Here is a 452451-nt window from a genome sequence, read left to right as displayed (position 1 = left end):
AGCCGGTCGTGCGCATGACCGGCGTCGTACGCGTCCACGGCGAGGGGACGGGTGCCGTCCACGCGCTGCGGGGCGTCAGCCTGGACGTCGCCGCCGGGGAACTGGTCGCGGTGATGGGCCCGTCCGGGTCCGGCAAGTCCACCCTGCTCAACCTCGCGGGCGGGCTCGACCGGCCGACGGAGGGATCCGTCGTCCTCGAAGGCCGGGAGCTGCGGGATCTGTCCCCGAAACACCTGGCGGAGCTGCGCCGCAGGAGCGCCGGATATGTCTTCCAGGATCTCAACCTCATCCCGTCGCTGACCGTCGCCGAGAACGTCGCGCTCCCGCGCGAGCTGGACGGCGTCCGTACGGCGAAGGCCAGGGCGGAGGCGACGGCGGTGCTGGAGGAGGTCGGCCTCGGGGACCTCGGCGACCGGTTCCCCGACGACCTGTCGGGCGGCCAGCGCCAGCGGGCCGCCATCGCCCGGGCCCTCGTCGGCCGGCGGAGGCTGCTGCTGGCGGACGAGCCGACCGGCGCACTCGACACCCGCGGCGGCGACGAGATCATCCAGGTGCTCCGGCAGCGGGCCGACGCGGGGGCCGCCGTGCTGCTGGTCACCCACGAGCCCCGTTATGCGGCCTGGGCCGACCGCGTCGTCTTCCTCAAGGACGGGCAGGTCGTCGAATCGTCCGCCGCGGGGATGGAGACCGCCCGATGAGCCCGATCCATGCGAGCGGGGTGAGAGCGGCGTTGCGGATCTCCCGCCGCAACGCCCTGCGGTCGAAACGGCGCAGCGCGCTGATCCTCGCGATGATCGGGCTTCCGGTCGCCCTCGCCGTCCTCGCGCTGACCGCGCTCTTCCCCGCGGCGGGAAGCGACCGCGAGCACTACCCGATCGGGCAGGCCGACGCGGTGGTGACCGGCGCCCACGGGTGGGCGGGCCTCACCCAGGACGCATGGGGCAACACCCGGGACGCACAGGGCAACGGCGTCTCCCCACAGCCCGGCGACGTGCCGTTCACACAGGCCGAGGTCACGGTGCTGCTCCCGCCCGGCAGCCGGGTCGTCCCGGTGGCGCGGGGGACGTTCCGCTACCTGACCCCGCAGGGGTACGAGACGGGAGAGATCCGTCAGGTCGATCTCCGCGATCCGATGTCCCGGGGCACCTTCCGGCTGACCGAGGGCAGGCTGCCCGCTGCCCCCGGCGAGGCGGTGGTGTCCGCCGACCGGCTGAAGAGGGACGACGCGCGGGCGGTGGCTCCGGGAGTGACGCTCCTCGTCGGCGACGAACGCCGCCCGGTGCGGGTCGTCGGCGTGGCCCTGTTCGCCCTGGCGGGAATCGGGCCCACGCTCGCGACCTTCCCCGGCAGCCTGCCGGACGACGCCTTCGGGCCGGCCGACCCCGAGCTGATGTCACGTGCCTGGCTCGTGGACTCTCCACGGCCGGTGACGTGGGCGGACGTGCGGCGGCTGAACGCGCAGGGCCTCGTGGTCGTCAGCCGGGCCGTCACCGACCGGCTCACGGCGGACGAGCCGCCCTCGCGCGTGTCCGACCCCGTGCGGGCCGTGCCGTGGGTCGCGATCATGCTGCTGGAGGTCGTCTTGCTGGCAGGGCCGGCCTTCGCCGTCGGACGGCTGCGCAGGTCGCGCGAGTTCGCGCTGGTCGCCGTCCAGGGCGGCTCCCCCGCACACCTGCGGACGATCGCGCTCGCCGACGGCCTGCTGTTCGGCGTGGTCGCCTCCGCACTCGGCGCGGCGCTGGGCGTCGTCGCGTCCCGGCTCGCGACGCCGCTGCTGGAGTGGTGGGCCGGGGTCCTGCTCGGCCCGTTCCGCGTCCCCTGGGCCGAGGTCGCGACGACCGCCGTGCTAGGCGTCGTCGCGGGACTGCTGGCCGCGCTCGCCCCGGCCGTCGCGGCGAGCCGTACGGACCCCGTCGCCGTGCTGTCGGGCCGGCGCGAGCGGAGCCGAGAGCGGGCGGGCCGCCCGCTGCTGGGAGCCGTGCTCGTCGTCGCGGGCACGGCGGCGACGATCGCGAGCGCGGGCCACGACATCGCCTGGACCGCGACCTCGGCCCTGGTCACCCAGCTCGGCCTGGTCGCCCTGGTGCCGGTGCTCCTCGCGGCGACGGCCCGGCTCGCCGCCCGGCTTCCCCTGCCGCTCCGGTTCGCCGCCCGGGACGCCGTACGCAACAGGGGCCGTACGGCGCCCGCCGTCGCGGCGGTGATGACCGCGGTCGTGGCGCTCGTGGCGGTGGGAGTGGCCGGGCACAGCGTGGCCGGGCAGAGATCGGTGCTGGACTACGCACAGGCTCCGGCCGGGGCTCTCCAGGTGACCGGGCCGGACCTCACTCCCGAGCTCTGGGACCGGGTGCGCTCCGCCGTGCGCGAGGAACTGCCCGCCCGCGTGCCGCTGATCGAGGCGCGGATGCTCGCGACCCGCTCCGGCACCCCGCTGTTCGCCTTCGTGCCGGACGACGCCTCGGGGACCAACCGGGTGGAACTGCTCGACGCGACCGGGTCCGGCGGATTCCTGGTGGGCGGCGAGGACCTGCTCCGCTACGTGCTGCGGCGCGACGACCCCGCCGCGGTGGCGGCGCTCCGCGAGGGGAAGCCGGTCGTGCTCAACCCCGATGTGATCCGTCAGGGCGAGGTGCGCATCGGGCTGACACCCGCGACCGGAGGGGAGCCTCTGGCGCTCACCCTGCCCGCCGTCGGCGTGCGGCCCACCGGGCAGGGCTGGGCCCGCGTGGTCGTCTCACCCGAGGCGGCGGCGAAGAACGGGTATGCCGCGGTCACCTGCATGCTCGTGGTGGACCCCGCGGACTTCCGCACTCCGCGGGCGACGGCCGACCGGATCGCCGCGAAGGTGGAACGGATCACCGGCAAGGCCGCCGTGCGGCTCGAGACTCTGGAGACGCCCGGCGACACGCTTCTCCTGGTCGTGCTGGGCATCATCGCGGCCGTGCTCGTGCTGGGGATGACGTCGGTCGCGACCATGCTGGCCGCCGTCGAAGCGCGCCCCGACCTGGAGACCATGTCGGCCGTGGGGGCGGCGCCGCGCGTGAAGCGGGCCGTCGTCGCCGGGCAGGCGCTGGTGATCGCGCTGCTGGGCTCGGTCACGGGCGTGCTCGCCGGCCTCGCCCCGGGCGTCGCCGCGGCCTCGCGGCCCATCCCCCACCCGACCATGGTTCTGCGCCCCGACGGGGTGACGACGATCGTGCCCGCGGAGGCGCCGACGATCGCGATCCCCTGGGCGCTCATCGGCCTGCTCGTCGTGGGGCTCCCCCTGCTGGCCGCACTCGGCGGCGCCGCGTTCACCCGGTCGCGCCTGCCGCTCCCCCGCCGCAGGGCGACCTGACGTCACGAACCCGGCGGGCCCCTCGGCATCTGGCGGGAGGCCGAGCGACGCACACGCCTCGTCGTGCGCCGGTCGGCCCCCCGCCGGGCGGTTGAGATCGTCGAGAGGGGTCGTCAGCGGGGGAGCAGTTCGTAGGAGCGCTGCTGGGGCAGACCCGCGAGCTGCCGCTGGCCCTCCGTCAGCAGCGCGGCGATCGGACCGGGCTCGCGCAGCCGGGTGAGCCGGTCGCGGTTGTACTTGCGCAGGCGCGCCGCGCGGCGCTTGGCCGCCGCCGCCTTGAACGCCGCGACGTGCTCGCGGTCGGCCTTGCGCGCGCCGCTCAGCTCGTAGCCGTACGCCGTGAGCCGATCGGCGAGCACCTCCTCGCACAGCGAGATCTCCCAGGGCTCCAGCCGGGAGGCCCACTTGCCCGAGTGGGCGGTGGTCACCTCCTCGTGCGTGTTGCTGTGCCACACCTTGTGCTTGGGCACGGCGAGCTCGGCCACGTGGCGCGGCTCGCACATCGCCGGGTCGTAGTCCTCGCCGAGGTACACGCACAGCTTCTTCAGCTCGGTCTCCGGGTCGGCGGTGAGGTCCTCGTAGCGCAGCTCGTAGAAGCTGTCGGCGGGCAGCTTGCGCGCGTGCCGGCGGCCGAAGTCGATCGCCTCGGCCCAGTTGGCCATCGCGTGCACGGCGTCGGCCTTGTACCAGGGCATCTGCTTGAGCGAGGCCACGCAGTCGCGGCCGTCCCTGACGAGGTGGACGAACTGCGCGTCGGGGAACATCCGCATCAGCATCTCGACGTGCCGGTAGTAGCTGGGCCGCTTGTCGCCCCAGCGCGGCTTGCCGAAGCGCTCGGCGTAGCACTTGAAGACCATGCCGATGACCGAGCCGAAGCTGCCCGGGCCGAGCATGGCCGCCTGGACGAACTCGGGGCGGCTCAGCCCGAGCTCGTGGAACTTGGTGGTGCGGCCCTCGGCGATCCAGGTCGCCAGCCTGCGCCTGTTGTCGGCCAGCCGCATGTCGCCGTACGCCCTGCGGGAGAAGTAGGCCGGGACGAGGAACCGCGTCTCGGGCGGGACCGCGATGCGCGGGTGCGAGTGCAGCATGAGCTGCAGCATGGTGGTGCCGGAGCGCGGGCAGCCGACGACGAAGACAGGTCTGTCCGAATGCATGAGTTCTATCCCCCGTGGTGAAATTTCCGGACGTCACGCCGCCGCCCGCCCCCCGGGCGCGGCTCGTGACGCGGGCGGCGTCACGCCGTACAAGTAGTGGATCATCAGGCCGAGAAGGCCGGTCAGACGAGGATCTTCTCTCTCTCGGCGGCGGTGCGGGGCACCTGGCGGGACGCCAGCCAGACGCGGTAGACCAGGAACATCTCGAACGTCAGCAGCAGCGTGCCGGCCACGGCCGCGACCGGCACCAGGGCCGCGGCTCCGAACAGCGGGGCCACGACGAAGACCGCGGCGTGGAACTCGATGCCGCTCACGACGTGGGTGCGCACGCGGTGCCGCACCAGGAAGACGCGGAAGCGGTCATACCAGGGGAAGCGCGCGTGGAACGCCTTCTGCAGGTCGACCACCGTGGCGCCGGTGTCCTCGGCGGTCTGCTCGAACTCCGCGGCGGCCTGCTCCAGCTCGCTTCGCGGCCGGGAGCGCAGGACGCTCTCGGCGAGGACGTACTGACCCTCCAGCCGTGTCTCCAGCAGCGCGCGGGTGGCGTCCTTGACCCGCTTGAGCTGCGGGCCGTTGATGTAGCGGAACAGGTCGAGCACCACGACGCCGACGGCGGCGAGCACCACGTCGGTGTCGCCCGTGCGGGTGTACTCCCCGAATCCCCACCCGAAGGCGCAGCAGACCACCCGCACCCGGTCGCCGACGTAGTCGAGCCACAGGCCGAAGGGCGTCCCCGTGCCCTTGAGCCTGGCGATCTTGCCGTCCATGCAGTCGACCGTGAAGCTCAGATAGAACAGCACCGCACCGGCGACGAGCATGCCCTCCGTGAAGGCCGCCGCCGAAGCGAAGCCGATCAGCATGGACAGTCGTGTCAGTGCGTTCGGCGTGATCGAGGTGTGATTGGCCACGAGCAGCGCGAGCCGGCAGGCGAGCGGATCGACCATGAAGACGGTCCACCACGAGTCTCTCGGCTTGCGCGTCGCGAGTATGTCGTCCAGCGTGAAGCCTCCCATGCAGGCAAGAATGACTACAACGGGTAGCCGTTGGCCTGCTCTTCGGTAACAGGCAGGGCATCTCATTGCCGCTTCTTGACCGTCTCCCCCATCTGGGTAAACCAACCGCCATTCCGGTCGCCAATCGGTTACAGTCCGTGGTCGAGGGGGAGACCATGCCCGTTGTCACGTTGTACCGGCGGCTGCAGGGGCGGCTGCCGTCGTGGGAGCCCGCGCCGCGCGCCGCTCTCATCCGGGCGGACGCGGGTCCGCTCCAGGCCCAGCGCGAGACGCTGGACGTGGTGTGCGCCCTGCTGGGCGAGGCGGCGGTGCCGTACTTCTGTGTGCGCCCGCAGCCCAACCGGCCTCCGGTGATCGCCGTGCCCGAGGACGACCGCACCCGCGCCCTCGCCGCGCTCGCGGCCGGCAGTCATCCGCTGTTCGCGTCGCGGCAGCCGTACGGCAGGCAGCGGGCGCGCCAGGCGGACGCGGGCCGGATGCGCCCGGTGCGGCGCGCGGCGGCGCTGCTCGGCGACGCCAAGGTCGTGCGGCTGGCCATGTATTTCGCCAGCCCCTCGCGCACACTGACGCTCGGTCCGGAGCACGGGTGCGACCTGGAGTTCTGGGCCCGGGAGGGCGACGAGCTGGTCGCACCGAGGCCGAACCCCGCCTGCGACCGCGTCCCCGTCGACGGCCCCGCCGTGGACGGCGGCGAGGAGCTGTTCACCCCGCTGGCGTGCGCCGCCCGCAGGGCCCGCGCCTACCGCACCCGGCCCGAGTTCGTCCGGCGGCTGCTCGACGACATCGACTTCCCGATCGACGCCGTCTACACGTGGGTGGACGGCGCCGATCCGGCCTGGCGGGCGCGCCGCCACCAGGCCGAGCGCGCCGAGGCGCTGCGCACCGGCGCCCCGCCGAGCGAGATGGCGACCACGGAGGCCAGGTTCACCAGCAGGGACGAGCTGCGTTATTCGCTGCGCTCCCTGCTGATGTACGCCCCCTGGATCAACCGGATCTGGATCGTCACCGACGGGCAGACGCCGCCGTGGCTCGACACCACCCACCCGATGATCGCGGTGGTCGACCACAAGGAAATCTTCACCGACCCGTCGGTGCTGCCGGTGTTCAACTCGCACGCCATCGAGACGCAGCTGCATCACATCGACGGGCTCAGCGAGCACTTCCTCTATTTCAACGACGACTTCTTCCTAGGCCGGCCGCTGCCGCCCCGCACGTTCTTCGAGGGCAACGGGATCACTCGTTTCTTCCCCAGCACCGTTCACGTGCCGTTCGGCGTGCCGGAGACCGAGGAGTCGCCGGTGCACGCCGCCGGCATGAACAACCGGCGCATCCTGGAGAACCTGACCGGCCGCACGATCACGCAGAAGCTCAAGCACGTGCCCTACGCGCTGCGCAGGTCGGTCATGTACGAGCTGGAGGGGCGGTTCGCGGCGGAGTTCACGGCGACCGCGCGCAGCAGGTTCCGCACGTCGCGTGACATCTCGGTGGTGTCCTCGCTGGCGCACTACTACGGCTACCTGAGCGGGCGGGCGGTGCCCGGCACGGTCGACTACACCTACGTGGACCTGTCGCTGCCGAAGACGCCGGCCAAGCTGCGCCGCATGCTGGCCCGGCGCAGGCACGACGTGTTCTGCCTCAACGACACCGCCCCCACGACGGCCGAGCAGGACGCGCTGCTGGGCCGGTTCCTTGAGGCCTACTTCCCCACCCCGGCGCCGTTCGAGCGGTGAGCGGGCCGCGGGTCATACCTGTCGTACCTGTCCACGAACATGCCCCGGAAGGTCCAGCGGCCGGCCGGGGCGAACGAACGCTCGACCAGGGCGCGCCTGCGGGCGGGCATCGCGTGCTTGCCCGTCTGGCCGACGACCCAGAGCGTACGCAGCCCGTCGAGCCGGGCGGCGAGCACCCGGGGGCCCACATTGCGGCCGGAGAAGCTGCCGTCCCGCTCGGGTGACCGGGCCAGCGCCACGTCACGCAACCTGCCGAAGACCGACGGATAGACCGCTTCGTACTTCCTGACCTTGGCGGGGACGAACAGCACCCCGTCACCCGGCTTCGCCTCGGCCGCGAGCATCGCCATGACCGGCCGCGGATCGTCCTGCCTGCCGTCGGGCCCTCGCGTGGCGAAATGCCCGGGAACCGACAGGCCGAGCCAGGCGGTCAGCATGGCCGCGCCGAGACCGGGAGGCAGCGCGGCGAGGCCCGCCCCGGCGAGCAGCGCCGCCGCCGGGACGCAGTGGAAGACGTAGCGGAACACGTACACGGGATGGATCGCCCACGAGGCCGCGAGCAGCACCAGCGCGGGCACGAGCAGCCACGGCAGCGTCAGCCGCACGAGCGCCGCCTGACCGGAGCAGGCCGCAGCGGCCCGCGGCTCTTCCAACCGTCCCACGGCGGTCTCCGGGAGTTCCCGCGCGCTGCGCGCCCGGCGGACGCCCGCGACCGCGGCGTACACGAGGCCGAAGAGCACCAGCGCCCAGGTCAGGGGGGCCACTCCGGGTCCGGTCGCCCCGCCGAGGTCGCCCGACAGCCGGACGGCGAGCGTAGCGACGTCGGCCGCCTCCGGCCGGGGAATCCACCCCACCTGCGCGCTCTGCCGTGAGCCGAGCCAGGCCAGCGGCGCCACGGCCGCCAGCGCCGGGGCCGCCGCGCACGCCCACCGGAGCACCGGTCCCCTCGACAGGACCACGGCGAGGCCGTGCGCCCCGGCCAGGAGGAACGCGAACAGGTTGAGGTAGGCCAGCACGGTCAGCGCCGTCGCGTACGCCGCCAGGACCGCCGACGTGGGCGACCGCATCAGGCGCAGCAACAGCAGGGTCGCGCCGACGGCCGCCGCCGCCGTCAGCGCGTACGGACGAGCCTCCTGGACATACCTGGAGAAGATGGGCATGAGGGCCAGCAGCGCGCCGCCGTACAGGCCCGCCCGGGGGACGCCGAGCGCGCGGCCGATCGCGCCGGTCCCGGCGGCGGCCAGCGCGCCCGCGACGACGGACGGCAACCGCAGCGCCACCCCGGCCGTGCCGGACAGCCCCGCGACGACGTGCATCAGCGCGTAGTAGAGGCCGTGCACCACGTCGACCGACTGCAGCATGTGCACGAGCTGGGGAAGGGTGCGGCCGGCCGCGCTGACGGTGGCCGCCTCGTCCCGCCACAGCGGCGGCCCGCCGAGGTCCCAGAGCCCGACGACGAGCGCGAGCACGGCGGGGACGACGATCACGGCGGCGGACCGGGCAGGCCGTTCGGGTTCCCCGGCGGGGCGCCTCACGGGAGCGGCGGGCACGGCGCGGCGTGACGCGCCGGCCGTACGGCGAGGCGGACGGGGGGCGGCCTGCCGGGACGTGCGACCGGCGGCGGCCTGTGCGGCGGCCTGCCGGGTGGCGCGGATCATGGCCGCAGGCGCGCGACCACGCGCGCCGAGGCGTGCCCGTCGTCCCAGGGGCAGTAGGTGCGGGCGAACCGCTCGTAGCGCGCCGCGAACCGCCCCAGATCGCCGTGCCGCAGCACGTCGAGCACGTCGTCGCCGGTTCTGAGCACCGGCCCGGGGGCCTCTGCCTCGAAGTCGAAGTAGAAGCCGCGCACCTCGTCGCGGTAGCGCTCCAGGTCGTGGGCGAAGAACACCATGGGCCTGCCGGTGCACGCGAAGTCGAACATCGCCGACGAGTAGTCGGTGACCAGGACGTCCGCTGCGGCCAAGAGATCCGCCATGTCCGGAAATCTGGAGACATCGCGGACGCGGTCGCCGTCCGGGATCGTCATGTCCCGCGCCATCAGATAGTGGGCCCGCACGAGCAGCACGTCGTCGTCGCCCAGCGCCCCGGCCGCCCTGACCGGGTCGAGCGCGAGCCGGCCGGTGGTGTCGTCGTCCCGCCACGTCGGCGCGTAGAGGATGACCCGCCGGCCGTCCGGCAGGCCCAGCCGCCGCCGCGCCGCGCGGGCGCGTGCGGGATCGAAGAGCGCGTCGTTGCGCGGGTAGCCGGACTCCAGGATCTCCCCCGCGTAGCCGAACGCGCCGCGCAGCGCGCCGGTGGCGAACGGGCTCGGCGACAGCAGCAGGTCCCAGGTCGCCACCTGCCGCGCCAGCTCGTCACGCGGCACCCGCTGCGCGTACGGCATGCCGTCGAGATCGAGGCCCAGGCGCTTGAGCGGCGTGCCGTGCCAGGTCTGCACGACCGTCTGCCCGCGCGGCTTGCGATACCACCCCGGCTGGGTGCGCCGGTTGGCCACGACGAAGCGGCTGGTGCGCAGCGCCTCCTCGTGCTCGCGCGAGCCGTACAGGACCAGCCGCACGCCCGGGGGGACCGCGAACTGTCCGTCCCTGGTGACCCAGACGATCTCCACGTCCGGGTGGCGGCGCGCCAGCTCCTCGGAGACGGCCCGGGGATTGCACGAATACTGCCCGCCGCCATAGCTGTCGAACACCGCCGCGTTCCGCAGGGCCGTGCGTCGCGGCGCCGCCGCCCGCCGCCTGCGCGTCGCGTACGGCCCGCGCTCGTGCGGGCCGAGCGCCGGGCGTACGGCGAGGCTGAGGTCGCCGTCGCGCGAGGTGCGGACCGCGATCTCGTGGAACCCGGTGACACGCGGTCTCGGCGGGTCGGCGATCAGCGCCGGGCTGAGGCGCACGCGCTCCTCCCCGCCCGCCGGCGACAGGGCGACCACCCGCCAGGTGCCGCTGCGGAGCGGAAGTCCCTCGGCCGTCCTGCCGATGACGGCCGTCCACGTCGCCTCGTCTCGGCGTACCGGCCAGGAGTGCCGTTCGGCGCCGCACTCCAGCACGATCCGGTCCGCCGGGCACCGGCCCGTCCACTCCAGGAGCAGCTCGCCTGCCTCCGTCCACCGGACCGCGCTCACGAGGCCGCCCGGGTCGGGAGCCGGGTCGCCGGTGGTGCGGGGGCCGAGCATGAGCCCGCGGTCGCGGGTGAGGGAGACGCGCACGTTCCCGGCGTCGAAGACCCGCTCACTCGGTGCCCCGATCGCCCGGCCCGTCCGGGTCACACCCCGCGCGTGGACCCGCGCGTGCAGCGCCCACCGGCCGGCGGGCAGGGTGTCGAGGGCGACCACGGTCTCGAAGCCGGCGTCGTCGTGGCAGGCGACCGACTGGCGGGAGTCCGCGGTCACGTCGGGCCTGCGGGTCCGGTGCACCGGCAGGGTGATCCGTTCCTCCCCGCGCTGGAGCCACAGCTCGATCCGGCTGCGCCGGCTGTCCAGGTGGGCGATGTGCGCGTGGCCGGTCAGGGCGAGCCTGCCGTCCGCGTGGCGTACGTCGTCGACGCAGGCGACAAGCCGCAGGTCGCGGGTGGCGTCGAACAGCGAGCGCGGGAGCCGGGGGTCACGGCGGAAGGGGTAGTCGAGATACCAGCGGCGGGGCCGCAGCCCCCGCCGGAGCACGCCCCGGTGCCTGATCTCCGACGCGGCGAACGTCCGCAGCTCCGCCAGCTCGCCGGTCATGCCGTGCGCGGCGAAGTGGATCTGGAGCCTTCTCAGGACCGGCAGCCGTTCCACCGCGCCGGGGTCCAGGCGGCCCAGGCGGCCCAGCACCTCGGCGAGGCCGTCAGGCACGTGGTCGCGTACGGCCTCCAGCACGGCGTCGAGGTCGGGCCCCTCCGCCAGGCGCAGGTCGTAGGCCGCGCGGAGCTGCGGCGCGTGCCGTGCGAGCAGGTCCGACACCTCCAGCATCGCCTCCAGACGGCGCAGCGGGTCGGCCGGCGGCCGGGACCCGCGCGTGAGGCAGACCACGTCGCCGAGCACGTCGGCCGAGGTGGACAGCACGTGCGCGGGAATCGTCACGGGGAAGTCCTCGCCCAGACCCACGGGGAAGGCGAACTCGTGCCGGTTCCAGAACTCCCGGCGGAACACCGTGCCCCCCGCCCGCGGATCGTCCAGCAGCTTCTGGTGCCGGGTGATGTGCGTGCGCAGCCTGGGCTTCGGCGCAGGGCCCGACGACCGGCCCGGGTCTTTCGGCGTCCAGGTGCGGATCCGGCCGCAGGCGAGGTCGGAGCCGGTGTGGTCGAGTGCGCCGACCAGCGCGCGGTAGGCGTCGGCGGGGACGACCGAGCCGGGGTCGGCGAAGGCGAGGTAGCGCCCGGTGGCACAGCTCGCGCCCGCGTTGCGCGCCGTGCCGGGGTCGTCGCCGCCGTCGCCGAGCGTGAGGAGCGTGAACCTGTGGTCGGGCGGGCGAAGGCCCCGCGGGCGGCCGACGAGGATCACCTCCAGGTCGTCCAGGGTCTGGTCGCGCAGGGATTCGAGGCACTCCTCGGCGTGTTCCTCCCCGCCGTGCAGGGGGACGACCACCGAGAGCCTGACAGGCACCGTCACGCCGTCAGAATGCCGATGGGCGGCCTCGCGCCACCGGCCCATCCCCATGGCCTTACGCTCGCTTGGTCAGCTCTTGACCCGAGCGAGCCCTGATCGCTTTACGGCGCGTGGGCGAGGACGAGCCGGGACGGCCGACGCATTCCGGTTCGAAGGCGGTGGGGCGTTCAGCCGAACAGCGCGTCCACGACGCGGCGGGCGGCCTGCCCGTCGGCCATCGGGCGATAGCGGGCCAGGAACGCGGTGTACGCGTCCCGGTGTTTGTCCGTGACCTCGTCCAGGTGCGCGAGCGCGTCGAGCACCGCCCCCTCGTGCCGCAGCACCGGCCCCGGCGCCTCGGGGAGGAACCACAGGTCCCGCGGCCGGCCGGCGTGCAGGAGCACCGGGCGTCGGGTCACGGCGAAGTCGACCACCGCCGCCGCGTCCCCGGCGATCAGGACGTCGGCGGCGAGATACAGCTCGTGCGGGTCCGGGTGGCCGCCGACGTCCCACAGGCGGGCGCCGTCCGTTCCCGGTCCGCCGCACCCCGGCACCGCGCCGCCGTGCCTCGCGAGGCCCGTGGATGCCGACGCGAAGCCGACGGCCGCCGGGCGGGTGCTTCCGGAAGGGGACTGGCGGACCAGCAGGACGTGGCCCTCCGGGAGCCGGGCCGCAAGACGCCCGGCGTCGAGCGTGTCGTGCTCCCCCGCGACGTACAGCAGGACACGGACGTGCGCCGGCAGGCCGAGGCGGCGGCGCACGTCGGCGGCGCGCTCCCACGCGCCGGGGCCGGTCAGCAGGTCGTCGCCGGGCACGCCGGTCTCCAGCACCTCACCCTCATAGTCGAACGTCCGCCGCAGCAGCGGCGTCCACCACGGCCCCGCGGAGACGAGATGGGTCCACTGACCCGCCCCGGAACGGCCGGAGGGCTCCTTCGGCGTGCACGCGGGCTGCTGCCAGGTCTGTACGACCACCTGGCCGGGCCTGCGCTCGAACCACGGCGGCAGCGGCGCGTCGGTGACGACGTAGCGGCACCGGGCGAGGGCCTCGTAGTGCTCCCGTCCGAGCGTGCGCACCGATTCGACGTCACCGGGCAGGGCGACCTGGCCGTCCCGCACGTTCCACAGCAGCGGCAGGTCGGCGCCCCGGCGGCGCAGCTCCTCGCAGACCGCCCTCGGGCTGCCGCCGAAGCGGGTGCCCGCGCCGCCGTCGAACAGGACGGCGTCCCGCAGCGGCCTTTCCCGCATCTGGGGATAGGTCCTCGTGCGCAGCGCCCGCTGGGCCTTCCGGCCACGCTCGTCGGCGGTCAGGTCGCCGCTCACGGTCAGCACGGCCCGCCCCGGGCCCGACGTGACGACCCCGAACGTACGGCGGGCCGTCTGGTGCGCCGCCGGCAGGTCGGTGTCGAACTCCAGCGGCAGGTCCGTCCACTCTCCCCCGGCGGTGCGCGCCCGGATCGCCAGGGCATACCGGCCGCGCGGCAGCGGCAGCCGCCCGGCGGGCGAGGCGACCTGCTCGGGCGTCAGCCGCGCCCGGAAGCGGGTGCCCGCTCCCTCGATCGGCAGCAGCCACTCCCCGCGCCGGGGAGTGGAATGTGCACCGTGGTCGAGGGCGGTCACCACCAGCGCCGACATCTCGTGGGGCACGGTGAGGCCGCCCTCGATGAGCAGCTCGCCGCCGCCCCCGCAACGCGCGGGCAGCCATTCGGCGAGGTCGGCGTAGGCCGCGGCGGGCTGGTCCCGCAAGACCAGGCCGCCGGTGCGGTCGCGGGTCACGACGATCTCCCGGCCGGCCAGGCCGTACCGGCCGGTGGGCACGTCCTCGGCGAGGGTCACGGGCGTCACGGTGCCGTCGGCGGCCCGCACCTCGATCTCCCACCACGCCTCGGGCGCGGCGACCTCGTCCGGTACGGCGATCCGCGGGGCCGGGCACGCGGGCAGCAGGTCCCGCAGGTCGACGGCGGTCTCGAACGTACGCCGGTCGACGTGCACGGGATAGGTGCGGGGAACGCCGCCGGGACGCCGGGTGACCTGGAGCACCGGGCTCGGGCCGAGGTCGTTGACGACGTGGCCCACCAGGCGCAGGCGGCCGTCGCGCACGTCCCGCGTGACGACCCGGGCGGTCTCCCGCTCGGCCCGCAGCACGAGGACGCCGGTCTCCCCGAGCAGCGGGGCGACGTAGTGATCGGACCCCACGGTGCGATAACCCGCCTGCTCGACGGTCGAGGCGGCGGCGCCCGGATCGGTCAGCCGTCCACGTCGCAGGACGCCCCGGTGGAGCACGCGCAGCTCGACGTGCCACCGTCCGAGCCGGCCCGGCCTGGCCAGCGCCGCGGGGTCGATGACGAGCCGGAAGCCACCCCAGTCGCGTGCCTTCGACTTCGTGGACACCTGGGCCCTGGTGACCGAGGCGGGCACCCGGACGCGCCGCCCGGTGCGCTCGTGGACGAGGGTGGCGAAGACCTGCTGGTGGACCCGCCGGGTGGGGCGCAGGTGGGACGGGGCCGCGCGTCCCTCCACCACGAGCGCGCCGTCCTCCCAGCGGACCGCGTCGATGCGGTGCCGCGGGACGAGCTCGTCCCTGGCCCTGGTCACGGCGGCGGGCATCTCCCGGTCGGCGGAGCGGGTGAGGGGCACGTTCAGGTGGTGGCCGCCCATCCTTCGGACGAGCCTGTGGTCGGGCGGCACCTCCCGGTCCCAGGCCAGGACGTCCAGCAGGTCGTCCATGCGGCGCAGGCGCACCAGGTGCCACTGCACGCGCCGCAGCGCGGGCAGCCCGTCGAGCACGGGGGGTGCCACGTCCTCCAGATAGAGGCAGGCGAGGTCGAGGAAGCGCTCCCTGAACGCCGGGGTGGCCTGGTCGAGCACGTCGAGGAAGTTCGTGAGGTCGCCGTCGAGCACGGCGTGGTCCCAGGCGTGGATGTGCGCGGTGAAGTTGTGCTCGCTCAGGAAGCGGCGGACCTCGGTGACGGCCGCGAACCGGTCCTCCAGGTGCGGCACCCGCGTCTTGTCCTGGGTGATGGAACGGCCGCCGTCCTCGCGCCGCCGCCACAGGTAGACGGGCGTGGGCAGCACGTCGACGGCCCGTGCCAGGAAGTGGGCGCGCAGGGCCACCGCGATATCCTCGTACAGCACGCCTTCGGGGAAGGCGAACCCGTGGGCGTCCCAGAACGAGCGGCGCCACAACTTGTTGGTGACCAGGCGGTCGCGCAGCAGCGCGTGCGTCCGGGTGATGTGGGTGGCCGCGGCGGCGTCGGCGAAGACGGAGCGGTGCAGGGCCGACTGGCGGGGGCCGCGCCCGTCGAGGCGCAGCACGTTGCCCGTGGCGAGGTCCGATCCCGTCCGCTCCAGGGACGCCAGGAGGCATTCGAGGGCGTGCGCCGGCAGCAGATCGTCGCTGTCGAGGAACATCAGGTGCTCCCCGGTCGCGTGCCGCACGCCCGTGTTGCGCGCCGCCCCGAGCCCCGCGTTGGCCTGGCGGATCAGCCGGAACCTGTCGTCGCGCGCCGCGAAGCCGGCGGCGATCTCGGCGCTGCCGTCGGGCGAGCCGTCGTCGACCATGACGACCTCGATGTCCTGCCAGGTCTGCGCCGCGACCGAGGCCAGGCAACCGGCGAGGTACGGTTCCACGTCGTAGATCGGGATGATCACGCTGAGGCGGGGCACGGGCGCTCCTTAGGGTCGGAGAAGCGGGAGACACAGCGGCTCAGGCGGTGCTCACGAGCGCGCGCAGGCGCCTGCGGAGCAGCCGGGCGGTGCGGCGGAGCGGCCGGGCGCCGGACCGGCCCCCGGGGCGGGAACGCCGGGGCGCCCTCACGGCGCCGGCGTCGCCGGTGACGTCCACCGGGGCGGTGCCGGGAACCCGCGAGGCGGTGGTCGCGGCGAGCCCGGCGGGCAGGAACCCCCACTTGTCGCCCGCGTCCCACACCGTGCCGTACATCTCGTGGACCAGGTCGCCGAGGTCGTCCCCCGGCCCGGCGCAGTGGCGGGCCCGGCTCATCGCGGCGGTGCGCTCCAGCCGGGCGTGCACGACACGGCCGTCCTCGCGCTCGTCCAGCGCGAGCGAGACGATCCCGAGCCGCTGCCGGTCGGCGTGCTTGACCACCGACCCGATGGTGCCGCGCGACGGCACCCAGCCGGGCGGGCAGTGGAAGCGGAACGGCACGGGGAAGCAGTCGTCCGGCACGGCCTCGCGGAACCGCACGCGCGGCTCGCCCTGATAGCAGGCGAGCACCAGGCGCAGGTCGAGCGAGGGGTCGCCGAGCGGGTCGCGCCGCCCTCCGCCGAGCCGTCCCCACGGCCCGACGACCGTCACCCGCACGTCGGGCAGCCGCCCGGCGAGCACGGCGTCGACGGTCGCCCTGACCTCCTCGAACGACGCGTCCCCCACCTCGACCACGACGTCGACGTACGGCACGAGGTAGGTGCGGTGGGGATGCCTGCGCAGCCAGCGGAAGGTGGGGACGCGCTCGGCGAGGTGAGGCCAGTTGTGCCGCTTCACCTCGGGCTCGCGGCGCATCACGGTGGACCGGCCGAGGTGCCAGCACCGGCTGGCGCGGTCGGGCACGAACACGGCCCCCGCCTGGGCCAGCCGATAGCCGAGCTCGGTGTCCTCGCCGAGGACGAGCGAGGCGTCGAGCCCTCCGGCGGCGCGCAGCAGGCGGGCGGGCAGCGACGCGGTGGCCCCCACCATGACGGAGAACGCGCCGAACCCGGCCGCCCGCAGGTCGTCGGTCTGGTCCCAGCGCCGCTCGGTCCACTGCGGCGTGGCGTCCTCCTCGGAGAAGAGCTTGGGCACCGCACCCGCCTCGATGGCCGCGAGCACCTCGCTCGCCGGGACCTCGTCGAGGCCGGGCACGAACCGCAGGTGCCCGAGCACGACCAGATAGCCGGCCAGGTGGTGCCAGCGCATCTGGGCCTCGACGTGCTCGGGGAACAGCACGAGGTCGGCGTCCAGGTAGAGGATCACCTCGCCCTCGGCCGCCTCGGCCCCCGCCGCGCAGGCGCTCGCCCTGCCCCACGCCCCGCCGCGCGGGCGGACCACCCGCAGCCGCTCCGGCAGCGGCCCGGCCGACGACTCGGACGTCGGCTCCATGGGCCGCTCGCCGTCGTCCACCACCACGACCTCCATGAGGTGGGCCGGGTAGGTCTGCCGGGCCAGACCGGCCAGCGTCAGCGGCAGCGTGCGCTCCGCGCGGTAGGCGGGGATCACCACGCTCACCGTGAGCGTGGGAGTCCAGCTCCCCAGCGCGGGTGGCTCTCCGAGCACCCCGTAGTCGTTGAGCGGGATGCGCGCAGCCCCCGTCACCTCGTCACCTCCGCCCGCCATCGGGCACCGTCCTCCATCAGTTCGTTGAAGACCAGCCCACGCCACTGCTCCTGGAAGGAGGCGAGGAACGACTGCACGGGCTGGCGCCAGGTGTGGCCGTACGCGCTGCGGCGGCGCAGCACATAACCGAGGCCGTGGGTGCGGTAGATCCGGCCGCCGACGGCCTCGACCGCCTGGAGCAACTGGCCGTCCACCGTCCTCGCCAGGGGCCGGAAGCCGCCGGCCGCCTCGAACGCCGCCCGGGTGACCAGCATCGTGCCCCCGGCCACCAGCGGCACGAACCGCTCGGTGCCGATGCACCGCCTGATCGTCACGTCGAGCGGCTCCAGGTAGACGAACTCCGCGGCCGAGCCGACGAGGTCGGCGCCGCTGTAGCGGCGGGCGAGCAGGAGATCGGCGAGGTGATCGGGGCCATACCAGTCGTCGTCGTCCACCTTGGCGAGGCAGGACCCGGAGGCGACCGCCGCCATCCGGTTCAGCACCTCCCCGAACGGCGTCGTGGCGGGGGCCTCGATCACGGTGAGCGGCAGCCGCGTGCGGGGGATCGCCGCCTCCCGTGCCGTGAAGCCGTGCAGCCCCACGATCAGCTCGGCGCTCACGCCGCGCTGGCGCTCCATCTGCTCGACCGCGAACGGCACCATCTCCGGACGTCGCGTGCACAGCAGGATCGAGACCTTCGGGTCCGGCGGCACCGGCAGACCGGCGGCCAGAGCCAGCCCCCTCCATCGGGCGGCGGCCCCGTGCTCGCGCAGCGCGGCCCGGCGCAGCCGGATGCTCAGCTCCTCGCGGCGCAGGTCGGACGCGAGCGCCTCGCCGGTCACGGCCACGAGCGCGGTGGCGAGGGCGGTGCCCAGCGCCCGGTCGCGGGCGGGATCGGGCGCGGCGAGCACCGGGATCCCGGCGGCCGAGAGGGCGGCCACGACGCGGGCGATCTCGCCGGTCCGCCCCTCCGCCGCCTGTGGGCCGGGCACCTCGACGCCGCGTACGTCCCGCAGGCGGGCGATGTCCACGTCCGTGACCCGCCCACTGGCCGGGAGGCGTACGAGCTTGTCGGTGCCGAGGGCGACGACGAACCCCTCCCGGCGTACCGCGAGCACCGCGATGCCCTGCGCGGGATTGCGGCGGAATCCGATGGGGTTGATCACGGCCTCGTCCAGCGGCGGCAGCAGGCCGTCGGCCACCGAACCGGTGCTCCCGGACCCGGCGGGCACGGACCCGGCGAGCACGGACCCGGCGAGCACGGATCCGGTAAGCCCAGTCGCGGCAGGCGCAGAGCTCGTGACCCCGGGGCTGGTAGCCGCAGAGCTCGTGACCCCAGAGCTCATAACCGCAGCGCCCGTGACCCCAGGGCTGGTAGCCGCAGCGCCCGTGACCGCAGGGCCGGCGACGACGGAGCCGTTCGCCTGACGCAGCGGCAGGTCGCAGCCGGGGGCGTCGCGACGGTCCGGCACCGGCCCGCCGGGCGGCGACAGCGTGACGTTGGGATCGCCGGGCCGCCAGTCGGCCGTGACGCCGCCCTCCAGCCCCGCCACGGGAGTGGTCGCCGCGCATCCGCCGAACAGGCCGTTCGCGACGTGGGCCACGACGTCACCGGCCGGCACCGGCTCGCTGAAGGCGGCGTCGAGGTGCCAGCCACGGCCCCGGCGGGTCACCCGCATCTCGGTCAGGTGCCGCCAGCAGGCGCCCGGCGCGGCGACCGGCAGTGGCTGCGCCGCCCAGGACGGCACGTCGGCGACGGCGATCCGCACCCGGGTCGCGGTGGGCAGCAGGCCGCGCAGCGGCACCGCCCTGCGCAGGTCGGCCGGGGAGCGCGCGGCGAGCAGGACGCATCCGATCGCGCCGGTTCCGCCCGGCGCCGCGTCGCGGGTCACATTCCGTGCGGCATCTCGCGCGGCATCCCGTGTCGTGTCCGGCGCCGCGTCCAGTGCCCCGTCCGGCGCCGCGTCCAGTGTGCCGTCCCGTGCCGTGTCCGCGTCGCTCGCCGGAACGGCGGACGCGACGGACACGACGGGGACAGGGACGGGGACGTCCTCAAGCGGGATCCAGGGACCGGCGAAGCCCTCCACGAGGCGGCCGAGCAGCGTGGGACAGGACTCGAACCCGATCCACGTCCCCCACGCCGACCGGGTGGTGGCGGTTCGTGTCACCCGCCCTCCTCACACTGCCCGGTTCCTCTTCCGACCGGCCCAGCATCGCGAAACCCGCCTGTGAGGGGGCAGGCTTAGTCCCTTCCTTGGCCGAAGGTTTAATCGCTCCCGTCCCAGGTGGACGAAGGTTTCCGGCCCGTACGAAATCGGACTGAAGAGGAGGAAGCAACCCGGAGCGCGTTACGATGCCGCGTTATAGATCCCCCGAGGAGTACCCCATGGCTGTACGTCGTCTGATCCCTCTGGCCGTAGCGTGCGCTCTCGCCGTGGCCGCCACCGCCACTCCTGCGCAGGCTCGTACGACCGATGAGCCGTTCTGCGCGACCCACAAATGCATCGCCCTGACCTTTGACGACGGTCCGGGGCCCTACCTGACGACCCTGCTGAAGACCCTCTCCGAATACAAGGCGAAGGCGACCTTCTTCCTTATCGGCTCGGAGGTGAAAAAGCATCCCAAGCTCACCCAGTTGATCGCCAAGTCGGGCCACGAGATCGGCAACCACTCGTGGGACGGCACCTATCTGACCACGCTCAAGTACGCCGACATCAACAAGAAGATCGGCGACACCCAGCGGCTGATCAAGAAGACGACGGGCAAGGCGCCGAAGCTCTTCCGCGCGCCCGGCGGGCTGCGCAACGGCGGCGTGGAGCAGGTCACCGCCAAGCTCGGGCTCATCCAGGTGCCCGGCACGACCGCCACGAAGGACTACATCAAGGACTACCGGCACGTGGACTTCCTCACGAACCGGGCCCTGGACGTGGCCGGAGAGGGCGAGGTCGTGCTGATGCACGAGACGGTCAAGCAGACCGTGCAGTCGATGCCCGAAGTGCTCGAACTGCTGACCGCGGAGGGCTACAGCTTCGTCACGGTGTCCACCCTGCTCGAAGGCCAGAAGCTCACCCCGGGACAGGTATATCCCGAGCAGTCGTCGGGCGTGGAGACGACAGACGTCCACTGATCCGGCGGCCCAGTGCCTGGGCCGGCGCCTCCACGAAGCGATAGGTGAGCCAGCTCAGCGTGAGCAGCGCGACGAGATAGCCGAGCGCGACGGCCGCCTGGGCGATCGGCGTGAGCGACCGCAGGTCGCCCGCGAGCGCGTTCAGATACTTGAGCAGCGGGTGGTGCACCAGATAGACCGAGTAGCTGATCAGGCCGAGCCAGGTCAGCGCACCGGGAACGCGCCGCCCGCGCAGCATCATGCCCAGCGCGAACGTCCCTCCGGCGAGGACCATCGTGGTGATCCACACATCGGGCTGCACCCACCACCAGCCCGCCTGGATCGCCCACACGGGCGCGGCGGCCACCAGGGTCGCCGCGACCACGACCGGGCCGAGCCCGGCCGTGCCCTTCTCCCAGCGATACAGGGCCGTCCCCGTGAACATCACCGCGAGGATGGCCGCGCCGAACCACGGCACGAAGCTGCCGAAGACGAGCAGCACGAGCGCCATCAGGCCCAGCGCGTACGCCGCGACCGTGCGGAACCGGCCGGTGATCAGGCAGGCCAGCCCCGCGAGGAACAGCACGCAGGTGGCGATGGCGGGCCAGGGCCCCGGCAGCAGCGGCGCCGACAGCACCAGCCCGGCGGCGACCGCCACGGCGCCGAAGACGATCGCCAGCGTCCCGCTGCGCCGATGCACCCCGCCCACGAACAGCGCGGTCACCAGCAGGTAGAACACCATCTCGTACGACAGCGTCCACATCGGGTCGGCGAGGGCGCCGGTGTGGACGACGTCGAGCAGCATGCTCACGTGCGCGGCCACGGCCGACGGATGCCGGGGCACCACCTGACGCACCGGGACCCAGAACGCCATGACGAGCACGAGGGCGATCACCAGCAGATAGAGCGGATACAGCCGGAACACCCGGCTGACCCAGAACGCCCCGACATCACCCCGCTTCTCCAGGGACGCGGGGATGATGTATCCGCTGACCAGGAAGAAGACCAGCACGCCGTACATGCCGAGGTTGAACCAGTAGGGGCGCAACGACGGCATGAACCAGGGCAGCGCGTGTTCGGCGACCACGGCCATCGCGCCGATCCCCCGCAGGGCGTCGAGCCAGGCGAGCCTGGAGGCCTTCGCGCCGGGGCGAGCGGTGACGGGCTGAGCGGCAATCACCGCGTTACCCTATCCAGCCTGGCCGGGATCAATCCGGTTGATCCCGGCTCAACGATCCCTGCTCAGTGGTCCGCGGTCGGTGAGTCGGGGTCGGTGAGTCGGGGTCGGTGACTTCCGGGTCACTCCCACTCGATGGTGCCCGGCGGCTTGCTCGTCACGTCGAGCACGACCCGGTTGACCTCGCGGACCTCGTTGGTGATCCGGGTGGAGATGCGCGACAGCACGTCGTACGGCACCCGCGCCCAGTCGGCGGTCATCGCGTCCTCGGAGGTCACCGGCCGCAGGACGACCGGGTGACCGTAGGTGCGGCCGTCGCCCTGCACGCCCACCGAGCGGACGTCGGCGAGCAGCACGACCGGGCACTGCCAGATGTCGCGGTCGAGACCGGCGCGGGTCAGCTCCTCGCGGGCGATGGCGTCGGCCTCGCGCAGCAGGTCTAGACGCTCGCGGGTGACCTCGCCGATGATCCGGATGCCGAGGCCGGGCCCGGGGAACGGCTGGCGCCAGACCATCGCCGGGGGCAGGCCCAGCTCCTCGCCGGCCCGCCGCACCTCGTCCTTGAACAGCGTGCGCAGCGGCTCGACCAGTTCGAACTTGAGGTCCTCGGGCAGCCCGCCCACGTTGTGGTGCGACTTGATGTTCGCGGTGCCGGTGCCGCCGCCCGACTCGACCACGTCCGGGTAGAGCGTGCCCTGCACGAGGAAGTCCACCGGGCCGTCGGCGAGGATCGCGCGCTGCTCGTCCTCGAAGACGCGGATGAACTCCCTGCCGATGATCTTCCGCTTCTCCTCTGGGTCGGTGACGCCCGACAGCGCCTTGAGGAAGCGCTCGGAGGCGTCCACGACGCGCAGCTTGACGCCGGTCACCTCGACGAAGTCGCGCTCGACCTGCTCGGCCTCGCCCTTGCGCAGCAGCCCGTGGTCGACGAAGACGCAGGTCAGCCGATCGCCGATGGCCCGCTGCACGATCGCGGCGGCGACGGCGGAGTCGACGCCGCCCGACAGGGCGCAGATCGCCCGGCCGTCGCCCACCTGGGCGCGCACGGCCTCGACGGCGTCCTCGACGATGTTGAGCATGGTCCACGAGGGACGGCAGCCGGCCGCCTCAAGGAAGTGCTTGAGCACCTGCTGCCCGTGCTCGGAGTGGAGCACCTCGGGGTGGAACTGCACGCCGTACAGGCCGCGCGAGGGGTCCTCCATCGCGGCGACCGGGGTCGCGTCGGTGGCGGCGGTGACGGCGAACCCGGCGGGGGCGCCGACCACGGAGTCGCCGTGCGACATCCAGACGGTCTGCGCGGCGGGCAGGCCGGCGAACAGCAGGCCCTCCTGGAGGACCTTGAGCTCGGTGCCACCGAACTCGGCGGAGTCGGTCCTGGCGACCTCGCCCCCGAGCGCCCGGGCCATGGCCTGGAAGCCGTAGCAGATGCCGAAGGTCGGCACCCCGGTCTCGAACAGGCCCTCGGGGACCGGCGGGGCGCCCTCGGCGTACACCGAGGAGGGGCCGCCGGACAGGATGATCGCCTTGGGCTTCCTGGCCAGCATCTCCGACACCGGCATCGACGACGGAACGATCTCGGAGTAGACGTGACACTCACGCACCCGTCGTGCGATCAGCTGCGCGTATTGCGCGCCGAAGTCCACGACGAGAACCGTGTCGAACTCAGACACTGGAAAGGACCCCCATGAAGGCAGCGAGGCGGTGACGCCAGTCTATCGGCGCGGTGACGCTGCCCGCCCGGACCTGCCGCCCTCCCTGGCGCCCGGCCCCTGGCCTGCGACGCAGCCGCCCAGGGCCCGCCCCGCCGGGCCCTCCGGCGCGACCCCGCCGGGCCTTCGGCCGCTGCGTGCGGCGGCCTCGCGAACCGGCGCGACCCCGCCGGGCCTTTCGGAGGCTGCGTGCGGCGGCCTCGTGAGCCGTGCACCGCTAACCAATCCCGTCAGGCCCCTCGGCGGCTGAACGCGGCGGGCTGGGTGAACCGTGCGATGCGATCCTGTCAGGCTTTTCGGCGGGCGTGGGTGATCACCGAGATCCCGCTGCCGGCCAGGGCATCCGCCCGCTCCCGAAAAGCGGCATCGGCGGCGTCGCGCCCCGCCACCTGCCCCGCCACCTGCCCCGCCACCTGCCCCGCCACCTGCTCGACCACCTGCTCGACCACCTCGAAGCCGTGCTCCTCCAGCAGATCGGCCGCCTCCCGGGGACTCAGGAACGTCAGCCAGGGCTCCCCGCCCTGCGCCACCAGCGGCATCAGGGTCTCGGCGTACGCCCGGGCGCGCGGACCACGCAGGTCCTCGGGCAGCAGGTGGTCCATGACGATCTCGCTGCCGGGGGCGAGACGGCCGAGCCCGGCCAGCGTGCGCGCGACGGCCTCGCGGGTGAGATAGACGGTCACGCCGAGCCAGCTCGCGAACGCCGGGCGAGCGAGGTCGAACCCGTGCGCGACGAGCCGGTCGGCCAGGGACTCCCCGGCTTCCATGTCCGCGGGGACGTACGTCAGGAGGGGCGGCTCCGGAATGCCCGCACGCGCCAGCGCCTCCCGCTTCCAGCGCTGGGTGTCCGGGTGATCGACCTCGAAGACCTCCACTGAACCGCTCTGGCCGCTCGCGGCCGATCTGCAGGCGTAGGTGTCCAGCCCCGCGCCGAGGATCACGTACTGGCGAACGCCCCGCCGTACGGCGGCGGCCAGGCGGTCCTCGGTGTAGCGGCTCCGGGTGACGACGGCCGCGCGGAGCGCGGCGACGACGGGGTGGTCCGCCGCCTCACGGTGCAGGCGCACGTAGTGCTCGGCGCACTCCCCGAGCAGGGGGTACGCGAACGGGTCGCGGAAGACCACCGGCTCCCCGTCGACGATCAGGTGGGCGGCGCGCGCCGCCGCCGTGTGGAGCGCGGTCCTGCTCGGCCCCTCGGTCTGCACGCGTCGAGCGTAGACCGCCTCAGCGATCTTGGCGATGGGTGAGACGGGTCACAGGCCGTGGGCCCGCGCGCCGTGCCGCAGCAGTTCGAAGGCGGTGCTCGCCGCGGTGACGGCCTCGCCGTACCGCTCGTCGGCCGTACGGCCGGACGCCAGCGCCGCGTAGTTGTCCCTGGCGAGGATCTGCCGGACGGCGACGTACTGCGCGGCCACCAGGCGCGAGGTCAGGAGCGGCACGGGACGCGGCGAGCCGGAATCGCGGGGCGCCACCTCGTGCGCCGTCTCGCCCGCCGCCTGGCTCAAAGCCCCATCCAGCACCTCACCCGCCGCCCCGCCGAACACCTCGCCCGCCGTCTCGCGCGCCGCCCCGCTCGTCGTCTCGCCGAGTGCCTCGCTCATCGCCTCGGCCAGTGCCTCCGTGTCCGCCGCGGCGTAATCGGCCACGCGGGACGCCAGGCTGGGGGTGTCGAAGACGAGGCGGTGGTAGGCCATCACCGCCGGATGGTCGCACAGGCCGGTGGTCGGCTCGCGGGCGTCGAGCCCGGCCATGAAGGCGTCGTGCAGCGCGTCGAGCGGGGTCCGCCCGGCCGGGCGGGCGCGCACCACCGCCGCCGCCTCTCCCCTGTGGTCGGCGATCCGCTCCAGGACCAGATCCTCCTTGGTGGGGAAATAGCGGAACAGCGTGGGCTTGGAGACCTCCGCCGCGGCCGCGATCTCGGCCACCCCCACCTGGTCGAAGCCGTGCTCCAGGAACATCGCGATCGCGACCTCGGAGATGGCCCGGCGGGTCCGTTCCTTCTTCCGCGTCCGCAGCCCCTCGACCATGCCGCACAGGCTAGCAGCCCTCCCGGCAAAACTTAACCCGGTTGCATTTTTAACCGAGTTGCTGTTCCATGCCCGTACGGCGACCGGGGGAAGGAGACGGCGGATGACCTCGCTGAAGGAGGAGCAGGCGTACGTCGAACGCTGCAGGGAGGGCCTGCGCCGGATGCTGGACGGTGCCCGGCACAACGTGGTCATCGGGGAGACCGTGGCGGGCGACCGCTACAGCGCCGAGCGGCTGGGCCGCCACCTGAAGAGCCTGGCGAAGGATCTCGGTGAGGACGACGGAGGGCCGCCGTTCTTCGGGCGCCTCGACTTCGGCCCTGACGTGGGCGAGCACGCCGGGCAGCGCTACTACATCGGCCGCCGCCACGTCTCCGCCACCGATGGCGGCCGGCCCCTGGTGATCGACTGGCGGGCGCCGGTCTCGCGGACGTTCTACCAGGCGTCGGCCCGGGATCCCCGGGGCGTGGCCGTACGGCGGCGCTTCGGCTGGGCCGGGGGCGAGCTGACCGGCTTCGAGGACGAACACCTCGATCGCCGGCGCGGGCACGACCCCGGCGGCGCGAGCCGGATCCTGACGGCCGAGATCGAACGCCCCCGGGTCGGGCCGATGCGCGACATCGTCGCCACCATCCAGCCGGAGCAGGACGACCTGGTCCGCGCCGACCTGAAGGAGTCCCTGTGCGTCCAGGGCGGGCCGGGCACCGGTAAGACCGCCGTCGGCCTGCACCGCGCGGCCTACCTGCTCTACGCCCACCGCAAGCGGCCGGCGCGCGGCGGTGTGCTCGTGCTCGGCCCCAACCGGGCCTTCCTCGGCTACATCTCTGCGGTGCTGCCGGCCCTGGGCGAGGTCGACGTCGAGCAGACCACGCTCGACGCGCTCCTCGCCCGGGTCCCGGTCAAGGCCACCGACAGCGCGGAGGCCGCCGTGGTCAAACACGACGCGCGCATGGCCGAGGTGCTGCGCAGGGCGCTCCACCGCCACATAGGCGTGCCCTCGGAGCCGCTCGCCGTGGCCGACGGCTCCGCCCGCTGGCGGGTCTCCCGGGACGAGCTGCACGACATCGTCGAGGAGACCCGGCGCGAGGCGATGCCGTACGGCGTGGGCCGCGAGCGCGTCATCGCCCGTGTGGCGTCACACGTGCGGACCCGGGCGGAGGCCCGCGGCCGGATGATCGACACGGCGTGGACGCGCCGCACCACCCGGGCCGTCACGGCCGCTGTGGACGGCTTCTGGCCGGCCGTACGCCCCGAGGAGGTGCTGTGCGAGGTGCTCGGCGACTGCACGGAGGCCGCCGACGGCGTGCTCACGACGGCCGAGCAGGCGGCGATCACCTGGGCGCGACCGCCGCGCACCTATCGGAGCGCCGCCTGGACGGCCGCCGACCTGGTCCTGCTCGACGAGCTCGCCGGCCTGATCGAGCGGCCGCGGGGATATGGCCACGTGATCGTCGACGAGGCGCAGGACCTTTCGCCGATGCAGTGCCGGGCCGTCGCCCGGCGCAGCGTGCACGGCTCGCTCACCGTGCTCGGCGACCTGGCGCAGGGCACGACCCCGTGGGCCGCCCGCGACTGGGGCGTGCAGATGGCGCATCTGGGCAAGCCTGATGCCGCGATCATGTCGCTCACCGTCGGCTTCCGCACGCCGGCCGCCGTCGTGGAGCTCGCCAACCGCCTGCTGGCGCAGCTCGCGGTGGACGTGCCGCCCTCCCGGTCCTTCCGGCGGGACGGACGGCTGCGCGTGCTGCCCGGGGACGACACCGCGGTCGTGACGGCGGTGTCCGAGGCGCTCGGCAACGAGGGCTCGATCGGCGTCATCGCCGCCGACGCCTCGGCCGCCCGGCTGCGCGCCGCGCTCACGGGCGCGGGCCTGACCGTCGCCGAGGGGCTCACACCCGACCCGTCCGTACGCGTCTCCGTGGTGCCCGCCACCCTGTGCAAGGGCCTGGAGTATGACCACGTCGTGCTGGCCGAGCCCGCCGAGATCGTCGCGGCCGAGCAGCGCGGGCCGGCCCGGCTCTACGTGGCGCTCACCCGGGCGGTGTCCCGCCTCGACGTGGTGCACGCCCGTCCGCTGCCCATCCCGCTCGCCGGGGAGACCCTCGCCGAAGACGCTGGGTCACCGGCCTAACCGACGCGCCTCACGCGTCCCCGTGGGTGATCTCCACGATCGGCAGGCGCAGCGCGCCCGGCGCCGACGCGGGGACGACCGGCCGCACGGGCGCGACCGGCCGGAGCCGCACGTACGGCGAGCCGAGGGCGGGGCGCGGGTCCGGCTCGCCCTTGTTGGGCCACAGCGCCATCGCGCGCTCGGCCTGGGCGGTGATCGTGAGCGAGGGGTTCACCCCGAGGTTGGCCGACACGGCCGAGCCGTCCACGATGTGCAGGCCCTCGTAGCCGTAGACGCGGTGGTAGGGGTCGATCACCCCGGTCTCCGGCGAGTCGCCGATCGCGCAGCCGCCGAGGAAGTGCGCGGTCGCCGGGATGTCGAACAGATCGAGCCAGGAGCCGCCGGGCAGGCCGCCGATCTCCTCGGCCGCCATGCGGACGGCCTCGTGCCCGGCGGGGATCCAGGTGGGGTTCGGCTCGCCGTGGCCCGGGCCGGTCCGGAGCTTCCCGCCCTTGAGCGAGAGCGTGATCGAGTTGTCCTTGGCCTGCATGACAAGGGCGATGACCGCGCGCTCCGACCACCTGCGGTGGTTGAACAGCCGGGGCAGCAGGTGGGGCCGCCGCAGGGCCGCGCCGAGGAACTTCAGCCAGCGCGGCGCCCGCCCGCCCCCATCGACGAGCAGCGTGCGCAGCAGTCCCATGGCGTTGGAGCCGTCGCCATAGCGGACCGGCTCGATGTGCGTCTCGGCGTCCGGGTGGATCGAGGAGGTGATCGCCACGCCCCGGTTGAGTTTGACGCCCTTGGCGGTGAGGCGCTCGAAACCGAGCAGGGCCTCGGAGTTCGTCCGGGTCAGCGCGCCGAGCCGGGGCGAGATCCGGGGCAGCGTGGTCGCCCTGAGCCGGTGGAGCAGGAGCTGCGTGCCGTACGTGCCCGCGGCGAAGACGACCTGGCCCGCGGTCAGCGTGCGGGCCGGGCCGAAGGGGCCCGTGCGCCTCACCGTGATCTCGTAGCCGCCCTCGACGGGCCGTACGCCGGTGACGGTGGTCTCCGGGTGGACCTTCGCCCCGGCCCTCTCCGCGAGGTAGAGGTAGTTCTTGATCAGCATGTTCTTCGCGCCGTGGCGGCAGCCGGTCATGCACTCGCCGCACTCGGTGCAGCCGCGGCGGCGCGGCCCGAGGCCGCCGAAGTAGGGGTCGTCGACCTCCACGCCCGGCTCGCCGAAGAACACCCCGACGGGGGCGAGACGGAAGGTGTGGCCGACGCCCATCCGCTCGGCGACCTTCTTCATCACCTCGTCGGCCGCGGTCACCGTCGGGTTGCCCACCACGCCCAGCATCCGCCTGGCCTGGTCGTAGTAGGGCGCGAGCTCGGCCTTCCAGTCGGTGATGTGCGCCCACTGGGGATCGCGGAAGAACGGGTCGAGCGGCTCGTAAAGAGTGTTGGCGTAGACGAGCGAGCCGCCGCCCACCCCCGCGCCGGCCAGCACCATGACGCCGTTGGAGCCGCGCAGGACGTGGATGCGCTGGATGCCCTTCAGCCCGAGCGCGGGCGCGAACAGGAAGTCCCTGGCCCGCCATGAGGTCTTCGGCAGGGTCTTCTCGTCGAACCGGCGGCCGGCTTCGAGGACGCCGACCGCGTAGCCCTTCTCGGTGAGCCGCAGCGCGGCGACGCTCCCGCCGAACCCCGACCCGATCACCGCGACGTCGTAGTCCAACGCCCCGCCTTCCTTCTCACTTGAGGTGCAGGCGCTTCATCGTCTTGAGCAGCCCCGCGAGCGTGTCGGCGTACTTGTCGTAGGTCATGCCGAGGATCGGCTCGAAGCCCAGCCACGTGGCCTGGCTGGCCACCGTCTGGACCTCCGTGTATTTCAGCAGGCCCTCGGTGCCGTGCCGGCGGCCCAGCCCGGACGACTTCATCCCGCCCATCGGCGCGTCGTAGGAGGCGTACGCCGAGCCGTACCCCTCGTTGATGTTGACGGTGCCGGCCTTGATCCGGGCGGCGAGGCGGCGGCCCCGCGCGACGTCCCTGGTCCAGATCGAGGCGTTCAGCCCGTACGCGGTGTCGTTGGCCGCGTGGACCGCCTCGTCCTCGTCCCTGAAGCGGTAGAGCGACACGACCGGCCCGAACGTCTCGTCCCTGCAGACGGCCATGTCCTCGCTCACGCCGTCGAGGATGGTCGGCTCGTAGAAGAACGGGCCGAGGTCGGGGCGCGGCCTGCCGCCGGTCAGCACGGTGGCGCCCTTGGCGACGGCGTCCTCGACGTGCGCCGTCACCCCGTCGAGCTGCCGCTGCGAGGTGAGCGAGCCCATCTGCACGTCCCAGTCGAGGCCGGGACCGATCTTCATGTTCTTCACCGCCCGGACGAACCGGTCGCGGAAGGCGTCGGCGACCGCCTCGTGCACGTAGAGGCGTTCGATCGAGATGCACAGCTGGCCCGCGTTGGTGAAGCAGGCCCGGATCGCGCCCTGGGCCGCCACGTCGAGATCGGCGTCGTCGAGCACGATCATCGGGTTCTTGCCGCCGAGCTCAAGCGAGCAGCCGATGAGCCGCTTGGCCGCCTCCTCGGCGATCCTGCGCCCGCCGCGCGTCGAGCCGGTGAACGCGACGTAGTCGGCGCCGTCGATCAGCGGGTCGCCGACGTCCTCGGGATCACCGAGCACGACCTGCCAGACGTCGCGCGGCATGCCCAGCTCGGCCAGCAGGTCGATCGTCCACAGCGTGGACAGCGGGGTCTGGGTGTCGGGCTTGTGCACGACCGCGTTGCCCGCGATCAGGGCGGGGACCACGTCGGTGACGCCGAGGGCCAGCGGGTAGTTCCACGGGCTGATCACCGCGACGACGCCCTTGGGGTGGCGCAGCTCGGCCGCGCGGGTGGCGATCGGGAAGATGCCCTGCCTGCGCTGCGGCTCCAGCAGGCCGGGGGCCCGCCGCGCGTAGTAGAGCGTGCAGCCCGCCACGTCGGCCACTTCCTCGTACGCGTGGCGCCGCGCCTTGCCGGTCTCCCACTGCACGATGTCGAGCAGCTCCTGACGGCGGTCGAGCAGCGCGTCGTGGAGCCGCAGGAAGGGCGCGATCCGCTCCCGCACCGGCAGCGCCGCCCAGGTCTCCTGCGCCGCCCTCGCCCTGGCGTACGCGGCGCGGACGTCCTCGGGAGTGGAGATCGGGACCTCGGCCAGCACCTCGCCGGTGAACGGCGCGACGATCTCCCGTGTCTTGCCCTCGGAGGAGACGTGCGCGAGGACCCGGTCGACCATGGCCGCGTCGAGCGTCCGATTCGTGGCACCCATGCCGGAAGAATATTCCGGAGCTTGAGCCGTGGCTACCGGTAAGTAATGGACGGTCACCGCTGACGCGACGGCATGTCAGTTTACCGACACATGTGTACAGTAGATTGACACCATGAGCGATGACCGAGAGGTGTTCATGGCATCCGAAGAGACTTACGACAAGCTCATCGAGCTTCTCGATCGGCACGGGGCGTCCTACCGGCTGATCGACCACGCGCCGGAGGGAAGGACCGAGATCGTCAGCGCCATGCGCGGAAACGCCGTCTCCGACGCCGCGAAGTGCATCGTCGTCATGGTGAAGCTCGGCAAGAAGGTCACCAAGCACGTCCTCGCCGTCGTGCCGGGCGACACGCGCGTCGACCTGAACGGCCTCAAGGCGCTGCTGGGCGGCACGTACGCCGCGTTCGCCTCCACCGACATCGCCGAGCGCCTCGCGGGGAGCGTGGCGGGCACGATCCTTCCCTTCTCGTTCCACCCGGACCTGGAGCTCATCGTGGACCCCTCGATCCAGGACAAGGAGGAGATCTTCTTCAACGCGGCACGGCTCGACCGGTCCATCGCGTTGCGTACGAAGGACTACCTGGCCATCTGCTCGCCGCGGCTGGCGCCGATCGCGGCACCGGCGAGCTGACCGGAGATGGACGGACAGGCCGCGAACGGCGTAGGGGCCGCCATCGGCGCCCAGGTCCGCCGGTTGCGGGAGTTCCGGGGGTTGTCCGTGGCCGAGCTGGCACGGTTGTCGGGAGTGAGCAGGGCGACCCTGTCGGGGATCGAGGCCGGGAGGGGCAACCCAACCGTCGAGACCATCTCGGCCATCGCCGTCGCGCTCCGCCTGCCCCTGGGCGACCTGCTGGCCGACCCGGCGCCGCGGACGCCGGTGCTGCTCCGGGGCACTCCCCGGCCGGAGGACAGCAAGCAGGAGCTGCTCGACCGGATGGGGGCCGGTGGGCTCGGCGAGATCTGGCGGCTCCGCCTCACCGGCATCGGACGGCGGATCGACAGCCCGCCGCACAGCCAGGGCACGATCGAGCGGATCCTCGTGCTCCGCGGCGCCGTACGGCTGGGCCCGGTCGAGCGTCCCGTGGTCCTGCACAGCGGCGACTTCGTGACGTTCGCCGCGGACGTGGCGCACTTCTACGAGGCCGTCGAGGACGAGGTGGACGCCGTCGTCGTGATGACCTATCCGGCGGCGCCCTAGAGTCCGGTCATGAGCGGGGCGTCCAGACGCGGTCCTCCGTCACCACCGCGCTGACGAGGTCGGCCGGAGTGACGTCGAAGGCGTAGTTCAGCGCCCGGGCCCCGGCGGGGGTGACGCGAATCCCCCGGAAATGGGTCACCTCCTCCTCTGCGCGGTGCTCCACCACGATGGACGCGCCGGTCTCCGTCGCCGGGTCGATGGTCGACTCGGGCGCGGCGACGACGAACGGGACGCCGGCCCGGTCCGCCGCGAGGGCCAGGCCGTAGGTGCCGATCTTGTTGGCGACGTCGCCGTTCGCGGCCACCCGGTCGGCGCCGACGACCACCGCGTCGGCCAGCCCCTGCTGCAGCGCGAACGGCCCTGCGCCGTCGCAGACGACCCGATAGTCGATGCCCACCAGGTCGAGCTCCCAGCAGGTGAGGCGTGATCCCTGCAGCAGCGGCCGGGTCTCGTCGACGATGACCTGGTCGAGCAGGCCCCTCTCGTGCAGCGAGCGGATGACGCCGAGCCCGGTGCCCCACTCCACGCAGGCCAGGGCGCCGGTGTTGCAGTGCGTGTGGATGCGCAGGGGCCTACGTCCGCACGCCTCCACCAGGAAGTCGGCGCCGCGTTCGCCGATCCGCCGGTTCGCCGCCGCGATGCGGTCCACCACGGCGACGGCGGCCCGCTCGGCCGCCTCGGGCCCGTCCGCGAGGGCGGGGACCACCTCCTCCACGCCGACCCGGAGGTTCACCGCCGTGGGGCGGGCGTCCCTGATGCGTCCGATCTCCGCCTTCAGCCGGGAGGCGCTCCATCCCGACCGCCGCGCCTGGTGGGCCGCCAGGGCCACACCCAGCGCCCCGGCGGCGCCGAGCGTCGGGGCGCCGCGCACGGCCAGGCGGACGACGGCGTCCACGAGGTCGTCGACCGTGTCGATCCTCAGCAGCCGCACCTCGTCCGGCAGCAGCGTCTGGTCGATGGCGACGATGCCGCCCTCCCGCCAGGCGATGACCGGGTTTTCGGCATACGGGTCTTTCTCCGACATGCCACCATCCTGCCCGTGAACCACCCCCGGCGGCGATCCGTCGTGGGGGCATGAGGACATCGATTCGTACGGCGGTCGCCCTCGCCGTGCTGCTGGGCATGGGAGCCACGGGCTGCGCGGGGGGCCGTACGACCCAGGATCTCCCTCCTGCTCCGGCGGACCTCACCGGACGCGTACGGCTTGTCGCGTACGCCGGCTGCGACGAGATGACGGAGGGGCTGCGGCAGGCGGCCGCACGGAACGTCACCTCATGGGGCTTCGCGGGGAACATGCTCTACGCGGCCGACGACGTCGCCACGGCGAAGCGAGCGATACCCGAGCAGCAGTACGGGCAGCAGCCGCACTCGACCACGAACACGCACGAGGCGGGTGTGGACGAGCCCGACCTGGTCAAGACCGACGGCGACCGGGTGATCACGGTCAACCAGGGTGTGCTGCGCGTCGTGGACGCGACGACCCGGAAGGTCACCGGGACGCTGCGGCTCGTCGCCGATGACCAGTTGTGGGCCCAGGCCGACCTGCTCGTCCACGGCGACCGTGCGCTCGTGCTGTTCGAGGGCGGCGGGATCATCCCGTTCGGGGCGTCGGACCGGGCCCGGGTCGGCCCCGGTGGCCCGAGATACGTGCTCGTCGACCTGTCCGGCGAGCCGCGCGTCCTCGGCGCGATGACCGTGCACGGGCAGCACGTCGACGCCCGGCAGACCGGCTCCGTGGTGCGGCTCGTCGTCCGGTCCCAGCCGGAGATCGCCTTCCCGCCCGCGAAGCCCGACGCGTCTGAGAAGGACCTGCTCGACGGCAACCGCAAGGCCGTGCTGTCCGCTCCCGGCGACGCCTGGCTGCCGTCGTACGACGTCGAGTCGGGCGGCGTGCACCGCACCGAGCGGGTCGGCTGCGACCGGGTCAGCCACCCCGACGAGTTCACCGGCACCTCGATGCTGACCATCCACACGATCGACCTGGCCGCCGCCACGCCGTTCGGCGCGCTCACGCCGATCGCGGTCGCGGCCGACGGCGACACCGTCTATGGCACGGCGAGCAGCCTCTACGTCACCAGCAATCCCCGCTGGTGGGACGCCCGCCCGATCGACGTGCTGCCGGCGCCCGGGTCGTCGGCCGCCGCGCCCACGCCGAACGTGCCGCCCGAGCGCACGGAGGTGCACCGCTTCGACGTCTCGGCCCCCGGCACCCCGCGCTACGTCGCGTCGGGATCGGTGCCGGGACGGCTGCTCAACCAATACTCCCTGTCGGAGTACGACGGTCACCTGCGGGTGGCGACGACCAGCGGCGCCGAGGTGTCCGGCGCGGCCACGAGCGAGAGCGGCGTGCACGTGCTCGACGCCGGCACGCTCACGCAGACCGGCTCGGTCACCGGCCTCGGCAGGGGCGAGCGGATCTACTCCGTGCGGTTCATGGACGGCCTCGGCTACGTGGTGACGTTCCGCCAGACCGATCCCCTCTACACGCTCGACCTGCGCGACCCGGCCGCGCCGAAGGTCACCGGCGAGCTGAAGATCACCGGCTTTTCCGCCTATCTCCACCCGGCGGGCGAGGGACGGCTCATCGGCGTCGGCCAGGAGGCGAGCGCGGAGGGCCGCGCACTCGGCACGCAGATCTCGCTGTTCGACGTCTCCGACCCGGCCGCGCCCACAGTGCTGTCGCGGTTCCACCAGAAGAAGTCCGGCTCGGAGGCCGAGTGGGACCCGCACGCCTTCCTCTTCTGGCCCGCCACCGGGCTGGCCGTGCTCCCGCTCCAGAACTGGTCCGGCGGCGGGATCTCGGGCAGCGCGGCGCTCGCGCTGCGCGTCGGCGACCGGGAGATCACCACGCTGGGCGTCGTGAGCCACCCGCGGTCCCGTGCCACGGGCGGCTTCGCCCCCGCCGACCCGGGCATCCGCCGTTCCCTGGTCATCGGCGACGACCTGTGGACCGTGTCCGACGCCGGCCTCAAGGTCAGCGACGCCGCCACGCTGGCCGACCGCGCGTGGATCCCCTTCAGCTGACGTTGCCCGGCGCCTCCGCGAGGTCGCGCGGGGGCGCGACGGGGACGATCTCCGGCGCGCCGAGGCGGATCGCGTCCGCCTCCTGGTCGGTGTCCTGCTCCTGGGAGGCCCGCTCCGCCTCGACCCGCTTCGTGTAGTACTCGACCTCGCGCTTGACGTGGTCGGCGTCCCAGCCGAGCGGACCCGCCATGAGCTCGGCGGCCTCCTGGGCGACCGCGGTCCCCCGGTGGAAGGTCTCGATCGAGATGCGGGTGCGCCGCGTCAGCGCGTCGTTGAGGTGCCGGGCGCCCTCGTGCGTCGCCGCGTACACGATCTCCGCGCGCAGGTAGTCGTCCGCGCCGTCGAGGGGACGCCCGAGCGAGGGATCGGCCTCGATGAGCGCCAGCACCTCGTCGATCAGCGAGCCGTACCTCTCCAGCAGGTGCTCGATCCTGGCCACGTGCAGCCCGGAGGCGCGCGCCATGCGATGACGGGAGTTCCACAGGGCCTGGTAGCCCTCCGCGCCCGCGAGCGGCACCTGGTCGGTGCAGGACTTCGGCACGCGCTGGTCGAGGCCGTGCGCGACCGCGTCCACGGCGTCGGCGGCCATGACCCGATATGTCGTGAACTTGCCGCCGGCCACCATGACCAGGCCCGGCACGGGGTGGGTGACGACGTGCTCGCGCGAGAGCTTGGAGGTCTCCTCGGACTCCCCGGCCAGCAGCGGGCGCAGCCCGGCGTACACGCCCTCGACGTCGTCCCTGGTCAGGGGCACCGAGAGCACCGAGTTGACCCGGTCGAGCAGATAGTCGATGTCCGCCCGCGAGGCGGCGGGGTGGGCTTTGTCGAGGTTCCAGCGGGTGTCGGTCGTCCCGATGATCCAGTGCCTGCCCCACGGGATGACGAACAGCACCGACTTCTCGGTGCGCATGATGAGCCCGCTGAGCGAGTGGATGCGGTCGCGCGGCACCACGAGGTGGATGCCCTTGGACGCCCGCACGTGGATCTGCCCGCGCCCGCCGACGAGCTGCTGGATGTCGTCGGTCCACACGCCGGTCGCGTTGACGACCTGGCGGGCCCGCACGTCGAACTCCGCGCCGTTCTCCAGGTCGCACACGCGCACCCCGGTGACCCGCTCCCCCTCCCGCAGGAAGCCGATCGCCTGCACCCGCGAGGCGACGTGCGCGCCGTACGTGGCGGCGGTACGCAGCGTGGTCATCACGAAGCGGGCGTCGTCGACCTGGGCGTCCCAATACTGCACGGCGCCGGTGAAGGCCGACCTGCGCAGCGAGGGGACGACCCGCAGCGCCTGGCGACGGGTCAGATGGCGGTGTCCCGGCACGCCCCGGGTGAGGCCGGGGGACAGCCCGAGCGTGTCGTAGAGCACGAGGCCCGCCCCGATGTACGGCCGCTCCCAGCCCGTGTGCGTGAGCGGATACAGGAACGGCACCGGCCTGACCAGGTGCGGCGCGATCCGCTTGAGCAGCAGCGACCGTTCCCGCAGGGCCTCCCTGACGAGGTCGAAGTTGAGCTGCTCCAGATAGCGCAGGCCACCGTGGATGAGCTTGGACGACCGGGACGACGTGCCGGAGGCGAAATCGCGCGCCTCGACCAGGCCCACCGAGAGCCCGCGGGTCGCGGCGTCGAGCGCGACGCCGGCGCCGACCACGCCGCCGCCGATCACGACCACGTCGAGTTCCTGCGCCTGCATCCGCGCCAGGGCGGCGGTACGTTCTGCCGGACCGAGCCTCGCCGTCCCCATCCTCGCCGTCATATGGCTCCTTCTGTACCGCTTTCGCCTCGTCCGGGTAAATCTACCCGTGAGTAGTCGCCCGCGAATCCATCTTTTCCGTCGCCTTTCCCAAGGATCTGCTTAATAGTCGGTGAACACGTCTCAGGGACGCCGGCAGGCGACCATCGACGTACGGGCGTGCGGCCCGCCGTACCAGAAGCGCCAGCCGAGGTCGTAGACCTCGACGTCGGCGGCGCCGCACTCCGTGAGCACCTCGGCGTACTGCCGGGCGTTGCGGAAGTCGGCGATCCGCAGCAGGCCGCCGGGCCTGAGCACGCGGAACGCCTCGCGCACCGCCTCCGCGCGGCCCTCCTCCTGGGGGATGTTGTGGATCGCGAGGCTGGAGACGACGAGGTCGAACGCGCCGTCGTCGAACGGGAGGTCGCGCATGTCCCCGGTGACCAGGTCGACCCGGTCGGCGACCCCCTCCGCCCGCGCGTTGGCCCAGGTGGCGTCCTGGCTGTTGCCCGACTGGTCTTTCGTCGACCACAGGTCGATGCCGGTGGCCTTGCCCGACGACAGCCGCGCCGCGGCCTTGAGCAGCACCAGGCCGCGGCCGCATCCGAGGTCGAGGACCCGCTCGTCCCCCTTCAGGCCGAGCCGGTCGAGCTCGGCGTCCCAGACCGCGAACTTGCCGCGAAGAGTGGTGTGCGCGAACACCGCGCCCCCCGCCACCAGCATGATCCCGCCCACGAGGAGCACGACGGCCGGGATCGGCCAGCCGATCCCGAAGAGCACGGCGGCGAAGGCCAGCTCGGCGACGCCGCCGAGGATCAGTCCGGCCAGCACGCCGGGCGCGTCCACACCATAGTTCGTACGCGAATCGATCACCGTTGGTTCTTACCGCCGACGCACCCGTCGTGTACAGGGCCCGTGCGCGGCGGGAGCCGCCGGACCCGGAGCCGCGTGCACGGGCCGGACGCGGGAGGATGGCGGCATGAGCGTGACTCTCTCCGATGCCCGCATCGTCACTCCCGACGGCGTCCACGACGGCTGGCTCACCATCGAGGACGGCAGGATCACCCACATCGGGCGCGGGCAGGCCCCGCGCGACGGGCTCGGCCTGGGCGGGCGCACCGTCGTCCCCGGCTTCGTCGACATCCACAGCCACGGCGGTGCAGGCGGCAGCTTCCCGGACGGCGACCCGGAGACCGCCGCCGCGGTCGCGGCCTTCCACCTCGGCCGCGGCTCGACCACCCTCATGGCGAGCCTCGTCACCGCCGCGCCCGACACGCTCGCGCGGACCGCCGCGACGCTCGCCGACCTGTGCGAGGAGGGCCTGCTCGCCGGCATCCACTTCGAGGGGCCCTACATCGCCAGATCGCGCTGCGGCGCGCACGAGCCCACGCTGCTGCGCGAGCCCGACGTGGCGGAGTTCCGGGCGCTGGTGAAGGCCGGGCGGGGCCACGTGCGGATGCTGACGATCGCGCCCGAGCTGCCGAACGCGCTCGACGTGATCAGGGAGGCCGCCGCCGAGGGCGTCGTCGCCGCGCTGGGCCACAGCGACGCGACGTACGAGCAGACGATCGAGGGGATCGACGCCGGGGCCACCGTGGCCACCCACCTCTACAACGCGCTGCCGCCGCTCGGCCACCGCGCGCCCGGGCCGATCGCCGCCCTGCTCCAGGACGAGCGGGTGACCGTCGAGCTGATCAACGACGGCGTCCACGTACATCCGGCGATGCTGCGCCTGGCCATGCACGCCGCGGGTGCGGACCGTACGGCCCTGGTCACCGACGCGATGGCGGCGACCGGCATGGGCGACGGGCGCTACCCGCTCGGCCCGATGACCGTCGACGTCGTGGACGGGGTGGCCAGGATCGCCTCCGACGCTCCCGGAGGCGGCCCGATCGCCGGCAGCACGCTCACGATGGACGTGGCCTTCCGCCGCACCGTGCGGGAGGTCGGGCGCTCGCTCGTCGACACCGCGCTGATGGCCTCGCTCACCCCCGCCCGCGTCCTCGGGCTGGACGGCGAGATCGGCTCGATCACGGTCGGCAAGTACGCCGACCTCGTGGTGCTCGACGACGACCTGGGCGTCGGCGGCGTGATGAAGCGCGGCGCCTGGATCCGCCACCCCTGACCGGCCGGGAGAAGCCGAAGGCCGGGCCCGCCGGGCCCGGCCCTCTCCAGGTCATGGTTCAGCGCTGCGGCGGGGCGACGACGACCTCGACGCGCTGGAACTCCTTGAGGTCGGAGTAGCCGGCGGTGGCCATCGTGCGGCGCAGCGCGCCGAGCAGGTTCATCGAGCCGTCGGCCAGCGACGACGGGCCGTGCAGGATCTCCCGCAGCGTGCCGATCGTGCCGAACTCCACCCGCTTGCCGCGCGGCAGCTCGGGGTGGTGGGCCTCGGAGCCCCAGTGGAACCCGCGGCCGGGGGCCTCGGAGGCCCGCGCGAGCGGCGAGCCCACCATCACGGCGTCGGCGCCGCAGGCGATCGCCTTGGCGATGTCGCCGGAGCCGCCCATGCCGCCGTCGGCGATGACGTGGACATACCGGCCGCCCGACTCGTCCATGTAGTCGCGGCGGGCCGCGGCCACGTCGGAGATCGCGGTGGCCATCGGCACGACCACGCCCAGCACGTTGCGGGTGGTGTGCGAGGCGCCGCCGCCGAAGCCGACCAGCACGCCCGCCGCGCCGGTGCGCATGAGGTGCAGCGCCGCCGTGTAGGTCGCGCAGCCGCCCACGATCACCGGGACGTCGAGCTCGTAGATGAACTGCTTGAGGTTGAGCGGCTCGGCCCGGCCCGACACGTGCTCGGCGGAGACCGTCGTGCCGCGGATCACGAAGATGTCCACGCCCGCGTCGATCACGGCCTTGTGGTGCTGCACGGTGCGCTGCGGCGACAGCCGTACGGCGGTCGTGACACCGGCCGCGCGGATCTCCTCGATGCGCCGGCCGATCAGCTCGTCCTTGATCGGCGCGGTGTAGATCTCCTGCAGCCGCCGGGTCGCGGCCTCCTGGTCGAGGGCGGCGACCTCCTCGAGGAGCGGCGCCGGGTCCTCGTAGCGGGTCCACAGCCCTTCGAGGTCGAGCACGCCGAGGCCGCCCAGGCGCCCGATCTCGATGGCGGTCTGCGGCGACACGACGCTGTCCATCGGGCTCGCCACGAGCGGAGAGTCGAACCGGTAGGCGTCGATCTGCCAGGAGATCGACACCTCCTCCGGGTCACGGGTGCGCCGGGAGGGCACGATGCCGATCTCGTCCAGCGCGTAGGCACGCCGCCCGCTCTTGCCGCGCCCGATCTCCACCTGTGTCATATCGCCTGTTCTTTCCGTTTCTTCCGGTACGAGTTATCGACCGTGGTAGTTCGGAGCCTCGACCGTCATCTGGATGTCATGCGGGTGGCTCTCCTTGAGCCCGGCCGCCGTGATCGGCATGAGCTGCGCCTTCTCGTGCAGCTCCTCGATCGTCCGGGAGCCGGTGTACCACATGCCCTGCCGCAGGCCGCCGACGAGCTGGTGGGCCACCGCCGCGACCGGGCCGCGGTAGGGCACCTGCCCCTCGATGCCCTCGGGGATGTACTTGTCCTCCCCGGACACGTCGGCCTGCGCGTACCTGTCCTTGCTGAACGACGCGCCGCCGCGCTCGCGGTTGCGCACCGCGCCGAGCGACCCCATGCCCCGGTAGGACTTGAACTGCTTGCCGTTGATGAAGATCAGCTCGCCGGGCGACTCCTCGCAGCCGGCCAGCAGCGAGCCGAGCATGACCGTGTCGGCCCCGGCGGCCAGCGCCTTTGCGATGTCGCCCGAGTATTGCAGGCCGCCGTCGCCGATGACCGGCACGCCGGCCGGGCCGCACGCCAGCGCGGCCTCGTAGATGGCGGTGAGCTGCGGGGCGCCCACGCCCGCGACGACCCGGGTGGTGCAGATCGAGCCCGGCCCGACGCCCACCTTGACCGCGTCGGCGCCCGCGTCGACCAGCGCCTGCGCGCCCGCGCGGGTGGCGACGTTGCCGCCGATGACGTCCACCCGGCCGTTGGCCTTGATCTTGGCGACCATGTCGGCCACGCCGCGCGAGTGCCCGTGCGCGGTGTCGACGACGATGACGTCCGCGCCCGCCTCGATCAGCGTCATGGCGCGCTCCTCGGCGTCGCCGGCGACGCCGACCGCCGCGCCGACCATCAGGCGGCCGTCGGCGTCCTTGGTCGCGATCGGATACTGCTCGCTCTTGGTGAAGTCCTTGACCGTGATGAGGCCCTGGAGGCGGCCGGCCTCGTCCACGAGGGGGAGCTTCTCGACCTTGTTCTGCCGCAGCAGCCGGAACGCCTCGTCGCGGTCCACCCCGACCGGCGCCGTCACCAGCGGCATCGGGGTCATGACATCGCGTACGGCCCGGCTCTGGTCGCTCTCGAAGCGCATGTCGCGGTTGGTGACGATGCCCACGAGCACGCCGTCCGCGTCGGTCACCGGGACCCCGGAGATCCGGTAGGTCGCGCACAGCCGCTCGACGTCGGCGAGGGTGTCCTCGGGAGAGCAGGTGACGGGGTTGGTCACCATCCCCGCCTCCGACCGCTTGACCAGGTCGACCTGCCGCGCCTGCTCCTCGATCGAGAGGTTGCGGTGCAGGATGCCGATGCCGCCCTGCCGCGCCATGGCGACCGCCATACGCGCCTCGGTGACCGTGTCCATCGCGGCCGACACCAGCGGGATGCGCAGCGTGATGGTGCGGGACAGCCGGGTCGTCGTGTCCGCGTCCCCCGGCTGCAGGTCCGAATAGGCGGGAACGAGGAGCACGTCGTCGAACGTGAGTCCCGGTTCGGTGAACTTGGCCATCTGCTGCACCCCTCCTGCGCTGTGGGTCCCTCGCGCGTAGGTCCCTCGCCAGACCCGAGGTCAGTCTAGTGGGCGCCCCAAACCGCTTCCGGCCGACCTGTCAAGAGGGAGGGCACAAAAAGTGGGGGGACCGGCTTCCGGTCCCCCCACTTCCCCGCGTCGTGCCCGCCACGCCCGTCGAGCCCCCCTCCGCGCCCGGCAGACGCGGCGTTCCCGGCTAACGCTGGGTCAAGAATGCGTCACGCAGCGTCTATGCGCAAGGGCGTAACGTGCAACTGCACAAAGATGCATTTCCCGTCTCCCGGAACTGTGCCGGAAACAAATGCGAACCCTCACGTCCATACAAAAGCCGCCACCGTCGGCCGTGCCAAATGTGGGAACAGTGCGGACAGCGTGCGATATCCGAGCTATTCTCGCGATCCAAGAGCGAGGGGGGTGCGGCGGAAGTCGGCGCACCGGAGGCCGGAAAACGTTTTCGCCCGGCCAATCAGCGTGTGGATCAACGCGTACGACGCGATCGGCACGCCGCGACCGGCACGGCACCATCAGTGCGGCGCGACCAGTGCGGTGCCACGGGCGCCGCGCGACCAGTGTGACCACCGACGGAGCGAGCATGAGTACGACGCGCAACCCCGCCTCCCAGGCCGACCCGTTCGAGAGCCTCGGGCTCTCCCCCGACCAGGCGGCCCTCTACACGGCCATGCTGCGGCTGCACCGCGCCACGCTGACCGAGCTGGCCGAGGCCGTCGACCGGCCCGCAGAGGACGTTCTCGACGCCCTGGACGGGCTCGTACGGCTCGGCGCGGTCAACCGGCGGCGCGAGGAGTTCCTCGCCCGGCATCCGGTCGCGACGATCGGACGGCTGGTGGCCGAACGGCTCGACCGCATGGCCCGGGAGACCCGCCAGATCGACGAGGCGCTCGCGGCGGCCGGCCGCCTGACCCATCACTACGACGCGGGCCACGACTGGCACAGCGGACGGTTCTCGGTCGAGCCGCTGAGCGGCGCCGACGAGCTCTGGGAGAGCGTGATCGGCCTCGCTTTGCAGGCGCCCCCCGCCGAGCTGGTCATGGCCGTGCCCGACCGCCGCACCATGGCCAGGTTCGCCGACGGATTCGTCGGCCAGTGGATCCAGGCCGCCGCGGACGGCATCCTGCGCCCGCGGATGGTCGTCGCGCTCGACGCCGTGTCCGAGCCCGCCATGCGGCAGGTGTGCGCGCGGTTCTCGGCGGCGGGCGCGGGGCTGCGCGCCCTCGACACGGTGCCGAGCTGGTTCTTCGCGCTCGGCGAGGGCACCGCCGGGCTGCCCGCCGAGTGGGGCGTCCCGCTGCCCGAGCACTCCTACAACTGCTACCTGGTCCACGCCCCGGTGGCGGTGGGGGCGCTGCGGGCGCTGTTCGAGGAGCTGTGGGCCCGGGCCGCGCCGATCTTCCCGCGCAACAACGCCCAGCAGGTGCTGCGGCTGGCCGCGCGCGGCCTGTCCGACGACGCCATCGCCCGCCACCTCGGCGTCTCCGTACGCACGGTGCGGGCCAGGTTCGCCGAGGCGATGTCGGAGCTGGGGGCCCAGTCCCGTTTCCACGCCGGAGTGGAGGCGGCCCGCCGCGGCTGGCTGTGAGACCACCTCCAGGATCACGGCCGGATCACGGCCCGACCAGCAGATGGGGCGCTCTTTCGCTCGTGGAGGGGGCCGTGGTCATAAGGTGGGATGCGTGCTGGAAGACGTCCCCCGCGACCCGTTCGCGGATGACCCCAACGACCCCGCGGCGGAGCTTGGAGCGCCCGATGACGTGGAGCCGCTGACGCTCGCCGAACGCGACGAGGCGCTGACCGATCTCGCCGACGTGGAGGTCTTCCGTTCCCTGCTCGAACCCCAGGGCGTGCTCGGTCTCGTCCTCGACTGCCCGGAGTGCGGGGAACAGCACTACTTCGACTGGGACCTGCTGCGCGGCAACCTGCGCCAGATGATCGACAACGGCCGGCCGCAGGTCCACGAGCCGGCCTACCAGCCCGACCCGGCCGACTACGTCAGCTGGGAGTACGCCCGGGGCTATGTGGACGGTGTGATCGACACGGAGGAGAGCCGCTGACTGTCCACGTCGACGACGAGCGCGCCGAGCAAGCGGATGGCGGCGTCCGCGCCGCCCACCAGCTCACGGCGGGCCAGCGCGTCGAGGAGGGCATCGGTCCTCAGTACTTCGCCCTCCACATCGGCATCGCCGTACGACCCGAGGTGGCGAGCCGTACGACGACGTTTCGTGGTCACGCAATCGACTCCAGCTCGGCCAGTTGCCGGAGCCTGGCGAGCGCACGATGCTGCGCGACCCGGACGGCACCTGGTGACATGCCGAGTACATTACCCGTCTCTTCGGCCGACAGGCCCGACACCACCCGCAGGATGAGGAGCTCGCGCTGCGTGTCCGGGAGCCGGGCGAGCAGATCGCGGGCGTGCTGCGCCTCGATGTAGCGCACGACCGTCTCCTCCGGTCCCGGTCCCTCGTCGGGCCCGTCCGGCAGGTCCTGCGTCGGCACGGCCGAGCGCACCGAGCTGCGCAGCGCGTCGGCCACCTTGTGGGAGGCGATGCCGAAGACGAACGAGGCGAACGGGCGGCCCATGTCGCGGTAGCGCGGCAGTGCCGACAGCACCGCGATGCACACCTCCTGGGCCACGTCGTCGGCGATGTGGTAGTGACCGGACACCCTGCCCAGTCGGGCTCTGCAGTAGCGAACCACCATCGGGCGTAAATGTCCCAGCAGTGATTCGATCGCGGTGCGATCTCCCTGTACGGCAAGGCTGGTCAGTTCCCTGAGGTCGGGCTCATCCGATCTCGTCGCAAGCCTTACCCCAGTTACGGCGTCGGCGACGCATCCCTCGGTCACGTTAGGCATGATGCCCGCCGCGATCGTTCATGTCGTCATGGTTAATGGCTACGGATTGGTCACATTGACGCGTCGATAACACGCCGTAATCATGTGATCACTCGTCCGTTGGAACATTCCAACCAGAAAGCCCAAAACGCGGGATATACGCCGGACGACTTGACAGGGAAAAAGAAGCGTGCGTCGTTCGCATTGCCCGCGAGGCGGCTTCGTCCCCGGCGGCCCGTCCCGCGACACGGCGGGCAGGGGGCGGGCACGGGGCGGGCACGGGGGGCACGGGGCGGGCACGGGGCGGAAAAGCAGCGCGCCCCGGGTCCGCCCTTGCGGGCGGGCGCGGGGCGCGAGGCGCGGAAGGCGCGGGATCAGTGGCCGTGACCGTGGCCGTGGCCGTGGCCGCCGTTGGCGGCCGGAGCCTCCTCCTCGGGCTTGTCCACGACGAGGGCCTCGGTCGTGAGCAGCATGCCGGCGATGGACGCGGCGTTCTGCACGGCCGAACGGGTCACCTTGACGGGGTCGATGACGCCCTGGCCCACCAGGTCGCCGTACTCGCCGGTGGCGGCGTTGAGGCCCTCACCCGCGTTCAACTCGGCGATCTTGGTGGTGACGACGTAACCCTCCAGGCCCGCGTTCTCGGCGATCCAGCGGGCGGGCTCGATCAGCGCCTTGCGGACGATCGAGACACCGGTGGCCTCGTCGCCGGTCAGGCCCAGGTCGTCGAGCTCCTTGGACACGTGCACGAGCGCGGAGCCACCGCCGGAGACGATGCCCTCCTCGATCGCGGCGCGGGTCGCGGAGATCGCGTCCTCGAGGCGGTGCTTCTTCTCCTTCAGCTCCACCTCGGTGGCGGCGCCGACGCGCAGCACGCACACGCCGCCGGCCAGCTTCGCGAGACGCTCCTGGAGCTTCTCGCGGTCCCAGTCGGAGTCGGACTGCTCGATCGCGACCTTGATCTCGCGGATGCGGTCCTCGATCGCCTGGGCGTCGCCGGCGCCGTCCACGATCGTCGTGGTGTCCTTGTTGACCACGACGCGGCGGGCCGTGCCGAGCACCTCGAGGCCGACGTGCTCCAGCTTGAGGCCGACCTCCTCGCTGACGACCTGGCCGCCGGTGAGGATCGCGATGTCCTGCAGCATGGCCTTGCGGCGGTCGCCGAAGCCCGGGGCCTTGACGGCGACGGACGTGAAGGTGCCGCGGATCTTGTTGGTCACCAGGACGGCCAGGGCCTCGCCCTCGACGTCCTCGGCGATGACCAGCAGCTGGCGCTTGGTCTGGGCGACCTTCTCCAGCAGCGGCAGGAAGTCCGCGATGGAGGAGATCTTGCCCTGGGTGATGAGGATGTACGGGTCCTCGAGGACCGCCTCCATGCGCTCGGAGTCGGTCACCATGTAGTGCGACAGGTAGCCCTTGTCGAACTGGAGGCCCTCGGTGAACTCCAGCTCCAGGCCCATCGCGTTGGACTCCTCGACGGTGATGACACCGTCCTTGCCCACCTTGTCGAACGCCTCGGCGATCAGGCCGCCGATCTTCGCGTCCTGCGCGGAGATCGTCGCGACGTTGGCGATCTCCTTCTTGTCCTCGACGTGGCGGGCGCTGCTGAGCAGGCGCTCGCTGACCGCCTGGGCGGCCTTGTCGATGCCGCGCTTGAGCCCGAGCGGCTGCGCGCCGGCGGCCACGTTGCGCAGGCCCTCGCGGACCATGGCCTGGGCCAGGACGGTCGCGGTGGTGGTGCCGTCGCCCGCGATGTCGTTGGTCTTGGTGGCGACTTCCTTGGCGAGCTGGGCGCCCAGGTTCTCGTACGGCTTGTCCAGCTCGACCTCGCGAGCGATGGTCACACCGTCGTTCGTGATCGTCGGCGCACCGAACTTCTTGTCGATGACGACATTGCGGCCGCGGGGGCCGAGCGTCACCTTGACGGCGTCGGCGAGAGCGTTCACACCACGCTCGAGAGCGCGCCGCGCGTCCTCTTCGAACTCCAGGATCTTCGGCATTCAGGTCTCCTTGTGAGCGCGCGGAGCCCCGGGCGCAAGGTCCCGGGGCTCCACAAGCCGGCGCGGCCTACTTCTCGATGATGGCGAGCACGTCGCGGGCCGAGAGCACCAGGTACTCCTCGCCGCCGTACTTGACCTCGGTGCCGCCGTACTTGCTGTAGAGGACGACGTCGCCCTCCTTGACGTCGAGCGGGATGCGCTTCTCGCCGTCCTCGTCCCAGTTGCCCGGGCCCACAGCGAGGACACGGCCCTCCTGCGGCTTCTCCTTGGCGGTGTCCGGGATGACCAGGCCGGAGGCGGTGGTCTGCTCGGCCTCAAGCGGCTGGACCACGATGCGGTCGCCAAGCGGCTTAACGGGAACCTTGGTGGCGGTCGTCACGATCGGACCTCCCCTTCAGATTGCGATGAATGAGCTGAAGAGGCGACCAGCGGCCTGCCGTCGCGGGTGTCAGACCTGTCTCGTCGCTGTTGGCACTCTCAATGGCAGAGTGCCAACACGAAACAGTATGCAAGTGGCGCGTGACAGTCAACACGAACCGGCATCGCAGGTCAGACGCATCCGGCGGCGACGCTCCCGAGGTTATGCCCCGTCCGCCGCGCCGGCGTCACCGCCGCCCGCTTCCGGCGGACCGGCGCCTCTCAGCAGGGACAGGCCGCGGGAGGCGCGACGGCGGGCCGGGTTGCCGGCACAGGCGGCGGGGCCACGTTGCGCGGACAGGTCGCGGGGAGTCGCGGCGACAGGCGGCGGGCCAGGTCGCGGGGACAGGGCGCGGGGCGCGGGGCGCGGGGACAGGGCGCGGGACGCGGGGACAGGGCGCGGGGAGTCGCGGCGACAGGCGGCGGGGCCACGTCGCGGGGCACGGGGACGGTCAGGCGCGCGAGGCGTACGACCCGGAGCGGACGTCGTCCAGGAGGCCGGGGCGGCTCGGCCTCCAGCCGAGGACCTTCCTGGCCAGGTCGCCGCTCACCACCTGGCTCAGGGCCAGCCCCTCGGCGAAGGGACGCCCGAGCACCTCACCCGCCTCGTCGATCGGCCACGGCACGGCCTTCCCCGTACGGCCCGCGGCCGCCGCCACGTCGGCGACGCTCACCGCCTCCTCGGCGACGGCGTGGAAAAGGCTCCCCGGCGCCGCCTTCTCGATCGCGAGCACGAGCAGGTCCGCCAGGTCGTCGACGTGCACGGTCGCCCAGGTGGGCGCCGGGCCGCCCGCGTGGACATAGCGGCCGTCCTCCTGCCCGGGGGCGGTGAGCAGGGTGGGGATGCCGACGCCCCGGCCGTACACGATGCCGGGCCTCACGACGACGCCGCCCGCGTCGAGCACGAGCCGTTCCACCCGCGGGCGATAGCGGGAGGGGGTGATGGGGTTCACCGGCGCGTCCTCGCCCGCCGCCTCGGTGGTGGCGCCGAGCACCCAGACGCCGCTGATGTAGACGAGCCGCGCGCCCCCTCCGGCCAGCGCCTCGATCGCCGCGACGTCCACCTGCTCGTCACCGGTGGGGTTGGCGGAGTGCACGACGACGTCGATGTCCGGCGTCACCGCGCTCTTGAGGGTCTCGGGTTCGTACAGGTCGCCATGGCGCACCTCGCCGGGAACGGCGGTGTCGCGGGCCTTCGGCCGTACGAGCGCGACCGCCTCGTGGCCGCGCTCGGCGAGCCGCTCCGTCAGCACCGAACCGATGTAGCCGGTCGCGCCCAGCACCAGGATCTTCATTTTTCCACCTCTAACATTTTGATGTTTGACTGTTCGATGCCAAAGGTAGCGTAGATCCTATCGATATTTCAACGTCGAAATGTCCGTTACCATGGGTGGTGGAGGAGGAGCGGCGAGGAGAACCCAGACCGCGCGCGCTATGAACGACACCCTCACGAACGAGACCCCCGGGAACGACACCCTCGCCGCCGGCGACCCCGCTCCCCACAACGACGCCGTCGACCAGATCCTCGGCCAGTGGGCCCGGGTGCGCCCTGACGTCGACTGCTCGGCGATGGGAGTGGCCGGGCGGATCTCCCGCGCGTCCCGCCTGCTGGAGAAGGGCATCAAGGAGTATTTCGCCGGGCACGACATCGAACCATGGGAGTTCGACGTGCTCGCGACGCTCCGCCGTGCCAACCCCGATCACCGGCTCTGCATGAGCGATCTCGCCACGGCCGCCATGGTCAGCTCCGCCGCGCTCACCAACCGGGTGGACCGCCTCGTCGCCCGGGGCCTGGTGCATCGCGAGGTCGCGCCGTCCAACCGCCGCATGGTCCTGATCACCCTCACCGGCGAGGGCCGTACGGTGGTCGACACCCTGCTGGAGGGTCACGTGGCCAACGAGGAGCGGATGCTGTCCGGCCTCACCGGCGAGGATCGGGAGCGGCTGTCGGGGCTGCTCTGCAAGCTGCTCGCCTCGCTCGGCGACACCGGCTCCCGCTGACCGGCCCCGAGCCTGCGGTCACCGCCTCCGCGGTCACCGCCTCCGCGGTCGCCGCCGCCGCGGTCGCCGCCGCCGCGATCGTCCACACGACGAAGCCTCCGCCGACGTGCGCGGCTCGGCGACACCGGCTCCCGCCGACCGGCCCCGGAGCCGTCGTCGGCTCCGGGTTGTCCACAGGGCGGAGCCTCCGGCCGACGTGCGGGTCCGGCAAACGGTAGCGTCGCGAGCGTGGACCTGGACGCCTTCCGCACGCTGCTCACACCCGCCGGGCGCGGGGCCCTCGACGAGGCCGTGAAGATACTCGCCGACGGCGCCGATCCCGTGGCCGCCGCGAGCGCGATGCGCCGAAGCCACCCGGCCGACCTGACGGCGGCGGCGCTCACCCAGGCGTCGCTGCGGCGGCGGGCCGAGGCGAAGTTCGGCCCCGACGCCGCCGTCATGTACTTCACCCCTCACGGGCTGGAGCAGGCCACCCGTCCCGAGGTCGCCGCACACCGCGCTGCCAGGATCCGGGCCTCCGGAATCCGGGCCGGCGACATCCGGGCCGGCGACATCCGGGCCGGCGGAGGGCCGGAGGGCGGCCCCTCCGTGCTGGACGTCTGCTCCGGGATCGGCGGCGACCTGCTCGCGCTGGCGAGGGCGGGCTGCCCGGTGCACGCCGTGGACCTCGATCCGCTGACCGTGGAGATCGCCCGGGCCAACGCGGCGGCGCTCGGCCTGTCCGCCCTGGTCGACGTCCGCACGGGCGACGCCGCGCTGGCCGACCCCGGCGGATACGACCTGCTGTTCGCCGATCCCGCCAGAAGGGGGGCCAGGGGACGGACCTTCGACCCGATGGCCTACTCCCCCACGTGGCCGGTCGTGCTCGACCTGGTGGCCCGCGCCCCGGCGGCCTGTCTGAAGGTGGCCCCCGGCATCCCGTACGAGTTCATCCCGGAGGGCGCCGAGGCCGAGTGGGTGTCCTACCGCGGCGAGGTGAAGGAGGCGGCGATCTGGACCGGCATGGGGCCGGGCGGGCGCCGCGCCACCCTGCTGCCGTCCGGGGCCACGCTCACGGCGTCCGGCGCCGAGGCGGAGACCGGGCCGGTGGGCCGCTATCTCTACGAGCCCGACGGCGCCGCGGTGCGGGCCCACCTGGTCGCCGAGGTCGCGGCCCTCGTGTCAGGCCGTCTGCTCGATCCCCGGATCGCCTACATCACGAGCGACCGGCTCGTACGGACGGAATGGGCGCCCTGCTACGAGGTGACCGACGTCATGCCGTTCTCGCTCAAGCGGCTGAGAGCGGCGCTGCGCGAGCGGCGCGTCGGCGTGGTCACCATCAAGAAGCGCGGGTCCGCCGTCGATGTCGAACGGCTGCGCAAGGATCTTCGGCTTTCCGGCGACAATTCCTGCGTGATCGTGCTAACCCGCATCGAAGAAAGGCCGTTCGCCCTGCTCTGCGAGCCCGCTACCAGCACGGACGGGTAATACCGCGACAATTCACCGGCAATTACCGCCTTTCTCATTCCACGCCTGATGGCCGCGGGTCAGGGCCTAAAGTTGGCGGTCGGGCGTGCCGCCTGTTCGTTCATCTGCGCGAGACGGGCCGAACCGACGTTTCGGCGAGTGAAGGAGCATTCTCGGTGGAGCATTCCAGCCACAACCTCCTCCAGGCGGGCAGCCAGACCGCCATCTCCGACCGGATGCGTGAGCTGCTCGCCCGGGCGGCCCAGGACCACGTCTACGAGCAGAGGACGCAGGGCGCCGTGCTCGACGAGATCCGCCAGCGGCTGGAAGGCATGGAGTGGCTCCTGCGCGAGGTGCGCGAGCGTGAGCTGGGCGGTCTCGGCGTCGCGCTTGAGGCGATCACCCAGCGACTTGACGACATGACGGTCCGGCCGCCCGCGTGGGCGGAGGGGCTGGCGCAGCACATGGAACTGCTCCGCGACCACGTGGACGAGGTCGGCGGCCGGACCCAGAGCCTCGCCGAGCGGATGGCGGACGTCTCGCAGCGGCTCGGCAAGTTCCAGGGCAGCATGGAGGCCGCCGCCGGGCGGTTCACCCGGATCGACAAGACCCTCGCCGCGCTCACCGAGCGCACCGAACGGCTCGAAGCCGTCGTGGTCGAACGGCTCGACTCGGTCGGCGGCCGGATCGACGCGGTGGAGAGCGGAGTCGAGGCGGTCGGTGAACGCGTCGGCAACCTGCCCGCCGATCTCGGCATCGGGGAGCTGCGCGGCACCGTGGCCGGTCTCGGTCACGCCGTCGAGGGCATGGACGCCAGGGTGACCGCGCTGGGCGCGGGCGTCGGGGACGTCGCCGCCGGCGTGGACGAGATGAGCACCACCATCGCGGGCATGAACGCCGACCTCACCCTGGCCGCGGGAGCCGTCGTGCCCCTCGCGGACGCGGTGCGCAGCAGGCCCGACCGCGAACAGATCGCCGAGACCGTCTCGGACGCGGTCACCCGCGCCATGGAACCGGCACGGGGCGACGTCGCCCGGCGGCTCGCCGCGCTGGAGGAGACCATGCTGGCGCTCGCCGAGGTCCTCCTCCGCCCCGCCCGCGGCCACACCGACTGAACCCGCCGACCGAGAACCGCCCACGGCCACGCTGAACCGACCACCGCCCCTCGGCCAGGCCGAACCTAGGCCCGCCTGCGGTCATGACCGCCCACGAGCACACCCGATCGGCGACCGGCCACGCCTGCCGAGGATCGCTCCCACCGGCCCTGTGACCGTACAGACGGCGGAGGCGAGGGCGGCGGTCAGACGTTGACGACGGTGATCGGGAGCGAGGAGTCCGCCGGGATGTCCAGGGTGGAGGGCCGGACGCCCGCCGCCACAAGGTTCGCGCCGAGCGCCGCCACCATCGCGCCGTTGTCGGTGCACAGGCCGGGCCGTGGCACCCGCAGGCGCACTCCGACCGCGTCGCAGCGCTCCTGGGCCATGGCACGCAGCCGGGAGTTGGCGGCCACGCCGCCCCCGATCAGCAGGTCCTTCACGTCGTAGCGGGCGCACGCCTGCAGCGCCTTGCGGGTGAGCACGTCCACGACCGCCTCCTGGAACGACGCGGCGACGTCGGCCACGGGCACCGTCTCGCCCGCCGCCTCGCGGGCCTCGACCCACCGGGCCACGGCCGTCTTCAGGCCGGAGAAGGAGAAGTCGAGGGTGCCGTCGTCGTACTTGCCGCGCGGGAACGCCACCGCCGCGCCCGAGCCCTCGCGGGCGGCCCGGTCGATGTGCGGTCCGCCGGGGAACGGCAGCCCGAGCACCCGGGCCACCTTGTCGAACGCCTCCCCGGCCGCGTCGTCCACGGTCGACCCGAGCGAGATCACGTCCTGGGCCACGTCGGGCACCAGGAGCAGCGAGGAGTGCCCTCCCGAGACCAGCAGCGCGACCGAAGGCTTGGGCAGCGGGCCGTGCTCCAGCTGGTCCACGGCGACGTGCGCGGCGAGGTGGTTGACCCCGTAGAGCGGGACGCCGAGCCCCAGCGCGTACGCCTTGGCGGCGGCCACACCGACGAGCAGCGCGCCCGCGAGCCCGGGGCCCGCGGTGACGGCGACGGCGTCGATGTCGGAGAAGCGCAGCCCGGCGGCGGTCAGCGCGCCTTCGACCGTGGGCGTCATGGCCTCCAGGTGGGCCCGCGAGGCCACCTCGGGCACGACGCCGCCGAAACGGGCGTGCTCGTCCATGCTGGAGGCGACGGTGTTGGCCAGCAGCGTGTGGCCGCGGACGATGCCGACGCCCGTCTCGTCGCAGGACGTCTCGATCCCCAGGACGATCGGCTCGTCATGCCTGCTCATGCCGCCTCCTCACCTGTACGGCCCGGGGTCTCGTCGCGCCGGAGGCCGCGGGGAATCGCACGATCTTCACATGTTCGCCGCCTCATGCCTCATCCCCCGGATCTCCGTGTCGTGGCCCGAGGTCCTTCACCATGGTGATCGCGTCGGTGCCGTCTTCGTAGTAGCTCCGTCGCAGGCCCAGCCGCCGGAAACCGAACCGCTCGTACATCGCCTGCGCGGGCGGGTTGTCGGCGCGGACCTCCAGGAACACCGAGACCGCGCCGCGCCGGGCGGCCTCGGTGAGCAGCTCGTTCATCAGCGCGGTCCCGACGCCGGCCCGCCGGTGATCGGCGAGGACCGCGATCGTCTGGACGTCGGCCTGGTCGCCCGCCGCCGCCAGACCGGCGTATCCCACGACGCGGTCGCCCAGCTCGGCGACGACGTAGTGCCGGGTGCGCGGCTGGTCGGCGAGCTCGCCGCGCATCATGGCCTCGCTCCAGGCGTCCGCGGGGAACGTGGTCCGTTCGATGTCCATCACGGCGGGCAGATCGTCGTGGGTCATCCGGCGCAGCACGATTTCGGTCTGCCTCACGACGTGCCTCCGGGGCGGGTCACGCCGTCACCCGCTTCGGCGCCCCGGGCACCTGCGCGTCGGGACGCCTCAGGTAGATGGGCCGGGGCGGGCCGAGCACGGCCAGCTCCCGCGCCTTCTCGACCGAGTCCACGCGGCCCTCGGGCACCCGGGCGAGCTCCGCCGCCGCCTCCTCGCTCAGCGTCGCGAGGTGCTCGGCCGCCAGGGCCGCGAGCGCGCCCGCCGAGGGGTGTTCGGGGCCGCGCACCCGGTCGGGGCCGATCACGTCGGCGTACATGGCGCCGCCCGCGCCGATCACGGGCAGTTCCCCGGGCAGGTCGTGCGGCCGGTCCACGCGCGGCCCGTCGAGCCGCGTGCGCGAGTCGCCGTACCGGGCCCAGAAGACCTCCTTGCGGCGCGCGTCGGTCGCGACGAGGAACGGACCGCTCTCCCGCGCGGCGTACGCGAGGGCGTCGAGCGTGCACATCCCGAACGCCGGCACCCCGGCGGTCATGGCCAGCGCCGTCGCGGTCATCAGGCCGACCCGCAGGCCGGTGTACGGCCCGGGGCCGGTCCCGGCGACGATGGCGGTCACGTCCTTGAGCGTCGCGCCGGACTCGCGCAGGACGTGCTCGACGGCGGGTGCGAGGAGCTCCCCGTGCCGCCGCGCGTCGATCGTCGTCGACTCCGCCACCACTCGCTCGCCGTCGTACAGCGCTGCGGTGACGGCGGGAGTGGCGGTGTCGAAGGCCAGAACAAGCACGAAGGTCAAGCGTAGTCGCTGTGCGGAGGCGGACCGCCACGCCGGGGACCGGTCCCGGCCCGTACGGCCGCCGCCGGCCGTACGGACCGGGCGCCGGGGCGTCGGGTGGCTCAGGCGGGCTTCAGGCGTCGCGGATCAGCGAGGCGTAGACGATGACGTTGTCGCGGTATTCGTGCCGCGACCAGTCGAATGTGCCGCCGCAGGTGATCAGGCGCAGGCCGTCTTCGGTGTAGACGCGCTCGGCGGGGAAGTCGTCCTTCGGCACGCGCTCCACCGAGTCGACCCGATAGGAGGCGGTCTTGCCATCGCTGCGCACCACCTTCACGACTTCTCCCCGGCGCAGGTCGCGCAGCCGGTAGAAGACGGCGGGCGCGGTCTTGGTGTCCACGTGACCGATGATCACGGAGGCGCCGGGGTCACCCGGCACGGCGCTTCCCGTGTACCAGCCCGCGGTGGACGGCTTGTCGAACGGCGGCAGCTCGACGTCGCCGTCGCCGGTCAGGCCGAGTTTCATCAGGGGTGCCTTGAGGTGCAGCGCCGGGATGTCGATCCGCTTGGGTACGACGGAGGATCTGGCGGCGGGCTGGTCCGTCATCCCTCTGCCGCCCGCGACGGCGGCGAACGCGAGACCGGTGACCACCCCGGCGATGATCACCCCCCGGGTGGACAGCGCCAAGGTCAGGCCCCGGAGCGCCTGCGGACCACGCCGATGCCGACGCCGAGCGCGGCCAGCAGCACGACGACGGTCACGCCCATCGGCAGGCCGGACTCGTCTTCGGGGCCCCCGGCCGCCGTGCCGCCGCCGCCCGCGTGCGGCGCCCGGGTGGGAATCCTCGTGTGATCCTGGGTGTGGTCCGGCTCCGGCGCGACGATCCGGAACGACGCGCTGCCGATGTCGTTGGTGGCCTCGCAGCGCACCTGCACGCGGTAGCCGCCCGGCTTGGCTCCGGCCCTGATGGTCGCGCTGCCGCGCACCATCGGCACGGCGGCGGACGGAGTGGCCTCCGACGACGCCGGGGCGACGAGCGTGACGAGACCGGTGAAGGCGTCGGAGCGGGCGGTCGCCCGATATGCCGTGCCGCCCTGGGGCAGCGGGCACCTGGCGGTGATGTGGATGCTCTTGGTCGACCCGCCGACGATCCGCTTCGGATCGAGCTCCACCCGCACGTCCTGCCGGGGGACGGAGACGAGCGGCGTCGACTGGGCCGGGGTCTGCGCCGCCGCGGGGTCGGTGGAGACCGTCTCGGCCGACGCGGTGCAGCCCAGCGCGGCGAACAGTAAGGCTCCCCCGACGGCGACCTGCGTGATCCTGCTCAACGGCACACCTCTTCCACGCCGGTCCCTTACCCAGAAAATCCTTGCCGACTCATGACCGGGGATCTTCCTTGCCCCGATGATCCTCAGGTACGCGGACAGGCGTCAAGGACTGTGCGGCCGACCGGTCTGGAACCCGTACGGACGACGTCCGGCTTGTCCCCGCAGGTCCTTGTCGCACGTCAGAGTCCGAGTTGCGGCCTTTATGCGACTATCCGGCCCAGGGCGGCGGGTGCTCAGGCGGTGAGGAACCAGGGCGGTCAGGCGGCGCGATCAGGGGACGGTGTGATCAAAGCGACAGGGTGATCCGGTGACGCGGTGATCAGGCGGTGGGATGGTCGGGCGTGGTGAGATCACACGGCGCGGTGATCAGGGCGGCAGGTGCTCAGGCGGCGGATGCTCAGGCCAGGGAGAGCTCCGACCAGCGCGGGCCCACGCCGGTCACCCGTACGCGGCGCTCCTCGTCCTCGGCGCCCCGCTCGATCTGGACGTCCAGGCGGTCCTCGGACAGGCCCTCGACCAGGCCCTCGCCCCACTCGACCACGGTCACCGACTCCTCAAGCGACGCGTCGAGGTCGAGGTCGTCCACCTCCAGCGTGCCGCCCAGCCGGTAGGCGTCCACGTGCACGAGCGCGGGCCCGTCGGACAGGGACGGGTGGACCCGGGCGATCACGAACGTGGGGGACGTGATCGGCCCGCGCACCTTCAGGCCCTCCGCGAGGCCCTGCACCAGTGTGGTCTTCCCCGCGCCCAGCGGGCCGCTCAGCACGACCAGGTCTCCGGGGGCGAGCAGCCCGGCCAGCCGCGCGCCCAGCTCACGCGTCTCATCGGCGGTCGTGGCCCGGAACTCGGCCGTGGTCACGTGTTCCCCCTCTCGGCTCGCTTCAGCAGCTCGCGGAGCGCCTCGTTCACGGCGTCGGGCCGTTCGAGCTGAACGAGGTGCGAGGTCTCCGGCACGATGGTGAGCTGCGCGGTCGGCACGGCCGCCGCGATCGCCTTGCTGTGGTCGAGCGGCGTCAGCCAGTCGCGGTCGCCCACGATGATCGCGGTCGGCACCTTGTTGAGCACGTCGAGCGAGGTGAGCTTGTCGTGCGTCATCAGCGCCGGATAGAAGTCGGCGATCACCTCGGAGGGGGTCGCCCTGATCATCGACTCGACGAAGTCCACGACGGTGGGGCTGACGTTCTTGGAATCGCCGAACCCGAGGTGGCGCAGCGCCAGGAAGGACAGGTCGGTGCCGGCCTCACGGCCCCGGTCGACCAGCGCGCCGCTCCTGCGCATGATCGAGACGGCCGACGGCACCGCGAGGTTGACGAGCTTGGAGACCAGGGCGGGCAGGCCCAGGGTGATCTCGGCGAGCTTGCCCGCCGAGGTCGCCACCAGCGAGACGCCGCGGATCTTGTCGCCGAACAGCTCGGGCCGCCGCTCCGCCAGCGCCATGACCGTCATGCCGCCCATGGAGTGGCCCACCACCACGCACGGCCCCGGGACGAGCTCCTCCAGCACCAGCGCGAGATCCTCGCCGAGGCGCTCGATCGTGCAGTCGCTTGCCATCGCGCGCGCGGAGTGGCCGTGGCAGCGCTGGTCCCACAGCACGAGCCGGTAGGAGTCGCGCAGATCGCGCCGCTGGTAGTGCCAGGAGTCCGACGACAGGCAGTAGCCGTGGCACAGCACCACGGTCAGCGGCGCGTCCTCCACACCGTCGATCTCGGCATGGATCTGCACGCCGTCCGAGGTCTCGAGCGTCACCGAACGTCCGTGCAGCTCGCCGAAGGGCTCACTCGCCTCCAGGTCCGGCCGCAGGCGGATGCGGCCCACGGCGTACCTTTTGGCGAGCGTGGCCGCCGCCACTCCCGCGGACGCCGCACCGAAGACCGCTCCGGCGATCCCGACCTTGCGACGTGTGCTCATGCCTGCCCTCCTCGCAGCCGCGGCTCAGCGTCCGTCCGTATGGACACGAGGCACGCGGGATCCGATCCTCGTCACGATCTCATGGGTAATCGTGCCCAGGGAATCCGCCCATTCCTGACAAGTTGGCTCACCATTGTCCCCGGGACCGAAAAGGATCACCTCGTCCCCCGATTCCGCAGGATCGTCACCCAGGTCGATGACGAACTGGTCCATGCACACCCGCCCGGCGATACGCCGCCGCCGGCCCGCTGCCAGCACCTCCGCCCGGTTGGTCCCGTTTCTCAGGATGCCGTCCGCATACCCGAGAGGAACGAGGCCAAGCGTGGTCTCACGCTCCGTGACGTACAGGTGCCCGTACGACACGCCCGCGCCCGGGGCGGCCCGCTTCACCTGCGCGAGCCTGGCCGTCAGCGTCATGGCCGGGCGCAGCCCGAAGTCGCCGAGCTCGGGGATCGGGCTCAGGCCATAGACGGCGATGCCCGTACGGACCATGTCATACCTGGCCTGCGGCAGTGTGACTGTCGCCGCCGAGTTGGCGAAGTGACGGATCGCGTCGCTCGGCACCCCCGCCTTGTCGGCGACGGCGAGCGCCTCCTCGAACGTCGCGAGCTGGTCCTCGATCGAGGGATGGCCGGGGATGTCCGCGCAGGCGAAGTGCGACCACAGCCCGGCGATCTCGATGGCCCCGCTCGCCCGCGCGGCGAGCGCGTGCTCGACCAGCGACGACCAGTCCGCCGGTGTCGCGCCGCCGCGGGAGTTGCCGGTGTCGGCCTTCAGGTGCACCCGGGCGGTGCGCCCGGTGCGCCGGGCGGCCTCGACGATCTCGTCCACGACCCATGTCGCCCCGGCCGACAGCTCGACGTCCGCGAGCAGCGCGGCGTCCAGCGGCTCGCCGGGGGTGATGAGCCACGACAGGATCGGCGCGGTGATCCCCGCCTCGCGCAGCGCCAGCGCCTCGCGGACGAGCGCCGTGCCGAGCCGGCTCGCGCCCGCCTCCAGGCACGCCTTGGCCACCGGAGCCGCGCCGTGACCGTACGCGTCGGCCTTGACGACGGCCATCATCTCGGCGCCGGCGGCCGACTCCGCGAGCAGCCGCACGTTGTGCGCGATGGCGGACAGGTCGACGCGCGCCTCGGCCGGGGTGGCGGAGTGCACCGTTGAGAAGCTCATTTTTCCAGTGTGTCAGGTGGACCCGGGTGAATGCGCCCACCCTGACACCGCACGTCAGAGCGTGCGCAGGGCCTCGGGCAGCGCCTCGGCGACGTCGAGCGCGGCGATCGGCGCCTGCCCGGGCCCCGCCGCGACGCCGCCGCCCGAGGCGACCCGCGCCGCCAGGCCGTGGACGTACGCCGCGCACGAGGCCGCGTCGTAGCCCGTCAGCCCGGCGGCCAGCAGGGCGCCCGCGATGCCCGACAGGACGTCGCCGGTGCCGCCCGTCGCGAGCCAGGGCGTCCCGGTGGTGTTGACCCGCACCGGTCTGTGCTCCTCGGCGACGAGCGTGGTCGAGCCCTTGAGCAGCACCGTCGCCCCCAGCTCGGTGGCGGCCCTGCGCACGTGTTCGAGCCGCTCGGCCTCGATGTCCTCGCGCGGCACGCCGAGCAGCCGCGACAGCTCTCCCGCGTGCGGCGTGAGCACGGTCGGGGCGGCCCGGCGCAGCAGCGAGCGGTCCTTGGCGACCAGCGTCAGCCCGTCGGCGTCCACCAGCACGGGCACCCCGGTGGACAGCACCGCGCGGGCCACCGCGTGCGCCTCCGGGCCCGTGCCCAGCCCGGGGCCGAGCACCCACGCCTGCACCCGCCCGACCTCGTCGAGCGAGCTCCTCAGCACCAGCGACGGGTCGAGCACGGTCGTGACGGCCTCCGGCCAGCGGGTCCTGACCAGCCGCACCGGCTCGGCCGAGCTCGCGAAGCGGACCATCCCCGCTCCGGCGCGCACAGCGCCGCCGACCGAGAGCACGGCGGCCCCGGTGTACCTGTCGCTGCCTGCGGCGACCCCGACGACGCCGCGCCGGTATTTGTCGCTCTCCGCGCCCGGGCGCGGCAGCAGGTCGGCCACGTCGTCGCTGGTCAGCGCGGTCACCTCGGGATCCGGCAGGTAGGGCCCGAGGCCGATGTCCACCAGCTCGACCGCGCCCGCGTGGGCGGCGCCGGGATCGATCAGCAGACCGGCCTTGTACGCGCCGAACGTGACCGTGAGGTGCGCGCGCACCGCCGGTCCCTCGACCCGCCCGCTGCTCGCGTCCACCCCGCTCGGCACGTCGACCGCGACGACCAGGCCGTCGGTCCGGCCGGTCAGCTCCGCGAGCGTGGCGTACGGCTCCCGCAGCGCCCCGCTGCCTCCGATGCCGACGAGGCCGTCCATCACGAGGTCGGCGCGGGCCAGCAGCTCACGGGCCCGCTCGGCGTCGTAGGGGTGCGCCCGGCCGCCCGCCTGCCGCAACGCGGCCAGGCCGCCCTCGTGGGTGCGCGAGCCGGCGAGGACCGCCTCCACCCGTGCTCCCCGGCGGGCCAGCCTGGCCCCGGCGTACAGGGCGTCCCCGCCGTTGTCGCCGCTGCCGATCAGCAGCGCCACGCGGGAGCCGTACACCCGGCCGCAGGAGCCGGCGAGCAAGTGTGCGCAGACGGCGGCGAGCCCGGCGGCGGCCCTGCCCATCAGCGTTCCCTCGGGGAGCCTCGCCATCAGCGCGCGCTCGGCGGAGCGGATCTGGTCGGAGGTGTAGGCGGTCCGCATGCGTCCGACGGTAGCCTGCCGGGTCCGCGATGGCGATCACCCGGCGTCCGGCGTCGGCGGGAGGACGCCGGCACGGCGCGGGCAGCGGTCCTCCCGGCGTGGGTCCTCCCGGCGTGGCCGGGCGTGCCTCAGGCGGCAGGACGCCGCCACGCGCGGCGGCCGGGCGTGCCACTCTGTGAAAGGCGTGCGCTCAGGACTCGGCGACGACGTAGGCGACCGCCATGCCGCCGTCGTGCGACAGCGAGACGTGCCATCTGCCTACGCCGAGGTCGCGGGCCACCTCGGCGGCCCGGCCCGTGATCCGCAGCTCCGGCCTGCCCTGCGCGCCGCGCACGATCTCCGCGTCGAGGTGCCGCAGGCCCGGCGGCGCCCCGAGGGCCTTGGCCACGGCCTCCTTCGCGGCGAACCGCGCGGCCAGCGACTCCAGCGGCAGCGCGCCCTCGGCATCGGTGAACAGGCGCTTTCGCAGCGCGGGCGTGCGCTCCAGGGCCGCGCCCAGGCGCGCCACCTCGACCACGTCCACCCCGATGCCCACGATCACACCGCCAGCGTACGGGCCAGTTGTTGTTCCCCGTCGCGCGCCGGAGTAATCCATCGATTTCTGTCCACAGGCTGTGCACGACCCCGGATGGGCGCGGGCGAAGGCCATGGCTACGCTTGCCGTCGTGGCAGATGGGGACGCGTACGTCGAGCTGAGCCGGGAGCAGTGGCGTGACCTGCGTAAGAACACACCGCTCACGCTCACAGAGGCGGAGCTGGAAGAACTGCGCGGCGTCCACGACCCGATCGACCTGTCCGAGGTCACCGACATCTACCTGCCGCTGACCCGACTGCTGAACCTGCACTTCACCGGTTCGCGGCAGCGCGGCGCGGCCGTCGGCGCGTTCCTCGGCGAGCAGGACGCGCCCCCGCCGTACGTGCTGGGCATCGCGGGCAGCGTCGCGGTCGGCAAGTCGACCACGGCGCGCCTGCTGCACGCGCTGCTCGCCCGCTGGCCCGAGCACCCCCGGGTCGACCTGATCACCACCGACAGCTTCCTCTACCCCAACAAGGTCCTGGAAGAGCGCGGGATCATGCACCGCAAGGGCTTCCCGGAGAGCTACGACCGGCGGGCGCTGGTGAGCTTCGTGGCCGACGTGAAGGCGGGCCGCCACGCGGTGGAGGCACCCGTCTACAGCCATCTGGAGTACGACATCGTGCCCGGCGCGGCACATACGGTGGACCGGCCGGACATCCTCATCGTCGAGGGCCTCAACGTCCTGCAGCCCGCGCCGCCGGACGCCCTGGCGGTCTACGACTACTTCGACTTCTCCATCTACGTGGACGCCCGGATAGAGGACATCCGCACCTGGTATGTGGAGCGCTTCCACAAGCTGCGCCGCACGGCCTTCTCCGACCCGAAGTCCTACTTCCGGCACATCGCGGCGCTGTCGTACGAGGAGGCGACCACGTTCGCCGAGAACGTGTGGCGTGACATCAACGAACGCAACCTGGTGGAGAACATCGCCCCCACCCGCCGCCGGGCCGGCCTGATCCTGCACAAGGGCCCCGACCACTCCGTCACACGGGTGCGGCTGCGCAGAACCTGAGCCGGATGCCCCCGGTACGGCGGCGGTCTTCGGAAGGGCGTGAGAGGCATACCTGAGACGTAGGCGGGTTCCTCCATCAGGCGGAGGCCCGGCGAACGCCCAGCCCAGTAGGGTCGGATCATGACAGCGAGCGCGACTCCATGCTTCGCGACCGAGGGGCTGACCAAGCGTTTCCCCCGCGTCACGGCGCTCGACGACCTCACGGTCGCCGCCGGCACCGGCGTGACCGGCCTGGTGGGCGCCAACGGCGCGGGCAAGTCGACGCTGATCAAGATCCTGCTCGGCCTGCTTCCTCCGACCTCCGGGCGTGCCTCGGTGCTCGGCTTCGACACGGCCACCCAGGGCCTGGAGATCCGGCGCGCCGTCGGCTACATGCCCGAGCACGACTGCCTGCCGCCGGACATGTCCGCGACCGAGTTCGTGGTGCACATGGCCCAGATGTCCGGGCTGCCGCGTACGGCCGCCCGCGAGCGCGCCGCCGACACCCTGCGCCACGTGGGGCTGGACGAGGAGCGCTACCGCCCGATGGGCGGCTACTCCACAGGCATGCGGCAGCGGGTCAAGCTCGCCCAGGCCCTCGTCCACGACCCGAAGCTGGTCTTCCTCGACGAGCCCACCAACGGGCTCGACCCGCAGGGCCGCGACGACATGCTCACGCTGATCCGGCGCATCGGCACCGAGTTCGGCATCAGCGTGCTGGTCACCTCCCATCTGCTCGGCGAGCTTGAGCGGGTGTGCGACCACGTCATCGTGATCGACGGCGGGCGGCTGCTGCGCTCCTCGGCGATCCGGGAGTTCACCCGGGCCGAGCAGACCATCGCGGTGGAGGTCGAGGAGGGGCAGCAGCGGCTGGCCGAGCGCCTGACCGCCGGCGGCGAGACGGTCGTCACGCAGGGCAGGCTGATCACGGTCCAGGTCTCCGCGGACGACCCCGGCCGCACCTACGACGCCGTACGCGACGCCGTCTGCGACCTCGGCCTCAGCCTCCTGCGGCTGGAGCAGCGCCGGGGCCGCATCGAGGACGTGTTCAAGGAGCCGGTGGCATGACGACAGAGCCGACCGCGGTCATCCACGACATCGGATACCGCCACTACGACGGCGTACGGCTGGGGCGTGGCAGGGCGACGCTCGCCCTCGGCGTGCAGAGCCTGCGCGGCGTGTTCGGGCTCGGCCGCACGGTCCGCGCCAAGATCATGCCGCTGCTGCTGGCCGCGATCATGCTGATGCCGACCGTGGTGTCGATCGGCGTGATGGCGCTCGCCAAGCAGTTCGTCATGCCCTATCCGAACTACGCGGTCTTCATGCAGGCGGTGATCGCGGTCTTCCTGGCCGCGCAGTCGCCGTACCTGGTCGCGCCGGACCTGCGCTTCCGCGTGCTGCCGCTGTATCTGTCCCGCCCGCTGACCGTGACCGACTACGTGCTGGCGAAGCTGGCCGCGCTGGCGGTCGCGCTGTTCGGGCTGCTGGCCGTGCCGCTGACGATCGAGTTCGTCGGCGAGCTCCTGGTCGACATGCCCGGCCCGCCGCACACCGCCGACTATCTCGGCGCGCTGGGCGGCGCGGTCCTCCACGCGGTTCTGCTGTCGTCCGTGGGCATCGCCCTGGCGTCGTTCACCCCGCGCCGCGGTCTCGGCGTCGCGTCGGTGATCGCGTTCTACATGTTCACCGCGGCCGTCTCCGGGATCTTCGCCGGCGTGCTGATCTCGTCGGGACGCGACGATCTCGCCGGGTGGGCCCTGCTGCTCAACCCGTTCTTCCTCGTCGACTACGCCCAGTCGGCCCTGTTCGGCACCACGCCCGTCAACACGGAGTCGGCTCCGCCCGGCATCGCGACGTGCCTGATCCTGCTGGCCGTGATCGCCGTGGCCGTGACGGGCGTTCTCCTGCGCTACCGGAAGGCGGCGTCGTGACCACCACAAGCTCTCCCGTGACCACCCGCCAGGGCGTGCTCGAACTCGCCCAGGTGTCCCGCTGGTATGGCAACGTCGTGGCGGTCAACGACGTCACGATGACCATCGGACCCGGCGTCACCGGCCTGCTCGGGCCGAACGGCGCGGGCAAGTCGACGCTGCTGCACATGATGGCCGGGTTCCTCGCGCCGTCCAGCGGCACGGCGACCCTCGACGGCGGGCGCATCTGGCACAACCACGAGATCTACCGGCGGATCGGCCTGGTGCCCGAGAAGGAGGCCGTCTACGGCTTCCTCACCGGGTGGCAGTTCGTGCTGTCGTCGGCCCGGCTGCACGGCCTGCCCTCGCCCGCCGACGCGGCCGAACGGGCCCTCGACCTGGTGGAGATGACGGACGCCGCCGGCCGCCGCATCGAGACCTACTCGAAGGGCATGCGGCAGCGCGTCAAGGTCGCCGCCGCCCTCGTCCACGACCCCCAGGTGCTGCTGCTGGACGAGCCGTTCAACGGCATGGACCCCCGGCAGCGGCTCCACCTCATGGACCTCGTACGCCGCATGGGCGAGGAGGGCCGGACGATCCTGTTCAGCTCGCACATCCTCGAAGAGGTCGAGCGGGTGGCCCACCACATCGAGGTCCTGGTCGCGGGGCGGCACGCCGCGTCGGGCGACTACCGCGAGATCCGGCGCCGCATGGCCGACCGGCCGCACCTGTTCCGGGTCAGGTCGAGCGACGACCGGCGCCTGGCCGCCGCGCTCATCGCCGACCCCTCCTCCAGCGCGGTCTCGCTGACCGAGCAGGGCGTCGAGGTCCAGGTGACCGACTACGCGCGCTTCACCGCGCTGCTGCCGCGGATGGCGCGCGATCTCGCCGTACACCTGTGGCAGGTCTCCCCCACCGACGAGGACCTGGAAAGCGTCTTCTCCTACCTCATCTCCGGGAGCTCTCGATGAACACGGTGGTGGCGGACATCACCTACCGGGCCATGCTCGGGCGCAAGCGGATCTGGCTGCTGATCCTGCTGCCGGTGGCGCTGGTCGCGCTCGCCGCGCTGCTCAGGGTGGTGAACGGCCAGGACGAGCAGACGGCCGTGCTGCTGATGAAGAGCTTCGCGATCGGCACGATGCTGCCGCTGCTCGGGCTGATCGCCGGGACGGGCGTGATCGCACCGGAGATCGAGGACGGCACGATCATCCACCTGCTGGCCAAGCCGATCTCCCGCCCGGTGATCGCGGTGACGAAGTTCGTGGTCGCGGCCTCCCTCATCGCGGTGCTCGCGGCCGTCTCGACCTACGCCTCCGCGTATCTCCTGGTCGGCTCGGAGTCGGGCGTCGCGAGCGGCTTCGCCCTCGGAGCGCTGTTCGGCGGCATCGCGTACGCCGCGGTGTTCCTGCTGCTGGGCGTGCTCACCCGCCACGCGGTCGCGGTCGGCGTCATCTACGCCCTCGTGTGGGAGGGCGTGGTCGGCGGCTACGTGCCCGGCGCCCGGAAGTTCTCCATCCAGCAGTGGGCCCAGTCGCTCGCCGACCAGGTCTCCTCCTCGCCCTTCTTCTCCACCGAGGTGACGCTCGGCTTCGCCGTACCGGCGATGGTCATCGTCACGATCGGCGCGGTCGTCTGGACCGGTCAGCGCCTGCGCTCCCTCTCCCTGACCGGCGACGACTGATCGGGTCCAGAGGTTTCCAGAGGTCGAAGCCCGCCCGACACGTCGATGTTCTGGGCCGCGTAGGCCGAATAACCGTCTGCTCGGCGGCGTCATGCGGTGGCGTCGGGGGACAGGACGCGGGCGAGCCACTCGGTGCGCGTACGGCGGGCCGTGGCCGAGATCCGCGCCTGCGGAAAGAGGGCGTCGAATCCGTGGAAGCCGCCCGCCCAGACGTGCAGCTCGGCCTGACCCCCGGCCGCCCAGATGCGGGTGGCGTAGTCGGCGTCCTCGTCGCGGAAGACCTCGGCGGAGCCGGTGTCGATGTAGGTGGCCGGCAGGCCCGACAGGTCGTCCGCCAGCGCGGGCGAGACGTACGGGGGCACCTCGTCGCCGGTGCGGCCGCCGAGGACGGACCGCCAGCCGAACTCGTTCATCTCACGGGTCCAGACGCCGGGCACGCCGGAGAACTGGCGGCTCGACGTGCTGGTGTTGCGGTGGTCGAGCATGGGGCAGATCAGCACCTGCGCGGCGATAAGCGGGGTGCCGCGGTCGCGGGCCAGCAGCGTGACGCCCGCGGCGAGGCCGCCGCCCGCGCTGGCGCCCGCGACGACGATCCTGGCGGGATCGACGCCGAGCTCGGCGGCGTGCTCGGCGACCCAGAGCAGGCCCTGGTAGCAGTCGTCGACGAGGGTTGTGCCGGTGGCCTCCGGGGCGAGCCGATATTCGACGGAGACCACGACCGCGCCGAACCGGTCGAGCCACTCCAGCGGGATGTCGATCTGCGAGAAGCGGTCGCCCATGACCATCCCGCCCCCGTGCATCCAGTAGACGCAGGGCGCGTCGGCGGCGTTCTCCGGACTGAAGATCGAAAGGGCGATCGGGGCGCCGTCCGGGGCGGGCACGGTGACCTCGCGCCGGTCGACCCGCCGGTCTGCGAGGAGGGAGTCGACGGGGGCCGCCGGAAGCCGGCGCAGGTGCGCGAGCACTTCGGCGTCGAGCTGCGACATGAGGGGCATCTCGGCCAGCAGGTCACGCAGTTGGGGGTCCAGGGCGGGGCGTACGGGGGTCATGGTCACTGCCTTTCAGAGGGGAGGGTCGCCGGGTGGCCGGCGGGGTCAGAAGGCGGCCTTGCCGCGCACCGGGACGTGGTCGGCATATTCCGACTCCTTGGCCAGCAGCCCGCCGATCCGCGCAACGATGGCCTGGGCGGCCTCGCCGGCGAAGACCCGGTGGTGGTCCTCCTCGCTGGTCCAGCCCTCGATGACGTGGACGACCTCGGGGTCGGAGGCGGAGCGGGAGACCAGATAGACGACGCAGTGCTCGCTCGCGGCGGGGCTGCCCTCGTCAAGGCCGGTCAGCAGCATGTCGACCAGCAGGTCGCCCATGCCGGGCCTGGCGGTCAGGGTCGCGGCGAAGCCGTAGGTGACGGTCATTGATTCCCTCGTGTTTCTCATCGGTGGAGTGAGCTGATCCCATTAAATCGGTTTGACCTGCGGAAACGTTAGAATGATGCTCGCCGCTATTTGCACGATCCTCTCGCGTTCGGGAACGCTGGCCCGGAATCGTGCTGCAATGGCCGCATGTGCCTCGAAGAGCTCCGCACCCTGCTGGCGCGGCATGCCCGGCCCGACGGGACCACCGCCATCGACGGCGTGCTCGTCTCGAAGGTCGACAGGTCGGACCCACCGGCGCCCTCGATGTCCGGCACCGTGCTGGCGGTCATCGCCCAGGGCGCCAAACGCCTCGCGCTCGGCGACCGGATCTTCGAGTACGGCGCCGGACAGTATCTGGTCGCCTCGGTCGATCTGCCGGTGACCGGGCAGTTCACCCAGGCGGACCCCGAACGTCCTGCGCTGGGCTTCGGTCTCGTCCTGGAACCGTCCGCCGTAGCCGAGCTGCTGCTGCAGGCCGCGCCCGGTGACACTCCCCTCACGAGCGGAGGCGCGGCGCCGGGGATCACCGTCACCGACGCCCCGGCTCCGCTGCTCGACGCGGTGGTCCGGCTGCTGCGCCTGCTCGACGAGCCGCGCGACCGGGCCGTGCTCGCCCCGCTGGTCAAGCGCGAGATCCTGTGGCGCGTGATCACCGGCGAGCAGGGCGCGACGGTGCGCCAGCTCGGCCTCGCCGACAGCGGCCTCAGCCACATCTCGCGGGCCGTGCGCTGGATCCGCGAGCACTACGCCCGGTCGTTCCGCGTCGAGGACCTCGCACGGCTGTCCGGCATGAGCGTCTCCGCCTTCTACCGCAACTTCCACGCGGTGACCGCGATGAGCCCCATCCAGTTCCAGAAGCAGATCCGGCTGCAGGAGGCCCGGCTGCTGCTCGCCACCCACCCGGGCGACGTCATCGGAGTCGGCCACCGCGTGGGCTACGACAACCCGTCGCAGTTCAGCCGGGAATACCGCCGTCAGTTCGGCGCGCCGCCGAGCCAGGACGCCGCCCGCCTGCGGCAGAGCGTCCGCACTCCCGCCGGCGTCCTGCCCTGACAGCAGTCAGCGGCGTACGGACGACCGCCGTGAACGGGCGGCCGTCCGTACGCCGGAGAGACGCCGGGGAGACGTCAGAACGGGCAGGTGCTGCGGTATTCCTCCACGGTCAGACCACGGCTCGGGCCCGGGCAGAGGAACCGGTCATAGCGGGTGTCGTCGTCCACGAACCGCTTCATCCAGGCCACGGCGTACTTGCCGATGGTGGTGTTGGTCGTGTTCGGCGCGAAGTGGGTGGCGTTGTTCAGTTCCAGATATGCCTTGTCGAGCGAGGACGGCAGGCTGGTGTAGAAGGGCGCCGCGTGCGAGGAGACCGGCGCGACCGTGTCGTTGTCCGCGCCGATGATCAGCGTCGGGGTCTGCACGCCCGGCCAGGTCTTGTCGAGGTTCCACGGCGTCAGCGGCACCGCGGCCCGCAGCGACGGCCGGCCGTCCACGGCCTCCAGCGTGCCGCCGCCGCCCATCGAGTGGCCCATCACGCCGAGCCTGCTCGCGTCCACCCGGCCGCGGACCGAGCTGCGCTCAGTCAGGTAGTCGAGGGCCGCGAGCAGCTGCCTGCCCCGGCTGTCGGGCTGGTCGAGCCGGGTCAGCGTGTCGATGTTGAACACCACGAAGCCGTGCGAGGCGAGCCGGGCGGCCAGCCACGCGAGGCTCGACTTGTCGGCCGTGTAACCGGGGGCGATGGCCACGCCGCCGAACGTCCCCTCGGACGTGGTGGTCGGATAGTAGATGGTCCCGCCGCCGAAACCGCTCACGAGCAGCGACGACACGTCGACCTGCGCGGTCGCGTACGGCCCGCGCGACGCCTCCAGCAGCGCGTCGGTGGGGTCGGGGCCGTGTACGGCGGCGTGGGCGGCGGGAGCGGTGAGGAGACCGCCGGCCAGTGCGAGCAGCACGACGAGCGCCAGCGTCGTGACCGCGGAGGACAGGCGTCGCAGAAGCAGGGTTGGGGAGTGTGTCGGCACGTCGGTGCACTCCTTGGGGGGAGGAGTGGGAACGGCCACACGGGCCCGTTCCCGCGAGCGGTTTGACCGTCGTCACTGTCGCGCCGCCGACGCCGCACGCGCATCGGTGAAATCACCGGTCGCCGATACCCGCCCGCCTCACGACAGGAGGCGGGTCAGCTCGACCCGGGAGCGCACGCCGAGCCTGGCGAAGATGTTGCGCAGGTGGTGCTCCACGGTGCGCGGGCTGATGAACAGCCGGGCCGCCACCTCGCGGTTCGTCGCGCCCTCCGCCACCAGGGTGGCGATCTGGAACTGCTGAGCCGTGAGCAGCCGGCCGGCCTCCGAGCGGGACGCCGACGGCCGCACCGACTCCCCGGCCGCGCGCAGCTCCGCGCGGGCGTGCTCGCTCCACAGGCGGGCGCCGTACCGCTCGAACGTCTCCAGGGCGCCGTGCAGGTGCTCGCGGGCCGCGCCGGGGCGGCGCGACCGCCTGAGCATGCCGCCGTACAGCAGCCGCGTGCGCGCGGTCTCGAACGCGCACGCCCCCTGACGGTGCAGTTCGAGCGCCTCGGAGAAGCGCTCCCCCGCCTCGGCCGGGGGCGCGAGCAGCGCGTGGCACCGGGCCGCCAGCGCCAGCCGGTCGGGGTCGCGGGTGCTGTCGGCCCAGCGGTCCAGTATGACCAGCGCGTCCCTCGCCTGCGCGATGTCTCCGGTGCGTACGGCGCTCTCGACGAGCAGCGGCGTCGCCATCACCCGCACGACGAGGGGGTCACCCGTACGGGCGACCGTGCGCAGCCGGTTCACGGCGTCGGCGTGGCGGTTCGCCGCGACGTCCAGATGGGCCAGGGCCAGCGTGCCGAGCGCCTCGGCCACGCTGACGCCGTGGGCGGCGGCCAGTTCGACGGCCCGCGCCGCCCGCAGGACGCAGGTCTCCTCGTCGCCCGCGACGGCGGCGGTGAACGCGAGCCAGGCGAGATGCTGCGCGCCGCTGGTGGCCCGGCCCGTCTCCTGCGCCAGGCGCAGGCCGTCCATGGCGTTGGCCGCGACCGCGTCATAACGGCCGCTCCAGAGCTGGGCCTGGATCAGGATCTCCAGCATCTGCGGCATGCTGGCGACCGCGCCGTGAGCGCGCGCCATCTCGACCGCCCGGGACGCCAGCGTGAGCGCGTCGGCGCCGTTGCCGAGCAGAAGGTGCGCCACGCCGCCCCACACGAGCGCCCAAGGGCTGCCGGCCGAGGGCGGCGCCGTCACCCCGGAGACGACGCGGCGCAGCGAGGCGGTCGCCTCACGGTGTCTGCCCCGGAAGGTGGCGGCCATGCCCGCGAGATACTCCAGCGCCAGGCGCGTGACGTGGTCGTCGTCGGGCCGCCGTAGGGTCTCGGCCCGACGTGCGATCGCCAGGAACCGGCGGTTGTCCCCCGCCAGGTAGCTCGCCTCGCCCGCCCGGACGAGCGCGCGTACGGCCTGCTCGCGGTCGGTGCGCAGCAGCCGCTCCGCGGCGGCGAGCAGCGTGTCGCAGGCGCTGTCGGTCGTGCCGGCGCGCAGCTCCAGGCTGCCCCTGACGAGTTCGGCGTGACCGCGCACCTCGACCCCCGCCCCGAGCGTGTCGATCCGGGACAGCAGCGACCTCGCCCGCTGCGGCTGCCCGGCCTGCCAGGCGTGCCGGGCGGCCGCGGCCAGCCGTGCGGCCTTGGCCTCGCCGTGCCCGGTGAGCTCGGCCGCCCGTTCGAGGACGCGGAACGGCTCGGGAAACGCCGTCGCCTTCGCCGCCGCCTTCGGTGCCGCCGCGAGCGCGCGTACGAGGTCTTCCGCCAGGTGGTCGGCGGGCCCGTCGAGTGCGGCGGCGCGGTGCCAGGCCCGCCGCAGCCGCTGGTGCTCCCCGCCGGGAACACCGTCGTAGAGGCGTGCCAGCAGGCGGTGGGCGGCCCGCCGCCGGGCGAGGGACGCCTCGGCGTACGCGACGTGCCGCAGGATCGGGTCGGCCAGGTCGAAGCCGCCGTCCGGAGTCTCGGCGACGACGCCCGCGGTCTCCGCCGCCTCCAGGGGCGCGAGCCCGCACCGCGACTCCGCGGCGCGCACCAGCGTGGCGGCGTCGATGCCGGGATCGGCCGCGATCAGCAGGACGAGGTCGGCCGTGTCGGCGGGCAGGCCGCGGAGCCGGTCGGCGTACGCCCGCCACAGCCGTCCGGCGCGTGGCGGCGTCTCGGGCGGCGGCGCCGCGCCCGTGCGGTGCGCGTCGGTCAGCGAGCCGGCGAGCTCGGCCAGCGCGAGCGGGTTGCCCCGGGCCGCCCGCACCAGCGCCGTACGCAGGTCGCCCGGGAGCCCGTCGGGCACGAGGTCGTCGAGCACCTGGCAGGACGCCCGCTCGTCGAGGGGCGCGAGCGGCAGCGGCGGCAGGTCGCCGGGGGCCGTGCCGGGCTCCCCGGAGGCGAGCAGCACCGCGACGGGCGCCGCGACGGCCCGGCGGGCCACGAAACAGATCGCCTCCCGGCTGGGGGCGTCGAGCCACTGGAGGTCGTCGGCGCACACCAGCACCGGGCGCCCGGCGGTCCGCAGGAGCCGCAGCAGCGCGGCGGGCAGCGCCAGGCCGCCCGGGGCGACGCCGGCGCGCAGCGCCTCGGCGAGCATCCGCATGTCGGCCGCCGTCGTGTCCAGCCGATCCGCGATCGGGTGGAGCAGGGCGTGCAGCCCGGCGTACGGCAGGTGGGTCTCGCCTCTCACCCCCTGGGTGCGGAGCACGAGGAACCCGTGCGGGGTTTCGCCGGCCGCGTACGCGGCGGCGAGATCGAGCAGCGCGGTCTTGCCCGTGCCCGGGCCGCCGAGGAGGAGCAGGCACCCGCCCGCACCGGCCCCGGCCCGGTCCACGAGCGCGCGCAGCGCGTCCGACTCCTTGTCACGCCCCCTTAACGCCCCCGTCGGAACACCGGTCAGATAAGACATAAATCAGTGTTACGCGCACATTACGCAATTGAGAAGCGCTTCCAATAAGGAACCCCGCCGGGCACGCACCCGGCGGGGTTCCTTGTCGGCTGGTGACGCGCGTCAGACGCAGACCGTACGGACGACGTCCGCGAGGCGATCGGCCACGGCCTTGGCCTGGTCGTGCGACGCGGCCTCGACCATGACCCGGATCATCGGCTCGGTGCCGCTCGGGCGGATCAGCACGCGGCCGGTCTCCCCGAGCTCGGCCTCCGCCTCGGCCACGGCCGCCCGCAGCGCGGGGTCGGAGGCCTTCGCCTTGGCCACGTCCCTGACGTTGACGAGCACCTGCGGCAGCCTCGTCATCACCGACGCGAGGTCGGCGAGGGAACGGCCCTGCCGGGCCACCTCGGCCATCAGGTGGAGCGAGGTCAGCAGGCCGTCCCCGGTCGTGGCGTGGTCCAGCATGATCACGTGACCGGACTGCTCGCCGCCGAGCGTGTAGCCGCCGTCCTGCATCGCCTCCAGGACATACCGGTCGCCGACCGCGGTCTCCACCACGGTCAGGCCTGCCTCTCTGAGGGCGAGCTTGAACCCCAGGTTGGACATGACCGTCGCGACGACCGTGTCCTTGGCGAGGCGGCCGTCGGCCTGCATCGACAGCGCCAGGATCGCCATGATCTGGTCGCCGTCGACCTCCTCGCCCGCACCGGTGACCGCGAGGCAGCGGTCGGCGTCGCCGTCGTAGGCGATGCCGAGGTCGGCGCCGCTTCCGACGACGGCCTCCCGCAGGGCGGCCAGATGGGTCGAGCCCACACCGTCGTTGATGTTCAGCCCGTCAGGGGCGGCGCCGATGGTCTCCACGACCGCTCCGGCGCGCAGCAGCGCCTCCGGGGCGACCATGTGCGCCGCGCCGTGCGCGCAGTCGACGACGACCCGCAGCCCGTCGAGGCGGTGGGGCAGCGTGGTGAGCAGGTGGGAGACGTATCGGTCGGCCTCGCCGTACGCCTCACGGACCCGGCCGACGGACGCGCCGACCGGGCGGTCCCACTCCTCCCCGAGCCGCTGCTCGATCTCGTTCTCCACCGCGTCGGGCAGCTTGTAGCCGCCCCGGCTGAAGAACTTGATGCCGTTGTCCGGCGCGGGGTTGTGCGACGCGGAGAGCATGACGCCGAGGTCGGCTCCCAGCGCGTTGGTCAGGTACGCGACCGCGGGGGTGGGCAGCACGCCGAGCCGCAGCACGTCCACACCAGACGACGCGAGGCCGGCGACCACGGCGGCCTCCAGGAACTCTCCTGAAGCCCGCGGGTCCCGGCCTACGACGGCGATCGGGCGGCCGCGCCGCCCGACGCTGGCGTGGAACGCCCCGGCGTCGCCGAGCACGTGCGCGGCGGCCACGGACAGGTCCATGGCCAGCTCCGCGGTGAGGTCGCGCCCGGCGACCCCACGTACCCCGTCGGTGCCGAAGAGGCGCCCCCGGGAGGGGGCGCCCACGGGGTTCCGCGACATTAACGCTTGCTGTACTGCGGAGCCTTACGGGCCTTCTTGAGGCCGTACTTCTTCCGCTCCGTGGCGCGGGCGTCACGGGTGAGGAAGCCGGCCTTCTTCAGCGGCGGGCGGTTGACCTCGGCGTCCAGAGCGGCGAGCGCGCGGGACAGGCCCATGCGCAGCGCACCGGCCTGGCCGGTCACGCCGCCGCCGTCGATGCGGGCGATGACGTCGAACGCGTCCTCGGCGCCGAGCACGACGAACGGCTCGTTGATCAGCTGCTGGTGGACCTTGTTCGGGAAGTAGCTGTCCAGCGAGCGGCCGTTGATCGTCCACTTGCCGGTGCCCGGCACGATGCGGACACGGGCGATGGCCTCCTTGCGGCGGCCGGTGCCGTACGAGTTGCCCGTGGTGACGGGCTTGCGCACGGCGCCCTCGCCGGCAGGGGCCGACTCGGTGGTGTACTCGGAGGGGAACTCCTCCGAGGAGTAGTCTTCCGGCTCGCCCTCGACGAGCGTCTCGATACCGGTGGGCTCGGCCACGGTTCTCCTCTTAACTTTCCTGGCTCGCGATTACTGGGCGATCTGGGTGATCTGGAAGGGCACCGGCTGCTGGGCCTGGTGCGGGTGCTCGGCGCCGGCGTAGACCTTGAGCTTCTTGGCCATCTTCCGGCCCAGGGCGTTCTTGGGAAGCATGCCACGGACGGCCTTCTCGACGGCCCGGTCCGGACGCTTCTCCATGAGCTCGCCGTAGCTGACGGAGCGCAGACCGCCGGGGTAACCCGAGTGGCGGTACGCCTTCTTCTGCTCGAGCTTGTTGCCGCTCAGGGCGATCTTGTCGGCGTTGATGACGATGACGAAGTCACCCGTGTCGACATGCGGAGCGAAGATCGGCTTGTGCTTCCCGCGGAGCAGGGTCGCCACCTGGCTGGCCAGCCGGCCGAGCACGACGTCGGTCGCGTCGATGACGTACCACTGACGTTCGACGTCGTTGGGCTTCGGTGAGAACGTGCGCACGGCAGTGCCTTCTGTCGGAATGTGAACTCTCGGTAGGTTGCGCAGGCACGGCGACAACCTCCGTCTCCACATGTACGGGAGAAGACGCCGGACGCGCCGTGCACCGGTCTGCGGACAGACCGATCCACACACAACGAACTAGCAGACTACCGACCCGATGCCGCCTGGTCAAAACAGCGAGGGGCACGCGGGGTTGGAACGCCTCATTTGAACGTTCATCAAATCCATACCCATTAGCCTCTTCTTCCCCATGGCGCGGATCTCTATATTTGACTGCGGTATGTGGCAGACCCCTTACAAAAAACACACCTTCCGTGGCCCCCTGCGGGGGACTCAGATGGGTCTGCTGGCGTGCGCGGTGGCCATCCTGCTCACCGGCGTCGTGATCGGCAGAATGAGCGCCAGATCGAGCGCGCTCGAAGACGTCTATCTGCGCGAGACGGAGCCGTCTCCGTCGCTGAGCGTGAACGCGGCGGGCGCGGTGCCGCGCGAGCGGCCCACTCTCGACCACGTGCTGCACACCACGACTCCGACCGCCCCCCGGGAGGAGCCGCAGCGCCGCCCCCGGAAGGAGAAGCCGCCCTCCAACCTGATCGACGGCTACGGCAGCGGCTCGCGGCACACCGTCATCACACCCGGAAACGACGGCGGCGGCGGCGACGCGTACGACGCCGACTCGATGCAGTACGCCTCGATGGAGGCCGAGGTCGTGCGCCTGGTCAACGCCGAGCGCCGCAAGCACGGCTGCCGGCCCCTGCGCGTGGACCCGCGCCTGGTGGAGTCCGCCCGCGCGCACTCGGACGAGATGGCGTCGAGCAAGCTGTTCCGGCACAGCTCTCCCGGCGGCGCCTCCCCCTGGGAGCGCATGGGCGCGGCGGGCTACTCCGACGGCGGGGCCGAGACGATCGCCAGGGGCTACCAGACCGCCGAGGCGGTCGTACGCGGCTGGATGGCCGGGCGCAGCGACCGCTCCACGCTGCTCGACTGCCGCCTGGTCGCGACGGGGGTCGGCGTGAGCACGGGCGAGGGCGGTCCGTGGTGGACCGAGGACTTCGGGTATTCCTGACCCTTCCTCATCTGTCCAGATCGCCGACTAATCTCAGCGCCATGGGTTACCCCGGCGACCAGCAACCACCTCCGCCGCATCATCCCCCGGATCCCCGCAGGCGAGACCTGCCGCCGTACTCCGGCGGGGACGACGCGCCCCTCGCCGGCCGTCGCGACGCGCCCCCTTACGGCGGGGGGCAGCCGCCATACCAGCGCGAGCCGTCGCCGTATGCCCGCGAGCAGTCTCCATACGAGCGCGAGCGGTCGCCGTACGCACGTGAGCAGGCGCCCTACCAGGGCCATCCGCAGCAGGGCCATCCGCAGCAGGCGTACCAGCAACAGGGATACCAGCAGCAGCCCGAGCAGCCGCCGTACGCCGGGGCCTACGAGCAGGAGGGCCCCCAGCGTGCGGAGGAGCTCGCGTCCGGGCCGTACGCGGCGCCGACCGGGCCGTACGCGTCCCCCTCAGGCGCGTACGCGGCCTCCTCGGGCGGTCAGGCGGGCGGCGCGGACGCGGACGCGCGGCGGCAGCGGGCGGCGTCGCGGATGCCTCCGCCGCCGGAGCCGGTGTGGGATCCGGACGCGAAGGGCCCCTGGTGGCGTCGCCCCTGGGCGCTCGGCCTCGCCCTGCTGCTCATGATCGGCGCGTTGTTCACCGGTCTGTGGTACGCCGCGCGCAACGAGAAGCCGCCGGTCGCCGCCCCGACGCCCACCGTCCGCCCCACGAAACCGCTCGTCTCCGAGGGACCCCCCGGCAAGTTCGGCTACACCGCCTCACGGACGACCGACAAAACCCCGCTGTCGCTCCGGGAACTGTTCGCGAAGGGCAAATTCGTCAAGAACAAGCGTTCATACGTCCGCACGGCGTACCGCAAGGAGAAAAAATGTGCGGACGGCGTCACGGGCGACAAAATCACCAAGGCGCTCAAGGCGGGCGCATGCACGCAGCTGCTGCGGGCGAGCTTCGCCGACTCCAAGGGCGTGGTCATCGGCACCGTGGGCGTCGCCAACCTCAAGACGTCCGCCACGGCGAAGAAGGTCGCCTCGGCCGGAGGCGGCGGCGAGCGCAAGGACTACCTCAAGCCGCTGCCGGGCAAGGACGAGGCCACCAAGCACCTCGGCACCGGCGAGGCGTACGCGGGCGGCTGGACCCACGGCCACTACGCGGTGCTGCTCTGGTTCCAGTTCAAGGATGGCCACAAGCCGGCCAAGAACGAGCTGAAACGGCTCTACCAGGCAGCGGTGGACGTCACCGACGCGACTGTTTTCCCTGCCCTCGACACTCGTTCGCTGAACGGTGGCCCCAGCTGAGGCCAGGCGTTCGCTGAGGTGAAGGCCGGTGGGCGAGCTGGGGCGGCACGGACCGAAACGCCCATAGGGGCACGCCGATCGCGCCCGCGCCGTTACGCTTCCGGCTATGCGTGGCAAGGATTCCGGTTCCGGGCACGAGCACGAAACGGCGCGGGCCCGCCCCGAGGCGGACGCCGAAGGCTCGGCGACATCTCCGACGCCACCTCCGAGCTTCGGGCAGACCCCGTCGCCCGGGTTCGGTCAGCCCGCGGCGGACGACGGCACGGCCTGGGCCCCGGACGCCGTGGGTGCGGCGGACCGGACGACGGAAGTGTCCTACCCGACCAGGTTCGGGCTACCCGGCGGTCTCGGGGCGCCGCAATCGTCTGACGACGACCCGGAGAGCACGAACAGGTTCAGGGCCGTCCCGGCGTACGGCCCACCGCCCGCCGCCCCCGGAAACGCCGCTGTGCCCGGCGATGCCGGAACGCCGGGCGGCCACGGAGTGTCGGGAGACGCCGGAACGCCCGGGAGCGAGGGCATGCCGGGTGGCTACGGGGTCTCCGGGAGCGCCGGAACGCCCGGGAGCGAGAACCTGCCGGGGAACGCGGGAGTTTCGGGGGACACCGGGGTGTCAGGCGACGCCGGGAACCTTCCCGTGCCGCGCCGCCCCGGCGACGAGGCCCTCGCCCTGCCCGCACCCGGTGAGCCGCACTCCGGAGCCGATCAAGGAGCCGATCACCGCGCCGGCCAGGGAGCCGACCAGGGTGTCGGCTACGGCGCCGCTGACGGTGCCGGCTATGGCGCCGTTCCTCCGCAGCCCGCTTATGGCGCCGGCACGCCCACCTGGCAGCAGCCTGAAGGCCAGGGCATCCACGCGTGGCAGCAGCCCGGTCCCGGCGAGCCGCAGCAGCCCGGCCAGGGCGCCCAGGGACACCCCGGGTATGGCCCGCCTGCCTGGCAGCCCCCGGCTCCGGCCACGTCCCCGTGGCAGCCTCCGGCCGACCCGAACGCCGCCATCCCCCAGCAGCCCGCGCTCGGCCCCGGCGGACCCTCCTGGCAACCCGAGAACCAGGGCAACCCGTGGCAGCCACCGGCCGACCCCAACGCCGCCAACCCGCAGCCACCCGCGCTCGGCCCCGGCGGACCCTCCTGGCAACCCGAGAACCAGGGCAACCCGTGGCAGCCACCGGCCGACCCCAACGCCGCGCAGTGGGACCACCAGCACCCGCAGCACGCACAGGGCCCGGACGCCGCGTCCTGGCAGCCCGCGCAGCCGTCCTGGCAACCCGCACCGGGCGCGGGCGGCCCGGCGTACCCGCAGCTTCCCCCGCCTCCGGGCCCGCAGCAGCCCGCCCACGGCCCCGGGGCGCACTCCTGGCAGCCGCCCGCAGATGGGGCGAACCCTGCGGCGTGGCAGCCGCCCATGGAGGGGCCCAACCCGGCGTGGCAGGCGCAGGCCGATCCGGGAGCGCAGCCGTGGCCTCCGCACGGCCCCGGAACACCGGCCTGGCAGCCGGCCCCGCCGGGCCCGATCCCGCCTCCGCCTGGTTCGGCCCCGCAGTCGTGGCAGCAGGAGCCGCCCTCCTCGGGAGCCCCGCAGATGTGGCCCGCCCCCGTCGGCGATCCCGGCACGCAGCCTGGTCCCCAACCCGGTCCCCAGCCCGGCATGCAGCCTGGCGGCGTCACCTCCTGGCCTTACTCGGGCAACGAGTCGCAGTGGCCGCAGGGCCCCGCCCCGGCCGGGACGGGTGACACCGGCCCCGCCCCGTGGCAGGCCCCGCCGGGTGGCGCACCGGCCGGTCCCGGTGCCTTCGGCGCGTCCCCCTCGCCGTACGACGAGGGATCTCACGGCGGGGCGTGGCAGGGCCCGGCCGGGCCTCCCGCCTGGCAGCAGCCCGGCGGCCCTCCTCCGGCACCGGGGTCGTACGGGCCGGATCAGCAGAACACCGGCGGACCCTGGGCCGCCCAGCCCGGCGTGCCGACGTTCCCGGAGTGGGGACCCGCCCCGGGGCAGCCGTCCGGCGGGGACGGCTGGCATCAGGCTCCCGCTCCCCACCAGGGGTATCCGCCCGCCGCCCCGCCGCAGTCCGGGCCCGAGTACGCACCCCAGCACGGGCCCCAGCACGGGCCGCAGCATGGGCCCCAATACGGGCAGCAGTACGCGCCGCAGCCCGCCCCGGAGTTCGCCCCGTATCCGGAGGCGTACGGGCAGGGAGCCGTGCCCCCGGAGGCGGTCCGTCCCGGGGAGCCCGGAGACGTGCCCGTGTGGCCGCCACGGCTGCCGGGCGAGCCGTACCCGCAGGGCGAGCTGCCCGCGGGCACCTCCTGGCCGCCGACGCACGCCTACCAGGAGGAGCCCGCCATAGTGCAGGCGTCCGAGGGCGCGTCCGGCGACGGTGCGGGCACGAGCGAGCCGGGCGACGCACCTGGCGACGCGCTCGCTCCCACCGGCACGCCCGACCAGTCCACAGCGTCCGACCAGTCCAGGGCGTCCGGCCAGACCACGGCATCTCACCAGACCACGGCATCCCACCAGACCACCGTGCCCGACCTGCCCACCCCGTCCGGCCGCCACAGCGCTCCCGAGCACGCCACCGCACCCGACCACGCCATCGCACCCGACCGAACCACCGGGCCGGATCCCTCCGCCGCGGCAGAGCACACGGGATCATCCGCGGACCCGGCACGCCCTGCCGACATGCAGGCCGACGCGCATGCCGACATGCAGGCCGACGGCGGCTCGTCCGCCGAAGGACCAGGACAGTCCGCACGGGGCGGCTCGGGGCAGGACGCTCCCGCGGACGCGTCGTATCCCCCCGCGCAGCATCACGCGGCACCGGATCACGCGGCACCGAATCACGCAGCACCGAATCATGCGGCATCGGATCACACGGCGCCGATCGCCGGGCCGCCCGCGGGCTTCGGGGCCGAGATCGCCGCCGCGGTGACCCCCATCGAGGGGTTGCCGCTGCCCGGCACACCGCACGAACCCGGCCATGCCCTCGTGCCCTCCGGACAGACCGCTCCGATCACCGAACCGCAGCACCCGGCCCACGACACGACGACACAGCCGCTGCCCGCACCGCAGCCCGAGGAACCGTTCCCAGCACCCACACAGACATCGATCGCGCCTGGTCAGGCGCAGGACAGCGCACCGTACGGGACACCACTGGGGAGACAGGACGAGGCACAGGGTCAGACCGCGTCTCAGTCACCGTCCCCGTCGCCGTCCGCGACGTCCCCCCCGGATGTCCCGCCATCCGCCGTGCCCTCGGGCGCGGCGCCATCCGACACGCCGCCCCCGGGTCCGTCCGCGAGCGATGGCACCGACGGGGCGGACTCCCCCGACCCCAGTTCAGGACAGATGGCGACAACCTCTCCCACGACCGGTTCGCCCTCGCAGCCGACCGGTGAGACCCCGTTCGCGTTCACGCCGGTGACCCCGGCCAAGGCGGGCAAGCCGACGCCTCCACCCGGATTCGGGCCCGACCCCTCCACCCCCGGCGGCTCCGAGGGCAACCTCCCGGCACGGCTGGGCACCGCCGGCTCTCCCCCGTCCGGCGGGAAGATCAAGCGGATCCTGATGGCCGCCGGCGCAGTGGTCGTCGTGGGGGCGATCGGCACCGCGGCCTACTTCGCCTACTCGGGCGAGCCTGACGGCAGCCAGGCCGCGCCCACGCCGGCCGCCACCACCGCCGCCCCGACCGCCACCGAGGAGCCGACGCCGGCTTCCACGGTCTCCTCCACGATCCTCGACTCCGAGCAGACCGACCCCAAGACCCTGAAGCCGACGGAGGCGTTCCCGGACGAGAAGGTGACGCTGGCGGGCCGGACGTACCGCAGGGTCACGATGAACGTGACCGACGACTGCGGGAAGGCGGCGACGGGCGCGTTCGCGCAGGCCCTCGCCGAGCAGCAGTGCCGCAGGGTGCTCCGGGCGACCTTCGTGGACAGCAAGCGCCAGTACGCCGTGACCACGGGCATCGCCGTGCTGCCGGGCAAGACCGAGGCCCTCGCCGTCGACCAGGCCAAGGATCTCAACGCGAACGTCTGGTTCCGCGGCCTCGACGGCGACAAGAAGAGCCGGGCGGACAAGGTGTCGATCTCCGGCGGCTACGCCGCGGGCATGGTGTGGGGGCGCTACATCGTGTTCAGCTACGCCACCTACACCGACGGGCACACCCCGGACGCGAACGACAAGAACCTCGGGCCGATCAGCGGCGCCTTCCGCGACCACATGGCGAAGGTGATCGAGAAGCGCGCCTCACGCTGACGATCCCGGCGCGCGGCCTCCGCGAGAGGCCGCGCGCCGCCACAGCCCCGATCCGCACCAACGGCTCGGCGCGCACAGGGCATCGCGGGCGGCAGACCGGGACGGGATCTGCGGGGTGCGCCGGCCTGGTGATGCGCAGGGAGCTCATTACGTCCCTTTTTTTGAGGATCTTGCTCATGCGTTGCGGGTCACTCCGCGGTGCGCCCCGAACGCCCCGAGGGCCCCGGCGACCTCGAACGATCCCCAACGGCCCCCAAGCCGCTCGGCCCTGCGTCAGGTGCTCAGGGTGCGCACGCGGCGGGTTGCGGCGGCCCGGCGTGCCAGCTCCTCCGGCCCGGGATAGCGCACCTCCTCGAGCGTGAGACCGTGCGCGGGCGCGACGTGCACGCCCGAGTCCCGTACGGCTCTCGCCAGCACCTCGGCGGGCCACTCGACGGGCCGCCTGCCCTCCCCCACGGTCAGCAGCGAGCCGACCAGCGCCCGGACCATCGAGTGGCAGAACGCGTCGGCGACCACGGTGGCGAGGAGGATCCCGTCCTCGCCCCTGACCCAGTCGAGCCGCTGCAGTTCGCGGATGGTGGTGGCGCCCTCACGCTTGCGGCAGAAGGCGGCGAAGTCGTGCTCGCCCAGCAGACGGGCGGCCGCCGCGTTGAGCAGGTCCACGTCGAGCGGCCGGGCGTACCACAGCACCTCGCGCCGCCGCAGCGGGTCCACCCCGCCCGGGGCGTCGCAGACGCGATAGCCGTACCGGCGCGAGAGCGCGGAGAACCGGGCGTCGAAGCCCTCGGGCGCCACGCTGACGGCGTGCACCCGCACGTCGAGGGGCAGCACACCGGCCAGCCGCCTCGTCAGCGCAGCGAGCCACTCAGCGCCGCGCTCCTCCCATGCCCGTTCCGGATCCTCGGGGGCGGGGGCACGCCCGGACGAGGCAGCGGCCAGCGCCGCGAGCGGGACGTCGACGTGCGCCACCTGCCCCCTCGCGTGGACGCCCGCGTCGGTGCGGCCCGCGACGGTGAGCGACGGCGGGGTCTCCAGCCGCAGGACACGGCCCAGCGCGTCCTCGATCTCCCCCTGCACGGTCCGCCGCCCCGGCTGGCGCGCCCAGCCGGAGAAGTCCGTGCCGTCGTAGCCCAGGTCCAGTCTCAGCCGCAGTTCTCGCTCCACGCCATCCCTCGTGCGGTGCCTCGGAGAAACGAAGAGCGGGCCCAGCATCCCCCGGAAGGGAAACTGAGCCCGCTCACAGAGCCTGGGATCAGGCCTCGTCCTTCTTGTCGCCTTCCGCCGGAGCGGCCTCGGTGGCCTCGGCGGTGGTGCTCTCGGCGGCCTCGTCCTGCGCCGCCGGCGTCTCCTCGGCCTCGGCGGCGGCCGGAGCGGCCGGCGCGGCCTCGGCGGCCGGAGCCGTACGGGAGACCCTGACCGGGTTCAGCTGCTCGGTGACCAGCTCGATGACCGCCATCGGAGCGGCGTCGCCCTTACGCGGGCCGAGCTTGGTGATCCGGGTGTAGCCACCGGGACGCTCGGCGTACGTCGGGGCGATCTCGGTGAAGAGGTGGTGGACGACGCCCTTGTCGCGGACGACCGTCAGCACCTGGCGACGGTTGTGGATGTCGCCCTTCTTCGCCTTGGTGATCAGCTTCTCCGCGAGCGGGCGGAGACGCCTGGCCTTGGCCTCGGTGGTGGTGATCCGGCCGTTCTGGAACAGCGCCGTGGCGAGGTTCGCCAGGATCAGCCGCTCGTGGGACGGGCTGCCACCGAGACGGGCGCCCTTGGTGGGCTTGGGCATTTCATGCTCCTCATGGATAACCCGCTCCGGCCGTGTCAGGTACCGGGGTCGGGCCGACCGGCGTACCGGTCGTGACTTGTCATCGCCGCCTCATGCCGCCCTGGACGGGCGGCACGAGACGGTGGTGCCGCTGCGCGGAGACGGATCAGTACTGCTCGGTCTCGATGAACCCGCCGTCCTCGTCGTCGTACCCGCCGCCGGCGACGGCGGAGGGGTCGAACCCGGGCGGGGAGTCCTTGAGAGCCAGGCCCATCTCGTGCAGCTTCTGCTTGACCTCTTCGATCGACTTGGCGCCGAAGTTGCGGATGTCCAGCAGGTCCTGCTCGCTGCGGGCGACGAGCTCACCCACGGTGTGGATGCCCTCGCGCTTGAGGCAGTTGTACGAACGGACGGTGAGGTTGAGCTCCTCGATCGGCAGCGCCAGGTCGGCCGCGAGAGCCGCGTCCGTCGGCGACGGGCCGATGTCGATGCCCTCGGCCTCGACGTTGAGCTCACGGGCCAGGCCGAACAGCTCGACCAGGGTCTTGCCGGCCGATGCCACCGCGTCGCGGGGCTTCATGGACGGCTTGGTCTCGACGTCGAGGATCAGGCGGTCGAAGTCCGTGCGCTGCTCGACACGGGTGGCCTCGACCTTGTAGGTGACCTTGAGGACCGGAGAGTAGATCGAGTCGATCGGAATCCGGCCGATCTCCTGGCCAGGCTGCTTGTTCTGGGCGGCGGAGACGTAGCCGCGGCCGCGCTCGACGGTCAGCTCCATCTCCAGCTTCGCCTTGCCGTTCAGCGTGGCGATGTGCAGGTCGGGGTTGTGCACCTCGACACCGGCCGGAGGCGCGATGTCGGCGGCGGTGACCTCACCCGGGCCCTGCTTGCGCAGGTACATCACCACGGGCTCGTCGTGCTCGGACGAGACGACCAGCGACTTGAGGTTCAGGATGATGTCGGTGACGTCTTCCTTGACCCCGGGCACGGTCGAGAACTCGTGGAGCACGCCCTCGATGCGGATGCTGGTGACCGCCGCCCCCGGGATGGAGGACAGCAGCGTGCGCCGCAGCGAGTTGCCGATGGTGTAGCCGAAGCCCGGCTCGAGCGGCTCGATGATGAACCTGGACCGGTGCTCCTCGAGCGACTCCTCCTGGAGGCTCGGGCGCTGTGCGATGAGCATCAGGATCTCCTGGATCCGGGACGGCCCCGCCACGCTGGACGGGAGGTCCCTGGGTTACGGCGACGCCCGCTATTTGACGCCGCTCGCCTACAACCATGATGCCGTACGGCCGGGAGTGTACCGGCCGTACGGCGTCATGAAGTGCCGGGGCTCTACTACTTGGAGTAGAGCTCGACGATCAGCTGCTCCTGGACCAGCGTGTCGATCTGCTGGCGGACCGGGAGCTGGTGCACGAGGATGCGCATGTTCTCGGCGGAGACGCCCAGCCAGGCCGGGACGGTCTTGTCGCCGGCGGTCGCGCGGGCCACCTCGTACGGAAGCAGGTTGCGCGACTTCTCGCGGACCTCGATGATGTCGTGCTCGCGCACGCGGTACGACGGGATGTCGACCTTCTTGCCGTTCACGAGGAAGTGGCCGTGGCGCACCTGCTGGCGGGCCGCGTCACGCGACTCGGCGAAACCGGCGCGGTAGACCACGTTGTCGAGACGGCTCTCCAGGATCTGGAGCAGGTTCTCACCCGTCTTGCCCGCCTTGCGGTTGGCTTCCTCGTAGTAGTTGTGGAACTGCTTCTCGAGGACGCCGTAGATGCGGCGGGTCTTCTGCTTCTCACGGAGCTGGAGCTGGTACTCCGACTCCTTCGGACGGCCGCGGCCGTGCTCACCCGGCGGGTACGGGCGGATCTCGATGGGGCACTTGGCGGACTCGCACTTCTTGCCCTTGAGGAAGAGCTTGGTCTTCTCACGGCGGCAGAGCTTGCAGTCCGGACCCGTGTAACGAGCCATTTCTCTCTACTCTCCTGAGCTCAGACGCGACGGCGCTTGGGCGGACGGCAGCCGTTGTGCGGGACCGGGGTCACGTCCTGGATGGACCCGACCTCAAGACCGGTCGCCTGCAGCGAACGGATCGCGGTCTCACGGCCGGAGCCGGGACCCTTGACGAAGACGTCGACCTTGCGCATGCCGTGCTCCATGGCGCGGCGGGCGGCGTTCTCGGCAGCCATCTGCGCGGCGAACGGGGTGGACTTACGGGAGCCCTTGAACCCGACGTGGCCGGCGCTGGCCCAGGAGATCACGTTCCCGTTCGGGTCGGTGATCGAAACGATCGTGTTGTTGAACGTGCTCTTGATGTGGGCGTGCCCGTGAGCGACGTTCTTCTTCTCCTTGCGGCGCACCTTCTTCGGTGCGCCCTGGCGGCTCTTCGGCGGCATTGAAGCGCTAACTCCTGGAAATGTGGCTGCTAAGGACTACTTCTTGCCCGGCTTCTTCTTGCCGGCGACGGTCTTCTTCTTACCCTTGCGGGTGCGCGCGTTCGTCTGCGTCCGCTGACCATGGACAGGCAGCCCCTTGCGGTGCCGGATGCCCTGGTAGCAGCCGATCTCGATCTTGCGTCGGATGTCGGCCTGAATCTCGCGGCGGAGGTCACCCTCGATCTTGTAGTTCGCCTCGATGTAGTCACGCATCGGGACGAGCTCGGCGTCCGTGAGCTGGTGGACGCGCAGGTCGGGGCTGATGCCGGTCGCGTCAAGGATCTCCTTGGCGCGGGTGCGGCCGATTCCGAAAATGTAGGTGAGAGCGATCTCCAGCCGCTTGTCGCGGGGGAGGTCGACGCCAACCAGGCGGGCCATGGTCGGGCATTCTCCTTCAGTGTGGCGGAGGTCTTGCGCCACACTTCCCCTCCCATGCCCGGGCGAGGGCCCCGGCCTCCGACCGGGGGTCTCCCGCGTGGTACGGACTCCTCGCGGAGGCCGCCTGCGCGGGTGTGTGACGCGATTTCGTTGTCCTGGCCCGCACGCGGTCGAGACCGCCACGGGGGCGGACTCAGCAGGGGCCTGGTGGCGACGTACTGAGAGCTGGGCTCAGCCCTGGCGCTGCTTGTGGCGCAGGTTGTCGCAGATCACCATGACGCGACCGTGCCGGCGAATCACCTTGCACTTGTCGCAGATCTTCTTGACGCTCGGCTTGACCTTCATAGTCCTTATTCGTTCCGCATACGGCCCGTCCCCGCTGGCGGGGGGGCTACTTGTACCGGTAGACGATCCGTCCGCGACTCAGGTCGTAGGGGCTGAGCTCCACGACCACCCGGTCGTCGGGCAGGATCCTGATGTAGTGCATCCGCATCCGCCCGCTGATGTGGGCCAGGACCTTGTGACCGTTGTCGAGCTGCACCCGGAACATGGCGTTCGGAAGCGACTCAATAACAGTGCCCTCAATCTCGATGGCGCCGTCTTTCTTGGCCATGGCCCTCGCGTTTCACAGTTCGGATCGTCAGAGGCTTCGGAACACTAAGCAGCCGCGACCTTCGGGCGCTTCCAGAGAGCGGCGACCAGCCAGGCCGCCTAGGCGCAAAGGTCATAGTGAACCGACAAAGGAGTGTACGACAACCCGGGCCGAATTGCGAAACGACGGCAGGGGTCCCGACACAACCAGATCAAGAGTACCCCCCGTGGGGGTGTCCGGCCAGCGCGCCGCCTGCCGATTCCGATGTGGGCTTTCTGGGGAGGCCGCCGCACCCGCCCGCCCGGCACCGCCGAAATGCCGCCGCGCGCGGGTGCGGCCCGAGCACCGCGGGGGCACGGCCCGAGCGGGCCGTACGTCGCGACACCGGACGTCTACCCGCCCCAGACTCCCGCGACGGCGCTACCCCGGTAAAGAACGCTCAGGCGCCGCCTCGGGACCGTCCGCCCGCGTCGGAAATCGTCTTGAGGAGGAGGATGACGCCCCACGGGCCCATGACCCACATCGGCCACGGAGGGATGAAATGCCCCGAAGCGACGGTGGCGATGAGCCAGATCATCCAGCTGATGGCGCTCGCGCCCGCCCAGGCGGTCCACGCGCTCCTCAGGCTGCCCTGCGCCTTGCCGGGCTGGGCGACCTGGGCCCGTTGCGCGGGCTCGGTCGCGGCGGGCATCCGGTGCAGGTCGATCTCCGGCAGATCGGAGGTGAGCCGGGCCAGTTCCCCGTACGTGCGGCTCTGGTAGACCGCCTCAAGCCGCTCGTTGAACTCGTCGATGGTGAGCCTGCCCTCGGCCACGTGCTCACGCAATGCCGCGGCGACCCGGTCACGGTCGCCGTCGGAGGCCCGCATCTCCGGCATTGCCGCCATCTACCATCTCCCGGTCCGTCGAGCGATAAGACCATTATTGTTCAAGCGACGCCGAAATGGGCGTTCCCATTCGGGAGGCGGTTCAGGAGGCGCTTTCTCCCGCGTCCGCGGCGACGCCGGGGAAACGGGAGGCCCCGCCGTCGAGCGCCGTGAGAACAAGGGGGCCGTTCTCCGTCACCGCGACGCTGTGCTCGAAGTGCGCCGAGGCCTTGCCGTCGAGCGTCACGACCGTCCAGTCGTCGGCCAGCACCTTGGTGCGGTCGGTGCCGAGGTTCACCATCGGCTCGATCGCGAAGCACATACCGACCTCGAAGCGGGGGCCGCGCCCCGGCTTGCCGTGGTTGGCCACCCAGGGGTCCATGTGCATCTCGGTGCCGATGCCGTGCCCGCCGTACTCCTGGGGGATGCCGTAGCGGCCCTGAGAACGCACGTACTTCTCGATCTGGTGGCCGATGTCGGACAGGTGCCCGCCGACCCGCAGGGCGGCGATGCCGCGCCACATGGCCTCCTCGGTCACCCGCATGAGCTCGGTCAGCTTGGGGTCGACCTCACCGATGCCGACGGTGATCGCCGAGTCGCCGTGCCACCCGTCGAGGATCGCGCCGCAGTCGATCGAGATGATGTCGCCCTCGCGGAACGGACGCCGGTCGGTGGGGATGCCGTGGACGACCTCGTCGTTCACGGAGGCGCAGATCGTGGCGGGAAAGCCCTGGTAGCCCTTGAACGACGGGATCGCGCCCTCGCCCCGGATGGCCTTCTCGGCGATGGCGTCGAGGTCGAGCGGCGTCATCCCGGGCTCGACCGACTTCCGGAGCAGCTCCAGCGTGCGCGCGACGACCAGGCCGGCCGCACGCATCTTCTCCAGTTGCTCGGCGCTCTTGATTTGAATTCCGTGCCGGTTCTTCTTGAACACGTGACGCACCCCCTCCCGAAATTGTCCCATATAAGCCTGAACGCCACCCCATGTACTGGAGTGGCGTTCCCGGCCGCGGTAATGAATCAGTCGGCGAACCGCCGCAGCGCCGACATCGCCCGCTGAGTGATCTCCTCGACCGGCCCGGTCGCGTCGACCCCCTGCAGGATCCCCTCGTCGGCGTAGAACGCGATCAGCGGCTGCGTCTGCTCCTGGTAGACCTCCAGGCGCCGCCTGATGGTCTCCTCACGGTCGTCGTCCCGCTGGAAGAGCTCCCCGCCGCAGGCGTCGCAGACGCCCTCCACGGCGGGCGGGTCGAACACGACATGCCACACCTTGCCGCAGGAACGGCACGTACGGCGGCCCGCGAGGCGCCGGACGACCTCGTCGTCCTCGACGACCAGGTTGAGGACCACGTCGAGCGCCGTGCCGAACTCGGCCAGCATCTTCTTGAGGACCTCGGCCTGGGGCACGTTGCGAGGGAAGCCGTCCAGGAGGAAGCCCTCCTGCGCGTCGTCCTCCGACAGCCGGTCGCGGACCATGGCCACGGTCACCTCGTCGGGGACGAGGTCGCCGCGGTCCATGTACTCCTTGGCGAGCTTGCCGAGCTCCGTGCCGCCGGAGACGTTGGCACGGAAGATGTCGCCTGTCGAGATTTTCGGGATCGACAGGTGCGAAGCGATGAACTGGGCCTGCGTCCCCTTACCCGCTCCGGGGGGCCCAACCAGGACGACGCGCACTATCTCAGGAAGCCCTCGTAGTTGCGCTGCTGAAGCTGGCTCTCGATCTGCTTGACCGTGTCCAGACCAACACCAACCATGATCAGAATGCTGGTCCCTCCGAACGGGAAGTTCTGGCTCGCTCCGGCCACCGCCAGCGCGATGATCGGGATGAGCGAGATCACACCCAGATACGGAGCGCCTGCGGCCGTGAGCCTGTTGAGCACGTAGCTCAGGTACTCAGCGGTCGGCCGGCCCGGACGGATGCCCGGGATGAACCCACCGTACTTCTTCATGTTGTCAGCCACTTCAGGGGGGTTGAAAGTGATGGACACGTAGAAGTACGTGAAGAAGACGATCAGCAGGAAGAACGTGGCCATGTAGACCGGGTGGTCGCCCCTGATCATGTTCTGGGCCAGCCACTCGATGACCGCGTTGGGCTTCTGGCTGTTGCCGAACAGCGTCACCAGAAGCTGCGGCAGATAGAGCAGCGACGAGGCGAAGATGACCGGGATGATGCCGGCCTGGTTCACCTTGAGCGGGATGTAGGTCGAGGTGCCGCCGTACATGCGACGGCCGACCATCCGCTTGGCGTACTGGACCGGGATCCGGCGCTGCGCCTGCTCGATGAACACGACGACGCCGATCATCACGATGCCGACGATCATCACGATGACGAACTTGAACGGGCTCTGCCGGAAGATGTTCACGAGCTCCGACGGGAACACCGCGATGACCTGAGTGAAGATCAGGATCGACATGCCGTTGCCGACGCCGCGGTCGGTCACCAGCTCGCCCAGCCACATGATCACGGCGGTGCCGGCGGTCATCGTGATGACCATGGTGATCAGCGGGAAGACGTCCTGGCTGAGCAGGATCTCCTGGTTGCAGTTCTGGAAGAGCTGCCCGCTGCGGGCCAGGGCGACGAACGCGGTGGACTGCAGCACCGCCAGCCCGATGGTCAGGTAACGGGTGTACTGCGTGATCTTCGCCGTGCCCGCCTGGCCCTCCTTCTTGAGGGCCTCCAGCCGCGGGATCACCACCGTCAACAGCTGCAGGATGATGCTCGCGGTGATGTACGGCATGATGCCGAGCGCGAACACTGAAAGTTTCAACAGGGCGCCGCCGCTGAAGAGCTGCACCATCCCGTAGATGTTGGCAGCGTCTCCCGCCTGGGCCTGCTCCAGACACAGGGCCACGTTCTGGGCGTTGACCCCCGGAGTGGGAAGCACCGAGCCAAGCCGGAACAGCACGATGATGCCCAGTGTGAAGAGCAGCTTCTTGCGCAGGTCAGGCGTCCGGAACGCCCGGGTAATCGCGGTCAGCACGGTCCCTCCTGCGCGCCAGTGACGCGGTAACGGTCGGCGATGGCCCGCAAGGCGTCCATCGACATGTCTTCCTGCCAGAGTGCTTGGTCGAACACGGGGGGACCCCCGTGCCAGGCGAACTCTAACGCACTACGGGCGCGGAGGCTCATAGTGAACCTCCGCGCCTCGCAGCACGTGATGCCTACAGCTCGGAAACCGAGCCGCCGGCCGCGGCGATCTTCTCCTTCGCGCTGGCGGAGAAGGCGTGCGCCTGCACGTTCAGCGCCACGGAGATCTCGCCGGTGCCCAGCACCTTGACGGGCTGGTTCTTGCGGACCGCACCCTTGGCCACCAGGTCGTCGAGCGTGACGTCGCCGCCCTGGGGGAACAGCTCCCCGAGCCTGTCCAGGTTGACGACCTGGTAGGTCGTCTTGAACAGGGCGTTGGAGAAGCCCTTCAGCTTCGGCAGCCGCCGCTGGAGCGGGACCTGGCCACCCTCGAAGCCCGGCATGACAGCCGTACGGGCCCGGGTGCCCTTGGTGCCACGGCCGGCCGTCTTGCCCTTGGAGCCCTCGCCACGGCCCTTGCGGGTCTTGGCCTTGTTGGCGCCGGGGGCCGGACGGAGGTCGTGGATCTTGAGCGGAGCGTTCTCGGTCATGACTAGTCGACCTCCTCAACCTCGACGAGGTGCGACACCTTGGCGACCATGCCCCGGATCTCCGGGCGGTCCTCCTTGACGACGACGTCGCCGATTCGCTTCAGACCCAGCGAACGCAGCGAGTCACGCTGGTTCTGCTGGCCACCGATCTTGGACCGGGTCTGGGTGATCTTCAGACGAGCCATCACTAGCTCACCGCCTTCGCGGCCGCGGCCGCCTCGGCCAGACCCTCGGCACGAGCCTTCAGCATCGCCTTGGGAGCGACGTCCTCGATCGGCAGGCCACGGCGGGCGGCGATCTCCTCGGGCCGGCTGAGGCCCTTCAGAGCCGCCACGGTGGCGTGCACGATGTTGATCGGGTTGTCCGAGCCGAGTGACTTGGACAGCACGTCGTGGATCCCGGCGCACTCCAGGACCGCGCGGACCGGGCCACCCGCGATGACGCCCGTACCGGGCGAGGCCGGACGCAGGAGGACGACGCCGGCGGCGTCCTCGCCCTGCACCGGGTGCGGGATGGTGCCCTGGATGCGCGGAACCTTGAAGAAGTGCTTCTTGGCCTCCTCGACACCCTTGGCGATCGCCGCGGGCACCTCCTTGGCCTTGCCGTAGCCGACCCCGACGAGACCGTTGCCGTCGCCGACGATGACCAGCGCGGTGAAGCTGAAGCGCCGGCCGCCCTGGACGACCTTGGCCACTCGGTTGATCTTTACGACGCGCTCGATGTACGAGACGCCCTTGTCTGCGGCGCCACCGCGGCGGTCCTCACGACGGTCACGCCGCTCGCCACCGCCGCCGGCACCGCGACGCGGAGCTGCAGCCATCAGTGGTTCCTCTTCTCGTTGCTCTTTGGACGGGTCGTCGGTCGCGACCCACGGACCGGAGTCATCAGAACTCCAGCCCGCCTTCACGGGCGCTGTCCGCGAGAGCGGCGATCCGCCCCGCGTAGCGGTTGCCACCGCGGTCGAACACGACAGCGGTGATCCCGGCGGTCTTGGCCCGCTGAGCGAGAAGCTCGCCGACCTTCTTCGCCTTCTCGGTCTTGTCACCCTCGGCGTTGCGCAGCGAGACGTCCATGGTGGACGCGCTCACCAGCGTGTGGCCCTGAGTGTCGTCGACGATCTGCACGAACAGGTGACGGGTCGACCGGTTGACGACCAGGCGCGGACGCTCGGCCGTGCCGAAGACGTTCTTGCGGACACGGCGGTGCCGGCGAGCCCGGGAGACCGTGCGGGCGGCCGTGTGCTTGCCGAACGCAGTCTTTCCAGCCATGCCTACTTACCAGCCTTTCCGACCTTGCGGCGGACAACCTCGCCCTGGTAGCGCACGCCCTTGCCCTTGTACGGGTCCGGCTTGCGCAGCTTCCTGATGTTGGCGGCGACCTCGCCGACCCGCTGCTTGTCGATGCCGTCCACGTGGAACAGGGTCGGCCTCTCGACACGGAAGCTGACGCCCTCGGGGGCCTTGACGATCACCGGGTGGCTGAAGCCCAGAGAGAACTCCAGCTCCGTCGGACCCTTGGCCTGGACGCGGTAACCGACGCCGACGATCTCGAGCGTCTTCGTGTAGCCCTGCGTGACACCCGCCACCATGTTGGCGATGAGCGTGCGGGACAGGCCGTGCAGCGCACGAACCTTGTTCTCGTCGTTCGGGCGCGTGACGGTGATGGTGCCGTCCTCGCCGCGCGAGACCTCGATGGGCTCGGCGACCGTGTGAGTGAGCGTGCCCTTGGGCCCCTTGACCTGGACTTCCCGGCCGTCGATCGTGATGTCGACACCCGCCGGTACGGGGATGGGCAGCCGTCCGATTCGCGACATGCTGAGTGCCTCCCCTCGTTACCAGACGTAGGCGAGGACTTCCCCGCCCACTCCACGCTTGCTCGCCTGCCGGTCCGTCATCAGACCGCCGGACGTCGAGATGATCGCGACGCCCAGACCGCCCAGAACGCGGGGCAGGTTGTCCTTCTTTGCATAGACCCGCAGACCGGGCTTCGACACCCGGCGCAGGCCCGCGATGGCGCGCTCGCGGCTGGGGCCGAACTTCAGCTCCATCACGAGGTTCTTGCCAACCTTGGCGTCCTCGACGCTCCAGCCCTGGATGTAGCCCTCCTGCTGGAGGATCTCCGCGATGTGTGCCTTGATCTTGGAGTAAGGCATGCTCACGGTGTCGTGATAGGCCGAGTTCGCGTTACGCAGACGAGTCAACATGTCTGCGATCGGGTCGGTCATCGTCATGGCCGGTGGCCTTCCTCACCGCGGTTTCCCCGATGGGACCTTCGGTGTGGTCGTGGGCGCTGCGACCAGCGCCCGGTTGATATGACTTCTTTACGGCTGGCCCGCGGAGGGCTTACCAGCTCGACTTGGTGATGCCGGGCAGCTCGCCCCGGTGCGCCATCTCGCGGAAGCACACGCGGCACAGCCCGAACTTGCGGTAGACAGCGCGGGGACGCCCGCAGCGGGAGCACCGAGTGTACGCCCGGACCTCGAACTTCTGCTTGCGCGCTGCCTTGACCTTCAGCGACGTCTTCGCCATGATCAGGCCTCCTTGAAGGGGAAACCGAGGAGCTTCAGCAGCGCCCGGCCCTGCTCGTCGTTCTTCGCGGTGGTCACGACCGTGATGTCCATGCCCCGCTGCCGGTCCACCTTGTCCTGGTCCACCTCGTGGAACATGACCTGCTCGGTGAGGCCGAAGGTGTAGTTGCCGTTGCCGTCGAACTGCTTCGGCGACAGACCACGGAAGTCCCGGATACGCGGCAGCGCCAGCGACAGCAGACGGTCGAGGAACTCCCACATGCGGTCGCCGCGCAGCGTCACGTGCGCGCCGATCGGCATGCCCTCACGCAGCTTGAACTGCGCGATGGACTTGCGGGCGCGGGCGACGGCCGGCTTCTGGCCGGTGATCGCGGTCAGGTCGCGAACGGCGCCCTCGATGAGCTTCGAGTCGCGGGCGGCCTCGCCGACACCCATGTTCACCTTGATCTTGGTGATCGTGGGCACCTGCATGATGTTCTCGATGCCGAACTCCTCGCGCAGCTTCGCGATGATCTCCTCGCGGTAGCGCTGCTTGAGGCGCGGAACGATGCGCTCTTCAGTCGTGGCGGTCATCAGCTGTCCTCACCCGTCGCCTCGGCGTCGCCCTTCGCGGCGGCCTTCTTCTCGGGCTTCTTCTCGTCATCCTTGAGCTTCTTCACGTTGCTCACGTGGATGGGAGCCTCCATGGTCTGCACGCCGCCTTCCTTGGCGCCGCGCGGTCCCTGGTTGGTGACCTTGGAGTGCTTCTTGATCATGTTGACGCCCTCGACCACCACGCGCTCCTCGCGCGGGTAGGCGGCGATGATCCGGCCCTTGGCGCCCTTGTCCTTGCCGGCGATGACCTGGACGAGGTCGCCCTTCTTCACGTGCAGCTTCGGCATCACAGCACCTCCGGCGCGAGCGAGATGATGCGCATGAACTTCTTGTCGCGCAGTTCACGGCCGACGGGGCCGAAGATGCGGGTGCCCCGAGGGTCGCCGCTGTCCCTGATGATGACCGCGGCGTTCTCGTCGAAGCGGATGTAGGAGCCGTCGGGGCGGCGGCGCTCCTTCACGGTGCGCACCACGACAGCCTTGACAACGTCGCCTTTCTTAACGCCCCCGCCGGGAATAGCGTCCTTCACCGTGCCAACGATGACGTCGCCGATTCCCGCGTAGCGCCGACCCGAGCCGCCGAGAACGCGGATGCACAGAATCTCCTTGGCACCCGTGTTGTCGGCGACCTTGAGCCGCGACTCCTGCTGGATCACGTCTACTCCTGTTTGTCGTGCCGGTTCTCACCCTCGCGGTGAGCCTGGCCGAACCTGATGTGGTCTTTTTCCCTCGGCGACAGCCGTACGACCGCCGCCGCGGGCGGACGGGACCGATGCCCGGCCCCGCCCCTTGGACGCCATCATGGGGGGCGGTCTCCCACCCCCCACGAGGCGCGTCTGTGGTGTGTTACTTGGCCTTCTCGAGGATCTCGACGACCCGCCACCGCTTGGTGGCCGAGAGCGGCCGGGTCTCCATCAGGAGGACGCGGTCGCCGACGCCGCAGGCGTTCTGCTCGTCGTGGGCCTTGTACTTCGTCGTACGGCGGATGACCTTGCCGTACAGCGGGTGCTTGACGCGGTCCTCGACGGCGACGACGACGGTCTTGTCCATCTTGTCGCTGACGACCAGGCCCTCGCGGGTCTTGCGGTAGTTCCGCGCCGTCTCCGCGGTCGTCTCAGTGGTAGGGGTCTCGGTTGCTTCAGACATCGCTCGGCTCCTTCTCGACCGTGACGATTCCGAGCTCGCGCTCGCGCATCACGGTGTAGATGCGGGCGATCTCGCGGCGGACGGCGCGCAGCCGCCCGTGGCTCTCCAGCTGACCCGTCGCCGCCTGGAAGCGGAGGTTGAACAGCTCCTCCTTGGCTTCCTTCAGCTTCTGGACCAGCACCTCCTGGTCCTCGACACGCAGCTCCGCGGCGGTCAGACCCTTAGCCATCACGCCTCACCCACTTCACGCTTGACGAAACGGCACTTCATGGGGAGCTTGTGCATCGCGCGCCGCATGGCCTCGCGGGCCACGGGCTCGGCGACACCGGACAGCTCGAACATGACACGGCCGGGCTTGACATTGGCGATCCACCACTCCGGAGAACCCTTACCGGAACCCATGCGGGTCTCGGCCGGCTTCTTCGTCAGGGGACGGTCCGGGAAGATGTTGATCCACACCTTGCCGCCACGGCGGATGTGCCGGGTCATGGCGATACGCGCGGCCTCGATCTGGCGGTTGGTCACGTAGGAGTGCTCAAGCGCCTGAATGCCGAACTCGCCGAAGACGACCCGGGTGCCGCCCTTGGCGGCTCCGCTGCGGTCGGGCCGGTGCTGCTTGCGGTGCTTGACCCTGCGCGGGATCAGCATGGTCAGCTCCCTTCAGCACCCGGCTGCTCCGCCGGGCCGGTCTCGGGGGCGGCCTGCGCGGCCGCCTCAGTCCTGGGTGCACGGTCGCCGCGGCCTGCGCCGCCACGACGGGGACGGTCGCCGCCACGACGCGGACGGTCGCCCGCGCCACCGCGACGGTCGTCGCGCTCACGACGCTGGCTCGCACGGGCGCCGGCCGCGGCCGCCTCCCGCTCGGAGCGGCTGGTCGGGGCCTCGCCCTTGTAGATCCACACCTTCACGCCGATGCGGCCGAAGGTGGTGCGGGCCTCGTAGAAGCCGAAGTCGACGTCCGCACGGAGCGTGTGCAGGGGCACGCGGCCCTCGCGGTAGAACTCCGAGCGCGACATCTCGGCGCCGCCCAGACGGCCGGAGCACTGGACACGGATGCCCTTGGCCCCGCTCTTCATGGCGGACTGCATGGCCTTGCGCATGGCCCGGCGGAACGAGACGCGGCTGGAGAGCTGCTCGGCCACGCCCTGCGCGACGAGCTGCGCGTCGATCTCGGGGTTCTTCACCTCGAGGATGTTCAGCTGGACCTGCTTCTTGGTCAGCTTCTCCAGGTCGCCGCGGATGCGGTCGGCCTCCGCGCCGCGACGGCCGATGACGATGCCCGGCCGGGCGGTGTGGATGTCGACCTGGACGCGGTCGGTCGTGCGCTCGATCTCGACCTTGGAGATGCCGGCCCGCTCCATGCCCTTCTGCAGCATGCGACGGATCGCCACGTCCTCGGCGACGTACGACTTGTACAGCTTGTCGGCGTACCACCGGCTCTTGAAGTCGGTCGTGATGCCGAGGCGGAACCCGTGCGGGTTAACCTTCTGGCCCACTAGCGGGTCCTTCCCTTCGGCTCGCGGGACTCCACGATCACAGTGATGTGGCTGGTCCGCTTGTTGATCCGATAGGCACGACCCTGGGCACGCGGGCGGAAGCGCTTGAGCGTCGGGCCCTCGTCGACCCACGCCCGGCTCACGAAGAGCGTGTCCCGGTCGAGCTTGAAGTTGTGCTCAGCGTTCGCGATCGCGCTCGAGAGCACCTTGTAAACGGTCTCGCTCGCCGCCTGGGGAGCGAACTGCAGCACGGCCTGCGCCTCCGAAGCGGGCAGCCCGCGAATGAGGTCCACCACGCGGCGGGCCTTCCGGGGCGTGTGGCGCGCGTACCGCGCCTGTGCCCTGGCTTCCATCGCTTTCTCCTCTAACTGCTGGCTTGAAGGCGCTTACCGCCGGCTGCGGCGGTCTTCCTTGACGTGGCTGCGGAACGTCCGCGTGGGGGCGAACTCACCGAGCTTGTGACCGATCATCGACTCGGTGATGAACACCGGGACGTGCTTGCGGCCGTCGTGCACGGCGATCGTGTGGCCGATCATGTCGGGCACGATCATGGAGCGCCGCGACCACGTCTTGATGACGTTCTTGGTGCCCTTCTCGTTCTGGGCGTCCACCTTCTTCTGAAGGTGATCGTCCACGAAGGGACCCTTCTTAAGACTACGTGGCATTTCGGCTGCTCCTACCGCTTCTTCCTCTTGCTCCGACGACGGATGATCAGCCGGTCGCTGGGCTTGTTCGGCTGGCGGGTGCGACCCTCCGGCTTGCCCTTCGGGTTGACCGGGTGACGACCACCGGAGGTCTTGCCCTCACCACCGCCGTGCGGGTGGTCGACCGGGTTCATGGCAACACCGCGGACCGTGGGGCGCTTGCCCTTCCAGCGGTTGCGGCCGGCCTTACCGATGCTGATGTTGGCCTGCTCGGCGTTGCCCACCTGGCCCACGGAGGCCCGGCAGCGCACGTCGACCTGACGCATTTCTCCGGACGGCATGCGCAGCGTGGCGTACATGCCCTCCTTGGCGAGCAGCTGGATCTGCGCGCCGGCGCTACGGCCGAGCTTGGCGCCGCCACCGGGACGCAGCTCCACCGCGTGGATGAAGGTACCGGTCGGAATGTTGCGCAGCGGCAGGCAGTTGCCCGGCTTGATGTCGGCCGCGGGGCCGTTCTCGACCTGGTCCCCCTGCTTGAGGCCGACCGGGGCGAGGATGTAACGCTTCTCGCCGTCGGCGTAGTGCAGCAGCGCGATGCGGGACGTGCGGTTGGGGTCGTACTCGATGTGAGCGACCTTGGCCGGGATCCCGTCCTTGTCGTGGCGGCGGAAGTCGATGATCCGGTAGGCGCGCTTGTGCCCGCCTCCCTGGTGCCGGGCGGTCACCCGGCCGTGGACGTTACGGCCGCCCTTGCTGTGCAGGGGGGCAAGCAGCGACTTCTCCGGAGTGCTGCGCGTGATCTCGGCGAAGTCCGAGACGCTCGCGCCGCGACGACCCGGAGTCGTCGGCTTGTACTTACGGATGCCCATCTCTTTCGTTCATCCTTCGTCGGTTCGTACCGGTCGGGGTCCGCCTCACGGCGGTCCCCCCGGTGCTTACTCAATGGGGCGAGTCCCTCGCTCGGAGGCGAGGGGCCCCTCTCCCCGCTGCGGCAGGTGCTAGCCGATCTGACCGAAGATGTCGATACGGTCGCCCTCGGCCAGGCTCACGATCGCGCGCTTGGTGTCCGGGCGCTGGCCGTAGCCGTGCCGGGTCCGCTTGCGCTTGCCCTGGCGGTTGATCGTGTTCACGCCGGTCACCTTGACGCCGAAGATCTGCTCGACGGCGATCTTCACCTGCGTCTTGTTGGCACCCTTGCGCACCAGGAACGTGTACTTGTTGTGCTCATCGATCAGGCCGTAGCTCTTCTCAGAGACGATCGGCTTGAGGATGATGTCGCGCGGGTCGGCGATCTTCTGCATCAGGCCTCTTCCTTCCCGCTCTTCGCCAGCCGGGCCACGACCTGGTCGTAGGCCTCACGGGTGAAGACCACGTCGTCGTGGCACAGCACGTCGTAGGTGTTCAGCTGTCCCGCGTCCAGCAGGTGGACCTCGGGCGCGTTACGCAGGCTGAGCCAGGTGATCTCGTCGTTCTCGTCGACGACGACGAGCACGCTGCGGGCCTGCGTGATCTTGCGCAGGGCCTCCAGGGCGGCCTTGGTCTTGGGCGTCTCACCCGTGACCAGGCTGTCCACCACGTGGACGCGACCGCCGCCGGCGCGGTCGGACAGCGCGCCCTTCAGGGCCGCCGCCTTCATCTTCTTCGGCGTCCGCTGCTCGTACGAGCGCGGCTGCGGGCCGTGGACGGTGCCACCGCCGGCGAACTGCGGAGCGCGGGTCGAGCCCTGACGGGCGCGGCCGGTGCCCTTCTGCCGGTACGGCTTCTTGCCGCCACCGGAGACGTCACCGCGGGTCTTGGTCGCGTGGGTGCCCTGCCGGCGAGCGGCGAGCTGGGCGACGACCACCTGGTGGATCAGCGGGACGTTGACCTTGGCCCCGAAGACCTCCTCGGGGAGGTCGACGGTCCCCGTCTTGGCGCCGCTGGCGTCGAGGACGTCAATGGTCGTGGTCACTTCGCAGCAACCCCCTTCTTGGCAGCGGTGCGGAGGAGGACCAGGCTGCCGTTGGCGCCGGGGATCGCACCCTTGATCAGGATGAGGCCCTTCTCGGCGTCCACGGCGTGCACCTTGAGGCTCTGGACCGTCGTGCGGACGTTGCCCATCCGGCCGGCCATGCGCAGGCCCTTGAAGACGCGGCCCGGGGTGGCGCAGCCACCGATGGAACCCGGGGAGCGGTGCTTGCGCTGGGTACCGTGCGAAGCGCCCAGACCACGGAAGTTGTGGCGCTTCATGACACCGGCGTAGCCCTTGCCCTTGCTCTTGCCCGTGACGTCGACGTACTGCCCGGCCTCGAAGGTGTCGGCGAGGACTTCCTGGCCGACCGTGTACTCGGAGGCGTCGTCGGTGCGAACCTCGGCGAAGTAGCGGCGCGGGGTGATGTCGTGCTTGCGCAGGTAGTCGCCCAGGGGCTTGTTCACCTTGCGCGGGTCGATCTGCCCGTAGCCGAGCTGGACGGCGGAGTAGCCGTCCTTCTCCGGAGTGCGGACCCGGGTCACCACGCACGGACCGGCCTCGACGACGGTGACCGGGATCACCCGGTTCGCCTCATCGAAGACCTGGGTCATGCCGAGCTTCTTGCCCAGGACGCCCTTGATCTGCTTAGCCATGTCAGTGCGTTCCTTAGAGCTTGATCGAGATGTCCACGCCGGCGGGAAGGTCGAGACGCATGAGCGAGTCGACCGTCTTCGGCGTCGGGTCGATGATGTCAATCAGCCGCTTGTGCGTACGCATCTCAAAGTGCTCGCGGCTGTCCTTGTACTTGTGCGGCGACCGGATGACGCAGTACACGTTCTTCTCGGTCGGCAGCGGCACCGGGCCAGCGACCTTGGCGCCGGTCCGCGTCACCGTCTCGACGATCTTCTTGGCCGAGCTGTCGATGACCTCGTGGTCATACGCCTTAAGCCGGATGCGGATCTTCTGTCCCGCCATAATGGCCTCGGTGTCCTTCGCTGTCGTCCTATAAAGCTTCGCGCGGCCTGTTGCCGCAGGTCGTTTCCACGCGACCGACGTCCCGGAACCCGTCCGGTTCTCCGTGATCTGGCAGTGGCTTCGGCCGGCGCTCGGCCGAAAACACTGCGAGATCACGGTCTCGTCGTCCGTGGGGGGTCGTCTCCGGCCCCTGCGTGGTGCGGCGGTCAGGCCCTCGCGGACCCGACCGCCGCCCAGCGGTGCTACTACTTGATGATCTTCGTGACGCGACCGGCGCCGACGGTGCGGCCACCCTCGCGGATCGCGAACTTCAGGCCCTCTTCCATGGCGACCGGCTGGATGAGCTCGACGCGCATCTCGGTGTTGTCGCCCGGCATGACCATCTCGGTGCCCTCGGGGAGGTTCACCACGCCGGTCACGTCCGTCGTACGGAAGTAGAACTGCGGACGGTAGTTGTTGAAGAACGGCGTGTGGCGGCCGCCCTCGTCCTTGGACAGGATGTAGACCTGCGCCTCGAACTCGGTGTGCGGGGTCGTGGTGCCCGGCTTGATGACACACTGACCACGCTCGACCTCCTCGCGCTTGATACCGCGCAGGAGCAGACCGACGTTGTCACCGGCCTGGCCCTCGTCGAGGAGCTTGCGGAACATCTCGACGCCGGTGACGGTCGTCGTGGTGCTCTTCTCCTTGATGCCGATGATGTCGACGGTCTCGTTGACCTTGATGATGCCGCGCTCGATACGACCGGTGACGACGGTGCCGCGACCGGTGATCGAGAACACGTCCTCGATCGGCATGAGGAACGGCTTGTCGGTGTCACGAACGGGCTCGGGGACGTTCTCGTCCACGGCGTTCATGAGCTCGATGATGGAGTCGCCCCACTTCTCGTCGCCCTCGAGCGCCTTGAGCGCGGAGACGCGCACGACCGGCAGGTCGTCGCCCGGGAACTCCTGGGCGGACAGCAGCTCGCGGACCTCGAGCTCGACGAGCTCCAGGATCTCCTCGTCGTCGACCATGTCGGCCTTGTTGAGGGCCACGACGATGTAGGGAACGCCGACCTGGCGGGCCAGGAGGACGTGCTCCTTCGTCTGCGGCATCGGACCGTCGGTCGCCGCGACCACCAGGATCGCGCCGTCCATCTGGGCGGCACCGGTGATCATGTTCTTCACGTAGTCGGCGTGACCGGGGCAGTCCACGTGGGCGTAGTGGCGCTTCTCGGTCTGGTACTCGACGTGCGCGATGGAGATGGTGATTCCGCGAGCCTTCTCCTCGGGCGCCTTGTCGATCTTGTCGAACGGGGTCGCCTCGTTGAGCTGCGGGAAACGGTCGTGAAGCACCTTGGTGATCGCCGCGGTCAGAGTGGTCTTGCCGTGGTCGATGTGCCCAATGGTGCCGATGTTCACGTGCGGCTTGTTCCGCTCGAACTTGGCCTTGGCCACTGGTCTGTCTCCTTAGAGATTCTGACTTGACTTTCGTCTTCTACCTCAGGCTCGGCACGGCGGGGCGCCCCTGGAGGCGCTCCGCCGTACCGCGAGCGGAACTATTCGCCCCGAGCCTTCGCGACGATCTCCTTGGCGATGCCCGGGGGCACCTCCGCGTAGGAGTCGAACTGCATGCTGTAGCTCGCCCGCCCCTGAGTGCGGCTGCGAAGGTCGCCCACGTAGCCGAACATCTCGGAGAGCGGAACGAGCGCCCTGATCACACGGGCGCCGGACCGTTCGTCCATTGCCTGGATCTGTCCGCGACGACCGTTGAGGTCGCCGATGACGTCTCCCATGTAGTCCTCGGGCGTGGTGACCTCGACGGCCATCATCGGCTCGAGGAGTACGGCGTCTGCCTTGCGCGCGGCCTCCTTGAAGGCCATCGAGCCGGCAATCTTGAAGGCCATTTCCGACGAGTCGACCTCGTGGAAGGCACCGTCCTGAAGCGTGACCTTGACGCCGACCATCGGGTAGCCGGCGAGCACGCCGAACTCGGCCGCCTCCTGCGCGCCCGCGTCCACCGACGGGATGTACTCCCGCGGGATGCGGCCACCGGTGACCTTGTTCTCGAACTCGTAACCGTCGTTGCCCTCGCCCAGCGGCTCCAGGTCGATGATCACGCGCGCGAACTGGCCGGAACCACCGGTCTGCTTCTTGTGCGTGTACTCGACCTTCTCCACCTTGCGGCGGATGGTCTCGCGGTAGGCGACCTGCGGGCGGCCGACGTTCGCCTCGACCTTGAACTCGCGGCGCATCCGGTCGACGAGGATCTCCAGGTGGAGCTCGCCCATACCCCAGATGACGGTCTGGCCGGTCTCCTCGTCACGGCGGACCTGGAAGGACGGGTCCTCCTCCGCCAGCCGCTGGATCGCGGTCGACAGCTTCTCCTGGTCGCCCTTGGTCTTGGGCTCGATGGCCACGTTGATGACCGGCGCCGGGAACGTCATCGACTCGAGGACGACCTGCTTGACCGGGTCGGAGAGGGTGTCACCAGTGGTGGTGTCCTTCAGACCCATGACGGCGACGATCTGACCAGCGGTCGCGGTGGGGCGCTCCTCGCGCTTGTTCGCGTGCATCTGGTAGATCTTGCCGATCCGCTCCTTCTTGCCCTTGACCGAGTTCACCACGGTGGTGCCGGCCTCGAGCGTCCCGGAGTAGACGCGGATGTAGGTGAGCTTGCCCAGGTGCGGGTCGCTCATGATCTTGAACGCCAGCGCCGCGAACGGCTCGTTCGGGTCCGCGTGGCGCTCGATGATCTCCTCCTCGTTGCCCACCGCGTGGCCCTTGAAGGCCGGGATGTCGGTGGGAGCCGGGAGGTAGGCGACGATCGCGTCGAGCAGGGGCTGCACGCCCTTGTTCTTGAACGCGGTGCCGCACAGGACCGGGTTGATCGCGCCGCTGATGGTCGCCCGGCGGATCGCCGCGACAAGCTGCTGCTCGGACGGCTCGACGCCCTCCAGGAAGAGCTCCATGAGCTCGTCGTCGTTTTCGGCGACGGTCTCGACAAGCTTGTCGCGCCACTCACGGGCCGCGTCGGCGTGGTCGGCCGGGATGTCGACGGTGTCGTACATCTCGCCCTTGGCCGCCTCGGCGCTCCAGAGCAGGCCCTTCATCTTCACCAGGTCGATGACGCCCTTGAAGTCGGCCTCGACGCCCCAGGGAAGCTGGATGACCGCCGGCGTGGAACCCAGCCGGTTGATCATCATGTCGACACAGCGGTGGAACTCCGCGCCGACCCGGTCCATCTTGTTCACGAAGCAGATGCGGGGCACGCCGTACCGGTCGGCCTGGCGCCAGACCGTCTCCGACTGCGGCTCCACGCCGGCGACGCCATCGAACACCGCGACCGCGCCGTCCAGAACACGCAGCGACCGCTCGACCTCGATGGTGAAGTCCACGTGTCCGGGCGTGTCGATGATGTTGATCGTGTGATCAAGCCAGCTGCAGGTGGTCGCGGCGGAGGTGATGGTGATGCCGCGCTCCTGCTCCTGCTCCATCCAGTCCATGGTGGCAGCGCCCTCATGAACCTCACCGATCTTGTAGTTGATGCCGGTGTAGAACAGGATGCGCTCAGTCGTCGTGGTCTTGCCCGCGTCGATATGGGCCATGATCCCGATGTTGCGGACCCTGGCCAGGTCAAGAGCGGTCGTGGTGGCCACTTCTTCGCGTCCTTAACTCGTCGTCGGTGCTCACTACCAGCGGTAGTGGGCGAAGGCCTTGTTGGACTCGGCCATCTTGTGCGTGTCCTCGCGCCGCTTGACGCTGGCGCCGAGGCCGTTGCTCGCGTCGAGCAGCTCGTTCATGAGCCGCTCGGTCATGGTCTTCTCGCGGCGCGCGCGGGAGTACTGGACGATCCACCGCAGCGCCAGCGTGGTGCTGCGCGAGGCCTTGACCTCGACCGGCACCTGGTAGGTGGCGCCACCGACGCGGCGGCTCTTCACCTCGAGCGTCGGGCGGACGTTGTCGAGAGCGCGCTTCAGGGTGACGACCGGGTCGTTGCCGGTCTTCTCCCTGCAGCCCTCGAGGGCGCCGTAGACGATCGACTGCGCGAGGGAGCGCTTGCCGTCCAGGAGAACCTTGTTGATCAGAGCGGTGACCAGCGGCGAGTTGTGCACCGGGTCAGCGACCAGCTGGCGGCGGCCAGGGGAACCCTTGCGCGGCATGTCAGCTCTTCTCCTTCTTCGCGCCGTAGCGGCTGCGGGCCTGCTTGCGGTTGCGGACGGCCTGAGTGTCCAGCGAACCACGGATGATCTTGTAGCGAACACCCGGCAGGTCCTTCACACGACCACCACGCACGAGCACCATCGAGTGCTCCTGGAGGTTGTGGCCCACCCCGGGGATGTAAGCCGTGACCTCGATGCCGTTGGTGAGCCGAACACGGGCCACCTTGCGCAGCGCCGAGTTGGGCTTCTTGGGGGTCGTCGTGTAAACGCGGGTGCAAACGCCGCGCCGCTGCGGGCTCCCCTTGAGGGCAGGAGTCTTGGTCTTGCTGACCTTGTCCTGCCGGCCCTTACGGACCAACTGCTGAATGGTGGGCACCGCGTCTCCGTTTCGTGCCTAGCCGGTGATACGTAGGACCCGGTCGAGGTGGCGAGGCCGCCTCTCACAGGCTTGCAGGTACTGCCGGTGTCATGACCTGCTGGTTTTCCATCCCCTTCGACCCCCGCGGTCGGGCGTGTCGCGCTCTTGTCGCAGCACACCCGAGCAGATCCGGTCGATCTGGAGGAGTCACACGGCGCCCCCCGCACGCCCCTCTCTTCGAGAAGCGGCATTTGAGCGCACGCATGCGAGCCCACAGACGGGCACGAGGGTAAAGCCTACCCTCCCCCGTACAACACGTCAAAACAGAGGAGGACGCCCCGGAGGGACGTGCCCCGCTGTCTTGACGTGCCGCTGCGCCGACGGCCCAAGCCGGACCGTCGAAGGACTCGGCCCCCCATCATACCGCCCTCACGAGGGGCTTCTCACGGTTTCCACGCCGTCCCCGCCCGGCGTCGCGCGCGTACGCGGAGCGCGGACAACGGAAAAGCGGCCCGGGGGATGCCCCGGACCGCTTTTCCGTATGTAGCCCGCCGCGGCGATCTCTCACCGCGGCGACCTGTCAACGGCCGTACTGGCCGAAGTCGTACTCCTCCAGCGGGACGGCCTCGCCGCTGCCGGAGCCGAAGGTGTAGTCCGCGGCAGAGCCGTCGTAGCCGCCGACCGTGTACATCGCGGCCTTGGCCTCCTCGGTCGGCTCCACCCGGATGTTGCGGTACTGGGGCATGCCCGTACCGGCCGGGATGAGCTTACCGATGATGACGTTCTCCTTGAGGCCGAGCAGCGAGTCGGACTTGGCGTGGATCGCCGCGTCGGTGAGGACTCGCGTCGTCTCCTGGAAGGACGCCGCCGACAGCCACGACTCGGTCGCCAGCGAGGCCTTGGTGATACCCATCAGGACCGGACGGCCGGAGGCCGGCTGGCCGCCCTCCGCCACGGTCTGACGGTTGATGGCCTCGAAGCGCGGCCGCTCGACCAGCTCACCGGGCAGCAGCTCGGTGTCGCCGGACTCCAGCACGTTCACGCGCTTGAGCATCTGCCGGACGATGACCTCGATGTGCTTGTCGTGGATCGACACACCCTGCGAGCGGTAGACCTGCTGCACCTCGTCCACGAGGTGGAGCTGGACGGCGCGCGGGCCGAGGATGCGCAGCACCTCGTTGGGGTTGCGCGCACCGGCGACCAGGAGCTGGCCGACGTCCACGTGCTGCCCCTCCGAGACCAGCAGCCGCGACCGCATCGACACCGGGTAGGCGACCTCGTCGGAGCCGTCGTCCGGAGTGATGACGATCTTGCGGGTCTTGTCGGTCTCGTCGATCCGCACCCGGCCGGCGACCTCGCTGATCGGGGCCACACCCTTGGGGATGCGGGCCTCGAACAGCTCCTGGACACGCGGCAGACCGTGGGTGATGTCCGCGCCCGCCACACCACCGGTGTGGAAGGTACGCATGGTCAGCTGGGTGCCGGGCTCACCGATCGACTGGGCCGCGATGATGCCGACGGCCTCGCCGACGTCCACGAGCTTGCCGGTGGCCAGCGAACGGCCGTAGCAGGTCGCGCAGACACCGATCTTGGCCTCGCAGACGAGCGTGCTGCGGGTCCTGACCGTCTCGATGCCGGCGTTCACCAGCGCCGTCACGACGTCGTCGTTGATGTCGACGCCCGCCGACGCGATGAGCTTGCCGTCCACCTCGACGTCCTCGGCCAGGATGCGGCCGTGCACGTTGCTCTCGGCGTTCTCGGCCTTGACCAGGTTGCCCTGGGAGTCGCGCTCGCCGACGTGCAGCGGGACGGCCCGGTCGGTGCCGCAGTCGATCTCGCGCACGATGACGTCCTGCGCGACGTCGACCAGACGACGGGTCAGGTAACCGGAGTCGGCGGTCCGCAGAGCGGTGTCCGCCAGACCCTTCCGCTGACCGTGGGTGGAGATGAAGTACTCCAGCACCGACAGGCCCTCGCGGAAGGAGGACTTGATCGGGCGCGGGATCGTCTCACCCTTGGTGTTGGACACCAGGCCGCGGATGCCGGCGATCTGCCGGACCTGCATGCGGTTACCACGGGCGCCGGAGTTGACCATCATCCAGACCGGGTTGGTCGCCGGGAACGCGTTGACCATGTCGGTCTCGACGTCCGCCGTCGCGTGGGTCCAGATCTCGATGAGCTCCTGACGGCGCTCCTCGTCGGTGATCAGACCGCGGTCGTACTCCCGCTGGACCTTGTCGGCCCGGCGCTCGTACGACTCCATGATCTCGGCCTTGTTCGGCGGCGCCACGACGTCCTCGATGGAGATCGTGACACCGGCGCGGGTCGCCCAGTAGAAGCCGGCGTCCTTCAGCGAGTCGAGCGCGTTGGCCACCTCAACCTTCGGGTACCGCTCGGCCAGCTCGTTGACGATCGCCGAGAGCTGCTTCTTGCCGACCTGGTAGTTCACGAAGGGGTAGTTGTCCGGCAGCGTCTGGTTGAACAGGCATCGGCCCAGCGTGGTCTCCAGCCGGATCGGGTCGCCGGGCTCCCAGCCCTCGGGGGCCTCCCAGCCGCGCGGCGGCGGGACGTCCTTGAGCCGCACCTGGACCTTGGCCTGGATGTCCAGCTCGTGGCGGTCGAAGGCCATGAGAGCCTCCGACACCGTCGCGAACACCCGGCCCTCGCCGACGCCGCCCTCCTTCTGGGTGGTCAGCCAGTAGAGACCGATGACCATGTCCTGGGTGGGCATCGTCACCGGCTTGCCGTCCGCCGGCTTGAGGATGTTGTTGGTGGACAGCATCAGGATCCGGGCCTCGGCCTGGGCCTCGGCCGACAGCGGCAGGTGCACCGCCATCTGGTCGCCGTCGAAGTCCGCGTTGAACGCGGTGCAGACGAGCGGGTGGATCTGGATGGCCTTGCCCTCGACGAGCTGCGGCTCGAAGGCCTGGATGCCCAGGCGGTGCAGGGTGGGCGCGCGGTTGAGCAGCACCGGGTGCTCGGTGATGACCTCTTCCAGCACGTCCCACACGACCGGCTTGGACCGCTCGACCATCCGCTTGGCGGACTTGATGTTCTGCGCGTGGTTGAGATCGACCAGGCGCTTCATCACGAACGGCTTGAACAGCTCCAGCGCCATCTGCTTGGGCAGGCCGCACTGGTGGAGCTTGAGCTGCGGGCCGACGACGATGACCGAACGGCCGGAGTAGTCGACGCGCTTGCCGAGCAGGTTCTGCCGGAAACGACCCTGCTTACCCTTCAGCATGTCGCTGAGGGACTTCAGCGGACGGTTGCCGGGGCCCGTGACCGGGCGGCCGCGGCGGCCGTTGTCGAACAGGGCGTCGACGGCCTCCTGGAGCATCCGCTTCTCGTTGTTCACGATGATCTCGGGCGCGCCGAGGTCGAGCAGACGCTTGAGGCGGTTGTTCCGGTTGATGACCCGGCGGTACAGGTCGTTCAGGTCCGAGGTGGCGAAGCGGCCACCGTCGAGCTGGACCATCGGCCGCAGGTCCGGCGGGATCACCGGGATGCAGTCGAGGACCATGCCGCTCGGCGAGTTGCGGGTGTTGAGGAACGCCGCGACGACCTTGAGCCGCTTGAGGGCGCGGGCCTTCTTCTGGCCCTTGCCGCTGCGGATGGTCTCGCGCAGGTTCTCCGCCTCGGCCTCCAGGTCGAAGCTGGCGAGCCGCTCCTGGATGGCCTGGGCGCCCATGCCGCCGCGGAAGTAGCGGCCGAACCGGTCGCGCATCTCGCGGTAGAGCAGCTCGTCGCCCTCCAGGTCCTGGACCTTGAGGTTCTTGAAGCGGCTCCAGACCTCCTCCAGCCGGTCCAGCTCACGCTGGGCGCGGTCGCGGAGCTGGCGCATCTCGCGGTCGGCGCCCTCACGCACCTTGCGGCGGGCGTCGCCCTTGGCGCCGCTGGCCTCCAGCTCGGCCAGGTCGGCCTCGAGCTTCTTCTGGCGGGCCTCGATGTCGGCGTCACGGCGCTGCTCGATGTGCTGCCGCTCGACGGAGATCTTCGCCTCCAGCGACGGCAGGTCGCGGTCACGCATCTCGGTGTCGACATGCGTGATCATGTACGCCGCGAAGTAGATGACCTTCTCCAGGTCCTTCGGGGCGAGGTCGAGCAGGTAACCGAGGCGCGACGGGACGCCCTTGAAGTACCAGATGTGGGTGACCGGAGCGGCGAGCTCGATGTGGCCCATCCGCTCGCGGCGCACCTTGGCGCGCGTGACCTCGACGCCACAGCGCTCACAGATGATGCCCTTGAAGCGGACGCGCTTGTACTTGCCGCAGTAGCACTCCCAGTCCCGGGTCGGACCGAAGATCTTCTCGCAGAAGAGCCCGTCCTTCTCCGGCTTGAGGGTCCGGTAGTTGATGGTCTCGGGCTTCTTCACCTCGCCGTGCGACCACTGCCTGATGTCGTCGGCGGTCGCGAGGCCGATGCGCAGCTCGTCGAAGAAGTTGACGTCGAGCACTAGATAATCCCCTTTTGAATCAGACCTCGTCGACGGTCATCGCGCCCTCGTGGGGACGCCGGGACAGGTCGATGCCGAGCTCCTCCGCCGCGCGGAAGACGTCCTCGTCGGTGTCCCTCATCTCGATCGACATGCCGTCGCTGGAGAGAACCTCGACGTTGAGACAGAGCGACTGCATCTCCTTGATGAGGACCTTGAAGGACTCGGGAATGCCCGCCTCGGGGATGTTCTCGCCCTTGACGATGGCCTCGTAGACCTTCACACGGCCCAGGACGTCGTCGGACTTGATCGTCAGCAGCTCCTGCAGCGCGTAGGCGGCGCCGTACGCCTCCAGGGCCCACACCTCCATCTCACCGAAGCGCTGGCCGCCGAACTGCGCCTTACCACCCAGCGGCTGCTGGGTGATCATCGAGTACGGACCGGTCGACCGGGCGTGAATCTTGTCGTCGACCAGGTGCAGCAGCTTCAGGATGTAGATGTAACCCACCGAGATCGGGTGCGGGAACGGCTCGCCGGAGCGGCCGTCGAACAGCCGCGCCTTGCCGTTCTCCCCCACCATGCGGGAGCCGTCCCGGTTGAGGAGGGTGTTGTTGAGCAGGCCGACGATCTCCTCCTCGTGGGCGCCGTCGAACACCGGCGTGGCGACCTTGGTCCAGGGCTCGACCCTGCCCAGGTCCTTGTCACGCAGGCGCTCGGCCCAGGCTTCGTCGAGACCGGAGACGTCCCATCCGCGGGCGGCGATCCACCCGAGGTGGGTCTCCAGCACCTGGCCGACGTTCATCCGGCCCGGCACGCCCAGCGGGTTGAGCACGATGTCGACCGGCGTGCCGTCCTCGAGGAACGGCATGTCCTCCACCGGCAGGATCTTGGAGATGACGCCCTTGTTGCCGTGACGGCCGGCGAGCTTGTCACCATCGGTGATCTTGCGCTTCTGCGCCACGTACACGCGCACCAGCTCGTTCACACCCGGAGGAAGCTCGTCGCCCTCCTCACGGCTGAACACCCGCACCCCGATGACCTTGCCCGACTCACCGTGCGGCACCTTCAGCGAGGTGTCGCGCACCTCACGCGCCTTCTCACCGAAGATCGCCCGCAGCAGCCGCTCCTCCGGCGTCAGCTCGGTCTCACCCTTCGGCGTGACCTTGCCGACCAGGATGTCGCCGGTCGTCACCTCGGCGCCGATGCGGATGATGCCGCGCTCGTCGAGGTCGGCCAGCGCGTCCTCGGAGGCGTTGGGGATGTCGCGGGTGATCTCCTCCGGACCCAGCTTGGTGTCGCGGGCGTCGACCTCGTGCTCTTCGATGTGGATCGACGACAGCACGTCGTCCTGCACCAGACGCTGGGACAGGATGATCGCGTCCTCGTAGTTGTGCCCCTCCCAGGGCATGAACGCCACCAGCAGGTTCTTGCCCAGCGCCATCTCACCGTTGTCGGTGCACGGACCGTCGGCGACGACCTGACCCCGCTCGACCCGGTCACCCTCGGACACGATCGGCTTCTGGTTGAAGCAGGTGCCCTGGTTCGACCGCTTGAACTTCGCCACCCGATACGTCGTCCGGGTGCCGTCGTCGTTCATCACCGTGATGTAGTCGGCCGAGACCTCCTCCACCACACCGGCCTTCTCGGCCGTGATGACGTCACCGGCGTCCGTCGCCGCGCGATACTCCATGCCGGTGCCGACCAGCGGCGCCTCGCTCTTGAGCAACGGCACCGACTGACGCTGCATGTTCGACCCCATGAGCGCGCGGTTGGCGTCGTCGTGCTCCAGGAACGGGATCATCGCCGTCGCCACCGACACCATCTGGCGCGGCGACACGTCCATGTAGTCGACCTCGGACGGGTGGACGGCCTCGAACTCGCCGCCCTTGCGGCGGGCGAGCACGCGGGTCTCGGCGAAGGTGCCGTCGGCGTTCAGGGCCGTGTTGGCCTGCGCCACGACGTGCCGGTCCTCCTCGTCCGCGGTGAGGTAGTCGATCTCGTCGGTGACCCGGCCGTCGACGACGCGGCGGTAGGGGGTCTCGACGAAGCCGAACGAGTTGACCCGCCCGAAGGAGGACAGCGAGCCGATTAGGCCGATGTTCGGGCCTTCCGGCGTCTCGATCGGGCACATGCGGCCGTAGTGCGAGGGGTGCACGTCGCGGACCTCGAAGCCCGCGCGCTCACGCGACAGACCACCCGGGCCCAGGGCGGACAGACGCCGCTTGTGCGTCAGGCCGGCCAGCGGGTTGGTCTGGTCCATGAACTGCGACAGCTGCGAGGTGCCGAAGAACTCCTTGATCGACGCCACGACCGGGCGGATGTTGATCAGGGTCTGCGGCGTGATCGCCTCGACGTCCTGCGTGGTCATGCGCTCGCGGACGACGCGCTCCATGCGGGCCAGGCCCAGGCGGACCTGGTTCTGGATGAGCTCGCCCACCGTGCGCAGACGACGGTTGCCGAAGTGGTCGATGTCGTCGGTCTCGACGACCACCGAGTTGTCCGGGCCCATCGTCTCCTCGCCGGCGTGCAGCCGGACGAGGTATTCGATGGTCGACACGATGTCCTCGTCGGTCAGCGTTCCCTGGGTGATGTCGGCCTGGACGCCCAGCTTCTTGTTGATCTTGTAACGGCCGACCTTGGCGAGGTCGTAGCGCTTCGGGTTGAAGTACAGGTTCTCCAGCAGCGCCTGCGCCGACTCCCTGGTCGGGGGCTCGCCCGGACGCAGCTTGCGGTAGATGTCGAGCAGCGCGTCGTCCTGGCCGGAGGTGTGGTCCTTCTCCAGGGTCGCCCGCATCGACTCGTACTGACCGAAACGCTCCAGAATCTGGTCGTTGGTCCAGCCGAGCGCCTTCAGCAGCACCGTGACCGGCTGCTTACGCTTGCGGTCGATGCGCACGCCGACGCTGTCGCGCTTGTCGATCTCGAATTCGAGCCACGCGCCGCGCGACGGGATCACCCGGCAGCCGAACAGGTCCTTGTCGGAGGTCTTGTCGACCGAACGGTCGAAGTAGACACCCGGCGAACGGACGAGCTGGGACACCACGACACGCTCGGTGCCGTTGATGATGAAGGTGCCCTTCGACGTCATGAGCGGGAAGTCGCCCATGAACACCGTCTGGCTCTTGATCTCACCTGTGGTGTTATTGATGAACTCCGCCGTGACGAACATCGGGGCGGAGTAGGTCATGTCCTTGTCTTTGCACTCATCGACTGAGTACTTGGGCGGCTCGAACCTGTGATCCCGGAACGACAGGGACATGGTTCCGGAGAAGTCCTCGATGGGACTGATCTCCTCGAAGATCTCTTCGAGACCGGATTGGGTCGGAATGTCCTTGCGCCCGGCCTGGCGAGCCGCCTCGACCCGGCCCTTCCATTTCTCGTTTCCGAGCAGCCAGTCGAAGGACTCGGTCTGCAGGGCGAGAAGGTCGGGTACTTCGAGCGGCTCCTCGATTCGTGCGAACGACACGGTTCGGGGACCGGCGGGTACGGCGGAGGCGTTGCGCGAGGCTGCCAACAGATGTCCTTCCGAGGGCTCGCGGACTGACTACACGCACGCCAGACGACCAGGACTAAGAGTTACTCAGAGAGACGGTCGTCAAAGGGCAGCGCAAAGGGGCAGTGTAGCCGATCGGCATACACCTGTCCACTCCGCTATCGCTCTGCGCTCCACGTTGGTGGCAGCATCACCCGTCAGCGCCGAAACGTCAAGCCCGAGAGCCGACATTTCGCCTAACCGGCAGGGGTCTCGCAGGGTTTTTCCGCCCTCGCGGCCGAGCGAGCTCCGGGGATCCAGTCCCTACCCGGGACCGGACACGGGTAACGCTCAGTCACGCGAACGACCCAACGCTGACCGTCGGTCGACGCCGCCGAGCCCTGGATACCCACCGGGTGGCACGGCTTAAACGTGTTCTTTACTAACAATTTAGCCACGGGCTCAGGGAACGGGCGTGTCACCCAGGAGCGTGGACAGCCGGGAGGCCCGCCAGCCGTCGCCCTGCGTCACCATGACCAGGCGCGCTCTCCCCTGGCTGACCTGCTGCTTCGGCTCCTCCTGACCCGGGCCCGACCGCGTCGTGACCATGTTCACGAACAGCAGCACCCGGACCTCTTCCGGCGTCGCCGACTCCACTCCTGCGGCGGCGACGACCGCGTGCTGCACCGTCCGCCGCTCGCGCGCCTGCGGTCCCAGCGTCGCCACGAGCGTCCGGTAGTGCTCCGCCAGCTGCCCGGTGGCGTGCGCTCCCGCCCTCAGCATGTCCTGATCGATCGTACGGTAGTCGTACGACAACATGTCGGGCGCGTAGGACCGGGCGGCCGACAGTGCCTCCCTGGAGGCTCTCTCGGTGGCCTGGAGGCGGCGCAGATCGAGCAGGAGCCACACGGCGGCGACGGCCAGCCCGGCCGCCACGAGGGCCGTCAGCGCCCGCAGCAGGCGCCTCACCGCACCAGCTCCGCCCGTGAGACCAGCCACAGGCCCGAGGCCTTCGTGACGTCCATGCGCCAGCGGAAGAAGCGCTCCTCCGGAGGGGCCTTCCTGCCGTCCTCCCAGTGGATCACGGCGTCGCCGACGATCAGCACCTGTGCCGTGCGCCGGTCGGCGGCGAGGGAGGTGAGCGCGGAGGCCCGCAGGACGCCCGTCTGCACGGCCTTGTTCTTCAGCGTGGTGGCCTTCAGAGCCGCCTGCCCGGCGGCGTACTGCGCCCGCTCCGGGCCCGTGGAGGTCGCCAGCGCTCGTTTGATGTCGTCGTCGATGCGGCGGTGGTCGATCGACATGAGGCTCACCGCGTGCGCCGCCGCGGCCCGCACGGCCATCTCGCCGTCCTCGGCCGTCGCGAGGGCCTCCGTACGGGCCTGGGCGAGATGGCGGACCGTCAGGGCCAGCGCGACCACGAGGAGCACGAGCCCGGCGGTCAGCGCGCGCCGCATCCCCGCACCTCCTGAGCACCCGGTCGTCGTCTCGGCCCGTTCACGTCGCGCGGATCAACGGTCGTGCCCGGCGAGGCCGGCGTGCCACCCGCGCGCGCCGTCGTCGGACACTCCCTAATCGGCACGATAGATCAGCGGACCCGCCCTGCCCATAGATTCCGGATTCCGCACGGGGTCCGGGCACGCGAAAGGGGCGGTCCCATCCGGCACCTGGATGGACCCGCCCCTTCGGTGAAGCGTGTTACAAGACCGTCTTACTTGACGGTGACCGTGGCGCCGGCGCCCTCCAGGGCGGCCTTCGCCTTCTCGGCCTGCTCCTTGTTGACCTTGCCGTCGAAGACCGGCTTCGGAGCGCCGTCCACGAGGTCCTTGGCCTCCTTGAGGCCCAGGCTCGTCAGGGCGCGGATCTCCTTGATGACCTGGATCTTCTTGTCGCCGGCGGCCTCGAGGATGACGTCGAACTCGTCCTGCTCCTCGGCCTCCTCGGCGGCGCCACCGGCGCCACCGGCGGCCGGGGCGGCGGCGACGGCGACCGGAGCGGCGGCCTTCACGTCGAAGGTCTCCTCGAAGACCTTCACGAACTCGGACAGCTCAAGGAGGGTCATCTCCTTGAAGGTCTCGAGCAGCTCGTCGGTGCTGAGCTTCGCCATGGTGTGTTCCTCCAGTGGATCTAGCAAAAAACGTGTAAAGGGACCGCGGTGCGCGCTTCCCCCGTCCGCTGCGCGGACCTACTCGCCGGCCTCTTCGCGCTTGGCGCGCAGAGCCTCGGCCAGTCGAGCCATCGTGGTGGGCAGCGCGGCGAAGGTGGCGGCAGCCTGGGACTGCTTGGCCTTCAGCGCACCGGCCAGCTTCGCGAGGAGCACCTCGCGGGACTCAAGGTCGGCAAGCTTCGTGATCTCGTCGGGGGTCATCGACTTGCCGTCGACGACACCACCCTTGATCACCAGGAGGGGGTTGGCCTTGGCGAAGTCACGCAGACCCTTGGCCGCCTCCACCACGTCGCCCTTGACGAACGCGATGGCGGTCGGGCCCTGGAACAGGTCGTCCAGGGAGGTGATCCCGGCGCTGTTGGCCGCGATCTTGGTGAGCGTGTTCTTCGCCACGGCGAACTTCGCATTCCCACCGAGAGAAACGCGCAGCTGCTTGAGCTGAGCGACGGTGAGACCGCGGTATTCGGTCAGAACGGCGGCGCTGGATCCCTCGAACTCACTCTTGAGCTCGGCGATCGCGACGCTCTTCTCCGCCTTCGCCATGGGCCTCCTTCCAGATGTGCCGCCGGCGAAGGCCCTCAGAAAACAGACAAGCCCCGGCGCAGGCGCACGGGGCTTGGACAGACGTCGAACGTCCTCAAGCTTCTCCACACCTACGCGGGCCGTCCACTCACGTGGATCCTTCGGTCACCGGGTTGTGGGCCCAGTGACGACCGGCGGTCTTCGGCAGGAGACAGACTACGGTGTCAACCGGCAAGACGCCAAATCAGCCTGTGGCGCCGGACGGCTGCTGCGTCAGCGTCCGCGGCAGCTCGCCGACCTGGTCGGCGGCCGGCGCCTTGATCGAGACCGGCTCGTTGAACGACTTGAACATCGCCGTCGCCTTGAACGTGCCTGCGCCCGGCTTGCCGCCGTTCAGCTCGACCTTGCGCGGCAGGCCCTGGCCGTCGATCCAGGCGTCGAACGTGACGTCCTTGGCGTTCGCCAGCTCGTCCTGCACGTGGCCGCGCCGGTCCTCCGGAAGCTGCTTGATCGCCTCGGCCACGGGGAACGTGCCCGAATAGTGGGTCGTGTCCACCCCGCCGACCTGCTCGGTGCCCACCGGCTTGACGTCCTTCGACGCCGTGAGCATGGCGGCGCTCGTCTTCAGGTCGAACTGCTGCGCCTGGGCGAGATACTGCTCGATGTCCACGCCGGCCTGAGAGCCGAGCTGCTTCAGGTCGAGCCTGATCCACGGCTTGGTGGCGCCCACCAGGGTCCTGAGCATGTCGAGCTTCACGTACGCCACGTCGCCCTGGAGGATCACCCGCACCCCGCCGGGCATGTTCTGCCCGTTGAACGACACCTGGCCGAGGTTGATGTCGGAGGAGATCTGCGGGGTCTTCTGGTAGAGCATGGTGCCCTGGACGACCCCTCCCTGACCGCCGTCGGCGTCGGTGACGTTCAGCACGAGGTCGGCGGCATAGGTGTCGACGTCGTCGGCCTTCTGCGCGGTCTGCTGGATGACCTCGGCCGCCGAGAGCCTGGCGTTCTGGAGAGACGGAGTCGCGGTCGTGCCGCATCCCGCGACCGTGATCGCGGCTACCGCCCCCGCGGCCACCAGTAGTCGTCGCATTGTGTCCATCCCTTCGATGTCCCCCTTTACCTGCCCTTGACCTTATGCGCCTAACGCCGTCCGCGCGTGGCCGGCGGACGAACCCCCATGAGCCGTGCACAGAACCTTCACAAGACGGGGCCTGGAGCAGGGGCTGAGCGAGGGACGGCCGAGAGGCGACGCAGCAGCCGATCGAGCGTCGTGGGGCCCTACACGGCCACAGACGCGCGGAAGCCCCCGCCCGTAGAGGGCGGGGGCTTCCGTCGTCGTGTCGGCCGGGAAGACGGCTCAGGCGTCGATCTCGGCGGTCATCGCCCGCGTCACGTTCGGGTCGACCGGGATGCCCGGGCCCATGGACGTGGTGAAGGTGACCTTCTTGAGGTAACGGCCCTTGGCCGCCGACGGCTTGAGACGCAGCACCTCGTCCAGCGCCGCGGCGTAGTTCTCCACGAGCTGGCGGTCGTCGAAGGACGCCTTGCCGATGATGAAGTGCAGGTTGGCGTGCCGGTCGACCCGGAACTCGATCTTTCCGCCCTTGATGTCGCTGACGGCCTTGGCCACGTCGGGCGTGACGGTGCCGGTCTTCGGGTTCGGCATGAGGCCGCGGGGGCCGAGCACGCGGCCCAGACGACCGACCTTGCCCATCATGTCCGGGGTGGCGACGACCGCGTCGAAGTCGAGACGGCCCTTGGACACCTCGTCGATCAGCTCGTCGGAGCCGACGATGTCGGCGCCCGCCGCGCGGGCCTCCTCGGCACGGTCACCGGTCGCGAAGACCAGGACCCGGGCGGTCTTGCCGGTGCCGTGCGGGAGGTTGACGGTGCCGCGGACCATCTGGTCGGCCTTGCGCGGGTCGACGCCCAGCCGCAGGGCGACCTCGACGGTCGCGTCGAACTTCGTGGTCGCGGTCTTCTTGGCCAGCCGCACACCCTCGAGCGGGGCGTACAGGGCCGTGCGGTCGATCTCGGCCGCCGCGTTCTTCCAGTTCTTGCTGCGCTTCACTTCGTGCTCCTCGTGGAGATCGTGGTCCGGGCCTGCGCGGGCCCTCCCACTGCGTTGGTCACCGCTGAGAGTCAGTCGGCGATGGTGATGCCCATGGAACGGGCGGTGCCGGCGATGATCTTCTCGGCGGCCTCGACGTCGTTGGCGTTGAGGTCCTGCATCTTGGTCTCGGCGATCTGGCGAAGCTGCTCGCGGGTCAGCTTGCCCACCTTGTCCTTGTGCGGGTTCGCGCTGCCCTTCTGCAGACCGGCGGCCTTCTTGATCAGCTCAGGCGCCGGCGGCGTCTTCGTGATGAAGGTGAAGGTGCGGTCTTCGAAGATGGTGATCTCGACGGGGATGATGTTGCCCCGCTGGGCCTCCGTCGCGGCGTTGTACTGCTTGACGAAGTCCATGATGTTGACGCCGTGCGGACCGAGCGCGGTACCGACCGGCGGCGCGGGGGTGGCCTGCCCAGCGGGAAGCTGGACCTTCACCAGGGCCGCGACTTTCTTCTTTGGAGGCATTTGTCCTTCTCCGGGTCCTTTGTCCTACAAAAGCCTCACAGGCACGCCGAAGCAGGGCGTGCCGTGAGGACGGCTATCGAGTCTACGCGAGGCGGTCAGATCTTCGAGACCTGGTTGAACGACAGCTCGACCGGGGTCTCTCGGCCGAAGATCGAGACGAGGACCTTGAGCTTCTGCGACTCGGCGCTGATCTCGCTGACCGTGGCCGGCAGCGTGGCGAACGGCCCGTCCATGACCGTGACGGACTCGCCGATCTCGAAGTCGACGGTCGCGGTGGTGGTCTTGGTCGTGGCCTTCTTGACTTCCTCGGAAGGCTCCGGCGCGAGCAGCTTGGCGACCTCGTCGAGGTTCAGCGGGCTCGGCTTGTTGGACAGGCCGACGAAGCCGGTCACGCCGGGCGTGTTGCGCACCGCGGCCCAGGACTCGTCGGTCAGGTCCATCCGGACCAGAACGTAGCCGGGAAGCACACGCTCCTTGATCGGAGTCTTCTTGCCGCCCTTGAACTCCGTGATCGTGTGGGTCGGCACCTCGACCTGGAAGATGAAGTCCTCCATGTTGAGGGACCCGATCCGGCTCTCGATGTTCTGCTTCACGCGGTTCTCGTAACCGGCGTACGAGTGGATGACATACCACTCGCCGAACTGACCGCGAAGCTGACGCTTGAACTCCTCGACCGGGTCGACATCCGGAAGGACGTCACCGTCCTCGTCGACCTGCGCGGCGACCTCGGCCGAGTCTTCGCCGCCGTCACCGCCGTCAGAGTCGGCGGCCGTGGTCTCCTCGACCTCTGCTACGGCCTCGTCCTGCTCGGTGCCCCACTCGTCATGCTCGTCATGGGAGCGGTCGGCCGGCATCGGGGACTCGGACACGGGACTCTTCCTTCTTCGCTTGGTGTCTTGACGTGCTACGACGTCTCGGGCGGGATCAGGATCCGCCGAAGAGCCAGAGCACTGCCTTACCCAGCAGCGTATCGATCCCGAACACGAGCCCAACCATGATCACAACGAAGACCAGGACAACTACGGTGTACGAGATCAGGTCATTGCGCCTGGGCCAGATGACCTTGCGCAGCTCGGCGACGACCTGCCGGTAGAACAGAGCGGGCGAGGTGCGCTTTGCCTTCTTCTCACTGGTCGGCTTGCCTGGCTTGCCAGCGGTTTCACCGCGGGTGTCGATCGCCACAGTCCTCACCTGATCCGTCGTGTCCGTCGCAGTTGCGGCGCGCTTTCACGCCATTGTTGCGCGGACCGCACTCCGCAGGGCACGAGGGACTCGAACCCCCAACCGCCGGTTTTGGAGACCGGTGCGCTACCAATTGCGCTAGTGCCCTAAGCCGTGCACCACGATACCCGAGAAACGCGCCGAAGCGTCCGTCGCGTCGTTCACGTGGCCCACTAGTCGGTGAAGTGTACGCGGGAATCACCACTCCGTCGAACCACATGACCGCCGCACCGCCCGAAGGCGGCCCGAGTGCCGTTTCTGTGCGATCTAAAGCTACCGTGCGGACCCGTCCGGATCCTGGATATGGATACGAAACCGCGTGGCGCGTCTGGAACGATGGAGGCATGACCCGACCTCGCATCTCCGCGCGTATTTCCGCGATCTCCGAGTCCGCGACTCTGGCCGTGGACGCCAAGGCCAAGGCCATGAAGGCGGCCGGTCGCCCGGTCATCGGCTTCGGCGCCGGCGAGCCCGACTTCCCGACGCCCGACTACATCGTCGAGGCGGCCGTCGAGGCGTGCCGGAACCCCAGGTTCCACAAGTACACGCCGGCCGGGGGCCTGCCGGAGCTCAAGCAGGCGATCGCCGACAAGACGCTGCGCGACAGCGGGTTCCAGGTCGAGGCCGCCCAGGTCCTGGTGACGAACGGTGGAAAGCAGGCGGTCTACGAGGCGTTCGCCACGCTGCTCGACCCGGGTGACGAGGTCCTGGTCGTGGCGCCCTACTGGACGACGTACCCGGAGGCGATCAAGCTCGCGGGCGGCGTCCAGGTCGACGTGGTCACCGACGAGACCACCGGCTACCTGGCCTCGGTCGAGCAGCTGGAGGAGAAGCTGACCGACCGCACCAAGGTGCTGCTGTTCGTCTCGCCGTCCAACCCGACGGGGGCCGTCTACTCCCCCGCCCAGGTCGAGGAGATCGGCCGCTGGGCGCTCGACAAGGGCCTGTGGGTCGTGACCGACGAGATCTACGAGCACCTGGTCTACGGGGACACGAAGTTCTCCAGCATCGCCACCGCCGTGCCCGAGCTGCGCGACCGGGTCGTCGTGCTGAACGGCGTGGCCAAGACGTACGCGATGACCGGCTGGCGGGTGGGCTGGCTGATCGGCCCGTCCGACGTGGTCAAGGCGGCGACGAACCTGCAGTCCCACGCCACCTCGAACGTCTCCAACGTCGCCCAGGCCGCCGCGCTCGCGGCCGTCTCCGGCGACCTGTCGGCCGTCGCGCAGATGCGCGCGGCGTTCGACCGGCGTCGCCAGACCATGGTCCGGATGCTCAACGAGATCCCCGGCGTGGTCTGCCCCGAGCCGTTCGGCGCGTTCTACGCGTACCCGTCGGTCAAGGCGCTGCTGGGCAAGGAGATCCGCGGCAAGCGCCCGCAGACCTCGGCCGAGCTGGCCGAGCTCATCCTGGAGGAGGCCGAGGTCGCGCTGGTGCCCGGCGAGGCGTTCGGCACCCCGGGCTACTTCCGCCTGTCGTACGCGCTGGGCGACGACGACCTGGTCGAGGGCGTCAGCCGGGTGGGCAAGCTCCTGGCCGAGGCCCACTGAGAAGCCGAAGCCCGCTGAAAGAGGTCATCCGGACTCTGCAAATTTCAGCGAAGGCCCGGTCCCCGAGAAGCGGGACCGGGCCTTCGTCATGCCGGCGCACGACCCACGGGCCCGTGGGGACCACGGAGGCGCGGGATCGAAGCGGGGTCACTTGGCGAGGGTGGCTCCCCCGGCGATCTTCTTGAGCTCGCTGTCGGCCGCGTCCGCACCGATCTTGGCCGCGTAGTCAGGGCTGATCATGACCTCGGCGCCGACGCCGGGAGCGAGGGTCCACACGATCGTGCGGGTGCCGCCGTCCATGACCCGGTCGCCGCCCTCCGACACGCTGACCAGGTAGGCCTTCCTGCCGCCGACCTCGATCGGCTTGACGCCCTGCGCGGCGTAGCTCTGCATGCGCTTGCTCAACCGGCTCACGGCGCCCTTCCGATAGACGATCATCTGGACGCTGTACATGCCGGGCTCCAGGCCGGGCTCCACCCAGCTCGTGGTGTAGCTCCGCTTGCCGAAGCCGTCCTTGCCGGACCACTTGCCCCATTCGAGCCCTTCGGGCAGATAGCCGACGTGCACTCCGCCGAGCGTCCGGCCGTCCCCGAGATCGCCGAGGTCCTGGGGCATCCCCGGGTTTTCGGCGCCCTCCGACGAGGTGTCTTCCGACGGGGTGCCCTCCGAGGGGGCGGGGGTCGGGCCGGCGGTCCCGGCGATCATGACCGTGACCGCCGCCCCGGGGGGAGCGGCCGTCCCCGGCTGCGGCATCTGACCGAAGACCGTCCCCGCCGGGGCGGTGTCGGTGACGATCTTCGTGAATCGCATCGTGTATCCGGCCTCCTTGAGGATGGCGCCGACCTCCTTGGCGCTCTTGCCGGTCAGGTCGGGCACGACCCCTTCCGGCGTGGCGACCGCGTCACCGGAGGCGGCCGTCGACGCGGCCGGGGCCTCCTGACCGGTGGCGCCGGCCCCCACGAGGCTGCCGCCGGCCGGGACGGTGTCGGGCCGGGCGGTCAGCGCCACGGGCACGCCCACGGCGACCGCCGCCGTGAGCACGGCCGCCCCCGCCACGCGAAACCTGACGACGTGGCGGCGGTTGCCCCGCCGTACGGCCTGGCCCAGCGACGGCGACGCGTGCACGCCGGCGACCTGAGCGGCCATGGCGTCTTTCAGCGCCTCTTCGACGTTCATGCGGACACTCCCTGCAAGTTCTCCATGCGTGCGCGCACGCGTGCCAGCCCGCGGGCGGCCTGGCTCTTGACGGTGCCGACCGAGCAGCCGAGCAGCGCGGCGGTCTCGGCCTCCGACAGGTCCTCCCAGTAGCGCAGGACCAGTACGGCCCGCATCCGGGCCGGCAGTTTCCTGAGCTCGGCGACGAGCACGTCGCGCAGGCCGAGGTCCGGCGACTCCACCGGCGTGTCCGGCGGCTGGGCGAAAGTGATCTCCTGGAGCACCTTGCGCCGCCTGGCCTTGCTGATCGCGCCGTTCACCACGACCCGGCGCGCGTACGCCTCGGGGTTGTCGTGGCGGATGCGCGGCCAGTGCCGGTAGACCTTCTCCAGCGCGTTCTGGACCATGTCCTCGGCGTCGGACTCCGAGGCGCCGCAGACCAGGATCGCGGTGCGCAGGAGAGCGGTGCTGCGCGCGGCCAGGAACTCGTCGAAAGCCGCCTCGTCTTCTTCGGTCATGAGCTCCCCTTTCGCCCCTCCCCAACGCGCCAACCCCGCCACGGGTTGAGAGCGACATGCGGCAACATATGGAGATGGCACGTCCACTAAACACGCTCCCCAAGGCACATCTGCACCTGCACTTCACCGGCTCGATGCGGCATTCGACGCTGATCGAGCTCGCCCGGGAGCAGGGCGTCCATCTTCCCGACGCCCTGGTTGAGGACTGGCCGCCGAAGCTGCGGGCGACCGACGAGCGCGGCTGGTTCCGGTTCCAGCGGTTGTACGACATCGCGCGGTCGGTGCTGCGCCGGCGCGAGGACGTCTACCGGCTGCTGCGGGAGGCCGCCGAGGACGAGGCCCGGGAGGGGTCGCGCTGGCTGGAGATCCAGGTGGACCCGTCCGGCTACGCCCAGCGGTTCGGCGGGCTGACCGAGACGCTCGAACTCGTCCTCGACGCGACGGACAAGGCGGCCAGGCAGGCCGGGATCGGCATGGCGGTGATCGTGGCGGCCAACCGCACCCGGCATACGCTCGACGCCAGGACGCTGGCCCGCCTGGCGGCGCACTACGAGGGCAGGGGCGTGGTGGGCTTCGGCCTGTCCAACGACGAACGGCGCGGCCGGGCCAGGGACTTCGAGCACGCCTTCCGGATCGCCAGGCGGGCCGGGCTGCTCGCCGTGCCGCACGGCGGCGAGCTGCTGGGCGCGGCGAGCGTCGCCGAGTGCCTCGACGACCTGGGCGCCGACCGGATCGGTCACGGGGTGCGCGCGGCCGAATCGCCCCGCCTGATGGAACGGCTGGCCGACCGGCAGATCACCTGCGAGGTGTGCCCGCTGTCCAACGTGGGCCTCGGGGTGGCGGAACGGCCCGAGGACGTGCCGCTGCGGCGGCTGTTCGAGGCCGGGGTGCCGATCGCCCTCGGCGCCGACGACCCGCTGCTGTTCGGTGCCCGGCTGCTGCCGCAGTATGAGCTCGCACGGGACGTGTACGGCTTCGCCGACGCCGAGCTGGCCGAGCTGGCCCGGCAGTCGATCCGGTCGTCGACGGCGCCCGACTCGGTCAAGAAGGAGTTGGCCGGCGAGATCGACGCCTGGCTCGCCTCTCCCGAGTGAGCCCGCCGTACATCTCGCCGGTCACCTCGCTGGTCACCTGACCGGTCACCGCACCGGTCACTTCACGCGTCACTTCACGCCTCACTTCACGCCTCACTTCACCGAGCGGGCGATCCGTACGGCCTCCTCCAGGTCAGGTCCCTCCAGCCGCAGCCCGACCAGGTTGTGCTGCCAGATGAGCGTCGGCCCGGCCACCCGCTCCTGGCGCGGCGTGCCCCCGCCCGACGGCATGTACGACACCCCGTGGGGCTGCCGGATCCACCATCCGCCGACCGCGCTCACCTGATCGGGCCACGGTTCTCCGAGCTCCTTGCGCCAGACGACGCCCAGCGTGCCGTCGTACTCGTCGAGCCGGACGCCCGGCCACAGCAGCGTCACCACCCGGCCGCCGTCGGCGACGCGGACGTCGGCCGGCGCGCCGAGCGCGGACGGCACGAGGACGGGGAAGCGGACGGCCCGCCGCGCCTCCTCCAGCGTCACCCGGCGCTCGCCGGGCAACGGGCTCGGCACCCCCGTGGGCAGCGGCCCCGCGCCGCCGACGTGGATCTCGACGCCCGCGAAGCGCAGCACCGACACCACCGCGGCCCGGCCCTGCGGGGTGACCCCGAGCAGCACGGCCATCAGCACCGCCACCGCCGCTGCCGCCACGCGCGGCGTCGGCCGCCACACGGCCCGCCGGGGTGCTGGCTCGCCGCTCTCGATGCGGGCGCGTACGGCACGCGCCACGCCGGCGGGCGGCGGCGCGGGGGGCACGGCCAGGTCCTCGCCGAGGGCCCGGAGCCGTGATTCGAGATCGTCCGGTGCGATCGGTTCGCTGTCACCCGAGTTGTTCACGGCCCACCTCCTCCCGCAGGCGCCGCAGTGCCCGGAACGTCCGCGACTTCACCGTGCCGAGGCGCACGCCGAGGACCTCGGCCGTCTCCGCTTCGGACAACTGCAGGAAATACCGGCAGACCACGGCCTCGCGTTCCCGTTCGGGGAGCGCGCGTACGGCCTCCAGCAGTCTGCTCCTGCCGTCGGCGTCCACCGCCGCGTCCTCCGGGTCCTCGGGATCCCCCGGCCCGTACGGCTCCCGCTCGCGGCCCAGCCGTACGGCGAGGTCGGAGCGGCGGCCACGCGACCGGGTGAGGTCATGGGTCACGTTGGCCACGATGCGCAGCAACCAGGGGCGGAAGGACGAGCCCCGGCGGAATCCCTTGAGGTGGCGGAACGCCTTGACGAACGCCTCCTGGACGACGTCCTCCGCCTCGTCGGCCGCCCCGAGCAGGCTCGCCGTACGGTGGGCGACCGCGCTGTATCGGGTGACCAGCACCTCGAAGGCGTCAAGGTCACCGGCCAGGGCGCGGGTCACTGCTTCGTCGTCGTCCATCGGGGGCAATCGGGGGGTGGGATGGAGGTGAAGCCTACGATCATGCGGGCATCCCGTCCACAGCGCTCGTCAAAACAACGCTCGTCAAAACAACGCTCGTCAAAACAACGCTCGTCAAAACAACGCTCGTCGAACCAACGCTCGTCGAACCAACGTGCCGCGGGAAGAACAGTGCGGGCGCAATCCGTCATCGGCGGCCCCTCCGGCGAAGCGGGCGTCCGCCGATGAGGCGGGCACTACACTTTCCACGACCGTCAGCGTGCAGATCGAGGATCCTATGTCTGGGTATGACCGAGTAGTCCAGCCGGCGGCCGGGGACGAGGCTCTGGAGAACCACCTCGGCGGCGACGAGGCCAAGAACTACCGGCAATACGAGTTCGACATGGTCGCCCCGCACGTCGGGCGGTCGCTCCTGGAGATCGGTTCGGGTCTCGGGCACTTCGCCGAGCAGTTCCTGCCGCGCCTCGACAGGCTCGTGGTGAGCGACTTCGATCCCTACTGCGTGGAACAGCTGCGCAAGAGGTTCGCCGACCGCGACGACGTGTCGGTGCTCCAGTTCGGCCTGCCGACCGACATCCCCCTCGCCGATCCGGTCGACACCGTCGTGATGATGAACGTCCTCGAGCACATCGAGGAGGACGCCGAGGCGCTGCGGTCGCTGGCCAAGGTGACCGCTCCCGGCGGCCGGATCGTCATCTGGGTGCCCGGCTACATGCAGCTCTACGGGGACTTCGACCGCAAGGTGGGTCACGTCACCCGCTACACCCCCGCCACCCTGCGCAAGACCGTGACCGACGCCGGGCTCGACGTCCAGGTGATCAAGCCGATCAACTTCCTCGGCGGCATCGCCTGGTGGGCGGCCGTACGGCGGGGCGGCGTGGGCTACCCCGACCCCCGGCTCGTGAAGATCTACGACCGCACCGTCGTGCCGATGACCCGGCTCATCGAGCGGTTCATCCGCCCGCCGTTCGGCCAGACCGTGTTCTGCGTGGCGCGCGTTCCGCGCTGACGGGTGCCGCGCGGGGCGGCCAAGTAAACCCGAATTGTGCGGCAAATGCTTTCTACCTGCACAATGGGTCACCCATGAGTGAAACCAGGATCCTCGTCGTCGAGGACGAGCCAAACATCCGGGACATCGTGGAAGTCGCCCTCAGGTTCCACGGCTTCCGGGTGACGGCCGTGGGCACGGGGGCCGCGGCCCTCGGCGAGGTGCTGAAAAACCAGCCCGACCTGGTCGTCCTCGACGTCATGCTGCCCGACATCGACGGATTCGAGGTGTGCCGCCGGATCCGGGCCGACGGCGTGCACCCTCCCGTGATCTTCCTCACCGCCCGCGACGCGGTCGCCGACACCGTGCGCGGGCTGACCCTCGGCGGCGACGACTACGTCACCAAGCCCTTCTCCGTCGAGGCCTTGGTCGCCCGCATCCGCGCCGTGCTGCGCCGTACGACGGTGCCGGCGGCGGCCGAACGCGCCCACGGGCCGATCCTCCGGGTGGCCGACCTGGAGCTCGACGAGGCGCGCTGGGAGGTGCGGCGCGGCGGCGTCACGGTTGACCTGTCGCCCACCGAGTTTCGCCTGCTCGCCTTCCTGATGGCCAACGCCGGCCTCGTCCTCACCAAGCGGCGGCTGCTGGAAGAGGTCTGGGGCTACGGCGGAAGCTCGCAGGTGCTGGAGACGTACATCTCCTATCTGCGCCGCAAGCTCGACCCGCTCGGGCCGCCGCTGATCCACACCCAGCGCGGTATCGGATACGCCCTGCGGCCTCCCCAGGACTCCTGATGTCGCTCAGGACGCGCCTGCTCGCCGGGCTGCTCGGGGTGAGCGCCGTCCTGCTCGTCGTGTTCTCCCTCGTCAGCGTCATCGTGCTGCGCGGGCACCTGCGTACGCGGCTGGAGGGGCAGGTGGTGGCGGCGACCGTCACGGCGGCCCGCCGGGTGGTCGTGGGCGACCCGCTCGAACAGGCGCTGACCGGCTCCACCTATGCCCTCGCCGCCTACGACCTCAGCGAGAACCGCGCCCGTCTGGTCAGCGGCGACGCCGCCGACGCCGCGGCGGTCCCCACGCTGGCCGAGGCGATGGGCAGGGACAGGTTGCTGGCGTACGCGGCACAGGGCCGCACGTTCGACCTCGACCCGAGCCATGACCACGAGATGATCGCGGCGGCGGCGATGTCGCCGAGCGGCCTGCGGCTGGTGGTCGTGGCGGTGCCCCTGGACGCGGTCGAAGATCCGGTGCGCCACCTGCTGATCAGCGAGCTGGCGACCGGCGGGGCGCTGATCCTGCTGCTGGCCGCGGGCGGCCGGCTGCTGATCGCCGGTGGTCTGGCGCCGCTCGGGAAGATGGCGGGCACCGCCCACCTGGTGGCCGAGCGCGTCGACCTGTCGGCCCGGATGCCCGAGGGGCCGTCAGAGGTCGGCAGGCTCGGCGCCGCGATCAACCTCATGCTCGACCGGATCGCCGACGCCTTCCGCGACCGCCAGGCGTCGGAGGACCGCGTGCGCCGCTTCGCCGCCGACGCCTCCCACGAGCTGCGCACCCCGCTGTCGACCATCTCCGGCTATGCGGAGCTCTACCGGGCCGGTGCGATCCCGTCCGAGGACCTGCCGAAGATCATGGGACGGATCGAGGCCGAGGCCAACCGCATGGGCCGCCTGGTAGGCGAGATGCTGGAGCTCGCGCGGCTCGACCGCGGCGCCGCGCTCTCGCTCGACGAGACCGACCTGGCCGAGATGGCCCGCGAGGTCGCCGCCGACTCGGCCGCCCTCGATCCCGCCTATCCCGTGACGGTGGAGGCCCCGCCCTCCCTGGTCGCGACCGTGGACGAGGCCCGGGTGCGCCAGGTGCTCGTCAATCTTCTCGGCAACGTGCGGGCGCACACGCCCGAGGGCACCAAGGCCACCGTACGGCTGCTGCGTGCCCCGGATTCGGTGACGATCGAGGTGCGCGACACCGGGCCGGGGATGAGCCAGGAGCAGGCCGAACGCGCCTTCGACCGCTTCCAGCGCGGAGAGGACCACCTGTCCGGCGGGGCGGGGCTCGGCCTGTCGATCGTGAAGGCCATCGTGGAGGCGCACGGCGGCCGGTGCCGGATCGCCTCCTCCCCCGGCGAAGGGACGGCCGTACACATCGCGCTGCCCGCGATGCAAAAGGCTACTGGCGGGTAGTTAACGAGCACAGCTCGCTTCACCGCCGAGGAGGTCGACGATGACGACCGATTATGCCAAGGCCAGGGAGGTGGCCGAGCAGGCGCGCGAGACGGAGTGGACCCGCCCGAGCTTCGGCAAGCAGCTCTTCCTCGGGGACTTCCGGCTCGACCTCGTGCACCCCGCCCCCCGCCTCACCGAGGAGGAGATCAAGAAGGGAGACGACTTCCTGCGCGCCCTGCGGGCGTTCCTGCAGGAGAAGGTCGATCCCGCGCTCATCGAGCGCACCGCCGTGATTCCGGACGAGGTGATCAAAGGCCTGGCCGCGATCGGCGCGTTCGGCATGACCATCGAGGAGGAGTACGGCGGGCTGGGCCTGAGCCACCTGTACTACTGCCGCGCGCTGGAACTCGTGACCTCGTGCTCCCCCGCGCTCACCGCGCTGCTGTCGGCCCACCAGTCCATCGGGGTTCCGCAGCCGCTGCGGCTGTTCGGCACCCCCGAGCAGAAGCGCCGCTTCCTGCCCCGCTGCGCCCGGGGCGAGATCTCCGCCTTCCTGCTCACCGAGCCGGACGTCGGCTCCGACCCCGCCCGGCTCTCGACCACCGCCGTACGCGACGGCGACGCGTACGTGATCAACGGCGTCAAGCTGTGGACGACCAACGGCGTGGTCGCCGACCTGCTGGTGGTGATGGCCCGGACCGGCTCCAAGATCTCGGCCTTCGTGGTCGAGGCCGACGCGCCCGGCATCACCGTCGAGCACCGCAACCAGTTCATGGGCCTGCGCGGCATCGAGAACGGAGTCACCCGCTTCCACCAGGTGCGGGTGCCGGTGGAAAACCTGATCGGCCGCGAGGGCCAGGGCCTGAAGATCGCCCTGACCACGCTCAACACCGGCCGGCTCTCCCTTCCTGCCACCTGCGTCGGCGCGGCGAAGTGGGCGACGAAGATCGCCCGCGAGTGGGGGCGCGAACGGGTCCAGTGGGGCCGGCCGGTCGGGCACCACGAGGCCATCGCCCGCAAGATCGCCTTCATCGCCGCCACCACGTACGCGCTCGAATCGGTGGTGGACCTGGCCGGCCGAATGGCCGACGACGAGCGCAACGACATCCGCATCGAGGCCGCGCTCGCCAAGCTGTACAGCACCGAGATGGCCTGGCGGCTGATGGACGAGCTGGTGCAGATGAGAGGCGGCCGCGGTTACGAGACCGCCGAATCGCTGCACGCCCGCGGGGAGCGCGGCGTGCCCGCCGAGCAGATGCTGCGCGACCTGCGGATCAACCGCATCTTCGAGGGCTCGACCGAGATCATGCACCTGCTCATCGCCCGTGAGGCGGTCGACGCCCACCTGTCGGTCGCGGGCGAGCTCATCGATCCGAAGGCCGACCTGCGGGCCAAGGGGCGGGCGGCCACCCGGGCCGGCGCCTTCTACGCCAAGTGGCTGCCGAGCCTGATGGCCGGGCCCGGCCAGGTGCCCACGTCGTACGCAGAGTTCGGCCCGCTGGCCCAGCACCTGCGCTACGTCGAACGGACCTGCCGCAAGCTCGCCAGGTCGACGTTCTACGGCATGTCGCGCTGGCAGGCACGGCTGGAGCACAAGCAGGGGTTCCTGTCGCGGATCGTGGACATCGGCGCCGAGTTGTTCGCCATCACCGCGGTCTGCGTACGCGCCCAGGAGGACGGGGCCGAGTTCGGGCGCAAGCCGTACGAGCTGGCCGACACCTTCTGCCACCAGGCCCGGCAGCGGGCCGAGGCGTTGTTCGACCGGCTCTGGGACAACACCGACGCCATGGACGTGCGGCTGGCCCGGCGGGTGCTCGACGGGCGCTACACGTTCCTGGAGGAGGGCATCATCGACCCGTCGCTGGAGGGGCCGTGGATCGCGCCCCAGCGCACGGGGCCGTCCATGTTCGACGACGTCCACCGGCACATCGGCTGAACGGGAACGGCCCCGCCCCCTTCTGTGCGGGGGCGGGGCCGTTTCATGCGGTGGAGCCGTGTTTTGTGCGGGGCCGTGCTCTATGCGCGGGCGGGGCCGTGCTTTGTGCGCGGGCGGGGCCGTGCGGCGAGCCGGTCAGGCTCACACGTCGAGGCACCACATCCAGCCGTGGTCCGAGACGTAGCAGCGGTACCAGCCGTCGGCCCTCTGGGCGTGCGCCGGGGCGGACAGGACGCCGAACGTGGTGACCGCGACGGCGGTGGTGGCGAGCACGGCGGCGACGCGCTTGAACGACTTCATGGGTATCTCCTGACTCCTGTGCAAGGGATGTCTCTCTGACGCGTCTGAGTACACAGGACCCCACTTGTCGCGGTCTGGTGGGCCACTTGGAGACGGTTTGGCCGTCTCGGACGGCGAAAACCCTTTGTCCGGCGATACAGCGGCTTGTTACCGTCGTCCGCATGTGGATTCTGTACGGCGACCGCTGATCAGCCCAGCTGATCCGCTCAGCTTTCCGGCCCTGTCCATCCGACGCGGCAGCTGAGTGACGGCACCTCGGTGCCGCGTTCCCGACGTACAAGGAGATCCCGTATGCGTACTCGCGCGTCCAGCAAAGGCGGCAAGCGGCAGAACCCCCGCACGCCGCAGCCCCAGCGTTCCTTCCCACCGCCGCGGCAGATCCCGGCACCGCCCATGCGACCGGTGCGCCAGCCGCGGCGCCTGCCGAAAGGCCGCTGAATAAGCCGGCCCGGCAGAGGAAAGGGCACCTCGGAATCGATCCGGGGTGCCCTTTCGGTGTCCGTGCCCTGCCGTCCCGTCCTCTGCAGGGGTGACGGGGCCTGAGCTCAGACCGAGAGAAGCACAGCAGGATCGATGGAGAGCTCGACTGGGACATCCGTCTCCAGCAGGTCCCCGGCGAAGACACGATCGACCCGCCGGTAGACGTCATGACCCGGCACCAGCGTCCAGACCGTGATGTTCGGCTTGGGCTCCAGGTCCACCACCCAATATTGGGCGATCCCCGCCTTGGCGTACTCGCTGGGCTTCTCGTACCTGTCGGTGCGCTCGCTGGCGCTCTCCCGGGAGACGACCTCGACCACGAGAAGCAGGTCCACTCCCTGATATGCCCGTTCGTCTCGCTCGACCGCGCGCCGGGCGGCCCTGCCGTCGACGACCGCGACGTCGGGCACACGTATCCCGGTCGACGTGAACACGTCGACCGGGCCGTTCACGTAGAGATCGGCACCGGCGCGCGCGACCGCCGCATCCAGCCGCGTGCGCAGGTTCCGGACCGCGTGGTCATGACGAATGCTGGGCCAGGGGGACATGACGATCCATCCGTCGACGAGCTCGTACCGCGCGTCCCTGGGCATGCGATCCAGGTCGGCGATCGTGTACGGACCGTGGTGGTAGGAGTGCTCTCTGTCATCGTAAGCGACGCTCATCCCGCCTCCTTCGCCCCGAATGCCACGAGCCACGACTCAGCGTAACCCAGCGGGCCCACGAGGGCCGGGGCTCGTGCACCGCACGTCGCCGGCCCGGCAGAGGAAAGGGCACCTCGGAATCGACCCGGGGTGCCCTTTTCGCGCGAACGGTCAGAGACGCTCGATGATCGTGACGTTGGCCTGGCCGCCGCCCTCGCACATCGTCTGCAGGCCATAGCGCCCGCCGGTGCGCTCCAGCTCGTGCAGGAGCTTGGTCATGAGGATCGCGCCGGTGCCGCCCAGCGGGTGCCCCAGCGCGATGGCGCCGCCGTTGGGGTTGGTGCGCGCCGGGTCGGCCCCGATCTCCTTGAGCCAGGCCAGCGGCACGGGTGCGAACGCCTCGTTGATCTCGATGACGTCGATGTCCTCGATCGACAGGCCCGCCTTGGCCAGCGCCTTGCGGGTGGCCGGGATCGGCGCCGTCAGCATGTAGATCGGGTCGTCGCCGGTCAGCGCGAGCGTGACGATCCGGGCGCGCGGGACCAGGCCGTGCTCGCGCACCGCCTGCTCCGAGGCGATGAGCAGCGCCCCCGAGCCGTCGGAGATCTGCGAGGAGGTGGCCGCGGTGATCCGGCCGCCCTCACGAAGGGTCTTCAGCCCGGCCATCTTCTCCAGCGTGGTGTCGGGTCGCGGGCCCTCGTCGTCCTCGACGCCGTTGATCGGCGCGATCTGGTCCTTGAAGTGTCCGTTGGCGATCGCCTTCGCGGCCCGCTGGTGGCTCTCGTAGGCGTAGCGCTCCAGCTCGTCGCGCTCGAAGCCCCACTTCTCGCACATCAGCTCCGCGCCGCGGAACTGGGAGATCTCCTGCTTGCCGTACCGCTCGACCCACTTGTCGCCGAACGGGAACGGCATGCCCTTCTCCAGGGCCGCCGAGATGCTCGATCCCATCGGCACGATGGACATCGACTCGACGCCGGCCGCGACGACCAGGTCCTGCGTGCCCGACAGCACCCCCTGCGCTGCGAAGTGGATGGCCTGCTGCGACGAGCCGCACTGCCGGTCGATCGTGACCCCGGCCACGGTCTCCGGGAGGCCCGCGCTCAGCCACGCGTTGCGCGCGATGTCCATGGACTGCGGGCCGAACTGCATGACGCAGCCCATGATCACGTCATCTACGGCGGCGGGGTCGACGCCGGTGCGCTCGACGAGCGCGGAGAGAGTGTGGGCGGCCAGGTCGACCGGGTGGACCGTGGAGAGCCCGCCCTTCTTCTTGCCGACCGGCGTGCGAACCGCCCCGACGATGTACGCCTCTGCCACAGTGCCTCCATAAGAAACCGAGCAATGTTCGGTTAGTGAGAGGTTACATCAGAACTTTCGTCGGGGGAGGCGGGGAAACGGACATATTCAGGCATAACCTCCCGGAAGTGCGTCGGCAGGCTCGGCAAGCTGGAAGCCCCGGCTGTCGGCCGCGATCCCCCGGAGCGCGTTGGCGAGCGTCACCGCGACGTCCGCCCGGACCAGCAGCGCCGCCCGCGCCTCGTCGGCGTCCTCCGCGTCGGTCTCGCTGGCCGTGTCCTCCACGTCTGGGTCTGCGTCCGTATCTGAATTGGCGCCCGCATCGGCGGCGGAGCCCGTGTCCGAGGTGGCGTCTGCGTCGGAGCCGGAGTCCGCGTCGGCGGCAGAGCCCGTGTCGGCGGCAGAGCCCGTGTCGGCGGCAGAGCCCGTGTCGGCAGTGGCGTCCGTGCCCGAGCCGGCGTCCGCGTCCGAGGTTGTGTCGGCGTGGCCGTCCAGCGGGGCCGCGTCCGCGCCCGCCACGTCTTCCGTCGTGCCGTCGGCCGCTTCTCCGGAGGCCGCGCCGGCCGCGTCGTCGGCTCCCGTCTCCTCCGTGCGTACGACCGGGGAGACCCTGGCGATGGCGATCTCCGTGAGGTACGGCCAGCGGGTCTGGGCGGCGGGCGGCAGGCGGTGCCCCTCCTCGATCGTGACCTGCACGTCGGCTCCGGCGTAGACGTCGGCCACCCTGCCTCGGCGTACGGAGACGTGGACGACGCCCTCGATCAGCTCGCCGTCCGGCCACCTTTCGGCGTCCACCGCATCGGCGTGCCGCAGCGCCTCGGTCAGGACCGGCAGGATCTCCTCGGGCTCGGGCACGGCCGGCAGGTAGACCAGCGGATCTACGGTCTCCTCCGCGGGATCGAGCGGCTCGCCCTGGCAGAGCGACCAGCCGCCCAGGCGGTAGGCGATGCCCTCGGCGAGACTCTTGTCGAAGAAGTCCACCGGCAGCGGGCCCTCGGCCGCGATCCGGCACGCCCAGAGCGTGTCCGAGTCGGGCACGCCGAGTTTGGCGAGGACGTCACCGGTCAGCTCGACGGGCGCCTCGATGCGCGACCCGCCCGCGAGGATGTCGTCGCCGTCGGTTCTCGCCTCGGGATCGGCGAGTTGCGCGACCGCCAGCAGTGTCTTCGGATCCGGCCGGGCAGGCAGCAGCGCCGTGGGCCCCGTGCGCAGCCGACCGGGCAGCAGGAGTTTCGAGAACCAGCCCACAGGCCCTCCTCATGATCGGGTCGAAGAGACCATAGCCCCGACGGCCGCCCGCCACGAGCCCTTCCCGTGAGGTGCCCGGGATCAGGACTTTCTTTTCGCCAGGCGCGTGCCGGTCATCGTGGCATAGACGATGACATTGTCGACATAGTGGCCAGTTGTGTGGTTGTAGGTGCCGCCACAGGTGATCAGCCTGAGCTCGGCGTTGTCGGCGTGGCCGTACACCCGGTTGGTGGGGAACGTCTGCTTGTCCGCCTGCTCGATGCCGCCCACGGTGAAGATGGCCACGGTCCCGTCGAGGCGATACACCTCGATCTTGTCGCCGTACGCCAGCTCGTGCAGGCGGCTGAAGACGGCGCTGCGCGTGGTGGTGTCCTTGTGGCCGAGCATGACGGCAGGGCCCGCCTCACCCGCCGTCGGGCCCCCGCGATACCAGCCGACCAGGTTCGAGTTGCTGATCGGCGGCGTCTGGATCGCGCCTGAACGATCGAGGCCGACCGACTTGATCGGCGCGTTGACGCCGATCTTGGGGATGACCAGGCGCTTGGGCGTGGACGGCTGCATCGCCGGAGCCGCCGGGATGTTCGGAACCGGCGGCGGCGCGGTGGCGACCGCCTGCGTCAGCGGCTGCCCGACTCCGCCCGGCCCCACGGAGGGGGCGAGCCCGTCCTGCGCCACGCGCTTCAGCGTCGAACGCTCCGACGCGGCGTACTCGTCCGGGTTGTTCACCATGATCACCACACCCACGATCATGATGACCAGGCCCACGATGGCCGCCGTGATCAGCAGCCGCCGTACGGCCTCCGCCCCGCTGCCGGGAGGCTTCTCCTCCGGCGGCGGGGGCGGCGCCTGCACGGGCTGCATCTGGGGCAGCATCACCGGCTGGAAGACCGGCTGGCCGTAAACCGGCTGTGGGTAGCCCTGCCCGCCCGGCCCGAGAGGCACGCCGTACGGCTGGCCCGGCGGGTACTGTCCAGGTGGCGGGGTGGTCATGACTCGTCCTACTGCCTCACCGGACGTCGCCGGGCCCGGAGCACGAGCCCGCCCGCACCCGCCGCCAGCATGAGCGCGGTGCCGGTCAGGACGAAGAGCCGCGCGTCGGGGCCGGCGTCGCCTCCACCGCCGGTGGCCGCGCCGCCCCCGGGCGTGTTCTCGATCTGGGCGGACTTCGACTTCTTGGTCTTGACCGGCGACGGCGACGCGAAGACCGTCTCGTACACCGTCCTGGTGCTACTGGGCCTGGGCGAGGCGCTCGCGGAAGGACTCGGGCTGGCGCTGGGACTGGCACTCGCGCTCGGGGACGCCGAGGGGCTCGCCACCGCGATCGTCGCGACGGCGGGCGCCGTGTTGGCGCCCGTGGTGGCGACCACGCAGTTGTAGAGCGCGGTGGGCGTCGTGGTGGTCGTGCCCGTGCCGGCGGGCGCGATCATACTGATCTTGAAGTCCTTCGCCGTCAGCACGACGGAGGTGGCCCCGCTTTGCGGTGTGACGGTCATCGTGGCCGTGGGAAGAGCGGGCATCGCCCCTCCCGACGCGACGACCGCGGTCAGCGGCGTGCCGGTCGGCGAGGGTGTGGACACGCCCGCGGTCATGCCGGCCGGCAGCGCCGACGCCGACACGGTGGGCTGGAGCTCGATCGTCGCGCCGCTCGCGATCTCCACCGGCGCGGGGAACGCCGACGTGGTGACGGGCTGGACGCTCAGGGTCGCGGTGTACTGAGTGCCGGACACCGCCGAGGTGCTGGCAGTGAGCGTCACCATGAAATCGTGCGTCACCGCAGCGCCACCCACGTTCGGAGTGCAGCTGTACGTCACGGTCTTCGTGTCGGCGTGCGCGCCGAGCGCGCTCAGGCCCAGGAGAAGGCCCGCGCTGACCACTCCGGCCGCGGCGGCCCTTCCGGCGACACGGCCCCGCGCCTTTGACTTCAGCACTGACGTCTCTCCACTTCGATGCTCGCAGTCAACAGGCGTACCAGCATTCCAGCGTACGGTCACGGTCAGGTAGAGATCTTACGGACAAAAACCCCAAGACTGTCTCCACTTGCTCAAACATTCTCCCGTTCTCCACCTGTGCGCGTCAGCCGGACGCTAATGCCTGCCGTACGAACCGGGGTTGAGGCCGAACCGCCGCAGCAGCAGCCCTCCGGCCGCCGCGGCGGCCATCAGCGCCAGGCCGGTGAGCACGACGAGCCGGGCGTCCGGGCCCGCGTCGCCTCCGCCCCCGGTCTGCGCGCCGCCGAGCGGGGTCGTCTTGATCTGCTTGGTCGCCGGGCGGGAGGCCGTCGCGGTCGCCGTGACCGTGCGGGTCGCCGTGATGCTCGGGCTCGGGCTCGGGGTCGGCGATGCCGAGGCGCTGGGGCTGGGCGAGGCGCTCGCGTCGCTGTCGGACGGGCTCGGCGAAGGGGACGGCGAAGCGGAGGGAGACGGCGAGGCGGACGAGGACGAGGCGACGGCGAACGCGAGCGACGCCCTGCTCGCGGACGCCGGTAGCGTGCACGTGTAGAGCGCGTCACCCTCGCCTGTGGTGTCCCCGGCGGCGCGCAGCTTCAGCGTGAAGTTCCCGGCCGCGACTCCGACCGTGCCCGTCGCCGTCGGCGTAAGCGTGACGAGCAGCTGGGGGATCGGCGTCAGCGTGGCCGACGGCGAGAGTGACGACGCGAGCACCGTAGAAGCGGACGGGCTCAGCGTGATGGCCGCAGGGCTCTCCCCCGTGCCGTTCTCCGTTTCGGCGCCGTTCTCCGTGTCATCCGTGGTCGAGCCGCCCTCCTCGCCGGGCGGAGTCGCACTGGCGGAGGGTGACGGGCTCGGGGAGGCGTCCGTCGCCGACTCGTCGCCGTCAGGGGAAGGCGACGGCGATGCCGAAGGAGAAGCCGAGGGAGAGACGGATGGGGAGACGGAAGGGGAGGGCGACGGGCTCGGCGTCGGGGAGTCCGAGGGGCCGGCGCTCGGACTGGCGCTGGGACTGGCACTCGGGCTGGGGCTGGGCGACGCGTCCGCGGGCTCGCTCACGACGGGAGCGCCGGTCACCTCCACCAGGCCCTCGGCGATCATGACGTCGTTCGCCGCGATGCCCGTCGCCGGCGCCACCATCGCGCTCTGGCCCTCAGACGGCGTCGCGGGAGCGATCTGCCAGGTCAGGGTCGCCGCGCTGCTCACCACCGGGTCGTCGGGCGCGACCAGGGTCACGTTCACCGGGTAGGTCGCGGCGGCGGAGGCACCGGCCGGAGTGCACGAATACAGCACCGTCGTGGTTTTGGTCTCGGCGAGCACCGGCCACGTCATCAGGGCCAGCGCGACCGCCGCTCCCGCCGCCGAACGGGCCGCGATGCGACGCTGGGCACTCCTGCGCCGGGCACTGGGGTCGGGCACGACGTCTCTCCTGCCACCTCAGTCACGTACACGTAGCGAACAGTCTCCCAGGAGTTGACCATTGACATAACCGGCGGGCGGCCTATGTCAGGAAATTCCCAGGGAACCTTCATCGCCTCGCAACAGTAGGGAGGGTGGAGGTGTTGACCATGAGAAGACTGCTCGTGGCTCTCGCGGCCATGGCGGCGATCCTCGTTCCGGCCCTGCCCGCGCACGCGCGGGCAGGCGGCTGGGCCGTGACCGAGCTCGACCCGCTTCCCGCCACGGTGCGGCCCGATGTCTCCTACACGGTGGGCTTCTGGGTGCTTCAGCACGGCACCCACCCATACGACGGCCCCGGCGACATCGGACCGATCGGCCTGCGTCTGACCGGAAAGGACGGCACGACCCTGACGTTCGACGGGACGCCGCTGCCGGAACCCGCGCACTACGCCACGTCCATCACCGTGCCTGCCGGACGATGGCGGGTGGAGGGTGTGCAGGGCATATTCGCGACGTACGAGATCGGGACGCTCACGGTGCCGGGCGGGCTGAAGACGGCTCCGCCGCCGTTCCCGGTGCCCGTCGGCATCGTGATCAAGGATTATTGGGGTCCGGTGAAGCCGCCCGGGTTCCCCTGGAAGGCGACGAACGTCGTTCCCAACCGCCCGCCGACGGCGATGCCCGCAGCGTCCGCGCAGCCGGCCGGTGCCTCCCAGCAGGCTCCCGCCCCTCAGGTGGTCCGGGCCATCCCGCCGACGCAGGTGGCCGCGGCCGGCGGCGACTCCTCGCCGTGGCGTCAGCCGTACGCGCTGGTGGCCGTCGCGGTGGCGGCGGTGGCGGGCACGCTGCTGGTCCAGCGCGCGGCCCGGCCGGTCGTACGGCGAAGGCCCCACGATCCGCCCGAGCGTGAGGAGCGGGAGGGCGAAGAGGTGATCAGCCTGGGCTGATCACCTCCGTGATCACTTGGTCTGCGTCAGCGTCGCGTAGACGATGATGTTGTCGGTGTAGTGGTGCTGCTTGGCGTTGTAGACCCCGCCACAGGTGATCAGCCGCAGCGACGACGTGATCGTGTTGCTGTAGACCCGCTTGGTCGGGAAGGTCGACTTGCTGACCTGCTCGATCCCGTCCACCGTGAAGATCGCCATCTTGCCGTCCGCGCGGAGAACGGCGATCTTGTTGCCGCGCTTGAGCTCGCGCAGGCGGCTGAAGACGGCGGCGCCCTTGCGGGTGTTCACGTGTCCGAGGATGACCGCCGGCCCCTGGTCGCCGGGGGCCGGTCCGTAGCGGTACCAGCCGGTCAGGCCGGGCTTGCTCAGCGGGGGCGCCTGGATGACGCCGGACTTGTCCACGCCGACCGAGCCCACCGCGGCCTTCACGCCGATCGCGGGAATGCTGATCTTGAGCGGGCGGCCGGCGGCGGCCTTGCTCGTCGTCTTCTTCGCACCGGACGACGAGGACGACAGCGGCTTCGAGGACGACGAGGCCGCGCTCGTGAGGGTCAGCGGGGCGATCGGCTGCAGCGCGGGAGCCGGCGGCGGCGCGGTCGGGTCGGCCGCCGTGAGCGGCACGCCCGGCCCGCCCGGGCCCACGGTCGGCGGCAGGAAGGCCGCGTTGCCCGCGTCCCGGACGGTCACCGTGGCCGGAACCGGCCCGCTCTCCTGCGGGTCCGAGGGGCTCAGCACGACGAGCATCCCGGCCATCACCGCCGCGATGCCGCCGAACGACCCGGCCACGAGCAGCGTCGCGAGCACCGGCTGGGGCAGTGGCTTGCGCGCCTTCTTGGCGTCGGCCTCCGCGGGAACGCCGCTCTGCACGGGCACGCCACCCTGCGAGGGAGCGTCCGCCTGCGCAGGAACGCCACCCTGCGAGGCAGCGCCCTGCGCGGGATTGCCGGCCTGCTCGGGAACGCCACCCTGCTGGGGAGCGCTGCCGTGCTCGGGAGCGCCGCCGTCAGGAATGCCGTCGTTCATCGTCATCCTCCTCAGCCCCGCTCACCCGAGTGCGCCGCCCTGCGCCGGAGCATCGCCACACCGCTGAGCATGCCGATAAGCAGCAGCGCGCCGCCCGAGCCGATCAGCAGCATGCCCGAGAACGACACGCGCTCCGGAGCCTCACCGGTCTGCGCGCCGCCCTGCGGCGTGATCGCGACCTGTGCCACGCTCGGCGTCGCGGTCAGCGTCACCGTTCTCGTCGCCGTCGGCGACGGGCTGCCCTGCGTCACCACCGCCGTCACGATGTAGTGCTGCGTCTGCACGGCAGCCGGCGACGGACTGGCCGACGGAGAAGGCGAAGGCGTGGCCGAGGGCGACGGGGAAGGCGACTGCGACTCTTCGCCCGGGTTCTCGTCCGTCGGACTGACCGAAGGACTGGCAGAGGTGTCCGGCGACTCACTCGGCTCCACCGAAGCCGACGGGCTGCTACCCGTCCCGCCGCCGATAACCACCCGGATCGCCGTCGGCGTCTTCACCGGCTTGCATACCGCCCGAAACTGCTGCGGCGGGTCGCGAAGCTCCTCGGTGATGACTCGGAAGGCATCCACATACGCCTCCGTGTCGTCGCCGTTATACACCGTCAGAGTGTGCTGCCCGTACGACAGTCCACGCATGCTCCACAAGTTGTGGTTGCCCTTGTGCTCTACCAGCACCGGGGCGCCGTTGCGCTCTTTCGAGGAGTCGGCCGTTGCGGGGATACCCGCTTTGCCGTCTACGAAGAACCGGACCGGGCCTCCGTGAGTGGACTGCTCGGAGATGAAGTCGATCCCCGTTCCTGTGAACTTGTAGTCAACTCTCGCGTCCTTGACCTTGGTCCAGTGGACGTCTCTCAGATAGTCCCCGTAGTACGGCAACCGGTCGCTGGAGTCCTGCCAGTTCGCGTCGTAGGTGATCCCGGCCTCGTCATCATTAACGACTTCCTCCGAGGCTGGCGGCGTGAAGTCAATGTAGAGGTTACGCGGCTCGATCTCCCAGACGCCCGGCTCGGTCGTACCCACAGAGCCGGACACCAGTTCGGGCAACCCGAGAGCACCGCCGCTATCGAGTTCCCCTTCGTCCTTCGAGCCGATCGAGTTGAGCTCGCCCTCCCACATCTCGCCAAGGACGCCGACCACGCCAGTGGCCGTGACTCGAGCACCTGCCGGAAACAGCCCAGGCGACAGGAAGGTGTTCAGGCTGTCCTTGTAGGCGAGCCCCCATCTGACATCCAACGGCTCTCTGACCTTCAGTGCCGTCTGCAGAGCGAGCGTCACTTTCAGATTCACAGGCGTGGAGCCGGCGACTCCCCGGGTGCATCGATAGTCCATATCGATTTGCGCGGTCTCCGCCTGCGCCGTCATCGAGGGACCGACGACGAACGCCGTACCGGCCAGGCCGAGGGCTAGAGCGGCCATGGTCCTAGGGAGACCAGCTTTCCACCGAATCACCGCATACTCCGATCACAGGACCGCCCTGGCGGGCCTATAGCAAACCGAAGGTAGATCTTAGAGGCAACCGAAGCGGGCCAAAGGGGTCGTTATGACGATGGTTTCGGAGTTGTGACCCTCCGTACAAGCTGATCCCGATCGACCAGGGAGGACCAGAATCGTATTCTGGTGCGGCCAACAGACCCTGGGACCGGAAGGCTTACCCGATGCGGCGAGACCTCTTCGACGAGGAGCACGACCTCTTCCGCGAGACCGTCCGTGAGTTCATGGCCCGCGAGGTCGTCCCCCACCACGCGCAGTGGGAGAAGGACGGCATCGTCCCCCGCGACGTGTGGAAGAAGGCGGGCGAGCTGGGCATGTTCGGCTTCTCTGTACCGGAGGAGTACGGCGGTTCGGGCATCACCGACTTTCGCTACAACGCAGTGATCGTCGAGGAGATCATCCGCGTCGGCGCCACCGGCCTGGGATTCGGCCTGCACAACGACATCATGGCGCCGTACATGGTCGATCTGACCAACGACGAGCAGAAGCAGCGGTGGCTGCCCGGCTTCGCGTCCGGCGAGCTGATCACGGCGATCGGGATGACCGAGCCGGGGGCCGGCAGCGACCTGCAGGGCATCCGCACCACCGCCGTACGCGAGGGCGACCACTACGTGGTGAACGGTCAGAAGACCTTCATCACCAACGGCATCAACTCCGATCTCGTCGTGGTCGTGACCAAGACCGACCCCTCGGCGGGCGCGCGGGGCACCTCGCTCCTGGTGGTGGAGCGCGGCATGGAGGGCTTCACCCGCGGCCGCAACCTGGAGAAGGTCGGCATGCACGCACAGGACACCGCCGAGCTGTTCTTCGAGAACGTCCGGGTGCCGGTGACCAACCTCCTGGGCGGCGAGGAGGGCCAGGGCTTCTTCCAGCTCATGAACAACCTGCCGCAGGAGCGGCTGTCGATCGCGGTGGCGGCCGTGGCCGCGGCGGAGACGGTGCTGGAGCAGACGATCGAATACTGCCGCAACCGTACGGCCTTCGGCCGCAGCATCGGCAAGTTCCAGAACACCCGGTTCCTGCTGGCCGAGCTGTCCACCGAGGTGGAGATCGCCCGCCACTACGTGGACAAGTGCATCCGGGCGCTCAACGCCAAGGAGCTCACGGCCGTCGACGCCGCGAAGGCCAAGTGGTGGACGACCGAGCTGCAGAACAAGGTCATCGACCGGTGCGTCCAGCTCCACGGCGGCTACGGCTACATGCTGGAGTATCCGGTGGCGAAGGCCTGGCTGGACAGCCGCGTGCAGACGATCTACGGCGGCACCACCGAGATCATGAAGGAGATCATCGGCCGGTCCTTCGGCTTCTGAAAGGGCCCCGGATCGGCAAGGCCCCGGATCAGCCGTGCTGCTGTCCCCAGATGAGCAGCATGGCCACCACGAACACGACCATCACGCCTCCGTAGGCCACCGGGCCCAGCCGGAAGAACCTGCGCACCTTGTTCAGCAGCCACGCGAACAGGAACGCCAGGAAGACCAGAAGGATGAGTCCGGTGTCCACACTGATCAGTATGCGCGGGTTTCCCCGCCCCCGCGTGCCCGTCGGCACAAGCGGCATGAGCGGCACAAGCCGCCCGGGAAGGCTCAGCGGGAGTCCTCGCGAGCGCAGCCTTCGAAGATCACCCGCGCGACCAGTTCCGGGTCGTCGCTCATCGGCAGGTGACCGCAGCCGCGCAGCAGCAGCGCCCGCTGCCCCGCCCACCGTGCCGCCCGTACGGCCTGACGGCGCGGCAGCAGCCGGTCGCGGTCGCCCCAGGCGATCGTGACCGGCACCTGGGGCGGCGCGGGCGGCGCGACCCACGCCATCGACTCCAGCGTCTCCTCGAACCCCGCGCACTCGCGCATCGCCTCGGCCGCCGCGACCACGGCCTCGCGCGACAGCCGCTCCGGGTGGGCCACGAGCAGGCTCATGGCCAGCGCCCTGCCCTCGGCCGTGCCGGCCGCGAGCGCGGGCAGCTCGCCCGCCCGCGTCGCCAGCCGCAGCAGGCGCAGCACCGCCCGCGCGTACATGTGCTCGGACCGGGACCAGAACCCGATGGGAGACAGCGCGACGGCCGTGCGGACGTCGGCGGACGACGCCAGGTCGAGCGCGATGTAGCCGCCGAGCGAGTTGCCCGCGACGTGCGGCCGGCTCAGGCCGAGGCCGGTCCAGAACTCGCGCACCGCCCGCCCCAGCGTCTCCGCGTTGTACGGCGTGCCGTACGGCAGCGGCGGAGAGTCCCCGAAGCCGGGCAGGTCCACCGCGATGACGTCGTGCCGCTCGGCGAGCAGGTCGAGGACCGGCAGCCAGCCGTGCCGGTGATGGCCGATGCCGTGCAGGAGGACCAGCGGTGGGCCGCTGCCGCGGCGGTCGTGGGCGAGCTCCATGTGTCCGAGTGAAGCACCCGGAACGACCGGAAAGAAGCGTGCGGCGCGTCGCGTCCGTCGGCGTCAGTTAACGCATTGGTCTTCTGCACCTGCAATCATGTTTCGTCACAATAGTTGAAAATGGAATGAAACCGACAGATGACTATCACTAAGCCGGAGGAAATCACCGGCGCCGTCTCCGACCTGCCGGAGCCGGACGCGAAGGCCAGCGTCGTCGATCTGCTGGAGCGCGGCGGATCGGTCGTGGTGCCCGTCGGCGTCGCCCTCTACGCGCTGCTCTACCTCGGCATCCAGCAGGTCTACGGCATCTTCAACATCAGCCCCGAGCAGGCGGGCATCGACCAGGCCACCATGTTCGGCCGCCTGGTCGGGTCGCTGGTCCTGCTCGTCATCGCCGGCGCCCTGCTCATGGGCGTCGTCGTAGCCGTCGTGTGGCTGCTCGACAAGGTGACCCTCGGTTACCTGTTCCGCCTGATCCAGGCCATCAGGGAGCGCCCGTGGGCCGCCGCGATCGTCGGCGCGCTGTGGTGCGGGGCGACCTACTGGGGCTTCCTCGGCTACCTCGGGCTGGGCGAGGGCGTGTCCATGGCCGGCGTCGTGATCACCTCGGTGCTGATCGGCGCCCTGGCCTTCCTCGTGCCGTTCCGGCTGCTGCGGCGGCGTCCGTCCGGCCGCGCGGGCATGAAGATCGTGGTGGCGGCGTTCACCGGCATCGGGCTGGGCTTCGCGTTGATGGGGCAGATGGAGAGCGACGCGATCGCCGTCGCCGAGAAGGGGCAGCCCGCCAGCATGCTGCTGTCGATGGTGGGCTTCCAGGACCAGTGGGTGGTGCTGAACGACCGCGAGAGCGGCAAGGTGCTGCGCGACGGTGCGCAGGTGCTGCTGCTCGGCGAACGCGAGGGCACGTATGCGCTGTACGACTGCGCGCACCAGGAGACCTTCCGCATCTCCATGGAGGCGACCGTGCTGCGGCAGGTGACGCTCGAACCCGAGCGCCCGGACGGCTACAGCTGCCTCGACCAGAAGCACTGACCTGAAGCCAGAGGCACCGACCTGAAGCGCCCCCGCACCGGGGGGCGCTTCAGCGTCCTACGGCCTTCACCCGCTTACGGCCTTCACCATCTGACGGTCTTCGCCGTCTAACGGCCGCCGATGGGGATCTCGAACCAGACCGCCTTGCCCTCGCGGGTGGGACGGGAGCCCCAGCGGCGCGCGAGCTGGTCGACGAGATAGAGACCGCGGCCGCCCTCGTCGTTCTCCCCCGCGCTGCGGATGCGGGGCAGGCGCAGGTCCTGGTCGAAGACCTCGACCCAGACGGACTCCGCGCCCCGGCGCAGCCGCAGGGTGAACTCCTTGTCGCCGGCGATCTCCTCTTCGAAGCCCGGCACGTCCCACGACTCGTCGAACGGCAGCGGCGGCCCGTCGAGCACCAGCTCGCGGCGCGGCACGCTGGCGCTGGCGGCGTGCAGCACCACGTTGGTCACGACCTCGGAGACGAGCAGGCAGGCCAGCTCCGCGCGTTCCTCGGGCACCTGCCATCCGGCGAACGCCTCGGACGCCATCCGCCGGGCCTCGCTCACCATGATCGGCTGGGCCGGGAACGTGCGCTCCTGGGACTGCAGCTCGGTGCCCGCGGAGCGGACGACGAGGATCGCCATGTCGTCGTCGATCTCGCCGGGGACGGCCACCGTGGCCAGGTCGGCGATGCGCTCGACGGACTCCCCCGACGCCTTGGCGAGCTTCTCCCGCAGGATGTCGAGCGCCTCGTCGTCTACGGCGACTCCCGTGGCGGAGTCGCGCGGCGGCCTGCGGTCGACCAGGCCGTCGGTGTAGAGGAGCAGGGTCGCGCCGGGCGGCAGCACCCGCGTCTCCTCCTTGTAGACCAGGTCGGCGTGCATGCCCTTGGCCCGCACCCCCAGCGGCTGGCCGACCTCGGTGATGTCCAGGTCTCTGACCTCGCCGTCCACGATCAGCAGTGGCGGCGCGTGCCCGGCGTTGGCGAACGACAACTGCCTCGACCACGCGTCGTAGACCATGTATTGGCACGTGACGATCGGCGGGTTGGTGATGTCGGCGCCGAAGTCGTCGCGCTCCGGCGCGGCGACGATCCTGGTCCACTCGTCGAGGCGGGCGAGGATGTCGGCGGGCGGTTTGTCGTCCTGGGCGAAGGCCCGCAGCGCGGCCCTGAGCTGGCCCATGACCGCCGCCGCCTTGGCTCCTCTGCCCTCGACGTCGCCGATCACGATGCCGACGCGGCCGGCCGACAGCGGGATCACGTCATACCAGTCGCCGCCCACCTGGGTCTGGATGCCCTGGCCGTGCGAGGCGAGCGGGGCGGCCGGGTAGTAACGTACGGCGATCTCCAGGCCGTCGAGCGACGGCAGCGGCTGACGCGGGAGCAGGTGCTTCTGGAACGACTCGGCGGTGTGCCGCTCCTCCTCGAACAGCAGCGCGTTGTCGACGGCGAGCGCGACGCGGGTGGCGATGGCGCCGACGAAGTCGCGGTCGAAGGTGTCGTAGTGGGGCGACCGCCGACTGGTGAGGTTCGACAGGCCGAGGTACATGAGGCCGAGCGTCTCTCCGCGCACGCACAGCGGGGCGACGATGGCCGAGGTCATCCCGATCTCGCCGCACAGCCGGGCCGCGCCCTCGCTCGGCGCCGGATAGCTGACCTGGGAGAAGTCTTCGACGAGGATCGTCTCCTGGCGGCGCAGCGCGCTCTCGGCGTAGTGCCCGAGGGGGTATCTGATCTCCGCGCCCACCGGCCGCCAGGTGTCCGGCGGCGGCGTCCAGCCGTTCACGTGCGTGGAGACCTTGCGCACCAGGCGGTCGCCCTCGTTCAGCTCGATGAAGCAGTGGTCGGCGAACTGCGGGACGAGCATGTCCGCGACCCGGTTGAGCGTCTCCTCGACGTACAGGGAGCCGGCGAGCCGCTCGCCGATCCGTTCGAGCAGGCCGAAGCGGTCCTTCTCACGCTCGTTGCTGCGCATCGCCTCGCGCGCGGTGATCACGATGCCGCTCACGGAGCCGGAGGGGTGGCGCAGCGGCACGGCCTGCGCCCGCACGTAGATCGTCGAGCCGTCGCCGCGGGTCACGTCGAACGTGCCCTCCCACACGTTGCCGCGCAGCACGTGCTTGGCCAGTTCGGCCGCGAGCGGATGGTCCTTCTCCGAGATTCCGAGGGTGTGCAGCGACTCCTTGGCCGGAGACGCGCCCACGCGGCCGAACAGCTGCTCGGCGAAGGGGTTCCAGTACAGGACATTGCTGAACCGGTCGGTCACGACCACCGCCATCTCCGCGTGGTCGAGCACGGAACCGGCGGAAAGGTGGTCGTCGGCGTCCTGTGACAGATCTCCCCATCGCCTCATGCCACGACCGTCCCTTGTCGAGGTGGGTTCGCTATGCCGGGCACGGGCGCTCCTGCGATGGCTGGGTCGCGAGAAATGAAAGGACTCCCTAGGGGATTCAACCAGGCACAACTCATTCCGTCATCGTCTGGTGACAAAAACGTGAGAGGCGACGTCCCTCGGAAGATCCGCGGTCGTGGTTCCCACCTCACCATCACCAGTCACCGTTACACCGTTGTCACTCGCCGCGAGCGTGACCTCGCGTCCCGGTTGTATCCCAACTTGCTTGAGTTTAAGCATCACAGCCGGGTCGCTTTGCACTTGTTCGCTGATTCGGCGCACTACAACGGGCACAGGGGCCTGTCCCGCGAGGGTCACCATGGGAGACACCATCTCATCCCCGGTCGAACCGGACTGGGGCACCCCCAGCTCGTCGAGACCCGGGATCGGGTTGCCGTGCGGGCACACCCGGGGGTTCTTGAGAAGGTTCACGAGCCGGGTCTCCACCGACTCGGACATCACGTGCTCCCAGCGGCACGCCTCGATGTGGACCTCTTCCCAGGGCATGCCGATCACCTGCGTCAGCAGGCACTCGGCGAGGCGGTGCTTGCGCATGACGCGGATCGCGAGCGTGCGGCCCAGCGCGGTCATGCTGAGGTGCCTGTCCCCCTCGACCTTGACCAGGCCGTCGCGCTCCATACGCGCCACCGTCTGGCTGACGGTCGGGCCGCTCTGCTGCAGCCGCTCGGCGATCCGGGCGCGAAGCGGGACGATGCCCTCCTCTTCGAGTTCGAAAATCGTCCGGAGGTACATCTCCGTCGTGTCGATCAGGCCGTGTGCGGTCAAGGCTCCTCCAGTCCTTGTAAATCGATGCTACGACCTCCCCCGTGTTCGCAGCCGACCCTATTGGGGAAGCGACCCAGGATGGGAAACATGGGGGCTCAGCGATTCCTTCCGGCGGAGATCAGCCTGCCCGCGCTCAGGGAGGCCGCGCGGCGCTGCAAGGGCTGCGACCTCTACCGCGCCGCAACGCAGACGGTCTTCGGCGACGGCGCCCCCGACGCGCGGTTCATGCTGGTGGGCGAGCAACCCGGCGACGAGGAGGACCGCGAGGGTGCGCCGTTCGTCGGGCCCGCGGGGCGCGTGCTCGACAGGGCGCTCGAAGAGGCCGGCATCGAGCGCGAGGCGGTGTACGTGACCAACGCGGTCAAGCACTTCAAATACGAGCCACGCGGCAAACGCAGAATCCACCGGAAACCCACCGTGGGAGAGATCAACGCCTGCCGGCCGTGGCTGGAGGCCGAGATGCGGCTGGTGGACCCCGAGGTGACTTTGGTGCTCGGGGCCACGGCCGCCCGGGCGCTGCTGGGCCCGGACTTCCGGGTGACCAGGCACCGGGGAGAGCCGGTCCCCCGGCGCGAGGGGGCCTACTACGTGGCGACGATCCACCCCTCGGCGGTCCTGCGGGCGCCCGACCGGGACGAGGCCTACTCCGGCTTCCTCGCCGATCTCACGGTCGCGGCCGGGCTGCCCTGAAAACTTCAGGGGGCCAGGCGCTCCAGGGTCCAGGCCGCGCCGGTCCGCCGGTAGCGGAGCCGGTCGTGCATGCGGTCGGTCTGGCCCTGCCAGAACTCGACCTCCGCGGGCACCACCCGGAAACCGCCCCAGAAGTCCGGCAGCGGCGGGTCCTGCGGCCAGCGCTCGGCCAGCTCGCGGAACCTGGCGTCGAGCTGCTCCCTCGACTCCACGACCGCCGACTGACGGGAGGCCCACGCGCCGATGCGGGAGCCGTACGGACGAGAGTGGAAGTAGGCGGCGCTGTCCTCGCGCGGGAGCCGTACGACGGAGCCCTCCACGCGGACCTGCCGCCTGATGGGATGCCAGGGGAACAGCAGGCAGGCCCGCGGGTTCTCACCGAGATCGCGGCCCTTGCGGGACTCGTAATTGGTGAAGAAGACGAACCCGCGCTCGTCGAAGCCCTTGAGGAGGACGGTGCGAGCCGAGGGGCGGCCACCGGCGGAGCTGGTGGCGACGACCATCGCGTTCGGCTCCGGCAGGCCCGCGGCGACCGCGTCCGCGAACCACAGCGCGAACTGCGTCACCGGGTCGGCCGCCATGCCGGATTCGAGCAGGGGCTCACCCTCGTAGCTGTGCCGGAGCCCGGGGAGGTGCGAAGCGCTGTCCACGGAAAGGTATTCTCGCGTGCTCGGTACACGTCTCGCTCGGTGGCCCCTGCCTGGGGGAACCCCGTTGGGTAGGGCCGGGGGCGCGACAGTCGGGCGCTGCGGGTTAAATTGACCCGCCGGTATCTCGACATCAAGGCTCTGGACTTCACAAGAGAGGGAGGCGGCCGAGAATGTCCGACTTCAAACCCGGGCTCGAAGGCGTGGTGGCGTTCGAGACCGAGATCGCGGAACCGGACAAAGAAGGGGGCGCCCTGCGTTATCGGGGCGTCGACATCGAAGAGCTCGTGGGCAATGTCTCCTATGGACACGTCTGGGGCCTGCTCGTCGACAACACGTTCCAGCCGGGTCTGCCCCCGGCGGAGCCGTACCCACTTCCCGTCCATTCCGGCGACATCCGAGTAGACGTACAGAGCGCGCTGGCCATGCTGGCGCCGTCGTACGGTTTCCGTCCGCTGCTCGACATCGACGACGACCAGGCCCGCGACGATCTCGCACGCGCCTCGGTCACCGCTCTGTCGTTCGTCGCGCAGTCGGCTCGTGGCCTGGGCCAGCCCATGGTCCCCCAGAAGCGCGTGGACGAGGCCGAGAGCATCGTCGAGCGCTTCATGGTCCGCTGGCGCGGTGAGCCCGACCCCAAGCACGTGAAGGCCATCGACGCCTACTGGACGTCCGCCGCGGAGCACGGCATGAACGCGTCCACGTTCACGGCCCGCGTCATCGCCTCCACCGGGGCCGACGTGGCGGCCGCCCTGTCGGGCGCGGTGGGCGCGATGTCCGGCCCGCTGCACGGCGGCGCGCCGGCGCGCGTGCTGCACATGATCGAGGGCGTCGAGAAGATGGGTGACGCCCGCAAGTACGTCCAGAGCGAGCTGGACAAGGGCCAGCGGCTCATGGGCTTCGGCCACCGGGTCTACCGGGCCGAGGACCCCCGTGCCCGCGTGCTGCGGCGTACGGCCAAGGAGCTGGGCGCGCCCCGCTACGAGGTCGCGGCCGCGCTCGAGACCGCCGCGCTCGAGGAACTGCACGCCCGCAAGCCCGACCGGGTCCTCGCGACCAACGTGGAGTATTGGGCCGCGGTGGTCCTCGACTTCGCCGAGGTGCCGTCGAACATGTTCACCTCCATGTTCACCTGCGCCCGGACCGCCGGCTGGGCCGCCCACATCCTGGAGCAGAAGCGCACGGGCAGGCTGGTCCGCCCCAGCGCCAACTACGTGGGCCCGAAGCAGCGCTCCATCAACGAGGTGCCCGGCGCCGCCGAGGTCATCGGCAAGGTCTGAGGCCCCGGGCGCGGGTCGCGGCCCTGCGGCGTGCCACAAGCTCCGAGAGACCGCAGGGCCCGCCCGCGCACCCGTCGGCACACGTGACGGCCCGTTCCCTTCCGGGGAGCGGGCCGTTTCCGCGTACGGCTCGCTCACGCGTACGGCTCGTTCACGCGCACGGCTCACTCACGCGCACGGCTGGCTCACGGGTCCTGCCGCTGAGTGGTCCTGACCCTGACCAGGCCCCGAGGCGTCAGCGGCCGGAGTCCGCGGGCCCGGCTGCGGGCCCGGCTGTGGGCGGGGCCGTGGACAAGGCCGAGGCCGAGGGAGCCGCCGGGGCGTTCGGCACCGGGCGCTCCGCGTCGAGGTTCTGGCAGATGCCTCTGGTGTCCGGGGGCTCGGTGGTCGCGAGGAGCCCGCAGCGGACCGCGACCTCGGACTTCCCCGAATCGGTCACCTTCAGGATCGCGATGGCCTTGTTCTCGGGCTGGTGGACGGTGGCGCCGAAGGAGATGACCCCGCTGGAGCCGTTCCACCTGTCGCGCGGGGAGATGAGGGAGATCTGGTAGAGCACGTCTCCCCTGCTGGGCAGCCCGCCCCGATAGGCCGCGTTGACGCGCTCGTAGAACAGCTTGACGGCGTCGTAGCTGAGGATGAGGTTGTCGTCGGACTCCTTGGCGTGCCGGCCGCCCAGGAGGCCCTGGAGGAAGCCCGTGGGCGCCGCCGCGCCGTCCCGCCACAGTTCGCGGCTCGCCAGCGCCGCGTAGTAGACCCGGACACGCCGGTAGTTCCCGATCTCGGCGCCGCTGTTGGCCACCGCCTTGATGACGTCGTCGCCCGCGAGGACCTTGATCTGCTCCTTGCCGCAGTCCTTGCCCTCGACGTAGCGCAGGAAGTCGAGGAAGTCGGCCGCGCGCCCCGCGTAGAGGAGCAGGTCGGGCCGGTGGGCGCAGGCCCGGCTCACCGCCATGTCCATGCCGGTCCCCCGGTCCTTGTAGGGGACGCTCTCGGTGATCTTGATCCGCTCCGCCCTGGCCTCGCTCACGTAGTCGTCGGCGAGGTTGTTCGTGTAGTTGTCGTTGTCCGTCTGGTCCTTGACGACCACCGCGGTCGGCTCGGGCACGGCGCGGAAGAGCTGCTCGCGGGCGAACCGGACGGCCAGCCGCGCCTGCCGCAGGTTCGACGGCCCCAGGCGGAACACGTACGGCGAGGGGTAGTCGGACCCGGCGGAACCGTCCGGGACGTACCCGAGCCGGTCGGCCGTCGCGGTGGTGACCAGCATCGGGATCTTCGCCGTGTGCAGCGTCCTGATGGCGTCCCCGACGCCGCTGACGCTGCGCTGGAAGCCGATCACCCCGAGCATGCGCGGGTCCTCGGCCGCCATCTCGCTGACCAGCTCGGCCGTACGCCGTCCCTGGGCGAAGTTGGTCCCGGCGTTGGCCACCAGCACCTGGAGGCGGGGCGCGCTCGAGACGCCCCGCTGGTATTCCTCCACGGCCGCCAGCTCCGCCCGGGCCCCGACGAACGCGCTGTCGTTCTCGTTCTCCGCGACGGAGTATTCGCCGAACAGCACCACGCTCACGTACGTCCCGGCCTTCCTGGCCAGTGCGTTGTTGCCGTCGATCCTGGCGACGAGATCCTTTATGTCCTTCGAGGGGAAGATGTCCTCCGGGGCCGGGCCGTCGGCGTTCACGACGCCGACGCACTCCGTGCCGATGCGCTCGACCCACGACAGGCCGCCGCAGTGCGCGTTCCGGTCCTGCTGGATGCGTCCCAGCAGGACGACCGGCCCGATCAGCAGCAGCGCCATCACGCACCAGTAGCCGATCGCCCGCATCCGGGGGGCCAGCAGGTGCGGCCGATAGTCGTCGTCCAGTGGCATCGTGGGCGCGCTGACCATCAGCCGCAGCGGCGGCACCCTCCGCCGCGCCGCCGTCCGCCACGCCGACACGAGCGCGGGCAGGTCCGCCAGCCGGCCGGCGGTGACCGGGCGGCGGCCCGGCGCGAACGACTCGGGCACCGCGGCCAGCACGAGGAGCGGCGGCAGCAGGCCGGTCTCCTCTACCGTCTCCTCCAGGGTGCGCAGGAACCGCTCGTTGACGTCGCCGGGCCAGCGCGCGTCGAGGACGAGCATCGCGTAGAGGCCGCGCCCCCAGCTCGGCCACGGGATCAGCCACTTTCCGTAGGCCTGGCGCAGGTCCTGGCACAGCGCGTGGACGAGCAGCCGCTCGATCTCCGCCTCGCTCGCGTTGGCGATGCGCAGCGCGTACTTCGGCAGGCGTTCGAAGGGCTTCCTGGCGAGGTAGGGCTGCTTCCTGAACCAGCCGTTGAAGAAGGACCCCCGGATCGAGAGCATGGCCTGGATCAACGTGCCGACGACGGCGACGAGCACGCCCAGCGCCCACGGGACCACGCCGACCAGGTCGGAGGCGCCGCCCAGCGACCAGACGGCGAGCGTGCCCACCGGCACCCAGGTGGTGGCCGCGCGGCCGATGAAGTCCGCCGCGGTCCTGCGCCCTCTGTCGCCGCCGTACCTGCCCCTGCGCCAGTCCTTGAGCCGCTCCTTGAACTCGTCCTGGCCCGTACGCGACCGGGGATCGGGCGGCCAGGTCCGGGCGGGCACGTCGACCTGCTCCCCGGGAGGCGGCTCCTCGCGCTGACGCCGCGCCCACAGCACGAACTGGACGAGCGGGAACCGCGGCGGGGGCAGGAACGAGCCGCCGACCGGCTTGCCGAGCTGGCCGTGCTCGCCCGCCAGCGCCTCGACCAGCTCGCGCAGCGTGTCGTACTCCCCCGCCCGCACCGTGGCCTGCGGTAGGAAGTCCTCGAAGGGCTCGGCGAGACGCCGGGCCGTGTCGAACGCGCCGCCGTCGCGGCCGACGACGAGGACCAGAGGCAGTGGACGGTCGGCCCGCCAGATGAACGGCCTGCGAACCAGTGCCTCGATGACGGCGTGCGGGTCGGCCACGCGAAAGTCTCCCGGGAGGCGGAGTGCCGGTCTTCAGGTGGTGTGTGATCTTAAAACCCGACCATGATGTCTCAGAATCCGGACCATGGTCTAGAGCATCCGCAGGTCTCACTAGGCTTGAACCGTGGCTGACATCGTGATTCCCGCTGACATCAAGCCCGCCGACGGCCGCTTCGGCTGCGGGCCCTCGAAGGTACGCCCCGAGCAGCTCGCCGCTCTGGCCGACGCCGGGGCGAAGGTGATGGGCACCTCCCACCGGCAGAAGCCGGTGAAGAACCTCGTCGCCCGCGTCCGCGCCGGGCTCACCGACCTGTTCTCCCTCCCGGAGGGGTACGAGGTCGTGCTGGGCAACGGCGGCACCACGGCGTTCTGGGACATCGCGTCCTTCGGGCTGATCCGGGAGAAGTCGCAGCACCTGCACTTCGGGGAGTTCTCCTCGAAGTTCGCCACGGTCGCGAAGAAGGCTCCCTGGCTCGCCGACCCCTCGGTCATCAAGGCGGAGCCGGGCAGCCACCCGCTGCCGGTCGCCGAGGAGGGCGTGGACGTCTACGCGCTCACCCACAACGAGACCTCGACCGGCGTCGCGATGCCCATCAAGCGGGTCATCGATGACGAGTCGCTCGTCCTCGTCGACGCCACCAGCGGCGCCGGCGGCCTGCCGGTCTCCGCCGAGGAGTTCGACGTCTACTACTTCGCCCCGCAGAAGAGCTTCGCCTCCGACGGCGGCCTGTGGATCGCGCTGTTCTCGCCGAAGGCGCTGGCCCGGGTGACGGAGATCGCCGAGAGCGGCCGGTTCGTCCCCGAGTTCTTCAGCCTCCCGACCGCGATCGACAACTCGGTCAAGGACCAGACGTACAACACCCCGGCGGTCGCCACGCTGTTCCTGCTGGCCGAGCAGCTCGACTGGATGAACGCCCAGGGCGGCCTCGCCTGGACCACCGCCCGGTCGGCCGACTCCGCCTCGCGCCTGTACACCTGGGCCGAGAAGACGTCGTACACCACGCCGTTCGTGGCCGACCCGGCGCAGCGCTCCAACGTCGTCGGCACCATCGACTTCGACGACGCGGTGGACGCCGCGGCGGTCGCGAAGGTGCTGCGGGCCAACGGCATCGTGGACACCGAGCCCTACCGCAAGCTCGGCCGCAACCAGCTGCGGATCGCGATGTTCCCGGCGATCGACCCTGCCGACATCGAGGCGCTGACCACCTGCGTCGACTACGTGGTCGAGCGGCTCTAACGGTTCTCGCGGCGGCCGCCTCTCCGGCGGCCGCCGATCCCGCCGGCGGTCTCCGGACCGTCGGCTTTTTCGTTTCTCCGGCCGGTGGTTTCTCCGGCCTTGTAACGGTGTGCGGCGCTCCGTCCACGCAGGGATGTGTTTTCTCACACGACCGAGGGGAGCGCCGGTGCGCCGTAGACAGACGGGTCCGGCGGGCTTCGCCCGTGATCCCGACGCGTTCGAGGCCTTCTACCGGCGGCATGTCCAGCGCTTTCCCGGGGTCATGGAACTGATCGGAGGAACGAAGTGAACGCCACTTTCGAGGACAGACTGCTCGCGCAGCTCAAGGCGGAGATCGTGGCCCGTGAGGCGCGGACGCGCGTGCCGGCCGTACGCCGGATCGCCCGGCCCCGATACCTGGCCGGCGCCGTGGTCGCCGCCGCCGCGGTGGCCGCCGCCGTACCGCTGGTGGTCGGCGGGCAGACCCCGGCGTACGCGCTGACGAAGAACCCGGACGGCTCGATCAACCTCAAGATCAACGAGTTCCGGGACCCGGACCCGGTCGAGCGGGACCTGGCGAAGATGGGTGTGCACGCCGACATCACCTATCTGCCACTGGGCAAGAGGTGCGCCGACGGGCGCGCTCCCTTCGTGAAGGGCGACCGGACCTCCTTCGCCAAGAAGGACCTGGAGAGCAGGGACCCGGCCGTCCAGGCGCGCATCCGGAGGCAACTGGAGAACACGCCGTCGAGCAAGGCGATCCGGCCGGAGAACGGCATCACCATCCACCCCGAGTTCATCGAGCCGGGGCAGACCGTCATGATCGAGGTCAACGAGAATCCGGTGGAGCCGGACGCCGGCCACCCGGGAGTCGCCTGGCAGTTCTCGGGGCGGCTGACGGAAGGGCCCGTGCAGCCCTGCCGGGTCGTCGACGACCCCACCGCGTTCGAGATCGGGAACGCCACGCCGTCTCCCGGCTCGTGAGCCGTTCGCGGGTCAGATCGTCACGGGCCTGCGGCGGCGCAGCAGCCAGGCGGCCAGCACGCCGCCGATGAGGCCGAACAGGTGGCCCTGCCAGGAGACGCCCGGCTGGGTGGGCAGGGCTCCCCACAGGATCGAGTAGTAGAGCACGGCGACCACGACGCCGAGCACGATGTCGAGGGTCCGGCGGTCGAAGAGGCCCCGGGCCACGACATAACCGAAATATCCGAAGACGAGGCCGCTCGCGCCGATCGTCAGGGTGTCCGGCGGGCTGGTGAACCACACGCCCAGCCCGCTGACCAGGATGACGACCAGGCTCGCCGCGAGGAACCTGCCGATCCCCCGGATGGCGGCCACGAACCCCAGGATCAGCAGCGGCACCGAGTTCGCCATCAGATGGCCGAACCCGGCATGCAGGAACGGCGCGAACAGGATCCCGGGCAGGCCGTCCGTTTCATGGGCGACGATGCCATACCTGTCGAGCCGTCCGTCCTCCACGTAGTCGACGATCTCGATCGCCCACATCACCGAGACGAGCACGATCATCAGGATCGCGCTGCCGAGGGCGCCGGTGAGCAGCGCCGACGTTCGCTCCCGCATCGACCGGCCCGGCCGGGGGAGCCCGGGCCCGGAATCACTCATGCTTTCACCGTACGCAGTCCCGCTCACAAACGAGCGGACTGCCCTGATCCGGCGGGATCATGCCATGGGGTTGCCAGGAGGGCCGGGCGGGAGTATCAAGAACCACCTGGCGTTCCTGTGCATGGACCCGACCGATCCGCAGCACTGGTCGTCCACGAGGCGCAGCGAGGGGCGATCCTGGCCCTGCCCGGCGAGGCGGCGGCCGCGTGCCCGCTCGAAGGAGATCGCATGAACGACACCCAGCCGCTCGCCGGGAAGGTCGCCCTGGTCGCCGGAGGCACGCGGGGCGGCGGACGCGGCATCGCCGTCGAGCTCGGGGCCGCGGGCGCCACGGTCTACGTCACCGGCCGCAGCAGCACGGCCGGCCGCTCCGACCTGGACCGCCCGGAGACCATCGAGGAGACCGCGGCGCGGGTCACCGCCGCCGGCGGCACCGGCATCGCGGTGCGCACCGACCACAGCGACCCCGAGCAGGTGCGCGCCCTGGTCGACCGGATCGCCGCCGAGCGGGACGGGCGGCTCGACGTCCTGGTCAACTCGGTGTGGGGCGGCGACGCGCTGATGGACTGGGAGCATCCCCTGTGGGAGCAGGACATCGACACCGGCCTGCGCGTGCTGCGCCGGGCGGTGGAGACGCACATCATCACGAGCCGGTTCGCGCTTCCGCTGATGGTGGCCCGCCGGAGCGGCCTGGTCGTGGAGGTCACCGACGGCAACACCGCCCGCTATCGCGGCGTGTTCTTCTACGACATCGCCAAGTCCACCGTGATCCGCCTCGCCGTCGCCCAGGCCGCGGAGCTGAAGCCGTACGGCGTGGCGGCGGTCGCCATCACGCCGGGTTATCTGCGGTCGGAGGCGATGCTCGACCACTTCGGCGTGACCGAGGCCACCTGGCGGGACGCGATCGCGCAGGATCCTCACTTCGCCCATTCCGAGACCCCCGCCTACCTGGGACGGGCCGTCGCCGCCCTGGCCGCCGACCCCGGCGTCATGGCCAAGACCGGACGCGCGCTGGCCACCTGGGGGCTCTACAAGGAGTACGGCTTCACCGACGTGGACGGCACCCAGCCGGACTTCGCCGCCCACTGGGCGGACGCGCTGGAGGAGGAGCACGGCCCGCTCGGCGACCCGCTCTGACCCGGCTTCGCGTTCGCCCGGCGTCCGGCCCCTGCGAGCAGCGGGAGGCGGGCAAAGTGAAGCGGCGGGGAGCGGGAAGGGGCGGGGAGCGGGAAGGGGCGGGGAGCGGGAAGGGGCGGAAAGCGGGAAGGGGCGGGAAGGCCGCGAGGCGACGTCTGCGACGGGCCCGGACATGGCTCGGGGCGCCCCTGGACGGAGCGCCCCGAACGGTTCCCGCGGGTCCCTGCGAAGGTGCGGTCTACTCGCCCTTCCAGATGGGGGCGCGCTTCTCGGCGAACGCCGCCGCGCCCTCCATCGCGTCCTTCGAGGCGAAGATCGGGCCCACGATCTCGCTCTGCCTGCGGAACATCTCGTCGAGCGGCCAGTCGGCCGACTCGACGATGACCCGCTTGGTCGCGGCGAGCGCCAGCGGCGCGTTCTTGGCGATCGTGCGGGCCAGTTCGAGCGCGCCGTTGAGCGCCTCGCCCGGGTAGGTGATCCGGTTGACCAGCCCCAGCTCGTACAGCCGGGCCGCCGGATAGTGATCGCCGGTCAGGGCGATCTCCATGGCGGCGTGGTACGGGATCCGGCGCGGCAGCCGCATGATCCCGCCCGCGCCGGCGACCAGGCCGCGCTTGGGCTCGGGAAGGCCGAACTTGGCCTCCTCGGACGCCACGATGATGTCGCACGACAGCGCCAGCTCGAAGCCGCCCGCCAGCGCGTATCCCTCGACCGCGGCGAGGACGGGCTTCCTGGGCGGCGCCTCGGTGATGCCGCCGAAGCCCCGGCCCTCGACCACCGGCATGTCGCCGGTGAGGAAGCCCTTCAGGTCCATCCCCGCGCAGAACGTGCCACCGGCCCCGGTGAGGACGATCGCGGACACGTCGGGGCTGCCGTCCAGCTCGTCCATGGCGGCCGCGATCCCGCGCGCCACCGCGCCGTTCACGGCGTTCCTGGCCTTGGGCCGGTTGATGGTGACGACGGCCACGCCGCCGTCGACGATCTCTACGAGTACCGCGTCCGGCTCGGCGGCCGGCCCGGAGTTGACCTCGGACACCTGACCTCACTCGCCTTACTTGGGCTGGAAGCGGATGCCGCCGTCGAAACGGATGACCTCGCCGTTCATGTAGTCGTTCTCGATCAGCACGCGCACCAGGTGGCCGAACTCGGAGGCCTTGCCGAGCCGCTTGGGGAACGCGACCGGCGCGATGAGCTTGGCCTTGAACTCCTCGGCGTTCTTGTCGCCGATCTTCCCGTAGATCGGGGTGTCGATGATGCCCGGGGCGATGGTCAGCACGCGCACGCCGATGGCCGCGAGGTCGCGGGCCGCGGGGAGGGTCATGCCGATGATGCCGCCCTTGGACGCGGAGTACGCCACCTGGCCCGTCTGGCCCTCGATGCCGGCCACCGACGCGGTGTTGATGACGACGCCGCGGGCGCCGTCCTCGTCCACCGGCTCGGTCTTGGCCATGGCCGCCGCGCCGATGCGCATGAGGTTGAAGGTGCCGATCAGGTTGACGTCGATCACCTTGCGGTAGGACGCCAGGTTGTGCGGCGAGCCGTCCCGGTTGACCGTGCGCTCGGCCCAGCCGATGCCGGCGCTGCTGATCACGGCGCGCAACGGCTTGCCGGTGGCGACCGCCGCCTCCACCGCGGCCTGCACCGACGCCTCGTCGGCCACGTCGGTGTGGGCGAACACGCCGCCGATCTCGTCGGCCAGCGCCTTGCCGCGCTCCGCGTTCAGGTCGGCCACGACCACGGTCGCGCCGACGCGGGCCAGCTCGCGGGCCGTGGCCTCGCCGAGGCCGCTGGCACCGCCCGAGATGATTGCTGCTGCTCCGTTCAGATCCATAGCCGGACCTTAACGCGCGAACCGAATGAAGTTCTACTCGGGGTGCTGCAAAATCGCGGTATCGACGTCGGGGTAGACCTTGATCCGCCGATCCAGGCCGGTCGTACGCAGGATGCGGGCCACCGGAGGCTGCGGCGAGGCGAGGCATACGGCGCCGCCCTCGCTCGTGGCGAGCCGCCAGGCCTCGATGAGCACGCTGAGCCCGCTTGAGTCCATGAACGACAGCTCGGCGAGGTCCAGCACGAGTGTCGGGCCGTCGTCGCGTATGGCGTCCCGTATCTCGTCACGCAGGAACGGAGCCGTGAACAAGTCGAGCTCCCCCTCCACGGCCACCACCACGACGGCGTTGGAAAGCGATTGGCGGGCGAGCCGCAGCTTCATCGTCGGGACCTCCTCAGCTCCGGCCCACTTTACTTATCCATCACCCCGGCTGAGCAGGGACGGCGAAGCCGTAGGGAAGTTCGAGCCGGTGCGCGGCCAGCAACCGCGCGTCGGCGAGCAGCTCGCGCGTCGGCCCGTCGGCCGCGATCACCCCCTCGGACATCACCAGCGAGCGCTCGCACAGCTCCAGCGCGTACGGCAGGTCGTGGGTGACCATCAGCACGGTCACGTCCAGGCTCTTGAGGATCTCGGCCAGCTCGCGGCGGGAGGCCGGGTCGAGGTTCGACGACGGCTCGTCGAGCACGAGGATCTCCGGCTCCATCGCCAGCACCGTGGCCACCGCCACCCGACGGCGCTGGCCGAAGGACAGGTGGTGCGGCGGCCGGTCGATCGCGTCCAGCATGCCGACCCGCTCCAGCGCGTCGCGCACCCGGCGGTCGAGCTCCGCGCCGCGCAGCCCGAGGTTGGCCGGGCCGAACGCGACGTCCTCCCGCACCGTCGGCATGAAGAGCTGGTCGTCCGGATCCTGGAACACCAGCCCGACCCGGCGGCGGATCTCCCGCAGGGTGTCCGCGCGTACGGGGAGCCCGGCCACCTCCACCGTCCCGTGGCCTGCCGTGAGGATGCCGTTGAGGTGCATGACGAGCGTGGTCTTGCCCGCGCCGTTCGGGCCGAGCAGGGCGACCCGCTCCCCCCGCTCGATCGTCAGGTCCACGCCGTACAACGCCTGTGTCCCGTCGGGGTAGGCGTACGCGAGCCTGCTCACCGTGAGCGAGGGGCTGCCGGAGGTCATGTCGTGCTCCACGCCAGTAGGGCCGTCACCGCGGCGAGGCAAGGCAGCATGCCCGCCATCGCCCAGTCTCGCCCAGTTGCTGATATATCCCTAATCGTCGGCATCTCGCCCATGTAGCCGCGGCTCAGCATGGCGAGATGGACCCGCTCCCCCCGCTCGTACGCGCGGATGAACAGGGCGCCCGCCGACTTCGCCAGCACGGGGGCCTGCCGGAGGTCCCGGGCGACGAATCCCCGCGACTCCCTGGCGATCCGCATGCGCCGCATCTGGTCGAGGATCACGTCCAGGTAGCGCAGCATGAACGTCGCGATCTGCACGAGCAGCCGGGGCAGCCGCAGCCGCTCGGCGCCGAGCAGCATCATGCGGGGCTCGGTCGTGGCCGCCAGCAGGATCGAGGCGACCACGCCCAAGGTGGCCTTGGCCAGGATGTTCCAGGCCGCCCACAGGCCGGGGGCGCTCAGCGACAGGCCGAGCACCTGCACCCGCTCGCCGGTGCCGATCAGGGGGATCGCCAGCGCGAACAACACGAACGGCACCTCGATCGCCATGCGCCGGACGATCACGCCGGCCGGCACCCGGGCGGCGACCGCGACGGCGGCCAGCAGCAGCGCGTCGACGGCGAACGCCCAGAAGCGCTCGCGCGGCGTGGCGACCACGAACACCGCGAACGCGACGACCGCCGCCAGCTTGCACTGGGGCGGCAGCCGGTGGACGGGCGTGTCGGCGGGCCGGTAGATCGGGTGATGGTGTCCGGCACTCACTTCGCACTCACCGTGTCATCATCGCCGCCCCGTCCCGCCCGGCACGCGGGCAGGCCGCTCACGGCCTCGGCGGCGCGGTGGCCGTCGTGGCCGTCGTGGCCGTCGTGGCCGTCGTGGCCGTCGAGCTCGCGCGGCTCACCGGGCGCTCGCGGGCGTCATGGCGTCGGTTCCGCGCCTGCGCCGGCGGACGACGTAGAAGACGCCGCCTCCGGCCGCGACCGTCAGCGCGACGCCCGCCACCCCGGCCAGGCCGTTGGACAGCCGCTGGTTCTCCACGCCCTTGACGCTGTATCCGGCCAGCGGGCCGTTCTCCGCCGCGTGCGGCTTCTCCTGCGCGCTCAGGCCCTTGTCGGCCGCCACCTTCTCCAGCCCGTCGGGGGCGCTGGAGGCGTAGAACGAGACGACACCGGCCAGCAGCACGGCCACGAGCGCGCCGCCCACGAGCACCGGGCGCAGGCCCATCCGGGCCGGAGGAGCCTCCGGAGCCGCCGGCCCGACCTCGACGTCCCCGTCGGCGGTGCGCAGCGTCAGCGTCCTGGTCATGCCGCGCGCGCCGTACACGAGGTCGGGACGCACGGCCAGCACGCTGCTCACGGTGAGCGCGGTGATGAAGCCCTCGCCGAGCCCGATGAGCAGGTGCACGCCGACCATCGCGGCGGCGACCGAGCCCGGCTCGATCGGCGCGGTGCCGCCGAGCCAGAACAGGGCAGTGAACACGAGCGCCGCCGTCGGCACGGAGACCAGCGCCGCCACGAACGACGCGGCCACCAGCGTCGGCCGCCCGCGCGGCGCACCCCGCGTGATCAGCCGGAAGACCGCCCAGCCGACGACCGAGGTCACGATCGCCATCAGCGTGATGTTGACGCCCAGCGCGGTCAGCCCGCCGTCGGCGAAGAAGAACCCCTGCACGAGCAGCACGACCGCGACGCATAAAACGGCGGTGTACGGCCCGACGAGTATCGCCGCCAGGGCCCCGCCGAGCAGGTGACCGCTGGTGCCGGCCGCCACGGGGAAGTTGAGCATCTGCGCCGCGAATATGAACGCGGCCACCAGGCCCGCCATGGGGGCCGTTCTGTCGTCGAGCTCCCGTTTCGCGCCGCGAAGGCACACGGCCACCCCGGCGGCGGCGAAGACTCCGGCACCGACGGACACGGGAACGTCGAAGAACCCATCGGGCACGTGCACGGCTTATAACCCCTTCGAAACGGACGAATCTCCTCCCACTTTAGAGCACGAGGTTGTAGTTGCAAATAATTCGCAATTAGCGCTGCCGCAGGTGCCTGGCCATCCGCCTGACCACGGTCAACGGGGTCACCACCCGCACCGACACGCTGAGCCGCCGGTTGACCGCCGTGGCGTACGGCCGGATGGTCCACTGCGCCACTCCCCCTCTCAGCGCGCCGCGCCACCACCGCAGGGGCCGGTCCAGCGCGTCGGCCTCGGCGACCTTGACCGGGAAGCGCACCGGAGGTCCGCCGAGGCCGAGTTCGAGGTAGGCGTCCCAGGTGCCGGGCCGCAGGCCGGCGGTCTCGGCCGCGAACTCCCGCGGCCCGGCCGCCACGGCCCGCTCACGGTGTTCGCGTCCGGACGCCCGTTCACGCCAGATCACCTGCCGTACGGCCGCGGCGGCGGCCTCCTCGCCCACCAGCGCCCTGCCCTCCACGCGCAGCCGCCTGCCCCGCCACCGCGTCCGCGTGAGCCGTACGACTGCGGGGACCCGCACGACGTGCCCCCCGAGGTCGAGGCCGAGATGGCCGTGGGACCGGGTGAGGAAGGGCACCGCGACGACCCCGCCCACCATGTGGGCGGCCGGAACGCCGACGCCGGGTTCGCGGCGGGAGCCGAGCCTGGCGAGCCTGCGCGCCCCCTCGCACTCGACGGCCACGTGGACGTCCCACACTCCGGGCGGCAGCGCCGCCACGTCGAGCACGGCGGTGAAAGAGGCGCCGGTCGCGCCGTGGGTCACGAACGGCACACGCTCCTGGCGCGACGCGCGCTCGCGCAAGACCACGCCCACAGCACCGGTCAACCCCATGTCGCCCGGCAGACCGTCCGACCGGCCGTCCGACCGGCCGCCCGGCAGGCCGTCCATGTCGCCGAGGGCGGCCCATCCTTCGATCACCAGGCGGTCGCCCCGCCACTCGACGCCGGTCAGCCGATGCCGCAGCGGCGCGGCCTCGACGAGCGCGAGCCGTACGAGCCGGTCGGGGTCGTCGAGCGCGGCGACGCGGGCGGCGTCGACGCCGTCGAGACCGGCGCGCACGCCCGGCGTCAGCCACTGGCCGCAGATGTCGGCCACCTCGACGGCGATCTTCTCGCGCTCGGCCTCGCAGGCCGCCAGGAACGGCACCCCGAGCTGGGCGAGCACGTCGCGGCGCAGGTGCCGCAGGAGCAGGCGGTCGCGCAGCGCGCCGGGCGGCACGTGCCGCGCCATGACCTCGATGGGCGTGCGGACCACGCGCAGCCAGCCGAGCGGGTCCCGCGCGGACGCCTCGCCCCCGCCCTCCGCGGAGCGCCGTTCCGCGTAATAGCAGTCCCCGTCCGCGACCACCGAGATCACCCGTGCATGGCAGTACGCGTGGACGGCGAAGGTCATGTCCTCGCCACGCCGCTGCGTCTCGTCGAACCGGATGGCGTGCCGCTCCAGGAAGTCCCGGCGGAAGAGCTTGAAACAGGACAGATCGTCATAGACCGCGGTTAAGGAGGCCCTGTCGGCGCTCTCCCGCAGCCCCTGGCGGGCGCCGGCGATCCTGCCCACGACGACGTCGGCGCCGTTCCGGTCGGCCACGGCGACGAGGCGGGCCAGCGCGTCGGGCGCGAGATGGTCCCCCGCGTCGCAGAAGAAGACGTAGCGGCCGGATGCCCGTTCGAGCCCGCGGTTGCGGGCGCCGCCGGGCGTGCCGGGCTGGGCGTCCTGGATCACGGTGATCACGCGCGGGTGGTGGGCGGCGTAGAGGCCGAGCAGCGCGCGGGTGCCGTCGCGCGAACCGCCGTCGACCACGACGATCTCCTTGGCGACCCGCTGCACGAGCAACGAGGTGAGGCAACGGTCGAGCGACGCCCGGCGGTTGTACGCCGGGACGACGACGCTGACGTCGATCCCCCGATCGACGCGTTGGCCACTCCCCGTATCCATCGCACTTCATTATGTGCCGACGACCCGCCCCACCTCCGTCTCCGCCGCGCCGGGCACTGCATCGCGTTCTCCGCGACGGAGTAGCGAGCCCGGCCGCGACGCGGGAAACTGAGCGCTCACCGAGTCACCGGGGGTTTCGCGTAGATGCGTACCGCGTTGTTCCCAGAGGGTTTCGTCTGGGGAGTGTCCACGTCCGCGTTCCAGATCGAGGGCGCCACCGACCTCGACGGCCGGGGCCCCTCCATCTGGGACGCCTTCCCGGGCGGGGCGTACGGCGACCCGGCCTGCGACCACTACGCGCGCCATGCGGAGGACGTACGGCTGATGCAGGACCTCGGCCTCTCGGCCTACCGGTTCTCGGTCAGCTGGCCGCGCGTGCTGCCCGAGGGGCACGGCCGCGTCAACGGCGCGGGGCTCGACTTCTACGACAGGCTCGTGGACGAGCTGCTCAGGGCGGGCATCGCGCCGTACGCGACGCTGTATCACTGGGATCTGCCGCAGGCGCTGCAGGACGCCGGGGGATGGACCGCACGGGACACCGCCCGCCGCTTCGCCGACTACGCCCAGGTCGTGTCCGACAGGATCGGCGACCGCGTGGACACCTGGTTCACGTTCAACGAGCCGTGGGTCGCCGCCTTTCTCGGCCACGCCTCGGGAGTGCACGCCCCCGGCCTGCGGTCGGCGGCCGACGCCTTCGTCAGCGCCCACCACATGCTGCTCGCGCACGGGCTTGGCCTGGAGGCGCTGCGCGCGCGGGGCGCCGCGCGGGCCGGCGTCGTGCTCAACCTCTCGCCCGTCCTCACCCCCGCGCAGCTCGGGGACATGTCCACCGGCATCCCCGAGGAGGACGCCGAGGCGGTGGCGCGGATCGACGCCCTGCACAACCGCCAGTTCCTCGAGCCGGTGCTGCGCGGCCGCTATCCCGCCGAGCTGCTGCCGCTGGTCGAGAAGGCCGCCGGGCTCGGCCACATCCACGACGAAGACCTCGACCTCATCGGCCGGCCCATCGACCTGCTCGGCGTCAACTACTACGCGCCCATCGCGGTGCAGGCCCAGCCCAGCGCCCCGGCCGACCCGGCCTTCCCGGGCAGCGAGGGCGTGCTGTTCTGCAGCGTGCCCACGGCCGTCACCGCGATGGGCTGGCCCATCATGCCGAGCGCCCTTTCCGTGCTCCTGCGGCGCCTGTCGGAGGAGTATCCCGAGACCGAGCTGATGATCACGGAGAACGGCGCGGACTTCGAGGACGTCGTCACCGCCGACGGCATCCACGACGTCGACCGGATCAGCTTCATCGAGGAGCACCTGCGCGCCCTGCGGGCCTCGATCGACGAGGGCGCCCGGGTGCGCGGCTATCTGCTCTGGTCGCTGCTCGACTGCGTCGAATGGGCGGACGGCTACCGGCGCAAGTTCGGCATCGTCCACGTCGACTTCACCACGCAGCGGCGGCTGCTCAAGGACAGCGCGCTGTGGTATCGCGACGTCATCAAGCGCAACGGGCTCGGGGCGGAGCGGCCGAAGCGGCCCACGCTCGAAACCGTCGCCGCCCGCGCGGGCGTCTCCCGGGCCACGGTCTCGCGGGTGGTGAACGGGGAGGCGCGGGTCAGCCCCGACGTGCGGGCCACCGTGCTGCGCGCGGTCCAGGAGCTGGGCTACGTGCCCAACGCCGCCGCCAGGAGCCTGGTCACCCGGCGGACCGACTCGGTCGCGCTCGTCCTGTCGGTGCCCCGGCACGGCGGCGAGGCGCTGATCTCTGCCGTCGTCCAGTACGTCACCAGCGTCCTCGAAGGGGCAGGCAAGCAGATCACGCTGATGCTCGCCGACACGGCCGAAAGCCACCGGCGCATCGTCCGGCACGTGGAGGCGCGGCAGGTCGACGGGGTCGTGCTCGTCCCCCCGGACGGCCCGGACACGCTCACCGAACGGCTCGCCCGCACCGGGGTGCCGGTCGTGCTGCTCGGCAAGCCCGCGATCGCATCCCTGGTGCCGCACGTGGATGTGGACAACGCGGGCGGCGCGAGGGCGGCCACCCGGCACCTGCTCGACCGGGGCCGCCGTCGGATCGGCGTGGTCTGCGGCCCGATGGACCTCGTCGCCGTACAGGACCGGCTCAACGGGCACCTGGCGACGCTCCACGAGGACGGGCTGCGGCCGATGATCGCGCTCGCCGGCCTCGACGGCGAATCGGGGGCCGCCGCCGCCCGCGAGCTGCTGTCCGGCGGCCAGGCCCCGGATGCCGTGTTCGCGACCTCCGACGAGCTGGCGATCGGCGCGATGGAGGCGGCGCGTGAGAGGGGGCTGCGGGTGCCGGAAGACCTGGCGGTCGTCGGCTTCGGCGACATCCACGCCGCCTCGTGCACGACCCCGGCGCTCACCACCGTGCGGGTGCCCGCCGCGGACCAGGCCCTGGCCCTGGCGCGGCTGCTCCTGTCGCGCCTCGACGGCCGCCACACCAGCTCTGTCGTCCTCCCCACGCGCCTGGTGGTCCGCGCCTCGACATGACCGGACCTGCCGTCGAACTTTCGCGCCGTACGGCATAGGTTGTCTGATGTCGTCCCCCGGTGCGAAGGCAGGTCCAGGTGACTAACGAACTCAGCCACGAGCGGTTCGAGACCCTCAAGCGCGAATTCGAGGCGATCGACGGCGACGGTGACGGCTTCATCACCGAGGCGGAGCTGCGGGCGTACTTTCCCGGTCTGCCGCCGGAGGCGATCGGCGCGCTCGACCGCGACGCCGACGTGGACGCCGACGGCCGGTTCTCCCTGGAGGAGTTCATCCGCCTGACCGGGGCGCGCGACTGAGGCACCTCACCGAGCGCAGAAAAAGTGCGCCTCCCGCAAAAATACGTCTCACGCATCTTTGCGTCTCACGCAATTAGTTGTATGGTGTTCTCGTGAGCAGGGGAGACGAGCGCCCGGGGCTGCGCGAGCGCAAGAAACAGGAGACGCGCATCGCACTGAGCTGGGCGGCGATCAAGCTCGCCGCGGAGCGCGGGCTGGAGAACGTACGCGTCGAGGACATCGCCGCGGAGGCGCGCGTGGCCCCGCGGACCTTCAACAACTACTTCTCCAGCAAGGGCGAGGCGATCGCCGCCAGGCACCTTGACCGCGCCCGTCTGATCGCACAGGAGCTGCGCCGCCGTCCGGCGCCGGAGCCTCTGTGGAAGGCCATCAAGAACGCCGTCGTCACCCAGCTCTCCCTGGGTGCGGAATACGGCGAGGGACAGCCGGACCAGCAGTGGCAGACCGGCATCCGCCTGATGATCAATGAGCCCTCGCTGCTGGGCGAGATGCTCAAGGCCAACGCGATCGCCGAGGAGGAGCTGGCCGCGGCGATCGCCGAACGGACCGGCACCGACGTCGACCGCGACGTCTATGCGCGCCTGGTGGCGGGCGCGGTAGGCGCCGCGATCCGGGTGGCGATGGACCAGTGGCTGCGGGCCGATCCACCGGTGCCCGTCAGACCGCTCATCGAAGACGCGCTCGACCGGCTCTCCGCCGGACTGCCCGAGCCTCTCACATAAACCCCGGGCACCTCGTACAAACCCCGGACCCCTCGTTACAACCCCGGGCCCTGACACAAGGACCCTCCGTACCGCGCTGTGACGTGCCGCGCCGGCACGCCACCCGGCCCTTCACGCCCTGACGCGGACGCTGTACGCGCCCGGCGCCGTCCCGTCATCAGCCATGCCGCGAAGTCGCCACACCGCGAGTTCGCCGTACCCCGAAACCGCCACGCCCCGCCACCGCCATGCCCCGAAACCGCCATGTCTTCCATTCGCCATGCCTTTCATTCGTCACGCCCGCCGAATCCCAAGGAGGACCGCCATGACCACCGACGTCGTGATCGCCGGAGCCGGACCGAACGGGCTGATGCTCGCCTGCGAGCTGAGCCTGGCCGGAGTGCGGCCGATCGTGCTGGAACGCCTGAACGGACAGGCCAAGGAGGACCGGGCCAACGGGCTCGTCGGCCAGGTCGTACGCGTTCTCGACCGGCGCGGCCTGTACGAACGCCTGAGCGGCAGCACCGAGCCGCCCCGGCCGAGCCCGGGCTTCGTGTTCGGCGCGATTCCCCTCGACCTGGGCAGGCTCGACGACAACTCGCTCTACACGCTGCAGGTGCCGCAGAAGCGCCTTGAGCAGATCCTCGAGGAGCGCGCCCGCGAGCTCGGTGTGGAGATCCGCCGGGGACACGAGCTGACCGGCCTCTCCCAGGACGAGGACGGCGTCACCGCGGAGATCGCCGGCCCCGAGGGGCCCTACCGGCTGCGAGCCCGCTATCTCGTCGGCGCGGACGGCGGGCGCAGCGTCACCCGCAAGCTGTGCGCCATCGGCTTCCCCGGGGTGACCAGGGACGACTCGGTCTCCCGCACCGCGCATGTCACCGTGCCCGCCGAGCTGATCGATCCCGCCACCGGCGGGCTGAACGTGCCGGGCTACGGACCGATCCCCCCGTTCATGCACCACCGCACCGAGCACGGAATGTTCGCGTTCGCGCCGTTCCCCACCAAGACGCTCGTCAGCACGACGGAGTGGCACGGGGACGGCGGCGACCAGCCGATGAGCCTGGACGAGCTGCGGGAGAGCGCCCGCCGGGTCCTCGGTGGCGCCGACCTGCCGTTCGGGCCGCCCGAGGGCGCGGGGCCCCACCTGCTGCGCCGCCTCAACGGCGGCAACACCCGCCTGGCCGAGCGCTTCCGGGACGGCCGGGTGCTGCTGCTGGGCGACGCCGCGCATGTCCACAGTGCGATCGGCGGCCCCGGCCTCAACCTGGGCCTCCAGGACGCGGTCAACCTCGGCTGGAAGCTGGCCGCCGAGATCCGCGGCTGGGCCCCGCCCGGCCTGCTCGACACGTACGAGACCGAGCGGCGCCCGGCCGCGGAGCGCGTGGTCATGCACACCCAGGCGCAGGCGGCGCTCATCGCCCCCGGGCCGGAGGTCACCGCGCTGCGCGTGCTGTTCGGCGAGCTGCTGCGCGACGAGCGGACCATCAAGCACATCGCGGACATGATGTCCGGCGCGGACATCAGGTATGACCTCGAAGGAACCCACCCCCTGACCGGCCGTCCGGCCCCCGACCTCGTGCTGGAGACGGAGACCGGCTCCGTACGGCTGGCCGAGCTGACCAGGACCGCCCGGCCGCTGCTCATCGATCTGACGCCGGACGGCACGCTCGCTGGTGCCCTCGACGGCCGGCGCGACCGCGTCGACCTGGTCACCGCGACGACGAGCCGGGAAGGCGTCCCGACCGGGCTGCTGCTGCGTCCCGACTGCTACGTGGCCTGGGCGTCGGACTCCCTCCGGCCCGACACGAAGGAACTCGACACCCTGCGTACGGCCCTGGCCTCCGCCTTCGGCCCCGCTCGCTGAAAGGTCAGGCGTCGCTGGAGGTCGGCCGTCAGCCGGTGGCGGCCGACAGCTCCGGGTTCTGCTGGCGGATGGGCGTGAAGAACGCGGCGACCGCGATCAGCAGGCAGGCCGCCCCCGCCAGCAGGCAGACCACCTCGACCCCGTGGTGCTGCGCGCCCCAGGTCAGCACGGCCGCCCCGGCCGGGCCCAGCGCGTAGTGGGTCATCCAGAAGGCCGAGGTGACCCTGCCGAGCAGGTGGTCGGGGGTGACCTGCTGGCGCAGCGACATCGAGCAGATCCCGGCCACGCTGACGCAGGCGAGATAGGCGGCGGCCGTCACCCCGGCCACCGGGACGCCGGTGGACACGCCGAGCCCCATGATGGCGAGCCCGGCGACCGCGATCGCCCCGATCCACGACGCACCGAACCCCATCCGGCGGCGTACGGGACCGACGAGGAGCGAGCCGGCGACGGTGCCCAGCCCGGCGGCCGCGAGCACCACGCCCACGGCGCCGTCCGACTGGCCGAGGTCGTGCTTGAGGTGATAGATCAGCACGTCGGTCAGCCCGAGCGTCAGGAAGATGAAGAACGACAGCAGGATGGTCAGGGCACGCAGCACCGGCTGCCGCCACAGGAAGCGGGCCCCGGCGAGCAGCTCGTGCCAGGGCCCCCGCGCCGCTTCGTCCGCTTCCTCCGCTGACGGCGCGGGCTGCCGCCTGAGCCTGATCAGCAGGACGCCGAGCGCCGAGACCCCGAAGCTGGCCGCGTTGATCGCGATCGCGGCCGTGGGCCCGAACCAACCCGCCACCACTCCCGCGAGCAGCGGCCCGCCGATCCCGGCCGCGGCGGCAGTGGCGCTCAGCCGCCCGTTGGCCTCGGTGATCCGGTCCGCGTCGACCAGGCCCCGCACCGCCGTGACGTACGCGACCTGGAAGACCATGCCGATCGCCTCGCTGAGCGGCAGGACCACGTAGAGCAGCCAGATTTTCGGCCCGAAGGCCCAGGCGACCGGGACGACGCCATACAGGGCCATCCGCGCCACGTCGCACCAGATCAGCAGGCGCCTGCGGTCGAGCCGGTCGACCAGCACCCCGGCGAAGATCCCCGCCACCACCGACGCGGCGCTCGCCACACCGGTCAGCAGGCCCATCTGCGCGACCGATCCGGTCACGTGCAGCACGAGCAGGGGTACGGCGATGAGGGCGAACGAGTCCCCCGCGACCGACAGCGTCTGGGATGCCCAGAACACGGTGAAGTTCCGGTCACGCCACAGTGATGGTCCTTCTGACACCCGACCATGCTGCCGTACGTCGTCAGGCGCGCGGACGGCGGACCACGGGCACGGGCTGGCCGCGGCGTGCGGCCTCGGCGCGCAGACGCTTGCTCAGCATCCGGCCCTGCCCGGCGAACGACCGGAACCGCTCTCGACCGCTCCCCGCGAGGCTCCAGTCGTTCAGGGCCCGCTCGACCCGTACGCTCAACCGGTCGCCCGTCCCCGTCGCGGTCCCGACGAGCACCACGTTCTCCTGCCACTCCATCGCCGGGCCGTGCCGGTGGAAGGTGAGGCACACCGGCCCCGCGACGGCGTCCACACCCGCGGGCAGCAGCAGGTCGAAGCCCTCCTCTGTGCGTACGGCCGATCGGGTGCGCACGGGCAGCGGCATGCCGCCGGCCATGGTGACGACGGGCTCGCCGAGGCGGGCCGCGCGGCCGGCGAAGGGCCGCCAGTCCGCCGGCGCGACGGACCGGCTCGGCAGCCGGGGGCCGTCCGGGGCGGGGTCGGAGACGGGCGCGGCCGCCGGACCGGGCCGGGTCCACACCTCCGGCGTCCGGGACAGGTCGCCCTCGGGCCACCAGACGATGCGCTCCGGGGTCACCTCCACGTAGACGCGGGCGAAATACCAGGCCAGCCGCTTCGTCAGGAACCACGGCATCCCGGCGAACCCGGAGCCCGTCTTGGCCAGGGACTCCCGGACGTACCTGTCGGTGTTGGCCTGCAGGTCGGCGTCGCGTACGGCGGCCCGGCCCTGCACGAGGACGACGGGCGGCCGGTCGAGGCCGCTGCCCACGGCGGAGGAGTAGAGCAGCGCGACGCGCGGGTCGCGGCGGGCCCGCTCCGCCTTGTCGGGATAGGTGAGGCCGGTGCTCACGTCGAGCGTGCCGCCCGCGCCGACGTACGGTGTGACCGGCCAGGTGACGGGCCGCCCGTCGCGGGTGAGCGAGGCGTACTCGCAGACGACGGCGCGCTCGAACAGCTCGGCCGCCTCGCGCGGCCAGGTGGTCAGGGTGACCATGGCATGACTCCAAGGGATCGGTTTCGCACGTGAAGCGTGCGCTTTTCCCCCTTATGAGCACTTGTCGAGGGCTTGTCGGGCCCTTGACAGCCAGTAGCCGGCGCCCGCCTCCTCCAGGACGCGCACCGCCTCGCGCAGATGGGCCCGCGCTCCCGCGCGATCCCCCAGCGCCAGCAGCGCCTCGCCGAGGTGGCCGTCGTACGCCCCGTCGACCGTGGTACAGGAGCCGTTCACGTGCAGCAGGCCGGCGAAGGGACGGAACGCGTCGTAGACTTCCCGCACGACGTCCGGCTCGCCGAGCCGGATCGCCGCGTGCAGCCGGCACATGGTGGCCGTGGCCCATTGGTAGTCGCGCGGCGGCAGCGGGGTCTCCCGCAGGAGCCGCAGGGCCCGGTCACGCTCGCCCAGGTCCGCGAGCGCGCAGGCCAGGACGTAGGCGAACCCCGCCAGGCCCGTACGGCGATGCATCTCCTCGATCCAGGCCACCTCCGCGACGAGGCGGTCCTCCTGGATCAGCGTCTCGGCCCGCACGGTGAGCATGGCCACCTCGAAGTACGCGAGGTCGGAGAGGGACAACGTCGCCCTGACCGGCTCGAAATGGCGGGCCGGGTCGGGCACTCCCTGGAACAGGTCGAGCCCCACGTGCGCGATCGCCGCCTGCAGCGCCAGCGCCGGGTTGTGCAGGTCGCGCAGCAGGGCGTCGGTCTCCGTCAGCAGCTCGCGCGCCTGCGCCACCCGGCAGTGCTCGACGAGATGGGCGACGAGGTGGAGCTGTGCGATCACCCTGAGCTGGGGCGACAGATCCGGCTCCGCCAGCAGGCGCCGCGCGGTCTCGGCCTTCCGGTCCATGAAGTCCTGCCCCTGCATGGCGAGCAGCCGCAGGTGGAGCACGCGCCGCAGCAGCGCGGGGTCGCCCAGCCGCTCGGCCGCCGCCACGGCCTGCGACGAGACCCGGTCGATCTGGTCCTCGCCGCCGGTCTGCGCCAGCACCACGGCCCGTACGGCCTGCGCGGACGCCCAGGCTGGGGTGTCTTCCGGCAGCTCGCGCACGGCGCGGTCCATCGACTCCCGCAGGACCCGCACGTCCAGGTCGTGCCGGAAGGGGACCCAGACACCATGCCCCATCGCGATGTCGGCGGCCCGGACGGCCCGCTCCGGGTCGTCTCCCGCGAGGGCCAGCGCCTGGCCGATCGCCTCGTAGCCCTCGTCGTATCGCCCGGCGGCGTAGCGGCTCTCGGCCAGGCCCGCCGCGAGCTCGAACCGCTCGGCCGCCCCGGCCCCGGCGAGCTCGGCCGCCGCCAGCGCCTCCTGCCAGGATGCGGCCGCGTCGTCGAGCGCGTGCCTGCGCATGGCCGCACGTGCGGCGCGTGCGGCGTAGTCCATCGCCATGCGGGCCGGCTCCGGGCCCAGCCCGGCCGCCGCCAGCCAGTGCCGCGCGATGGCCGCCGCCTGGTCGTCCCGGTCTCCGTACACCCGGGTGAGCACCCCGGCCAGCCGCGCGTGCACGCCCGCACGCCAGAGGCGGGAGCGGCGCGACAGCAACGCGTCGGTCACCAGGGCGTGCGCGAACGCGTATCCGCCCAGGCGTGTGCCCGACTCACGGAGCAGACCGGCCGCCAGCGCCGCGTCCAGCGACGGCACCAGGTCGCCCAGGTCGCGCCCGGCGACCTCGGCCATGACCCGCGCCTCGAACTCGTCGCCCGCGACCGCGGCCAGCTCCAGCAGGGCCGCCGTCTCCTCGCCCAGCCCGGCCACCCGGTGCAGCACGACGTCGAGCACGCCCTGCGGCAGCTCCTCGCCCGCCCGGGCCAGCTCGGTGAGGAAGAAGGGGTTGCCTCCGGTGCGTCCGCGCAGCTCCTCGGCCTTCCGGCTGCCCGGGTCACGGCCGGACAGCTCCAGCACGAGGGCGCGCACCTCCTCGGCCGCGAGCCCGTCGAGCCCCAGCCTGCGCGCGCCGAGCCGCGACAGCGCCGACAGGGTGGCGGTCAGCGCCGACGCCTCGTGCCGCCGGAAGCTGGCCACGACCAGCGGGCCCGGCCGCGCGACGGACGCGACGTGGACCAGCAGGCGCAGCGTCGCGTCATCGGCCGCGTGGACGTCCTCCAGGACGACGGCGACCGGGCCGAGATCGGCCAGGAACGCCGACACCGCCTCGAAGAACCGCAGCCGCGCCCCCTGCGCGTCGTACGCCGGGATCGCCTCGACCCCGCCCGACAGGAACGTGCGGACCTCCTCGGGCAGCACGGCCCCGGGCACCGCGTCCGCGAGATCGCGCAGCACCTGCTCCCACGGCCACAGGGCGGGCGCCGTCTCGTGGCCGGGGCTCGCTCCCCACCCCACCGGGACGCCGGCGGTCGCGCGGAACCTCCTGAGCAGGCTCGTCTTGCCGACCCCGGGCTCGCCGCCGACGAGCACGACCTGCCGGGCCGTGGACGCCGCCCGCACGGCACCGGCCAGGAACTCCAGCGCGCTCTCGCGTCCCACGAACGGCTCGTCGTCCACGGGCCGCCCGGGGGCGGGCCGCCTCGGGGGCGGCGCGACGGGCCGCCTCGGGGGCGGCGCGACGGGCCGTGCCGCCGCGGTCAGCGCGGCGTCCTGGCGCAGCACGGCGGTCTCCAGCTCGCGCAGCCGGGGCCCGGGGTCTATGCCCAGCTCGTCCGCCAGCACCTCGCGCACCCTGCGCAGGCACTCCAGCGCCGCCGCCTGGCGGCCCGACCGATAATGGGCCAGCGCGAGCAGTTCCCAGGCTCGCTCCCGCAGCGGGTGATCGTGCACGAACGGTTCGAGCCGGGCGACCACGTCCGTGTGGCGGCCCAGCTCCAGCAGCGCCCCCGCCAGCCCCTCGACCGCGTCGAGCCGCAGTTGCTCCAGCCGGGCGATCTCGGGCCGCGCCCACTCCTCGGACCGCACGTCGGCGTACGCGTCGCCCCGCCACAGACCGAGCGCCTCGGTGAGCACGGCGACCGCCCGCTCGTGCCGTCCCTCGCCCAGATGCCTCGATCCTGTGGACACGAGGCGGTCGAAGTCCCGCGTGTCGAGGTCGATCCCGGCGGTCATCAGGCCGTACCCGTCCGCCGCGCTGACCAGGACCGTGGCCGGTGCGCCTGCCTTCCTGCCGGGCTCCAGGCGGCGGCGCAGGTTGGAGACGTACACCTGGAGGCTGCCCTGCGCGCTCGCGGGCGGGCCGCCGTCCCAGAGCCGGTCGGCCAGCACGTCCACCGGGAGCACCCGATCGGCGTTCATCACGAGGAGGGCCAGGAGCGCTCGCTGCTTCGGCGGCCCGGCCGGGACGGCCTGCCCGGCCACGACGAGTTCCATCGGACCGAGGACGTTCAGCCGCACGGGCCAATGCTAGGGAGAGGGCGTGAACCGGTCCAGCGGCTCCTGGACGCCCGTGGGGGCCCTTCGTGCCCGGGGCCCCGCGGGTTCACTTCGCGGAGCTCGGCTCGATCTCCGCCCGCATCGGCTGCCAGGGCGACGCGTCGAACACCAGCATGATCGAGACGATCTTGCCGTCGTCCAGGCGGAAATGCTCGGCGGTGCGCTGCGTACCGGCCGGCGTCGCGGTGTGCACGTCGTAGACGAGCGTCGCCTCGGCGTCGCCGTACAGCTCACTGATGAGGTCCACCCCCGTCACGATCGACACGAACCCCGGCAGCGTCGCCAGATGCCCGGCCCGGTCGCCGGAGGCGAAGAACGGGCTCTCGAACCGGAAGGGCTCCCCCAGATGCGCCGCGGCGGCGGTCGCGTCCCCGCGGAATCGGGCCTCGTGATACCCGCGTACGGCGCGGCGCGTCTGTTCCAGGGTGGTCATGGGCGGGTTCCGATCTGACGGAGGTGGGCGGAGAGGCGCTGCTGGTTGACGGCCAGGCGCAGGCACAGATCACGCAGGACGACCAGCTCCTCGGGCGTGAACCCCTGGAACAGCGCCTTCATGGCGAGTTGCGATGGTCTGCGGAAGTCCTCGATCCATGTCCGGCCGGCCGGGGTGATCTCGGCGAGGACCGAACGCCGGTCGCCCGGGTCGGGCACCCTGCGGACCAGCCCGTCGCGTTCGAGGGTGTCCACCAGGCCGGTGACGTTGCGGGAGCTGACCCCGGCGGCCCGCGCGAGCTCGCCGATGCTGATCCCCTGCTCGCGCGCGGCGAGCCGGATCAGCAGGTCGAGAGCGCCCGCGCTGAGTCCTCTGCCCTCGGAGCCATGGGAGCGGAGGCGCTCGACCGCGTGAGACGCGGTGCGGACCGCCGCGCTCGCCTCGAACGCGGGCAGATCACCGTCGTCACCGGCGATCCACGCCATCGCCGCTCTGGCCCGTGGGTCGAAGAGGAAGCCGTCGGGATCGTGCTCATAGGAATCTACGTCCTTCATAGTAAGAACATAGATTAGTACGTACTTCCATATTTTGCGACACACTGCGGGAAAGGCAGGCCGGCGGCCCGGGGTTCAGCGGGGTGGGACCTCGTCGTCGGCGGCCGCCTCTGCCACACAGGCCGCTTCCACACTGCCGGTGTCCGCCTCCACGCAGGCCGCCTCCACGCCGCGGGTGGCCACCTGCTGGAGCAGGCCGAAGAGGGTCTCGCGCTGGTCGTGGTCGAGCGCGCCGAGCACCTCGTCCTCGACCGCCGCCAGCGCGCATTCGGCCTTCGCGAGCCGCTCCGCCCCGGCTTCGGTGAGCTCGACGATGTGCCTGCGGCGATCCTCCGGCGACCGCCGGCGCTCGATCAGCTTCTCGGCTTCGAGGTCGTTGAGCAGCCCGACGACGTTAGTCCCGTCCATCTCCAGCGTGCTCGCGAGCGCCTGCTGGGTGCTGCCGCCCCTTGCCCGCAGCACCGTGAGGGCGACGAGATGGCGGGGACGCAGGCCGAGCGGCGCGAGCACCGACTCGGAACGCAGACGCAGACGCCGCGCGAGGTGTTCGAGCAGCGCACCGCACCGGTGCACCGGTTGTTCAGGCCGTCTGGGCTGTTCGGGTTGTCCGATCTGTTCGACGACGGGCGGGGACGTCATGAATCAACTCTAGCCGACTTGACCTGCGATAGACAGAGAGCTAATCATTGGTCCTGCGTCAACCATCTTCGAAAGGTTAAGAGATGCCTCATCTGTTGCACATCGACGCGAGCATCCAGGGCGAGCGTTCGGTCAGCCGCAAGCTCACCGCGCGGGCCGTCGCCGCCTGGCGCGCCGCGCATCCCGGGGGTACGGTCGCCTACCGCGACCTGGGCAGCAGCCCGCTCCCGCATCTCGACCAGGAGAGCGGCCTTGCCCGGGTGGTCCCGCCGGAGCAGCACACTCCTGCGCAGGCGGCCTCGTGGAGGTTGACGGAAGAGCTGGTCGGCGAGGTGAAGCAGGCCGACACGATCGTGCTCGGGCTCCCGCTCTACAACTACGGGCCGCCGAGCAGCGTCAAGTCCTGGGTCGACCACCTCATCGCCCCCGGGCTGTCGTACGACCCGACGACGAACCAGGGCCTGCTGGGCGGGCGCGAGTTCCTGGTCCTCGCGAGCCGTGGCGGCGGCTACCAGCCGGGAACCCCCCGCGAGGGATGGGACCACGCGGAGCCGTGGCTGCCGCACGGCCTGTCCATGACGGGCCTGGAGCCGCGCTTCATCACGGCCGAGCTCACCCTTGCCCACGTCACACCGGCGATGGCCGAGCTGATTCCGCTGGCGGAAAAGAGCCTCGCGGCAGCGGAGCAGGCGATCGACGACCTCTGGGCCCCCGTCGCCGCATAAGGACTCCGGCAGGACTCCGGCATTCGACCGGCATTCGACCGGCTTCGACCGGCGAAGGCCCCTTCCCGGGCGAGGGAAGGGGCCTTCGCCATCGAAAGCGCGGGCGACCGGCGTTCACCCGCTCCCTCGACGGCCGGCTACAGGAACATTTCGAAGCGGGACGAACTCCCTGCCGGGCCGAATGAGAACTATCGTGACCAGCATGGAAAATGCCCCTCAGCGTCGGGACTCCCCCACGTCTCACCTGCGCGCCTCGGACCAGAACAGGGACCAGGTCGCCGCCCTGCTCGGCGAGGCCCTGAGCACGGGTCAGCTGAGCCACGACGAATACTCCGAGCGGCTCGACAGCCTCTATCAGGCCAAGACCGTGGGAGAGCTCGAGCTCCTCACCCAGGATCTCCAGGTCGAGCGGCACCGCTCCGCCACGAGCCCGGCGTCCTTCACGGCGGGCGCCAGCGCCATCTCCTACGCGCCGGGCGAGAGCACCCAGCCCGACAACGTCGTCGCCATCTTCGGCGGCGCCGAGCGCAAGGGCCGCTGGCGGGTACGGCGGAAGACCACGGCGCTGGCCGTCTTCGGCGGCATCAAGTTCGACCTGTCCGAGGCCGTGTTCGAGGCGAAGGAGGTCGAGATCACCGTCAACGCCATCTTCGGCGGTGCCGAGATCATCCTCCCGGAGGGGGTCGAGGTGCGCTGCGAGGGCGTCGGCATCTTCGGCGGCTACGACGTGCACAACAGCCCGGACGCCGACCCGTCGGCGCCGGTGATCGTGATCAAGGGCATGGCGCTGTTCGGCGGAGTCAGCGGCAGGTTCCGCCGCCACCGCGACCGCTGACCTCTCGAGGAGGCCCCGCGAGGAGCTCTCAAAAAATGGGTGGACGGCACTGATAGCGTCCTAAAACGTGACAATCCATGACATCGACTGGCATGTCGCGTACGGATGCGCCGAGGTGGGGGCGACGGACCCGGCCGGCGACGCCACCGGGGACCGGCGACGGATTGTCAGCGGTGCAGGCGACCGGCCCGCGCAGTTCGGCCTCGCGCCGTGACCTACCGGCACGCGACCGTCCGGGCGGACTACGCCGATCTGGCCGGCGGCGCGGTGCTGCACTCGGCTCCGGGGTTCCCCGCCTTCCCCGTACGGCTGGCCAGCGAGATGTTCCAGCGCGCGATGGCGCTGCGAGGCGGCGGCAACGCCACGGTGTGGGATCCGTGCTGCGGCAGCGGCTATCTGCTGACCGTGATCGGGCTGCTGCACCGACGCCGGATCTCGGCCGCGCTGGCCTCCGACATCGATCCGGCCGCCGTCGAGCTGGCCGAGCGGAACCTGGCCCTGCTGACGCGCGCCGGGCTGATGGCACGTGCCGCCCATCTCGGCGAACAGGCCGCGCGCTGGGGCCGCGCCTCCCACACCACGGCGGCCGAGGCGGCGCACCGGCTCGCGGACACGCTCAGCGGCGACGGCGGTGACCTGCCCAACGCCGTGTATCAGGCCGACGTTTTCGACGCCGGCCGGCTCCGCCGTTTCCTCTCCGTACGCCCGCCGGACGTGGTCATCACCGACGTGCCCTATGGCGAGCAGACGTCCTGGCACGGCCCCAACGGCGCGGACGGGGTCGTCGGCATGCTCGACACCCTCGGCTCGGTGCTCGGCGAGAACGCGGTGATCGCGGTGGCGGTCCGCGGACGGAAGGCGCCGCGCACCGACCGCCTGCGTACGTGCGGGTCCTTCAAGATCGGCACCAGAACGGTCGCCCTCCTGCGGCCCGAACCCTGAGGCGACGGAGCCGGCTACGCGATCCCGGCGGTCGCCCACCTCCGGCGGATCAGTTCGGCCGGCTCGGCCGTGTCCCACGGCCTGGACGGTAGGTCACAGGCCAGTGGCGCTGCTGCGGCGTTCGATGAAGACGACGTCGCGCCAGCGGCCGTGGTGGCGGCCGATGCGGTGGCGGGTGCCGACGACGCGGAAGCCGGCCTTCTCGTGGAGGCGCAGGCTGGCGGTGTTCTCGGGGAAGACGCCCGACTGGATGGTCCAGATGCCCGCGGTCTCGGTCGACTGGATGAGCGCGTTCAGGAGCGCCGGCCCGATTCCCCGGCCGCCGTGGTCTGGGTGGACATACACGGAGTGCTCGACCACCCCGGCGTACACACAGCGGGACGAGACGGCGCTGACCGCGATCCAGCCGACGACCTCCCCGCTGGCGGTGTCCACGGCGACGTGCCGGTGAAGCGGCAGCTTCGCGGCGTCGAACGCCCGCCAGTCCGGCGCCGTGGTCTCGAAGCTGGCGTTCCCCCCATCGAGACCGGCCTGGTAGATCGCGAGCACCCGCGCCGCGTCGCTCTCCCGCATCGGACGGATGGTCACGCCGGACGGCGCCGCGGGCGTGGCCGCCCGGATGATCGCCGAGTGGAGCCCCCCGGCCGCGGCGTGCGTGCGCGTGATCGTGTACGTGGTGAACCCGGCCTTCGCGAGCAGGGCGCGATACTCGGATTCGGTGAGGGTGCCGACGGTGCAGCCGACGAGGCGTTCGGCCTCGGCACGCTGGGCGGGGTCGAGCCCGTCGTCGGCGATGACGTCGGAGACACCGAGCCTGCCGCCGGGCCTGAGGACGCGGAAGGCCTCGGCGAGCACCCGGGGTTTGTCGGCGGACAGGTTGATGACGCAGTTGGAGATGACGACGTCCACGCTGTCATCGGGAAGCGGGACGTCTTCGATGTGGCCGTGCAGGAACTCGACGTTGGCCGCCCCGGCCTCGGCGGCGTTGGCCTTGGCCAGCTCGATCATCTCGGGGGTGGCGTCCAGGCCGTACGCCTTGCCGGTCGGGCCGACCCTGCGGGCCGACAGCAGGACGTCGATGCCGCCGCCCGATCCCAGGTCGAGGACGGTCTCGCCGGGCTGGAGATCGGCGACGGCGACCGGGTTGCCGCAGCCGAGGCTGGCCCGGAGGGCTCCGTCGGGCAGGCCGGTGGTGTCGTCGTAGCCGGCCGCGCCGAAGCATCCGCCGGTGACCTCCTGCGGCTCGACGACCCGCTCGCCCGCCTGCGCGGCTCTGGCCAGTTCGCCGTAGCGGGCGACGACGCCGGCTCTGACCTCTTCCACGTTCTCGGACATGAGCCTCTCCATCTTTGATGGTGCCCGTGGTCAGGCCGTACCGGCGAGGGCGGGCGACGCCGGGCCGATCAGCGCCGACATGCGGGCCAGGACCTCGGGCTTGATCCAGTAGTACACCCAGGTGCCCCGGCGTTCGGAGTCGATCAGCCCGGCCTGCTTGAGCACCTTGAGGTGGTGGCTGATCGTGGGCGGGGTCAGGTCGAAGGCCGCCGTCAGGTCGCACACGCAGGTCTCGCCGCCCTCGTGGCAGGCGATCAGCGACAGCAGGCGCAGCCGTACGGGGTCGGCGATCGCCTTGAACAGCGGCGCCAGCTCGGCGGCCTCGCTCTCCGACAACGGCGCGCACGCCAGCGGCGCGCAGCAGGCCGCATCGGGCACGCCCGCGTCGATGATCGGCAGCTCATGCTTCGACATGTCTCTAATTTGACACAGGTCTATGCAGAGCCACAAACTCCGGGTATCCATTGATTAGAAGTTCATCGAAGCAAGCAGTCAGTCCGGCCGCTATAGGAGGACACCCATGTCCCGCGTCCAACTCGCTCTGCGCGTCGCCGACCTCGAAGGCTCGATCGCGTTCTACTCCAAGCTGTTCGGCGTCGAGCCCGCCAAGCGGCGGCCCGGGTACGCCAACTTCGCCATCGCCGAGCCCCCGCTCAAGCTCGTCCTGCTGGAGGGCGAGGCGGGCGAGCCGACCCGGATGGACCACCTCGGCGTCGAGGTCGAGGACACCGCCCAGGTCACCGCCGCGACCGAACGCCTGAAGGAGGCCGGCCTCGCGACCTTCGAGGAGAACGACACCACCTGCTGCTACGCCCTGCAGGACAAGGTGTGGGTCCACGGTCCCGGCAACGAGCCCTGGGAGGTGTACGTGGTCAAGGCCGACGCCGACAGCCTCACCAAGCAGGCCGACCCCGTCTGCTGCGCCACGGACGATGCCCAGAACGAGACGGCGAGCACGGACAAGTCCTGCTGCTAGGCAGGATCGACGACGGTCCTGCCTGTCCGTGTGGCGTCAGAGAGACATCCAGCAGTACAGGTGGTGCCGGTGCCGGGTGGCCCGTACCGCGAGATCGCGCAGGTCGTGGAGGAGCTCTGCGAGGTCGGCCGGGTCCGCGTGGCCCCAGAACTCCTCCGTCTCGGACCAGGGCTGCGCTACGGCGCGGATCCGGTCATCGGTGGTGGCGGCGAGTGCCGAGGTGAACTCGTCGGTGACGGTCATGACTCCCTGCCCTCCGTCCTCGCTGAATCTCAGCGGGGCGGAGTGCCGGGGCCGCGCGGTGATGTCCTCGTATCGGCCGCCGGTGAGCAGCGCTTCGAGAGTTCCCATCATCACGTGCGGGTCGATGTTCTTGAGTTCGGCGCTGTCCTTCGGCTCCACGCCGGGAGGCCGGCAGGTGGGACCGGCCGGCCAGTCGAAGACGTCCACGGCCTCGCCGTCCGTGGCCGCCCTGAAATAGTCGTAGAGGACTCCCATGATCGGGCAGAGTGCCAGGAACCGGGCTGACTGTCATCACCACAGCTCCGCCGTCGCGAGCCGCGGCGGCGGGAGCGCCTTCACCAAAGCCCGCCCTCATCGTGGACGGAATGTCATCCCTGCCCCGTCTCACGCCAGTTGATCGACCAATCGAGATCCTGGCCCTGATATCGGATCGTGGGAGTGCCTTCCACTCCTCTGCTGAAGCCCAAGGCGGTGACGTCGTCGGCCCGCTTCGCGGTCTCCGGAGACGTGAGACACTCGGCGAACTCCTCGGCCGGAATGCCGACCTTGCTCGCGAGCTGCACGAGCTGCTCGTTGGGGAACCCGCCCTTCTGTAACTCGTCCGGCTGGTGGGCGTACAGCTCGTCGTGATATCTCAGCCATTTGCTCGGGTCCCGGACGCAAAGTGAGGCGATCAGAGCCCGTCGGGAGTTCTCCCGAGTGATCGGCATGTCGTCCTGGAAGATGGTCATCGGGTGGATCATGACGGCTATCTCGCCTTTGACGGCCAATTCCCGCACGAACGCGCCGTTGTCGCCCTGCTCGAACTCCAGGCACACCGGGCACTGGTAGTCCTCGTAGATCTCCATCGTGGGACCCGCCACATCGAGCTGAGCTATGCGGACGGTGCCATCCTGCTCCAACGTGACCAGGCGGTCGACGAGGGCGGCAGGCACGCCGGCAGGTGGAGCCGCGGCAGGCGTTTCAGGCGTGCCGCACCCTGCCACCACCGCCGAACATGCAAAAGCAACAAAGAACCTGAGAAGCCGCTGCGGACGCGGAGCCATACACACCTTCAAGATCTCAACAAGTGCCGAAGCGGCAACTCTAGTGAGCCAATTTCATCCTCGGGAGGCGTGTGCTACCCGATGGTTCTGAAGGACCGCGATGGCTTTGACCAGGTGGCCGGTCTTGCTCGGGCTACATCGCAGCTTGCGCAGGATGCGCCAACTCTTGAGCTGGGCGTTCGCGCGCTCACCAGGCCCGCGGAGCTTGGCGTGTGACCGGTTGGCCTGCTTTTGAGACTCGGGCTTGTTCCTGCCCTTGTACGGCGTGATCAGCACCTCGGCCCCGGCGCCCTGATAGGCCTTGTCGGCCAGGGTGATGATCCCGGCTTGGTCGAGCGCGCGCAGGATGCCCCAGATCCGGGCGGCGGTCAGGTCGTGGGTCTTGCCTGGCAGCGCACCGGAGGTCCACACGATGGTCCCGTCCGGTCCCGCGATGACCTGCACGTTCATCCCATGCACGCGATGCTTGCCCGAGTAGTAGGGCCGGTCGGCCTTCACTCGGTCGGTGCGGATGAGCGTGCCGTCCAAGACCAGGTAGTGCAGGCCGTCCTTCGTGGCCTTCCGCAGCGCCGTCGCCAGTTTCGGTGATCGAGCCGACAGCAGGGCGACGGTTTCCTCCACATACCGCCACGCGGTGGCCGCCGACACTCCGAAACCCGCTCCGACCTCGGCGAATGTCTCGCCCTTGCGCAGATAGACCAGCACCAGGAGCGCCTGCTGCCCGGGGTTGAGCCGCCGCCACGTCGATCCGATGGCCTTGCGCCGCCTGCGGATCAGTCCGGCCACGTAGTTCAGCGTTGAACGCGACAAATCGACGGCAGCACGATAGAACAGCACCCGAAGCTCCTGGCGATGACGGTGATGGTTGTGGTGATCAACCCGTCTACCAGGAGCTTCGCCACATCATGAGGAAAACCCGAGCATCGCGATCATGCTGTGACCGGCTTAGCCGCCCGGCGGATGAAAAACGTTCAGTGATCTATGCGCATATGGCTCCACCCTGTTTGCGGGAGACCACCACGACATGCGCTGGCGAGATCACCCAGCGGGATCCGTTTCTCTACCTCGGTTCGAGTACGCGCGTCATCCAGATCGTGTTGCCGCGTTCGGCGTCCTCGGTGATGCGGCCGCTCCAGTGGAAACCGAGCTTCTCGAGGACGCGGAACGAGGGGGCGTTCCACTCCCGTACGGTCGCCCAGAGCCGTCGCCGCCCCGTACGCGTCGCGGCTTCGACGATCGCACGCGCGGCCTCTGTCGCGTACCCATGGCCGTGCGCTCGTCGTGCCAGCTCATAGGCGATCTCGGGTTCGTCGAAAGACGCCTGGCCGACGGTCAATCCGCAGTACCCGATGAACTCACCGGTGTCTCGCAGCTCGATCGGCAGCAATCCGAGCCCTCGATCCGCCATCAGCGGGTTGTCGACGAGCCGGCCGCGCATGTCCTCGACCGTCGGGCGCCCCTCGGCGTCGATCCGCCGTAGCGCTCGCGCATCCCGCTCAAGCCACAACCCGCGATACTCCTCGGCATCCGACGGCATCCACCGCCGCAGCCGGAGCCGCTCGGTCACCAACTCCGCCGGCAGAGCGTCATAGATCGCCACCCGACCAACCTAACCGGGCGCATCCAATCCTCACGTCCTCGCGTTCTGAGCAGGTTCCGCAGCCCCCGGGACAGCTCCCGCGTACGGCACCGACCGGCCTCCCGCCCTCGTCTGCTTCAACGACACCGGGCACCTCCGAAAATCCTCTGGGAAAGTTTCAGCACGTGCCCGATAAAGCCGCAGGTCACCTCGCAGGAGAACGGCGACGAACAACGCGACCTATACCGATATCACCCGCGCTGCAATGCTTCGCAGTGGAAGTTCGGCACGACATCCACGGTCAGGAGATTAAGTGCGGAAACTCAGAGCTTTAGCCGTCGCCGGCGCTTTGGTCAGTGGGCTGACGGTCACCGCGACCGCCGTCCCCGCACACGCCGATACGCTTCGCAACGTCTACTACTACTCGTCCGACTGCTATCGGTACGGGGACTACGGCGTCCAGAACCACTTGTGGGACTGGTACCACTGCGAATACCAGTACAACTTCTGGTTCCTTTACAGCGTCCCATAAATCTCTCCACGGCCCCGACCGGATTCAGCCGGCCCGGGTTCCCTGGTCGCCGGGCAGAAACAACCTGGCCCGGCGACCAGCCCGTTCATTCGCCTGATACAGCCCGTCGGCGGCCGAGCCGAGCATTGGGCCATGCCTGGATATCATCGCCGATCATGACGTCATGGAGTGTGAGATACCGCGCCGGCGAATGCTTCGCCGTCTGGGACGAGCTTCGTGCGTACGGCCCCGATGGCGTTCCCGATGCGCTTCACGAGGACGCCGAAGAGGTCGCGCGAGAGACCATGAGACGCGTCGCGGCCAACGTGGACGTCATCGTGGAGCGGCTCACCGCGGTGGGCTATGCCTTCGCCTATCCCGAAGATGCCCGGCAGACCCCCATCTCCAGGCTCTTACCTATGGCGAGACTGGGAATCATGGGGTGGCGATTTCGAGCAGGGGTGCGCCTGTACTGATCCCGGAGAAGAGCACCGCTGTCGATTTCACTCGGAAGGAACGTTTTTCATCCGCCGGGCGGCTAAGCCGGTCACAGCATGATCGCGATGCTCGGGTTTTCCTCATGATGTGGCGAAGCTCCTGGTAGACGGGTTGATCACCACAACCATCACCGTCATCGCCAGGAGCTTCGGGTGCTGTTCTATCGTGCTGCCGTCGATTTGTCGCGTTCAACGCTGAACTACGTGGCCGGACTGATCCGCAGGCGGCGCAAGGCCATCGGATCGACGTGGCGGCGGCTCAACCCCGGGCAGCAGGCGCTCCTGGTGCTGGTCTATCTGCGCAAGGGCGAGACATTCGCCGAGGTCGGAGCGGGTTTCGGAGTGTCGGCGGCCACCGCGTGGCGGTATGTGGAGGAAACCGTCGCCCTGCTGTCGGCTCGATCACCGAAACTGGCGACGGCGCTGCGGAAGGCCACGAAGGACGGCCTGCACTACCTGGTCTTGGACGGCACGCTCATCCGCACCGACCGAGTGAAGGCCGACCGGCCCTACTACTCGGGCAAGCATCGCGTGCATGGGATGAACGTGCAGGTCATCGCGGGACCGGACGGGACCATCGTGTGGACCTCCGGTGCGCTGCCAGGCAAGACCCACGACCTGACCGCCGCCCGGATCTGGGGCATCCTGCGCGCGCTCGACCAAGCCGGGATCATCACCCTGGCCGACAAGGCCTATCAGGGCGCCGGGGCCGAGGTGCTGATCACGCCGTACAAGGGCAGGAACAAGCCCGAGTCTCAAAAGCAGGCCAACCGGTCACACGCCAAGCTCCGCGGGCCTGGTGAGCGCGCGAACGCCCAGCTCAAGAGTTGGCGCATCCTGCGCAAGCTGCGATGTAGCCCGAGCAAGACCGGCCACCTGGTCAAAGCCATCGCGGTCCTTCAGAACCATCGGGTAGCACACGCCTCCCGAGGATGAAATTGGCTCAAGGCTTCCCCTTCTCCTTGCGCCGGATGAATTTCACAAGGCGAATGTCAGCGGTGGTGAGCAGAACATCCTGCTTCCGAGCACGAGACACAGTGACACACCCAGCGCACGCCTCGTCGGCCCGGGGCGACCCCCAACAGAGCCGGCTAGATCTTACGGTCCGCGTCCTTTTCGGCTTCTGCGACGAGTTCGACCAGGTCGGCCAGGATCTTCGGGGTCGCGGCGATGGTTACTCGGGACCTCATCGTGTGCGGGGTGCCGTTGATGTCGGTGACGATGGCTCCGGCTTCGCGGGCGATGGCGACGCCTGCGGCGGTGTCCCAGGGGTTGTTGGACAGCATGATGCAGGCGTCGATCTTGCCGTCGGCGACCCAGGCGAGATCGACGGCGGCGGAGCCGAACATGCGCACGCGCTGCACCCGGGCGGCGAGCTGGTAGTTGAGCGGAAGCCGGACGCGGTTCCTGGCCTCGGCGTCCTCACCTACGGCGTAGTCGCCGACGGAGACGATGGCGGCCTCCAGGGCGTCGGTGATGCTCGCGCTGATCGGCCGGCCGTTGGCGGTGGCTCCGGCGGCTTCCGCTGCCGCGTAACGCGTGCTCAGGAAGGGGAGGTCGATCACGCCGAGGATGGAGCGGTCGTGGTCGATCAGGCCAAGCGAGGTCCCGCACAGCGGGATGCCGTGGGTGAAGTTGGCGGTGCCGTCGAGGGGATCGAGCGCCCACATGATGCCATCGCCGGCATTGGTGATGCCTTCCTCCTCTCCCAGGAACCCGATCTCCGGGGTTTCCCGTGACAGGAAGTCGCGTACGGCGTGCTCGACGGCGTAGTCCACTTCGGTGACCATGTCGCGGTCGCCTTTGGCGGTGACCACTCCGGGGAGCTTGGTCGTGATGATGTGGCCGGCGATGGTGACGGCCTGCTCGGCTAACGGCAGCAGCGCGCGGGCGTCAACGGTCATACGGGTGTGCTCCGCTCCCACCTAGAGATGAAGACCTGCTCGAAGACGGGAAACAGCCCGTCGGCGGCGGTGTTGCCGCTCACGACGAGCGTAGGCGAGCCGGCTCCGCAGGCCGCCGGGAGGCCCCGGACCGTAGGCTCGGGGCACAACCGCGCTCTCCCGACGCCGGACGGCCCCGCCCTCGTGCTGACCTCCGCGGAAATCAGGGTGGCGTTGGTCTGCAGGTGGTGGCGGATGCGGCGCTGCTCGCACGACTCCTCGAACGGGGCCGGCATCGCGGTGAACCGGCTGACGCCGATGGTGAGCGGTTCCCCGCCGTGCCACACAATGTGATGCCTCCGCACGGTGATTGCATTGCCGCCGGAGTCTTACCTTCGGGTCAGCCCCGCAGGGTGGTGATGACCTTCTCGATACGCCGCTGACGCGTCTCGGGCTTCTTCGCGCTCTCGACGGCGCGTACATGCTCACGCTTGCGGCTGTACGCGAGTTCGTCGTACGCGGCACGGGCGACGGGGTCGGCGTCCAGAGCCTGTGCGAAGTCCTCTGGCTCGACGACGACGCGCGGCTCGGTGTCGAGCTCCAGTTCGACCTCGACCTCGTCGCCGATCGCGACACCTGCGGCCTGCCGGTTGGCATTGCTGAGACCGAGCAGGTGGCGGCCGCGTAGGAGGGCGACCCGGCTCTTCCAGGAGTGCCCGTTGACTGTGATCGTCACGGGCGGCCGCGGGCCCCCGCCGAGCGCCGCCACCACCTCGGACGGAACTTCCAGGCCCCGCATGGGCTCAGGTGGCTCAACGTGGGTCCGGAACTTCATGATCTTCTCCTGTTCGTCCTGCCGGTTCACCGGCACTCGGGGTCACAGCCGTCCGGGACGGCGGCGGCAACACGCCCCCGCCGTCTCGGACGGCTGTGTGGCAAAGTTCGCGACTACTCCGCGTACGGCTGGTCGGTTCCCTGGTCGCTGTAGCCGAGGCTCCAGATGTAGCCGTCCGGGTCGGCGAAGGTGCCGCCGTACCCGCCCCACGGCAGAGCGCCAGCGGGCTTGAGGATCGTTGCACCGGCCTTCTCGGCCTCCGCCATGACCTCGTCGACCCGCGCCTGGCTGCGAACGACGTAGGTCAGGACCAGTCCGCTGAAGCCACTGCCTTCCTTGTCCGTGCCCACCTGAGCGGCCAGGCCGTCACGACTGTAAAAGCCGACAGGCGAGGCTCCGTCCGATTCGAAGAACACCGAGATGCCGAAGTCTTTCTGGATCTTCCAGCCGAGCCCCTCGACGTAAAACCTCTTGGCCCGCTCCATGTCCCGGACACCAAGAAGGATCGAGCTGACGTGCGCTTTCATGTCTTACTCCATTAGAAGAGATGGTTACGTGGTGCGGGTGATCATGTGCCCGGTCAGGCATCCAGGCAGGTCCCGGACGCCACCCCGGCGCGTGTGTCACTCGACGATAGAAGCGGCGGCCCGACCGGCGCTTCTTCAAACCTGACCGATGCCGCCGGTAACCCTGGCGGACACGCCGTTCTGGGTGGCCTCGCTGATCGTGGAGTCCTGGCTGCGCCAGGAGGAGAAGGTGTTGCCGGAGGGGAAGCCCGCGCTCTTGCGCCGGTTGCGTCGGGTGGCGCTGTCGCGGCCGACGACCTCCTCATTCAGCAGGACACGAACGACTTCGGCGAGGTCCCAGCGTTGCGCGCGGGCGGTGGCCGGCACCTCAAAATTGCCCTCGAGCACGCGCCTGCGGCACCACACCCAATATGGCTGACGTCGCCGACTTGGCTGAACAACCCTCGCGAAGTGGCTCCCAAAGGCACGGAAGAGACTGGATGAGCCGCGACAGCACAAGGCCCCTGACAGCGAAACTGCTGTTCAGGGGCCTGTCGCACGAGAGCCGCCTTGGGGAATCGAACCCCAGACCTTCTGTTTACAAGACAGATGCTCTGCCGATTGAGCTAAGGCGGCCTGTTACCCAGACGAGTTTAGTGGGCCCGGGGCCGTACCGTCACGATGAAATCACCGGCGACGATGCTGGGCGACCTCGTAGAGGGCGATCCCGGCGGCCACACCGGCGTTCAGCGACTCGGCGGCGGCGTTCATGGGGATGCGGGCGATCTGGTCGCACGCCTCCTTGACCAGGCGGGACAGGCCCTTGCCCTCCGAGCCGACGACCACGACGAGCGGCTCGGTCGCGAGCTCGACATCGGCGATGTCCACTGTGGCGGTGCCGTCGAGCCCGATCACGAACAGGCCCTCCTCCCGGTACGCCTGGAGCGTCTGGGTGAGGTTCGACGCGCGGGCGACGGGGAGGGTCGCGAGGGTGCCGGCCGAGGTCTTCCACGCCCCGGCGGTGACGCCCGCCGAACGCCGGGACGGGACGAGCAGCCCGTGCGCGCCGAAGGCGGTCGCCGAGCGCGCGATGGCGCCGAGGTTGCGCGGGTCGGTCACGCCGTCCAGGGCGACGATCAACGGCACCTCGGCGGCGTCCCTCGCCCGCTCCACGAGCTGCTCAGGATGCGCGTAGTCGTACGGCGGGACCTGCAGGCCGATGCCCTGGTGGACGGTGCTCTCGGTCAGCCGGTCGAGCTTGTCCCTCGTGACCTCCAGCAGCGCGATGCCGCGGTCGGCCGCGAGCTTGATGGCCTCACGCACGCGATCGTCGTTGTCGATCCGCTGCGCCACGTACAGCGCGTTGGCGGGCACGTGCGCACGCAGCGCCTCGAGCACGGGGTTGCGCCCACCGATGATCTCGGGGGCGTCCTCCCGGCGCGTACGGCTCGGCGTACGCGAGGACGAACTCCCGCCGCCCCGGGCCTCGCGCTCGATCCGCTCGGCGCGGGCCTTGTCCTTGTACCAGTGCCGCATGTGCGCGGGCGGCGTCGCTCCCTTGCCCTCAAGGGAGCGCCTGACCTTGCCACCCGAGCCCTTTGCCGGCCCCTGCTTCTTCGACGGCTTCCCTGAAGCCCTTCCCGCCATGGTCTCTAGCGTAGGGCCACGCCTACTGTGCCAGCTCCCACCGCGGGCCCTGCGGGGTGTCCTCGACCACGATCCCTGCCGCCGCGAGCTGGTCGCGGATCGCGTCGGCCGCCGCGTAGTCCTTGCGGGCTCGCGCGGCCTGTCGCTGCTCCAGCGCCACGGCCACGAGCGCGTCCACGACCTCCCGGAGCCCCGAGTCGCCGGTCGTACGCCACTGCGCCGACCTGGGGTCGAGGCCGAGCACGTCGAGCATGTTCTGCGTCTCGGCGAGCAGCCGGGCGACCTGCTCCTTGTTGCCCTGGGCCAGCGCGACGTTGCCCTCGCGGACGACCTCGTGGATCACGGCGAGCGCCTGCGAGACGTTCAGGTCGTCATCCATGGCGTCCACGAACGCCTGGGGCAGCGGCGCGGCGGCGTCCACGTCGTGGATCACCTCGGCCGCCCGTGTGACGAACCCCTCGATCCGGCGGTAGCCGGCCGCCGCCTCCTGGAGCGCCTCGTCGGAGTAGTCGATCGGCGAGCGGTAGTGCGCCGCGACCAGGTAGTAGCGGAGCTCGACCGCGCGCACCTTGCGGAGCATGTCGGGGATCAACAGCGAGTTGCCGAGCGACTTGCTCATCTTCTCGCCGCCGAGCGTGAGCAGCCCGTTGTGCAGCCAGTAGCGCGCGAAGCCGTCGCCCGCCGCCTGCGACTGGGCGATCTCGTTCTCGTGGTGCGGGAAGATCAGGTCGACCCCGCCGCCGTGGATGTCGAACGTGCTCCCGAGATATTTGGTCGCCATGGCCGAGCACTCCAGGTGCCAGCCGGGACGGCCCTTGCCCCACGGCGTCGGCCACGTGGGCTCACCGGGCTTGGCACCCTTCCACAGCGCGAAGTCGCGCGGGTCGCGCTTGAGCGAGTCGGTGTCGGTGTCCCCCGCCGCCCACATGTTCTCCAGCTTCTGGTTGGAGAGCTTGCCGTATCGGTCGGCGTAGGACATCACGTCGAAGTAGACGTCGCCACCCGCCGCGTACGCGTGACCCTTGTCGATCAGTCGCCGCATCAGCTCGATCATCTCGGGCACGTGACCCATGGCCCGGGGCTCGACAGTCGGCGGCAGGCAGCCGAGCTGGTCGTACGCCCAGGTGAAGGCGCGCTGGTTGCGCTCGGCGACGACGAACCAGGGCACGCCTTCCTCGGCGGCCACCCTGATGATCTTGTCGTCGAGATCCGTGACGTTGCGGCAGAAGGTCACGTCGTAGCCCTGCCGCGTCAGCCACCGGCGAAGCACGTCGAAGTTCACGCCGGACCTGATGTGCCCGATGTGCGGCGGAGCCTGAACGGTCGCACCACACAGATACATCGAGACCCGGCCGGGCTCGACCGGTACGAATTCACGGACCGTACGCGTGCTGGTGTCGTAGAAGTGCAGGCTCACGAAGGCAAGGCTAACGCCTGGCAGCACAGCACAGGGCTAGTTGGGCGTCCGTGAACGGCTTGATGCGGCCGATCATGGAAACTTCCGACACATAAGTCCCGATATAACCCGAAACAAAACCCGTCACGATCTGTACGGCCGGCCGCGCGGGCTTCATCGGACCGGCACGAAGCCCGGCCGGACACGCAGCGTCGCCAATACCGCGCCGGACCGGAGCCGGACCCGGAGCCGGAGCCGGATCGGAGCCGGTTGCCCTGAGCTGGGGCCGAACCGAGCCGGACCGCGCCAGGGCGGGCCGGAACCTAACCGGACCCGGGGGTGCCAAACCGAGCCGCGCGGGAACCAGATCGGGGGCAGCCGGGGGCCAGGACCCGAAGCGAGCCGGGCCAAGGCAGGGCCGAGCCGGGCGGGGCCGGGCGCAACGAGAGCGCGTCGAAGGTTCCCGGCGCGGTCGTTGATTACCGTCACGAAGCCGATGATCACGATTACCGACACGAAGCGGGTGATCACGCGATTGCGATCGATCGTCACTCCGATTCTGTAGGCTCGAAACGCCATGGACGTGACTCCCCCCGGCGCGGCAGGCACGGCCTCCCGCCCGTCCCGAAACACCCCCTCCGGATTCCCGCTGGTGCTGCGCCGCCTGGCCATCGGCCTCGCAGGCGCCGCCATCGCGGTTCTCGCGGGGATCGCCTGCGCGCTGTCCTTCGACGACCTGCGGGCTCTGGCCGTCTCCGGGCGTGCCGAGCCGCAGCTCGCCTACCTGTACCCCTCGGCGTTCGACGTTCTGCTGGTCGTCGCCCTGGTCAGCGTGCCGTTGCTGCGGGGCGCGCGCTTCCTGGTCCGCTTCCAGGCGGGCTTCGTCCTGATCCTGCTCCTGGCGTCGGCCGCCGCCGCGAACGCCGCGACCGCCGTCGGCATCTCCTTCGACCCCGACGCCTCCGCGCTCGTCGTCGCGTTGGCGCCCTGGGTGATGCTCGCCGTCGGACTGTGGCTGCTGCTGCTCCTGCTGAAGCACGTGCGCACCAACCGGGCCGATCTGGACGACGACCTTGATGACGAGTCCGACGACGACTCCGATGACGACCTGGTGCCCTTCGACGGCGCGCGCGAGCGCCGGACCGCCGTCACCTCTCCCTATCCGGTGGCCGCGCGAGAGCGCCCCACATCCGCGCCCGACGTCACCGCCCCCTCCGGCCCCGAAAACCCGCACACCGCACACCCCGCTCCCGCGCAGCCGCACCCCGCTCCCGCGCACCCGCACACCGCTCCCGCGCACCCGCACACCGCTCCCGCGCACTCGCACCCTGCCCCCGCGCACCCGCACACCGCTGCCGTGCACGCCGTCGCCGAGGAGCACGGCGCGCCGCCCCTGCAGCCGGTTCCCGAGGCCGTGGCACCCCCCGGCTACGTCCCTCCGCTGCCGGTCAGCCCGGTCTCGGAGACCGTCGCGCCGCCCGAGCTCGCCCCGCCGCTGCCCGTCGCCCCTCCGCAGGCCGAGGATCCGCAGGCCGAGGATGAGGACGGCGTACGGCTGCCATCCGAGGCGATCAGGGAAGACGTCTCCGAACCCGCGCAGGAAACCGCATCCGAGACCGCATCCGAGACGGTCGCGGACCAGGCGGATGACGAGCCCGATGCCCTGCCGGTCGTACCTCCGACGGCGGCGCCCCACACCCCGCCCGTCACTGAACAGGCCGAACCGGCCGCCGCAGAACCTGCCATCACGGAGCCCGTCGTAACAGAACCGGCCGCCGCAGAACCTGCCATCACGGAGCCCGTCGTAACAGAACCGGCCGCCGCAGAGCCGGCTATGACGGAGCCGGCCGTGACGGAGCCCGGCGCCGAGACGGCCGCCCAGCCCGCTCCGGAGGCACCCGCCCCCGCCGAGACGGGTGGCAGCCCGGCGCAGCCCCGCCGCAACCGTCCCGTGCGCTGGGGCGACCTCGTACGGCCGCACACCGGTGACGTCCTCGTGCACCCCCGCCCCAAACCGGACGAGCCCGCCGACGCCGAGCCTGAGCGGGCCGAAGACGAGGCGGGCGTCGACACCCAGCCGCTCCGCCAGATCAGGGACGTGCCGGATCCCGCCCACGCGTCCGACTGCGCCGATCCCGGCGAGCAGGACGGCGGGCGCGAGCCGTACGCCGCGCAAGGCGGCCAGGACGCGCCGGAAGCCGGGGACACCGGGAAAGACACCGACGGAAACAGCGATGTCCCGATGGCGCCTCCGTCCGGTCGGATGCGCAGCACGCCCCGCCCGCCCGCCTGACCGCCCCGGCTACAGCACCCCGCCGCACAGCGCCCACCTGAACGACACCCACCTGGACAGCAGCGCTCCATCTGCTGAAGCGCGTAGGCCCGCCCGGCTGGAGAACCAGCCGGACGGGCCTGCGCGCTAGGGGGTGAGGGCGGGGGGCCGCCCCACCGAGTGAATGCCTTACACCCGCGACCCTCGCTTGAGGCCGGCGACGATGCCGACGCCCACGACGGCCAGTACGACCTGCATGACCAGTTCGATCCAGTCGATGCCATCCGTCGTCGCCACGCCCAGGACCTGGGCGATCGCGGTGCCGATGAGCGCCGCGACGATACCGACGACGATCGTCAGGATCCAGCCGATCGGCTGGCGGCCCGGCAGGAGCAGTCGGCCCAGAGCGCCGATGACCGCACCGATGACGATGGCGCCGAGAATGGACTCGATTGTCATATCGACCTCCCGATGAGGGTGACCCTTTCATCCTCGGACAGTGGGCTACCCCATGGAAGGGAAATATGCGTCCCATGAAAGAAAAAAGAGGGCGGCGGCTCGATTCCGCGCCTTGGTTCGAGCCGCCGCCCACGCGTTAGTGAGACGCTCCGGGTCTCATTCTGGTTGGCATGTCCGATTGGAACGGAACATTCATGCCGAGAGGACCTTCAGACCGGGATGATCAGAGCGGTCGCGATGGCCGCGACGCCCTCGCCGCGACCGGTGAGCCCGAGGCCGTCGGTCGTGGTCGCGCTGACGCTCACCGGCGCCCCTGCGGCGGCCCCGAGGGCCTTCTCCGCCTCCGCACGGCGAGGTGCGACCTTCGGGCGGTTCCCGATGATCTGGACGGCCACGTTGCCGATCTCGAATCCCGCCGCCCGCACCTGGCGGGCCGCCTCCTCCAGGAGGGTCACACCGGCGGCACCCGCCCAGCGGGGATCGGAGGTGCCGAAGAGCGCGCCCACGTCTCCGAGCCCGGCCGCCGACAGCAGCGCGTCGCAGCAGGCGTGCGCCGCGGCGTCGCCGTCGGAGTGACCGGCAAGCCCGGTCTCCCCCGGCCAGAAAAGGCCGGCGAGGTGAAGCTCCCTACCTGATGCGAAAGGGTGGACGTCGACTCCGACGCCCACCCTTGGCGATGTGATGTTCAGGAGTTCAGCACCTCGTCGAGCAGGGCCTCCGCCTTGTCCTCGTTGGTCTTCTCGGCCAGCGCGAGCTCGCTGACGAGGATCTGGCGGGCCTTGGCGAGCATGCGCTTCTCACCGGCGGACAGGCCGCGCTCCTTGTCGCGCCGCCACAGGTCACGCACCACCTCGGCCACCTTGTTGACGTCCCCCGACGCCAGCTTCTCAAGGTTGGCCTTGTAGCGGCGGGACCAGTTGGTGGGCTCCTCCGTGTGCGGCATGCGCAGCACGTCGAAGACCCGCTCGAGTCCCTCTTGGCCGACGACGTCGCGCACACCGACGAGCTCGGCATTTTCCGCTGGTACCTGTACGGTCAGGTCGCCCTTGTCGACCTTCAGCACCAGGTAGGTCTTTTCCTCACCCTTGATGGTTCGGGTCGTGATGGCCTCGATCCGAGCAGCCCCATGGTGGGGGTAGACGACAGTGTCGCCGACCTGGAAAGTCATGTGACGAGTACCCCTTCCGCTGTACTCCAGGGTACCACGCGGTTACCGCCTCCCGGAACAGTGAAAGGAACATAACTGCAGGTCAAAGCCTCGTTTTGGGGCTTGACAAGCCATCCACTCTGTGAATCGGCATACAGGACATACCGGGTGACCTGCACTGCTGCGGCCTGTGGACCGGGAGCCGACGCCGGACCGGTGACCGGCGCGGATAAGGTGATTGCTGCCCATACACGTGCGTACCAAGGAGACCTCGAACCGTGACCAGCAGCAGCCGTCGCAGGGCGATCGCCGTTGCCGCGCTCCTCGCCGCCGCCATCCCTGCACTGGCCGCGTGTGGCGCCGGTTTCGACGCCAACACCAACGCGCCGTACGCCCCGAATGAGGCGGGTGTCCTCTATGACGGCGACGGCCCCGACAAGGCATACGGCAAGAACGGCGTCATGATCCCGCAGGCGTTCATCCTCGGGCCCGACTCCGGCCAGCAGCTCGCCGAGGGCGGGTCGGCGCCGCTCTACCTGACTCTCCTGAACAGCACGGGAACGGACGACCAGCTCACCAGCATCGTCCCCGAGGAACAGAAGGCCACCTCGGTCAACGTGCAGAGCCCCATCGACCTCCAGCCGGGCGTGCTCGTCAAGACCCCCGGGGTCACGGTCGACGGCCTGAAGACGGCGCTGCGCGGCGGCGAGAGCATCAAGCTCTCGCTCCAGTTCAAGAACGCCGGCGACATCTCGCTCACCGTGCCGGTCATCGCCCGCAGCCGCGAGTACGCGACGCTGCCTCCGGCGCCGACGGCCACGCCCACGGCCCCGCCCGCCACCGGGAGCCCGGTGCCGTCGGACGCCGCCACCCCGGAGACCACCGAGGGCACCTCCACTGGTACGCCCGCCGAGAACGCCGGCTGACGGCCGTGCGGACGTCCATCTGGACGTCCTGTAGACGCGCAGGAGCCCCTGTCCGGCCGGACAGGGGCTCCTTTCCGTCCGAGGGGCCGCGTGAGCCGTACGAGCCCTTACAGGCTCACTCGTCGGCGGGGTCGAACTTGTAGCCCAGACCACGCACGGTGAGGATGCAGCGGGGGTTGGACGGGTCGGCCTCGACCTTGGCCCGCAGCCGCTTCACGTGCACGTCGAGGGTCTTGGTGTCGCCCACGTAGTCGGCGCCCCACACCCGGTCGATGAGCTGACCGCGGGTGAGCACCCGCCCGGCGTTGCGCAGCAGCACCTCCAGCAGCTCGAACTCCTTCAGCGGGAGCTGCACCTGCCGGCCGCGCACGGCCACGATGTGCCGGTCGACGTCCATGCGGACCGGTCCCCCGGTCAGGACGGCCGACTCCACCTCCTCGACGTCGCCCTGCCGGCGCAGCACCGCGCGGATGCGCGCCACCAGCTCGCGGGACGAGAACGGCTTGGTCACGTAGTCGTCGGCGCCGAGTTCGAGGCCGACGACCTTGTCGATCTCGCTGTCCTTGGCGGTCAGCATGATGACCGGCACCTTCGACCGCTGCCTGAGCGAGCGGCACACCTCGGTGCCGGGCAGGCCCGGGAGCATCAGGTCGAGCAGGACGAGATCGGCGCCGTTGCGGTCGAACGCGTCCAGCGCGTCGGGGCCGGTGGCCGCCACCGCGACCTCGTACCCCTCTTTCCTCAGCATGTACGACAAGGCGTCCGAGAACGACTCCTCGTCCTCGACGACGAGTACCCGAGTCACTGAGCGGCCTCCTGGGGAATGGTCGTGCTTGGTACGGGGACCGCCTGACCGCCGAACGCGGGAAGGCGAAGAGTGAAGGTCGAGCCGGAGCCCTCTTTGCTCCACACCGTGACCTCGCCGCCGTGGGCGACGGCCACGTGTTTGACGATCGCGAGACCGAGCCCGGTGCCGCCGGTGGCCCGGGACCTGGCCGCGTCGACGCGGAAGAACCGCTCGAAGATGCGCTCCTGCGCGCTTTCCGGGATGCCGATGCCCTGGTCGCTCACGCTCACCTCGACCGTGTCCCCGGCCGGCCTCGCGCTGATCACGACGCGGGTGTGCTCGGGGCTGTAGGCGACGGCGTTGTCGATGAGGTTGCGCAGCGCGGTGACGAGCAGCTCGTCGTCGCCCCAGACCTTGAGGCCCTCGGTGCCGCCCGCGACGAGCGCGATGTCCTTGGCCGACGCCTTCGTGTTGCACCGGTCGATGGCCTCGTGCACGGCCTCGTCCACGGACACCTGCTCGGGCGCCGGGATGGGCTCCCCGCCCTGGATCCGCGACAGCGTGATCAGGTCCTGCACCAGGTAGGTGAGGCGGGCGGCCTCGTGCTGCATCCGGCCGGCGAACCGCCGTACGGCCTCGGGGTCGTCGGCCGCGTCCTCGACGGTCTCGGCGAGCAGGCTCAGCGCGCCGACCGGCGTCTTGAGCTCGTGGCTGACGTTCGCCACGAAGTCCCTGCGCACCGCCTCGACCCGCTGCCGCTCGGTCTGGTCCTCAGCGAGCACGAGCACCTGCCCGTGGGTGCCCAGCGGAGCGACCCGCACCGCGAACGACGTGGACTCCTGCCCGAACTTGCGGCCGGCGGTCTCGATCTCGCTCTCGCGGATCTCGCCGTCCCTGCGGACCTTCCTGGCCAGTGCGAGTAACTCGGCCGCCATGAGCGACTCACCGCGTACGAGACCGAAGGCCCGCGCGGCCGAACTGGCGCGCAGCACGCGGTCTTCGCGGTCGAGGACGACCGCCGAGGAGGGCAGCACGGCGAGCACCGACGCCACCCCCGGAGGCAGGCCGTCGTCCACCGGTTCCGGTGTGCGGGGCTTGTCCGCCTGCCGTCGGATCGCGAGCATGACGAAGGAGCCGAGGACGAATCCGCCCATCGCCGCCAAGCTCGCCAGCAACTCGTTCACATTCAGCAGCCTAGGCGGCATTTCTGGTTGTTCCACCTGCCCGACCTGGCACTACGCCCTGTTTCCGGAAAAGTTCATCCGGCGGTCGGAATTCGTTCACAGACGCGCGCGTAGCGTGGCGGCCATGCGCGACGCCTATCACGAAGAGCTTGCGGCCCTGACCGACCGCCTGGTGGAGATGACCCGCCTGGTGCGGTCGGCCATGTCGAGGGGGACGACCGCCCTGCTCGACGCCGACCTCCAGCTGGCGGAGAGCGTCATCTCCCAGGACAACGAGGTCGACCGGCTGCACCAGGAACTCGAAGCCTCGATCTTCGAGCTGATGGCCACGCAGCAGCCGGTGGCGGTCGACCTGCGTAACGTCATCACCGCCCTGCGGATGGCCGCCGATCTGGAGCGTATGGGCGACCTCGCCGAGCACATCGCCAAGCTCGCCCGCATGCGCCACCCCGAATCCGCCATCCCGGCCGAGCTGCGTGACACGTTCGTGGAGATGGGCGCCATCGCCGAGAACCTGATCACCAAGGCGGGCAGCTGCATCGCCTCCCGCGACATCGATCTCGCCAAGGAGCTGGAGGAGGACGACGACGCGATGGACCGCCGTCACCGCCGTCTCTTCCGCGTCCTGCTCTCCAAGGACTGGGAGCACGGCGTCGAGGCCGCCATCGACATCACGCTGGCCGGCCGCTACTACGAGCGGTACGCCGACCACGCCGTACGCGTCGCCGCCGACGTCGTGTACCTGGTCACGGGTACGCGCGACCTGGACGCCCCCGCCGGCTGACTCAGCCGCGTACGGGGCGCGAAAGCTCCGGTCCTCGGGGGGCCGGGGCTTTCGCGTATCCGGCGAATCGCCGGATCGCGGGTCGTCTGACGCACGTGCCGAATAGTCTTCGCTCTCGTGCCGAGACGATCATGGGTGCTCTGGGCCGCGGCCATGCTGACCGCGGCGGCTCCCGCCCTTCTCTTCTGGGTCGTGTCCGTCGTGACCGGCGACGACGGCAGCCGGACCTACATGACGATGTTCCAGGGCACCTGCCTCGGATGGGACATCCACGATCAGTTCTTGCTCTGGGTGTATCCCGTCAAGGCGTTCCCCCTTTTCTCGTACGGCGGTGCACCGCTGATCGTCCTGGGCTTCGCGGGCTGGTGGCTGAGCCTGCGGCGCGGGCGCGCCGGACTCGGCAGGATCATCGGCCGGTGCGTGGCCGTCGTCCTGCTGGCCCTCGGCCTCCCCGACTTCCTGCTGCCCACGCTGGATGCGGCGCTCGGCCAGGCGTGCCTGGACGCGTGGGGGCCGCCCGAGAGGTTCTCGGCGCAGATCGCGTGGGGGCTCTACGACTGCGTCGCGCCGGTCCTCGTCCTGCTCGCCGTACGCGCCCCCCGGCGCGCGTACGTGCGTCGCGGCCCGGTCGCCCGTACGGCGGCGGCCGTCCTGGCGGTGACCGCGGTCGTCCTGCTCCCGGTGGCGTCGGCCCCGCCCGGCGAGGTGAGCGCGCAGTGGGAGCTCGGCTGCACCGGATTCGGCGACGGCACGGTCCCGAGAGCGAACGCGGCGGAGAAGGACTTCCTCTGCGCGGTCCGCGACCACGACCACCGGTACGGCTCGGGTCTGGGGGTGTGGGACGGAGTCTCCGACCAGGACGTCCTCGCCCAGGGGCGCCATCTGTGCGCGTTGGCGACCCGGCACGGGGGCGACACCGGCGCGCGGGCCGTCCAGGAGGCCCCGCAGGCGTCACTGGCGATCGTGCTGCCGAGCCTGTGCCCGGCCGTGGCCCGCGCGCGGCAGGCGGAGGAAGACCGGTGGCAGGCGGAGTCGGACGCGTACGTCGCCCGGGAGGAGCGCGCCTGCGCGGCGCATCCCCGGCACCGGCCGAAGATCAGGCCCGTACGGCAGCGCCGGGCCACCATGTGGACCGAGTTCTGGACCATCGACGGCTGGGAGGAGGGCCACGAGGGCGAGGGCGGTCCCCCTGACCTGGTGAAGGACCTGGTGGGAAGCGGCCGGGGCGCGCTGGCGATCTGGGCCGCCGACGAGGCCGGTTCCGCCTGCGTGACCGTGGAGTCCTACACCCGGCGTCCGCCGCTGGAGGTCAGAGGCTGGGAGGAGGTGGTCGAGGTCGGGTACGAGAGCCCCACCGGAGCCCTGGCGCTGTCGGACGGCTACGGGACGAGGCTGAGGGGGCTCACCACGCGCGGCCCGGGTTCCTACCGGGTCCGGGTCCACCTGCGCGGCCGCGAGCTGGTCTACCAGGTGGCCTATCCCCCGGACGGCGCGGTGGAGCTCCTGGTCCAGGTGTTCCCCGGTAAGGCGAAGAAGCCGGTCGTCCACAAGTGACAGCGGTCGTCTGCAAGTGACAGAAGGCCGCGCCCCACAGCGGGACGCGGCCTTCGTGACAGACGTGAGAGGTTACTTCTTGCCCTGGTTGGCGACGGCCTCGATGGCGGCCTTGGCGGCCTCCGGGTCGAGGTATTCGCCCTTGCCGACCGGGCGGAAGTCGGCGTCCAGCTCGTAGCGCAGCGGGATGCCGGTGGGGATGTTCAGGCCCGCGATGTCGGCGTCGCTGATGCCCTCCAGGTGCTTGACGAGCGCGCGCAGCGAGTTGCCGTGCGCCACCACCAGCACGTCGCGGCCGGCCGCCAGGTCGGGCACGATCTCGTCATACCAGTACGGCAGCATGCGCGCGACGACGTCCTTGAGGCACTCCGTGCGCGGCACCAGCTCGGAGGGCAGCAGGGAGTAGCGGCCGTCGCCGAGCTGGGAGTACTCGTCGTCGTCGGCGATCGGCGGCGGCGGCACGTCGTAGGACCGGCGCCACAGCATGAACTGCTCGTCGCCGAACTCCGCGCGGGTCTGGGCCTTGTCCTTGCCCTGGAGCGCACCGTAGTGGCGCTCGTTCAGCCGCCAGGAACGCTTGACCGGCAGCCACAGCAGGTCGGCCGCCTCAAGCGCGAGGTTGGCGGTCTTGATGGCCCGGGTGAGCACCGAGGTGTGCACCACGTCGGGCCGGATGCCGGCCTCAAGCAGCAGCTGACCGCCGCGCCGCGCCTCCTCCTCGCCGGTCGGCGAGAGTGTGACGTCCACCCAGCCGGTGAACAGGCCTTTGACATTCCATTCGCTCTCGCCGTGCCGCAGCAGCACCAAAGTCGCCATACGGCCAATCCTATCGGCGTGCGGCAGAGGCCCCGTTGGTCAGGACTCGACCACCCGCGCGAAGGCCCGCAGGTTGGCCAGCGACTCGCCGCGCTTGACCCGCCACTCCCACTCGCGCTTGATGGACGACGCGAAGCCCAGCTCCAGCGCGCGGTCGAACGACTCGTCCGAGTAGGTGAGGACGCAGCCGAGCACCCGGTCGATCTCCTCCTCGGTCACCGCGTCGAGCGGCAGCCGGCCGACCAGGTGCACGTCGCCGGTGGCGTCGACGGCGAAGTGGACACCGTACATCGAGCCGTTCTTGTGCAGCAGCCAGCGGTAGAACTCGGCGTGGTTCTCGTCGGGCTGCCGGCAGAAGAACGCCTCGATGTTGAGCGCCTGGTCGCCGATGACGAGCCAGGTCAGCGTGGCGAGCTTGTGCTGGCCCGGCAGCCTGACCAGGAACGCGCCCGGCTTCGGCCGCTCGTAGGACAGCTCGGCGGACTCCAGCGCCGACGCGATGACCGCTTCCAGATCCGGTCTCATACGCCCCACACTACGAGCTGACCGCGACGGGGGTCTGGTGGAGCTGGGCCATGGCGCCGGCGTAGACGTCGGCCAGCCGGGCGGCCGTCGCCGACCAGCCGAAGCCCGTGGCGTGGTGCACGGCGTTGGCGGCCAGCTCGGCGAGCCGGTCCGGACGCCGTGCCAGCACGGCGAGCTCCCGCGCCCAGTCGTGCGGGTTGTGGCCCGCCACCAGCACCCCGGACACGCCGTCCTTGACGGCCGTGCGCAGGCCGCCGACCGCCGCGGCGACGACCGGCGTGCCGCACGCCTGCGACTCCAGCGCGACCAGCCCGAACGACTCGTTGTAGGAGGGCACGACGGTCACGTCGGCGGCCCGATACCAGTCGGCCAGCTCCGGCTGCGGCGCGGGCGGCGCGAGCCGTACGACGTCGGTGATGCCCAGCTCGGCCGCGAGGTCGCTGAGCAGGGAGGGGCGGGCGAGGCCGTTGCCGCTGGGCCCGCCCACGCAGGCCACCAGGAGCCGCGAGCGCAGCGAGGGGTCCTCCACGAGCATCCGGGCGGCGGCCCTGAGCAGCACGTCGGGGGCCTTGAGCGGCTGGATGCGGCCCACGAAGAGCAGCACGTGGGCGTCCTGCGGCAGGCCGAGACGGCGGCGTGCCGCACCCTTTGACGCGGGCTGGAAGACGGCGAGGTTCACGCCGGGGTTGACGACCGCCACGCGCTCGCGCGGCGCGCCGTACAGGCTGATCAGCTCCTCGGCCTCGGCGGCGGTGTTGGCGACCAGGCGGTCGGCGACCTCCACGACCTGCTCCTCGCCGAGCACGCGCACCGCCGGCTCGGGCTTGTCGCCCTCGGCGAGCAGGAGGTTCTTCACCTTGGCCATCGTGTGCATGGTGTGCACGAGCGGCACGCCCCAGCGCTCCTTGGCCAGCCAGCCCACCTGGCCCGACAGCCAGTAGTGCGAGTGGATCACGTCGTAGCGGCCGGGGTCGTACATCGCCTCGGTGCGCAGCACGCCGGACAGGAAGCCGCACAGCTGCCCGGGCAGATCGGCCCGGTCGAGCTCCTCGTACGGCCCGGCGGTGACGTGGCGGACGAGCACGCCCGGGGTCAGCTCGGCGACCGGCGGCAGGTCACGGGCCGTGCGGCGGGTGAAGATCTCCACCTCGATGCCCAGCGCCGCGAGCCGTTTGGCGACCTCGAGAATGTAGACATTCATGCCGCCCGCGTCCCCCGTGCCTGGCTGGTCCAGCGGGGACGTGTGCACGCTGATGGTCGCGACGCGGTTGACCCGACGCCGTAACACCGACACCCGAACCACCTCCGAGAGCGTTATAACCACCAAAATCATCACCGGATTCCCCGACATCTGTGAGCGCCGGGGGTCCTGAGAGGATGTCGCCTGCCGATTGAGGCGATATGGAAGGACGATGGCGGTGACGATGACCAATCCCGCGACCGGTCCCGCGACCGGTCCCGCGACCGGTCCCGGGGCGACCGAGACCGTGGTCAGGACCGCGGTGGTGACCGGCGCGAGCAGCGGCATCGGCGAGGCGACGGCCCGCCGGCTCGCCGCGGAGGGATACCGGGTTGTGGCGGCGGCGCGACGGCGCGACCGTCTCGACGAGCTCGCGGCCGAGGTGCCCGGCATCCGCCCGGTGACGCTGGACGTGACCGACCAGGCGTCGGTGGACGCGCTGGCCTCCTCGCTGGACCGCTGCGACGTCCTGGTCAACAACGCGGGCGGCGCGTTCGGGCTCGAACCGGTGGCCGAGGGCCGGGTGGACGACTGGCAGCGCATGTACGACGTGAACGTGCTCGGGAGCCTGCGCATGACCAGGGCCCTGCTGCCGAAGCTCATCGCGTCGGGCGACGGCGTGCTCGTGATGCTCACCTCGACGGCCGGGCTGGTGTCGTACGAGGGGGGCGGCGGCTACTGCGCGGCCAAGCACGCGCAGACCTCGATGACCGAGACCCTCCGCCTGGAGCTGTGCGGCGACCCGGTGCGGGTCGTCGAGATCGCGCCGGGCATGGTGAAGACCGACGAGTTCGCGCTGACCCGCTTCCGCGGCGACGCCGAGCGGGCCGCCAAGGTCTACGAGGGCGTCCCCGACCCGCTGACCGCGGACGACGTCGCCGACGTGATCGCCTTCGCCGTGACCCGCCCGTCGCACGTGAACATCGACAGGCTGGTCGTCCGGCCCCGCGCGCAGGCCGCCCAGCACAAGGTGCACCGGGTCGCAGCGGGGACATGAGGCCGGCGCGCCCGGGCCGGCCCGTCGGCGCGGTCACGCGGGGCACCACCGGGCACAACCGGCTGCGCCGCTGCGACCGCTGGATCGCCGCCGTGTACGGCCCGCTGCTGCGCTCGGCCAGGGCGGGGGCGGCGCCGCTGGTCGTGGACCTCGGCTACGGCGCGTCCCACACCACGACGACGGAGCTGTTCACCCGGCTGCGCCGGGTCTGCCCGACGGTCGAGGTGGTGGGCGTGGAGATCGCCCCCGAGCGGGTCGCGGCGGCCAAGCCGTACGAGCGGGAGGGGTTGTCGTTCGTCAGGGGCGGCTTCGAGCTGCCGGTCCCCCGGCCGCCGATGATCGTGCGCGCCTTCAACGTGCTGCGGCAGTACGGCGAGGCCGAGGCGTGGGAGCACTGGCACCGGCTGCGGGCCGGCCTGCATCCCTCGGGCGTGCTCGTGGAGGGCACCTGCTCTGAGGTCGGCCACCGGGCGACCTGGGTGGCGCTCGGCGCGGAGGGGCCGCGCACGCTCACCCTCGCGGCCCGGTTCACCGGCTTCGGACGCCCCTCCGACCTGGCCGAACGCCTGCCCAAGACGCTGATCCACCGCAACGTGCCCGGCGAGCGGATCCACGCGTTCCTCGCCGACTGGGACCGCGCCTGGGCGACCTGCGCCTCCTTCGGCGCGTACGGCACGCGCCAGCGCTGGATCAAGGCGGCCGAGCTGCTGGCGCGCGACTGGCCGGTGGAGACGACCCCGCCGACCGGCGGTCCCGGCCGCTGGCGGCTCGGCGAGCTGACCCTGCCCTGGAGCAGCGTCTCCCCCCGCGGTTGACGTACGAGGCGGTTGATAACGTCCGGCCCATGCGTTTCGTCCTCGACCCGGAGATGACCCCCGAGCTCTTCGAGGAGCTCCTGAGCTGCTGGGCGGAGGTCACCAACGCGGGCGGCGCGGTGGGCTTCGTGCCTCCCGTGACGCCGGAGGACATCAGGCCGACGGCGGACCGGGCGTTCGCCCGCACGCGCGCCGCCGCCGGGCCGCAGGCCCCCGACAGCCTCCTCGTCGGCTTCGGCGACGACGGCGCCCCCGGCGCGTGGCTCATCCTGGGCGACAACGGCTCGGGCCTGCGGGCGCACTGGCGGTGGCTGCTGCGCGTGCAGGTCCACCCCAAGCACCAGGGCAAGGGGTATGGCCGGGCGCTGCTGCTCGCCGCCGACGACGCCGCCAGGTCGCTCGGCCTGGAGGCGTTGCAGCTCACCTGCCGCGGCGGCACCGGGGTCGACCGCTTCTACGCGAGCGTGGGCTACCAGGAGGTCGGGCGGGTGCCCCGCTCGATCCGGGTGACCCCCGGCGACGACCGCGACGAGATCTACATGCTCAAGTGGCTGTGAAAGTTTTGGCCTAATGCTTAGCCAATGTCCTGTAGAGCCGATTCGAACACGGCATAAGCTGCGGTGTTGAACAGTACGAAGCGCACCTCTTCCACCACGGCCGGGGCCGCCTGCCGTACCGCGGTGATCGCGACGCGGGCGGCGTCCTCGACCGGCCACCGGTAGATCCCCGTGGAGATCGCGGGGAACGCCACCGTGCCGGCGCCCAGCGCGTCGGCGACGACGAGCGACTCCCGATAGCAGGAGGCGAGCAGATGGGATCGGTCCTCGCTCCGCGAGTGCACGGGCCCGACCGTGTGGATCACCCATCGCGCGGGCAGACGCCCGGCGGTGGTCGCGACCGCCTGCCCGGTCGGCAGCCCTCTCCCGTAGCGGGAGGCGCGCAGCGCCCGGCACTCCTCGAGGATCTCGGGGCCGCCGCGCCGGTGTATGGCTCCGTCCACCCCTCCGCCGCCCATGAGCGAGGAGTTGGCCGCGTTGACGATCGCGTCCACCCGCTGCTCGGTGATGTCACCTTCGACCAGAACGATTTTCATGCCACCCACCTCTCTACAGGACGTAGTACTACCCCGGGTAGGCTGAATCACGTGAAGGGACTGGGAGAGCTCGAACGCAGCATCATGGACATCCTCTGGGCGGAGAACACCCCGCTCACCGCCCGCGAGGTGGGGCGCCTCATCGAAGACCGCGACCTCGCGCCGACGACCGTGATGACCGTGCTCGACCGGCTGGCCCGCAAGGGCTTCCTCAACCGCACCCGCGACGGCCGCGCCTGGCGCTACCAGCCGGCCGCGAGCCGTGACGCGTACGTCGCCGAGCTGATGCTCGAAGCCCTGGACCTCACCGGCGACCGCGACGCGGCGCTGACCCGCTTCGCCCGCGCCGTCTCCGGGTCCGAGGCCGAGATCCTGCTGAAAGCCCTCACGGAGCTGGAGGAAGAGTGATCGCGGCGGCGGTCCTCGCGGCGCTCGCGATGATCTGCGCGGTCGCCGCGTGGCGGCTGACGTTCGCGCGCTGGACCTGGCGCGCACCGCGCACGGCGATCCTGCTGTGGCAGTCGCTCGGGCTGACGTGGGGGCTCGCCTCCATCGGCGCCCTGCTCGCCTTCGCGCTCGACCCCTACCGCAAGGGCATCGTGCACGGGTTCGCGGAGTTCCTGCTGAGCGTGGAGTTCGGCGCGCGACAGCCGTACGACTACCTGCGGCTGGCCGCGCTGATCGCCGGCCTGGCGCTGCTCGCGGTGCTGGTGACCCTGCCTCTCGCCGCAGGCGCGCAGACGCTGCGGGCCCGCCGCCGCCACCGGCTCCTGCTCTCGCTGGTCGCCAGGGACGAGCCGGCCGTGCCCGGCGTGCGGGTGGTCGACTTTCCCGGGGCCGCCGCCTACTGCCTGCCGGGGCTCAAGTCGGAGGTCGTCATCAGCGACGGGACGCTGCACCTGCTGTCGTCCGCGGAGCTGGAGGCCGTGCTCGCGCACGAGGCCGCCCATGTGCGCGAGCGCCACGACCTGGTGCTCCTGCCGTTCGCCGCGCTGCGCCGCGCGCTGCCGTGGTCGAGGCTGGTCCGCGACGCGCAGGCGTCGGTGGAGCTGCTGGTCGAGATGGCCGCCGACGACCGCGCCCGGCAGCGGTGCTGCCCGCGCAGGCTGGCCACCGCCCTGCTGCGCTTCGGCGCGTCGGCGGCGCTGCCCACGCCGCAGGGCGCGCTCGGCGTGTCCGCGCCGTCCAGCGTGATGGCCAGGGTCGACCGGCTCGTACGGCCCGAGGTCACGCTTCCGGCCGCCCACCGCTTCCTGATCCTGGCCATCTCGGTGGTGCTCGCCATCAGCGCCCCGCTGCTCTGGCTGCTTCCCGGTTGACCCGGCTCTTGCCCGGCCATGGGTGCTAGCTGGAACTATCCACCGTGTTTGCAATTGCAAGCAGCGCGAGGCAGACTGGGGGCATGGAACTGCCCAAGGTCGCCTCGCTCGGTGAGTACATCCGCCAGCAGCGGCAGCAGGCGAAGATCTCGCTTCGTCAGCTCGCCGCGCAGGCAGGTGTGTCCAATCCTTACCTGAGCCAGGTGGAACGGGGCCTGCGCAAGCCGAGCGCGGAGATCCTGAACCAGATCGCGAAGGGTCTGCACATCTCCGCCCAGGCGCTCTACGTCCAGGCCGGTCTCATCGAGGACCGCGAGCCGCACAGCGACGTGCTGGCCGCGATCCGGGCCGACGTCACGCTCACCGGGCGGCAACGCCAGGTGCTGATCGACATCTACGAGTCGTTTCGCAAGGAGAACCGGGCCGACTCCGCCCAGCCGCCGCAATCGGCTGAGCATCTCGGGGACGACCCGGTTCTCCCACGCGACGGCATTACACCGGATTCGAGGGAAGGATAACCCATGACCATCACAACCCAGGCCAAGAAGATCACGGAGTCGAAGCCGTTCTACGCGCTCACCGGCGCCGGCGACTTCGCCGTGGAGAAGGCCCGCGCCTACGCCTCCACCGTGCAGGACAAGGCCGAGACCGTCGCCCGTGAGTTGCCCGAGAAGGCCAAGGGCTACGCCTCCACCGTGCAGGACAAGGCCGAGACCGTCGCCCGTGAGCTGCCCGAGAAGGCCAAGGGCTACGCCGCCGACGCCGCCGCCCGGGTCACCCGGCTGTACGACGACCTGGCCAGCCGTGGCCGCAAGGTCGTCAGCCGCGTGAGCGGCGAGGCCGCGCTGGAGCTGACGGAGGTCTCCGAGACCGCCGAGCCGGCGATCGCCGCCAAGAGCACCACCAAGCGCACCGGTCGCGCCCGCGCCACTGCCCGGAGCTGATCCGCGGCCAACGCGAACCACACGGCGGCGGCCCGCCTTCCCTCCGGGGGAGGCGGGCCGCCGCCGTTTCGCTTCCCACGGGAACCGGTCCTTCGCGCCCGCGCCACGTGTCGGCGCCGCCCACTAGTCTGGGGGCGTCAGTGACTGTGACCGTGTGGGAGCGTCCATGTTCGGGCTGTACGGCATCCTCGACATCATCTTCTGGCTGCTGTCCGTCGGGGCCTTCGTGTTGTCCGGCTGGGCACTGGTGCACGCCCTGCGGATCCCCGCGAACGCCTTCCCCGCGGCCGGCAAGCAGACCAAGCCCCTCTGGCTGATCATCCTCGGCCTTGCGACGCTGTTCACCTTCGCCGCCGCGATCAATTACCTCGGCATGGGCATGGGGCTGCCCAACATCTTCACGATCGCCGCCGTCATCGCGGCGGGCATCTACCTCGCCGACGTGAAGCCCGCGGTCAACGGCTACCGGGGCGGCAGCGGCAACCAGGGGCCGTACGGACCCTGGTGACAGACACCGGGTGACAGGCCGGGTGACAGACACCGGGTGACAGACACCGGGTGACAGGCCGGCCGAGGCGCCGGGCTCAGAGCCAGTCTCGGGCCCGGAACACCCGATAGAGCGCCGCCGAGGCGACGACGATCAGCGTGGTGGACGTCCAGAACCCCAACGCGTGCCCGAAGCCGGGAAACGGGATGTTCTGGCCGTAGAAGCCGGTGATCAGCGTGGGCACCGCGATGATCGCGGCCCAGCTCGTCACCCGCTTCATGATGAGGTTCATCCGGTTGCCCTGCATGGTCAGGTGCGTCTCGCGGATGTTGCTGACCAGGTCGCGCAGCGACTCCGTCCACTCCGTGGCCCGCAGCACCTGGTCGTACACGTCCTGGAAGTACGGCGTCATCTCGCCGTCGCCGATCAGGCCGTTGCGGCGCAGCAGCGTGTTCACGGCCTCCCGCATGGGCATCACGATCCGGCGCAGCGTGACCAGGCTCTTGCGCAGCTCGAACGTGCGCCGCTGGTCCTCGGAGCTGACGGGCCGGTCGCCGAACACCGTGCCCTCCAGGTCTTCGACCTGCTCGTCCATCGCCTCGACTGCCTCGAAGTGGCTGTCCACCACGTAGTCGAGCAGGCCGTGCACCAGGAACGCGACGCCGTGCCGGGCCAGGTCCGCCCCCTCGTCCCAGCGCCGCATCACCTCCTCGATGGAGAAGTCGTCCGACTGGCGCACGGTGACCAGCGCGTTCTTCGTGATGAAGGCGGCGGCGGGGGCGACGCGCACCCGGCCCGACGCGCTGTCGAAGGCCGCCGCGTAGACGCTGAGGAACATGTGGCTGTCGTAGACGTCGAGCTTGGGCCGCTGCCGGTGCTGCAGCGCGTCCTCCACGGCCAGGGCGTGCAGTCCCAGCTCCTCGCTGATGGCGTGGAGGTCCTCCTCGGTGGGGGCGCACATGTCGAACCACACCACCGCCGACGGGTCCCTGACCTTCTCGGAGACGTCGGCGACCGGAAAGCCCTCGGCCTCCAGGGTTCCGTTCCGGTAGACCCGGGTGTGTCCCATGGACGGTAACCCTACCGATCCGGCGCCCCCGGCAGGAGGCGCCGGAATCCCGGCGGCGGAGCCGGGGCTGGGGGTCGCGCGGGGCACGGCGGCGGTGTCCGGGCGGCGCCGGGTCAGCCCTTGGCGAGCTGCTGGAAGCGGACCATGTTGCCGGCCGGGTCGCGGAAGGCGCAGTCGCGGACGCCGTACGGCTGGTCGATCGGCTCCTGCAGGACCTCGGCGCCGGACTGGCGGATCTTCTCGAACGTCGCGTCGCAGTCGGGGGTGGCGAAGACGACGGCGCGCAGCCTGCCCTTCGCGAGCAGGTCGCTCAGCGCCGCGCGCTCCTCCGGGGAGGCGGTCGGGTCGGCGTTGACGGTTTCGAGGACGATGTTGACGTCGGGCTGGGACACCGGGCCCATGGTGAGCCAGCGGGCGCCCGCGTATCCGACGTCGTTGCGGAGTTCGAGGCCGAGCACGTCCCGATAGAAGGCGAGCGCCGCGTCGCCGTCGTCGACCGTGATGTAGCAGTAGTGCAAGGTGAGTTCCATGCCCACGACGCTATGGCCGGGGGTGTTCCCGGGGCTTCTCGATTCCTGACCGGTTGGCCGGTTCGCATCCGATCCTCGGTTGGAGCACCGGGACCGGTAGGGTTGCGGCTCATGGTGGATCTCGCGCGCCGGCTCGGACTGGCGGCACTGCTCGCCGTCCTCGCCGCATCCCCCGCGCACGCCGTCGCCGCACATGCCGTCACCCCAGCGGAGGCCGCGGCTCCGGCGAAGGACGAGGTGACGATGGAGCTCCGCAAGAACGGCGTGCTCCACGTGAAGGAGGCGGTCACCCCCGCCGGCGAGACGGTGCGGCGCACGCCGCTCACCCGGATCCGCTACGACGACGGCCACGACCGCGTCTATCGCATCTCCAACGTCAAGGGCGGCTCGTACGACGGGGAGACCCTGACGTTCAAGGGCACGGTGGAGTACGACGTGACCGGCGCCGTGACGCCCACGGCCTCGGGCGAGGAGCTGCGCTGGTTCGCGGTGTCCGGCCCCGTGCAGGACGCGGTCGTCACCGTGACCGGCCCGGGCCGGGTGCAGAACCTGTCCTGCTTCGCCGGCGAGCCGAGCTCGGCCATCGCCTGCACCAGCGCCTCGGTCGAGGAGACCGGCACCACCTCGACCTTCGAGCAGCAGGGCCTCGGCGAGGGCCAGGCGCTCACGGTCGTCGTCGGCTACCCGAAGGGCGCCACGGGGGCCGGGCCGATCCTGGAGCGCAGGTTCGAGCTGTCCACCGCGTTCACGCTGAACGCGGTGACCGGCGGCTCGCTGGCCGCGCTGCTGGTGCTGCTGCTGGGCGGCATCGGGCTGCTCTACTGGACGCGGGGCCGCGACGCCCGCGTGGTCGGCAGCGAGTCCGGCCCGGTCAGCGGCCACCGCGACGGCCGCTTCAGCCCGCCCGACGACGTGCGTCCCGGGCAGATCGGCACGCTGTTCGACGAGCAGGCCGACGTGGTCGACGTGACCGCGACCATCGTGGACCTCGCCGTGCGCAACTTCCTGCGCATCGACGAGCAGCCGCGCCAGACCTACGACACCCCCGACTGGTGCCTGGTCAAGCTGCCCGGCGCCCGGCTCGGCGACCTGCTGCCGTACGAGCGGGCCCTCCACGACGCGATCTTCGACGGGCGTGACCGGGTGCTGCTGTCGGAGCTGCACGGGTCGTTCGCCGCCCGCCTGGCCACGGTGCGCGACGCGCTCTATCAGGACGTCGTGACGCAGGGCTGGTTCGCCCGGCGGCCCGACTCCACCCGGTCGCGCTGGACGACCCTCGGCCTGGTGGTCGTCGCGCTCGGGGTGATCGCCACCGTCGTGCTCGCCTGGCTCACGACGTACGGCCTGCTGGGGCTGGCCCTGATCATCGCCGGAGCCGCACTGGCCTTCGGCGCCCAGTACATGCCGGCCAAGACGGCCAAGGGAGCGGCGGCCCTGGCGCACACGCTCGGGTTCCGCGACTACCTGGCCGGGGCGGCCGTCGACGACATCCCCCCGGGCCAGCGCGTGGAGCTGTTCTCCCGCTACCTGCCCTACGCGGTGATCTTCGACAGCGTGGACCGGTGGGCGCGGGTGGTCAGCGCGTTCGACGGCAACGGACGGCAGACCGACCACCTGTACTGGTATCAGGGCCCCGCCGAGTGGGACCTGTCCCGGTTCGCCGACTCGATGCGGACGTTCGTCATGACCACCTCAGGGGCGATCTCGACCTCCCGCCAGTTCCGCTCCCTCTGAGCCCTCTCCCTCGGGGCCCTCTCCCTCGGGGCCCTCTCCCTCGGGGCCGGGCCCCTGCGAGCCCGGGTCGAGGCCCCGGCGACGCCGGTAGTGCCGGGCGACCCTGGCCCGGTTGCCGCACCGCGCCGCCGAGCACCAGCGCCGGCGTGGGTGGGCGGGCAGGAACAGCATCACGCAGTCGTCGGCCTCGCATTTCCGCACGGTCGTGACCGCCGGGTCGGTCAGCAGGTCGGCGACCGCCTCGGCGAGCACCGCCGCCAGCCGGGCACCCCACGGGCCCTCCCGGTGCGGCACGGCGGTCACGGCGGCGCCGTCCCAGGCCAGCTCACGGACGGCGGGCGCCGCGCGCTGCGCCCTGTTCAGACCGCGCAGCGCGCCTTCCGGCGGCCGCAGGCCCCGCCTCACCTGATCGATCGCGGCCGCCGCATGCTCACGCACCTCATGCACCAAAGCCAGATCGTCGCCGGTCAGCCGCGCCTGCCCGTCCTCCGGGAGCGCGCCGGCCAGCCGGTCCGCCTGCAGGCTCAGCCAGGCGCGCAGCCCCTCGGCGGTGGCGATCAGGTCGGCCTGGCCGTCCGGCGTGCGCGGCCGGGTGTTGACCAGGTCGAGGGCGAGCGGCTCCCCGGTGAAGGGGACCAGGTCGGTCATGCGGCTAATGCTAATACAAACGATTGACACATTAGGCAGGCGATCGCTAGAACTAATGCATCACCGACGCAAGGAGGCATTAGTCATGACGCCGTTCGCTGTTCCGCACACGCTCCACCGGCATGTCGAGGTCGGGGACGTGCGGGTCTTCTACCGTGAGTCGGTGCCCGACGAGGGCGGCGAGGACGCCCCCGTGATGCTGCTGCTGCACGGGTTCCCGTCCGCGTCCCACCAGTTCCGCCGGCTCATCGACGTGCTCGGATCCCGCTATCGGCTGATCGCGCCCGACTACCCCGGGTTCGGGCACACCGAGACACCCCCTGGCTTCGCGTACAGCTTCGACGCCCTCGCCGATGTGATGGAGGGCTTCGTCGAACGGCTCGGGCTGACCCGGTTCGTCATGTACGTCTTCGACTTCGGCGCCCCGGTGGGATTCCGGCTGGCGACCCGGCACCCCGAGTGGATCACCGGTCTCGTCGTGCAGAACGGCAACGCGTACGAGGAGGGCCTGTCGGACGGCGCACGGGACTTCATCGCGCTGCGCCCCGACGTGGAGGGCGACGAGGAGAGGGTGCGGGCGCTGCTGACGCTGGAGATGACCCGCGGCCAGTACGAGAGCGGCACGGCCGATCCGCGGCTCGTGGCCCCGGACGGATGGACGCTCGACCAGCACTTCCTCGACCTGCCGGGGCGCAAGGAGGCCCAGGTGGCGCTGGCCTTCGACTACCACACCAACGTGGCGCTCTATCCGCGGTGGCAGGCCTGGCTGCGCGAGCACCGGCCGCCGACGCTGATCACGTGGGGCCGCGACGACATGTTCTTCCCCGAGCCCGGGGCGCACGCCTACCTGCGCGACGTGCCCGACGCCGAGCTGCACGTCATCGACACCGGTCACTTCGCGCTGGAGGACCGGCTCCCCGAGATCGCTCCGCTGATCGCGGCGTTCCTCGACCGCGTGTGGAAGTGACGCGCGTCAGGCGGGGCGGACGCGGACCTCGCCGACCGGGGCCCCGCCGCCGAACAGCGGGGAGGTGGCCAGCCCGGCCAGCTCGGTGGCGTCGATCCCGGCGGCGCGCAGCGCGGCGACGGTGACCGGCACGCGGGCCCGGCTGCCACCGTCCACGATCTTCACGGCCCCGGCCCGGCCCTCGGCGTCGGCGAAGGCGTCGAACGCCTCCGCGCCCGACTTCACCAGCAACCCGGGAACGGCCCGCATCAGCAGGTTCTCGGCCCGGGTCGTGCCGCTCGTCCACTCGGGGTGCGCGCGCATCGCGTCGGCGACGCGCCGCTCCGGCGAGCCGGCCGGGGCGAGCGTGAGGGCGCGGAAGGCACGCGCCACGCCCGCCATCGAGACGAAGAACAGCGGCGCGCCGCAGCCGTCCACGCCGGTCGCCGCGACCCGCTCCCCGGTGAACTCCTCGACCGTGGCGCGGATGGCCCGCTGCAACGGGTGACCGGGATGGCGGTAGTCGTCGGTCGGCCAGCCGTTGACCACACAGGTGGCGAGCATCGCCGCGTGCTTGCCGGAGCAGTTCATCAGGATCCGGCCGGGCGCGCCGTGCTCCCGCAGCACCTGGCGGCGCGCCTCCTCGTCGAGAGGCAGGTCCTCCGGGCACCGCAGGAAGGTCTCGTCCAGCCCCGCGCCCGCGAGGATCTTCCGTACGCCGTCGATATGGAAGGGCTCGCCGCTGTGGCTCGCGGCCGCGAGCGCGAGCAGCTCGTTCTCCAGCGGCAGGCCCGCCCGCACCATCGCGAGCGCCTGCAGCGGCTTCATGGACGAACGCGGCGACGCGAGGCTGGAGGTGTCCCCGCACACCAGAACCGGGTCGCCGTCCGCCCCGATCACATGCACGCGTGCGCGATGCACCGACTCGACGAACCCCGACCGCACGACCTCGACCACCATCTCCGACATGACGGGCAGTCTATGGAGCCCTCGGACATGGCAGAATTCGGGGCCATGCGTGCGGTCGTACAGCGGGTCAGCTCCGCGTCCGTTGTGGTGGATGGTCAGGTCGTCGGCGCCATCGACGAACCCGGTCTGCTCGTGCTCGTGGGCGTCACCCACACCGACGGGCGCGCCGAGGCGGCCCGGCTCGCCGCCAAGCTGTGGGGGCTGCGCATCCTGCACGGCGAGAAGTCCTGCTCCGACATCGGCGCGCCGCTGCTGGTGATCAGCCAGTTCACGCTGTATGGCGACGCGCGCAGGGGCCGCAGGCCCACCTGGCAGGCCGCCGCGCCCGGCCCGGTGGCCGAGCCCCTGGTGGACGCCGTGGTGGCCGAGCTCCGGACGCTCGGCGCGCGGGTGGAGACGGGCGTCTTCGGCGCCGACATGAAGGTCGGCCTCACCAACGACGGCCCGATCACCCTCGTCCTGGACGTCTGAGCGCCGCGGCCTTCCCGGGCCTGTCATCATGATCGGATGCGGGATGCGTGGAGCACCTGGGGACATGTCGTCGTCGCGACCGTGTGCGCCGTTCCCGTGGCCGCTCTCGCCGTCCTGCTGCTCACTCGCCGCCGCGCCCGCCGGGGGCATCCCGCTCCGCTCCGGACGTCCGTCGCGGATGTGGTCATGGTGGCCGGGACCGCACCCTGGATCTGGATGATCCTCACCCCGGGGGTGGAGGAGGGCGTGCACGTCGTCCCCCTGGTGGACCTGGCGGGCCAGCTCGCGCTCCTGTCACCGGGTGCGGCGGTCGTGCAGATCGGCGGCAACCTCCTGGTCTTCGCCGCGCTCGGCGCGATGCTCCCGGTCCGCTCCGCGCGCTTCGGCTCTCCCGCGGCGGTGGCCGCCGTCGCGGCCACCGCTTCGCTCACCGTCGAGCTCCTCCAGTTCGGCCTGCGGCTCGGCCGGGTGAGCTCCGTGGACGACGTGCTCCTCAACGCGGCGGGCGCGGTGCTCGCCGCGCTCTGCACCCGGCGGTGGTGGGCCCGCCGGACGGGGACCAGGTAAACAGGCCCGGTTGAACGGGGGTTATCGGATCCGGCGGCGCAGGGCGGGGTCGATCGTCACGTTGCGCCCGGCGTCCGGCGGCACCACGACCTCCTGGCTCGCCGCCACGCCGCCGGCCAGCAGGTCGACGTCCACCGGCACCGTACGCTTCACGACCGCGAGGGCGATCGGGCCGAGCTCGTAGTGGCGGGCCGACGAGCCCACGAAACCGATCTGGCCCGGCGCGGCCGAGCCCTCCACGGCGGCATCCGGCTCGGCCTCGGCCGGCGCGCCGACGCCGAGGGTCACCGGTGCGCCGTGCGGCGGCAGCTCGTCCACGCTGCCGTCGAGATGCAGGAACACCAGACGGCGGGGCGGGTGGCCGAGGTTGTGCACGCGGGCGACCGTCTCCTGACCCCGGTAGCACCCCTTGCTCAGGTGCACGGCCACGTCGATCCAGCCGACCTCGTGGGGGATCGTCTTGTGGTCGGTCTCGAATCCGAGCCTGGGCACGTGGGCGGCGATGCGCAGCGCCTCGTAGGCCCACAGGCCGGCGGGGCGCAGGCCCAGCGCCTCGGGGAGGCCGCCCAGCCGCTCGCGCGGCACGAGCAGGTCGCCGCCGATGGCGACGGCCCCTTCCACGGATGTTCCGGCGTTCGCGTCCGGAGACGGCGGGGCGAGCGAGACCACCGCGTAGTCCGAGGTGACGTCGGCGACCTCGACCCGCAGCATGAACCGCATCTTCTCCAGGAAACCGACCAGCTCGGCCGAGGTGCCCGGCTCGACGTGGGCCCACACTGCCTCGCCGTCGTCCACGAGCGTGAGGTGGTGCTCGACGCGGCCCTGCGGGTCGAGCAGCAGCGCCTGGGCGGGCGTGCCCGGCTGGAGCGTGTCGAGCTTCTGCGAGCTGAGGCTGTTGAGCCAGCTCAGCCGGTCGGGCCCGCTGACCCGCACGACCTCGCGGTTGCTCCGGTCGACCAGCGCCCGCCCGGCGGCCAGTGCGCGCTGCTCGGCGTAGGGATCGCCGTAATGGGCCGCGACCGTCTCGTCCGGCGCCTGCGCGGCGACCGCGCCGGGTGTGTCAAGCAAAGGGCTCCGCATGTGTCCAAGGCTATTCGGTCCCCCACAGCGGTCGCGGCGACGGACGGCTCGCCTGTGGACGACCCCCTGCCTGTGGACGACCGTCAGAGCGGCACCCGCCGGAGGGCGACCAGCGCGACGTCGTCCTCACGGGCGCCGAAGGTGGCGATCAGCCGGTCGCAGAAGCCCTCCAGGTCGTCGCCCACGTCCTCGGCCTGCTGGCGGGCGATCTCCAGGCTCTCGTCGAGCAGCTTGTCGCGGTCCTCGATCAGCCCGTCGGTGAACAGCAGAACGGTGGCGTCGTCGGGCAGCCGCACCCGGTCCACCCGATACTGCTCGTGGGCCACGCCGAGCAGCAGGTTGCCGAACCGGTGATAGGCCGCTCCCGCGCCGGCCACCAGCGGCGGGATGTGCCCGGCGTTGACGATCTCGGTCTCCCCCGTCGCGGGATCGATCAGCATCAGGCAGACGGTCGCCGTCATGCCGGGGTGATAGCGCCGCAGGACGGCGTTGAGCAGGCTCATCGACCGGGCGGGATCGACGGCGTCGATCACCGACGCCCGCAGCGCGTAGCGCAGCTCGGCCATCACGGTGGCGGCGTGCAGCGAGTGGCCCTGCACGTCGCCGAGCGCGACCAGCACCCGGTCGCCGAGGGGCAGGACCTCGTAGAAGTCGCCGCCCACCTCCACGTTGTCCACCGCGGGCTGATAGCGCACGCTGATCCGCAGGCCGGGCACCCGGGGGATCGCGGCGGGCAGCAGGCTGCGCTGCAACGTGAGCGAGATCATGTGCTCCTCCGCGTAGGCGCGTGCCGCGTCGACCGCCAGTGCCAGCGCCTGGCCGAGCTGCCGCAGCAGGCTCAGCTCCTCGCCGTCGAGCGGCGCGTCCGTCTCCACCCCGAGGAACACCGGTGACCGGCCCGTCTTCGTACGGCACAGCACGCCCGCCACACGGGCGACGATGTCGCTGTCGGGCACGAGGCGGGCCCAGGTCTCGTTGTCGACCTCGAACGTCTGCACGCCGGGGGACTCCCCGATGGAGATCGTGCTCAGCCGTTCCAGGGTGTCGGGATGGACCAGCCGCGGCGCCGCGTGCTCCCCCGGCCGGGCGGAGAACCTGCGCACCCTGCCGTCCGGCGGGATCGCCAGCACCCGCGAGTAGCGCTCCAGCAGGCGGGAGCAGCCCTCGGCGGCCACCGACAGGAGCGACTCGAAGTCCTCCGCCTGGTTCATCTCCAGCGTGATCTCGGCCAGCTCGCTGAGCCTGGCCGCCATCCGCTCGGCACGCTGCCGCGCCCGGTAGTAGCGCAGGGTGGCCCGCACGGTCGCGGCGAACTCGTCGGGCTGGATCGGCTCCGACAGGTACGCATCGGCTCCGCGTTCCAGCCCCTCGGCGCGGTCGGCCGGAGTGACGGCGTTGCCGGACACCTGGATCACCGGGATCGAGGAGGTCTCCGGGTCGGCCTTGATCTTCTCGCACACCTCGATGCCGTCCACGTCGGGCATCCGTACGTCGAGGATGACGAGGTCGGGCTTGAGCTCGCCGACGAGGGCCAGCGCCTCCTCGCCGCCGCCGGCCTCGATGACCCGGTGCCCGCCGCGGCGCAGCCAGCTCGCCAGGATGTAGCGCTTGGTGGGGACGTCGTCGACGACCAGCACCGTCGCCGCGATGTCAATCTCGGGTGCCATGCCCGTCCCCCTTCACGTTCCCGGCGCTCACGTTCCCAGCGCTGTCGCGTACGGCCTCCCGGATCGCCTCCAGAAGCCGGTCCCTGCGCAGCCCGTGCTTCGGCAGCAGCACAGGATGCAGCGGCCCCCGCTGCTCGAGCGGTCCCGGCTGCTCGGACGACACGTGCGGCGGTCCCGGCTGCTCGGACGCCACCGACACGACGACCACGGGAATGCCGCGCAGGGCGTCGTCCTCGGCCATCCGGTGCAGCAGCGCCGTGCCGTCGAGGCGCGGCATGAGCAGGTCGATCAGGACCACCTCCGGAGGCCGCTCACGCATCAGCTCCAGGGCCTCGACGCCGTCGGCCGCCTCGTCCACCGCGGCCGCGAACCCGAAGAGCATCCGCCGGGCCGCCGCGCGGAAGCCCGCGTCGTCGTCGGCCACGAGCACCCGGCCCACCTCCGGACCGGACGTCCGGTGCGGCACCCGCAGCGTGGCCGTGGTGCCCTCTCCCGGCGTGCTCGCCAGTTCCAGCGTGCCGCCGAGGGCCTCCGCCAGCCTCCGCGCGTACGGCAGGCCGAGACCGGTGCCCTTCGCCCTGAGCTGCAGCGACCCGGGCACCTGGTAGAACTCCTCGAAGACGCGCTCCAGGTGCTCGGAGGAAAGGCCCACGCCGGTGTCGGTGACGGTGAAGACGACCTCCGCCATGGCGGTGTCCACGACGGCCGCCAGCCACACCTCCCCATATTCGGTGAACTTCAGCGCGTTCGACAGCAGGTTGCGCAGGATGGTGGTCAGCATGCCCTCGTCGACGAGCATCTCGCCGATCTCGCCCGGCACGTCGACCGACAGCGTGACCCTGTCGGCCGGTCCGGTGGGCTGGAGCGTCATGCGCAGCTCCTCGGCCAGGGCGACCACGTCCACCATCGACGGATGCGGGTCCAGCCGCCCCGATTCGGCCTTGGCCAGGTCGAGCAGCTCCCCCACCAGCGCCAGCAGGGTCTCCGCGGACGTGCCGATGAGCGTGATCTGGTGCTCCTGCTCCTCGCTGAGCGGATCGCCGCCCGAGCCGAGCAGCAGCCGCACCAGCCCGATGATCGAGTTGAGCGGCAGTCGCAGCTCGTGGCTCACGCTGGCCCAGAACCGCTGCCTGGCCTCGGCCGCCTGCCGGAGCTGCGACGACTTCTCGTCCAGCTCGGCATAGAGCGCCACGACGCCGCGGTTGGTCTCCTCCAGCTCGGCCGACAGCTGGTTGTAGAGCGCCAGGACGCCCTGGTTGGTCTCGGTCAGCTCCGCGTTGAGCCGGAGCACCTCCTCCAGGGTGGCGGCCAGCTCCCTGTTCTGCTCCCGCAGCACGTCGAGGGCCGCCGTGGACGGCGAGCGGCGGGCCAGCTCCGCGCGGATGCCGTCGAGCGTACGGCGGCTGTGGTGCCCGGGCACCCGCTTCACCAGCGTGACGCGTCCCTCCTCGGCCGAGAGCGTGACTTCGTCGACCATGCGACCGGCCAGCTTCACACCCTCGGTCTGCCCCACGCCGGCGCCGCCGGGATAGTCCACGGTGATGACCAGCCTGTCCTCGCGCAGGTCGAAGACGACGACGCTCCCGGCGCCCCGGGTCAGCGCCTCACGGCCGATCTCGCTGAGCGCCGTCGCCACCCGGATCTGGTCCTGGGATTCCAGCCCGACGAGTTCGGCGATCCAACGGCCGAGTTGCCGTACGGCGAAGACGTCCTGCTCCCTGCGGATCTCCACGCGGGTGAGTACCTCGCCCATCACTGCCCCTGTTTGACCGTGACGACGCAGGCGTCGTCCCTGCGGCTGCCGGCGTCGCGCAGCAGGGTCGCGCCCACCACGGCCGGGGAGTGGGCGAACAAGCCGGGGAAGGAGGCGGGGTCCCAGCGATCGGTGAGGCCGTCGGAGTGCAGCACCACCGTGGCGTGCGGCGGCAGCGCGTACTCGTACTGCCGGGGACGCCTGCCCTTGTGCCCGGCGATGCCGGGCAGCGAGATCATCCCCTGACGGCCCTCGGCGTGCGCGATCCAGCCCGAGACGTTGCCCAGCCCGGCGAACGTGACGCTCTCCCGGCCCACCCGCACGACCGCGACCGCTCCACCCCGGGTGTGGCCCAGCCCCTGATGGAGGCGTTCGAGGGCGGCGGCCGGAAGAGCGTGCGGCTCCTCCATGAAGATCCGTACGGCCTCGCGGGAGGCGTGCGCGGCGGGGTCGCCGTGGCCGAGGCCGTCGCAGACCAGCACGCTGACCGTGTCGCCGTCGTCGGCGAAGGCGAAGGCGTCGCCGCACACGCTCTCCTCGCCGATGGGACGGCGCAGCCCGCTCACCCGCAGCGGCGGGCCGGGCTGCCCGTCCGGGGTGAAGTGCATGACCAGCACCGTGCCCCTCCCGGGCACCGAGTAGACGTCCCAGCCGGTGGCCATGCGGGCGATCGCCCCGAGGCCGATGCCGAGCGTGCCCGAGGTGGAGTAGCCGTCCCGCAGGGCGCGGCCGAGGTCGGCGATTCCGGGGCCCCGGTCGACGGCCACGAGCTCGACCGCGCCCGGCCGCTCCGGGTGGGGGCGTACGAGCACGGCGCCGTCCACCGCGTGCTTGACCAGGTTAGAGACCGCCTCGGTCACCGCCACCGCGACCTGGCCGGTGTGGTTCTGGTCGAACCCCGAGGCCGTGGCCAGCCCGACCGCAGTCCTGCGCACCGCGCCGATCACGCTCGGATCGGCGGTGGACACCCAGACGTCCTCATACCGGTGCGTCATCGTCATGTCACCGGCCCCACTTGGTGACCGTGACCCGGGTGCCCTCGCCGGGCGCGGAGACGAGGTCGAACTCGTCCACCAGCCGCCGCGAGCCGCTCAGCCCGAGTCCCAGCCCTCCGGCGGTGCTCCAGCCCTCGGTCAGGGCCTGGTCGATGTCCGGGATGCCCGGCCCCTCGTCGGTGAAGACGAGCCGCAGGCCCGGCCGCCGCCCGCCCTCAAGCACCTCGATCAGCACCCGGCCTCCGCCGGCGTGCACCAGGGCGTTCCTGGCCAGTTCGCTGGCGGCGGTCACGATCTTCGTCTGGTCGACCAGGGAGAGCCCGATCTCCGCCGCGAGGGTCCTGGTCTGCTGGCGCACGACGACGACGTCGCCGTTGGTGGCGATGGGCAGCTCCCGGGTCGCGCTCACCCCGCGCCGTCCCTGACGTGTTCCAGCATCGCGACGCCCTTCTCCAGGTTGAGCGCCGTGCGCACGCCACCGAGCGACAGTCCCAGCTCGACCAGTGTGATCGCCACCGCGGGACGCATGCCGACCACGACGGTCTCCGCGTCGAGCATGCGGGTGATCGCGGCGATCGTGGAGAACATGCGGCCGATGAACGAGTCGACGATCTCGACGGCCGTGATGTCGATGATGACCCCGCGCGCACCCGTGGAGACCACCCTGTCCGCCAGGTCCTCCTGCAGGGCCAGCACGCTCTGGTCGTCGAGGTCGATCTGGATCGAGACGATCAGGATGTCGCCGAGCTTGAGAATCGGCACACGTTCCATCAGGCGCGCTCCGCCCTGACCGCGACCCGCGTCTTCGCCGCGCCCGTGATCTCCACGCCGCTCCGCTTCAGCGCGTACGACAGCGCGTCGGCCAGCGAGGCCTTGGTGACGATGTCGCCGAACTCGATGCCCAGCGTGACGATCGTGTGCGCGATCTGCGGGCGGATGCCGGAGATCACGCACTCCGCGCCCATCAGGCGGGCGGCGACGACGGTCTTGAGCAGGTGCTGGGCGACCTGCGTGTCGACGGCGGGCACGCCGGTGATGTCGATGACCGCGTGCTCCGAGCCGGTGTCGACCAGGGTCTGGAGCAGCTTCTCCATGACGACCTGGGTGCGGGCCGAGTCGAGCGTGCCGACGAGCGGCACGGCGACGATGCCCTCCCACAGCTTGACCACGGGCGTCGAGAGTTCGAGCAGCTGCTCGGCCTGGTCGAAGATGATCCTCTCCCGGGCCTCGGTGTAGGTCTCGAAGGTGAACAGGCCCAGGTCGTCGACGAGCCGGGAGAACCACACGAACCCGCGCAGCGCCTCCGGGCCGCCGTCGGCCTCGGCCGCCTCGTACAACGCCTCCTTGAGCGAGAAGACGAGCCGCGCCGTGTCGGCGGGCGTGTGCCCCTGCCGGACGCGGGCGCGGGAGAGCTCGGCGAGCAGCCCGCGTACGTCGGCGAAGTCCCCGGCGTCGCTGCTCAGAGCGGTGCGCAACGCCTGGTAGAGGTCACGGAGGTCATCGGGAGACGCTCCGGACAATTGGGTCCATCGCCGGAGCAACGGCTCCTCGTTGGACAGAAAAAGTTCGACTATGCGCCGCCTGGCGGCCTCCGCGGGAACGGTCACCCTCATCTCCTGACGATCGGCGTATGCGCCACTCGTCACGCTACCGGCACCCGAGCATAGCCCCCAAAACGGACCAGGATACTCATAGGCGACATTTGCTGCAATACCCGAAAACCGTCAGATGGCGGACGTCGGTCGCGAAGCCCAGTTCCTTGTCCAGGGCCGAGACGAGGCCGTCCACCATCTCGGGGGCCACCTCGGTGACCTCGCCGCACCCCCGGCAGACGAGGTGGACGTGGTCGGCCTCGGAGGCGAGGTGATAGGTGGGAGCACCGTGACCGAGATGGGTGTGGGTGACCAGCCCGAGCTCCTCCAGGAGTTCGAGGGTCCGATAGACGGTCGAGATGTTGACGCCCCTGGCCGTCTGCTGCACCCGGCAGCAGATGTCCTCGGGTGTGGCGTGTCCCAGCTCGGTCACCGCTTCCAGCACGAGCTGGCGTTGGGGGGTGATCCGGTAGCCGCGGGCCCGCAGCTCCTCGTGCCAAGTCTCGGCCATGCCCAGAGTGTAAGTCGTGCTCCGCGGGGCGTCTTCTCGGCAGCGGCGGAGGGGCGGGAACGTCACCGCATAAATTGTTTGCCCGCCCGCGGGACGATCGCATAGCGTGAAGGCACGCAGAAGGGAGGTGGTCCAAACAATGGTTGATCATTCTTGGGCTAGCGAGGTGGCTGTCCGCTAGGACTCGTCCATCTGGACCTTCCGTCTGGATGTCGGACGACATCCTGGCGAATCCTCGACAGACACCGGAACCCCGGGCAGCCGGCGGCCGCGGACGACTACCGTCCCGGCCATGGTCCAGCCGGCCCGCCTCAAACGAGGCGGAGCGCGCCCGGGGTTCTTTTTTTCGCTATTCGGACTCGAAGTCGCCGACCCGCTTGAGCTCCGCCGAGGCGTGCGACTGCAGCGGGTGCCCCATCGCCGCCATGTCGTAGGCGTACATGAGGTTGCCGTTGACCAGGCCGTAGAGCCGGTGACCCGCGTTGTACTCCTTGGCCGTCGTGGTCCGCGCGACCACGTCCGTACGCAACTCGATCTTGTGGAAGACGACCTCTCCCACGTAGATCTCCACGATGCCGGTCGGGTGCGCGAGGCACACCTCGATCTGGCGCTCGGGCTGGATCCGCCAGAACCCCGTCTCGGTGGACAGGGGCCGGACCTTGTCGCCCTCGGCGTCGAGCAGCCACGTGCGGCTCTCGTAGGTCAGGAACGGCTTCCCGGTGTGCCCGAAGACGATCTCCTGGCCGAAGTTGGCGCTCTCCATGGTGGGATATCCGATCACCCCGGCCCCCTCCCAGCGGCCCAGGAGGAAGGCGATCGGCTCGAGGTCGGGATGTACGTCCATAGACACGAGCTTAGAGGCGCGCGAGCAACCCCTCGCACCATGCGCGGCATGCGCCGATTGCCCAACTTGTACGGCATGCGCCGACACACCACCCACCCCCGGCGGACTAGGCTCAACACCATGGCGAGATCACTGGTGATAAAGGTGACGGCGGGGGCGGACGCCCCGGAGCGGTGCAACCAGGCGTTCACGATCGCGGCGGCCGCGCTGGCGAGCGGTGTCCCGGTCTCGCTGTGGCTGACCGGTGAATCCGCGTGGTTCGCGCTGCCGGGCCGGGCCAAGGAGTTCACCCTGGCCGAGGCCGCCCCGCTGGAGGACCTGCTCGACGCCGTGCTCGCCGCGGGCAGGGTCACGCTGTGCACCCAGTGCGCGGCCCGCAGGGGCATCACCGTTGACGATGTGATCGACGGCGTGCGCATCGCCGGGGCCTCCACGTTCGTCGAGGAGGCCCTGGGCGAGGGCGTGCAGGCGCTGGTCTACTGACCTGGCTCTGCCGGCGAGCCGTGGTTCGCCGGCGGGTCAGCTCGGCAGCACCGCGCGCAGGCGTTCGTCGCGCAGCGCCTGATACCAGCGGTCGTCGATCGGCGGCAGCGGCCCGGCCACCCAGCTCAGCAGCAGGTCGGCAAGCGCGGGGTTGCGGGCGAGCGCCGGCCCGTGCAGGTAGGTGCCGATGATGCGGCCCGCGTAGCAGCCCTCGGTGCCGTCCCCGTTGCCGGTGCCGACGATGGTGCGCGACAGCGGGCGCACGCCGGGGCCGAGCCTGGTCACGCCCATGTGGTTCTCGAAGCCCGTCAGCGTGGGCAGCCCCAGCGCGGGGTCCACCTCGGCGGCCAGCTCGCCGACGGAGCGCCGCTCGCCCCGCCCCGAGCTGATGTCCAGCAGGCCGATGCCGGGCACCGGCTGCCCTTCCTCGCCGCCGAACACCGTGCCCATGATCTGGTAACCGGCGCAGACCGCCAGCAGGGCGGCGCCGCGCTGGATCGCGGCGTGCAGGCCGCCGTCACGGCGCAGCCGCTCGGCCCCGAGGATCTGCGGCCGGTCCTCGCCGCCGCCGATCAGGTAGACGTCGCCCTGCTGCGGCACGGGGTCGGACGACCGCACGTGGATGGTCCTGGTCCGGATGCCACGGGCCCTGGCCCGCTGCTCCAGCACCAGGACGTTGCCCTGGTCCCCGTACGTGCTGAGAAGGTCGGGATAGATCCAGACGATGGACAATTCAGACTGCACGGCCGAACTCCGCTCGGATCTGCTGGAACGCGGTGTAGTTGGCGATCACGTCGATCTTGCCGGGCGCGAGGAGGCCCACCGCCTGCTCGAACGAGTCGCAGAGCTGGAACGGGACCTCGGCCACGGCAAGCCGCAGCGCGAGGTCGCGGCGGCGCTCGCCGGTGACGAGGACGGGCCTGCCCCGCAGGATGCGGTAGTCGACGTCCCACAGCCAGGAGGTGTCGCGGCCGTCGGGCCCCTGCGCGTTGACCGACAGGATGATCGGCAGCGCCGGGTCGGCGACGTCGAACGCCTCCAGCCACCCGGCCGGGTTCTTCGCCAGCAGCAGCCGCAGCGACCGGCCGTCCCGCTCCACGGTCGTGTAGCGCCCGGCGACGGAGGTGACCGTACGCAGCCGGGGCAGCGCCCGGGCGGGGTCGAGGCCGAGGGTCTCGGCGACCGCCAGCGCCACGGCGGCGTTCGCCCGGTTGGCCTGGCCGGGAAGCTGGAGGTCCAGGCGCCAGTGCTGGCCCCGGGGATCGGTCACGTACTCCCCGTCGAGCACCCAGCTCGGCTCGGGCCGGCGGAAGGCGCACTCACGGCACGCCCAGTTGGTCTCGGCCATCTGCGCCGCGGTGAGGCCCTGGCCGCCGTTACCGAAGCCGGAGCGGTCGAGCGGGCCGCCACACTCGGGGCAGCACCACGAGTCCTCACGCCAGCGCTGCCCCGCCGACACCCAGGTGACCCGGGCGGCGGTGGACGCGCTCCAGGTGACCAGCGGGTCGTCGCAGTTGGCGATCACGTGCACGGGCCTGCCGGCGAGGGCGCGGCGCCACTTCTGGGCCAGCAGCCAGATCTCGGCCGCCCGGTCCATCTGGTCGCGGCTCAGGTTCATGAGGCAGACGATGCCGGCGTGGGTCGTGTCGAGGACCTCGGGGAGGTATTTCTCGTCGACCTCCAGCACGCCGTACGGCGCGTCCTTGTTGGAGGCGAGCGCCGACACGTGGCCGGCGGGCATGTTGGCGCCGAAGGCGTTGGTCGCGACGTCGCCGAGCTCCTGCAGCGCCGAGGTGATCAGACGCGTCGTCGTGGTCTTGCCGTTCGTGGCGCTGACCAGGACGAGCTTGCGGTCGGCCGCGAGCTTGCGCAGCAGGTCGGGCTCCAGCATGAGGCCGACCCTGCCGCCGATCACCGAGCCGTCGCCACGCCCGGTGGCCCTGGACAGCGTCGCGGCCGTGCGGCCCAGGGCGCTGGCGAGCTGCGCCCGCAACGGAAGCTGACTCATGCCGAGATCCTAACCGCGCCCGGCGCCTGCCCGACGCCCGCACGCCGCCCGCACGCCGCCCGCCCGACGCCTGCGCCGCTCTACGGCGTCCCGCGGTCACCCGGCCGCGTGGCCCGATAGGAGGTCGCGGAGCAGCGCGATCTCGGCCCCGTGGTGGATGATCTCCCGGTTCACATGCAAGATCACTCGGCGTCGGTGAGGCCGGACATGCGTGGCCGGAGCTGGTTCTCCCAGTGCCAGGTGAGCGGGGACGCGAGTCGCCGCAGGCGAGGTGAGGGCATGGGCTCTCGGGACTCCTTACGGGGCTGGGGGATCACGATCCGAAGGACAGCTCCGCGGGGGTGTCGCCGTCGAACGGCAGGACGAACCGGCGCGGCCAGGACAGCACGGTCTCCAGCCAGCCCGCGCTCATCGTCTGGGCCACGTATTTGACCCGTTCGCGCGGCTCCACCCCGATGGCGACCGTCGTCACGTCGCGCTGGATGCCCTCGTGCTCGTCGTCGCCCAGGATGACCCGCCAGGCCAGGGCCCGGTTGCGGTCGACCTCCATCGACAGCGGGTGGTGGCGCAGCGCCTTGGCGCGGTGGCCGAGCAGCTCGGTGCGCACGCCGACGGCGACCCCGCCCTCGGCCGGCTCGGCGCCGTTGACCCCCTGGTGCGGGTACGGCCGGCCGGCGGGGTCGGTGCCGAACAGCGGATACTCCATCGCCGGGGCCGGGCTGCGCAGGTTGGGCGCCGGATGCCCGAACGGGAACAGCCGGTCCACCTCGTGCAGCCAGCGGACCTGGGGAATCACCCAGGCCGCGCCCGGCCGCTCGCCCGCCCGCATCGGCGGCTCGCTCTCCCCGCCGTCCGCCTGGCCCGCCGCCAGCAGCCCGGCGGCGACCTCGGCGGCCTTCTCGGTGAGCAGCGCGGGGTCGAACCACGTGCGCAGCGACCAGGCGCGGCGCGCGACCGACCGCTCGACCAGCGTGGCCAGCAGGCACTCGCGCCGCTTGGCCGGCAGCTCCGCCCAGATGTCGGCGAGCACGCGCGGCACGCCCGGCAGCGACCGGTTCGTCACGAACGCCAGCACGACCGTGTCGGTCCAGATCCGCAGCCACGCCCACTCCGGGGCCACCGCGAGCAGGTCGGCCTCGCGCAGCTCGACCAGCGTGCACGCCTTCCCCGTACGGCACTCGCGCCCGCAGGCGGCCGAACGGCGCCCGCAGATGGGCGGCACCGGGCCGAGCGTCTCGCGTTCGCGGTCCTCGCCCAGCGGCACCTGGACGCGCAACGGGCGGTCCATGCCGTCGGCGAACACCGCGGCGAAGCCCGGCTGGAGCGACACCACCTGACGCGACTGGTCCTCGCTCAGGTTCATCGCCGCCCCGACGAGCGCGCGGTCGTCCTCGGCCGGAAGCCGGTGCACGACCTTGAGCGCGGTGTTCTTCACCACGTCGGAGACGAGCTTGGTGGGGATCTGCTCGGCCACGATGATGCCCTCGCCGTACGCCCTGATCTCGGCGAGCATCCCGGCCAGCAGCTCGACGGCGTGGGTGGAGGCCCGCTGGGAGCCCCGGTCGCGCAGCAGCCGGTGGGCCTCCTCGATGACGATGACGTGCCGCAGGCCGCCCGCGCCGTCCTCGCCCCGCGGTTCGGAGCGGGCGCGCATGCGCAGGTGCTCCACGATGCGGATGATCAGCGTGCCCATGAGGAACGCCTTGTCCTCGTCGTTGGCCACGTCCTCGATGGCGAGCACGACGTTGCGCTGGAGCAGGCCGCCGATGTCGGCCGGGTGGCCTCCCTCGAAGAATCGGCCCGCGCTGCCGACGCGCAGGCTGCGCAGGCGCAGACTGATGAAGCCCTCGACGTCGGCCTGGACCTCGTTGCCGTAGCCGATCTCCTGGATGACCTCCAGCGCCTGCTGCTGGAGCTGCTCCAGGGTGGGCACGGCCGGCTGCACGGCGGCCCCCGGGATGCCGCCGCCGGTGACCACGTCCCAGCCGTTGGCCTCGTAGACGCGCTGCAGCGCCAGCGACATGATCTGCGGGAACGGCTCCTCGGCGTCGAACGCCGCCATGAACAGCGCCCTGACCATGTCGATGTGGGCCTGCACGGGATAGCCGGGCTCGGGCGCGAGCGGGTTGACGCTGATCGGCACGTTGTCGGGCGCCGAGGGGTTGATGACGGTCAGCGGCGCCAGGTGCTCCACCCGGCCGGCCATCGCGGCGTACTCCGACTTGGCCGGCTCGATCGCCAGCCACGGGATGCCCGCCTTCGTGAGCTGCTCCAGCAGGTGGCGTACGGTCTGCGACTTGCCCGAGCCGGTGGCGCCGGTGACGAAGGCGTGGCGGTTCAGCGTGGCCAGCGGCACCCGGAACGTCCCGACCGCACGGTCCTGCCCGTCGACGATCGCGCCGAGATCGACGGTCTCCGCCGGCCCCTCGATCTCGGCCTCGCTCGTCACGTCGAAGAAGCCCGCGTCGAGCACCCGTACCCCCGGCACCTCGCGGCGCGGCAGCCCGGCGAGCGCGGCGAGTGCCCCGGCCGTCGCCGCGAACGGCGCCGCCGCGCCGTCGGCCGAGTCCTGGAGGTTGACGGCCAGCGCCTCGCCGAAGCCGTACACGGACTCGCAGGCGCCGTCGCCCGACAGGGCGGGCAGCGACATCGCGCTGCGCAGCCGATAGGGGTGATGGCTCATCTCCACCGAGCCGACCAGCACCGGCGCGATCTGGCGCAGCTCGTCGGGGCCGGCCGCGCCGGCCAGCACCCTGACGTTCCACAGCCCGGCCTCGCGGAAGGCGTCGAGCTCCTGCATCCTGCGCTCGGCCCGCTCGGCGTCGAACCGCGACCGCTCCGAGGCGTCGCCATACTGGCGCAGCACGTTGAGCTGGGTGCGCAGGTGGGCCACCTCGGCGTCGAGCAGGTCGGTCGGCTCGGCGACCACCACCCACGCGAACGGCCGGGACATGAGCGTGACCAGCGTCGACTCGAACAGCGTGGGCCGCTTGGTCTCGTCGGGCTCCGGCTCGCGCCTGCCGTACAGCGGCGGGGCCTGCCGGCCGGGGCACGGCGTCCAGACGAGGTCGGCAAGGTCGGCCAGCCACTCGTCGCCGATCTCCACGCCGCGCGCGCCGCCGGGGAACAGCAGCGGCTGCGGGCCGGTGACCGGCGGCTCCGGCGTGGTCGCCGCGCGCTTGGGCGGCTTGGGCGGTGTGAGCGGTCCCGCGTTGGTGATGAGCTCCAGCGGCGCACCCGAACCCCGCGACAGCCAGCCGATGACGAACGGCCGGTTGCGCTGCGCGGCGGACAGGACCGCGGGGAGCACCGTGACGAAGTCCCACTCCGCGGACGAACTACGCGATGGGGCGGTGATCGCCTGAATCCGGTACCACGGCCCGCTCAGGGGAAACGGCTGCATCAGACCCCTCAGGTGACGACGAACAGGGGAGAGACTCCTCGAACGATCACGGCCGCACACCCCTGTTGACGATGCCCTTACCGAGAGCGGACGGTGTCATGGGCGCGTACGACGTTTCGGAGGCGGTCATGACCGCTTGCGCCAGTCGAGGCGAGGCGGCGGGGGCCCGACCGTGGGGAAGCGCAGCGGGGGAACGTCGGGCAGCACGGGCAGCACGGGCGGCACGGACATCTGACGCGGGCCCCCTCATGACCGCTTGCGCCAGTCGAGCCGGGGCGGCGGGGGCCCGACCGTGGGGAAGCGCAGCGGGGGAACGTCGGGCAGCACGGGCAGCACGGGCGGCACGGGCGGCACGGGCGGCACGGGCGGCACGGACATCTGACGCGGGCCCCCTCATGACCGCTTGCGCCAGTCGAGGCGAGGCGGCGGGGGGCCCAGGTTCGGGGGAACGTCGGGCAGCACGGGCTCCTCCGGCTCCGGCTCGGGCTCCGGGGGCGCGAGGGCGGCCCGCCGGATCTCCTCGAACTCGCCCAGCGTCGTCTTGGGGAAGGTGAGTATCGCCGGGTTCGCGTCCGCGAGGCGCACCTGGCGTCCCTCCGCCGTCGAATAGGTGACGATCACGGAGGTCGTCGGGAGCTGCTGGAGCTGGTGCGGCTCGACCAGGAACTCCCGCGACCGCTGGAGGACCCCGTCGGCCACCGTGGGCGCGCGCCGCCCCCACTCGGTCGACTCGGTGATGTCCTCGCGCAGGTCGCCCTCGCCCTTCTCCTCCCCCTCCGTACGGCTCTCGCCGACGGTGGAGGTGTAGTAGCCGCTCGGGCCGTTCACCGCCGTGCTGAACGTCTCGGTGAGCTGGGCGAGCTCCAGGCGGTGCTCGGTGCCGACGTGCTCGCTGGCCACCCGGGCGTCCTCGGCGTTGCCCAGGCGCATGAACGCGACCGCCGCGTGTCCCCGGCCGAGCCGTTCCCGCACGGTCGGGGTGAGGCTGCGGTAGGTGAGCACGAGCCCGGTGCGCGAGGTCTCGCAGGCGTCCATGAGCCGGTCGAGCACGTCGCCGCGCAGCTTGTCCGCGCCCGCCACGATGATCGTGTGATACCAGGGCCGCTCGCTGGCCGGCGACTGCCGCAGGATGTGCGTGAGCGCGGTCGCGACGTAGGTCCCGAGCACCCGGTTGCCGAAGACCCCCGCCTGCCGGTCCATGCTGACGACCCGCAGCCGCGCGGGCGGCAGCCGTACGGCCTGGGAGCCCAGCGTCTCCAGCTTGCGCAGCTGTGACTCCAGCGCCCAGGCCCGCTCGATGACCACCCGGTCGGCCACGCCCCGGCCGAACAGCGTGCCGATGCGTTCGAGCTGCGACGCCGTGAGCAGGCCGTCCTTCATGTCGTCTCGCGGGTCGCCCACCTGGGCCAGCGCCCGCAGGGCGGCGGTGACCTGGCTGATCGTCGCGTTCTCGCCCAGGACCTCCAGCACGCGCTCCAGGATCGCGTTGTCGAAGCCGATGTCCCTGCTGGTCTCCTCGCTGACGCTCACCACGTGGGCGAGCACGTCGGCGAACGCCTCGGGCTTGAGCGTCGCGCCCAGGTCGAGCCGGGGCAGGTCCACCGGGAGGACCCAGACGAGCGGGTCGTCCCCGCCCCTGCGCGCCAGCTCGATCAGGTCCTTGGCGATCGCGCCCTCCGACAGGTCGAGCACGGTCAGGTGGCCGCCGCTGTAGAGCCGGGTCGCGCCGATCAACGTGACCAGCGCCGACCAGCCGGTCAGCGTGCCCCCGGCCACGTCGACCCGGTCGATGTCGTCGGGCACCGCCACGGCATACCAGGTGATCTGCCGATCGAAGCGGTTCTTCTTCTCGGCCCAGTCGCGGTATTTCGCGGCGTGCTCCTCCTGGGCCATGACGATCTCGCGCTGGCGGCGTTCCTGCTCGCGCAGCGCCTTGCGCCGGCGCTCGTCGAGCCGCTCGTTGACCGTACGGTCGCCCTGCCGGATGGCGTAGGTGCAGATGGCGGCCACGCCTCCGGCGGCGACCAGGCCGAGCAGCACGAACGACCAGGTGAGCAGGCCGGTCACGCCGAGGACCAGGATCCCGGCGGCCACGACGGCCATGAACGTACGGAAGATCTTGACCGGGCGGTTGAGCAGATCCTTCTGCAGCCGCTCCCGGTGGACCCACTCGGTGTCCACCGGAGGCTCGGTGACGTCCTCCCTCGCCGGTCGCTTCGGCGGCGGTCCGGGATCCGGGTACAGCAGTGCGTACTGCCAGCCCAGGTAGATCCGGTCCGCCTGCAACTGGGCATGCTCGGGGTGCGGGTCGCCCACGGGCCCTCCATGTCCGCCTCGGTCTCAGCGTAGGAGCTGGAAGCCCTGTCAGGGCGCGCTTCTCGCCATTCGGACGTATTTCCGCGCGAGGGACCGCACCAATGCGACCAATGGGGCAACTGTGGTCGTACTACGATCGCTTGCCATGACGTCATCCCCCAATGGCGCCCGCCGACGACGCCCGGTCCTCGTCCCGGTCGCCACCGCGCTGGCCGTGGTGGGCATCGGCGTCACCGCCGCACTCGGCGGTTTCGAGGAGGCCCCGGAGAAGCCGCCGCCCACGGTCTCGCCCGGGGACGTGATCGACCAGGGGCAGTTCCACACCCAGTTCATCAAGGCGATCGACACCACCGAAAAGGGCGACTTCGACACCGAGAGGCGCTATCTGGAGCTCGTCCTCAAGGTCACCAACATGGGCACGGAGACCGCCTCGGTCGGCGTCATGCCCGAGCCCGGCAAGGGCTTCCATCAGAGCACGACCTTCGCCAGCTCCCTGCTGCGGACCCGCCCGGAGATCAAGACCAAGTACGGCCCCGACGTCGCCGTGCTCAGTCTCGGCGTCGAGAGCCACCAGCTGCAACCCGGGATCACCACCACGGTCGTGGTGAAGTACGAACTCGAGCCCACCGCGATCGCACCCTCGGAGATCAGCCTCGACGTGGGCTCGTTCGCGTACGAAACGGTCGGCATGCGCGACCAGACCCATTACTGGTTCCTCGTCGGCGAGAACGAAGACGGCGAAGGCGACTTCGAGCCCGACGTCGCCGCGCGGATCACCCTTCCCGTGCGGAAGGAGAGCACCTGATGACGATCACCCAGGTGGAGAGCCGCACGGCACGGCGCGCGGCGCGGAAGAAGCCGCCACGGCGCGGTGTGGGGCGGCGGATCGCCGCCGGAGTGGCGGGAATCGTGCTCGCGGCGGCGGCGGTCTACGCACAGCAGAACTTCTCGGTGTCCTTCGAGCAGCGCACCTCCTATCTGACCTACAAGGGCCGGATCGGCGAGACGGTGGAGACCAAGCGCTTCACCGTCAAGGCCCTGTCGGTCACGGCCGCTCACGCCGTGGACACCACGGACTACTCCAACAAGGTGTCCAAGGTGGCCACGAGCAACCTGTTCCTGCTGGTCGACGTCTCGGCGACGAGCGCGCGCGAGCCCTTCAAGCTGAGCAGGCTCAGCCCCCCGGTCCTCCTGACCGCGGACGGCCGGCGCTATGACCCGACGGACAAGGTCAGCGACTCCCTGACGCTGTTCAACAAGTACATCCAGCCCGGGTTCTGGTCGAGCGGGCTGCTCGTCTTCGAGGTGCCCGAAGACGCGGTGCTGGGCGCGCACCTCGTCTTCATCCCTCCGGTCAGCCCGCTGGTGCGAGACAACTACGCGCCCGAGGCGCAGATCGACCTGGGGCTGTCCGGTGCCGCCGCCGGCCGGCTGATCTCACAGGCGGAGGACTACCACTCTCTCGTGAGCGCGAGCCGATGACCAAGACGCCCATGGACGGAACCCCGCCGAGGAACGGCCCCGACGCCCGCGACTGGTTCGCGCCCCCGGCCGAGCAGCCCTCCGACATCACCTACAGCGGGGCACTTCCCCCGCCCGTACCGACGGCGCCGCCCTCCATACCCATCCCCGGCACACTGAAGCCGCCGACCGACCTGCGGGTGTGGCCGCCCCTTGAACCCGAGGAGCCCGAGGGGGAGGACAGGTCCACCCAGCCCTTCCCCGCGCTGCGGACGAACCGGCAGCCGCCGCCCGGGGCGCTCGCGCCCGCTCCGTCGTCCGCTGAGCCTCCCGCGGAGCCGCCCAGGATGCCGCCCAGGATGCCGCCCAGGGTGCCGCCCGCGGCAGCGCCCGCGGCAGTGCCCGTGGAGGTTTCCCCGGAGGAGCCGGCCGCGCCCAAGCGGCGTACGAGCCTGCTCGTGGGGGGAACCGTGCTGTCCGTCGTGCTCGCCGTCGGCGCCCCCACGGTGTTCGGCTACCAGGCGTACAGGTACGGCCGGCCCGCCGACATCGTCCAAACCGTGCAGCCCGGCCAGGCGGGAGTCTGGCAGCACGTGTCATGGCGGGCCACCGTGGAGAAGATCAAGGATCCCACCGGCAAGCCGGAGCGGTCCGATCGCCAGTGGCTGAAGATCCTGATCACCAGGACCGCGCTCGACGCCGAGGGCGCCATTCGCCACGGAGCACCGGCGGAGGTCAAGTTCACCGACCGGGCCGGGCGCACGTGGCAGGTGGAGAAGGTGAACGACGAGACGCCGCCCGACGTCAAGGACAACAAGATCGGCACGCCCTATCGGCTGGAGATGATGGGCGTGGTGCCGCCGCCCGTGGCCGACGAGGTCGAGGTCGTCCTACGGCCGAGCAGTTACCGCGACGTGCCCGATCAGTCCGCCGAAGACTTCGTGAAGGCCGCCTTCAGCTCGACGGAGCGGGACGATCACGTTCTCCGGTTCCGGCGATGAGCCTGCGGCGGGTCGCGGCGAGGTCGAACGTGGCGGCGATCAGGCACATCGTCGTCAGGGTCACGATCAGGTCCACGACGTAGACGACCGGCTCACCGGTCGCGAACCACAGGTACGGCTGCTCGCTTGCGGTGAGATAGCGGCCGGCCCTGAGGAGATAGTCGCCGCCGATGTCCAGGCCGACGTAGCAGAGGGCGAACAGCCCGAACAGCGGGGCGCCCCCGCTCACCGTCAGGCGCAGTGAGTTGAGCAGCGGGATCCATCGCGCGGTCCAGCCGGCGCTCAGCTTCGCGAGGGCGAGACGCGTCCAGTTGTGGGTGCGCTCCAGGTGGACCGCCGCCTGCTCCAGGCGCGTCCCCCTGATCGTGGTGCGGGTGTCCTCCGCGTACGCGCCGTAGACCAGGATGCCGATCGTCAGCCATGTGAGCGGGATGGCGAGGGCGTCGACGACGTGCGGCCACACGCCGCCCAGCCACTCCGCGGCCGGCTTCCATCCCGGGACGCTCTCCTCGGCGTTGGCCGCGAAGTCGTGCCAGGCGGCGACGGCGGACCGCTGACCGATCCAGTCGGAGCGCGCCCCGACGGCGGCGGCGATCGCGTTGAGCCCGTAGAACGCGAACGCGAGCTCCCCGAACGTGGCGAGGATGCCGGAGAAACGGCCCTCCCCCGCCTCGTGGCGACGGCCGAAGTACCACTTGACCACGTACGCGACGATCATCGTCGCCAGGGAGACCTTCGGATCGAGGTTGAGCAGCCCGGCCGCCACCCCGCTGTCGTTGCCGCTTCCCGCGTCGAGCACGTAGCGGTCCGGCTGCCGCATCATGTCGATGTCGGCGAACTCCCGGGCGTCGTCGGCGACGAACCCCCAGGTCGTGTAGATGCCGGCGAAGACGAGCGCGGTCCGGTTCAGCGCGTTGAGCAGGCTCTCCTTGGCCTCGCCACCCGCGCGCCGGGCCTGGGTCTCCATCAGCGCCTCGCGGACGACGTACAGCATGCCGACGGTCGTGGCGAGCGACGTCATCACGACGAGCGTGAACAGGAACATCGTCAGGACCAGCCGGGCCTGATACCACGAGCCGTGCGAGATGGTGGCGGCCAGCAGGAGCAGCGCCCACCGCACCAGCCGTCCGGCCGAGAACCAGAGGATCAGCGGCAGGGCGCATCTGGCGAGGATCCGCAGGGCGTTCAGCGGCAACGCGTACGGCGAAATCGTCCAGGAGGCCCGGCGCGGCGCGGCATCCTGGCGAGGGGCGGCAAGTGCGGACGTTCCGGACACCTGCCGCATGCTATCGGCTCTCGGTCCCCCCTACGGAGCGATGAGCTCGACTGTGGGGAAGTAGGTCCGATATCGGGTGGTGTCACGGGTGAGTAGCCGGTATTTCCGCACCGCGGCGTGCGCGCCGATGAAGAAGTCGGGCAGCGGCGACCTCTTCTCGCCCCCGCGTCTGCGATAGGCGAGAAACGCCTTGCCCGCGAGGAAGGCCGCCTCGAAGGGCACGTCCTCACGCTCGTAGTCCTCGGGCGGCAACGCCTCGTCAAGGCGCTCGATGCTCGAGAAGCCGACCGACACCTCGGAGTAGACGACCGGATTGAGAACCAGACGTCCCTCGTCCAGCGTCCGGGCCAGGGCATCGGCAGACCAGGCCCCCCACTTGGGGTCATCGGTGGCGACGTCGAGCAGGACGCAGGAATCCACGAGGGTGACCTGCTCGCGGACGACGCGCAGGGGGCTACTCGTCACGCAGCAGCCCCATGATCTCGTCCGTGGTCATGGACGTCGTCGCACTGCCCCGAAGTCGCTGCGCGGCCCGGCTGCCCCGCGTGCTGCTGCTCTCCCGGCGCACGATCTGCAGGGTGTTCCCCACTTCGATCACGTCGACCTCGTCGCCGGGGTGCAGGCCGTACTTCTCCCGGATCTCGGCGGGAATGGTCACCTGTCCCTTGCTGTTCAGTCGCATCGCGCTCGTCCCCATCACGTATTACACGTAGCACGTAATACTAGTCGCCGGCAGGAAAACGCAGAAGGCCGGTGCGTTCGTGGGAACGCACCGGCCTTCTGGTGAAGCGGTGGATCAGACGGTGACCGAGAGCTGGGCGACCTCGCCGAGCTTGGCCTCGACGGGGACGTCCTTGGTGACGCCACCGCCGGCGATGATGCGGACGGTCCACTGGCCGGGCGCGGCGAAGAAGCGGAAGATGCCCTCGTCGGAGACGACGACCTCGCCGGTGAACTCGCCGCTGTGGTCCAGCAGGCGGGCGTACGCCGTGCCGGCGCCGGAGACGACGCCCTGGATCACGGCCTGGTTGGACAGGTCGATGCCGGCCGGCAGCGCGACGGTCTGCTCAGGAGCAGCGCAACCCTGGATGGTGGTCATCAGCGGGCCTCCCCTAGCTCGATCGGCACGCCCACGAGCGAGCCGTACTCGGTCCACGAACCGTCGTAGTTCTTGACGTTGGGCTGGTCGAGCAGCTCGTGCAGCACGAACCAGGTGTGCGCGGAGCGCTCGCCGATGCGGCAGTAGGCGATGGTGTCCTTGGAGAGGTCCACGCCGGCGCCGGAGTAGAGCTCGCGGAGTTCGTCGTCGGAGCGGAAGGTGCCGTCGTCGTTGGCCGCCTTCGACCACGGGATGTTGCGGGCGGTGGGCACGTGGCCGCCGCGCTGCGCCTGCTCCTGCGGCAGGTGGGCCGGGGCGAGCAGCTTGCCGGTGAACTCGTCGGGCGAGCGGACGTCGACCAGGTTCTGCTTGCCGATCGCCGCCACGACGTCGTCGCGGAAGGCGCGGATGTCGTTGTTGGGCTCCTTGGCGACGTACTGCGTGGCCGGGCGCTCGACGACGTCCGTCACCAGCTCGCGGGACTCCAGCTCCCACTTCTTGCGCCCGCCGTCGAGCAGCTTGACGTTCTCGTGGCCGTAGACCTTGAAGTACCAGTAGGCGTAGGCGGCGAACCAGTTGTTGTTGCCGCCGTAGAGGATCACGGTGTCGTCGTTGGCGATGCCGCGCGACGACAGCAGCGCCTCGAAACCGGCCTTGTCGACGAAGTCGCGGCGGACCGGGTCCTGCAGGTCGGCCCGCCAGTCGATCTTCACGGCACCGCGGATGTGACCCTTGTCGTAGGCGCTGGTGTCTTCGTCGACCTCGACGAGCACGACACCCGGCGTGTCGAGGTTGGCCTCGACCCAGTCGGCGTCCACCAGAACGGCGGAGCGGCTCATTGGATTCTCCCAGGTTGTAGACGGCGAATGAGCAGGTACATTTCGCAGCCCAGGCAGAAGCCGAACGCTGCGTTGAGGAAGGCGGCCAGCAGTGCCGCTGCTGTCGCACCCAAGGCCAGGGCGGTGATCCCCGCCGCGAATCCGATCAGTCCCACGACCGCGAACCCCAGCCCGACGGCCTGCGCGAACCGCGGTGGCGCCGCGTCCTCCATCTCGGCCGGCGGCCTCAACCTCGGCCGTACGAACCGGCGGAAGACCAGCCCGTACGGCGACGCGTCAGCGGCGCCGAGCGCGAAGACGATCGCCTGCGCGGCGAGCAGCCAGGGATTCTGAGTGACCAGTACGACCGCGAGGACCACACTGGTCACGGCCGCGCCGAAACGCGGGCCACGAGGGTCGATCTGCATCGTGGGGATGCTCCTGAAGGATTCTTGGAACGCGGCACGAAGCCGCAGGAATCACCCTCAGGCCATGCGACAGAGCGATGTCGCCACGCGGCAGAAGTCCACCGCGCGCCGCTTCGTGAGCAGCTCTGTCGTGGGAGTCATGACCACGACAGTACCTTCCGTCTCGGCATCTGTCACACCTTGTCCGATGGCTGAGACGGCCCGTGAGACGCGCCGTCCACGGCCGCCCCGAGCACGGCGATGACGTCGGCCTTCCGCGGCTGGCCGGACGCCCTCTTCACCACGTTGCCCGCCCCGTCGAGGACGAGCACGGTCGGGGTGCGCAGCACGTCGAAGCGCCTCACCAGATCGAGGCGCGACTCCGCGTCGATCTCCACGTGCCGGACGCCGGGGACCATGCCGGCCACCTCGTCCAGCACGCGGCGGGTCGCGCGGCAGGGCTGGCAGAACGCGGTCGAGAACTGCACGAGCGTGGCGCGCTCGCCGAGGTCGGCACCGAGATCTGCACTCGTCACCGCGGCGTGTCCCACGACCCGCATCCTTCCGTCGCGCCGTCTCAGGAGCAGCCCGACGACCACGCCCAGCACGAGCGTGGCCGCGAGGGTCGCGATTCCTGCCATCACCGTCTGCAACCGTACGCCCGGTGCGGCCGATTCCCGCGCCGGATAACGGCAGGGTCACAGACTGACGGTCACCAGGACGCGGCCGGCCGAGTCGGTGAGCTCGATCCGGTCGATCTGGCCGGGGCGCAGCGCGGTCGAGCCTTCGAGGACCATGTTCTGGCCGCGGAGCTCGCCCCTGCCCACGGTCCAGCTGCCGAGGGTCGATACCTCGCCGTCCTTGGACACCGCGCGCAACGTGCAGACCGTGCCCGCCGGGACGCCGGCGACCCTGGCGACGACCTGCGTGCCGCCGTCGTGCGGCACGAGCCGTACGACGATCCGTACGTCGCCGCTGCTCCCGCGCACCTCGGACGGCACGGGCGACGCGGCCACGGGCGTCTCGGCGGGCGGCGGCTGGACCTTTCGCGCCACCCCCCCGGCGGAGGACTCGGCCGAGGGCACGGACGACGACGCGGCCGAGTGCATGGGCGTCGGGGGCTCCTTGGCGGCGAAGGGCTCCACGAGCGCCTCCGCCGACCTGTCGGCCTGCACCCGCTGATCCTGTGCCCTCTGATCCTTCGCCGACTGGTCCTGGGCCGACTGGTCCTGGGCCATCTCTCCCTGACCTGCCTGGTCCGCCTGGGCGGGGGCCGCCGCGGCCGACCCCGCCGCCGTCGTCGTCTCCGTCCCCCGCAGCGTCGCCGACACCCACGCCGTACCACCCGCGGCCGCGACGACGACGGACGCGGCGAGCGCCAGCAGCACCCGGGATCGGCGCACGCGACGCGCGGGCGGGGCGTCCACCGCGTCCACCGCGTCCAGCGCCAAGGACACGGCTTCGGGCACGGGCTGCGCGGCTTGGGGCGCGCTCGTCGTCGCACCCGCGAAGACGCCGTCGAGCACGGCACGCGGCGGCGCGGCGGCGCGCTCGATGTCCTCGGCCGACACGCGGGCCAGCAGCGGCGGCAGCCCGGACAGCTCGGACAGCTCCGCCCGGCAGGCCGCGCACGTGTCCAGGTGGGCCTCGACCTCGGCGGTCTCTGCGTCGTCGAGCGCCCCCAGCACGTACGAGCCGAGCGAGATCCGCACCTCCTCGCAGGTCATGGCGCCAGCCCCCGTTCCTCCAGGGCGAGCTTCAGCGCCCGGAGGGCGTAGTAGGTCCGCGACTTCACCGTTCCCGGCGGGATGCCGAGGATCTCCGACGCCTCCTTCACCGATCTCCCCCGGTAGTACGTCTCCAGGAGCACCTCGCGGTGCTCCGCCCTGAGCGAGGCCAGCGCCTCCGCGATCCCCCACGACTCGACGGCCCGTTCCAGCTCGTCGTCGGCGGGCAGCACGGCGAGCGCCTCGTCCCCCGTCTCCTGCGGCCTGGACTTGCGGGCCCGGTGCTGATCGACGACGAGGTTGCGGGCGACGGTGAACAGCCACGCGCGAACGGGACGTCCCTGGAGCCCGGAGGGATGCCGCCAGGCCCGAAGCAGCGTCTCCTGCACCACGTCCTCCGCCCTGCCCGGATCACCGGTCAGCCGCAGCACGTAGCCGTACAGCGGCCCTCCGTGATCCTCCCAAAGTGCGCGTATGAGCTCCTCGTCGGCTGTTCCGGCTGGACTCACACCCTCATCACGTACGCCGGACCGCGACGGTTCGGCGGTGTGACCATCGTCACGCGGGGGCTCATCGAAGGGGGACATCGGACGCGGTGCCCTGGACCGCGAGCCCTTCGCTCGTCGACTTCACGCGGGTGATCCTGAGGTTGAGCGGCAGGTCCTTCACCGGCACCGTGAACGAGATGAACCGCTCGGGGTTAGGCACGGGGATGCCTCCGGCGATCTTCACGCTCGCGGGCGTGAGCCGTATCCCGCCCTTGACCACCTGGATCTTCATGTCGGCGGTGACCGGCACCTGGTTTCCGAGCACGGGCACGTTGCCCGAGACGCGGATCTTGTCGTCGCCGGTGCCCTCGACCTTGATGCCGCGCGGCGCGCGGGCCGACAGGGTCTGCCGGGAGATGACCACGGTGCCCGTCACGCGGTCGGCCTTGATCTCCGTGGTCGCGGCGTTCTGGATCAGGTCGGAGAGCGGGGCGGTGACGCCGTAGACGGTGGCGTCGATTCGTTCGAGTTCCACGCCCTCCCGCTCCACCTTCCCGATGCCGATGCTGATCTCCTCGTATCGCCCCGAGATGGCCTGGGTGAGGAACGGCAATCCCTTGACCTGCACCGAAGGGGTCTCCTCGAGGTCATACTTGGCCTCGATCTGGCGGGCGATCTCGCGCTGCACCCCGATCACGGCGACCCGGTCGAGCACGACGAGCGCGATGGCCAGCAGGGCCACGGCGACGACCAACTTGCGCATCCGACCCCTCCGAAGGCGCCTTTGCGATCAGGGTAGTGCCTTGACCGGCAAGATTTGCCCGAAACGAGCGGTGTCCAGAGTGGTGCATCGCAAGGCGGAGGAGGAGCTCGTAGCCGGAGGCTACGGGCGACGACGACAACGCGGCGAGGTGCCGCTCTGGGCGACGCGAGGGGCAAAGATCGACGGGAGAGGCACGTAAGGTCGCTCATCCCCCGGCGAAGGGGGGTAAAACTTCGACCACGGCGCCGTCGGGGAGGTCGATCGTCGCCGGATCGCGCGTGCCGGCCGGGGCGCCGTCGACGAGGAAGGAGCACCGGCGCAACACGCGCTCGATCGCCGGGTTGCGCGAGATCACCGCGAGCAGATCTCCCAGCGTCTCGGCGTCGAACGGCTCCTCCGGCACGCCGGCGGCCTCCTTCGCCGCCGCCCAGTAGCGGATGGTTCCCCTGGCCATGGCGTACCGTTCCCCTCACTCTCACGTCACCCCGCGGAAGCTCTCCGTCACCGTCACGTTACGGCGGTAAACCACGTGACGTGTTGTTCACACGGGTGACGCACATTGGACGCAAACTTCGTGTGGGCTACCCTACGAATTATTGGACTCGGGCGATGTGGCCCCCGGGTCCTTACGTGTTTGAACGGCTGTCGCGGTTTTCAGTGCTGCAAACGGCGCCGAGCCGACATGGTGCGAGGAGGCTCATGTGAGCAATCTGCTCCTGCTGACCAACGCTCTGGAGCCGTCGGCGGAGGTGCTCCCGGCACTCGGACTGCTGCTGCACTCGGTGCGGGTCGCGCCCGCCGAGGCCTCCGCGCTGATCGACACTCCCCCGGCGGACGCCATCCTGGTGGACGCGCGCCGTGAGCTCGTGCAGGCCAAGAGCCTGTGTCGGCTGATGCGCACGACCGGTGTCACCTGTCCGCTGATGGTGATCGTGACCGAGGGCGGCCTCGCGGCGATGACGGCGGAGTGGGGCGCGGACGACGTGATCCTCGACACCGCGGGTCCGGCGGAGGTCGAGGCCCGGCTGCGGATGGCGGTCGGGCGGCTGTCGCTGGCCGCCGCCGACGAGGTCCCCGACGAGATCCGCAGCGGCGACCTGTCGATCGACGAGGCGACCTACACGGCCCGGCTGCGCGGGCGCGCGCTGGACCTCACCTTCAAGGAGTTCGAGCTGCTGAAATACCTCGCGCAGCACCCGGGCCGGGTCTTCACCCGCGCCCAGCTGCTGCAGGAGGTCTGGGGCTACGACTACTTCGGCGGCACCCGCACCGTGGACGTGCACGTACGGCGCCTGCGGGCCAAGCTGGGCGCCGAGTATGAGGCGCTCATCGGAACCGTACGCAACGTCGGTTACCGCTTCGTCCCCGACCGCGGCGAGCAGAACGAGGCCGAACCCGCCAGACGCTGACGGCCCGCCCCCCTCCAGGGGGACGGGCCGTCGCCGTTTCTCGTGATTACTGGATGAGGTTGATGCGGCCGGTCGCCGGCGGGGCGATCGGCGAGTGCGCGCCCATGTAGGCGACGAACGCGTCGATGTCCAGCGGGCCGCTCCACAGGTCGGTGCCCTGGGTGAAGACGGTGAAGCCGTCGCCGCCGCCGACGAGGAAGTTGTTGGCGGCCACCCGGATCTGCTGGGTGTCGGTCACCGCGGCGCCGTTGATCTTGATGTCGGAGACCCGCGAGCCCACCGGCTTCGTCGTGTCGAAGGTGTAGGTCAGCGACGAGGACGGCTGCAGGATCCGCTGTGTGAGGCCGCCCGTCACCGGGTCGACCGTCCAGATCTGCTGCTCCAGCAGCGCCTTGAGCTGGGCCCCGGTGAGCGTGACGACCTGCATGAGGTTGTTGAACGGCTGCACCTGGAAGGCCTCGCCGTACGTCACGACGCCGTCGCCCTCGGCGCCGCTCTGCGCGTAGGACAGGTCGGTGCGGACGCCGCCCGGGTTCATCAGCGCGATCTCCGCGTTGCCGCCGTCCTTGGTCGCCTCAAGCTGCGCGTCGGCGATCAGGTCGCCCAGCGGGGTCTCGCCCACGTTCGTGCCGCGGCCGATGTTGGCGGTGATCGAGCCGATCGGCTTGTTGGCGACGGTCGAGACCCGCTCCTGCCAGGTCTTGATGTACGCCTCGGTCTCGGGGTCCGGGGTGACGGTGCGGGTCACCACGTTGTTCTTGGCGACGACGCTGGAGCGGACGATGTCCTTCGTCTTGCGGTCGACCTGGAAGTCGATCTGGGTGATCGCCCGGCCGAACGACGAGCCCTGGGTGTAGACGCGGTCCTGGCCCGCCGGGTCCTTCACCGTGCAGACGTACGCCTGGTGGCTGTGGCCGCTGATGACCAGGTCGATCTGCGGGTCGAGGCCGGTGGCGATCCGCGAGCCGTTGCCGGGGACGACAGGGCAGGAGCTGGGGTCCTGGTTGGGGGTGATGTTGTCGCCCTCGTGGACCAGCACGACCTGCGCCTTGACGCCCCGCTTGGCGAGCTCCTTGGACACCTTGTTGGCCGCCGCGACCTCCTCGGTGAACTGCAGGCCCTTGATGCCGGCGGCGGTGACGATGCTGGGGGTGGTCTGGGTCACCAGGCCGATGAAGCCGATGTCCACCCCGTGGATCTTCTTGACGAAGTAGGGCGGCAGGGCGTAGTCGCCGTTGCTCTCCTTGACGACGTTCGCCCCGAGGTAGTCGAAGTTCGTGCCCTTCCACGTGCCGGCCGGGGAGCAGCCGTCGACCGGGTGGCAGCCGCCGTTCATGATGCGGTTGAGCTCGTCGATGCCCTCGTCGAACTCGTGGTTGCCGGCCGAGGAGGTGACCAGGCCCTGCTTGTCGAGCAGGGCGACGGTCGGCTCGTCATGGTAGGCGGCGGACAGCAGCGGCGAGGCGCCGATGAGGTCGCCCGCGGCCACGAGAAGAGTGTTGGGGTCGCGCAGCTGCTTGAGGTGGGCGACCAGGTAGGACGCGCCGCCCGCGATCGAGTACTTCGCGCCGGGGATGCCGGTGAGCGAGCCGTCGGTGTCGACGTTCGCGCCGTTCGGGTCGAGGATCCGGGAGCTGGACCCGGTCGGGGGCTCCAGGTTGCCGTGGAGGTCGTTGATGGTCAGCAACCGGACGGGAACGGAGGGACCGGGCTTGTCGGGCTTCGGGGGCTTCGGGGGCGTGGGGGGCTTCGGGGGCGTGGGGGGTTCGGAGGGGTGGGGGGTTGGGTTTGGGAGGGGTGGGGGGATTGGGGGCGGGGGCGGTGGGAGGAGCGGGGGGCTTGGGACCGGGAGAAGCGGCTGCCGTGCCCATCGTGAGGGCCGCGACGCCGACCATTGCGGCGCCGGCGATGGCCAGTCGCGTCAGGGATGCTCGGGTCATGACCTCCGACAGTAGAGCGGGGAGCTGAGCGGGAAATTGCGCAGAGATAACGATTCAGAGAGGGGACGCATGGCGTCTATTGCCGAAGCCCGGTAGGGAGATCGCCGGGCCTTCACTTATCGTGCCAATCATGGACCTACGCGTGGAGATCACGGAGCGGCTCGATGACGAGCAGGTGGCGGCGGTGCTCGCCCTGGTGGAGACGGCCGCCGAGGCCGACGGTGTGGCCCCGCTCAACGAACATGTGATGCTCCAGGTGCGCCACGGCGCCGAGCCGGGTGCGAGAGCCGTACTGCTGTATGCGGACGGGAGCGTCGCGGGCTTCGCCCACCTGGACCCGGCGGACCCGGAGGAGGGACCGAGCGGCGAGCTCGTGGTGCATCCCGCCTTCCGCGGGCGCGGCCTGGGCCGGCGGCTGCTCGGCGAGGCGCTGGAGGCGAGCGGGGGCGGGCTGCGCCTGTGGGCGCACGGCGACCTGCCCGGCGCCGCCCGTCTCGCCGCGAGCGCGGGCCTGGCCCGGGTGCGCTCCCTGTGGCAGATGCGCCGCCCGCTGTCCGAACCCCTGCCCACCGCCGCCCTCCCCGAAGGCGTACGGCTGCGCACGTTCGAGCCGGGACGCGACGAGAAGGCGTGGCTGGCGCTCAACGCGCAGGCCTTCGCCACCCACCCCGAGCAGGGCTCCTGGACGGCCGCCGACCTCGAACTGCGGGAGCGGGAGCCGTGGTTCGACCCCGCGGGTTTCTTCCTCGCCGTACGGGGAGACGCGCTGGCGGGCTTCCACTGGACCAAGGTGCACGCGGGGACGCCCGGCGGCGACGAGCCGATCGGCGAGGTCTACGTGGTGGGGGTCGCGCCCGGCGAGCGCGGCACGGGCCTCGGCCGGGCGCTGACGCTCGCCGGGCTCGAACACCTGCGCGCGCTCGGCCTCTCGCAGGTCATGCTCTACGTGGACGAGGAGAACACCGCGGCGGTCCGGCTGTACGAGTCGCTCGGGTTCACGCGGTGGAGCACGGACGCCATGTACCGGCGCTGAGACGCCGAAGGGCCGGTCCCCCGCGTGGGGCCGGCCCGTTCTATATAGAGGTGTCCTCTATCCGAGGACGAGGTTGAGGATGAAGTAGCCGATCGCGGCGGCGACGGCCGCGGCGGGGATCGTCAGGACCCACGCGGTCACGATGTTGCCGGCGATGCCCCACCGCACGGCCGACAACCGCCGCGTGGCGCCCACACCCATGATCGCGGAGGTCATGGTGTGCGTGGTCGAGATCGGGGCGCCGAACCCGATGGCGGCGGTGTAGAGGACCGACGACGCCGCCGTCTCGGCCGCGAAACCGCGCGGCGGGTCCAGGTGGATGATGCGCCTGCCCATCGTCCGCATGATGCGCCAGCCGCCGGAGTAGGTGCCGAGGGAGATCGCCGTGGCCGAGGCCGTGATGACCCACTCGGGAATGCCGCCCTGGGGGGAGGCGTATCCGCCGACGACGAGCGCCAGGAAGATCACGCCCATCGTCTTCTGCGCGTCCTGCAGCCCGTGGCCGAGCGCGATGGCGGCCGCCGACACCGGCTGGATGTACCGGAACCCCCGGCTGGTGCGGTGCGGGTTCGACTTGCGGAAGAGCCACAGCAGGATGATCATGATGATCCCGCCCAGGACGAACCCGATGACAGGCGACAGGACCATGGGGATGACGACCTTCTCCACCACTCCCGACCAGTGCACGTTCGCGCTGGCGGCGAGGGCGGAGCCGACCAGCCCGCCGATCAGGGCGTGACTACTGGAGGACGGCAGGCCGAAATACCAGGTGATGAGGTTCCAGACGATCGCTCCGATGAGGGCGCCGCCCACGATGAGCAATCCGTGGGTGCCGTCCGGAGCGTCGATGATCCCCTTGCCGACGGTCTGGGCGACCTCGGTGCCGAGATGGGCTCCGATGAAGTTCATCACCGCGGCGAGGAGGAGTGCGACCCGCGGCGTCAGCGCGCGGGTGGAGACGGAGGTGGCGATGGCGTTCGCCGCGTCATGGAAACCGTTCGTGTAGTCGAACACCAGCGCGATGACGATCACGCCGATGACAAGCGCGAGCTCCACTTAGCTTTCCTTGACCGCGATCGTCTCGATCGTGTTCGCGACGTGCTCGAAGGCGTCCGCGGCGAGCTCGAGCTGCTCGATGACCTCACGCATCTTCATGACGGTGAGGGCGTCGTACTCCCCGCTGAACAGCTTCGCCAGCAGCCTGCGATAGACCTGGTCGGCCTGGTTCTCGAGCCGGTTGATCTCGATCCAGTATTCGTTGAGGTGCTGCATCGAGCGCAGGCGCGGCATCGCGTCCGCCGTGAGCTCGGCGGCCCGTTCGAGGACCTCCACCTGGCGCACGACCTCCTTGGGCAGGTGGTCGATCTGGTAGAGGACGATCAGGTCGGCGGCGGCCTCCATGTAGTCCATCACGTCGTCGAGATTCGACGCGAGGCGGTAGATGTCCTCACGGTCGAAGGGCGTGATGAAGCTCTCGTTGAGCCGGTTCATGATCGCGTGAGTGCGCTCGTCGCCCGCGTGTTCGCAGGCGCGCATCTTCTCGGCCAGACCCTCCCGGTCCGAACCGTCGCTGATGATCTCGACCAGCAGACGCGATGCGGTGACGAGGTTGTTCGCCGAGTCGGCGAACAAGTCGTAGTAGCTGTCCTCACGGGGCGTGAGACGCAGGCGCACGTCGTTTCTCCAGATGTGCGGGGACGGTCCGCAGAGAAGGGTACGGCTTACCAGTGGAAATGCGAAGTTCAGGGCACACAAGCCCGCTTGTAACCTACTCTTCCCCTTCTCGCTGCCCAGAAGGGGTCCCGTAACACACTTGTTGCCTGAGCCGCTTCAGATCTTGGTGCGGTGGAAGTTCAGGAACGACCTGCTCGGCGTCGGCCCCCGCTGCCCCTGGTAGCGCGAGCCGTACCGGTCCGAGCCGTACGGGAACTCGGCCGGCGAGCTGAGCCGGAACATACAGAGCTGACCGATCTTCATGCCCGGCCACAGTTTGATCGGCAGCGTGGCGACGTTGGACAGTTCGAGTGTGACATGCCCCTCGAAGCCGGGGTCGATGAAGCCGGCCGTCGAGTGCGTCAGCAGGCCCAGCCGGCCCAGACTCGACTTGCCCTCCAGCCGCGAGGCGATGTCGTCCGGCAGGCTGATCACCTCGTACGTGCTGGCCAGCACGAACTCCCCCGGATGCAGGATGAACGGCTCGTCGCCGTCCGGCTCCACCTGCCGGGTGAGGTCCGGCTGCTCGATCGACGGGTCGATGTGCGGGTAGCGGTGGTTCTCGAACACCCGGAAGTAGCGGTCCAGCCGTACGTCGATGCTGGACGGCTGGATCATCGCCGGGTCGTACGGGTCGAGCTTCACCCTGCCCGACTCGATCTCGGCACGGAGGTCACGATCGGAAAGCAGCACGGGTGCAAGGCTAGTAGAAGGCTAGTAGGCCATTTCAGCGGCAGGTATAGCGGATCTTCGCGTCGGGGCTGCAGGACCACCCCCCGGATCCGCTACAGTAGGGGCAGCGACAGGCTCCACAGCCGGTCACGCGGGTGTAGTTCAATGGCAGAACATCAGCTTCCCAAGCTGACAGCGCGGGTTCGATTCCCGTCACCCGCTCCAGCGACAGCGCTCGATCTCCTGAGCGACCTTCTCCATGTACCAGCGCATCACCTCGTAAGGGACGGCGTGCTCGCCGTTACCATGCACATGGATCGTCGGTTCCCGAGTTGGATCTTCGTCAGGCACCATCGCCGTGATGAAGGCCGACCCAGGCAAGTGAGTCTCGGCATTTGGGATGTCAGCCCCGGCCGCTGGCGCCGGCACCGCCTCGCTTAGCTCCACATACCAAGCGTCGTCAGGCAAGGCATACGTAAATTGCACTGCGTATCGAGCGCCGGCGCGTTCGAACTCCTCAAATGGCATGCTTCCAGGCTGTCACGCTGGCTCAGCGCACTCATCCGGTTCGCGGCTCGGACGTTGTCGTGCCCCATCCGGGCCATGAGGTCCTTGAGGCCCGCGCCGGACTCGGCGGCGAGCATGTTGCCGGTGTGACGCAGATCATGGAAGTGAAGGCCAGGGAGGCCCATCTGCTTGACCACGTCCACCCAGCGCGTACGGGTGTTGAAGCCGTTACGCCGCAGCGGGCCGCCCTTGGCAGCGGGGAAGAGGAGCGCGCCCGGATCGTCCTGGACGTAGGTCGCCAGGTGCTCGCGCAGGGCCGGAACGATGCCCTCGGGGATGCCGACCACGCGCCTGCCTGCCTTGGACTGAGGAGGCCCGAGGGCCAGTTCCCCCGTGGAGCGCTCGATGAAGGTCGCAGCCAGTTCGGGCACGTCGGCGCGCACGCTCGAACCGCAGAGCGTCGAGCAGCCGTTCGGCGGTTGCTAGGTCAAATGCCTAAGCTAAGTGGGATTCGTGAGTGACATGCGTATGGCCGCTCGGATAGATATCGAGTCCGATCAGCGCTAGCGTTCCCTGTCCTGGGCCAGGTCCTCCCACGCCAGCAACCGGAACCTCGGCATCGCGTCCTGTCCAACGGGGAGAGATACGTCGGCCTGAAACCAGCCCACGACGAGCACCGACTCGTACAACACGGGCTCGTGGTCCTCGTCCATGGGGAGCGAGCTGAACAGGCCCAGGCACCTTACTGGCGGCAACAGCTCAACCGGACCCCACGAGCCGGGCTTCTGAACCACTCCGACTTTCGTGGAGGCCCTGAAGCCAGCATCATCTGCTGGCGGAAGGGAGAATCACGTCACGATGCCAGCCCCGAGGAAGTATCCCCAAGAGCTTCGCGAGCGCGCGGTCCGGATGGTGTTTGAGGTTCGCCGGCAGACCGGCGGTGCCCCCGGCGCGATCGCCCGGGTGGCCGATCAGCTCGGTGTTCACCGCGAGGCGCTGCGCGGGTGGGTGCGCCAGGCCGAGATCGACGAGGGACAGCGTCCCGGCACCTCGACCGCTGATGCGCAGCGGATCGCCGAGCTGGAGCGTGAGGTGCGCGAGCTGCGCCGCGCCAACGAGATCCTCAAGGCCGCGGCCGCTTTTTTCGCGGCCGAACTCGACCCACGGCCGCCCAGGTAGTCGCCTTCATCGACGCTCACCGCGGCGCTTTCGGCGTCGAGCCGATCTGCCAAGTGTTGCAGGTGGCGACGTCGACGTACTACGCGGCCAAGTCCCGCCCGCCCTCCGCGAGGGCGGTGCGGGACGCCCAGCTCATGGCCGAGATCACCACGGTGTGGAACGAGAACTTCGAGGTGTATGGCGTGCGCAAGATGTGGAAAGAGCTCAACCGGCGCGGCACCCGCGTGGCCCGCTGTACCGTGGCCCGGCTGATGAAGCGCCTGGGGCTTGCCGGGGCGGTGCGCGGGGATCACAAGCGGCCCACGACAACGATCCCCGATGCTCTCATTGACCGGCCCGCCGACCTGGTCAAACGCGACTTCACCGCCCCCTCCCCCAACCGGTTGTGGGTCGCCGACCTGACCTACATCCCCACCGCGTCGGGGTTCGTGTACGCGGCGCTGGTGATCGACGCGTTCTCGCGGATGATCGTCGGCTGGCGTCTGGCCGATCATCTGCGCACCGACCTGGCGCTGGACGCCCTGGAGATGGCCATCTGGCGCCGCGGAGACGGACGGCGGCTGGAAGGGCTGGTGCACCACTCCGACCGCGGCTGCCAGTATCTGTCGATTCGCTACACCGAGCGCCTGTCGGGTGCCGGGGCGGTCTGCTCGGTCGGCTCCCGTGGGGACAGCTATGACAACGCCCTGGCCGAAAGCACCATCGGGCTGTACAAGACCGAGCTGATCCACCGGCGCGGCCCGTGGAACGGCCTGGACGACGTCGAGATCGCCACCATGGAATGGGTCGACTGGTACAACAACCGGCGCCTCCACAGCGCCTGCAACGACCTCCCACCAGCCGAATTCGAGACCCACTACCGAACCCAAACCGCCCCGGCTATCCTCACCCCAGCCAGCTAACCCGGCCTCCACGAAACTCGGCGCGGTTCAGTGAACGCCCGACTGCTGTAGTCACACAGCGTTGGCAGAACCCCCTCAAAAGATGTGGAACGGTCAAAAGGCCGATCGTACGCTCGCGCCATGAACGAGCTTCTGGCCTCATATGCTCGCTGAGCTGCTCCTCCTCACAGAGCTGACCGACGAGGAGTTGGTGCAGCGTTGCACGCGAGGTGACCGCCTGGCCTTCAACGAGCTGGCCCATCGGCACCAGCAGCGGATGTACTCCATCTGCCGGCGAATCACCTGCGATGAGCAGGATGCCAAGGACGCACTGCAGGAAGCCCTGATCGCCGCCTGGCGGCATATCAGAAACTTCGAGGGGAGAGCGCACATCGGCACCTGGCTGTACCGGGTCGCCACGAACGCCGCAATCGACGAGGTTCGCAGAAAGGCGCGGCGCCCGGCGCCGTCGGGCGACATGGTTCCCAGGCTCGGCGACTCGTCCCCACTGGAGGACGCCGTGAGCGACCGCATGGCGGTCGACTGGGCCATGGCGAAGATCCCGCCACAGTTCCGCGCGGCGGTCGTCCTCCGCGAATTCTGCGGCCTGTCCTACCAGACGATAGCCGAGATTCGGGACATACCAATCGATACCGTCAAGTCGCAGATATCCAGGGGACGGCAGGCGCTCGTCGAACTCCTCAAAATGACCTGAAGAAAGGGCATGTGTCACCAAGGTAGGGCGTTCCACAACACGCGACTCCTGGCTACTCTTTCTGCCACATCCGCACCGATCTCGGATGAGGCAGGGACTCCGTGGAACGATCCGAAGAGTCAAGGCGATGGCCCAGGAACAGTTTCCTGGCAAGCCTGAACCCCGACCACCGCGCCGTACTGCTGTCCTTGGGAACCGGCCGGCACTTCGACGCGGGCGCCCCTCTGGTGCGTTCCGGAGAACTGGGCACTGATGTGTCGCTGCTGCTGGACGGGTGTGTCAAGGTCACCGCGGACTCCAGGGACGGGCGGCCCATCCTGCTCGCCGTACGAGTCTTCGGCGACCTGATCGGCGAGTTGGCCGCCCTCGACCAGGAGCCACGCTCGGCCACCGTGATCGCCGCGGTGGCCACCCGGACCCGCGTCCTGGACCGGAAGACATTCCTCGACTTCGTCGAGGCCCGGCCTGCCGTCGCTAAGACGCTGCAACGTTCCATCGTGCGCAAGCTGCGTATGTCCACCCGGTATCGGATCGACCTCAGCGGGGCTCCCGTCGCCGTACGGGTCGCCCGGATCCTCGATCAGCTGGCCAGTTCGTACGGCCGGACCGATTCCGGTCTGGTTCACATCGACGTGCCGCTCACGCAGACTGAGATGGCCGCACTCGTGGGCGCCGCCGTCCCCAGCGTTCAACGCGCACTGGCCGAGCTCCGGCATGACGGCTTGATTTCCACCAGCCGCAAGCACTTCGCGATCCGGGACATCGAGGCATTGCGGAGGCTGGCGCGATGACCGGCACCATCCCGGCGGCGATCCGGCGGCTGTGCCTGCGACTGGACACGGAGGCCTACAGCGCGCGCGATGTCCACGCACAGATCGTGGTGCAGAGCCGGTTGAGCGCGCTGACCGCGGCGAGCTGCCGGTGGGCCGGCGTCGACGCCTCCCGGTGCGAGCTCCAGCCGAGCGGGGACGGCGTCCTCGTGATCTTCCCCGCGGACATCGACGAGGGGCGTGCGATTCCTCGCCTGCTGCAGGGCCTCGCCGACGGACTGCGCCGCGGTAACGCCCTCGACTGGCCGGGAGACCGGATGCGACTGCGCGCCGCGCTCAGTCAGGGGACAGTGCGGGTAGCCGAGAACGGATACGTGGGCAGGGCCGTGGTGGCGGTCTCCCGGCTGGTCGACGCGCCGCCGCTGCGTGTCGCCCTGGCCGCGCGACCGGACCGCGACCTCGCGGTGATCGTGACCGACGACCTCTACCAGGACATGCGACACGACGTGCCCGCGCGGGCGGAGCCGTACGAGCGGGTGCGGGTGTCGATCCCCGGCAAGGGGTTCGAGGCCGACGCGTGGATCTCCGTGCCCCAGCCCGGGTCCCTCCTCCAGCAGTCGCGGGGAACGCCCGGCGGGGAGGCGGTCGACCCGTTCGACATCGCGATCCCGCTGGGGCTGGGAGGTGGTGCGCTCGGCATGGCGGCCGTCCTGGCCTCCCAATCCGGCTCCGGACCCAGTACGGACGATTTCGACGGCCATGCCCCCTCCGCTCACGATCCCATCGCCCACGATCCCCCCGCTGACGACGCAAACACCCACGATTCCGGGGATCACGCCGGTGGCGACCACGGAAACCTGGATTGATCGGAAGGGTCGGTCGACCGGGAACATCGGCCCCTGCGGCACCGTCCAACGGGTCTGCCAGAACAAGAGCCGGTCGAGGAAGGGAAGGCCTGCGCGTGGCCGGGTGGACGCTCGCCATCGACTTCGGGACCTGTTTCACCACGGTCGCCACGGCCGAGGGCGGCCGCGTGGAGATCGTCGAGATCGAGAACAGCCGCTACCTGCCCTCGCTCGTCTGCCTGGGTGAGGACGGCGGTCTCATGGTGGGCCGCGCCGCCGTCAGCCGTGCCGCCGTCCACCCCGAGCTCGCCGAGCCGGTGCCGAAGCGCGCCCTGCTCGGCGCGCCGTACGTCCGGCTCGGCCACCGCGACGTGGCCGTGATCGAGGTCGTCGCGGCGGTGCTGGCCAAGGCGAGCGGCGAGGCCGTACGGCGTCGCGGGGGGCGGGCGCCCGGCGCGGTGGTCATGACCCATCCGGCCGCCTGGGGAGAGACCGAGCGTGCGCTGCTGTCCCGGGCCGCGGAGCGAGCCGGGCTGTGCCATCCGAGACTGGGCCGCCCGAGCTTCATGGCCGAGCCGGTCGCCGCCGCGGCACGATACGCGACAGACTCGTTGCCCGTGGGCGGCCACGTCGCGGTGTTCGACTTCGGGGGCGGCACGCTCGACACGGCCGTGCTTCGCCGTACGGCCACCGGGTTCGAACTGGCCGGGCCGCCGGGCGGCGACCCGCACCTCGGCGGTCTGGACCTCGACGAGGCGCTGCTCGCGCTGGTCGAGGAGGAGGCGGCCCGCGTGGACCCGCAGGCGTGGGACGCGCTCGTGACCGGCGACTCCCTCCGCTCGAAACGCGCCCGAGCGCAGCTCCGCCGCGACATCACCGAGGCGAAGGAGGCGCTGTCGGACCACCTGTCGCACAGCATCGTGCCAGACGGGTTCTCCGCGCCGATCCGGATCTCTCGCGCCGCCTTCGAAGCCAGGATCGACAACCTCCTCGCCCGTGGGGTGGCGGAGTTGCTGATCACTGTCGAACAGGCCGGGATCACCCCGGCGGACCTCGCGGCCGTCTACCTGACCGGCGGCTCCAGCCGGGTTCCCCGGGTCGCCTATCTCGTCGCGGACATGCTGGGCGTCACACCCGCGGTCCAGGACGACCCGAAGTGCGTGGTCGTGCTCGGCGCGTTGCAGGACATGGCCCCGGCGCCCACCGCCGTACCGCGCCTCCGGATCCTGACCCCGCAGACCGCCTACCAGACGGGCCGCGTGCCGCCCGAGCCCGCACCCGCACGTCCGGCGGCGCGCACGGCGCTGCCCTGGAAGGCGACACACGGCGCGGACGGGCGCGTGCTCGCAGCCCGAGAGGGGTCCGTCTACGTGGGCGGCACCCGGATCACCGCGTACGACTCCGAGGCCGGCATCCCGGTGTGGAGCAGCCGCGACACGCCGCCGCTCGAGCGGCTCGCTCTGTCCGGGAACACGCTCTATGGCCGGGCCGGCGACGTCCTCCTCGCGCTCGACGCCGGGAGCGGAGACCCGCGCTGGGCCTATCGCGCGTCCGGAACCGTGGTGCCCGCGGGCGACGTCGTCTACATCCACGAACCCGGCCGGCTGCTCGCGCTCGGCGCGGACAACGGACGTCCGGTTTGGCACCGTTCCGCCGGCGCGTACGGCATCGCCGACCCAGGCGAGGGGGTCGTCTATGCAGCGGAACGCGTTGAGGTGACCGCCCTCGACACCAAGACCGGCGAGGCGTTGTGGCGGTTCCGCCGCGCCTCGCGTGCGGCTCCCGCCGTGCTCGGCGGCGTCCTGTACGGCACCGGCGACGGGAAGCTGTTCGCCCTGGACGCGGGGACCGGGGAGCTGCTGTGGGAGGCGGCGAGCGGGCCGGGGGCACCCGTCCTGTCGGACGACACGGTCATCGTCGCGGGAGGTGGCCGGGTCTCGTCGTACGATCCGCGGACCGGGCGGCTCCGGTGGAAGGCGACGACGAGCACGCCGGCTGCGCTGCCGCCGTCAGCCGGATCCGGCGTCGTCTGCGTCCGCGAGGACACCGGCTGCCTCTGTCTGGACGCCGCCGACGGCCGGGTCCGCTGGCGTGCACGCGGCATACGCGGTGTCCCCATCATCGCCGCCGACGCGGTCTACGCCGTCGTGACGAGCCCCGGTCATACGTCCCTGGCCGCCCTCGGCCTGGCGAGCGGGGCTACCCGTTGGGCGATCGACTTCGGGCGGGCGGCGGTGGCCGAGCCGCTCCTCATGGACGGCCTGCTGCACACGCTGACCGCCACGACCGGGTCGACCTCGACGGTCCTGGCGATCGACGCGGCCACCGGCCGGATCTGACCTGGGAGAGAAACACATGGGTGACTGGTCGCTGGCGATCGATTTCGGTACGTGTTTCACCTGCGCGGCGATCCGGGTCGGGGAGCAGGTGGAGGTCCTGGAGACCGACAGTGGCCGATACACGCCATCCCTGGTCTACCGGGACGAGTCCGGCGAGCTGCTGACCGGCCGCCGGGCCGCCAGCCAGGCGGAGACCTTCCCCGCCCGGGTCGCCCGGGTCCCCAAACGGGAACTCGTGAACCGATCCCCCGTGCTGCTCGGCGGCGCCGTGGTCGACGCCGAAGACCTCGCGGCCGCCGTCCTGTCCACCATGGCAGGCGAGGCACTACGCCGCTCCGGCGGCGTCCCACCCCAGGAAGTCGTGCTCACCCACCCCGCCGCCTGGACATCCGACGACATCGCAGCGTTGGGCGAAGCCGCGAAACGAGCACACCTGCCGTCCGCCCGGTTCGTCCCCGAACCCGTGGCCGCCGCCGCCTTCTACACCCAGCGTGAGGACATCCCCGCCGGGGCGCACGTCGCCGTCTACGACCTCGGCGGCGGAACCTTCGACGTGGCCGTGCTCCGCCGTACGACCACCGGATTCGACGTCATCGCCCAAGGCGGCAACGACCGCATCGGCGGCGAAGACTTCGACGAAGCCCTGCACGAACTGGTCGCCGGCCACGCGACGACACTCGACCCGGCCGCCTGGCAGGACTTCACCCAGGCCACCGGACTACGCGCCACCCGCGACCGCGCCCTGCTGCGACGCGACATCACCGAAGCCAAGGAACTGCTCTCGGACACGACCATCCGGCAGGTCATCGTCGGAGACCTGACGGTAAGCGTGACACGCACCGAGTTCGAAGCTGCGATCATGGAGGACCTGCGCGCGACGATCACCACATTCCAAGATGTGGTGACCAGAGCGGGCTTCACGCTCAACGACCTGACCGCCGTCTACCTCACCGGCGGCTCCAGCCGCATCCCCCTCGTCAGCGACCTGCTCAGCCACCACCTCGGACGCACCCCCGACCTCGCAGCCGACCCCAAAGCCGTCGTTGCCCTCGGCGCGCTCAGCTGGGCCGTCCGGCCATCTCTACCAGAACCCATGCACCTGACTGCTTACGCCACCTTGACCTGTTTCGCCGGGCCGGTCGGCCGTGTGGCGTTCAGCCCTGACGGGACCATCCTCGCCACGCCGGATGTCAATAATCTCGTGAGACTGTGGGATGTCTCCCATGGCGCTGAGCCTCGGCTTTCCTGCGCCTTTATCGCCGATCATAACGGCGGGACCTTCGACCTGGAATTTGCTCCCGCCGGCACCATTATCGCCACTACGGGTGGCGATTCAAATGTCTATCTCTACGAGGTCGGCAACCCAGAGCAGATCTTGCAACTGGCCGAACTCGCCGACGCCCTGGACGAATTCACCAACCACACCGACCTGGTCGAGGATGTGGCGTTCAGCTCTGATGGGACCAGGATGGCCACGGCGAGCCGCGATAAAACCGTGCTGCTATGGGATATCACGGCCATCCACAGCCCCCGCCGTCTGGCCACTTTCATCCAGGAGAATGATGAGGTCAACGGGGTGGCGTTCAGTCCCGATGGCCGCATTCTCGCAACCGCCGGCAAGGATGGCACCGCCACTCTTTGGAGAATCTCCGACGGAGGATTCGAAGGAGGCCTGTACGCGTTGACATATAAAGGCCCGGTCCTGAGCGTGGCGTTCAGCCCCGTCGGAACCATTCTCTCGGTGGGAGGAGCCGACCCTGAGGCGCGGGTCCAATTGTGGGATGTCAGCTCGACAAACCCACGGCCCCTGGCCATTCTCGGCCACCCCGCCTGGGTCAGGGGTGTGGCATTCAGTCCCGACGGCACCAGGTTCGCCACCGCCTGCGACGACGGCATCGTCCGGCTGTGGGATGTCGGCAGCCTCGATCGGCCTTCAGCGATCCTCGAAGGCCACACCGACTGGGTCAGGGGCGTGACGTTCAGCCCCGACGGCACCACCCTCGCCACCTCGGCCAAGGACGGAACGGTGCGCTTGTGGGCCGTCGGGGACTGCTGACCATGGTCACCGAATCGAGCCCGACGGCATCGGCCTCAAGGCGTGGCCGTACAAGTCGAGCAGCAGCCACCGGAGCCGCCAATCCATGGTCCCGTCAACAGGATTCCCAAGGCTGCGCGGCCCGGGCCTGAGAATCGCCGGGCCGAATCTGGAGAATCTCTGCCGGCTGCACCGGTCGCGTGTGTGGTGATCCTGGCCGTTCACGCCCCGGACGATCACTGGCGGCGCTGAACCGCCCTGCGGTCGACCGTACTACCCGGAGTGCCGCGAGCCGACAGGGTGGAACCGCGAGCTGACGGGTCCCGGTCCACACCCGCGACGTCGAGAACGGCTCGGAGAGCCTCGGTTCCGGCTGGCATCCGGCCGGTGCGCCCCGCGCCGCCCGGCAACTCGACCTGGCCGCACACAGCAGCACCGACCGGCGCCCCGCCGCGACGATCACGATCTGCAAGCGCCAGTCCGCGGGCCCAGCAGATCAGAACGACCGTCGGATCACGCGGTGACCTGGGCGTCAGCGATCGCGATGTCCTTGAAGAAACGCCGGTGTACCCGCAGCTTCTCGTCGCCCACCCGGATCACGTGCCACATTCCGGTGCCCGGGCCCAGCTTGGTCGCGCGCGGTAATTCCGCGAGAACTCCCTTGGCCTTGGTCATGGTGACCTTGCCGGCGTCCAGGACCAAGATGCGCTGCGGCGTGACCACGAAGATGCGGTACTGGTTGAGGGCAAAGAAAAGGAACATTCCCGTCAGCGCGAAGAGCCACTGGCTCAGGGTCTGAGCGCCGAAGACGGCCTGGATGGTCTCGCCCTGCCGCAGATATGGCGCAGCTACCGACCGCAGCGAATCATGAAGTGCCAATGTTTCCCTCCTATGAGTGGCGATTCGGCCTGGCATGCCGTGGGGCTGGCCAGGTGTCATGTCCGAGTGGATGGCAGCCCGTTGGACGACGGTCCGGGGGCGAATGTTCCCACGGCTCGTGGGTGACGTTCGCAAGATCTTTGAGTTTTGGACAGGGGAGGAAACAATCCATGCCGGGTGAAACGTCCAATAAGTCGAATCGAAATGCCTCGCCACCCCCGCTGACAATCCCTTCGAAGGACCACCGCCCGACTGGAGGTCGACGTCCCAGTGCTCCCTCGACACCCGTCCACCGGCCCGAATTCTGAGTTGGAGAGGCGATCATGACTGAGTGGTCCCTGGCGATCGACTTCGGTACGTGTTTCACCTGCGCGGCGATCACGATCGACGGCCGAGCCGAAGTGCTTGAGGTGGACAGCCGCAGATACCTGCCGTCCGTGGTCTACCGCGACGAGCACGGCGCGCTGCTGACCGGACGGCTGGCCGCCAGCCAAGCCGGCGTCTCACCGGCCAACGTGGCCCGAACACCCAAACGCGCCCTCGCCCAGGGCGCTCCGCTGCTGCTCGGCGGTTCGCCGGTAGCGGCGGAAGATTTGGTCGCCGCCGTCCTGTCGACGATGGCGGCCGAGGCCATCCGCAGGGCGGGCGGCCAACCGCCAAAGGAGGTCGTGCTCACCCATCCGGCCGCCTGGGACGACGAGCAGATCACCGCCCTGGGCGAGGCCGCCAGGCGAGCCAAACTTTCCACCGTCCGGTTCGTCCCCGAACCCGTGGCCGCCGCCGCGTTCTACACCGAGAAGGGGGACCTTCCCGCCGGGGCGCACGTCGCCGTCTACGACCTCGGCGGCGGGACCTTCGACATCGCAGTCCTCCGCCGTACGGCCACCGGGTTCGACGTCATCACCCAGGGCGGCAGCGACCGCATCGGCGGCGAGGACTTCGACGAAGCCCTCTACGAACTGGCCGCCGACCACGCGATGACACTCGACCCGGCCGCCTGGCAGGACTTCACCCAAGCCACCGGACCACGCGCCAGCCGCGACCGCGCCCTGCTCCGACGCGACATCACCGAAGCCAAGGAACTGCTCTCAGTCGAACTGACCCGCACCATCCTCGCCGGGAACCAGACCATCCGCATAACCCGCGACGAACTCAATCAGGCCATCGAAGCGGACATACAAGAGACGATCACCGAGTTCCACCGCGTACTCACCAGCACCGGCCTGTCACTCGGCGATCTGGCAGCGGTCTACCTCACGGGCGGCTCCAGCCGAATTCCCCTGGTCAGCGACCTGCTCAGCCAACTCCTCGGCCGCACTCCCGACCTGGCCGGCGACCCCAAAGCCGTCGTCGCCCTCGGCGCGCTCAGTTGGGCCACCCGGCCGTCTTCACCTGAACCCATACGCCTGACTGCTTACGCCACCTTGACCTGTTTCGCCGGGCCGGTCGGCGGTGTGGCGTTCAGCCCCGACGGCACCCTCCTCGCCACGCCGGATGTAAATAACGTAATACGGCTATGGGATGTCTCCCATGGGGAGCCTCGGATTTCTTGCGCCTTTATCACCGACCAGGAGAGCTGGACCTACGATCTGGCGTTCAGTCCTGTCGGCGCTGTCCTCGCCACGACGAGCGGCGACTCCAAGGTCCATCTGTGCGAGGTCGGGGATTCGGCGCAGATCTCGCGGGCGACCGCGCTCACCGGCCACACGGATGTGGTCGAGGATGTCGCGTTCAGCCCGGATGGAACCAGGCTGGCCACGGCGAGCCGTGACAGAGCCGTGTTTCTCTGGGATATCACGGCCATCGGCAGCCCTCGGGGGCTCATGTCCATCCAAGCTGCCGACCAGGTCAACGGGGTGGCGTTCAGTCCTGATGGCCGACTGCTCGCGACTGCCTCCGAGGATGGCTATGCCAGTGTTTGGAGCATTTCTGACCCTGAATGCGGAGAAGGCCTGTATGCCCTGACATACAAGGGTCCGGTGTTGAGTGTGGCATTCAGCCCCGTCGGGACTGTTCTGGCGGTGGGGGGAACCGACCCCGAGGCGCGGGCGCAGCTATGGGATGTCAGCTCGACAAACCCACGGCCCCTGGCCATTCTTGACCACCCCGACTGGGTCAGGGGTGTGGCATTCAGTCCCGACGGCACCAGGTTCGCCACCGCCTGCGACGACGGCATCGTCCGGCTGTGGGATGTCGGCAGCCTCGATCGGCCTTCAGCGATCCTCGAAGGCCACACCGACTGGGTCAGGGGCGTGGCGTTCAGCCCCGACGGCACCACCCTCGCCACCTCGGCTAAGGACGGAACGGTGCGCTTGTGGGCCGTCGGGGACTGCTGACCATGGTCGTCCGATCGAATCCGGCGGTAACGGCGGTCGCCGGCCACCTTGCCGCGCCGCGCGTCATCACGGAGCGCAGAGCCCGACGCGTAATTTACGTGGTGGTCGAGGGTGAGAGCACAGAATGTGATCACCTTGAGTGCCTTGAGGATAGATACGCGGGGACCCCTACACCAAGATCTGGACGGCGGGAGGAAACATACCGAGCGGGCGACACGTCCAACACGTCGAATCGAAATGCACCGCCACCGCCACCCGCCGCTCCCTCCGAGGACCAGCGCCCGACTGGAGGTCGACGTTCCCGTGTTCCTCCCACCAGTGACCCACCCGGCCATCGGCAAGATCTCCGAACTTGAGGGACGACCGTGAGCGACTGGTCGCTGGCGATCGATTTCGGTACGTGTTTCACGTGCGCGGCGATCCGGGTCGGGGAGCAGGTGGAGGTCCTGGAAACCGACAGCGGCCGGTACACGCCGTCCCTGGTCTACCGGGACGAGTCCGGCGAGCTGCTGACCGGCCGCCGGGCCGCCAGCCAGGCGGAGACCTTCCCCGCCCGGGTCGCCCGGGTCCCCAAACGGGAACTCGTGAACCGATCCCCCGTGCTGCTCGGCGGCGCCGTGGTCGACGCCGAAGACCTCGCGGCCGCCGTCCTGTCCACCATGGCAGGCGAGGCACTACGCCGCTCCGGCGGCGTCCCACCCCAGGAAGTCGTGCTCACCCACCCCGCCGCCTGGACATCCGACGACATCGCAGCGTTGGGCGAAGCCGCGAAACGAGCACACCTGCCGTCCGCCCGGTTCGTCCCCGAACCCGTGGCCGCCGCCGCCTTCTACACCCAGCGTGAGGACATCCCCGCCGGGGCGCACGTCGCCGTCTACGACCTCGGCGGCGGAACCTTCGACGTGGCCGTGCTCCGCCGTACGACCACCGGATTCGACGTCATCGCCCAAGGCGGCAACGACCGCATCGGCGGCGAAGACTTCGACGAAGCCCTGCACGAACTGGTCGCCGGCCACGCGACGACACTCGACCCGGCCGCCTGGCAGGACTTCACCCAGGCCACCGGACTACGCGCCACCCGCGACCGCGCCCTGCTGCGACGCGACATCACCGAAGCCAAGGAACTCCTGTCGGTCGAACTGACCCGCACCGTCATCGTCGGCGACCACGCCATTCGCATCACCCGCGACGAACTCAACCAGGCCATCGAAGCCGACATACGGGAGACGATCACCGAGTTCCAACGCGTACTCACCGAAGCCGGCCTGACACCACGCCACCTGACCGCCGTCTACCTCACCGGCGGCTCCAGCCGCATCCCCCTCGTCAGCGACCTACTCAGCCACCACCTCGGACGCACCCCCGACCTCGCAGCCGACCCCAAAGCCGTCGTCACCCTCGGCGCCCTCACCCGCCCCAGAAAGCCGCGCCCCTCAGAGGATCACGAAGAGAGCAGGACAGATCCGCCTCACAGGTCCAAGCCCAAGCCGGTATCCGCCATGAGCCATCGCGCTACCTTGGTCGGCCACGCCAAAGGGGTGGACGCAGTGAGGTTCAGTCCCGACGGAACCATCCTCGCCACCGCCAGCTATGACGAGACCGCCAGATTGTGGGATATCCGCAACCCAGACCGACCCCACCTGCTGACCATCCTCAATGGCCACGGAGTTTCATTCAGGCATATCGCGTTCAGCCCCGATGGAACCACCTTTGCTACCACCGGCCGAGAAGCGACCGCCAGATTGTGGGACATCCGCAACCCAGACCGACCCCACCTGCTGACCACCCTTCGAGCTCACACTGACTGGATCGAAGGCGTGACGTTCAGTCCTGACGGCACCATTCTCGCCACCGCCAGCAACGACGGGACCGCCCGGCTCTGGGACATCAGCAACCTGCATCAGCCCCAACCACTGAGCATCCTCAAAGGCCACCACAACTGGGTCTGGTGGGTAGTGTTCAGCCCCGACGGCACAACCCTCGCCACCGCTGGCTACCCCAGCGGGACCGTCGGCCTATGGGACGTCCGCGATCCCAGCCAACCCGTGCCCCTCAATACCCTCGATGGCCACCGCTCATCAGTCACAGGTGTAGCGTTCAGCCCCGATGGCGCAACCCTCGCCACTACCAGCAGCGCCATCCGGCTGTGGGACCTCCGCGATCCCAGCCAACCCATGCCTCTCAATACCCTCAAACGCCACCACAGCTGGGTCGCGGGCGGCTTCAACCCCGGCGGAGGCCCTCGCGGCGGCGGCGTCCGCAACTCGATCTCGCACGTTGTCTTCAGCCCCGACGGAACCACCCTCGCCATTGCCAACAACGACGGGACCGCCCGGCTATGGGACATCCACAACTTAGATCAACCTTTGCCGACGATCGTTCTTAAAGGCCATACCGGTCCGGTCCACGACGTGGCGTTCAGCCCCGACGGGGTCACCCTCGCCACCGCCAGCGACGACAAGACGGCTCGACTATGGGTCGCCGCTGGACATGGGTGATTCGGTCATCGGTTCGGGGTTCGACACTCCTGGTGACTGCCGCAGACCACTGGACGCATCTGAAATGGGAGAGACGGACATGAGTGGTTGGACGCTGGCGATTGACTTCGGTACGTGTTTCACGTGCGCGGCGATCACGGGCGATGGCCGGGCCGAGGTCCTTGAGGTGGACGGCGGCAGATACTTGCCGTCCGTGGTGTACCGGGATGAGCACGGCGCACTGCTGACCGGACGGCTGGCCACCAGCCAAGCCGCCGTCTCGCCGGCGAACGTGGCACGGACGCCCAAACGCACCCTCGCCCAAGGCGCTCCCCTGCTGCTCGGCGGTGCGCCGGTGGCGTCGGAAGATCTGGTCGCCGCCGTCCTGTCCACGATGGCGGCCGAAGCCATTCGCAGAGCAGGCGGCCAACCGCCCAACGAGGTTGTGCTCACCCACCCGGCCGCCTGGGACGCCCAGCAAATCGCCGCCCTGGGCGAGGCCGCCAAGCGAGCCGAACTCACTCCCGTCAGGTTCGTCCCCGAACCAGTCGCCGCCGCCGCGTTCTACACCCAGACCGGGGGTCTTCCCGTCGGGGCCCACGTCGCCGTCTACGACCTCGGCGGCGGGACCTTCGACATCGCAGTCCTCCGCCGCACCCGGGCGGGATTCGACGTCATCGCCCAAGGCGGCAGCGACCGCATCGGCGGCGAGGACTTCGACGAAGCCCTCTACGAACTGATCGCCGACCACGCCATGACGCTCGACCCGACCGCATGGCAGGACTTCACCCAGGCCACCGGGCCACGCGCCGTCCGCGACCGGGCACTACTACGACGGGAGATCACCGAGGCCAAGGAACTGCTCTCCGACACCACCACCCGGCAGGTCATAGTCGGAGACCTACCGGTGAGTGTGACACGCACCGAGTTCGAAGCAGCAATCACGGAGGACCTACGTACGACGATCACCACATTCCAAGAGGTGCTGACCAATGCGGGCCTGACACCACACGACCTGACCGCCGTCTACCTCACCGGCGGCTCCAGCCGCATCCCCCTCGTCAGCGACCTGCTCAGCCAACTCCTCGGCCGCACCCCCGACCTCGCAGCCGACCCCAAAGCCGTCGTCACCCTCGGTGCGCTTCAAACCAAGCCTGAGGCTGCCCGACCCGGTGAACCTCGCATCCCGATACCACCGCCTCGCCCGAACCCGGAGCGGGAATGGACTCGGCCCATCGACGCCCGCCGCACCGATGCACCGAAGCCCAGCCGTCGCCCGCTGGCTTTGGGGCCGCTGCGCCAGTCCGTGTCGGTAGTTCCCGAACCATCCTCCACGCTGATGATCATGTCGTTGTCTGAAAAGTCACCGAACCACAGTCCGCAGAACCAGCAGGAGAGACTGAGACTGGACGCCGAAATTCTTTTCGAGACTTACTGCGATCAAATGGCACTCTTCTGTCTGGGGTCGGCGCACGGGACGGATCTTTTCACCTCCCAGCGGGACGCATTGATCAAACAGCACGCGGACTGGCTCCCACTGCTGGACAGGTGCCGGCTCGCGAAGTCGGCAGCGGAATATGCGGCACTGACCGGAGACATCTCCGCGTTCGTCCGCCAGAACTACCGGGTGCTTCCTCACGTTCCTGTCATCGAGCCCATCGCGCCCCCCCTGATCGGCTTGAGGATCAAATGGAAGGTGGAGGAGCGTTGGGGCCTCTACTACACCTACCTTCAGGAGCTCGCCGCCTTCTTCGATCCACCTGTCAAGGTCAACCAGCTCGGAGAAGCGGTGCCGGAATTACATGGGCCCATCGAGCACGCGAGCAGTCTCCGTACGCACACGTTGAAGGAAGTGAACGAAGGGAGCCTGCCGCTCAGGGCCAAGCTTGCGCATCTGAACGCCCTGTTGGACGGGCTCCGGAACGCTCTGCGAGTAATCGACGAGCGGGTGCGCCGGGCTGTGGCCGAGGGGAGGCTGTGATGGGGGCGGCGGCGGGTGGGGGGCCGCTGTGCGCGGCGGTGGCGCGGCTGTGCGAGGAGGCGGAGGGGCGCTTCCCGGACGGCCCGGCGCGTACGGCGGTGCGGGAGGTGGCGGCACGGCTCTCGGAGCCGACGCTGCGCGTGGCGGTCGGCGGGCGGCTCAACGCCGGGAAGTCCACCCTCGTCAACGTGCTGCTCGGCCGGCGCCTGGCGGCGACCGACGCCACCGAGTGCACCAGGGTCGTCACCTGGTTCCGGCACGGCGACCGGGACCGGATCGAGGTCACGCCGCGCGACGGCCGGCCGTACGAGATCCCGATGGGTCCGGGCGGCATCCCGGCCGATCTCGGTCTGCCGCACGGGCAGATCTCGTCGGTGACCGTGCACGCCCGCAACGACGTGCTGCGCGGGCGGCACACGGTGGTGGACACGCCGGGCCTCGACTCGCCGACCGGGCTGGACGGCGACTCGCTGGTGGCGCTGCGGCAGGCGGATGCGCTCGTCTACGTGATGCCGCTGCCCGGGAAGGGGGACGAGGAGGCGCTGGCGGCGTTCCGCGCCGCGCTGTCGGGGTCGGGCCTGTCGATCGTCAACGCGGTCGGCGTGCTGAGCCGGATCGACGAGCTCGGCACCGGGAAGGGCGACCCATGGCCGGAGGCCACCCGGATCGCGGCGGGCTACGAGGCACGGCTGCGCGCCCTGCTGTCCGGCGTCGTGCCGGTGGTGGGGATGCTCGCGCAGGCGACGCTGGCCGACGGGCTGACCGACCAGGACGCGCGCTGGCTGCGCGACCTGGCGGGGGCGGCTCCCGCGGTCGAGCGCAAATACCTGATCTCCTCGCTTGACGACCTGCTCGCGTGGCGGGACTGCCCGGTCTCGCCCGAAGGACGCCGCCGGCTGTGGCGGCTGCTTGGGGGCTACGGCCTGCGCGAGAGCCTGGCCCTGATCGACACCGGTACGGCGGGCCGGGCGGAGCTCGCCGCAGCGCTGTGGCGGCGCTCGGGTGTGGAGGGCCTGTTCGACGTGGTCCGGCAGCGGTTCGTCGACGGCGCGGACGGCCTTCGGGCGAGCGCAGCCGTGGCGGCGCTGGATCGGATCGGCTGGGGCGCCGTGTCGCCGGCGGAGCGCATGGCCGTGGCCACGCTGCGCGCGGGCCTGTCCCGGGTGCGCGCCGAGCCCGCGATGCGCCGCGCGGAGCTGGCCGCGACCCTCAGCTCGGTCGTGGCGGCCGGGGCCGCCGTTCCCGCCGAACTGGAAGGGGACGTGCTCGTCTTGCTCGACGACACGGGCAAGGGCGACGTGGCGACCCCCGCCAGGATCGCCCGCCTCAAACGGGCGGAGGCCTCCTTCTCCCGGTCGACCGTACGGCTCGCGCGGCTCGCCCGCGAGATGTGCGAGGCGGAGTTGTACCGCTCCCGCCGATCGTGAAACCGGCTGGAACATCCACGGCACGCGCGTGGTCTAAAGACCGAACTCCGACTTCAGCAGCAGGAAGGGACCGGGTATCGACCTCCTCCTCTCCGAAGCCGAAGGGGGAATCGCCATACCGAAGGAGATTCGATGAACAGATGGGCGATAGGTTCGGCGGTCGCCGGGTTCGCCGCGGGCTACGCGTCCGGTGTCGTATACGCGAGGCGGAGTGCTCCGGAGCCGCCGCCGGCCCGGCCTGAGGCCGAGGCCGGCCCGTGGGCCGACATCGACTACGACGAGCTCGCCCGGCGATCGGCGGAAGAACCTGCCGCCCACCCGTCCAGGGAGGAGGAGCTGCTCGGCATCTGCATCGACATGGCGCACCGGCTTCGGGACGCCAAGCCCGCGCTGTGGGAGCGGCTCAACGAAGGGCTCGCGAAGGTGGGTGTCGACGTGGTCGTCCCCGACGGAGAGCCTTTCGACGCGGAGGCGTACGACGCGGTGGATCGGCAGCTGACCGATGACCCGGCGCGGCACATGACCGTCGCCGCGACGTTGTTCGCCGGTTACCGCGACCGCGGCACGTGGGTGCGCAGGCCCGAGGTCATCGTGTACGTCAACGAGGACGCGGCGAAATGACCGGCACGGCCGAGGTTCGCCGGCTGCTGGGCGAGGTGGCCGACGCCGCCGAGGAGTTCGGGCGGGAAGATGCGGCGCAGGCGGTGCGCGCCGAGCAGGCGCGGCTCGGCGCGGGCGCCGCGACCGTCGTCGTGGTGGGCGAGAAGAAGCGCGGCAAGAGCTCGCTCATCAACGCGATCGTCGAGCGGCCCGGCCTGCTCCCGGTCGACGCCGACGTGGCCACCAACGTGCACCTGACCGTACGGCACGCGGAAGAGCCGGTGGCCCGGGTTTTCGAGGGCCCGGAAGAGGCGGGGCGGCTGATCTCGATCGACGACATCGCCGAGTATGGCGCGCTCGATCCGCTGACCCAGGCCGCGCGTCACCCCGGCGTCCGGCATGTGGAGGTGGGGCTGCCGAGCCCGCTGCTGGCCGAGGGCCTGGTCATGATCGACACCCCGGGTGTCGGCGGGCTCGTGGCTGGTCACACCGCGCTCACTCTGGCGGTCATCGACCGGGCGGACGCCCTGCTGTTCGTGGTGAACGGATCGAGCGAGTTCACCGAGTCGGAGCTCCAGTTCCTCGCCCGGATCACCGACCGGACCGCGACGGTGATCTTCGCGCTGACCCAGATCGACAAGTACGCCGAATGGCAGAAGATCCTGGACCGCAACCGTGAGCTGCTCGCGCACCACGCCCCGCGCTTCGCGGACGCTCCCTGGCATCCGGTCAGCGCGCTGCGGTATGAGGAGGCCGCCGAGGCCGAGGCCGACGGCAGGCCGGACATCGCCGCCGATCGCCGGGCGAGCAGCGGGGTACGGAACCTCATCGACGGGCTACGTGGAAGCGTGATCGCCCGGGCAGAGGCCGTACGGAACGGCAACGCCCTCAAGGTGGCCAAGACGACGGTCGAGGACATCCACGCCGCGCAGCTCACGCTGCTGGAGTCCCTGCGCGGAGATCCCGAGTTGGCGCGGGCGGTGGCGGAGCGCAGAGACCGGCTCAAGCGGGTGCAGAGCACCGACGCGTCGTGGCGGTCTCGTCTGCAGACCACGATGGGGGATCTGGAGCGGGAGCTCCACCACCAGTTCGGGCGGCTGCGCAACGACCTGACCACGGAGGCGAACAACAAGATCGCCACCGGGACCCCGGAGGAGCTCCGCGCCTTCCCCCGGGAGATCGACGCGACGGTCGAGGCCATGTGGCTGGACCTTGACAATCGGCTGCGCAAGGGCGTGAACGCCATCGCCACGGAGATCGCCGGGGCCGTCGACGCCGAGGTCGCCTCGGTGTCCGAACGCAACCCGCTGCCCGACCGGCTGCGGCTGCCCGCCGCCGGCATTACGGAGGTGGAGGATCCGGTGCAGGGCAGTACGGCCGAGCGCATGCTCACCACGATCGGACCCGGCCTCATGACCTTCGGCATCCTCGGGAACATCGTCGCCCCGGGCGTGGCGGCGCTCGCGGGCGTCGGAGCCACCGTCTACCTCCAGCGCGTCCGTAAGAAGCGCGAGGAGGCTGCGGCCGGCCGCAGGAACGCCAGCCTCCACCTGCAGATGGTGCTCCGCGAGATCCAGACCGAGGTGCCCGCCGCGATCAAGGGGGCGCTGCGCGACCTCCGGCGCCGGATCGAAGAGGGGATCTCGGCGCAACTGGCCGACCGTGTCCGTGCCGCGCAGGAGGTCCTTGCCGAGTATGAGCGCATGGCCGCGGCGGCCGAGGAGGAGGTCGCCGGGAAGCGGGCGCTCATCCAGTCGGGCGTGGACGAACTGGCCGGTCTGCGTGACCGGTGCGCCACGCTGGCCGCCGGCCTGACCGCGACATGACCGAGTCCGGCGACGACGGCTGGTGGTCGATGTCGCAGTTCCCGGAGACCGACCCCGATCAGGCGATCGGGCCGGACGACCTCGACGCCCTCCGGGCGGCGATCAGGTCCGCCCCGGTCGAGTCCATCCGCGAGGACACCTTGCAGGGGATGCTCCACGACAGCCGGCTCACCGCCGGTGACCCCAACTATTGGACGGGAGAGAACATGTCCGAGATGACCTGGGACGACGGCCACTACACGAGCGACGACGTGATCGAGGCGGCGGATCACACCGGTTACCTGTCCATGGACGACTATGTCCACGGCGACAACGGCATGGCCCCCGACGCCTGACCGCCCGGCCGTACGAAAAGACACGACAAGGCCATCGCCGGGTCGGAACGAGTGTTCCGGCCCGGCGATGGCCTTGAGACTGAAAACGGGGTTCGAGGCGAGGCTGAAGGCCCGCGGCGGCCCGGGAGCGCGATGGTCCCGGGCCGCCGCGAAGCGCTGTCGGTCTCCGTATCAGAGCCGCTCGGTGCTCCTGCTCCTCGCTATCAGGGCGGCGATGGCCCCGGCGGCGGCCAGGGCCGCCACGATCCCTCCCGTGATGGCCGACGTCGGGTCGGGCTGGCTGTGGACACGCTCGGGCTCCTGTGCCTGCGGCGGTTCCGGCACCGGGCTCAACCGCATCGGCAAGTTCTGCGGGTTCTGCGCGTTCATAACCCTTACCTCTCTGCCTGGTCGGATTCCTCGTCTACCGTTGGACGACGCCCATGGGGCCGGATGTTTCCGGCCGGTTCCTGTTTTTCGGCAGGACGGATGACGACCCGCGGAACCGCGCCCGGCGTATTCGCGGCTACAGGTCATCCAGCTCGTTCACGTCCCCCGTCTTCTCCGGGAACTTCGCCTTCACCGGAGGTGATGCCTTCTTCTGCGAGGAGAAGAAGTTCTGGCCAGAGCTCTCTTCCTTGCCCTGGGAGGAAACGTGCCGGCTCTTGCCCGTGCCCAGGTCACCCGTACGGCCCGGCCTGCCCTCGGAGCCGTGACCGGCGGGGCCCTGCGAGCGACCCGGCTTCTGGTTCTTCTCCGGTGCAGGCGACCGCAACGAGCGGATGACCTTGCCGACCTCGGTCAGGAACTGGCCGAGGAGATCAGCATCGGGCTTCTTGTCCTCGGGCTTCCTGCCACCGGGCTTCGGAGACGGCGGGGGAGGCTGAGCGATGACAGGCGCCGGTACGGTCCGGGGCTCGTGAATGTCCGCCGCGCACAGGTGAGTCACCGGCCTCAGGAGGGCCTGCGCCGAGGCGTCCCATCCGGTCACCAGTGTGAAGGGGACTTTCGTTCTTCTGCCCTCGTCCCAGAGACGTTCGGCGTGGGAGGCCGGATAGAGCAGGACCTCGTCCTTTCGCGAGGTGAACCCCGCGGGCCCGACACCGAGAAGCGGCGGCGGCGTCACCTCCGGGGCCGAGGCCGGGCTCTCCACGAGGCCGTCGGCCACCGGGTCATCCTGGGCCCAGGGCGCGGTCTCGGGGACGCTCTCCTGGGTGTGGACCCGGGCGGGGTGCTCCTTCCACACCTGCTCGAAATACGTCTGATAGACGTCGCCGGCCCAGCGCTCGCAGTTCTCCGTCAACGCCGCGAAACTCGGAATGTCGGACGGCGTCTGCGGAGTGCCCCACCAGCCGACGAAGCAGTAGAGCTCGCGGGAAGCCTCATCGGTGTGCATCTCCTGGCTGAGCGCGCGGGCGTAGCAGGCGACGCCCACGAGCACGCCGTTCGCCCGATTCATGCCGTCCCCACCGTTTACCCTGCGGGCGAGGAGATAGCGGCCCTCCAGGCGTGAACCCTCAGGCCGGGAGGTCTCACCGGCGGCCTCACTGACGGCCTCGGGCCACCTCAGACCGCGGCCGCCCGCCACCGCCGCATTCACCGCATCCGCAATCCAGCCGTTCGGCGAGATCCCCGCGGGCAGGGCGCGCCACCATCTGTCGGCCCGGTGGGTGCGGCCGTAGACGACCGGGGTCCACATCGTCATCGGCTCTTTCCGTTCTCCCGGATTTTCCCGTCCTCGACGATCCGCAGGGTGTTGAGCTCCTTCCAGAGCTGGTCCACCCGGGTGCGGGCGGTCTCCAGTTCCTGACTGACCTCTTCTACCGCCGCCCGAATGCCGCCGAGGCCGTCGATCCGCTCGGCTATCTGGCTTCGCTTGAAGAAGCCGTTCCAGAAACCTGCCCGCAACTGCTCCAGCTCACCTTCGGTGGCCTGCCCGCGTGCCCGGAGCTCTTCGAGCCTGCGTGAGTCGCGCGCTATCCGACAGTTGATGTCGTACAGCAGCGAGAAGATGATCGGCTTGTGCATGTAGCGCACATCGAGCTTGGCCGGATCCACCTTCCGGTGGTCCCCGATGCCGAAGTCTCCCAACTGGACCGGGCAGATCAGCGTGGTCACGCCCTCGGAAAACGCGATCGGCACCAGGTTCTGAAGATTGTCCATGGCCCTGAAGATCGCATCCTTCTTCGGCATGCCGGTGATTTCGGCGAGCACGTCGATCTTCGTGATCAGCACGACCAGTGAGGGTGCGGGCAGCCCGGCGTTGATCCGCTCCTCCACGGTCCTGCTGATGTGGTTGGACAGGTGGCTCACCTTCATGGGGCCACGGGTGACGGTCGCCGGAGCGCCGTCTTTGATCCATTCGCCGACGTACCGCCCATCGAGCACGAGGTAGATGCTGTCCGACTCCTTCAGCCGCTCCCGCAGCTTCACCACGTCAGACAATGACTCGGGAGCGCCCGCACGCTCCACCGTGGCGCCCCCGCGGAAGTCCATCCAGTCGATGTCCACCAGCGACCGCACGCCGTGCTTGAAGACGAACTCATAAGAAATCGGCACATCCGCCGTCGGCGGAGGCAGTTGTCCCTCGTCGCACAGCAGGTCCCAGTTGTCCATCAGATCCAGGTCCTTGTCGGGGTCCTTGGCATTGAGGAAGTACCCCTCGATGCCCGCGGAGAGCGTGGCGTACATGCCGTACATGAACGTGGTCTTGCCCGAGTGGCTTGGGCCGAGCATCGTCACCGTGATCTTCGAGACGCCCACGTTGAAACCCCTTTCACGACGTCAGGAGACCGCGCCCATCGCGCGGTCGAGATAGCGCTTGAGTTGCCTGGCCGGGTCGAGCAGCGGCGTCAGCCGGTCGTACTCCTGCTTGGCGGCGTGCCACAGGGCGTTCACCCGGTCGGCGTGGGACTGCTCCCCCACCGCCCGGCTGATCCAGCGGTTGAGCAGGGTGTCGTGCTCGGCCCGATCCCGGGCGTCCCGCATGTGGTTGTCGATCATCGACTGCAGGGCCGTCACCCTGTTCGTCAGGCCGTAGTAGAGGCACAGCAACACCGGAAGCTCGATGTTGCGCGGCCGAGGCCCGCACGCGACGGGGATCAGCCCTCCGACCACCTTCTCGTCGGAGTCGGTCGCGTTGAGCAACTCGCCGAAGGGCGCGGTCACGCGCTCACCGACCGAGGCCCTGCCGAAGTCGACAAGATCGCATTTGGTGAGGAGAACCAGCACCACCGCGTTGCCCGTACGCGGCGCATCGAGCGCACGCTGCACATGGGAGATGATCCTTCGTGCCTCCCTGTCCCCGCGAGCATCGGTCGCCAGTCGGTGCGCGTCGGCGAACACCAGGATCGCGTCGGCCGCCTTGAGATCCTCGTGCAGCTCAGCCGCCTGCGGGCTGTCGCGGACGTGCTCGTTCAGCGCGCCACCCCGGTAGTCCCGCCAGGTGAAGGGGTAGACGTCCCTGCCCCCGTGCTGCAGCACGAGGTCGAAGACCGCGCGATGGTCGCTCGGCTGCGGATATCGTCCCCACCGAATGCCCTCCGCCGCCGCGACGAAGACACGGTGGTCGTCAACGGCTGACGCGCGCAGGCCGAAGCCTTCGATGCCCTCGTACATCCTCGCGTACATCAGGGAGACGTATGTGGTCTTGCCCGCGGCATTATGGCCGAGCATCACGATGTTCATCTCGCTCCTTCAGGATCAGTCCCATGGCGGCAGATTGGGGTGCTGCGGTGGCGGCCCGCCGCTGTGCCACGTCGGCGGCTCCGGCGAGGGGTCGGGGCTGGGTGGGGGCGAGGGTGGGTCGGCCAGGGCGAGCAGCGCCCCGTGCGCGACCACGCTCTTCGGGTCGGGGGTGACGTGCGGGAGCAGGCCCAGCCGTTCGGCGAGGAGATCGGACACGCGCGGCATCCGGCTGGCGCCGCCTGCCAGCACCAGCCCGTCCAGATCGGCCGGGGCGAGGCCCGCGGAACCGATCGTGTCCAGGAGTTGCTTGACGCTGCGCTCCAGATCCTCCGAAACGGCCTCCTCGAACTGGCGCCTGCGGATGAGGAACCGCACGTCATACCCCGGCACATCCATGGCGATCTCGGGCAGGGACGACAGCGCCTCCTTGGCCGTGACGACATCGCGGATCACCTGGGCACGGCCGCTCACGGACGCCCTGTCCTCCGACTCCCACAGGTCGTCCCACGGCCCCGGGTCGACCACGCGGGCGGACGCTCCGAGGAGATCGCGCAGCCTCTCGTTGAAGTCCTCGCCGCCGAGGAACGGGTCGCCGCCGACCTTGCCCACCGTCTCGAACCCCCGCTCGGTACGGCGAAGCACGGCCGTGTCGAACGTACCGCCGCCGAGGTCGTAGACCGCCACGCATCCCCCCACGGGGATGTCCCGCCCGGCGCCCCCGGTGGCGCATTGCGGCACCGGGCAACCGGCCGCGTGGTGCAGCACCGCCGCGACCGGTTCGGGCATGAAGCGCACGCCACGCAGGCCGGCGACCTCGGCCGCCTGCCCGAGCTTTCCGAGGTCCTCCCTCCCCCACTTGGCGGGGTGGGTCAGCACGACCTCCTCGGGCGTCCGTCCGCGGTGGAACGGCAGCGCCTCGCCGTACACCCGCGCGAGCACGGCGGCCACCAGGTCGACGGTGGCGACGGTGGCGCCGCCCAGGAGCACGTGGTCCGAGCGCACCAGCGCACGCTTGGGCAGCCGCTCGACGCGATCGGGCATCAGCGCGGCCAGATGCGCGGCCTCCCCGCCGGTGACCAGCTCGCCCGACGTCCCCAGCGCGACGAGGGACGGCAGATAACGGCTGTTGCCGATTTCCAGCGTGCTGATCGTGCCCGCCACCTCCATGGCGGCGGTGGTGAAACTCGTACCGAAGTCGATCGACAGCCGCCAGCCGTCCATCGCGTCCTCCCCTCCTGGATCGCGCGTTTGACGTGGCCTGGGAGGCGAATGTTCCGAACCCCCCGAAGTTCTTGGAATGCACATGTCCACGGGCACATACGCGGGCCGCCGGTCGTCCAACAACGGGCGATCAGTGTTCGTCGGAGGAGGGCGATGACAGACCACAGCCTGTGCGACCGGGTCCGGGCCATGTGCGCCGAGGCCGAGGCGTCCCTGCGGCCGGGGCCGTTCCTGACGGCCGTGCTCGAGGTCCGGGAGCGACTCGCCCGCGACACGCTCAGTGTCGCGGTGGGAGGTCGCCTGAACGCGGGCAAGTCGACGTTGGTCAACGCGCTGCTCGGGCAGCGGCTCGCGCCGACCGGTGCCACCGAGACGACGATGGTCTCGGCGTGGTTCAGGCACCACCACCAGAACCGGATCCTGGTGCACTTCAACGACGGGCGGCCGGACGCGGAGGTCCCGGCCCGCCCAGGTGGCGGCGTCCCCGAAACCCTGGGCCACCCGAGGGAGAGCATCAGCCACATCACCGTCGGCGTGACCAACGAACGGCTCGGCAGCGAGTTCGTTCTCGTGGACACCCCTGGCCGGGACGCGCTCAGCGCCCTTGACGACTATGCGATGGCCTCGATCCGCCGCGCCGACGCCCTGATCCTCGTCATGCCGCACCCCGGCGCCGATGAGGAGAAGGCGCTGGAGGAGTTCCGGCTGGTCATGGCGGGCTCGCGGCTGTCGGCGGCGAACGTGATCGGCGTGCTCAGCCAGATCGACCGCCTGGGTGACGGCACCGCACCTCCCGACGAGCAGCGGCGCATCGGCGCCGAGGTCGCCTCACGGGGCGCGGAACGATTGAAGGGCCTGGTGTGCGAGGTCGTGCCGGTGGCCACCAAACTCGCCCAGGCGGCCCGATGCCAGGCATTCACCGACAAGCACGAACGGGCACTGCGGACGCTGGCCACGGCCGATGCGCAGACCCTGGAGGACATGCTCTACTCCGAGAACTACCTCCTCACCGTCGCGCTCGACACCGTACCGGTGGATCCGGCGACTCGGCGTGAGCTGCTGGACCTGCTGGGCTTCCACGGCATCAGGGAAGCGCTAGCCGCCATCGACGCCGGCGCCCGGGACCTGCCCCACCTGCTGGAGGCGCTGCGGGAGAGATCGGGGATCAACCGCCTGCTCGACTGCCTGCGCGAGCGTTTCCTCGGCAGCGCGGACGCGCTGCGGGCCGACTCCGCCGCCGCACTGCTGGAACAGGCGCTCGACAGTGCGGAGCCGGACGAGCAAGACGTCGCCGAACGGCTGCGCGAGCAGCTCAGCCGCCTCAGGCGGGAGCCGGAGCTGCGCCGGGTGGAGCTCGCCGAGGTCTCGCAGGCCCACGCCACGGGCGATCTTCCCCTCAACCCGGAGCAGGCCGGGCAGTTGCAGGCCCTGATGACCGGGACGACGACGGCACAGCGTCTGGGCGTTCCGGACGAGTCGTCGCGGGAGGAGCTCCGGCGGGTGGCCGCGGAGCGCGTGGGCAAATGGCGGGTGCTGGAGACCCGGCTGCCACGCCGGGCCGGTCTGCACGCCACGCTCGTCCGGGAGATCTTCGAGCACCTCTACCTCTCGCTCGTGTGAACAAGTGGCCCAGGAACATCGGGCCGGGGGCCGTCGTCCAACGGGGGCATCGGAGTGAGGAGCGCAGATGACATTCGCAACGCGGCACCCGCTGGCGGGACAGGTCGTACGGACCGTCGAGCAGATCACGGATGCGGCACACGAGTCGGGCGACACCGACAGCGCGGCCATGCTCGCCCAGGAGTGCCTGCTGGCAGGCATGCCCGGGTCGGCCGTCGTGGTGGTCGGTGAGAAGAAACGGGGGAAGAGCTCGCTCATCAACGCCCTCGTGGGCCGACGTGGCCTGCTGCCCGTGAACGCCGACGTCGCGACCCGCGTCCACGTCGCGGTGCGCTATGCCGAGACCGATCAGGCAACCGTACACGGCCTCGCCGAGCATCCCGACGGCATGAGCATCCCCCTCACGGAGATCCCCGAGTACGTCGACGAGGCCCGGGCGATCGACCCGGCGACCGGCGAGGAACGACACCCCGGGGTGGAGCGGGTCGACATCGGGGTCGCCTCTCCCCTGCTGTCCGAGGGGCTCGTCCTGATCGACACGCCGGGCGTCGGCGGCCTCGTCGCCGGGCACACCGCGATCACTCTCGCCACGCTGAAGGGCGCCGACGCGCTCCTGTTCGTCGTCGACGCGACGAGCGAATTCCACGCGTCGGAGCTCGCCTTCCTGACAAAGGCGGCGGAGCGGATCCCCACGGTGCTGTTCGCCCTCACCCAGATCGACAAGAACTCGGCGTGGCTGGAGACGCTGAAGCTCAACCAGAAGCTCCTGCGCGAGCACGCGCCGCGCTTCGCGGCCGCGCCCTGGTTCCCGGTGAGCAACCGCTTCAAGATCGACGCCGACTCCGCGGCCGCCGCCGGGAACCAGGCCCGATCGGAGACACTGCTGGCGGACAGCCGGTTCGTCCCGCTACTGACCGAGCTGCGCGAGAACATCATGCTGCGGATCGCGGCGGACCGGCTGATCGCGCTCCTGAACAACGCCGACCGCGTGATCGACCTGCTGGACGCCGACGCCGAGCAGCGGCTCCGCTCGCTGGACCTCGACCCGCGGCTGATGGAGTCCATCCGGGCCCGGCAGGCCGAGCTCACGGAGCTGCGCGGCTCCGGCGCCTCCTGGCGGGCGGAGCTCGCCGACGGCTTCCGGCATGTGGAGGCGGAGCTGCGCACCGACATCGAAGCCGGGTTGCGCGAGATCGAGCGGAACGCCTACGCGGCGATCGACGCCGGCGGCAGGGACATCCGGTTCACCGTCCCGCGCGACCTCGAGGACGCCGTCCGCGGCCTCGCCCTGGACGTGCAGGGCACGCTGCACGCCACCGCCGACCAGATGGTCGCCCGCCTCGGGGAGAGATTCGGCGTGCACGGCGTCTACGTGCCCCCGCCGGAGATTCTGCTGGACCGCTGGCAGCAGGCGGAGCCGTACGACGACGGTGCGACGCCGGCCGACGTCGGTCAGGCCGTGGCCTGGCCCGCACCCGCCGAGGAGCAGCGAAGCGGCGAAATGGTGCCCCAGCACGTCCAGGACAAGCTGGTGAGCTACGCGAAGGGCGCCGGAAACGTCTACCGGTCGGGTCGCGCGGGGTGGAAGGCGATGCCCAAGGGCGGCAAGGCCGCGCTGATCCTGGTCGTGGTCAGCGCGATCGGCGCGGTCATCGGCGGCCTCATCGCCTACGCCAGCAATCGGACCAAGAACGAGCTTCGCCGGGCCGTGGGCGAGGCCATCGACCGTGCCCGCAGGACGCTCCCCGGCGCCCTTCAGGAGTCGATCGCCGAGCTGATGACCCAGGTCGAGTCGCGGGCCGCGGAGCGCATCTCCGTGCGCGCCGACGAGTTGGAACGGGCGCTCGCGGAGGCGGAGCACGACCGGGAGACGGCCGAGGCGGAACGCGAGGCCCCCCGCGAGAAGGTCCGGGCCCAGCGCGCCCACCTCGCCGCCCTGCGCACCGACGTCACCGAGCTCAAGCGGCAACTGACCTCGGGAGCCTGACCCGCTCGGAACGCCGTGAGGGTGGCGGCGCCGCCGGCCGCCGCCCTCTTCGCCCGGCTACATCCATCGCGTCACACCCCGTCCGAGGTGAGACGGCGGCGGAGGTCGGCGATCCTGGTGCGGAGCTGGGCCAGGTTCTCCCGCTGCGCCCTGGCCTCGGCGCGCGGGGCCTCCCGCTCGATCTCGGCGGCCTCGCGATCCCGCTCGGATCTGGCCAGCGCCTCTTCGAGCTCGGCCTCACGGACGGAGATCCGCTCCGTGACGGCCGCCTCCACCTCCTGCAACACCCCGGTCAGCATGTCCTGCAGCGCGGAAGGCAGCGTCTCGCGGGCCCGGAACAGCGCGTCGCTGGTCATCCGCCTCAGCTCCTCCTTCGTCTTGGTGATCCGGGTGATGAAGAGGCCCGCGATCGCCGCGCCGACACCGGCGACGACGCCGAGAGCGAGGCCGAGCTTGCCATACTTGGACATCTTCCCGACCCGGCTGCCGATGCCTGTGAAGACTCCGCCGACGCTGCCGACGGTCGGCGCCCACTCCGTGAGCTTCTCCTTGATCTGCTCGGCCGACAGAGCTCCCCGGGCGGCGCCGGCGACCGGCGCGGGCCAGTCGATGGGCCCTCCGGGGCCGGTCCCCCGATATGTCGAATCCCACCGGTCGAGCAGGATCTCCGCCCTGGGGACGTAGACGCCGTGCACCCCGAAGCGGCCGGCGAGCTCCCCGACGAGCCTCTCCGCGCCGGAGTGGACGCCGCCCTGGAGGTCGAGGACGAGGCCGCGGATCCCGTCTTCCAGGCTGCGCGGCACATCCTTGAGCGACTCCCGGCCACCCGAGTCGATCGCCTGCCGGGCCTGGTCGCCGAGCCGGCTGAGTCCCTCCTCCAGTTCGCGCCGGAGCGTCGACTCCAGCTTGCGAAAGCCTTCACCGAGCTCGGTCCGCCACTGAGCGCCTCTGCCGCGCAGCTCGGCCAGCTCGGCTTGACGTGCGCGCACCGCGGCGGCCAGCCCGGGGTCGAGCCCCAGCGAGCGCAGGCGCAGTTCCAGTTGTTCGTCGAGCGTGGCGATGATCGCGTCGGCGGAGCCGAGCACCGCCTTGAGCCGGTCGGCCATGATGCGCAGCATCACGTTGTCACGCAGCTCGGCGAGCAGTGGTGCGAATCCGCTGCGCTCCATGAGGACCGCCGCACGTTCGTCCCGGCCCTGCGCGGCGGCGCGGTCGGCCTCCTGCTTGGTGCGGCTGCTCACCGGATACCACGGCGCTGTGGCGAACCGCGAACCGCGGAGCAGGCGGTGGTTCTCCGCGAGCACGGCGCGCCAGCCGTCATGGGCCTTGTCGATCCCGGTCAGCACGAACAGGACCGTGTGAATGCGCTCTGTCGCGCGTTCCAGGAACGCGAGCTCCGACGCGTGCAGTTCGCCGGTGCCGTTCACCACGAAGATCAGCGCGTCGGCGCGGTTCAGCGTGGCCAGCGTGATGTCGGCGTGCCCGGCGATGAGCCCGCCCACGCCGGGCGTGTCCACCAGCACCAGCCCCTCGGACAGCAGCGGCGACGCGACGCCCAGCTCGACTCGTTCGACGCCGGGATGCCGGTCCTGCCCGGTCTTCGGATCCACCGCGGCGGTCTCGTCGACATACTCCGGCAGCTCAGCCGGCTCGATCTTCTTGCCGTCCGGGAACGCGCTGCCGTACACGACGGCCTGGTCCTCGTCAGCATGGATCACGGCGACGTGCACCCGGGTGGAGATGTCCGTGTCGACCGGCAGGAGCTCCCTCCTGCCCACCAGGGCGTTGATCAGCGAACTCTTCCCCCGGTTCTTCTCACCGACCACCACGACCGTTGAACCGGGCAGCTGTGCCATGCTGCAGTCCTGCATGAGAATCGTCGCGCTGTCGATGTCCCCCACTTCCCGAGCCGTGTCGGCCACGGCCGCCACCACCAAGGTGACCTCGTCTGCGAGCGGATGCCGGGTTGCCTGGACCATTTCTCCTCCTGCCGCTGATCGCTCCTTGGACGACGCGGCGGGGAGGAATGTTTCTTACAGGAGGGAGAAATACAACGCCTCGAACACCTCGCGGACCACAGTGGTGTGCCGCCTTCCCTTTCGGGGAAGCGCGGCCTCAAGGCTCCTCCATTCGTCGACGAGTTCGCCGATCCGCCCTCGTAACTCGTCCTGCGAGGCGTCCTCGGGCAGCCCGGCCCGCTGGGCGTTCGTCACCCCGGCCATCAGTGTGTGCAACTGGCCGGCGTTCCTGTCGGGCAGCGGCAACGTCCCGGCCGCGTGCGCCTGGGCGGCCTCCGCCAGCTCCATCCTGCGCATCGCGGGATGCCGTCCGAGCTCCCGCAGCAGGCCGCGCAGGCGACCGGCGACCTGCTGCTCAGCGGCGGTGGCGAAGTCAACCGCCCTATGGAGCGCGGCCATGGCGGCGTCGGCGCGCAGCGCGTCCGCACCGTTGACGAGCCGCTCCTGAAGGCGCTCCAGCAGCCGGTTGATGCCCGATCTCTCGCACAGCGCGTCGCGGAGCGCCGACAGGTCCCGGGCGCCGCAGTCGATCGCGTCGACGGCCTGCCGGATCCCGTAAATGGCGAGCAGATCGAGCAGTTCCTGTCGCATTCCGGTCTCGACCGGCACGGTGTCCAGACCCACCCGCAGGAAGTCCTCGTGGTCGAAGAGCATCTCGTCGAGCGTGTCGCGATCCGCGGCGGCGAGGATGCCCAGTGCGTGCCGGTGCTGCTCGGTCAGCCGCTCGCACCGGGCGGTCTCCGCCAGCTTCGTGGCGACGGGGACCACCTCGGCCACCAGGCCGGTCATCCGGCCGGCGGACCGGGCCGCGATTTTGTCCGCTTCCCGCCGCACCTCCTCCAGGTCGGTGCCCTGGCCGAGCTGGTCGATCCTGGTGAGCACGCCCAGCACGTTCGCCGCCGACAGGCGTGATCCGCGCATGGTTTCCTGGAACTCCCTGAGCGTGGCCGTGTCGCCCTCGCCCGGCTGCGGCATGGCGAGGATGAGCGCGTCGGCCGTGCGGATCGACGCCATCGAATAGTCGTCCAGCGCGCTCACCGCGTCTCTGCCCGGCGTGTCCATCAGGGTGAAGGCTCGGCCGATCGCCTTGTTGGCCGCCTCGACGACGAGGTGGCTCACCTCGGTGTGGTCGTACGGGATCGACCGCGGCACCCCGCCGCCCACGCGCGACGGAACCGAGGCGGGCGGGCGGCCGTCGTTGAAATGCACCCACACCCGGTTCATGTGATGGCTCCTGAACCATGCGGAGACCAGGGTGGTCTCGGTTCCGCCCGTGGGCGCCAGGCGCTGCCCGAGCAGGGCGTTCACCAGCGTCGACTTTCCGGCGTTCAGCCGTCCCCCGACGGCGACCACGAGAGTGTCGCCCGCGAGCCGTTCGGCCACGGCGCCGACCGCGTCCGCGAAGGGTCCCGGCCGCAGCGCCGCCAACGCGTCCGCGCACATGCCGCGGACACGATGGCACAGGTCGTACGTCGCTTCCTCCACACGAGCCTCCATGACGGGCCGCTCGTCTCGTGGGGACGGCTCGCCCGGCACGGATTTTTCCCCTCCGCAGCCGAGGTCTTCAAGGTCGTCTCACGGACCCTTGCGACCGGGGAGCCGGTCAGTGTGAGTGACGGGGCGGGGCGCTGCCGCTGCCGCCGACGAGGAAGTCCAGGTCCGCGCCCTTGTCGGCCTGCAGTACGTGCTCGCTGTACAGCCGCACCCAGCCTCGGGTGGCGGGTGGTTGCGGGGGCTGCCAGGCGGCGCGGCGGCGCTCGAGCTCCGCCTCGTCGACCAGCAGGTCCAGGCTCCGCGCCGGAACGTCGACCCGAACCAGGTCGCCGGTACGCACGAGTGCGAGGGGACCGCCCACGGACGCCTCCGGGGCCACGTGCAGGACGCAGGTGCCGTACCCCGTGCCGCTCATGCGGGCGTCGGAGATCCGGACCATGTCGGTGATCCCCTCCTGGAGCAGCCGCCGCGGCATGGGCATGTTGCCCACCTCGGGGAAGCCGGGGTAGCCGCGCGGTCCGGCGTTCTGCACCACGATCACCGTGTCGGCGGTGACGTCCAGGTCCGGGTCGTCGGCCGCGGCGACGTAGTCCTCGATGCGGTCGAACACGAGCGCCGGTCCGGTGTGCTGGAGCAGATGGGCCGAGGCGGCGGAGACCTTCAGCACGGCCCCGGACGGCGCGAGCGACCCGCGCAGCACGACGGTGCCCGAGCCGGCGGCCTGGAACGGCTTGTCCATGGTGCCGATGACGTCGCGGTTCCAGCACTCGGCGCCGCTGATGTTGTCGGCCACGCTCTTTCCGCTGACGGTGACGTGATCCAGGTGCAGCAGGGAGGCGATCTCCTTCATCAGCGCCGGGAGTCCGCCCGCGTACGCGAAGTCCTCCATCAGGTAGGTGCCGGACGGCATGAGGTTGACCAGCATGGGCACCTCGGCGGTGAGCGTGTCGAAGTCCTCCAGCGACAGGGGGACGCCGAGGCGCCCGGCGATCGCGAGCAGGTGCACCACGGCGTTGGTGGACCCGCCGATCGCGGCGTTGACCCGGATGGCGTTCTCGAAGGCCTCGCGGGTGAGCACGGTGGACAGCCGCTGGTCCTCCTGCACCATGGCGACGATCCGGCGCCCGGCGGCCTGCGCGAGCGCGTACCGCCGGGAGTCGACCGCCGGAAGGGCCGCGGACCCCGGCAGCTGGACGCCCAGCGCCTCGGCCACACAGGCCATCGTGGAGGCGGTCCCCATGGTCATGCAGTGCCCGCGGCTGCGGGACATGCAGATCTCCGCCTCGGCGCAGTCGGCCGCGGTCATCCGGCCGGCCCGCATCTCCTCGGTGAAACGCCACACGTCGGTGCCCGACCCGATGTCCCGGCCGCGGAACTTGCCGTTGAGCATCGGGCCACCGGTGACCATCAAAGTGGGCAGGTCGACGCTGGCCGCACCCATGAGCAGCCCGGGTGTGGTCTTGTCACAGCCGGACAGCAGCACCACTCCGTCGAGCGGGTTGGCCCGGATGAGCTCCTCCGCCTCCATCGCCAGCAGATTGCGGTAGAGCATGGTGGTCGGCCGCATCACCGGCTCTCCCAGGCTCATCGCCGGGAACTCGAGCGGCAGGGCTCCGCTCTCCCACACCCCGCGCTTCACCGCCTCGGCAAGGTCGCGCAAATGGGCGTTGCACGGCGTCAGCTCCGACCATGTGGTGGCGATGCCGATCACGGGCCGGCCGTCGAAAACGTCGTCGGCGAACCCCTGGTTGCGCATCCACGATCGATGGATGAACCCGTTGCGCCCTTCCGCGCCGAACCACTCCTGGCTGCGCAGCGGACGGTTGGTCATCGACATCGGGACACCTTTCTCTACATGCTGATCAACTGGTGGACGACCGGCTATCTCAGGCCCCCGACGGACAGTCCGCCGCGCCAGTGCCGCTGGAGGGTGAAGAAGGCGATGACGAGCGGGATCACCGACACGAGCGCGCCCAGGATGATGAGGCTCCAAAGGGAGGTACTGCCCGAATTGTTCGCCGAGGCGATGCCCTGCCAGAGGCCGAGCCCGACGGTGACGGGGAAAAGGCGGTTGTCGGAGAGCATGGCGAGCGGCAGGAAGTAGTTGTTCCAGGACGCCACGGCCGACAGGAGCAGCACCGTGACCACCGCCGGCCGCATCAGCGGGAAGGCGACCTGAAGGAACGTCCGCAGCTCACCCGCGCCGTCGACCTTCGCCGCGTCGAGGATCTCGTCGGGAACGGCGTCGCGCGCGTACACGTGCATCAGATAGACGCCGAACGGGTTGAGCAGCGACGGGAGGATCACCGCCCAGATCGTGTTCGTCAGGCCGAGCCCGGAGAACATCATGAAGGTGGGGATCACCAGGGCGGTCGCGGGCACCATCAACGCGCCGAGCAGGACCGAGAAGCTGAAACGCCGGCCGGCGAACCGATACTTGGCGAATCCGTATCCGGCCATGACGGACAGGATCGTGGCGCCGATCCCGCCCGCGAACGCGTACAGCGTGGAGTTGAGGATCCACCTGCCGTAGATGCCGCCGTCGTAGGTGAACAGCCGCTGGAGGTTGCCGAAGTAGTCGACCTGGTCGGCGAACCACAGGGTGTTGCTCCCGCCGAACAGGCCGGGGGCGTCCTTGGAACTGTTGACGATGACCCACCAGAACGGCACCAGGAAATACACGACCAGGAAGCCGAGGAAGATCTGCAGGGGAAGGTGGCGCTGGGAACGGCGGCGTGCGCCGGCGCTGCCGGTCATCAGAAGAAGCTCCTACGCTTGCGGGTGAAGAACAGGAACGCGTAGACGCAGACGAACACGACCCCGCCGAGCGCGAACGAGATCGCCGATCCGTAGTTGAAGTTCGCGAGCCCGAACGCCTGCTGGTACGCGTACATGTTGGGGGTGAATCCCGGTGCGATCGTGCCGGCGGCCAGATATCGCAGGATCTGTGGTTCGTTGAAGAACTGCAGGGTGCCGATGAGCGAGAAGACCAGGATCAGGAGCAGCGCGGGGGCGATCAGCGGGATCTTGATCCGGAGCGCGATCTGCCATGAACTGGCGCCGTCCATGCGGGCGGCCTCGTAGAGCGACGGATCGATGCCCTGGAGCGCCGCGTACAGGATGATCATGTAGTAACCGGCCCACTGCCAGGTGACGACGTTGATCAGGCCGTAGAAGATCAGGTTCTTGCTGAAGAAGTCGGGAGCGGGGGCGCCGAACAGCCCGAAGATGTCGGTGAGCGGCCCGAAGCTCTTGCTGTACAGGAACCCCCACATGACCGCCCCGATCACCGTGGGAATGGCGTACGGGAGGAAGATCATGAGGCGGGAGAACCGGGTGAACAGCGAGGTCACGGCATCCACGATGAGTGCCATCGCGAGCGCGACGAGGATCTGCAGCGGGATGGCGACCAGGGAGAAGCGGACGACGAACCACACCCCGGAGAGGAAGGTCGGGTCGGTGAACGCCTTCACGTAGTTGCCGAGGAAGACGAAGCTGGTGCCCCCGATCAGCTTCTTCTGCCAGAGGCTGAGATACAGGGCGTACCCGAGCGGCGCGATGAGCAAGGCCAGGAAGACGATCCCGAATGGCCCGACGAAGAGCCACCCCATGAGGTGCTCGCGGAGGCGCACCTTTCCGCGGACCTTGCGCGTTTTTTCTTGAGTGCTCGATGCACTCTCCTCGATCAGGAGGGTCATCTTGGGCTCCGAGGGGTTCGATGCTGGGGAGTGGCGGGTGGGCCGGCCGGTCGAGGACGGCGCGGCCCACCCGGGTCGGCTACTTGACGGTGAAACCCTGCTCCTTGGCGTAGTTCACCACGTCTTCCTGGATCCGGTCGGCCGCCTGCGCACCGGTGATGGAGCCGTCGATGACCGCGCTGATCTGCTTCGTCATGGCGTCGAAGTAGTACTGGCCGAACGGCGCGTAGGTCATGCCCGTGTAGGCGTTCGCCGCGGGGACATAGACCTCCTTGTTCGCCTGCTGGCCGTCGAAGAACTTCACCTTCAGGTTCACGAAGTCGGGGCTGTTGAGCGCCTTCAGGTTCAGCGGGAAGATGATCTGGTTGGTCCAGCCGTCGGTGAGCGACTCGTCGTCCGCGTAGAGGCCGTACGCCACCTTCGCCGCGAGCTCGGGGTTCTTCGCCTGGCTCGTCACGGAGAAGGCCGACCCGCCCCAGTTGACCTGCACCGGGTTGGCGGGATCCCACTGCGGGAGCGGCGCCACCGCCCACTTGCCGGTGTCCTTGCCCTTGCCGACGCCCGCGCCGGTGAGGTATCCGGGCGCCCAGGCCGCCGAGATGTACGTCGCGTACTTGCCGTTGACCACACCGGCGATGTACTCCGGCGTGAACTGGTCCTGCGTCCCGACCAGGCCCTTCTTGGCGAGGTTGCCCCAGTAGTCCAGCACGTCCTTGGACGCCTGGTCGTTCAGCGCGATGCCGATCGTCTCCGGCTGGGCCGGGTCATAGGTGTACGGACTGGCGCCCTTCTGGATCTGCAGCGCCATCATGACGGCCGGGACGTTCGCGCCCAGGTCGCCGAACAGCGGGCCGCCGGCGTCCTTCACCTTCTGTGCCGCCTGCTCGTACTCGGCCCACGTCTTCGGCGGCGTGATCTTGTACTTGTCGAAGATGTCCTTCCGGTAGATCATCGCCATCGGGCCGCCGTCCACCGGCACGCCGTAGACCGCGCCGCCGATCGAGACGTCCTTCCACGCGCCTTCGCTGTAGTTCGCCTTCACCGCGTCGAAGCCGTAGTTCTTGATGTCGACGAGCGCCTTCTGGATCTGGAAGGTCGGGATCCGGTCGGCCTCGATCATGATGACGTCGGGCGCGCCGGTGCCCGCCGAGATCGCGGTCTGGAACTTGTCGTACTCGTCGCCGCCCTGACCGACGTTGGTCCAGCAGACCTGCACCTCGTTGTTCTGCTTGTTGAAGTTGTCGACGACGAGCTGCATGTTGGGGTACCAGCCCCAGAAGGTGACGACCGGCAGGTCCTTCTTGGTGATGGTGTTCGTGCAGTTGCTCGCGTTGTTTCCGGCCGCGTTGTTTCCGGCCGTGTCGCCGCCGGTGTTGGTCGCGCTGGCGCTGCTCTGGCTCCCCGCGTCGGGGGAGCAGGCGGCGAGCACGCACGCGGCGGCGAGCGTGGCTGCGGTGGCAAACAGTTTTTTCGTCTTCGTTGACATAACGTCCCCTCCGGGATCACTGCGCACAAGGGTCATGCGCCGCCGCTGCGGCCGAACCAGCGGCCCGGGGGCGAGGCGCGGACGGCGCGATCCGCGCCCCGCCCTTCCGGGCCGATTTCTCATGTGAGCGCTAACACGCTCACTTGCGTGACGATGTCCATCACCGGTGATCCGGTGCTTTTGACGTTATTTTCTGATCAGCGCTTGAACAAGCGCGGTGCGAGGTCGATCAGGTTTTTCTGCCATACGTCCCACCCATGCGGTCCGGGGGTGATTCCGTCGAACTCGTAGTGGACACCGAGGTCGTTCATCGTGGTCAGCCCCGCCATGAACGACGGGTACACGAAGTCGGTCACGTCGCCGACGTACACACGGAACAGCTTGGTCCCGCTGTTGATCGCCGCCACGTCGACGCCTGCGCCGCTGCCGAACCCGGCCGAGAACGCCGCGATGTAGGCGAACCGGCCCGGGTAGGCCTTGAGCACCCCGATCGTCTGTCCACCGCCCATCGAGAGGCCGGCGAGTGCCTGCTGCGACGGGTCGTCGGAGATGTTGTAGTGGGCCCGAGCCGCGGGAACGATGTTCTCCAGCAGCTCCTTGTTGAAGTTGGACACGTTGCCGTTGCCCATCACGACCACCATCGGCACCAGGTCGCCGTCGAGGAACTGGTGGTCGAGGATCTGCTTGGCCCGGCCCATCTCCACCCAGTCGGTGTAGCTCTGGCCGCTGCCGTGCTGGAGGAAGAAGACGGGGTACGGCTCCGCGCGGTCCGGGTCGTAACCGGGCGGGGTCCACACCAGCGCGGTCCTGTCCTGGTTCGCCACGTTGCTGTGGTAGGTCAGGCTCTCGACCTTTCCGCCCTGCCCGGCGGGAACGTCGGAGAGCAGACGCGACCGCTCACCGGGAACGAGGAAGGTGCTCCAGGCCGGTTCCGAGGTCACCTTCGTCGGGTTCGACGCGTCCTTGACCGCGACCCGATCCACGATCAGCCGGTAGTAGTAGAACCACGGGTCCAGCGGGCCCACGGTCGTCCGCCACCGGTCGCCTTCACGGGACATCGGGAGACGCAGCCAGCTTCCGCCGGGAGCCACGTTGGCCCACACGGTGACGTGCTGCGCGTCCGTGAAGTCGGTCGTGGTCTCGAAGGTGACGAAACCGTCCTCGCTCAGGAACGGCGTCGGGGTCGTGCCCGCCGCCGGCGGGTGGAACTCGCCCTTCAGCGGCCCGTGACCGGCGCTCGGGCCGTGATCCGACACGTCGTGGAACAGCCGCGGCACGAAATCGATCAGATTCTCCTGCCAGGCGTTCCAGTTCGCCCCGGCGTCGGGATTGACGCCGTCGAACTCATACCTGATGCCGGCGCGGTCGAGCGCCTTGGTCAGGCGTACGGTCGCGTTGTAGGCCGGGTCGGTCACGTTCCCGGTGTACAGACGCGCCAGCTTGACCTCGCGGTTGATCGCCTTCGGGTCCGCCCCGGCGACGCCGTCCTCCAGAAGACCGGAGAACGAGCCGGCGTAGGCGAACTGAGCCGGTCTGGTCAGCGCGGCACGCAGCGCCTGCGTCCCGCCCTCGCCCACACCCGCGATCGCCTGGTGCCCCGGGTCGCGCAGGACGTTGTATCTGTCCCCGACCGCCTTGCGCAGGTCCTTCAGATCCTTGTCGCCGGCCGTCCCCTCGGCGTCGCTGATCACGACCACCATCGGCTCCGCGGAGCCCTGGATCGACAGGTTGTCGAGGATCTGCTTGGCCCGGCCGAGGTCGAGCCAGTCGGTGGCGCTCCTGTCGCCGGACTGCAGGTACAGCACCGGGTAGCCCTTGGGACCCGGCTCCTTGGGACCGGGACCCGCCGGACCCGGCTCCTTGGGACCGGGACCCGCGGGGCCCTGCTCCTTCGGGCCTGGCCCCTTGGGGCCCTTGGCCTGGTAGCCCGGCGGCGTCCAGACCAGCGCCGTCCGCTCCTGCTTCTTCACCTCATAGGTCAGGGTCTCGACCTTGCCGCCCTGTCCCTGCGGCGCGTCCGCCAGGAGGCGCGCGGAGTCGCCCGCGACGAAGAAGGTGCTCCTCAGGGGCGCGGAGGCCACGCTGGTGGCGTTCGTCGGATCCTTGAGACCCTTCGTGTCGTCACCCGTGACCTGGTAGGAGTACAGCCCCGGCTTGAGCGGGCCGAGGACTCCGGACCAGGCGTTGCCGCTGCGGCTGAGCCCGAACTCCGCCCAGGTGAAGGAGGGGCCGAAGTTCCCCTCGATGACCACCTGCGACACCTGGCCCGCGTTGGCCTGGACGTAGTCCGCCGGGACGCTGAACGACGCGTAGCCGTCCTCGGACACCACCAGCCAGGGGGTGTCGGCCGCCGCCGCCGGCAGCGGCGGTGCGAGCGACACCGCCGCCATCGCCATGACTCCGGCGGCGATGGCCGCCGGGATCCGGCGTACGCCCATGGGGCGTACGCTGCCGTGATACGGTAAATTCATACTGAGCACTCCTAGGATGGCTGGCTGCGGATGGGGTCCGATCGGCCAGCCGTAATCGTCTGCGGATGTGCGGTGGTTTGTTTCGTACCTCCGTTCCTAGGGGGATGCCTTTCATCTGCGACGTCAGCGGCAACTGACGTCGCAGATGAGGGTCTGTGTCATGGTCTCGTCGCGGCCCTCACCGGGGCGGTGGAGCCACGGACCAGCAGGCGCGTCGGGAGCAGGATCTGGCGGGGGCCTTCCCACTCACCGGTAACCAGCGCTTTGAGCATGTGCGCGGCCTCGTATCCGAGCCGGTACATCGACTGGTCCACGGTGGTCAGCCTCGGCTCCGCCAGCGCCGACTCCGGGATGTTGTCGAATCCGACCACCGACAGGTCACCGGGGACGTCGATCCCCATCTCCTTCGCGACCTCCAGCACCTTCAGCGCCATCCCGTCGCTGGCCGCGAAGATCGCCGTCGGCCGGTCCGGCCGTTCCAGCAGGGCCCGAGCCAGCGGGACCGCGGACTCGGGGTTGAAATCCCCTCGCCCGATCAACGCCGGATCGACCGGAACGCCGGCCTCGGCCAGCGCCTTGCGGTAGCCCTCCTCGCGCGACCACGCCGCCGCCAGGCTGGAACGGCCCGCGATGAAGCCGATGCGCCGGTGGCCCAGGCCGAGCAGGTGCTCGACCGCCGTGGTCGCGCCCGCGAGGTTGTCCGCCGTCACCGACGGCACCGCCGAGTCCCTGACCGGATCGATGACCACGATCGGCGTGCTGGCCCGCACCTCGCCCCAGGGCGTGACCACGATGCACCCGTCCGTGAGGGTGCCCGACAGACGGGTCAGGTGCCGCTGCTCCCAGCCCTCGGAGTAGGTGCCGTAGACGTCGCTGTTGGCGTAGATGATCAGGTCGAAGCCCGACTGGGTCAACGCGTCCATGACGCCCTTGAGCACCTCGGCCGTGTAGGACTGGAAGCGGTGGGTCACCAGACCGAGGACGTTGGTGCGGGTGCGCCGCAGGCTCGCCGCCACGAGGCTCGACTCGTAGCCCAGCCGCTCGATGGCCGAACGCACCTGCGCGATGGTGCTGGCGCTGACGCCGTAACGCCCGTTCACCACGCGCGACACGGTCGCAGTGGAGACGCCCGCCAGTCGTGCGACATCGCTCATCGTCACCGGCGAACCGCCCTCGGCCATGCCGCCCTCTCAGCATTGCAATCGTTATCGGTTACGTTTCCGGCCTTTAACGTAGGCGACACCGAAAGCAAACACAAGGCCTGTCAGCGTCTTGTTACAACGACCGTACGCCCTTTTGAGCCCGCCCCAAATAGGCCGGACTCATGATCGTGAACGTGCCGGCATGGGTGTGGCCATCGGAGGAGAAGCCGACATATACCTCGATGTGTCCGTCTTCTACCGTGTAGTGCATGTTCCGGTCATAAAAGCCGAGCCGGTCTGTGGGCAGGTCGAAGCGGATGGTCGTTCGCTCCCCTGCCCCGGCGGACACGCGGGCGAAGCCCTTCAGCTCCAGCACCGGCCGCGTGACCGACGCCTGCGGGTCGCGTATGTAGAGCTGGACGACCTCCTCGCCGGCCCGGTCGCCGGTGTTGGCCACGGTGACCTCCACCGCGACGCTCTCCCCCGCCATCACCTCGGCGCGGTCCAGCGTGGCCCGTTCGACCACGAACGGGGCGTACCCGAGCCCGTGACCGAAGCGGTATCGCGGGCTGACGGGCGAGTCGACGTAGTCACCGTGCCAGTGCGACCGCCCTCCGGACACCTTGTGCCCGTAGTAGACGGGAATCTGGCCGACGGTGCGCGGATAGGAGATGGGCAGCTTCCCGCTCGGGTTCACCTCGCCGAGCAGCACCTCGGCGATCGCCCTCGCGCCGGTCTGCCCGGGCAGCCAGGCCAGCAGCACCGCGGCGCAGTTCTCGTGCAGGAAGTCGCCGCCGACGGGCCGGCCCGCGACGAGCACCGCCACCACCGGGGTGCCGGTGGCGACGACGGCACGCACCAGGTCTTCCTGGACACCGGGCAGGTCCAGGCTGGACCGGTCACGCGACTCACCCGTCGTGGCTCCGAGCGTCAGCCCCGAGCGGTCTCCCAGGACGAGCACCGCGACGTCGGCCGCCGCGGCGGCCGCGACCGCCTCGTCGAAACCGTCCCTCGATGTGCCGGCCACATCGCACCCGCGCGCATACCGCAGCCGGTCGCCCAGGCGGGCCGCGAGCTCGTCGCGCACTGTGCGCACCCCGTCGGTGCTCTCCTCGATCTCGAGGTCGTCCGGGATCGTCATCGTCTGGCCGAGCAGGCCCTTGCGCTCGCGCGCCTGCATCAGCGACTCGACGTGCGCCGCGAAGGAGTAGTCGCCGAGCAGGTGCCGCGCGTCGTCGGCGTTCGGGCCGATGAGCACCACCGTTCCCGTGCCCGGCCGCAGCGGCAGCATGCCGTCGTTCTTGAGCAGGACGAGGCTGCGGCGGGCGATCTCCAGCGCCACCTCCCGGTGCGGCGCGGCGTTGACCGTCACCGCCACCGCGGTCTCGTCCACATAGGGGTTCTCGAACAGGCCGAGCTCGAACTTGTGCCGCAGCACCCGCGAGACCGCCCGGTCCAGTTGCGCTTCACCGACCTCGCCCTCGTCGAGGGCCTGCGCGAGCGCGTCCCCGTACGCGTCCGTCGCCGGAAGCTCGACGTCGACGCCCGCGGTGAGCGCCCGCACCGCCGCCTGCCGCTTGTCGCCGGCGAAGCGGTGATACGAGTGGAGGTCGTCGACGGCGAAGTAGTCCGACACGACGGTCCCTTCGAAACCCCACTCGCCACGCAGGACGTCGCCGAGGAGCTCGTCGTTGCCGTGGCAGGGGATGCCGTCCAGCTCGTGATAACCGGCCATCACCGACTGGAGACCCGCCTCGCGTACGGCCGCCTCGAACGGGTGCAGATACACCTCCCGCAGCAGGCGCGGCGGCAGATGCGCCGGCGCCCAGTTCAGCCCGCCCTCGGACGCTCCGTAACCGACGAAGTGCTTGGCCGTCGCGATGACGCCCTCGGTCAGCGAGTCGCCCTGCAGGCCCCGGACGAACGCCACACCCATCCGGGCCACCAGGTGGGGGTCCTCCCCATAGGTCTCCTCGGTGCGGCCCCACCGCGGGTCCCGCACCACGTCGAGCACCGGTGAGAGCCCCTGATGGCCGCCCATCGCGCGCATCTGCGCACGGACGGCGTCCGCCAGCCTCCGGTTGAGCTCCGGCTCCCAGGTGCTCGCGACGCCGATGGCCTGGGGGAAGATGGTGCCCTCCCGCGCCATCACCCCGGAGCACACCTCCTCGTGCACGATCGCCGGGATCCCGAGCCGGGTCTCCGTCACCAGGAACCGCTGGATCTCGTTGGCGACCCGCGCGACATCCGCCGCCTTGAGGTTCGTGGCTCCCGCGACACGAGTCACGTGGCCCAGGCCGTGGCGGAGGACCGGGCGGGCCCGCTCCGCCGAAAATCGGCCTCCCTCGATCAGGGAGAACGCCCAGACGCTCCCCAACTGCGCGAGCTTCTCCTCCCGGGTCATCCGACCCAGCAGATCCGCCACGCGCTCGCTCACCGGCACGGCCGGATCGGTGTACGCCGCTCCGGACTCCCGCCTCACCGTGGTCACCCGTTCACTCCGATCATTCCGACTCTCGCAAACGTAATCGATAACGATTACAATCACACCGTCACCGATCTTGTGCGCTTTGTCCAGATTTCGAAGGCGAGGATTCGCGTGCACATCGTTCGATACAGGAGTGACAGCGATCCCCATCCACGCGTCGCCGTACTGAACGAGGGTGTCCTGTCCCCTCTCCCGGTCGCCGGCGTGTCCGAGCTGCTGAGCCACCGGATCGAGGAGATCGGACGGATGTGCGCCGACGCCGTCCCCGATCGCTCGCTCGGTGACGTACGCCTGCTCGCCCCCGTGGACGGCGCCACGGAGGTGTGGGCCGCAGGCGTGACCTACCTGCGCTCCCGGGACGCGCGCGTGGAGGAAAGCAGTCTCAAGTCGGTCTACGAGCTGGTGTACGACGCCGAGCGGCCCGAGCTGTTCTTCAAGTCGCCCGCCTGGCGGGTCGTCGTGGACGGCGAACCCGTGGGCATCCGCTCCGACTCGGAGCTCAACGTTCCCGAGCCCGAGCTGGCCCTCGTGGTCAACCGCTTCGAGGAGATCGTCGGCTACGTCGTCTGCAACGACATGAGCTCGCGCTCCGTGGAGGGTGAGAACCCGCTCTACCTGCCGCAGGCCAAGGTGTACGCCGGAGCGTGCGCCCTCTCCCCCGGCATCCGGCCCGCGTGGGAGGTCGACCCCTCCGACCTCGCCATCCGGCTGACGATCACCCGCGAGGGAGAGGTCGTCTGGGACGGCGCGACCTCCACGAAGCAGATCCGGCGTCCGTTCGCCGAGCTGACCGCCTACCTCTTCCACTCCGAGAACCACCCCCACGGGGCCGTTCTCGCCACGGGGACCGGCGTCGTGCCCGAAATCGACTTCCGGTTGCGGGCGGGCGACGTGATCACCGTGACGATCGACGAGATCGGCGAACTCCGCAATCCGGTTGTCGTGGGCAAGGAGCACTTCACGTTTCTCACGGCCCCGTGACGCGGCTCGCCGGAGCCTAGACTTGCGGCATGCCGATCGACCTGTGCCTGCTCCACGGTGTGCGGTGGCGGGGGCAGCCTGTGGTCGGCGAGAGGGCTCAGGCGTTGCTCGCCGCCCTCGCGCTCGCCTCCCGGGCCGTGCACGCCGAGCAGCTCGTCGCGGACGTGTGGGGAGACAGCGAACCGGCCAACCCGGCGAAGGCGCTGCAGGTCCTGGTGTCCAGGACGAGGGCGGTCGTGGGGCCGGAGGCGCTGGTCACGGAAGGGAGCGGATACCGGCTCGACGTCCCGCCCGACCGCGTCGACGCCGGGCGGCTGCACGCCCTGACGGACCAGGCGGCGGCGCTGCTCGCCGAGAATCCGGCCGCGGCGGGGGCGGCGGCCGAGGAGGCGCTCGCGCTGGGCGCCGGGGCGTCGCCTGCGGAGGGTGACGGCCCGCTGGCCGAGGTGCGCCTGCGCGCGGAACACGACCTGGCGTCCGCGCGGGTCGTGCTCGCCCGGGCGAGGAGCAGGAGCGGCGACCACGACATCGCGCTGCCCGAGCTCGAGGAGGCCGCGCGCCTCCACCCCGAGGACGAGGGACTGCTCGCCGATCTCCTGCACAGCGAGGCGGCGGTGCGTGGAACGGGCGCCGCGCTCGACCGCTTCGAGCGTTATCGGTCGGACCTGCGCGACCGGATCGGCGCCGACGTCGGCCCGGAGCTGCGGCGGGTGCACAGTGCGCTGCTGGCGCTCGACAGCCCCGTACGCGTCGGGGTGCGGTTCGACACGACCCCGCTGCTCGGCCGCGACGACGACCTCCGGCGGGTGCGGGCGCTGCTCGCCACCTCGCGGGTGGTCTCGATCCTCGGCCCGGGCGGGCTCGGCAAGACCCGGCTCGCGCATGCCGTCGCCCGTGAGGCTCCGCAGCCGGTGGTGCACTTCGTCGAGCTGGTCGGCGTGACCGCGCCAGAAGACCTGGTCGGCGAGGTCGGGTCGGCGCTCGGGGTCCGCGACTCGGTCGCCGGCCGCCGTACGCTCACGCCGCCGCAGCGCGCCGACGTCCGGGCACGGATCGCCCAGCAGCTCGATCTCGCCCCGGCGCTGCTGGTGCTCGACAACTGCGAGCATCTGGTGGAGGCGGTGGCCGACCTGGTCGCCTATCTGACCGCGACCACACGGGAGCTGCGGGTCCTCACCACGACCCGCTCGCCGCTGGCCATCGCCGCCGAACGCGTCTATCCGCTGCCCCAGCTCGGCATGGGCGACGCCGTCGAGCTGTTCCGCGACCGGGCGACCGCGGCGCGGCCCGGTGTGCACCTCGACGAGGACGACGTACGGGCGGTCGTGGCCCGCCTCGACGGGCTGCCGCTCGCGATCGAGCTGGCCGCAGCCAAGGTGCGGGTGATGTCACCGGCCGAGATATCCCGGCGGCTGGAGGACAGGTTCTCGCTGCTGCGCGGCGGCGACCGGAGCGCCCCTTCCCGGCATCGGACGCTGGAAGCGGTGATCGACTGGTCCTGGAACCTCCTCGGCGAGCGGGAGCGCCTGGCCCTGCGCCGGCTGTCGGCCTTCCCCGACGGTTTCGCCCTCGACGCGGCCGAGGAGGTGCTCGGCGACGGCGCTCTCGGCGACGTCGAGGAGCTGGTCGAGCAGTCCCTGCTCACCGTCGTGGAGACGGCCCGCGGCGTGCGTTATCGCATGCTCGAGACGGTGCGCGAGTTCGGCCGGGTGCAGCTGGAGTCGGCCGGCGAGACCCACGAGGCGCGGGCCGCCGTACGCGCCTGGGCCGTCGGATACGCCGGCCGGGCCAGCGTCCGGCTGTACTCGCCGGAGCAGATCGACGCGATGGACCGGCTGCGTGCCGAGGAGACGAACCTCGCCGACATCCTGCGCGAGGCCCTGGCCGACCCCGACCCCGAAGCGGTCGTGGTGCTGTTCTCCGCGCTGGGCGCCTACTGGACGATCTGCGGCGACCACCCGCGCAGCATCGTGCTCGCCCCCGCCGTCGCCGCGGCCCTGAGCGGCTGGACGCCGCCGCCCCCGCTCCTCGACCGGACCCGGGTGGCCGTGAGCATCGCGCTGTTCAACAGCATCATGGTCTCCATCGAGGAGTCGGCGCACCTGACGCGGCTGCTGTCCGATCTGGGGACCGACTCGGCGAACCCCGCCGTACAGGCGCTGGTGACGGCCCTGCTCACCACGGTGTCGGATCCCGAGGACGGCCTGGAAAAGCTGGTCGCCGATCCCGACCCGCTGATCCGCCAGGTCGCGCTCCACTGGCTGAGCCACGGCCGGGAGAACACCGGCGACCCGGCCGGTGCGATCGACACGGCCCTGGCCGCCCTCGAACTCGTCGGCGACGACGGCGGTCCCTGGCATCGGGCGCTGCTGCACACCCAGCTGGCCGGCCTGTACGCGCACCTCGGCGACTCCGCGGCGGCCTCCCGGCATGCCGCCGAGGCGCTCCCGGTGCTCGAACGCCTCGGGGCGATGGACGACGTCATCCAGCTCCGCGCCTCCCTCGCCATGACGGCGCTCGCCGAGGGCCGCCGCGACGAGGCCGCGCGGATGCTCGACGAGATGGAATCGATCGCCACCCAGGGCACGTACGGCGAGGCCCTGGTGGTCGCCGCCGGAAGGGCGGAGCTGGCCCTCGCCGACGGCGACATCGCCGAAGGGCTGCGGCGGCACCGCGAGACCGCCGAGGTGCTCCGGCAGCGGCGCGCCCCGGGAATGGCCGACGAGTTCGCCCAATGGGGCATCCTGGGCGAGGTCGTCGCGCTCTGTGCGTTCGCGCAGCACGGCGAGGGCGACGACGGCGCGGACCTCTTCGAGTCACTGCGCGACAAGACCCTGGCCGTGTTCGGCCAGGACTCCGCCAACAAGGACTACCCGGTTATGGGGATGGTGCTCGCCGCGCTGGGCATCTGGGGCCTGCTGAAGGGCGCGCTGCCTACCGAGGACGCGGTGCGGCTGCTCGTGCTCGCCGACCGCTTCGCCTATCACCGGTTCGTCCCGACGATGGACTGGCCGAGGTTGTCCGCGCACGCCGAACGGGTCGCCCCCGGCGTCATGGCCAGGATCGAGGCCGAATACGGCGAACGGCGCGGCCCCGGCCTGCTGGCCGAGGCACACGCCGTCCTGGAGCGAGTCATCTGATACCGGTTCTGGGCACCGGCTTCGGGTAACCGGATTCGGGCAACCAGCTTGGGGCGCCGGCTACATCTTGCGGGAGTACGAGCGGACCGCCAGCGGCGCGAAGACCACCACGACGACCGCGCAGCCGACGACAGCCCAGCCGACCTCGGCCGTCACGGCGCCGTCGTTGAACAGGTCGCGCACCGCCGAGACGACGTGCGACACCGGGTTGACCTTCACGAACGCCTCCAGCCAGCCGGGCAGCGTCTTGGCGGGGACGAAGGCGTTGGACAGGAAGGTGAGCGGGAACATGATCATCATCGAGATGCCCTGGACGCTCTGCGCCGAGCGCGCCATCGTGCCCAGCCACGTGAAGATCCACGCCAGCGACCAGCCCGCGATGATGGTGAGCGCGACACCGCCGATGCACCCGAGCACACCGCCGCCGGGGCGATAACCGATGATCAAACCGGTGACGACCGTCAGCACCGACGCAATGCCATAACGGATCAGGTCGGCGATCATCGGGCCGGCCAGAGGGGCGATCCGCGCGATCGGCAGCGACTTGAAGCGGTCGAAGACCCCCTTGTCCATGTCCTCACGCAACTGCACGCCCGTCGCCATGCAGACTGTCAGGGCCGTCTGGGCGAGGATGCCGGGGATCAGAATCGGGAGATAGTTCGACACACTGCCGGAGATCGCGCCACCGAAGATGAACGCGAACATCGCGGTGAACAGCAAGGGCTGGATGAGCACGTCGAAGAACTGCTCGGGCTTGCGGCGCATCTTCTTCAGGGCGCGCCATGCCATGGACAGGGTCTGGACCCAGGTCTCCTGCAGCGAGCTGCGGGGCGTGGTGCGGGCGACCGCGGCGGCGGGGTCGACGCGCCGGGAGCCGGCGGTGCCGGTGGTGACGGTCATCGCGGTGGTCGTGGTGGTCGTGGTGGTCATCGGGCCGCCTCCATCTGGGATTCGTCGTCGGCGCCGTGGCCGGTCAGCGCCAGGAAGACCTCGTCGAGCGTCGGCTTGGCGACGCTCACCGAGGAGATGCCGAGGCCCGCCTCCCGCAGGCCGATCAGCACGTCCGCGGCCCGGTCGGGGTCGGGAAGAGGGATGTTCATGCGCCCTGACTCGGGGGTCAGGACCGGCTCCTCGCCCAGCAGCCGGCGGACGACGTCCACGCCCAGGGCGGTGTCGGCGCCCTCCACGAGGCGGAGCTGCAGAGTCGACTCGCCGACCTGGGTCTTCAGCGCGTCGGGAGTGTCCTCGGCGACCTTGCGGCCCCGGTCGATCACGGCGATGCGGTCGGCCAGCTGGTCGGCCTCGTCCAGATACTGGGTCGTCAGGAGGATCGTGGAGCCGTCGGTCACCAGCTCGCGGATCGTGTCCCACATCTGACCCCGGGTCCTCGGGTCGAGGCCGGTCGTGGGCTCGTCCAGGAAGATCAGGGGCGGGCGGGTGATCAGGCTCGACGCCAGGTCGAGGCGGCGGCGCATGCCACCGCTGAACTGGGACAGGGGACGGTTGGCCGCCTCCTGGAGGCCGAAGCGTTCGAGCAGGTCACCGGCGATGCTCTTGGCCCGGGCGCTCGTCACGCCCTGCAGGCGGGCGAACAGCCAGAGGTTCTCCCGGGCGGTCAGGTCCTCGTCCACCGAGGCGTACTGGCCGGTGACGCCGACCAGCTGCCGGATGCGGTGGGGTTCCCGCCGGACGTCGACGCCGAAGATCTCCGCGTGGCCGCCGTCGATCGGGAGCAGGGTGGCGAGCATCCGGAGCGTCGTGGTCTTCCCCGCTCCGTTGGGGCCCAGGACCCCGAAGATCTCGCCCTGCCGTACGTGCAGGTCGATGCCGTCCACGGCCCGGAAGTCGCCGAAGTTCTTGACCAGACTGTCGGCCCGGACGGCACTGAGGTCCGCCATGGCGCGTCTCCTCTCTCCGCCGGGTATCTCCCGGCGTTCGAGAAGAGCTTCCGCGCGTGCGGCTTCACGGTGGCTTCAGTGTGGCTTCACGGGGCTTCACGGGGCTTCAGATGGCTTCACGCCGGTTTCGTCTCTGACCTGGCGGTTTCACCCCTCCGCTTTCACTGTACAGCGGATGCGCGCGCCTCATGAGGCGCCGGAAAGTGCTCCATACTTGCCCGTTGCGAACCGGCCCGGCGAACGAGGGAGCGACGGAATTGCACTACGTGATGGGTTTCGAGCGGATCGACGCGACGAATCTCGCGGACGTCGGAGGCAAGGGAGCGCACCTGGGCGAGCTTTCGCGTATCGACGGCATCCAGGTGCCGGACGGCTTCTGCGTCACGACGGACGCCTTCCATCGGGTCGTGTCCGAGACGCCGTCGATCGACACTCACCTCGACCTGCTGTCGCGCGTGGAGGCGGACGACCAGGCGGCGATCCGCGCCCGCAGCGCGGACGTCCGCAGTGCCATCGAGGGCGTCGCGATGCCGGACGACCTCGTGGCGGAGATCCGCGAATCGCTCGTACGGCTCGGGGAGCAGGGCTCCTACGCGGTGCGTTCCAGCGCCACGGCCGAGGACCTGCCGGGCGCGTCCTTCGCCGGCCAACAGGATTCGTACCTGAACGTCGTGGGCCTGGAGGAGATCCTCCGGCACGTACGGCGGTGCTGGGCCTCGCTGTTCACCGAGCGGGCGGTGACCTACCGGCGCCGCAACGGCTTCGACGACCGGAAGGTGCGGATGGCCGTGGTCGTGCAGCGGATGGTGTTCCCCGACGCGGCGGGGATCCTGTTCACCGCCGACCCGGTGACCTCGAACCGGAAGATCGCCACCGTGGAGGCCGTCCGGGGGCTCGGGGAGGCGCTCGTCTCCGGCCGGGTCTCCGGGGACGCCTACACGGTGCGCGACGACCGGGTCGTCTCCAGAGCCGCCGTGGGCACGCCGGTCCTGACGGACGCGCAGGCCGTACGCCTGGTGCGGCTGGGCCGGCGGATCGAAGCGCACTTCGGCCGGCCCCAGGACATCGAATGGTGCCTGACCGGCGACGACTTCCACATCGTGCAGAGCCGGGCGATCACCACCCTGTTCCCCGTTCCCGTGACCGACGACCAGGAGAACCACGTCTACGTCTCCGTGGGTCACCAGCAGATGATGACCGACGCGATGAAGCCGCTGGGGCTCTCACTGTGGCAGCTCACGACCCCGCAACCCATGCACGAGGCGGGCGGGCGGCTGTTCGTCGACGTCGCCCCCATCCTGGCGACGGCCGCGGGTCGCGAGCGGCTCGTCGGGACCCTGGGGAGATCCGACCCGCTGATCCGGGACGCGCTGCAGACCCTCCTCGACCGCGGCGACGTCATCCGTACGCTTCCTGACGAAGCTGCCAAGCCCACCGGCCCCGCACCTGATGGCGCGCCCACGACGGTCGAGACCGATCCGGGCATCGTGACGCGGCTGATCGGGAACACCGAGGCGTCCGTCGCCGCCCTGCGGCAGGAGATCCGGGGACTGTCCGGACCGGCGCTGCTCGACTTCATCCTGGCCGACATCGCGGAGCTGAAGCGCCTCCTGTTCGACCCGGTGGGCCTCCAGGTGATCATGGCGGGGATGGAGGCGACCTGGTGGCTCAACGACCACATCGAGGCATGGCTGGGCGAGAAGAACGCGGCCGACGTGCTCGCGCAGTCCGTCCCCTATAACGTCACGTCCGAGATGGGGCTGGCGCTCCTCGACGTCGCCGACGTGATCCGGCCGTACGCGGAGGTCGTGGCGTTCCTCCAGCGCGTCGTGGACGAGGGCCGCGAGGGCGACGGCTTCCTCGGCGAACTGGCCGGGCTGCCCGGCGGGCAAGAGGCCCGTGACGCCATCCGCGGCTACCTCGACGCGTACGGCATGCGCTGCGCGGGCGAGATCGACATCACCAGGACGCGCTGGAGCGAGAACCCCGCCGCGCTCGTGCCCACCATCCTCGGCAACGTCAGGAACTTCGAGCCGGGCGCCGGCAAGCGGCGCTTCGAGCAGGGACGCCAGGAGTCGCTGCGCAAGGAGCGGGACCTGCTGACGCGCCTGCGCGCCCTGCCCGACGGGGAGCGCAAGGCCGAGGAGACCAAGCGGATGATCGACCGCGTCCGTGCCTTCGCCGGCTATCGCGAATATCCCAAATATGGCATGGTCAGCCGCTATTTCGTCTACAAGCAGGCGTTGCTGCGGGAGGCCGAGCGTCTCGTGCGATCCGGCGTCCTGCGGGAGACGGACGACATCTTCTTCCTCCGGTTCGAGGAGTTGCGCGACGTCGTACGCACCGGCCACGTGGACGCCGAGCTCATCCTGGAAAGGCGCGCGGCGTTCCGGTCGTACGAGGCGCTCACCCCGCCCCGGGTCCTCACGTCGGACGGCGAGGTCGTCACCGGCCGGTATCGGCATGACGACGCCCCGCCCGGCGCGCTCGTGGGCCTCCCGGTCTCCGCCGGGACCGTCGAGGGCCGTGCCCGTGTCGTCGTGGACATGGCGCAGGCCGACCTCGACGCGGGCGACATCCTGGTCACCGCCTACACCGACCCCAGCTGGACACCCCTCTTCGTCGCCGCCGCCGGACTGGTGACGGAGGTGGGCGGCCTCATGACGCACGGCGCGGTGATCGCGCGGGAGTACGGCCTGCCGGCCGTCGTGGGCGTGGAGCAGGCCACCCGGCTGATCCGCGACGGCCAGCGGATCCGCGTTCACGGCACCGACGGCTACGTCGAGATCCTCGGCTGAGCCAGGAACTCCCGGGCCCCGCGCAGCCTGGTCGTCAGGTGCCGCTGCGTCAGGCCGCAGTCGAGCCGCACATCGAGCGGGCCGCGCAGGCCGGTGTCGGCGCGCCTGCCGTACGGGAGCCGGGCCGGATCGATGCCGTCGCGCCGCGCGACGAGACATCCGAGCTCATATCGGCTCACCGCGTCCGCCCCGGCCGCGTGGTGGACCCCCGCGCGGTCGGAGCTCGCCAGCTCCAAGAGGGCCGCGGCCAGGTCACGGACGTGCACAGGGCAGCGCACGTCGTCGGTGAACAGCATCCCCTTCACGCCGCCCGAGGCGAGCCCGTGTACCAGTCTTTCGTGCCCGGAGCCGCCGTCCCCGATGATCAGTGAGGTCCGTGCGATCACCGCGGTGGGGGTGATCGCCTGCACCGCCGCCTCCCCGGCCGCCTTCGCCGCCCCGTACGGTGTGACCGGATCGGGGACGCGGTCCTCGGCATAGGTGACCGCCTCACCCGAGAAGACGGCGTCGCTGGACACGTGCACCAGGCGTGCCCCGTGTGCGGCGGACGCGACGGCCACGTGGGCGGCGCCGACGGCCGTCGTCACCCAGTCCGATCCGCCGGAGGCCATGTTTCCGCCGGAGGCCATGTTTCCGCCGGAGGCCGTGTTGACGACCACGTCGGGGCCGAACGCGCCGATCAGGTCGAGCACGGCGGTGCGGTCACGGACGTCGAGCGGCAGCCAGTCGGCTCCCGCCGCCGTTCCCGGCCTGGTCCGCCAGGTCGCGGCCACGGCATGACCCTCCGCCGCGGCCTGCCGTACGAGCTCGCTGCCGAGAAAGCCGCTGCCGCCCACGATGAGGATCCTCACGGGTGGTGACCCTAGTTGAGGGGGGTGGGGGCTTTCGGGGTGGTGTCCTGACCGAGCGTTGGGACGTCGCTCCGGAAGCGGGTCATGCCGCGCAGGAGCAGGGTGGCAAGCGGCACGGCGAATCCGGCCACCACGCCGATCGTCAGGAGCGCCGGGCGGCCGATCGCCGCGACGGCCGGACCGGTGAGCGTCAGGCCGAGGGGCGTCATGACCGAGGCGGCCAGCCAGTCCACGGACGTGACCCGGGCGAGCCGCTCCGGGGGGATCTCCCTCTGGAGGTTCACCACCCATTGAACGGCGAAGATCTCCAGCCCCAGGCCCACCGTGACGTAGCACCCGTACACGAATTCCCGCGACACCGGCCAGGCGAGCGCGAGCGGCACGAGACCGTAGAGGGCGAGCCCGGTGACGCCGGCCAGCCCCGGCCGTCCGGGTTTCCATCTCATGCTGACGAGCCCGCCCGCCAGGCCGCCGACCGACAGCAGGGCGAGGGCGGTGCCATACACGGTGTCGCCGCCGAAGGTGTCACGGGAGACGATGGGCAGCAGGACCTGCGCCGGCGCGATCGTCAGCATCTGCTGGAGCGCGACGGCGACGATGATCCCCAGGACCCACCGCCGCCGGACGACCTCCGACAGGCCGTCGGCGATCTCCCGTACGGCGGACGCCCGCCGCCCCGGCGTGACGACGGGTTCGCGTAACGGCAGGAGAAGGACGAGACCGAGCAGATAGGCCGCCAGCACGGCGAGGAACCCGATCCTCGCGGACCACGCGGTCACGACGTACGCGCCGAGACCGGGCCCGATCATGGCGCCGAGCCGCCAGGATACGGCCGTCAGCGCAGCGCCCGCCGGACGCTGGGCGGGGGTGAGGACCGACGACAGGCACGCCTGGTACGCGGGCCGGTGGAACGCCTCCGCCCCTCCGACGAGGAACACCAGCAGCCCGAGAAGCCATGGCGAGGCGATGCCGCACAGCCCGGCGGCGGCCACGCAGCACTGGAAGGCCAGTGAGGCGACCATCACCGTACGGCGGGGCAACCGGTCGGCCCACAATCCGCCGAGCAGCGCGAACACGATCAACGCGATCCACCGGCAGGTGAAGATCGCGCCGACGGTCGAGGCGGTGCCGCCCGCGTTGAGGGCCGCGATCGTGACCGTGACGGGGAAGATCTGGTCGCCCGCAACCGACATCGTGAAGCTGAGCCACAGCAGGCGGAACTCGCGATTGCGCGCCAGCGACCCGCCCGCGGTGCCAGCCGGTTTTGTGCGCTTCCTCAAGCGACTGCGCATGCACGCAATGAACCCCGATTCGCGGATGTGTTCAACCGGGCGAGGCCGGCCCGCCGCCGCGCTTGACCTCGAGCGCGCTCGAATTCCTACGGTCGCGGGCATGACTACCGCAACCTTGCCGGTGGGCGAGCTGAGCCGGCGCCGCCGGTTCCTGGTGCTCGCCTTGCTGAGCACCGGGCGCCGGGCTCAGGGCACCGCCGTACGGACGGCCGCTCTCTTCGAGGAGCTCCGGTGATGCAGACTGGTGAGCATGGCGACGACGGAAACGACGGGAGCGTTCGGCGAGGCACTGCGCCGCTGGCGCGACCGGGTCGCGCCCGAGGCCGCGGGGCTGCCCGCGGGCGGACAACGGCGCGCGGCCGGTCTGCGCCGTGAGGAGCTGGCCCTGCTGGCCGGGATCTCCGTCGACTATGTGACCCGGCTCGAACAGGGCCGGGCGTCCCATCCGTCGGCCCAGGTCGTCGAGGCCCTGGCCCGGGCCCTGGGGCTGACGGAGACCGAACGCGCGCATCTGTTCCGGCTGGCGGGGCTGGCCTCGCCCAGCCCGCGGACGGTGCCGACGCACATCACCCCGAGCGTACGACGGCTGCTCGACCGGCTGGACGGCACGCCCGTCGCGGTCTTCGACGCGTGCTGGACACTGCTGCTGGCCAACCCGCCGTACGCCGCGTTGATGGGCGACCCGTCGGAGTGGCGCGGCAACCAGCGCAACTCCGTGTGGCGGCACTTCCTCGGCCCCGGCAGCCGGGCCCGGCACACCCCTGAGTCCCTGCGGATGTTCGAGGAGGCCCTGGTCGCCGACCTGCGCGCGACCGCCGACCGCTATCCGGCCGACCAGCGGGTGCGGCGGCTGGTCGCGGAGCTGCGGGCGAACAGCCGCCGGTTCGCCGAGCTGTGGGAATCCGGCGCCGTCAGCCGGCACGAGGCCGGGCGCAAGATCATCGACCATCCGGACGCCGGGCCTCTGACGCTCGACTGCGACGTGCTCACCGTGACGGGCAGCGACCTGCGGATCATGGTCTACACGGCCGAGCCCGGCACCGAAGACGCCGAGCGCCTCGCATCCCTCACCGCTACCAGTGCGTTCAGCACCTCGGCCCCGGCTGTGTAAACCGGTTTCCGAAAGTTTTCGCACTCGGCATGCAGCGCGAACCCGGTAACCGACTGAAATTATTCGGCTAATCACCGAAACATTAAGGTTTGGCTCCACGCCGACGTTAGACTGCGGTTTGTGACCGTTGTCGACGAGCCGTCCGCATCCGTCCCAGAGCCGCTGACCCTCGCACAGCTTGCCGAACTCGCCGGAGTGTCGAAGGCGACGGTCTCCAAGGTGGTGAACGGCCGGTCCGCGGTGGCGCCCGAGACCCGCGCCCTCATCGAGGGCCTCATCCGCGAGCACGGCTTCCGCAGGCAGCGGCGGCGCTCCAGCCCGGCCGCCGTGCTGGAGCTGGTCTTCCACGAGCTGGCCGGCGACTACCCGACGGAGATCGCCCGCGGCGTGGGACAGGTCGCGCGCGATCATCACATGGCCGTGGCGATCTCCGAGTTGCAGGGCAATCACGTCCCCGGCGCAGACTGGCTTGAGGACGTGCTCGGCCGCCGTCCCGCCGGCGTCATCGCGGTCTTCTCCAGCCTGACCGACCTCCAGCGTGAGCGGCTCGCCACGCACAAGATCCCTCTGGTCCTCCTCGACCCGACCGGCGACCCGGGACACCGCGTCCCCTCGGTGGGCGCGGGCAACTGGAACGGCGGGCTCACCGCCACCCGCCACCTGCTGGAGCTGGGCCACCGGCGGATCGCCATCATCACCGGGCCGCCGCACGCGCTGTCGAGCCGGGCCCGTCTCGACGGCTACCGCGCCGCGCTCGACACGGCCGGGGTGCCCGTCGACCCCGACCTGATCTGCCAGGGCGACTACCAGATAGAGGACGGCCTGACGCACACCCACCGGCTGCTGCGCCTGCCCGACCCGCCCACGGCCGTGTTCGCCTCCAACGACGGCCAGGCCATCGGCGTCTACCACGCGGCCCACCAACTGGGAATGCGCATCCCCGAGGACCTCAGCGTCGTCGGCTTCGACGACATGCCTCCGATGCGATGGGCCATCCCACCGCTGACCACGATCCACCAGCCGCTGGCCGAGATGGCCGGGGCGGCGGCCGCCATGCTGGTGACGCTCGCCCGTGGCGAACCCCTCCCCCATTACCGCAAGGAGTTCGCCACGACCCTCGTCGTACGGGAGAGCACCGCCCCGCCGAAGCCGTGAAGGCGTTCTTCCGTCAGGGGCTGGTGCAGGTGGCGGACGGCGTCGCCGCGCTGCCGTTGGCGGTGAAGCCGAAGGTGGTGGACGAGCCGGCCGCGATCGAGCCGTTGTAGGGCGCGTTGCGGACCGTCACAGAGGAGCCGGACACGCTCTGCTCGCCGTTCCACAGGCTGCTGAAGGTCTGCCCGCCCGGCCAGGTCCACTTCACCGTCCAGCCGTTGACCGCCGAACTGCCCGCCCGTACGGTCACCGTCGACTGGAACCCACCCGGCCAGCTGTTGGTCGTCTCGATCGTCGCCGAGCACGCCCCCGTCACCGGAGACGGCGTCGTGGACGGGCTGGTACGCGGAGACGGGCTCGTATTGGGGGACGGACTCGTGGTCGGTGACGGGCTGGTGTTCGGGGTCGCGGCGTTGAGGGCGTCGAGGACGGCCGTGTACGCCTGCTTCTTGTTGAAGTTGCCGTCGAACAGCAGCGGGTTGTCGCCGCTGCGCCAGGAGTACTTGTCGGTGATGCCCCAGACGGTGATGCCGGTGCAGCGGGGCACCGCCGTGCAGGCCTGGGTGACGCGGCGATAGGCGTCGGCCTGCGCGGAGCCCGAGCCGCCGATGTCGAGCTCGGTGATCTGGACGTCGACGCCGAGGGCGGCGAACTGGGCGATGTTCTGCTGGTAGTTGGACGGCACCGATCCCTGGGACAGGTGCGACTGCAGGCCGACGCAGTCGATGGGCACGCCCCGGGCCTTGAAGTCCTTGACCATGTTGTAGACACCGCGGGTCTTGTTCGCGTTGGCGTCGTCGATGTTGTAGTCGTTGTAGCAGAGCTTGGCGTTGGGGTCGGCGGCCCGCGCGGCGCGGAAGGCCTCTTCGATGAAGCCGTTGCCGAGTTTCTGGGTGAACACCGAGCTGCGCAGGGTGCCGACCGCGCCGCCGTCGGCGAAGGCCTCGTTGACCACGTCCCAGGCGTAGATCTTGCCCTTGTAGTGGCCCATCACGTTGTTGATGTGGTTGACCATGGCCGAGCGCAGGTCGTTGGTGGACAGGCCGCTGACCCAGCCGGGCAGCTGGCCGTGCCAGACGAGCGTGTGCCCGCGGATCTTCATGCCCTTGCTCTGGGCGTGGCTGACGATCTGGTCGGCGGAGGTGAAGCGGAACGAGCCGCGTGAGGGCTCGGTGGCGTCCCACTTCATCTCGTTCTCGGGGGTGACGGCGTTGAACTCCCGGTCCCAGGTGGCCACGTAGGTCGAGTCGTTCATGTGCCCGGCGGCGATCGCGGCGCCGTAGTAGCGGCCGCTTTGGGCGGCCGCCGCACCCAGGGTGCCGGCTGCGGCGCCGGCGGGGAGCGACGCCGAGAGTGCGGTGACCGTGCCGAGTGCGCCGAGGGCGCCGGCGATCAGCAGCCGGCGGGAGCCGGCGAGCCTATGCCGTCGTCCTCCGTCGGTGCGTGAGGGGGTTTCGCCCATGCCTGAGCCTCCACTGCGGGATTGATGAGGGAACGCGGAAAAGACGTCCGCGGGAACACCACGCGAACGGTCGTCGCGTCGAAAGCCGCGGCCCCTGCCGTGCACCACCGACCCCGGCAGGAGGAGCCGCTTCGGGGAGTCAGTCTGGAAATCATCGCGAAATGTGTCAAGGGCGGTGCCGGTAAGTTTCGCCCGTCCACGTGGGCCGACAGGCCTGTTTACTGCACTGATGCCATCGATCTGTTCTGTAATTTTCCGTACGCTTCCGTTCGGCTCCTGTTCCTCGACAACAGCGACGCGGACGCGGTGAACGTTTCATCATCGCGATTCCCCTCGGCGGCGCCGTGCGCGCCTCATCGTGGCAGTTGAGACGAGCAGGCCGGGCGGAGAGGGCGAAGCGGGGCGGGCGCTTGAGCTTGACGGGCACTCCTCACGTCGTATTGGCTCCGGCGCACCACCACCATTGCTCATTTCGAAGAGAGGAGCCTCTCGTCGCGCTGATGTTAGCGCTAACAGTCAAGCCTCACAGTTGGGCCTGACAGGTGAGCCTGACAGTAGAGCCTGACAGGTGCGCCTGACCGTCAGGCCGCAGGGCGGAGACCGCCCACCTATCTCATCGTCACCGAAAGGGGTTGACCAACAGCGATGTCAACACTCACAGAGCGGTGCGGACGGAGACGGTGGGGACGCCGGCTGACCACCGCGCTCCTGGCCGTGACCGTCGTGGCGACCGCACCCGCCGTCGCGCGGGCCGAGTCGAACGGCGGGGTGCGGGTGATGCCGCTGGGCGACTCGATCACCGAGGGCACGCAGGTGCCCGGCGGCTACCGGATCGGGTTGTGGCAGCGCCTGGCCGCGGGCCGCTACACGATCGACTTCGTCGGGTCGCAGTACAACGGACCGGGCAACCTGGGCGACCACGACCACGAGGGACACCCCGGGTGGCGGATCGACCAGATCGACGCGAACATCAACGGCTGGCTGCGCACCTACACGCCGCGCACGGTGCTGCTGCACATCGGCACCAACGACGTGCTGCAGAACTACAACGTGTCCGGTGCGCCGCAGCGGCTGTCCACGCTGATCGACCACATCACCGCGGCGGCGCCGGACGCCGACGTGTTCGTCGCGACCATCATCCCGCTGTCGAACTCCGGACAGGAGGCCGCCGCCCGCAACTTCAACGCGGCGATCCCCGGCATCGTCCAGTCCAAGGCCAACAGCGGAAAGCACGTCCACCTGGTCGACATGCACAGCAAGCTGACCACCGGCGACCTCATCGACGGCATCCACCCCACCGCGAACGGCTACGACAAGATGGCCGCCGCCTGGTACGCGGCACTCCAGTCCGTCCCCGGCAGCATCGGGCAGGGTCCCGGAACCAGCCCCAGCCCGTCGCCCAGCCCGTCGCCCAGCCCCTCCGCCAGCCCCTCCGCCAGTCCGTCTCCGTCCGCGTCGCCCACCGCGGGTTCGGGCGCCTGCCGGGTCAACGCGACGGTCAACGCCTGGAACGAGGGCCTGACCGAGCAGATCGCCGTCACCAACACCGGCTCCTCCACCGTCAACGGCTGGTCGCTGACCTTCACCCTGCCCAGCGGGCAGACCATCACCAACGGATGGAACGCCACCTACTCGCCCTCCAGCGGACAGGTCACGGCGCAGAACGTCAGCTACAACGGCACGATCGCGCCCGGCTCCACCACTGAGATCGGCTTCCAGGCCACCCACACCGGCAACGCCGGCAAGCCCACGGCGTTCACCCTCAACGGAAACCCCTGCACCGTCTCCTGACGAACCCCTATCCCCCTGGAGATCCTCGTGCGCATCACTCGACATCGGCGCTGGCTCGCGGCCGGGCTGGCCGCGGCGCTGAGCGTCCTCGGAGTCGTGACCGCCGGCTCGGCTCGCGCCGCCGCGGGCTGCCGGGTCACCTACACCGTGACCAGCCAGTGGCAGGGCGGCTTCGGCGCCAACGTGGACGTGGTGAACCTGGGTGACCCGATCAACGGCTGGAGCCTGACCTGGTCGTTTCCGGCCGGGCAGACGATCAGCCAGCTGTGGAACGGCAACTACACCCAGTCGGGCGCCCAGGTCACGGTGACCAACGCCTCCTACAATGGCGGCATCCCGACCGGCGGAAGCACGTCGTTCGGCTTCAACGGCGCCTGGACCTCGTCGAATCCGGTGCCGGCGAGCTTCGCGCTGAACGGCACCACCTGCAGCGGGACCGTCACCAGTCCCAGTGCCAGTCCCAGCGCCAGTCCATCGGTGTCTCCCTCGCCGAGCCCCTCGCCGTCGCCCTCGGCTTCGCCGTCTGTTTCACCGTCTGTTTCGCCGTCGCCGTCGCCGAGTCCGACGAGCGGGCCGTGGCCGCCGTCGTCGACCTATTCCAACCCGGTGTTGTGGGAGGACCTGGCCGACATCGACGTCTTCCGGGTGGACGACACCTATTACTACTCGGCCTCCACGATGCACTACTCGCCCGGCGCGCCGATCCTGCGCTCCTACGACCTGGTCAACTGGGAGTACGCCGGACACTCGGTGCCCACGCTCGACTTCGGGTCCAAATACGACCTGAACGGCGGGCGGGCCTACGTCAACGGGATCTGGGCGTCGTTCCTGAACTACCGCCCGAGCAACAAGACCTTCTACTGGGGCGGCTGCATCGACTTCAGCAAGACCTACATCTACACCGCGACCTCGGTCGAAGGCCCCTGGAACCGGCACACCACGATCAACAAGTGCTACTACGACGCCGGGCTGCTCGTCGACGACAACGACACCATGTACGTCGCCTACGGCAACACCCAGATCAGCGTCGCCCAACTGTCGGCCGACGGCAAGAGCGAGGTCCGCAGCCAGCAGGTGTTCTCCACCCCCTCCAGCGTGGGCACCCTGGAAGGGTCGCGGATGTACAAGCGCAACGGCGCCTACTACATCTTCCTGACCCGCCCGGCCAACGGGCAGTACGTGCTGAAGTCCACCAACGGTCCCTTCGGCCCGTACGAGATGCGCCAGGTGCTGCTCAACATGGGCGGCCCGGTCTCCGGCGGCGGCGTGCCGCACCAGGGCGGGCTGGTCCAGACCCAAAACGGCGCCTGGTACTACATGGCCTTCCAGGACGCCTACCCCGGCGGCCGCATCCCCGTGCTGGCCCCCATCACCTGGACCTCCGACGGCTGGCCCACCGTCCAGACCGTGAACGGCGCCTGGGGCGGCTCCTACCCCTACCCCAACGTGCCGCGCCCGCCCCGGCAGGTCAAGCCCCCGACCGGGACCGACACCTTCACCGGCAGCCGGCTCGGCCCCGAGTGGGAGTGGAACCACAACCCCGACACCAGCAGATACAGCGTCGGCAACGGGCTGCGCCTGCAGACCGCCACCGTCACCAACGACCTCTACTCGGCCCGCAACACCCTGACCCACCGCATCCTGGGCCCGTCCTCGACCGCGACGATCGAGCTCGACTACGCGTCCATGCGCGACGGCGACCGGGCCGGGCTGGCGATGCTGCGCGACTCCTCGGCCTGGATCGGCGTCAGGCGTGACAACGGCCAGACCCGCCTGGTGGCGACCAACAACCTGACCATGAACAGTAGTTGGCAGACCACCAGCACCGGCACCGAAGTGGCCTCCACGCCCGTGTCCGGCGGCAGGATCTGGCTACGGGTCAACGCCGACATCCGCCCCGGCAGCGGCCGCCAGGCCCGCTTCTCCTACAGCACCGACGGAGTGAACTTCACCTCGTTCGGGCCCGCCTTCACCATGGGCAACGCCTGGCAGTTCTTCATGGGCTACCGATTCGCCATCTTCAACTACGCCACCCAATCCCTCGGCGGCGCGGTCACCGTCAACCGCTTCGACCTCACCACACCCTGACACCGAAGCACCCTGACCCCCGAAGCACCCTGACCCATGAAGCCCTACTCGACGGCCCGGCGGTAGGTGCACACCTGCACGCCGGTGCCGCCGGTGGCCGCGAAGACGAGTTCGAACCTGCGCCGCAGGCCGCCGTCCGGGAAGATCGTCTTCCCGCCGCCGAGGAGCACCGGCATGACGATCAGCCGGAGCTCGTCGACCAGGTCCTCGTGCAGGAGGGTGCGCACGAGGCTCGGGCTGCCCATGACGACCAGGTCGCCGTCGCCCGTGTCCCGCAGTTCGCGGATGCGGGCGACGGCGGTGTCGCCGGGGATTCGCGTGGTGTTCCAGGTCATCTCGTCGTCGCCCAGCGTCTCGGACACCACGTATTTCGGCATCGCGTTCATCTTGTCGGCGAACGGGTCACCGGCCCGCCCGGGCCAGGCGGCGGCCATGTTCTGCCAGGTCCGGCGGCCGTAGAGCAGCCCCTCCGCCTTGCTCACCGTGGCGTCGAAGGCGCCGCCGACGGTCTCCGGGTCGAAGAACGGGTGTGTCCAGCCGCCGTGCGCGAAGCCGCCGTCGGTGTCCTCCTCGGGACCGCCCGGTGCCTGCACGACGCCGTCCAGGCTCATGAACTCGATGACCACGATGCGCATGGCGCTGCTCCTCTGTGTCCGTGGGCCGTCGTCGGCTCCGTCGTGACTCCCACGGTGTCACCGACAAATAAAATTGTCAAGACAACGCAATGCTTCGGATATGCGAGGCGACGGTGACCGGGGGCCGGCCGAGCACCCGTTCGAGATCATCGGTCTGCTGCTCCAGCAGCCCCGCACGTATCTGCGCGTTGATCCAGCTCATCGGGCCCGGCCCGGCGTCGGGCACCTCGCGGTAGGGCACGCCGAGCGCCTCGGCCACCTCGGGATGGGTCCACAGCGGCCCGGTGAAGTCGTACGCCCGGCCCAGATGCCCCTCACCGGTCAGCACGTTGGCCGCCGCCTCCGCGAGATCCGAGCGGAACGCCGTGTTCAGGCCGCGCCCGCCCGTGCTGCCGGTGATCTCGCCGTCGACCACCCGGGGGACGAACGCGTCGCTGTAGAAGGGATGGCGCAGGAACGTGTACGGCAGGCCGCTGCTGATCAGGGCCTGCTCGGTCGCGTGATAGGCCTCCGTCATGCCGGTCGCGCCATCGCCGGCCCCCAGGAAGCTGGTGAAGACGACCGCGCCGACGCCGGCCTCCTTGGCGGCGGTCACCGCGTTCAGGTGCTGCCGGATCCTGCGGGGAGTGTCGAGCTCCGGAGACGAGATCAGGAGGAGACGGGCGGCCCCGTCGAACGCCTCGCGCAGGCTCGCCGGGTCGTCGTAGTCACCGCGGCGTGCCGGCACGCCCTCGGGTGCGCGTTCGAGGTCGCGCACCGCGGCCACCACCTCCGTCGTACGGGTGCGTAGGGACTCGATGACGAGGCGGCCGAGCGCGCCGGAAGCGGCCGAAATAACGATCATCGGCCAAGTAGACTCCCCGCTGTCTCGGCCCTGCCACTGGTTTTCCGGCCACTGGTTTTCCGCGCACTGCTTCTCGCCGGGGGACGGAAGCGGGCGCGGTAGTCGTCCCAGTTCCAGGTGGTCAGGAAGGCCGCCCCGGCCGTCCGGCCGTTGAGATAGAGGTCGAGCTTCTGCCGTTCGTCGAGGCCGAAGTCGACCACCCCCACGCTCTCGGTGTCCACCTGGATGGTGCGTGCCCTGACCCAGGGCTGGTCCAGGTACGTCTGGTCGTGGCCGACGATCGCGGTCCCGACCAGCGACGCCAGCAGCCGCAGCGCGGGCAGGTGCGGAGCCCCGGCGAGCGGCAGCCTGAGCGTGTCCTCCCGGAACGCGGGGAGCAGCTTGACCCCGAACGTCGGCCAGCGCGGCTGCTCCCCGTCGGTCCGGTCGAGCGTGTCGATGGGGAAGTTGGACAGCACCCCGCCGTCCACCAGGGTCGACACCAGCCCCGTGCCGGGATTGGTGATCGTGACGGGCTCGAAGAAGAAGGGGATCGACATCGAGGCGCGGACCGCGTCGGCCACCCGCTGCCTGCCGGGCTCCGCCACGCCGTACACGCTCCGGTAGTCCCACGGCAGGCGCACCAGCCGGCCGAGGGTGACGTCCGTGGCCGTCACCACCAGGCTGTAGCGCTGGTCTTCGCCCATCCAGGGCGCCGGGTCGTCGAGCGCCAAGTCGTCGAACGTCTCGACGCCCAGGCCGGCCAGCTCGTTGCCCAGCCACTCCCGCAGGTAGTCGCCTTCGAACACACCCCGTTCGAACAGCAGGGACAGCAGCGAGAACCCCCTGCCGACCAGCGGGACGCGCTCCACGGCTGACGCGTCCCTGAACCTGCGGTAGTCGACCTGGAACAGGAGGTCGCGCATGTGCTCCGGCCGCATCCCGGCCGCGGCCAGCGCTCCCACCACCGCCCCCGCGGAGGTGCCGGCGACCCGGGTGCCCGCGGCCCGTCCGAACCGATAGCCGGCGGCGTGCAGCTCGTGCAGCGCGCCGACCAGACCGACGCCCTTGACGCCGCCGCCCTCCAGCACCAGGTCGGCGCGCTTGTCCGTCCCGCTGTTCGCCCTGCTGTTCGCCCTGCTGTCCGTCTCGTTGCTCGCCCCGTGGTCCGTCCTGTCGTTCGCCCTATCGTTCGCCCTGTTGGTCGCCCTGTTGGTCGCCCCCGCCATCGGTGCCCGCCCTTCTTCCGGCCGTCCTCACCCGGATCTACCGCGTTCGGACGGCCGGGGCCCCGGCGCCGCACCGTTGCGACCGAACCCTCATTCCTCCTTGTCCTGCTCCCTGTCCTGGGGATACCAGCGCAGTTCGATGACGTTGCCGTCGGGATCCTTCAGATAGACCGAGGTGGCGACGCCGCGCGCGCCGAACCGGGGGCCGGGTCCGTCGATGACGGTGAAGGCGCCGGAGTCGATGACCTCCTGCCAGTCCAGCGGCTCGACGACCAGGCAGAAGTGGTCGACGTTCGGCTCGCCGCGCTCGCCGCGCAGCAGGTCGATGATGGTGTCCGGCGACACCCGCACCGAGGGGAACGGCACCTTCCCGGCCCGCCACTCGTCGACCCGCACCGGTTCGAGGCCGAGGACGTCGCAGTAGAACGCCAGCGACCGCTCGACGTCCGCCACGGTCAGCACCAGATGATCGAAACCCTTGACGCGCATGTTCGTTGTGCTCATGGATCCAACGATGCTCGTCGCGGCGGCCGGCACCAAGACCTGATCACGCTACGATCGTTGACTCCTGTTCAACGATCGGACTTCACATGCTCGAACGGCACGAGATCGAAACGTTCCTGACGCTGGCCGAGGAACTGCACTTCGGCCGTACGGCCGAGCGCCTGGGGGTCACGACCGGCCGGGTCAGCCACGTGATCAAGAAGCTGGAGCGGCGCATCGGCGCGCCGCTGTTCGAGCGCACGAGCCGGGTCGTCCGCCTCACCTCGATCGGGCGGCAACTCACCGACGACCTGGCGCCCCTGGCGGCCCAGATGGAGCCCGCCGTACGCCGGGCCGTCGAGGCGGGCCGCAAGGTCACCGGCCGGCTGCGCGTGGCCTTTCTCGGCGAGTGGACGGCGCCGGTGCTGCTGCGGGCCGTCGCCCTGTTCACCGAACGCCATCCGGACTGCGAGGTCGAGGTCCAGGAGGTGCAACTGTCCAACTCACGGGCGAGCCTCGTCGACGGCTCGGTGGACGTCCTCATCGCCTCCTATCCCTTCGACGGCATGGCCCGCGGGCCGGTCCTGCTGCGGGAGGCCCGCGTGCTGGCCGTGGCGGCCGGGCATCCGCTGGCCCGCGAGGAATCGGTGTCCCTGGAGGTCCTCGGCGACCACCCCGTGGTGCAGTACCCCTCGGTCACCTCCGCCGAGTTCAAGCGCGACCGTACGCCCACCCACACCCCGTCCGGCCGCCCCGTGCCGCCGGGACCGGCGGGCGGCACGTTCTCGGAGATGCTCTCCCTCGTCGCCATGGGCAAGGGGGTGCTGCCGGTGGGCGAGCACAGCCGCACGTACTATCCCCGCCCCGACATCGCGTACGTGCCCATCCGGGACGCGCCGCCGATCGAACGCGGACCGGTGTGGCGGGCGACCAACACGACCGCGCGCGTACGGGAGTTCGTGCGGGCCGCGGCCGATTCGGCATCGCCTCTTCTATAACAGGTTGCGGTTGCGGTAGAAGATCACTAGTACCATTTCTCCTCTTTTCGAGGTACACGTGAGAAAGATCCTCCGAGTGGCCGCGGCCCACACGTTCGCCGCCGCCGCCGTCTTCACCGCTCTGTCCGCTCCCGCGAACGCCGACACTCCCGAGAGCGACGCCCAAATCGCCGCCGAGTGGCAGACCGCCTGGGACACCTACCACTTCACCGACACCACACCGCCCGCGCCCGGCTCGGGCCGGAGCCAGATCACGAACAGCATCTCGGTCGACATCGACTCGCCGATGCCGCTGACCTTCAACAAGTACTCGAACTTCAACAACCACATCGGCAAGAACCCGTTCCTGAAGCGGGTCATCACGCACAAGGAGTGCAAGAAGGGCTCCACGACCTACCGCAACCTCACGGCGATCGAAGAGATCCCGTACGAGGGCACGATCGTGGTCAGCAAGACCCACGCGCAGCAGCGGCTCCACCGGAACGGGTTCTACTACGAGACCGACAGCTGGTCGGAGCCCAACGTGGTCACGCACCAGAAGATCGACTTCAAGGCGCTGCCCGGCGGGAAGACCCGCGTCACGGAGAAGCTCACCTTCGAGGCGGACTCCTCGCTGATCGACTTCGTCGCCGCGAACGGCACCGCCTCGCACCAGCAGTTGCAGCAGGCCCTCAAGCAGGCGATCGAAAGCGGCGAGCTCTGATCCCCGCGCATCACTGAAAGACGGGCGTCTTCCCTTTTCGCGGGAGACGCCCGTCCCCTGTCAATGGCCGGTTCAGCGGCTTCAGCGGCTTATGACTTGCGGCTTGTGGCGTTTGTAGCTCTTGCGACCTCAGTGGCCGACACTGCGGCCTCTGTCCTCCGCGGCCCGCAGGTTCTGGTTGATCGAGCAGTTATCGATACCGCCCCTGCAGTTGCCACTGAGGGAGTTGGTGAAGACGCTGACGCTCGACACCTGCTGCACACCGGCGAAGTCGACGGCGCTGTTGCCCGCGGGAGCCTGCACATTACGCCTGCCCATGTTGAGCTGATAGGGCGGGCTGCTGATCGTCGGCGCGTTGGCGGTGTTCATGCCGGACGTACGCTGCGTACCCCCGCCGCCCCTACCGTGGCCGAAGCCGCCGCCGTGACCGCCACCCCCATGGCCGCCACCCCCGTTACCGCCGGCTCCGAAGGCGGCGAGACTGGCGTCGAGGCGAGCTCCGCCGTTACCGCGGCGCTTGCCCTTCTTGCCCTTGCCGTTCTTACCCTTCTTCCCCGCGATCTTCTTAGCCGCGATCTTCTTGGCCGCGCCCATCTTCGCCTGGCCGTTCTGGCCGAGCGTGTGCGGGGCGTGGCCGGCGGCCGGGACCGGCGCCGCCAGTGCCTGAGACGCTGCCACCACGCTCGGCATCACGATGAGGAGCGCGGCGACAGCCATACGCCGGGCGGACGCCGCCACGACGCGGGTTCTCCCTGCCCTCTTGTCGCCCATCCGTCCACACCTGCCTTTGCTTTGGTACACAAGCGACGCATCCGTCCCATACCCCGCGCTTCGTCTCTCTTCTCCCACTGGTGCGATGTGCTGTGTGGTTGCTGATGCCTTTTTTGCGCTGCGACGTCGCGGCAACGCTGCGCTCTCAAGGCGACGCTGAGCCCTCGGGGCGATGCTGTTGAACGGGCCGGTGTCCGCTGGGCCGGTGTCCGCCGGGCCGGTGTCCGCCGGGCCGCGCCGCCACATCACCGCGCCGCCTACAGGGGTTACCGGCACGCGACCGGCCGCGCTCCCAAGTTCGCCAAGCGCAACGCCCATCCGGCGTCGGCACGGTGTGACCAGTGGTGCCAGCACGGTGCGATCGGCCGCGCTCCCAAGTTCGCCAAGCGCAACGCCCATCCGGCGTCGGCACGGTGTGACCAGTGGTGCCAGCACGGTGGGATCGGCCGCGCTCCCAAGTTCGCCAAGCGCAACGCCCATCCGGCGTCGGCACTGTGTGACCAGTGGTGTCGGCAAGATGTGATCGGCCCCGCCATCACCCTGCCCCGCCACCGCGCCACCTCCGTCGTTCGCGGCGATCGATCCACTTCTCCCCTCAGTCGTGTAGTCGTGGGGCTCGTCCGAGGCGGTGGTAGGTGAAGGCCCAGCGGTCTTCGCCTACGTTGCGGCGGGTGTAGCGGTCGGGGTGCTGGTAGCGGTCGCGGTTGTGGAACTGGCAGGCCGGGCCCAGCAGCTTCAGGTCGGTGAGGCCGCCGGTGCTCCAGTTGTCGGCGTGGTCGATCTGGCACATGGTCGCCGGGAGGGGGCAGCCGTCGATCCAGCACGTGGCATACCGGGCGTAGATGGCCCGCCGCTGGGCAGGAGTCGCCAGGCGCACCTTGCGCCCCATGTCCAGCACCTGCCCCTCGGCGTTCATGACGATCCGCACCAGGGTCGAGGTCCGGGCGAGGCGGTGCACGCTGGAGACGGGCAGCACCTGCCCGGTCGCCAGCAACAACCCCGGCGCGGTCCCCGGTGCCATCCCCAACGACGCCCCCAGCAACGTGCCTGCCGACGCTCCCAACGCCGACCCCAAGAACGCCCCGGGCATCGCGCCCGCCGACGCACCCGGAGATCCCGGGGACCCACCTTGCGCCGTTCCCTGTGCCCCTCCTTGTGACGCCTCTTGCGCCGTCTCCGGCGTCCCTCGCCCGGCTCCCGCTGCTGTTCCCGGAGTTCCCGCTGCCTGCGTTGCGCACGAGCACCGCGCGTCGCCACTGCACCGCCACGCGCCTTGGCTGCCGCACCGGCACGTGCCCTGGCCATGCCGGCAGTCCCCCGCAGTCCGAGGCCCGGCGTGGGTGTGATGAGCGGAGACATCCTCGGGAGGAGGATCCGGCCGCGCCGAACTCGAAGCCGTCGCACCCGAAGGCACTGTGTCCGAAGGGGCTGTGTCCGAAGGGGCTGTGTGCCAATGCCCGCCACCGTGAGCAGGCCATGCTGACGCACCCCGCCGGGCGTGGGTTGCTCCGGACCAGGCCGCGCCGCGAACGCAGCCATCGCCCTCTGCAGGCGCGGTCGTGTCGCACTCGGCAGAGCGGGTGCTCGCGGTGTCGTCGTCCTCGGCGGAGTCGGCGTTCGCGGTGTGGTCGCCCTCGGCAGCGGCGGTGTTCGCGGTGCTGCGCGGCTCGCACTCCCCAGGCCGCCGCTCACCGGCCCCGCACTCACCGGCTCCCCAGCCACGAGGCTCCTCATCGCGAAGTCCGGTCGCGACGTCGCCGGAGCCAGCGGCAGGGTCGGTGGCGGGGACAGCCTCAGCAGTGTCGAGCTCGTCCAGGGTCTCGGGGCCGTCGGTGCCGCCCGCAGCACCCGGGTCGCCCATCACGTCGGAGACGGCGTCGTCGGCCTGGCTGGGGTCGTCGGCGCTTCCGGTGGCGTCGGGGGCGTAGGCGTTGGTGTCGTCGGCGCTCTCCGCACCGGCATCTGCCCCGGCCTCGCCAGGAGCACGGTCGCCCGTGTCGTCCCGGCCTTCCTCGAAGCCCCCGGCATCCCGCGCGTTTTCGGCGTGGTCGGCGGTGTCGTCGGCGCTCTCCGCACCGGCATCTGCCCCGGCCTCGCCGGGAGCACGGTCGCCCGTGTCGTCCCGGCCTTCCTCGAAGCCCCCGACATCCCGCGCGTCTCCGGCGTGGTCGGCGGTGTCGTCGGCCTGGCTCGGCTCGTCAGTGGTTCCGGTGGTGTCGGGGACGTAGTCACTGGAGGCGCTGTCGCCGAGGTCTGCGAAGTGGTCGCTGACCTCGTCGTCGGCGGCAGGGTCAGCGGGGTCTTGGGTGGCCGGGTCGGGGTCGTCGGTGGCCGGGTCGGCGGGGTATGGGTTGTCGTCGGTGGTTTCGGGGTCTGCGGTGGTTTCGGGGTCGGTGGGGAGGGATTCGGCGCTGACCACGACGAGGAGCTCGGCGGCGATCTTCTGCTCCAGCAGGGCGATCAAGGCGTCGGCCTGGCGCACCGTCAGCGGGCGGTCATCACCCTGTGCCCTCAGCTTGGCGTACGCCTGCAACAACGCCATCAACCGGGCGCCGGCCTCACGCGGCAGGTAGAACTCCCCTTCCACGCCGCCGCCCTTGCCCGGGCGGACCCGCAGGAACCGCCGCCCGTAATCGGCCCGCTCATCCCGCTCATCCCCATCGGGGTCCAGCACCGCCCGCAGATGGCGGCCGGCCTTGGCGACCTCCGCCGCCCCCGCTTTACTGGCCAGGTCCACCAAGATCGGCTCCGCCAAGGTGGCCTGCTCGTCGGTCAGTCCGGCCACAGCGGCGCAGATGGCCTCCACCACCCCGGCCGCCAGCTCACCCGTGGCGAACTTCTCCCGCACCTTGGGGAGGCGCGGCAGTTCCGCCCCCAACGTGAGCAGGCGGCCCGCACCCCCCACCGTCATCCCCCCACTCGTGCGCAACCAACACCGGGTGGAGGCATGCCCATGCTGCCTGGCCTGCCCCGCACGATGCACCCGCCCCACCCGATCGGCCAGCGCGCAGGTGATCCGATCCCGGGCGAACAGCAACTCCTCCGCCTCGGCCAGGCACACATCCACGTCATCGGGAAGCGGGGTCAGCGCCAGCTCTTGGGCCACCTCACGAACCGACCCCACCACCACCCACGACGACCGCACACCACCCCGACCACGACCACCCGAATCGGAGGCACCTGCGCCCGCACCCGGGCCGGCCGCGCCAGTGCCGTTCGTGCCAGCAGCGTCCGCGCCATCGGCAGCACCACGCGCGGCACCAAAGCCAGCGCCAGCAGCGCCAGCAGCGTCCGGGCCACTGGTATCTGCACCGTCGGCAGCTCCACGCGCGGCATTCGCGCCAGCGCCGTTCGTGCCACCCACATTCGCACCGGCGAATGCCGCACGATCGGCAACCCCACAGGCGGCACGCGCGTCAGATCCCGCGCTGTCGGCGGTCCAACACGCGGCGTTCGCGCCAGCGCCGTCCATGCCAGCGGCATTCGCACCGTCGGCAGCTCCACGGGCGGCACCCGCGTCAGATCCCGCGTCAGATCCCGCACTGTCGGCGGTCCAACACGCGGCATCCGCGCCAGCGCCGTCCATGCCAGCGGCATTCGCACCGGCGGCGTCCCTACGCCTGGGATCCGCACCATCGCTACCCGCGTTGTCGGGATCGGTGCCCGAGACGTCCGCCCCTGGGCCGCTCGTGGTCTCGGTGCTGGGCGCGTCGGCGCGCTGCCGGGGCCCGAAGTTGATGATCGGGAAGGGCTCGCGGGCGGACGACCCGTCGGACGACCACAGCGGCGAATTGGCGATCAGACGGTCCCACCACTCACCGTCGTCAGGGCCATTCGAATGACGATGGTGCTCAGGATCGATGTCGAACAGATCCATCACACCTCCTCACTCGATTCGAAATCCTGTTTGAATTATCTCTTACTCTCCTCACTCTTAGCAACCGGACGACCCGGTTCAGTTGGGGCCACAGACTTGCGGCGCAGCGGGCGTGGGAGAGCCCGGATGCGATGAGGACGGGGTAGAGCAGCCGGGATCGGCGGGGTCGCGCTGAGCACGCTCACCGCACCGCCGCACACTTACCGCAGCGGCCCGCACTCCCGCCCCGCGCTCACTGCGGCGCCTCGTAATCGCCACACCGCCCGCATTCCCGCCCCGCACCGACCGCACCGCCGCGTCGCCGCACTGTCCCGCGCCGACTACGACGCCGCGAGCTGAGCCCTGCGCACTCTCCGGAGCGCCCTGCTGCGGCATGACGAGCGGCGGCGCGCGTACGCGGAGCTTTGTGAACGCCACCGCGCTGCGGGAGAGAGAACGGCTACAGCGGTCGGCTATAGCCGGTCTTGGCGGGGCAGCACCACCTCGCGGGCCAGGAGGAGCAGGGCCGCCGCGAGCGGGATGCCGAGCAGGGCCCCGACGATGCCGAGGAGCGCCCCGCCGAGCAAAGCCCCGACGATGGTCGCCACGGGCGGCACGTCGACGGACGACTTGAACACCTTCGGGGAGATCCAGTAGTTCTCGACCTGCTGGTAGACGACGAAGAAGACCACGCAGGCGATGCCGACCTGTACGGAGGAGAGGAAGCCCACCCCGGAGGCCACGACCGCGCCGATGACCGCGCCGACCAGCGGGATCAGGTCGGTGACCGCGACGAAGATGGCCAGGGCGAGCGCGTACGGCACGTTCAGCATGGCCAGGAACAGGTAGGTCACCACACCGGCGATCAGCGAGATGATCAGGTTGCCCGCGACGTAGCCGCCGATCTGGTTGATGATCTCGTCCCCGAGCAGGCGGACCCGAGTGCGGCGTGAGCGGGGCACGAACCGGTAGGCCGTCTCCTTCATGGAGTTGAGCGACCCGAGGAAGTAGAGCGTGAGCACGAGCACGGTGAAGGCGCTGAACAGCGCGCTGATCACGACGCTCGCCACGCCGAGGAGGCCGCCGAACATCTGGGTGGCCAGCCCGCCGCCCGCGACGTACTGCTGGATCTTGTCGAGGATCTGGTAGCGCTCGTCCACCGAGCGGATGAGCGGGTGGTTCTGGAGCTGCTGCACGTAGTCGGGCAGGTGCCGGGCGAACCCGGTGGTCTGTTCGGTGAGGGGCGGCACGACCGCGAGCCCGAAGACCACGAAGAACGCGATGACCGACCCGAACACGATCGTGATCGCGAGGCGGCGGGACAGGTTGCTTCGCTGGAGCGCCTCGACCGCGGGATTGAGTCCGATGGCCAGGAACAGCGAGACCACGATCAGCACGATCGCCGAGCCCGCGCCGGCGATCGCCTGCACCAGGAGCCATGCGGTGAGCACGCCGAGCGCGCCGGTCAGGCCGAACATGAACGGGTTGCTGCGCAGCGGGCGTCCCGGGAGGCCGAACGGCCGGTCGGACGCCACGGCACCGGCGGCACCGGCGGCGCCGGCGGCGCCGGCGACATCGGCGGCATCGGCGGCACGGCCGACAACATCAGCACCGTCGGCGAAATCAGCACCGTCGGCACGATCGGCATGATCGGTGCGGTCGACGCCGGTCGGCTCCGGCGCCGGATCGGGCGTCATTTCCCCCTGGCCGGGGAGCGAGGGGAACACGCTGGAGATGCCGCTTCCTGGGGACAGACCGCTGTCGGACACGCCTCTCCTGCTGCCCTATGAAGGTCACTTGACACGGATTTATCCGGACAAGTCCCGCAGATGGCGCTCGATCGCTCCGTTGACCTCGGCACCCAGCAGCACGATCAGCGAAATACAGCCAGAGCGTGAGTACGGCCGCGACCGCGCCGTACGTCCAGCCGAAGCGGCCGAAGCCGGTCACGAAGATCGACAGACCGGCCGAGACCAGCACCAGGGCGGGCATGGCGAGCCCCAGGCCCCAGGCGACCGACCGCCACTGCGACTCGCGACGACTGCCGGGGACATGCCGCTAGAGCAGCGCCGGCCCCACCCCGATGAACAGGACGAGCGCCGCCCAGCGCGCCACAGAGACGGCGGCCCTGGCCACCCGGCCGCGGCCGAGGTGTTCCAGCACGACCGGGAACGCGGCGACGAGCGCGAGCAACACCGGCACTCCGGCGATCGCCGCGAGCGTGTAGAGCAGCGCCGGCAGGCGGCTGCCGATCGGGCCGTGGCTCTCCCTGCCTCCGAGCACCGCGTTCAGGCACCGCATGAGCGCCTGGACGGCCCTCGACGATGCCCACAGCAGGGCGACCAGCAGGTGGGCGACGGCCGCACCCGCCCGGCGATCGTCTTCCAGTGTTCCGCCGGCACTCTCATGACGCGAGGCGCCGATGCGACGCCCGGGCGGCCCACAGCAGCGCGGCGCCCGCGAAGTAGACGGCGAACCACACGGCGAAGCGGGCGGGGAGCATCGGCGCGGGCAGGCCCTGCGAGCCGGTGAGCGCCACACCGAGCAGGCCCGCGACGACCAGACCGGCTCCCGCCAGGGTCGCGGCCGACGTCGAGGCCCCCGCCCTCCCGGCGCTCGACGCCGGCAAAGCACCCCCGCGCCTCTCAACCGCGTGCCGTTCGAACCGGGCGAACACGGCGACGAGCACCGCGAGGGTCGCCGTCAGGAAAGCGATCCAGGGCACGCGCAGCAGCAGCCAGGCGGCCGATCCGGGAGGCGGCTGCGGCAGCAGGCCGGTGACATAGAGCGCGAGCACGGCGATCACGACGGCCGTCATGTGCCAGAGGAACACCGTCATGATCACGGAGTTGGCCGCGACGACGGCCGCCCACGGGCGCGTACGGCGCAGCAGGCGACCACCATGCTCGTGCAGGAGCAGTGCGACCCCCGTCTGCGCGACCGCGAGGGCGAGCAGCGCGAGCGTCGGCGGCGAGGTGTTCTGCAGGCGGGCGCCGGGGTCGGTCACCATGCTGACCGCGTACGGCCCCGGGACGGTGAGCAGCACCAGCGCCGCCAGGCCGCCCACGATCATGGGTACGGCCACGCGGGGCCGGGCGGACAGGGCTCCCTCCCGCCAGGCGATGCCGAGCTGGTAGACCGCCGCCCAGGCCAGCAGATAGTTGGCCGCGCCGAACACGCCGGGACCGCCGAGCAACCGGGCCGCGTCGCCGAACGCCACCGCCACCGCGAGAACCACGGGCACCGCGAGGCCCGCCCTGCGGTGCAGCGCGAGCAGGATCGGGGTGAGCAGGACGACCGTGACGTACGCGATGAGGAACCACAACGGCAGGCAGGCGAGCCAGACCGCCATGCCCACGGTGGCGGGGTCGGCGCCGAGGAGGAGCGCGAGCAGGGCCGCGCCGCCCAGCGTGAGCAGGAACGCCGTCGTCGGGCGGATCAGCCGGTCGGTGCGGGACAGGAACCAGCCGATCGCGTCGCCGCCCCGCCGCCGGCAGGAGTCGAGCGAGGCGGCTCCCGCGAAGCCACCCACCAGGAAGAACACCGGCATGACCTGGAACAGCCAGGTGAGCGGCCTGGCCCAGGGGACGTACGCGAGGACCGTGTCGCCGCCGATGCGGTCGCGGTAGGTCACCACCACGGCAAGCCAGTGCCCGAGCACCACCAGCGCGATGGCGACGGCGCGCAGCAGGTCGATGTGACGGTCGCGGCCGGGCGGCGTGCGCTCCGCCGCACGTCGCAGGGGCGCGGACATCTAGTCGCTCTGGTGCTGCGGCTCGCTGATCTCCTTGACCACCGGCGTGAGCAGGTCGGCGCCGAGCTGGTGCATCTGGAGGAGCAGGTCGTCGACCGTCACCATGCCGACCACGCTCCCCTCGGCGGCCACCGGCAGCCTGCGGAAGGAGTGGCGGCGGAACACGTCGAAGGCCACCTCGACCTCGTCGTCCGCCTCCGCCATGACCACCTGCTCCGACATCACCTCGCCCACCGGCGTGTCCCCGCCCCTGTCCTGGGCGAGCACGCGTACGGCGAGGTCGCGGTCGGTCACCACGCCGGCGATGCCGGGCCCCTCCGACACCACGACGCAGCCGACGCCCGAGTAGTCCATGTGCCGCGCGACGTCCCGCACCGGCGTGATCGGCGGGACGACGACCACCGGCGTGGACATGACATCTTTGATCTTCATGCCGGCTCTCCCCTTCATACGGAAGTCCGCCCCGCTTAGTGACCTAATGCCCTATTTATCCCTCCAAGTCCGAATAAACGTGTAGGTGGAGGTGAACCATATGATCACGCTGAGCATCATCAAGGCAGACACAGGCGGGTTCGTCGGCCATTCCGCCGTCCATCCCCGGCTGATGGCCGAAGCACGGCGGGAGATCGAGCGGGCGAAGTCGTCCGGGCTCCTCATCGACGGCCACGCGGAAAGCTGCGGCGACGACATCTCGCTCATCCTGACCCACACGTACGGCCAGGAGGCGGGGCTGATCCACTCCTTCGCCTGGGACACCTTCCAGGCGACGACCCACCTCGCCAAGGAGCTCGGCCTGTACGGCGCCGGCCAGGACCTGCTGTCGGACGCCTTCTCCGGCAACCTGCGCGGCATGGGCCCGGGCTACGCGGAGCTGGAGTTCGAGGAGCGGCCGTCGGAACCGGTGCTGTGCTTCCTGGCGGACAAGACCGAGCCGGGCGCGTGGAACCTCCCGCTGTACAAGATGTTCGCCGACCCGTCCAACACCCCCGGGCTGGTGATCGACGAGAAGATGCACGCCGGGTTCGCGTTCGAGGTGTACGACCTGCGCGAGGACCGGCGCATCGTCTTCGACTGCCCGGCGGACCTGTACGACATGCTGATGTACATCGGCGCCCCGGCGCGCTACGTGATCCACAGCGTCCGTTCGAAGACGCTCGGCATGACCGCTGCGGCGACCAGCACCCAGCGGCTGTCGCTGATCGCCGGCAAGTACGTCGGCAAGGACGATCCCGTGATGATCGTGCGCTGCCAGTCGGGCCTGCCGGCCGTGGGCGAGGCGCTGGAGCCGTTCGCCTTCGCCCACTCGGTGGCGGGGTGCATGCGCGGCTCGCACCACGCGCCGCTGATGCCGGTGGCCACCGGGCAGGCGCACCCGTCGCGGTTCGACGGCCCGCCGCGGGTGGTCGCGCTCGGGTTCCAGATCAAGGACGGCAGGCTGATCGGCCCGCGTGACATGTTCGCCGACCCGGCGTTCGACGGAGCCCGGCGGCAGGCGAACGAGATCATGGACTACCTGCGCCGCCATGGGCCGTTCGAGCCGCACCGGCTGCCGCTGGAGGACCTGGAGTACACGACGATGACCTCTCTCACCAGGCGCCTGGCCCACCGCTGGACGCCGATCACGACCGAGGTCGCGACCCCGGTCGGATCCCGGCAGTGAAAAGGCCGGCGCCATGAAAGCCTCGGTCGGCGACCGTCTCATCGTCGAGAGCATCCACCGGGGGAAGGCGGGCCGCATCGGGATCGTGGTGGCGCTCTACCACACCGACGGCTCGCCCCCCTACCTGGTGAGATGGCTCGACGAGGAGCGGGAGACGCCGTGCTTCTACCCGGGACCGGACGCCCGGATCGAGCACCACGCGGAGCGGACGCCGGAAAGCCCTTAATCCTCCTCCGCGGCCCGCCGCAGGCACTCGACGACGTCCTCGTCGCTCGCCTGGGTGAAGTCCTCGTACCACGCGCCGATGGCGTAGAAGTGCTCCGGCGTCTCCAGGCAGACGACCTCGTCGGCGTCCCCGCGCATGCTCGCGATCGTCTCGGGGGCGCCCACCGGCACCGCGAGCACCACCCGGGAGGCCCCGTGCGCGCGGGCCACCTGACAGGCGGCGCGGGCCGTCCCGCCGGTCGCGATCCCGTCGTCCACGACGATCACCGTACGGCCTGCCAGGTCCACCGGCTTGCGGTCGCCCCGGAAGCGGCGGGCGCGCCGCTCCAGCTCGGCCCGTTCGCGCCGCTCCACCTCGGCCATCTCGTCGCGAGTGATGTTGGCGAGCCGTACGACGTCGGGGTTCAGCACCCGCACCCCGCCCTCGCCGATCGCGCCGAAGCCCAGCTCCGGCTGGTAGGGCACGCCCAGCTTGCGTACGACGATCACGTCCAGCGGGGCGCCGAGGGCCTTGGCGACCTCGTACGCCACGATCACGCCTCCCCTGGGCAGGCCGACGACGACCGCGTCCTCCATCCCGGGAAGTTTCCGTAACCGCTCACCCAGGCGCCGCCCGGCGTCATGACGATCGACGAACACGACATTCCCCCTGATTGTCGCCGCTGTCTTTCACCGTCGGCCACCTCCGCCGCTCGCGGTAGGGCCGAAGGACCCGGGGAAGACTTGAGGCATGTCCCAACCCGGAGAGATCGACGAGCTCAAAGCCAGACTCGACGCGACCGAACGGCAGGTGAGCACGCTCGCCGAGGCCGTACGGGTGCTCGCGGGCGGCCTGGAGGGCGGGCCGCTCGAGGATCCCGCGCAGTCCAGGCCCGAGCACGCCGCCCGGCTCGCCCACGAACTCCTGCTCGCGGCAGGACTGATCCGGCCCGAGGAGAGGGAAGGCCCATAGACTGTCGCCGTGACCTCGACCGACCGGGCCCTCGACGGAAACATTCCGCCTCAGAGGCTGACCGTGGCCGAGATCGCCCATCTGGCGGGAGTGTCCGCACCGACCGTGTCGCGGGTGCTCAACGGGCATGCGGGAGTCGCCCTGGCCACCCGGCAACGGGTGGAGGCGGTGTTACGGGAGCACGGATACCGGCGCCGTGACAGCGAGCCCGCGGCGATCATCGAGCTCGTCTTCCACGCCCTGGAGAGCCTGTGGGCGCTGGAGATCATCCAGGGCGTCGAGCAGGTCGCCAGGGAGCACGAGCTGGCCGTGGTGCTGACCGAGATGCAGGGCCGGCTCACCCCGGGCAGGGCGTGGACCGAACAGGTGCTGGCCCGCCGCCCCACCGGCGTCGTGGCGGTCTTCTCCGAGCTCACGGTGCAGCAGCAGTCGCAGCTCGCCACCCGCTCGATCCCCCTCGTCGTGCTCGACCCGACCGGCGAGCCGCTGCACGAGACCCCGTCGGTCGGCGCGACCAACTGGACCGGCGGGATGGCCGCGACCCGCCACCTGCTCGACCTCGGCCACCGCCGCATCGCGATGCTGAGCGGGCCGACGCAGTGGCCGTGCTGCCGGGCGCGGCTCGACGGCTACCGCGCCGCGATGGACGCGGCGGGCGTGCCCGTGGACCCCGCCCTCGTGCGGACCAGCACTCTTTATGTGGAGGGCGGCCTGCGCGACGGGACCGAGCTGCTGCGCCTGCCCGATCCCCCGACCGCCGTCTTCTGCTCCAACGACCTGCAGGCGCTCGGCATGTACGAGGCCGCCAGGCGGGCGGGGGTGCGCATCCCCGACGATCTGAGCGTGGTCGGGTTCGACGACCTGTCGTTCACCCAGTGGGCCGGGCCGCCCATGACGACCGTACGGCAGCCGCTCGTGCAGATGGGGGCGGCCGCCGCGCGGATGGTCCTGGCCCTCTCGGAGGGCGAGCGGCTCGAACAGCACCGGGTCGAGCTCGCCACCACCCTCGTCGTGCGGGACAGCACCGCACCACCGCGCCCAGGCGTGTAAGGCCGATGCGGGTAAGGCGATGGGCGGCCGACGCCGCACTCGGCGTGATCTTCGCCGTGGTGCTGGCCTTCTGGGCCGTCCGGATCGCCGACAGCTGGGGCGGCGGCTACTGGCGGTTCGACTGCGCCGCCGGTGCCGTGGTGTGCGCGATCGCCCTGGCCCGCCGGTTCGACCCGGCCCGGACGGCCGTGGCCGGTCTGGCCGTCGCCGCGACCGCCGTCCTGGCCGCGAGGTTCGCCGATCTGCCCAGTGAACCAGGTCCCGCGATGGCCCTCGGCCTGGCGGTGCTGGTCGGCACGGCGGTCAAAACGCTGCCGGTCCGTACGGCCTGTGCCGTGGCGGGCGGCGGGCTGGCCGTGGCCGCCGGGAGCCTGGTGACGGCGCACACGCTCGCCGCCGGGGTGCCCTCGGTCACCCTGATGAACGTCCTGGCCTGGGCCGCCGCCGTCGTGGCCGGGCTGTGCCCGCGGCTGCTCGACGCCCGCAGGCGGGCCGTGGCCGAGGGGGTACGCCGGGCGGAACGGCTGCGGCTCGCCCGTGAGCTGCACGATGTCGTCGCCCATCACGTCACCGGCATCGTGCTGCAGGCCCAGGCCGCCCGGCTGGTCTCGCGGAAGAGCCCGGAGAAGGCGGGCGATGCGCTGGCCGACATCGAGGCCGCCGGGTCCGACGCGCTGGCCGCGATGCGCCGCGTCGTCGGCCTGCTGCGCGATCCGGACGAGCCGGCGGAAACGACCATGCCCGGCCGGCCGGGCGAGCTGGGCGAGCTGGTCGAGCGCTTCGAGGCGGGCGGCCGCACGGTGCGGCTGCGGCTGCCGGACGAGGAGGAGACGGCGGCGTGGCCGCCCGAGGTGGCCGCCACGGTCTATCGGGTCGTGCAGGAGTCGCTGACCAACATCTCCCGCCACGCCCCGCAGGCCCGCTCGGTCACGGTCGAGGTGGAACGCGACCGCGAGACGCTCACCGTCGAGGTCGCCGACGACTCGCCGCAGTGCCCCTCGCGGCACCACCAGCGCGGCGGATATGGCCTCAGCGGATATGGCCTCATCGGTATGCGTGAACGGGTCGAGGCGCTCGGCGGCACGCTGCGCGCCGGGCCGCGTCCCGGGTCCGGGTGGTCGGTGCTCGCCACGCTGCCCGTGCCCGTGTCCCCGCCCCGGCCCCGGCCTGCACGGGAGCGGGCCCGCTGATGACGATCAGGGTGCTGGTGGCCGACGACCAGGCGATGGTCCGCGGCGGCCTGCGGCTGATCCTGGAGGACCAGCCCGACATCGAGGTGGTGGCCGAGGCGGCCGACGGCGCGGAGGCCGTGGAGGCGGCCCGGCGGCTGCGGCCCGACGTCTGCCTGGTGGACGTGCGGATGCCCAAGCTCGACGGCATCGAGGTGACCCGGGCGCTGGCCGGGCCGGGCGTGCCCGACCCGCTGCGGGTGGTCGTGGTCACCACGTTCGACCTGGACGAGTACGTCTACGGCGCGTTGCGGGCGGGCGCGACCGGCTTCGTGCTGAAGGACTGCGGCCCCACCCTGCTCGTGGAGGCCGTGCGGGCCGCCCACCAGGGGGACGCGCTGGTCTCCCCTTCGGTCACCCTGCGGCTGCTGCGCCACCTGACGGCCCGGATGCCTGCCCCCGGCGGGGCGGACCACCCGCTCTCCAACCGGGAGCTCGAGGTCGTCAGGGCCGTGGCCCGGGGCCGTACGAACCAGGAGATCGCGGCCGAGCTGTTCATCTCACTGAGCACGGTCAAGGGCCACGTGGCCGGCATCCAGGCCAAGCTCGGCCTGCGCAACCGGGTCGAGATCGCGGCCTGGGCCTGGGAGAACCGCATCGCAGGCTCCTAATCCTCCGGTTTTGTCGCGTTTTGTCCCGTTTTGCCGGGGCAGAAGGGAGGCAGCCGAACACAAGGAGGGTGGCAGCATGGCCGTCAGCGGCATCATCTCCGCCATAATCATCGGACTCATCATCGGCGCTCTCGGCCGGCTGGTCGTGCCCGGGCGCCAGGCCATTCCCATCTGGATGACCATGATCATCGGTATCATCGCCGCTCTCATCGGCTCGGCGATCGCCAGGGGCCTGGGAGTCGCCAACACTCCCGGGATCGACTGGATCGAACTGATCATCCAGGTGGCCCTCGCCGCCGTCGGCGTCATGGCCGCCGTGGCGCTGTACCGCCGCAAAAGCGTCGGGTAGTTAGTCGGATAGTCAGCAGTCGATGGCCCCGGCATGGCCGGGGCCATCGACATGCCCGTACTGTCGTGGTCTTTGCGAAATCACCGACATCTGTTGATTCCCCCCGTCAGGGCGCGGCGTACGGTCGGTAACCAGGGGCTTCCCAGAGGGAAGACGCGAGACGGGGGAAGTGGTCCGCGATGGACCAGGCGGTCCTTGCACGTGTTCCGGAGGTGTTCGCCCGCCGCGTGGGGCCGGTGCTCGGCCTCGCCGACGAGGCCGACGTGGTGGCCAGGGCCTGCCACGCGATGGCGACGCGCTTCCACGGCGGCGGCAGGCTCATCGTCTTCGGCAACGGTGAGGCCGCCACCGACGCCCAGCACATCTCGGTGGAGTTCGTCCACCCGGTGATCGTGGGCAAGCGGGCGCTACCGTCGTTCTCCCTCACCAGCGACGTGGCGACGATCACGGGGGTGGCCGCGACGGCGGGCCTGGAAGAGGTCTTCGCGCACCAGCTCCGCCGTCTCGCCGCGCCGCGGGACATCGCACTCGGCATCTCCTGCGACGGCCGCTGCGCGAACGTGCTCAGGGGCCTGGAGACGGCGCATCGGCTCGGCCTGCTCACGCTGGCGCTGACCGGCGGCGACGACGGCGGCCCGATCGGGCGCAGCCCGGCCGTCGACCACGTCCTGATCGCGCGCTCCGCCGACCCCCGCGTGGTCAAGGAAGTGCACGTCACCACCTATCACGTCCTCTGGGAGCTGGTGCACGTCTTCTTCGAGCAGCCCGGCGTGCTGGATCCACGGGTCGTCGCATGAGCCGTCGCGTGAGTCGTCGCATGAGCTGCCATGACGAGACGTGCGTCACCTGCTCGGACGCGGCGGTCGCGGTGACCGTCGTACGGCTCCTGGAGCGCGACCTCGCCCTGGTCGACACCGGCCCCGGCAGGGAGCACCGCCGGGAGGTGGTCAGCGTCGCCCTGGTGGAGGCCGCGCCCGGCGACACCGTCCTGGTGCACGCCAAGGAGGCCATCGCAGTCGTGAGCGAGACGTGAGGGGGACCGGGCCGTGACCGAGGACATGGAGGCGCTCTACCCGTTCCTCTACTCCCAGTCCACCGACCTCGACGCGGTGATGTCATCCGTACGCCAGTCGACGGTGGAGAAGGTCGACGAGATCGTCACCCTGCGCCGTACGGTGCTCGAGCGCGACGGCGACCGGATCGCCGCCTGCGCGGAGGCGATGGCGGAGTCGTTCGCGGCGGGAGGCCGGCTGTTCGCGTTCGGCAACGGAGGCAGCTCGACCGACGCCCAGGACGTCGCCACGCTCTTCATGAACCCGGGCCGCATGAACGGGGGCGACGGGCGCCCGTTGCCGGCGTTCGCCCTCACGGCCGACATCGCGGTCGTGACGGCGCTGGCGAACGACATCGGTTTCGAGGTGGTCTTCGCCCGGCAGCTCGCGGCGTCCGCCTTCGCGGGGGACATCGCGCTCGGCCTGTCGACCAGCGGGAACTCGCGCAACCTCGTCGCCGCGTTCGAGGAGGCCGACCGGCGCGGCATGCTCACGGTCGGGCTGGCCGGCTACAGCGGCGGCCAGATGGCCGAGCTCGGCACCATCGACCACCTGTTCGTGGTGCCCTCGGCCTCGGTCCACCGGATCCAGGAGGCCCAGACGACCGTCTATCACGCGCTCTGGGAGCTCACCCAGCACGCCCTTGGCGAAGGCCGGTGACGACGATGACGGCTGACCAACAGCGAGAGCCCGTCCACATCCTGTGGATAAACGCCGGGCTGAGCTGCGACGGCGACTCGGTCGCGCTCACGGCCGCGACCCAGCCGAGCATCGAGGAGATCGTGCTCGGCGCGCTGCCCGGCCTGCCCAAGGTGGCGGTGCACTGGCCGCTGATCGACTTCGAGTGCGGCCCGACGCAGGGCGCCGACACCTTCATCGAGTGGTACTTCAAGGCCGACCGCGGTGAGCTGGAGCCGTTCGTGCTGGTCATCGAGGGTTCGATCCCCAACGAGTCGATCAAGCGCGAAGGCTACTGGTGCGGGTTCGGCAACAACCCCGACACCGGTCAGCCGATGACGACCAGCGAGTGGCTCGACCGCCTCGCGCCCAAGGCGACCGCCGTGCTCGCCGCCGGCACCTGCGCGACGTACGGCGGCATCCACGCGATGGCGGGCAACCCGACCGGGGCGATGGGCGTGGCCGACTACCTGGGCTGGGACTGGCGGTCGAAGGCCGGGCTGCCCATCGTCAACGTGCCCGGCTGCCCGGTCCACCCCGACAACCTGTCGGAGACGATCCTCTATCTGCTCTATCAGCTCGCCGGGCAGGCGCCGATGATCCCGCTGGACGACAAGCTGCGCCCTGCCTGGCTGTTCGGCCAGACCGTGCACGAGGGCTGCGACCGGGCGGGCTACTACGAGCAGGGCCAGTTCGCCACCGAGTACGGCTCGCCGACGTGCCTGGTGAAGATCGGTTGCTGGGGGCCGGTCGTGAAGTGCAACGTGCCCAAGCGCGGCTGGATCAACGGCGTCGGCGGCTGCCCCAACGTGGGCGGCATCTGCATCGCGTGCACGATGCCGGGCTTCCCCGACAAGTTCATGCCGTTCATGGACGAACCACCCGGTGCCCGCGTCTCGTCGACCGCGAGCACGGCGTACGGCACGGTGATCCGGACGCTGCGCGGCATCACGTTCAGGACGGTCGACAAAGAGCCGAAGTGGCGCACGAAGAGCCGCGAGCTGCTCACCGGTTACCAGGCCCCCTGGAGTGGATCATGACCCAGGAACGCGAACTGGTCGAGATGGCCTGGGACCCGATCACCCGGATCGTCGGGAGCCTCGGCATCTACGCGAAGGTCGACTTCGCCAACCGCGAGGTCGCCGAGTGTTACAGCACCTCGTCGGTGTTCCGCGGCTACAGCATCTTCATGAAGGGCAAGGACCCGCGCGACGCCCACTTCATCACCAGCCGCATCTGCGGGATCTGCGGCGACAACCACGCGACCTGCTCGGTGTACGCCCAGAACATGGCGTACGGCGTGTGCCCGCCGCCCATCGGCGAGTGGATCATCAATCTCGGCGAGGCGGCCGAGTACATGTTCGACCACAACATCTTCCAGGAGAACCTGGTCGGGGTCGACTACTGCGAGAAGATGGTCCGCGAGACCAACCCCGGCGTGCTGGCGCGGGCCGAACGCACCGAGGCCCCGCACGCGGCCGACCACGGCTATCGCACGATCGCCGACATCATGCGCTCGCTGAACCCGCTCGAGGGCGAGTTCTACCGCGAGGCGCTGGCGATGAGCCGCACCACCCGCGAGATGTTCTGCCTGATGGAGGGCAGGCACGTGCATCCCTCCACGCTCTACCCCGGAGGGGTGGGGACCGCGGCGACCGTGCAGGTCTTCACCGACTACCTCACCCGGCTGATGCGGTACGTCGAGTTCATGAAGCGGGTCGTCCCGATGCACGACGACCTGTTCGACTTCGTCTACGAGGCGATGCCCGGCTACGAGCAGGTGGGCCGGCGGCGCGTGCTGCTCGGCTGCTGGGGCAGCTTCCAGGACCCCGAGCACTGCACCTTCGACTACCGCACCATGAACGCCTGGGGCCGGAAGATGTTCGTCACCCCGGGCATCGTGGTGGACGGGAAGCTCGTCACCAACGACCTGGTGGACATCAACCTCGGCATCCGCATCCTGCTGGGCAGCTCCTACTACGACGACTGGGCCGGCCAGGAGCCGTTCGTCACCGAAGACCCGCTGGGCAACCCGGTGGACATCCGCCACCCGTGGAACCAGCACACGATCCCGCACCCGCAGAAGCGGGACTTCGGCGACAAGTACAGCTGGGTGATGTCGCCGCGCTGGTTCGACGGGCGCGACCTGCTCGCGCTCGACACCGGCGGCGGCCCGCTCGCCCGCCTGTGGGTCACCGCCCTGTCGGGCCTCGTGGACATCGGCTACGTCAGGTCCACCGGCCACAGCGTGGAGATCAACCTGCCGAAGACGGCGACCCGGCCGGAGCGGACGTTCGAGTGGCGCATTCCGCAGTGGAACGGCGAGCCGCTGTCCAACGCGATCGAGCGCAACCGGGCCAGGACGTACTTCCAGGCGTACGCCGCCGCGTGCGCACTGCACTTCGCGGAGCGGGCGCTGGGCGAGGTCCGCCAGGGGCACACCCAGACCTGGTCGCCGTTCACCGTGCCCGACGAGGCGATCTCCTGCGGCTTCACCGAGGCCGTGCGGGGCGTGCTGTCGCACCACATGGTGATCAGGGACGGGAAGATCGCCAACTATCACCCGTACCCGCCGACGCCGTGGAACGCCAGCGTGCGCGACTCGTACGGCACGCCGGGGCCGTACGAGGACGCGGTGCAGAACACGCCGATCTTCGAGGAGAACCCGCCGGAGAGCTTCAAGGGCATCGACATCATGCGCACCGTCCGCAGCTTCGACCCGTGCCTGCCCTGCGGCGTCCACATGTATCTCGGCCGGGGAAAGCAGTTGCGCGTGGTGCACAGCCCGCACGCGTTCCCGGGGACGCCATGACCCACAAGGCCATGACGTACGACGTCGCCGCCACCGGGGAGCGCATCGAGCTGTTGCTCGGCGCGCTGACGGACGGCGGGGCCCGCACCACCGCCGAGGAGCTCGTGCGGGAGATCGTCGGCCTGTACGGCGCGGGCCTCGAACGGGTCATGGCGATCGTCACCGAGACCGGGGCGGCCGGCACGCTGCGCGCGCTGGTGGACGACCCGCTGGTCTCGGGCCTGCTCGTGCTGCACGACCTGCACCCGCTCACCACCGCCGAGCGGGTGCGGGCCGCACTCGACGGCCACCCGCATGGTCACGGGGCCGAGCTGCTGGGCGTGGAGGACGGCGTCGTACGGCTGCGCCTGGAGGGGGCCTGCGGCTGCCCCTCGTCACGGGCGGCCGTCACCGAGTCGATCGAGCGCGCCATCGCCCGGGTGGCCCCCGAGGTGACGCGGGTCGACGTGGAGAGCGCCGAGGCCAGGCCGCTGCTGCAGATCGGCAGGCGCCCGTCATGAGCACCGGCCTGCGCCGCTTCCGCTCCTCCCGGGCCGAGACGGCCCGAGCCAAGGCGGTGGAGCGGTGCGAGATGTGCGCCGAACCCCTGGAGGCCGGGCACGGGCACGTCGTCGACCTGGAGACCCGGGCCTTGGTGTGCGCCTGCCGGGGCTGCCGCCTGCTGTTCGTCCGCCGGGGGCGCTATCGCGCCGTGCCCGATCGCTTCCGCTACGCGCCGTCCTTCCGGGTCTCCCCCGCCGACTGGGACGAGCTGGGCATCCCGGTGCGTACGGCGTTCTTCTTCCGCAACTCCTCACTCGGCCGGACCGTGGCCTTCTATCCCAGCCCGGCCGGGGCGACCGAATCGCTGCTCCCACTCGCCACCTGGGAACGGGTGCTCGCGGCCAACCCGGAGCTGGCGGACGCCGAGCCCGACGTCGAGGCCCTGCTGGTGGACCGGGCCCCCGACGGCTCGTTCTCCTGCCATCTCGTGCCGATCGACGCCTGCTATCGGCTCGTCGGCCTCGTGAGGCTGCACTGGAAGGGCTTCGACGGCGGGCGGGAGGCGTGGGAGGCCATCGACGGCTTCTTCGCCGCCCTGCGCCGGCGGGCCCGTGTTCTGAAGGAGGTTTGACCTTGCACGACGGTCTCCGCTTCGACTGCCTGGACGCCCGGCCCGAGCCGTACGCGGCCTCGCCCACGCTCGTCTTCCGCCTGCGCGTCACCGACCCCGCCCCCGAGGGCGTCCACGCCATCGCGCTGCGCTGCCAGATCAGGATCGAGCCGCACCGCAGGCCGTACGGGCCGAGGGAGGCGGCGCTGCTTGCGGACCTGTTCGGCGCGCCGTCCCGGTGGGGTGACACGTTGCGGCCGGTGCAGTTCGCCATGGCGCAGGCGATGGTGCCCGCCTTCACCACGAGCACCGAGATCGACCTGCCCGTGCCGTGCGGATATGACCTGGAGGTGGCCGCGGGCCGATATTTCGCCTCGCTGGACGACGGCGAGATCCCGCTGCTGCTGCTGTTCAGCGGCACCGTGCTGGCCCGCTCGGGCGGCGGGGTGAGCATGCGGCAGATCCCCTGGGACTGCGAGACCCGCCACCGCCTGCCGGTCGCGGTGTGGCGCGAGACGATCGACACCGCCTTCCCCGGCTCGGGGTGGCTGCGGCTGCGCCGCGACACCGTACGCGAACTTCTCCGCTTCAAGTCCGAACGGGTCCTCGCCACGGTGGACGAAGCGGTCGATGCCCTCCTGAAGGAAGCGCGCATGAAGGAGGGAGCACGGTGACCGTGCCGATGGAGGCGGCCCGCCGCGTCGCGGACGCCGTGCTGTACGAGGGCTACCTGCTCTATCCCTATCGCGCCTCGGCGGCCAAGAACCGCATGCGCTGGCAGTTCGGCGTGCTCGTGCCGCCGAACTACCCCGGCGAGCCGTCGGGCAGCGCGACCGAGTGCCTTCTCGAGGCCCCCGGAGACGCCCGGATCGACGTGCGGCTGCGGTTCCTGCACGTCAGGAGCAGGACGGTCGAGCGGGAGGAGGACGACGGCTACTGGCCCGTCCCGAAGCTGACCGTCGGCGGACGCGACTACCTCAGCTTCGACGAGGCCACCGAGCGGGAGGCCCGCACCACGGTGTCCCTGGCCCGCGTGACGGCCAGGCCCTGCACGATCGAGGTCCAGGTGCTGGCCGACCGCGTCATCGAGAACATCGCGGGCCCCGGCGGCGAGCGGACCGGCCGGATCGTCTGCGAGCACCAGCCGCTCGACGCGGAGCTGCGGATCTCCGCCGAGCGGCTGCCCGGGCCGTACGGGCTGGTGCGGCTGCGGGTGGAGGTGGAGAACACCTCCCACTGGGAGCGGGCGGACGCGCCGCGCGAGGAGGCCCTGCGCCGCTCGCTGGTCGCCGCCCACCTGCTGATCGGGGTGAGCGGAGGGGCGTTCGTCTCGCTGCTCGACCCGCCGATGTGGGCCGAGGCGGCGGCGCGGCAGTGCCGCAACGAGAACACCTGGCCGGTGCTGGTGGGCGAGGCCGGCCGCCGCGACGTCGTGCTGTCCTCGCCGATCATCCTGTACGACCACCCGGCCATCGCGCCGGAGAGCCCGGGCGACCTGTTCGACTCGACGGAGATCGACGAGCTGCTCACGCTGCGCACGCTGACCCTGACCGAGGAGGAGAAGCGGGAGGCGCGGGTCACCGACCCGCGTGCCGCCGAGATCCTCGAACGGGCCGCCGACCTGCCGCCGGAGCTGCTCGAACGGCTCCACGGCGCCATCCGTCACCTGGAGGTCCCCGCGCGGACGACGCCCGACGACGAGTCCGTGACCGTGGGCGGGGTGCGGATCGCCAGGGGCAGCCGGGTGCGGCTGCGGCCGGGCCACCGCCGCGCCGACGCGCAGGACATGTTCCTGGCCGGGCGGACCGCCCTGGTCGAGGCGGTGTTCCTCGATGTGGACGGCGTGCGCCACCTGGCCGTCACGCTGGAGGACGATCCCGGCTCCGACCTGCAGCGCGAGCAGCGGCGGTTCTTCTATTTCGCGCCGGACGAGGTGGAACCCCTATGAAGACCGGCATGAGAACACTGGTGGCCGGCGTGGGGAACGTCTTCCTCGGCGACGACGGCTTCGGCGTGGCGGTCGCCCGCCGCCTCACCGCCGCCGGGGTGCCCGACGGGGTGCGGGTCGGCGACTTCGGCATCCGCGGCATCCACCTCGCCTACGAGCTGACCTCGGGATACGACCTCACGATCCTCGTCGACGCGGTGCCGTCGGGGCTGGCCCCCGGCACGCTCAGCGTCGTGGCGCCGGCCTGCCCGGACGCGGAGCGGGCCTTCGTGGACGCGCACGCGATGACGCCCGAGGCGGTGCTCACCCTGGCCTCCGGGCTCGATCTCCCGTGGGGCGGCAGGGTCCTGCTCGTCGGCTGCGAGCCTGCCGACGTGACGCCGGGGATGGACCTGAGCCCGCCGGTCGCGGCGGCCGTCCCCGAGGCCGCCGACCTCGTGCTCGCACTCATCACGCACGAGTTCGCGAAGGAGGCGGGGAGATGAAGGGGTTGGGGAAATGCTGAAACGCCTGGTCCTCATGCTGGTGGCAGCCCTGGTGGCCGCGCTGGTCGTCCAGTCGCTGCCCGACATCCGGCGCTATCTGCGGATCAGAAGGATGTGACCCTGATGCACGAGTTCGGGATCGCCGAGGCCGTGCTCGAGGCCGTGGAGCGCCGGGCCAAGGGCAGGCGGGTGCGCCGGGCCCGGGTGCGGGCGGGCGCGCTGCTGCGCATCGCCCCGCAGGCCCTCGACCAGGCGTTCTGCCTGGCCTCCGCGGGCACGGTCGCCGAGGGTGCGGCGCTCGACCTGGTCGTCGAGCCCGTACGGCTCATCTGCCGGGGCTGCGGGCACTCCGCCCTGTGCGCCGACCCGCTCACGATCTGCGGCCTGTGCGGCGGGATCGACATCGACAGCGAGGGCGGGGACAGCCTCGTCCTCGAATCCGTCCAGCTCGACCCCGGCGCCACTGCGGAGGTGTCCTATGTGCCTGGGCATTCCGGGCGAGATCGTGGAGATCCCGCCCGGTCAGACTGACCTCGCCAGGGTCGACGTGAGCGGGGTGCGGCGGGTCGTCAACATCGGCCTGCTGGACGGTCAGCCGCTGCGGCCAGGCGACTGGGTCCTGATCCACGTCGGCTTCGCGCTGTCGAAGATCGACGAGGCCGAGGCCAGGGCCGCGCTGGAGTTCCTGGAGGGCATCGGCCAGGCGTACGAGGACGAGCTGGCGGCGCTGCGTGACTCGTCCATAGAGAGGTGAAGGACCCATGCGCTTCGTCGACGAGTATCGCGACGCGGACAAGGCGCGGGCGCTGTCCGCCAGGATCGCGAGCCTGTGCGAGCCGGGCCGCACCTACAAGTTCATGGAGGTGTGCGGCGGCCACACCCACACCATCTACAAGCACGGGCTGGAGGACTACCTGCCCGAGACGATCACGCTGGTGCACGGCCCCGGATGCCCGGTCTGCGTGATCCCGATGGGCCGCGTGGACGACGCGATCCACATCGCCGAGCAGCCCGACGTGATCATGACGTCGTTCGGGGACATGATGCGGGTGCCGGGCGGGCGGGGATCGTTCTTCGACTCCACGGCCCAGGGCGCCGACATCCGCATGGTCTACTCGCCGCTGGACGCGCTGAAGATCGCCCGCCGCGAGCCGGACCGCCGGGTGGTCTTCATGGCCATCGGGTTCGAGACCACCACGCCGTCGACCGCCATGACCGTGCTGCGGGCCGCGGCCGAGGACGTGCGGAACTTCTCGGTCTTCTGCAACCACGTGACGATCATTCCCGCGATCAAGGCGATCCTGGACTCGCCCGACCTGCGTCTCGACGGCTTCATCGGCCCCGGCCACGTCTCCACGATCATCGGCTGCCGGCCGTACGAGTTCATCGCCCGCGACCACGGCAGGCCGCTGGTCGTGGCGGGGTTCGAGCCGCTGGACATCCTCCAGTCGGTCTACATGCTGCTGCTCCAGCTCGCCGAGGGCCGGTCGGAGGTGGAGAACCAGTACGCCCGGGTCGTGCCGTGGGCGGGCAACGTCAAAGCCCTGCGGGCCATCACCGAGGTGATGGAGCTGCGGCCCTACTTCGAGTGGCGGGGCCTCGGCTTCATCTCGCACTCGGCGCTGCGCATGCGGGAGAAGTACGCGGCGTACGACGCGGAGCGGCTGTTCGACATCCCCGGCAACCGGGTGGCCGACCCCAAGGCGTGCCAGTGCGGCGAGGTGCTCAAGGGCGTGCTCAAACCGTGGGAGTGCAAGGTGTTCGGCACGGCCTGCACGCCGGAGACGCCGATCGGCACCTGCATGGTGTCATCCGAGGGCGCCTGCGCGGCCTACTACAACTTCGGCCGCTTCTCCCGGCAGCGGGTGAGGGAGGCCACGAGGTGACCGAGACCCGGGCGACCCGCGAGGAACAGGTCCTCGAACGCATCGACCGCGCCCGGCAGCGGAAGGCCCGCGTGCGCGAGGAGCACATCACGATGGCCCACGGCGCGGGCGGCAAGGCGACCCAGACGCTGATCGAGGCGGTGTTCCTCGACGCGTTCCGCAACCCGCTGCTCGAACCGCTGGAGGACGGCGCGGTCTTCGCCGCGGGCGGCGCGCGGCTCGCGTTCACGACCGACTCCTACGTGGTCTCCCCGCTGTTCTTCCCCGGCGGCGACATCGGCGACCTCGCCGTCAACGGCACCGTGAACGACCTTGCGGTGTGCGGGGCCCGGCCGCTGTACCTGTCGGCCGGTTTCGTCCTGGAGGAGGGCTTCCCGGTCGAGGACCTGCGGCGGATCAGCGCGTCGATGGCGCGGGCCGCCGCGGCGGCGGAGGTGTCGATCGTGACCGGGGACACCAAGGTGGTGCAGCGCGGCAAGGCCGACGGCTGCTACGTCACCACGGCCGGGGTCGGACTGCTGGAGCGGGATGCGCCTCTCGGTGTCGCGCACGCCCGGCCCGGCGACGCCGTCCTCGTGTCCGGCCCGATCGGCGAGCACGGCGTCACGATCATGCTGGCCCGGGGCGAGCTGGACATCGAGGCCGACGTGACGTCGGACACCGCCCCGCTCAACGGCCTGGTCACCGCCCTCCTGGCCGCCGTGGGCGGAAAGGTGCGGTGCCTGCGGGACGCGACCCGGGGCGGCGTGGCGACGATTTTGAACGAGATCGCCCGCGCCTCCGGCGTCGCCGTCGTGGTCGAGGAGGACGCGGTGCCCGTACGGCCCGCCGTACGCGGGGCCTGCGAGCTGCTGGGCATCGACCCGCTCTACGTGGCCTGCGAGGGCCGGATGGTCGTGGTCGTAGCCGGGGACGGAGACGGGGACGGAGACGGGGACGGAGACGGGGACGGGGACGGGGACGGGGACGCGGAGGGGGGCGTTGCCGACGCCGCGCTCGCCGCGCTGCGGAGCCATCCGCTCGGCGAGGGCGCCGCGATCGTCGGCCGCGTCCAGGACGACCCCCCGGGTCTGGTGCTGCTCAAGACCGCCTTCGGCGGCACCCGGATCGTCGACGTTCTGGTCGGCGACCCACTGCCCCGCATTTGTTAGACGGGCACGTTTGTCAGACGAGCACGTTGCCGCCGTCCACGGTCAGGACGGTTCCGGTGGCGAACGGCTCCGTCATCAGGAACAGATAGGCGCGGGCGATGTCCTCGACCTCGCCGACCCGCCCCGCCGGGATCGAGGCGCCGATGCCGGCGTACATCCGCTCGCGCTCCTCCTCTCCCATCGCCGACCACAGCGGCGACCGCACGAAGCCGGGCGACACGACGTTCACCCTGACGGGCGCGAGCTCGACGGCCAGCGCCTTCGTCAGTGCCTCCATGGCGCCGCAGATGCTCGCCGCGACCGCCCAGCCCGGGCCCGGCCGGTCCTTGGCGATGCCGGTCGTGAGGGTGATCGAGCCGTCCTTGCGCAGGTACGGCAGGGCGGCGCGGACCGCCCCCAGCGCGCCGAAGTAACGCAGCCCGAAGAAGTCGCGTGCCGCGTCGAGGTCGAGCGTGTCCACCGGCATCATCGTCAGCGGCTCACCGGCCGTGTAGACGAGGTGGGAGAACTCGCCCAGGTCCTCGAAGAGCCGGCCCACGGCCCGCGCGTCGGTGAGGTCGGCGACCCGGCCCTCGCAGCCGTCCGGCAGCAGGCTCAGCGCCCGCTCGACGCTGGAAGGCCTGCTGGAGGCGACCGTGACCACGGCGCCCTGTCGCGCGACCGACTCCGCGGTGGCCAGTCCGATGCCCGATGTGCCGCCGAGCACGACGACGCGCTGCCCCTGCAGATCCATGACTCGTCCTTGTGGTTAGGGGATCTCAACCCCTTCAGGATGGGCCCGCCCCGGCGCCGCCGTCCAAGACCCTCTGCCTCGCCTGTAATACCCTGAGGGCATCAGAGCCGAGAGGATGCGCTGGTGGACGTCGATCTACGAAAGCTGCGATATTTCGTCGCGGTGGCCGAGCGGCTGCACTTCGGACGGGCGGCCGAGGCGTTGCACATCGCGCAGCCCGTGCTGTCGCGCCAGATCCGGGCGCTGGAGAGCGAGCTGAAGGTGCAGCTCTTCGTGCGCGACAGGCGGGCCACCGAGCTCACCCGCGCGGGCGAGCAACTGCTCGCCGACGCCCGCCCGCTGCTGGCCTCGGCCGAGGCGCTGCGCCGGCGGGTCGGCCGCGCCGCACGCGGCGCCGACACCTTCACCGTGGGGTTCATGCCCGGGCTGATCGTCACTCCGGCGGTCCGGGCGCTGCGCGAACGCCACCCCGGCCTGACGGTGGAGGTCGTCCGTACGACCTGGGACGACCAGGCCGACGCCATCCGCGACGGGCGGGTGGACATCGGCTATGTGCGCCTGCCGATCGACCAGCGCGGGCTGCGCGTGCGGCCGCTGATGGACGAGCCGCGCGTCGCCGTGCTGCCCTCCGGTCACCGTCTGGCGGGCAAGGACGCGATCGGCATCGCCGACCTCGCCGACGAGCACCTCCTCCAGCACCCCGACGCCGTGCCCGAGTGGCGCGACGTCGCGACCGAGCTGCGGGGCTCGGCTCCGCGTCGCCCCGCGCCGGTCTTCCACGCCGTGGAGGAGAAGCTCGAACACGTCGCCGCGGGCCACGGCATCATCGTCCTGCCTCTGTCGGTGGTGACCTTCTACACCCGGCCCGACGTCACCTACGTGCCGGTCGCCGACATCCCGCCCAACCAGGTGTGCCTGGCCTGGGACAGCTCCCGCCGCACCCCGCTGATCGGCGAGTTCGCCGCCATCGCGGCGGCGACGGCGGCCTGACCGAGGCTGACGCCGCCGTCGTTCGGGGGGACGCGGTGGTGGGTGAGCACCGTGAAGCCGCGCTCCTCCAGCAGGGTCACGGCCCGGCCGAGCAGCAGCAGGTTCTGGAACACCCCGCCGGACAGCGCGACCGTGGACAGGCCGCAGGCCGTCCTGATCAGCGCGCAGCCGTCGGCGACGACGCGGGCCACGGCGTTGTGGAACCGCGCGGCGACGACGTCGCGGGGCACGCCCGCCCGCAGATCGTCGGCGACCGCGCGGACCAGCTCCGCGCCCGGCACGGTGAACCCCGCTCCCGTCTCGACGAGGCGGCAGGGGTAGGCGTCGTCCACCCCGGGATCGGCGAGCTGCTCGAACTCGACCGCGGCCTGGCCCTCGTAGGTGATCGCGTCGCGGACCCCCGCGACCGCCGCCACCGCGTCGAACAGGCGGCCCATGCTGGAGGTGAGAGGCGAGTTGACGCCCCGGCGGGCCAGCGCGACGACGGCCGCCCACTGCCCGGCGTTGCGCCGTACGACGTCCAGGTCTTCGGGGACGTCGCCGTCGTAGGCGAGGTCGAGATAGACGGCGGCCATGCGCCAGGGCTGCCGGATCGCGGTCACGCCCCCGGGCATCGGCACCGGCGCGAGGTGGCCCGCCCGTTCGAAGCCGGTCAGGTCGGCGACGAGGAACTCGCCGCCCCACAGCGTGCCGTCCGCGCCGTAGCCGAGGCCGTCGAAGGCCACTCCCGCGACCGGGCCCGCGACCGTGCAATCGACGCCGTTGTCGGCCAGGCAGGACGCGATGTGGGCGTGGTGGTGCTGCACGCCGACGAGGTCCGCGTCCTGGTCGAGCGCCCACTTGGTGGACAGATAGTCGGGGTGCAGGTCGTGCGCGACGATCTCGGGCGTGATGTCGAACAGCCGCCGGAAATGCTCGACTCCCTCGGTGAACGACCGCAGGGTCTCGTAGTTCTCCAGGTCGCCGATGTGGTGGGAGACGAACGCGCGGTCACCCTTGACCAGGCAGAACGTGTGCTTCAGCTCGGCGCCGCAGGCGAGCACGGGCCGGGCCGCCGCGACGGCGAGCGGCAGCGGGTGGGGCACGTATCCCCGCGACCGCCTGATCGGCAGGTCACGGCCCCGGAAGACCCGTACGACCGAGTCGTCCGTACGGATGTGGATGGGGCGGTCGTGGGTCAGGAAGGCGTCGGCGATGCCGCCGAGCCGTTCCAGGACGTCGTCGTCCCGGTAGGCGATCGGCTCGTCGGACACGTTTCCGCTGGTCAGCACGATCGGCTCACCAACCCCCCGGAGCAGCAGGTGGTGCAGCGGGGTGTACGGCAGCAGCACCCCCAGCCACCGGTTGCCGGGTGCCACGGACGGCGCCACGAGTAAGTCATCGAGCCGCCGCAGCAGCACGACGGGGCGGGCGGGGCCGGTCAGCAGGCGCTCCTCGGCCGGGTCCACCACGCACAGCCGCCGCGCCGCGGCCAGGTCGCCGGTCATCACCGCGAACGGCTTGTCCTCGCGGTGCTTGCGCGACCGCAGCGCGGCCACGGCGGGTTCGTCCGCCGCGAGCGCCGCCAGATGATAGCCGCCGAGTCCCTTGACCGCCAGCACGCCGCCCTCCCGCAGCAGCCGTACTGCCCGCGCGAGCGGATCACCGGGTCCCTCGGGACCCACGAACCGCAGCAGGGGGCCGCAGGCGGGGCAGCACACGGGCTGGGCGTGGAAGCGCCGGTCGCCGGGGTCGTGATATTCGCGGGCGCAGTCCGCGCACATCCGGAAGCCCGCCATCGTGGTGGTGGCCCGGTCGTAGGGCACGTCGCGGACGATGGTGAAGCGCGGGCCGCAGCCGGTGCAGTTGGTGAAGGCGTAGCCGCACCTGCGGTCGGCCGGGTCGCTCAGGTCGCGCACGCAGGCGTCGCAGGTCGCCACGTCCGGCGAGACGAGCGCGTGCCGGTCCCCACCGGCCGCGCTCGGCGCGATCACGAATGTGCCGCGGCCGGTGACGGGCGCCGGGGCCGTGCTGATCCGCTCGATGACCGCCAGCGGCGGCGGGTCGCCGGTCAGCGCGGCCAGGAACTCCTCGACCGGCGCGCTGCCGCCCTCGACCTCGATGAAGACCCCGCGTTCGTCGTTGCCGACCACCCCGGCGAGGCCGAGCCGCGTGGCGAGGCCGTACACGAAGGGCCGGAAGCCGACCCCCTGCACGATCCCCTCGATCCGGACGGCGACGGCACGCCTGCTCACCCGCCCATTGTCTCAGCCCGGATATCAGGCGGGCAGGTCGAGCACGTCGTCGAGGGCGACGACCTCGATCAGGTGGCGCAGATAGGGGGTGAGGGCGACGATCCGGAAGGCCGTCCCGCGCTCCTGCGCGCCGGTGTAGGCGTCCATCACCACCGCCATGCCCGACGAGTCGATGAACTTCAGCCCCGCCAGGTCGAGTTCGAGCACGCCGACGCCCTCCGCGAGCGCCTTGGCCACCTCTGCGGACGCCTCGTCCGCCGTGGTGAAGTCGAGCTCGCCGGTCATCACCAGGCGCGCCGTGCCGGGCTCGGGAGTGAGCGACTCGACCCGGAACGCGGGCGTGTCCTGCATCAGACCCTCGTCTCTGCTCGTTGATCGGCACATGCCGCGGCGACGCCCTCGTCCAGCACCAGGCGGGTGTCGGGGCAGTCCGTCAGCACATCATGGAGAGCACGCAGCCCGCGCACGACGGACTCCGCGGGCACGTTCCTGGCCGCCAGGACCTGGCAGGTCCAGGTGACGAAGCCGGTGAACAGCGCGGGGTCGTGGACGTACATCGCGGCGATCAGATAGTCGGCGATGTGACCGAGATCCTCGCCGGTGTCGTCCCCGAGCCTGTCCATGACGCGGGACAGCAGTTCGGCGCGGTGCCGGGCCAGATAGGCGTACTCCTCGCCGCCGAGACGGGCCGCGGCGGCGCCGTCGTGGGCGGCGGGAAACGACGGCAGCCCGGCGGCGAGCCGGTCGGCCGCGGCGTCGGCGCTGGGCGCCCAGGCGTCCGCGCCGAGCAGGCGGGCGTAGCGGCCGTCGGCGCCGAACCCCGCCCCACCGGCCAGCACGGGAACGCCCACGGCCTGGCAGGCCGAGATGGTGGCGTGCGCGCGGGGCAGCCGGGTGGCCAGTGTGCAGCCGAGCGCGACCACGTCGGGCCCGGTCTGGTGCAGGTGGGTGATCAGGTGCGGGCCGGGCACGCTGGCCCCCAGGAAGTCGACCCGCCATCCCCGCAGACGCAGCACCTCCGCCATGATGCGGGCGGGCAGCGCGTGATATTCGCCGTCGGCGCAGGCCACGGCCACCCGGCCGCGGGTCGCCGCGGGCCGTACGCGCCCGCTGACGGCGGCCACGACGCGCTCGCTGACCGCGGTCGCGCCGTGCTCGCGCGCGACCGTCCACTCGTTCGACGCCCACAGCTCGCCCACCCGGCGCTGGCCGGCGGCGACGACCCGCAGCAGCGCGTCCTCGGCGGGCACGCCCTCGTCGATCAGGCCCAGGACCAGGTCGACCGCGCCGTACTCGTCGGCCCGGCCGATCAGGTCCAGGTAGTGCTCCGTCGCCGCCGCCAGGTCCGTCGTCACCATGTCGTCACCCCTGCCGTCACCCCTGTCTCCCCGCGCGTACGGCGAGCAGGGCGCGGTCGTCCTGCAAGCCGGTGGCAGGAGCGCCGCCCAGCCATTCCGTGCTGAGTTGTTCCAGCCGTTCCACCAGGGCCTCGACCGGCATTCCCGCGCAGGTGGCGAGCGCCGCCTTCAGCCGTTCCTCACCGAACATTTCCCGGCCGCTCGGGCCGCCGAACGCCTCGGTGATGCCGTCGCTGTACAGCAGGCACACCTCGCCGGGTGCGAGATCGAGTGTGACGGGCCACAGGCTGATCTGCTTCAACGCGCCGAGGATGGACCCCCGCGCGGCGACCTCCTCCACCGTGCCGTCCCGGCGCAGGACCAGCGGTGGCGGGTGCCCGGCCACAGCCAGGTCCACCAGCACGTGATCGCCGGGTGCGGCGCGCAGCGCGGCCAGGATCATCGTCACGTACGAGTGCGGCGACGGGGAGGCGAGCAGCGACCGGTTCAGCAGTTCGAGCAGCCGGTCGGTGCGGCTTTCCAGCAGCAGCAGCGTGCGCAGGCTGTGGCGGACCTGACCGGCCAGGACCGCCGCGCGGGCGCCCTTGCCGCAGACGTCGCCCAGGATGACCAGCGGCGGCCGCTCCACGATCCCGTCGCCGGTAGCCGCGTCGGGCAGGTAGACGTCGTAGAAGTCGCCGCCGATGGCGCCGGCCTGCTGCGAGGCCCGCAGCCGGCCCGCCACCCGCATGCCCTCGATCTCCGGCAGGTCCGGCGGCAGCAGATCACCGGTCAGGATGGCGTTGATCGTGCTCTGCTCCCGGAACAGGGAGGCCGCGGAGATCGCGGCACCGGCCCGGATCGCGAGGTCGCGCGCCATCCTCTGGTCGTCGTCGCAGAACGGCGGCCGCCCAGCACGGCGGGCGAGCACGATCGCCCCGGCGGGCACGCCGTTGCCGGGCAGCGGGAGCACCAGCAGGTGGCCCAGGGGCCCGAACCCCTCCGGCAGCAGCCACTCCGGCGCGCCGCCCGGATCCTGCAGCCCTGTGTCTCTTGGGACATGCAGCCCTGTGCCACCGTGCCGCAGGCCCGCGAGCGCGTCGGTCAGGCCGGGCACCTCCGCCGCCTCGGCGGCCGGCAGAGTGCCCTCCTCCGCGCCGGGCCGGCCGGAGACGGCGCGCACCCACTCCATCCGGCGGCGGGCGGTGGACGGCAGCAGCACGACCGCCATGTCGCACAGGAAGTCGGCGGCCAGCTCCGTCGCGGCCCTGGCGCACCGGTGCGGGTTGAGCGAGGCGGACAGGCGGCGGCCGGCCTCCAGCAGGAACTCGGTCCGCGGCGCCGCGTCCAGATCGGAGAGATACCAGGCGAGGCGGCCGTCGCCGACCGCTTCGGCGCGAATCCGGATCGCCCGGCCGCCGTGGATCATGGTCCGGCCTTCGGGGGCGGACGGGACGGGCCCGAGCGGCGCGGGCGCGGGCAGGCCCGGCTCGACTCCGGGCATCAGGCGGACCGCCGCCGCGTTGACCAGCGTCACGACGCCGTCAGCGTCGCACAGCACGATGCCCTCGGCGCTGCCGTCGAGCAGCGCCGTCAGGAGGTCGGGAGCCGGCCTGACCGCCCCATGTGGCGGGCCTGCCGAACCGGTGGCGCCTTTCACCTGTGCGTTCCCGTCATGGTGGCCCCCGATTCCTGTCAGTTACTCCAGGGTACCTTTGCCCCTCCTCTGCCCGGATGCGCCGATGTGGAAGGTGCCCGCGCTCACTCGGAGGGGTCGTCCTGTAGCAGGACGAGGGCGGCGGCGCCGAACAGCCCGGCGTCGCGTCCCAGGGAGGTCGGGTCCACCCGCAGGCGTCGCAGGAAGCCGAGCCCGGCGTTCCTCTCGATCGCCCGCCTGAGCGGGCCGAACAGAATCGGCCCCGCGGCGGCCACGCCCCCTCCGATGACGACGTGGTCGAGGTCGAACAGGGCGGACGCCGTGAGCACGGCGGTGGCCAGCGCGTCGGCCGCGCGCCGGAAGGCGGTCACGGCGGTGGGGTGCCCGGTCCGGGCGTCGGCGGCCAGCGCCCTGGCATCCGCACCGGTCCAGCCGTTCGCGGTGGCCCAGCGGACCATGCCGGGCCCGCTCGCGATGGTCTCGACGCAGCCGACGCCGCCGCAGGGGCACGGCTCGCCGCCGGGATCGACGGTGATGTGGCCGATGTGCCCGGCGTTGCCGGTCGGGCCGACGTACGGCACGCCGTCGAGGACGAGGCCGCCGCCGACGCCGGTGGAGACCACCATGCCGAGCATGGCCCGGCTCCGCGCCGCGCCGTCGCCGCCCAGGCCGCGCCACCACTCCCCGAGTGCCATGCACTGGGCGTCTCCAGCGAGCCGTACGGGCCGGCCGGGCAGCACCTCGCGGAGCGTGTCGACCAGCGGGAACTCGCGCCAGGCCGGGATGTTCACCGGGCTGACCGTGCCCTTGCGGGGGTCGAGCGGCCCGGCCGAGCCCACTCCGATGCCGTCGAGCCGGGCGGGCGGCACGCGCTCGGTGATCCGGCCCACGACCTCGGACAGCGTACGGTCGGCCGACCCGGGGCCGCCCAGCGGCACCTCGGCGCGGGCCAGCATCTCGCCGTCGGGCGCGACGGCCGCGGCGGCGAACTTCGTGCCGCCGATGTCCACCGCGAGGACGGTCATCGCCGCATCCCCAGCCCCTCCATCGCCATACTTAACCGGATAAGGTGCGGCCAAGGTATTGGGTGGGCCACCACCACGTCAACGGCTGATCACCTGTGTGATCCCTACGGTACTCCCGCGAGTCTCCGCCTCCGCGAGAAGGCCCGGCCAGCGCGGGTGACCGGCCCGTCGCGGGGTACGCCGCGAGTGATCGGCCGAACCGGTTAAGCACGAAAGGTTCACTACAAGATGGGGGTATCCGTAATTCCGATGGGTTAGGTAGGGTTAGCGGGTGCATTTCGACTACACCATGGCGATCGGCTCGTTCCTGGTCGCCGTCGTCGTCGGCCTGACCGGTATGGGCGGCGGGGCCCTGATGACGCCCATGCTCGTGACGTTCTTCGGCGTGCCGCCCCTCGCCGCCGTCTCCAGCGACCTCGTCGCCGCCGCCGTCATGAAACCGGTGGGCAGTCTCGTGCACCTGCGCCGGGGCACGGTCAACCTGCGGCTCGTCGCCTGGCTGTGCGCGGGCTCGGTCCCCGCGGCGTTCTGCGGGGTGCTCATCGCCCGCGCGCTGGGCCGGGGCGAGGCCGTGCAGGAGGTGATCGAGAAGGGTCTCGGCATCGCCCTGCTCATCGCGGCCGGGGGCCTGGCCGTACGCGGCTATCTCGCGATGCGCGACCGCGCCGAGGGCCGCACCCCGGAGACCGGCCGCCGCACCGCCGCTCCCGGCGAACCGGCCGCGACCGAGATGCCCTCCGTCGCCGTACGGCCGCTGCCGACCGCACTGGTGGGAGCCGTCGGCGGGCTCGTGGTCGGGATCACCTCGGTCGGCTCCGGCTCCCTGATCATCGTGGCCCTGCTGGCGCTCTATCCCGCCCTGAAGGCCAACCAGCTCGTCGGCACCGACCTTGTGCAGGCCGTGCCGCTCGTCATGTCGGCCGCGCTCGGGCACCTGCTGTTCGGCGAGTTCACGCTGTCGATCACGGTCGCGCTGCTGGTGGGGTCAATCCCCGGCGTCTACCTCGGCTCGCGGATCTCCTCACGCGCCCCCGGCGGGCTGATCCGCCGCGTCCTGGCGTTCGTGCTGCTCGCCTCGGCGCTGAAGATGTTCGGCGCCGGCAACACCCAGACCATCTGGGCGCTGGTCGCCGTGCTGCTGCTCGCCCCGGCGTTCTGGATGGTCCTGCGGGTGCGGTGCGGCCTGCCCGCGCTCCCCTGGAGGCGGGAGGCCCAGACCTCGTCTCACGTCTGAAGATCACGCAGGGCGGGCAGGAGCTCCTTCTCCGACCACTCGAAGAACTCCCGCTGGCGCTCCCGTCCGATCTGCACGAGCGCGATGTGGGTGAAACCGGCCTCGGCGTACTTCCGTACGGCCTCGACCACGGCCCCGGGATCCGCGCCGCAGGGCACCTTCTCCGCCACGTCCTCCGGCCGCACGGTCTCGGTGGCGGCGGCGAAGTTGACCGGCGCGGGCAGCTCCGACATGACCTTCCAGCCGGCCACCGACCAGCGCCACAGGCGGTGCGCGCGTTCGACCGCGGCGTCCCTGTCGGGGTCGTAGCAGACGGCGAGCTGGCCGTAGACGGGCTTGCCCTCGCCGCCGGACGCCGCGAACCTCTCCACCAGCGACCCGTCCGGGTCCGTCGCCACGAGGCCGTCGCCGAGCTCGGCCGCGATGTCCACCGACTGGTCGCCGGACGCGGCGACCGCGACGGGCACCGGCCGTTCCGGCAGATCGAACAGGCGGGCCGAGTCGATGTCGAAATACTCGCCGCGATAGTTGCGGTAGCCGCCCTGGAAGAGCTCCTTGATGACCTCGATGGCCTCGCGGAACATCTCGTGCCTGGTGTTGACCGGCGGCCAGCCGTGCCCGATCACGTGCTCGTTCAGGTTCTCGCCCGCGCCCACGCCGAGGGTGAAGCGGCCGTCGCTGAGCACCCCCATCGTGGCGGCCTTCTGCGCCACCACCGCCGGGTGATACCGCATGATCGGGCACGTCACGTACGTCATCAGCGGCAGCCGCTCGGTGGTCTGCGCCACCGCGCCCAGCACCGACCAGGCGTACGGAGAGTGGCCCATCTCCTCCAGCCACGGGAAGTAGTGGTCGGAGACGACCGCGTAGCCGAAGCCCGCCCGCTCGGCGGCGACCGCGTCCTCCACCAGCTCCTTGGCGGGCGACTGCTCGGACATGAGGGTGAATCCGATCTCTGCCATACGACGACCCCTACCCATGTCCGTACGGCCGATGACTCGAACAGCGAGGCGCCCGGCCGAGCCCGTTCAGAGCGCCCGGTGGTACTGGACCGGCCAGCGCCCACGCGCGCCGAGCTCGCCCGCCGCGTCGTTCGGCCAGTAGGGGTTGCGCAGCAGCTCACGCCCGAGCATCACCGCGTCGGCCTGCCCGGAGGCCACGATCTCCTCCGCGTGGCGCGGCTCGGTGATGAGCCCGACGGCCGAGGCGGCGATGTCCGTCTCCGCCTTCACCCGGGCCGCGAACGGCACCTGATAACCCGGTTCCAGGGGGATGCGGGCACCCGGCACGTTGCCGCCCGTCGAGACGTCGAGCAGATCCACCCCGTGGGCGAGCAGCTCCTTGGCCAGCCGTACGGTGTCGCCGGCCGTCCAGCCCTCGCGGGGGTCCTCGGGGTTCTCGCTCAGCCAGTCGGTGGCCGAGACCCGGAAGAACACCGGCAGCTCGTCCGGCCACACGGCGCGCACCGCGTCGGCCACCTCGAGCGCGAGGCGAGCCCGGTTCTCGAAAGTGCCGCCGTACGCGTCGGTGCGCCGGTTGCTGAACGGCGACAGGAACTCGTGGATCAGGTAGCCGTGGGCGCCGTGGATCTCCACCACCGTGAAGCCCGCCGCGAGCGCGCGGCGGGCGGCCGCGGCGAAGGCGTCCACCAGCCGCCGGATCTCCGCCTCGCTCAGCTCCTCCGGCACCGGATAGCCATCGTCGAAGGGGATGGAGCTGGGCGCGACCGGCCGCCACCCGTGGTCATCGGGGCCGACCGGCCCGCCGCCCCGCCACGGGAGGCCGGTGGACGCCTTGCGCCCGGCGTGGGCGAGCTGGATGCCGGGCACCGCGCCCTGCTCGGTGACGAACCGGGTGATGCGGCCGAACGCCTCCTGCTGGCGCTCGTTCCACAGCCCGAGATCGGCGGGGCTGATCCGGCCCTCCGGGGAGACGGCCGTGGCCTCGACGATGATCAAACCGGCCCCGCCCGCCGCCCGGGAGCCGAGGTGGGCGAGATGCCAGTCGGTGGGGACGCCCTGCCCGGGCCCCTCCATCGCCGCGCTGTACTGGCACATCGGCGGCATCCAGACGCGGTTGGGAATGGTCAGGTCCCGCAGTTTCAGGGGCTCGAACAACGCGCTCACGCCGCTCTCCTCTCGTCACGGTCCTCATCACGGCGACCTTTGTACGATAACCTTCGTAGTACGAGAGATGTCAAACTACGACGAACGTCGTACAAGGAGGGCCGCGATGACGCCCCAGCCCCGGACGCTCGACCACCCGGATCCCTCCGAGATCCGGCTGGAGGCCGTCCTGCACGCGCTGTCCGATCCCGTACGCCTCCAGGTGGTGCGCTTCCTCGCCGGCAACGGCGAATCCTCCTGCTCGGCGATCGACCTCGCGGTCAGCAAGTCGACGACCACCCACCACTTCCGCGTGCTCCGCGAGGCGGGCGTGATCAGGCAGGTCTACCGGGGGACCGCGAAGATGAGCTCGCTGCGCCGGGAGGATCTCGACGCCCTCTTCCCCGGCCTGCTCGACACCGTCGTCCGCGCGTACGACGCCCAGGCCGCCAGGGCGACGTAACCGTCCAAACCAACTTGACCAGTTACGCACTTTGCCGTACCTTTGTGACTGGCTAAGAAATCTAAGACAGTTACAACGGCGAGCTGGACGGTAATGATGTTCTACGACTACTCCCTGGCCACCGAGCGCCTCACGGAGTTGCACCGCGAGGCCGACGACGCCCGCGTCGCCAACCGCCTGGTCGCGGCCCGGCGCTGGTCACGCCTCGCGTCCTGGGCACAGCGTCACGCCCACAGGGCGAGCCGCGACCTCGGCTGACGGCCGTCACCGCATCGGCCGGGAGAGGAAAGGCCGATGCGTACGACACGCGACATCCGCACGGCGGTGGTGAAGCCGATCAGCGCCGACCTCATGGAGGACGCCGGCACCGGCCTCGACTACGGCGCCCGGCCCGACCGCCTGCCGGGCCTGATCACCCCCATCGACCGCTTCTTCGTCCGCAACCACGCCCCGACCCCCCGCGTCGACCCGAAGACCTGGACGCTGCGCGTGGAGGGCGGCGGCGTGCGCCGGACCATCGACTACACCTACGACGACCTGTGGCGCCGGTTCCCGCTCGTGTCCGTCGTCCGCACCCTGGAGTGCGCGGGCAACCGGCGCGCCCTGTTCGGCGCCGAGCACGGCCACCGGTTCGAGGGCGTGCAGTGGCACCGCGGCGCCATCGGCACGGCCGAGTGGACCGGGATTCCGCTGCGCGACCTGCTCGAACCCGCCGGCCTCACGGACGCCGCCGTCGAGGTGATGCCGGAAGGGCTCGACGAGGCGCGCGGACGCCGCCCGATGCCCCTCGCCAAGGCCCTCGCCCCCGACACCCTGCTCGCGCTCGCCCTGAACGGCGAGATCCTGCCGCCCGACCACGGCTTTCCGGCCCGCGTGGTGGTCTCCGGCTGGCTCGGCGCGGCGAGCATCAAGTGGGTGGGCCGGATCGAGGTGTCCGACCGGCCGCTGAGCGTGCCGTGGAACACCGACGACTACGTGATCGTCGGCCCCGGACGTCCGGCCGTGCCGATCACCTCCACGCCGGTAGCGAGCCTGGTCGAGCTGCCCTGGCCCGCGCGGCTGCACCCAGGACCGCAGACGATCCGCGGCCGGGCGTACGCCGGGGAGGACCGGGTGACCGCCGTCGACTACCGGATCGACGACGGCCCCTGGCGGCCCGCCGTCCTCGACGGGCCCGGCCTCGCGGGCGTCTGGACCCGCTGGCGGTTCACCTGGGACCCCGCCCCCGGCGCCCATGTCGTACGGGTGCGGGCCACCGACGAGCACGGCCGCACCCAGCCCGAGGTCACCCCCATGAACGACCTCGGCTACTGCCACACCTCGGTGCTCCCCCACCCCGTCCTGGTCGCCTAGGGAACGAGGACGACCTTGCCCGTGGTGGCGCGGGTCTCCAGCGCGGCGTGCGCGGCGGCGGCGTCCTTGAGCGGGAAGCTCTGCACCAGCGGGACCAGCTCACCCGACCCCGCGGCGGCCAGCGCCCGCTCCTCCAGACCCCGCAGGCCGCCCGGCCGCTTCAGCACCCGCGGGCCGATCCCCACCGCCGCGGTGATGCCGCGCTGGTAGAGGTCCTCCGTGGTCAGCGCGGTCGGGCCGCCCTCGGCGTCCGACCAGCCGAACAGCACGATCCTGCCGCCGACGCCGAGCAGCTCCAGCGTCGCCCGTCCGATGGTCCCGCCGACGCCGTCGAGCGCCAGCGTGACCTCCCGGTCGCCGAGGAGCGCCCGCACCTCGTCGGGCCAGCCGGGAGCGGTGTAGTCCACGGCGTGGTGCGCGCCCAGCTCCCGCACCCGGCTCACCTTGGCCGGGCCGCCGGCGAGCCCCACGACCGTGGCGCCGGCCCGCACCCCCGCCTGCACCAGTAGGTTGCCGATGCCCCCGGCGGCCGCCGTCACCACCATGACGTCGTCCGCCCGGATCTCCGCGACGTCGAGGATGCCCATCGTGGTCCGGCCGGTGCCGATCATCGCCACCGCCTCGCCGTACCCCAGGCCGTCCGGGATCTCGTGGATCGCCGCGGCGTCCCGTACGGCCAGCTCGGCGTATCCGCCGGGCACCATGCCGAGGTGGGTCACGACCCGCCTGCCGATCAGGCCCGGATCGACCTCTGGGCCGACGGCGTCGACGACCCCGGCGACCTCACGGCCGGGAATCGTGGGCAAATCAGGGACGGGGATCGGGCCGCCTCCGTACTTCCCGGCCCGCAACACGGTGTCGACGAGGTGCACCCCCGCCGCCCGTACGGCCACGCGCACCTGGCCGGGCCCGGGCTCGGGATCCTCGGCCTCCTCGTAGACGAGATTCTCGGCGGGGCCGAAAGCGTGCAATCTGATCGCGTACATGCGTCCGTTATAGGTTTCCCGGCCGCGTCTCCACATCGGGCGCTGGTCCTAGGTCTCCCGGCGTGAGCCGATCGGCGAGCTCGCTGTCACGCTCTTCCCGACCGCCGAGCTGCCGCTGCCCGTGGCGTGTCTCGCTTTCGCGCACGGAAATCCGGCGAAAAAGTGGAGTCACAGAGTTATGGCGTTCTTCGTTGGGTTTTCCCTCGGAGACCCTTATGCTCGCACCAAGTCCTCTTTACTACCATGAGTGAGGAGACATTGCGTGGCTGATGACGCGCCGCCACCCGGTATCGATGCGGGCGTCCCCAATCCCGCACGCATGTACAACTATTTCCTCGGCGGAAAGGACAACTTCGCGGCAGATCGGGAAGCCGCGGAGCGGATCATGAAGGTCGCGCCCGAGGCCCCCGCGCTGGCCCGCCGCAACCGCGCGTTCCTGCGCCGGGCCGTACGCCATCTGGTTGCCGAGGCAGGGATCCGGCAGTTCGTGGACATCGGCACCGGGCTGCCGACCGAGGGCAGCGTCCACGAGGTGGCGCACGAGATGGACCCCGGCGTCCGGGTGGCGTACGTGGACAACGACCCGGTGGTGCTCGCGCACTCCCAGGCGCTGTTGTCGGGCACCACCGCCACCACCGTCACCGTGCACGGGGACCTGCGGCGTCCCGAGGAGATCCTCGCCGACCCGGAGCTGCGGTCGCTGATCGACGTCTCGGAGCCGGTCGCCATCCTGCTCGTGGCCGTGGTGCACTTCCTGACCGACGACGACAAACCGGCCGAGCTCGTCGCCCGCCTGCGGGAGTGCGTCGCCCCGGGAAGCCACCTCGTGCTGTCGCACGTCACGGACGAGGAACGGGCGGGCGACGCCCGCGAGGGGGCGGCCGTCTACCGGCAGGCCAGCAGTGGTGTCACGCTGCGGAGCCGCGAGCAGATCCACGAGCTGTTCGGCGGCTTCCGGCTCATCGAGCCGGGCCTCGTGCCGCTGGACGAGTGGCGGCCCGACGACGAGAACCTGCTCGCCCGCCAGGCCGGCCGCCACCTGCCCACGTGGTTCCTCTGCGGGGTCGGCCGCACGCCCTGAAAAGGCCGTGAATATTGTGTTACGTCCTGCGTGTACCTATTTCTTCCTTTAGGGGCAATACGCCAGGCTATGCGACATGCTCAAACGCACCAGGTTGTTCGGGCAGAAGACCCGCGTCACCTTCGCCCTGCCCATTGACGAGCCCTCCGGGACGGTCAGCGTCGTGGGCGACTTCAACGACTGGCTGCCCGGCCGCCACGAACTGCTGCCGCGCAGGAACGGCACCCGCACCGTGTCGGTGATCCTCCCGCCCGGCGCGCACCGGTTCCGCTACCTCGCCACGGGCGGCGTGTGGTTCGACGACGACAGCGCCGATCAGGTGGACGAGCAGGGCAGCGTGCTGCACCTCTGACTCTCACGCCGGGTTGGCGGCCACGGCCCGTCTGGCCCGGTCGCGTACGGCGGTGCCGAGGAAGACCACCCCGAACACCAGGCCCACGAACAGGGCGATGGAGGCCCCGGTCGCGACGTTCCACCGTGTGGAGACCCACACACCCGCCAGGGCGCACGCGATCCCGATCCCGGCGGCGAGCGGGAACAGCGGCGCGAGCCTGTCGGTGATCAGGCGGGCGGTCGCGGCCGGGCCCACGATCAGCGCCACGGCGAGGATCGTCCCCAGCGCGGGCACGGTGGCGACGACGGTCACCTCCACGACGGCGAGCAGCGCGAAGTCGAGCAGCACGAGGGGCAGCCCGAGCGCCGCCGCCCCCACCGGGTCGAACGCCGCGAGCAGCAGTTCCTTGCCCACCAGGACGAGCACGAGCAGCACGCCCGCGGCGACGGCGGTGGTCGCCACCAGGTCGCCCGCGCCGACGGCGAGGACGTCGCCCACCGTGTAGGCCGCCAGGTCCTTGGTGAAGCCGTCCTGCGACGACACCAGCACCACGCCGAGCGCGAAGCCGCCCGACAGCGCGATGCCGGTGGCCGTGGTGAAGTCCTGCCCGCGGCCCCGGCCGAACGCCAGGACGGCGGCGACCACCAGCAGCCCGAACAGCCCGCCGCCGAGGTAGAGGTTCACCCCGAGCAGGGCGGCGACGACGATGCCGGGGAACGTCGCGTGCGTGAGTGCCATCGTGAAGAACGGCAGCCGCCGCGCGATCACGAAGACGCCGACCACCCCGCCCAGCGCGCCGACCAGGACGGCCTCTGCGAGGGCCCGGTGGACGGTGGAGTCGAGCCAGCTCACGCCGCCCTACCTTCTTGAGTGCGAGCGCGCTCCGGTTGGTGTAGAAGATCGGGGTGTGCGAACGAGGCAGGGATGGCTCTCACGCTGGCTGCCCTCGATGGCAAGGGAGGCTCGGCCCCCTGCCTCGTCGCTTCTCCTTGACCGCTGATTAGGCACTGCGATTGATCGCTATGTAGGGCATGGACGGCGAGGAGAGGCTGCATGGCAGTGACGGGAGAGGAAGGAGTGGCATGGCCGTCGCTGTAGGTATCGACGTTTCCAAGGAGTTCCACTGGGCCGAGATCAAGGTCGCTGAGACCGGGAAGGTGCTGCTCAGCCGCCGCTTCGACAACGCCCCCGGTGCCATTGGCGAGCTGATCGAGCACATCACCGTCGCGCAGGCCGAGCACGGCCCGGCCACTGTCGGGATCGACGTGCTGGGTGGTATCGCCGGCCTGCTGGAGGCGATGCTGCTGCACGCGGGCCTTGCCGTGGTCCATGTGCCGGGGATGGCGGTCAACCGGGCACGGCGCGCCACCGTGGGCGGGGAGCGCAAGAGCGACCCCAAGGACGCCCGCGTGATCGCCGATCAGGTGCGCATGCGCGATGACCTGCGACCAGTGCAGCCGGGCCGGGAACTGGACGCCGAACTGCGGCTGCTGGTCGGCCGGCGTGCGGAGCTGGTCACCGACGCCACCCGGCGGGCCGCCCGCCTGCGGGATCTGCTCACCTCGATCCACCCCGGCCTGGAGCGAGTGGTCGATGTCACCGGCAAGCTCGGTCTCCACCTGCTGACCCGCTTTGTCACTCCGGCCGAGATCCGCGACGCCGGGCTGGAGGACGTACTGGCCCATCTGCGCCAGGTGCGGCATGTGAAGGCGTCGATGGTCCGAGCGCTGGCCGAGGCGGCGATCGACGCCGCGGCAGCCCAGCACATCGCCGTCCCCGGGCAGACGGTGGCTGCGGACATCATCCGCGACCTGGCGGCCGAAGCGCTGGCCGGACGTGAACGGCTGGCCCAGCTCGATGCGCGCATCCAGGAGGTGCTGGCGCGCCACCCTGATGCGGCCCTCATCCTCAGCCTGCCGGGGATGGGGGCGACCCTGACTGCGGAGTTCCTCGCCGAAACCGGCGGCATTGCCCGATTCGCCAGCCCCGACCAGCTCGCCTCGGCCGCGGGCCTGGCCCCGGTGCTCAAGCAGTCGGGCAAGGTCCGCTACTTGCAGCGCGCCACGGCAGGCAACAAGGCCCTCAAGCGGGTCTTCTACCAGTCGGCCTTCATCGCTATCAGCTGCGACCCGGCCAGCCGGGCCTTCTACGACCGCAAACGCGCCGCAGGCAAACGGCATCACCAGGCCCTCATCGCCCTGGCCCGCCGCCGTGTCAACGTCCTGCACGCGATTCTGCGGCACAGGAGGCCGTACGACCCTAGCCATGTCCGGGCTGCGGTGGCTTGACAAAAGCATTAGGCAGCCTCCAGGACCGACCTGCGACGGGCCCGGCTCAGGCCCGCCTTCCTGCGGACGTACGCCACGGCGTGGGCCAGGCCGTACATCGCCACCAGCACGAGCACCACGGTCGCGCCGGAGGCGAGCCTGATGCCATACCCGACCGACGCCTCGTAGCTCACGACCAGCCCCAGCCACCCGGCGCCCGCGCCGACGAGACAGGCCAGCGGCACGATGACCGCGAGCCGGTCCGACAGGCTGCGCGCCGCCGCGGCCGGCACGATGAGCAACGCGATCACGAGGATCGTGCCGACCGCCTTCACGGCGGCCACGACCACCAGCGCGACCGCGACATTCAGCACCAGGTCGAGCAGTCCGACGCGTACGCCGGCCGCCTGGGCGCCCTCGGGGTCGAAGGCCCGCAGCAGCAGCGGCCGCCGCAGCACCGCCAGCAACGCCACGACCACGACCGTCACGACGGCGGTCTGCGCGAGCTGCGCCTCGCTGACCGTCAGCACCCGCCCGAACAGGAACGCGGTGAGGTCGGAGGTGAAGCCGGTCTGCCGCGACACGATCACGACGCCGACCGCGAACAGCGTGGTCAGCAGCATGGCGAGGGCGGCGTCCTCGCTCACCCTGCGGCGCCGGGTGAGCAGCGTGAGCAGGACGGCCGTGACGACCCCGGCGGCCAGCGCGCCCCAGAAGATGCCGCCGTCACCGGCCATGAGGTGGCCGATGACGACGCCGGGGAAGACGGTGTGCGTCAGGGTGTCGCTGACGAACGCGAGCCGGCGCAGCAGCACCAGCACGCCGACCGTGCCCGCGAGCAGGCCGAGGACGACCAGTTCGATCAGCGCCCGCGCCATGAAGGGCAGCTGGAACGGCTCGAAGAACATCATGTCTGGGTCACGATCACGCGGTCGCCGCGCAGTTCGAGCGCGTGCCCGCCGTACGTCGCGCGCAGCCGCTCGGGCGTCAGCACGTCGCCGGTCGGGCCGAAGCCGAACTGGTGCCGGTTGAGCAGGCACACCTCGTCACAGGCGAGGTGGGCGATGGCGAGGTCGTGGGTGCTGACGACGACCGAGGCGCCCTGCGCCTTGAGCGAGCCGATCGCCTCCAGCAACGCGTGCTGGCTGACCGCGTCGACGCCGTTGAACGGCTCGTCGAGCAGCAGCATCCGCGGCTTGGCGGCGATGGCCCTGGCCAGCAGCACCCGCTGGCGCTGCCCGCCCGACAGCGTGCCGAACCGGTCGCGGGCCCGCCCGGCCAGCCCGACCCGCTCCAGGGCGTCGGCCACCTCGGCCCGGTCGTCGGCGGAGGGGCGGCGCAGCCAGCCGATCCGCCGATATCGGCCCATCATCACCACCTGCTCGACCGACACCGGGAAGTCCGGGTCGAGCGTGTCGGCCTGCGGCACGTAGGCGACGTCGCGGCGGGCCTGCGCCGGGGGCCTGCCCAGCACCTCGATCCTGCCGCGTACGACCGGCACCAGGCCGAGCAGCGCCTTGATGAACGTGGACTTGCCGGCGCCGTTCGGGCCGATCAGCGCCACGGCCTCGCCCTCGTGGACGACGCCGTTCAGTTCTTCCAGCACCGGGACGTCGCCGTAGGCCACGCTCGCCCGGTCGAGCACCAGGGTCGGCGCGCGCTCACTCATGCGGCGGTCCCCCTCAACGCGTTGACGATGGTGTCGGTATTGTGCTCCTCCATCTGCAGGTAGGTCGCACCGGCCGACCCTTCGGGGCCCAGCGAGTCGCCGTACAGGGCGTCCTCCCCGGCCACGACCGTCACCCCGGCCTCGCGCCCGATCGCCTCGGCCGTCTTGGGCGGCAGCGACGCCTCCGAGAAGACGGCGGCCACCCCGGTCTCCCTGATCTTGGCGACGAGGTCGGACACCTGCTTGGCGGACAGCTCCGCCGAGGTGTCGAAGCTCGGAATGATCGAGCCGACGAAGGTCAGCTTGTAACGGTCGAGGTAGTAGCCGAAGGCGTCATGGTTGGTCACCAGCTTGCGCCGGTCGGGCGGGATGGAGTCGATCTTCCTGGCGATCTCGCCGTCGAGCGCGTCCAGCTTCGCGTCGTACGCCGCCTGGTTGGCCTGGTAGACCGCGGCGTCACCCGGATCGGCGGCGGCGAACCCCTTCTCGATCGTGGCGACCATCGTCTTGGCGTTGAGGGGGTCGTGCCAGATGTGCGGGTCGCCGTCGCGGATCTGCACGCCCTGGGAGGCGTCGACCACGGGCCCGTCGAAACCGGCGGCCGAGATCGTCTCGTCGAGCCATTTCTCCAGGCCCACGCCGTTCTTGACCAGCACGTCGGCCTCGGCGATGGCCCGCATGTCCGCCGGGGACGGCTCGTAGTCGTGGGGATCGACGTTCGGCCTGAGCAGTTGGTGGACGCTCACCCGGTCGCCGCCGACGTTGCGGGCGAAGTCGGCCACCTGCGTGGTGGTCGCGACCACTCTCAGCGGCCGGGCCGGATCGGAAGAGGACGCGGACGTGTCCTCGCCGCCGCAGCCGCCCGCGGACAGGGCGAACAGCACGATCAGCGCGGCGGACGACAACCTACGGGCGAGCGGCGAGAGCACGACGAATCCTCAAGTCGGCATATCAAAGTCGGCACGGGAAACATCCCCCCCAAATGTCCCGCAAATGAAAATCATTGTCAACTTGGGCACTTGGGACCCGCCGCCATAGACACGTACGGCTCCCGCGCCGAGACGCGGGAGCCGTACGAGAGATGGAGAGAGACGGAGGAACCGTCAGACCTGGCCGGCCTTCTCCAGAGCCGTGCAGCAGGTGTCGACGATCAGGCGGGTGACGACGTAGGGGTCGACGTTGGCGTTGGGGCGACGGTCCTCGATGTAGCCCTTCTTCTCCACCTCGACCTGCCACGGGATGCGGACCGAGGCGCCGCGGTCGGAGACGCCGTAGCTGAACTTGTCCCACGGAGCGGTCTCGTGGTGGCCGGTCAGGCGGTCCTCGATGCCGTGGCCGTAGTTCTTGACGTGCTCCATGGCGTTGTCGGCCAGGGCCTCGCAGGCCGTGATGATCGGCTCGTAGCCCTCACGCATGGCCTTCGTGGAGAAGTTGGTGTGCGCGCCCGCGCCGTTCCAGTCGCCCTTCACCGGCTTCGGGTCGAGCGTGGCGGCGACGTCGAACTCCTCGGCGGTCCGATAGAGCAGCCAGCGGGCGACCCACATGTGGTCGCCGACCTCCAGCGGGCCCCCCGGGCCCACCTGGAACTCCCACTGGCCGGGCATGACCTCGGCGTTGATGCCGGAGATCTTCAGGCCGGCGGCCAGGCAGCGGTCGAGGTGCAGCTCGACGATCTCGCGGCCGAACACCTCGTCGGCGCCGACACCGCAGTAGTAGCCGCCCTGCGGAGCGGGGAAGCCGCCCAGCGGGAAGCCGAGCGGGCGGCCCTCCTTGAAGAAGGTGTACTCCTGCTCGATGCCGAACCACGAGTCCTGCTCGGCGAAGCGCTCGGCCACCTCGACCAGCGCGGCGCGGGTGTTCGTCGCGTGCGGGGTCAGGTCGGTGTGCAGGACCTCGCACAGGACCAGCACGTTGTCACCGCCGCGGATCGGGTCGGGGCAGGTGAAGACCGGCTTGAGCACCAGGTCGGAGGAGTGACCGGTGGCCTGGTTGGTGCTGGACCCGTCGAAGCCCCACACCGGCGGCTCGGCGCCGTCGGCAAGAACCTTGGTCTTGGACCGGAGCTTCGCGGTCGGCTCCGTGCCGTCGATCCAGATGTACTCGGCCTTGTAGGTCACGTCGATCCCTTTCGAACGAGGCGGCCTGGCGTTCGTCCGCCACGCTCGACAGTGCCGTTTTGGCATTTCGTAACCTTTGCCCGTTTGTAACCAGAGTGTTAACGCGCATTCTTTGCCTTGACAGTGCGATGAGTAGCTGTTGTGCCCCTGACACATGAACGCCGCTCTCTTGGGCAGTCGGATGGGCGTCAACCAATCGCAACCGCACCGGGAGTGAGCGCAGATGGTCTTATTGGGCCTGCTTCTGGTCCTGATCGCGGCGGCGGCCGTGATCGAGGTGTCGGTGAACGACACCGCGAACACCCTGCCGATCACGGTCCTGGACCGCACGTTCAACCTCAGCCCGTTCGAGCTGTTCATCGCCGGCGTCGTGACCGCCGCCGTGTTCGTCGTCGGCCTGCTGCTCATCACCGGCGGCATGCGCCGCGCCGCCGTGAAGCGCCGCCGGCAGCGTGAGGCGCGCCTGGCGGAGCGGGACCGCGTGTCCCGCCTGGAGGCCGAGAAGCGCGACCTGGAGCGCCGCCTGGAGACGTCCCCCAAGACCGACCGGGATGGCGACGGCGTCGACGACCGGGCCGAGCGCGCCGAGCGTCCCACCGCGCCGCACGACCGCGTGTCGGTGCCCGCTCAGCAGTCGTCCCGCGACCAGCTGGTGGCCGGCGGGCGTCACGCGACCGACGACCACCGCGCCTGATCTGTCCATACCGGGGCACGCTGGGGCATGACGGGGTGGCACTCGCCCGTCCGGTCACGACCGGACGGGCTCGGGGGTCCGCCCGGGAGCCGACTCCGGAAGCCGCGCCCTGGGCACGTCCCGCCCCTGCGCGCGGGCCAGCTCCGCGAAGGTGATCGCGTTGCGTACGGCGGCGCCGCCGGGGTCGTTGTTGAAGTAGACGTAGGCGTCCGTCACGTCCCCCAGGCGGTCCACCCAGTGGCTCAGCGCGCGCCGGCCATAGTTCGGCCAGGGCTCCGCCGCTCCCTCGTGGAAGCGCAGGTAGACCCAGCCGGCCGTACGCCACAGAGGACCGGCGGGCCGGCCGAGCCGGTCCGCCCAGCACAACGCGGCCCCATACTCGGTCAGCAGCGAGCGGATCTCGTCGGTCCACCACGAGGCGTGCCGCGGCTCGACGGCGACCCGTACGGCACGCGGAAACCGCGCCAGGCAGGCCCGCAGCCGCCCGGCGTCCACCTGCAGGGTCGGCGGCAGTTGCAGCAGGATGGGGCCCAGCTTCGGGCCGAGGCCCTCGGCCACGCCCATCAGCCGCTCGACCGGCTCCTCAGGGTCCTTCAGCCGTTTGATGTGCGTCAGGAAGCGGCTGGCCTTGACCGCCATGACGAAGTCGGGCGGCGTACGCTCCCGCCACGACTCGAACGTCTCCCGCTTCGGCAGCCGATAGAAGGCGTTGTTGTTCTCGACCGTGGCGAAGATCTCGCCGTACCTCTCCAGCCACAGCCGCTGGGGCACACCGCCGTAGACGAGGTCGCGCCAGTCGGCGTACTGCCACCCCGAGGTTCCCACCAGCACGGGCATGTCCGTCCCCTACCCACCGGACCGCATAGATCGCAGTTATCGGGGCACGCGACGTCAAGAACGAGCAAAAGAGGGGAGCATCGAATGATCCAGGACAAGACGATCGCGTTCCTCGTCGCCCCGGAGGGGGTCGAGCAGGTCGAGCTCACCGAGCCGTGGAAGGCCGTCCAGCAGGCGGGCGGCACGCCGAGGCTGGTCTCGGTGGAACGCGGGGAGATCCAGGCGTTCCATCACCTCGACAAGGCCGACACCTTCCCCGTGGACACCGTGGCAGGGGAGGTCTCCGCCGCCGACTTCGACGGCCTGGTCCTCCCGGGAGGGGTCGCCAACCCCGACTTCCTGCGTCTTCGGCCCGAAGCCGTACGGTTCGTCAAGGAGTTCTTCGAGGCGGGCAAGCCGGTAGCGGCGATCTGCCACGCGCCGTGGATCCTCGTGGAGGCCGACGTGGTGCGCGGGCGCACGCTGACCTCGTGGCCCAGCCTCCGGACCGACCTGCGCAACGCGGGGGCGACCTGGGTGGACCAGGAGGTCGTGGTCTGCACGGCCGGTCCCAACACGCTGGTGACCAGCCGTAAGCCGGACGATCTGAAGGCCTTCTGCCAGGCCGCCGTGGACGCGTTCGGCGCCTGATTTCGGCACCTGAGTTCGGCGTCTGAGGCAGGGCTTTCCCGGGCGGATCAGGCTCTGTCATGCTTTCCGGGTGCGATCCCGCGGACTTACGGCATGACCGAGGTTTTCACGCTCGGAGAGGCATTGGGCGTCGTCTCCGGCGACCGGCTCCGGCATGACATGACCATCCGTCTCGACGTGGAGGGGCCCGAGCTGACCACGGCGGTCGGCCTTGCCCGGCTCGGCCACACGGTGAGCTGGCTGGGCCGGGTCAGCTCCGACGAACTCGGCATGCGCACGCTGACCGTGCTGCGCGGCGAGGGCGTCGACGTCTCCCACGTACGGGTGGACGAGACGGCGGCGACCGGGCTGATCCTGCGCCAGCGGCGCATCGGCCGTTCGTCGCATGCCGTCCACTACCGCGAGGGCTCGGCCGGGTCACACCTGTCGACCGGCGACGTGCCCGGCGAGGCCGTCCAGTCGGCACGGATTCTGCACGTCACCGGCGTCACCCTCGGGCTGAGCGGCCTCGCGTGGAGCGCCGTCCACCACGCCGTCAAAATCGCCAAGGACGCCGGCGTGCTCGTCTCCGTGGACGTCAACCACCGCGCGAACCTGTGGGAGAGCGTGGAGGACGCCCGGCAGGGGCTCACCGAGCTCGCCGCCTCGGCCGACGTGCTCTTCGCCACCCAGGACGAGCTCATGCTCGTGGAGCCCGCCCTCGCGTCCAGGCCCGAGCTGGTCGTGACCCGGGGCGCCAAGGGTGCCAGCGCCACCGTCGAGGGCCTGCGCTACGACACCCAGGCCGCCCCCGTGACCTCCGTCGACCCCTCCGAGGTCGGCGGCGCGTTCGTCGCCGGCTACCTCAGCGCGATCCTGGACGGCCTGCACCCGGCGGACCGCCTCAAGCGCGGCATCTCGGTGGCCGCCTTCGCGGTCGCCAGCCACAGCTCCTGGCAGGGCCTCCCCACCCGCGGCGAACTCCCCCCGTGACCAGGGCGGTCCCCTCAATCTGTGATCCCAGGAGATTCCTAGTTGATCTTGAACTAGCCCCGGAGACGCGAAAGAATTAATACAAGCTTTCGAATCTCTTGTTGGGGGGTGCCATGGATCTGTTCGACATCGATCCCGAGCACTCCCGTCATTCGAACACGCCTGACGACGGCTGGTGGGACCGTCTGATCGCCAATTCGCCGCTGTGGTCGTCCGACGGCTCATCCGCCCGCGAGCCCTTCCCGATCATCAACTTCGGGCCCCGGCAGCCCGCCAACGCGCCCAGCACCGAGACCACGAGCGGCCCAGGGGCGGACGTCTCGGGCACCGATCCCGACAACGCGGGTAGCGATGGTGCGGATCCCAGGCGTAGGGACGCCGCCGGTGCGAATGCCGCTGGCATGGACGGCGCTGGCGCGAACGCCGCGTGTTGGACCGCCGACAGTGCGGGATCCGACGCGGGTGCCGCCCGTGGAGCTGCCGACGGTGCGAATGCCGCTGGCACATACGGCGCTGGCGCGAACGCCGCGTGTTGGACCGCCGACAGCGCGGGATCTGACGCGCGTGCCGCCTGTGGGGTTGCCGATCGTGCGGCTGCCGCCGGTGCGAATGTGGGTGGCACGAACGGCGCTGGCGCGAATGCCGCGCGTGGAGCTGCCGACGGTGCAGATACCACTGGCCCGGACGCTGCTGGCACAAACGGCACTGGCGCGGGCGGCTCTGGCGCGAATGGCACTGGCGCGGCCGGCCCGGGTGCGGGTGCGGGTGCGGGTGCTTCCGAGGGTGTGGGCGGTCGTGGTCAGGGCCAGCGCCGTGTGCGGTCGTCGTGGGTGGTGGTGGGGTCGGTTCGTGAGGTGGCCCAAGAGCTGGCGCTGACCCCGCTTCCCGACGACGTGGACATGTGCCTGGCCGAGGCGGAGGAGTTGCTGTTCGCCCGGGATCGGATCACCAGCGCCCTGGCCGACCGCGTCGGCCGGGTCCACCGTGCGGGACAGGCCAGGCAGCATGGCCATGCCTCCACCCGGTGCTGGTTGCGCACGAGTGGGGGGATGACGGTGGGTGGTGCGGGCCGCCTGCTCACGTTGGGGGCGGAGCTGCCGCGCCTCCCCAAGGTGCGGGAGAAGTTCGCTGCGGGTGAGTTGGCGGCGGGGGTGGTGGAGGCCATCTGCGCCGCTGTGGCCGGGCTATCGGATGAGCAGGCCGGCCTGGCGGAGCCGATCTTGGTGGACCTGGCCGGCAAAGCGGGGGCGGCGGAGGTCGCCAAGGCCGGCCGCCATCTGCGGGCGGTGCTGGACCCTGATGGGGATGAGCGGGATGAGCGGGCCGATTACGGGCGGCGGTTCCTGCGGGTCCGCCCGGGCAAGGGCGGCGGCGTGGAAGGGGAGTTCTACCTGCCGCGTGAGGCCGGCGCCCGGTTGATGGCGTTGTTGCAGGCGTACGCCAAGCTGAGGGCACAGGGGGATGACCGCCCGCTGACGGTACGTCAGGCCGACGCGCTGATCGCCCTGCTGGAGCAGAAGATCGTCACCGAGCTCCTCGTCGTGGTCAGCGCCGAATCCCTCCCCACCGACCCCGAAACCACCGACCCCACCGACCCCACCGACGACAACCCATACCCCGCCGACCCGGCCACCGACGACGACGTCAGCGACCACTTCGCAGACCTCGACGACAGCACCCCCAGCGACTACGTCCCCGACCCTGCCGGAACCACTGACGAGCCGAGCCAGGCCCAGAACACCGCCGACCACGTCGAAGACGCGTGGCATGCCGAGGGCTTCGGGGACGGCCAGGACGACACGAGTGACCCAGCGGCCGCCGACGCCGACGACACCGGAGGCACCGACGCCCCCCACCAGGCCGACGACGCCGTCTCCGACGTGATAGGCGACCCCGGTGCTGCGGGCGGCACCGACGCCCCCGACGCCGCGGACGGGCTCGACAGTGCCGAGACTGAAGCTGAGGCCGAGGCAGGTACCGGTGCGGGAAGCGACGCCCGTGAATGCGAACCGCCCGGCACCGCAAGCACCGCCTCTCCCGACGGCGACGGAGATTCCCACACAGCACCTTCGGACACAGCGCCTTCGGAGGCGGTGCAGCCGGATCCTCCTCCCGAGGACGCCTCCGCACGTCACACCCACGCCGGGCATCGGCCTGCGGGGGACTGCCGGCATGGCCAGGGCACGCCGGGAGCGCTGGGAACGGCACTGGGATCGTCGCTGCGTGCGTCGTTGGGGATGGTGCCGCCGGGGTTGTTGCTGGCGACCGGGCAGGTGCTGCCCGTCTCCAGCGTGCACCGCCTCGCCCGCACCTCGACTCTGGTGCGGATCGTCATGAACGCCGACGGGCAGGTCCTCGACATGGGCCGCAAGGTCCGCCTGGCGACTCCTGCCCAGCGCCGGGCCATCTTCGCCCGGTACGCCACCTGCTGGATCGACGGCTGCCCCCTCCCGGCGACCATGTGCCAGATCGACCACGCCGACAACTGGAGCACCGGCGGCCTCACGGACCTGAAGCTCCTCGGTCCGGCCTGCCAGTTCCACAACCGCGACCGCTACCAGCACCCCGACCGCTACACCCGCCGCAACGTCGGCGAAGACCGCTGGGCCTTCACCTACCACCGCCTCGGACGAGCCCGACGACTACGAGAATGACCGCCCAGCGCTCCGGCGGGATCGAGGGAGCGGAGCGGAAGGGAGCGAGGACCGCAGCGAAGGCCCAGCGGAGCGGGCTTCGCGAGGACCGGAGGTTCCTTCTGGCGCAGTGACCGGGGCCAAGCTTTGTCCGCTTAACCGGGGCCACGTGTCTGTCCTGCGCATGACCAACCCCCGGTCTGCCCCTTCCATACCCGGCCACGGTCTGTCCCGCGCATAACCAGCGCCATGGGCCCCGGCCCGAGGTCCGTTCCGTCCGCTTAGTGCCAGGGCTCGGCCTTGATACGGAGGCCGTCCGGGTCATAGAGGGGCTCTCGGACGACGGTGGCGCCCACGCCGCGGCCGTTGACACCGATCTCCACGCGCCCGCCACTCTCCACGCCGCCAGGCTGCACGCCGCCGGGCTCCACGCTGCCGGGCTCCACGCTGCCGAGTTCCACTTCCAGGGGAAGGTACGCGTACGCGATCGAGCGGCCGACTCGGTGGCCGAAACCGCCGCTGGTGACGCGGGAGACGGGACGGCCGTCCAGCCGGACGGGCTCGCCGCCCAGGCAGACGTCACGATCGTCGTCGAGCACGAGGCAGCGCAACGCCGTACGGGGGCGTGGCAGGGCGGCCCGGCGCTCCGGGCGGACGGCGAAGGCGAGCCCGGCCTCCAGAGGGGTGGTCTCGGGTGTGATGTCGAGACCCCAGACCCGATAGCCCTTCTCAAGACGCAGTGAGTCGAGCGCGCGGTAGCCCGCGGGCCGCATGCCGTGCGGGCGGCCCGCGTCCATGAGGGAGTCCCACAACGTCAGCCCGTATTCGGACGGGCAGTAGAGCTCCCAGCCGAACTCGCCCACGAAAGTGACCCGCTGGGCGAGCACGGGGACGTGCCCCACGCTGATCTCGGCGGCCCGCAGGTAGCCGAAGGTCAGATCGTCGTCCGTGAGCGACGCCAGGATGTCGTACGCCCGGGGCCCCCATAGGCAGTAGCAGGCGTAGGCGGAGGTGACGTCGGTGACCGCGAGCCCGTGACGGCGCAGCAGGGCGGCGTCGTGAGGCCCGAACGCGGTGCCGGTGACGAGGCGGAACCGGTCCTTCGAGAGCCGGGTCACGGTCACGTCCGCCTCGATGCCGCCGCGTGCGTTGAGCAGTTGGGTGTAGACGACCGAGCCGTCCACGCGGTCCAGGGTGTTGCCCGCGAGCCGCTCCAGGTCGGCGACGGATCCGGATATTTCCAGCTTGACGAAGGACGACTGGTCGAACAGCCCGGCGGCGTCCCGCGTCGCCAGGCACTCCTCACGGATCGCCGGAGACCAGACCCGGCCCGCCCAGCCCCTCGGCCGCGCCCCGCCCCCACCCGTAGCGCCCGAATCCAAAGCGCCCGAATCCGAAGCGCCCGAATCGGAAGCGCCCGAATCGGAAGCAGCGTCGGACGGATACCAGTTGACCCGCTCCCAGCCGGCCTTCTCGCCGAAGGACGCGCCCAGCGCCTCATGCCGCACCCAGGCGGGCGAACGGCGCAGCGGCCGGGCGGCGGTGCGTTCCTCGCCGGGATAGACGATGTCGTAGTACTTGCTGTAGGAGTCCAGGGCCCTGGCGCGGGCCCAGCGGGCCGAACGGGCGTAGGAGCCGAAACGACGCACGTCCATGCCGAAGACGTCATATTCGGGAGCGCCCTCGACGATCCACTCGGCCATGACCTTGCCGACACCTCCGGCGGCGGCCAGGCCGTGGACGCAGAAACCGGCCGCCACCCATAGCCCGGCGACCTCGGTCTCCCCCAGCAGGAACTCCCCGTCGGGCGTGAACGCCTCCGGCCCGTGGACGACCTTGCGGAACGCCGCCGGGTCGTCGCCGTCCCCGACCGCCTTCAGTGAAGGCACCCGCCGGACCGCCGATTCCCACGACTCGCGGAACTTCGGCATGTCGGGCGCGAAGAGGGTGCGCGGCTCGGACAGCGGCCGGGCGGCGTCCCAGATCTGCGGGCTCCTGATATAGCCGCCGACGAGGATGCCGCCGTCCTCCTCGCGGAAATACACGATGTTGTCCGGGTCGCGGACGGTCGGCGTGTCCGCCGGGACGCCGGACGGCGGGGTCACGACGTATTGGTGCTTGATCGGCACGATCGGGATGTCGGCCCCGGCCATCCGGCCGATCACTCCGGCCGCCGCCCCCGCCGCGTTCACGACGGTCTCGGTGCGCACGACGTGCTCACCACCCTCACCGCGAAGGCGTACGGCAACGACGCGGCCGTCGTGGACGTCGACGCCGGTGACCTCGACGCCGGTGAAGATCCGTACGCCGAGCCTGCGGGCGCCCTCGGCCAGGGCGTGACCGAGCCGGGCCGGGTCGAGCCAGCCGTCGCCGGGCAGCCACAGCGATCCGAGGACGTCGCCCACCTCCAGCAGTGGCAGCCGGTCGAGCGTGCCCCGGGGGTCGAGCAGCTCCAGGTCGAGCCCGTACGTCTCGGCGGCCCCGGCCTGGCGCAGCAGTTCCTCCATGCGCTCGGGGGTGGTGGCCAGGCGCAGGCCGCCCACGCCGTGCCAGCCGGGGTCGAGCCCGGTCAGCTCGCGCAGCTCGGGGTAGAGACCGGCCGAATACATGATCATTCTGGTCTGCGTGACGGTGGACCTGAGCTGGCCGACGAAGCCGGCGGAGTGCCAGGTCGTGCCCTCGGTGAGGTCGTGCCGCTCGACCAGGATCACGTCGGTCCAGCCGAGCCTGGCGAGGTGATAGGCGACGCTGCATCCGGCCACTCCGCCGCCGATGACGACGGCGCGGGCGTCTACTGGAAGTTGCGACATCGGTACCGTCCTGTAACACCCGGCCCAGAAAATCTGATCAATGGTCTGAAGGTAGACCAAAAGGAGCCGGGCATGCCAGATCCCGTCGCAGACGCAATGGATCTCGTCACGGCCTGGGCCGGGCGGCCACTGACCTTCACGACGATCAAGGGCGGGCTCAGCCACCACATCGCCAGGGTCGACAGCGAGGACGGCGACCGCTGGCTGCTACGGGTGCTCGACCCGCGCATCTCCGAGACCGGCCTCGGCATCCCGCTCGACCAGGAGATCGCCAACACGGTCGCCGCCGCGGCGTCCGGGGTCGGCCCCCGGGTCGTCCACGTGCTGCCGGGCGTCCTCCTCCTGGAGTGGATCGATGGGGTCACCCTCGACGCCCCGGCCGTGGCCGCGCGGATCGAGGAGGTGGCGGTCGCCTGCCGCCGGCTGCACGCCGGCCCGCGCTTCGGCAACGACTTCTCGATCTTCGACAAGCTCCGGGAGTTCGTGACGCGCTGCCGGGCCCACGGCCTGGCCCTTCCCGCCGGGTATGAGGACGCGCTGCCGGTCGTGGCCGACATCGAGGCGGCGCTGGCCCGGCGCCCGCTCCCCGCGGTCCCCTGCCATAACGATCTGCTGGCCGAGAACCTGATCGCCACCGGCGACGGCGTCCGGATCGTCGACTACCAGCTCTCCGGCAACAACGACCCCTGTTTCGAGCTCGGGGACATCGCCGCCGAATCCGATTTCGACCCCGACCAGGTCGTACGGCTCACGCGGGCCTATTTCGGCGACGACGAGCATTTCCCCCGGGTGCGGCTGAACCTCATCATGTCCAACCTCACCTGGACGCTCTGGTTCGTCATCCACGAGGGGCTGGTCCACAACACGGCCCTGCCCGGGTTCGACTACTCCGCCGAGGCCGCCGACAAGTTCGCACAAGCCGTACGCGACCTCGGGGATCCCAGCTTCGGACGCCTGCTCGACGGCGTCCGAGAACTCCGCACCAGTAGTTAAGAGGAGGCCTCAGTGGCGCAAGCCCTCGACGACGACGCCAAACGACTAGCGGAACTCGGTTACAAGCAGGAACTGGCCCGCACCTGGAGCGGGTTCTCCAACTTCGCGATCTCCTTCTCGATCATCTCGATCCTGGCGGGATGTTTCACCACCTTCAGCCAGGCGTGGAACAACGGCGGGCCTCTGGCGATCTCCATCGGCTGGCCGCTGATCTCGGCGTTCATCCTGATCATCGGGTTCTGCATGGCGGAGCTGGTCTCCGCGTACCCCACGGCGGGCGGCATCTACTGGTGGGCGGCCAAGCTGGGCGGGCCCGTCCACGGCTGGTTCACCGGCTGGCTCAACCTGATCGGCCTGATCGCGGTGACCGCGTCGGTCGACTACGGCTGCGCGACGTTCCTGAACATCACGATCGGCCGGTTCAGCGACTCGTGGGCGAACGGCAACGCGCTGCACCAGACCTTCCTGTTGTTCGCGATCGTCCTGGTGCTCCACGCGTTGATCAACATTTTCAGCCACCGCCTGATCTCCGTGCTGCAGAACGTCTCGGTGTGGTGGCACGTGTTCGGCGCGGCGGCGGTCGTGCTGATCCTGATCTTCGGCCCGTCGAAGCACCAGGACGTGGGCTTCCTGTTCGAGACGTTCAACAACTCCGGCTTCGGCAACGGCGACGGCGGCCCGACGTTCTGGCTGTACGTGCTACCGCTGGGCTTCCTGCTCACGCAGTACACGATCACCGGCTTCGACGCCTGCGCCCACGTGTCGGAGGAGACCCACGGCGCGGCCCGCACGGCGGCCAAGGGCCTGTGGCAGTCGATTTTCTACTCGGCGATCGGCGGCTGGATCCTGCTGCTGTCGTTCCTGTTCGCGGCCACGAACGTGGACGCCGTCAACGCCGAGGGCGGCTTCGTCGGGGCCATCTTCACCTCGTCGCTGTCGTCCACGCTCGCCACCGTCATCTTCGGCATCTCCACCATCGGGCAGTTCTTCTGCGGCATGAGCTGCGTGACCTCGATGTCGCGGATGACGTACGCGTTCTCCCGGGACGGCGCGGTGCCGGGCTGGCGGCTGTGGTCGAAGGTCGACCGCAACCGCACACCGGTCAACGCCATCATCGGCGGGTGCGGGGTCGCGCTGCTGATCACGCTGCCCGCGCTCTACGCGCCGGAAGGCACGACGACCCCGGTGGCGTTCCTCGCCGTGGTGTCCATCGCGGTGATCGGGCTCTACCTCGCGTTCCTCATCCCGATCTGGCTGCGCCTGCGCGCGGGCGACTCCTTCCAGCCCGGACCATGGACCCTCGGCCCCAAATACAAGGCGTTGTCCTGGATCGCGGTGATCGAGATCGCGATCATCTCGATCTACTTCGTGCTGCCGATCGCCCCGTCGGGCGTCCCGGGCAACAAGGACTTCACCTGGACGTCGGTGAACTACGCCCCCATCGCCGTGGGGGCCGTGCTCATCGGCATCGCCCTGTGGTGGCACCTGTCGGCCAAGCACTGGTTCGCCGGGCCCCGCCGTACGGTCGACGACGCGGGCGACCGCGAAACGGTCGGGTAACCCCTCAGGAGGCCTCGAACGCCGCCGCGACGACTCGGCGGGTCTCCTCCATGGAGGCCCGTCCGAGCTCGCGGGCGATCGAGGTCATCTCCACGTCGGGCATGCCGCACGGGACCGCGAGATCCCACGGCGTGAGGTCGCCGTCCACGTTGAGCGCGAAGCCGTGGCTGGTGACCGACCGGCTCGACCGCATGCCGATCGAGACGATCTTCCGGCCGGTGTCCCGGGTCCAGACGCCCGTGAGCAGCTCCGATCCGGGCGGGGTGTCGCGCCGCTCGGCCGGGACGCCGAGCTTCGCCAGCGCCTCGACCAGCCGCAGCTCGACCTCGCGGATGTAGTCGACCACACCTTCACCGGTCCGCAGCTTCACGATGAGATAGCCGACGAGCTGCCCGGGCCCGTGATAGGTGAGCTGGCCGCCGCGGCCGGTCGGCACCACGGGGATGCCGGCCGACGGGTCGGGCAGATGCGTCTCCAGCGTCCGCTTGCCGATCGTGAAGACCGGCGGATGGCTGAGCAGCCACAGTGTGTCGGGCCGCGCGTCGTCCTGCCGCTCCGCCACCAGCGCGTCCATGCGCTCCATGGCCTTCTCGTAATCGACCAGCTCGTCCTGGACCAGGGTCAGGGGCCGTTGCCGCATCATCGCTCACCTCTTTCGATGTGAGCATAAACGCGGCCGGATGGCCCCGTGCTTCCTACCTGTGCCCGTACGAGTAGTGGTAGTCCGTGGAGGCGGGAGCCTTGGGGAACAGCACCCACATGATGAGGTAGGCCACGAACTGCGGGCCCGGCAGCAGGCAGGACAGCAGGAACAGCGCCCGCACGACCGTCGGCGACATGCCGTACCGGTCCGCGATCCCCCCGCAGACGCCGGCGATGATCCTGTGCTGTCTCGATCGGTACATCGATCGGCTCCTTTCGTCATCCGGTCCAACGGACGGCGTAGAAGCACCCGTTCCACGAGGAACCCTGAGAAAACCCCGATCCCGACCCTGAGACGACAGAGATTCAGTGCTGCCAGGGCGCGCCCGGCACGACCAGCGGGCCGCCCGTGACCGGATCCGGCACGACGACGGAGGCGAGCCCGAAGACCTCCTGGACCAGGTCGGCGGTGATGACGTCGCCGGGCGCGCCCTGGGCGACGATCCGTCCCGCCTTCATGGCGACGATGTGGTCGGCGTATCGGGCGGCCTGGTTGAGGTCGTGCAGGACGACGACCACGGTCCGGCCACGCTCCCGGTTGAGCTGCCGCACCAGGTCGAGCACCTCCACCTGGTGGGCGATGTCGAGATAGGTCGTCGGCTCGTCGAGCAGCAGGAGGTCGGTGTCCTGGGCGAGGGCCATCGCGATCCAGGCCCGCTGCCGCTGGCCGCCGGACAGCTCGTCGACCGGCCGCTCCGCGAGATCGCCGGTCTCGGTGCGGTCCATCGCCTCGGTGACGGCCTTCTCGTCCGCCTCCGTCCACTGCTGCCACCACTTGTGGTGGGGCTGCCGCCCGCGGGTGACGAGTTCGGAGACCGTGATCCCCTCCGGCGGCACGGGGGTCTGCGGCAGCAGCCCGATCTCCCGGGCGACGCGTTTGGTGGGGATGCGGGCCAGCTCGGTGCCGTCCAGCAGCACCGAGCCGCGCCGCGGCTTGAGCAGCCGGCCCAGCGCGCGCAGGAGGGTGGACTTGCCGCACGCGTTGGGCCCGATGATGACGGTGACCTGCCCGTCCGGGATCTCCAGGTCGAGGCCGTCGACGACCGTACGGTCCTCGTACGTGAGCACGAGCCCCTCGGCCCTCAGGCGGTTGCCGGTCATGCTGTCGCCGGTCATGCGGTGCCTATCATGTCGTGCCTCCGGAACGGCTGCGGGTGCGGACGATCAGCCACATCAGATAGGGAGCGCCCACCACCGCGGTGAACACGCCGACCGGCAGCTCGATCGGGGAGAACAGCTTGCGGGCCAGCAGATCCGCGATGGTCACGATCAGGGCGCCGGTCAGCGCGGAGCCGAGCAGGGGGATCTGCGCGGTGCGCGACAGGCGGCGGGCGATCTGCGGGGCGAGCAGCGCGACGAAGTCGACCGGTCCCGCCGCGGCCGTCGCCACCGACGCCAGGACGACGCCGAGGACGATCAGGCCCAGGCGGACCCGGCCGAGCCGTACGCCGAGAGCGGTCGCGGTGTCGTCGTCGAACGACACCGAGCGCTGGGCCCGGGCCGCCCAGAGCAGCGCCGGCGTCAGCACGAGCAGGATCGAGGCGAGCGGCGCGGCGTGATCGTAGCCGCGGCCGTTGAGCGACCCGGTGAGCCAGACCTTGGCCTGCTGGGCCACCAGGAAGTCGCCCTTGGTGAGGAACAACTGCGTCAGGGAGCCGAGGGCCACCGAGATGCCGATGCCGATGAGCACGAAGCGCGAGGCGTGCAGGCCCCTGCGCCAGGCGAAGACGTAGACCAGCGCGGCGGCGGCCAGGCCCCCGACGATCGAGATGTACGGCAGGGTGTCGTACGCCGCGACGCCGAAGGTCATCGCGGCGACGGTCGCCGCGCCCGCGCCCTGGGTCACGCCGATCACGTCCGGGCTGGCGAGCGGGTTGCGGGCCACGGTCTGGACGAAGGACCCGGCGAGGCCGAAGGCGGCGCCGGCGAGCAGGCCGACCGCGAGGCGGGGCATCCGCAGCGTGCCGACCACGAACGCGTCCGGGCTCGGCTGCCCCCACAGCACCCGGAGGACCTCCGCGGGGCTGACGAACGACTCGCCGACGCACAGGTAGGCCACGGCGGCCAGCGCGAGCGCCGCGCCGAGCAGGACGGCGACGAGGGCCGCCCTGCGATGCAGCAGGAAGCTCCCCCGCCCCACCCGCAGGACGGCGAAGCCCACGGGGCGCGTCATGCCGCCACCACCGCTTTCCTGCGTACGAGGGCGATCAGGAACGGCACGCCGAGCAGCGCGGTCATGACCGCCACCGGCACCTCCGAGGGCGGGAAGACGATGCGGCCGATGACGTCGGCGACCAGGAGCATCACGGGACCGAGCAGGGCCGCCGCGGGCAGCACCCAGCGGTGGTCGGTGCCCACGATGGCCCGCGCGATGTGCGGAACGGCCAGGCCGGTGAAGGCGATCGGGCCGGCGGCGGCGACCGCGACGCCGGTCAGGACGGTGGCGCCGAGACCTCCGAGGATCCGCAGCAGGGGGACGTTGTGGCCGAGCCCCTTGGCGACGTCCTCGCCGAGGGCGAGCGCGTCGAGCCCCCGGGCCATCGCGAGGACCAGCAGCAGCCCCGCGAGGAGGAACGGCCAGGTCTGACCGGCGACCTCGGCGCTCCGGCCGCTGAGCGAGCCGACGTGCCAGAACCGGAACTCGTCGAGGGCCTGGGCGTCGGTCGTGGTGATGCCGGAGACCAGGGAGGCGAGCAGGGCGTTCATCGCGGTGCCGGCCAGGGCGAGCTTGACCGGGGTGGCGCCGCCGCGCCCGCCGCTGGCGATGACGTAGACGGCGACCGCCGCGATCCCCGCGCCCGCGAAGGCGAACCACACATAGCCGGTCAGCGAGTGCACTCCGAGGAACGCGATCGCGCACACCACGCCCACCGAGGCGCCCTGGCTGACGCCCAGGATGCCGGGCTCGGCGATGGGGTTGCGGGTGATGCCCTGCATGACCGTGCCGGCCACGGCGAGGGCGACGCCGGCCATCACCCCGATGAGGGTGCGGGGCACCCGCAGCGACCGTACGACCTGGGCGTCGCCGCTGCCGCCGCCGTGCGTCAGGGCGTCGATCACCACGCTCGGCGCGATCTGGCGGCTGCCCACCGCGAGGCTGAGCAGCACGGCGAGGACCAGCAGCGCGGCGAGGGCCAGCAGGATCGCGCCCCCGGCGGTCGGGCCGACACGGTGTGAGGTGGCACGACGTCGGGCGCGGCGGCGAGTGGCACGGGACATTCGTTCGCTTTCTCGGAGCGGGACCACGTGCCTACTTGACGAGGTACCGCTCCAGGTCCCCGACGACCTGCATGGCGGCGGTGACGCCGAGACCGAGATACCAGGTCTCGTCCGGGACCTCGTAGGCGTGCCCCGCCTTGACCGCCTTGAGGTCCTTCCACAGCGGGTTGCTCTGGACCGCCGCCTTGTTCGTGGCCTTCGGGTCGCCGTACACGCCGGTGAAGATGACGTCCGCGTCGGCCTGGTCGATGTTCTCCGCGCTCACCTCGGCGGCGAGGTCGGGGATGTTCTGGTTGGCGGGGCGCGGGATGCCGGCGTCCTTGAGGATGGTGCCGATGAAGGAGGCGTTGGCGTAGAGCCGGATCACGCCGTTGGGCATGAAGCGCACCATCGAGACGACGGGCTTGTGGTCGCCCAGCTTCGCGCCGAGTGCCTTCACCTTGGCGTCATACTCGGCGAGTTTCGCCTTGGCCTCCTCGGTCTTGTCGAGGGCGGCGGCGTTGAGGAGGTAGTTCTCCTTCCAGGTGAACCCGGGACGGATGGAGAACACGGTCGGGGCGATCTTCGACAGCTCGTCGTACTGCTCGGCGGCGCGCAGCCGGCTGCCGAGGATGAGGTCCGGGTGCAGCCCGGCGATCGCCTCCAGGTTGAGGTTGTTGATCGTGCCGACGTTCTTCGGGTCGCCGGCGTCCTGCTTCAGGTAGGACGGCAGGTCGGGCGAGCCCTCGCTGGGCGCGAAGCCGACCGGCTTGACGCCCAGGGAGACGACGTTGTCGAGCTCTCCGACGTCCAGGACGACGACCCGCTTGGGCTGGGCCTTGATCTCGGTCGTGCCCATGGCGTGGGTGATGGTGCGCGGCCACTCGCCCGGCTTGGCGGTGGTGCCCATCGCGGCGGTCTTCTCCGCGGCGGTGCCGAAGTCGGAGCCGCCCTTGGCGACGGCCTTGGCGGCGTCGGCGGCGGACGTGCTCGTGCCCCCGCCGCTCGCTGCGCCGCTGCCGGAGGAGGCGCCGCAGGCGACCAGTGAGAGGGCGACTGCGACGGCGCCGATACCGAGACCGATACCGCGGTGCCGGAGAGACATACGGGGGCTCCCTGCCGAGGGCTGAATTTAGGTAAGCCTTACCTTATAGGTAGATCCCCTTGAGGCGACAAGCCCGAAAAGTGTGGTTATGGTCACCGACAGCCGCCCGGCGCACCAGGACGTCGATTCGACCACCTCCCGCTGGTGATCTTCTTCGGGAAGAGGGCATATAGGGAGACAAACGACCGTCTCTGGAGTCTAAGCATGGATATCGCCACCTTGCAGGGGCAGACCCGCCTGTACCTGCGCCAGAAGATCACCATGATGGTGAACAGATATGTCGTCCATGCGGCGAACCCCGACGGTTCGGAGGGCGAGGTCGTGGCCTTCGCCGAGCAGAAGCGGATGGCCCTGAAGGAGCAGGTGACGCTCTACACGGACGAGTCCCGGCAGACGGAGCTGGCCGGGTTCAAGGCGCGCAAGGTCCTCGACCTCGCGGGCGAGTACGACGTGGTGGACGACACGGGCCACCCCATCGGCACGTTCCGCAAGGATTTCGGCCGGTCGCTGCTCCGCTCGACCTGGCATCTCCAGCAGCCGGGGCTGCCGACGCTGACCGGGCAGGAGCGGCAACTGGCGGTCGCCCTGTTACGCCGGTTCTCCGACTCGCTGCAGTGGCTGCCCTACCACTTCGACTTCAGCATCGGCGCCTCGATCGCGTTCTCGGTCGACCGCAGGTGGGGCCTGCGCGACCGCTACGCCATCGAGATCCGCGATCCGCGCCTCGACCGCCGCCTGGTCATCGCCATGGCCGTCGCGCTCGACGCCCTCCAAGCCCGATGAAGGCCGATAGAGCCCGATAGAGGATGATAGAGGCCGGTAGGGCCCGCTAGATCACGGGGAATTGCCGCGACACGTGCGCCTGTTATAGTCAGCGACAAGCCGTATGGTTCTGGCTCCGTCTCTGAGCCCATACGCGCCCAGCACAGCAGGCCGGTCCTCCAGCTCCGGCCTCTTCACGAATCTCGCGCGAATCCCGCTGCCTGCGGACGAACGCGCGCCCCCACACCCACCCACGCTTTGCCCCAGACAGCTCCGGCACAAGGAGTCCCATGACCACCACCACTCTCAGCGTTCCCAAGCAGCGCAGCACTTCCCGCACCGGACAGGCCCGTACGAAGGACGCCCCGGCCGTCGAGGTCACCGGTCTGCTCGACCAGGCGGGCAGGAACACGGTGATCCGCACGAACGGCTACCTGCCCGGCCCGAAGGACGTGACCGTCCCGGCCGCGCTCGTGGACGCGCTCGACCTGCGCCGCGGCGACCACGTCCGCGGCGTCGCCCAGAACGGCCTGCTCACCTCCGTCGCGATCGTGAACGGCGAGCCCGTGGAGACCGCGCGGCCGCACTTCGCCGACCTCGTGCCGATCTATCCCGACGAGCGCCTGCGCCTGGAGACGACGCGCAACATCCTGACCACGCGGGTCATCGACCTGTTCGCGCCGATCGGCAAGGGCCAGCGCGGCCTGATCGTCGCCCCGCCGAAGGCCGGCAAGACCATGCTCCTCAAGGCCGTCGCGAACGCGATCACCACCAACCACCCCGAATGCCACCTCATGGTCGTCCTGGTGGACGAGCGGCCAGAGGAGGTCACCGACATGCGCGCGTCGGTGCGGGCCGAGGTGATCGCCTCGACCTTCGACCGCGCACCGCAGGACCACATCACCGCGGCCGAGCTCGCCGTCGAGCGGGCCAAGCGGCTCGTGGAGGCGGGCCGTGACGTCGTCGTGCTCATCGACTCGATCACCCGCCTCGGCCGGGCGTACAACATGGCCGCGCCGAGCGGCGGGCGCGTGCTCACGGGCGGCATGGACGCCGGGGCCCTGCACCAGCCCAAGAAGGTGCTCGGCGCCGCCCGCAACATCGAGGGCGGCGGCTCGCTCACGATCCTCGCCACCGCGCTGGTCGAGACCGGCTCGAAGATGGACGACAACCTCTTCGAGGAGTTCAAGAGCACCGGCAACATGGAGCTGAAGCTCAGCCGGAGCCTGGCCGACCGCCGGATCTTCCCCGCCGTCGACGTCGTCGCCTCCGGCACCCGCCGCGAGGAGCTCCTGTTCGACCCCGCCGAGCTTCCCCTGACGCGCAGGCTCCGCCGGGCGCTGCACGAGCAGGAGTCCATCGAGTCGTTCCTCACCTCGATGAAGAACACCGGATCCAACGCCGAATTGCTTCTCGCCCTGCGCCGCGCATGATGTGAGCCCGGAATGTGAGCCCGGGAATGTGAGCACGGAATGTGAGCACCGGCACCAAGCCCCTGCCTGGCCGGCGCCGTGTGACCGGCCCTCCCGGCCCGCGCGGGCCGGGAGGGAACGGGTTCAGATGCCGATCGGATGCCAGACGGTCTTGGTCTCCAGGAACGCCGTCATCCGCTCGATGCCGGGGTCGGCGAGCCAGTCCACGCGATCCACCGGCGGCCGGAGCACCCGCTTGAGGTTCTCCGCGGCCAGCTCCTCACACGTGACGGCCAGCTCGGGATCGGCGCCGGTCAGGTCGATGCCGTTGACGTCCATGTGGCCCGCCAGCCAGGGGGCGATCTCGGCGGCCGAGCCGGTGAGGATGTTCACCACCCCGCCCGGCAGGTCGGAGGTCGCCAGCACCTCGGCCAGCGTGATCGCCGGCAGCGGCGCACGCTCGGAGGCGATCACCACACAGGTGTTGCCGGTCACGATCACCGGGGCGATCACGCTGATCAGCCCGAGCAGCGGCCCCTCCTGCGGAGCCACCACCGCGACCACGCCGGTCGGCTCGGGGCTCGACAGGTTGAAGTAGGGCCCGGCCACCGGGTTGGCCGACCCTAGGACCGCGCCGATCTTGTCGGACCAGCCCGCGTACCAGACCAGCCTGTCGACCGACGCGTCCACCATCTCGCCGGCCTGCTTGGCCCCCACGCCGCCCATCGCGGTGATCTCCGCGACGAACTGCGCGCGGCGGCCTTCCAGCATCTCGGCGATGCGGTAGAGGATCTGGCCCCTGTTGTACGCCGTGGCACCCGACCAGCCGGGGAACGCCTTGCGCGCCGCCCCGACCGCGTCCCTGGCGTCCTTGCGGGAGGCCCTGGCCGCGTTGGCGAGGAAGTCGCCCTTGGAGGAGGTCACGACATACGACCTTCCGCTCTCCGAACGCGGGAACGCGCCGCCGATGAACAGCTTGTACGTCTTGCGCACGCTCAGGCGTCCGGTGCGCTCACTCATCGAAGGTTCCAATCTCCAGAGGACGGGCCGGCTGGTAGGTCTGGCCACAGCGGCACACGCCGCCCCGGTGGGCGAACCAGCCGTGCCGTACGGCGAAGCGGCGGGAGCGGCTGCCCCGGGAGAAGCCGTCACCGGCGCCCGCGCGCGCCCGGCGGGCCAGGCGGCGGCGCTGCCCGTCGGCGCACCTGCACGACGGACGGCCGGAGGGGTGATGACACCGGTCATACGGCAAGGTAGGCCTCCAGACCGTGGCGTCCGCCCTCGCGGCCGTAGCCCGACTCCTTGTAGCCGCCGAACGGCGAGGTCGGGTCGAACCGGTTGAACGTGTTGGACCAGACGACGCCGGCCCGCAGCCGGGACGCCATCCACAGCATGCGCGAGCCCTTCTCGGTCCACACGCCCGCCGACAGCCCGTACGGCGTGTTGTTGGCCTTCTCCACCGCCTCGGCGGGGGTGCGGAAGGTCAGCACCGACAGCACCGGGCCGAAGATCTCCTCACGGGCGATCCGGTGCGACTGGGCCACGCCGGTGAAGACGGTGGGCGGGAACCAGTAGCCGCGGTCGGGGATCGGGCAGGCGGGCGACCACCGCTCGGCGCCCTCGGCCTCCCCGGCCGCCGACAGCTCGCGGATCTTGGCGAGCTGCTCGGCCGAGTTGATCGCGCCGATGTCGGTGTTCTTGTCCAGCGGGTCGCCGAGCCGCAGCGTGCCGAGACGCCGCTTGAGCGCCTCCAGCAGGTCGTCGGCGACCGACTCCTGCACCAGCAGCCGCGATCCCGCGCAGCAGACGTGGCCCTGGTTGAAGAAGATGCCGTTGACGATGCCCTCGACGGCCTGGTCGAGCGGCGCGTCCTCGAACACGATGTTGGCGGCCTTGCCGCCGAGCTCCAGCGTGAGCTTCTTGCGGGTGCCCGCGAGGCTCCTCGCGATGAGGCGGCCGACCTCGGTGGAGCCGGTGAAGGCGACCTTGTCCACGTCGGGGTGGTTCACGAGCGCGGCGCCCGTCTGGCCCGCGCCGGTGACGATGTTCACGACGCCCGGCGGCAGGTCGGCCTGGCGGCAGATGTCGGCGAACGCGAGCGCGGTCAGCGGCGTGGTCTCGGCCGGCTTGAGCACGACCGTGTTGCCGCAGGCCAGCGCGGGAGCGATCTTCCAGGCCAGCATGAGCAGCGGGAAGTTCCACGGGATGACCTGCCCGGCCACGCCCAGCGGCCGGGGGTTCTCGCCGAACCCGGCGTACGCCAGCTTGTCGGCCCAGCCGGCGTAGTAGAAGAAGTGGGCGGCGACCAGCGGGAGGTCCACGTCGCGGGACTCCCTGATCGGCTTGCCGTTGTCGAGCGTCTCCAGGACCGCGAGCTCACGCGCACGCTCCTGGATGATCCGGGCGATCCGGAACAGGTACTTGGCCCGCTCCGCGCCCGGCATGGCCGACCAGACGGGGAACGCCTTGGCCGCGGCCTGGACCGCGCGGTCGACGTCGGCCTCCCCCGCCCACGCGACCTCCGCGAGCACCTCCTCGGTGGCCGGGTTGACGGTCTTGTGGCGCTCCTCGCCCTGCGGCTCGACCCACTCGCCGTTGATGAACAGGCCGTACGACGGCCGGATGTCGACGATGTCCCGCGACTCTGGTGCGGGTGCGTATTCGAACATGCCTCAGTCCAGCCCTCAGTCCAGCGTGAAGTAGTCGGGACCGGCGTACCGGCCGGTGGCCATCTTCTGCCGCTGCATGAGCAGGTCGTTCAGCAGCGAGGAGGCGCCGAGGCGGAACCAGTCGGCGTGCAGCCAGTCGGGCCCGGCGGTCTCGTTGACCAGCACCAGGTATTTGATCGCGTCCTTGGTGGTGCGGATGCCGCCCGCGGGCTTCACGCCCACCTTGCGGCCGGTCGCGGCCAGGAAGTCGCGCACGGCCTCCAGCATGACGAGCGTCACCGGCAGCGTCGCGGCCGGCGACACCTTGCCGGTCGAGGTCTTGATGAAGTCGGCCCCGGCGATCATCGCGAGCCAGGAGGCTCGTCGCACGTTGTCGTACGTCGCGAGCTCGCCGGTCTCCAGGATCACCTTCAGATGGCTGTCGCCGCAGGCTTCCTTGATGGCGACGATCTCCTCGTACACCTTGAGGTAGTCGCCGGCGAGGAACGCGCCGCGGTCGATGACCATGTCGATCTCGGCGGCTCCGGCGGCCACGGCGAGGGACGTGTCGGCGACCTTGACCTCAAGGGAGGACCGGCCGCTGGGGAACGACGTGGCGACGGACGCCACCTTCACGCCGGATCCGGAGAGGGCCTCGACGGCGGTCGCGACCAGGTCGGGGTACACGCAGACGGCGGCGACCGGCGGCACGGAGGAGTCGGTGGGATCGGGCCGCACCGCCTTGGCGCACATCGCCCTGACCTTGCCGGGGGTGTCCGCGCCTTCCAGGGTGGTGAGGTCGACCATCCCGATGGCCATGTCGATGGCCTGTTTCTTGGCGGTCGTCTTGATGGATCGCGTGCCCAGCATCGCGGCCCGGGCGTCCGCCCCGACCCTGTCGACCCCGGGAAGGCCGTGCAGGAACGCACGCAGCGTCGAGGGTGAGGAGGCGACCTCCGCGAGCGGAGTAGTCATAGTTGGCACGAGACCAGCATCCCCGACCACGCGGAATGATTCCAAACCCGGAGACCCGGGCGTCCCTAAGGCATCTCCTTACCCGCCTTAGAAGTCCTATGCCGTAAGCCCCTGCCAGAGATAGGGCATCCGCCCGATGTGCCGCACCACGCCTTAGACCGAACCTTGAGGAGTACGAGAAGAGACCCGAAACAAGGAGACACTCTGATGGGTCCGGAACTGCACTACCAGGTAATGATCAACCGGGCGACCGAGCTTCAGGAGGAGGCCGCCGCCCACCGCCGCGCGCGCGAGGCGCAGTCGGGCCTGAAGGCCCAGCAGCGCTCCGGCAACCGCCGGCTGCGTGCGGCCTTCGGCAAGCTCCGCACCTCATGAGACGCGTACGAAGGCCCGGCCGGACCCTCCCTCCCGGCCGGGCCTTTCAGCCGCCGTGAAGCACACCGTGAACGACACCATGAACCACACCGTGGAGCACACCGTGAGGCTCATGGGGGCACAGAGGTCTGACCGAAAAACCAGGCGAAGCCACGCAAAGGGTCATGACATGCTGGAGCACATGACACGCCGGGCGGTGAGCCCCGTCTTCGTCGGGCGGGGCGCGGAGCTGGAGACCCTGGGCGAGGCCTACGACCAGGCGCGCAAGCAGGCCACCGCGGCGGTGCTCATCGGCGGCGAGGCGGGCGTGGGGAAGACCCGCCTCGCCGGCCGGTTCGCGGAGCAGGCCGCGCAGGACGGCGCCCACGTGCTCGTCGGGGGCTGCGTGGAGCTGTCCGCGGAGGGCCTGGCCTACGCCCCCTTCACCGCCGCGCTGCGGCAGCTCGTCCGGGAGTGCGGCGCGGCCGAGGTCGCCGCCCTGCTGCCCGACGGCGCCGCCCGCGACCTGGCCAGGCTGCTGCCCGAGTTCGGCGAGCCGAGCGGCGACGGGGAGACCGAGTCGGCCCGCGCGCGGCTGTTCGAGCTGATCCTGGCGCTGCTCGAACGCCTCTCCGAGCGGCGGCCGGTGGTGCTCGTCATCGAGGACATCCACTGGGCCGACCGTTCCAGCCGCGACCTCATCGCCTTCCTCAGCCGCAACCTCAAGACGGCTCCCGTCCTGATGGTCATGACGTACCGCTCGGACGAGCTGCACCGCACCCATCCCCTGCGGCCGGTGCTGGCCGAGCTGGGACGGGTCGACGGCGTGGTCCGGGTGGACCTGCCCCGTTTCACCCAGGACGAGGTCGCCGAGCAGATGGCCGGGATCCTCGGAGTGACCCCCGAGTTCGCCAAGGTCGACCGGGTCTTCGACCGCAGCGGCGGCATCCCGCTGTTCGTGGAGGCGCTGCTCGACTGCGGCGAGGACTGCTCGTTCCCCGACTCGCTGCACGACCTGATCATCGGCTCGGTGGAGCGGCTGCCCGAGGAGACCCAGCGGGTGCTCAGGATCGCCGCCGCCGGGGGCATCCGCGTCGGTCACGCCCTGCTCGCGGCGGTCAGCGGCCTGTCCGACGTCGATCTGGAGAACGCGCTGCGGCCCGCCATCGCGGCCAACGTGCTGCAGGTGGCCGACGGCGGGGCGTACGCGTTCCGGCACGCCCTGATCCGCGAGGCGGTCCACGACGAGCTGCTGCCCGGTGAGCACGCGCGGATGCACGCGAGGTACGCCGAGGAGATCGACCGCGACCGCGGTCTGGTGCCCCCGGGCCGGGCGGCCATCGAGATCGCCCACCACTGGTACTCCGCCCGTGACGATCTGTGGGCGCTGATCTCCGCCTGGGAGGCGTCCGAGAAGGCGGCCAAGTCGTTCGCCTACACCGAGCAGATCCAGCTCCTCGAACGCGTGCTGACGCTGTGGGACAAGGTGCCCGACGCCGCCGAGCGCATCGGCCACGACCACTGCACGGTGCTGGAACGGGCCTCCGAGGCGGCGTTCCTCAGCGGCGAGATGGAGCAGAGCCAGAAGTACGTGCGCGGCGCCCTGGCCGAGCTCGACGAGGAGACCTCACCCGAGCGGGTGGCCGAGCTGATGGTCCGCATGGCCAACGTCAAGGCGCACAAGGGCAAGCCGGGCATCCTGGAGTATCTGTGGCGCGCCGAGCGGCTGGTGCCGCAGCCGGGCGACGTACGCGCGCTGGTGCTGACCCGGCTGGGCCAGACCCTGATGTGCGCCGACGGGGTCGCCGAGGGCACCGCGCTCACCGAGGAGGCGCTGCGCATCGCCCGCGACATGGGCGACGAGGTGCAGGAGGCCGACCTCCTGATCAACATGGCGCTCGGCCACTCCATCAACGGCGACCTCGAGACCACGATCGCGCTCAACGAGCAGGCGCTGGCGATGGGCAGGCGCCTGAACTCGCCCCGCATCATCCTGCGCGCCCTGGCCAACAACGTCGACGCCCTCGACAACCTCGGCCGTTCGGAAGAGGCCGTGGCGCTCGCGCTGGAGGGCGAGAAGCTCGCCCGGCGATACGGTAGGTTCCGCCACCAGGGCACGTTCATCGCCAACAACCGGGCGGAGGCGCTGGAGTCGCTCGGCCGGTGGGACGAGGCCGTCGAGATCATCGAGCGGTCCCTGACGATGGGGCCGACCCTGCGCAACCGGTGGCACATGCTGCGGGTCCGCGCGGACATCGCGATCGCGCGCGGCGAGGAGGACCTGGCGGAGGACATCCTCACCGAGGTCGGCGTCTTCTCCCCGCATCGGGACGAGCAGACCCAGGAGTGGACGAACAACGTCCGGCTGCGTCTCGCGTGGCACCTGCTGCGCGGCGAGCCCCTGAAGGCACTCGACGTGCTGGAGAAGGCTCTCGACAACCCGCCGCTGGCCCGCAAGGCCATGCTCGCCGGACGGCTGCTCGCCCTGGTCCGATACGTCTGCGACGCGGCGGCGCCGGTCGCCCCCGACCGGGTGGCCCCGGTGCGGGAGCTGGGCGACCGGCTGGCCGTCAACCTGGGCGACGGTCCGGTGAACGAGGCGTTCGGACTGGTCTACCGGGGCGAGTTCGACGCCGCGGCCGAGGCGTGGCGGCGGCTGGGCCGTCCGTACGTCCGGGCCAAGGCGCTGCTGCACGGCGCTGCGGCCGCCGCCGCGAGCGGCGACCGTGAGGGTGCCATCGCGCGGCTGCGCGAGGCCTGCCCGCTCGCGGTCGCGTTGCGCGCCACCCCGATGGTCACCCAGATCGAGACGCTGGCCCGCCGCGTCGGCACCCCGCTCTCCGACCCCACCCCGTCCGAGCCCGTACGGCAGGCCGACCTGACCCCGCGCGAGCTGGAGGTGCTGCGCCTGGTGGCGGCCGGGCGCAGCAACCGGGACATCGCGGCCGAGCTGTTCATCTCGGCCAAGACCGTCAGCGTGCACGTGTCGAACATCCTGCCCAAGCTGGGGGTGTCGAGCCGGGGCGAGGCCGCCGCCGCGGCCCACCGCCTGTCCCTGCTCGATTAGGCGGGGCTCGATCAGACGGGGCTCGATCAGGCGGGGCTCGATCAGGCGGACGAGAGTCAGGCGAACAGGGGCTCGGCCAGCAGCAGCACGCCGAAGACGGCGAACGCCGCGGCGGCGCCATACTTGATCCACTTGTCCGGCAGGCGGGTGCCGAGGAACCGGCCGACCAGGATGGCCAGCGCGTCGGCGGCGACCATGCCCACGGTCGAGCCGACCCACGTGCCGAACCAGCCGTGCTGGGTGGCCAGCGTGATGGTGGCGAGCATGGTCTTGTCGCCCAGCTCGCTGAGGAAGAACGCCACGGCGACGGCGATGAAGGCGTTGCGGGTGGTCTTGGCCGCCTTGCCCTTCTCCTCCTCGGTGAGCTCGTCGCCGCGCAGCGTCCACGCCGCGAAGGCGAGGAACGCCAGGCCCGCGATGATCGAGATGGCGGTGGTGGGGAGGGCGTCGCCGACGATCCTGCCGAGCCCGACGCTGACGAGGTGGACGAGCGCGGTCGCCGCGGTGATGCCGGCCAGCACCGGCCCCGTCTTGAACCGGGTCGCGAAGGTCAGGGCCATGAGCTGGCTCTTGTCGCCCAGCTCGGCCACGAAGATGACGACGAGAGAGATCCAGAGGGCTTGCACGGGGTCGCCTTCCTACAGGGGAGTTGCGACCGGGCCGCCGTACGACACCCGGGGAGTTCGGGCACGACTTCGGCCCGGCAGCATGTGATCATGACTGTCGGGCCGAAGGTCTCGTCCGCCACGAGGGCTCCACGACCGGGCGGGCGAACCGCCAGTGTGTCGATCAGTGGATTGTGGACTACTCCCCTTCGGGTCGTCCCAGTTTAACCGAGCTAGAGACGCACTCCCACCAGCACGGGCTCGTTGACGAGCCACACCCCGAACTTCTCGTGCACGCCCTCGCGCACCTCGCGGGCGAGCGCCAGCAGCTCGGCCGCGCCCGCCTCTCCGGTGGGATTGGTGAGGGCCAGCGTGTGCTTGGTCGAGATGCGCACCCGGCCCTTCTCGTAGCCCTTGGGGAACCCGGCGTTCTCGATCAGCCACGCCGCCGGCACCTTGACCGTGCCGTCGGGCATGTCCCAGCGCGGGTGGCCGGGGGCCCGCAGCTCCAGGGCCGCCGCCTCCTCCGGGCCGAGCACGGGATTGGTGAAGAACGATCCGGCGCTGCGCGTGTCCGGGTCGCCGGGGTCGAGCACCATGCCCTTGCCACGGCGCAGCTCCAGCACGGCCTCCCGCGCCTCGGCCAGCGGCACCCGTGCGCCGATCTCCACGCCGAGCCGCGCGGCCAGCTCCTTGTACGCCACGGGCCCCGACAGCGGCGAGCGCTCCAGGGCGTAGGTGACGGCCAGCACGACGTGGCGGCCGGGGTCGTGCTTGAACGCGCTGTGCCGGTAGGCGAAGCCGCACTCGGCGGCCGTGAGGTCCCGCACCTCGCCGGCCCTCCGGTCGTACACGCGGACGGCGGCGACGGTCTGCGAGACGTCCTGCCCGTACGCGCCGACGTTCTGGATCGGGGTGGAGCCCACCAGCCCGGGAACGCCCGACAGGCACTCGACCCCCGACCAGCCCTCGGCCACGCAGCGGGCGACCAGGGCGTCCCAGTCCTCCCCCGCCTGCACGGTGACCAGCACGCGCCCGTCCTGGGATGTCGCCTCCACGCCCAGCGTGGCGACGCGCACCACGAGCCCGTCGAACCCGTCGTCGCACACCACGAGATTGCTGCCGCCGCCGAGCACCAGCACCGGCTCGCCCGCGCGGTCGGCCTCGGCCACGGTCGCGATCAGCTCGTCCTGCGTCCGCGCCTGCGTGAACGCCCGGGCCGGTCCGCCCGTCCGCAACGTGGTGTACGGGGCGAGCGGCACCCCTGCCAGCCGGTCAGCCATCGGTCTCCTCGCACCCGGAACATCCCGACGAACAGGATATCTACCCGCGATCCTCGCGTTCCGCCTCGGCGATCACCTCGTCGACCCTGGACGTGGCCGAGCTGCCGTCCCACAGGAGCTGGGAGGCGACCACCGACGGCTCTCCCGAGGGGGTCAGCGCGGTCTCGATCGTCCCGCCGGGCGCGATGTCCCGCTTGGCCTCGGAGATCTCCTCCGGGCCCGCGGCCGCGGCGGCCTCCTTGGCGTTGCGCGCTCGCGGGCGGGGCAGGGCACCGCCGTGGGCGTCGCCCGCCTTGCCCGGGTCCTGGGTCTCCGCGGCGGCCCCGGCGACGTCGCCGTGCTCCCGCTGGGTCGTGACCGGCTCGTTCTTCGCTTCGTTGTCTCGCTCGCTCACGATCCGACCGCTACCCGGCATCGCGACGGTCAACCGGACCCGGCCAGGCGAGGGAGCTCAGGAGAGCTGGACCACCGCGCGGGCCTTGGACAGCACCCGGGAGTCGCCGGACTTCGCGGTCAGCGCCACGACGACCCGCTTGTCCTCGCGCTTCTCCTCGACGACCCCGCTGATCCTGATCGTCGCGCCGTTGTCGTCGTCGGGCACCACGACCATGGAGGAGAACCGGACGCCATACTCCACGACCGCGCCGGGGTCGCCCGCCCAGTCGGTCACGAACCGGCCGCCCTGCGCCATCGTGTACATGCCGTGCGCGATGACGTCGGGCAGGCCGACCGCCTTCGCGTAGCGCTCGTTCCAGTGGATGGGGTTGAAGTCGCCCGAGGCGCCGGCGTACCTCACCAGGTCCACCCGGCGGACCTGGTATTCGACGGCCGGGATCTCCTGGCCGGCCTCCACCTCGTCGTACTTGACCGTCGCCGCCATGATCAGGCCGCCCCTCCGCGCTCCACGATGACGTTGTACGTCCGGCAGACCAGCTCACCCGAGGTGGTCGAGACGTCGCTGCGCAGCGTCAGGAACTCGTTGCGGCCGACGCTGCGGATCTCCGCGATGGTCGATTTGCACACCAGCTCGTCGCCCGCGTGGATGGGGCGCTCATACTCGAACCTCTGCTCACCGTGCACGACCATCGCGAAGTTGAGCCCGAGGCCGGGGTCGCCGAGCGCGTCACCGGTCCCGAGAAGGCTGAACACGATGGGGAACGTGGGCGGCGCGACGACGTCCGGGTGCCCGGCCGCCACCGCGGCCTGCCGGTCGTGGTAGATCGGGTTGGAGTCGCCGATCGCGGTGGCGAACTCGCTGATCTTCACGCGGCTGACCTCGTAGGGCGCGGACGACTCGTACGTCCGCCCGACGAAATCGCGGTTCAAAGGCATCGGGCCGGCTCCTTCGGATGGGCTGGGTAGGCCGTACCGTAACAGACCTACGCCGGCGGGCACCGGCCCGCACCGCCCCGGACACGACAAACCGGCGCCCCAGTCAGGGAACGCCGGCGTCGGAAGTGCGTGCGGTCCGTGCCGTGACCTAGCGGGTCTCGCGGTGCGCCCGGTGCGTCTTGCAGTTGGGGCAGTACTTCTTCAGCTCAAGCCGATCCGGGTCGTTGCGCCGGTTCTTCCGCGTGATGTAGTTGCGGTGCTTGCACTCCTGGCAGGCCAGCGTGATCTTCGGCCTAACGTCTGCGGCAGCCACGTGGGAGTGCCTTTCTGCGTTCGGGACTACTGGACAACCCGCACCGGGGCCCCCTTGTTCGGGTGGCCCGGCAGGGTAGTAGCGGAGGCCGGACTTGAACCGGCGACACAGCGATTATGAGCCGCTTGCTCTGCCTGACTGAGCTACTCCGCCTAGGCCGGAAATGGATCCGGCCACGCAAGGATACCCGACCTGTACGGCTATTCGCGCATCGGGATCAGCCATGATCGAGATCGGTGCTTCGGCGGGGATGAGGCATCCCCACCAAGCCGAAAGCCCCACCCCGCAGCGCTCAGTCAGAAACGCTGCTTGGATAGGACTTTCTGGCTAGAGCCCCCAAACGGAATCGAACCGTTGACCTTCTCCTTACCATGGAGACGCTCTGCCGACTGAGCTATAGGGGCGGGTCCGCCTGCCGCTCTCGCGCTGCGGACAGGTGTAACCATACACGGCCACGGCGGTGTACGCGAACTCGAATCGCCCCTCCCGCGCAGGGGCTCAGGGCGTCGGCAGCACCCCGGACAGGTCGGCCTCGGGACGCTGCCGTACGGGCACGTCGGCCGTCACGGCGTAGCGGCTGAAGTAGCCCTTGCCCTTGACCGGGATCACGCTGCTCAGCGTCACCGTGGCGGCGTACGGCGCGTCCGCGCACTCGGGCAGGCACCAGGTGCCGCTGATCTTCCCGGCGCCGGTCGCCCTCGTCGGCCCCCACGTCCGCCAGGTGACCCCGCTCATCGTGCTGAACTCCGAGAGCACGAGGTTCGCCGGCCGCTGCTCCGCCCTGCCCCGCTCGGAGTCTCGGAGGTTGAGCACGTACACCGGCGTCTCGGCCACGGAGCCCGTGGTCGCCGACCCGCAGCCGCCCACGGCGGCGCAGAGCGCGATGGCGGTGAAAGACAGTGCGACGAAAGACAGGCAGACAGGCAGACGGACAGGCAGGCGCATCGATTCCCCCTCGGCATCTGAGTGCCCAGGGGCCACCCCTGTTACGCCTGCGACCTCCGTGTGACCAGGCTATTTGACGGCCGTACGGGCGTCGCGGGTCCTGACGGGCAGCGGGATCACTTCGCAGAGGTCGGCGAGATCGACATATCGGGCGACCTCCTCGACCGAGAGACAGTCGGCGATCACCTGGCCGTTGCGCCGCACCCGCAGCACCTGCCGGTCACGGCGGTACGCGGGGACGATCTCATAACCGTCCGGTCCCACCCATCGGCTGTCCATAGGGGAACAAGCTATCGGGTTTTCCTCATGGCTACCTCCCGTCCCAGGGGAATCGGTTTAAGCGGAGTCTCAATCGACTCCAAGTGGGGAGCCGCACGATGAGCCCATGTCTGATACTCCCAACCTGCTGGGCTTCCGCATCGCGCACCGGGCGATGCGCACCGACTCCCGGCGCCTCGCCGACGTCACCGCCGAGATCGCCGCCGGCCGGCAGCCGTGCGGCCCGGAGCGCGCCGCTGCCATCCGCGACTACGCGACCAAGCTGTGCCGCGGCATCCACCACCACCACAAGACCGAGGACGACCGCCTGTGGCCGCTGCTCGTCCGCTCGGCGGGCGCCGAGATCGACCTGAGCGAGCTGAGCGAGGACCACTCCGAGCTCGACCCGCTGTTGGAGGAGATCCAGGCCGTCGCGGGCGACCCGGCCGAGCTGGCCAAGCCGCTGCGCCGGCTGGCCGACCTGCTCGACGAGCACATCCAGGAGGAGGAGCGCACGATCTTTCCGATCATCATGCGGCACGTCTCCGGCAAGGACTGGGAGGAGTTGGAGCAGCACGTCCGCAAGGGCGGCGACGTTCGCTTCGAGCTGCCCAGGATCGAGCAGCACGCGCTGCCGGAGGAACTGGCGGAGCTGCGCAGGCTGGCCGGGCCCGTCCTGGTCGTCATGCTGGCGCTGATGCGCCGCGCCCACCGTCGCCGCGAGCGGCTGATCTTCGGCTCCGCATGAGCGCTGCGTTGTCGGCTTCGCGGCGGGCGGCCTCCTCCCAATGCGGGGAGCCGGCCTGCCGGGCGACCTCGGCGGCCCGCAGATAGTGGGCCCCGGCGTCGCCGGACCGGCCCAGGAACGCCGCCAGGTCGCCGAGCGTGTGGGCGACCGGCCCGAGCGTCACCGAGCCCGAGTGCAACCCGGCCAGCTCGCCGTCGGACGGCAGCAGCAGGCGATAGCACTCCTCGGCCTCCGCCCGGTGACCGAGCGCGATCGCGTTGTCCGCACGCAGGGACAGGAACACGAGCCAGTAGTAGTCCCGGCGGGGGACGCGTGCGGAGGCCCACACCACGCGGGCCTCCTCCAGCCGGCCGGCCCCGACGAGCGCCCGCGTGTACAGCTCGCCGACGTCCTGTGGCAGGCGTTCCCACAGGGCGGCGAGCTCCTCCACCGACTCGTGGACCCGCCCCGCGGCCAGCGTGACCACGAAACGGCCGACCGTCCCCACCATCGCGCCGTTGGCGTCACCGGTGCTCGCCAGCCGCTCGCCGAGCTGCGTGTAGGCGCTCTCGGCCCGCTCGAACTCGCCCCTGACCAGCAGGTGCACGGCGTCGAGGAACGCGAGGATGCCGAGGGCCAGGCCGAGCTGGCCGCTCGTCGACAGCTCCATCGCCTTGTCGGCGTGTCGGCGCGCCGTGGCCCAGTCGTTGCGGCCCAGCGCGGCCATGAGCAGCGAGAAGTGACCGAGCGTCTGGTAGCCGAGGAGCCCGGCGGCGGCCGAGGCGGCCAGCAGCTCGTGCCCGAGCCGCTCCAGGTCGTCCCGCCGTTCCGGGGTCAGGCAGACCCAGTAGCGCCCGTTGAGCGCCATGCACCGCAGGCGTGGGTCGCCGAGGGCGTCCGCGATCGCCAGCGCCTCCGCACTGGCGGCCTCGATGCGCGCCGCGTCGTGTCCTTCGAGCGCGTGGCAGAGGGCGACGAGCATCCGGCAGCGCAGCTCGCCTGCCTCCGCGGGCAGCGCCTCCTCGATCGCCTCGACGAGGTCGGCGTCGAGCACGCGGTCGGGCTGGATGGTCCAGATGACCGGCGCGTCGAGCGAGGACACCGCCCGCGCGACCGCGCCGCGATCCTCCGTCTGGCGGGCCACCGCGAGCGCCTTCGTCCGGTTGCGCACCGCCGTGATCACGTCGCCCGCGTGCGACTGCGCGGACACCAGGCGGCACAGGAGGTCGAGGCGAAGGTCCCGACCGGCGCCGTCCGCCCCCTCGCTCACCAGGTCGAGCGCGCCCAGCGCGCCCTCCAGCAGGGCCGCCGCCTCCTTGTGCGCGTAGAGGGCGGTCGCCTGCCCGGCGGCCCGCGCCGCGTACTCGGCCGCAGTGAGGGCGGTCGCGGTCGTCGCGGCGGCGAGCGCGTGGTGCCCGAGCGCCCCCACGTCGCCGGGGCGCACCCGTTCGAGCGCCGCCAGGGCCTTGCCGTGCATCCGCGTACGGCGCAGCCGCGGGATGTCCTCGTACAGCGTCTCGCGCACGAGCACATGGGCGAACCGGACGCGGCCGGGGCGCGGCTCCTCCAGCAGGCCGGACAGCACACCCGCCTCAAGGCCGTCGAGCACGGACTCCTCGTCGGCCCCCGGCATGGCGATCAGCACGTCCGCATCGGCCTCCCGGCCGAGAACGGCGGCGTTGCGCAGCGTCGTCCGGGCCGTCGCGGGCAACCGGGCGAGACGCCGCCGGATGAGATCGCGCACGCCGGGCGGCAGCGCGTGGGCCGCCGACGGGCCGTCCACCGCGAGCAGCCGGGCCGTCTCCGTCACGAACAGCGGGTTGCCGCCGGTCCGCTCGGTGACCGTGCGCACCGTGGCCTCGTCGACCTCCGTACCGGAACGCTCCGCGAGCAGCCGGGCCACCTCGCGTTCGCCCAGGCCGCCGAGGGTGATGTTCTCCACGGCCTGCACGGCGAGCGCCGCCCTGGTGGCCGTGAGGTCATCGCCCGCCTCGGCCGGCCGGTGCGTGAGCAGGACGAGGACCGGCGTCCGCGTCAGGCGGCCGGCCAGGTGACGCAGGAGCTGGAGCGTCTCCTCGTCGGCCCGGTGCACGTCCTCCAGGACGATCAGCAGCGGTCCCGGCACACCGTCCAGATAGTCGCCGGTCGCCCGCGCCAGCCAGAACTGCCCCACGGGCGCGGCGTCGTCGGTCAGCAGTGGCGCCAGCCTGGCAGCGGTCCCGGGCTCGGGCGGGCAGGCCGCGGACAGCTCCCGCAGCACCTCGCTCCACGCCCATGCGGGCGGCACGCCGCCGGTCGTCTCGGGGCAGCGGCCGATCACGGTCTGCCAGCCGTCCGCCGACAGGCGCCGCACGAGCGCGTCGGCCAGCGTGCTCTTGCCCGAGCCCGCCTCGCCACCGAGCCAGGCGATGCGGAAACCGGCCCTGGCCCGCTCCGCCGCGGCGGCCAGCCGGGACAGCTCGGCCGTACGGCCCACCATGCGGACGGGCTCGAAATCCCCGGCGGGTGCCGGGGCGGGTGCCGGGGCGGGCACCGGGGCGGGCACGGGGTGCTGCGCCGCCGACGGGACGGGTATCGCGCGTACGGGGGTCGCGTCGAGCGACTCGGCCTGCGCGAGGATGTCCGCTTCCAGCGCGCGCAGGGCGGGCCCGGGATCGATGCCGAGCTGGTCGGCGAGCTGGTCGCGAGTCCTGCGCAGGACCGCCAGCGCCTCCCCTTGCCGCCCGGCCCGGTAGTAGGCGAGCGCGAGCAACCGCACGGCGTTCTCGCGCAGGGGGTGGGCGGTGAGGTGGCGCTCCAGCTCGGGAACGACCTCGCCGTGGCGGGCGAGCGCGAGCCCGGCCTCGGCGCGGTATTCCACCGCGACCGCCCGCAGCTCGTCCAGGTGGACCACCTCGGGGACGGCCCACTCCTCCTCGCCGAACTCCGCGTACGCCTGGCCGGTCCACAGGGCCAGCGCCTCGTCCACGACCTCCAGCGCCCGCGCGTGCCGCCCTCGGTGAGCAGGCCGGCGGCGGACTCGACCAGCCGGGGGAAGCGCCAGGCGTCCACGTCGCCGGGCTCCAGCGCCAGCCGATAACCGGGGGGAGTGGTGACCAGCACGCGGGCGGCGGCGCGGGGGGCGCGGCCCGGCTCGAGTGCCCGCCTGAGGTTGGAGACGTAGACCTGGAGCGCGCCCAGCGCGCGCGGCGGCGGCTGGCCCCTCCACAGGTCGTCCACGAACCGGTCGGTCGACACCACGTGTCCGCGGGCGCAGACCAGCCGGGCCAGCACGGCGCGCTGGAGCGACGTCCCGAGGTCCGCCGGACGCCCGTCGACCTCCGCCGTGATTCGCCCCAGAACCCGCAATCTCACCATTACGGGGCAAGCATAGGGATCAGGGTCGGTAGTGGTAATAGCCGAGCAGGTCGTCCAACACGGACACGTCGTCCATGCGGATGCGCGTCCCGGTGGCGAACGCGTTGATCATCTTTCCGCCGCCGACGTACACCCCGACGTGGTGCGTCCTGCCGGGCCTGCCGTAGAAGACCAGGTCGCCGGGTTGCGGCACCGCGACCCTGCGCAGCCGGGCGACGTGGGCGTCGGTGTTGCCGGGGCCGAGCACGTCATCGCCGAACGCCTGGTCGTACACCCAGCGGGTGAACCCCGAGCAGTCGAAGCCGCGCGTCCGGTCGGCCGGGCAGGGCCTGACCGAGCCGCTGTATCCCCGGCAGGTCCCCTTCGAGGGACCCGGCCGGGCCGCGTGTCCCCCGCCCCACGAGTACGGCAGCGCGCCCTGGGCCGCGTACGCGACGGCGACGGCCCTGGTCAGCTCCTCGTTGAGCGGCGCGGATCCCGCGGCGGCCAGTGCGACGATTCCCCCGATCAGGACCAGCCGGCGCCGCAACGTGCGCTCAACCCCCATAAACCGTGACGATAGCCACTCGATTCCGCCGGTGCCACGGAAGCTTTACGTGAGCCGATCGACGCAACGGAGGGGGATTGTTACCCTGGGTGCGGCTCGTACGGTCATCGGCGCGTCGGTCGAAACGCTTCGTCGGTCGCCCCGGACCTCCCCGTCCCGCTCACCCGGTGGTCCCCGGCGCCAAGAAGAGCGAAGGGAACCACCGTGGAGACGTGGACGGCACAACCCCCTTCCCCCACTCGCTGGTGGGTGCTCGGGCTGCGCGGAGAGCTGGATCTCCACGCGGTGCGGCGCCTGCGCGAGCCGCTACTCACCCAGATCGAGGCCCACGGCCCGTGGCTGGCCGTGGACCTCAGCGAGGTGCGGTTCATCGACACCACGGGCGTGGGGCTGCTCGTGCGCCTGGTGCACAACCTGCGTGACAGGGACGGCGATCTCGCCCTCATCGCGCCGGCCGGCCAGGTGCTGCGGATCCTCCGCTGGACGAACCTGACCCGGCTGTTCCGCGTCCTGGACACGGCCGACGCGCTGACGGACTAGCTGACGGACTAGTCGTTGGGCAGGACCTCCACCGGCACGTTGTCCCCCGGCATCGGACCGCCGTCGTCCCCTGTCGGGGGCGTCACGGACACCAGGCTCCGGCAACTGTCGCCGCAGCCGCCGAACCGCGCGCTGTCGACCGGCGTGAAGTCGGTCGGCGGCACGTTGCGCAGCGCCCGCAGCATGGTGTCCTTCCAGATCGGGCCGGGGATGCTGGCGCCGAACACCGAGCCGTAGTAACGGCCGCCGATCGTCACGTTGTTCAGCTTGTACTTCGACGTGCCACGGGGGTCGCCGAGGCTGACCGCGCCGGCGAGGTCGGGGGTGAACCCGGCGAACCAGGCGGAGGAGGAGTCGTCGTTGGTCCCGGTCTTGCCCGCCGCGTCACGCCCGATGCCGCCGACCGCCGCCATCGTGCCCTTGGTCAGGACGCCCGACAGGATGTGCGCCGCCGCGTCCGCCACCTCGGGGTCGATGGCCTGACGGCACTTGGGGCTGTAGTTGGTGGTCTTGCCGGTGCTGTCGGTGATCTGGGTGATCGCCATCGGCGCGCAGTACTTGCCGCGCGCGCCGATCGCGGCGTACGCGGTGGCGACGGTCACCGGGTCCATCTCGTTGATGCCGAGCGTGAACGTCTCGAACTCCTTGAGCGGATTGCCGTCGGCCCGGTGGATGCCCAGCGACTTGGCCGTCTTGACCACGTCGCAGAGCCCGACCCGCTGCTCCAGCATCATGAAGAACGTGTTGACCGAGTGCCAGGTGCCGGTCTGCAGGGTCAGCCAGCCCGGTGATCCCTCGTCGTTGGTGACGGTGTGGCTCGGGTCGCCGATGGGCTGGCCCGCGCAGTTCTTGAACGTCGAATAGCCCGGCGCGGTGTAGCCGGCGCCCGCGCTGAACCCGTCGTTGATCTTCATGCCCTGCTTCAGCGCGGTGAGCAGGGTGAAGGTCTTGAAGGTCGAGCCGGCCTGGAAGCCGATGCCGCCGCCGTGCGCGACGTCGGCCACGAGGTTGTAGGACACCTCGTTCCTGGTCTTGTGCGTCCCGTACGGACGGCTCGCGGCCATCGCCTTGATCGCCCCGGTGCCGGGCTGCACCAGCGCCTCGGCGGCCACGGGGTTGTCGGTCGGGTGGACCCACTTCCTGATCGCCTTGTCGGCGGCGGCCTGCATCGAGGGGTCGATCGTGGTCTTGATGGTCAGGCCGCCGCGGTTGAGGAACGCCAGGCGCTGCTTGGCCGTCTTGCCGAAGTCGGGGTTGCTGAGGATCTCGTTGCGCACGTAGACGCAGAAGTACGGATACTTGCTCGACTCACAGCCACCGGGCAGCGGGGTTCCCTTGTAGCCGAGCCGGGTCTTCTTCGCCTGGGCCGCCTGATCCTTGGTGATCTTGTTCAGCTCGGCCATCCGGTCGAGCACGACGTTGCGCCGCTTCAGCAGCCGGTCGCGGCTGGTCTTGCCCAGGTTGGGGTCGGTGGCGTTGGGGTCCTGCACGGCTCCCGCGAGCGTCGCCGCCTGCGGCAGCGTCAGGTCCTTCGCGCTGACCCCGAAGAACCGCTTGGCCGCCGCCTCGACGCCGTACGCGCCCGCGCCGAAGTAGGCGATGTTGAGGTACTTCTCCAGGATCTGGTCCTTGGAGTACTTCTCCTCCACGCCCATCGCGTAGCGCAGCTCGTTGAGCTTGCGGGCGTAGCTGGGCGCCAGCGCCTCGTTCTTCTCCTGCTCGGTCGTGGCGGCGTTGAGCAGCACCTGCTTGACGTACTGCTGGGTGATGGAGGAGCCGCCCTGGGCGACCCCGCCCGACTGCAGGTTCTTGGCCAGGGCGCGGATGGTGCCCTCGATGTCGATCGGGCCGTGCTGGTAGAACCGGTAGTCCTCGATCGAGATGATGGCCGTCTTCATGATGTCGGCGATCTGGTCAAGGGGGACGACCTCGCGATACTGCTCGTAGAACCGCGCGATCTCGTGGCCCTTCACGTCCTGCACGACCGAGACCTGCGCCAGCGGAGGCTCGGTGAGGTCGCGGGGTTTCAGGTCCACGTCCTCGACGGCCGACACCACCCCGACGCCCGCGCCTCCCACCGCCGGCAACGCGATCCCCGCGACCAACACGCCCGCCGCTGCTCCCATGGCGATCAGGCGCAACACCTTCCCCGTGGCGTTCACACGAACCTCCCCCAAATGGCTATAGACAAGGTTATGGGGCCGCAAAACAAGGTCGGCCCCATAACGCGGTGGTTCACGAGAGCCTGCCGAGGCCGCGCGCCAGCAGGGTCGCCGTCCGTGCGACGACCGAGTCCGCGGTGGCGCCGTCGGCCGCCCGGCGGTTGGTGTAGATCGCCATGATGATCGGGGCGGCGTTCCTGGCCGGCCAGATGACGGCGATGTCGTTGGCGGTGCCGTACGTCCCGCCGGTGCCGGTCTTGTCGCCGACGATCCACGTCTTCGGCAGCCCGGCGCGGATGCGCGCGTCGCCTGTCGTGTTGTCGCGCAGCCATCCGATCAGCCGGGACCGGTCCTTCGCGCCCAGCACGCCGCCGGTCGTGAGCACCCGCAGATCGCGGGCGGCGGACGCGGGCGTGGTGGTGTCGCGCCGCTCCTTGGGCGACCAGATGTTGAGGTCGGTCTCCCAGCGGTCGAGCCGGGACACCGGGTCCTTGAGCGTGCGGAAATAACGGGTGAGGCCCCGCGGCCCGCCGATCCGCTTCAGCAGCATGTTCCCGGCGGTGTTGTCGCTGTAGATGATCGCCGCCCGGCACAGCTCGGCGAGCGTCATCCCGTCCTTCACGTGCTTGCCGGTCTCCGGCGAGTTCGACTTCACCTCGTCGGCCGTCCAGTGGACGACCTTCCGCGTCAGCTCCCGGTCGGTCGTCCGGGCCAGCACCGCTCCCGCGGCAACCGCCTTGAAGGTGGACAGCAGCGGGAACCGCTCGCCCGCCCTATAACCGATCGTCTTCCCGGTCGCCGTGTCGATCGCGTACGCGCCGATGCGGCCCTTGAACGACGCCTCAAGCGCGCGCAGCGCGGCGGCCACGTCCGTCCGGGGCGCGGCGGCGGCCTGGGGTGCGGCGGGTACAGCGGCTGCGGCAGCGGGGCCCGCCGCGGGCACGGCGCCGGCCAGGAGGGCGACCGTGATCGTGGTGGTCTTCAGTGCGACCGGCAGTCTCCAAATCATGACATGTCCTTGCTCTCATGCGTCACAGGGGCGTTAGACGCAGGAGCCAAGCAAAGTGTTCGGAACATGTCCAATATTCATATGGACCACCGACCGATATGCGTTCTCGTATAAAAGCAGCTCACAACGGCGGGGCGAACGCGCGGCCGGTAGCGACGAGATCGTCGACGGCCCGTACGGCGGCGGCCAGCCGCTCCTCGGGCGGCCCGGAGACGACCACGTGCGGCAGCCCGCGCCCGGCCAGCTCCGCGCGCAGCCGGCGGTCCATGCCGTGCCGCACGTGCTCGCCGTCGCGCCAGCCGTCCTGCTCGAACGGCACGCCGTCCACGGACGTGTGGATCCACAGGTCGTGCCGGGCCCGTTCGTGGACGCGCAGGACCTCCGAGCTCACCGTGCCGAGATAGCGCTCGTGCCACAGCGCGGTGGCGAGCGCGTCGGTGTCGCAGAACAGCACAGGAGACCCGGTCCGCGCCGCCGCGTCCTCCCAGTCGAGCTGCCGGTGGGCGATCAGCGTGAACTCCTCCGGCCGCCACTCCAGGTCGTCGAGCCACGGCTCCGGCGCTCCCGCCGCCTTGGCCGTACGGCGGGCCAGGGCGAGCTTCTCCTCGCAGTAGGTCCTGCCGTATTCGGGCACCCACCGGGTCGCGGCCCAGACGCCGCCGCGTGCCGCGTAGTGGGCGGCCAGCGCGCGGGCGAGCGTGGTGGTGCCGGTCGACTCGGCCCCGGTGACGACCACCCGCCGGGCGAGATAGGCGCGTACGGCGGGGCTCAGCCAGGGCCACGCGGACACCGGGTCGTCGCGGACCATCGTCCCGCTGACCGGATAGCGGACCCGGCCCGGATCGACCGCCACGTGCGCGCCGCCGAACCTGCGGGCCAGCTCGGGCCCGTACGTCTCGGAGGAGAAGACGGCGTCGACATCGGGCGCGAGGCCGCCGTGGGCCGACTCCAGCGCGTGCCGGAAGACCTCGACGTGCGCGGCCCAGATCTCCGGGTCGTCGTAGTCGATCTCTATGTCGTCCACGACCGGCGCCACCACCACGTGGGGCTGCGGGTGGGCCTCGCGCAGCCACGCCGTACGCAAGGCGAGCGGGATGCTCTCCACGCTGCTGGCGGCGACGACCACCGTGACCAGCGCGCACCGCTCGGCGGCGGTGTCGACCAGGTGGTGGTGACCGGCGTGGGGCGGGTAGAACTTGCCGATCACCAGCCCGTGCGCGTATCGCGCGCTCATCGCGTCACCACCGGAGCGGCGGCGGGCCGGGCGGCCTCGTCGCGCCGCCACGCGAGCAGCCCGGCCACGCACAGCGCGAGGAACAGCACGTAGAGCACGCTGGTGAGGTAGAGCTCCTTGTAGGCGTAAAGCGGGATGTAGACCAGGTCGACCGTGATCCACAGCCACCACGACTCCACCCGCTTGCGGCACTGGCCGTAGGTCGCCATCAGCGACAGCGCGGTCGTCAGGGCGTCCCAGAACGGCACGGCCGAGTTGGTCCAGGTCGTGAGTGCGGCGGTGAGCAGCGCCGTCGCCGCCGCGCCCGCGAGCACGAGCCATCCCCACTCCGCGCGGCCTGTCCTGGTGACGGTGAGCGTGGTCCGCCCGGCCCCGCCGTACAGCCACTGCCACCAGCCGTACAGGCCGAGGAGCACGTAGACGATCTGCAGGGCCGCGTCGGCGTACAGGCCCACGGCCAGGAAGACGAGACCGAGCAGGACGACGTTCGCGACGCCGATCGGCCAGTTCCACACGTGCTGGCGGACCACCAGCCAGACGGTGAGCGCTCCCGTCGCGAAGCCGAGCAGCTCGGCCCAGCTCGTCGAAACGCCGCCAAGGGTGATCGCGGGCTCCAGGAGGGGCCCAAGCAGATCGGTCAGCGCCACCGCGACCTCCTTAATCGTCACTGTGACGATAACAAGGGATCGTGATCAGGGATAGAGCGGTGGATCATCCGGCGCGCGCGGCGGACGCCCGGCAGCGGGTGCTCCACGACCTGCTCCAGCGATGAGCGGGCTCTTCCCGATCGTGCCGACCAGCACCACCTCACCGGTCTCCGGCACGGTGTCGGTGAAAACCGCGGGCCTCACCCCGGTGACCCGCTCCACGTCGGCCCGCAGGTCGCCCCCGACCCGCGTGACACCGGGGAAGTCGCTCGCGCTGACGACGATCGGAGCCGCCCTGCCCTGGGCCACGAGAGGAAACCGGCCGGCGCCCGGTGTGAAGACGATGCAGGAGTCGGTGCGCACGAGTAAAGGGATGTGAACTTTGCCCGCAGAAGTGGTCAATGGCTATTTCGCGCGGATCGAATCAATTGCGTAACCGACGGCCGCGCCCACCGCGTACCAGAACAGGTCGGGCGCGTTGAACGTCGTGCCGAGCACCAACCGCGCCAGCGTGCTGTGCGCCGACAGCTCGGCCGGCACTCCGGTGAGCTGGGCGAACTCCACCAGCCAGCTCACCCCGAGCGCCACGGCCGCCACCACGAGCGGCCGGGCGCGCGGCACGGCCACGACGACCAGCGCGTACACGAGGAGGGTGTAGAGGAGATCGCCCGCGTACTTGGCGACCGCGCCGGGCAGCAGCGCCCGGATCGCCAGACCGGCGGCCACGACGACCACGGCGGCGGCCAGAGCGGCGATTCTGCGCTTCGGCATCCCGGCACCCTATCGAGAACCCGACATTCCACGATCATCAGGGCATCCAGGTGTCGCCGCCGATACGCCCCCAGCCTTGAGCGTGAAGGTAATAATGCTCGTGAGCTGCGGAGATCAGCTCTTACGTCGTTGCCTCGCCTCCTGGATTATGAGGAGGCCGATCGGAAGGATCATGCCGAGCACATAGTCTTTCCAGTCGAAACGGCCGACGCCGGCCTCAGTCGGCGAGGGCGATCTGGGCGCGTACGGCGGGGCTGAGCCCGGCCAGCAGACGGGCGGCACGGCCGTCCGTGGTCGCCCGGAGCAGGCCCGCGGTGACCGGCGGCGGCACATACTCCAGCACCTGCCTGGAGACCCCGCAGGAGAGCTTCTCCCCTCCGCCCATGGCCGTGGTCGTCCAGGCGCCGGACGACCAGCGGTACGCCGCCGAGGCATTCGCCGAGAGGCTCCGCCGCGACGGCTATGCCCCCGCCGTCGTGCCGATCGACCCCACGACCGTCACGCCGCCCGTAGGCAAGCCGGCCGTGACCATCGCGTACGACCTCGACGTCCTCGAGTCGGTCAGCGGCGGCCGGTACTCCGGCAAGGACGTACGGGAGGACCTGCGGCAACAGGGCCTCAGCGAGCTGGCGGACCTCGGGGTGGAGAGCAGCGACGTCCTGCTCGTCAGGGACGGCGTCAAGCCGCAGCGGAGCCGAAAAGCGGATCCTCCGTGCTGTGGATCCTCTTCATCGTGGTGATCGTCCTCGCCTTCGTGGCGGTGGTGCTGTTGATGTGGCGGCCGGCCCGGTTCGACGGCCCGATCAGCCGCCACCGCGGACGACCGTGAGGAGCGGACCGTCATGTGATCGACCTGCGGAAACGGCCCACGGCCGGAGGCCGTGGGCCGTGGCTCGGCGAGCCCCTGCACATGCGTGGTCATGGTGCGGTGGCGAGGCGGCTGACCTGCAAGCTCGGCCACATGCCCACGGTGCTCGGCGAGCACTCCGACGGCATCGCCCTCGTGCCCGGGGTCACCGCCTCCACCTCGCTGGGTGAATCCCCCTGGGAATGTTGTGAGTCCTCGGTGCTTTCTCAGAGATCGAGCGCGAGCGTGGCGAGGTGGCGGGCGATCCCGGCGGTGTCGGTGTTCATCACGTTGCTGAGCACGACCACCTGGATGTCGTCGGCGGGCAGATACATGTTGCTCGCCGTGTAGCCCATGAACAGACCCGGGTGATACCGGAGCGGGTGCCCCTGCAGCCGGTCGACGAGCCATCCGAAGGCGTACGCGGTCGACGGCAGGTTGAGGCAGCCGGTGGAGGGGCACTTCGCCTGCGGCGTGAACGCCAGCTTGACCGTGGCGGGCGGCGCGACCGTGAACGAGCCGAACGCCCGGTCCCAGCGGGCGATGTCGTCGACGGTGGTGTAGAGACCGGTCGCGGAGAACAGTTCCGAGCCGTTGAGGGGCGCGGCCGGCTTCCCGTGCAACAAGTAGCCCTTCGCGAACCCGCGCGGCGGATATGTCGGGCTGTAACCGGTGTGCCGGAGGTTCAGCGGCTCGGTGATCAGCTTGCGCAGCACGACCCCGTACGGCTGGTGCGTCACCGCCTGGATGATCGCGCCGGCCAGGACGTAGCCGGAGTTGGTGTACTTCCAGCTGGTGCCGGGCTTGAAGTCCAGCGGCAGGTTCACGAACTGCTGGATGAGTTTCCGGGGCGTGGTCGGTCGCGAGACATTGGCGAGGTAGCCGGGCAGGTTCTCGATGTTGGGGATGCCCGAGGTGTGCGTGACCGTCATACGGACCGTGATCGGACGCCACGCCGCCGGGCAGGCCTTGATGTAACGCGGCACGAGATAGGGACAGATCGGGTCGTCCAGCTTGAGCAGCCCGCGGTCCTGCAGCTTCAGCACGAGCATCGAGGTGAACTGCTTGGTGATCGACATGACCCGATAGACCGTGTCGGGCCGGTTGGGGATGTGCCTTTCCTCGTCCGCCTCGCCCGCGGCGAAGCGTGCCAGCACCTGCCCACGCCGTACGACCAGCGCCGAGCCGGTGAACTGGTCTTTTGCGGCCAGATCCTTCAGATACGCCAGCATCGCCGCACTGGCGGCGGCACCGGTCCCGTCCCTGGTGGGATCGTCCTCCGGCCCCGACGGCCCGCCCTCGGGCGTGCTTCCGGATTGGTCCGAATTCTGGACGGGCCGGTTCGTGATGTCCGACAGGCTGTTCTGGTCGCTGACGGAGTTCGCCGTCGCGTCCGTTTTCTGCCAGTTGTACGGCAGAGCCCGGGAATCCGTGGCGCCCTTCTGCATCGGCGTGAGGGCGAGCGTGAGATCGCGGAGCATGTTCTGCTTCTGGCGCTCGCTTTCGTTCCCCGACTGCCGCTGCTTGTTCCGTTGGGCATTGTGCCCGCGCCCGTGCGCCCGGCCACGATCGCGATCGGACGGATGATCGGAATCGACGCCGGTCACGACGGTTTCGCCGCCGGACGCGGCGACGGCGGGAGCGCCCACAGGCATGGCCCCACCGACCAGCGCGGTCCCGAGCATCAAAAAGCCGACAGCATTAGGACACTTGGGCATTTTCTCCCCCGCGAAATGTACCACTGTCCTCAATTCAGACATTTCCCGAATTGATGGAATCCGAGAATGTCCGGCGGACCATTATTTTCGAGGGGGCTGTTTTCCGTTCATCGGCGCCGCAAACGCCGAATGGCGCGGTTTTCCTTTTCCGTTAGAACCTCAATGCGCGGGCTCCGCACGCCAGCCGTGAACCAGCAGGTCGAAAACGGTCTCCACGGCCGCACGCGGGTCGTCCCGGCCTCGCACCAGGGTCGGGATTTCCACGACGAACCGCGCGAGAGCCGCACATTCGAGGTCATCCGCCTCGCGCCCGAGCTCCTCCGCGATCACGGTGCCGAGGGCGGCCGCGTGCCGCATCCACATGCGTTCCGCGTACTCCCGGAGCGCGGGCGTCCGGTCCACCAGCGCGTGGAGCTCGTGCAGACGAGGATCCGACACGACCCGCACCCAGGACTCCAGCGCGTGGGCGCGGAGCGCCTCGATCACACTCTGTCCCTCGGGCCGTTCGCGGACGGCGGCGGTCAGCGCCGCCTCGACCTCCTCCTCACGGTCGAAGACCAGCGCCTCCTTGCCCGGGAAGTGCGCGAACAGGGTCGTCGTCGACACGTCGGCCCTTTCTGCGACGTCGCGGACGCTCACGCGTTCGAAACCGTGCTCCAGGAAGAGCTCCAGGGCGGCGTCGGCGATGGCCTGCCTCGTCGCGGCCTTCTTGCGCTCGCGACGGCCACTGGCCGGAGAGTCGGGCATGGCGTCACCCTACTCCACAACTGGACTGAGACAGAAACTGTAACGGTTGCACTTTTGGACTCGTTTCTGCTTTGGTGGTCCCCGCAGGGGTCCCGCCTCGCCCCCGAGGCACCGGTCGTCGCCGTAGGTCGCCGTACGGCGGTGTCACCGGGCACCCCGCCGACGACGAAAGGGATCGACCATGAAATCTCCGGCACCCGCGAACGCGCGGATCAGCATCATCGGCGCCGGCCCCGGGGGCCTCACCTGCGCCCGCATCCTGCAGCGGCACGGCATCGCGGTGACCGTCTGGGACCGGGATCCGGACGCGGACGCCCGCGACCAGGGCGGCTCGCTCGACCTGCACGAGGAGGACGGCCAGCTCGCCCTGCGTGAAGCGGGCCTGCTCGAGGAGTTCTTCGCGCTCGCCAGGTTCGAGGGGCAGGAGATGCGCCGCCTCGATCCGGCGGGACGCGTCCTCGCCCACCATCTGCCGGCCGAGGGCGAGATGATCAGCCCCGAGATCGACCGCGGGCAGCTTCGCGATCTCCTGCTCCGCTCACTCGCCCCGGGGACGGTCCGGTGGGGACGCACCCTCGAATCGGTGAGCGGGCCGATCGGCGGGCCGCGAACCCTGACGTTCGCCGACGGGACGGCGGTCGAGGCGGATCTCGTCATCGGCGCGGACGGCGCCTTCTCCCGCGTCCGCGCCGCGGTGTCGCCCGCGACCCCGCGCTACACCGGGGTCGGTTTCCTGGAGGCGTGGTTCGACGACATGGACAGCGCACGCCCCGAGCTCGCCGAACTCGTCGGGAGGGGCAGCGCCCACGCCGCAGACGGGGACCGCGGCCTCTTCGCACAGCGCAACAGCGGCGGCCACATGCGGGTCTACATCATGCGGCGCGTCCCCCTGGACTGGATCGCGGCGAACGGGCTCCGCCCCGAGGACACCGAGGGAATCCGCGCGCTGCTGCTTCGCGAGTTCGCCGCCTGGTCGCCACGGCTGCTCCGGATGATCACCGACAACGACGGCCCGTACGTCGACCGTCCGATCTTCGCCCTGCCGGTGCCGCACACCTGGGAGCACTCGCCCAGCGTGACGCTCCTCGGCGACGCCGCGCACCTCATGCCGCCGTTGGGCGTCGGCGTCAACCTCGCCATGCTCGACGCCGCCGAACTCGCGCTCGCGCTGGTCGGCTCCGCCACCGTCGGCGACGCCGTACGCGGCTACGAGAAGACGATGCTGCCGCGCTCGGCCGAGACGGCCAGGCTGCTCGAACCCGGCGCCGAGTTCCTGCTGGCCGTGCCCGACCCCGGCGAGCATGTCAGGCTGGGTGGTCCCGGCTCCATGTGAGAAGGAGCGTGGCCTGGCGCGGAAGGATCGGCAGCATGCCTGACGGATGGGAGTGGGACAGCACCCTGTTTCAGGGATGCGCGTCCTACTACGAGCGCGGCCGGCTGCCGTACGCTCCGGGGCTCGCCGAAACGCTGGCCGCGGCGCTGGGCCTGGACGGGCGGGGCCGGCTCCTCGACGTCGGCTGCGGGCCGGGCACGGTGATCCTCGCTCTGGCGCGGTTCTTCGCCGAGGTGATCGGCGTCGACCCGGACGAGGACATGCTGGCCGAGGCCGCGCGGCAGGCCGGGCGTCGCGGGGTGACCAACGCGCGCTGGGTGGCCGCCCGCGCCGAGGACCTCCCGGCGGGTCTGGGCACGTTCCGGGTCGTGGTGTTCGCCCAGTCATTCCACTGGACCGATCGCGACCGCGTCGCCGCGACCGTGCGGGACATGCTGGAGCCGGGAGGCGCGTTCGTCCACATCAGCGATTTCAAGAACGCCCCCGCCGACCCGGCGCCGGTGCCGCTGCCCGCTCCCCCGTACGCGGAGATCGGCGAGCTGGTGCGCCGATATCTGGGGCCGGTGCGCCGTGCGGGGCAGGGGACGCTCGTCAACGGCACCCCGGATCGCGAGGACCTCGTGCTGGCACGGGCCGGGTTCGAGGGCTTCGAACGCCATGTCGTGCCGGCCGGAGCGGTGGCCGACCGCACCGCGGACGACGTCGTGGCGTGGGTGTTCTCCCAGTCAGGCTCGGCCCCTCACCTGTTCGGAGACAGGCTGACGGACTTCGAGCGGGACCTGCGCGCGGTGCTGCGGCGGACGTCACCCGACGGCCACTTCGCGGAGCGCCTTCCGGCGACCGAGATCATGGTCTGGCACAAGCCGCATGGAGTGCGATGACTCGTGTTCCGCACCCTGACCACGCCGCTCGACCGGCTGCCGCGCCGCACCGTGCTCCAGCGCGTGGTCGCCGACCACCTGAATGCCGGCCGCCACTGGCACTGGCGCCGCGGCCGCTTCCCCATCTAGAGGCGCACCACCCCAGGTTCCGTCTCCCGGGCGGGCGCGCGTAGCCGCGTCGCGAGTTCGCCGGTGGCGCGGGTCGCGTGCTGGTGCATGCCGGGGCCGAAGGTGATGCGTGTCGCGCCCAGCCGGGCCAGGCCGGTGATGGAATCGATCCCCGGCTGGGCTGCCATGTTGATGGGGCCCTCGATGCCCTCCCGCAGTACGGGCAGCACCTCGGGCGGCGCCAGAAGGGGATAGATGCAGTCGGCGCCGGCCGCCAGATACAGGCGGGCCCGTGTCAGGGCGTCGGCCGGATCGCCGGAACCGAACAGGAAAGTGTCGACGCGCGCGTTGATGAAAAGCGCGTCACCTGCGTGTGCGCGGACATCGGCCAGCCAGTCCGCGTGCCGGTGTGGGTCTTTGAGCGTGGCGTTCTCGGAGTCCTCCAGGTTGCAGCCGACGACGCCGGCCTCCAGGAGGCGCCCGACCAGTTCTCCGGGGGCGAGTCCGTAGCCGTCCTCGACGTCGGCGGATACGGGGACGGTGACCCCCCGGGCTATACGCGCTATCGCGTCGAACATTTCCTCCGGCGGGGTCGAGCCGTCCGCGTAACCGAGGGAGGCGGCGATCCCGGCGCTCGGTATGGCGAGCGCGGGAAAGCCGGCGTTGGCGAAGACGCGGGCACTGGCCACGTCCCAGGGTCCGGGCAGGACGAGCGGGTCGCCGGGGGCGCGCCCGTGGTGCAGGGCGCGGAAGGTGTGAGCGGTCATCTTCATCGATGTCCGGGATGGCACATGCATGCCCGCAACACTAGGCATCAAATGGCCCTGGGGTATGGTCCATTGTTATGACAGATTCCCGGGCCAATTCGGCGGCTGCCGCGCCTTCCACCTTCGGCGCCGACCTGCATCTGGAACTGTCCGGGCCTGGGCTGCGGGCCGGGCTCACAGACGCTCTGCGCGAGGCCGTACGCACGGGACGCCTGGCGCCCGGCACTCGGCTGCCGTCGTCCCGTTCGCTTGCCGCCGATCTCGGCATCGCCCGTAACACGGTGGCCGACTCCTATGCCGAACTGGTCGCCGAGGGCTGGCTCACCGCCCGGCAGGGCTCCGGAACCCGGGTGGCCGAACGGTCCGAGCCGCACAGGACGGCACCCTCCGCCCCCCGGACGCGACGGGCCCGTCCCCGTCCCACCTTCGGCCTGCTGCCGGGCGCGCCGGACCTCGCGACGTTTCCTCGCACGCAGTGGCTCGCCGCTGCCCGCCGCGCTCTGACCGCGGCTCCACACGACGCCTTCGGCTACGGCGACGCACGTGGCCGGGCGGAACTGCGCGCCGCCCTGGCGGACTATCTGGCGCGGGCCCGCGGGGTGTACGCCGCGCCGGAGCGGATCGTCGTCTGTTCCGGTTTCCACCATGGCCTGACGCTGATGGCGCAGGTGCTCCGGGCCCGGCGGGTTCGGGCCGTAGCCGTCGAGTCGTACGGACTTCACATCTATCGCGACCTGCTGAGCGACGCCGGCCTGCGCATCCCGCCCCTCTACGTCGACGAACACGGCGCCCGCACCGACGATCTGGCGCGGTTGAACGGGGCCGGCGCAGCACTGCTGACACCGGCGCATCAGTACCCGACAGGGGTCGCGCTGAGCCCGGCCCGGCGCACGGCGGCCGTCGACTGGGCGCGTGCCACCGGCGGGCTGATTTTGGAGGACGACTACGACGGAGAGTTCAGGTACGACCGTCAGCCGGTGGGTGCTCTGCAGGGCCTCGATCCAGAACGGGTGGTGTACTTCGGCACGGCGAGCAAGTCACTGGCTCCGGGACTGCGGCTCGCCTGGATGGTGCTGCCCGAGGAACTGGTCCCGGAGATCGTGGCGGCCAAGGGGCACATCGACTACATGTCCAGCGCGTTGGAACAGCTGACGCTCGCGGAGTTCATCACGTCGGGCGCGTACGACCGCCATGTGCGCTCGATGCGGCTGCGCTACCGGCGTCGCCGCGACCAACTGGTCGCGGCCCTGGCGCAGCGCGCCCCCGGCGTCCGCGTGACCGGCTTGGCCGCCGGGTTGCAGGTGGTCCTGGAACTCCCGCATGGAACCGAGCGCTCGGTCGTCCAGGCGGCGGCCCGGAAGGGTCTGGCGGTCAGCGGGATGGCGCCGTTCCGCCACGACGCGGCGGGCTCCGGCCGGCGGTTGCCCGAGCGGGACGCGCTGGTGGTCAACTACGCGGCCCCCTCGGACAGCGCGTGGGCGGGCGCGCTGGACGCACTCTGCCAGGTGCTGCCGTAGCCGGCCGACAGGCCCGCCCGCTGCCGGGCCGATGATCCACCGTGGTCAGCTCCCCGCGGGCTGCGTATCGGCGTCGAAGGTCTGTTGGTGGCGTCGGATTTCGGCCTGGTTGTCGGCCGACCACGCGGCCAGCGCCAGCACGGTCGAAAGCAACGACGTGCCCAGGCCGGTCAGCTCGTACTCGACCCTGGGCGGGACCTCGGGGTAGGCGGTTCGGCTGACGATCCCGTTGCGTCGCAGTTGCTTCAACGTCAGCGTCAGCATGCGCTGCGAGATGCCGGGGATCGCGGCGGCCAGGTCGGAGTAGCGTGTCGCGCCGTCGGCGAGGGTGCCGATGACGAGCACGCTCCACTTGTCGCCGACGAGGTCGAGAACCTCGCGGATGAAGTCCGCGTCCTGGTCGTCCCAATGGGCGCAGGGTCCCGGCGCGGCGCGCACGTCGGCCCGCACTCCGGTCCTGACCTTCCGTGTCTTCTCCGCCGCCATGCACGCCGCCCCTCTGGCGTAACCGCTTCTACACACATGAATGTGCCTTTTGTACGGGTTTTGATTCTAATGCACGATGTCGCTACGAACAGAAGGTATGTAGCCAGGAAGCGAGGGCGATTCCCGTGAAGATCGAGTTCTGGTCGGACATCGTGTGCCCGTACTGCGGGCTGATGGACCACAGGCTGCGCCAGGCACTGGACCGCTTCGCGCACGCCTCGGACGTCCACGTGGTGCATCGCTCTTTTCAGCCGCATCCCGACCTCCCTCGTGAGGGAGTGACCCAGCGGGAGCTGTTCCGCATGGCCGGAATGCCCGAGGCGACCGGCGAGCAGGTCCTGCGCCGGATCGAGGCGGCCGCCGAGGCCGAGGGACTCACGCCGTACAACGCGCTCGAACGCCGGCTGGGGCCGACCGACTTCGCCCACGAGCTTCTCGCGTACGCCGCCGGCCAGGGCCGTTCGGGCGAGATCTGGTCGGCGATGTTCCGCGCCCACTTCGGGCAGGGCCGCGACCTGTGGACCGTTGAGCAGGTGCTCGACTTCGCCTCGGAGGTGGGACTGGACCGCGACGGCGCGGCTGCCGCGCTGCACGACGGCAGATACCGGGCGCGGGTGGCCGACGACCAGCACACGGCCCAGCGCCTCGGCGCCCGCGGCACGCCGTTCATCGTCCTGGACGGAAAGTACGCCATGTCCGGCGCGATCGGCCCCGGCGAACTGCTCTCGGCCATTGGTTCCGTCTGGGAGGAGGGCCATCCGGCCGCCGTCTCCCCTCTGCCTCCGATAACCGGCGGCGACGGGGTGTGCACCCCGGACGGCTGCGTGGCCCCCGCCCCCAGCGGCGAATGATCCGTCCCGTCTCGCCGAATCCGATCAAAGGGAGAGTCTCATGTCCACAGCGTTCGAACCGATCACCATCGGCCGGCACACCGCCCGCAACAGGGTGGTCATGGCCCCGATGACGCGGAACCGCGCGTACGGGCCGGGAGCGAGCCCGACCCCGCTGATGGCGACCTACTACGCCCAGCGCGCCGACGCCGGTCTGATCATCACCGAAAGCACCCAGCCTTCGCCGATCGGGCAGGGCTTCCCGAACACGCCGGGGCTGCACAGCGCCGGACAGGTCGAGGCCTGGCGGAGGGTGACCGCCGGGGTGCACGAGCGGAACGGCTTGATCTTCGCTCAGCTCATGCACGCGGGGCGGGTCGGCCATCCCAGCCTGCACGGGGGAACGCTGACACCGGTCGGGCCGTCGCCGGTGAAGGCCGCCGGAACGGTGTTCACCATGGACGGCCCGCAGGAGTTCGTCACCCCGCGGGCGCTGGACCGGGCCGGCATCAAGGAGACCATCGAGGACTTCGCGTCGGCGGCGCGCAACGCGATCGAGGCCGGCTTCGACGGGGTGGAGTTGCACGCGGGCAGCGGCTTTCTGCTGCACCAGTTCCTATCGACGAACGCCAACCAGCGTGACGACGAGTGGGGCGGCAGCGCCCGGCGACGCGGCCGGTTCACCGTCGAGGTGGCCAGGGCCGTGGCGGACGCCGTCGGCGCCGACCGCGTCGGACTGCGGATCTGGCCGTCCCACGTCTACAACGACATCGTCGAAGACGGCCACCACGACACCTACCTCGCGCTACTCGACGCGCTCAACCCGCTCGGCCTGGCCTACCTGCACATCGCCGAAGGACCCGACACGGAGCTCACCCACCGGCTGCGGGAACGGTGGACCGGCACGCTGATTCTCAACCCGTACACCCCCGGCGCATTCACCGGGCCTGAGTCGCTGAAGCTCATCGACGACAGCGCCGCCGACCTGATCTCCTACGCCTCGCTCTTCATGGCCAACCCGGACCTGCCTCGCCGGTTGCGGACCGGCGGGCCCTTCAACGCCCCCGACTTCAGCCGGGCCTACGGCGGAGACCACAAGGGCTACACCGACTACCCGGCCCTGACTTGTCTCCAGGAAAGTGGGCCGTCTACGCTGACTAATAAATTGTGAAGTTAGGTGAGGGGCATGAGGATCTTTCTGGCCGGCGCGTCCGGCGTGATCGGGCAGCGGCTGATTCCCCGCCTGGTCAAGGCAGGGCACGTGGTCGGCGGCATGACCCGCTCACCCGGCAAGACCGAGCTACTGGCCCGGCTCGGCGCCGAGCCGATCCTGTGCGACGTCTTCGACCGCGACGCCCTCGTCAAGGCGGTCCGCGACTTCGCCCCGGACGTCATCCTGAACGAACTGACCGATCTGCCCGACGAAGCGGAGAAGCTCGATGAGCACGTGGAGCTGAACGCGCGCATCCGGACCGAGGGCAACCAGAACCTGATCGAAGCGGCACGGCAGAGCGGATCGCCGAAGATCCTCGCCCAGACCGTCGCCTGGCGGCTCCAGGCCGGCCCCGATGCCGACGCCGTCGCCGAGCTCGAACGCTCCGTACTCGCCGAGGGCGGGGTCGTGCTCAGCTACGGACAGTTCTACGGACCCGGCACCTACAACGAACAGCAGATCCCCGCCGAGCCACGCGTCCAGATCGACCACGCCGCCGACCGTACGGTGGAACTGCTCGACGCGCCGTCAGGTGTCGTCGTCATCACCGACCGGCCCGCGTAGAAATCAGGGGACATCATGCCGCTCTCATTCGAGGGTGTTCTGGCCGATCGGACCACGTGGCGGCTGGACAACTGCTCGATCGGCAGGTCGATGGAGACCATCGGCACGCGGTCGGCGATGCTGATCCTGCGCGAGGCCTTCTACGGCACGACCCGGTTCGACGACTTCGTACGGCGGACGAAGATCGGCGACGCGATCGTCGCGGCACGGCTCAAGGACCTGACCGACATCGGGGTGTTCACCAAGCAGCCCTACCGGGAGCCGGGCAAGCGGACCCGCTACGAATACCTGCTGACGGAGAAGGGCAGGGACCTGTTCCCTGCCGTCTTCGCGCTCATGCAGTGGGGCAACAAGTACCTGCAGGGTGAGGACGGCGGCCCGCTGCGTCTCGTCGAACGGGGCACCGGCGAGCCGGTCGTGATCGGCCCGCGCACCGTCTCCGGCAGGGATGTCGGCCCCGAGGACCTCGCCATCGTGGCCCACGGTGACTGGGCCGACCCGCAGAGAGGCTGATCGTGCGTCAGGCGCTGTTCGACACTCCAGGCGGAACGCCGGCGGAGTGGCCCGGAAATCCCCTGCGGAAATGGCCCATGCCCGGCATCCGCCGGACGCGTTAGCGTCTCCGCATGCCGATCCGTGCCGTGCTCTGGGACATCGACGACACTCTGTTCGACTACGCCGGCGCCGACCGCGCCGGCCTCCGCGACCATCTGGCCGCCGAAGGGCTCGCCGCGCTGTTCCCCTCCGTCGACGACGCCCTTCGTCACTGGAAGGCCCAGACAGAGCTGCACTGGGCGAGATTCATCGCGCAGGAGACCGACTTCCAGGGACAGCGCCGCGCGCGTGTCCGGGGCTTTCTCGGCGTGGACATGGACGACTCCGAAGCGGACGCCTGGTTCGATCGCTACGTGGCCCACTTCGAAGCCTGCTGGGCGCTCTTCCCCGACAGCCTCGCGACCTTGCACGAGCTCGCCACCGACTTCCGGCAAGCCGTGCTGTCGAACTCCAGGCTGGACTACCAGGAACGCAAGTTGCGCATCCTCGGCGTGCGGGATCATTTCGAGACCGTCCTGTGCGCCGCCGAACTCGGCGTGTCCAAACCCCAGGCCGCCGCCTTTCACGCGGCGTGCGACGCGCTGGAGCTGCCCCCGGGCGAGGTGCTGTACGTCGGCAACGAGCCCGACATCGACGCGGGCGGTGCGATGGCCGCCGGGCTCGCCGCGGTCTGGCTTGACCGGGACGGCGTCGGCGGGCGCTCCGAGCTGGTGCGGATCACCGATCTCGGCCAGCTTTCCCGGTTGCTGACGCCGGGACGATCCTCATGGAGCGCCGGGTAGCGCCGGCGGTGACGAGCACCGCCGGCCCCAGTGAGCGGAGAACGTGAGCGGAGAACGCTCAGTCCGCCACGATCACTTCATCTCGAACTCGGCCCGATGGACGCTGCCGTCGGCCAACGTCACCGTGAAGGTGCGCCGGCTCCCTGCCCACGACCGCGGCGTATCGACGTTGAGGTGGTAGGAACCGAGCGTGCTGATCCAGTGATACTCGGCACCCGGCGCGTCGAACGTGGCCGACGCGACCGCCGGCTCACCGTCCATCTCGCCGCCGATCGTCCACTTGATCGGGATGGTCCGGCCGGCGTTGACGACGGTGACGCCGTCCGCCTTGACCGGGGGCCTGAACCCGCCGAACGTCCCGGGCGCCGGGACGGTGACGGTGGCGGTGGCGGCCCGGGAGGCGTCGGCGGTCGAGGTGGCGGTGACCGTCAGAGTCCGCGCCTTCTCGTCGGACGCGACCGTCAGCAGCCCCTCGCCGTCGATGGTCGTGCCGGTGCTCGCGTTGCCGCTCACGCTCCACGTCACGCTCTGCGCCGGGTGGCCGTCGCCGGTCACCGTGGCGGTGAAGGAGCGCTTCTCACCCCTGGAGACGGTGACGACCGAGGGAGTGACCGACACCCCGGTCACGACCGGCGCCGGAGGCGTCGCCGTGAACGAGAAGTTGGTGTCGTCCCAGAAGTAGCCCACTCCGGTGTGGGCGTTGACGCCCCCGAAGTAGCGGTTGTCCGGGTCGTAGAAGACCGCTTCGAAATACTGGGACTGCGCGGAGTTGCGGTAGACCTCGTAGTCCATGTGGCCGTCGTCCTGCAGGTCGATGACCGCGATCGACATGGGTCCGTGGCCCAGGCCGATCACGAGGTGACCACGCACCCAGGCCGCGCTCTGGACGACGTCGTACGCGCTGTTGATGTGATAGGTCGCCAGGACGTCCCACGTGCCGTTGTACTCCCCGCCGGCGGCCGGGGCGTAGACGCCGTAACGCCCGTGCTCGATGCCGGTGGCCGGCTTGATCGTGCGTACGGTGGTGCCGTCGTCGGTCAGCATCACCGCGACGCCGGGCTGGTCGGTCCAGATCACGTTGCACTTGGCGCCGAAGTCATCGGGGACGTCGAAGGCGGTGGCGTGCACGCCGTCGAGCGTGTTCGTGCCGTCGAGGTCGATGTTCGACGCCTTGACGACGTAGAACGCCGGCGCCTGGGTGTAGCTGCTGGATCCGTTGCCGAAGATCAGGTCGCCGCTCGCCTCGTCGTAGGAGAACGAGTTGAGGTGGCCGAAGTTGTGCGTGAACGTGTGGACGAGGGTGGCCGTCTTCGCGGCGTAGTCGATGTCGTAGACGTACACGTGGCCGTTCGCGACCGTGTGGCTGTCGTCGCCGGCGGCGCCGATCCACAGCTTGCCGTCGACGACGTTGCCGCCCTGCTCGTCGTGCATCCCGGGGATGGTGAACTGCGGCGTGATGGTCGAGGCGTTCACCTTGTAGTCGTCCCGGGGGTCCAGCACGACCGTCTGAGCGTGACCCAGACGCTTCGCTCGCTCATGTCGATCGGCCGCACCGAGCCGGCGGCGTCGTGGCTGAGGACGTACGAGATCTTCGCGGTGCCTGAGGGGATCATGTAGACATACGGCGAGGCCAGGCTCTTCCAGCCGGACGACGGCGGCAGGAAGGTGCCGTCGGCGTCGTAGGCGAAGATCGTCACCGAGACGTCGGCGCCCTTGGGGCCGCCGTCGAACTTCAGCGCCTGCCAGGAGCGATCGACGGCGACCGGCGCCTTCAGGCGGATCCGCGTCGCGACGTCGCTCGCGCCGTCGCGCTTCTCCCCGGTCGCCGAGGCGATCGTCCCCTGCTCGAAGTCGTTGAACGCGGGGTCGCTCGTGGAAGGCGGAGCGACGGAATCGGGCACGACGCCGAAGATCGGCTGAAGGAAGATGAATCTTCACGAACGGGACGCCTGTGGGCCGGAACCTGCGGAGGGGTTAGCGGTGTAGAGGTAACGACCACGTACGCCCCCCTGAGGAGTCGTCCATGCTTCGCACCACGCTGACGCCGATGCTGACCTTGGCCCTGGCCTGTTCCCTGCTCGCGGGGTGTGCCGGGCAGCCGTCCGGCGGGTGTCCCGACCGGTTGTCACCGGCTCCGCTGCCCACCTGGGCCCGCACGGGATTCCACCCGCCCGACCAGGCGATGCCGTACGTCCTGGGGGACCGGGGCGACATCGTGGCCGTGCTGTTCGGCGATCGGTTGCTGTCGCCGCCGGAGGAAAATCGCGGCAACAAGATCCTCTGGGTGTCGCGGGTGTCCCAGGACGGGGATCCCCTGCGGATCGAGGCGCGCCTCGACGGCTCGGGTGCTCCCGTCGTACGCGAGGTGCCCGGCGGGCCCGGCCCGTCGGGCGTCGACCTGCCGAAAGCGGGCTGCTGGCACCTGACGTTGCGCTGGTCGGGCCACGTCGACACCCTCAGGCTGCGGTACGTCCATCCGTGAACGTGGGGCGGCGGACGCTGTGCGGCGCCCGCCGCCCCGAGGGGATTACTGCGGGGCGGGCTGGAGCGCGCGGCCGCCGCCGAACGCCTTCACGCGGCAGGTGTCCTGGATCTTGGCGATGTCGACGTCGTCGCCGGGGACGCTCGCGTACCGCCAGCCGATCTTGGCGGGGGCGGGCGCCTTGACGAGGTGGACGTCGAAGCCGTGGTCCTGCAGGCACTTGGCCTCGATGCGGACGCTCTTGGCGTAGTGCGGGTTCTTGGCCGGGTCGAGCTCCGGCGGCAGCAGCGGCCGCAGGCGCTCGCAGGCGGCCCGCGCGGACTTCTCGGCCGCCTTGGACCAGGTGCCCTTGCTCGGCATGCCGTGCTTGGTCAGGCACCGGGCGTACGCCTCGCGGAACTTGCGCACCTCGGCGGCGGAGCTGTTCAGGCGCAGCTGCGCGCGGGACTTCGTGGTGTGGGCGGGCTTGGGCTTGGACACGGTCTGCGCCGCGACCGGCCGGGCGGCCGACGCGTGACCGGCGGAGACGGGAGCGGGGGTGCCGGGGGCCCCCGCAGCCTCGGCGGTACCACAGGCGGTGAGGACGCCGCAGGCCAGGGCGGCGAAGGAGATCGCGGTGACGTGTCGTGCGGACATGCGCCGCTCGGTTCGGTTGCTCATGCCGGAGACAATGGCCGAGCAATGTCAGGAACCTGTCAGGAACCTTTGGCCGGCAGATGAGCAGGGGCGAGGCGGTCCTCGGGCCCACCTACTATCGCCAACTGTGGGTGCATATGTCCTGATAGCAGAGGACGACGTCAAGCAGGCCGAGCTCATCCGCCGCTATCTGGAGCGGGAGGGCCACGAGGTCGACGCCGTCCATGACGGCCGCGCGGCCCTGGATGCGGTACGCCGGCGGGCCCCCGACCTGCTGGTGCTCGACGTGATGATGCCCAAGGTCGACGGACTGGACGTCTGCCGCATCCTGCGCGCCGAGTCGGACCTCCCGGTGCTGATGCTGACCGCCCGTTCCACCGAGGACGACCTGCTGCTCGGCCTGGACCTCGGCGCGGACGACTACATGACCAAGCCGTACAGTCCGCGCGAGCTGATGGCGCGCGTCCGCACGCTGCTCAGGCGCGCCCGTGCCGTCGCCGTCCCGGCCCGGCCGCCCGCGCCGGTGCTGAGGGCCGGGGCCCTGGTCGTCGACCCCGACCGCCACGAGGTCAGCGTGGACGGCGTGCCCGTCGAGTGCACCCCCGGCGAGTTCGCGGTGCTGGAGCTGCTCGTCAGCGAGCCGGGACGGGTGTTCACCCGCGAGCAGATCCTCACCCGGCTGCACGGGTTCGACCGCTACATCACCTCGCGCACCGTGGACGTCCACATCATGAACCTCCGCCGGAAGATCGAGCCCACGCCGCGCCGTCCCGTACGGCTCCTCACCGTCTATGGGGTGGGCTACAAGCTCGCCGACGACCGGCGGGACGCGCGCGATGCGGACTGACGTGCCGCTGCACCGCAGCCTGCTGGTGCGGGTGCTCGCGGTCTCCGTGCTGGTGTCGGTCTGCTCGATCGCGGCCACGGCCTGGCTGACCGCGCGGAGCACCACCGTGGCGATCAGGCAGGAACAGGGACAGGCGCTCACCGACGACGCCCGCACGTACGACACCCTGCTCGGCTACGCGGCCGCCCACCCCGGCTGGGACGGCGCGGGGAAGATCGTGCAACAGTTGGCGCGCGAGACCGGCCGCCGCGTCACGATCACCACCGAGCAGCGCGTGCCGCTCGTGGACTCCGACACCGGGCCGCCCGCGACCCTGCCCGCGCGGCCGACCACGTCGATCGACCCGCTGCACATGGACACGGCCCTCGCGGCCGCGTCCGGTTCGTCCCTGACCACCGGGTACTCGGACGCATCGCAGGGCGAGGCCATGGCGGCCGTGACCGACCACATCGACCCGCGCGCCGTTGGCCCCTTCCTACTGCCGCGCAAGGAACGCGACGCCCTGCGCGTCGCCGCCGAACGGCGTGCCGCCTGCCTGCGCGACGCCTTCGGCACCGTCGCCACGATCGCCTACAGCCCGAGCGGACGACCGGTGCTCGACACCCGGGGCGCGCGGCCGTACTCCGATACCCGGTGCCCGAGCACCGTCCTCGACCGGCCGACCGCCACCGAGGCCAAGGGCCCTCGCGGCGCTGCAGAAGCTCGTCGACAGTTGCCTGGAGCGGCGGCACGAGTCGAACGTGCGGCTCAACCTCGACTTCAGCTGGACGCGGGTGCCCGGAGCCGTGCCCGCCCAGGCGGCGGACGACGGCCCCCGCGGCGGCGTCGTCCCGGAATGCGTCGCCGGCAGCCGCCGCGAGCAGCTCACGCCGTACGTCGCCCCGCCCGCGCTGCTCTTCCTCAGCAGCCGAGGCGGCGACACGTCCACCGTCTTCGACCTGTCGCCGGAGAACCAGGCCCGCATCGCCGGCGTCGCCGCCCTCGTGCTGCTGATCACCGTCACCGCCAGCGTCATGGCCGGCACCCGGCTGAGCCGCCCCCTGCGGGCGCTCACCGACGCCGTACGGCAGATGGAGGAAGGGCGCGCCGCCCGCGTGGAGGTCAAGGGGAAGGACGAGATCGGCAGGCTCGCCGCGGCCTTCAACGCCATGGCCGAGCGGCGCGAACGACTGGAGGAGCTGCGCAAGGCGATGGTCGGCGACGTCGCCCACGAGCTGCGGACGCCGCTGAGCAACATCCGCGGCTGGCTGGAGGCCGCCCAGGACGGGCTCGCCGACCCCGATCCGGAGCTCGTGGCGTCGCTGCTGGAGGAGGCCCTCCTGCTCCAGCGCGTCATCGACGACCTCCAGGACCTGGCGGTGGCCGACGCGGGCGAGCTGAGAATGCACACCGAGCCGGTCGACGTGGCCGACCTGCTCACCCAGGTCGCGACCGCCCACCGGGGCGGCGCGGAGGCCGCCGGCGTCACCCTGCTGACGAAGGCCGACGGCCGCCTCCATCTGGTCGCCGATCCCGTACGACTGCGCCAGATGGTGGGCAACCTCGTCTCCAACGCCGTACGGCACACCCCGCCCGGCGGCACCGTGAGCCTGCTCGCCCGCCATGACGGCGGCGACGTGGTGATCGACGTCGCCGACACCGGCAGCGGGATCGCGCCCGGCGACCTCCCGCTGGTCTTCGAGAGGTTCTGGCGGGTGGAGAAGTCGCGCAGCAGGCGGAGCGGTGGCAGCGGGCTCGGCCTGCCCATCGCCCGCAAGCTCGCCGAGGCCCATGGCGGGTCGCTCAGCGCCACCAGCGTCGTCGGCGTAGGTTCCACCTTCACCCTCCGGCTCCCCGCTTGACCGAAGTCCGCCCGGCTTTGACTAACGTGGCACCTGTGACCACCGATGATGAGCGTGACGCTCTGGCGCGGGAGCTGCTTCGTCTGAGCCTTCCTGAACTGGTGGACGTACTCCGTCGTGTGCTGCCCGCTCACGCGGAACACGGCACCACCATGCCCTCTACGCTGGTCCTTGCCGAAGTCTCCCGGCCACCAGGCGGAGACTCGTCATCGGCTCAGCCCTTCATCGAGGCAGTCGCCTGGCCGGACCGGGACTACTACGACGGTGACTTCGGGCCGAATGCGGCGAATCTCGAGCAAGGCAGCTGCCCCGACTGCGGCCTGGAGGCGACGTCCACGGCCAAGCTCGCCTTCTGTCCGCTGTGCGGGACACTCTGCCGGCTCACCTAGAGCGGCTCGCGTCGGTGGACGCCGACCGGCTCAGGGAGGCGTAGTCGGGCAGCTCGAAGTGGCCGCCCGCCATCTTCTCCCCCATCTTGGCCATCGACCTGAGCAGGAAGCTCCGCTTGAACAACTGGTTGCGCAGCCACAGACCCTTGCGGGTGCGCGGTGCCAGGAAGGGCCCGGCGTTGTTGCCGTCGGCGGCCTTGATGAACGGGCGCATGGTCTTCTCGTAGCGCTCGAAGGCCGTACGGTGGTCGGCCTGGCTCAGCTCGCCCGCCAGCACGTAGGCGCCGACCAGGGCCAGGCCGGTGCCGACGCCACCGAGAGTGTTGGCCGCGGCGGCGTCGCCGAGCAGCACGATCCTGCCCTTCGAGAAGCGCTCGATCGCGACCTGGGCGATGGCGTCGACGTACACGTCCTTCGAACGGGCCAGCTTGGCCAGGATCTCGGGCACCCGCCAGCCCCCATCGCGGTAGGCGTCGATCAGGATCTGCTTCTGCTCGGCCGCCGAGTAGCGGTCGTAGGTCAGCTGAGGCGAGGCGAAGCAGAAGAAGACGGGCGCCTTGGGGCCGCCGATGGAGACGAGCCTGCCCGGCTCGTTGTACATCACCGGCTCGTCCACGACACGCTCCATGTCCACCAGCGCGTAGTAGTGACCCATGTGCTTCACGTAGTTCGACTCCGGGCCGAACGCCAGGCGGCGCACGTTGGAGTGGATGCCGTCCGCGCCGACGACCACGTCGAAGGTCCGGGGCGCGCCCTTTTCGAACGTCACCTGGACGCCCGAGGCGGTCTCGGTGAGCGAGGTGATCGAGTCGCCGAAGATGTACTGGCAGGTGTCACGAGTGCGCTCGTAGAGGATCTCCGCCAGGTCGCCGCGGAGAATCTCCAGGTCGCCACCGGTGAACCAGCCCGGCATGACCGTGATCCGCTTGCCGTACGAGTCGATGACCGTCTGGTCGGTGCCCCCGGTCTGGCGGCGCTGGATCTCCTCCAGGATGCCCATGCGGCGGAGGAGCTCCATGTGGGTCTCGCCCTTGAAGTCGATGGCCTGGCCGCCGGTGCGGAGGGCTGGGGCCTTCTCCACAACGGTGACCTGGGCGCCGGAGCGGGCCAGCCAGTAGGCGAGGGCGGGGCCCGCGATGCTGGCGCCGGAGATGAGGACCGAGGTGTGCTTGTTCGTCATGGCTCTACCTTCGGAAACCCCGCTGACGACTCACCGACCATCCGCTGACGACCGTCTGACCCCCGACGTCCGTGCGGGGTGGCTCTGGTGCGTGCGCAGCCGGGCCTCGGCGTGCTTGCGGAAGGCGGTGACCAGGCGATTGCGGTCGCCGGCCCGGGTGGCGAGGACGACCTGGCTCGGCTCGACGTCGCGCAGCGGGATGGTGGTCAGCCCGGGGTGCAGGCCGGTGGCGTAGTCGAGGGGCGGGCCGATGGCCACGGCGGCGCCGGCGGCGATGAGCTCGTGCTTGTCCTCGAGGTCCTCGACGAGCGGGCCGTCCGGGGCCGGGCTCCCGTCGGGGCGCGGGTCCACGCGCCAGTAGGCGTTGAGCAGCGGATCGGACTGGCGGACGTGGGGGATCGGCTCGCCGGCGATGTCGTCGAGGGTGACCCATTCGCGGCCGACGAGAGGGTGGTCGAGCGGGACGACCAGGACGCGGGGCTCGTCGTAGAGGACCGTGACGTGCAGCTGGTCGGTGGCGAACGGCAGCCGCGTGACGACCGCGTCGACGCGATGGTCGAGGAGCGCCGCTCGTGAGTCGTTCCAGGCCAGCAGGCGGGTCTTCACCTCGGCTTCCGGCTCGGCCTTGCGCAGCGCGCGTACGGCGGGGGTGATGAACAGGCCGCGGGTGTAGCCGATGGTGATCTCGCGCGGCCGGGCGGCGGCCCGGGTCTGCGCCATGGCCTGGCCGGCCGCGCGCAGCAGCCCGGTCGCCAGGGGCAGGAAGACCTCGCCCGCCTCGGACAGGTGGGTGCCGCGCGTCGTACGGTCGAGCAACCGCACGCCGAGCTGCTGCTCGAGCCGCCGGATCTGACGGCTCAGCGACGGCTGGGTGGTGTGCAGGGCCTCCGCCGCGCGGCCGAAGTGGCGATGCTCGGCGACGACGACGAAGCACCGCACCAGTCTCAGGTCGAGGTCGACGGGGGCGGGGAGCACACCAGCAGGCTAGCCCACCTGCGGTGATACGGGGATCGTATTACCTGTTGCGCAACTTTCATTGGACGCGCCGGTGACCGCGAACGCATGGTCGATCTGCCGAGCCCGGCTCCTCAGGCCGGGCGATGACCACCGTTCACGGAGAAACCGAAAGACCATGCAAGCAGACACGGCTCGCCACGACGGCGTCCAGCCGTTCCATATCCACATCCCGGACAGCGCGCTGGCCGACCTGAGAGAGCGGCTGGCCCGGGTACGCCTGCCCGACCAGGAGACCGTGCCGGACGCCGCCCAGGGCGTGCAGCTCGGCCGGCTCCGGGAGCTCCTGCACCACTGGGCCACCAAATACGACTGGCGCACGATCGAGCGGCACCTCAACGACCTCGGCCAGTTCCGCACCACGATCGACGGCCAGGGCATCCACTTCACGCACGTCCGCTCACCGCACCAGAACGCGACACCCTTGTTGCTGCTGCACGGCTGGCCCGGATCGTTCCTGGAGTTCCTGAAGGTGATCGGCCCGCTGACCGATCCGGTCGCGCACGGCGGGGACGCGCGGGACGCCTTCCACGTCGTCGTCCCGTCCATGCCCGGCTACGGGTTCTCGGACATCCCCAGCACCGGCGGCTGGACCCCGGACCGGATCGCCGCCGCGTACGCGGTGCTGATGCGGCGCCTCGGCTACGACTCCTACCTGGCGCAGGGCGGCGACTGGGGCGGCGTGGTGGCCACCCGCATGGGGAAGCAGCGCCCTGACGGCCTGCGCGCCGTCCACCTCAACTTCCCCGAGTTCCTCGCCCTGCCGCCGGTCGGCGACGAGCCGACCAGGGAAGAGGCCGCGGCCCTGGCCCAGGGCGAGGCGTTCGCCCGCGTCCACTCCGGCTACCACCTGCTGCAGCGCACCCGGCCGCAGACCATCGGCTACGCCCTGACCGACTCCCCGGCCGGTCAGGCCGCCTGGATCTACGAGAAGTTCCTCGACTGGGCCGCCCCCGGCGCCTTCACCCTGGACGAGATGCTCGACCATATCTCCCTGTACTGGCTGACCGGGACGGCCACCTCATCCGCCCGCCTCTACTGGGAGTACGCCCAGGAGCCGCTCGGGCTGACCGAGCTGGACCTGCCGGTGGGCGTGAGCGTCTTCCCGAACGAGCTGACCCGCACCCCGCGGATCTGGGCCGAACGCGCCTTCCACGACCTGCGCTACTTCAACGACGACATCCCCGCCGGCGGCCACTTCGCGGCGTTCGAGCAGCCCGGCCTGTTCGTCGAGGAGGTACGCGCGTTCGCGCGGGCGATCGGGGAGTCCGCATGAGGTGGGTCACGTACCGCTCGTCCGACGGGTCGGAGCGCTGCGGGCTGGTGCAGGGAAACAAGATCCTCGGCCACACCCCGGGAATGACCTTGCTGGACGTGCTGCGCTCCGGTGAGGGCCTGGAGGCGGCCGCCGCCCCTGTGACGTCGAACCCGGCCGAGATCGTGGACCTGGCCTGGGCGGACCTCCTCGCGCCGATCCCGGTGCCGCCCTCGGTCCGCGACTTCGCCGCCTTCGAACGGCACGTCGCCGGCGCCGCCGGCGGCACGATCAGCCAGGTCTGGTACGACGAGCCGATCTTCCACTTCTCGAACCCGGCCGCGATCCGGGGCCCGCGCGACGACGTCCCCGTCCCGGCCGCGACCACGGCGTGGGACTACGAGGTCGAGGTCGCCGCCGTCATCGCCGACGACTGCTCCGACCTGGACCCGGCCACCGCCGAGGACCACATCGCCGGGTACGTCGTCTACTGCGACTGGAGCGCCCGCGACCTCTCCGCCCGGGAGATGGGCTTCGTCTTCGGCCCCTCCAAGAGCAAGGACGCCGCCACCAGCCTCGGCCCGTACCTGGTCACGCCCGACGAACTGGAGCCCCACCGGTCGGGCAAGGGCTACAAGCTCGCGATGAACGGCTACGTCAACGGCGAGCTGTACGGAGGCGGCGGCTGGGACGAGATCCACTGGTCGTTCGGCGAGCTGCTGGCGCACGCGTCGCGGGACACCACGCTGCGGGCCGGCGACATCATCGCCAGCGGTCCCGTCGGCACCGGCTGCATCCTGGAGCTGGCCGGGCGGCGCGACTACCTGACGCCCGGCGACACCGTCCGGGTCGAGGTCGAGCAGCTCGGCGCGGTCGAGGCGCGGATCGTCGCGAAGGGCGACACGCGCGTACCGGAGATGAAGATCTCGCGGAGCATCCTGATCGCCGCTCCCGCCGCCGCCGTGTTCGACGTGATCGCCGACCCCCACCGGCACACCACTTCGACGGGTCCGGCACGGTCGCGGGCACGATCACCGGTCCCGCCCGCCTCACCCTGGGCGCGGAGTTCAGCGTCTCGATGGTGCTGTTCGACGTGCCGTACGAGGTGACGAACACCGTGGTCGAGTACGAGGAGAACCGCCGCATCGCCTGGGCGCACCCGGGCCGGCACCGCTGGCGCTACGAGCTGGAGGAGGCCGAGGGCGGCACCTTGGTCACCGAGACCTGCGACTTCACCACCTCGCCGCAGGGAGAGCGCGTCGCGGGATCCGCCTGGGGCCGGCGGGATGCCGAGGCCATCGAGAAGACCCTGCCGCGGCTCAAAGCGCTGGTCGAGAACGGCCGCCTTCCTGGCAGGCCATGACATCGGAGAGGAGTTTGGTGAAGATCGGCATCGGACTTCCGAACCAGGTGCGCGACGTCACCGCCGCGACCATTCCGCGCTGGGCGGCCCTGGCGGAGGAGGCCGGGTTCTCCACGCTCGCCACGACCGGGCGGTACGCGTACCCGGGGGTGAGCGACACCGTCGCGCTCGCCGCCGCGGCGGGGGCCACCACCACGATCGGGCTGCTCAGCGCGGTCCTGCTGGCCCCGACGTGGCCTGGCGCCCTGCTGGCCAAGGAGGTCCGTTGATGGAGCCGGAGGCGATGCCCTGGCAGTCGGCGGGCACGCCGGTGCCGGCCGCCAGGGACAGGGGCAGGAAGATCAGGGCCATACCGACGCCGATGACGACGGACGGGCCGAGGATGTTGACGAGGTAGCTGCCCTGGGGTCCGGACAGTGAACGTTTTTCATCCGCCGGGCGGCTAAGCCGGTCACAGCATGATCGCGATGCTCGGGTTTTCCTCATGATGTGGCGAAGCTCCTGGTAGACGGGTTGATCACCACAACCATCACCGTCATCGCCAGGAGCTTCGGGTGCTGTTCTATCGTGCTGCCGTCGATTTGTCGCGTTCAACGCTGAACTACGTGGCCGGACTGATCCGCAGGCGGCGCAAGGCCATCGGATCGACGTGGCGGCGGCTCAACCCCGGGCAGCAGGCGCTCCTGGTGCTGGTCTATCTGCGCAAGGGCGAGACATTCGCCGAGGTCGGAGCGGGTTTCGGAGTGTCGGCGGCCACCGCGTGGCGGTATGTGGAGGAAACCGTCGCCCTGCTGTCGGCTCGATCACCGAAACTGGCGACGGCGCTGCGGAAGGCCACGAAGGACGGCCTGCACTACCTGGTCTTGGACGGCACGCTCATCCGCACCGACCGAGTGAAGGCCGACCGGCCCTACTACTCGGGCAAGCATCGCGTGCATGGGATGAACGTGCAGGTCATCGCGGGACCGGACGGGACCATCGTGTGGACCTCCGGTGCGCTGCCAGGCAAGACCCACGACCTGACCGCCGCCCGGATCTGGGGCATCCTGCGCGCGCTCGACCAAGCCGGGATCATCACCCTGGCCGACAAGGCCTATCAGGGCGCCGGGGCCGAGGTGCTGATCACGCCGTACAAGGGCAGGAACAAGCCCGAGTCTCAAAAGCAGGCCAACCGGTCACACGCCAAGCTCCGCGGGCCTGGTGAGCGCGCGAACGCCCAGCTCAAGAGTTGGCGCATCCTGCGCAAGCTGCGATGTAGCCCGAGCAAGACCGGCCACCTGGTCAAAGCCATCGCGGTCCTTCAGAACCATCGGGTAGCACACGCCTCCCGAGGATGAAATTGGCTCAGTGCAAGCAGAGCCATGCCGACGGTGGCGTGATGGCGCCGAAGACGACGGTGAGGCGCATGCCGCATTTGTCGACCCACTGGCATCGGGCCACTCAGGGCTGCCTCTGGCTGCATGGGCCGGAAAAACAGAAGAGGCCCCGGAGGGCCTCTGAGCTGCTGTTCTGCTGGTGGCAGGTCCAGGGTTCGAACCTGGGTAGGCTGAGCCGACGGTTTTACAGCGCGTGACCTTTCCCCATTTCCGGCAGCCACTGAGCTGCGGCGAGGCTCTGCCGTACCGGCTCCTCCGTCAAGATCATTGCACGCATATTGCACAGCAGATTCGGTCACCCGTTGGAAGGGTCCACCAGGATCATCGCAACCCGAATCGCAACCCCCGCCGAAGGCTAGGGCTCCACCGGCCATCCGCGTTCCAAGAGTCGTAGGTTGTCCCCAGGCACGATGCGGAGTGCCTCAAGTGGCTTGGTCGTTGTCGGGTGAGGGATTTCGATCCACTCGATCCCCCCGAAGTGCGTGAAGCAGTGAGGCAGACTCTGAAGGTATCTGAGTTGGAAGCCCGCGAAGTAGGGAGTGTCCTTGGATTCGATGTCTTTCCCATGTAGATGACCAGTTTTTGGATCGATACCGCGGCTTCTCCAATACGCCAAGACTGCCCTGGCGGCTCGTCCAAGCGGGCTGGTCTCATTCCACCGGAGACGTATATGGAGGTCGACATCCCGATCGGGGTCGGGCCCTGCGCCGTCGAGCGTGAGGCGCTCGATAGAGATCGCCCCGGCGGTTACGGCGGCGACGAGTTGCTCGCGATGGTAGAGCGGAATGTATCTGTCGAGACCCTCGAACTCATGCAGCATGGCTTCCCGTGGAGCGCGCCCTGCCTCGGGGTCTACTTCGATTGCTCGCAGCCGTCCCAACGCCGTCTCAAGCGGTTCACCTCGCTGCCATAAAAGGATCGCATCGTTGTCCGAATGGATGTCGTATTCGAAGACCAGCTGACAGCCGCGCCTTCTTCCAAGCAAACCTTGACGGATGATCGAGTAAGGGCCGCCCCCGCGCGACATCGAGTTGACGAAGTGGTGTGCCCAACGCTCGTCACCCGGGACTGTACGGTCTTCGGTGTAACTCCTGATCAAGGAGAACGCATCGATGACTACTGTGATCCAGGCATCGGAAGCGACGAATGACCTGGAGGACGCCGCGGTGGCGCGTAAGAAGCCGCAGGCCTCAGAGCAGGAACTGGTGGCCAAGCTGGTCGAGCAGGCCCGCGCTGATGGCCTGGAGCTGGTCGGCGACAACGGGCTGCTGGGCCGGCTGACCAAGCTGGTGCTGGAGTCCGCCTTGGAAGGCGAACTCACCGACCATCTCGGCTACGACAAGCACGAACGCGGCGCGAGCCAGACGGGCAACGCCCGGAACGGCACCCGTACCAAGACGGTGATCACCGACGTCGGGCCCGTCGAGATCGATGTGCCGCGGGACCGGGACGCCAGCTTCGAGCCGAAGATCGTGGCCAAGCGGCAGCGGCGCCTGTCCGGCGTCGATGAGATGGTCATCTCGCTCGCTGCCAAGGGCCTGACCACGGGCGAGATCTCCGCGCACCTGGCCGAGGTGTACGGCGCGCAGGTATCCAAGCAGACCATCTCCACCATCACCGACAAGGTGATCGAGGGCATGACCGAGTGGCAGAACCGGCCGCTCGACCCCGTCTACCCGGTGGTGTTCATCGACGCGATCCACGTGAAGATCCGCGATGGTCAGGTCGCCAATCGGCCCATCTACGTCGCCCTGGCTGTGACGGTCGACGGCGAACGCGACATCCTCGGCCTGTGGGCCGGTGACGGCGGTGAGGGCGCCAAGTTCTGGCTGCACGTGCTGACCGAGATCAAGAACCGCGGTGCGGGTGATGCGCTGATGGTGGTCTGCGACGGGCTCAAGGGCCTGCCGCAGGCGATCGAGCAGGTCTGGCCCCAGGCGGTGGTGCAGACCTGTGTGGTGCACCTGCTGCGCGCCAGCTTCCGGTACGCCGCCCGCCAGCACTGGGACGCGATCGCCAAAGCGCTGCGGCCTGTTTACACAGCCCCGACCGAGGCGGCGGCGCTGGAGCGGTTCATGGAGTTCGCCGAGGCCTGGGGCAGCCGGTATCCGGCGATCGTGAAGCTGTGGGAGGACGCCTGGGCCGAGTTCGTGCCCTTCCTCAACTTCGATGCCGAGATCCGCCGGGTGATCTGCTCGACGAACGCGATCGAGTCGGTCAACGCCCGCATCCGCCGGGCGGTCAAGGCCCGCGGCCACTTCCCCAACGAGCAGGCCGCGCTCAAGTGCGTCTACATGGCGATCATGAGTCTCGACCCCACGGGCAAGGGCCGCAAACGCTGGGTCACCCGCTGGAAGGCCGCCCTCAACGCCTTCGCCATCACCTTCGAAGGCCGGCTGTCCCCGGCCTCGCGATAGAAGAAATCAGCCGCGAGTTACACCGTTGACTGGACGGACCCCGTCACCCGGTATCTTCTCGATAAAGAGATCGACGTCATGAGGCTTCAAAGCACCACGCGCGTACGAGCCGAAGACATAGATCTTGTCAATGACCTCTAGCGGCCATGTGTCCTGCCCCGCGACCTGGTTAGTTAGGACGAGTTCGACAAGCCTCGTAGCGTTGTCCCGTTTCACAAACGCCATTCTGGCACATATTGATCATGACTGGGCTGGAACCGTCAGGCCCTTAAAAGATCTTCAGAGCTGTTCAGGATCGTTCGCCGTGCTGCTCGATGACCGACCCGTCGTTCAGATTCGTTCGCCCCAGTTCGTGATCGTCCGTCCGGGTGGCTCTCAAGGTGGCTTCCAGAACGACCTACTCGTAGAGGTGGGCGGCGTGGATCTGGAGAGCGAGCGATTGCCATGTCGGCGGGTCGACGTCGTCCTTGAACGGGGCTCCTTCACGGATACAGCCGTCCTGGAGCCACGCTGCCCAAGATCTAAGGAACTCGCCAACGTACGTGCTGCTCCAGCGGGCCTCGCCGAGCCGCTCCCCCTCGGATACTTGCCGTTCGCACTCTGCGCGATCGGCATCGAAGTCGTCTGCCATGAACTTCAGGTAGGCGGCGAAGTCTCGCATGTCACGAACATGCTCGACGTTCGGGGGAACTTCGCGCGGCGGTGTCATGAGGACGAGAGTAAAAGGCAGACTGTCAGCTTGGGAATTGCATGGATCACGGCCCGTACGGGCGCTGATCTGGGCGTGGGGCCGGTCATGAGGACCGTGGTTGCCTCCTCGTTCCCCTGGCTGACTGCACGGCGATCAAGAATGTGACCTCGTGGAGGACTACCAGCGAGCGTTGATCGGCCGCATGGTCGAGCACCTCGACCTGTATGCCTCGGGCCGGACACGGCTGCCCAAGCTGCTTGAAGATCTCTGGGGACTGTTTGCAGCATCGGACCCTCGTGTGCTTGAGATCAGAGACTCGTTTCAGTGGCTGTGGTCCGATCTCGATGGGGAGTGTGAGTTGCGGACGCAGCCCTGGGCGCCGGCCGGGGTGGCTGATGATGATCGCTTGGCCACCGTCATCGGTGAACTGCGCTTGTGGGCTACGCAGGTAGCTGCGGGCGAATCTCCCCCGCGCCCGCGCCCGCGCACGCCGCCGCCTTCCTGATCACCCCGTCTGCCGTCGACCCGCCCGAAGGGGAAGCGGGCCAAGGCCGCCGGGTCCAGGTGGAGCGCCCTACTGGACGAACGACCTGGACCCGGCGGCCTTGGTCTGCTCGGCTTGTCCCGGGTCGATGGCGGGCGGGGTGATCAGGCCCCTACCTCAGCCACCTACGGCCAGAGACGATGGGCGGGTCTTGGCGATCACCCCGGAGCCGGAGCGCCCCCGCCGGTTGCGCTGATTGTTTCGCGCTGAGGCATGTGGAGGAACGGATACGGGAGTGCGATCATCTGTCTATGACGTCGATCAGAAAGGGCTATGCCGCGTAGGCGCCCCTCTCGGGTTCCCGCACGTGGTTCGGTGTGCGGAACTCACAGAGCATCGATCCATCAAGTCCCTGGTCTCGGCCGTCGTCCTATGGCCGCGGTGATCAGGCTTGAGCACACCAGAATGCGGCCGGGTGAGGTAGCGGAGGCGTTGCTCGCGTGGGCACAGGCAGTGATCCCCGGAACCGTCGACCGGATCGCACCGACATGCATGTGCCCTGAGTGCTGCGGAGCAGCCCCACGCTGGCGGCTTGATCAGGCGCTCACGGCCTTGCCGCCGTGGGCCAGGCCCTACCTGTACTCCTTGGTTCTCCCGCTGTATAGGCGGTTTCTCGCCCGGACGTCGCTGGATCCGCATGCATCGCCTGAATGGCCCTGGTGGCAGCGAAGGCGCTGACTCCGCGGCTTTAGCACGACCGGGTCTCACGGCTCATGGGCGTGCGGCGGAGGGGAGGTGCGGCCCGAGCTGCCGGCGGCCGGGACCGGCCCCCAGGCCGCACGCCCGGCCGCCGAGCGGGCGTAGGGCCGCGAGGCGGCGCGCAGCGCCGCCCTTGAGCCGGTCGGCGGCGCCGTCGAGCGCTCCTCCACCGGCACGTCCAAGTCGGCGATCTCGCGACGCTTCGTCGTCGCCACCGAGCGCGCCCTGGCGGAGTTGATGTCGGCCGACCTGTCCGGGCTGGATCTGGCCGCCCTCATGCTGGACGGGGTGCACTTCGGCGAGCACACCTGCATCGTGGCGCTGGGGATCGGCATCGACGGCACCAAGCACCCTCTTGCGTTGGTGGAGGGCTCCACCGAGAACGCCACCCTGGCCCGCGAGTTGATCGTCGGCCTGCGTGAGCGCGGCCTGAACGTCACCCGCCCGATCCTGGTCGTGCTCGACGGCTCCAAAGCGCTGCGCCGGGCGGTACTGGATGTGTTCGACCACCCGGTGATTCAGCGCTGTCAGCTCCACAAGATCAGGAATGTCCGGGACAAGCTCCCTGAGAAGCTACGCGCTGTGGCCGACAAGCGGATGCGCGACGCCTACCACGCCGATACCCCGCTCGCCGCCGAAGCCAAGCTGACCACGCTGGCCGCTGAACTGGACAAGAAGTATCCCGGAGCCGCGGCCTCGCTGCGAGAGGGAATGGACGAGACGCTGACCATCCTGCGGCTGGACGTGCCACCGACACTCGCGCGCTCGCTGCGCTCGACCAACCCCATCGAATCGATGATCTCCATCTGCCGCGACCACGCCGCCAACGTCAAGAACTGGAAGGACGGGCAGATGGCGCTGCGCTGGTGCGCGGCCGGCATGACCGAAGCCACCAAGCAGTTCCGCCGCGTCAACGGCTTCCTGCACCTGCCCACACTCCGCAGCGCGCTTGACCGGCACGTCGCAGCCCAGAACCCGACCTCAAACTGCTACAACGAGAACGTCGCCTGACCGCGGGACCGCCGATCAAGTTCCACGAACGTCGGGACATCCTCCGAGCGGTCCATGGGCAGAGCCTCGACCTGGTCTCGGGGCACCCAGCGAACCTCTTTCGACTCGCTGCTCGGGGTGGGCTTGCCGGCTACGGCGCGGGCGGTGAGCACGATGGAGAACTCCTGTTGGGCCTCGCCGTTGCTGGTGTAGAGAATCACGTGCCGAGGATCGGTGTAGATGCCGACCAGGCCGGTGATCTCGCACAGCACGCCGGTCTCCTCGCGGGTCTCCCTCATCGCGGCCTGCGGGAGGGACTCACCGAGGTCGATCGCACCGCCGGGGACGGCCCAGTTGCCGTTGTCACTCCGGCGGATCATGAGGATGTCGCCGGCCTCATTGGTGACGACGACGTTGACGGACGGCACCAGGCTGTTCGGAGCAGGGGCGTCGTAGAAGTCGATCCGTCGCACCATGGTCACGACGCTACCGATGCAGGCGCCATCTCGACCGCTCATGCTGTCCGGGTAGACGCTGGTTGCGTCCCCGCCGACTCATCCGTAAGCCTGGCGCATACCCACGGCGAGACAGCCCGCACGACCTGCGGAAACAGCCTCAAGATCATTGCACGTATATTGCGCGACCCGCGACAGACGGCCGCTCAGGGTGGCGTCTGGCTGCACAGGCCGGAAAAGCAGAAGAGGCCCCGGAGGGCCTCTGAGCTGCTGTTCTGCTAGTGGCAGGTCCAGGGTTCGAACCTGGGTAGGCTGAGCCGACGGTTTTACAGACCGCTCCCTTTGGCCACTCGGGCAACCTGCCTTGTCTTCCGCTCGCCGCGGCGACAGGTAGAAGAATAGCGGACTTCCCGGGTGCACGTGACATGGGTTTCGCCGCGCCCCTCACGTGGCCGGCGGCGGGTGCCGGAAAGCCGGAAGCGGGCGCGGCGGTGCACCGGTCATAGTGGAACGGTGATCAGACAGGCCGAGCCGGCGGACCTCGCGGTCCTGGCGGAGATCGAGAAAGCGGCGGACGGGATGTTCGTACCGCTCGGCATCGTCTTCCCGCCGGGCACCACGGTCATCGAGGAGTGCGATGATCCCGGGCGGGTCATCGTGGCGGGCCGGCCGCCGATGGGGTTCGCCCTGCTCGGGGTGGTCGACGGCCTGACCCATCTCGACCAGATCGCCGTACGTCCCGATCATGGCGACCAGGGCATCGGAACGCGGCTCCTCGATGCCGTGTGCGCGGCGGCCACCAGGGCCGGCAGCGCCGCGGTGACGCTGACGACCTTCCGGGACGTGCCGTGGAACGCCCCCTGGTACGCCCGGCGCGGCTTCCGGGTCGTACGACCTGACGAGTGGGGGCCGGAGCTCACGGCGCTGGTCGAGCACGAGCGGGCCCTGGGCATAGAGGTGGCGCCTCGCGTCGTCATGAGGAAAGACCTCTGATCACATCGTGGGCCACTAATCTCGAAGGGCAACGGAGAGAGGACACGGACACCGATGGCCGACAGCAGTTTCGACGTGGTGAGCAAGATCGACCGGCAGGAGGTCGACAACGCCCTGAACCAGACGGTCAAGGAGGTCGGGCACCGCTTCGACTTCAAGGGCACCGGCGCGAGCATCTCCTGGTCGGGGCAGAAGGACATCGAGATCAAGGCGAACAGCGAGGAGCGGGCGAACGCGGTTCTCGACGTCTTCAAGGAGAAGATCGTCAAGCGCAACCTGTCCCTCAAGATCCTGGACGCGGGCGAGCCGAAGCTGTCCGGCAAGGAGTATCGCCTGATGGTGTCCCTCAAGGAGGGCATCGACCAGGAGAACGCCAAGAAGATCTCCAAGCTCATCCGGGACGAGGGCCCGAAGGGCGTGAAGGCGCAGATCCAGGGCGAGGAGCTCCGGGTCAGCTCCAAGAAGAAGGACGACCTCCAGCAGGTCATCTCGCTGCTCAAGGGCAAGGACCTCGACATCGCCCTTCAGTTCGTCAACTACCGGTGAGACGCATCACAGCGCGACACTGACGGAAAGGCCCTGACCTGCGGGTTCAGGGCCTTCGTCGTTTCCGCACGCCACCCGGCCATGACCATTTGGTTGCCCGGAGCAACGATCAACATATGATTGCTTAGGGAAACTAAGTTTGATCACATCGGGAAGGACTTCGATGGCGACAGCGAGGACGAGGGAGACGCCGCCGGACACGGCGGCCCCCGCGATGACGCACCGGGAGATCCTGGAGGCGCTCTCGGGGCTGATGCTGGGGTTGTTCGTCGCGATCCTGTCGTCGACCGTCGTGTCGAACGCGCTCCCCACGATCACGGCGGAACTGCACGCGAACGAGACCACCTACACGTGGGTGATCACGGCGACCCTGCTCGCCACGACGGTGTCCACCCCTATCTGGGGCAAGCTCGCCGACCTGATGAGCAAGAAGATCCTCATCCAGCTCGGCCTCACCGTCTACGTCATCGGCTCGGCGATCGCCGGTCTGTCGCAGAACTCCGGCATGCTGATCGTGGCACGAGTGATCCAGGGCCTCGGCGCCGGCGGCCTCACCGCGCTCACCCAGGTCATCATGGCGGCGATGATCTCGCCGCGGGAGCGCGGCCGCTACTCCGGCTACCTGGGCGCGGTCTTCGCCGTCGCCACGATCGGCGGCCCGCTCGTCGGCGGCCTCATCGTCGACACCTCGTGGCTCGGCTGGCGCTGGTGCTTCTACGTCGGCGTGCCGTTCGCGGTCCTCTCGCTGATCGTGCTGCAGAAGACCCTGAACCTGCCGGTCCTCAAGCGGGACGTACGCATCGACTGGGGCGGCGCGACGCTGATCACCGCCGCGGTCTCGCTGCTGCTGATCTGGGTCTCCTTCGCCGGCACCAAGTACGACTGGCTGTCGTGGCAGACCGGCGCCATGGTCGGCGGCGCGGTGGTGCTCGCGCTGCTCTTCCTCGTGGTCGAGTCGAAGGTGAGCGAGCCCATCGTCCCGCTGCGCCTGTTCCGGACCCGTACGGTCAGCCTCAGCGTGATCGCCAGCGTGCTGGTCGGCGTCGCGATGTTCGGCGGCACGACCTTCCTCAGCCAGTATTTCCAGCTCGCCCGGGGCGAGACGCCCACGGTGGCCGGCCTGATGACGTTGCCGATGATCCTCGGCCTGGCGATCTCCTCCACGGTCTCCGGGCAGATCATCACCCGCACCGGCCGCTGGAAGGTCTTCCTGGTCTCCGGCACCTTCTTCCTCACCGCCGGGTTCGCCCTCATGGGCACGCTGCGGTACGACACCGACTACTGGCTCGTCGCGATCTTCATGTTCTGCGTCGGCGTCGGCATCGGCATGAGCCAGCAGAACCTCGTCCTCGCGGTGCAGAACCAGGTGCGCGCGGAGGACCTGGGCGCGGGCAGCTCGGTCGTCTCGTTCTTCCGCTCCCTCGGCGGCGCGATCGGCGTCTCGGCCCTCGGCGCCCTGATGGGCGACCGCGTCAAGCACTACCTGGAGGACGCCCTGGCCGCGCTGGGCGTGCAGGGCGGCACCGGCCAGGAGGCCGGCGCGATCCCGAAGCTGTCCGCGCTGCCCGCCCCGATCCGCACGGCTGTGGAGGGCGCGTACGGCCACGGCATCGGCGACCTGTTCCTCTACGCGGCGCCGCTCTCCCTCCTCGCGCTGATCGCCGTGCTGTTCATCAAGGAGGTCCCGCTGCGGACCAGCGCGATCACCGTACGCGCCGACGCGGCGGAGGCCGGCGAGACGCCCGGACCCGAGACCGCGCCCCAGCGGAACGGCGCCGTGACCGGACGCCACGCCCAGCGGGACAGGCAGCAGCACGACAGGCAGCGGCCGGTCACGGCGGCCGGGGCCGAGCCGGCGTCGCCGAACGGCCACGCCACCGCCATCGAGCCCCTGAACGCACAGCCTCTGACCACGCAGGCCCTGAACGCACAGTCTCTGACCACGCAGGCCCCGAACGCGCAGGTCCTCACCGCCACCCAGGCCCAGCCGTACGCCGCTCTGGCGATGGACGCGCACGGGCCCGGCGTGGACATCCGCGGGTTCGTCAAGGGCCGGGACGGCGTGCCCGTGGGCCGCGCCACGCTCACGCTGATCGACGTACGCGGCCACCAGCTCGGCCGTACGGTCACCCAGGACGACGGGGGCTACGTGCTCCAGGCGCCCGGCAGCGGGACGTACGTGCTGATCGCATCGGCGGGCGACCGGGAGCCGCAGGTCGCGACGCTGGTCGTGGGCGACCAGCCGGTCGACTATGACATGGTGCTCGCGGCCTCGGGCCGGCTCGTCGGCACCGTACGCGGCGCGGACGGGACGCCGGTCGCCGACGCGGTGGTCGTCGTGACCGACGTACGCGGCGAGGTCGTGGCCAGCAGCGCGACCGACGCCCAGGGCGGCTTCTCCTTCTCCGGCATCGTGGCCGGCACCTACACGCTCACGGTCAGCGGCGCGGCCTACCGTCCCTCCGCCGTGCCGATCGAGGTGCTGGGCACCGGCCAGACCCGGCACGACGTCGTGCTGCTGCCCGGCGCGCGGGTGCGGGGCACGGTCCGCGTCAAGGACGGCGTGCCGCTGGCCGACGCCAGGGTCACGCTGCTCGACGCCGCCGGCAACGTGGTGGGCGTGGCGACCACCGGCGAGGACGGCGAGTACGCCTTCACCGACCTGACCGGCGGGCAGTACACGCTCGTCGCGAGCGGCTACCCGCCCGTTGCGAGCACGCTTAACCTCGGCGGCGAGGGCGACGAGCCGTACGACGTGTGGCTGGGGCACGAGCGATGAGCGTCTCCGAGACGGCGCCCAGGGGACTGCACGCCCTGGTCAGGAGCAAGGACGGCTGGGCCGTGCAGCACGCGGTCGTCACGGTGACGGACACGACCGGTCGGCAGGTGGCGCGGGCGGAGGCGGACGCCGACGGGCACGTCGTCACCGCCCCGCTGCCGCCGGGGGTCTACACGGTGGTCGCGACCGCGATCGGGTATGCGCCCGCCGCGTCCACCGCGATCGCGACCGCCTCGGGCGCCGCCGAGGCCGGCACGCTGGTGCTGGCCCGGCAGGGCGGCACCGCGCTCCCGCCGCCCGGTGTGTGGACGATCGACCCCGAGCACTCGAAGATCTCGGCCACGGCGCGGCACCTCGGGCTGAGCAGCGTGCAGGGGCGGTTCACCGAGTTCTCCGGCCGGATCGAGATGGGCGCCACGCCGGAGGAGTCGTCGGTGGTCGCCGAGATCGTCGCCGGCTCCATCGACACGGGCAGCCGGATGCGCGATGATCACCTGCGTTCCGCGGACTTCCTCGACGTCCCGGTGCACCCGGTGATCACCTACCGGAGCACCGGGCTGTCGCCGGCGGGCCCGGACCGGTGGACGGTGCACGGCGTGCTGACGCTGAGCGGCGTCAGCCGCCCGGTCGATCTCGACCTGAGCTATCTGGGCACGGGCCCGGACCTGTGGGGCGGGCTGCGGGCGGCGTTCCACGCGGTCACCGAGCTGCGCCGCGAGGAGTTCGCGATGACCTACAACCAGGTCGTCCAGGCGGGGATCTCGCTGATCGGGGCGACACTGAAAGTAGAGCTGGAAATCCAGGCGGTGCGCGGGTAAATCCCCTGCCACACATAGTCAGGAGGAGGCAGGCCATGACGGAGGCGGAGATCGCTCCCCGACCGCCCACGGCCGGCGAACACGAGGCGTACTGCGCGATCGAGCGGCAGCTCGCCATCCTGTTGCGGCGCGCCAACGCGTTCTCCGCCGGGATGGGGCGCAAGGTGCATCCCGAGCTGGACCCCGGCGCGTACGGCCTGCTGGTCCGCATCGAGCAGAGCTCGCCGATGCGGTCCAGCGACCTGGCCGCCTACCTTCGGGTCGGCCGGGCGACGATCAGCCGCCAGCTCAAGGGGCTGGAGGAGCTGGGGCTGATCAGCCGCAGCCCCGACCCCGAGGACGGCCGGGCCCATTTGCTGGCCCTCACCGCCGAGGGCAGCAGGCGGCTCGGCGCCGCGCGGTCCGCCCGCGAGGGCCGGCTCCGCACGCTGCTGGCCGCCTGGCCGGAAGAGGACGTACGGCTGCTCGCAGGGATGCTCGAACGGTTCAACATACTCACGGAAGACCTCTATCCCTGACCTCACGTTTCACGTACGTTACGGGCTACAACCCATGTGGTGGCCAATCCGTCATAAGGGACGCTTAAACTGCGCCTCAGACGTTTTCGCACCACAGCAAGGAGGCCGGTGTGGCTCCCTGGTCCATTTATCGGAAAGCGGCGAGCATCGGGGCGGTGGCTCTGGCGGCGACGCTGACCGTCACCGCCTGCGGGAGCGACTCCGCCGACTCGGGCACGACGACGGCCTCGGCCGCCCCCGGCGGTGTCGCCCTCGTCAACGCCGGAAAGCTCACCACCTGCACGAACATTCCGTACGAGCCGTTCCAGTTCAACCAGGGCGACAAGGTCGTCGGGTTCGACGTGGACATCGTCGACCTGGTCGCGAAGAAGCTGGGCGTGACCCAGGACATCGTGGACATCGACTTCGCGGCGATCAAGAGTGGCGCCGCGCTGAACGCCCGCAAGTGCGACGTCGCCGCCGCCGGCATGACGATCACGCCGGAGCGTCAGCAGAACCTGTTGTTCTCCGAGCCGTACTTCGACGCCACCCAGGCGCTGATGGCGAAGAAGGGCAGCGGGGTCACCTCGCTCGACGACGTCAAGGCCAAGAACCTCAAGCTGGGCGCGCAGGCGTCCACGACCGGCCTCGACTACGTCAAGGGGAAGGGCTTCGAGCCGATCGAGTTCGCCGACTCTCCCAAGGAGCTGCTCGGCCTGCAGACCGGCCAGGCGGACGTGATCGTGCAGGACCTCCCGGTCGTGCTGACCTGGCTGAAGAAGCCCGAGATCGGCGCCAAGTTCGAGCAGGTCGCCAGCCTCGACACCGGTGAGCAGTACGGCATCGGCATGAAGAAGGACAACACGGCGCTCAAGAAGGTCGTCGACGAGGTCCTCGCCACCGCCAAGTCCGACGGCACCTACAACGAGATCTACAAGAAGTGGTTCGGCACCGAGCCCGGCGGCGCGTCCGGCGGTGGTTCGGGCGCCGAGACCGGAACCGAGTCGCCCGCCGCGGGATCATGAGTGTTGTGACCGAGCAGCAGGCGCCATCCCCGGCTGAGCCCCGCAAGGGGCTCAGCCCGCGCAAGAGGCAGCGCATCAGCCGGGTCATCCAGTACGCCCTGCTGATCGTGGTCTTCGTCGTCCTGGTCGCGCTGGCCGACTGGAAGTCGATCGGCGAGTCGTTCCTCAACCTCGAGGTCGCCGGCAAGGGCCTGCCCGACCTGTTCACGGTGGCGTTGCGCAACACCGTGATCTACACGCTGACGGGCTTCGCCCTCGGCTTCGTCGCGGGTCTGGTGCTGGCCCTGATGCGGCTGTCCTCGGTCGCGCCCTACCGGTGGCTGTCGGTGATCTACATCGAGATCTTCCGCGGCCTGCCGATCCTGCTCATCTTCCTGATGATCGGGAGCCTCCCGCTGGCGTTCCCCGGCTTCGAACTGCCCGGCGGCGTGTACGGCAGTGCCGCCCTGGGGCTCGGCGTCGTCTCGGCGGCGTACATGGCGGAGAACTTCCGGGCGGGCATCCAGGCGGTGCCGAAGGGACAGATGGAGGCGGCGCGGTCGCTCGGCATGCCGCACATGCGGGCGATGATCACGATCATCATCCCGCAGGCGATCCGGATCGTGCTGCCGCCGCTCACCAACCAGCTCGTCATGCTGCTGAAGGACTCCTCGCTGGTGCTCATCCTGGGCGTCACGGCCGCCCAGGTGGAGCTGGCCAAGTTCGGCAACGACCAGTCCTCCACCTACGCCAACCCCACGCCGATCCTCGTGACCGGTCTGACGTACCTGCTGATCACGATCCCCCTCGGGTACGTCGCGAGGCGGCTGGAAGCGCGTCAGGGAGCGCACCGATGAGCACCGTCGAGATCAGGAACCTGCACAAGTCGTTCGGCAGCCTCGAAGTGCTGCGCGGCATCGACTTCACGGTCGAGAGCGGCCAGGTCGTCTGCGTTATCGGGCCGTCCGGCTCGGGCAAGTCCACGCTGCTGCGCTGCGTGAACCTGCTGGAGCAGCCGACCTCCGGCACCGTGGTCGTGGACGGCGTCGACCTGACCGACCCCGACGTCGACATCGACGCCGCCCGGCGGCACATCGGCATGGTGTTCCAGCAGTTCAACCTGTTCCCCCACCTGACCGTGCGGCGCAACGTCACGATCGCCCAGGAGCGGGTGCTCAAGCGGCGCAAGGACGAGTGCGACCGCGTCGCCCGGGAGAACCTGGAGAAGGTCGGCCTGATCGAGAAGATCGACGCCTACCCGCCCCAGTTGTCCGGTGGTCAGCAGCAGCGGGTGGCGATCGCCCGCGCGCTCGCCATGAACCCCTCGCTGATGCTGTTCGACGAGCCGACCTCCGCCCTCGACCCCGAGCTGGTCGGCGACGTGCTGTCGGTCATGCGGCAGCTCGCGGAGGACGGCATGACCATGCTCGTCGTCACCCACGAGATGGGGTTCGCCCGCGAGGTCGCCGACCGTGTGGTGTTCATGGACGGCGGCGTGATCGTCGAGGACGGGCCGCCCGAGCAGGTCATCGCCGACCCGCGGCACGAGCGGACCCGCGAGTTCCTCAGCCGCGTGCTGCACCCCGGCGGCGTCTGACGTCCGGAGCACCCCCTTCGTGGAACAATGGCGTACTTCGAGGGGGGTGATGGGCGGGTGGGCGCGCTCTCGGAGCAGGTGCGGGCGGCGATCGCGAGCAACGTGCGGCACGCGCGGCACACGCGTGGGCTCAGCATCCGTGACCTGGCGGACCGCTCCGGCTTCAGCAAGGCGCTGCTGTCGCAGATCGAGCGCGGCCTGGCCAACCCCACGGTCGAGGTGCTGGCGGGGTTAGCCGAGGCGCTCGACCTGTCCTTCTCCGACATCACCAGGACGCCACTGTACGAACCGCAGGTGCTGCGCCGCGCCGGCGACGGCGCGGCGCGCACCCTGCTCAGCTCCCTCGATCGGCGGCACTTCGAGCTGTACGAAACGCCGCTGCCACCAGAGCACGCCCACGAGAGCGCGCCGCACGGGCGGGGGTCGGAGGAGTTCGCCTACGTCCTGTCCGGGTCCGTGACCCTGGAGGTCGCCACGTACGAAGTCAGTCTTGAGGCAGGGGACGCCGTGCGGTTCTCGGCCGAGGCCGAGCACGGCTACCGGACAGGTGCGGAGCCGGCCCGGCTGCTGACGCTCGTCTCCATGCCCTTCGACTGACGGCTCACCTGAGCGCGATCATGCTCCGGTAGCTCGGCCGGCCATACCAGGCGAGCCGGTCCAGCGTCGCGGCGGGCAGCGGCAGGTCGAGCGCGTCGAGGTAGGTCTCACCCAGGTGGGCGTCCGTCCAGGGATCGTTGACGTGGAAGACGTCTCCGTCCACACCGTGGACGGCGATCCAGTGCGGGCAGCTTTCTTCGTGCATGCCAAGCTGCTCGATCAGCACGAGCGCCATCCCGCCGCCCCCGACCACCGCGCGGAGCCGGTCGAGGTCGAAGGCGACGGTCTCCACGCCGATGCCCCGGCGGGACAGCTCGGCGCGGAATCCCGTCTGGATGAAGCGCCGCAGCTCGCGCTCCTCGTCCGTATCGCACAGCTCCAGCAGGGTCGGGGCCTCGGTGGACAGCAGCACCTCCGGGGTGACGCCCCGGCCCGCGGCAGCGAGCGCGAGGCCCAGGGGGTCGCAGCCGGCCACCGTGGTCGCCTCGCGCCACAGCCGCAGCTCCTCTTCCCGGGAGGGCTCGCCCCCCAGCCCCAGCCCGGCCAGGGCCATCTGCAGCGCCACCGGCCCGCAGGTGAAGTCGGTGGTCTGGCGCATGTACGGCACCGCCCGCGCGGGCGGCCGCTCGCGCCAGCGCACCTGACCATGACCCGTTTCCGCGCGGCCGACGACCGGGCCCGCCCAGGTGGGCACCGGTACCTCCCGGTAACCCCGGCCCAGCGAGCGTTCCCATGCGGCATCCCGCGCCGCGAACCAGCGCTTGACCGCCACCGCGCCCTCTCGCCAGGCGCGCTCCTCGATCACGCGGACGAGCGCGTCGGCGACCGCGTCATCGTCCGCCCACACGTCCACGATCTTCCGGTACGCGGTGAGCGGCCTGTGCACCTCGAACGCGGCCCCGGTCAGCGTCCCGTCCTGCGTACGGGCCGTGACGAGCGTGCGCACCTGCACGCCGCCGGCGAGCCGCCAGCGGCTCAGCAGGCCGGCGGGCACGGCGTCGAGTCCGTCGGCGACGGAGGCCACGTCCCCTGTCACGGGCAGCACGTCGACGCGTAGGTCGGTCATCAGGATCTTCACTCCGCTCGGGTCGCCGCCGGCACGGACGCCAGCAGCCGTTGGGTGTACTCGTGGGCCGGGGCGCCGAGCACGTCGCCGACCGGCCCGGCCTCGACGACCCGGCCGCGGTGCATGACGTACACGCGGTCGGCGACCTGCCGCGCGACGGCCAGGTCGTGGGTGATGAACAGCAGGGTCAGGCCCAGGTCGCGGCGCAGGTCCGACAGCAGGTTGAGCACCTGGGCCTGGACCGAGACGTCGAGCGCGGAGACGGGCTCGTCGCAGACCAGCACCTCGGCTCCGGGTGCGAGTGCCCGTGCGATCGCCACGCGCTGACGCTCACCACCGGACAGCGCTCGGGGCCTGCGCCGGGCGTACGCCGCGGGCAGGCCGACAAGATCGAGCAGGCCGGACACCTCCGACCGAGGACGGCCCGCCGCCCTGAGCGCCTCGGCCAACGAGGCGCCGACGGTGAGGCCGGGGTTCAGCGCCGAGTACGGGTCCTGGAACACGTACTGCACCCGCCTCGGGCCGGTGGCCTGGCCGGCGAACGCGACGCTTCCTCCGTCGGGCCGTTCGAGGCCGACCACGCACCGCGCGAGGGTGGTCTTCCCGGAGCCGGACTCGCCGACGACCGCGACCGCTTCCCCCGCCGCGACCTCCAGGTCGACCCCGTCGAGCGCCGGCGCCGCCGAACCGGGGAACCGTTTGGTCAGCCCGCGTACGGTCAGCAGCGCGGACGACGGGCCCGCCTCCGGAGAAACGGCCGCGGCGAGAGGAGCCTCACGAAGGGGCACGGCGGGCAGGGGCACGGCGGGAAGGGACACGGCGACCGGGCGCACGTCCGAGGGCCGCACGCACGCCACCCGGTGCCGGCTGTTTCCCGGCCCATGGGCGACCTCCGCCAGGGCCGGCTCGGCCGTACGGCACGCCTCGGCCGCCAGATCACACCGGTCCGCGAACGCGCAGGCGCCGCTCACCGCGTACGGCCGGGGCACCGAGCCGGGGATCGTCGGCAGCGCCGGCAGGCGGTGGGTGACGGGCGGATCGCAGGCCGCCAGCCGGGCCGTGTAGGGGTGCGCGGGCCGGTCCATCACGTCGGCCGCCGGGCCCTCCTCGGCGAGCCGCCCGGCGTACATCACCATGATCCGGTCGGCCCTGGCCCGGGCGAGCCGCAGGTCGTGGGTGATCAGGATGAGGCCCATCCGGCGCGCCCGCTGCAGCCCGGCGACGAGTTCCAGGACCTCGTGCTGGGTCGTCACGTCGAGGGCGGTGGTCGGCTCGTCCGCGATCAGCAGGCCGGGACCGGCGGCCAGCGCGGCGGCGATCGCCACCCGCTGGCGCATCCCGCCGGAGAGCTGGAAGGGATAGCGTCCGGCGGTCTCGGCGGGCAGCCCCACCTCGGCCAGCAGGCGGGCGACTCCGGCGGCGCGGCCGGCGCGCGGCAGCGCCCAGCCGATCTGCTCGCCGCAGCGGTGCACCGGCGAGAGCGAGGTGAACGGGTCCTGGAGCAGCAGCGCGATTTCCGAGCCCCTGATGCGCTGCCAGGGCGTGCGCCCGGCCAGGTCGTACGCCTGCCCGGACAGCTCCAGCCGTCCGGTGGCGTGCACGCCCTCGGGCAGCAGGCCGGTCAGCGCTCTGGCGGTCATCGACTTGCCCGAGCCGGACTCGCCGACGATCGCCACCGTCTCCCCCGGCGCCACCGTCAGGTCGACTCCCGCGACGAGGACGCCGGCCGCCGAGGTCACCCGTACGTCGCGGGCGTCGAGCAGCGGAGTCACCTGGTCGTGTGTCATCGGGCCACCACCCTGCGGTCGAGCAGCTCGGACAGCCAGTCGCCGAGCAGGTTCACCGCCGTGGCGGTGAGGATGATCAGCACACCGGGCACGACCGCCGCCAGCGGATTGTCGCCCAGCAACGCGCGCCCGTCGGCGAGCTGGCGTCCCCAGTCCGGTGCCCCAGGCGGCACGCCGAGCCCGAGATACGACAGCGATGACAGCGCGACCAGCGCGAACGCCACGTTGAGCAGGAGGTTGGCCACCACGATCGGCACGATGTTGGGCGCGATGTGCCGGAACATGATCCGCATCGGCCGGATGCCGAGGATCCTGGCCGACTCGATGTACGGCCGGGGTGTCTGCTCCATCACCGCGCCCCGTACGAGCCGCACGTCGGACGGCGAGAACAGCACGATCAGCACGGCGACCGTGATCCAGTAGCCGCGCCCCACGAGTCCGGCGACCACGATGGCCAGCAGCACGGACGGCAGCGCCAGCAGCAGGTCGGCGTAGCGCCCGGCCAGCATGTCCACGACCCCGCCCCGGTAGCCCGCGAAGGTCCCGAGCAGGACCCCGATCACCATCGAGCCCACGGCGACCACGATCGGACCGGCCAGAGCCGAGCGGGCGCCCGCGAGCGACAGCTGCAGGATGTCTCGGCCGAGCTGGTCGGTGCCGAACAGGTGGCCCTCGACGCCCGCGCCGACCACGCCCAGGTAAACGTCCTGGTCGAGAGCGTGCGGCGCGAGCAGTTCCCGGCCCACCGCGCACACCGCGACGGCCGCGAGCACGACGGCGGACAGGATCGCCACCACCGGCGGCCGGCTCTTCGTCCTTGCCTTCATCGGTCTCATCGCCGCACCGCCCTGGCCCGTACGCGCGGGTCGATCGCGAGGTAGGACAGGTCCACGGCGAGCGCGGTCGCCGACACGACCAGCGCGACGACGAGCGTCAGCGCCTGCACCACCGGGATGTCCTTGAACAGCACCGACTCCTCCATCAGCGAGCCGAGGCCGGGCAGCGCGAAGGTGACCTCGATCAGCACGGTCCCGCCGAACAGGTAGGCCACCATGAGGCCGAGGCTGGTCACGATGGGGATCGCCGCGTTGCGCAGCACGAGGCGCAGCACCCGTCGCTCGGACAGGCCGCGTGCCCGGGCGAACGTCACGTAGTCCTGGTCCAGCTCCCGGATGACCGCCGCCCTGGTCAGCTTCACGACGAAGGCGCCGAGCCCGAACGCCAGCGCCACCGCCGGGAGGACGAGATGCCAGAGGGAGTCGAGGAACCCCTCGCCGGTGCCGTAGACGGGAAACCAGCCCAGTCCCAGGGCGAAGACGTACAGCAGGATCAGGCCGACCGCGAAGCCGGGCGCGCTGACGCCGACGACCGAAGCCGCCACGAGCATCCGGTCGAGCGGCCGCCCGCGGCGTACGGCGGTGGCGATCCCGGCCGGGACGCCGGCCAGGACCGACAGCAGGAACGCCAGCCCGGCCGTGGCCGCCGTGATGCCGGTCCGGTCGAGCAGCAGCGGCCCGACCTGCCCTCCCGTACGGATGGACGTGCCGAAGTCGCCGGTCATCGCGTGGGACAGCCACCACCAGTACTGCGCGAGGAACGGCTCGTCCAGGTGGTGCAGCGCGCGGATCCCGGCCAGGGCCTCCGGCGTGACGTTGCGGGTGCCCAGCAGGTTGCGGGCGACGTCGCCGGGGGCGAGATACAGCAGCGCGAAGACCAGCAGCGACAGCGCGAGCAGCAGCGCGAACGTGGCGGCGGCCCGGCGCAGCGCGAAGGCGAGGGCGGCGCGGTTCACTTCGCCGCGTAGACCTGCTGCGGCCAGTCCGCCAGCAGGGTGTAGGAGGTGTAGTCCCTGACGCCGATCGCACTGCCGAACGCGGTCGCCGCCTGGCCCCACCACAGCGGCAGGTACGCGAGGTCGGCGGCCTGCGTGGTCTGCGCCTCGATCAGCAGTCCGGCCCGCTTCGCCGGGTCGGCCTCGGCGGCGGCCTTCGCCATCGTGGCGGCGATCGCGTCGTTGGCGTACTTGGCGGGGTTGGCCTCGCCGAGGAACCAGGTCGCGAGCTCACCGGGGTCGCCGGTGGTGTTGAAGTACCACATGTAGCTCAGCGGCGGGAACTCGTTGAGCTCCGCCAGCCACTGCTCGATCGGCAGTTCCTTCACCTCCAGCGTGATGCCGATCTTGGCCAGGTCGGCGGCGAACGCCTGCGCGGCCGTCCCCAGGTGCGGGCCGGTGTTCGGGTAGGACAGGCTCGCACTGAACCCGTTCGGCACCTTCGACTGCGCCAGCTCCTGCTTCGCCTTCTCCAGGTCGTACGCGTACTGGGGGATGGCGGCGAGCCGCTGCGCCGCCTCCTGCGGCGTCCAGAGCCCGCCGAACTGCTCGGGCGTGGACAGCGCCGTGGCGACCTGACCATGCCCGCGCAGGATCTTGTCGACGATCGCCTGGCGGTTCACCGCGTGAGCGACCGCCCTGCGGACGTGCACGTCGTCGAACGGCGCGGTCTTCGTGTTGAAGGTCAGCCCGGCGTAGGAGCGATCGGGCGCGTAGACCACCCGGGTGGCAGAGGCGCCCTCCCATTGACGCGACTGGGCCAGCGGCACGTTGAGCGCCATGTCGGCTTTGCCGGCCTGCCACGCCAGCAGGCGGGTGTTGTCGTCCGGCACGAACTCGAACCGGATCTTCGCGATCTTCGGCCGGGTTCCGTGCCAGGTGTCCGCCCGGGAGAACTCGACGTAGGAGTCGGGGACGAACCCGGTCACCGTGTACGGCCCGGACCCGACGGGGAGCGCCTGCGGGGTGCCGAACCCGCTCTTCGCGCGCTCCCACGCAGCCTTGGGGGCGATCCACAGGGCGTCGGCGTTGGACGGCAGCCAGGCGAACGCCTCGTCGGCGGCCTTGACGGTCAGGGTGATCTCGGCGTCACCGGTCTTCTCGGCCTTCTTCAGGTTGGCCCAGTAGGCGGCCGTGGCGGGCGAGACCTTGGCGTCCCTCGCCATCGCGATCGAGTGCAGCACGTCATCGGCGGTCACCGGGGTGCCGTCGTGGAACCGGGCGTCCGGACGGAGCCGGTAGACGTAGGTGGTGGGCGACGTCCGCTCGAAGCCCGATGCCAGGGCGGGAACGATTTTCCCCGTGGTGTCGACGCCGACGAGCCCCTCCATGCAGATCCCGGCCACGTAGTAGTTGAGAATGCCCGACTCCTGCCCGGGATACAGGTTCGACAGCGAGCCGGGAAGCGACACCCGGAGCACCTCGATCTCCTTGCCGGTGTCCGTGCCGGCGGCGGCGCTTCCGCTCGACGCCTTCGAGCCGGCCGACGGAGACGGCGCCGCGCCGCAGGCCTCCAGCAACGCCGCGGCCGTGAGCATGGTCATGCCGGTGACCGTCGTCCTGAGGAATCCCCGGCGGGTATGGACGCCGCGCTCGTCCGTTTCTGCCATGGCGCGCCTTCCCTATGACCTGGCTTGTCTACCAGTTAGCCCCAAATGGATAGGAGCAGTAAACACCACGGAATGCCGGATCTTCCATCCTTTTCCCGACCAAATGTGTAGAGATCTTGCCGTGGCCTCGTCGTGGCGGAACTTCCTCGTCGCACGGCGCACCTTCACTACCACGGCGTCGTCCCGCCACCGTCCGCTCCGCGCTGCCGAGCCCCCCGCGGTGCCGCCCGGCGTTACGGATGGCTCGCTCGTGTCAGCGGCGGTAGCCGGCCATCCGCTCCAGACGTGCGATCCGCTCGGCGACCGGCGGGTGGGTGGCGAACAGCCGGCCGATCCGGGTGCCCCGGAACGGATTGACGATCATCATGTGACCGGCGGAGGCGAGCCTGCCGTTCTCCGGGAGCGGCAGCCTGCGGACCTCCATCTCGATCTTGCGGAGCGCGGAGGCGAGGGCCAGCGGGTCGCCGGTCAGCCGTGCGCCCGCGTCGTCGGCCGCGAACTCCCGGGAACGCGCGATCGCCATCTGGATCATCGTGGCCGCGACCGGGCCGAGGATCACCACGAGGATGGCGCCGAGGAACCCCGGGCCCTCGTCGTCGTCCGAGCCGAAGAACAGGCCGGCGTACCCGAAGTAGGTGATCATCGTCGCGAGCGCACCCGCGACCGAGGAGATCAGGATGTCGCGGTTGTGGATGTGCGACAGCTCGTGGCCGAGCACGCCCTTGAGCTCGCGCTCGTCCAGCAGCCCGAGCAGGCCGTGTGTCACGCACACCACGCCGTCACGCGGGTTGCGCCCGGTCGCGAACGCGTTGGGCTGCATCGTCGGGGACACGTACAGGCGGGGCATCGGCGCGCGGGCCTCGGTGCACAGCTCGCGGACGACGCGATAGAGAGCCGGCTGTTCCACCTCCGCCACGGGCCGGGCCCGCATGGCCGACAGCGCGATCCTGTCGGCGCAGAAGTAGGCGACGCCGCAGACCACGAGGGCGGCCACGAACGCGATCCGGACGCCCATGCCGCCTCCCAGCCAGGCCCCGATGACCAGGAGCGACGCGGACAGCGTCCCCAGCAGGACCGCGGTGCGCAGGCGGTTGTGGTGCACGCCTCCTCCTCCCGGTTCGGTGTGGCCGGCTCGGGCGTCCGGCTCGGGCGTCCGGCTCGGTGTGTCCAGCTCGGTGTGTCCAGCGCGGGGTCGGGCCGGAACGTCCGGCTCGGGCGTCCAGCCCTACCAACGCGCACGGCCAGGACGAACGTTCCCCGTGACGCGCCTCACCCTGTGACGGACAGCACCACCTGCGGGGCTACGGAGAAGACCACGGTGACGGCGACCGTGACGGCGACCGCGGCACCCGCCGCCGCCCTCGCCGAGACCGTACGGCTCTCGCCCGCCGCGGGCGGCGCGAACAGCCGGGCGGTCCAGGCGATGTAGTAGTAGAGCCCGACCACCGTGTTGGCCGCCATGACGAGGGCCAGCCAGCCGAGCCCGCCGTCCACCACCGCCCGGAAGACGACGATCTTCGCGAACAGACCGGCGAGCCCGGGCGGCAGCCCGGCCAGGCAGACGAGGGCGAAGGCGAGGGACAGCCCGGCCGCCGGGCTCCGCAGCGCCAGCCCCCGATATGCCTCCAGGTCCTGGCCTCCGGGCAGCCGCGCCACCAGCAGGACCACCGCGAAGGCGATCAGGTTCATCGCGGCGTAGAAGACGAGATAGGCGACCGACGCGCCGACCGCCGCGCGAGGGGCGACGGCGTAGACGGCCAGCGGCGCGAGGATGTAGCCCGACTGCGCCACCGACGACCAGGCCAGCAGCCGGACGGCGGCACGCTGCCGCATCGCGAGGACGTTGCCCGCCGTCATCGTCAGCGCGGCGACGACCGCCACTCCCGGCGCCCACACCGCCGCCCTTCCCGGCAGCGCGTACGTCAGCAGCAGGATCAGCCCGGCGAAGCCCGACGCCTTGGACACCACCGACAGCAGCGCCGCGACCGGGACCGGGGCGCCCTGATAGACGTCTCCTGCCCAGAAGTGGAACGGCACCGCGGCGATCTTGAAGGCGAAGCCCGCCGCCACCAGCACGATCGCCACCACCGCGACCCGGGCCATGTCCCCGGCGGTTCCTCCGGCGGCGGCCCCGGCCAGGTCTCCCGCTGTGTCCCCAATCGAGTCCCCAATAGAGTCCCCGGTCACTCCCCCGGCCGCGCCTCCGGTCATGCCGCCCGCCGTCCGCAGCGCGGCGTCGATCCGGTCGAGGTGGACCGAGCCGGTCACCCCGTAGAGGAGCGAGACGCCGAAAAGCGTGATCGCGGTGGAGACCACCGAGACCAGGAAGAGCTTGAGGGCCGCCTCTGCGGCGCGTCCGTCGTGGCGTCTGAGTGCGGTCAGCGCGAAGACCGGCAGCGAGACCAGCTCCAGCGACACGACCAGCATGATGAGATCGCGAGAGGCCGGCAGCAGCACCGCCCCGGTCAGCGTGGCCAGGAGCAGGAAGTGCCACTCCCCCGCCGGGACACGCTTATCGGACCCGGCGTCGCGTGCCGTGGCGATCTCCGTCATCGACAGCAGCACGACGACCACCCCGGCCGCCAGCACGACCGCCGCGATGAGCAGGGAGAAGCGGTCCGCAACGAGCGAGCACGACGCCGCAACGCCCCGGCCCATGGCGGCCTGACCTGCCGCGGACTGACCCAGCGCGGATTGACCCAGCGCGGATTGACCCATTGCGATCTGGTCCGTGGCGGCCTGACCCGCTGCGATCCGGCCCGTTGCGGCCATGCCTGCCACGGGCTGGCCCGTCGCGGGCTGGCCCAGGGCGGACGCCCCGCCGAGCGAGGCGGGGACGCAGAACGTGCGCCGGGCGCCGCCGCTCGCGGCCTGAACGGCCACGACCGCCAGGGCGGCGACCATGCCGCCGAGTGTGACGAGACCGAGCACCCGCGCCCCGCCGGGGCGGGCCGGCAGGAACGCGTCGAGCAGCAGCACGAGCCCGGCCACCAGCGCGAGGATCAGCGGCGCCGCAACGGCGGCGTAGTCGATGGACTGGATCACGCCGCCGTCCATCACACCACCGCCGAACACGCCGCCCAACACGCCACCGCCCGTCATGGAGCCGCCCGTCATGGAGCCGCCCCCGATCCGAGGAGCGACTGCACGGCGGGCGTGGTGACGGCGAGCAGCGCCTTCGGCCACAGGCCGAACAGCATGATCAGCGCAACCAGCGGAAGCCATGCGGCCAGTTCGTGGGTCGTGGCGTCCCGGAAGCGCCGCCGCCCCTGGCCCGGCTCGGCCCCGTCGCGAGTGTCCACCCCGACCGCCGCCCCTGCGGCACCCGTCGCACCCGGCCGCGCCGATTCGAGTGGCCCGGCAGGTTCGAGAGGCGCGGGTTCGAGAGGCGCGGGTTCGAGAGGCGCGGGTTGGAGAGGCGCGGCGGGCGAGACGGTTTCGACCGCCCGGCCGTGCGTCACCCGCGAGAGCATGACCAGGAAGTAGGCCGCGGTGAGCACCGTGCCGAGCCCTCCGACGGCCATGAACACGAGGAACGGTGGCCGGGAGAGCCCTGCGGCCGGGCGGAACGCGCCGAGCAGCGCGAGCATCTCCCCCCAGAACCCGGCGAGGCCGGGCAGGCCCAGCGAGGCGACGCAGGCGAAGGTCAGCAGCGACCCGACGTACGGCAGGCGGCGCAGCATCCCGCCGCCGAGCCGGACCATGTCGGCCGTGCCGT

The 452451-nt window shown here is 70.7% G+C and carries 447 protein-coding genes, 6 tRNA genes, 2 pseudogenes and 1 other annotated feature (1 of these 456 only partly in view); of the genes and pseudogenes, 174 read left to right on the top strand and 281 right to left on the bottom strand.

Annotated elements, in window-relative coordinates:
* Window positions 1–14 precede the first annotated feature (14 nt).
* Together OHB01_RS16405 and OHB01_RS16400 are read left to right on the top strand one after the other, a co-directional pair.
* A complete protein-coding gene (locus tag OHB01_RS16405; RefSeq protein ID WP_142646754.1) occupies window positions 15–698 on the top strand; it encodes an ABC transporter ATP-binding protein in 684 nt (227 codons plus the stop codon).
* Window positions 695–3337 (top strand): FtsX-like permease family protein, encoded by a 2643-nt coding sequence (locus tag OHB01_RS16400; RefSeq protein WP_328855603.1) that lies wholly within the window; start codon window positions 695–697, stop codon window positions 3335–3337. The genes OHB01_RS16405 and OHB01_RS16400 overlap by 4 nt, the downstream gene beginning before the upstream one ends.
* A gap of 113 nt (window positions 3338–3450) precedes the next feature.
* Here the strand turns inward: OHB01_RS16400 and OHB01_RS16395 are convergent, their stop codons facing one another.
* Window positions 3451–4491, bottom strand: coding sequence for a sulfotransferase (locus OHB01_RS16395; protein WP_328855602.1), 1041 nt, complete (start codon window positions 4489–4491; stop codon window positions 3451–3453).
* A 122-nt stretch (window positions 4492–4613) separates the two neighbouring features.
* On the bottom strand, window positions 4614–5504 hold the full coding sequence (locus tag OHB01_RS16390; protein WP_142646667.1) for a CDP-alcohol phosphatidyltransferase family protein: 891 nt from the start codon (window positions 5502–5504) through the stop codon (window positions 4614–4616).
* Window positions 5505–5659: 155 nt separating this feature from the next.
* Here OHB01_RS16390 and OHB01_RS16385 point away from each other — a divergent pair, with 155 nt between their 5' ends.
* Entirely contained in the window at window positions 5660–7234 is a 1575-nt protein-coding gene (locus tag OHB01_RS16385; RefSeq protein WP_142646668.1) for a stealth family protein, read from the top strand.
* Here the strand turns inward: OHB01_RS16385 and OHB01_RS16380 are convergent.
* The 5 genes from OHB01_RS16380 to OHB01_RS16360 form a co-directional block, all read right to left on the bottom strand.
* A complete protein-coding gene (locus OHB01_RS16380; protein ID WP_168065743.1) occupies window positions 7201–8892 on the bottom strand; it encodes a glycosyltransferase family 39 protein in 1692 nt (563 codons plus the stop codon). The two genes, OHB01_RS16385 and OHB01_RS16380, sit on opposite strands and share 34 nt — an antisense overlap.
* Window positions 8889–11816 carry a bifunctional glycosyltransferase family 2 protein/CDP-glycerol:glycerophosphate glycerophosphotransferase gene (locus tag OHB01_RS16375; RefSeq protein WP_328855601.1) on the bottom strand — a complete coding sequence of 976 codons (2928 nt, stop codon included), beginning with the start codon at window positions 11814–11816 and terminating at the stop codon, window positions 8889–8891. Before OHB01_RS16375 ends, OHB01_RS16380 begins: the two co-directional genes overlap by 4 nt.
* 164 nt (window positions 11817–11980) lie before the next feature.
* Window positions 11981–15457, bottom strand: a complete 3477-nt coding sequence (locus OHB01_RS16370) for a bifunctional glycosyltransferase/CDP-glycerol:glycerophosphate glycerophosphotransferase (RefSeq protein WP_328855600.1) — start codon at window positions 15455–15457, stop codon at window positions 11981–11983.
* Window positions 15458–15497: 40 nt separating this feature from the next.
* A complete protein-coding gene (locus tag OHB01_RS16365; protein ID WP_168065747.1) occupies window positions 15498–17099 on the bottom strand; it encodes a glycosyltransferase in 1602 nt (533 codons plus the stop codon).
* Window positions 17096–19267 (bottom strand): glycosyl transferase family 2, encoded by a 2172-nt coding sequence (locus tag OHB01_RS16360; RefSeq protein ID WP_328855599.1) that lies wholly within the window; start codon window positions 19265–19267, stop codon window positions 17096–17098. Before OHB01_RS16360 ends, OHB01_RS16365 begins: the two co-directional genes overlap by 4 nt.
* A gap of 218 nt (window positions 19268–19485) precedes the next feature.
* Between OHB01_RS16360 and OHB01_RS16355 the strand changes: the two genes are divergently transcribed.
* Entirely contained in the window at window positions 19486–20226 is a 741-nt protein-coding gene (locus OHB01_RS16355) for a polysaccharide deacetylase family protein (protein ID WP_187280666.1), read from the top strand.
* On the opposite strand, the gene OHB01_RS16350 is transcribed toward OHB01_RS16355, so the two are convergent.
* The 4 genes from OHB01_RS16350 to OHB01_RS16335 all read right to left on the bottom strand — a co-directional run bounded on the left by OHB01_RS16350 (window position 20165) and on the right by OHB01_RS16335 (window position 25118).
* Window positions 20165–21385 carry an acyltransferase family protein gene (locus OHB01_RS16350; RefSeq protein WP_261985831.1) on the bottom strand — a complete coding sequence of 407 codons (1221 nt, stop codon included), beginning with the start codon at window positions 21383–21385 and terminating at the stop codon, window positions 20165–20167. The two genes, OHB01_RS16355 and OHB01_RS16350, sit on opposite strands and share 62 nt — an antisense overlap.
* Window positions 21386–21504: 119 nt before the next feature.
* Complete coding sequence (gene guaA, locus OHB01_RS16345) at window positions 21505–23052, bottom strand: glutamine-hydrolyzing GMP synthase (protein WP_142646672.1); 1548 nt, start codon at window positions 23050–23052, stop codon at window positions 21505–21507.
* Between the two features lie 326 nt (window positions 23053–23378).
* On the bottom strand, window positions 23379–24296 hold the full coding sequence (locus OHB01_RS16340; protein ID WP_328855598.1) for an SAM-dependent methyltransferase: 918 nt from the start codon (window positions 24294–24296) through the stop codon (window positions 23379–23381).
* Window positions 24297–24344: 48 nt separating this feature from the next.
* Window positions 24345–25118: a helix-turn-helix domain-containing protein gene (locus OHB01_RS16335; RefSeq protein WP_328855597.1), complete on the bottom strand. Its 774-nt coding sequence runs from the start codon at window positions 25116–25118 to the stop codon at window positions 24345–24347.
* 103 nt (window positions 25119–25221) lie between these two features.
* Here OHB01_RS16335 and OHB01_RS16330 point away from each other — a divergent pair, with 103 nt between their 5' ends.
* Complete coding sequence (locus tag OHB01_RS16330; protein WP_328855596.1) at window positions 25222–27249, top strand: AAA family ATPase; 2028 nt, start codon at window positions 25222–25224, stop codon at window positions 27247–27249.
* A gap of 10 nt (window positions 27250–27259) precedes the next feature.
* Here OHB01_RS16330 and OHB01_RS16325 read toward each other — a convergent pair whose 3' ends face one another.
* Together OHB01_RS16325 and OHB01_RS16320 are read right to left on the bottom strand one after the other, a co-directional pair.
* Window positions 27260–28942 carry an FAD-dependent oxidoreductase gene (locus tag OHB01_RS16325; protein WP_142646676.1) on the bottom strand — a complete coding sequence of 561 codons (1683 nt, stop codon included), beginning with the start codon at window positions 28940–28942 and terminating at the stop codon, window positions 27260–27262.
* Between the two features lie 16 nt (window positions 28943–28958).
* Window positions 28959–30515: a succinic semialdehyde dehydrogenase gene (locus tag OHB01_RS16320; RefSeq protein WP_328855595.1), complete on the bottom strand. Its 1557-nt coding sequence runs from the start codon at window positions 30513–30515 to the stop codon at window positions 28959–28961.
* Between the two features lie 112 nt (window positions 30516–30627).
* On the opposite strand from OHB01_RS16320, the gene OHB01_RS16315 reads away from it, so the two are divergent.
* Together OHB01_RS16315 and OHB01_RS16310 are read left to right on the top strand one after the other, a co-directional pair.
* Window positions 30628–31146: a YbaK/EbsC family protein gene (locus tag OHB01_RS16315; RefSeq protein ID WP_240971185.1), complete on the top strand. Its 519-nt coding sequence runs from the start codon at window positions 30628–30630 to the stop codon at window positions 31144–31146.
* A gap of 6 nt (window positions 31147–31152) precedes the next feature.
* A complete protein-coding gene (locus OHB01_RS16310) occupies window positions 31153–31713 on the top strand; it encodes a helix-turn-helix domain-containing protein (protein ID WP_142646678.1) in 561 nt (186 codons plus the stop codon).
* 7 nt (window positions 31714–31720) lie between these two features.
* Here the strand turns inward: OHB01_RS16310 and mtnA are convergent, their stop codons facing one another.
* Complete coding sequence (mtnA, locus tag OHB01_RS16305) at window positions 31721–32737, bottom strand: S-methyl-5-thioribose-1-phosphate isomerase (RefSeq protein WP_147943713.1); 1017 nt, start codon at window positions 32735–32737, stop codon at window positions 31721–31723.
* Between the two features lie 50 nt (window positions 32738–32787).
* Here mtnA and OHB01_RS16300 point away from each other — a divergent pair, with 50 nt between their 5' ends.
* Window positions 32788–34737, top strand: coding sequence for a beta-propeller domain-containing protein (locus tag OHB01_RS16300; RefSeq protein WP_328855594.1), 1950 nt, complete (start codon window positions 32788–32790; stop codon window positions 34735–34737).
* On the opposite strand, the gene OHB01_RS16295 is transcribed toward OHB01_RS16300, so the two are convergent.
* A complete protein-coding gene (locus OHB01_RS16295; RefSeq protein ID WP_142646681.1) occupies window positions 34730–36490 on the bottom strand; it encodes a glycerol-3-phosphate dehydrogenase/oxidase in 1761 nt (586 codons plus the stop codon). The genes OHB01_RS16300 and OHB01_RS16295 overlap by 8 nt on opposite strands.
* A 120-nt stretch (window positions 36491–36610) precedes the next feature.
* Window positions 36611–37339 (bottom strand): class I SAM-dependent methyltransferase, encoded by a 729-nt coding sequence (locus OHB01_RS16290; protein WP_221889888.1) that lies wholly within the window; start codon window positions 37337–37339, stop codon window positions 36611–36613.
* A gap of 106 nt (window positions 37340–37445) precedes the next feature.
* Here OHB01_RS16290 and nagA point away from each other — a divergent pair, with 106 nt between their 5' ends.
* Window positions 37446–38591: an N-acetylglucosamine-6-phosphate deacetylase gene (gene nagA / locus OHB01_RS16285; RefSeq protein ID WP_142646682.1), complete on the top strand. Its 1146-nt coding sequence runs from the start codon at window positions 37446–37448 to the stop codon at window positions 38589–38591.
* Window positions 38592–38649: 58 nt separating this feature from the next.
* On the opposite strand, the gene OHB01_RS16280 is transcribed toward nagA, so the two are convergent.
* The gene (locus OHB01_RS16280) at window positions 38650–39768 is read right to left on the bottom strand and encodes a GuaB3 family IMP dehydrogenase-related protein (RefSeq protein ID WP_185948944.1); all 1119 of its coding nucleotides are present in this window, start codon (window positions 39766–39768) and stop codon (window positions 38650–38652) included.
* A 33-nt stretch (window positions 39769–39801) separates the two neighbouring features.
* A complete protein-coding gene (gene guaB / locus OHB01_RS16275) occupies window positions 39802–41283 on the bottom strand; it encodes an IMP dehydrogenase (RefSeq protein WP_328855593.1) in 1482 nt (493 codons plus the stop codon).
* A gap of 613 nt (window positions 41284–41896) precedes the next feature.
* Between guaB and OHB01_RS16270 the strand changes: the two genes are divergently transcribed.
* Together OHB01_RS16270 and OHB01_RS16265 are read left to right on the top strand one after the other, a co-directional pair.
* Window positions 41897–42901, top strand: a complete 1005-nt coding sequence (locus tag OHB01_RS16270; protein ID WP_328855592.1) for a helix-turn-helix transcriptional regulator — start codon at window positions 41897–41899, stop codon at window positions 42899–42901.
* Window positions 42902–42995: 94 nt separating this feature from the next.
* On the top strand, window positions 42996–43373 hold the full coding sequence (locus OHB01_RS16265; RefSeq protein ID WP_030508386.1) for a DUF5319 domain-containing protein: 378 nt from the start codon (window positions 42996–42998) through the stop codon (window positions 43371–43373).
* Here OHB01_RS16265 and OHB01_RS16260 read toward each other — a convergent pair.
* From OHB01_RS16260 to OHB01_RS16240, 5 genes are all read right to left on the bottom strand, one after another.
* Entirely contained in the window at window positions 43334–43549 is a 216-nt protein-coding gene (locus OHB01_RS16260) for a hypothetical protein (RefSeq protein WP_142646685.1), read from the bottom strand. The two genes, OHB01_RS16265 and OHB01_RS16260, sit on opposite strands and share 40 nt — an antisense overlap.
* On the bottom strand, window positions 43546–44172 hold the full coding sequence (locus tag OHB01_RS16255) for a sigma-70 family RNA polymerase sigma factor (RefSeq protein WP_328855591.1): 627 nt from the start codon (window positions 44170–44172) through the stop codon (window positions 43546–43548). The genes OHB01_RS16260 and OHB01_RS16255 overlap by 4 nt, the downstream gene beginning before the upstream one ends.
* 353 nt (window positions 44173–44525) lie before the next feature.
* On the bottom strand, window positions 44526–46151 hold the full coding sequence (groL, locus tag OHB01_RS16250; protein WP_142646687.1) for a chaperonin GroEL: 1626 nt from the start codon (window positions 46149–46151) through the stop codon (window positions 44526–44528).
* Window positions 46152–46218: 67 nt separating this feature from the next.
* Window positions 46219–46533, bottom strand: coding sequence for a co-chaperone GroES (gene groES, locus OHB01_RS16245; protein WP_111699864.1), 315 nt, complete (start codon window positions 46531–46533; stop codon window positions 46219–46221).
* 487 nt (window positions 46534–47020) lie between these two features.
* Window positions 47021–47863, bottom strand: a complete 843-nt coding sequence (locus OHB01_RS16240) for an NAD-dependent epimerase/dehydratase family protein (protein ID WP_328708363.1) — start codon at window positions 47861–47863, stop codon at window positions 47021–47023.
* A gap of 139 nt (window positions 47864–48002) precedes the next feature.
* On the opposite strand from OHB01_RS16240, the gene OHB01_RS16235 reads away from it, so the two are divergent.
* From OHB01_RS16235 to OHB01_RS16225, 3 genes are all read left to right on the top strand, one after another.
* A complete protein-coding gene (locus tag OHB01_RS16235; RefSeq protein WP_142646689.1) occupies window positions 48003–48569 on the top strand; it encodes a MarR family winged helix-turn-helix transcriptional regulator in 567 nt (188 codons plus the stop codon).
* Window positions 48570–48797: 228 nt separating this feature from the next.
* Complete coding sequence (locus tag OHB01_RS16230; RefSeq protein ID WP_328855590.1) at window positions 48798–50036, top strand: THUMP-like domain-containing protein; 1239 nt, start codon at window positions 48798–48800, stop codon at window positions 50034–50036.
* Window positions 50037–50191: 155 nt separating this feature from the next.
* Window positions 50192–51130 (top strand): hypothetical protein, encoded by a 939-nt coding sequence (locus OHB01_RS16225; protein WP_142646691.1) that lies wholly within the window; start codon window positions 50192–50194, stop codon window positions 51128–51130.
* Between the two features lie 185 nt (window positions 51131–51315).
* Here the strand turns inward: OHB01_RS16225 and tsaD are convergent, their stop codons facing one another.
* The 10 genes from tsaD to OHB01_RS16175 all read right to left on the bottom strand — a co-directional run bounded on the left by tsaD (window position 51316) and on the right by OHB01_RS16175 (window position 60162).
* Complete coding sequence (gene tsaD, locus OHB01_RS16220; RefSeq protein WP_328855589.1) at window positions 51316–52353, bottom strand: tRNA (adenosine(37)-N6)-threonylcarbamoyltransferase complex transferase subunit TsaD; 1038 nt, start codon at window positions 52351–52353, stop codon at window positions 51316–51318.
* An 82-nt stretch (window positions 52354–52435) separates the two neighbouring features.
* The gene (gene rimI / locus OHB01_RS16215; RefSeq protein WP_328855588.1) at window positions 52436–52924 is read right to left on the bottom strand and encodes a ribosomal protein S18-alanine N-acetyltransferase; all 489 of its coding nucleotides are present in this window, start codon (window positions 52922–52924) and stop codon (window positions 52436–52438) included.
* A gap of 19 nt (window positions 52925–52943) precedes the next feature.
* Window positions 52944–53666, bottom strand: a complete 723-nt coding sequence (gene tsaB / locus OHB01_RS16210) for a tRNA (adenosine(37)-N6)-threonylcarbamoyltransferase complex dimerization subunit type 1 TsaB (protein WP_142646693.1) — start codon at window positions 53664–53666, stop codon at window positions 52944–52946.
* Between the two features lie 121 nt (window positions 53667–53787).
* Window positions 53788–54342, bottom strand: a complete 555-nt coding sequence (locus OHB01_RS16205) for a class F sortase (RefSeq protein ID WP_142646694.1) — start codon at window positions 54340–54342, stop codon at window positions 53788–53790.
* A gap of 2 nt (window positions 54343–54344) precedes the next feature.
* Window positions 54345–54983 carry a hypothetical protein gene (locus tag OHB01_RS16200; protein ID WP_328855587.1) on the bottom strand — a complete coding sequence of 213 codons (639 nt, stop codon included), beginning with the start codon at window positions 54981–54983 and terminating at the stop codon, window positions 54345–54347.
* 397 nt (window positions 54984–55380) lie between these two features.
* Window positions 55381–55842, bottom strand: coding sequence for a tRNA (adenosine(37)-N6)-threonylcarbamoyltransferase complex ATPase subunit type 1 TsaE (gene tsaE, locus OHB01_RS16195; RefSeq protein ID WP_142646696.1), 462 nt, complete (start codon window positions 55840–55842; stop codon window positions 55381–55383).
* Window positions 55839–56891 carry an alpha/beta fold hydrolase gene (locus OHB01_RS16190; RefSeq protein ID WP_147943707.1) on the bottom strand — a complete coding sequence of 351 codons (1053 nt, stop codon included), beginning with the start codon at window positions 56889–56891 and terminating at the stop codon, window positions 55839–55841. The genes tsaE and OHB01_RS16190 overlap by 4 nt, the downstream gene beginning before the upstream one ends.
* 24 nt (window positions 56892–56915) lie before the next feature.
* On the bottom strand, window positions 56916–58061 hold the full coding sequence (gene alr, locus OHB01_RS16185; protein ID WP_142646698.1) for an alanine racemase: 1146 nt from the start codon (window positions 58059–58061) through the stop codon (window positions 56916–56918).
* Window positions 58062–58115: 54 nt separating this feature from the next.
* Complete coding sequence (locus OHB01_RS16180; protein WP_142646699.1) at window positions 58116–59621, bottom strand: NAD(P)H-hydrate dehydratase; 1506 nt, start codon at window positions 59619–59621, stop codon at window positions 58116–58118.
* Window positions 59622–59811: 190 nt separating this feature from the next.
* Window positions 59812–60162: a holo-ACP synthase gene (locus tag OHB01_RS16175; RefSeq protein WP_142646700.1), complete on the bottom strand. Its 351-nt coding sequence runs from the start codon at window positions 60160–60162 to the stop codon at window positions 59812–59814.
* A gap of 106 nt (window positions 60163–60268) precedes the next feature.
* Between OHB01_RS16175 and coaA the strand changes: the two genes are divergently transcribed.
* The 5 genes from coaA (at window position 60269) to OHB01_RS16150 (ending at window position 64783) form a co-directional block, all read left to right on the top strand.
* On the top strand, window positions 60269–61210 hold the full coding sequence (gene coaA, locus OHB01_RS16170) for a type I pantothenate kinase (RefSeq protein WP_142646701.1): 942 nt from the start codon (window positions 60269–60271) through the stop codon (window positions 61208–61210).
* Window positions 61211–61330: 120 nt separating this feature from the next.
* A complete protein-coding gene (locus OHB01_RS16165; protein ID WP_142646702.1) occupies window positions 61331–62257 on the top strand; it encodes an ABC transporter ATP-binding protein in 927 nt (308 codons plus the stop codon).
* Complete coding sequence (locus OHB01_RS16160; RefSeq protein ID WP_147943703.1) at window positions 62254–63120, top strand: ABC transporter permease subunit; 867 nt, start codon at window positions 62254–62256, stop codon at window positions 63118–63120. The genes OHB01_RS16165 and OHB01_RS16160 overlap by 4 nt, the downstream gene beginning before the upstream one ends.
* Window positions 63117–64070: an ABC transporter ATP-binding protein gene (locus tag OHB01_RS16155; protein WP_260617170.1), complete on the top strand. Its 954-nt coding sequence runs from the start codon at window positions 63117–63119 to the stop codon at window positions 64068–64070. The genes OHB01_RS16160 and OHB01_RS16155 overlap by 4 nt, the downstream gene beginning before the upstream one ends.
* A complete protein-coding gene (locus tag OHB01_RS16150) occupies window positions 64067–64783 on the top strand; it encodes an ABC transporter permease (protein WP_328855586.1) in 717 nt (238 codons plus the stop codon). Before OHB01_RS16155 ends, OHB01_RS16150 begins: the two co-directional genes overlap by 4 nt.
* 89 nt (window positions 64784–64872) lie before the next feature.
* On the opposite strand, the gene OHB01_RS16145 is transcribed toward OHB01_RS16150, so the two are convergent.
* Both OHB01_RS16145 and OHB01_RS16140 read right to left on the bottom strand, forming a co-directional pair.
* Entirely contained in the window at window positions 64873–65832 is a 960-nt protein-coding gene (locus OHB01_RS16145; protein WP_328855585.1) for an alpha/beta hydrolase, read from the bottom strand.
* 45 nt (window positions 65833–65877) lie between these two features.
* On the bottom strand, window positions 65878–66195 hold the full coding sequence (locus OHB01_RS16140; protein WP_328855584.1) for a putative quinol monooxygenase: 318 nt from the start codon (window positions 66193–66195) through the stop codon (window positions 65878–65880).
* A 147-nt stretch (window positions 66196–66342) separates the two neighbouring features.
* Here OHB01_RS16140 and OHB01_RS16135 point away from each other — a divergent pair, with 147 nt between their 5' ends.
* On the top strand, window positions 66343–67248 hold the full coding sequence (locus OHB01_RS16135) for an AraC family transcriptional regulator (protein WP_142646707.1): 906 nt from the start codon (window positions 66343–66345) through the stop codon (window positions 67246–67248).
* Window positions 67249–67322: 74 nt separating this feature from the next.
* Here the strand turns inward: OHB01_RS16135 and OHB01_RS16130 are convergent, their stop codons facing one another.
* The 5 genes from OHB01_RS16130 to rplM form a co-directional block, all read right to left on the bottom strand.
* Entirely contained in the window at window positions 67323–68213 is an 891-nt protein-coding gene (locus OHB01_RS16130) for an alpha/beta hydrolase family protein (RefSeq protein WP_419197578.1), read from the bottom strand.
* Between the two features lie 138 nt (window positions 68214–68351).
* On the bottom strand, window positions 68352–71135 hold the full coding sequence (locus OHB01_RS16125; protein ID WP_328855583.1) for an AAA family ATPase: 2784 nt from the start codon (window positions 71133–71135) through the stop codon (window positions 68352–68354).
* Between the two features lie 102 nt (window positions 71136–71237).
* On the bottom strand, window positions 71238–72623 hold the full coding sequence (gene glmM, locus OHB01_RS16120) for a phosphoglucosamine mutase (protein WP_328855582.1): 1386 nt from the start codon (window positions 72621–72623) through the stop codon (window positions 71238–71240).
* Window positions 72623–73144 carry a 30S ribosomal protein S9 gene (gene rpsI / locus OHB01_RS16115; RefSeq protein WP_142646711.1) on the bottom strand — a complete coding sequence of 174 codons (522 nt, stop codon included), beginning with the start codon at window positions 73142–73144 and terminating at the stop codon, window positions 72623–72625. The genes glmM and rpsI overlap by 1 nt, the downstream gene beginning before the upstream one ends.
* 30 nt (window positions 73145–73174) lie before the next feature.
* Window positions 73175–73618, bottom strand: coding sequence for a 50S ribosomal protein L13 (gene rplM / locus OHB01_RS16110; protein ID WP_079316251.1), 444 nt, complete (start codon window positions 73616–73618; stop codon window positions 73175–73177).
* 337 nt (window positions 73619–73955) lie between these two features.
* Here rplM and OHB01_RS16105 point away from each other — a divergent pair, with 337 nt between their 5' ends.
* The 3 genes from OHB01_RS16105 (at window position 73956) to OHB01_RS16095 (ending at window position 80231) form a co-directional block, all read left to right on the top strand.
* Window positions 73956–74684, top strand: a complete 729-nt coding sequence (locus tag OHB01_RS16105; RefSeq protein WP_168065753.1) for a CAP domain-containing protein — start codon at window positions 73956–73958, stop codon at window positions 74682–74684.
* 41 nt (window positions 74685–74725) lie between these two features.
* Window positions 74726–75976, top strand: coding sequence for a hypothetical protein (locus OHB01_RS16100; protein WP_328855581.1), 1251 nt, complete (start codon window positions 74726–74728; stop codon window positions 75974–75976).
* Between the two features lie 520 nt (window positions 75977–76496).
* Window positions 76497–80231 carry a hypothetical protein gene (locus tag OHB01_RS16095; protein ID WP_328855580.1) on the top strand — a complete coding sequence of 1245 codons (3735 nt, stop codon included), beginning with the start codon at window positions 76497–76499 and terminating at the stop codon, window positions 80229–80231.
* Window positions 80232–80504: 273 nt separating this feature from the next.
* Here the strand turns inward: OHB01_RS16095 and truA are convergent, their stop codons facing one another.
* The 49 genes from truA to OHB01_RS15850 form a co-directional block, all read right to left on the bottom strand.
* On the bottom strand, window positions 80505–81443 hold the full coding sequence (truA, locus tag OHB01_RS16090) for a tRNA pseudouridine(38-40) synthase TruA (RefSeq protein ID WP_142646715.1): 939 nt from the start codon (window positions 81441–81443) through the stop codon (window positions 80505–80507).
* 40 nt (window positions 81444–81483) lie between these two features.
* The gene (rplQ, locus tag OHB01_RS16085) at window positions 81484–82014 is read right to left on the bottom strand and encodes a 50S ribosomal protein L17 (protein WP_147943694.1); all 531 of its coding nucleotides are present in this window, start codon (window positions 82012–82014) and stop codon (window positions 81484–81486) included.
* A gap of 145 nt (window positions 82015–82159) precedes the next feature.
* Window positions 82160–83176 carry a DNA-directed RNA polymerase subunit alpha gene (locus OHB01_RS16080; protein ID WP_030508347.1) on the bottom strand — a complete coding sequence of 339 codons (1017 nt, stop codon included), beginning with the start codon at window positions 83174–83176 and terminating at the stop codon, window positions 82160–82162.
* Between the two features lie 155 nt (window positions 83177–83331).
* Window positions 83332–83958, bottom strand: a complete 627-nt coding sequence (gene rpsD, locus OHB01_RS16075) for a 30S ribosomal protein S4 (protein ID WP_142563118.1) — start codon at window positions 83956–83958, stop codon at window positions 83332–83334.
* Between the two features lie 20 nt (window positions 83959–83978).
* Window positions 83979–84383, bottom strand: coding sequence for a 30S ribosomal protein S11 (gene rpsK, locus OHB01_RS16070; RefSeq protein WP_020542285.1), 405 nt, complete (start codon window positions 84381–84383; stop codon window positions 83979–83981).
* A gap of 36 nt (window positions 84384–84419) precedes the next feature.
* Window positions 84420–84800 (bottom strand): 30S ribosomal protein S13, encoded by a 381-nt coding sequence (gene rpsM, locus OHB01_RS16065; protein WP_079319852.1) that lies wholly within the window; start codon window positions 84798–84800, stop codon window positions 84420–84422.
* Window positions 84801–85031: 231 nt separating this feature from the next.
* A complete protein-coding gene (rpmJ, locus tag OHB01_RS16060) occupies window positions 85032–85145 on the bottom strand; it encodes a 50S ribosomal protein L36 (protein ID WP_003956441.1) in 114 nt (37 codons plus the stop codon).
* A gap of 46 nt (window positions 85146–85191) precedes the next feature.
* Complete coding sequence (gene infA / locus OHB01_RS16055) at window positions 85192–85413, bottom strand: translation initiation factor IF-1 (protein ID WP_030508344.1); 222 nt, start codon at window positions 85411–85413, stop codon at window positions 85192–85194.
* A gap of 418 nt (window positions 85414–85831) precedes the next feature.
* Complete coding sequence (locus tag OHB01_RS16050; RefSeq protein ID WP_142646717.1) at window positions 85832–86278, bottom strand: DUF1707 SHOCT-like domain-containing protein; 447 nt, start codon at window positions 86276–86278, stop codon at window positions 85832–85834.
* An 82-nt stretch (window positions 86279–86360) separates the two neighbouring features.
* Window positions 86361–87191 carry a type I methionyl aminopeptidase gene (gene map / locus OHB01_RS16045; protein WP_142646718.1) on the bottom strand — a complete coding sequence of 277 codons (831 nt, stop codon included), beginning with the start codon at window positions 87189–87191 and terminating at the stop codon, window positions 86361–86363.
* Between the two features lie 86 nt (window positions 87192–87277).
* Window positions 87278–87931, bottom strand: coding sequence for an adenylate kinase (locus tag OHB01_RS16040; RefSeq protein WP_142646719.1), 654 nt, complete (start codon window positions 87929–87931; stop codon window positions 87278–87280).
* Window positions 87931–89238: a preprotein translocase subunit SecY gene (secY, locus tag OHB01_RS16035; RefSeq protein WP_142646720.1), complete on the bottom strand. Its 1308-nt coding sequence runs from the start codon at window positions 89236–89238 to the stop codon at window positions 87931–87933. The genes OHB01_RS16040 and secY overlap by 1 nt, the downstream gene beginning before the upstream one ends.
* Before the next feature lie 181 nt (window positions 89239–89419).
* Entirely contained in the window at window positions 89420–89875 is a 456-nt protein-coding gene (gene rplO / locus OHB01_RS16030) for a 50S ribosomal protein L15 (RefSeq protein WP_139573656.1), read from the bottom strand.
* A 2-nt stretch (window positions 89876–89877) separates the two neighbouring features.
* Window positions 89878–90060, bottom strand: a complete 183-nt coding sequence (gene rpmD, locus OHB01_RS16025; RefSeq protein ID WP_079319858.1) for a 50S ribosomal protein L30 — start codon at window positions 90058–90060, stop codon at window positions 89878–89880.
* A 2-nt stretch (window positions 90061–90062) separates the two neighbouring features.
* A complete protein-coding gene (rpsE, locus tag OHB01_RS16020) occupies window positions 90063–90695 on the bottom strand; it encodes a 30S ribosomal protein S5 (protein WP_079319859.1) in 633 nt (210 codons plus the stop codon).
* A 64-nt stretch (window positions 90696–90759) separates the two neighbouring features.
* Window positions 90760–91143 (bottom strand): 50S ribosomal protein L18, encoded by a 384-nt coding sequence (gene rplR / locus OHB01_RS16015; protein WP_142646721.1) that lies wholly within the window; start codon window positions 91141–91143, stop codon window positions 90760–90762.
* Window positions 91144–91145: 2 nt separating this feature from the next.
* Window positions 91146–91688 carry a 50S ribosomal protein L6 gene (gene rplF, locus OHB01_RS16010; protein WP_142646722.1) on the bottom strand — a complete coding sequence of 181 codons (543 nt, stop codon included), beginning with the start codon at window positions 91686–91688 and terminating at the stop codon, window positions 91146–91148.
* Window positions 91689–91706: 18 nt separating this feature from the next.
* Window positions 91707–92105 (bottom strand): 30S ribosomal protein S8, encoded by a 399-nt coding sequence (rpsH, locus tag OHB01_RS16005; protein ID WP_030508333.1) that lies wholly within the window; start codon window positions 92103–92105, stop codon window positions 91707–91709.
* A gap of 112 nt (window positions 92106–92217) precedes the next feature.
* Complete coding sequence (locus OHB01_RS16000) at window positions 92218–92403, bottom strand: type Z 30S ribosomal protein S14 (protein ID WP_030451489.1); 186 nt, start codon at window positions 92401–92403, stop codon at window positions 92218–92220.
* 2 nt (window positions 92404–92405) lie between these two features.
* Window positions 92406–92975 carry a 50S ribosomal protein L5 gene (rplE, locus tag OHB01_RS15995; RefSeq protein WP_142646723.1) on the bottom strand — a complete coding sequence of 190 codons (570 nt, stop codon included), beginning with the start codon at window positions 92973–92975 and terminating at the stop codon, window positions 92406–92408.
* Window positions 92975–93274, bottom strand: coding sequence for a 50S ribosomal protein L24 (gene rplX, locus OHB01_RS15990; protein WP_205830048.1), 300 nt, complete (start codon window positions 93272–93274; stop codon window positions 92975–92977). Before rplX ends, rplE begins: the two co-directional genes overlap by 1 nt.
* An 8-nt stretch (window positions 93275–93282) precedes the next feature.
* Window positions 93283–93651, bottom strand: a complete 369-nt coding sequence (gene rplN / locus OHB01_RS15985) for a 50S ribosomal protein L14 (RefSeq protein ID WP_142646725.1) — start codon at window positions 93649–93651, stop codon at window positions 93283–93285.
* A 190-nt stretch (window positions 93652–93841) separates the two neighbouring features.
* Window positions 93842–94141, bottom strand: coding sequence for a 30S ribosomal protein S17 (gene rpsQ / locus OHB01_RS15980; RefSeq protein ID WP_142646726.1), 300 nt, complete (start codon window positions 94139–94141; stop codon window positions 93842–93844).
* The gene (gene rpmC, locus OHB01_RS15975; RefSeq protein ID WP_079319874.1) at window positions 94134–94370 is read right to left on the bottom strand and encodes a 50S ribosomal protein L29; all 237 of its coding nucleotides are present in this window, start codon (window positions 94368–94370) and stop codon (window positions 94134–94136) included. The genes rpsQ and rpmC overlap by 8 nt, the downstream gene beginning before the upstream one ends.
* Window positions 94370–94789: a 50S ribosomal protein L16 gene (rplP, locus tag OHB01_RS15970; RefSeq protein ID WP_030508327.1), complete on the bottom strand. Its 420-nt coding sequence runs from the start codon at window positions 94787–94789 to the stop codon at window positions 94370–94372. Before rplP ends, rpmC begins: the two co-directional genes overlap by 1 nt.
* 2 nt (window positions 94790–94791) lie before the next feature.
* Window positions 94792–95637, bottom strand: a complete 846-nt coding sequence (gene rpsC / locus OHB01_RS15965; RefSeq protein WP_142646727.1) for a 30S ribosomal protein S3 — start codon at window positions 95635–95637, stop codon at window positions 94792–94794.
* A complete protein-coding gene (gene rplV, locus OHB01_RS15960; protein WP_079319864.1) occupies window positions 95637–95990 on the bottom strand; it encodes a 50S ribosomal protein L22 in 354 nt (117 codons plus the stop codon). Before rplV ends, rpsC begins: the two co-directional genes overlap by 1 nt.
* Before the next feature lie 33 nt (window positions 95991–96023).
* Window positions 96024–96302 carry a 30S ribosomal protein S19 gene (gene rpsS / locus OHB01_RS15955; RefSeq protein WP_079319865.1) on the bottom strand — a complete coding sequence of 93 codons (279 nt, stop codon included), beginning with the start codon at window positions 96300–96302 and terminating at the stop codon, window positions 96024–96026.
* An 11-nt stretch (window positions 96303–96313) separates the two neighbouring features.
* Window positions 96314–97150: a 50S ribosomal protein L2 gene (gene rplB / locus OHB01_RS15950; protein ID WP_142646728.1), complete on the bottom strand. Its 837-nt coding sequence runs from the start codon at window positions 97148–97150 to the stop codon at window positions 96314–96316.
* A gap of 129 nt (window positions 97151–97279) precedes the next feature.
* Window positions 97280–97582: a 50S ribosomal protein L23 gene (gene rplW / locus OHB01_RS15945; protein WP_142646729.1), complete on the bottom strand. Its 303-nt coding sequence runs from the start codon at window positions 97580–97582 to the stop codon at window positions 97280–97282.
* Complete coding sequence (gene rplD, locus OHB01_RS15940; RefSeq protein WP_142646730.1) at window positions 97582–98232, bottom strand: 50S ribosomal protein L4; 651 nt, start codon at window positions 98230–98232, stop codon at window positions 97582–97584. The genes rplW and rplD overlap by 1 nt, the downstream gene beginning before the upstream one ends.
* Window positions 98229–98885 carry a 50S ribosomal protein L3 gene (gene rplC / locus OHB01_RS15935; RefSeq protein ID WP_142646731.1) on the bottom strand — a complete coding sequence of 219 codons (657 nt, stop codon included), beginning with the start codon at window positions 98883–98885 and terminating at the stop codon, window positions 98229–98231. The genes rplD and rplC overlap by 4 nt, the downstream gene beginning before the upstream one ends.
* A gap of 13 nt (window positions 98886–98898) precedes the next feature.
* Window positions 98899–99207, bottom strand: a complete 309-nt coding sequence (gene rpsJ, locus OHB01_RS15930; protein WP_012887830.1) for a 30S ribosomal protein S10 — start codon at window positions 99205–99207, stop codon at window positions 98899–98901.
* A gap of 245 nt (window positions 99208–99452) precedes the next feature.
* Window positions 99453–100646 carry an elongation factor Tu gene (gene tuf / locus OHB01_RS15925; RefSeq protein ID WP_142646732.1) on the bottom strand — a complete coding sequence of 398 codons (1194 nt, stop codon included), beginning with the start codon at window positions 100644–100646 and terminating at the stop codon, window positions 99453–99455.
* A gap of 101 nt (window positions 100647–100747) precedes the next feature.
* Window positions 100748–102796 carry an elongation factor G gene (gene fusA / locus OHB01_RS15920; RefSeq protein WP_419197587.1) on the bottom strand — a complete coding sequence of 683 codons (2049 nt, stop codon included), beginning with the start codon at window positions 102794–102796 and terminating at the stop codon, window positions 100748–100750.
* Window positions 102797–102880: 84 nt separating this feature from the next.
* Window positions 102881–103351, bottom strand: a complete 471-nt coding sequence (gene rpsG, locus OHB01_RS15915) for a 30S ribosomal protein S7 (RefSeq protein WP_142616379.1) — start codon at window positions 103349–103351, stop codon at window positions 102881–102883.
* A 1-nt stretch (window position 103352) separates the two neighbouring features.
* On the bottom strand, window positions 103353–103727 hold the full coding sequence (gene rpsL / locus OHB01_RS15910) for a 30S ribosomal protein S12 (protein WP_030508316.1): 375 nt from the start codon (window positions 103725–103727) through the stop codon (window positions 103353–103355).
* Window positions 103728–104289: 562 nt separating this feature from the next.
* On the bottom strand, window positions 104290–108165 hold the full coding sequence (locus OHB01_RS15905) for a DNA-directed RNA polymerase subunit beta' (protein WP_142646734.1): 3876 nt from the start codon (window positions 108163–108165) through the stop codon (window positions 104290–104292).
* Window positions 108166–108184: 19 nt separating this feature from the next.
* Window positions 108185–111658 (bottom strand): DNA-directed RNA polymerase subunit beta, encoded by a 3474-nt coding sequence (gene rpoB, locus OHB01_RS15900; RefSeq protein WP_328708370.1) that lies wholly within the window; start codon window positions 111656–111658, stop codon window positions 108185–108187.
* Window positions 111659–112078: 420 nt separating this feature from the next.
* A complete protein-coding gene (locus OHB01_RS15895; RefSeq protein ID WP_328708371.1) occupies window positions 112079–112585 on the bottom strand; it encodes a hypothetical protein in 507 nt (168 codons plus the stop codon).
* The gene (locus OHB01_RS15890) at window positions 112582–113070 is read right to left on the bottom strand and encodes a hypothetical protein (RefSeq protein WP_142651170.1); all 489 of its coding nucleotides are present in this window, start codon (window positions 113068–113070) and stop codon (window positions 112582–112584) included. Before OHB01_RS15890 ends, OHB01_RS15895 begins: the two co-directional genes overlap by 4 nt.
* A 254-nt stretch (window positions 113071–113324) precedes the next feature.
* Window positions 113325–113720, bottom strand: coding sequence for a 50S ribosomal protein L7/L12 (rplL, locus tag OHB01_RS15885; RefSeq protein ID WP_076438522.1), 396 nt, complete (start codon window positions 113718–113720; stop codon window positions 113325–113327).
* A gap of 78 nt (window positions 113721–113798) precedes the next feature.
* A complete protein-coding gene (gene rplJ / locus OHB01_RS15880) occupies window positions 113799–114323 on the bottom strand; it encodes a 50S ribosomal protein L10 (RefSeq protein WP_142651169.1) in 525 nt (174 codons plus the stop codon).
* A gap of 223 nt (window positions 114324–114546) precedes the next feature.
* Entirely contained in the window at window positions 114547–115395 is an 849-nt protein-coding gene (locus OHB01_RS15875) for a DUF1396 domain-containing protein (RefSeq protein WP_142651168.1), read from the bottom strand.
* Between the two features lie 267 nt (window positions 115396–115662).
* Window positions 115663–116376, bottom strand: a complete 714-nt coding sequence (gene rplA / locus OHB01_RS15870; protein WP_142651167.1) for a 50S ribosomal protein L1 — start codon at window positions 116374–116376, stop codon at window positions 115663–115665.
* Between the two features lie 71 nt (window positions 116377–116447).
* Complete coding sequence (rplK, locus tag OHB01_RS15865) at window positions 116448–116879, bottom strand: 50S ribosomal protein L11 (protein ID WP_030510282.1); 432 nt, start codon at window positions 116877–116879, stop codon at window positions 116448–116450.
* Window positions 116880–116974: 95 nt separating this feature from the next.
* A complete protein-coding gene (nusG, locus tag OHB01_RS15860) occupies window positions 116975–117748 on the bottom strand; it encodes a transcription termination/antitermination protein NusG (RefSeq protein ID WP_260617491.1) in 774 nt (257 codons plus the stop codon).
* Between the two features lie 55 nt (window positions 117749–117803).
* The gene (gene secE / locus OHB01_RS15855; protein ID WP_030510284.1) at window positions 117804–118061 is read right to left on the bottom strand and encodes a preprotein translocase subunit SecE; all 258 of its coding nucleotides are present in this window, start codon (window positions 118059–118061) and stop codon (window positions 117804–117806) included.
* A 75-nt stretch (window positions 118062–118136) separates the two neighbouring features.
* Window positions 118137–118209 (bottom strand) — tRNA-Trp (locus OHB01_RS15850).
* A 235-nt stretch (window positions 118210–118444) separates the two neighbouring features.
* Here OHB01_RS15850 and OHB01_RS15845 point away from each other — a divergent pair.
* Window positions 118445–119650, top strand: coding sequence for a pyridoxal phosphate-dependent aminotransferase (locus tag OHB01_RS15845; protein ID WP_142651166.1), 1206 nt, complete (start codon window positions 118445–118447; stop codon window positions 119648–119650).
* A gap of 147 nt (window positions 119651–119797) precedes the next feature.
* On the opposite strand, the gene OHB01_RS15840 is transcribed toward OHB01_RS15845, so the two are convergent.
* Both OHB01_RS15840 and OHB01_RS15835 read right to left on the bottom strand, forming a co-directional pair.
* On the bottom strand, window positions 119798–120826 hold the full coding sequence (locus OHB01_RS15840) for a PASTA domain-containing protein (protein ID WP_142651165.1): 1029 nt from the start codon (window positions 120824–120826) through the stop codon (window positions 119798–119800).
* Complete coding sequence (locus OHB01_RS15835; protein ID WP_142651164.1) at window positions 120823–121323, bottom strand: SigE family RNA polymerase sigma factor; 501 nt, start codon at window positions 121321–121323, stop codon at window positions 120823–120825. Before OHB01_RS15835 ends, OHB01_RS15840 begins: the two co-directional genes overlap by 4 nt.
* A 74-nt stretch (window positions 121324–121397) precedes the next feature.
* On the opposite strand from OHB01_RS15835, the gene OHB01_RS15830 reads away from it, so the two are divergent.
* On the top strand, window positions 121398–122417 hold the full coding sequence (locus OHB01_RS15830) for an adenosine deaminase (RefSeq protein WP_142651163.1): 1020 nt from the start codon (window positions 121398–121400) through the stop codon (window positions 122415–122417).
* 93 nt (window positions 122418–122510) lie between these two features.
* On the opposite strand, the gene OHB01_RS15825 is transcribed toward OHB01_RS15830, so the two are convergent.
* The gene (locus OHB01_RS15825; protein ID WP_142651162.1) at window positions 122511–123251 is read right to left on the bottom strand and encodes a hypothetical protein; all 741 of its coding nucleotides are present in this window, start codon (window positions 123249–123251) and stop codon (window positions 122511–122513) included.
* Window positions 123235–123786, bottom strand: a complete 552-nt coding sequence (locus tag OHB01_RS15820) for an RNA polymerase sigma factor (protein WP_142651161.1) — start codon at window positions 123784–123786, stop codon at window positions 123235–123237. The genes OHB01_RS15825 and OHB01_RS15820 overlap by 17 nt, the downstream gene beginning before the upstream one ends.
* Before the next feature lie 277 nt (window positions 123787–124063).
* Here OHB01_RS15820 and OHB01_RS15815 point away from each other — a divergent pair, with 277 nt between their 5' ends.
* From OHB01_RS15815 to OHB01_RS15800, 4 genes are all read left to right on the top strand, one after another.
* On the top strand, window positions 124064–124795 hold the full coding sequence (locus OHB01_RS15815; protein ID WP_328855578.1) for a class I SAM-dependent methyltransferase: 732 nt from the start codon (window positions 124064–124066) through the stop codon (window positions 124793–124795).
* Window positions 124796–124869: 74 nt separating this feature from the next.
* Window positions 124870–125568 carry a response regulator transcription factor gene (locus OHB01_RS15810; RefSeq protein ID WP_142651159.1) on the top strand — a complete coding sequence of 233 codons (699 nt, stop codon included), beginning with the start codon at window positions 124870–124872 and terminating at the stop codon, window positions 125566–125568.
* The gene (locus tag OHB01_RS15805) at window positions 125568–126953 is read left to right on the top strand and encodes a HAMP domain-containing sensor histidine kinase (RefSeq protein WP_328855577.1); all 1386 of its coding nucleotides are present in this window, start codon (window positions 125568–125570) and stop codon (window positions 126951–126953) included. Before OHB01_RS15810 ends, OHB01_RS15805 begins: the two co-directional genes overlap by 1 nt.
* Window positions 126954–126993: 40 nt before the next feature.
* Window positions 126994–128871 (top strand): acyl-CoA dehydrogenase family protein, encoded by a 1878-nt coding sequence (locus OHB01_RS15800; protein ID WP_147944505.1) that lies wholly within the window; start codon window positions 126994–126996, stop codon window positions 128869–128871.
* Between the two features lie 141 nt (window positions 128872–129012).
* On the opposite strand, the gene OHB01_RS15795 is transcribed toward OHB01_RS15800, so the two are convergent.
* The 7 genes from OHB01_RS15795 to OHB01_RS15765 all read right to left on the bottom strand — a co-directional run bounded on the left by OHB01_RS15795 (window position 129013) and on the right by OHB01_RS15765 (window position 136204).
* Entirely contained in the window at window positions 129013–129171 is a 159-nt protein-coding gene (locus OHB01_RS15795) for a hypothetical protein (protein ID WP_168066445.1), read from the bottom strand.
* Window positions 129172–129716: 545 nt separating this feature from the next.
* Window positions 129717–130316 carry a Uma2 family endonuclease gene (locus OHB01_RS15790; RefSeq protein WP_142651156.1) on the bottom strand — a complete coding sequence of 200 codons (600 nt, stop codon included), beginning with the start codon at window positions 130314–130316 and terminating at the stop codon, window positions 129717–129719.
* Between the two features lie 150 nt (window positions 130317–130466).
* Window positions 130467–131612 carry an acetyl-CoA C-acetyltransferase gene (locus OHB01_RS15785; RefSeq protein ID WP_142651155.1) on the bottom strand — a complete coding sequence of 382 codons (1146 nt, stop codon included), beginning with the start codon at window positions 131610–131612 and terminating at the stop codon, window positions 130467–130469.
* 87 nt (window positions 131613–131699) lie between these two features.
* Complete coding sequence (locus OHB01_RS15780; RefSeq protein ID WP_328855576.1) at window positions 131700–132839, bottom strand: hypothetical protein; 1140 nt, start codon at window positions 132837–132839, stop codon at window positions 131700–131702.
* 81 nt (window positions 132840–132920) lie between these two features.
* Entirely contained in the window at window positions 132921–133829 is a 909-nt protein-coding gene (locus tag OHB01_RS15775; protein WP_147944503.1) for a class F sortase, read from the bottom strand.
* An 8-nt stretch (window positions 133830–133837) separates the two neighbouring features.
* Window positions 133838–134767, bottom strand: a complete 930-nt coding sequence (locus tag OHB01_RS15770; RefSeq protein WP_142651152.1) for a hypothetical protein — start codon at window positions 134765–134767, stop codon at window positions 133838–133840.
* A 156-nt stretch (window positions 134768–134923) separates the two neighbouring features.
* A complete protein-coding gene (locus OHB01_RS15765) occupies window positions 134924–136204 on the bottom strand; it encodes a hypothetical protein (RefSeq protein ID WP_328855575.1) in 1281 nt (426 codons plus the stop codon).
* A 149-nt stretch (window positions 136205–136353) separates the two neighbouring features.
* Between OHB01_RS15765 and OHB01_RS15760 the strand changes: the two genes are divergently transcribed.
* A complete protein-coding gene (locus OHB01_RS15760) occupies window positions 136354–137133 on the top strand; it encodes a hypothetical protein (protein ID WP_328855574.1) in 780 nt (259 codons plus the stop codon).
* 12 nt (window positions 137134–137145) lie between these two features.
* Here OHB01_RS15760 and OHB01_RS15755 read toward each other — a convergent pair whose 3' ends face one another.
* Both OHB01_RS15755 and OHB01_RS15750 read right to left on the bottom strand, forming a co-directional pair.
* Complete coding sequence (locus tag OHB01_RS15755; protein ID WP_147944499.1) at window positions 137146–138156, bottom strand: class F sortase; 1011 nt, start codon at window positions 138154–138156, stop codon at window positions 137146–137148.
* A gap of 11 nt (window positions 138157–138167) precedes the next feature.
* Window positions 138168–139571 carry a hypothetical protein gene (locus OHB01_RS15750; RefSeq protein ID WP_328855573.1) on the bottom strand — a complete coding sequence of 468 codons (1404 nt, stop codon included), beginning with the start codon at window positions 139569–139571 and terminating at the stop codon, window positions 138168–138170.
* 239 nt (window positions 139572–139810) lie between these two features.
* On the opposite strand from OHB01_RS15750, the gene OHB01_RS15745 reads away from it, so the two are divergent.
* A complete protein-coding gene (locus OHB01_RS15745; RefSeq protein WP_142651147.1) occupies window positions 139811–140956 on the top strand; it encodes an acyl-CoA dehydrogenase family protein in 1146 nt (381 codons plus the stop codon).
* 28 nt (window positions 140957–140984) lie between these two features.
* Here the strand turns inward: OHB01_RS15745 and OHB01_RS15740 are convergent, their stop codons facing one another.
* The gene (locus OHB01_RS15740) at window positions 140985–141146 is read right to left on the bottom strand and encodes a hypothetical protein (RefSeq protein WP_328855572.1); all 162 of its coding nucleotides are present in this window, start codon (window positions 141144–141146) and stop codon (window positions 140985–140987) included.
* Between the two features lie 83 nt (window positions 141147–141229).
* Entirely contained in the window at window positions 141230–142012 is a 783-nt protein-coding gene (locus OHB01_RS15735; RefSeq protein ID WP_328855571.1) for an alpha/beta fold hydrolase, read from the bottom strand.
* 138 nt (window positions 142013–142150) lie between these two features.
* Here OHB01_RS15735 and OHB01_RS15730 point away from each other — a divergent pair, with 138 nt between their 5' ends.
* Window positions 142151–143044, top strand: coding sequence for a hypothetical protein (locus tag OHB01_RS15730; RefSeq protein WP_142651145.1), 894 nt, complete (start codon window positions 142151–142153; stop codon window positions 143042–143044).
* 107 nt (window positions 143045–143151) lie between these two features.
* On the opposite strand, the gene OHB01_RS15725 is transcribed toward OHB01_RS15730, so the two are convergent.
* Complete coding sequence (locus tag OHB01_RS15725; protein ID WP_147944496.1) at window positions 143152–145380, bottom strand: SpoIIE family protein phosphatase; 2229 nt, start codon at window positions 145378–145380, stop codon at window positions 143152–143154.
* 120 nt (window positions 145381–145500) lie between these two features.
* A complete protein-coding gene (locus OHB01_RS15720; protein ID WP_142651143.1) occupies window positions 145501–146205 on the bottom strand; it encodes a metal-dependent transcriptional regulator in 705 nt (234 codons plus the stop codon).
* 87 nt (window positions 146206–146292) lie between these two features.
* On the opposite strand from OHB01_RS15720, the gene OHB01_RS15715 reads away from it, so the two are divergent.
* On the top strand, window positions 146293–146895 hold the full coding sequence (locus OHB01_RS15715; RefSeq protein ID WP_205830972.1) for a UdgX family uracil-DNA binding protein: 603 nt from the start codon (window positions 146293–146295) through the stop codon (window positions 146893–146895).
* Window positions 146896–146900: 5 nt separating this feature from the next.
* Here OHB01_RS15715 and pdxH read toward each other — a convergent pair whose 3' ends face one another.
* Window positions 146901–147545: a pyridoxamine 5'-phosphate oxidase gene (gene pdxH / locus OHB01_RS15710; protein WP_142651141.1), complete on the bottom strand. Its 645-nt coding sequence runs from the start codon at window positions 147543–147545 to the stop codon at window positions 146901–146903.
* A gap of 170 nt (window positions 147546–147715) precedes the next feature.
* Here pdxH and OHB01_RS15705 point away from each other — a divergent pair, with 170 nt between their 5' ends.
* The gene (locus OHB01_RS15705; protein ID WP_142651140.1) at window positions 147716–148822 is read left to right on the top strand and encodes a citrate synthase 2; all 1107 of its coding nucleotides are present in this window, start codon (window positions 147716–147718) and stop codon (window positions 148820–148822) included.
* A 235-nt stretch (window positions 148823–149057) separates the two neighbouring features.
* Here OHB01_RS15705 and OHB01_RS15700 read toward each other — a convergent pair whose 3' ends face one another.
* Entirely contained in the window at window positions 149058–151772 is a 2715-nt protein-coding gene (locus OHB01_RS15700) for an ABC transporter substrate-binding protein (protein WP_328855570.1), read from the bottom strand.
* A gap of 124 nt (window positions 151773–151896) precedes the next feature.
* Between OHB01_RS15700 and serC the strand changes: the two genes are divergently transcribed.
* The 3 genes from serC (at window position 151897) to OHB01_RS15685 (ending at window position 153972) form a co-directional block, all read left to right on the top strand.
* A complete protein-coding gene (serC, locus tag OHB01_RS15695) occupies window positions 151897–153009 on the top strand; it encodes a phosphoserine transaminase (protein ID WP_142651138.1) in 1113 nt (370 codons plus the stop codon).
* 166 nt (window positions 153010–153175) lie between these two features.
* Window positions 153176–153298, top strand: coding sequence for a hypothetical protein (locus OHB01_RS15690; RefSeq protein ID WP_260617490.1), 123 nt, complete (start codon window positions 153176–153178; stop codon window positions 153296–153298).
* On the top strand, window positions 153295–153972 hold the full coding sequence (locus OHB01_RS15685; protein WP_328855569.1) for a hypothetical protein: 678 nt from the start codon (window positions 153295–153297) through the stop codon (window positions 153970–153972). Before OHB01_RS15690 ends, OHB01_RS15685 begins: the two co-directional genes overlap by 4 nt.
* A gap of 12 nt (window positions 153973–153984) precedes the next feature.
* Here OHB01_RS15685 and OHB01_RS15680 read toward each other — a convergent pair whose 3' ends face one another.
* Window positions 153985–154611 (bottom strand): rhomboid family intramembrane serine protease, encoded by a 627-nt coding sequence (locus OHB01_RS15680; protein ID WP_142651136.1) that lies wholly within the window; start codon window positions 154609–154611, stop codon window positions 153985–153987.
* Between the two features lie 228 nt (window positions 154612–154839).
* On the opposite strand from OHB01_RS15680, the gene OHB01_RS15675 reads away from it, so the two are divergent.
* Window positions 154840–155748, top strand: a complete 909-nt coding sequence (locus OHB01_RS15675) for an SDR family oxidoreductase (RefSeq protein ID WP_147944494.1) — start codon at window positions 154840–154842, stop codon at window positions 155746–155748.
* Window positions 155749–155986: 238 nt separating this feature from the next.
* On the opposite strand, the gene OHB01_RS15670 is transcribed toward OHB01_RS15675, so the two are convergent.
* The 7 genes from OHB01_RS15670 to OHB01_RS15640 all read right to left on the bottom strand — a co-directional run bounded on the left by OHB01_RS15670 (window position 155987) and on the right by OHB01_RS15640 (window position 162650).
* A complete protein-coding gene (locus OHB01_RS15670; protein ID WP_147944493.1) occupies window positions 155987–156784 on the bottom strand; it encodes a crotonase/enoyl-CoA hydratase family protein in 798 nt (265 codons plus the stop codon).
* Between the two features lie 15 nt (window positions 156785–156799).
* Entirely contained in the window at window positions 156800–157579 is a 780-nt protein-coding gene (locus tag OHB01_RS15665; RefSeq protein ID WP_142651133.1) for an SDR family NAD(P)-dependent oxidoreductase, read from the bottom strand.
* 33 nt (window positions 157580–157612) lie between these two features.
* Window positions 157613–157960, bottom strand: coding sequence for an STAS domain-containing protein (locus tag OHB01_RS15660; protein ID WP_142651132.1), 348 nt, complete (start codon window positions 157958–157960; stop codon window positions 157613–157615).
* A gap of 40 nt (window positions 157961–158000) precedes the next feature.
* On the bottom strand, window positions 158001–158753 hold the full coding sequence (locus OHB01_RS15655; RefSeq protein WP_142651131.1) for an energy-coupling factor ABC transporter ATP-binding protein: 753 nt from the start codon (window positions 158751–158753) through the stop codon (window positions 158001–158003).
* Window positions 158750–159514, bottom strand: a complete 765-nt coding sequence (cbiQ, locus tag OHB01_RS15650) for a cobalt ECF transporter T component CbiQ (protein ID WP_142651130.1) — start codon at window positions 159512–159514, stop codon at window positions 158750–158752. Before cbiQ ends, OHB01_RS15655 begins: the two co-directional genes overlap by 4 nt.
* 135 nt (window positions 159515–159649) lie before the next feature.
* Window positions 159650–160699 (bottom strand): energy-coupling factor ABC transporter permease, encoded by a 1050-nt coding sequence (locus OHB01_RS15645; RefSeq protein ID WP_142651129.1) that lies wholly within the window; start codon window positions 160697–160699, stop codon window positions 159650–159652.
* 76 nt (window positions 160700–160775) lie between these two features.
* Window positions 160776–162650 carry a glycosyltransferase family 2 protein gene (locus OHB01_RS15640; protein WP_328855568.1) on the bottom strand — a complete coding sequence of 625 codons (1875 nt, stop codon included), beginning with the start codon at window positions 162648–162650 and terminating at the stop codon, window positions 160776–160778.
* 144 nt (window positions 162651–162794) lie between these two features.
* Here OHB01_RS15640 and OHB01_RS15635 point away from each other — a divergent pair, with 144 nt between their 5' ends.
* The 4 genes from OHB01_RS15635 (at window position 162795) to OHB01_RS15620 (ending at window position 168016) form a co-directional block, all read left to right on the top strand.
* Window positions 162795–165149: a GH1 family beta-glucosidase gene (locus OHB01_RS15635; protein WP_142651127.1), complete on the top strand. Its 2355-nt coding sequence runs from the start codon at window positions 162795–162797 to the stop codon at window positions 165147–165149.
* A gap of 77 nt (window positions 165150–165226) precedes the next feature.
* Complete coding sequence (locus OHB01_RS15630; RefSeq protein WP_142651126.1) at window positions 165227–165448, top strand: EF-hand domain-containing protein; 222 nt, start codon at window positions 165227–165229, stop codon at window positions 165446–165448.
* A 92-nt stretch (window positions 165449–165540) separates the two neighbouring features.
* Window positions 165541–166170 carry a TetR family transcriptional regulator gene (locus tag OHB01_RS15625; protein ID WP_142651125.1) on the top strand — a complete coding sequence of 210 codons (630 nt, stop codon included), beginning with the start codon at window positions 165541–165543 and terminating at the stop codon, window positions 166168–166170.
* A gap of 304 nt (window positions 166171–166474) precedes the next feature.
* Complete coding sequence (locus OHB01_RS15620; protein ID WP_328855567.1) at window positions 166475–168016, top strand: FAD-dependent monooxygenase; 1542 nt, start codon at window positions 166475–166477, stop codon at window positions 168014–168016.
* A gap of 28 nt (window positions 168017–168044) precedes the next feature.
* Here the strand turns inward: OHB01_RS15620 and OHB01_RS15615 are convergent, their stop codons facing one another.
* From OHB01_RS15615 to OHB01_RS15590, 6 genes are all read right to left on the bottom strand, one after another.
* Window positions 168045–169286, bottom strand: coding sequence for an MFS transporter (locus OHB01_RS15615; RefSeq protein ID WP_328855566.1), 1242 nt, complete (start codon window positions 169284–169286; stop codon window positions 168045–168047).
* 22 nt (window positions 169287–169308) lie between these two features.
* Window positions 169309–170289 carry a pyridoxamine 5'-phosphate oxidase family protein gene (locus tag OHB01_RS15610; RefSeq protein ID WP_142651122.1) on the bottom strand — a complete coding sequence of 327 codons (981 nt, stop codon included), beginning with the start codon at window positions 170287–170289 and terminating at the stop codon, window positions 169309–169311.
* Between the two features lie 51 nt (window positions 170290–170340).
* On the bottom strand, window positions 170341–173631 hold the full coding sequence (locus tag OHB01_RS15605; RefSeq protein ID WP_328855565.1) for a BTAD domain-containing putative transcriptional regulator: 3291 nt from the start codon (window positions 173629–173631) through the stop codon (window positions 170341–170343).
* 85 nt (window positions 173632–173716) lie between these two features.
* Window positions 173717–174103 carry a hypothetical protein gene (locus OHB01_RS15600; protein ID WP_142651120.1) on the bottom strand — a complete coding sequence of 129 codons (387 nt, stop codon included), beginning with the start codon at window positions 174101–174103 and terminating at the stop codon, window positions 173717–173719.
* On the bottom strand, window positions 174100–174657 hold the full coding sequence (locus OHB01_RS15595) for a MarR family winged helix-turn-helix transcriptional regulator (RefSeq protein ID WP_142651119.1): 558 nt from the start codon (window positions 174655–174657) through the stop codon (window positions 174100–174102). Before OHB01_RS15595 ends, OHB01_RS15600 begins: the two co-directional genes overlap by 4 nt.
* A gap of 75 nt (window positions 174658–174732) precedes the next feature.
* Window positions 174733–175296 (bottom strand): MarR family winged helix-turn-helix transcriptional regulator, encoded by a 564-nt coding sequence (locus tag OHB01_RS15590; protein WP_142651118.1) that lies wholly within the window; start codon window positions 175294–175296, stop codon window positions 174733–174735.
* Between the two features lie 83 nt (window positions 175297–175379).
* Here OHB01_RS15590 and OHB01_RS15585 point away from each other — a divergent pair, with 83 nt between their 5' ends.
* The 4 genes from OHB01_RS15585 (at window position 175380) to OHB01_RS15570 (ending at window position 177798) form a co-directional block, all read left to right on the top strand.
* Window positions 175380–176021 (top strand): FMN-dependent NADH-azoreductase, encoded by a 642-nt coding sequence (locus tag OHB01_RS15585; protein ID WP_328708385.1) that lies wholly within the window; start codon window positions 175380–175382, stop codon window positions 176019–176021.
* 202 nt (window positions 176022–176223) lie between these two features.
* The gene (locus OHB01_RS15580; RefSeq protein WP_142651116.1) at window positions 176224–176856 is read left to right on the top strand and encodes a DUF1707 SHOCT-like domain-containing protein; all 633 of its coding nucleotides are present in this window, start codon (window positions 176224–176226) and stop codon (window positions 176854–176856) included.
* Between the two features lie 67 nt (window positions 176857–176923).
* Complete coding sequence (locus OHB01_RS15575) at window positions 176924–177070, top strand: hypothetical protein (RefSeq protein WP_168066440.1); 147 nt, start codon at window positions 176924–176926, stop codon at window positions 177068–177070.
* The gene (locus OHB01_RS15570) at window positions 177067–177798 is read left to right on the top strand and encodes an rRNA methyltransferase (RefSeq protein ID WP_142651115.1); all 732 of its coding nucleotides are present in this window, start codon (window positions 177067–177069) and stop codon (window positions 177796–177798) included. Before OHB01_RS15575 ends, OHB01_RS15570 begins: the two co-directional genes overlap by 4 nt.
* Before the next feature lie 93 nt (window positions 177799–177891).
* Here OHB01_RS15570 and arsM read toward each other — a convergent pair whose 3' ends face one another.
* Window positions 177892–179133 (bottom strand): arsenite methyltransferase, encoded by a 1242-nt coding sequence (arsM, locus tag OHB01_RS15565; RefSeq protein ID WP_142651114.1) that lies wholly within the window; start codon window positions 179131–179133, stop codon window positions 177892–177894.
* A gap of 30 nt (window positions 179134–179163) precedes the next feature.
* Complete coding sequence (locus OHB01_RS15560) at window positions 179164–179547, bottom strand: ArsR/SmtB family transcription factor (protein WP_147944485.1); 384 nt, start codon at window positions 179545–179547, stop codon at window positions 179164–179166.
* A 106-nt stretch (window positions 179548–179653) separates the two neighbouring features.
* Here OHB01_RS15560 and OHB01_RS15555 point away from each other — a divergent pair, with 106 nt between their 5' ends.
* Window positions 179654–180109 carry an ArsI/CadI family heavy metal resistance metalloenzyme gene (locus tag OHB01_RS15555; RefSeq protein ID WP_142651112.1) on the top strand — a complete coding sequence of 152 codons (456 nt, stop codon included), beginning with the start codon at window positions 179654–179656 and terminating at the stop codon, window positions 180107–180109.
* 36 nt (window positions 180110–180145) lie between these two features.
* On the opposite strand, the gene OHB01_RS15550 is transcribed toward OHB01_RS15555, so the two are convergent.
* The 4 genes from OHB01_RS15550 to OHB01_RS15535 form a co-directional block, all read right to left on the bottom strand.
* Window positions 180146–180607, bottom strand: coding sequence for a hypothetical protein (locus tag OHB01_RS15550; protein WP_147944484.1), 462 nt, complete (start codon window positions 180605–180607; stop codon window positions 180146–180148).
* Between the two features lie 113 nt (window positions 180608–180720).
* Window positions 180721–181287 carry a DsbA family protein gene (locus OHB01_RS15545; protein ID WP_168066438.1) on the bottom strand — a complete coding sequence of 189 codons (567 nt, stop codon included), beginning with the start codon at window positions 181285–181287 and terminating at the stop codon, window positions 180721–180723.
* Between the two features lie 165 nt (window positions 181288–181452).
* Window positions 181453–182235, bottom strand: a complete 783-nt coding sequence (locus tag OHB01_RS15540; protein ID WP_142652781.1) for a transposase family protein — start codon at window positions 182233–182235, stop codon at window positions 181453–181455.
* A gap of 223 nt (window positions 182236–182458) precedes the next feature.
* Complete coding sequence (locus OHB01_RS15535; RefSeq protein WP_328855564.1) at window positions 182459–182998, bottom strand: GNAT family N-acetyltransferase; 540 nt, start codon at window positions 182996–182998, stop codon at window positions 182459–182461.
* A 328-nt stretch (window positions 182999–183326) separates the two neighbouring features.
* On the opposite strand from OHB01_RS15535, the gene OHB01_RS15530 reads away from it, so the two are divergent.
* The 3 genes from OHB01_RS15530 to OHB01_RS15520 all read left to right on the top strand — a co-directional run bounded on the left by OHB01_RS15530 (window position 183327) and on the right by OHB01_RS15520 (window position 184921).
* A complete protein-coding gene (locus OHB01_RS15530; RefSeq protein ID WP_328855563.1) occupies window positions 183327–183509 on the top strand; it encodes a hypothetical protein in 183 nt (60 codons plus the stop codon).
* A gap of 155 nt (window positions 183510–183664) precedes the next feature.
* Window positions 183665–183964: a hypothetical protein gene (locus tag OHB01_RS15525; RefSeq protein WP_142651107.1), complete on the top strand. Its 300-nt coding sequence runs from the start codon at window positions 183665–183667 to the stop codon at window positions 183962–183964.
* A gap of 174 nt (window positions 183965–184138) precedes the next feature.
* Entirely contained in the window at window positions 184139–184921 is a 783-nt protein-coding gene (locus tag OHB01_RS15520; RefSeq protein ID WP_142652781.1) for a transposase family protein, read from the top strand.
* A gap of 155 nt (window positions 184922–185076) precedes the next feature.
* Here OHB01_RS15520 and OHB01_RS15515 read toward each other — a convergent pair whose 3' ends face one another.
* The 8 genes from OHB01_RS15515 to cysS form a co-directional block, all read right to left on the bottom strand.
* Window positions 185077–185889: an inositol monophosphatase family protein gene (locus OHB01_RS15515; protein ID WP_328855562.1), complete on the bottom strand. Its 813-nt coding sequence runs from the start codon at window positions 185887–185889 to the stop codon at window positions 185077–185079.
* The gene (locus tag OHB01_RS15510; RefSeq protein WP_142651461.1) at window positions 185886–186233 is read right to left on the bottom strand and encodes a hypothetical protein; all 348 of its coding nucleotides are present in this window, start codon (window positions 186231–186233) and stop codon (window positions 185886–185888) included. Before OHB01_RS15510 ends, OHB01_RS15515 begins: the two co-directional genes overlap by 4 nt.
* A 35-nt stretch (window positions 186234–186268) precedes the next feature.
* Entirely contained in the window at window positions 186269–186703 is a 435-nt protein-coding gene (locus OHB01_RS15505) for a YdeI/OmpD-associated family protein (protein ID WP_142651462.1), read from the bottom strand.
* Window positions 186704–186816: 113 nt separating this feature from the next.
* Complete coding sequence (locus tag OHB01_RS15500; RefSeq protein ID WP_142651463.1) at window positions 186817–187230, bottom strand: VOC family protein; 414 nt, start codon at window positions 187228–187230, stop codon at window positions 186817–186819.
* Window positions 187231–187365: 135 nt separating this feature from the next.
* Window positions 187366–187617 carry a hypothetical protein gene (locus OHB01_RS15495; protein WP_205831059.1) on the bottom strand — a complete coding sequence of 84 codons (252 nt, stop codon included), beginning with the start codon at window positions 187615–187617 and terminating at the stop codon, window positions 187366–187368.
* Between the two features lie 155 nt (window positions 187618–187772).
* A tRNA-Thr gene (locus tag OHB01_RS15490) sits at window positions 187773–187845 on the bottom strand.
* A 51-nt stretch (window positions 187846–187896) separates the two neighbouring features.
* Window positions 187897–188856 carry a 23S rRNA (guanosine(2251)-2'-O)-methyltransferase RlmB gene (gene rlmB, locus OHB01_RS15485; protein WP_328708390.1) on the bottom strand — a complete coding sequence of 320 codons (960 nt, stop codon included), beginning with the start codon at window positions 188854–188856 and terminating at the stop codon, window positions 187897–187899.
* A gap of 22 nt (window positions 188857–188878) precedes the next feature.
* Window positions 188879–190273, bottom strand: coding sequence for a cysteine--tRNA ligase (gene cysS / locus OHB01_RS15480; RefSeq protein WP_142651465.1), 1395 nt, complete (start codon window positions 190271–190273; stop codon window positions 188879–188881).
* Between the two features lie 556 nt (window positions 190274–190829).
* On the opposite strand from cysS, the gene OHB01_RS15475 reads away from it, so the two are divergent.
* Complete coding sequence (locus tag OHB01_RS15475) at window positions 190830–192545, top strand: DUF2637 domain-containing protein (RefSeq protein WP_328855561.1); 1716 nt, start codon at window positions 190830–190832, stop codon at window positions 192543–192545.
* A gap of 168 nt (window positions 192546–192713) precedes the next feature.
* Here the strand turns inward: OHB01_RS15475 and OHB01_RS15470 are convergent, their stop codons facing one another.
* The 3 genes from OHB01_RS15470 to OHB01_RS15460 all read right to left on the bottom strand — a co-directional run bounded on the left by OHB01_RS15470 (window position 192714) and on the right by OHB01_RS15460 (window position 194151).
* Window positions 192714–192983, bottom strand: a complete 270-nt coding sequence (locus OHB01_RS15470; protein WP_142651467.1) for a GlsB/YeaQ/YmgE family stress response membrane protein — start codon at window positions 192981–192983, stop codon at window positions 192714–192716.
* 209 nt (window positions 192984–193192) lie between these two features.
* Complete coding sequence (gene ispF / locus OHB01_RS15465) at window positions 193193–193651, bottom strand: 2-C-methyl-D-erythritol 2,4-cyclodiphosphate synthase (RefSeq protein ID WP_142651468.1); 459 nt, start codon at window positions 193649–193651, stop codon at window positions 193193–193195.
* Between the two features lie 17 nt (window positions 193652–193668).
* On the bottom strand, window positions 193669–194151 hold the full coding sequence (locus tag OHB01_RS15460; protein ID WP_030510364.1) for a CarD family transcriptional regulator: 483 nt from the start codon (window positions 194149–194151) through the stop codon (window positions 193669–193671).
* 257 nt (window positions 194152–194408) lie between these two features.
* Here OHB01_RS15460 and OHB01_RS15455 point away from each other — a divergent pair, with 257 nt between their 5' ends.
* Entirely contained in the window at window positions 194409–195056 is a 648-nt protein-coding gene (locus tag OHB01_RS15455; RefSeq protein ID WP_142651469.1) for a copper chaperone PCu(A)C, read from the top strand.
* A gap of 115 nt (window positions 195057–195171) precedes the next feature.
* On the opposite strand, the gene OHB01_RS15450 is transcribed toward OHB01_RS15455, so the two are convergent.
* Both OHB01_RS15450 and OHB01_RS15445 read right to left on the bottom strand, forming a co-directional pair.
* Window positions 195172–195861, bottom strand: a complete 690-nt coding sequence (locus tag OHB01_RS15450; protein ID WP_142651470.1) for a response regulator transcription factor — start codon at window positions 195859–195861, stop codon at window positions 195172–195174.
* On the bottom strand, window positions 195858–197048 hold the full coding sequence (locus OHB01_RS15445) for a sensor histidine kinase (RefSeq protein WP_396691402.1): 1191 nt from the start codon (window positions 197046–197048) through the stop codon (window positions 195858–195860). The genes OHB01_RS15450 and OHB01_RS15445 overlap by 4 nt, the downstream gene beginning before the upstream one ends.
* A gap of 103 nt (window positions 197049–197151) precedes the next feature.
* On the opposite strand from OHB01_RS15445, the gene phoU reads away from it, so the two are divergent.
* Together phoU and OHB01_RS15435 are read left to right on the top strand one after the other, a co-directional pair.
* Complete coding sequence (phoU, locus tag OHB01_RS15440) at window positions 197152–197811, top strand: phosphate signaling complex protein PhoU (RefSeq protein WP_328855560.1); 660 nt, start codon at window positions 197152–197154, stop codon at window positions 197809–197811.
* A 117-nt stretch (window positions 197812–197928) separates the two neighbouring features.
* Window positions 197929–199365 carry a hypothetical protein gene (locus tag OHB01_RS15435; protein WP_328855559.1) on the top strand — a complete coding sequence of 479 codons (1437 nt, stop codon included), beginning with the start codon at window positions 197929–197931 and terminating at the stop codon, window positions 199363–199365.
* Between the two features lie 72 nt (window positions 199366–199437).
* Here the strand turns inward: OHB01_RS15435 and OHB01_RS15430 are convergent, their stop codons facing one another.
* The 3 genes from OHB01_RS15430 to mshA are packed head-to-tail and all read right to left on the bottom strand — an operon-like array spanning window position 199438 to window position 202000.
* A complete protein-coding gene (locus OHB01_RS15430; protein WP_328708393.1) occupies window positions 199438–200181 on the bottom strand; it encodes a phosphoglyceromutase in 744 nt (247 codons plus the stop codon).
* Window positions 200182–200220: 39 nt separating this feature from the next.
* Entirely contained in the window at window positions 200221–200706 is a 486-nt protein-coding gene (locus OHB01_RS15425) for a YbjN domain-containing protein (protein WP_142651474.1), read from the bottom strand.
* Between the two features lie 10 nt (window positions 200707–200716).
* The gene (gene mshA / locus OHB01_RS15420) at window positions 200717–202000 is read right to left on the bottom strand and encodes a D-inositol-3-phosphate glycosyltransferase (RefSeq protein ID WP_260617507.1); all 1284 of its coding nucleotides are present in this window, start codon (window positions 201998–202000) and stop codon (window positions 200717–200719) included.
* Window positions 202001–202193: 193 nt separating this feature from the next.
* Here mshA and OHB01_RS15415 point away from each other — a divergent pair, with 193 nt between their 5' ends.
* From OHB01_RS15415 to OHB01_RS15405, 3 genes are read left to right on the top strand one after another with little or no spacing between them, the layout of a single operon-like run.
* The gene (locus tag OHB01_RS15415) at window positions 202194–202943 is read left to right on the top strand and encodes an SDR family NAD(P)-dependent oxidoreductase (protein WP_221890018.1); all 750 of its coding nucleotides are present in this window, start codon (window positions 202194–202196) and stop codon (window positions 202941–202943) included.
* Window positions 202940–203758, top strand: coding sequence for a class I SAM-dependent methyltransferase (locus tag OHB01_RS15410; protein ID WP_142651476.1), 819 nt, complete (start codon window positions 202940–202942; stop codon window positions 203756–203758). The genes OHB01_RS15415 and OHB01_RS15410 overlap by 4 nt, the downstream gene beginning before the upstream one ends.
* Window positions 203759–203787: 29 nt before the next feature.
* Entirely contained in the window at window positions 203788–204315 is a 528-nt protein-coding gene (locus tag OHB01_RS15405; protein WP_142651477.1) for a GNAT family N-acetyltransferase, read from the top strand.
* A 17-nt stretch (window positions 204316–204332) separates the two neighbouring features.
* Here OHB01_RS15405 and OHB01_RS15400 read toward each other — a convergent pair whose 3' ends face one another.
* A complete protein-coding gene (locus OHB01_RS15400; RefSeq protein ID WP_142651478.1) occupies window positions 204333–204851 on the bottom strand; it encodes an O-acetyl-ADP-ribose deacetylase in 519 nt (172 codons plus the stop codon).
* Window positions 204852–204902: 51 nt separating this feature from the next.
* Here OHB01_RS15400 and OHB01_RS15395 point away from each other — a divergent pair, with 51 nt between their 5' ends.
* From OHB01_RS15395 to OHB01_RS15375, 5 genes are all read left to right on the top strand, one after another.
* Window positions 204903–205259, top strand: a complete 357-nt coding sequence (locus tag OHB01_RS15395; protein ID WP_079316189.1) for a BlaI/MecI/CopY family transcriptional regulator — start codon at window positions 204903–204905, stop codon at window positions 205257–205259.
* Window positions 205256–206170, top strand: a complete 915-nt coding sequence (locus OHB01_RS15390; protein ID WP_142651479.1) for a M56 family metallopeptidase — start codon at window positions 205256–205258, stop codon at window positions 206168–206170. Before OHB01_RS15395 ends, OHB01_RS15390 begins: the two co-directional genes overlap by 4 nt.
* 83 nt (window positions 206171–206253) lie before the next feature.
* Window positions 206254–206688, top strand: coding sequence for a helix-turn-helix domain-containing protein (locus OHB01_RS15385; protein ID WP_142651480.1), 435 nt, complete (start codon window positions 206254–206256; stop codon window positions 206686–206688).
* 3 nt (window positions 206689–206691) lie between these two features.
* A complete protein-coding gene (locus OHB01_RS15380; protein WP_142651481.1) occupies window positions 206692–207114 on the top strand; it encodes a hypothetical protein in 423 nt (140 codons plus the stop codon).
* Window positions 207115–207280: 166 nt separating this feature from the next.
* Window positions 207281–207622: a DUF2516 family protein gene (locus OHB01_RS15375; protein WP_142651482.1), complete on the top strand. Its 342-nt coding sequence runs from the start codon at window positions 207281–207283 to the stop codon at window positions 207620–207622.
* A gap of 76 nt (window positions 207623–207698) precedes the next feature.
* Here OHB01_RS15375 and OHB01_RS15370 read toward each other — a convergent pair whose 3' ends face one another.
* Window positions 207699–208670 (bottom strand): magnesium transporter CorA family protein, encoded by a 972-nt coding sequence (locus tag OHB01_RS15370; protein WP_142651483.1) that lies wholly within the window; start codon window positions 208668–208670, stop codon window positions 207699–207701.
* A gap of 113 nt (window positions 208671–208783) precedes the next feature.
* Window positions 208784–209200 (bottom strand): VOC family protein, encoded by a 417-nt coding sequence (locus tag OHB01_RS15365; RefSeq protein WP_142651484.1) that lies wholly within the window; start codon window positions 209198–209200, stop codon window positions 208784–208786.
* Between the two features lie 111 nt (window positions 209201–209311).
* Between OHB01_RS15365 and OHB01_RS15360 the strand changes: the two genes are divergently transcribed.
* Entirely contained in the window at window positions 209312–210934 is a 1623-nt protein-coding gene (locus OHB01_RS15360) for a DUF2207 domain-containing protein (RefSeq protein WP_205831060.1), read from the top strand.
* On the opposite strand, the gene OHB01_RS15355 is transcribed toward OHB01_RS15360, so the two are convergent.
* Window positions 210893–211582: a CGNR zinc finger domain-containing protein gene (locus OHB01_RS15355; protein WP_147944875.1), complete on the bottom strand. Its 690-nt coding sequence runs from the start codon at window positions 211580–211582 to the stop codon at window positions 210893–210895. The two genes, OHB01_RS15360 and OHB01_RS15355, sit on opposite strands and share 42 nt — an antisense overlap.
* 85 nt (window positions 211583–211667) lie before the next feature.
* Here OHB01_RS15355 and OHB01_RS15350 point away from each other — a divergent pair, with 85 nt between their 5' ends.
* Window positions 211668–212549 carry an alpha/beta hydrolase gene (locus OHB01_RS15350; RefSeq protein ID WP_328855558.1) on the top strand — a complete coding sequence of 294 codons (882 nt, stop codon included), beginning with the start codon at window positions 211668–211670 and terminating at the stop codon, window positions 212547–212549.
* A 6-nt stretch (window positions 212550–212555) separates the two neighbouring features.
* On the opposite strand, the gene OHB01_RS15345 is transcribed toward OHB01_RS15350, so the two are convergent.
* Window positions 212556–213497 carry an asparaginase gene (locus tag OHB01_RS15345; protein ID WP_142651487.1) on the bottom strand — a complete coding sequence of 314 codons (942 nt, stop codon included), beginning with the start codon at window positions 213495–213497 and terminating at the stop codon, window positions 212556–212558.
* Window positions 213498–213542: 45 nt separating this feature from the next.
* Here OHB01_RS15345 and dtd point away from each other — a divergent pair, with 45 nt between their 5' ends.
* Window positions 213543–213968: a D-aminoacyl-tRNA deacylase gene (gene dtd / locus OHB01_RS15340; protein WP_142651520.1), complete on the top strand. Its 426-nt coding sequence runs from the start codon at window positions 213543–213545 to the stop codon at window positions 213966–213968.
* Window positions 213969–214004: 36 nt separating this feature from the next.
* Window positions 214005–214535: a VanZ family protein gene (locus OHB01_RS15335; RefSeq protein ID WP_142651488.1), complete on the top strand. Its 531-nt coding sequence runs from the start codon at window positions 214005–214007 to the stop codon at window positions 214533–214535.
* 21 nt (window positions 214536–214556) lie between these two features.
* Here OHB01_RS15335 and OHB01_RS15330 read toward each other — a convergent pair whose 3' ends face one another.
* The 9 genes from OHB01_RS15330 to OHB01_RS15290 form a co-directional block, all read right to left on the bottom strand.
* Complete coding sequence (locus tag OHB01_RS15330) at window positions 214557–215615, bottom strand: YgfZ/GcvT domain-containing protein (protein ID WP_142651489.1); 1059 nt, start codon at window positions 215613–215615, stop codon at window positions 214557–214559.
* A gap of 83 nt (window positions 215616–215698) precedes the next feature.
* Window positions 215699–217282, bottom strand: coding sequence for a fused response regulator/phosphatase (locus OHB01_RS15325; protein ID WP_142651490.1), 1584 nt, complete (start codon window positions 217280–217282; stop codon window positions 215699–215701).
* Window positions 217266–219035 carry an ATP-binding protein gene (locus tag OHB01_RS15320; protein ID WP_328855557.1) on the bottom strand — a complete coding sequence of 590 codons (1770 nt, stop codon included), beginning with the start codon at window positions 219033–219035 and terminating at the stop codon, window positions 217266–217268. Before OHB01_RS15320 ends, OHB01_RS15325 begins: the two co-directional genes overlap by 17 nt.
* The gene (locus OHB01_RS15315) at window positions 219035–220036 is read right to left on the bottom strand and encodes an ATP-binding protein (RefSeq protein ID WP_328855556.1); all 1002 of its coding nucleotides are present in this window, start codon (window positions 220034–220036) and stop codon (window positions 219035–219037) included. The genes OHB01_RS15320 and OHB01_RS15315 overlap by 1 nt, the downstream gene beginning before the upstream one ends.
* Window position 220037: 1 nt before the next feature.
* Window positions 220038–220439 (bottom strand): anti-sigma regulatory factor, encoded by a 402-nt coding sequence (locus OHB01_RS15310; protein WP_328855555.1) that lies wholly within the window; start codon window positions 220437–220439, stop codon window positions 220038–220040.
* Window positions 220436–220801, bottom strand: a complete 366-nt coding sequence (locus OHB01_RS15305) for an STAS domain-containing protein (RefSeq protein WP_328855554.1) — start codon at window positions 220799–220801, stop codon at window positions 220436–220438. Before OHB01_RS15305 ends, OHB01_RS15310 begins: the two co-directional genes overlap by 4 nt.
* The gene (locus OHB01_RS15300; RefSeq protein WP_328855553.1) at window positions 220801–221637 is read right to left on the bottom strand and encodes an STAS domain-containing protein; all 837 of its coding nucleotides are present in this window, start codon (window positions 221635–221637) and stop codon (window positions 220801–220803) included. The genes OHB01_RS15305 and OHB01_RS15300 overlap by 1 nt, the downstream gene beginning before the upstream one ends.
* Window positions 221638–221719: 82 nt before the next feature.
* Window positions 221720–222133: a Fur family transcriptional regulator gene (locus tag OHB01_RS15295; RefSeq protein WP_142624056.1), complete on the bottom strand. Its 414-nt coding sequence runs from the start codon at window positions 222131–222133 to the stop codon at window positions 221720–221722.
* A gap of 349 nt (window positions 222134–222482) precedes the next feature.
* Window positions 222483–222977, bottom strand: coding sequence for an FABP family protein (locus OHB01_RS15290; protein WP_142651494.1), 495 nt, complete (start codon window positions 222975–222977; stop codon window positions 222483–222485).
* A 120-nt stretch (window positions 222978–223097) separates the two neighbouring features.
* Here OHB01_RS15290 and OHB01_RS15285 point away from each other — a divergent pair, with 120 nt between their 5' ends.
* Window positions 223098–223460, top strand: coding sequence for a DsrE family protein (locus tag OHB01_RS15285; protein ID WP_142651495.1), 363 nt, complete (start codon window positions 223098–223100; stop codon window positions 223458–223460).
* 36 nt (window positions 223461–223496) lie between these two features.
* Here the strand turns inward: OHB01_RS15285 and OHB01_RS15280 are convergent, their stop codons facing one another.
* The 5 genes from OHB01_RS15280 to OHB01_RS15260 all read right to left on the bottom strand — a co-directional run bounded on the left by OHB01_RS15280 (window position 223497) and on the right by OHB01_RS15260 (window position 231187).
* Window positions 223497–224204 carry a type 1 glutamine amidotransferase gene (locus OHB01_RS15280; protein ID WP_142651496.1) on the bottom strand — a complete coding sequence of 236 codons (708 nt, stop codon included), beginning with the start codon at window positions 224202–224204 and terminating at the stop codon, window positions 223497–223499.
* Entirely contained in the window at window positions 224194–225468 is a 1275-nt protein-coding gene (locus OHB01_RS15275) for a MurT ligase domain-containing protein (protein ID WP_142651497.1), read from the bottom strand. The genes OHB01_RS15280 and OHB01_RS15275 overlap by 11 nt, the downstream gene beginning before the upstream one ends.
* Window positions 225469–225781: 313 nt before the next feature.
* The gene (locus OHB01_RS15270) at window positions 225782–228871 is read right to left on the bottom strand and encodes an ATP-binding protein (RefSeq protein WP_328855552.1); all 3090 of its coding nucleotides are present in this window, start codon (window positions 228869–228871) and stop codon (window positions 225782–225784) included.
* Between the two features lie 246 nt (window positions 228872–229117).
* Complete coding sequence (locus OHB01_RS15265; RefSeq protein WP_328855551.1) at window positions 229118–229249, bottom strand: hypothetical protein; 132 nt, start codon at window positions 229247–229249, stop codon at window positions 229118–229120.
* A gap of 15 nt (window positions 229250–229264) precedes the next feature.
* Window positions 229265–231187: a hypothetical protein gene (locus tag OHB01_RS15260; protein WP_142651499.1), complete on the bottom strand. Its 1923-nt coding sequence runs from the start codon at window positions 231185–231187 to the stop codon at window positions 229265–229267.
* Window positions 231188–231332: 145 nt separating this feature from the next.
* On the opposite strand from OHB01_RS15260, the gene OHB01_RS15255 reads away from it, so the two are divergent.
* The 3 genes from OHB01_RS15255 to OHB01_RS15245 are packed head-to-tail and all read left to right on the top strand — an operon-like array spanning window position 231333 to window position 233649.
* Complete coding sequence (locus OHB01_RS15255) at window positions 231333–231992, top strand: hypothetical protein (RefSeq protein ID WP_142651500.1); 660 nt, start codon at window positions 231333–231335, stop codon at window positions 231990–231992.
* On the top strand, window positions 231992–232669 hold the full coding sequence (locus OHB01_RS15250) for a DUF4352 domain-containing protein (protein ID WP_328855550.1): 678 nt from the start codon (window positions 231992–231994) through the stop codon (window positions 232667–232669). Before OHB01_RS15255 ends, OHB01_RS15250 begins: the two co-directional genes overlap by 1 nt.
* Window positions 232666–233649 carry a hypothetical protein gene (locus tag OHB01_RS15245; protein WP_328855549.1) on the top strand — a complete coding sequence of 328 codons (984 nt, stop codon included), beginning with the start codon at window positions 232666–232668 and terminating at the stop codon, window positions 233647–233649. Before OHB01_RS15250 ends, OHB01_RS15245 begins: the two co-directional genes overlap by 4 nt.
* Here the strand turns inward: OHB01_RS15245 and OHB01_RS15240 are convergent.
* The 11 genes from OHB01_RS15240 to OHB01_RS15190 all read right to left on the bottom strand — a co-directional run bounded on the left by OHB01_RS15240 (window position 233603) and on the right by OHB01_RS15190 (window position 240681).
* Window positions 233603–234925 carry a hypothetical protein gene (locus OHB01_RS15240; protein WP_328708397.1) on the bottom strand — a complete coding sequence of 441 codons (1323 nt, stop codon included), beginning with the start codon at window positions 234923–234925 and terminating at the stop codon, window positions 233603–233605. The two genes, OHB01_RS15245 and OHB01_RS15240, sit on opposite strands and share 47 nt — an antisense overlap.
* A gap of 30 nt (window positions 234926–234955) precedes the next feature.
* Window positions 234956–235390, bottom strand: a complete 435-nt coding sequence (locus OHB01_RS15235) for a type II toxin-antitoxin system VapC family toxin (protein WP_142651504.1) — start codon at window positions 235388–235390, stop codon at window positions 234956–234958.
* Window positions 235380–235607 (bottom strand): AbrB/MazE/SpoVT family DNA-binding domain-containing protein, encoded by a 228-nt coding sequence (locus tag OHB01_RS15230; RefSeq protein ID WP_142651505.1) that lies wholly within the window; start codon window positions 235605–235607, stop codon window positions 235380–235382. Before OHB01_RS15230 ends, OHB01_RS15235 begins: the two co-directional genes overlap by 11 nt.
* Window positions 235608–235721: 114 nt before the next feature.
* Complete coding sequence (locus OHB01_RS15225) at window positions 235722–236024, bottom strand: DUF1416 domain-containing protein (RefSeq protein WP_142651506.1); 303 nt, start codon at window positions 236022–236024, stop codon at window positions 235722–235724.
* Complete coding sequence (locus tag OHB01_RS15220) at window positions 236024–236863, bottom strand: sulfurtransferase (protein WP_142651507.1); 840 nt, start codon at window positions 236861–236863, stop codon at window positions 236024–236026. The genes OHB01_RS15225 and OHB01_RS15220 overlap by 1 nt, the downstream gene beginning before the upstream one ends.
* Window positions 236860–237270, bottom strand: coding sequence for a DUF4395 domain-containing protein (locus OHB01_RS15215; RefSeq protein WP_142651508.1), 411 nt, complete (start codon window positions 237268–237270; stop codon window positions 236860–236862). Before OHB01_RS15215 ends, OHB01_RS15220 begins: the two co-directional genes overlap by 4 nt.
* A gap of 173 nt (window positions 237271–237443) precedes the next feature.
* The gene (locus OHB01_RS15210; protein WP_240972086.1) at window positions 237444–237809 is read right to left on the bottom strand and encodes a TlpA family protein disulfide reductase; all 366 of its coding nucleotides are present in this window, start codon (window positions 237807–237809) and stop codon (window positions 237444–237446) included.
* Between the two features lie 138 nt (window positions 237810–237947).
* Window positions 237948–238976 (bottom strand): zf-HC2 domain-containing protein, encoded by a 1029-nt coding sequence (locus OHB01_RS15205; RefSeq protein WP_328855548.1) that lies wholly within the window; start codon window positions 238974–238976, stop codon window positions 237948–237950.
* Complete coding sequence (locus OHB01_RS15200) at window positions 238973–239485, bottom strand: sigma-70 family RNA polymerase sigma factor (protein ID WP_244313069.1); 513 nt, start codon at window positions 239483–239485, stop codon at window positions 238973–238975. Before OHB01_RS15200 ends, OHB01_RS15205 begins: the two co-directional genes overlap by 4 nt.
* Window positions 239486–239546: 61 nt before the next feature.
* Entirely contained in the window at window positions 239547–240227 is a 681-nt protein-coding gene (locus OHB01_RS15195) for a DUF2993 domain-containing protein (RefSeq protein ID WP_142651511.1), read from the bottom strand.
* 205 nt (window positions 240228–240432) lie between these two features.
* Window positions 240433–240681 (bottom strand): MoaD/ThiS family protein, encoded by a 249-nt coding sequence (locus tag OHB01_RS15190; RefSeq protein WP_142651512.1) that lies wholly within the window; start codon window positions 240679–240681, stop codon window positions 240433–240435.
* Between the two features lie 247 nt (window positions 240682–240928).
* Between OHB01_RS15190 and OHB01_RS15185 the strand changes: the two genes are divergently transcribed.
* Complete coding sequence (locus OHB01_RS15185; protein ID WP_030510419.1) at window positions 240929–241636, top strand: winged helix-turn-helix transcriptional regulator; 708 nt, start codon at window positions 240929–240931, stop codon at window positions 241634–241636.
* A gap of 46 nt (window positions 241637–241682) precedes the next feature.
* Here OHB01_RS15185 and OHB01_RS15180 read toward each other — a convergent pair whose 3' ends face one another.
* Entirely contained in the window at window positions 241683–243323 is a 1641-nt protein-coding gene (locus tag OHB01_RS15180) for a bifunctional metallophosphatase/5'-nucleotidase (RefSeq protein ID WP_205831062.1), read from the bottom strand.
* Between the two features lie 383 nt (window positions 243324–243706).
* Between OHB01_RS15180 and mshD the strand changes: the two genes are divergently transcribed.
* Window positions 243707–244609 carry a mycothiol synthase gene (gene mshD, locus OHB01_RS15175; RefSeq protein WP_328855547.1) on the top strand — a complete coding sequence of 301 codons (903 nt, stop codon included), beginning with the start codon at window positions 243707–243709 and terminating at the stop codon, window positions 244607–244609.
* Between the two features lie 57 nt (window positions 244610–244666).
* On the opposite strand, the gene OHB01_RS15170 is transcribed toward mshD, so the two are convergent.
* The 3 genes from OHB01_RS15170 to dcd form a co-directional block, all read right to left on the bottom strand.
* On the bottom strand, window positions 244667–245665 hold the full coding sequence (locus OHB01_RS15170) for an inorganic phosphate transporter (RefSeq protein ID WP_142651515.1): 999 nt from the start codon (window positions 245663–245665) through the stop codon (window positions 244667–244669).
* Window positions 245666–246283: a DUF47 domain-containing protein gene (locus OHB01_RS15165; RefSeq protein ID WP_030510423.1), complete on the bottom strand. Its 618-nt coding sequence runs from the start codon at window positions 246281–246283 to the stop codon at window positions 245666–245668. It abuts the gene before it with no gap.
* 156 nt (window positions 246284–246439) lie between these two features.
* Window positions 246440–247015: a dCTP deaminase gene (gene dcd / locus OHB01_RS15160; protein WP_142651516.1), complete on the bottom strand. Its 576-nt coding sequence runs from the start codon at window positions 247013–247015 to the stop codon at window positions 246440–246442.
* A gap of 130 nt (window positions 247016–247145) precedes the next feature.
* Here dcd and OHB01_RS15155 point away from each other — a divergent pair.
* Window positions 247146–247219, top strand: a tRNA-Gly gene (locus tag OHB01_RS15155).
* Window positions 247220–247431: 212 nt separating this feature from the next.
* On the opposite strand, the gene OHB01_RS15150 is transcribed toward OHB01_RS15155, so the two are convergent.
* Together OHB01_RS15150 and OHB01_RS15145 are read right to left on the bottom strand one after the other, a co-directional pair.
* Window positions 247432–247944, bottom strand: a complete 513-nt coding sequence (locus tag OHB01_RS15150; protein WP_328708409.1) for a tyrosine-type recombinase/integrase — start codon at window positions 247942–247944, stop codon at window positions 247432–247434.
* A gap of 120 nt (window positions 247945–248064) precedes the next feature.
* Window positions 248065–248214: a hypothetical protein gene (locus OHB01_RS15145; RefSeq protein ID WP_328855546.1), complete on the bottom strand. Its 150-nt coding sequence runs from the start codon at window positions 248212–248214 to the stop codon at window positions 248065–248067.
* A gap of 145 nt (window positions 248215–248359) precedes the next feature.
* Between OHB01_RS15145 and OHB01_RS15140 the strand changes: the two genes are divergently transcribed.
* From OHB01_RS15140 to OHB01_RS15115, 6 genes are all read left to right on the top strand, one after another.
* A protein-coding gene (locus tag OHB01_RS15140) for an IS3 family transposase (RefSeq protein WP_328855545.1) occupies window positions 248360–249582 on the top strand; the annotation gives its coding sequence in 2 pieces (ribosomal slippage) (window positions 248360–248639 and window positions 248639–249582; 1224 coding nt in all).
* Window positions 248638–248751 (top strand) — a sequence feature (AL1L pseudoknot). It overlaps the preceding gene by 114 nt.
* A 142-nt stretch (window positions 249583–249724) precedes the next feature.
* Complete coding sequence (locus OHB01_RS15135; protein WP_328708411.1) at window positions 249725–250276, top strand: sigma-70 family RNA polymerase sigma factor; 552 nt, start codon at window positions 249725–249727, stop codon at window positions 250274–250276.
* A 188-nt stretch (window positions 250277–250464) separates the two neighbouring features.
* Window positions 250465–251067: a Crp/Fnr family transcriptional regulator gene (locus OHB01_RS15130; protein WP_328708412.1), complete on the top strand. Its 603-nt coding sequence runs from the start codon at window positions 250465–250467 to the stop codon at window positions 251065–251067.
* On the top strand, window positions 251064–251912 hold the full coding sequence (locus OHB01_RS15125; protein WP_328708413.1) for a hypothetical protein: 849 nt from the start codon (window positions 251064–251066) through the stop codon (window positions 251910–251912). The genes OHB01_RS15130 and OHB01_RS15125 overlap by 4 nt, the downstream gene beginning before the upstream one ends.
* 95 nt (window positions 251913–252007) lie before the next feature.
* Window positions 252008–254230 (top strand): PQQ-binding-like beta-propeller repeat protein, encoded by a 2223-nt coding sequence (locus OHB01_RS15120; protein ID WP_328708414.1) that lies wholly within the window; start codon window positions 252008–252010, stop codon window positions 254228–254230.
* Between the two features lie 16 nt (window positions 254231–254246).
* Window positions 254247–256286: an Hsp70 family protein gene (locus OHB01_RS15115; RefSeq protein WP_328708415.1), complete on the top strand. Its 2040-nt coding sequence runs from the start codon at window positions 254247–254249 to the stop codon at window positions 256284–256286.
* Window positions 256287–256778: 492 nt separating this feature from the next.
* Here the strand turns inward: OHB01_RS15115 and OHB01_RS15110 are convergent, their stop codons facing one another.
* On the bottom strand, window positions 256779–257144 hold the full coding sequence (locus OHB01_RS15110) for a hypothetical protein (protein WP_328708416.1): 366 nt from the start codon (window positions 257142–257144) through the stop codon (window positions 256779–256781).
* Window positions 257145–257467: 323 nt separating this feature from the next.
* Here OHB01_RS15110 and OHB01_RS15105 point away from each other — a divergent pair, with 323 nt between their 5' ends.
* The 7 genes from OHB01_RS15105 to OHB01_RS15075 all read left to right on the top strand — a co-directional run bounded on the left by OHB01_RS15105 (window position 257468) and on the right by OHB01_RS15075 (window position 268126).
* Window positions 257468–259480, top strand: a complete 2013-nt coding sequence (locus tag OHB01_RS15105; RefSeq protein ID WP_328708417.1) for an Hsp70 family protein — start codon at window positions 257468–257470, stop codon at window positions 259478–259480.
* 365 nt (window positions 259481–259845) lie between these two features.
* A complete protein-coding gene (locus tag OHB01_RS15100; protein ID WP_328708418.1) occupies window positions 259846–261978 on the top strand; it encodes an Hsp70 family protein in 2133 nt (710 codons plus the stop codon).
* A 79-nt stretch (window positions 261979–262057) separates the two neighbouring features.
* Window positions 262058–263938 carry an Hsp70 family protein gene (locus tag OHB01_RS15095; protein WP_328855544.1) on the top strand — a complete coding sequence of 627 codons (1881 nt, stop codon included), beginning with the start codon at window positions 262058–262060 and terminating at the stop codon, window positions 263936–263938.
* Window positions 263938–265365, top strand: coding sequence for a dynamin family protein (locus OHB01_RS15090; RefSeq protein WP_328708420.1), 1428 nt, complete (start codon window positions 263938–263940; stop codon window positions 265363–265365). Before OHB01_RS15095 ends, OHB01_RS15090 begins: the two co-directional genes overlap by 1 nt.
* A 132-nt stretch (window positions 265366–265497) precedes the next feature.
* Window positions 265498–265986, top strand: coding sequence for a hypothetical protein (locus tag OHB01_RS15085; protein ID WP_328708421.1), 489 nt, complete (start codon window positions 265498–265500; stop codon window positions 265984–265986).
* Entirely contained in the window at window positions 265983–267791 is a 1809-nt protein-coding gene (locus OHB01_RS15080; RefSeq protein WP_328855543.1) for a dynamin family protein, read from the top strand. Before OHB01_RS15085 ends, OHB01_RS15080 begins: the two co-directional genes overlap by 4 nt.
* On the top strand, window positions 267788–268126 hold the full coding sequence (locus OHB01_RS15075) for a hypothetical protein (protein WP_328708423.1): 339 nt from the start codon (window positions 267788–267790) through the stop codon (window positions 268124–268126). Before OHB01_RS15080 ends, OHB01_RS15075 begins: the two co-directional genes overlap by 4 nt.
* 171 nt (window positions 268127–268297) lie before the next feature.
* On the opposite strand, the gene OHB01_RS15070 is transcribed toward OHB01_RS15075, so the two are convergent.
* The 5 genes from OHB01_RS15070 to OHB01_RS15050 form a co-directional block, all read right to left on the bottom strand.
* Window positions 268298–268495 (bottom strand): hypothetical protein, encoded by a 198-nt coding sequence (locus OHB01_RS15070; protein WP_328708424.1) that lies wholly within the window; start codon window positions 268493–268495, stop codon window positions 268298–268300.
* 136 nt (window positions 268496–268631) lie between these two features.
* Complete coding sequence (locus OHB01_RS15065) at window positions 268632–269810, bottom strand: hypothetical protein (protein WP_328855542.1); 1179 nt, start codon at window positions 269808–269810, stop codon at window positions 268632–268634.
* The gene (locus OHB01_RS15060; RefSeq protein ID WP_328708426.1) at window positions 269807–270868 is read right to left on the bottom strand and encodes a hypothetical protein; all 1062 of its coding nucleotides are present in this window, start codon (window positions 270866–270868) and stop codon (window positions 269807–269809) included. The genes OHB01_RS15065 and OHB01_RS15060 overlap by 4 nt, the downstream gene beginning before the upstream one ends.
* A 21-nt stretch (window positions 270869–270889) precedes the next feature.
* The gene (locus tag OHB01_RS15055) at window positions 270890–271792 is read right to left on the bottom strand and encodes a TRAFAC clade GTPase domain-containing protein (protein WP_328855541.1); all 903 of its coding nucleotides are present in this window, start codon (window positions 271790–271792) and stop codon (window positions 270890–270892) included.
* Between the two features lie 15 nt (window positions 271793–271807).
* Window positions 271808–273013, bottom strand: a complete 1206-nt coding sequence (locus tag OHB01_RS15050; protein WP_328708428.1) for an Hsp70 family protein — start codon at window positions 273011–273013, stop codon at window positions 271808–271810.
* Window positions 273014–273166: 153 nt separating this feature from the next.
* Here OHB01_RS15050 and OHB01_RS15045 point away from each other — a divergent pair, with 153 nt between their 5' ends.
* The gene (locus OHB01_RS15045) at window positions 273167–274633 is read left to right on the top strand and encodes a dynamin family protein (RefSeq protein ID WP_328708429.1); all 1467 of its coding nucleotides are present in this window, start codon (window positions 273167–273169) and stop codon (window positions 274631–274633) included.
* Window positions 274634–274700: 67 nt separating this feature from the next.
* A complete protein-coding gene (locus OHB01_RS15040; RefSeq protein ID WP_328708430.1) occupies window positions 274701–276620 on the top strand; it encodes a dynamin family protein in 1920 nt (639 codons plus the stop codon).
* 71 nt (window positions 276621–276691) lie between these two features.
* Here OHB01_RS15040 and OHB01_RS15035 read toward each other — a convergent pair whose 3' ends face one another.
* The 9 genes from OHB01_RS15035 to OHB01_RS14995 form a co-directional block, all read right to left on the bottom strand.
* On the bottom strand, window positions 276692–278599 hold the full coding sequence (locus OHB01_RS15035) for a dynamin family protein (protein WP_328708431.1): 1908 nt from the start codon (window positions 278597–278599) through the stop codon (window positions 276692–276694).
* A 54-nt stretch (window positions 278600–278653) separates the two neighbouring features.
* Window positions 278654–280123: a dynamin family protein gene (locus OHB01_RS15030; RefSeq protein WP_328708432.1), complete on the bottom strand. Its 1470-nt coding sequence runs from the start codon at window positions 280121–280123 to the stop codon at window positions 278654–278656.
* A 118-nt stretch (window positions 280124–280241) separates the two neighbouring features.
* Window positions 280242–281969, bottom strand: a complete 1728-nt coding sequence (locus OHB01_RS15025; protein ID WP_328708433.1) for an IlvD/Edd family dehydratase — start codon at window positions 281967–281969, stop codon at window positions 280242–280244.
* Window positions 281970–282013: 44 nt separating this feature from the next.
* Window positions 282014–282889 (bottom strand): carbohydrate ABC transporter permease, encoded by an 876-nt coding sequence (locus OHB01_RS15020; RefSeq protein WP_142652059.1) that lies wholly within the window; start codon window positions 282887–282889, stop codon window positions 282014–282016.
* Window positions 282889–283830 (bottom strand): carbohydrate ABC transporter permease, encoded by a 942-nt coding sequence (locus OHB01_RS15015; RefSeq protein WP_142652057.1) that lies wholly within the window; start codon window positions 283828–283830, stop codon window positions 282889–282891. Before OHB01_RS15015 ends, OHB01_RS15020 begins: the two co-directional genes overlap by 1 nt.
* A 79-nt stretch (window positions 283831–283909) precedes the next feature.
* Window positions 283910–285316 carry an ABC transporter substrate-binding protein gene (locus OHB01_RS15010; RefSeq protein WP_328855540.1) on the bottom strand — a complete coding sequence of 469 codons (1407 nt, stop codon included), beginning with the start codon at window positions 285314–285316 and terminating at the stop codon, window positions 283910–283912.
* Between the two features lie 197 nt (window positions 285317–285513).
* Entirely contained in the window at window positions 285514–287787 is a 2274-nt protein-coding gene (locus OHB01_RS15005) for an alpha/beta hydrolase (RefSeq protein WP_142652053.1), read from the bottom strand.
* 158 nt (window positions 287788–287945) lie between these two features.
* Window positions 287946–288968, bottom strand: a complete 1023-nt coding sequence (locus tag OHB01_RS15000; protein WP_328855539.1) for a LacI family DNA-binding transcriptional regulator — start codon at window positions 288966–288968, stop codon at window positions 287946–287948.
* A 94-nt stretch (window positions 288969–289062) separates the two neighbouring features.
* Complete coding sequence (locus OHB01_RS14995; protein WP_328855538.1) at window positions 289063–291420, bottom strand: glycoside hydrolase family 3 N-terminal domain-containing protein; 2358 nt, start codon at window positions 291418–291420, stop codon at window positions 289063–289065.
* A gap of 201 nt (window positions 291421–291621) precedes the next feature.
* Here OHB01_RS14995 and OHB01_RS14990 point away from each other — a divergent pair, with 201 nt between their 5' ends.
* Complete coding sequence (locus OHB01_RS14990) at window positions 291622–292398, top strand: fumarylacetoacetate hydrolase family protein (RefSeq protein ID WP_260617541.1); 777 nt, start codon at window positions 291622–291624, stop codon at window positions 292396–292398.
* A 29-nt stretch (window positions 292399–292427) separates the two neighbouring features.
* Window positions 292428–295538, top strand: coding sequence for an ATP-binding protein (locus OHB01_RS14985; RefSeq protein ID WP_328855537.1), 3111 nt, complete (start codon window positions 292428–292430; stop codon window positions 295536–295538).
* A 60-nt stretch (window positions 295539–295598) separates the two neighbouring features.
* Here the strand turns inward: OHB01_RS14985 and OHB01_RS14980 are convergent, their stop codons facing one another.
* Together OHB01_RS14980 and OHB01_RS14975 are read right to left on the bottom strand one after the other, a co-directional pair.
* Window positions 295599–296468, bottom strand: coding sequence for an ABC transporter permease (locus OHB01_RS14980; RefSeq protein WP_205831185.1), 870 nt, complete (start codon window positions 296466–296468; stop codon window positions 295599–295601).
* Window positions 296465–297436: an ATP-binding cassette domain-containing protein gene (locus tag OHB01_RS14975; protein WP_142652045.1), complete on the bottom strand. Its 972-nt coding sequence runs from the start codon at window positions 297434–297436 to the stop codon at window positions 296465–296467. Before OHB01_RS14975 ends, OHB01_RS14980 begins: the two co-directional genes overlap by 4 nt.
* 266 nt (window positions 297437–297702) lie before the next feature.
* On the opposite strand from OHB01_RS14975, the gene rph reads away from it, so the two are divergent.
* Window positions 297703–300234, top strand: coding sequence for a rifamycin-inactivating phosphotransferase (gene rph / locus OHB01_RS14970; protein ID WP_328855851.1), 2532 nt, complete (start codon window positions 297703–297705; stop codon window positions 300232–300234).
* Here the strand turns inward: rph and OHB01_RS14965 are convergent.
* Window positions 300213–301085 (bottom strand): sugar nucleotide-binding protein, encoded by an 873-nt coding sequence (locus OHB01_RS14965; protein WP_328855536.1) that lies wholly within the window; start codon window positions 301083–301085, stop codon window positions 300213–300215. The two genes, rph and OHB01_RS14965, sit on opposite strands and share 22 nt — an antisense overlap.
* Window positions 301086–301096: 11 nt before the next feature.
* A complete protein-coding gene (locus OHB01_RS14960) occupies window positions 301097–302365 on the bottom strand; it encodes an MFS transporter (protein ID WP_328855535.1) in 1269 nt (422 codons plus the stop codon).
* Between the two features lie 112 nt (window positions 302366–302477).
* Here OHB01_RS14960 and OHB01_RS14955 point away from each other — a divergent pair, with 112 nt between their 5' ends.
* From OHB01_RS14955 to OHB01_RS14945, 3 genes are all read left to right on the top strand, one after another.
* Window positions 302478–302612, top strand: a complete 135-nt coding sequence (locus tag OHB01_RS14955) for a hypothetical protein (protein WP_260617540.1) — start codon at window positions 302478–302480, stop codon at window positions 302610–302612.
* A 15-nt stretch (window positions 302613–302627) separates the two neighbouring features.
* Complete coding sequence (locus tag OHB01_RS14950; protein WP_142652041.1) at window positions 302628–303488, top strand: helix-turn-helix transcriptional regulator; 861 nt, start codon at window positions 302628–302630, stop codon at window positions 303486–303488.
* A gap of 120 nt (window positions 303489–303608) precedes the next feature.
* On the top strand, window positions 303609–304643 hold the full coding sequence (locus OHB01_RS14945; RefSeq protein ID WP_142652040.1) for a LacI family DNA-binding transcriptional regulator: 1035 nt from the start codon (window positions 303609–303611) through the stop codon (window positions 304641–304643).
* Window positions 304644–304656: 13 nt separating this feature from the next.
* On the opposite strand, the gene OHB01_RS14940 is transcribed toward OHB01_RS14945, so the two are convergent.
* On the bottom strand, window positions 304657–306102 hold the full coding sequence (locus OHB01_RS14940) for an endo-1,4-beta-xylanase (RefSeq protein ID WP_142652037.1): 1446 nt from the start codon (window positions 306100–306102) through the stop codon (window positions 304657–304659).
* Window positions 306103–306747: 645 nt separating this feature from the next.
* Here OHB01_RS14940 and OHB01_RS14935 point away from each other — a divergent pair.
* Together OHB01_RS14935 and OHB01_RS14930 are read left to right on the top strand one after the other, a co-directional pair.
* Window positions 306748–307893: a cellulose binding domain-containing protein gene (locus OHB01_RS14935; protein ID WP_328855534.1), complete on the top strand. Its 1146-nt coding sequence runs from the start codon at window positions 306748–306750 to the stop codon at window positions 307891–307893.
* Between the two features lie 27 nt (window positions 307894–307920).
* Window positions 307921–309981, top strand: coding sequence for a family 43 glycosylhydrolase (locus OHB01_RS14930; protein WP_328855533.1), 2061 nt, complete (start codon window positions 307921–307923; stop codon window positions 309979–309981).
* A 44-nt stretch (window positions 309982–310025) separates the two neighbouring features.
* Here the strand turns inward: OHB01_RS14930 and OHB01_RS14925 are convergent, their stop codons facing one another.
* The 4 genes from OHB01_RS14925 to OHB01_RS14910 all read right to left on the bottom strand — a co-directional run bounded on the left by OHB01_RS14925 (window position 310026) and on the right by OHB01_RS14910 (window position 313172).
* Entirely contained in the window at window positions 310026–310616 is a 591-nt protein-coding gene (locus OHB01_RS14925; protein ID WP_142652702.1) for a dihydrofolate reductase family protein, read from the bottom strand.
* Between the two features lie 76 nt (window positions 310617–310692).
* Complete coding sequence (locus OHB01_RS14920) at window positions 310693–311460, bottom strand: NAD(P)H-binding protein (RefSeq protein WP_185949117.1); 768 nt, start codon at window positions 311458–311460, stop codon at window positions 310693–310695.
* Window positions 311457–312668: a patatin-like phospholipase family protein gene (locus tag OHB01_RS14915; RefSeq protein ID WP_328855532.1), complete on the bottom strand. Its 1212-nt coding sequence runs from the start codon at window positions 312666–312668 to the stop codon at window positions 311457–311459. The genes OHB01_RS14920 and OHB01_RS14915 overlap by 4 nt, the downstream gene beginning before the upstream one ends.
* 90 nt (window positions 312669–312758) lie before the next feature.
* Entirely contained in the window at window positions 312759–313172 is a 414-nt protein-coding gene (locus OHB01_RS14910) for a VOC family protein (protein WP_240972268.1), read from the bottom strand.
* A gap of 86 nt (window positions 313173–313258) precedes the next feature.
* Here OHB01_RS14910 and OHB01_RS14905 point away from each other — a divergent pair, with 86 nt between their 5' ends.
* Window positions 313259–314149, top strand: a complete 891-nt coding sequence (locus OHB01_RS14905; RefSeq protein WP_328855531.1) for a LysR family transcriptional regulator — start codon at window positions 313259–313261, stop codon at window positions 314147–314149.
* Between the two features lie 58 nt (window positions 314150–314207).
* Complete coding sequence (locus tag OHB01_RS14900; protein WP_142652705.1) at window positions 314208–314852, top strand: hypothetical protein; 645 nt, start codon at window positions 314208–314210, stop codon at window positions 314850–314852.
* Between the two features lie 129 nt (window positions 314853–314981).
* Here the strand turns inward: OHB01_RS14900 and OHB01_RS14895 are convergent, their stop codons facing one another.
* The 4 genes from OHB01_RS14895 to OHB01_RS14880 all read right to left on the bottom strand — a co-directional run bounded on the left by OHB01_RS14895 (window position 314982) and on the right by OHB01_RS14880 (window position 321248).
* Window positions 314982–315590, bottom strand: a complete 609-nt coding sequence (locus tag OHB01_RS14895) for a hypothetical protein (protein ID WP_328855530.1) — start codon at window positions 315588–315590, stop codon at window positions 314982–314984.
* Window positions 315591–316218: 628 nt separating this feature from the next.
* Complete coding sequence (locus OHB01_RS14890; protein WP_328855529.1) at window positions 316219–318729, bottom strand: DUF222 domain-containing protein; 2511 nt, start codon at window positions 318727–318729, stop codon at window positions 316219–316221.
* Complete coding sequence (locus tag OHB01_RS14885) at window positions 318708–318950, bottom strand: hypothetical protein (protein ID WP_328855528.1); 243 nt, start codon at window positions 318948–318950, stop codon at window positions 318708–318710. Before OHB01_RS14885 ends, OHB01_RS14890 begins: the two co-directional genes overlap by 22 nt.
* Before the next feature lie 1002 nt (window positions 318951–319952).
* On the bottom strand, window positions 319953–321248 hold the full coding sequence (locus OHB01_RS14880) for an AI-2E family transporter (RefSeq protein WP_328855527.1): 1296 nt from the start codon (window positions 321246–321248) through the stop codon (window positions 319953–319955).
* Between the two features lie 125 nt (window positions 321249–321373).
* Between OHB01_RS14880 and OHB01_RS14875 the strand changes: the two genes are divergently transcribed.
* A complete protein-coding gene (locus tag OHB01_RS14875; RefSeq protein ID WP_328708444.1) occupies window positions 321374–321541 on the top strand; it encodes a hypothetical protein in 168 nt (55 codons plus the stop codon).
* Here the strand turns inward: OHB01_RS14875 and OHB01_RS14870 are convergent.
* The 3 genes from OHB01_RS14870 to OHB01_RS14860 form a co-directional block, all read right to left on the bottom strand.
* Entirely contained in the window at window positions 321538–321813 is a 276-nt protein-coding gene (locus OHB01_RS14870; RefSeq protein WP_419197586.1) for a hypothetical protein, read from the bottom strand. The genes OHB01_RS14875 and OHB01_RS14870 overlap by 4 nt on opposite strands.
* A gap of 70 nt (window positions 321814–321883) precedes the next feature.
* Window positions 321884–323233: an acyltransferase family protein gene (locus OHB01_RS14865; protein ID WP_142651941.1), complete on the bottom strand. Its 1350-nt coding sequence runs from the start codon at window positions 323231–323233 to the stop codon at window positions 321884–321886.
* Window positions 323234–323665: a CBS domain-containing protein gene (locus tag OHB01_RS14860; RefSeq protein ID WP_142651942.1), complete on the bottom strand. Its 432-nt coding sequence runs from the start codon at window positions 323663–323665 to the stop codon at window positions 323234–323236.
* A gap of 100 nt (window positions 323666–323765) precedes the next feature.
* Between OHB01_RS14860 and fbp the strand changes: the two genes are divergently transcribed.
* The gene (fbp, locus tag OHB01_RS14855; protein WP_142651943.1) at window positions 323766–324893 is read left to right on the top strand and encodes a fructose-1,6-bisphosphate aldolase/phosphatase; all 1128 of its coding nucleotides are present in this window, start codon (window positions 323766–323768) and stop codon (window positions 324891–324893) included.
* Window positions 324894–324906: 13 nt separating this feature from the next.
* Complete coding sequence (locus tag OHB01_RS14850) at window positions 324907–325119, top strand: DUF1918 domain-containing protein (RefSeq protein ID WP_147945123.1); 213 nt, start codon at window positions 324907–324909, stop codon at window positions 325117–325119.
* Here the strand turns inward: OHB01_RS14850 and OHB01_RS14845 are convergent.
* Window positions 325116–325694 (bottom strand): phosphoribosyltransferase, encoded by a 579-nt coding sequence (locus tag OHB01_RS14845; protein WP_142651944.1) that lies wholly within the window; start codon window positions 325692–325694, stop codon window positions 325116–325118. The genes OHB01_RS14850 and OHB01_RS14845 overlap by 4 nt on opposite strands.
* 154 nt (window positions 325695–325848) lie before the next feature.
* Between OHB01_RS14845 and OHB01_RS14840 the strand changes: the two genes are divergently transcribed.
* The 20 genes from OHB01_RS14840 to hypE all read left to right on the top strand — a co-directional run bounded on the left by OHB01_RS14840 (window position 325849) and on the right by hypE (window position 340414).
* Window positions 325849–326070, top strand: a complete 222-nt coding sequence (locus tag OHB01_RS14840) for a hypothetical protein (RefSeq protein WP_142651945.1) — start codon at window positions 325849–325851, stop codon at window positions 326068–326070.
* A 9-nt stretch (window positions 326071–326079) separates the two neighbouring features.
* Window positions 326080–327120: a LacI family DNA-binding transcriptional regulator gene (locus tag OHB01_RS14835; protein ID WP_142651946.1), complete on the top strand. Its 1041-nt coding sequence runs from the start codon at window positions 326080–326082 to the stop codon at window positions 327118–327120.
* 5 nt (window positions 327121–327125) lie between these two features.
* Complete coding sequence (locus OHB01_RS14830; RefSeq protein WP_142651947.1) at window positions 327126–328310, top strand: sensor histidine kinase; 1185 nt, start codon at window positions 327126–327128, stop codon at window positions 328308–328310.
* The gene (locus OHB01_RS14825) at window positions 328310–328960 is read left to right on the top strand and encodes a response regulator (protein ID WP_142651948.1); all 651 of its coding nucleotides are present in this window, start codon (window positions 328310–328312) and stop codon (window positions 328958–328960) included. Before OHB01_RS14830 ends, OHB01_RS14825 begins: the two co-directional genes overlap by 1 nt.
* Before the next feature lie 76 nt (window positions 328961–329036).
* Window positions 329037–329309, top strand: coding sequence for a GlsB/YeaQ/YmgE family stress response membrane protein (locus OHB01_RS14820; protein WP_142651949.1), 273 nt, complete (start codon window positions 329037–329039; stop codon window positions 329307–329309).
* 179 nt (window positions 329310–329488) lie between these two features.
* A complete protein-coding gene (locus OHB01_RS14815; RefSeq protein ID WP_142651950.1) occupies window positions 329489–330106 on the top strand; it encodes a D-sedoheptulose-7-phosphate isomerase in 618 nt (205 codons plus the stop codon).
* Window positions 330107–330126: 20 nt separating this feature from the next.
* Window positions 330127–330342 (top strand): HypC/HybG/HupF family hydrogenase formation chaperone, encoded by a 216-nt coding sequence (locus OHB01_RS14810; protein WP_205831165.1) that lies wholly within the window; start codon window positions 330127–330129, stop codon window positions 330340–330342.
* A 13-nt stretch (window positions 330343–330355) separates the two neighbouring features.
* Window positions 330356–331021 carry a D-sedoheptulose-7-phosphate isomerase gene (locus OHB01_RS14805; RefSeq protein ID WP_260617536.1) on the top strand — a complete coding sequence of 222 codons (666 nt, stop codon included), beginning with the start codon at window positions 330356–330358 and terminating at the stop codon, window positions 331019–331021.
* A gap of 5 nt (window positions 331022–331026) precedes the next feature.
* On the top strand, window positions 331027–332079 hold the full coding sequence (locus OHB01_RS14800) for a hydrogenase expression protein HypE (protein WP_142651952.1): 1053 nt from the start codon (window positions 331027–331029) through the stop codon (window positions 332077–332079).
* On the top strand, window positions 332076–333851 hold the full coding sequence (locus OHB01_RS14795; protein WP_142651953.1) for a nickel-dependent hydrogenase large subunit: 1776 nt from the start codon (window positions 332076–332078) through the stop codon (window positions 333849–333851). The genes OHB01_RS14800 and OHB01_RS14795 overlap by 4 nt, the downstream gene beginning before the upstream one ends.
* Entirely contained in the window at window positions 333848–334351 is a 504-nt protein-coding gene (locus OHB01_RS14790; RefSeq protein ID WP_328855526.1) for a NifU family protein, read from the top strand. Before OHB01_RS14795 ends, OHB01_RS14790 begins: the two co-directional genes overlap by 4 nt.
* A complete protein-coding gene (locus tag OHB01_RS14785; RefSeq protein ID WP_142651955.1) occupies window positions 334348–334965 on the top strand; it encodes a DUF5947 family protein in 618 nt (205 codons plus the stop codon). The genes OHB01_RS14790 and OHB01_RS14785 overlap by 4 nt, the downstream gene beginning before the upstream one ends.
* Before the next feature lie 2 nt (window positions 334966–334967).
* Entirely contained in the window at window positions 334968–335618 is a 651-nt protein-coding gene (locus OHB01_RS14780; RefSeq protein WP_142651956.1) for a DUF6084 family protein, read from the top strand.
* A complete protein-coding gene (locus OHB01_RS14775; RefSeq protein WP_221890024.1) occupies window positions 335615–336892 on the top strand; it encodes a hypothetical protein in 1278 nt (425 codons plus the stop codon). The genes OHB01_RS14780 and OHB01_RS14775 overlap by 4 nt, the downstream gene beginning before the upstream one ends.
* Window positions 336893–336900: 8 nt before the next feature.
* Entirely contained in the window at window positions 336901–337377 is a 477-nt protein-coding gene (locus OHB01_RS14770) for a hydrogenase maturation protease (RefSeq protein WP_142651957.1), read from the top strand.
* Between the two features lie 13 nt (window positions 337378–337390).
* Window positions 337391–337495, top strand: coding sequence for a DUF6893 family small protein (locus OHB01_RS39910; RefSeq protein WP_396691583.1), 105 nt, complete (start codon window positions 337391–337393; stop codon window positions 337493–337495).
* A 5-nt stretch (window positions 337496–337500) separates the two neighbouring features.
* Complete coding sequence (locus OHB01_RS14765) at window positions 337501–337908, top strand: hydrogenase maturation nickel metallochaperone HypA (protein WP_142651958.1); 408 nt, start codon at window positions 337501–337503, stop codon at window positions 337906–337908.
* A complete protein-coding gene (locus tag OHB01_RS14760) occupies window positions 337883–338131 on the top strand; it encodes a HypC/HybG/HupF family hydrogenase formation chaperone (RefSeq protein WP_312845790.1) in 249 nt (82 codons plus the stop codon). Before OHB01_RS14765 ends, OHB01_RS14760 begins: the two co-directional genes overlap by 26 nt.
* Before the next feature lie 7 nt (window positions 338132–338138).
* Complete coding sequence (gene hypD / locus OHB01_RS14755; RefSeq protein ID WP_328855525.1) at window positions 338139–339263, top strand: hydrogenase formation protein HypD; 1125 nt, start codon at window positions 338139–338141, stop codon at window positions 339261–339263.
* Window positions 339260–340414: a hydrogenase expression/formation protein HypE gene (gene hypE, locus OHB01_RS14750; protein WP_328855524.1), complete on the top strand. Its 1155-nt coding sequence runs from the start codon at window positions 339260–339262 to the stop codon at window positions 340412–340414. Before hypD ends, hypE begins: the two co-directional genes overlap by 4 nt.
* A gap of 13 nt (window positions 340415–340427) precedes the next feature.
* Here hypE and OHB01_RS14745 read toward each other — a convergent pair whose 3' ends face one another.
* Window positions 340428–341147, bottom strand: coding sequence for an SDR family oxidoreductase (locus tag OHB01_RS14745; protein ID WP_328855523.1), 720 nt, complete (start codon window positions 341145–341147; stop codon window positions 340428–340430).
* 123 nt (window positions 341148–341270) lie between these two features.
* Here OHB01_RS14745 and OHB01_RS14740 point away from each other — a divergent pair, with 123 nt between their 5' ends.
* Complete coding sequence (locus OHB01_RS14740) at window positions 341271–342137, top strand: LysR family transcriptional regulator (RefSeq protein ID WP_142651962.1); 867 nt, start codon at window positions 341271–341273, stop codon at window positions 342135–342137.
* Here the strand turns inward: OHB01_RS14740 and hypF are convergent.
* From hypF to OHB01_RS14715, 5 genes are all read right to left on the bottom strand, one after another.
* Entirely contained in the window at window positions 342023–344371 is a 2349-nt protein-coding gene (gene hypF, locus OHB01_RS14735) for a carbamoyltransferase HypF (RefSeq protein ID WP_328855522.1), read from the bottom strand. The genes OHB01_RS14740 and hypF overlap by 115 nt on opposite strands.
* 24 nt (window positions 344372–344395) lie before the next feature.
* A complete protein-coding gene (locus OHB01_RS14730; protein WP_328855521.1) occupies window positions 344396–344722 on the bottom strand; it encodes an STAS domain-containing protein in 327 nt (108 codons plus the stop codon).
* On the bottom strand, window positions 344722–345729 hold the full coding sequence (locus OHB01_RS14725) for a cobalamin B12-binding domain-containing protein (RefSeq protein ID WP_142651965.1): 1008 nt from the start codon (window positions 345727–345729) through the stop codon (window positions 344722–344724). The genes OHB01_RS14730 and OHB01_RS14725 overlap by 1 nt, the downstream gene beginning before the upstream one ends.
* A 16-nt stretch (window positions 345730–345745) precedes the next feature.
* On the bottom strand, window positions 345746–347368 hold the full coding sequence (locus OHB01_RS14720; RefSeq protein WP_328855520.1) for a PP2C family protein-serine/threonine phosphatase: 1623 nt from the start codon (window positions 347366–347368) through the stop codon (window positions 345746–345748).
* Between the two features lie 101 nt (window positions 347369–347469).
* Window positions 347470–348390 (bottom strand): ROK family protein, encoded by a 921-nt coding sequence (locus OHB01_RS14715; protein WP_142651967.1) that lies wholly within the window; start codon window positions 348388–348390, stop codon window positions 347470–347472.
* A gap of 271 nt (window positions 348391–348661) precedes the next feature.
* On the opposite strand from OHB01_RS14715, the gene OHB01_RS14710 reads away from it, so the two are divergent.
* Window positions 348662–349624, top strand: a complete 963-nt coding sequence (locus tag OHB01_RS14710; RefSeq protein WP_260617538.1) for a sulfite exporter TauE/SafE family protein — start codon at window positions 348662–348664, stop codon at window positions 349622–349624.
* Here OHB01_RS14710 and OHB01_RS14705 read toward each other — a convergent pair.
* Both OHB01_RS14705 and OHB01_RS14700 read right to left on the bottom strand, forming a co-directional pair.
* The gene (locus OHB01_RS14705) at window positions 349615–350586 is read right to left on the bottom strand and encodes an LLM class F420-dependent oxidoreductase (protein ID WP_147945133.1); all 972 of its coding nucleotides are present in this window, start codon (window positions 350584–350586) and stop codon (window positions 349615–349617) included. The genes OHB01_RS14710 and OHB01_RS14705 overlap by 10 nt on opposite strands.
* A 66-nt stretch (window positions 350587–350652) precedes the next feature.
* Window positions 350653–351750 carry an NADH:flavin oxidoreductase/NADH oxidase gene (locus OHB01_RS14700; RefSeq protein WP_328855519.1) on the bottom strand — a complete coding sequence of 366 codons (1098 nt, stop codon included), beginning with the start codon at window positions 351748–351750 and terminating at the stop codon, window positions 350653–350655.
* Between the two features lie 106 nt (window positions 351751–351856).
* Here OHB01_RS14700 and OHB01_RS14695 point away from each other — a divergent pair, with 106 nt between their 5' ends.
* The 3 genes from OHB01_RS14695 to OHB01_RS14685 all read left to right on the top strand — a co-directional run bounded on the left by OHB01_RS14695 (window position 351857) and on the right by OHB01_RS14685 (window position 353545).
* On the top strand, window positions 351857–352192 hold the full coding sequence (locus OHB01_RS14695; protein WP_142651970.1) for an ArsR/SmtB family transcription factor: 336 nt from the start codon (window positions 351857–351859) through the stop codon (window positions 352190–352192).
* Between the two features lie 93 nt (window positions 352193–352285).
* Window positions 352286–352450, top strand: coding sequence for a hypothetical protein (locus tag OHB01_RS14690; protein WP_168066566.1), 165 nt, complete (start codon window positions 352286–352288; stop codon window positions 352448–352450).
* A gap of 36 nt (window positions 352451–352486) precedes the next feature.
* Entirely contained in the window at window positions 352487–353545 is a 1059-nt protein-coding gene (locus OHB01_RS14685; protein WP_142651971.1) for a sulfite oxidase, read from the top strand.
* On the opposite strand, the gene OHB01_RS14680 is transcribed toward OHB01_RS14685, so the two are convergent.
* The gene (locus OHB01_RS14680; protein WP_142651972.1) at window positions 353542–354531 is read right to left on the bottom strand and encodes a zinc-binding dehydrogenase; all 990 of its coding nucleotides are present in this window, start codon (window positions 354529–354531) and stop codon (window positions 353542–353544) included. The genes OHB01_RS14685 and OHB01_RS14680 overlap by 4 nt on opposite strands.
* Before the next feature lie 262 nt (window positions 354532–354793).
* Here OHB01_RS14680 and OHB01_RS14675 point away from each other — a divergent pair, with 262 nt between their 5' ends.
* Both OHB01_RS14675 and OHB01_RS14670 read left to right on the top strand, forming a co-directional pair.
* Window positions 354794–355612: an SAM-dependent methyltransferase gene (locus OHB01_RS14675; protein WP_221890025.1), complete on the top strand. Its 819-nt coding sequence runs from the start codon at window positions 354794–354796 to the stop codon at window positions 355610–355612.
* Window positions 355613–355688: 76 nt separating this feature from the next.
* Complete coding sequence (locus OHB01_RS14670; protein ID WP_142651973.1) at window positions 355689–355964, top strand: isoamylase early set domain-containing protein; 276 nt, start codon at window positions 355689–355691, stop codon at window positions 355962–355964.
* 3 nt (window positions 355965–355967) lie between these two features.
* On the opposite strand, the gene OHB01_RS14665 is transcribed toward OHB01_RS14670, so the two are convergent.
* Window positions 355968–356798 (bottom strand): metal ABC transporter permease, encoded by an 831-nt coding sequence (locus tag OHB01_RS14665; RefSeq protein WP_142651974.1) that lies wholly within the window; start codon window positions 356796–356798, stop codon window positions 355968–355970.
* A gap of 179 nt (window positions 356799–356977) precedes the next feature.
* Between OHB01_RS14665 and OHB01_RS14660 the strand changes: the two genes are divergently transcribed.
* Entirely contained in the window at window positions 356978–358234 is a 1257-nt protein-coding gene (locus tag OHB01_RS14660; protein WP_328854055.1) for an IS110 family transposase, read from the top strand.
* An 8-nt stretch (window positions 358235–358242) separates the two neighbouring features.
* On the opposite strand, the gene OHB01_RS14655 is transcribed toward OHB01_RS14660, so the two are convergent.
* From OHB01_RS14655 to glnII, 4 genes are all read right to left on the bottom strand, one after another.
* Window positions 358243–359124 carry a metal ABC transporter permease gene (locus OHB01_RS14655; protein WP_142651975.1) on the bottom strand — a complete coding sequence of 294 codons (882 nt, stop codon included), beginning with the start codon at window positions 359122–359124 and terminating at the stop codon, window positions 358243–358245.
* A complete protein-coding gene (locus OHB01_RS14650; RefSeq protein ID WP_142651976.1) occupies window positions 359121–359882 on the bottom strand; it encodes a metal ABC transporter ATP-binding protein in 762 nt (253 codons plus the stop codon). The genes OHB01_RS14655 and OHB01_RS14650 overlap by 4 nt, the downstream gene beginning before the upstream one ends.
* Window positions 359879–360811: a metal ABC transporter substrate-binding protein gene (locus OHB01_RS14645; protein WP_142651977.1), complete on the bottom strand. Its 933-nt coding sequence runs from the start codon at window positions 360809–360811 to the stop codon at window positions 359879–359881. The genes OHB01_RS14650 and OHB01_RS14645 overlap by 4 nt, the downstream gene beginning before the upstream one ends.
* 174 nt (window positions 360812–360985) lie before the next feature.
* Window positions 360986–361999 (bottom strand): glutamine synthetase, encoded by a 1014-nt coding sequence (gene glnII / locus OHB01_RS14640; RefSeq protein WP_142651978.1) that lies wholly within the window; start codon window positions 361997–361999, stop codon window positions 360986–360988.
* A 223-nt stretch (window positions 362000–362222) separates the two neighbouring features.
* Here glnII and OHB01_RS14635 point away from each other — a divergent pair, with 223 nt between their 5' ends.
* Window positions 362223–362693: a hypothetical protein gene (locus OHB01_RS14635; protein WP_142651979.1), complete on the top strand. Its 471-nt coding sequence runs from the start codon at window positions 362223–362225 to the stop codon at window positions 362691–362693.
* 54 nt (window positions 362694–362747) lie between these two features.
* On the opposite strand, the gene OHB01_RS14630 is transcribed toward OHB01_RS14635, so the two are convergent.
* Complete coding sequence (locus OHB01_RS14630; protein WP_142651980.1) at window positions 362748–363530, bottom strand: DUF72 domain-containing protein; 783 nt, start codon at window positions 363528–363530, stop codon at window positions 362748–362750.
* Window positions 363531–363614: 84 nt separating this feature from the next.
* On the opposite strand from OHB01_RS14630, the gene OHB01_RS14625 reads away from it, so the two are divergent.
* The 4 genes from OHB01_RS14625 to OHB01_RS14610 all read left to right on the top strand — a co-directional run bounded on the left by OHB01_RS14625 (window position 363615) and on the right by OHB01_RS14610 (window position 367786).
* Window positions 363615–364160: a type 1 glutamine amidotransferase domain-containing protein gene (locus OHB01_RS14625; protein ID WP_142651981.1), complete on the top strand. Its 546-nt coding sequence runs from the start codon at window positions 363615–363617 to the stop codon at window positions 364158–364160.
* 93 nt (window positions 364161–364253) lie between these two features.
* On the top strand, window positions 364254–365132 hold the full coding sequence (locus OHB01_RS14620; RefSeq protein ID WP_142651982.1) for a sugar kinase: 879 nt from the start codon (window positions 364254–364256) through the stop codon (window positions 365130–365132).
* A gap of 573 nt (window positions 365133–365705) precedes the next feature.
* Window positions 365706–366008, top strand: coding sequence for a hypothetical protein (locus OHB01_RS14615; RefSeq protein ID WP_328708460.1), 303 nt, complete (start codon window positions 365706–365708; stop codon window positions 366006–366008).
* Complete coding sequence (locus OHB01_RS14610; protein WP_328708461.1) at window positions 365987–367786, top strand: HNH endonuclease signature motif containing protein; 1800 nt, start codon at window positions 365987–365989, stop codon at window positions 367784–367786. Before OHB01_RS14615 ends, OHB01_RS14610 begins: the two co-directional genes overlap by 22 nt.
* 260 nt (window positions 367787–368046) lie before the next feature.
* Here OHB01_RS14610 and OHB01_RS14605 read toward each other — a convergent pair whose 3' ends face one another.
* Complete coding sequence (locus OHB01_RS14605; RefSeq protein WP_328855518.1) at window positions 368047–370575, bottom strand: GcvT family protein; 2529 nt, start codon at window positions 370573–370575, stop codon at window positions 368047–368049.
* A gap of 72 nt (window positions 370576–370647) precedes the next feature.
* Here OHB01_RS14605 and OHB01_RS14600 point away from each other — a divergent pair, with 72 nt between their 5' ends.
* Both OHB01_RS14600 and OHB01_RS14595 read left to right on the top strand, forming a co-directional pair.
* The gene (locus tag OHB01_RS14600; RefSeq protein WP_328855517.1) at window positions 370648–371568 is read left to right on the top strand and encodes a choline/ethanolamine kinase family protein; all 921 of its coding nucleotides are present in this window, start codon (window positions 370648–370650) and stop codon (window positions 371566–371568) included.
* Window positions 371569–371580: 12 nt separating this feature from the next.
* Window positions 371581–373128: an amino acid permease gene (locus OHB01_RS14595; protein WP_142651291.1), complete on the top strand. Its 1548-nt coding sequence runs from the start codon at window positions 371581–371583 to the stop codon at window positions 373126–373128.
* A 4-nt stretch (window positions 373129–373132) separates the two neighbouring features.
* Here the strand turns inward: OHB01_RS14595 and lipB are convergent, their stop codons facing one another.
* The 6 genes from lipB to OHB01_RS14565 all read right to left on the bottom strand — a co-directional run bounded on the left by lipB (window position 373133) and on the right by OHB01_RS14565 (window position 378133).
* Window positions 373133–373771 carry a lipoyl(octanoyl) transferase LipB gene (lipB, locus tag OHB01_RS14590; RefSeq protein WP_142651292.1) on the bottom strand — a complete coding sequence of 213 codons (639 nt, stop codon included), beginning with the start codon at window positions 373769–373771 and terminating at the stop codon, window positions 373133–373135.
* Window positions 373772–373823: 52 nt separating this feature from the next.
* Entirely contained in the window at window positions 373824–374033 is a 210-nt protein-coding gene (locus tag OHB01_RS14585; RefSeq protein WP_142651293.1) for a PspC domain-containing protein, read from the bottom strand.
* A gap of 103 nt (window positions 374034–374136) precedes the next feature.
* Window positions 374137–374946: an ABC transporter ATP-binding protein gene (locus OHB01_RS14580; protein WP_142651294.1), complete on the bottom strand. Its 810-nt coding sequence runs from the start codon at window positions 374944–374946 to the stop codon at window positions 374137–374139.
* A 10-nt stretch (window positions 374947–374956) separates the two neighbouring features.
* Window positions 374957–376003: a FecCD family ABC transporter permease gene (locus OHB01_RS14575; RefSeq protein ID WP_147942716.1), complete on the bottom strand. Its 1047-nt coding sequence runs from the start codon at window positions 376001–376003 to the stop codon at window positions 374957–374959.
* Window positions 376000–377049 carry a FecCD family ABC transporter permease gene (locus OHB01_RS14570; RefSeq protein WP_147942715.1) on the bottom strand — a complete coding sequence of 350 codons (1050 nt, stop codon included), beginning with the start codon at window positions 377047–377049 and terminating at the stop codon, window positions 376000–376002. The genes OHB01_RS14575 and OHB01_RS14570 overlap by 4 nt, the downstream gene beginning before the upstream one ends.
* A gap of 31 nt (window positions 377050–377080) precedes the next feature.
* Entirely contained in the window at window positions 377081–378133 is a 1053-nt protein-coding gene (locus OHB01_RS14565; RefSeq protein WP_142651297.1) for an ABC transporter substrate-binding protein, read from the bottom strand.
* Window positions 378134–378337: 204 nt separating this feature from the next.
* Between OHB01_RS14565 and OHB01_RS14560 the strand changes: the two genes are divergently transcribed.
* On the top strand, window positions 378338–378916 hold the full coding sequence (locus OHB01_RS14560; RefSeq protein WP_142651298.1) for an LURP-one-related/scramblase family protein: 579 nt from the start codon (window positions 378338–378340) through the stop codon (window positions 378914–378916).
* 269 nt (window positions 378917–379185) lie between these two features.
* Window positions 379186–380328: a transcription termination factor Rho gene (rho, locus tag OHB01_RS14555; protein WP_142651299.1), complete on the top strand. Its 1143-nt coding sequence runs from the start codon at window positions 379186–379188 to the stop codon at window positions 380326–380328.
* Between the two features lie 123 nt (window positions 380329–380451).
* Here rho and OHB01_RS14550 read toward each other — a convergent pair whose 3' ends face one another.
* The 4 genes from OHB01_RS14550 to deoC are packed head-to-tail and all read right to left on the bottom strand — an operon-like array spanning window position 380452 to window position 383930.
* Window positions 380452–381327, bottom strand: coding sequence for an aldehyde dehydrogenase family protein (locus OHB01_RS14550; RefSeq protein WP_142651300.1), 876 nt, complete (start codon window positions 381325–381327; stop codon window positions 380452–380454).
* Window positions 381320–381559: a hypothetical protein gene (locus OHB01_RS14545; RefSeq protein ID WP_147942712.1), complete on the bottom strand. Its 240-nt coding sequence runs from the start codon at window positions 381557–381559 to the stop codon at window positions 381320–381322. The genes OHB01_RS14550 and OHB01_RS14545 overlap by 8 nt, the downstream gene beginning before the upstream one ends.
* Window positions 381549–382976: an aldehyde dehydrogenase family protein gene (locus OHB01_RS14540; RefSeq protein WP_142651301.1), complete on the bottom strand. Its 1428-nt coding sequence runs from the start codon at window positions 382974–382976 to the stop codon at window positions 381549–381551. Before OHB01_RS14540 ends, OHB01_RS14545 begins: the two co-directional genes overlap by 11 nt.
* A gap of 15 nt (window positions 382977–382991) precedes the next feature.
* Window positions 382992–383930, bottom strand: a complete 939-nt coding sequence (deoC, locus tag OHB01_RS14535; RefSeq protein ID WP_142651302.1) for a deoxyribose-phosphate aldolase — start codon at window positions 383928–383930, stop codon at window positions 382992–382994.
* A gap of 207 nt (window positions 383931–384137) precedes the next feature.
* On the opposite strand from deoC, the gene OHB01_RS14530 reads away from it, so the two are divergent.
* Both OHB01_RS14530 and OHB01_RS14525 read left to right on the top strand, forming a co-directional pair.
* The gene (locus OHB01_RS14530; RefSeq protein ID WP_168066475.1) at window positions 384138–384305 is read left to right on the top strand and encodes a hypothetical protein; all 168 of its coding nucleotides are present in this window, start codon (window positions 384138–384140) and stop codon (window positions 384303–384305) included.
* A gap of 169 nt (window positions 384306–384474) precedes the next feature.
* On the top strand, window positions 384475–387351 hold the full coding sequence (locus OHB01_RS14525; protein ID WP_142651303.1) for an ATP-binding protein: 2877 nt from the start codon (window positions 384475–384477) through the stop codon (window positions 387349–387351).
* Between the two features lie 56 nt (window positions 387352–387407).
* Here OHB01_RS14525 and OHB01_RS14520 read toward each other — a convergent pair whose 3' ends face one another.
* From OHB01_RS14520 to OHB01_RS14475, 10 genes are all read right to left on the bottom strand, one after another.
* Complete coding sequence (locus tag OHB01_RS14520) at window positions 387408–387977, bottom strand: TMEM165/GDT1 family protein (protein WP_142651304.1); 570 nt, start codon at window positions 387975–387977, stop codon at window positions 387408–387410.
* A 212-nt stretch (window positions 387978–388189) separates the two neighbouring features.
* Window positions 388190–389239 carry a UDP-N-acetylmuramate dehydrogenase gene (locus OHB01_RS14515; protein ID WP_147942710.1) on the bottom strand — a complete coding sequence of 350 codons (1050 nt, stop codon included), beginning with the start codon at window positions 389237–389239 and terminating at the stop codon, window positions 388190–388192.
* A gap of 40 nt (window positions 389240–389279) precedes the next feature.
* On the bottom strand, window positions 389280–389633 hold the full coding sequence (locus OHB01_RS14510; RefSeq protein ID WP_142651306.1) for a hypothetical protein: 354 nt from the start codon (window positions 389631–389633) through the stop codon (window positions 389280–389282).
* A gap of 57 nt (window positions 389634–389690) precedes the next feature.
* A complete protein-coding gene (locus tag OHB01_RS14505) occupies window positions 389691–390119 on the bottom strand; it encodes a MaoC family dehydratase (RefSeq protein ID WP_142651307.1) in 429 nt (142 codons plus the stop codon).
* A 2-nt stretch (window positions 390120–390121) separates the two neighbouring features.
* On the bottom strand, window positions 390122–390571 hold the full coding sequence (locus OHB01_RS14500; RefSeq protein WP_142651308.1) for a MaoC family dehydratase N-terminal domain-containing protein: 450 nt from the start codon (window positions 390569–390571) through the stop codon (window positions 390122–390124).
* A 148-nt stretch (window positions 390572–390719) separates the two neighbouring features.
* Window positions 390720–390884, bottom strand: coding sequence for a 50S ribosomal protein L33 (gene rpmG, locus OHB01_RS14495; RefSeq protein ID WP_030510782.1), 165 nt, complete (start codon window positions 390882–390884; stop codon window positions 390720–390722).
* A gap of 79 nt (window positions 390885–390963) precedes the next feature.
* Window positions 390964–391037: transfer RNA gene (locus OHB01_RS14490), tRNA-Met, on the bottom strand.
* Window positions 391038–391215: 178 nt separating this feature from the next.
* A tRNA-Thr gene (locus OHB01_RS14485) sits at window positions 391216–391288 on the bottom strand.
* A gap of 94 nt (window positions 391289–391382) precedes the next feature.
* Window positions 391383–391829, bottom strand: a complete 447-nt coding sequence (locus OHB01_RS14480; RefSeq protein WP_142651309.1) for a hypothetical protein — start codon at window positions 391827–391829, stop codon at window positions 391383–391385.
* A 69-nt stretch (window positions 391830–391898) separates the two neighbouring features.
* Window positions 391899–392108, bottom strand: coding sequence for a transposase (locus OHB01_RS14475; RefSeq protein ID WP_142651310.1), 210 nt, complete (start codon window positions 392106–392108; stop codon window positions 391899–391901).
* A 106-nt stretch (window positions 392109–392214) separates the two neighbouring features.
* On the opposite strand from OHB01_RS14475, the gene OHB01_RS14470 reads away from it, so the two are divergent.
* Complete coding sequence (locus OHB01_RS14470; RefSeq protein WP_328708466.1) at window positions 392215–392835, top strand: hemerythrin domain-containing protein; 621 nt, start codon at window positions 392215–392217, stop codon at window positions 392833–392835.
* On the opposite strand, the gene OHB01_RS14465 is transcribed toward OHB01_RS14470, so the two are convergent.
* The 3 genes and pseudogenes from OHB01_RS14465 to OHB01_RS14455 form a co-directional block, all read right to left on the bottom strand.
* Window positions 392771–395782 (bottom strand): ATP-binding protein, encoded by a 3012-nt coding sequence (locus OHB01_RS14465; RefSeq protein WP_328855516.1) that lies wholly within the window; start codon window positions 395780–395782, stop codon window positions 392771–392773. The two genes, OHB01_RS14470 and OHB01_RS14465, sit on opposite strands and share 65 nt — an antisense overlap.
* A gap of 161 nt (window positions 395783–395943) precedes the next feature.
* Window positions 395944–396171 (bottom strand): annotated as a pseudogene (locus OHB01_RS14460) (AfsR/SARP family transcriptional regulator); the annotation flags it as partial.
* Between the two features lie 19 nt (window positions 396172–396190).
* The gene (locus tag OHB01_RS14455) at window positions 396191–396718 is read right to left on the bottom strand and encodes a C40 family peptidase (RefSeq protein ID WP_328855515.1); all 528 of its coding nucleotides are present in this window, start codon (window positions 396716–396718) and stop codon (window positions 396191–396193) included.
* Window positions 396719–396922: 204 nt separating this feature from the next.
* On the opposite strand from OHB01_RS14455, the gene OHB01_RS14450 reads away from it, so the two are divergent.
* Window positions 396923–397258, top strand: coding sequence for an STAS domain-containing protein (locus tag OHB01_RS14450; RefSeq protein WP_168066478.1), 336 nt, complete (start codon window positions 396923–396925; stop codon window positions 397256–397258).
* Window positions 397259–397266: 8 nt separating this feature from the next.
* Here the strand turns inward: OHB01_RS14450 and OHB01_RS14445 are convergent, their stop codons facing one another.
* The 7 genes from OHB01_RS14445 to OHB01_RS14415 form a co-directional block, all read right to left on the bottom strand.
* Window positions 397267–399420 (bottom strand): transglycosylase domain-containing protein, encoded by a 2154-nt coding sequence (locus OHB01_RS14445; protein WP_260617502.1) that lies wholly within the window; start codon window positions 399418–399420, stop codon window positions 397267–397269.
* Between the two features lie 73 nt (window positions 399421–399493).
* Window positions 399494–400429 carry a class A beta-lactamase gene (gene bla, locus OHB01_RS14440; protein WP_328855514.1) on the bottom strand — a complete coding sequence of 312 codons (936 nt, stop codon included), beginning with the start codon at window positions 400427–400429 and terminating at the stop codon, window positions 399494–399496.
* A gap of 121 nt (window positions 400430–400550) precedes the next feature.
* Window positions 400551–401663: an AAA family ATPase gene (locus OHB01_RS14435; RefSeq protein WP_147942703.1), complete on the bottom strand. Its 1113-nt coding sequence runs from the start codon at window positions 401661–401663 to the stop codon at window positions 400551–400553.
* Window positions 401660–402310: a nicotinamide riboside transporter PnuC gene (pnuC, locus tag OHB01_RS14430; RefSeq protein WP_147942728.1), complete on the bottom strand. Its 651-nt coding sequence runs from the start codon at window positions 402308–402310 to the stop codon at window positions 401660–401662. The genes OHB01_RS14435 and pnuC overlap by 4 nt, the downstream gene beginning before the upstream one ends.
* Window positions 402311–402355: 45 nt before the next feature.
* Window positions 402356–402673 carry a hypothetical protein gene (locus OHB01_RS14425; protein ID WP_185949079.1) on the bottom strand — a complete coding sequence of 106 codons (318 nt, stop codon included), beginning with the start codon at window positions 402671–402673 and terminating at the stop codon, window positions 402356–402358.
* 42 nt (window positions 402674–402715) lie between these two features.
* On the bottom strand, window positions 402716–403081 hold the full coding sequence (locus tag OHB01_RS14420) for a DUF2809 domain-containing protein (protein ID WP_142651317.1): 366 nt from the start codon (window positions 403079–403081) through the stop codon (window positions 402716–402718).
* 217 nt (window positions 403082–403298) lie between these two features.
* Window positions 403299–403466, bottom strand: coding sequence for a hypothetical protein (locus OHB01_RS14415; RefSeq protein ID WP_168066480.1), 168 nt, complete (start codon window positions 403464–403466; stop codon window positions 403299–403301).
* On the opposite strand from OHB01_RS14415, the gene OHB01_RS14410 reads away from it, so the two are divergent.
* Window positions 403465–403821 (top strand): hypothetical protein, encoded by a 357-nt coding sequence (locus tag OHB01_RS14410; RefSeq protein WP_328855513.1) that lies wholly within the window; start codon window positions 403465–403467, stop codon window positions 403819–403821. The two genes, OHB01_RS14415 and OHB01_RS14410, sit on opposite strands and share 2 nt — an antisense overlap.
* 334 nt (window positions 403822–404155) lie before the next feature.
* Here OHB01_RS14410 and OHB01_RS14405 read toward each other — a convergent pair whose 3' ends face one another.
* A complete protein-coding gene (locus OHB01_RS14405; RefSeq protein ID WP_147942702.1) occupies window positions 404156–405688 on the bottom strand; it encodes a serine hydrolase domain-containing protein in 1533 nt (510 codons plus the stop codon).
* Window positions 405689–405805: 117 nt separating this feature from the next.
* Complete coding sequence (locus OHB01_RS14400) at window positions 405806–406393, bottom strand: TetR/AcrR family transcriptional regulator (protein WP_142651320.1); 588 nt, start codon at window positions 406391–406393, stop codon at window positions 405806–405808.
* A gap of 181 nt (window positions 406394–406574) precedes the next feature.
* On the opposite strand from OHB01_RS14400, the gene OHB01_RS14395 reads away from it, so the two are divergent.
* From OHB01_RS14395 to OHB01_RS14385, 3 genes are read left to right on the top strand one after another with little or no spacing between them, the layout of a single operon-like run.
* The gene (locus OHB01_RS14395) at window positions 406575–407726 is read left to right on the top strand and encodes an FAD-dependent oxidoreductase (RefSeq protein ID WP_147942700.1); all 1152 of its coding nucleotides are present in this window, start codon (window positions 406575–406577) and stop codon (window positions 407724–407726) included.
* A gap of 35 nt (window positions 407727–407761) precedes the next feature.
* Window positions 407762–408607, top strand: a complete 846-nt coding sequence (locus OHB01_RS14390) for a class I SAM-dependent methyltransferase (protein WP_142651322.1) — start codon at window positions 407762–407764, stop codon at window positions 408605–408607.
* 3 nt (window positions 408608–408610) lie between these two features.
* Complete coding sequence (locus OHB01_RS14385) at window positions 408611–408736, top strand: hypothetical protein (RefSeq protein ID WP_205831016.1); 126 nt, start codon at window positions 408611–408613, stop codon at window positions 408734–408736.
* Here OHB01_RS14385 and OHB01_RS14380 read toward each other — a convergent pair.
* Window positions 408733–409482 (bottom strand): isocitrate lyase/PEP mutase family protein, encoded by a 750-nt coding sequence (locus OHB01_RS14380; RefSeq protein WP_147942699.1) that lies wholly within the window; start codon window positions 409480–409482, stop codon window positions 408733–408735. The two genes, OHB01_RS14385 and OHB01_RS14380, sit on opposite strands and share 4 nt — an antisense overlap.
* A 77-nt stretch (window positions 409483–409559) precedes the next feature.
* On the opposite strand from OHB01_RS14380, the gene OHB01_RS14375 reads away from it, so the two are divergent.
* Window positions 409560–410999 (top strand): PLP-dependent aminotransferase family protein, encoded by a 1440-nt coding sequence (locus tag OHB01_RS14375; protein WP_147942698.1) that lies wholly within the window; start codon window positions 409560–409562, stop codon window positions 410997–410999.
* Between the two features lie 45 nt (window positions 411000–411044).
* Here OHB01_RS14375 and OHB01_RS14370 read toward each other — a convergent pair whose 3' ends face one another.
* Entirely contained in the window at window positions 411045–411485 is a 441-nt protein-coding gene (locus tag OHB01_RS14370; protein WP_142622504.1) for a winged helix-turn-helix transcriptional regulator, read from the bottom strand.
* A 125-nt stretch (window positions 411486–411610) separates the two neighbouring features.
* Between OHB01_RS14370 and OHB01_RS14365 the strand changes: the two genes are divergently transcribed.
* From OHB01_RS14365 to OHB01_RS14345, 5 genes are all read left to right on the top strand, one after another.
* Entirely contained in the window at window positions 411611–412336 is a 726-nt protein-coding gene (locus OHB01_RS14365; protein WP_328855512.1) for a DsbA family protein, read from the top strand.
* A 40-nt stretch (window positions 412337–412376) separates the two neighbouring features.
* Window positions 412377–413486 (top strand): alkene reductase, encoded by a 1110-nt coding sequence (locus tag OHB01_RS14360; RefSeq protein ID WP_147942697.1) that lies wholly within the window; start codon window positions 412377–412379, stop codon window positions 413484–413486.
* A gap of 15 nt (window positions 413487–413501) precedes the next feature.
* Window positions 413502–414092 (top strand): NAD-dependent epimerase/dehydratase family protein, encoded by a 591-nt coding sequence (locus tag OHB01_RS14355; protein ID WP_142651327.1) that lies wholly within the window; start codon window positions 413502–413504, stop codon window positions 414090–414092.
* Window positions 414093–414107: 15 nt separating this feature from the next.
* Entirely contained in the window at window positions 414108–414605 is a 498-nt protein-coding gene (locus tag OHB01_RS14350; protein WP_142651328.1) for a winged helix-turn-helix transcriptional regulator, read from the top strand.
* Window positions 414606–414718: 113 nt separating this feature from the next.
* Window positions 414719–415429, top strand: coding sequence for an HAD family hydrolase (locus OHB01_RS14345; protein ID WP_328855511.1), 711 nt, complete (start codon window positions 414719–414721; stop codon window positions 415427–415429).
* Between the two features lie 72 nt (window positions 415430–415501).
* On the opposite strand, the gene OHB01_RS14340 is transcribed toward OHB01_RS14345, so the two are convergent.
* The gene (locus tag OHB01_RS14340; RefSeq protein WP_328855510.1) at window positions 415502–416929 is read right to left on the bottom strand and encodes a PxKF domain-containing protein; all 1428 of its coding nucleotides are present in this window, start codon (window positions 416927–416929) and stop codon (window positions 415502–415504) included.
* Window positions 416899–417330, bottom strand: a complete 432-nt coding sequence (locus tag OHB01_RS14335) for a hypothetical protein (RefSeq protein WP_328855509.1) — start codon at window positions 417328–417330, stop codon at window positions 416899–416901. The genes OHB01_RS14340 and OHB01_RS14335 overlap by 31 nt, the downstream gene beginning before the upstream one ends.
* A 122-nt stretch (window positions 417331–417452) precedes the next feature.
* On the opposite strand from OHB01_RS14335, the gene OHB01_RS14330 reads away from it, so the two are divergent.
* Window positions 417453–417911: a hypothetical protein gene (locus OHB01_RS14330; RefSeq protein WP_222709436.1), complete on the top strand. Its 459-nt coding sequence runs from the start codon at window positions 417453–417455 to the stop codon at window positions 417909–417911.
* A gap of 45 nt (window positions 417912–417956) precedes the next feature.
* Here the strand turns inward: OHB01_RS14330 and OHB01_RS14325 are convergent, their stop codons facing one another.
* Window positions 417957–418571, bottom strand: coding sequence for a hypothetical protein (locus OHB01_RS14325; protein WP_142651331.1), 615 nt, complete (start codon window positions 418569–418571; stop codon window positions 417957–417959).
* 103 nt (window positions 418572–418674) lie between these two features.
* Here OHB01_RS14325 and OHB01_RS14320 point away from each other — a divergent pair, with 103 nt between their 5' ends.
* Window positions 418675–419394: a response regulator transcription factor gene (locus OHB01_RS14320; RefSeq protein WP_142651332.1), complete on the top strand. Its 720-nt coding sequence runs from the start codon at window positions 418675–418677 to the stop codon at window positions 419392–419394.
* A gap of 174 nt (window positions 419395–419568) precedes the next feature.
* On the opposite strand, the gene OHB01_RS14315 is transcribed toward OHB01_RS14320, so the two are convergent.
* Window positions 419569–419844: a hypothetical protein gene (locus tag OHB01_RS14315; RefSeq protein ID WP_328855508.1), complete on the bottom strand. Its 276-nt coding sequence runs from the start codon at window positions 419842–419844 to the stop codon at window positions 419569–419571.
* A gap of 290 nt (window positions 419845–420134) precedes the next feature.
* Between OHB01_RS14315 and OHB01_RS14310 the strand changes: the two genes are divergently transcribed.
* Window positions 420135–421235: a HAMP domain-containing sensor histidine kinase gene (locus OHB01_RS14310; protein WP_328855507.1), complete on the top strand. Its 1101-nt coding sequence runs from the start codon at window positions 420135–420137 to the stop codon at window positions 421233–421235.
* A 35-nt stretch (window positions 421236–421270) separates the two neighbouring features.
* Complete coding sequence (locus OHB01_RS14305) at window positions 421271–421624, top strand: hypothetical protein (RefSeq protein WP_147942692.1); 354 nt, start codon at window positions 421271–421273, stop codon at window positions 421622–421624.
* Here OHB01_RS14305 and OHB01_RS14300 read toward each other — a convergent pair.
* A complete protein-coding gene (locus OHB01_RS14300) occupies window positions 421617–422804 on the bottom strand; it encodes an FAD-dependent monooxygenase (protein WP_147942691.1) in 1188 nt (395 codons plus the stop codon). The two genes, OHB01_RS14305 and OHB01_RS14300, sit on opposite strands and share 8 nt — an antisense overlap.
* A 30-nt stretch (window positions 422805–422834) precedes the next feature.
* Window positions 422835–423779 (bottom strand): LysR family transcriptional regulator, encoded by a 945-nt coding sequence (locus OHB01_RS14295; RefSeq protein WP_142651336.1) that lies wholly within the window; start codon window positions 423777–423779, stop codon window positions 422835–422837.
* 157 nt (window positions 423780–423936) lie between these two features.
* On the opposite strand from OHB01_RS14295, the gene OHB01_RS14290 reads away from it, so the two are divergent.
* From OHB01_RS14290 to OHB01_RS14260, 7 genes are all read left to right on the top strand, one after another.
* The gene (locus tag OHB01_RS14290) at window positions 423937–425094 is read left to right on the top strand and encodes an epoxide hydrolase family protein (protein ID WP_142651337.1); all 1158 of its coding nucleotides are present in this window, start codon (window positions 423937–423939) and stop codon (window positions 425092–425094) included.
* Window positions 425091–426182, top strand: a complete 1092-nt coding sequence (locus tag OHB01_RS14285) for a fumarylacetoacetate hydrolase family protein (RefSeq protein WP_328855506.1) — start codon at window positions 425091–425093, stop codon at window positions 426180–426182. Before OHB01_RS14290 ends, OHB01_RS14285 begins: the two co-directional genes overlap by 4 nt.
* A complete protein-coding gene (locus OHB01_RS14280; protein ID WP_328855505.1) occupies window positions 426152–426436 on the top strand; it encodes an SRPBCC family protein in 285 nt (94 codons plus the stop codon). Before OHB01_RS14285 ends, OHB01_RS14280 begins: the two co-directional genes overlap by 31 nt.
* 17 nt (window positions 426437–426453) lie before the next feature.
* On the top strand, window positions 426454–426705 hold the full coding sequence (locus OHB01_RS14275) for an LLM class flavin-dependent oxidoreductase (RefSeq protein WP_221890011.1): 252 nt from the start codon (window positions 426454–426456) through the stop codon (window positions 426703–426705).
* A 285-nt stretch (window positions 426706–426990) separates the two neighbouring features.
* Complete coding sequence (locus tag OHB01_RS14270; protein WP_142652781.1) at window positions 426991–427773, top strand: transposase family protein; 783 nt, start codon at window positions 426991–426993, stop codon at window positions 427771–427773.
* 709 nt (window positions 427774–428482) lie between these two features.
* Window positions 428483–428725: a hypothetical protein gene (locus OHB01_RS14265; RefSeq protein WP_328855504.1), complete on the top strand. Its 243-nt coding sequence runs from the start codon at window positions 428483–428485 to the stop codon at window positions 428723–428725.
* Window positions 428726–428924: 199 nt separating this feature from the next.
* Entirely contained in the window at window positions 428925–430229 is a 1305-nt protein-coding gene (locus OHB01_RS14260; protein ID WP_169953795.1) for an IS256 family transposase, read from the top strand.
* A gap of 6 nt (window positions 430230–430235) precedes the next feature.
* Here the strand turns inward: OHB01_RS14260 and OHB01_RS39905 are convergent, their stop codons facing one another.
* Together OHB01_RS39905 and OHB01_RS14255 are read right to left on the bottom strand one after the other, a co-directional pair.
* Complete coding sequence (locus OHB01_RS39905) at window positions 430236–430454, bottom strand: nucleotidyltransferase domain-containing protein (protein WP_419197577.1); 219 nt, start codon at window positions 430452–430454, stop codon at window positions 430236–430238.
* Window positions 430455–430626: 172 nt separating this feature from the next.
* A complete protein-coding gene (locus OHB01_RS14255) occupies window positions 430627–430938 on the bottom strand; it encodes a hypothetical protein (protein ID WP_328855503.1) in 312 nt (103 codons plus the stop codon).
* A 151-nt stretch (window positions 430939–431089) separates the two neighbouring features.
* Here OHB01_RS14255 and OHB01_RS14250 point away from each other — a divergent pair, with 151 nt between their 5' ends.
* Window positions 431090–431425, top strand: coding sequence for a hypothetical protein (locus OHB01_RS14250; RefSeq protein WP_328855502.1), 336 nt, complete (start codon window positions 431090–431092; stop codon window positions 431423–431425).
* 743 nt (window positions 431426–432168) lie between these two features.
* Here OHB01_RS14250 and OHB01_RS14245 read toward each other — a convergent pair.
* Window positions 432169–432378 carry a hypothetical protein gene (locus OHB01_RS14245; protein ID WP_328855501.1) on the bottom strand — a complete coding sequence of 70 codons (210 nt, stop codon included), beginning with the start codon at window positions 432376–432378 and terminating at the stop codon, window positions 432169–432171.
* Between OHB01_RS14245 and OHB01_RS14240 the strand changes: the two are divergent.
* A pseudogene (locus OHB01_RS14240) lies at window positions 432296–433174 on the top strand (IS256 family transposase); the annotation flags it as partial. The gene OHB01_RS14245 and the pseudogene OHB01_RS14240 overlap by 83 nt on opposite strands.
* Here the strand turns inward: OHB01_RS14240 and OHB01_RS14235 are convergent.
* Together OHB01_RS14235 and OHB01_RS14230 are read right to left on the bottom strand one after the other, a co-directional pair.
* Entirely contained in the window at window positions 433153–433629 is a 477-nt protein-coding gene (locus tag OHB01_RS14235; protein ID WP_328855500.1) for an NUDIX domain-containing protein, read from the bottom strand. The pseudogene OHB01_RS14240 and the gene OHB01_RS14235 sit on opposite strands and share 22 nt — an antisense overlap.
* A 261-nt stretch (window positions 433630–433890) precedes the next feature.
* Window positions 433891–433972: transfer RNA gene (locus OHB01_RS14230), tRNA-Tyr, on the bottom strand.
* Between the two features lie 149 nt (window positions 433973–434121).
* Here OHB01_RS14230 and OHB01_RS14225 point away from each other — a divergent pair.
* The 9 genes from OHB01_RS14225 to OHB01_RS14185 all read left to right on the top strand — a co-directional run bounded on the left by OHB01_RS14225 (window position 434122) and on the right by OHB01_RS14185 (window position 442439).
* On the top strand, window positions 434122–434601 hold the full coding sequence (locus OHB01_RS14225) for a GNAT family N-acetyltransferase (protein WP_261985692.1): 480 nt from the start codon (window positions 434122–434124) through the stop codon (window positions 434599–434601).
* A 54-nt stretch (window positions 434602–434655) separates the two neighbouring features.
* Window positions 434656–435147: a YajQ family cyclic di-GMP-binding protein gene (locus OHB01_RS14220; RefSeq protein WP_142619740.1), complete on the top strand. Its 492-nt coding sequence runs from the start codon at window positions 434656–434658 to the stop codon at window positions 435145–435147.
* A gap of 163 nt (window positions 435148–435310) precedes the next feature.
* Window positions 435311–437926 (top strand): MFS transporter, encoded by a 2616-nt coding sequence (locus OHB01_RS14215; RefSeq protein WP_328855499.1) that lies wholly within the window; start codon window positions 435311–435313, stop codon window positions 437924–437926.
* Window positions 437923–438744: a YceI family protein gene (locus OHB01_RS14210; RefSeq protein ID WP_142652268.1), complete on the top strand. Its 822-nt coding sequence runs from the start codon at window positions 437923–437925 to the stop codon at window positions 438742–438744. The genes OHB01_RS14215 and OHB01_RS14210 overlap by 4 nt, the downstream gene beginning before the upstream one ends.
* 35 nt (window positions 438745–438779) lie before the next feature.
* Window positions 438780–439262, top strand: a complete 483-nt coding sequence (locus OHB01_RS14205; RefSeq protein ID WP_142652270.1) for a MarR family winged helix-turn-helix transcriptional regulator — start codon at window positions 438780–438782, stop codon at window positions 439260–439262.
* A gap of 110 nt (window positions 439263–439372) precedes the next feature.
* The gene (locus OHB01_RS14200) at window positions 439373–440266 is read left to right on the top strand and encodes an ABC transporter substrate-binding protein (RefSeq protein ID WP_142652272.1); all 894 of its coding nucleotides are present in this window, start codon (window positions 439373–439375) and stop codon (window positions 440264–440266) included.
* Window positions 440263–441102, top strand: coding sequence for an amino acid ABC transporter permease (locus tag OHB01_RS14195; RefSeq protein WP_142652274.1), 840 nt, complete (start codon window positions 440263–440265; stop codon window positions 441100–441102). Before OHB01_RS14200 ends, OHB01_RS14195 begins: the two co-directional genes overlap by 4 nt.
* The gene (locus tag OHB01_RS14190; RefSeq protein ID WP_142652276.1) at window positions 441099–441842 is read left to right on the top strand and encodes an amino acid ABC transporter ATP-binding protein; all 744 of its coding nucleotides are present in this window, start codon (window positions 441099–441101) and stop codon (window positions 441840–441842) included. The genes OHB01_RS14195 and OHB01_RS14190 overlap by 4 nt, the downstream gene beginning before the upstream one ends.
* Before the next feature lie 27 nt (window positions 441843–441869).
* Complete coding sequence (locus OHB01_RS14185) at window positions 441870–442439, top strand: helix-turn-helix domain-containing protein (protein ID WP_142652278.1); 570 nt, start codon at window positions 441870–441872, stop codon at window positions 442437–442439.
* A 4-nt stretch (window positions 442440–442443) separates the two neighbouring features.
* Here OHB01_RS14185 and OHB01_RS14180 read toward each other — a convergent pair whose 3' ends face one another.
* The 8 genes from OHB01_RS14180 to OHB01_RS14145 form a co-directional block, all read right to left on the bottom strand.
* Window positions 442444–443505 (bottom strand): peptidase C39 family protein, encoded by a 1062-nt coding sequence (locus OHB01_RS14180; RefSeq protein ID WP_328855498.1) that lies wholly within the window; start codon window positions 443503–443505, stop codon window positions 442444–442446.
* Between the two features lie 8 nt (window positions 443506–443513).
* Window positions 443514–445292: an ABC transporter ATP-binding protein gene (locus OHB01_RS14175; RefSeq protein WP_142652282.1), complete on the bottom strand. Its 1779-nt coding sequence runs from the start codon at window positions 445290–445292 to the stop codon at window positions 443514–443516.
* Window positions 445289–446119 (bottom strand): ABC transporter permease, encoded by an 831-nt coding sequence (locus tag OHB01_RS14170; RefSeq protein WP_328855497.1) that lies wholly within the window; start codon window positions 446117–446119, stop codon window positions 445289–445291. The genes OHB01_RS14175 and OHB01_RS14170 overlap by 4 nt, the downstream gene beginning before the upstream one ends.
* 5 nt (window positions 446120–446124) lie before the next feature.
* Window positions 446125–447084: an ABC transporter permease gene (locus OHB01_RS14165; RefSeq protein WP_168066591.1), complete on the bottom strand. Its 960-nt coding sequence runs from the start codon at window positions 447082–447084 to the stop codon at window positions 446125–446127.
* Entirely contained in the window at window positions 447081–448733 is a 1653-nt protein-coding gene (locus tag OHB01_RS14160) for an ABC transporter substrate-binding protein (protein WP_142652286.1), read from the bottom strand. The genes OHB01_RS14165 and OHB01_RS14160 overlap by 4 nt, the downstream gene beginning before the upstream one ends.
* Window positions 448734–448986: 253 nt before the next feature.
* Window positions 448987–449835, bottom strand: coding sequence for a M48 family metalloprotease (locus OHB01_RS14155; protein WP_142652288.1), 849 nt, complete (start codon window positions 449833–449835; stop codon window positions 448987–448989).
* A gap of 167 nt (window positions 449836–450002) precedes the next feature.
* Window positions 450003–451850 (bottom strand): NADH-quinone oxidoreductase subunit N, encoded by a 1848-nt coding sequence (locus tag OHB01_RS14150; protein ID WP_328855496.1) that lies wholly within the window; start codon window positions 451848–451850, stop codon window positions 450003–450005.
* A protein-coding gene (locus OHB01_RS14145; protein ID WP_328855495.1) for an NADH-quinone oxidoreductase subunit M crosses the window boundary here: on the bottom strand, window positions 451847–452451 show its 3' end. 1063 nt of this gene lie beyond the right edge of the window; only the last 605 of its 1668 coding nucleotides appear in the window; its start codon lies off the right edge, out of view — the gene reads right to left on this strand; it ends in the stop codon at window positions 451847–451849. Before OHB01_RS14145 ends, OHB01_RS14150 begins: the two co-directional genes overlap by 4 nt.

Origin of the sequence: Microbispora hainanensis (genome assembly GCF_036186745.1) — a bacterium.
GTDB lineage: Bacteria > Actinomycetota > Actinomycetes > Streptosporangiales > Streptosporangiaceae > Microbispora.
The sequence above is the reverse complement of the archived record's forward strand: the minus strand, read 5'-3'. Positions and strand labels throughout refer to the sequence as shown.

Bases quoted from the DNA above. Each gene is read 5' to 3' on its own strand.
- OHB01_RS16405 (WP_142646754.1), top strand. From the start codon at position 15: ATGACCGGCGTCGTACGCGTCCACGGCGAGGGGACGGGTGCCGTCCAC.
- OHB01_RS15070 (WP_328708424.1), bottom strand. From the start codon at position 268,495: ATGAACGCGCAGAACCCGCAGAACTTGCCGATGCGGTTGAGCCCGGTG.
- rplE (WP_142646723.1), bottom strand. From the start codon at position 92,975: ATGACCGCCACGACTGAAGAGCGCATCGTTCCGCGCCTCAAGCAGCGC.
- rpmD (WP_079319858.1), bottom strand. From the start codon at position 90,060: ATGGCTCGTCTGAAGATCACCCAGACCCGGTCCAAGATCGGTGGCCAG.
- OHB01_RS16165 (WP_142646702.1), top strand. From the start codon at position 61,331: ATGACAGCGAGCGCGACTCCATGCTTCGCGACCGAGGGGCTGACCAAG.
- OHB01_RS15595 (WP_142651119.1), bottom strand. From the start codon at position 174,657: ATGAAGGACGTAGATTCCTATGAGCACGATCCCGACGGCTTCCTCTTC.
- OHB01_RS16095 (WP_328855580.1), top strand. From the start codon at position 76,497: ATGCCGGGTGGCTACGGGGTCTCCGGGAGCGCCGGAACGCCCGGGAGC.
- OHB01_RS14920 (WP_185949117.1), bottom strand. From the start codon at position 311,460: ATGATCGTTATTTCGGCCGCTTCCGGCGCGCTCGGCCGCCTCGTCATC.
- OHB01_RS15810 (WP_142651159.1), top strand. From the start codon at position 124,870: ATGAGTGAAACCAGGATCCTCGTCGTCGAGGACGAGCCAAACATCCGG.
- OHB01_RS15560 (WP_147944485.1), bottom strand. From the start codon at position 179,547: ATGTCGAAGCATGAGCTGCCGATCATCGACGCGGGCGTGCCCGATGCG.
- OHB01_RS14195 (WP_142652274.1), top strand. From the start codon at position 440,263: ATGAGTGTTGTGACCGAGCAGCAGGCGCCATCCCCGGCTGAGCCCCGC.
- OHB01_RS14570 (WP_147942715.1), bottom strand. From the start codon at position 377,049: ATGTCCCGTGCCACTCGCCGCCGCGCCCGACGTCGTGCCACCTCACAC.
- OHB01_RS15000 (WP_328855539.1), bottom strand. From the start codon at position 288,968: ATGGCCGAGGGCGGTTCGCCGGTGACGATGAGCGATGTCGCACGACTG.
- OHB01_RS15190 (WP_142651512.1), bottom strand. From the start codon at position 240,681: ATGGCCAGGGGAACCATCCGCTACTGGGCGGCGGCGAAGGAGGCCGCC.
- OHB01_RS16080 (WP_030508347.1), bottom strand. From the start codon at position 83,176: ATGCTCATCGCACAGCGCCCGAGCCTCCAGGAGGAGTCGCTCGAGGAG.
- lipB (WP_142651292.1), bottom strand. From the start codon at position 373,771: ATGATGCGGCAACGGCCCCTGACCCTGGTCCAGGACGAGCTGGTCGAT.
- phoU (WP_328855560.1), top strand. From the start codon at position 197,152: ATGCGCGACGCCTATCACGAAGAGCTTGCGGCCCTGACCGACCGCCTG.
- OHB01_RS14410 (WP_328855513.1), top strand. From the start codon at position 403,465: ATGGCCGTGGTCGTCCAGGCGCCGGACGACCAGCGGTACGCCGCCGAG.
- OHB01_RS15525 (WP_142651107.1), top strand. From the start codon at position 183,665: ATGACGTCATGGAGTGTGAGATACCGCGCCGGCGAATGCTTCGCCGTC.
- OHB01_RS14325 (WP_142651331.1), bottom strand. From the start codon at position 418,571: ATGAGCAACCGAACCGAGCGGCGCATGTCCGCACGACACGTCACCGCG.
- truA (WP_142646715.1), bottom strand. From the start codon at position 81,443: ATGCTGGGCCCGCTCTTCGTTTCTCCGAGGCACCGCACGAGGGATGGC.
- OHB01_RS15505 (WP_142651462.1), bottom strand. From the start codon at position 186,703: ATGAAGTTCCGGACCCACGTTGAGCCACCTGAGCCCATGCGGGGCCTG.
- OHB01_RS14400 (WP_142651320.1), bottom strand. From the start codon at position 406,393: ATGCCCGACTCTCCGGCCAGTGGCCGTCGCGAGCGCAAGAAGGCCGCG.
- OHB01_RS15795 (WP_168066445.1), bottom strand. From the start codon at position 129,171: ATGAAGTCGTTCAAGCGCGTCGCCGCCGTGCTCGCCACCACCGCCGTC.
- OHB01_RS15405 (WP_142651477.1), top strand. From the start codon at position 203,788: ATGCGTTTCGTCCTCGACCCGGAGATGACCCCCGAGCTCTTCGAGGAG.
- OHB01_RS15055 (WP_328855541.1), bottom strand. From the start codon at position 271,792: ATGAACATCGTGATGCTCGGCCATAATGCCGCGGGCAAGACCACATAC.
- OHB01_RS16160 (WP_147943703.1), top strand. From the start codon at position 62,254: ATGACGACAGAGCCGACCGCGGTCATCCACGACATCGGATACCGCCAC.
- OHB01_RS15360 (WP_205831060.1), top strand. From the start codon at position 209,312: ATGGTGGATCTCGCGCGCCGGCTCGGACTGGCGGCACTGCTCGCCGTC.
- OHB01_RS14235 (WP_328855500.1), bottom strand. From the start codon at position 433,629: ATGGTGCGACGGATCGACTTCTACGACGCCCCTGCTCCGAACAGCCTG.
- OHB01_RS14300 (WP_147942691.1), bottom strand. From the start codon at position 422,804: ATGACGAACAAGCACACCTCGGTCCTCATCTCCGGCGCCAGCATCGCG.
- OHB01_RS15270 (WP_328855552.1), bottom strand. From the start codon at position 228,871: ATGCAGCCGTTTCCCCTGAGCGGGCCGTGGTACCGGATTCAGGCGATC.
- rplF (WP_142646722.1), bottom strand. From the start codon at position 91,688: ATGTCGCGAATCGGACGGCTGCCCATCCCCGTACCGGCGGGTGTCGAC.
- OHB01_RS14190 (WP_142652276.1), top strand. From the start codon at position 441,099: ATGAGCACCGTCGAGATCAGGAACCTGCACAAGTCGTTCGGCAGCCTC.
- OHB01_RS16140 (WP_328855584.1), bottom strand. From the start codon at position 66,195: ATGACCGTCACCTACGGCTTCGCCGCGACCCTGACCGCCAGGCCCGGC.
- OHB01_RS15015 (WP_142652057.1), bottom strand. From the start codon at position 283,830: ATGACCCTCCTGATCGAGGAGAGTGCATCGAGCACTCAAGAAAAAACG.
- OHB01_RS15585 (WP_328708385.1), top strand. From the start codon at position 175,380: ATGCCTCATCTGTTGCACATCGACGCGAGCATCCAGGGCGAGCGTTCG.
- OHB01_RS15750 (WP_328855573.1), bottom strand. From the start codon at position 139,571: ATGGCCGCTCTAGCCCTCGGCCTGGCCGGTACGGCGTTCGTCGTCGGT.
- OHB01_RS15410 (WP_142651476.1), top strand. From the start codon at position 202,940: ATGAGGCCGGCGCGCCCGGGCCGGCCCGTCGGCGCGGTCACGCGGGGC.
- OHB01_RS14500 (WP_142651308.1), bottom strand. From the start codon at position 390,571: ATGCCTTTGAACCGCGATTTCGTCGGGCGGACGTACGAGTCGTCCGCG.
- mtnA (WP_147943713.1), bottom strand. From the start codon at position 32,737: ATGTCGGAGAAAGACCCGTATGCCGAAAACCCGGTCATCGCCTGGCGG.
- OHB01_RS15635 (WP_142651127.1), top strand. From the start codon at position 162,795: ATGCGTACCGCGTTGTTCCCAGAGGGTTTCGTCTGGGGAGTGTCCACG.
- OHB01_RS15095 (WP_328855544.1), top strand. From the start codon at position 262,058: ATGAGTGGTTGGACGCTGGCGATTGACTTCGGTACGTGTTTCACGTGC.
- OHB01_RS16180 (WP_142646699.1), bottom strand. From the start codon at position 59,621: ATGCGGACCGCCTACACCTCCGACCAGATCCGCTCCGCCGAGCGCGCG.
- OHB01_RS15035 (WP_328708431.1), bottom strand. From the start codon at position 278,599: ATGGTCCAGGCAACCCGGCATCCGCTCGCAGACGAGGTCACCTTGGTG.
- OHB01_RS14630 (WP_142651980.1), bottom strand. From the start codon at position 363,530: ATGCCCGTGCTGGTGGGAACCTCGGGGTGGCAGTACGCCGACTGGCGC.
- OHB01_RS16380 (WP_168065743.1), bottom strand. From the start codon at position 8,892: ATGATCCGCGCCACCCGGCAGGCCGCCGCACAGGCCGCCGCCGGTCGC.
- OHB01_RS15675 (WP_147944494.1), top strand. From the start codon at position 154,840: ATGAACGACACCCAGCCGCTCGCCGGGAAGGTCGCCCTGGTCGCCGGA.
- OHB01_RS14455 (WP_328855515.1), bottom strand. From the start codon at position 396,718: ATGGGGGTTGAGCGCACGTTGCGGCGCCGGCTGGTCCTGATCGGGGGA.
- OHB01_RS14705 (WP_147945133.1), bottom strand. From the start codon at position 350,586: ATGGCAGAGATCGGATTCACCCTCATGTCCGAGCAGTCGCCCGCCAAG.
- OHB01_RS15230 (WP_142651505.1), bottom strand. From the start codon at position 235,607: ATGCGACTGAACAGCAAGGGACAGGTGACCATTCCCGCCGAGATCCGG.
- OHB01_RS15775 (WP_147944503.1), bottom strand. From the start codon at position 133,829: ATGACCACCCCGCCACCTGGACAGTACCCGCCGGGCCAGCCGTACGGC.
- groL (WP_142646687.1), bottom strand. From the start codon at position 46,151: ATGCCGAAGATCCTGGAGTTCGAAGAGGACGCGCGGCGCGCTCTCGAG.
- OHB01_RS15040 (WP_328708430.1), top strand. From the start codon at position 274,701: ATGACATTCGCAACGCGGCACCCGCTGGCGGGACAGGTCGTACGGACC.
- OHB01_RS15265 (WP_328855551.1), bottom strand. From the start codon at position 229,249: ATGTCCGTGCCGCCCGTGCCGCCCGTGCCGCCCGTGCCGCCCGTGCTG.
- OHB01_RS15330 (WP_142651489.1), bottom strand. From the start codon at position 215,615: ATGCGGAGCCCTTTGCTTGACACACCCGGCGCGGTCGCCGCGCAGGCG.
- OHB01_RS15815 (WP_328855578.1), top strand. From the start codon at position 124,064: ATGTCTGGGTATGACCGAGTAGTCCAGCCGGCGGCCGGGGACGAGGCT.
- OHB01_RS16330 (WP_328855596.1), top strand. From the start codon at position 25,222: ATGACCTCGCTGAAGGAGGAGCAGGCGTACGTCGAACGCTGCAGGGAG.
- OHB01_RS14255 (WP_328855503.1), bottom strand. From the start codon at position 430,938: ATGACACCGCCGCGCGAAGTTCCCCCGAACGTCGAGCATGTTCGTGAC.
- OHB01_RS15590 (WP_142651118.1), bottom strand. From the start codon at position 175,296: ATGACGTCCCCGCCCGTCGTCGAACAGATCGGACAACCCGAACAGCCC.
- OHB01_RS15830 (WP_142651163.1), top strand. From the start codon at position 121,398: ATGGCACGTCCACTAAACACGCTCCCCAAGGCACATCTGCACCTGCAC.
- OHB01_RS15050 (WP_328708428.1), bottom strand. From the start codon at position 273,013: ATGGACGGCTGGCGGCTGTCGATCGACTTCGGTACGAGTTTCACCACC.
- OHB01_RS14405 (WP_147942702.1), bottom strand. From the start codon at position 405,688: ATGTCTGAATTGAGGACAGTGGTACATTTCGCGGGGGAGAAAATGCCC.
- OHB01_RS16270 (WP_328855592.1), top strand. From the start codon at position 41,897: ATGAGTACGACGCGCAACCCCGCCTCCCAGGCCGACCCGTTCGAGAGC.
- rplJ (WP_142651169.1), bottom strand. From the start codon at position 114,323: ATGGCGAAGGCGGAGAAGAGCGTCGCGATCGCCGAGCTCAAGAGTGAG.
- OHB01_RS14850 (WP_147945123.1), top strand. From the start codon at position 324,907: ATGAAAGCCTCGGTCGGCGACCGTCTCATCGTCGAGAGCATCCACCGG.
- rplL (WP_076438522.1), bottom strand. From the start codon at position 113,720: ATGGCGAAGCTCAGCACCGACGAGCTGCTCGAGACCTTCAAGGAGATG.
- OHB01_RS15735 (WP_328855571.1), bottom strand. From the start codon at position 142,012: ATGGAGCTCGCCCACGACCGCCGCGGCAGCGGCCCACCGCTGGTCCTC.
- arsM (WP_142651114.1), bottom strand. From the start codon at position 179,133: ATGTCCGAGAACGTGGAAGAGGTCAGAGCCGGCGTCGTCGCCCGCTAC.
- rpsJ (WP_012887830.1), bottom strand. From the start codon at position 99,207: ATGGCGGGACAGAAGATCCGCATCCGGCTTAAGGCGTATGACCACGAG.
- OHB01_RS15065 (WP_328855542.1), bottom strand. From the start codon at position 269,810: ATGACGATGTGGACCCCGGTCGTCTACGGCCGCACCCACCGGGCCGAC.
- OHB01_RS14415 (WP_168066480.1), bottom strand. From the start codon at position 403,466: ATGGGCGGAGGGGAGAAGCTCTCCTGCGGGGTCTCCAGGCAGGTGCTG.
- OHB01_RS14220 (WP_142619740.1), top strand. From the start codon at position 434,656: ATGGCCGACAGCAGTTTCGACGTGGTGAGCAAGATCGACCGGCAGGAG.
- OHB01_RS14565 (WP_142651297.1), bottom strand. From the start codon at position 378,133: ATGTCTCTCCGGCACCGCGGTATCGGTCTCGGTATCGGCGCCGTCGCA.
- rplW (WP_142646729.1), bottom strand. From the start codon at position 97,582: ATGCAGAAGATCGCCGACCCGCGCGACATCATCCTCAAGCCGATCGTC.
- nagA (WP_142646682.1), top strand. From the start codon at position 37,446: ATGAGCGTGACTCTCTCCGATGCCCGCATCGTCACTCCCGACGGCGTC.
- OHB01_RS15020 (WP_142652059.1), bottom strand. From the start codon at position 282,889: ATGACCGGCAGCGCCGGCGCACGCCGCCGTTCCCAGCGCCACCTTCCC.
- OHB01_RS14370 (WP_142622504.1), bottom strand. From the start codon at position 411,485: ATGGCGGCGGAGAAGACACGGAAGGTCAGGACCGGAGTGCGGGCCGAC.
- OHB01_RS16190 (WP_147943707.1), bottom strand. From the start codon at position 56,891: ATGAGCACACGTCGCAAGGTCGGGATCGCCGGAGCGGTCTTCGGTGCG.
- OHB01_RS14840 (WP_142651945.1), top strand. From the start codon at position 325,849: ATGTCCCAACCCGGAGAGATCGACGAGCTCAAAGCCAGACTCGACGCG.
- OHB01_RS15425 (WP_142651474.1), bottom strand. From the start codon at position 200,706: ATGAGACCGGATCTGGAAGCGGTCATCGCGTCGGCGCTGGAGTCCGCC.
- OHB01_RS15045 (WP_328708429.1), top strand. From the start codon at position 273,167: ATGACAGACCACAGCCTGTGCGACCGGGTCCGGGCCATGTGCGCCGAG.
- OHB01_RS16150 (WP_328855586.1), top strand. From the start codon at position 64,067: ATGAACACGGTGGTGGCGGACATCACCTACCGGGCCATGCTCGGGCGC.
- dtd (WP_142651520.1), top strand. From the start codon at position 213,543: ATGCGTGCGGTCGTACAGCGGGTCAGCTCCGCGTCCGTTGTGGTGGAT.
- OHB01_RS14625 (WP_142651981.1), top strand. From the start codon at position 363,615: ATGATCCAGGACAAGACGATCGCGTTCCTCGTCGCCCCGGAGGGGGTC.
- OHB01_RS16280 (WP_185948944.1), bottom strand. From the start codon at position 39,768: ATGACACAGGTGGAGATCGGGCGCGGCAAGAGCGGGCGGCGTGCCTAC.
- OHB01_RS14260 (WP_169953795.1), top strand. From the start codon at position 428,925: ATGACTACTGTGATCCAGGCATCGGAAGCGACGAATGACCTGGAGGAC.
- OHB01_RS15680 (WP_142651136.1), bottom strand. From the start codon at position 154,611: ATGAGTGATTCCGGGCCCGGGCTCCCCCGGCCGGGCCGGTCGATGCGG.
- OHB01_RS16000 (WP_030451489.1), bottom strand. From the start codon at position 92,403: ATGGCGAAGACGTCGCTGAAGGTCAAGGCAGCGCGCAAGCAGAAGTTC.
- OHB01_RS15205 (WP_328855548.1), bottom strand. From the start codon at position 238,976: ATGACCTGCGAGGAGGTGCGGATCTCGCTCGGCTCGTACGTGCTGGGG.
- OHB01_RS14575 (WP_147942716.1), bottom strand. From the start codon at position 376,003: ATGACGCGCCCCGTGGGCTTCGCCGTCCTGCGGGTGGGGCGGGGGAGC.
- OHB01_RS15325 (WP_142651490.1), bottom strand. From the start codon at position 217,282: ATGGCACCCGAGATTGACATCGCGGCGACGGTGCTGGTCGTCGACGAC.
- OHB01_RS14355 (WP_142651327.1), top strand. From the start codon at position 413,502: ATGAGGATCTTTCTGGCCGGCGCGTCCGGCGTGATCGGGCAGCGGCTG.
- OHB01_RS14670 (WP_142651973.1), top strand. From the start codon at position 355,689: ATGCTCAAACGCACCAGGTTGTTCGGGCAGAAGACCCGCGTCACCTTC.
- OHB01_RS14150 (WP_328855496.1), bottom strand. From the start codon at position 451,850: ATGACGGGCGGCTCCATGACGGGCGGTGGCGTGTTGGGCGGCGTGTTC.
- fusA (WP_419197587.1), bottom strand. From the start codon at position 102,796: ATGGCCCATATCGACGCGGGCAAGACCACGACGACTGAGCGCATCCTG.
- OHB01_RS15105 (WP_328708417.1), top strand. From the start codon at position 257,468: ATGACTGAGTGGTCCCTGGCGATCGACTTCGGTACGTGTTTCACCTGC.
- OHB01_RS14175 (WP_142652282.1), bottom strand. From the start codon at position 445,292: ATGACACACGACCAGGTGACTCCGCTGCTCGACGCCCGCGACGTACGG.
- rplB (WP_142646728.1), bottom strand. From the start codon at position 97,150: ATGGGCATCCGTAAGTACAAGCCGACGACTCCGGGTCGTCGCGGCGCG.
- OHB01_RS14160 (WP_142652286.1), bottom strand. From the start codon at position 448,733: ATGGCAGAAACGGACGAGCGCGGCGTCCATACCCGCCGGGGATTCCTC.
- OHB01_RS14845 (WP_142651944.1), bottom strand. From the start codon at position 325,694: ATGGAGGACGCGGTCGTCGTCGGCCTGCCCAGGGGAGGCGTGATCGTG.
- OHB01_RS14935 (WP_328855534.1), top strand. From the start codon at position 306,748: ATGTCAACACTCACAGAGCGGTGCGGACGGAGACGGTGGGGACGCCGG.
- bla (WP_328855514.1), bottom strand. From the start codon at position 400,429: ATGATTTGGAGACTGCCGGTCGCACTGAAGACCACCACGATCACGGTC.
- OHB01_RS16355 (WP_187280666.1), top strand. From the start codon at position 19,486: ATGGCTGTACGTCGTCTGATCCCTCTGGCCGTAGCGTGCGCTCTCGCC.
- OHB01_RS14580 (WP_142651294.1), bottom strand. From the start codon at position 374,946: ATGACCGGCGACAGCATGACCGGCAACCGCCTGAGGGCCGAGGGGCTC.
- OHB01_RS16125 (WP_328855583.1), bottom strand. From the start codon at position 71,135: ATGTCTTATCTGACCGGTGTTCCGACGGGGGCGTTAAGGGGGCGTGAC.
- OHB01_RS14725 (WP_142651965.1), bottom strand. From the start codon at position 345,729: ATGGTGACGACGGACCTGGCGGCGGCGACGGAGCACTACCTGGACCTG.
- OHB01_RS14980 (WP_205831185.1), bottom strand. From the start codon at position 296,468: ATGACCACCACGACCACCACGACCACCGCGATGACCGTCACCACCGGC.
- rpsD (WP_142563118.1), bottom strand. From the start codon at position 83,958: ATGGCTCGTTACACGGGTCCGGACTGCAAGCTCTGCCGCCGTGAGAAG.
- tsaD (WP_328855589.1), bottom strand. From the start codon at position 52,353: ATGAGCAGGCATGACGAGCCGATCGTCCTGGGGATCGAGACGTCCTGC.
- rplC (WP_142646731.1), bottom strand. From the start codon at position 98,885: ATGGCTAAGCAGATCAAGGGCGTCCTGGGCAAGAAGCTCGGCATGACC.
- OHB01_RS14650 (WP_142651976.1), bottom strand. From the start codon at position 359,882: ATGAGTGAGCGCGCGCCGACCCTGGTGCTCGACCGGGCGAGCGTGGCC.
- glmM (WP_328855582.1), bottom strand. From the start codon at position 72,623: ATGTCGCGGAACCCCGTGGGCGCCCCCTCCCGGGGGCGCCTCTTCGGC.
- rplR (WP_142646721.1), bottom strand. From the start codon at position 91,143: ATGGCTGGAAAGACTGCGTTCGGCAAGCACACGGCCGCCCGCACGGTC.
- OHB01_RS15820 (WP_142651161.1), bottom strand. From the start codon at position 123,786: ATGGACGACGACGAAGCAGTGACCCGCGCCCTGGCCGGTGACCTTGAC.
- OHB01_RS16300 (WP_328855594.1), top strand. From the start codon at position 32,788: ATGAGGACATCGATTCGTACGGCGGTCGCCCTCGCCGTGCTGCTGGGC.
- OHB01_RS14985 (WP_328855537.1), top strand. From the start codon at position 292,428: ATGCCGATCGACCTGTGCCTGCTCCACGGTGTGCGGTGGCGGGGGCAG.
- OHB01_RS14265 (WP_328855504.1), top strand. From the start codon at position 428,483: ATGGAGGTCGACATCCCGATCGGGGTCGGGCCCTGCGCCGTCGAGCGT.
- OHB01_RS14695 (WP_142651970.1), top strand. From the start codon at position 351,857: ATGACGCCCCAGCCCCGGACGCTCGACCACCCGGATCCCTCCGAGATC.
- OHB01_RS14375 (WP_147942698.1), top strand. From the start codon at position 409,560: ATGACAGATTCCCGGGCCAATTCGGCGGCTGCCGCGCCTTCCACCTTC.
- OHB01_RS14905 (WP_328855531.1), top strand. From the start codon at position 313,259: ATGCTCGAACGGCACGAGATCGAAACGTTCCTGACGCTGGCCGAGGAA.
- OHB01_RS14585 (WP_142651293.1), bottom strand. From the start codon at position 374,033: ATGTACCGATCGAGACAGCACAGGATCATCGCCGGCGTCTGCGGGGGG.
- OHB01_RS15475 (WP_328855561.1), top strand. From the start codon at position 190,830: ATGGACGTGACTCCCCCCGGCGCGGCAGGCACGGCCTCCCGCCCGTCC.
- OHB01_RS15620 (WP_328855567.1), top strand. From the start codon at position 166,475: ATGACCACCGACGTCGTGATCGCCGGAGCCGGACCGAACGGGCTGATG.
- OHB01_RS14435 (WP_147942703.1), bottom strand. From the start codon at position 401,663: ATGAGCGCGCGATACGCGCACGGGCTGGTGATCGGCAAGTTCTACCCG.
- OHB01_RS14505 (WP_142651307.1), bottom strand. From the start codon at position 390,119: ATGGCGGCGACGGTCAAGTACGACGAGGTGGAGGCCGGCCAGGAGATC.
- OHB01_RS14350 (WP_142651328.1), top strand. From the start codon at position 414,108: ATGCCGCTCTCATTCGAGGGTGTTCTGGCCGATCGGACCACGTGGCGG.
- OHB01_RS15725 (WP_147944496.1), bottom strand. From the start codon at position 145,380: ATGAGGCGATGGGGAGATCTGTCACAGGACGCCGACGACCACCTTTCC.
- OHB01_RS14470 (WP_328708466.1), top strand. From the start codon at position 392,215: ATGTCTGATACTCCCAACCTGCTGGGCTTCCGCATCGCGCACCGGGCG.
- OHB01_RS14180 (WP_328855498.1), bottom strand. From the start codon at position 443,505: ATGACCGACCTACGCGTCGACGTGCTGCCCGTGACAGGGGACGTGGCC.
- OHB01_RS15430 (WP_328708393.1), bottom strand. From the start codon at position 200,181: ATGGCGACTTTGGTGCTGCTGCGGCACGGCGAGAGCGAATGGAATGTC.
- OHB01_RS15890 (WP_142651170.1), bottom strand. From the start codon at position 113,070: ATGCGGCGCGCGCTGACCGCCGGGCTCGTGCTCCTCGTGGTCGCGCTG.
- OHB01_RS16335 (WP_328855597.1), bottom strand. From the start codon at position 25,118: ATGGTCGAGGGGCTGCGGACGCGGAAGAAGGAACGGACCCGCCGGGCC.
- deoC (WP_142651302.1), bottom strand. From the start codon at position 383,930: ATGACTACTCCGCTCGCGGAGGTCGCCTCCTCACCCTCGACGCTGCGT.
- OHB01_RS15715 (WP_205830972.1), top strand. From the start codon at position 146,293: ATGGGGGCTCAGCGATTCCTTCCGGCGGAGATCAGCCTGCCCGCGCTC.
- OHB01_RS14690 (WP_168066566.1), top strand. From the start codon at position 352,286: ATGATGTTCTACGACTACTCCCTGGCCACCGAGCGCCTCACGGAGTTG.
- OHB01_RS14830 (WP_142651947.1), top strand. From the start codon at position 327,126: ATGCGGGTAAGGCGATGGGCGGCCGACGCCGCACTCGGCGTGATCTTC.
- fbp (WP_142651943.1), top strand. From the start codon at position 323,766: ATGATCACGCTGAGCATCATCAAGGCAGACACAGGCGGGTTCGTCGGC.
- OHB01_RS15845 (WP_142651166.1), top strand. From the start codon at position 118,445: ATGACCCGACCTCGCATCTCCGCGCGTATTTCCGCGATCTCCGAGTCC.
- OHB01_RS15345 (WP_142651487.1), bottom strand. From the start codon at position 213,497: ATGTCGGAGATGGTGGTCGAGGTCGTGCGGTCGGGGTTCGTCGAGTCG.
- OHB01_RS15600 (WP_142651120.1), bottom strand. From the start codon at position 174,103: ATGACCACCCTGGAACAGACGCGCCGCGCCGTACGCGGGTATCACGAG.
- OHB01_RS14820 (WP_142651949.1), top strand. From the start codon at position 329,037: ATGGCCGTCAGCGGCATCATCTCCGCCATAATCATCGGACTCATCATC.
- OHB01_RS15445 (WP_396691402.1), bottom strand. From the start codon at position 197,048: ATGCCGCCTAGGCTGCTGAATGTGAACGAGTTGCTGGCGAGCTTGGCG.
- OHB01_RS14975 (WP_142652045.1), bottom strand. From the start codon at position 297,436: ATGGCGGACCTCAGTGCCGTCCGGGCCGACAGTCTGGTCAAGAACTTC.
- OHB01_RS15555 (WP_142651112.1), top strand. From the start codon at position 179,654: ATGTCCCGCGTCCAACTCGCTCTGCGCGTCGCCGACCTCGAAGGCTCG.
- rpsE (WP_079319859.1), bottom strand. From the start codon at position 90,695: ATGGCTGCAGCTCCGCGTCGCGGTGCCGGCGGCGGTGGCGAGCGGCGT.
- OHB01_RS14680 (WP_142651972.1), bottom strand. From the start codon at position 354,531: ATGTACGCGATCAGATTGCACGCTTTCGGCCCCGCCGAGAATCTCGTC.
- OHB01_RS15075 (WP_328708423.1), top strand. From the start codon at position 267,788: ATGACCGAGTCCGGCGACGACGGCTGGTGGTCGATGTCGCAGTTCCCG.
- OHB01_RS14825 (WP_142651948.1), top strand. From the start codon at position 328,310: ATGACGATCAGGGTGCTGGTGGCCGACGACCAGGCGATGGTCCGCGGC.
- OHB01_RS15380 (WP_142651481.1), top strand. From the start codon at position 206,692: ATGACCATCACAACCCAGGCCAAGAAGATCACGGAGTCGAAGCCGTTC.
- OHB01_RS14560 (WP_142651298.1), top strand. From the start codon at position 378,338: ATGGATATCGCCACCTTGCAGGGGCAGACCCGCCTGTACCTGCGCCAG.
- rplK (WP_030510282.1), bottom strand. From the start codon at position 116,879: ATGCCTCCAAAGAAGAAAGTCGCGGCCCTGGTGAAGGTCCAGCTTCCC.
- OHB01_RS15660 (WP_142651132.1), bottom strand. From the start codon at position 157,960: ATGAAGCTGCGGCTCGCCCGCCAATCGCTTTCCAACGCCGTCGTGGTG.
- OHB01_RS15730 (WP_142651145.1), top strand. From the start codon at position 142,151: ATGACTATCACTAAGCCGGAGGAAATCACCGGCGCCGTCTCCGACCTG.
- OHB01_RS15800 (WP_147944505.1), top strand. From the start codon at position 126,994: ATGACGACCGATTATGCCAAGGCCAGGGAGGTGGCCGAGCAGGCGCGC.
- OHB01_RS16100 (WP_328855581.1), top strand. From the start codon at position 74,726: ATGGGTTACCCCGGCGACCAGCAACCACCTCCGCCGCATCATCCCCCG.
- OHB01_RS15305 (WP_328855554.1), bottom strand. From the start codon at position 220,801: ATGGAACGTGTGCCGATTCTCAAGCTCGGCGACATCCTGATCGTCTCG.
- OHB01_RS16050 (WP_142646717.1), bottom strand. From the start codon at position 86,278: ATGGCGGCAATGCCGGAGATGCGGGCCTCCGACGGCGACCGTGACCGG.
- OHB01_RS15790 (WP_142651156.1), bottom strand. From the start codon at position 130,316: ATGAGCGTCGCTTACGATGACAGAGAGCACTCCTACCACCACGGTCCG.
- OHB01_RS14205 (WP_142652270.1), top strand. From the start codon at position 438,780: ATGACGGAGGCGGAGATCGCTCCCCGACCGCCCACGGCCGGCGAACAC.
- rpmC (WP_079319874.1), bottom strand. From the start codon at position 94,370: ATGGCTAAGGGTCTGACCGCCGCGGAGCTGCGTGTCGAGGACCAGGAG.
- OHB01_RS15355 (WP_147944875.1), bottom strand. From the start codon at position 211,582: ATGACCGACCTGGTCCCCTTCACCGGGGAGCCGCTCGCCCTCGACCTG.
- rpsH (WP_030508333.1), bottom strand. From the start codon at position 92,105: ATGACGATGACCGACCCGATCGCAGACATGTTGACTCGTCTGCGTAAC.
- OHB01_RS15760 (WP_328855574.1), top strand. From the start codon at position 136,354: ATGAGAAGACTGCTCGTGGCTCTCGCGGCCATGGCGGCGATCCTCGTT.
- OHB01_RS14745 (WP_328855523.1), bottom strand. From the start codon at position 341,147: ATGGATCTGCAGGGGCAGCGCGTCGTCGTGCTCGGCGGCACATCGGGC.
- OHB01_RS14910 (WP_240972268.1), bottom strand. From the start codon at position 313,172: ATGAGCACAACGAACATGCGCGTCAAGGGTTTCGATCATCTGGTGCTG.
- rplO (WP_139573656.1), bottom strand. From the start codon at position 89,875: ATGACCGAGAACGCTCCGCTCAAGATCCACGACCTCCGTCCGGCCCCC.
- OHB01_RS14210 (WP_142652268.1), top strand. From the start codon at position 437,923: ATGAGCGTCTCCGAGACGGCGCCCAGGGGACTGCACGCCCTGGTCAGG.
- OHB01_RS14170 (WP_328855497.1), bottom strand. From the start codon at position 446,119: ATGAAGGCAAGGACGAAGAGCCGGCCGCCGGTGGTGGCGATCCTGTCC.
- OHB01_RS15610 (WP_142651122.1), bottom strand. From the start codon at position 170,289: ATGGTCACCCTGACCACCTGGCCGCGCGAGGCGGCCGAGCTGTTCGAG.
- OHB01_RS16255 (WP_328855591.1), bottom strand. From the start codon at position 44,172: ATGCCTAACGTGACCGAGGGATGCGTCGCCGACGCCGTAACTGGGGTA.
- OHB01_RS15665 (WP_142651133.1), bottom strand. From the start codon at position 157,579: ATGGATCTGAACGGAGCAGCAGCAATCATCTCGGGCGGTGCCAGCGGC.
- OHB01_RS16400 (WP_328855603.1), top strand. From the start codon at position 695: ATGAGCCCGATCCATGCGAGCGGGGTGAGAGCGGCGTTGCGGATCTCC.
- OHB01_RS14685 (WP_142651971.1), top strand. From the start codon at position 352,487: ATGCGTACGACACGCGACATCCGCACGGCGGTGGTGAAGCCGATCAGC.
- OHB01_RS16240 (WP_328708363.1), bottom strand. From the start codon at position 47,863: ATGAAGATCCTGGTGCTGGGCGCGACCGGCTACATCGGTTCGGTGCTG.
- OHB01_RS16135 (WP_142646707.1), top strand. From the start codon at position 66,343: ATGTGCCTCGAAGAGCTCCGCACCCTGCTGGCGCGGCATGCCCGGCCC.
- rlmB (WP_328708390.1), bottom strand. From the start codon at position 188,856: ATGGCGGGAAGGGCTTCAGGGAAGCCGTCGAAGAAGCAGGGGCCGGCA.
- OHB01_RS15215 (WP_142651508.1), bottom strand. From the start codon at position 237,270: ATGCAGATCGACCCTCGTGGCCCGCGTTTCGGCGCGGCCGTGACCAGT.
- OHB01_RS15290 (WP_142651494.1), bottom strand. From the start codon at position 222,977: ATGGACGTACATCCCGACCTCGAGCCGATCGCCTTCCTCCTGGGCCGC.
- OHB01_RS15655 (WP_142651131.1), bottom strand. From the start codon at position 158,753: ATGACCTCCGGCAGCCCCTCGCTCACGGTGAGCAGGCTCGCGTACGCC.
- OHB01_RS15550 (WP_147944484.1), bottom strand. From the start codon at position 180,607: ATGGGAGTCCTCTACGACTATTTCAGGGCGGCCACGGACGGCGAGGCC.
- OHB01_RS15115 (WP_328708415.1), top strand. From the start codon at position 254,247: ATGGGTGACTGGTCGCTGGCGATCGATTTCGGTACGTGTTTCACCTGC.
- OHB01_RS14395 (WP_147942700.1), top strand. From the start codon at position 406,575: ATGAAATCTCCGGCACCCGCGAACGCGCGGATCAGCATCATCGGCGCC.
- rpsQ (WP_142646726.1), bottom strand. From the start codon at position 94,141: ATGTCTGAAGCAACCGAGACCCCTACCACTGAGACGACCGCGGAGACG.
- OHB01_RS15005 (WP_142652053.1), bottom strand. From the start codon at position 287,787: ATGAATTTACCGTATCACGGCAGCGTACGCCCCATGGGCGTACGCCGG.
- OHB01_RS16295 (WP_142646681.1), bottom strand. From the start codon at position 36,490: ATGACGGCGAGGATGGGGACGGCGAGGCTCGGTCCGGCAGAACGTACC.
- OHB01_RS14860 (WP_142651942.1), bottom strand. From the start codon at position 323,665: ATGAAGATCAAAGATGTCATGTCCACGCCGGTGGTCGTCGTCCCGCCG.
- OHB01_RS15840 (WP_142651165.1), bottom strand. From the start codon at position 120,826: ATGAACGTCGAAGAGGCGCTGAAAGACGCCATGGCCGCTCAGGTCGCC.
- OHB01_RS15285 (WP_142651495.1), top strand. From the start codon at position 223,098: ATGGCGAGATCACTGGTGATAAAGGTGACGGCGGGGGCGGACGCCCCG.
- rplP (WP_030508327.1), bottom strand. From the start codon at position 94,789: ATGCTGATCCCGCGCAGGGTCAAGCACCGCAAGCAGCACCGGCCCGAC.
- OHB01_RS15370 (WP_142651483.1), bottom strand. From the start codon at position 208,670: ATGGGACACACCCGGGTCTACCGGAACGGAACCCTGGAGGCCGAGGGC.
- OHB01_RS15295 (WP_142624056.1), bottom strand. From the start codon at position 222,133: ATGGCCGAGACTTGGCACGAGGAGCTGCGGGCCCGCGGCTACCGGATC.
- OHB01_RS15385 (WP_142651480.1), top strand. From the start codon at position 206,254: ATGGAACTGCCCAAGGTCGCCTCGCTCGGTGAGTACATCCGCCAGCAG.
- rplV (WP_079319864.1), bottom strand. From the start codon at position 95,990: ATGGAAGCCAGGGCACAGGCGCGGTACGCGCGCCACACGCCCCGGAAG.
- OHB01_RS14525 (WP_142651303.1), top strand. From the start codon at position 384,475: ATGCTGGAGCACATGACACGCCGGGCGGTGAGCCCCGTCTTCGTCGGG.
- OHB01_RS14285 (WP_328855506.1), top strand. From the start codon at position 425,091: ATGAGGTGGGTCACGTACCGCTCGTCCGACGGGTCGGAGCGCTGCGGG.
- OHB01_RS14215 (WP_328855499.1), top strand. From the start codon at position 435,311: ATGGCGACAGCGAGGACGAGGGAGACGCCGCCGGACACGGCGGCCCCC.
- OHB01_RS15025 (WP_328708433.1), bottom strand. From the start codon at position 281,969: ATGTCGATGACCAACCGTCCGCTGCGCAGCCAGGAGTGGTTCGGCGCG.
- OHB01_RS15580 (WP_142651116.1), top strand. From the start codon at position 176,224: ATGGAAAATGCCCCTCAGCGTCGGGACTCCCCCACGTCTCACCTGCGC.
- alr (WP_142646698.1), bottom strand. From the start codon at position 58,061: ATGAGCTTCTCAACGGTGCACTCCGCCACCCCGGCCGAGGCGCGCGTC.
- OHB01_RS14475 (WP_142651310.1), bottom strand. From the start codon at position 392,108: ATGGACAGCCGATGGGTGGGACCGGACGGTTATGAGATCGTCCCCGCG.
- OHB01_RS15350 (WP_328855558.1), top strand. From the start codon at position 211,668: ATGACGCCGTTCGCTGTTCCGCACACGCTCCACCGGCATGTCGAGGTC.
- OHB01_RS14550 (WP_142651300.1), bottom strand. From the start codon at position 381,327: ATGAGTGAGCGCACCGGACGCCTGAGCGTGCGCAAGACGTACAAGCTG.
- coaA (WP_142646701.1), top strand. From the start codon at position 60,269: ATGGCTACGCTTGCCGTCGTGGCAGATGGGGACGCGTACGTCGAGCTG.
- infA (WP_030508344.1), bottom strand. From the start codon at position 85,413: ATGGCCAAGAAAGACGGCGCCATCGAGATTGAGGGCACTGTTATTGAG.
- OHB01_RS14345 (WP_328855511.1), top strand. From the start codon at position 414,719: ATGCCGATCCGTGCCGTGCTCTGGGACATCGACGACACTCTGTTCGAC.
- OHB01_RS15145 (WP_328855546.1), bottom strand. From the start codon at position 248,214: ATGGACGAGGACCACGAGCCCGTGTTGTACGAGTCGGTGCTCGTCGTG.
- rpsM (WP_079319852.1), bottom strand. From the start codon at position 84,800: ATGGCCCGCCTGGTTGGCGTCGACCTCCCCCGCGACAAGCGGCTGGAG.
- OHB01_RS15125 (WP_328708413.1), top strand. From the start codon at position 251,064: ATGACCGGCACCATCCCGGCGGCGATCCGGCGGCTGTGCCTGCGACTG.
- OHB01_RS15225 (WP_142651506.1), bottom strand. From the start codon at position 236,024: ATGACCACCATCCAGGGTTGCGCTGCTCCTGAGCAGACCGTCGCGCTG.
- OHB01_RS15335 (WP_142651488.1), top strand. From the start codon at position 214,005: ATGCGGGATGCGTGGAGCACCTGGGGACATGTCGTCGTCGCGACCGTG.
- OHB01_RS14925 (WP_142652702.1), bottom strand. From the start codon at position 310,616: ATGCGCATCGTGGTCATCGAGTTCATGAGCCTGGACGGCGTCGTGCAG.
- OHB01_RS16390 (WP_142646667.1), bottom strand. From the start codon at position 5,504: ATGGGAGGCTTCACGCTGGACGACATACTCGCGACGCGCAAGCCGAGA.
- OHB01_RS15085 (WP_328708421.1), top strand. From the start codon at position 265,498: ATGAACAGATGGGCGATAGGTTCGGCGGTCGCCGGGTTCGCCGCGGGC.
- OHB01_RS14600 (WP_328855517.1), top strand. From the start codon at position 370,648: ATGCCAGATCCCGTCGCAGACGCAATGGATCTCGTCACGGCCTGGGCC.
- OHB01_RS14865 (WP_142651941.1), bottom strand. From the start codon at position 323,233: ATGTCCGCGCCCCTGCGACGTGCGGCGGAGCGCACGCCGCCCGGCCGC.
- OHB01_RS15320 (WP_328855557.1), bottom strand. From the start codon at position 219,035: ATGGGCGAGGTACTCACCCGCGTGGAGATCCGCAGGGAGCAGGACGTC.
- OHB01_RS15210 (WP_240972086.1), bottom strand. From the start codon at position 237,809: ATGCGGGTCGTGGGACACGCCGCGGTGACGAGTGCAGATCTCGGTGCC.
- OHB01_RS15460 (WP_030510364.1), bottom strand. From the start codon at position 194,151: ATGACTTTCCAGGTCGGCGACACTGTCGTCTACCCCCACCATGGGGCT.
- OHB01_RS14815 (WP_142651950.1), top strand. From the start codon at position 329,489: ATGGACCAGGCGGTCCTTGCACGTGTTCCGGAGGTGTTCGCCCGCCGC.
- OHB01_RS15010 (WP_328855540.1), bottom strand. From the start codon at position 285,316: ATGTCAACGAAGACGAAAAAACTGTTTGCCACCGCAGCCACGCTCGCC.
- OHB01_RS15745 (WP_142651147.1), top strand. From the start codon at position 139,811: ATGCGGCGAGACCTCTTCGACGAGGAGCACGACCTCTTCCGCGAGACC.
- OHB01_RS16105 (WP_168065753.1), top strand. From the start codon at position 73,956: ATGGGTCTGCTGGCGTGCGCGGTGGCCATCCTGCTCACCGGCGTCGTG.
- OHB01_RS14605 (WP_328855518.1), bottom strand. From the start codon at position 370,575: ATGTCGCAACTTCCAGTAGACGCCCGCGCCGTCGTCATCGGCGGCGGA.
- OHB01_RS14420 (WP_142651317.1), bottom strand. From the start codon at position 403,081: ATGCCGAAGCGCAGAATCGCCGCTCTGGCCGCCGCCGTGGTCGTCGTG.
- OHB01_RS16315 (WP_240971185.1), top strand. From the start codon at position 30,628: ATGAGCGATGACCGAGAGGTGTTCATGGCATCCGAAGAGACTTACGAC.
- OHB01_RS14280 (WP_328855505.1), top strand. From the start codon at position 426,152: ATGGTGCTGTTCGACGTGCCGTACGAGGTGACGAACACCGTGGTCGAG.
- OHB01_RS14480 (WP_142651309.1), bottom strand. From the start codon at position 391,829: ATGCGCCTGCCTGTCCGTCTGCCTGTCTGCCTGTCTTTCGTCGCACTG.
- OHB01_RS16385 (WP_142646668.1), top strand. From the start codon at position 5,660: ATGCCCGTTGTCACGTTGTACCGGCGGCTGCAGGGGCGGCTGCCGTCG.
- OHB01_RS15255 (WP_142651500.1), top strand. From the start codon at position 231,333: ATGACGTCATCCCCCAATGGCGCCCGCCGACGACGCCCGGTCCTCGTC.
- OHB01_RS14730 (WP_328855521.1), bottom strand. From the start codon at position 344,722: ATGCAGGACACGCCCGCGTTCCGGGTCGAGTCGCTCACTCCCGAGCCC.
- OHB01_RS14715 (WP_142651967.1), bottom strand. From the start codon at position 348,390: ATGACCGTCCTCGCGGTGGACATCGGCGGCACGAAGTTCGCCGCCGCG.
- OHB01_RS39910 (WP_396691583.1), top strand. From the start codon at position 337,391: ATGCTGAAACGCCTGGTCCTCATGCTGGTGGCAGCCCTGGTGGCCGCG.
- OHB01_RS15090 (WP_328708420.1), top strand. From the start codon at position 263,938: ATGGGGGCGGCGGCGGGTGGGGGGCCGCTGTGCGCGGCGGTGGCGCGG.
- OHB01_RS14950 (WP_142652041.1), top strand. From the start codon at position 302,628: ATGGCGACGACGGAAACGACGGGAGCGTTCGGCGAGGCACTGCGCCGC.
- OHB01_RS14795 (WP_142651953.1), top strand. From the start codon at position 332,076: ATGACCCAGGAACGCGAACTGGTCGAGATGGCCTGGGACCCGATCACC.
- mshD (WP_328855547.1), top strand. From the start codon at position 243,707: ATGGACCTACGCGTGGAGATCACGGAGCGGCTCGATGACGAGCAGGTG.
- OHB01_RS14770 (WP_142651957.1), top strand. From the start codon at position 336,901: ATGAGAACACTGGTGGCCGGCGTGGGGAACGTCTTCCTCGGCGACGAC.
- OHB01_RS16395 (WP_328855602.1), bottom strand. From the start codon at position 4,491: ATGCATTCGGACAGACCTGTCTTCGTCGTCGGCTGCCCGCGCTCCGGC.
- OHB01_RS15220 (WP_142651507.1), bottom strand. From the start codon at position 236,863: ATGAGCCGCTCCGCCGTTCTGGTGGACGCCGACTGGGTCGAGGCCAAC.
- OHB01_RS14540 (WP_142651301.1), bottom strand. From the start codon at position 382,976: ATGTTCGAATACGCACCCGCACCAGAGTCGCGGGACATCGTCGACATC.
- OHB01_RS15400 (WP_142651478.1), bottom strand. From the start codon at position 204,851: ATGAAAATCGTTCTGGTCGAAGGTGACATCACCGAGCAGCGGGTGGAC.
- OHB01_RS15755 (WP_147944499.1), bottom strand. From the start codon at position 138,156: ATGAACGACGGCATTCCTGACGGCGGCGCTCCCGAGCACGGCAGCGCT.
- OHB01_RS16320 (WP_328855595.1), bottom strand. From the start codon at position 30,515: ATGGGTGCCACGAATCGGACGCTCGACGCGGCCATGGTCGACCGGGTC.
- OHB01_RS15500 (WP_142651463.1), bottom strand. From the start codon at position 187,230: ATGAAAGCGCACGTCAGCTCGATCCTTCTTGGTGTCCGGGACATGGAG.
- OHB01_RS39905 (WP_419197577.1), bottom strand. From the start codon at position 430,454: ATGGCGTTTGTGAAACGGGACAACGCTACGAGGCTTGTCGAACTCGTC.
- OHB01_RS15250 (WP_328855550.1), top strand. From the start codon at position 231,992: ATGACGATCACCCAGGTGGAGAGCCGCACGGCACGGCGCGCGGCGCGG.
- OHB01_RS14765 (WP_142651958.1), top strand. From the start codon at position 337,501: ATGCACGAGTTCGGGATCGCCGAGGCCGTGCTCGAGGCCGTGGAGCGC.
- OHB01_RS14530 (WP_168066475.1), top strand. From the start codon at position 384,138: ATGGGTCCGGAACTGCACTACCAGGTAATGATCAACCGGGCGACCGAG.
- OHB01_RS14390 (WP_142651322.1), top strand. From the start codon at position 407,762: ATGCCTGACGGATGGGAGTGGGACAGCACCCTGTTTCAGGGATGCGCG.
- OHB01_RS14515 (WP_147942710.1), bottom strand. From the start codon at position 389,239: ATGGCTGACCGGCTGGCAGGGGTGCCGCTCGCCCCGTACACCACGTTG.
- OHB01_RS14655 (WP_142651975.1), bottom strand. From the start codon at position 359,124: ATGATGTTCTTCGAGCCGTTCCAGCTGCCCTTCATGGCGCGGGCGCTG.
- OHB01_RS15315 (WP_328855556.1), bottom strand. From the start codon at position 220,036: ATGACGATGACGCACCGGTATGAGGACGTCTGGGTGTCCACCGCCGAT.
- OHB01_RS14785 (WP_142651955.1), top strand. From the start codon at position 334,348: ATGAGCACCGGCCTGCGCCGCTTCCGCTCCTCCCGGGCCGAGACGGCC.
- OHB01_RS14290 (WP_142651337.1), top strand. From the start codon at position 423,937: ATGCAAGCAGACACGGCTCGCCACGACGGCGTCCAGCCGTTCCATATC.
- OHB01_RS14915 (WP_328855532.1), bottom strand. From the start codon at position 312,668: ATGGCGGGGGCGACCAACAGGGCGACCAACAGGGCGAACGATAGGGCG.
- OHB01_RS15515 (WP_328855562.1), bottom strand. From the start codon at position 185,889: ATGACCGTTGACGCCCGCGCGCTGCTGCCGTTAGCCGAGCAGGCCGTC.
- rplQ (WP_147943694.1), bottom strand. From the start codon at position 82,014: ATGCCCAAGCCCACCAAGGGCGCCCGTCTCGGTGGCAGCCCGTCCCAC.
- OHB01_RS14620 (WP_142651982.1), top strand. From the start codon at position 364,254: ATGACCGAGGTTTTCACGCTCGGAGAGGCATTGGGCGTCGTCTCCGGC.
- OHB01_RS14360 (WP_147942697.1), top strand. From the start codon at position 412,377: ATGTCCACAGCGTTCGAACCGATCACCATCGGCCGGCACACCGCCCGC.
- OHB01_RS14955 (WP_260617540.1), top strand. From the start codon at position 302,478: ATGACTACCGCAACCTTGCCGGTGGGCGAGCTGAGCCGGCGCCGCCGG.
- OHB01_RS14810 (WP_205831165.1), top strand. From the start codon at position 330,127: ATGAGCTGCCATGACGAGACGTGCGTCACCTGCTCGGACGCGGCGGTC.
- OHB01_RS15195 (WP_142651511.1), bottom strand. From the start codon at position 240,227: ATGCGCAAGTTGGTCGTCGCCGTGGCCCTGCTGGCCATCGCGCTCGTC.
- OHB01_RS15835 (WP_142651164.1), bottom strand. From the start codon at position 121,323: ATGACCGAAGAAGACGAGGCGGCTTTCGACGAGTTCCTGGCCGCGCGC.
- OHB01_RS14660 (WP_328854055.1), top strand. From the start codon at position 356,978: ATGGACGGCGAGGAGAGGCTGCATGGCAGTGACGGGAGAGGAAGGAGT.
- OHB01_RS15640 (WP_328855568.1), bottom strand. From the start codon at position 162,650: ATGGATACGGGGAGTGGCCAACGCGTCGATCGGGGGATCGACGTCAGC.
- guaB (WP_328855593.1), bottom strand. From the start codon at position 41,283: ATGGCCAAGTTCACCGAACCGGGACTCACGTTCGACGACGTGCTCCTC.
- OHB01_RS15805 (WP_328855577.1), top strand. From the start codon at position 125,568: ATGTCGCTCAGGACGCGCCTGCTCGCCGGGCTGCTCGGGGTGAGCGCC.
- OHB01_RS14800 (WP_142651952.1), top strand. From the start codon at position 331,027: ATGACGGCTGACCAACAGCGAGAGCCCGTCCACATCCTGTGGATAAAC.
- OHB01_RS16235 (WP_142646689.1), top strand. From the start codon at position 48,003: ATGAACGACACCCTCACGAACGAGACCCCCGGGAACGACACCCTCGCC.
- OHB01_RS15705 (WP_142651140.1), top strand. From the start codon at position 147,716: ATGTCCGACTTCAAACCCGGGCTCGAAGGCGTGGTGGCGTTCGAGACC.
- rho (WP_142651299.1), top strand. From the start codon at position 379,186: ATGACCACCACCACTCTCAGCGTTCCCAAGCAGCGCAGCACTTCCCGC.
- rpsK (WP_020542285.1), bottom strand. From the start codon at position 84,383: ATGCCGCCGAAGAGCCGCCAGGGCGCACCGAAGAAGGTGCGCCGCAAG.
- OHB01_RS15365 (WP_142651484.1), bottom strand. From the start codon at position 209,200: ATGGAACTCACCTTGCACTACTGCTACATCACGGTCGACGACGGCGAC.
- OHB01_RS15275 (WP_142651497.1), bottom strand. From the start codon at position 225,468: ATGAGTCAGCTTCCGTTGCGGGCGCAGCTCGCCAGCGCCCTGGGCCGC.
- OHB01_RS14790 (WP_328855526.1), top strand. From the start codon at position 333,848: ATGACCCACAAGGCCATGACGTACGACGTCGCCGCCACCGGGGAGCGC.
- OHB01_RS16310 (WP_142646678.1), top strand. From the start codon at position 31,153: ATGGACGGACAGGCCGCGAACGGCGTAGGGGCCGCCATCGGCGCCCAG.
- OHB01_RS15375 (WP_142651482.1), top strand. From the start codon at position 207,281: ATGTTCGGGCTGTACGGCATCCTCGACATCATCTTCTGGCTGCTGTCC.
- OHB01_RS15245 (WP_328855549.1), top strand. From the start codon at position 232,666: ATGACCAAGACGCCCATGGACGGAACCCCGCCGAGGAACGGCCCCGAC.
- OHB01_RS15080 (WP_328855543.1), top strand. From the start codon at position 265,983: ATGACCGGCACGGCCGAGGTTCGCCGGCTGCTGGGCGAGGTGGCCGAC.
- OHB01_RS15875 (WP_142651168.1), bottom strand. From the start codon at position 115,395: ATGCGACGACTACTGGTGGCCGCGGGGGCGGTAGCCGCGATCACGGTC.
- OHB01_RS14185 (WP_142652278.1), top strand. From the start codon at position 441,870: ATGGCGTACTTCGAGGGGGGTGATGGGCGGGTGGGCGCGCTCTCGGAG.
- hypD (WP_328855525.1), top strand. From the start codon at position 338,139: ATGCGCTTCGTCGACGAGTATCGCGACGCGGACAAGGCGCGGGCGCTG.
- rpmJ (WP_003956441.1), bottom strand. From the start codon at position 85,145: ATGAAGGTCAAGCCGAGCGTCAAGAAGATCTGCGACAAGTGCAAGGTG.
- rpsS (WP_079319865.1), bottom strand. From the start codon at position 96,302: ATGCCACGTAGTCTTAAGAAGGGTCCCTTCGTGGACGATCACCTTCAG.
- OHB01_RS15470 (WP_142651467.1), bottom strand. From the start codon at position 192,983: ATGACAATCGAGTCCATTCTCGGCGCCATCGTCATCGGTGCGGTCATC.
- rpsG (WP_142616379.1), bottom strand. From the start codon at position 103,351: ATGCCGCGCAAGGGTTCCCCTGGCCGCCGCCAGCTGGTCGCTGACCCG.
- OHB01_RS16145 (WP_328855585.1), bottom strand. From the start codon at position 65,832: ATGACCCCCGTACGCCCCGCCCTGGACCCCCAACTGCGTGACCTGCTG.
- OHB01_RS14940 (WP_142652037.1), bottom strand. From the start codon at position 306,102: ATGGGCGAAACCCCCTCACGCACCGACGGAGGACGACGGCATAGGCTC.
- OHB01_RS14315 (WP_328855508.1), bottom strand. From the start codon at position 419,844: ATGTGGTCGGTCACGGCCGCCATGGCCTCGCCCTGCGATGCGTCCGAG.
- OHB01_RS14635 (WP_142651979.1), top strand. From the start codon at position 362,223: ATGGTCTTATTGGGCCTGCTTCTGGTCCTGATCGCGGCGGCGGCCGTG.
- OHB01_RS14380 (WP_147942699.1), bottom strand. From the start codon at position 409,482: ATGACCGCTCACACCTTCCGCGCCCTGCACCACGGGCGCGCCCCCGGC.
- OHB01_RS14330 (WP_222709436.1), top strand. From the start codon at position 417,453: ATGCTTCGCACCACGCTGACGCCGATGCTGACCTTGGCCCTGGCCTGT.
- OHB01_RS15135 (WP_328708411.1), top strand. From the start codon at position 249,725: ATGCTCGCTGAGCTGCTCCTCCTCACAGAGCTGACCGACGAGGAGTTG.